The organism is Flavobacterium sp. Leaf82 (assembly GCF_001422725.1).
Classification (GTDB): Bacteria; Bacteroidota; Bacteroidia; order Flavobacteriales; family Flavobacteriaceae; genus Flavobacterium.
The window spans coordinates 115,344-576,716 of sequence record NZ_LMMA01000012.1 but is presented as its reverse complement, the minus strand read 5'-3'; the positions used below and the strand labels follow the sequence as shown (position 1 = coordinate 576,716).

393 protein-coding genes, 2 tRNA genes and 5 pseudogenes (2 of these 400 running past the window's edge) are annotated in these 461,373 nt (G+C 33.6%); 183 read left to right on the top strand and 217 right to left on the bottom strand.

The genetic code is table 11. From position 1 onward, the window contains the following. Positions 1–814: the 5' portion of an FAD-dependent oxidoreductase gene (locus tag ASF10_RS11065; protein WP_056248908.1), read on the bottom strand. 530 nt of this gene lie to the left of the window's left edge; 814 of the gene's 1,344 nt are visible here — the first part of the coding sequence; its start codon is at positions 812–814; the stop codon falls past the left edge of the window. A 358-nt stretch (positions 815–1,172) separates the two neighbouring features. Here ASF10_RS11065 and ASF10_RS11060 point away from each other — a divergent pair, with 358 nt between their 5' ends. The 5 genes from ASF10_RS11060 to ASF10_RS11040 all read left to right on the top strand — a co-directional run bounded on the left by ASF10_RS11060 (position 1,173) and on the right by ASF10_RS11040 (position 5,566). After that, on the top strand, positions 1,173–1,766 hold the full coding sequence (locus ASF10_RS11060) for a GNAT family N-acetyltransferase (RefSeq protein ID WP_056248906.1): 594 nt from the start codon (positions 1,173–1,175) through the stop codon (positions 1,764–1,766). Between the two features lie 95 nt (positions 1,767–1,861). Next, on the top strand, positions 1,862–2,668 hold the full coding sequence (locus tag ASF10_RS11055) for a helix-turn-helix transcriptional regulator (RefSeq protein ID WP_056248903.1): 807 nt from the start codon (positions 1,862–1,864) through the stop codon (positions 2,666–2,668). A gap of 79 nt (positions 2,669–2,747) precedes the next feature. Further along, positions 2,748–4,256 (top strand): serine hydrolase, encoded by a 1,509-nt coding sequence (locus ASF10_RS11050; protein WP_056248901.1) that lies wholly within the window; start codon positions 2,748–2,750, stop codon positions 4,254–4,256. A gap of 1 nt (position 4,257) precedes the next feature. Beyond that, a complete protein-coding gene (locus tag ASF10_RS11045; RefSeq protein WP_056248899.1) occupies positions 4,258–4,758 on the top strand; it encodes a nuclear transport factor 2 family protein in 501 nt (166 codons plus the stop codon). Positions 4,759–5,122: 364 nt separating this feature from the next. Next, on the top strand, positions 5,123–5,566 hold the full coding sequence (locus ASF10_RS11040; RefSeq protein ID WP_056248895.1) for a hypothetical protein: 444 nt from the start codon (positions 5,123–5,125) through the stop codon (positions 5,564–5,566). 176 nt (positions 5,567–5,742) lie between these two features. On the opposite strand, the gene ASF10_RS11035 is transcribed toward ASF10_RS11040, so the two are convergent. Then, positions 5,743–8,133 (bottom strand): penicillin acylase family protein, encoded by a 2,391-nt coding sequence (locus ASF10_RS11035; protein ID WP_056248892.1) that lies wholly within the window; start codon positions 8,131–8,133, stop codon positions 5,743–5,745. Positions 8,134–8,250: 117 nt separating this feature from the next. Between ASF10_RS11035 and ASF10_RS11030 the strand changes: the two genes are divergently transcribed. Both ASF10_RS11030 and ASF10_RS11025 read left to right on the top strand, forming a co-directional pair. Then, on the top strand, positions 8,251–9,807 hold the full coding sequence (locus ASF10_RS11030; RefSeq protein WP_056248889.1) for a hypothetical protein: 1,557 nt from the start codon (positions 8,251–8,253) through the stop codon (positions 9,805–9,807). Between the two features lie 213 nt (positions 9,808–10,020). Next, positions 10,021–11,832 (top strand): hypothetical protein, encoded by a 1,812-nt coding sequence (locus ASF10_RS11025; RefSeq protein ID WP_056248885.1) that lies wholly within the window; start codon positions 10,021–10,023, stop codon positions 11,830–11,832. A 57-nt stretch (positions 11,833–11,889) separates the two neighbouring features. Here the strand turns inward: ASF10_RS11025 and ASF10_RS11020 are convergent, their stop codons facing one another. From ASF10_RS11020 to ASF10_RS10935, 18 genes are all read right to left on the bottom strand, one after another. After that, a complete protein-coding gene (locus ASF10_RS11020; protein ID WP_056248882.1) occupies positions 11,890–12,333 on the bottom strand; it encodes a YMGG-like glycine zipper-containing protein in 444 nt (147 codons plus the stop codon). Positions 12,334–12,709: 376 nt separating this feature from the next. Further along, the gene (gene kynU / locus ASF10_RS11015; protein WP_056248880.1) at positions 12,710–13,987 is read right to left on the bottom strand and encodes a kynureninase; all 1,278 of its coding nucleotides are present in this window, start codon (positions 13,985–13,987) and stop codon (positions 12,710–12,712) included. 330 nt (positions 13,988–14,317) lie between these two features. Continuing rightward, positions 14,318–15,367, bottom strand: a complete 1,050-nt coding sequence (queA, locus tag ASF10_RS11010) for a tRNA preQ1(34) S-adenosylmethionine ribosyltransferase-isomerase QueA (RefSeq protein WP_056248877.1) — start codon at positions 15,365–15,367, stop codon at positions 14,318–14,320. 363 nt (positions 15,368–15,730) lie between these two features. Beyond that, positions 15,731–16,954 (bottom strand): 3-phosphoshikimate 1-carboxyvinyltransferase, encoded by a 1,224-nt coding sequence (locus tag ASF10_RS11005; RefSeq protein ID WP_056248873.1) that lies wholly within the window; start codon positions 16,952–16,954, stop codon positions 15,731–15,733. A gap of 133 nt (positions 16,955–17,087) precedes the next feature. Continuing rightward, on the bottom strand, positions 17,088–17,414 hold the full coding sequence (locus tag ASF10_RS11000) for a nucleotide pyrophosphohydrolase (RefSeq protein WP_056248871.1): 327 nt from the start codon (positions 17,412–17,414) through the stop codon (positions 17,088–17,090). A 2-nt stretch (positions 17,415–17,416) separates the two neighbouring features. Further along, on the bottom strand, positions 17,417–19,408 hold the full coding sequence (locus ASF10_RS10995; protein WP_056248868.1) for a DUF3857 domain-containing protein: 1,992 nt from the start codon (positions 19,406–19,408) through the stop codon (positions 17,417–17,419). Position 19,409: 1 nt separating this feature from the next. Further along, the gene (locus tag ASF10_RS10990; RefSeq protein WP_056248866.1) at positions 19,410–21,431 is read right to left on the bottom strand and encodes a DUF3857 domain-containing protein; all 2,022 of its coding nucleotides are present in this window, start codon (positions 21,429–21,431) and stop codon (positions 19,410–19,412) included. Between the two features lie 8 nt (positions 21,432–21,439). After that, the gene (locus ASF10_RS10985; protein WP_056248863.1) at positions 21,440–23,347 is read right to left on the bottom strand and encodes a DUF3857 domain-containing protein; all 1,908 of its coding nucleotides are present in this window, start codon (positions 23,345–23,347) and stop codon (positions 21,440–21,442) included. Positions 23,348–23,409: 62 nt separating this feature from the next. Next, complete coding sequence (gene dtd, locus ASF10_RS10980) at positions 23,410–23,862, bottom strand: D-aminoacyl-tRNA deacylase (RefSeq protein WP_056248860.1); 453 nt, start codon at positions 23,860–23,862, stop codon at positions 23,410–23,412. Positions 23,863–24,009: 147 nt separating this feature from the next. Then, positions 24,010–24,987 carry a ribosome small subunit-dependent GTPase A gene (gene rsgA, locus ASF10_RS10975; RefSeq protein WP_056248857.1) on the bottom strand — a complete coding sequence of 326 codons (978 nt, stop codon included), beginning with the start codon at positions 24,985–24,987 and terminating at the stop codon, positions 24,010–24,012. Positions 24,988–25,125: 138 nt separating this feature from the next. Next, a complete protein-coding gene (locus tag ASF10_RS10970; RefSeq protein ID WP_056248855.1) occupies positions 25,126–28,305 on the bottom strand; it encodes a VIT domain-containing protein in 3,180 nt (1,059 codons plus the stop codon). 683 nt (positions 28,306–28,988) lie between these two features. After that, the gene (locus ASF10_RS10965; protein ID WP_056248852.1) at positions 28,989–30,071 is read right to left on the bottom strand and encodes a bifunctional 3-deoxy-7-phosphoheptulonate synthase/chorismate mutase type II; all 1,083 of its coding nucleotides are present in this window, start codon (positions 30,069–30,071) and stop codon (positions 28,989–28,991) included. 19 nt (positions 30,072–30,090) lie between these two features. Beyond that, positions 30,091–30,948 carry a prephenate dehydrogenase gene (locus ASF10_RS10960; protein ID WP_056248848.1) on the bottom strand — a complete coding sequence of 286 codons (858 nt, stop codon included), beginning with the start codon at positions 30,946–30,948 and terminating at the stop codon, positions 30,091–30,093. Between the two features lie 196 nt (positions 30,949–31,144). Continuing rightward, positions 31,145–32,290 carry a pyridoxal phosphate-dependent aminotransferase gene (locus ASF10_RS10955; protein WP_056248845.1) on the bottom strand — a complete coding sequence of 382 codons (1,146 nt, stop codon included), beginning with the start codon at positions 32,288–32,290 and terminating at the stop codon, positions 31,145–31,147. Positions 32,291–32,379: 89 nt separating this feature from the next. Next, positions 32,380–33,207 carry a prephenate dehydratase gene (locus ASF10_RS10950; RefSeq protein WP_056248843.1) on the bottom strand — a complete coding sequence of 276 codons (828 nt, stop codon included), beginning with the start codon at positions 33,205–33,207 and terminating at the stop codon, positions 32,380–32,382. Between the two features lie 723 nt (positions 33,208–33,930). Beyond that, positions 33,931–36,327, bottom strand: a complete 2,397-nt coding sequence (locus tag ASF10_RS10945) for a ribonucleoside-diphosphate reductase subunit alpha (protein ID WP_056248840.1) — start codon at positions 36,325–36,327, stop codon at positions 33,931–33,933. 252 nt (positions 36,328–36,579) lie between these two features. Then, positions 36,580–37,557 (bottom strand): ribonucleotide-diphosphate reductase subunit beta, encoded by a 978-nt coding sequence (locus ASF10_RS10940; RefSeq protein ID WP_041518445.1) that lies wholly within the window; start codon positions 37,555–37,557, stop codon positions 36,580–36,582. Positions 37,558–37,894: 337 nt separating this feature from the next. Continuing rightward, complete coding sequence (locus tag ASF10_RS10935; RefSeq protein ID WP_056248837.1) at positions 37,895–38,464, bottom strand: DUF3109 family protein; 570 nt, start codon at positions 38,462–38,464, stop codon at positions 37,895–37,897. A gap of 504 nt (positions 38,465–38,968) precedes the next feature. Here ASF10_RS10935 and ASF10_RS10930 point away from each other — a divergent pair. The 3 genes from ASF10_RS10930 to ASF10_RS10920 all read left to right on the top strand — a co-directional run bounded on the left by ASF10_RS10930 (position 38,969) and on the right by ASF10_RS10920 (position 40,461). Then, positions 38,969–39,547 carry a MarC family protein gene (locus ASF10_RS10930; protein ID WP_056248834.1) on the top strand — a complete coding sequence of 193 codons (579 nt, stop codon included), beginning with the start codon at positions 38,969–38,971 and terminating at the stop codon, positions 39,545–39,547. Positions 39,548–39,653: 106 nt separating this feature from the next. Beyond that, positions 39,654–39,854 carry a hypothetical protein gene (locus ASF10_RS10925; RefSeq protein WP_017496183.1) on the top strand — a complete coding sequence of 67 codons (201 nt, stop codon included), beginning with the start codon at positions 39,654–39,656 and terminating at the stop codon, positions 39,852–39,854. Between the two features lies 1 nt (position 39,855). Beyond that, positions 39,856–40,461, top strand: a complete 606-nt coding sequence (locus ASF10_RS10920; protein WP_056248832.1) for an FAD-dependent oxidoreductase — start codon at positions 39,856–39,858, stop codon at positions 40,459–40,461. Between the two features lie 179 nt (positions 40,462–40,640). Here the strand turns inward: ASF10_RS10920 and ASF10_RS10915 are convergent, their stop codons facing one another. From ASF10_RS10915 to ASF10_RS10895, 5 genes are all read right to left on the bottom strand, one after another. Beyond that, positions 40,641–40,952 (bottom strand): hypothetical protein, encoded by a 312-nt coding sequence (locus ASF10_RS10915; protein WP_056248828.1) that lies wholly within the window; start codon positions 40,950–40,952, stop codon positions 40,641–40,643. 76 nt (positions 40,953–41,028) lie between these two features. Then, the gene (locus ASF10_RS10910) at positions 41,029–41,394 is read right to left on the bottom strand and encodes a nuclear transport factor 2 family protein (protein ID WP_056248825.1); all 366 of its coding nucleotides are present in this window, start codon (positions 41,392–41,394) and stop codon (positions 41,029–41,031) included. Between the two features lie 20 nt (positions 41,395–41,414). Continuing rightward, entirely contained in the window at positions 41,415–42,992 is a 1,578-nt protein-coding gene (locus ASF10_RS10905) for a S41 family peptidase (RefSeq protein ID WP_056248822.1), read from the bottom strand. Next, entirely contained in the window at positions 42,993–43,424 is a 432-nt protein-coding gene (locus ASF10_RS10900) for a deoxycytidylate deaminase (RefSeq protein ID WP_056248820.1), read from the bottom strand. Between the two features lie 5 nt (positions 43,425–43,429). Next, on the bottom strand, positions 43,430–44,023 hold the full coding sequence (locus ASF10_RS10895) for a HupE/UreJ family protein (protein WP_056248818.1): 594 nt from the start codon (positions 44,021–44,023) through the stop codon (positions 43,430–43,432). 169 nt (positions 44,024–44,192) lie between these two features. Between ASF10_RS10895 and ASF10_RS10890 the strand changes: the two genes are divergently transcribed. Then, entirely contained in the window at positions 44,193–44,624 is a 432-nt protein-coding gene (locus tag ASF10_RS10890) for a TerB family tellurite resistance protein (protein ID WP_056248816.1), read from the top strand. A 199-nt stretch (positions 44,625–44,823) separates the two neighbouring features. Here ASF10_RS10890 and fbp read toward each other — a convergent pair whose 3' ends face one another. Continuing rightward, positions 44,824–45,828, bottom strand: coding sequence for a class 1 fructose-bisphosphatase (fbp, locus tag ASF10_RS10885; RefSeq protein WP_056248814.1), 1,005 nt, complete (start codon positions 45,826–45,828; stop codon positions 44,824–44,826). Between the two features lie 262 nt (positions 45,829–46,090). Between fbp and ASF10_RS10880 the strand changes: the two genes are divergently transcribed. Then, a complete protein-coding gene (locus ASF10_RS10880; protein WP_056248812.1) occupies positions 46,091–46,564 on the top strand; it encodes a GNAT family N-acetyltransferase in 474 nt (157 codons plus the stop codon). Positions 46,565–46,702: 138 nt separating this feature from the next. Next, positions 46,703–47,962, top strand: a complete 1,260-nt coding sequence (locus ASF10_RS10875) for an aspartate kinase (protein WP_056248811.1) — start codon at positions 46,703–46,705, stop codon at positions 47,960–47,962. An 83-nt stretch (positions 47,963–48,045) separates the two neighbouring features. On the opposite strand, the gene ASF10_RS10870 is transcribed toward ASF10_RS10875, so the two are convergent. The 3 genes from ASF10_RS10870 to ASF10_RS10860 form a co-directional block, all read right to left on the bottom strand. Further along, the gene (locus ASF10_RS10870; RefSeq protein WP_056248809.1) at positions 48,046–50,223 is read right to left on the bottom strand and encodes a TonB-dependent receptor domain-containing protein; all 2,178 of its coding nucleotides are present in this window, start codon (positions 50,221–50,223) and stop codon (positions 48,046–48,048) included. Positions 50,224–50,338: 115 nt separating this feature from the next. Continuing rightward, on the bottom strand, positions 50,339–51,400 hold the full coding sequence (locus tag ASF10_RS10865) for a helix-turn-helix domain-containing protein (protein WP_056248806.1): 1,062 nt from the start codon (positions 51,398–51,400) through the stop codon (positions 50,339–50,341). A gap of 38 nt (positions 51,401–51,438) precedes the next feature. Beyond that, positions 51,439–51,780: a helix-turn-helix domain-containing protein gene (locus ASF10_RS10860; RefSeq protein ID WP_056248803.1), complete on the bottom strand. Its 342-nt coding sequence runs from the start codon at positions 51,778–51,780 to the stop codon at positions 51,439–51,441. 344 nt (positions 51,781–52,124) lie between these two features. Here ASF10_RS10860 and ASF10_RS10855 point away from each other — a divergent pair, with 344 nt between their 5' ends. From ASF10_RS10855 to ASF10_RS10835, 5 genes are all read left to right on the top strand, one after another. Then, positions 52,125–52,346, top strand: coding sequence for a DUF5808 domain-containing protein (locus ASF10_RS10855; protein WP_056248800.1), 222 nt, complete (start codon positions 52,125–52,127; stop codon positions 52,344–52,346). Between the two features lie 426 nt (positions 52,347–52,772). Continuing rightward, positions 52,773–52,997 carry a hypothetical protein gene (locus ASF10_RS10850; protein WP_056248798.1) on the top strand — a complete coding sequence of 75 codons (225 nt, stop codon included), beginning with the start codon at positions 52,773–52,775 and terminating at the stop codon, positions 52,995–52,997. A gap of 104 nt (positions 52,998–53,101) precedes the next feature. Continuing rightward, positions 53,102–56,533 (top strand): hypothetical protein, encoded by a 3,432-nt coding sequence (locus tag ASF10_RS10845; RefSeq protein ID WP_056248795.1) that lies wholly within the window; start codon positions 53,102–53,104, stop codon positions 56,531–56,533. Between the two features lie 63 nt (positions 56,534–56,596). Continuing rightward, positions 56,597–57,109: a hypothetical protein gene (locus tag ASF10_RS10840; RefSeq protein ID WP_056248793.1), complete on the top strand. Its 513-nt coding sequence runs from the start codon at positions 56,597–56,599 to the stop codon at positions 57,107–57,109. A gap of 226 nt (positions 57,110–57,335) precedes the next feature. Continuing rightward, complete coding sequence (locus ASF10_RS10835; RefSeq protein ID WP_056248791.1) at positions 57,336–58,406, top strand: glycosyltransferase; 1,071 nt, start codon at positions 57,336–57,338, stop codon at positions 58,404–58,406. Between the two features lie 2 nt (positions 58,407–58,408). Here the strand turns inward: ASF10_RS10835 and ASF10_RS10830 are convergent, their stop codons facing one another. The 3 genes from ASF10_RS10830 to ASF10_RS10820 form a co-directional block, all read right to left on the bottom strand. Beyond that, positions 58,409–59,704: a porin gene (locus tag ASF10_RS10830; protein ID WP_056248789.1), complete on the bottom strand. Its 1,296-nt coding sequence runs from the start codon at positions 59,702–59,704 to the stop codon at positions 58,409–58,411. 164 nt (positions 59,705–59,868) lie between these two features. After that, the gene (locus tag ASF10_RS10825; protein WP_056248786.1) at positions 59,869–60,954 is read right to left on the bottom strand and encodes a sensor histidine kinase; all 1,086 of its coding nucleotides are present in this window, start codon (positions 60,952–60,954) and stop codon (positions 59,869–59,871) included. A gap of 222 nt (positions 60,955–61,176) precedes the next feature. Continuing rightward, positions 61,177–61,860: a response regulator transcription factor gene (locus ASF10_RS10820; RefSeq protein ID WP_041518469.1), complete on the bottom strand. Its 684-nt coding sequence runs from the start codon at positions 61,858–61,860 to the stop codon at positions 61,177–61,179. Between the two features lie 233 nt (positions 61,861–62,093). Here ASF10_RS10820 and ASF10_RS10815 point away from each other — a divergent pair, with 233 nt between their 5' ends. The 4 genes from ASF10_RS10815 (at position 62,094) to ASF10_RS10800 (ending at position 67,861) form a co-directional block, all read left to right on the top strand. After that, positions 62,094–64,868: a TonB-dependent receptor gene (locus ASF10_RS10815; protein WP_056248783.1), complete on the top strand. Its 2,775-nt coding sequence runs from the start codon at positions 62,094–62,096 to the stop codon at positions 64,866–64,868. A 221-nt stretch (positions 64,869–65,089) separates the two neighbouring features. Then, positions 65,090–66,286 carry a hypothetical protein gene (locus tag ASF10_RS10810; protein ID WP_056248781.1) on the top strand — a complete coding sequence of 399 codons (1,197 nt, stop codon included), beginning with the start codon at positions 65,090–65,092 and terminating at the stop codon, positions 66,284–66,286. A gap of 107 nt (positions 66,287–66,393) precedes the next feature. Next, positions 66,394–66,738 carry a T9SS type A sorting domain-containing protein gene (locus tag ASF10_RS10805; protein ID WP_056248778.1) on the top strand — a complete coding sequence of 115 codons (345 nt, stop codon included), beginning with the start codon at positions 66,394–66,396 and terminating at the stop codon, positions 66,736–66,738. A gap of 142 nt (positions 66,739–66,880) precedes the next feature. Then, positions 66,881–67,861 (top strand): acyltransferase, encoded by a 981-nt coding sequence (locus tag ASF10_RS10800; protein WP_056248775.1) that lies wholly within the window; start codon positions 66,881–66,883, stop codon positions 67,859–67,861. 196 nt (positions 67,862–68,057) lie between these two features. On the opposite strand, the gene tyrS is transcribed toward ASF10_RS10800, so the two are convergent. Continuing rightward, complete coding sequence (gene tyrS / locus ASF10_RS10795) at positions 68,058–69,353, bottom strand: tyrosine--tRNA ligase (protein ID WP_056248772.1); 1,296 nt, start codon at positions 69,351–69,353, stop codon at positions 68,058–68,060. 193 nt (positions 69,354–69,546) lie between these two features. Between tyrS and ASF10_RS10790 the strand changes: the two genes are divergently transcribed. Then, complete coding sequence (locus ASF10_RS10790) at positions 69,547–70,548, top strand: NAD-dependent epimerase/dehydratase family protein (RefSeq protein WP_056248771.1); 1,002 nt, start codon at positions 69,547–69,549, stop codon at positions 70,546–70,548. Positions 70,549–70,550: 2 nt separating this feature from the next. Here the strand turns inward: ASF10_RS10790 and ASF10_RS10785 are convergent, their stop codons facing one another. Genes ASF10_RS10785 through ASF10_RS10775 form a run of 3 tightly spaced genes read right to left on the bottom strand, consistent with a single transcriptional unit; the run spans position 70,551 to position 73,116 of the window. After that, positions 70,551–71,030, bottom strand: a complete 480-nt coding sequence (locus ASF10_RS10785) for a DUF4296 domain-containing protein (RefSeq protein ID WP_056248768.1) — start codon at positions 71,028–71,030, stop codon at positions 70,551–70,553. 9 nt (positions 71,031–71,039) lie between these two features. Then, positions 71,040–72,380, bottom strand: coding sequence for a dihydroorotase (locus ASF10_RS10780; RefSeq protein WP_056248766.1), 1,341 nt, complete (start codon positions 72,378–72,380; stop codon positions 71,040–71,042). Between the two features lie 10 nt (positions 72,381–72,390). Further along, on the bottom strand, positions 72,391–73,116 hold the full coding sequence (locus tag ASF10_RS10775; RefSeq protein WP_056248764.1) for a polyprenol monophosphomannose synthase: 726 nt from the start codon (positions 73,114–73,116) through the stop codon (positions 72,391–72,393). Between the two features lie 106 nt (positions 73,117–73,222). On the opposite strand from ASF10_RS10775, the gene ASF10_RS10770 reads away from it, so the two are divergent. The 3 genes from ASF10_RS10770 (at position 73,223) to ASF10_RS10760 (ending at position 75,306) form a co-directional block, all read left to right on the top strand. Next, complete coding sequence (locus ASF10_RS10770; RefSeq protein WP_056248761.1) at positions 73,223–73,915, top strand: DUF4271 domain-containing protein; 693 nt, start codon at positions 73,223–73,225, stop codon at positions 73,913–73,915. 14 nt (positions 73,916–73,929) lie between these two features. Further along, positions 73,930–74,679, top strand: coding sequence for a uroporphyrinogen-III synthase (locus tag ASF10_RS10765; protein ID WP_041518659.1), 750 nt, complete (start codon positions 73,930–73,932; stop codon positions 74,677–74,679). A 156-nt stretch (positions 74,680–74,835) separates the two neighbouring features. Then, the gene (locus ASF10_RS10760) at positions 74,836–75,306 is read left to right on the top strand and encodes an Lrp/AsnC family transcriptional regulator (RefSeq protein ID WP_007811264.1); all 471 of its coding nucleotides are present in this window, start codon (positions 74,836–74,838) and stop codon (positions 75,304–75,306) included. A 163-nt stretch (positions 75,307–75,469) separates the two neighbouring features. Here ASF10_RS10760 and ASF10_RS10755 read toward each other — a convergent pair whose 3' ends face one another. From ASF10_RS10755 to ASF10_RS10745, 3 genes are all read right to left on the bottom strand, one after another. Beyond that, positions 75,470–76,156 carry a zinc metallopeptidase gene (locus ASF10_RS10755; RefSeq protein WP_056248758.1) on the bottom strand — a complete coding sequence of 229 codons (687 nt, stop codon included), beginning with the start codon at positions 76,154–76,156 and terminating at the stop codon, positions 75,470–75,472. Between the two features lie 95 nt (positions 76,157–76,251). Further along, a complete protein-coding gene (locus ASF10_RS10750) occupies positions 76,252–76,887 on the bottom strand; it encodes a response regulator (RefSeq protein ID WP_056248756.1) in 636 nt (211 codons plus the stop codon). Beyond that, positions 76,880–78,880, bottom strand: a complete 2,001-nt coding sequence (locus ASF10_RS10745; protein WP_056248753.1) for a sensor histidine kinase — start codon at positions 78,878–78,880, stop codon at positions 76,880–76,882. Before ASF10_RS10745 ends, ASF10_RS10750 begins: the two co-directional genes overlap by 8 nt. Before the next feature lie 165 nt (positions 78,881–79,045). Between ASF10_RS10745 and ASF10_RS10740 the strand changes: the two genes are divergently transcribed. After that, positions 79,046–79,447 (top strand): hypothetical protein, encoded by a 402-nt coding sequence (locus ASF10_RS10740; RefSeq protein ID WP_056248750.1) that lies wholly within the window; start codon positions 79,046–79,048, stop codon positions 79,445–79,447. Between the two features lie 337 nt (positions 79,448–79,784). On the opposite strand, the gene leuS is transcribed toward ASF10_RS10740, so the two are convergent. Continuing rightward, positions 79,785–82,703 carry a leucine--tRNA ligase gene (leuS, locus tag ASF10_RS10735; protein ID WP_056248747.1) on the bottom strand — a complete coding sequence of 973 codons (2,919 nt, stop codon included), beginning with the start codon at positions 82,701–82,703 and terminating at the stop codon, positions 79,785–79,787. Between the two features lie 288 nt (positions 82,704–82,991). Here leuS and ASF10_RS10730 point away from each other — a divergent pair, with 288 nt between their 5' ends. From ASF10_RS10730 to truB, 7 genes are all read left to right on the top strand, one after another. Continuing rightward, complete coding sequence (locus tag ASF10_RS10730; RefSeq protein WP_241774940.1) at positions 82,992–83,339, top strand: winged helix-turn-helix domain-containing protein; 348 nt, start codon at positions 82,992–82,994, stop codon at positions 83,337–83,339. Between the two features lie 96 nt (positions 83,340–83,435). Next, on the top strand, positions 83,436–85,997 hold the full coding sequence (locus ASF10_RS10725; RefSeq protein ID WP_056248743.1) for a TonB-dependent receptor plug domain-containing protein: 2,562 nt from the start codon (positions 83,436–83,438) through the stop codon (positions 85,995–85,997). Positions 85,998–86,015: 18 nt separating this feature from the next. After that, positions 86,016–86,609 (top strand): molybdopterin-dependent oxidoreductase, encoded by a 594-nt coding sequence (locus ASF10_RS10720; RefSeq protein ID WP_056248739.1) that lies wholly within the window; start codon positions 86,016–86,018, stop codon positions 86,607–86,609. Between the two features lie 220 nt (positions 86,610–86,829). Then, the gene (locus ASF10_RS10715; RefSeq protein ID WP_056248736.1) at positions 86,830–87,705 is read left to right on the top strand and encodes a cell division protein FtsX; all 876 of its coding nucleotides are present in this window, start codon (positions 86,830–86,832) and stop codon (positions 87,703–87,705) included. 78 nt (positions 87,706–87,783) lie between these two features. Further along, positions 87,784–88,026, top strand: coding sequence for a DUF3098 domain-containing protein (locus ASF10_RS10710; RefSeq protein ID WP_056248733.1), 243 nt, complete (start codon positions 87,784–87,786; stop codon positions 88,024–88,026). Positions 88,027–88,122: 96 nt separating this feature from the next. After that, a complete protein-coding gene (locus ASF10_RS10705; RefSeq protein ID WP_056248731.1) occupies positions 88,123–88,920 on the top strand; it encodes an undecaprenyl-diphosphate phosphatase in 798 nt (265 codons plus the stop codon). Next, positions 88,920–89,609: a tRNA pseudouridine(55) synthase TruB gene (gene truB, locus ASF10_RS10700; RefSeq protein WP_056248728.1), complete on the top strand. Its 690-nt coding sequence runs from the start codon at positions 88,920–88,922 to the stop codon at positions 89,607–89,609. The genes ASF10_RS10705 and truB overlap by 1 nt, the downstream gene beginning before the upstream one ends. A 370-nt stretch (positions 89,610–89,979) precedes the next feature. Here truB and ASF10_RS10695 read toward each other — a convergent pair whose 3' ends face one another. Further along, the gene (locus ASF10_RS10695) at positions 89,980–90,597 is read right to left on the bottom strand and encodes a thioredoxin family protein (protein ID WP_056248999.1); all 618 of its coding nucleotides are present in this window, start codon (positions 90,595–90,597) and stop codon (positions 89,980–89,982) included. 191 nt (positions 90,598–90,788) lie between these two features. On the opposite strand from ASF10_RS10695, the gene pyrH reads away from it, so the two are divergent. The 3 genes from pyrH to ASF10_RS10680 all read left to right on the top strand — a co-directional run bounded on the left by pyrH (position 90,789) and on the right by ASF10_RS10680 (position 94,749). Next, positions 90,789–91,496: a UMP kinase gene (gene pyrH, locus ASF10_RS10690; protein ID WP_055094499.1), complete on the top strand. Its 708-nt coding sequence runs from the start codon at positions 90,789–90,791 to the stop codon at positions 91,494–91,496. Between the two features lie 77 nt (positions 91,497–91,573). Then, positions 91,574–92,137, top strand: coding sequence for a ribosome recycling factor (gene frr / locus ASF10_RS10685; RefSeq protein WP_056248725.1), 564 nt, complete (start codon positions 91,574–91,576; stop codon positions 92,135–92,137). Positions 92,138–92,256: 119 nt separating this feature from the next. Continuing rightward, positions 92,257–94,749, top strand: a complete 2,493-nt coding sequence (locus ASF10_RS10680) for a DUF5686 family protein (protein WP_056248723.1) — start codon at positions 92,257–92,259, stop codon at positions 94,747–94,749. 487 nt (positions 94,750–95,236) lie between these two features. Here ASF10_RS10680 and ASF10_RS10675 read toward each other — a convergent pair whose 3' ends face one another. From ASF10_RS10675 to ASF10_RS10655, 5 genes are all read right to left on the bottom strand, one after another. After that, positions 95,237–97,507: a cation:proton antiporter gene (locus ASF10_RS10675; protein ID WP_056248720.1), complete on the bottom strand. Its 2,271-nt coding sequence runs from the start codon at positions 97,505–97,507 to the stop codon at positions 95,237–95,239. A 248-nt stretch (positions 97,508–97,755) separates the two neighbouring features. Beyond that, the gene (locus ASF10_RS10670) at positions 97,756–98,475 is read right to left on the bottom strand and encodes a LytR/AlgR family response regulator transcription factor (protein ID WP_056248718.1); all 720 of its coding nucleotides are present in this window, start codon (positions 98,473–98,475) and stop codon (positions 97,756–97,758) included. Next, positions 98,438–99,196 carry a sensor histidine kinase gene (locus ASF10_RS10665; protein WP_056248715.1) on the bottom strand — a complete coding sequence of 253 codons (759 nt, stop codon included), beginning with the start codon at positions 99,194–99,196 and terminating at the stop codon, positions 98,438–98,440. The genes ASF10_RS10670 and ASF10_RS10665 overlap by 38 nt, the downstream gene beginning before the upstream one ends. Before the next feature lie 5 nt (positions 99,197–99,201). Then, positions 99,202–99,888 (bottom strand): hypothetical protein, encoded by a 687-nt coding sequence (locus tag ASF10_RS10660; protein WP_056248711.1) that lies wholly within the window; start codon positions 99,886–99,888, stop codon positions 99,202–99,204. Positions 99,889–99,904: 16 nt separating this feature from the next. Continuing rightward, the gene (locus ASF10_RS10655; RefSeq protein ID WP_056248709.1) at positions 99,905–100,234 is read right to left on the bottom strand and encodes a DMT family transporter; all 330 of its coding nucleotides are present in this window, start codon (positions 100,232–100,234) and stop codon (positions 99,905–99,907) included. Positions 100,235–100,413: 179 nt separating this feature from the next. On the opposite strand from ASF10_RS10655, the gene ASF10_RS10650 reads away from it, so the two are divergent. The 3 genes from ASF10_RS10650 (at position 100,414) to rpoN (ending at position 106,146) form a co-directional block, all read left to right on the top strand. Then, positions 100,414–102,780, top strand: a complete 2,367-nt coding sequence (locus ASF10_RS10650; RefSeq protein ID WP_056248706.1) for an efflux RND transporter permease subunit — start codon at positions 100,414–100,416, stop codon at positions 102,778–102,780. A 320-nt stretch (positions 102,781–103,100) separates the two neighbouring features. Beyond that, the gene (asnS, locus tag ASF10_RS10645; protein WP_056248703.1) at positions 103,101–104,549 is read left to right on the top strand and encodes an asparagine--tRNA ligase; all 1,449 of its coding nucleotides are present in this window, start codon (positions 103,101–103,103) and stop codon (positions 104,547–104,549) included. A 136-nt stretch (positions 104,550–104,685) separates the two neighbouring features. Further along, positions 104,686–106,146: an RNA polymerase factor sigma-54 gene (rpoN, locus tag ASF10_RS10640; protein ID WP_055093789.1), complete on the top strand. Its 1,461-nt coding sequence runs from the start codon at positions 104,686–104,688 to the stop codon at positions 106,144–106,146. A gap of 280 nt (positions 106,147–106,426) precedes the next feature. On the opposite strand, the gene ASF10_RS10635 is transcribed toward rpoN, so the two are convergent. After that, positions 106,427–106,864: a hypothetical protein gene (locus ASF10_RS10635; protein WP_056248700.1), complete on the bottom strand. Its 438-nt coding sequence runs from the start codon at positions 106,862–106,864 to the stop codon at positions 106,427–106,429. Positions 106,865–106,895: 31 nt separating this feature from the next. Continuing rightward, positions 106,896–107,486 carry a thymidine kinase gene (locus tag ASF10_RS10630; protein ID WP_056248698.1) on the bottom strand — a complete coding sequence of 197 codons (591 nt, stop codon included), beginning with the start codon at positions 107,484–107,486 and terminating at the stop codon, positions 106,896–106,898. Positions 107,487–107,723: 237 nt separating this feature from the next. On the opposite strand from ASF10_RS10630, the gene ASF10_RS10625 reads away from it, so the two are divergent. The 8 genes from ASF10_RS10625 (at position 107,724) to ASF10_RS10590 (ending at position 115,926) form a co-directional block, all read left to right on the top strand. Beyond that, positions 107,724–108,776: a hypothetical protein gene (locus ASF10_RS10625; RefSeq protein WP_056248695.1), complete on the top strand. Its 1,053-nt coding sequence runs from the start codon at positions 107,724–107,726 to the stop codon at positions 108,774–108,776. 42 nt (positions 108,777–108,818) lie between these two features. Continuing rightward, positions 108,819–109,553 (top strand): 16S rRNA (cytidine(1402)-2'-O)-methyltransferase, encoded by a 735-nt coding sequence (gene rsmI / locus ASF10_RS10620; protein ID WP_056248692.1) that lies wholly within the window; start codon positions 108,819–108,821, stop codon positions 109,551–109,553. Between the two features lie 98 nt (positions 109,554–109,651). Further along, on the top strand, positions 109,652–109,996 hold the full coding sequence (locus tag ASF10_RS10615; protein ID WP_056248690.1) for a HopJ type III effector protein: 345 nt from the start codon (positions 109,652–109,654) through the stop codon (positions 109,994–109,996). A gap of 221 nt (positions 109,997–110,217) precedes the next feature. Next, a complete protein-coding gene (gene recJ, locus ASF10_RS10610; protein ID WP_056248687.1) occupies positions 110,218–111,927 on the top strand; it encodes a single-stranded-DNA-specific exonuclease RecJ in 1,710 nt (569 codons plus the stop codon). After that, the gene (locus ASF10_RS10605; protein ID WP_056248684.1) at positions 111,917–113,197 is read left to right on the top strand and encodes an MFS transporter; all 1,281 of its coding nucleotides are present in this window, start codon (positions 111,917–111,919) and stop codon (positions 113,195–113,197) included. Before recJ ends, ASF10_RS10605 begins: the two co-directional genes overlap by 11 nt. Next, a complete protein-coding gene (locus tag ASF10_RS10600) occupies positions 113,198–114,118 on the top strand; it encodes an alpha/beta fold hydrolase (RefSeq protein WP_056248682.1) in 921 nt (306 codons plus the stop codon). It begins immediately after the preceding gene. A gap of 156 nt (positions 114,119–114,274) precedes the next feature. Next, positions 114,275–114,631, top strand: coding sequence for a hypothetical protein (locus tag ASF10_RS10595; protein ID WP_056248679.1), 357 nt, complete (start codon positions 114,275–114,277; stop codon positions 114,629–114,631). 83 nt (positions 114,632–114,714) lie between these two features. Continuing rightward, positions 114,715–115,926 (top strand): cytochrome c3 family protein, encoded by a 1,212-nt coding sequence (locus tag ASF10_RS10590; protein ID WP_056248676.1) that lies wholly within the window; start codon positions 114,715–114,717, stop codon positions 115,924–115,926. On the opposite strand, the gene ASF10_RS10585 is transcribed toward ASF10_RS10590, so the two are convergent. From ASF10_RS10585 to ASF10_RS10575, 4 genes are all read right to left on the bottom strand, one after another. Next, positions 115,927–116,670, bottom strand: coding sequence for a UDP-2,3-diacylglucosamine diphosphatase (locus ASF10_RS10585; protein WP_056248673.1), 744 nt, complete (start codon positions 116,668–116,670; stop codon positions 115,927–115,929). Between the two features lie 76 nt (positions 116,671–116,746). Beyond that, positions 116,747–117,196, bottom strand: a complete 450-nt coding sequence (locus ASF10_RS10580; protein WP_056248671.1) for a 6-pyruvoyl trahydropterin synthase family protein — start codon at positions 117,194–117,196, stop codon at positions 116,747–116,749. 31 nt (positions 117,197–117,227) lie between these two features. Then, positions 117,228–117,404: a hypothetical protein gene (locus tag ASF10_RS24330; protein WP_198529580.1), complete on the bottom strand. Its 177-nt coding sequence runs from the start codon at positions 117,402–117,404 to the stop codon at positions 117,228–117,230. 132 nt (positions 117,405–117,536) lie between these two features. After that, on the bottom strand, positions 117,537–118,301 hold the full coding sequence (locus tag ASF10_RS10575) for an enoyl-CoA hydratase/isomerase family protein (protein WP_056248668.1): 765 nt from the start codon (positions 118,299–118,301) through the stop codon (positions 117,537–117,539). Between the two features lie 271 nt (positions 118,302–118,572). Between ASF10_RS10575 and ASF10_RS10570 the strand changes: the two genes are divergently transcribed. Beyond that, a tRNA-Ala gene (locus tag ASF10_RS10570) sits at positions 118,573–118,646 on the top strand. A gap of 35 nt (positions 118,647–118,681) precedes the next feature. Continuing rightward, on the top strand, positions 118,682–118,960 hold the full coding sequence (locus ASF10_RS10565) for a GIY-YIG nuclease family protein (RefSeq protein ID WP_317039043.1): 279 nt from the start codon (positions 118,682–118,684) through the stop codon (positions 118,958–118,960). Between the two features lie 125 nt (positions 118,961–119,085). Here ASF10_RS10565 and ASF10_RS10560 read toward each other — a convergent pair whose 3' ends face one another. Then, positions 119,086–119,265 (bottom strand): hypothetical protein, encoded by a 180-nt coding sequence (locus ASF10_RS10560; RefSeq protein WP_056248663.1) that lies wholly within the window; start codon positions 119,263–119,265, stop codon positions 119,086–119,088. Positions 119,266–119,446: 181 nt separating this feature from the next. On the opposite strand from ASF10_RS10560, the gene ASF10_RS23930 reads away from it, so the two are divergent. The 7 genes from ASF10_RS23930 to tnpA (ASF10_RS10525) all read left to right on the top strand — a co-directional run bounded on the left by ASF10_RS23930 (position 119,447) and on the right by tnpA (ASF10_RS10525) (position 125,047). Then, positions 119,447–121,087 (top strand): SMI1/KNR4 family protein, encoded by a 1,641-nt coding sequence (locus ASF10_RS23930; protein ID WP_082472416.1) that lies wholly within the window; start codon positions 119,447–119,449, stop codon positions 121,085–121,087. Between the two features lie 11 nt (positions 121,088–121,098). After that, positions 121,099–121,698, top strand: a complete 600-nt coding sequence (locus tag ASF10_RS10550) for a hypothetical protein (RefSeq protein WP_056248661.1) — start codon at positions 121,099–121,101, stop codon at positions 121,696–121,698. Positions 121,699–121,700: 2 nt separating this feature from the next. Continuing rightward, complete coding sequence (locus tag ASF10_RS10545; RefSeq protein WP_056248659.1) at positions 121,701–122,153, top strand: hypothetical protein; 453 nt, start codon at positions 121,701–121,703, stop codon at positions 122,151–122,153. After that, the gene (locus ASF10_RS10540; protein ID WP_056248655.1) at positions 122,140–122,736 is read left to right on the top strand and encodes a hypothetical protein; all 597 of its coding nucleotides are present in this window, start codon (positions 122,140–122,142) and stop codon (positions 122,734–122,736) included. The genes ASF10_RS10545 and ASF10_RS10540 overlap by 14 nt, the downstream gene beginning before the upstream one ends. Before the next feature lie 22 nt (positions 122,737–122,758). Next, positions 122,759–123,112: a hypothetical protein gene (locus ASF10_RS10535; RefSeq protein ID WP_056248651.1), complete on the top strand. Its 354-nt coding sequence runs from the start codon at positions 122,759–122,761 to the stop codon at positions 123,110–123,112. Between the two features lie 49 nt (positions 123,113–123,161). Continuing rightward, positions 123,162–124,190, top strand: a complete 1,029-nt coding sequence (locus ASF10_RS10530) for a hypothetical protein (RefSeq protein WP_056248649.1) — start codon at positions 123,162–123,164, stop codon at positions 124,188–124,190. Positions 124,191–124,594: 404 nt separating this feature from the next. Next, entirely contained in the window at positions 124,595–125,047 is a 453-nt protein-coding gene (tnpA, locus tag ASF10_RS10525; RefSeq protein WP_056248645.1) for an IS200/IS605 family transposase, read from the top strand. A gap of 845 nt (positions 125,048–125,892) precedes the next feature. Here tnpA (ASF10_RS10525) and ASF10_RS10520 read toward each other — a convergent pair. From ASF10_RS10520 to ASF10_RS10505, 4 genes are all read right to left on the bottom strand, one after another. Further along, complete coding sequence (locus ASF10_RS10520; RefSeq protein WP_056248643.1) at positions 125,893–127,095, bottom strand: hypothetical protein; 1,203 nt, start codon at positions 127,093–127,095, stop codon at positions 125,893–125,895. Between the two features lie 92 nt (positions 127,096–127,187). Next, positions 127,188–128,144, bottom strand: coding sequence for a lipid A deacylase LpxR family protein (locus ASF10_RS10515; RefSeq protein ID WP_056248640.1), 957 nt, complete (start codon positions 128,142–128,144; stop codon positions 127,188–127,190). Continuing rightward, positions 128,134–128,907, bottom strand: coding sequence for a monofunctional biosynthetic peptidoglycan transglycosylase (gene mtgA, locus ASF10_RS10510; RefSeq protein WP_056248638.1), 774 nt, complete (start codon positions 128,905–128,907; stop codon positions 128,134–128,136). The genes ASF10_RS10515 and mtgA overlap by 11 nt, the downstream gene beginning before the upstream one ends. Next, entirely contained in the window at positions 128,907–130,019 is a 1,113-nt protein-coding gene (locus tag ASF10_RS10505; RefSeq protein WP_056248636.1) for an NAD(P)/FAD-dependent oxidoreductase, read from the bottom strand. The genes mtgA and ASF10_RS10505 overlap by 1 nt, the downstream gene beginning before the upstream one ends. Before the next feature lie 281 nt (positions 130,020–130,300). On the opposite strand from ASF10_RS10505, the gene ASF10_RS10500 reads away from it, so the two are divergent. Then, positions 130,301–132,202, top strand: a complete 1,902-nt coding sequence (locus tag ASF10_RS10500; RefSeq protein WP_056248632.1) for a S9 family peptidase — start codon at positions 130,301–130,303, stop codon at positions 132,200–132,202. 175 nt (positions 132,203–132,377) lie between these two features. Next, complete coding sequence (locus tag ASF10_RS10495) at positions 132,378–134,819, top strand: ATP-binding protein (protein WP_056248628.1); 2,442 nt, start codon at positions 132,378–132,380, stop codon at positions 134,817–134,819. Here the strand turns inward: ASF10_RS10495 and ASF10_RS10490 are convergent. The 13 genes from ASF10_RS10490 to pdxA form a co-directional block, all read right to left on the bottom strand. Further along, positions 134,816–136,165: a sigma-54-dependent transcriptional regulator gene (locus ASF10_RS10490; protein ID WP_056248625.1), complete on the bottom strand. Its 1,350-nt coding sequence runs from the start codon at positions 136,163–136,165 to the stop codon at positions 134,816–134,818. The genes ASF10_RS10495 and ASF10_RS10490 overlap by 4 nt on opposite strands. Positions 136,166–136,294: 129 nt before the next feature. Continuing rightward, entirely contained in the window at positions 136,295–136,591 is a 297-nt protein-coding gene (locus ASF10_RS10485; RefSeq protein WP_056248622.1) for a hypothetical protein, read from the bottom strand. A gap of 12 nt (positions 136,592–136,603) precedes the next feature. Further along, complete coding sequence (locus ASF10_RS10480) at positions 136,604–136,909, bottom strand: hypothetical protein (protein ID WP_056248618.1); 306 nt, start codon at positions 136,907–136,909, stop codon at positions 136,604–136,606. A gap of 48 nt (positions 136,910–136,957) precedes the next feature. Then, positions 136,958–137,254, bottom strand: a complete 297-nt coding sequence (locus ASF10_RS10475; RefSeq protein WP_056248616.1) for a PepSY-like domain-containing protein — start codon at positions 137,252–137,254, stop codon at positions 136,958–136,960. A gap of 26 nt (positions 137,255–137,280) precedes the next feature. Continuing rightward, a complete protein-coding gene (locus ASF10_RS10470) occupies positions 137,281–137,571 on the bottom strand; it encodes a hypothetical protein (RefSeq protein ID WP_055093849.1) in 291 nt (96 codons plus the stop codon). 28 nt (positions 137,572–137,599) lie between these two features. Next, positions 137,600–137,896, bottom strand: coding sequence for a hypothetical protein (locus ASF10_RS10465; protein WP_056248613.1), 297 nt, complete (start codon positions 137,894–137,896; stop codon positions 137,600–137,602). A 72-nt stretch (positions 137,897–137,968) separates the two neighbouring features. Further along, the gene (locus tag ASF10_RS10460; RefSeq protein WP_056248609.1) at positions 137,969–138,265 is read right to left on the bottom strand and encodes a hypothetical protein; all 297 of its coding nucleotides are present in this window, start codon (positions 138,263–138,265) and stop codon (positions 137,969–137,971) included. 303 nt (positions 138,266–138,568) lie between these two features. Beyond that, on the bottom strand, positions 138,569–139,918 hold the full coding sequence (accC, locus tag ASF10_RS10455; protein ID WP_056248607.1) for an acetyl-CoA carboxylase biotin carboxylase subunit: 1,350 nt from the start codon (positions 139,916–139,918) through the stop codon (positions 138,569–138,571). Between the two features lie 105 nt (positions 139,919–140,023). After that, positions 140,024–140,509, bottom strand: a complete 486-nt coding sequence (gene accB / locus ASF10_RS10450; protein WP_056248603.1) for an acetyl-CoA carboxylase biotin carboxyl carrier protein — start codon at positions 140,507–140,509, stop codon at positions 140,024–140,026. A 23-nt stretch (positions 140,510–140,532) separates the two neighbouring features. Then, positions 140,533–141,531 carry a beta-ketoacyl-ACP synthase III gene (locus ASF10_RS10445; protein WP_055093859.1) on the bottom strand — a complete coding sequence of 333 codons (999 nt, stop codon included), beginning with the start codon at positions 141,529–141,531 and terminating at the stop codon, positions 140,533–140,535. Positions 141,532–141,704: 173 nt separating this feature from the next. Then, positions 141,705–141,899, bottom strand: a complete 195-nt coding sequence (gene rpmF, locus ASF10_RS10440) for a 50S ribosomal protein L32 (RefSeq protein WP_007137315.1) — start codon at positions 141,897–141,899, stop codon at positions 141,705–141,707. Positions 141,900–141,908: 9 nt separating this feature from the next. Continuing rightward, on the bottom strand, positions 141,909–142,460 hold the full coding sequence (locus ASF10_RS10435; protein WP_056248600.1) for a YceD family protein: 552 nt from the start codon (positions 142,458–142,460) through the stop codon (positions 141,909–141,911). A 106-nt stretch (positions 142,461–142,566) separates the two neighbouring features. After that, positions 142,567–143,616, bottom strand: a complete 1,050-nt coding sequence (gene pdxA / locus ASF10_RS10430) for a 4-hydroxythreonine-4-phosphate dehydrogenase PdxA (protein ID WP_056248598.1) — start codon at positions 143,614–143,616, stop codon at positions 142,567–142,569. Between the two features lie 57 nt (positions 143,617–143,673). On the opposite strand from pdxA, the gene ASF10_RS10425 reads away from it, so the two are divergent. Next, positions 143,674–144,264 carry a riboflavin synthase gene (locus ASF10_RS10425; RefSeq protein WP_056248596.1) on the top strand — a complete coding sequence of 197 codons (591 nt, stop codon included), beginning with the start codon at positions 143,674–143,676 and terminating at the stop codon, positions 144,262–144,264. 36 nt (positions 144,265–144,300) lie between these two features. Here ASF10_RS10425 and ASF10_RS24175 read toward each other — a convergent pair whose 3' ends face one another. The 5 genes from ASF10_RS24175 to ASF10_RS10405 form a co-directional block, all read right to left on the bottom strand. Beyond that, entirely contained in the window at positions 144,301–144,519 is a 219-nt protein-coding gene (locus tag ASF10_RS24175) for a hypothetical protein (protein WP_131726530.1), read from the bottom strand. A gap of 439 nt (positions 144,520–144,958) precedes the next feature. Beyond that, positions 144,959–145,032 (bottom strand) — tRNA-Ile (locus ASF10_RS10420). 144 nt (positions 145,033–145,176) lie between these two features. Beyond that, positions 145,177–145,581, bottom strand: a complete 405-nt coding sequence (gene mce, locus ASF10_RS10415; protein ID WP_056248593.1) for a methylmalonyl-CoA epimerase — start codon at positions 145,579–145,581, stop codon at positions 145,177–145,179. Positions 145,582–145,593: 12 nt separating this feature from the next. After that, a complete protein-coding gene (locus ASF10_RS10410; RefSeq protein WP_056248590.1) occupies positions 145,594–147,966 on the bottom strand; it encodes a hypothetical protein in 2,373 nt (790 codons plus the stop codon). Continuing rightward, positions 147,926–148,930, bottom strand: coding sequence for a hypothetical protein (locus tag ASF10_RS10405; RefSeq protein WP_056248587.1), 1,005 nt, complete (start codon positions 148,928–148,930; stop codon positions 147,926–147,928). Before ASF10_RS10405 ends, ASF10_RS10410 begins: the two co-directional genes overlap by 41 nt. A gap of 171 nt (positions 148,931–149,101) precedes the next feature. Between ASF10_RS10405 and ASF10_RS10400 the strand changes: the two genes are divergently transcribed. Continuing rightward, a complete protein-coding gene (locus tag ASF10_RS10400; RefSeq protein WP_056248582.1) occupies positions 149,102–150,790 on the top strand; it encodes an Ig-like domain-containing protein in 1,689 nt (562 codons plus the stop codon). Here ASF10_RS10400 and ASF10_RS10395 read toward each other — a convergent pair. Beyond that, positions 150,787–151,554: a nitrilase family protein gene (locus tag ASF10_RS10395; protein ID WP_056248577.1), complete on the bottom strand. Its 768-nt coding sequence runs from the start codon at positions 151,552–151,554 to the stop codon at positions 150,787–150,789. The two genes, ASF10_RS10400 and ASF10_RS10395, sit on opposite strands and share 4 nt — an antisense overlap. Before the next feature lie 232 nt (positions 151,555–151,786). Between ASF10_RS10395 and ASF10_RS10390 the strand changes: the two genes are divergently transcribed. The 8 genes from ASF10_RS10390 to ASF10_RS10355 all read left to right on the top strand — a co-directional run bounded on the left by ASF10_RS10390 (position 151,787) and on the right by ASF10_RS10355 (position 162,689). Beyond that, a complete protein-coding gene (locus ASF10_RS10390; RefSeq protein ID WP_056248993.1) occupies positions 151,787–154,942 on the top strand; it encodes a SusC/RagA family TonB-linked outer membrane protein in 3,156 nt (1,051 codons plus the stop codon). 34 nt (positions 154,943–154,976) lie between these two features. Further along, complete coding sequence (locus ASF10_RS10385) at positions 154,977–156,506, top strand: SusD/RagB family nutrient-binding outer membrane lipoprotein (protein WP_056248571.1); 1,530 nt, start codon at positions 154,977–154,979, stop codon at positions 156,504–156,506. Between the two features lie 198 nt (positions 156,507–156,704). After that, on the top strand, positions 156,705–158,024 hold the full coding sequence (locus tag ASF10_RS10380) for a GntP family permease (protein ID WP_056248565.1): 1,320 nt from the start codon (positions 156,705–156,707) through the stop codon (positions 158,022–158,024). A gap of 4 nt (positions 158,025–158,028) precedes the next feature. Further along, positions 158,029–158,496, top strand: a complete 468-nt coding sequence (locus ASF10_RS10375; protein ID WP_055093883.1) for a RidA family protein — start codon at positions 158,029–158,031, stop codon at positions 158,494–158,496. A 187-nt stretch (positions 158,497–158,683) separates the two neighbouring features. Further along, on the top strand, positions 158,684–159,712 hold the full coding sequence (locus tag ASF10_RS10370; protein WP_056248563.1) for a sugar kinase: 1,029 nt from the start codon (positions 158,684–158,686) through the stop codon (positions 159,710–159,712). Between the two features lie 9 nt (positions 159,713–159,721). Further along, entirely contained in the window at positions 159,722–160,369 is a 648-nt protein-coding gene (locus ASF10_RS10365) for a bifunctional 4-hydroxy-2-oxoglutarate aldolase/2-dehydro-3-deoxy-phosphogluconate aldolase (protein WP_056248560.1), read from the top strand. A gap of 4 nt (positions 160,370–160,373) precedes the next feature. Then, complete coding sequence (locus ASF10_RS10360; RefSeq protein ID WP_056248557.1) at positions 160,374–161,489, top strand: D-TA family PLP-dependent enzyme; 1,116 nt, start codon at positions 160,374–160,376, stop codon at positions 161,487–161,489. Positions 161,490–161,618: 129 nt separating this feature from the next. Then, positions 161,619–162,689 carry a dipeptidase gene (locus ASF10_RS10355; protein WP_056248554.1) on the top strand — a complete coding sequence of 357 codons (1,071 nt, stop codon included), beginning with the start codon at positions 161,619–161,621 and terminating at the stop codon, positions 162,687–162,689. A gap of 178 nt (positions 162,690–162,867) precedes the next feature. Here ASF10_RS10355 and ASF10_RS10350 read toward each other — a convergent pair whose 3' ends face one another. Further along, a complete protein-coding gene (locus ASF10_RS10350) occupies positions 162,868–163,647 on the bottom strand; it encodes a DeoR/GlpR family DNA-binding transcription regulator (protein WP_056248551.1) in 780 nt (259 codons plus the stop codon). A 174-nt stretch (positions 163,648–163,821) separates the two neighbouring features. Here ASF10_RS10350 and ASF10_RS10345 point away from each other — a divergent pair, with 174 nt between their 5' ends. After that, positions 163,822–166,125 (top strand): family 20 glycosylhydrolase, encoded by a 2,304-nt coding sequence (locus ASF10_RS10345; protein WP_056248549.1) that lies wholly within the window; start codon positions 163,822–163,824, stop codon positions 166,123–166,125. Between the two features lie 71 nt (positions 166,126–166,196). On the opposite strand, the gene ASF10_RS10340 is transcribed toward ASF10_RS10345, so the two are convergent. The 4 genes from ASF10_RS10340 to ASF10_RS10325 all read right to left on the bottom strand — a co-directional run bounded on the left by ASF10_RS10340 (position 166,197) and on the right by ASF10_RS10325 (position 170,847). After that, positions 166,197–167,216 carry a hypothetical protein gene (locus ASF10_RS10340; RefSeq protein ID WP_056248547.1) on the bottom strand — a complete coding sequence of 340 codons (1,020 nt, stop codon included), beginning with the start codon at positions 167,214–167,216 and terminating at the stop codon, positions 166,197–166,199. 114 nt (positions 167,217–167,330) lie between these two features. Continuing rightward, the gene (locus tag ASF10_RS10335) at positions 167,331–168,077 is read right to left on the bottom strand and encodes a succinate dehydrogenase/fumarate reductase iron-sulfur subunit (RefSeq protein WP_056248545.1); all 747 of its coding nucleotides are present in this window, start codon (positions 168,075–168,077) and stop codon (positions 167,331–167,333) included. Between the two features lie 92 nt (positions 168,078–168,169). Further along, complete coding sequence (locus ASF10_RS10330) at positions 168,170–170,170, bottom strand: fumarate reductase/succinate dehydrogenase flavoprotein subunit (protein ID WP_056248542.1); 2,001 nt, start codon at positions 170,168–170,170, stop codon at positions 168,170–168,172. An 11-nt stretch (positions 170,171–170,181) separates the two neighbouring features. Beyond that, positions 170,182–170,847 (bottom strand): succinate dehydrogenase cytochrome b subunit, encoded by a 666-nt coding sequence (locus ASF10_RS10325; RefSeq protein WP_056248540.1) that lies wholly within the window; start codon positions 170,845–170,847, stop codon positions 170,182–170,184. Between the two features lie 361 nt (positions 170,848–171,208). Between ASF10_RS10325 and ASF10_RS10320 the strand changes: the two genes are divergently transcribed. Then, on the top strand, positions 171,209–172,570 hold the full coding sequence (locus tag ASF10_RS10320) for a hydroxymethylglutaryl-CoA synthase family protein (protein ID WP_056248537.1): 1,362 nt from the start codon (positions 171,209–171,211) through the stop codon (positions 172,568–172,570). 66 nt (positions 172,571–172,636) lie between these two features. Here ASF10_RS10320 and ASF10_RS10315 read toward each other — a convergent pair whose 3' ends face one another. The 5 genes from ASF10_RS10315 to ASF10_RS10290 form a co-directional block, all read right to left on the bottom strand. Continuing rightward, entirely contained in the window at positions 172,637–173,968 is a 1,332-nt protein-coding gene (locus ASF10_RS10315; protein WP_056248534.1) for a hypothetical protein, read from the bottom strand. Then, the gene (locus ASF10_RS10310) at positions 173,965–175,248 is read right to left on the bottom strand and encodes a tetraspanin family protein (RefSeq protein WP_056248532.1); all 1,284 of its coding nucleotides are present in this window, start codon (positions 175,246–175,248) and stop codon (positions 173,965–173,967) included. The genes ASF10_RS10315 and ASF10_RS10310 overlap by 4 nt, the downstream gene beginning before the upstream one ends. 483 nt (positions 175,249–175,731) lie before the next feature. Next, a complete protein-coding gene (locus tag ASF10_RS10300; RefSeq protein ID WP_056248525.1) occupies positions 175,732–176,103 on the bottom strand; it encodes a hypothetical protein in 372 nt (123 codons plus the stop codon). A 67-nt stretch (positions 176,104–176,170) separates the two neighbouring features. Further along, positions 176,171–176,743, bottom strand: coding sequence for a hypothetical protein (locus tag ASF10_RS10295; protein ID WP_056248522.1), 573 nt, complete (start codon positions 176,741–176,743; stop codon positions 176,171–176,173). A gap of 100 nt (positions 176,744–176,843) precedes the next feature. Then, positions 176,844–177,584, bottom strand: a complete 741-nt coding sequence (locus tag ASF10_RS10290) for a LytTR family DNA-binding domain-containing protein (RefSeq protein ID WP_056248519.1) — start codon at positions 177,582–177,584, stop codon at positions 176,844–176,846. Positions 177,585–177,878: 294 nt separating this feature from the next. Here ASF10_RS10290 and ASF10_RS24090 point away from each other — a divergent pair, with 294 nt between their 5' ends. Further along, the gene (locus tag ASF10_RS24090; RefSeq protein ID WP_117611368.1) at positions 177,879–178,058 is read left to right on the top strand and encodes a bacteriocin-like protein; all 180 of its coding nucleotides are present in this window, start codon (positions 177,879–177,881) and stop codon (positions 178,056–178,058) included. 50 nt (positions 178,059–178,108) lie between these two features. Further along, positions 178,109–178,294: a bacteriocin-like protein gene (locus tag ASF10_RS24170; RefSeq protein WP_131726529.1), complete on the top strand. Its 186-nt coding sequence runs from the start codon at positions 178,109–178,111 to the stop codon at positions 178,292–178,294. 81 nt (positions 178,295–178,375) lie between these two features. Here ASF10_RS24170 and ASF10_RS10285 read toward each other — a convergent pair whose 3' ends face one another. Together ASF10_RS10285 and ASF10_RS10280 are read right to left on the bottom strand one after the other, a co-directional pair. Next, complete coding sequence (locus ASF10_RS10285) at positions 178,376–178,753, bottom strand: nuclear transport factor 2 family protein (protein ID WP_056248515.1); 378 nt, start codon at positions 178,751–178,753, stop codon at positions 178,376–178,378. 24 nt (positions 178,754–178,777) lie between these two features. Further along, positions 178,778–180,133, bottom strand: a complete 1,356-nt coding sequence (locus ASF10_RS10280) for a polymer-forming cytoskeletal protein (RefSeq protein ID WP_056248512.1) — start codon at positions 180,131–180,133, stop codon at positions 178,778–178,780. Between the two features lie 301 nt (positions 180,134–180,434). Here ASF10_RS10280 and ASF10_RS10275 point away from each other — a divergent pair, with 301 nt between their 5' ends. Beyond that, complete coding sequence (locus ASF10_RS10275; protein ID WP_056248509.1) at positions 180,435–180,839, top strand: helix-turn-helix domain-containing protein; 405 nt, start codon at positions 180,435–180,437, stop codon at positions 180,837–180,839. Positions 180,840–181,514: 675 nt separating this feature from the next. Further along, positions 181,515–182,807 carry an aminopeptidase P family protein gene (locus ASF10_RS10270; protein ID WP_056248507.1) on the top strand — a complete coding sequence of 431 codons (1,293 nt, stop codon included), beginning with the start codon at positions 181,515–181,517 and terminating at the stop codon, positions 182,805–182,807. 69 nt (positions 182,808–182,876) lie between these two features. On the opposite strand, the gene ASF10_RS10265 is transcribed toward ASF10_RS10270, so the two are convergent. Continuing rightward, on the bottom strand, positions 182,877–183,395 hold the full coding sequence (locus ASF10_RS10265; RefSeq protein ID WP_056248506.1) for a ferritin: 519 nt from the start codon (positions 183,393–183,395) through the stop codon (positions 182,877–182,879). 88 nt (positions 183,396–183,483) lie between these two features. Next, entirely contained in the window at positions 183,484–183,840 is a 357-nt protein-coding gene (locus ASF10_RS10260; RefSeq protein WP_056248503.1) for a hypothetical protein, read from the bottom strand. A gap of 392 nt (positions 183,841–184,232) precedes the next feature. Here ASF10_RS10260 and ASF10_RS10255 point away from each other — a divergent pair, with 392 nt between their 5' ends. Further along, on the top strand, positions 184,233–185,009 hold the full coding sequence (locus ASF10_RS10255; protein ID WP_056248501.1) for an alpha/beta fold hydrolase: 777 nt from the start codon (positions 184,233–184,235) through the stop codon (positions 185,007–185,009). Positions 185,010–185,081: 72 nt separating this feature from the next. Here ASF10_RS10255 and ASF10_RS10250 read toward each other — a convergent pair whose 3' ends face one another. Together ASF10_RS10250 and ASF10_RS10245 are read right to left on the bottom strand one after the other, a co-directional pair. Next, on the bottom strand, positions 185,082–185,456 hold the full coding sequence (locus tag ASF10_RS10250; protein ID WP_056248498.1) for a hypothetical protein: 375 nt from the start codon (positions 185,454–185,456) through the stop codon (positions 185,082–185,084). A 22-nt stretch (positions 185,457–185,478) separates the two neighbouring features. Further along, positions 185,479–185,796: a roadblock/LC7 domain-containing protein gene (locus tag ASF10_RS10245; protein ID WP_055093935.1), complete on the bottom strand. Its 318-nt coding sequence runs from the start codon at positions 185,794–185,796 to the stop codon at positions 185,479–185,481. Between the two features lie 288 nt (positions 185,797–186,084). Between ASF10_RS10245 and ASF10_RS24225 the strand changes: the two genes are divergently transcribed. Beyond that, a complete protein-coding gene (locus tag ASF10_RS24225) occupies positions 186,085–186,228 on the top strand; it encodes a hypothetical protein (RefSeq protein ID WP_157849058.1) in 144 nt (47 codons plus the stop codon). Between the two features lie 7 nt (positions 186,229–186,235). Here ASF10_RS24225 and ASF10_RS10240 read toward each other — a convergent pair whose 3' ends face one another. The 7 genes from ASF10_RS10240 to ASF10_RS10210 all read right to left on the bottom strand — a co-directional run bounded on the left by ASF10_RS10240 (position 186,236) and on the right by ASF10_RS10210 (position 197,112). After that, on the bottom strand, positions 186,236–186,910 hold the full coding sequence (locus ASF10_RS10240; protein WP_056248990.1) for an ATP-binding cassette domain-containing protein: 675 nt from the start codon (positions 186,908–186,910) through the stop codon (positions 186,236–186,238). Between the two features lie 292 nt (positions 186,911–187,202). Then, a complete protein-coding gene (locus ASF10_RS10235) occupies positions 187,203–189,968 on the bottom strand; it encodes a PD-(D/E)XK nuclease family protein (protein ID WP_056248496.1) in 2,766 nt (921 codons plus the stop codon). A 63-nt stretch (positions 189,969–190,031) separates the two neighbouring features. Further along, positions 190,032–191,495, bottom strand: a complete 1,464-nt coding sequence (locus tag ASF10_RS10230) for an OmpA family protein (protein ID WP_056248493.1) — start codon at positions 191,493–191,495, stop codon at positions 190,032–190,034. Between the two features lie 112 nt (positions 191,496–191,607). Then, positions 191,608–192,801: a glycine C-acetyltransferase gene (kbl, locus tag ASF10_RS10225; protein ID WP_056248491.1), complete on the bottom strand. Its 1,194-nt coding sequence runs from the start codon at positions 192,799–192,801 to the stop codon at positions 191,608–191,610. Between the two features lie 80 nt (positions 192,802–192,881). Further along, entirely contained in the window at positions 192,882–196,040 is a 3,159-nt protein-coding gene (locus tag ASF10_RS10220; RefSeq protein WP_056248986.1) for a UvrD-helicase domain-containing protein, read from the bottom strand. A gap of 135 nt (positions 196,041–196,175) precedes the next feature. Then, positions 196,176–196,778, bottom strand: a complete 603-nt coding sequence (locus ASF10_RS10215; RefSeq protein ID WP_056248488.1) for a lipoprotein signal peptidase — start codon at positions 196,776–196,778, stop codon at positions 196,176–196,178. 118 nt (positions 196,779–196,896) lie between these two features. After that, positions 196,897–197,112 (bottom strand): hypothetical protein, encoded by a 216-nt coding sequence (locus ASF10_RS10210; RefSeq protein ID WP_056248485.1) that lies wholly within the window; start codon positions 197,110–197,112, stop codon positions 196,897–196,899. Between the two features lie 177 nt (positions 197,113–197,289). Between ASF10_RS10210 and ASF10_RS10205 the strand changes: the two genes are divergently transcribed. Next, positions 197,290–197,646, top strand: a complete 357-nt coding sequence (locus ASF10_RS10205; RefSeq protein WP_056248482.1) for a roadblock/LC7 domain-containing protein — start codon at positions 197,290–197,292, stop codon at positions 197,644–197,646. 32 nt (positions 197,647–197,678) lie between these two features. Beyond that, positions 197,679–198,059, top strand: coding sequence for a hypothetical protein (locus tag ASF10_RS10200; protein WP_056248479.1), 381 nt, complete (start codon positions 197,679–197,681; stop codon positions 198,057–198,059). Between the two features lie 247 nt (positions 198,060–198,306). Here ASF10_RS10200 and ASF10_RS10195 read toward each other — a convergent pair whose 3' ends face one another. The 4 genes from ASF10_RS10195 to ASF10_RS10180 all read right to left on the bottom strand — a co-directional run bounded on the left by ASF10_RS10195 (position 198,307) and on the right by ASF10_RS10180 (position 206,166). Then, complete coding sequence (locus tag ASF10_RS10195; protein ID WP_007807070.1) at positions 198,307–198,687, bottom strand: TraR/DksA family transcriptional regulator; 381 nt, start codon at positions 198,685–198,687, stop codon at positions 198,307–198,309. Between the two features lie 6 nt (positions 198,688–198,693). After that, the gene (gene ileS / locus ASF10_RS10190) at positions 198,694–202,095 is read right to left on the bottom strand and encodes an isoleucine--tRNA ligase (protein WP_056248477.1); all 3,402 of its coding nucleotides are present in this window, start codon (positions 202,093–202,095) and stop codon (positions 198,694–198,696) included. A 203-nt stretch (positions 202,096–202,298) separates the two neighbouring features. Further along, complete coding sequence (locus ASF10_RS10185; protein WP_056248983.1) at positions 202,299–204,218, bottom strand: hypothetical protein; 1,920 nt, start codon at positions 204,216–204,218, stop codon at positions 202,299–202,301. A 55-nt stretch (positions 204,219–204,273) separates the two neighbouring features. Then, on the bottom strand, positions 204,274–206,166 hold the full coding sequence (locus tag ASF10_RS10180) for a PQQ-binding-like beta-propeller repeat protein (RefSeq protein ID WP_056248475.1): 1,893 nt from the start codon (positions 206,164–206,166) through the stop codon (positions 204,274–204,276). 510 nt (positions 206,167–206,676) lie between these two features. On the opposite strand from ASF10_RS10180, the gene ASF10_RS10175 reads away from it, so the two are divergent. Further along, positions 206,677–207,474, top strand: a complete 798-nt coding sequence (locus ASF10_RS10175) for a T9SS type A sorting domain-containing protein (RefSeq protein WP_056248472.1) — start codon at positions 206,677–206,679, stop codon at positions 207,472–207,474. An 86-nt stretch (positions 207,475–207,560) separates the two neighbouring features. On the opposite strand, the gene recO is transcribed toward ASF10_RS10175, so the two are convergent. From recO to gdhA, 4 genes are all read right to left on the bottom strand, one after another. Continuing rightward, entirely contained in the window at positions 207,561–208,274 is a 714-nt protein-coding gene (gene recO / locus ASF10_RS10170; protein ID WP_056248470.1) for a DNA repair protein RecO, read from the bottom strand. Continuing rightward, on the bottom strand, positions 208,268–209,302 hold the full coding sequence (locus ASF10_RS10165) for an acyltransferase family protein (protein ID WP_082472415.1): 1,035 nt from the start codon (positions 209,300–209,302) through the stop codon (positions 208,268–208,270). Before ASF10_RS10165 ends, recO begins: the two co-directional genes overlap by 7 nt. Positions 209,303–209,315: 13 nt before the next feature. Continuing rightward, positions 209,316–211,586, bottom strand: a complete 2,271-nt coding sequence (locus tag ASF10_RS10160; RefSeq protein ID WP_056248464.1) for a T9SS type A sorting domain-containing protein — start codon at positions 211,584–211,586, stop codon at positions 209,316–209,318. Between the two features lie 133 nt (positions 211,587–211,719). Continuing rightward, positions 211,720–213,063 carry an NADP-specific glutamate dehydrogenase gene (gdhA, locus tag ASF10_RS10155; RefSeq protein ID WP_056248461.1) on the bottom strand — a complete coding sequence of 448 codons (1,344 nt, stop codon included), beginning with the start codon at positions 213,061–213,063 and terminating at the stop codon, positions 211,720–211,722. 323 nt (positions 213,064–213,386) lie between these two features. Here gdhA and ASF10_RS10150 point away from each other — a divergent pair, with 323 nt between their 5' ends. Further along, on the top strand, positions 213,387–214,181 hold the full coding sequence (locus tag ASF10_RS10150) for a THC0290_0291 family protein (protein WP_056248459.1): 795 nt from the start codon (positions 213,387–213,389) through the stop codon (positions 214,179–214,181). Positions 214,182–214,238: 57 nt separating this feature from the next. Here ASF10_RS10150 and ASF10_RS10145 read toward each other — a convergent pair whose 3' ends face one another. Then, a complete protein-coding gene (locus tag ASF10_RS10145) occupies positions 214,239–215,381 on the bottom strand; it encodes a cystathionine gamma-synthase (protein ID WP_056248456.1) in 1,143 nt (380 codons plus the stop codon). A 105-nt stretch (positions 215,382–215,486) separates the two neighbouring features. Between ASF10_RS10145 and ASF10_RS10140 the strand changes: the two genes are divergently transcribed. Continuing rightward, entirely contained in the window at positions 215,487–216,230 is a 744-nt protein-coding gene (locus ASF10_RS10140) for a DUF3298 and DUF4163 domain-containing protein (RefSeq protein WP_056248453.1), read from the top strand. 78 nt (positions 216,231–216,308) lie between these two features. Here the strand turns inward: ASF10_RS10140 and ASF10_RS10135 are convergent, their stop codons facing one another. The 3 genes from ASF10_RS10135 to ASF10_RS10125 all read right to left on the bottom strand — a co-directional run bounded on the left by ASF10_RS10135 (position 216,309) and on the right by ASF10_RS10125 (position 219,368). Continuing rightward, a complete protein-coding gene (locus ASF10_RS10135; RefSeq protein ID WP_056248450.1) occupies positions 216,309–217,460 on the bottom strand; it encodes an ATP-binding protein in 1,152 nt (383 codons plus the stop codon). Positions 217,461–217,594: 134 nt separating this feature from the next. Continuing rightward, complete coding sequence (locus ASF10_RS10130) at positions 217,595–218,347, bottom strand: SDR family NAD(P)-dependent oxidoreductase (RefSeq protein ID WP_056248447.1); 753 nt, start codon at positions 218,345–218,347, stop codon at positions 217,595–217,597. A gap of 148 nt (positions 218,348–218,495) precedes the next feature. Then, complete coding sequence (locus tag ASF10_RS10125; RefSeq protein WP_056248444.1) at positions 218,496–219,368, bottom strand: aldo/keto reductase family oxidoreductase; 873 nt, start codon at positions 219,366–219,368, stop codon at positions 218,496–218,498. A gap of 223 nt (positions 219,369–219,591) precedes the next feature. On the opposite strand from ASF10_RS10125, the gene ASF10_RS10120 reads away from it, so the two are divergent. From ASF10_RS10120 to ASF10_RS10080, 9 genes are all read left to right on the top strand, one after another. Then, positions 219,592–220,596: an AAA family ATPase gene (locus tag ASF10_RS10120; protein WP_056248441.1), complete on the top strand. Its 1,005-nt coding sequence runs from the start codon at positions 219,592–219,594 to the stop codon at positions 220,594–220,596. Positions 220,597–220,707: 111 nt separating this feature from the next. Continuing rightward, positions 220,708–221,571 carry a DUF58 domain-containing protein gene (locus tag ASF10_RS10115; RefSeq protein WP_056248439.1) on the top strand — a complete coding sequence of 288 codons (864 nt, stop codon included), beginning with the start codon at positions 220,708–220,710 and terminating at the stop codon, positions 221,569–221,571. Positions 221,572–221,634: 63 nt separating this feature from the next. Continuing rightward, positions 221,635–221,991, top strand: coding sequence for a four helix bundle protein (locus ASF10_RS10110; protein ID WP_056248437.1), 357 nt, complete (start codon positions 221,635–221,637; stop codon positions 221,989–221,991). A gap of 75 nt (positions 221,992–222,066) precedes the next feature. Then, a complete protein-coding gene (locus tag ASF10_RS10105; RefSeq protein WP_056248434.1) occupies positions 222,067–223,701 on the top strand; it encodes a hypothetical protein in 1,635 nt (544 codons plus the stop codon). Next, positions 223,701–224,702: a vWA domain-containing protein gene (locus tag ASF10_RS10100; RefSeq protein WP_056248431.1), complete on the top strand. Its 1,002-nt coding sequence runs from the start codon at positions 223,701–223,703 to the stop codon at positions 224,700–224,702. Before ASF10_RS10105 ends, ASF10_RS10100 begins: the two co-directional genes overlap by 1 nt. Before the next feature lie 89 nt (positions 224,703–224,791). Continuing rightward, a complete protein-coding gene (locus ASF10_RS10095; RefSeq protein WP_056248428.1) occupies positions 224,792–225,826 on the top strand; it encodes a vWA domain-containing protein in 1,035 nt (344 codons plus the stop codon). A gap of 128 nt (positions 225,827–225,954) precedes the next feature. Next, positions 225,955–226,731 (top strand): tetratricopeptide repeat protein, encoded by a 777-nt coding sequence (locus tag ASF10_RS10090; protein ID WP_056248425.1) that lies wholly within the window; start codon positions 225,955–225,957, stop codon positions 226,729–226,731. 154 nt (positions 226,732–226,885) lie between these two features. Beyond that, positions 226,886–228,649 (top strand): BatD family protein, encoded by a 1,764-nt coding sequence (locus tag ASF10_RS10085; RefSeq protein WP_056248422.1) that lies wholly within the window; start codon positions 226,886–226,888, stop codon positions 228,647–228,649. Between the two features lie 90 nt (positions 228,650–228,739). Continuing rightward, on the top strand, positions 228,740–229,486 hold the full coding sequence (locus ASF10_RS10080) for a tetratricopeptide repeat protein (RefSeq protein WP_056248421.1): 747 nt from the start codon (positions 228,740–228,742) through the stop codon (positions 229,484–229,486). A 290-nt stretch (positions 229,487–229,776) separates the two neighbouring features. Here ASF10_RS10080 and ASF10_RS10075 read toward each other — a convergent pair whose 3' ends face one another. After that, complete coding sequence (locus ASF10_RS10075) at positions 229,777–230,349, bottom strand: 5-formyltetrahydrofolate cyclo-ligase (RefSeq protein ID WP_056248417.1); 573 nt, start codon at positions 230,347–230,349, stop codon at positions 229,777–229,779. Next, positions 230,336–231,316 (bottom strand): succinylglutamate desuccinylase/aspartoacylase family protein, encoded by a 981-nt coding sequence (locus tag ASF10_RS10070; protein ID WP_056248415.1) that lies wholly within the window; start codon positions 231,314–231,316, stop codon positions 230,336–230,338. The genes ASF10_RS10075 and ASF10_RS10070 overlap by 14 nt, the downstream gene beginning before the upstream one ends. A 137-nt stretch (positions 231,317–231,453) precedes the next feature. On the opposite strand from ASF10_RS10070, the gene uvrC reads away from it, so the two are divergent. The 14 genes and pseudogenes from uvrC to ASF10_RS10000 all read left to right on the top strand — a co-directional run bounded on the left by uvrC (position 231,454) and on the right by ASF10_RS10000 (position 249,158). Next, complete coding sequence (gene uvrC, locus ASF10_RS10065) at positions 231,454–233,247, top strand: excinuclease ABC subunit UvrC (RefSeq protein ID WP_056248412.1); 1,794 nt, start codon at positions 231,454–231,456, stop codon at positions 233,245–233,247. A 9-nt stretch (positions 233,248–233,256) separates the two neighbouring features. Beyond that, positions 233,257–235,626, top strand: a complete 2,370-nt coding sequence (locus ASF10_RS10060; RefSeq protein ID WP_117611367.1) for a patatin-like phospholipase family protein — start codon at positions 233,257–233,259, stop codon at positions 235,624–235,626. A gap of 309 nt (positions 235,627–235,935) precedes the next feature. Continuing rightward, entirely contained in the window at positions 235,936–237,093 is a 1,158-nt protein-coding gene (locus ASF10_RS10055) for a homogentisate 1,2-dioxygenase (protein WP_056248407.1), read from the top strand. 173 nt (positions 237,094–237,266) lie between these two features. Then, positions 237,267–237,626: pseudogene (locus ASF10_RS10050) on the top strand (four helix bundle protein). 92 nt (positions 237,627–237,718) lie between these two features. Next, positions 237,719–238,879 carry a 4-hydroxyphenylpyruvate dioxygenase gene (gene hppD, locus ASF10_RS10045; protein ID WP_056248405.1) on the top strand — a complete coding sequence of 387 codons (1,161 nt, stop codon included), beginning with the start codon at positions 237,719–237,721 and terminating at the stop codon, positions 238,877–238,879. A gap of 299 nt (positions 238,880–239,178) precedes the next feature. After that, positions 239,179–239,949: a DUF3108 domain-containing protein gene (locus ASF10_RS10040; protein ID WP_056248978.1), complete on the top strand. Its 771-nt coding sequence runs from the start codon at positions 239,179–239,181 to the stop codon at positions 239,947–239,949. Further along, complete coding sequence (locus tag ASF10_RS10035) at positions 239,949–240,890, top strand: tryptophan 2,3-dioxygenase family protein (RefSeq protein WP_056248403.1); 942 nt, start codon at positions 239,949–239,951, stop codon at positions 240,888–240,890. The genes ASF10_RS10040 and ASF10_RS10035 overlap by 1 nt, the downstream gene beginning before the upstream one ends. A gap of 22 nt (positions 240,891–240,912) precedes the next feature. Continuing rightward, positions 240,913–242,133, top strand: coding sequence for a M23 family metallopeptidase (locus tag ASF10_RS10030; protein WP_056248399.1), 1,221 nt, complete (start codon positions 240,913–240,915; stop codon positions 242,131–242,133). 36 nt (positions 242,134–242,169) lie between these two features. Further along, complete coding sequence (locus ASF10_RS10025; RefSeq protein WP_056248398.1) at positions 242,170–242,790, top strand: hypothetical protein; 621 nt, start codon at positions 242,170–242,172, stop codon at positions 242,788–242,790. After that, positions 242,790–243,125: a hypothetical protein gene (locus ASF10_RS10020; protein ID WP_056248977.1), complete on the top strand. Its 336-nt coding sequence runs from the start codon at positions 242,790–242,792 to the stop codon at positions 243,123–243,125. The genes ASF10_RS10025 and ASF10_RS10020 overlap by 1 nt, the downstream gene beginning before the upstream one ends. Positions 243,126–243,237: 112 nt before the next feature. Next, a complete protein-coding gene (gene pgi, locus ASF10_RS10015; RefSeq protein ID WP_056248395.1) occupies positions 243,238–244,881 on the top strand; it encodes a glucose-6-phosphate isomerase in 1,644 nt (547 codons plus the stop codon). Positions 244,882–245,200: 319 nt separating this feature from the next. Continuing rightward, positions 245,201–248,044: a TonB-dependent receptor gene (locus ASF10_RS10010; RefSeq protein ID WP_056248392.1), complete on the top strand. Its 2,844-nt coding sequence runs from the start codon at positions 245,201–245,203 to the stop codon at positions 248,042–248,044. A gap of 105 nt (positions 248,045–248,149) precedes the next feature. Beyond that, entirely contained in the window at positions 248,150–248,572 is a 423-nt protein-coding gene (locus ASF10_RS10005) for a hypothetical protein (RefSeq protein ID WP_056248390.1), read from the top strand. Positions 248,573–248,660: 88 nt separating this feature from the next. After that, positions 248,661–249,158, top strand: a complete 498-nt coding sequence (locus tag ASF10_RS10000; RefSeq protein WP_056248388.1) for a septal ring lytic transglycosylase RlpA family protein — start codon at positions 248,661–248,663, stop codon at positions 249,156–249,158. 39 nt (positions 249,159–249,197) lie between these two features. On the opposite strand, the gene ASF10_RS09995 is transcribed toward ASF10_RS10000, so the two are convergent. Then, positions 249,198–249,653, bottom strand: a complete 456-nt coding sequence (locus ASF10_RS09995; protein ID WP_056248386.1) for a DinB family protein — start codon at positions 249,651–249,653, stop codon at positions 249,198–249,200. Between the two features lie 78 nt (positions 249,654–249,731). Here ASF10_RS09995 and ASF10_RS09990 point away from each other — a divergent pair, with 78 nt between their 5' ends. The 6 genes from ASF10_RS09990 to ASF10_RS09965 all read left to right on the top strand — a co-directional run bounded on the left by ASF10_RS09990 (position 249,732) and on the right by ASF10_RS09965 (position 253,778). Then, positions 249,732–250,085: an arsenate reductase family protein gene (locus ASF10_RS09990; protein ID WP_056248383.1), complete on the top strand. Its 354-nt coding sequence runs from the start codon at positions 249,732–249,734 to the stop codon at positions 250,083–250,085. A 286-nt stretch (positions 250,086–250,371) separates the two neighbouring features. After that, the gene (locus ASF10_RS09985) at positions 250,372–251,232 is read left to right on the top strand and encodes a YicC/YloC family endoribonuclease (protein WP_056248380.1); all 861 of its coding nucleotides are present in this window, start codon (positions 250,372–250,374) and stop codon (positions 251,230–251,232) included. 94 nt (positions 251,233–251,326) lie between these two features. Further along, a complete protein-coding gene (gene gmk, locus ASF10_RS09980) occupies positions 251,327–251,902 on the top strand; it encodes a guanylate kinase (RefSeq protein ID WP_055094037.1) in 576 nt (191 codons plus the stop codon). A 74-nt stretch (positions 251,903–251,976) separates the two neighbouring features. Beyond that, entirely contained in the window at positions 251,977–252,399 is a 423-nt protein-coding gene (locus ASF10_RS09975) for a DoxX family protein (RefSeq protein ID WP_056248378.1), read from the top strand. Positions 252,400–252,467: 68 nt separating this feature from the next. Then, on the top strand, positions 252,468–253,073 hold the full coding sequence (gene nadD, locus ASF10_RS09970) for a nicotinate (nicotinamide) nucleotide adenylyltransferase (protein WP_056248375.1): 606 nt from the start codon (positions 252,468–252,470) through the stop codon (positions 253,071–253,073). Further along, positions 253,074–253,778: a hypothetical protein gene (locus ASF10_RS09965; protein WP_056248373.1), complete on the top strand. Its 705-nt coding sequence runs from the start codon at positions 253,074–253,076 to the stop codon at positions 253,776–253,778. Positions 253,779–253,915: 137 nt separating this feature from the next. Here ASF10_RS09965 and ASF10_RS09960 read toward each other — a convergent pair whose 3' ends face one another. The 15 genes from ASF10_RS09960 to ASF10_RS09890 all read right to left on the bottom strand — a co-directional run bounded on the left by ASF10_RS09960 (position 253,916) and on the right by ASF10_RS09890 (position 266,153). Beyond that, a complete protein-coding gene (locus ASF10_RS09960; RefSeq protein WP_056248370.1) occupies positions 253,916–255,385 on the bottom strand; it encodes a nicotinate phosphoribosyltransferase in 1,470 nt (489 codons plus the stop codon). Positions 255,386–255,391: 6 nt separating this feature from the next. Next, positions 255,392–256,330 (bottom strand): ADP-ribosylglycohydrolase family protein, encoded by a 939-nt coding sequence (locus ASF10_RS09955; protein ID WP_056248368.1) that lies wholly within the window; start codon positions 256,328–256,330, stop codon positions 255,392–255,394. Positions 256,331–256,332: 2 nt separating this feature from the next. Then, positions 256,333–257,064 carry a metallophosphoesterase family protein gene (locus tag ASF10_RS09950; RefSeq protein ID WP_056248365.1) on the bottom strand — a complete coding sequence of 244 codons (732 nt, stop codon included), beginning with the start codon at positions 257,062–257,064 and terminating at the stop codon, positions 256,333–256,335. Continuing rightward, positions 257,061–257,627, bottom strand: coding sequence for a 2OG-Fe(II) oxygenase (locus ASF10_RS09945; RefSeq protein ID WP_056248362.1), 567 nt, complete (start codon positions 257,625–257,627; stop codon positions 257,061–257,063). The genes ASF10_RS09950 and ASF10_RS09945 overlap by 4 nt, the downstream gene beginning before the upstream one ends. A 15-nt stretch (positions 257,628–257,642) precedes the next feature. After that, the gene (locus ASF10_RS09940; RefSeq protein WP_056248359.1) at positions 257,643–258,482 is read right to left on the bottom strand and encodes an ADP-ribosylglycohydrolase family protein; all 840 of its coding nucleotides are present in this window, start codon (positions 258,480–258,482) and stop codon (positions 257,643–257,645) included. Positions 258,483–258,525: 43 nt separating this feature from the next. After that, a complete protein-coding gene (locus ASF10_RS09935) occupies positions 258,526–259,071 on the bottom strand; it encodes an RNA 2'-phosphotransferase (RefSeq protein ID WP_056248356.1) in 546 nt (181 codons plus the stop codon). Beyond that, the gene (locus ASF10_RS09930; protein ID WP_056248353.1) at positions 259,068–259,712 is read right to left on the bottom strand and encodes a DUF4291 domain-containing protein; all 645 of its coding nucleotides are present in this window, start codon (positions 259,710–259,712) and stop codon (positions 259,068–259,070) included. Before ASF10_RS09930 ends, ASF10_RS09935 begins: the two co-directional genes overlap by 4 nt. Before the next feature lie 299 nt (positions 259,713–260,011). Next, entirely contained in the window at positions 260,012–260,539 is a 528-nt protein-coding gene (locus ASF10_RS09925; protein ID WP_056248351.1) for an NADAR family protein, read from the bottom strand. A gap of 8 nt (positions 260,540–260,547) precedes the next feature. Then, entirely contained in the window at positions 260,548–261,630 is a 1,083-nt protein-coding gene (locus tag ASF10_RS09920; RefSeq protein ID WP_056248349.1) for an adenylosuccinate synthetase, read from the bottom strand. 101 nt (positions 261,631–261,731) lie between these two features. Further along, positions 261,732–262,592, bottom strand: a complete 861-nt coding sequence (locus ASF10_RS09915; RefSeq protein WP_056248346.1) for a hypothetical protein — start codon at positions 262,590–262,592, stop codon at positions 261,732–261,734. A gap of 2 nt (positions 262,593–262,594) precedes the next feature. Continuing rightward, the gene (locus tag ASF10_RS09910) at positions 262,595–262,930 is read right to left on the bottom strand and encodes a hypothetical protein (RefSeq protein WP_031455095.1); all 336 of its coding nucleotides are present in this window, start codon (positions 262,928–262,930) and stop codon (positions 262,595–262,597) included. A 147-nt stretch (positions 262,931–263,077) separates the two neighbouring features. After that, a complete protein-coding gene (gene prs, locus ASF10_RS09905; RefSeq protein ID WP_056248343.1) occupies positions 263,078–263,911 on the bottom strand; it encodes a ribose-phosphate diphosphokinase in 834 nt (277 codons plus the stop codon). Positions 263,912–263,985: 74 nt separating this feature from the next. Continuing rightward, positions 263,986–264,678, bottom strand: a complete 693-nt coding sequence (locus tag ASF10_RS09900) for an NUDIX hydrolase (protein ID WP_056248340.1) — start codon at positions 264,676–264,678, stop codon at positions 263,986–263,988. Positions 264,679–264,788: 110 nt separating this feature from the next. Further along, positions 264,789–265,160 carry a PKD domain-containing protein gene (locus ASF10_RS09895; RefSeq protein ID WP_056248337.1) on the bottom strand — a complete coding sequence of 124 codons (372 nt, stop codon included), beginning with the start codon at positions 265,158–265,160 and terminating at the stop codon, positions 264,789–264,791. Positions 265,161–265,247: 87 nt separating this feature from the next. Continuing rightward, complete coding sequence (locus tag ASF10_RS09890) at positions 265,248–266,153, bottom strand: LysR family transcriptional regulator (RefSeq protein WP_056248334.1); 906 nt, start codon at positions 266,151–266,153, stop codon at positions 265,248–265,250. An 85-nt stretch (positions 266,154–266,238) separates the two neighbouring features. On the opposite strand from ASF10_RS09890, the gene ASF10_RS09885 reads away from it, so the two are divergent. The 3 genes from ASF10_RS09885 to ASF10_RS09875 all read left to right on the top strand — a co-directional run bounded on the left by ASF10_RS09885 (position 266,239) and on the right by ASF10_RS09875 (position 269,659). Beyond that, positions 266,239–267,003, top strand: coding sequence for a type 1 glutamine amidotransferase domain-containing protein (locus tag ASF10_RS09885; RefSeq protein WP_056248331.1), 765 nt, complete (start codon positions 266,239–266,241; stop codon positions 267,001–267,003). Between the two features lie 170 nt (positions 267,004–267,173). Beyond that, positions 267,174–268,331 (top strand): iron-containing alcohol dehydrogenase, encoded by a 1,158-nt coding sequence (locus ASF10_RS09880; protein WP_056248328.1) that lies wholly within the window; start codon positions 267,174–267,176, stop codon positions 268,329–268,331. 332 nt (positions 268,332–268,663) lie between these two features. Next, positions 268,664–269,659 (top strand): NAD(P)H-dependent glycerol-3-phosphate dehydrogenase, encoded by a 996-nt coding sequence (locus ASF10_RS09875; protein ID WP_056248326.1) that lies wholly within the window; start codon positions 268,664–268,666, stop codon positions 269,657–269,659. Positions 269,660–269,875: 216 nt separating this feature from the next. Here the strand turns inward: ASF10_RS09875 and ASF10_RS09870 are convergent, their stop codons facing one another. From ASF10_RS09870 to ASF10_RS09855, 4 genes are all read right to left on the bottom strand, one after another. Beyond that, positions 269,876–270,283 (bottom strand): hypothetical protein, encoded by a 408-nt coding sequence (locus ASF10_RS09870; protein WP_055094074.1) that lies wholly within the window; start codon positions 270,281–270,283, stop codon positions 269,876–269,878. 100 nt (positions 270,284–270,383) lie between these two features. Further along, positions 270,384–271,403 (bottom strand): phenylalanine--tRNA ligase subunit alpha, encoded by a 1,020-nt coding sequence (pheS, locus tag ASF10_RS09865; RefSeq protein WP_056248323.1) that lies wholly within the window; start codon positions 271,401–271,403, stop codon positions 270,384–270,386. 88 nt (positions 271,404–271,491) lie between these two features. After that, the gene (locus ASF10_RS09860) at positions 271,492–271,941 is read right to left on the bottom strand and encodes a hypothetical protein (RefSeq protein WP_198529579.1); all 450 of its coding nucleotides are present in this window, start codon (positions 271,939–271,941) and stop codon (positions 271,492–271,494) included. Positions 271,942–272,108: 167 nt separating this feature from the next. Further along, on the bottom strand, positions 272,109–272,465 hold the full coding sequence (locus ASF10_RS09855; protein WP_056248318.1) for a hypothetical protein: 357 nt from the start codon (positions 272,463–272,465) through the stop codon (positions 272,109–272,111). A gap of 388 nt (positions 272,466–272,853) precedes the next feature. Between ASF10_RS09855 and ASF10_RS09850 the strand changes: the two genes are divergently transcribed. Next, positions 272,854–273,405: a CvpA family protein gene (locus ASF10_RS09850; RefSeq protein WP_056248316.1), complete on the top strand. Its 552-nt coding sequence runs from the start codon at positions 272,854–272,856 to the stop codon at positions 273,403–273,405. A gap of 23 nt (positions 273,406–273,428) precedes the next feature. Here the strand turns inward: ASF10_RS09850 and ASF10_RS09845 are convergent, their stop codons facing one another. The 16 genes from ASF10_RS09845 to ASF10_RS09770 all read right to left on the bottom strand — a co-directional run bounded on the left by ASF10_RS09845 (position 273,429) and on the right by ASF10_RS09770 (position 302,164). After that, a complete protein-coding gene (locus ASF10_RS09845; RefSeq protein ID WP_056248313.1) occupies positions 273,429–273,791 on the bottom strand; it encodes a hypothetical protein in 363 nt (120 codons plus the stop codon). A gap of 7 nt (positions 273,792–273,798) precedes the next feature. Next, entirely contained in the window at positions 273,799–274,257 is a 459-nt protein-coding gene (locus ASF10_RS09840) for a Panacea domain-containing protein (protein WP_056248310.1), read from the bottom strand. Positions 274,258–274,518: 261 nt separating this feature from the next. Then, positions 274,519–276,927, bottom strand: a complete 2,409-nt coding sequence (locus ASF10_RS09835; protein WP_056248308.1) for a glycosyl hydrolase family 95 catalytic domain-containing protein — start codon at positions 276,925–276,927, stop codon at positions 274,519–274,521. 297 nt (positions 276,928–277,224) lie between these two features. Continuing rightward, the gene (locus ASF10_RS09830) at positions 277,225–278,727 is read right to left on the bottom strand and encodes a family 43 glycosylhydrolase (protein WP_056248305.1); all 1,503 of its coding nucleotides are present in this window, start codon (positions 278,725–278,727) and stop codon (positions 277,225–277,227) included. 8 nt (positions 278,728–278,735) lie between these two features. Beyond that, a complete protein-coding gene (locus ASF10_RS09825) occupies positions 278,736–280,685 on the bottom strand; it encodes a sialate O-acetylesterase (RefSeq protein ID WP_056248302.1) in 1,950 nt (649 codons plus the stop codon). A gap of 321 nt (positions 280,686–281,006) precedes the next feature. Next, positions 281,007–282,263 (bottom strand): glycoside hydrolase family 5 protein, encoded by a 1,257-nt coding sequence (locus ASF10_RS09820; RefSeq protein ID WP_198529578.1) that lies wholly within the window; start codon positions 282,261–282,263, stop codon positions 281,007–281,009. A gap of 146 nt (positions 282,264–282,409) precedes the next feature. Next, on the bottom strand, positions 282,410–284,647 hold the full coding sequence (locus ASF10_RS09815; RefSeq protein WP_056248299.1) for a glycoside hydrolase family 3 C-terminal domain-containing protein: 2,238 nt from the start codon (positions 284,645–284,647) through the stop codon (positions 282,410–282,412). 46 nt (positions 284,648–284,693) lie between these two features. After that, the gene (locus ASF10_RS09810) at positions 284,694–286,274 is read right to left on the bottom strand and encodes a GH39 family glycosyl hydrolase (protein WP_056248296.1); all 1,581 of its coding nucleotides are present in this window, start codon (positions 286,272–286,274) and stop codon (positions 284,694–284,696) included. A gap of 126 nt (positions 286,275–286,400) precedes the next feature. Further along, entirely contained in the window at positions 286,401–288,404 is a 2,004-nt protein-coding gene (locus ASF10_RS09805) for a glycoside hydrolase family 97 protein (protein ID WP_056248293.1), read from the bottom strand. A gap of 254 nt (positions 288,405–288,658) precedes the next feature. Beyond that, complete coding sequence (locus tag ASF10_RS09800) at positions 288,659–291,058, bottom strand: alpha-xylosidase (protein ID WP_056248289.1); 2,400 nt, start codon at positions 291,056–291,058, stop codon at positions 288,659–288,661. A 31-nt stretch (positions 291,059–291,089) separates the two neighbouring features. Next, positions 291,090–293,576 (bottom strand): glycoside hydrolase family 2 TIM barrel-domain containing protein, encoded by a 2,487-nt coding sequence (locus tag ASF10_RS09795; protein ID WP_056248286.1) that lies wholly within the window; start codon positions 293,574–293,576, stop codon positions 291,090–291,092. Between the two features lie 135 nt (positions 293,577–293,711). Further along, entirely contained in the window at positions 293,712–294,575 is an 864-nt protein-coding gene (locus tag ASF10_RS09790) for a hypothetical protein (RefSeq protein WP_241774939.1), read from the bottom strand. 20 nt (positions 294,576–294,595) lie between these two features. After that, on the bottom strand, positions 294,596–296,173 hold the full coding sequence (locus ASF10_RS09785) for a RagB/SusD family nutrient uptake outer membrane protein (RefSeq protein WP_056248970.1): 1,578 nt from the start codon (positions 296,171–296,173) through the stop codon (positions 294,596–294,598). 12 nt (positions 296,174–296,185) lie between these two features. Continuing rightward, entirely contained in the window at positions 296,186–299,299 is a 3,114-nt protein-coding gene (locus tag ASF10_RS09780) for a SusC/RagA family TonB-linked outer membrane protein (protein WP_056248967.1), read from the bottom strand. A 49-nt stretch (positions 299,300–299,348) separates the two neighbouring features. Next, the gene (xylA, locus tag ASF10_RS09775; protein WP_056248280.1) at positions 299,349–300,668 is read right to left on the bottom strand and encodes a xylose isomerase; all 1,320 of its coding nucleotides are present in this window, start codon (positions 300,666–300,668) and stop codon (positions 299,349–299,351) included. A 2-nt stretch (positions 300,669–300,670) separates the two neighbouring features. After that, positions 300,671–302,164, bottom strand: a complete 1,494-nt coding sequence (locus tag ASF10_RS09770; RefSeq protein WP_056248278.1) for a xylulokinase — start codon at positions 302,162–302,164, stop codon at positions 300,671–300,673. A 389-nt stretch (positions 302,165–302,553) separates the two neighbouring features. On the opposite strand from ASF10_RS09770, the gene ASF10_RS09765 reads away from it, so the two are divergent. Together ASF10_RS09765 and ASF10_RS09760 are read left to right on the top strand one after the other, a co-directional pair. Then, the gene (locus tag ASF10_RS09765; protein WP_056248275.1) at positions 302,554–303,270 is read left to right on the top strand and encodes an NUDIX hydrolase; all 717 of its coding nucleotides are present in this window, start codon (positions 302,554–302,556) and stop codon (positions 303,268–303,270) included. After that, the gene (locus tag ASF10_RS09760) at positions 303,270–304,004 is read left to right on the top strand and encodes an NUDIX hydrolase (RefSeq protein WP_056248272.1); all 735 of its coding nucleotides are present in this window, start codon (positions 303,270–303,272) and stop codon (positions 304,002–304,004) included. The genes ASF10_RS09765 and ASF10_RS09760 overlap by 1 nt, the downstream gene beginning before the upstream one ends. 55 nt (positions 304,005–304,059) lie before the next feature. On the opposite strand, the gene ASF10_RS09755 is transcribed toward ASF10_RS09760, so the two are convergent. Continuing rightward, positions 304,060–304,269, bottom strand: coding sequence for a hypothetical protein (locus ASF10_RS09755; protein WP_056248269.1), 210 nt, complete (start codon positions 304,267–304,269; stop codon positions 304,060–304,062). A gap of 499 nt (positions 304,270–304,768) precedes the next feature. Between ASF10_RS09755 and lepA the strand changes: the two genes are divergently transcribed. The 3 genes from lepA to ASF10_RS09740 all read left to right on the top strand — a co-directional run bounded on the left by lepA (position 304,769) and on the right by ASF10_RS09740 (position 308,559). After that, positions 304,769–306,565, top strand: a complete 1,797-nt coding sequence (lepA, locus tag ASF10_RS09750) for a translation elongation factor 4 (RefSeq protein ID WP_056248266.1) — start codon at positions 304,769–304,771, stop codon at positions 306,563–306,565. A gap of 281 nt (positions 306,566–306,846) precedes the next feature. Next, positions 306,847–307,461, top strand: coding sequence for an outer membrane beta-barrel protein (locus tag ASF10_RS09745; protein WP_056248264.1), 615 nt, complete (start codon positions 306,847–306,849; stop codon positions 307,459–307,461). Positions 307,462–307,599: 138 nt separating this feature from the next. Next, complete coding sequence (locus tag ASF10_RS09740) at positions 307,600–308,559, top strand: helix-turn-helix transcriptional regulator (RefSeq protein WP_056248261.1); 960 nt, start codon at positions 307,600–307,602, stop codon at positions 308,557–308,559. 67 nt (positions 308,560–308,626) lie between these two features. Here ASF10_RS09740 and ASF10_RS09735 read toward each other — a convergent pair whose 3' ends face one another. Both ASF10_RS09735 and ASF10_RS09730 read right to left on the bottom strand, forming a co-directional pair. Continuing rightward, a complete protein-coding gene (locus tag ASF10_RS09735) occupies positions 308,627–309,109 on the bottom strand; it encodes a DinB family protein (RefSeq protein WP_056248260.1) in 483 nt (160 codons plus the stop codon). Between the two features lie 313 nt (positions 309,110–309,422). Next, entirely contained in the window at positions 309,423–310,355 is a 933-nt protein-coding gene (locus ASF10_RS09730) for a 1-phosphofructokinase family hexose kinase (RefSeq protein WP_056248964.1), read from the bottom strand. A 501-nt stretch (positions 310,356–310,856) separates the two neighbouring features. Here ASF10_RS09730 and thiL point away from each other — a divergent pair. Next, positions 310,857–311,903 (top strand): thiamine-phosphate kinase, encoded by a 1,047-nt coding sequence (gene thiL, locus ASF10_RS09720; RefSeq protein WP_056248254.1) that lies wholly within the window; start codon positions 310,857–310,859, stop codon positions 311,901–311,903. A gap of 107 nt (positions 311,904–312,010) precedes the next feature. Here the strand turns inward: thiL and ASF10_RS09715 are convergent, their stop codons facing one another. From ASF10_RS09715 to ASF10_RS09695, 5 genes are all read right to left on the bottom strand, one after another. After that, the gene (locus ASF10_RS09715) at positions 312,011–312,709 is read right to left on the bottom strand and encodes a response regulator (protein WP_056248251.1); all 699 of its coding nucleotides are present in this window, start codon (positions 312,707–312,709) and stop codon (positions 312,011–312,013) included. Further along, the gene (locus ASF10_RS09710) at positions 312,706–314,760 is read right to left on the bottom strand and encodes a tetratricopeptide repeat-containing sensor histidine kinase (protein ID WP_056248249.1); all 2,055 of its coding nucleotides are present in this window, start codon (positions 314,758–314,760) and stop codon (positions 312,706–312,708) included. Before ASF10_RS09710 ends, ASF10_RS09715 begins: the two co-directional genes overlap by 4 nt. Positions 314,761–314,859: 99 nt before the next feature. Further along, complete coding sequence (locus tag ASF10_RS09705) at positions 314,860–315,111, bottom strand: hypothetical protein (RefSeq protein WP_056248245.1); 252 nt, start codon at positions 315,109–315,111, stop codon at positions 314,860–314,862. Between the two features lie 173 nt (positions 315,112–315,284). Beyond that, entirely contained in the window at positions 315,285–316,094 is an 810-nt protein-coding gene (locus tag ASF10_RS09700) for a LytR/AlgR family response regulator transcription factor (RefSeq protein ID WP_056248243.1), read from the bottom strand. A gap of 257 nt (positions 316,095–316,351) precedes the next feature. After that, the gene (locus tag ASF10_RS09695; protein WP_056248240.1) at positions 316,352–317,890 is read right to left on the bottom strand and encodes a glycine--tRNA ligase; all 1,539 of its coding nucleotides are present in this window, start codon (positions 317,888–317,890) and stop codon (positions 316,352–316,354) included. 98 nt (positions 317,891–317,988) lie between these two features. On the opposite strand from ASF10_RS09695, the gene ASF10_RS09690 reads away from it, so the two are divergent. Beyond that, a complete protein-coding gene (locus tag ASF10_RS09690; RefSeq protein ID WP_056248237.1) occupies positions 317,989–318,672 on the top strand; it encodes a ComF family protein in 684 nt (227 codons plus the stop codon). An 85-nt stretch (positions 318,673–318,757) separates the two neighbouring features. On the opposite strand, the gene ASF10_RS09685 is transcribed toward ASF10_RS09690, so the two are convergent. Continuing rightward, positions 318,758–321,442 (bottom strand): reprolysin-like metallopeptidase, encoded by a 2,685-nt coding sequence (locus tag ASF10_RS09685; protein WP_056248233.1) that lies wholly within the window; start codon positions 321,440–321,442, stop codon positions 318,758–318,760. Positions 321,443–321,637: 195 nt separating this feature from the next. Here ASF10_RS09685 and ASF10_RS09680 point away from each other — a divergent pair, with 195 nt between their 5' ends. The 4 genes from ASF10_RS09680 to ASF10_RS09665 all read left to right on the top strand — a co-directional run bounded on the left by ASF10_RS09680 (position 321,638) and on the right by ASF10_RS09665 (position 325,703). Continuing rightward, positions 321,638–322,567 carry a bifunctional riboflavin kinase/FAD synthetase gene (locus tag ASF10_RS09680; protein WP_056248228.1) on the top strand — a complete coding sequence of 310 codons (930 nt, stop codon included), beginning with the start codon at positions 321,638–321,640 and terminating at the stop codon, positions 322,565–322,567. Between the two features lie 479 nt (positions 322,568–323,046). Further along, on the top strand, positions 323,047–323,484 hold the full coding sequence (locus tag ASF10_RS09675) for a hypothetical protein (protein WP_056248226.1): 438 nt from the start codon (positions 323,047–323,049) through the stop codon (positions 323,482–323,484). A 167-nt stretch (positions 323,485–323,651) separates the two neighbouring features. Next, complete coding sequence (bioB, locus tag ASF10_RS09670; RefSeq protein WP_056248961.1) at positions 323,652–324,740, top strand: biotin synthase BioB; 1,089 nt, start codon at positions 323,652–323,654, stop codon at positions 324,738–324,740. Positions 324,741–324,821: 81 nt separating this feature from the next. Continuing rightward, positions 324,822–325,703, top strand: a complete 882-nt coding sequence (locus ASF10_RS09665; RefSeq protein WP_056248222.1) for a cupin-like domain-containing protein — start codon at positions 324,822–324,824, stop codon at positions 325,701–325,703. A gap of 55 nt (positions 325,704–325,758) precedes the next feature. Here ASF10_RS09665 and ASF10_RS09660 read toward each other — a convergent pair whose 3' ends face one another. From ASF10_RS09660 to ASF10_RS09650, 3 genes are all read right to left on the bottom strand, one after another. Beyond that, positions 325,759–329,610: a T9SS sorting signal type C domain-containing protein gene (locus tag ASF10_RS09660; RefSeq protein ID WP_241774938.1), complete on the bottom strand. Its 3,852-nt coding sequence runs from the start codon at positions 329,608–329,610 to the stop codon at positions 325,759–325,761. Positions 329,611–329,778: 168 nt separating this feature from the next. Next, positions 329,779–334,248 (bottom strand): T9SS sorting signal type C domain-containing protein, encoded by a 4,470-nt coding sequence (locus ASF10_RS09655; protein WP_056248220.1) that lies wholly within the window; start codon positions 334,246–334,248, stop codon positions 329,779–329,781. Positions 334,249–334,733: 485 nt separating this feature from the next. Further along, complete coding sequence (locus tag ASF10_RS09650) at positions 334,734–337,865, bottom strand: T9SS sorting signal type C domain-containing protein (RefSeq protein ID WP_056248217.1); 3,132 nt, start codon at positions 337,863–337,865, stop codon at positions 334,734–334,736. Between the two features lie 305 nt (positions 337,866–338,170). On the opposite strand from ASF10_RS09650, the gene ASF10_RS09645 reads away from it, so the two are divergent. Together ASF10_RS09645 and ASF10_RS09640 are read left to right on the top strand one after the other, a co-directional pair. After that, a complete protein-coding gene (locus ASF10_RS09645) occupies positions 338,171–338,638 on the top strand; it encodes a regulatory protein RecX (RefSeq protein ID WP_056248214.1) in 468 nt (155 codons plus the stop codon). A 355-nt stretch (positions 338,639–338,993) separates the two neighbouring features. Then, entirely contained in the window at positions 338,994–343,631 is a 4,638-nt protein-coding gene (locus ASF10_RS09640) for an Ig-like domain-containing protein (protein ID WP_056248211.1), read from the top strand. 54 nt (positions 343,632–343,685) lie between these two features. Here the strand turns inward: ASF10_RS09640 and ASF10_RS09635 are convergent, their stop codons facing one another. From ASF10_RS09635 to ASF10_RS09550, 19 genes and pseudogenes are all read right to left on the bottom strand, one after another. Then, the gene (locus ASF10_RS09635) at positions 343,686–344,852 is read right to left on the bottom strand and encodes a beta-ketoacyl synthase N-terminal-like domain-containing protein (protein ID WP_056248210.1); all 1,167 of its coding nucleotides are present in this window, start codon (positions 344,850–344,852) and stop codon (positions 343,686–343,688) included. Positions 344,853–344,980: 128 nt separating this feature from the next. Continuing rightward, positions 344,981–346,252 carry an adenosylmethionine--8-amino-7-oxononanoate transaminase gene (bioA, locus tag ASF10_RS09630; RefSeq protein ID WP_056248206.1) on the bottom strand — a complete coding sequence of 424 codons (1,272 nt, stop codon included), beginning with the start codon at positions 346,250–346,252 and terminating at the stop codon, positions 344,981–344,983. 99 nt (positions 346,253–346,351) lie between these two features. Continuing rightward, complete coding sequence (bioD, locus tag ASF10_RS09625; RefSeq protein WP_056248204.1) at positions 346,352–346,969, bottom strand: dethiobiotin synthase; 618 nt, start codon at positions 346,967–346,969, stop codon at positions 346,352–346,354. 179 nt (positions 346,970–347,148) lie between these two features. After that, a complete protein-coding gene (locus ASF10_RS09620) occupies positions 347,149–347,760 on the bottom strand; it encodes a hypothetical protein (RefSeq protein ID WP_056248201.1) in 612 nt (203 codons plus the stop codon). After that, the gene (locus tag ASF10_RS09615) at positions 347,750–348,253 is read right to left on the bottom strand and encodes an RNA polymerase sigma factor (RefSeq protein ID WP_056248198.1); all 504 of its coding nucleotides are present in this window, start codon (positions 348,251–348,253) and stop codon (positions 347,750–347,752) included. The genes ASF10_RS09620 and ASF10_RS09615 overlap by 11 nt, the downstream gene beginning before the upstream one ends. A gap of 7 nt (positions 348,254–348,260) precedes the next feature. Then, positions 348,261–349,124: a TraB/GumN family protein gene (locus tag ASF10_RS09610; RefSeq protein ID WP_056248194.1), complete on the bottom strand. Its 864-nt coding sequence runs from the start codon at positions 349,122–349,124 to the stop codon at positions 348,261–348,263. 49 nt (positions 349,125–349,173) lie between these two features. Next, the gene (locus ASF10_RS24165) at positions 349,174–349,368 is read right to left on the bottom strand and encodes a hypothetical protein (protein ID WP_131726527.1); all 195 of its coding nucleotides are present in this window, start codon (positions 349,366–349,368) and stop codon (positions 349,174–349,176) included. Positions 349,369–349,537: 169 nt separating this feature from the next. Next, positions 349,538–349,935, bottom strand: a pseudogene (locus ASF10_RS09605) (GxxExxY protein). A gap of 41 nt (positions 349,936–349,976) precedes the next feature. Further along, positions 349,977–351,113, bottom strand: coding sequence for an aminotransferase class I/II-fold pyridoxal phosphate-dependent enzyme (locus ASF10_RS09600; RefSeq protein WP_056248192.1), 1,137 nt, complete (start codon positions 351,111–351,113; stop codon positions 349,977–349,979). Positions 351,114–351,191: 78 nt separating this feature from the next. Beyond that, positions 351,192–351,830 (bottom strand): NAD(P)-dependent oxidoreductase, encoded by a 639-nt coding sequence (locus ASF10_RS09595; protein ID WP_056248189.1) that lies wholly within the window; start codon positions 351,828–351,830, stop codon positions 351,192–351,194. Between the two features lie 166 nt (positions 351,831–351,996). Continuing rightward, the gene (locus tag ASF10_RS09590; protein WP_056248186.1) at positions 351,997–352,512 is read right to left on the bottom strand and encodes a hypothetical protein; all 516 of its coding nucleotides are present in this window, start codon (positions 352,510–352,512) and stop codon (positions 351,997–351,999) included. Between the two features lie 90 nt (positions 352,513–352,602). Next, entirely contained in the window at positions 352,603–352,872 is a 270-nt protein-coding gene (locus ASF10_RS09585; protein ID WP_131726526.1) for a hypothetical protein, read from the bottom strand. A gap of 224 nt (positions 352,873–353,096) precedes the next feature. Continuing rightward, positions 353,097–353,378 (bottom strand): F0F1 ATP synthase subunit epsilon, encoded by a 282-nt coding sequence (locus ASF10_RS09580; RefSeq protein ID WP_055094163.1) that lies wholly within the window; start codon positions 353,376–353,378, stop codon positions 353,097–353,099. A gap of 70 nt (positions 353,379–353,448) precedes the next feature. After that, positions 353,449–354,960, bottom strand: a complete 1,512-nt coding sequence (gene atpD, locus ASF10_RS09575; RefSeq protein WP_042563499.1) for a F0F1 ATP synthase subunit beta — start codon at positions 354,958–354,960, stop codon at positions 353,449–353,451. A gap of 231 nt (positions 354,961–355,191) precedes the next feature. After that, positions 355,192–356,763, bottom strand: a complete 1,572-nt coding sequence (locus ASF10_RS09570; RefSeq protein ID WP_056248181.1) for a G-D-S-L family lipolytic protein — start codon at positions 356,761–356,763, stop codon at positions 355,192–355,194. Between the two features lie 87 nt (positions 356,764–356,850). Beyond that, positions 356,851–359,643 (bottom strand): TonB-dependent receptor, encoded by a 2,793-nt coding sequence (locus ASF10_RS09565; protein ID WP_056248178.1) that lies wholly within the window; start codon positions 359,641–359,643, stop codon positions 356,851–356,853. 304 nt (positions 359,644–359,947) lie between these two features. Beyond that, a complete protein-coding gene (gene glmS / locus ASF10_RS09560) occupies positions 359,948–361,798 on the bottom strand; it encodes a glutamine--fructose-6-phosphate transaminase (isomerizing) (RefSeq protein ID WP_056248175.1) in 1,851 nt (616 codons plus the stop codon). Between the two features lie 10 nt (positions 361,799–361,808). Beyond that, positions 361,809–363,431, bottom strand: coding sequence for a DUF4270 domain-containing protein (locus ASF10_RS09555; protein WP_056248172.1), 1,623 nt, complete (start codon positions 363,429–363,431; stop codon positions 361,809–361,811). A gap of 21 nt (positions 363,432–363,452) precedes the next feature. Further along, entirely contained in the window at positions 363,453–364,259 is an 807-nt protein-coding gene (locus tag ASF10_RS09550) for a glycogen/starch synthase (RefSeq protein ID WP_056248169.1), read from the bottom strand. 78 nt (positions 364,260–364,337) lie between these two features. Here ASF10_RS09550 and panC point away from each other — a divergent pair, with 78 nt between their 5' ends. The 5 genes from panC to ASF10_RS09525 all read left to right on the top strand — a co-directional run bounded on the left by panC (position 364,338) and on the right by ASF10_RS09525 (position 370,286). Further along, positions 364,338–365,216: a pantoate--beta-alanine ligase gene (gene panC, locus ASF10_RS09545; RefSeq protein ID WP_056248166.1), complete on the top strand. Its 879-nt coding sequence runs from the start codon at positions 364,338–364,340 to the stop codon at positions 365,214–365,216. 14 nt (positions 365,217–365,230) lie between these two features. After that, positions 365,231–365,581: an aspartate 1-decarboxylase gene (gene panD, locus ASF10_RS09540; protein WP_026727479.1), complete on the top strand. Its 351-nt coding sequence runs from the start codon at positions 365,231–365,233 to the stop codon at positions 365,579–365,581. 201 nt (positions 365,582–365,782) lie between these two features. Continuing rightward, complete coding sequence (locus tag ASF10_RS09535) at positions 365,783–366,937, top strand: alpha/beta hydrolase (RefSeq protein ID WP_056248164.1); 1,155 nt, start codon at positions 365,783–365,785, stop codon at positions 366,935–366,937. Then, positions 366,937–368,298 carry a DNA repair protein RadA gene (gene radA, locus ASF10_RS09530; protein WP_056248161.1) on the top strand — a complete coding sequence of 454 codons (1,362 nt, stop codon included), beginning with the start codon at positions 366,937–366,939 and terminating at the stop codon, positions 368,296–368,298. The genes ASF10_RS09535 and radA overlap by 1 nt, the downstream gene beginning before the upstream one ends. A 20-nt stretch (positions 368,299–368,318) precedes the next feature. Next, entirely contained in the window at positions 368,319–370,286 is a 1,968-nt protein-coding gene (locus tag ASF10_RS09525; RefSeq protein WP_056248159.1) for a transglycosylase domain-containing protein, read from the top strand. A 193-nt stretch (positions 370,287–370,479) separates the two neighbouring features. Here the strand turns inward: ASF10_RS09525 and ASF10_RS09520 are convergent, their stop codons facing one another. From ASF10_RS09520 to ASF10_RS09500, 5 genes are all read right to left on the bottom strand, one after another. Continuing rightward, positions 370,480–371,517 carry an aldo/keto reductase gene (locus ASF10_RS09520; protein WP_056248156.1) on the bottom strand — a complete coding sequence of 346 codons (1,038 nt, stop codon included), beginning with the start codon at positions 371,515–371,517 and terminating at the stop codon, positions 370,480–370,482. A 234-nt stretch (positions 371,518–371,751) separates the two neighbouring features. Continuing rightward, entirely contained in the window at positions 371,752–372,051 is a 300-nt protein-coding gene (locus tag ASF10_RS09515) for a type II toxin-antitoxin system RelE/ParE family toxin (protein WP_056248154.1), read from the bottom strand. After that, positions 372,044–372,295: a hypothetical protein gene (locus tag ASF10_RS09510; protein ID WP_056248151.1), complete on the bottom strand. Its 252-nt coding sequence runs from the start codon at positions 372,293–372,295 to the stop codon at positions 372,044–372,046. Before ASF10_RS09510 ends, ASF10_RS09515 begins: the two co-directional genes overlap by 8 nt. Before the next feature lie 102 nt (positions 372,296–372,397). Next, positions 372,398–373,342, bottom strand: a complete 945-nt coding sequence (locus ASF10_RS09505; RefSeq protein WP_055094204.1) for an OmpA family protein — start codon at positions 373,340–373,342, stop codon at positions 372,398–372,400. A gap of 210 nt (positions 373,343–373,552) precedes the next feature. Next, complete coding sequence (locus tag ASF10_RS09500; RefSeq protein WP_056248149.1) at positions 373,553–374,314, bottom strand: exodeoxyribonuclease III; 762 nt, start codon at positions 374,312–374,314, stop codon at positions 373,553–373,555. A 117-nt stretch (positions 374,315–374,431) separates the two neighbouring features. On the opposite strand from ASF10_RS09500, the gene ASF10_RS09495 reads away from it, so the two are divergent. Next, complete coding sequence (locus tag ASF10_RS09495) at positions 374,432–376,234, top strand: GNAT family N-acyltransferase (protein WP_056248146.1); 1,803 nt, start codon at positions 374,432–374,434, stop codon at positions 376,232–376,234. 61 nt (positions 376,235–376,295) lie between these two features. On the opposite strand, the gene ASF10_RS09490 is transcribed toward ASF10_RS09495, so the two are convergent. The 5 genes from ASF10_RS09490 to ASF10_RS09470 all read right to left on the bottom strand — a co-directional run bounded on the left by ASF10_RS09490 (position 376,296) and on the right by ASF10_RS09470 (position 379,453). After that, the gene (locus ASF10_RS09490; protein ID WP_056248144.1) at positions 376,296–376,760 is read right to left on the bottom strand and encodes a DUF2752 domain-containing protein; all 465 of its coding nucleotides are present in this window, start codon (positions 376,758–376,760) and stop codon (positions 376,296–376,298) included. After that, positions 376,735–377,118: a DUF4234 domain-containing protein gene (locus ASF10_RS09485; RefSeq protein ID WP_055094212.1), complete on the bottom strand. Its 384-nt coding sequence runs from the start codon at positions 377,116–377,118 to the stop codon at positions 376,735–376,737. Before ASF10_RS09485 ends, ASF10_RS09490 begins: the two co-directional genes overlap by 26 nt. A gap of 190 nt (positions 377,119–377,308) precedes the next feature. Next, positions 377,309–377,584, bottom strand: a complete 276-nt coding sequence (locus ASF10_RS09480) for a TM2 domain-containing protein (protein WP_056248141.1) — start codon at positions 377,582–377,584, stop codon at positions 377,309–377,311. Positions 377,585–377,660: 76 nt separating this feature from the next. After that, a complete protein-coding gene (locus ASF10_RS09475) occupies positions 377,661–378,308 on the bottom strand; it encodes an RDD family protein (protein ID WP_056248139.1) in 648 nt (215 codons plus the stop codon). Positions 378,309–378,505: 197 nt separating this feature from the next. Then, positions 378,506–379,453: a 2-hydroxyacid dehydrogenase gene (locus ASF10_RS09470; RefSeq protein ID WP_056248136.1), complete on the bottom strand. Its 948-nt coding sequence runs from the start codon at positions 379,451–379,453 to the stop codon at positions 378,506–378,508. 107 nt (positions 379,454–379,560) lie between these two features. Between ASF10_RS09470 and ASF10_RS09465 the strand changes: the two genes are divergently transcribed. From ASF10_RS09465 to ASF10_RS24515, 4 genes and pseudogenes are all read left to right on the top strand, one after another. Beyond that, positions 379,561–380,253, top strand: coding sequence for an aspartate/glutamate racemase family protein (locus ASF10_RS09465; protein ID WP_056248132.1), 693 nt, complete (start codon positions 379,561–379,563; stop codon positions 380,251–380,253). A 13-nt stretch (positions 380,254–380,266) separates the two neighbouring features. Continuing rightward, complete coding sequence (nhaA, locus tag ASF10_RS09460; RefSeq protein WP_056248129.1) at positions 380,267–381,412, top strand: Na+/H+ antiporter NhaA; 1,146 nt, start codon at positions 380,267–380,269, stop codon at positions 381,410–381,412. 3 nt (positions 381,413–381,415) lie between these two features. Continuing rightward, positions 381,416–381,958: a hypothetical protein gene (locus ASF10_RS09455; RefSeq protein ID WP_056248127.1), complete on the top strand. Its 543-nt coding sequence runs from the start codon at positions 381,416–381,418 to the stop codon at positions 381,956–381,958. Positions 381,959–382,167: 209 nt separating this feature from the next. Further along, positions 382,168–382,249, top strand: a pseudogene (locus tag ASF10_RS24515) (c-type cytochrome); the annotation flags it as partial. Positions 382,250–382,551: 302 nt separating this feature from the next. Here ASF10_RS24515 and proC read toward each other — a convergent pair. The 7 genes from proC to serS form a co-directional block, all read right to left on the bottom strand. Then, a complete protein-coding gene (proC, locus tag ASF10_RS09445; protein WP_056248121.1) occupies positions 382,552–383,328 on the bottom strand; it encodes a pyrroline-5-carboxylate reductase in 777 nt (258 codons plus the stop codon). Positions 383,329–383,429: 101 nt separating this feature from the next. Continuing rightward, positions 383,430–384,779 carry a magnesium transporter gene (mgtE, locus tag ASF10_RS09440; protein WP_056248117.1) on the bottom strand — a complete coding sequence of 450 codons (1,350 nt, stop codon included), beginning with the start codon at positions 384,777–384,779 and terminating at the stop codon, positions 383,430–383,432. Continuing rightward, entirely contained in the window at positions 384,763–385,548 is a 786-nt protein-coding gene (gene rsmA / locus ASF10_RS09435; protein WP_056248114.1) for a 16S rRNA (adenine(1518)-N(6)/adenine(1519)-N(6))-dimethyltransferase RsmA, read from the bottom strand. Before rsmA ends, mgtE begins: the two co-directional genes overlap by 17 nt. 96 nt (positions 385,549–385,644) lie before the next feature. Further along, complete coding sequence (locus ASF10_RS09430; protein WP_055094228.1) at positions 385,645–385,956, bottom strand: DUF4286 family protein; 312 nt, start codon at positions 385,954–385,956, stop codon at positions 385,645–385,647. 85 nt (positions 385,957–386,041) lie between these two features. After that, positions 386,042–387,823 (bottom strand): tetratricopeptide repeat protein, encoded by a 1,782-nt coding sequence (locus tag ASF10_RS09425; RefSeq protein WP_056248111.1) that lies wholly within the window; start codon positions 387,821–387,823, stop codon positions 386,042–386,044. Between the two features lie 187 nt (positions 387,824–388,010). Continuing rightward, complete coding sequence (gene lgt, locus ASF10_RS09420; protein ID WP_056248108.1) at positions 388,011–388,835, bottom strand: prolipoprotein diacylglyceryl transferase; 825 nt, start codon at positions 388,833–388,835, stop codon at positions 388,011–388,013. Positions 388,836–388,978: 143 nt separating this feature from the next. After that, positions 388,979–390,250, bottom strand: coding sequence for a serine--tRNA ligase (serS, locus tag ASF10_RS09415; RefSeq protein ID WP_056248105.1), 1,272 nt, complete (start codon positions 390,248–390,250; stop codon positions 388,979–388,981). A gap of 403 nt (positions 390,251–390,653) precedes the next feature. Between serS and ASF10_RS09410 the strand changes: the two genes are divergently transcribed. Next, on the top strand, positions 390,654–391,262 hold the full coding sequence (locus ASF10_RS09410) for a DapH/DapD/GlmU-related protein (RefSeq protein WP_241774937.1): 609 nt from the start codon (positions 390,654–390,656) through the stop codon (positions 391,260–391,262). A gap of 238 nt (positions 391,263–391,500) precedes the next feature. Here the strand turns inward: ASF10_RS09410 and ASF10_RS09405 are convergent, their stop codons facing one another. The 3 genes from ASF10_RS09405 to ASF10_RS09395 form a co-directional block, all read right to left on the bottom strand. Next, positions 391,501–392,907 (bottom strand): T9SS type A sorting domain-containing protein, encoded by a 1,407-nt coding sequence (locus ASF10_RS09405; protein WP_241774936.1) that lies wholly within the window; start codon positions 392,905–392,907, stop codon positions 391,501–391,503. Positions 392,908–392,969: 62 nt separating this feature from the next. Further along, positions 392,970–394,508, bottom strand: a complete 1,539-nt coding sequence (locus ASF10_RS09400; RefSeq protein WP_056248100.1) for a patatin-like phospholipase family protein — start codon at positions 394,506–394,508, stop codon at positions 392,970–392,972. Between the two features lie 338 nt (positions 394,509–394,846). Then, positions 394,847–395,389: a DUF4375 domain-containing protein gene (locus ASF10_RS09395; RefSeq protein ID WP_056248097.1), complete on the bottom strand. Its 543-nt coding sequence runs from the start codon at positions 395,387–395,389 to the stop codon at positions 394,847–394,849. Between the two features lie 393 nt (positions 395,390–395,782). Here ASF10_RS09395 and tssD (ASF10_RS24700) point away from each other — a divergent pair. The 4 genes and pseudogenes from tssD (ASF10_RS24700) to ASF10_RS09380 all read left to right on the top strand — a co-directional run. Beyond that, a pseudogene (gene tssD, locus ASF10_RS24700) lies at positions 395,783–396,037 on the top strand (type VI secretion system tube protein TssD); the annotation flags it as partial. A 48-nt stretch (positions 396,038–396,085) separates the two neighbouring features. Then, complete coding sequence (tssD, locus tag ASF10_RS09390) at positions 396,086–397,027, top strand: type VI secretion system tube protein TssD (protein ID WP_206743361.1); 942 nt, start codon at positions 396,086–396,088, stop codon at positions 397,025–397,027. A gap of 4 nt (positions 397,028–397,031) precedes the next feature. Next, positions 397,032–397,766 carry a hypothetical protein gene (locus tag ASF10_RS09385; protein ID WP_131726525.1) on the top strand — a complete coding sequence of 245 codons (735 nt, stop codon included), beginning with the start codon at positions 397,032–397,034 and terminating at the stop codon, positions 397,764–397,766. Positions 397,767–398,073: 307 nt separating this feature from the next. Continuing rightward, complete coding sequence (locus ASF10_RS09380) at positions 398,074–398,532, top strand: hypothetical protein (protein WP_056248091.1); 459 nt, start codon at positions 398,074–398,076, stop codon at positions 398,530–398,532. Positions 398,533–398,541: 9 nt separating this feature from the next. Here ASF10_RS09380 and ASF10_RS24325 read toward each other — a convergent pair whose 3' ends face one another. After that, on the bottom strand, positions 398,542–398,712 hold the full coding sequence (locus ASF10_RS24325; RefSeq protein WP_198529577.1) for a hypothetical protein: 171 nt from the start codon (positions 398,710–398,712) through the stop codon (positions 398,542–398,544). Positions 398,713–398,838: 126 nt separating this feature from the next. On the opposite strand from ASF10_RS24325, the gene ASF10_RS09375 reads away from it, so the two are divergent. The 3 genes from ASF10_RS09375 (at position 398,839) to ASF10_RS09365 (ending at position 400,885) form a co-directional block, all read left to right on the top strand. Beyond that, entirely contained in the window at positions 398,839–399,327 is a 489-nt protein-coding gene (locus tag ASF10_RS09375; RefSeq protein WP_056248088.1) for a hypothetical protein, read from the top strand. An 11-nt stretch (positions 399,328–399,338) separates the two neighbouring features. Continuing rightward, positions 399,339–399,896, top strand: a complete 558-nt coding sequence (locus tag ASF10_RS09370; protein ID WP_056248086.1) for a YdeI/OmpD-associated family protein — start codon at positions 399,339–399,341, stop codon at positions 399,894–399,896. A gap of 86 nt (positions 399,897–399,982) precedes the next feature. Beyond that, positions 399,983–400,885, top strand: a complete 903-nt coding sequence (locus ASF10_RS09365) for a PhzF family phenazine biosynthesis protein (protein ID WP_056248083.1) — start codon at positions 399,983–399,985, stop codon at positions 400,883–400,885. 246 nt (positions 400,886–401,131) lie between these two features. Here ASF10_RS09365 and ASF10_RS09360 read toward each other — a convergent pair whose 3' ends face one another. Together ASF10_RS09360 and ASF10_RS09355 are read right to left on the bottom strand one after the other, a co-directional pair. Continuing rightward, on the bottom strand, positions 401,132–402,262 hold the full coding sequence (locus tag ASF10_RS09360) for a DUF664 domain-containing protein (RefSeq protein WP_056248081.1): 1,131 nt from the start codon (positions 402,260–402,262) through the stop codon (positions 401,132–401,134). Positions 402,263–402,406: 144 nt separating this feature from the next. Then, positions 402,407–402,634 (bottom strand): CDGSH iron-sulfur domain-containing protein, encoded by a 228-nt coding sequence (locus ASF10_RS09355; protein WP_056248078.1) that lies wholly within the window; start codon positions 402,632–402,634, stop codon positions 402,407–402,409. A 548-nt stretch (positions 402,635–403,182) separates the two neighbouring features. Between ASF10_RS09355 and metG the strand changes: the two genes are divergently transcribed. The 13 genes from metG to ASF10_RS09290 all read left to right on the top strand — a co-directional run bounded on the left by metG (position 403,183) and on the right by ASF10_RS09290 (position 416,688). Then, entirely contained in the window at positions 403,183–405,240 is a 2,058-nt protein-coding gene (gene metG / locus ASF10_RS09350; protein WP_056248076.1) for a methionine--tRNA ligase, read from the top strand. Positions 405,241–405,339: 99 nt separating this feature from the next. After that, a complete protein-coding gene (locus ASF10_RS09345; protein WP_131726524.1) occupies positions 405,340–405,543 on the top strand; it encodes a hypothetical protein in 204 nt (67 codons plus the stop codon). 265 nt (positions 405,544–405,808) lie between these two features. Continuing rightward, positions 405,809–406,084, top strand: a complete 276-nt coding sequence (locus ASF10_RS09340; protein WP_056248068.1) for a hypothetical protein — start codon at positions 405,809–405,811, stop codon at positions 406,082–406,084. 383 nt (positions 406,085–406,467) lie between these two features. After that, a complete protein-coding gene (locus ASF10_RS09335) occupies positions 406,468–407,970 on the top strand; it encodes a hypothetical protein (protein WP_131726523.1) in 1,503 nt (500 codons plus the stop codon). Between the two features lie 103 nt (positions 407,971–408,073). Further along, complete coding sequence (locus ASF10_RS09330; RefSeq protein ID WP_131726522.1) at positions 408,074–409,525, top strand: hypothetical protein; 1,452 nt, start codon at positions 408,074–408,076, stop codon at positions 409,523–409,525. Between the two features lie 101 nt (positions 409,526–409,626). Continuing rightward, positions 409,627–410,514 carry a DMT family transporter gene (locus tag ASF10_RS09325; protein ID WP_056248060.1) on the top strand — a complete coding sequence of 296 codons (888 nt, stop codon included), beginning with the start codon at positions 409,627–409,629 and terminating at the stop codon, positions 410,512–410,514. Positions 410,515–410,757: 243 nt separating this feature from the next. Next, the gene (locus ASF10_RS09320; RefSeq protein ID WP_056248058.1) at positions 410,758–411,465 is read left to right on the top strand and encodes an HAD family hydrolase; all 708 of its coding nucleotides are present in this window, start codon (positions 410,758–410,760) and stop codon (positions 411,463–411,465) included. Beyond that, positions 411,465–412,094: a chloramphenicol acetyltransferase gene (locus tag ASF10_RS09315; RefSeq protein ID WP_056248057.1), complete on the top strand. Its 630-nt coding sequence runs from the start codon at positions 411,465–411,467 to the stop codon at positions 412,092–412,094. The genes ASF10_RS09320 and ASF10_RS09315 overlap by 1 nt, the downstream gene beginning before the upstream one ends. A gap of 100 nt (positions 412,095–412,194) precedes the next feature. Beyond that, positions 412,195–413,331 (top strand): OmpA family protein, encoded by a 1,137-nt coding sequence (locus ASF10_RS09310; protein WP_056248054.1) that lies wholly within the window; start codon positions 412,195–412,197, stop codon positions 413,329–413,331. Positions 413,332–413,547: 216 nt separating this feature from the next. Next, the gene (locus ASF10_RS09305; protein WP_056248051.1) at positions 413,548–415,023 is read left to right on the top strand and encodes a hypothetical protein; all 1,476 of its coding nucleotides are present in this window, start codon (positions 413,548–413,550) and stop codon (positions 415,021–415,023) included. 94 nt (positions 415,024–415,117) lie between these two features. After that, on the top strand, positions 415,118–415,636 hold the full coding sequence (locus ASF10_RS09300; RefSeq protein WP_056248048.1) for a ferritin: 519 nt from the start codon (positions 415,118–415,120) through the stop codon (positions 415,634–415,636). 81 nt (positions 415,637–415,717) lie between these two features. Beyond that, the gene (locus ASF10_RS09295) at positions 415,718–415,903 is read left to right on the top strand and encodes a hypothetical protein (protein ID WP_082472411.1); all 186 of its coding nucleotides are present in this window, start codon (positions 415,718–415,720) and stop codon (positions 415,901–415,903) included. A 92-nt stretch (positions 415,904–415,995) separates the two neighbouring features. Further along, positions 415,996–416,688, top strand: a complete 693-nt coding sequence (locus tag ASF10_RS09290; RefSeq protein ID WP_056248043.1) for a DUF2461 domain-containing protein — start codon at positions 415,996–415,998, stop codon at positions 416,686–416,688. An 87-nt stretch (positions 416,689–416,775) separates the two neighbouring features. On the opposite strand, the gene ASF10_RS09285 is transcribed toward ASF10_RS09290, so the two are convergent. After that, positions 416,776–417,108, bottom strand: coding sequence for a single-stranded DNA-binding protein (locus ASF10_RS09285; protein WP_056248040.1), 333 nt, complete (start codon positions 417,106–417,108; stop codon positions 416,776–416,778). Between the two features lie 177 nt (positions 417,109–417,285). Between ASF10_RS09285 and ASF10_RS09280 the strand changes: the two genes are divergently transcribed. From ASF10_RS09280 to ASF10_RS09265, 4 genes are read left to right on the top strand one after another with little or no spacing between them, the layout of a single operon-like run. Continuing rightward, positions 417,286–418,815: a carbon-nitrogen hydrolase family protein gene (locus ASF10_RS09280; RefSeq protein WP_056248039.1), complete on the top strand. Its 1,530-nt coding sequence runs from the start codon at positions 417,286–417,288 to the stop codon at positions 418,813–418,815. Next, positions 418,812–419,159: a hypothetical protein gene (locus tag ASF10_RS09275; RefSeq protein WP_056248037.1), complete on the top strand. Its 348-nt coding sequence runs from the start codon at positions 418,812–418,814 to the stop codon at positions 419,157–419,159. Before ASF10_RS09280 ends, ASF10_RS09275 begins: the two co-directional genes overlap by 4 nt. Positions 419,160–419,165: 6 nt before the next feature. Then, complete coding sequence (locus ASF10_RS09270; RefSeq protein ID WP_082472410.1) at positions 419,166–421,559, top strand: M28 family peptidase; 2,394 nt, start codon at positions 419,166–419,168, stop codon at positions 421,557–421,559. 10 nt (positions 421,560–421,569) lie between these two features. Further along, positions 421,570–421,989, top strand: a complete 420-nt coding sequence (locus ASF10_RS09265; RefSeq protein ID WP_056248031.1) for an SRPBCC family protein — start codon at positions 421,570–421,572, stop codon at positions 421,987–421,989. A 56-nt stretch (positions 421,990–422,045) separates the two neighbouring features. Here ASF10_RS09265 and ASF10_RS09260 read toward each other — a convergent pair whose 3' ends face one another. Continuing rightward, positions 422,046–422,441, bottom strand: a complete 396-nt coding sequence (locus ASF10_RS09260; RefSeq protein ID WP_056248028.1) for a rhodanese-like domain-containing protein — start codon at positions 422,439–422,441, stop codon at positions 422,046–422,048. A 141-nt stretch (positions 422,442–422,582) separates the two neighbouring features. Between ASF10_RS09260 and ASF10_RS09255 the strand changes: the two genes are divergently transcribed. The 11 genes from ASF10_RS09255 (at position 422,583) to ASF10_RS09200 (ending at position 433,079) form a co-directional block, all read left to right on the top strand. Continuing rightward, complete coding sequence (locus ASF10_RS09255) at positions 422,583–423,485, top strand: LysR family transcriptional regulator (protein ID WP_056248026.1); 903 nt, start codon at positions 422,583–422,585, stop codon at positions 423,483–423,485. After that, positions 423,470–423,925 carry a GNAT family N-acetyltransferase gene (locus ASF10_RS09250; RefSeq protein ID WP_056248024.1) on the top strand — a complete coding sequence of 152 codons (456 nt, stop codon included), beginning with the start codon at positions 423,470–423,472 and terminating at the stop codon, positions 423,923–423,925. The genes ASF10_RS09255 and ASF10_RS09250 overlap by 16 nt, the downstream gene beginning before the upstream one ends. A gap of 201 nt (positions 423,926–424,126) precedes the next feature. After that, positions 424,127–424,972 carry an SDR family oxidoreductase gene (locus ASF10_RS09240; RefSeq protein WP_056248018.1) on the top strand — a complete coding sequence of 282 codons (846 nt, stop codon included), beginning with the start codon at positions 424,127–424,129 and terminating at the stop codon, positions 424,970–424,972. Between the two features lie 174 nt (positions 424,973–425,146). Beyond that, complete coding sequence (locus ASF10_RS09235; protein ID WP_056248016.1) at positions 425,147–425,623, top strand: methylated-DNA--[protein]-cysteine S-methyltransferase; 477 nt, start codon at positions 425,147–425,149, stop codon at positions 425,621–425,623. 192 nt (positions 425,624–425,815) lie between these two features. Next, on the top strand, positions 425,816–426,529 hold the full coding sequence (locus ASF10_RS09230; protein ID WP_056248012.1) for a 3'-5' exonuclease: 714 nt from the start codon (positions 425,816–425,818) through the stop codon (positions 426,527–426,529). Between the two features lie 8 nt (positions 426,530–426,537). After that, the gene (locus ASF10_RS09225) at positions 426,538–426,975 is read left to right on the top strand and encodes a hypothetical protein (RefSeq protein WP_056248009.1); all 438 of its coding nucleotides are present in this window, start codon (positions 426,538–426,540) and stop codon (positions 426,973–426,975) included. A 19-nt stretch (positions 426,976–426,994) separates the two neighbouring features. Next, complete coding sequence (locus ASF10_RS09220) at positions 426,995–428,068, top strand: winged helix DNA-binding domain-containing protein (protein ID WP_056248005.1); 1,074 nt, start codon at positions 426,995–426,997, stop codon at positions 428,066–428,068. A 110-nt stretch (positions 428,069–428,178) separates the two neighbouring features. Beyond that, the gene (locus tag ASF10_RS09215) at positions 428,179–429,618 is read left to right on the top strand and encodes a nucleoside recognition domain-containing protein (RefSeq protein ID WP_056248003.1); all 1,440 of its coding nucleotides are present in this window, start codon (positions 428,179–428,181) and stop codon (positions 429,616–429,618) included. Positions 429,619–430,062: 444 nt separating this feature from the next. Further along, positions 430,063–430,524, top strand: coding sequence for an IS200/IS605 family transposase (gene tnpA, locus ASF10_RS09210; protein ID WP_056248000.1), 462 nt, complete (start codon positions 430,063–430,065; stop codon positions 430,522–430,524). 151 nt (positions 430,525–430,675) lie between these two features. Beyond that, positions 430,676–431,401 (top strand): hypothetical protein, encoded by a 726-nt coding sequence (locus ASF10_RS09205; protein WP_056247995.1) that lies wholly within the window; start codon positions 430,676–430,678, stop codon positions 431,399–431,401. A 73-nt stretch (positions 431,402–431,474) separates the two neighbouring features. After that, the gene (locus ASF10_RS09200; protein ID WP_056247993.1) at positions 431,475–433,079 is read left to right on the top strand and encodes a fumarate hydratase; all 1,605 of its coding nucleotides are present in this window, start codon (positions 431,475–431,477) and stop codon (positions 433,077–433,079) included. A gap of 134 nt (positions 433,080–433,213) precedes the next feature. Here ASF10_RS09200 and ASF10_RS09195 read toward each other — a convergent pair whose 3' ends face one another. Then, complete coding sequence (locus ASF10_RS09195; protein ID WP_056247991.1) at positions 433,214–433,708, bottom strand: PAS domain-containing protein; 495 nt, start codon at positions 433,706–433,708, stop codon at positions 433,214–433,216. 89 nt (positions 433,709–433,797) lie between these two features. Then, the gene (dinB, locus tag ASF10_RS09190; protein ID WP_056247989.1) at positions 433,798–434,880 is read right to left on the bottom strand and encodes a DNA polymerase IV; all 1,083 of its coding nucleotides are present in this window, start codon (positions 434,878–434,880) and stop codon (positions 433,798–433,800) included. Positions 434,881–435,021: 141 nt separating this feature from the next. Here dinB and ASF10_RS09185 point away from each other — a divergent pair, with 141 nt between their 5' ends. Both ASF10_RS09185 and ASF10_RS09180 read left to right on the top strand, forming a co-directional pair. Further along, positions 435,022–435,756: a metallophosphoesterase family protein gene (locus tag ASF10_RS09185; RefSeq protein ID WP_056247987.1), complete on the top strand. Its 735-nt coding sequence runs from the start codon at positions 435,022–435,024 to the stop codon at positions 435,754–435,756. 48 nt (positions 435,757–435,804) lie between these two features. Continuing rightward, the gene (locus ASF10_RS09180) at positions 435,805–436,332 is read left to right on the top strand and encodes a DUF6646 family protein (RefSeq protein ID WP_056247984.1); all 528 of its coding nucleotides are present in this window, start codon (positions 435,805–435,807) and stop codon (positions 436,330–436,332) included. Positions 436,333–436,409: 77 nt separating this feature from the next. Here the strand turns inward: ASF10_RS09180 and ASF10_RS09175 are convergent, their stop codons facing one another. The 6 genes from ASF10_RS09175 to ASF10_RS09150 all read right to left on the bottom strand — a co-directional run bounded on the left by ASF10_RS09175 (position 436,410) and on the right by ASF10_RS09150 (position 445,393). Further along, positions 436,410–439,193, bottom strand: a complete 2,784-nt coding sequence (locus tag ASF10_RS09175) for a M4 family metallopeptidase (RefSeq protein WP_056247981.1) — start codon at positions 439,191–439,193, stop codon at positions 436,410–436,412. Between the two features lie 365 nt (positions 439,194–439,558). Then, positions 439,559–440,212 (bottom strand): CoA transferase subunit B, encoded by a 654-nt coding sequence (locus ASF10_RS09170; RefSeq protein ID WP_056247978.1) that lies wholly within the window; start codon positions 440,210–440,212, stop codon positions 439,559–439,561. A gap of 101 nt (positions 440,213–440,313) precedes the next feature. Continuing rightward, positions 440,314–441,015, bottom strand: coding sequence for a CoA transferase subunit A (locus ASF10_RS09165; RefSeq protein ID WP_056247975.1), 702 nt, complete (start codon positions 441,013–441,015; stop codon positions 440,314–440,316). A 245-nt stretch (positions 441,016–441,260) separates the two neighbouring features. Further along, positions 441,261–443,567: a penicillin-binding protein 1A gene (locus ASF10_RS09160; protein ID WP_056247972.1), complete on the bottom strand. Its 2,307-nt coding sequence runs from the start codon at positions 443,565–443,567 to the stop codon at positions 441,261–441,263. Between the two features lie 10 nt (positions 443,568–443,577). Next, complete coding sequence (locus ASF10_RS09155; RefSeq protein ID WP_056247969.1) at positions 443,578–444,057, bottom strand: gliding motility lipoprotein GldH; 480 nt, start codon at positions 444,055–444,057, stop codon at positions 443,578–443,580. Continuing rightward, entirely contained in the window at positions 444,041–445,393 is a 1,353-nt protein-coding gene (locus tag ASF10_RS09150) for a stage 0 sporulation family protein (protein WP_056247968.1), read from the bottom strand. Before ASF10_RS09150 ends, ASF10_RS09155 begins: the two co-directional genes overlap by 17 nt. A gap of 348 nt (positions 445,394–445,741) precedes the next feature. Between ASF10_RS09150 and ASF10_RS24695 the strand changes: the two are divergent. The 7 genes and pseudogenes from ASF10_RS24695 to ASF10_RS09110 all read left to right on the top strand — a co-directional run. Then, positions 445,742–449,392: pseudogene (locus ASF10_RS24695) on the top strand (hypothetical protein); the annotation flags it as partial. A gap of 1 nt (position 449,393) precedes the next feature. Next, positions 449,394–449,948 (top strand): SprB repeat-containing protein (locus ASF10_RS09140; protein ID WP_206743360.1); only part of this gene is annotated, 555 nt, incomplete at its 5' end. A gap of 59 nt (positions 449,949–450,007) precedes the next feature. Then, positions 450,008–453,466: a T9SS type B sorting domain-containing protein gene (locus ASF10_RS09135; RefSeq protein ID WP_056247960.1), complete on the top strand. Its 3,459-nt coding sequence runs from the start codon at positions 450,008–450,010 to the stop codon at positions 453,464–453,466. 41 nt (positions 453,467–453,507) lie between these two features. Then, positions 453,508–454,479, top strand: a complete 972-nt coding sequence (locus tag ASF10_RS09130; RefSeq protein ID WP_056248951.1) for a type IX secretion system membrane protein PorP/SprF — start codon at positions 453,508–453,510, stop codon at positions 454,477–454,479. Positions 454,480–454,965: 486 nt separating this feature from the next. Then, the gene (locus ASF10_RS09120; RefSeq protein ID WP_056247956.1) at positions 454,966–456,144 is read left to right on the top strand and encodes an ankyrin repeat domain-containing protein; all 1,179 of its coding nucleotides are present in this window, start codon (positions 454,966–454,968) and stop codon (positions 456,142–456,144) included. A 26-nt stretch (positions 456,145–456,170) separates the two neighbouring features. Beyond that, positions 456,171–457,514, top strand: coding sequence for an ankyrin repeat domain-containing protein (locus tag ASF10_RS09115; protein WP_056247953.1), 1,344 nt, complete (start codon positions 456,171–456,173; stop codon positions 457,512–457,514). A gap of 16 nt (positions 457,515–457,530) precedes the next feature. After that, the gene (locus ASF10_RS09110; RefSeq protein ID WP_056247951.1) at positions 457,531–458,070 is read left to right on the top strand and encodes a hypothetical protein; all 540 of its coding nucleotides are present in this window, start codon (positions 457,531–457,533) and stop codon (positions 458,068–458,070) included. 67 nt (positions 458,071–458,137) lie between these two features. Here the strand turns inward: ASF10_RS09110 and ASF10_RS09105 are convergent, their stop codons facing one another. The 4 genes from ASF10_RS09105 to ASF10_RS09090 all read right to left on the bottom strand — a co-directional run. Further along, positions 458,138–458,368: a ferredoxin gene (locus tag ASF10_RS09105; RefSeq protein ID WP_056247949.1), complete on the bottom strand. Its 231-nt coding sequence runs from the start codon at positions 458,366–458,368 to the stop codon at positions 458,138–458,140. After that, entirely contained in the window at positions 458,368–459,609 is a 1,242-nt protein-coding gene (locus tag ASF10_RS09100; RefSeq protein ID WP_056247945.1) for a peptidase U32 family protein, read from the bottom strand. Before ASF10_RS09100 ends, ASF10_RS09105 begins: the two co-directional genes overlap by 1 nt. Before the next feature lie 89 nt (positions 459,610–459,698). Next, positions 459,699–461,057, bottom strand: coding sequence for a rhodanese-related sulfurtransferase (locus tag ASF10_RS09095; RefSeq protein ID WP_056247941.1), 1,359 nt, complete (start codon positions 461,055–461,057; stop codon positions 459,699–459,701). A gap of 299 nt (positions 461,058–461,356) precedes the next feature. Next, on the bottom strand, positions 461,357–461,373 hold the 3' end of the coding sequence (locus ASF10_RS09090; protein ID WP_056247939.1) for a BrxA/BrxB family bacilliredoxin. Its footprint extends 394 nt past the window's final position; 17 of the gene's 411 nt are visible here — the last part of the coding sequence; its start codon lies beyond the right edge, outside the window; it ends in the stop codon at positions 461,357–461,359.

Here is a 461,373-nt window from a genome sequence, read left to right as displayed (position 1 = left end):
CTTCTGCTAATTTTGGAATCACTTCAATCGAATCCGGAAAGTTTTTCTCAAAGAAATCTTCTACCATTTTACGATCTGTAAGCGATGCAAACGAATTTTCTCCTTCAAAAGGCATGAACAAAGTACAGGTAAAACTTCCGTCAAGATTAGGAAGTGCGATTAACATATATTCGCCACGAGGCCAAATATGAAATGAATTTTTATCCAGTTTATGTGTTGCATCAGGATTTGCCGGAATATTTAATTCTTTGTATCCCATATTCAAAAATTCCTGAGAATAATTAAACATGCTTTGGCGTTGCATTCTATGGCGGATTCTCGAAAAAGCACCATCGGCACCAAAAACCATATCGTATTTTATCTCCTCCCACTCGCCTCTTTCGGTTTCACCAATATGCAAAGTTGCATCGCTAAGTGTCACGTCCCAGATTTTTTGTTCAAAGTAAAATTCGGCTCCGGCTTGTTCAGCCAGATCAATCATTTTCCTGTTCAGCGTTCCTCTCGAAATCGAAAAAATCGACTCGCCTTCCTGCCCATAGTTCTGAAAATTGAGTTTATCGACCAAATGAATTGCACGTTTGTCCATAGGAATTGCGATTTCACGAACCGAATCGCCAACGCCAACTCCGTCAAGGGCTTTCCAGCCACGATTAGACATAGCTAAATTTATAGAACGACCCGAAAAATTAATTTTACGAATATCAGGACTACGATCATAAACATGAACGATGTGACCTTCTTTTTTGAGATAAATTGCCAATAGTGATCCTACCAATCCAGAACCTACAACAGCAATTTTTAGTGGAGTTTGCATCAAGAAAAATCTAAATATAAGATCGTAAAAATAAGTAATAATTCTACAAGAGCTTAAAAATAAAGGAAATATTTATGATTAATATGGGCATGTCCCGCCGAAAAAAGCGGGTCGGGCTTTCGGCTATATTCCCTATTAACAAAAACTACGGCAAAAAGCCTTGTTTTTCTAAATAGCGAGATACCGCCTCTATCCCTCATGCGAGTCTCATTTTCATAACAAATTCCAGTTTTTAATGATTTATTAGAAATACAGAAAAACCTATTTTCGCTTTATAAGAAAAAAAATCAGCCCACGGATGCGACGGATTAAACAGATCTGCGGGTAATAACCAAACTACTTTACTTAAATAAACACCATGAAAAGCGAACTATTACGATCCGATATCATTCTTGAAAACGATAAAGTATTATTACTCCCATTTGAAAACGAAAGAAATATCGAACTCAAAGAAATTATTTTCGATGATGAAATCTGGAAATACATGGGAATGTATGTTCAAAATGATGCTGACTTCGAAAATTATATCAAAACCTCTTTAAAACAAAAAGCAGACGGAATTTGTTATCCGTTTTTAATAATAGACAAAGCCACAAACAAAGTTACAGGAAGTACTCGTTACGGATATCTAAATCACGCGAGCCAAAAATGCGAAATTGGCTGGACATGGTACGGAAAACAATTTCAGGGAACGGGCTTAAATAAAGCTTGTAAGTACGAATTATTAAATTTTGGTTTCGAAAATATTCAATTTAAAAGAATACAATTTAGTGCTGACCTTGAAAACAAAAAATCACAACGGGCAATTGAAAAGTTGGGTGCCATAAAAGAAGGTATCTTTAGAAACAACTATGTAGACTCTGAAGGAAAAAGTAAAGATGATGTTTATTATAGTGTGATTTTGGAAGAATGGGAAAATACTAAACGAGAGTATTTTTCTGAGTTTATATGAGATATCTTATCTCACTTTTGTTAGATAAAAAGTGTTACTTTAGCTTGGACTTTCTAAACTAAAGTAGCACAAAAATCGCTAACATATTACCCAGAATGAACCTATATTCAGAATATTATGTAAATGAAAAATCTGAGCGATTTGTCAATAAAATTTGGTGTCTCGATAACAGCATCGGCGAAAGCCTGATCGAAAACAAACTTGTTTTACCTAATGGCTGTTTTAATCTTGCCATTGTTAGCGGAAACTCGATAGAAGTTCACACAAGTAAAAACAAATATACAATGAACGAAGGATTCTACTTTTGTTCGCAAATGACCAATAAAGTTTTGGTTAATATTCAGCCTAAGACTAAAGTCACGATTATTCAATTACATGCCTGGACACTTTCTATGTTTCCAAAATATGATTTGAATAATTTTTCAGATGCTATTATCAAAATTGATGCTGCCGAATTGCCTTTTCAAAACAAAATTGAAACTGATTTAAATAGTGATATTTCAGCATTATTAAATACAATTAATTCTTATTTCGAAGAATTAAACACTTCATATCCAATCAAAAACACCGTCGAAAAGATTTGCGAAATCATTAAATTTCATAACGAAGAAATTACGGTTTCTGAAATTGGAAAAAACCTGAATTCTTCGCAAAGATCGCTTCAGATTAAATTTAAAATTGCAACAGGACTTACGATTAAAAATTACATTCAAATTCTCAAGTTCAGAAAATCAGTCGATCAAATGGTAAATTCTAATCCTGAAAAACTGAGTTTGACCGAAGTTGCACTTTATAACAAATATTTTGACCAGTCGCATTTTATAAAAAAATTCAAAGATGTGACCAAAACGACTCCGAAAACTTTCAATTCTGATTCTTATTTTCTTTCTAAAAAAAGATAACATTTCGCATTTGTACAATTTTATTAGCAATGTTTGAGGTAATATTGCAAAATCATCAATCAATCAAATCAATCATAAAATGAAAATCAACAACTCATTTTTCCGGCTAAAAGCACTTTTAGTTGGAATACTGCTCATCCAATTCCACATTGGATTTTCTCAGGAAGAAAAAAACTCAAAATTGTATAAGACTATCATGTCAAAAGACAGTCTTCTTTTTAAAGTTGGCTTTAATACTTGTGATGTTTCGCAGTTCGAAAATCTACTAAGCGACAACTTCGAATTTTATCATGATAAAGACAGCATTCAGGATAGGGCTTTATTTCTAAAAAATATTCGAAAGGGTTTATGTTCTTCTACCAAAACCTACCAAGCCAGAAGAGATCTAGTCGAAGGCAGTACCGAAATTTATCCTTTATCTAAAAACGGAATTCTTTACGGTGCTTTACAAGTTGGGATTCATCAATTTTTTGAACCTGTACCAGGACAGAAAGATAAATTTGGCAGCACTGCAAGATTTACTCATGTCTGGACATTAGAAAACGGCACATGGAAACTGCGAAGGTCCTTTAGTTACGATCATCAGAACGTAAATACGGCAGGCACAAAATCAAGCATTTTTGATAATGAAACGGAAATTCAAAAATGGCTGAAACAAAATAATGTTCCTGCGCTTGGAATTGGAGTAATCAATAACGGAAAATTACAGCAAATAAAAGTATTTGGAGAGCTCAAAAAAGGAGTTACAGCTCCTTATAACACAATTTGGAATGTTGCTTCACTGACTAAACCTATAACCGCAATTGTAGCATTAAAACTGGTAAGTTCAGGAAAATTGAATTTAGATGAACAGTTGTATAAATACTGGACTGATCCTGATATTGCAAATGACCCAAATGTGAAATTACTGACCACAAGAATAATTCTAAGTCACCAGACAGGTTTTCCAAATTGGAGGTTTATGAACGAATCAGGAAAATTGGATTTTAAGTTTAAACCCGGAACAAAATATCAATATTCAGGTGAAGGATTTGAATATTTGAGAAAAGCACTTGAAAAAAAATTCAACAAAACTTTAGAACAGTTATCGAATGAATTAGTTATCAAACCATTGAAAATGAACGACACTAAGTTTGTATGGAACGATATAACCGATGTTTCAAGATATGCAATTGGATATGACAATAAAGGAAATGATTATGAGCCAACTAAAAATAAAACTGCAAATGCTGCAGATGATTTACTCACGACAATTGAAGATTACGGAACGTTTTTATGCAGCGTAATGAACAGTGACGGATTGAGCAAAAAGGTATTTGACGACATGATATCGCATCAGGTTGAAACAAAGAAAAATAAATATTTTGGACTAGGTTTCGAAATATATGATTTAGGAAACAATGATTATGCTTTATCACATGGCGGAGCAGATCAAGGAGTTCAGACTATCGTTTTGCTACTGCCAAAAACGAAACAAGGTTTGATTATTTTTACCAATGTTGATGACGGATATAAGGTATATGAAAAAATAGTAAATCATTATTTAGGCGAAAACGGAAAGAAAATAATTGACATTGAAACGAAATAAAATGGATATTAATAAGAACGCAATCATGACTCCTATGATAAATATAATAGTGCTTTTTATTCTATTTTTAAGTAGAGAAGCCACAGGACAAACTCATAATGAAGTTCTAAAAATGAATCTTCTAAAAACTGAAATCATTAAAATGGATAGTTTGCTTTTTGATGTTGCCTTTAATCAATGTGATGCAGCACAATTTAAAAAAATAATTGCTGACGATGTTGAGTTTTACGACGATCGTTTTGGTCTAAATGTTTCGAAAGAAAATGAAATAAAATCATTAAACGAAAAATGTATCCGAACAGAAAAACTAACCCGAAAATTAAACTCCTGCACAATTGATAAATTGGGAGATTTTGGAGCTGTACAAATAGGTGAACATACTTTTTATGTTGATGGTAAACCGGAAGGAACCGGGAAATTTATTCATATCTGGGAACGAAAAAACAAAGACTGGAAACTAAAACGAATCGTGAGCTATGAGCATAGACCTATCAAAAAATAGTTCATTCCTTATTTTTTATTCAGGATAATAAAAAAACAGCATCGATATTGAAACTTATTTAACTATGAGTCGTCTAACAATTAAACGACAACATAATCACAAAAGGTTATAAAGTTTCAATCATCAAATCAAAAAAATAATACTCCGCAAATTTAATATTTTAAGAGCGGTAATCTTTATCTTACCAACTCTTATAGTTCTGGTTTAAAACCAAAACTATAAGAGTTTTTTTTTGTAAAAATGTTTTTGCAATTCCATATTTGGCATAAAAAAACTATTTTAGCACTGCCTGAAAAAATAATTCAAAAATTCCAAATCAACCTCATTTACAGCGGTTAAAGTTGTAAGTAATATTAATTAACCTATGAAAAAATTAAAGAAGCAATCTCTTTTAGTTTTATTACTATGTCTTTTTATCCCAACTATCTGTATTTCTCAAACAGCTGCGAAAACGGTACCAATGCCAACTCAGCAAAACAAAATTATTATAGATAAAATTGTTGAAGCAGCGCATTACAAAAACTATGTTGTTGATTTTTGTCTGGAAACCATAAACGAAGCAGCTCAAAAAGAAAAATGGAACGACCAAAAGACCTTAGAAATAACTGAAAGCATCAATTATAAAAATTTTAGAGATGCTGTTTATAATATGTTTGCGTTTTACAACGAAATAGAATTAGAAACGTTACTAAAAACATACAAACAAGATACTGCATATCAAACTACAAATGTCATGATTACCAATGATGCCCTGGCTTATAACCTGGAGATATTTGCTAATGATATTGTTCGTGGAAAATATAAATAAAGTTTTTTTTAGGTTCTGAGGTGCTAAGTTGCTAAGGTTCTAAGTTTTCAGATCTTTGTCAAAGTTTTAAACTTTGACAAAGATTAAAAAAGACAAAAGCTTTGCGGTAAAACTACACAAACCGAGAACCTGAAACTTCAAACCTGAAACTTGAAACCTGAAACCTGAAACAAAAACTACTCTTTCGCTGGTTTGAAAACCAATTTAGTCGAAGTTTTTATAATCTCGTCTTTGTTCAATTTCATCTTCCTGAACTTTCCTGCATTATACATTTCTGCCTGATCATCATAATGTTTACTAAACGGATTTCCGGATTGTCCGGTTGGCAAAATACTCCAGCTATTTTCTATGTCTGAGAAATCAACAACTCTTCTGGTTGATGGTCCGCCTTTTACATAATATTTACCTTCTTTATTAAATCCGAAGAACTGATTGTTTATAACTTCGTTTGATCCCGGAGCCGGAAATGGCCCTACGTCAAAAAGTCCGCGTAAAGCTGCTATTTTTCCTAATGGATGCTCGTGTTCTACTGTATGTACTTTTCCCCAATTCCAATCGGCAACCTGATCTCCTAATTGTTCCTGAAGATCTTTTACCGCATCATGAAATGATTTCGAAACAATTTGACTTCTGGTTTCTTTTACATTTTTAGTTTTAATATTATCCCACCAAACTGAATTTTCATTTTCAATTTGTCGTGCAATAATTTGTTTTCCTAATGATAATCCAAGGAATAAATTAAAATTATCTTCTCCCATTTCATCTTCAAAAGTATTTTTGAGGTACAAATAAATCCATTTATTATAAATCGTTGGTCCAACATCTTCTAAGTTATTGGTTCCTTTCCATGATTTCAAAGCCGCAATTACTTCTTTTTCTTTTGCTGAAAGTGAATTGCTGTTTAGATTCAAAATTAAATTTCGCGCTACATCCGGAGCAATTGGAGAGGTATTATCAAAAATCATTTTACTGATTGCTTCTTTATCCCAATCAGATTTTGCATCCATCAAACCCGAAATTCTTTTGGCACGATCTTCCGGCAAATAATAACCCGGATACAAATATCCATCAATAGCTTCCGGTTGATTATTTGCTGAATAAACATATCCCCATTTTGGATTTTCTGCAGATGGATTTTTCGAAAAATCGAGATATTCTTTGATATCATCTTTACCGCTCGCACCATCTAAAATAAAGAAAGAATTCACTCCTTTATCATGTTTATAAAGCGTTCCGGTTGCCCACCACGCAACATTTCCTTTAGCATCGCCATACATAACATTTAATCCCGGCGCAGCGACCAATTGAACCGCTTTCCTGAAATCATCTTTATTTTTAGCATGTGATAGTCCGTAAACGGCATCTAAAATTTGTATTGGTTGTTGGGTATAAATCCACGACATTGCAATAGGATTTTTTCGATCTAATCGTTCTAACAAATCATTCATTATGGGTCCATGACGGCTTGATTTAACCGTAAGAACTACATCTGAAGTATCTTTTACCTTAATTGTTTTTTTTCTGGTTTCATAAGCTGCAAAACCTGCTGGAGTCTGATATTGGTTTGAATCTCCTGTTTTATTCTTTTCCTGATAAAAATCAATATCATCATTTTCAAACATTGTTAATCCGTAAGCATAATCACGATTGTGCGCCAATAATGGATACGGAGTTCCAGCCAAATAGCAACCGTATAATTCAAATTCAGGCGTAATTAAATGCGCTTCGTACCACGTTGCCGGTTGCGAAAACCCAATATGCGGATCATTAGCAAAAATTACTTTTCCGTTTTTGGTTTTATTAGGACCTGCAACCCAACTGTTACTTCCTACAAAAGGCGGAATTGGAGAATTATCTAATAACGCTGCAACAGATTTTGCGATTGTAGTATATTCTTCAATATTTTCTTTTGAACTTTTAATTTGCGTTGTATTAAATTCGCCTTCGATTCCTAAATCTTTCAAATATTCAGCTCCATATTTATTTCGAATATCAGTCAGTAAAGGATCTGTTTTTTGAGCCATCGCAAAGCTAAAAGACATATATCCAAAAATATTATAAACATCTTTTATTGTAAATTTTTCTTTTTTAACTCCTACCAAAGTAAACTCAACAGGTGTTGTTCCTTGTTCTAAATATTGATTAATTCCGTCTAAATAAGCCATTGTCATTTTATAACTCTGACTATTTTTATCCAGTTTAGCAATGGCTTTCGCCGAAGCTTCTTCAATACCAATTCCGGAGAAAAACTTATCATTTTTAAGCGCCACAGATCCAAAAATTTCAGACAATCTTCCCGGTGCAATTCTGCGTAGTAATTCCATTTGCCATAATCTTTCCTGAGCATGAACATACCCTAAAGCTGTCATGGCATCTTTTTCAGAATTGGCATAAATATGAGGAACTCCAAAATCATCAAAATACACAGTGGTTTCTTTTTGAATGTTTTTCAATTTTAATTCACCTTCGTATTTGGGTTTTAAATGAAAAATATAGGCGCATAAACCTATTCCCAGAACAACAATCAATACTAATAAAACCAACAGAATTTTTTTAATTTTTCTCATATTCCAAAAAAAGTATAATGATAAAGATTTCCGTAATGATGTAACTTTAAGATTGAATCGTGTAAAAAACATCATTTTTAAAAGTCTAAATTTATGTATTTAAAATCAATACGATAAATGTCAATCTATAAAAAAATAGCGATCGGTGTAATTTCAGTGTTCTTTTTTGTGATTTTAGTCAATATAGGTCTCAATTATTGGATAAAAAAGCAATTACCCATTATCATAAACGAAAAAAACAAAACGGAATACAATATTCAATATGAAAAAATTGAAGTTTCGCTGCTTTCTCGAAATATCAATGCTACGACATTATTAGTAAGCCCAAAAAATCAGCCAAAAGACAGTAAAAACGGGCTTTTCTCTAAAATAGAATCCATCACAATTAAGCACTTTAACATTTGGGATCTAGCCTTTAACGATGTTATTCAGGCAGAAAGCATTATCATCAATAAACCGCGTGTAATTTTATACAAAAAAGGCGAAAAACTTATCAATGACAGTAAAAGCATCAAAAAGGAAATTGTTGAACCTTTTAGAAAAATAGTTTCAGTTTCGAATATTTATTTAAATGACGGAACGGTCGATGTCGTTTCTTTAGACACTGAAAAACCTATTTTAAGTGTTAAAAAAATTATCCTGAAACTTGAAGGAATTTTAATTACTGACGCCACTTTAGACCAAAAAATTCCTATTCAATATAAAAGCTATGCATTAGTAATTGATAGCATCTTTTATCGTGAGAGTGCCTTTTATCATATGAATATTGGAAAAATAAGTACTGAAAAAAACTTTCTAAAAATCAACAATTTCTCTTATATCCCCCAACTTAGCCGCAAAGAATTTGTAAAATATCTCGCTAAGGAAAAAGATATTAATACCCTGAAATTTGATTCTGCACATGTCGAAAAAATGGACTGGGGTTTCAAAAACGACCGCTTTTATTTTAAAGCAAATTCTCTTATCGTAAATCATTTTGATGCCAATATTTATCGCGGCAAAATGCCAAAAGATGATTTGAGTAAAAAATATCTTTACAATCATTTACTGCGCAATATTAAATTTCCCCTTCAAATTGACACAATACAAATTCTAAAATCGAAATTAGTTTATGAAGAAGAAAAAGAATTTGAAAAAGGTCCCGGAATTTTAAACTTTGATCGTTTTAATATGCAGGTCACAAATCTAAAAAGTGGTTTTGGATTAAAAAAAATGAAAGATGTAAAGATCAAAGTCAACTGTATATTCATGAAAAATTCTCCTCTGGATGTTATTTGGAGTTTTAATGTGTTGGACAAAAAAGACAGTTTTCATATTCAGGGAACAATCTCGAACTTTGATGTTGCCGCAATGGGCAGATTTAGCAAACCTTACATGAATGCTTCTTTTACCGGAGTATTTAACAAGTACCGTTTTAATTTTTACGGAAATGATAATATCGCTAAAGGAAATGCTTCACTAGATTACGACGATTTAAAAGTAAAATTATATAAAAAGAAAAATCCCGAAAAAGAAGCCAAATTAAAATCAGCAATTGTGAATTTACTGATCAAAGACGATTCAAAAGACAAACCAAAAACCGCTGATGTAGAGCTGGAAAGAATTCAGGAAAAATCATTCTATAATTTTCTATGGAGAAGTATTGCTGAATCTCTTAAGAAAATTTTGATTTAATTTTTTAGACACGGTTGCTTTTTTTGCCCTAAATTTCACGAATTAGCACGAATTTTTAGTCGAATTAATTTTAAAAATATTTCGCGTAAATTCGTGCAATTCGTGGCTAACTTTTCTGATAATCTAATTTTCAACTATTTTCAAACCTGACAATTATCAGGTTTTTTGAAAAATTATTTCCCAACATTTGTTTTTATTTTAATCTAAAAACAAATGACAAAAAAGCCTTTGCACACTTTTCATATTCCTGTTATGGGACTTGCATATACGATTGACAGCCCAATTCGAGTGGCACAATACGGTATTTCGTCTGTGGTTTCTATAGCTGATGATGATCTGATTGAAAAGATGCGTAACTTTTACAGCACCAAATTCAATATTCCTTACGAGGAAATAAGTCAGAAATTTCAGGATTACAGAGCCGAAAGAATTACTTCATACCTTAATTTAGTAGATAAAATTGTAAAAGAAAAATTCGACAATTTTAAAACGGAACTAATAGAAAGCAAAGCTGCCGTAGAAAATTATATTGCGATGTTGCCTAATACATCAGATATAAAAAAAGGATTTCAGAATTTGTTAGATGACGGAATTTCTTTTAAAGACAACATTCAAAATTATATCGAATCACATCTTTCTCCCGGAGAAATCGACGTGAATATCATGACTAAACTTGATAAAGATAATTTTGATAAAAACGAACAGCTTCCTATCGAATTTAATGATGCGCATGCTGCCTTAAGAGGTTTTGCAAAAAGTAATCTTGAATCTTCTGTAGTTCTTTCTGCAGGAATGAATCCGAGATTGTTTAGCTATTTCGAGAATTTTTCAGACTTTTTTCCCAATCTGAATAATGAGCTGAAAAAGAAAATTACCTTAAAAGTTAGCGATTTTAGATCTGCCATGATTCAGGGGAATTTTTTAGCTAAAAAAGGGCTTTGGGTTTCTGAATACCGAATTGAATCCGGATTAAACTGTGGCGGACATGCTTTTGCGACTGACGGACTTTTATTAGGACCAATATTAGAAGAATTTAAACAAAAGAAAGATCAGCTCATTCAATCTGCACATGAGTTGATGACAAAAGTATTACAGCAAAAACAAATTTATGCTCCAGAGAATCCTTTACCTCTTAAGATTACGGTTCAGGGCGGCGTAGGAACTGCTGAAGAGCATGAGTTTTTACTAGAAAACTACAAAGTAGATTCTATAGGTTGGGGATCTCCGTTTTTATTAGTTCCAGAAGCAACGTCTGTGGACAAAGCGACTCGTGAATTATTAATGAATGCAAAAGAAGAAGATTTATATCTAAGTCATATTTCGCCTTTAGGAGTTCCGTTTAATACTTTAAGAGGAACTACAAACGAAATTTTAAAACAAAAAAGAATCGACCAAAACAAAGCCGGAAGTTCTTGTCCTAAAAAATTTCTTGCTTTGAGTAAAGAATATGATCCACACGGAATTTGCACGGCTTCGAAAAAATTTCAGGATCATAAACTGGAAGAATTAGATAACATAAAAGAAACGATGTCGCCTAAAGCTTTCGAAAAAGCAAAATTTGCAATTACCGAAAAATCTTGTCTATGTGTAGGTTTAGCCAATGCTTCGTATTTAGAGAATGATATTAAAATAAAAGGTCAGGCACAAGGAGTTGTTATCTGTCCCGGGCCAAATATGGCTTATTTTGACCAAGAAGTTTCTCTGGTTGATATGTTGGGTCATATTTATGGAAATAAGTCTGTTTTGAGGACTAATGATCGTCCGAACTTATTTGTGAAAGAATTAAAAATGTATGTGGATTATTTTAGAAATGAAATCGAAAACATTTCAGGAGATATAACAAATGCACAACTTAAAAAGTGGAATACTTTTAAAACCAACATTCTTGAAGGAATAGAATATTATAATACTTTACTATCACCTGCTTTACATTTTAAGCAGGATTTGAATAAGATTAAAAGTGATTTTGAATTTTATAAAATAGAATTATCTAACATAAAAATTCCAACTTTAGAACTGGCATAAAACTCAAAACCCCCGATTTAAATTAAATCGGGGGTTTTATTTATATAGAAAATTGATTTATTCTTTTTTCTTTTTGCTATCAATAACAGCACCTGTTCCAGTTCCTAATGCAGCACCTGCTAAACCACCAATAATAGCACCTTCACCTTTTTTCTTACTTACAATGGCTCCGGTTGCAGCACCAACTCCAGCACCAATTACGGCACCTTTAGCAGTAGCACTCCACCCTTTTTTCTTTTGGGTAGTTGTTGTAGTTGCAGTTCCGTCTGCTTGTTGTTGATGTACTACCACAACTTTTTGAGATTCTACTTTTTGTTGTTCTACCTGCTGTTCTTTAAGGCTTGCCATTTCTGTCTTCATTGAATCAATAACTCTTTGTTTATCAATCTCAACTCTCATTGAATCAATACTAGCTTGTTTTGCTTTATTAATATCTTCTTTTCCTTGGTTTTGACAAGAAACGATTGATAAAGCGGCGAATAAAATATATAAGGCTTTCATGATTGTAGTTTTTAAATTATTACACTACAAATTAAAGCATATTGCTTTTGTTGAAGTTACATGATTTGACGGAAAGGTTATAGAATTTGAAGATTGAAATTTAATTTGGACGCGGATGAAACGGATTGCTAAAGCAAAACGCGGATTTTCTAATAACTACGCGAAAAAAAAATCTCGCAAAGTCGCGAAGGCGCAAAGTTTTTCTCATTTTATGTCATTTCGACGAAAGGAGAAATCACACTAGAAGATCGACAAAGATTGGCGATTCTAGATATGGAATTTCGTGTGTGATTTCTCCTTTCGTCGAAATGACAAACATCACGCAGAGACTGACTTTAATTAAAAAAACTTTTCGACTTTACGAGATGAATATATTTTACTTTCCTAAAATTCCTTTTTTCAGGATTTGTCCAAAGTCGTACATATCTTCATAAGAACAATATAACGGAACTGGGGCAAGACGAATTACATTAGGTTCGCGCCAATCTGTAATGACACCGTTTTTCATTAAATACTCGAATAAACTTCTTCCTTCTCCGTGTAAAAAAACAGATAATTGAGACGCTCTTTCTGCAGGATTTGAAGGCGTTATAATTTCGAAATTACCTTTTACTTCTTTATCAATTTCATGTAAAATAAATTCTAAGTATGAAGTAATATGATCTCTCTTTTTGATTAAAGCATCCATGCCAACCTCAGCAAACATTTCTACAGAAGCTAAATAAGGCGCTAAAGAAAGCACCGGTAAATTACTAATTTGCCAACCATCTGCACCGTGAACCGGATCGAAATTTGGTTCCATTTTAAAACGGCGTTCTTTATTATGTCCCCACCAACCTGCAAAACGAGGCAGATCCGGGTTATTGTGATGCTTTTCATGAACGAAACAACCCGAAGCATTTCCTGGTCCTGAGTTCATATATTTGTAACTACACCAGGCAGCAAAATCTACATTCCAATCATGAAGTTCTAATTTGATGTTTCCGGCAGCATGTGCTAAATCCCAACCTACCTTTGCTCCTGCTTTTTGTCCGGCTTCGGTAATGGTCTTAATGTCGAAGACTTGTCCTGTATAATAATTTACCCCGCCAATTAAAACTAAAGCCAATTCATCACCAACTTCTTCAATTTTTGCCAAAACATCTTCAAGACGAATATTGTGTTCTCCTTCACGACGTTTGATTTCTACAATAGCATCTTCTGTTTTATATCCATGAAAATGTACTTGACTCTGAAACATATATTGATCTGATGGAAATGCTTTTTCCTCACAGATAATTTTATAACGCTTCCCTTTTGGCTGATAAAAAGAAACCATCAATAAATGAAGGTTTACCGTAAGAGTATTCATTACCGTAACTTCTGATGGTAATGCTCCCACAATTTTGCTCAATGGTTCTGCAAATCTTTCCTGATAATCCCACCACGGCTTCTCGGCATAAAAGTGACCTTCAACGGCAAGATCTGCCCAATCTTTCATTACTTCGTCGATATAAGCTTTGGTACGTTTGGGTTGTAATCCTAAAGAATTTCCTGTAAAATAGATTACGCGTTTGTCATTTACTTTAGGAAATATAAATTGATCCTGATACTGGTTTAATGTGTCTTGCGAATCAAGCTCTCGTGCGAATTCGCGTGTATTTTGAAAAGTCATTTTTTATTATTTTGAATCGTAAAAATAAGGAAAAAGTTTGTTTTGTTTCAAGTTTCAGGTTTCAAGTTGATATGCATTGTGCATTTTAACCGCAAAGTTCGCAAAGTCTCTTTTAAGTCTAGCATTTAAAAAACGTTAAGCTCGCAAAGCGTTGCGCTCTTTTACATTTCGCAAACACAACTGAGCAAAAAAACCTTGCGAACTTTGCGTTTAAATTTCGCAACTAATGTCAAACTTGAAACTTGAAACCTGAAACCTGAAAATCATAAAAACAGAAGACCCGACAGGTTTTAAAAACCTGTCGGGTCTAACTTATGAGATAAATTCTAATTAGATAATTAACATTGCATCTCCGTAAGAATAGAATTTGTATTCTTCTTTGATTGCTTCATCGTATGCACGTTTCATTAAATCATGTCCACAGAAAGCAGAAATCATCATTAATAATGTTGATTTTGGTGTGTGGAAATTTGTAATCATACAGTTTGCAATACTAAAATCGTGAGGAGGAAAAATAAATTTATTTGTCCATCCTTCATAAGGATTTAAAGTATTTTGAGATGAAACTGAACTTTCAATAGCACGCATCGAAGTTGTTCCAACAGCACAAATACGTTTTTTATTTGCTTTTGCAGTGTTTACAATATCACAAGCTTCTTGTTTGATGATCAATTCTTCAGAATCCATTTTGTGTTTAGACAAATCTTCAACCTCAACCGGATTAAAAGTTCCCAAACCTACGTGAAGTGTAACTTCAGCAAAGTTGATTCCTTTGATTTCTAATTTTTTCAAAAGGTGTTTCGAGAAGTGTAAACCTGCAGTTGGTGCAGCTACAGCTCCTTCTTCTTTTGCGTAGATAGTTTGGTATCTTTCAGCATCTTCAGCTGTTACTTCTCTACTGATGTATTTAGGAATTGGAGTTTCTCCAAGTTCTGTCAATTTGTTTCTGAACTCTTCGTAAGAACCGTCATATAAAAAACGTAAAGTTCTACCACGAGAAGTCGTATTGTCGATTACCTCAGCAACTAACGAATCGTCATCACCAAAATAAAGTTTGTTACCAATTCTAATTTTTCTAGCCGGATCAACTAAAACGTCCCAAAGACGTTGCTCAGAATTTAATTCTCTTAATAAGAAAACTTCAATTCTTGCTCCTGTTTTTTCTTTGTTTCCATACAAACGTGCAGGGAAAACTTTAGTATTGTTAAGAATCAAAACGTCTCCGTCATCAAAATAATTGATAACATCTTTAAACATTTTGTGCTCTATAGTTTGTTTTTGACGATCGATCACCATTAAACGAGATTCGTCTCTGTTTTCTGCCGGGAATTCTGCTAAAAGTTCTTTCGGTAAATTAAATTGAAAATGTGATAATTTCATTTGAGAAAGTTATGAGTTATAGATTTCGATCAGGATTATTTGAATACCTGATTTTTAATCGTGTGCAAATATACGACTGTGAGATAGGCGTTGTCAAGTGTTTTGACGTTTATTTTTAAAAGTCGTTGATTTAGTGGTGTTTTGGCAACATAAAAAAATGGAATTTCACCATATAAGTTATATAAGTTCATTTAATTGGGATTGTCTAAAAAATTGCTAATGCTTTTATTTGGCAAAAGCCGAAAAATCAGGACATAAAAAACCCCTAGTTAAAACTAGGGGCTATTTTTTTTCGCCACGAATTCACGAATTTTTAAGCTTTATTATTAAATAATTCTTGAATTTGTAGCGATTATTTTATTTCTACAATTCCGAAACTTGGAAGTTCAATTCTTTCAGATCATTCCAGAAATCAGGATATGATTTAGAAACTACTTCAGCATTTTCGATAATGATAGGGACTTTTAAGGCTAAAGGTGCAAATGCCATTGCCATACGATGATCGTTATAAGTGGCAATTTTTACATTATGATTGATGTTTTCTGAAGCTATCAGAGTTAAACTATCGTTTGTAACTGAGATATTTGCTCCTAATTTTGTCAGTTCAATTCTTAGTGCTTCAAGTCTGTCTGTTTCTTTAATTTTCAATGTATGAAGACCTGTCAAATGACAACCAATTCCCAGACCCAAACACGTTACTACAATAGTTTGTGCAATATCCGGAGTATTATTTAGTTCAAAATTTACGGTTTCAAATTTAAAATTCTCTTGTTTTATCAACGTCATTTTATTGTCCTGAAAAGTAGTCTGAACTCCTAATTTCTCGTAAAGTGAAACCAATTCAGAATCTCCCTGCAAACTATTTTCTTTATAACTGCTTAAAGTAATCGAAGCTGTATCTGCCAGAGCAACTAAACTAAAAAAGTAAGATGCTGAACTCCAATCAGATTCTACAACCATTTCTTTTGTTGCAACCTCAGCTTTTGGAAAAACCTTAATTACATTCCCTTCAAAACTGGTTTGAATATCTAAATCGTTCAACAAAGCCAAAGTCATTTTGATATACGGAATCGAAGTAATCTCCCCTTCTAAAGTCAGTTCTAAACCATTTTCTAATTTTGAAGCGACTAATAAAAGTGCCGAAATATACTGACTGCTTACATTTGCTGCCAAAGTAACTTTTGAAGCGGTTACTTTTTTTCCTTTAATTCGAATTGGCGGATAGCCTTCTTCTTTTTCATAAGAAATCTCAACTCCCAGTTGTCCTAAAGCTTCAACCAAAATTTTTATCGGACGTTCCTGCATTCTGCTTGAACCTGTCATTACGACTTCGCGACTTTCGTTTACAGCAAAATATGCCGTTAAAAACCGCATTGCAGTTCCTGCATGATGAATGTCTACAATTTGGTCATTTCCTATTAAAGCTTTTTGCATTACTTCGCTATCATCAGAATTTGATGTATTCGCTAATGTAATATTTGGAAACAATGCTTTTAACAACAATAAACGATTCGTTTCGCTTTTTGATCCTGTTACTGCAATTTGTCCTTGTAAATTATGTTGAGTTGTCTGGAGTAGTAAATTCATTTTTTTAATTGTAAATTGTAAATTATGAATTATGAATGATTAGAAACGTAATTCGCCACGCAATTTACCACTCCACATTCATAATTCAAAATTCAAAACTCATAATTCAAAACTTATGAGTGATATTTCACAATTATTTTAATTTATCGTTGTTTTTATGACGGTCTTTATCGCGAACTGATTTTAAATCCATTTTTTTATCAAAAGCATCTTGTAAATCTATTCCGGTTTGGTTGGCAAGACATAAAACTACAAAAACAACATCGGCTAATTCTTCGCCTAGATCTTTATTTTTATCACTTTCTTTCTCTGATTGTTCACCATATCGGCGCGCAATTATTCTGGCTACTTCTCCAACTTCTTCTGTAAGTTGTGCCATATTTGTAAGCTCATTAAAATAGCGAACACCGTGTTCTTTTATCCAGGTATCGACATCAAGTTGTGCATTTTTCAAGTCCATAGTTATATTTTTTTAAGAACAATTTTTTCATTTTGACTCACAATCATTTTCTGGAAAAGCTCTTTTAATCCATTATATTGATCTGCTGCAAAAATACTATTGTTAATTTCTTTTAAGCTACTTATTTGAATTTTGTTTCCTTCACTGGATATATTTAATGTGTAAATGATCTCTTTATTTTCTGATAAAATCTTAATTGGAGATGGCAAAGATTCTACTATATATCCTTCGGGAATTTCTATATTCAAATTGAATTTTTCCTGAGTTGGATAACCAAAATAAACCGGCATTTGTCTTTCTTCCTGAGTAAAAGGATTTTTAGTTCTTGTGAAAAACAACAAGGGATTTACAAAAAATTTACCTCCAATTATTTCCACACTATTGTCTGAGATTAATGAAAAGGTTTCTATAACAGGTTCTGAAAAATTAGTTTTTTTATTTTCAATTATGTAATTAGAAATTTTCAAATCACCCAATTGTTCTTCTAATTTTTCGAGATAATTTTCCTGGTTTTTATTGGCATTTTCAATCCTAAAGCGATATGCATCGTAGTCTGTTCTTTGAATTCTAATTTTACCTTCAATTTTACCAAACTCATCTATTTTGACCACTAAGTTTGAAAACTCTTTTGAGGGTTTATTAGGAACCAGATCTATTTCTTGCGAAGTTCCATCATCTTTTATAAGTCTTCCTTTCCAGTTTAAAACATTTAAGGGCAAAATTCCAGGGTAAGTAAATTTATGGCTTGCGTCTAACAAAATTTGTTTCTCCTCGATTTCAGCAGCTGCAATTACATAATTAAACCCAGTTCTTGTGGGATAAACCGGAACTCCGTTTTGTATTGTGCTTACTAAAACCGGACTTGCATCTATTCCTGCCAATCTTAACATACTAATCAAGATAAAATTGATCTCAGCTACATTTCCTGTTTGGTCGGTATAAGCTTTTTTTACTCCTTTCTCTGTGAAACAATCATTTATTTCATTCCAGTTCATTTTGTTTTGAATGAACTTAAAAATAATATTCAACCTCTCCTTTTTGGATTCAACATTGGTCAATAATCGTTTAACATCTTCTAACAAAAAATCATTTTGATTTAGTTCTTTTCCAAAATTTTCATTTTTAAAAATACTGGTTGCCACACCTTCCCAAGACATTGTATAATCTTTTACAGGCTGATCCGGATAACGAACTCTCTCTAATTCATGCTGAACAGATCCTCTGTAATTATCTATATTATCTACATAGGGTTCTGTTGTTAATGCAGGAATATCTTTTCCTCTATAAAAAGCACTTATTTGTTTGTACGAAATTGCCGTAGATCTATTATATTCTCCTTCAAAACTTTGACTTCCATTAGTCAATTTTGATTCTGTTTCGACTTTATGACCTCCAACCAGAATTGGTTTATAAATATAGTATTCCGGAATATCTGTTTTATATTCAAAGTAGTTTAACGGAATATCATATTGAAAATCAAAGTCGGGTAATTTTACTATGTTCTCAGATTTTAGAATGTATCGATATTCAATAATGGAACCTACTTTTACATTTGGCAATGTTATTGTCTTTTCATTCCAAAACTCATTTACTTTTTTCTTAAAAGTACCCTGATTATCCAGTTTTGTTTTTACAATAGATCCGTTCTCTAAATTATAGGTAACAGCGTTTGAAAACTCTAAACGGTCTTCGTTCATCGTTTGATAAGCAATGTAAAAACGTACTTTTTGATCAGCCCATTTTAATCCTTCTTTTTTATAGATTTTAATTTTAAATTCATAAAGATGATTGGCAGAAAAGCCTTTGTCTTTATCAAACGTATAAAAAGTCTTTCCTTTTTTAAACAATATTGCTGCTGGTGCGGTCGTATCTGTTGGATTTACTTTTTCATTTAATTCAGCAATAGTGACTTTTCCTAGTTCATAGTTTTGAGCTTTGACTTTTGAAAATCCTAAAAACAAAAAAATAATTATAATTAAGCTGTGAAACTTCATATTACATTCTTTTTAAAACAATTTTTTCAGATTGTTTTGCGATCATTCCTTTATAATATTCTTTAAGCATCTCATATTGCTCTGTAGAAACTATCGCTTCATTAATTTGGTGCTGCACACTTAATTGTAATGAATTACCATTTGCCCCTATATTAAATTTAAATACACCTAAATTATCCTGCATATTAATAACTGCCGGGGCTGGCAATGTTTCAACCGTAAATCCTTCAGGGATTTGAATTGTAATATTATATCTGCTTGTAAAAGGAAATCCGAAATCTACTGGATATTCCCTAGTCTCTTGCTTAAATGGATTTTTTTCGTTTGCAAAGAATAACATTGGACTAACATATATTTTTCCTCCTATTATTTCGCATAAGTTATTACCCGTAAATGAATACGTTTCTATAACTGGCAACAAAATTTCTTTTTCATTTGCTCTTGAATAATCGGTAATTTCAATCTTATTATTTTGATTTTCGAGCTTTTCTAAATATTCTTCTTCTTTTACACTATCTATATTATCTCTGGTTATCAAAGCCTGATAGTCCCCTAATTGTCTTCTCGTTTTTCCTGTTATTTTTCCTTCGGGGTTAATGCTATAATTCAGGGTTATATTATCAATCGATGCTTTTTTTGGCATCAAATCTACTTCTTCAGAACTTCCGTCTTTTCTAATCAATCTTCCTGACCAGTTTAAAGCTCTAAAAGGCAAAACATTTGGAGTTGAGAACTTATCTGATGCGTCTAATAAAACATTTCCATTTGGTGTTTCTACAGCAGCAATAACATAATTAAAGGCAGTTCTGTTCGGGAAAACTGAAATTCCGTTAGAACGTGTACTTACCAAAACCGGGTTTGCTGTCAAACCTGCATAACGTAAAATAGCGGTAAGCATTAAATTTATATCAGCAATATTTCCTGATTTTTCTTTGTATGCTCTTTTAACTCCTTTATCACAACTATATCCAAAATAATCATTCCATTTTACTCTTGATTTTACATAATTTAAAATAATGATCATTTTTTCATCAGCATTATTAACTCCTGATAGTAATGCATTTAAATCATCTTCAAAATAGCCTGTTTTATTTAACTCTGGACCAAAATCATCATAACTATAAATCGTTTTTACTACCGAATTCCAATCAGTAGAATACATTTTCTTCTCACCTTTAAAATTGGTTATCATTGATAATTCATGTTGAATAGCAGAAACATAATTATTGATATTATTGACATAGACTTCCTCTTTTATTGCAGGAAAATCGATTGCCAAATATCTCGTTTTAGTTTCTATATAGTCAAACTTATCTGATGCATACTGCGTTCTCGTATCTTGTGTACCTCCCGGAATAGTTCGTTCCTTATTAGTAAGTGTTACAGTTCTGGAATTTCTCTCACTTGTAATTTTAGGAAAAATATATCCTTTTTGCTTGGTATTAAAAACATAATATTCAGGAATATACGTTATAAACTCCGAATAATTTACGGGAATGCTCGTTTGAAAACCCCATTCTCTTATCAATCTATCTGTTGGACTTTTAATGGTATATCTAAATTCAATTACCGATCTTTCTTTAACATTAGGCATCGTTATCTTTTTAAGTCCTCTAAATTTATCTACAACTTCATCGAAAACACCTTCACTTTTCAGTTTTGTCTTTTCTATTTTTCCTCCTACCAGATTATAGGTTACTGCATCTGTAAAAGTTACTTTTTCAGGTAAATTAATTGTATTGTAATACCAAAGACCTTGATTTGCCCAATTGTAACCTTCTTTTTTATAAATTTTAATTCTGGTCTCAACATCGGTCAGGGTAACAAAACCATCTTTTACATCATATTCGATCCTGGTTTCACCTTTTTTGTACAAAATTGCTGCGACGGCCGATGAATCTTTAGGATGCACTTTTTGCTCTAATTCGGCAATTGATACTTTCCCTAATTTAAATTCCTGCGCTGTTACTTTTGAAATAAATAACAAGAGAATTGACAGACTAAAAAGTTTAATAAATTTCATTTGATTGATTAGTTCTTTGTTAATATAATTTTGGCATTATCGTTTCTTGACACTTGCTCCATAAAAAGGCGGTATTCATCATATTCTTTATTAGAATATTTCCCTTTGTTTAAAAACATAGAGCGTTTGTAAAGCAGTTTATTATTTTCTTTTTTGATGATTTCAGTTTTGTATTCTCCAAATTTTCCTTTTAATTCAAAATTGGAAGGCAAAAATTCTATTACAAAACCAGCAGGTAAATTAATCTCAATTTCATCTGTATCTAAATAACCTCGCTGGATTTGAAATGGATTTTTTCTATTTCGAATTCTTTTGACATTCGCAGCACTTTGATTGAAAGCATCTACAGTAAAAATCATTTTATTGGCAGAAATTGTTGCATAGTTTATGGCACTAATTTGAACATCTTCAACAAACTGAACCTTTTCTTTGTTATTGTTAAAGGATATTTTGCCCAATTTTAAGTTGCTGATATTATCCCAATATTCTTTATAATGTGATTCCTTTTCTGTAGGCTGCAACGTTTCGATTCTGGCTTTAGAACTATATTGAGATCCGGCAGAAACGATTGAAATTGACCCGACAAAATTCCCGTTTTCGTCTATCGTATAAGTTCCTTTGTCTTGCTGGGTATTTCCTATATCTTCATATATTTTAGTTCTCACAATCTCTCCGCCTTCAGGTTTAATGATCAAAACATCACGATCATCTGTAAAAGTTCCCTGATATCCAAAAGGATCATCCTGACTTGTACATTCTAACCAGATATAATGATTACCGTTTGGAATAGACAATATCATGTGGTTTCCCTGCATCGAAACAAAATCAGATTCTATGTTTGTTTTATAAGTGTCTCCATATAAAACCGTATTATAGGAAGGAACATCAACTGCATGTAAAAGCGCTTTTGTGTAATTTGTCAACGCTTTACAATCTCCATATCCTAAACGATCAACATCAGTTGCTAACATTGGTTTCCAGCCGCCAATACCTACCTGAATGCTAACATATCTTGATTTTTTTTGTACAAAATCATAGACTAGTTTTGCTTTTTTGACAGGATCTTTTTCATCTCCAACAATTGCCTTGATTTTTATCTTTGTTTCGTCCGGCAAATCAGTGGTTCCTGATAGAATTTTTTCAGAATACCATTTCCCAAAATCAGTCCAATTTGTAGCTGTTCCATCAACACCTTCAAGGTGAAAACGTTCTAAACCCATCATTACTTTAGGAAATAAATCTTTGTACGACGGACAGTAATCTTCTTTTTTTTGCGCTAAAATATTTGTGGCAATGTATGAAAGCTGTGTATTGGTATCTAGTACTTTTTTTATATTAAAACCGGAGAATTGAAACTCTTTCTTTTTAAAACCCAGATCCAGAGGACAAATAACATTTAGAGATGCTTTTTCTATACTGGTATAAAAACCTCTTAAAGGCATCCAACTTGGAATAAAAGCAGTCGATGAAGTTTGGACTTCACTATTAAATTCAACGGTAAAAGGATATGAAATTGGAGTATAATCTAAATAAATATATCGACTATCCGAAAACAATGTGCTTCCGCCAACGATACTTTGGTCTTTAAAATCTTTTCTTTTAATTCTTTTGATCTCTTTACCAAAAGCATCATAAATTATTGCTTCTATATTTTTAACAGAAGTTGATTTATCATAAAATTCATAAGCCTGAATTGCATCAATTCCTTTTTCGTTAAGAACAGTTACAACGCGATGATTTTTAGCATTCATACTTCGTTGCGACAGAATCGTTATATCAGTTTGATCAAAACGAACAACCGCATTAGCATTTTCTTTAAGGCTGTCTGAAATTGTAGTAAAAATATATTCGCTTTTTTGAGCAGAAGTAAGGCTAATAAATAAGAAAAAAAATAACCCGAAAAAAGTAAATTTCATTAGTAAGTAATTTCGCCAAATATATATTATTTTTAGAAATGCTTAACATTTGTTTATGAAAATTATTCTCGGTTTTTACTATCTATTAAAATCGTTACAGGTCCATCATTCAGTAGGCTAACTTTCATATCTGCACCAAAAATTCCGGTTTGTATTTTCTTGTTGAATTCTTTCTCTAAAGACTGAACAAAATTCTCATACATTGGGATTGCAAAGTCCGGTTTTGCTGCTTTTATGTATGATGGGCGGTTTCCTTTTTTCGTAGAAGCATGAAGTGTAAATTGGCTTACTACGATAATATCTCCGTCGATATCCTGAACAGAACAATTCATGACGTCGTTCTCGTCGCCAAAAATTCTCATTTTTATAATTTTCCCCACCAGCCAATCGATATCTTCCTGAGTATCCAGATCTTCAATCCCAACCAAAACCAATAAACCTTTCTGAATATCAGCTACTTTTTTTTCATCAACCGTAACTGATGCTTGGGAAACTCTTTGGATGACTACTTTCATTATAATGAAGATGTTTTGGTTACTATAGATTAAAAGATTGACGGATTTTAAATTCTCGTGTTAGATGCACAGCAGTGCATCTCTACATTCAAACATTATCGATAATTTGGAATTTGGAATTTACAATTAACAATTCATAATTAACAATTACTTTCTCAGTTCATCACTGGCTTTTCGATCTTCGTCGTAAGAATCTGTACGATAATTTTCGTCGTCACCTTCTAAGATTTTTAAGTAACTGTTATAACGGGACCAGGCGATCTCGTCTCTTTCTAAAGCAGCTTTAATGGCGCAATGTGGTTCTTCTTTATGTAAACAATTATTGAATTTACATTGATCTTTTAGTTTAAAGAATTCAGGAAAATAACCGCTGATTTCTTCTTTTTCCATATCAACGATTCCGAAACCTTTTATTCCCGGAGTATCGATAATTTTTGCATTAAAAGACAAATCATACATTTCAGCAAAAGTAGTCGTGTGCTGACCTTGTTTACTGGCTTCAGAAATAGTTTTAGTTTTAAGATGTAAAGACGGTTCCATTGCATTTACCAAAGTCGATTTTCCAACTCCTGAATGTCCGGAGAACATACTTACTTTACCAATCATCATTTCTTTTAATTCCTCAACACCTTTCATTTCTGTAGAAGAAACGCGAAGACATTTATAGCCAATTTGTTGATAAACGTATTGCATATACAATTGGTCTTCAAGCGTTGGTTCATCAAAAGTATCTATTTTATTAAAAACCAAAATCGTTTCAATATTATAGGCTTCAGCAGTTACCAGAAAACGGTCAATAAAGTTGAAAGTTGTTGGCGGATTATTAATCGTAATCAATAAAAATACACGATCAATATTCGACGCAATAATATGCATTTGATGCGATAAATTAACCGATTTACGAACGATGTAATTCTTTCTTTCGTGAATATTAAAAATCGTTCCTGTTAAAGCGTCAGAAGTTTCTTCGAGTTCATAATCGACAATATCCCCTACAGCAATAGGATTGGTACTTTTAATACCTTTCATCCTAAACTTCCCTTTCATACGGCATTCTATAAAATCGCCATTTTCTGATTTTACAGTGTACCAACTTCCTGTAGATTTATATACGAGTCCTGTCATTCAAATTTTAGATTGCTGATTTTAGATTTAGATTATTCTGAAAACTAAAATATATTAAAAGGCAAAATTACGTTTTTAGAATTGAACAACGCAACTTCACCTTTTAAAATTAAAAAACGGAGTCTAAAATTGCTTGGTTTACCAAATAATTTCGGCTAAAACCTGATTTTCCTTAATCTTTCCTAACTGAATTGTTTTTAAAATTTTTGAAGTTTTTCCGGCTCTTGTTGTATAAATTTCTACCATGATTGTAGCGGGACCATTTTCTGTAAGTTCAGTTTCTCCAAAATAATTGGTTTTGATCTGGTATTTCCCTTTCACTGCATTTCTAATTAAATATTGTTCCGGCCCATAACCTTGAGTAAAATCTTTTGAAAATCTTGCTCCGGCTTCTGTTGTGGTATGACTATAATAACATTCTTCGCCATTTGGCTCAATAACATGCAAATCAAGATCAACATCCATCTGGTTCCAGTTCATAATTATTCTGATATCAACCGGCATTTTCTCCAAATATTTTTTATCGAGTTTACCTGTTTTCAGCCCTTTGTGTTCCATCGTCAAACGATTAATATCCATCAGGATAATATCTTCAACACCTTCATATTGTCCGCTCATTTCTCCGTAATAATTAACTTCTAACGCTTTGATTAATTGATCCAGCGCTTCCTGATATTTTCCTGAATCCTCAAGCGCCAATGCATAATCTCTTAAACTTTGTGGTTCATGCGCTCTCCACTTCGCGACTTGTTTTGCAGTAAACAAAGCATCATCATATGCTTTCCACTGGCGTAAAGTATACGTAAGAGTTTTGTAAAGCTGATGATTCTCTAAACCTAAATCAGCAATATTACTAATAACCTGTAATGCTTTTTTGACATCGCCCTGATTGTAGAAAAAATGCGCTACATCAAAATAAAAACTAGGGTTTCTTTCCTGTGCTTTTCTAAGTTCAAAATACAACTCATATTGTTTTTCTTTTGGAGCTTTTGCTAAAGCTTTTAAATACAATCGATCCGGATTCCAGATTTTAGTCTGATTATCGATTACCTGAGAATCGTTGCTTTCTACAATCAAATCTTTTTTAGGATCATCATTCGGTAAAATTTCTTTATTTAAAGTTTTATCAGATTCAGTCGCTTGACTTATTTCTAATCCTGCTACTTTTCCGGAAAGTGCTTGAGATACATTCGTGTTTTTAGAAATACTTTCAGACGAAATTGTTTGTACAGAATAAGAAACCTCAGATTTTTTAACCGTTCCATAACCCACAACAACAACTTCTTTCAACTCAGATTCTGCTTTTTTATCTAAGGTTTCAGAAGCTCTAGAAGGTACAGGAGCAACAAATTTTGCCTCATTAGCAACCGGACTGGCTTGTGCTTCCTGAACAATATTCATTGCAGATCCGGAACCAACTGGCTCATCAACCGTCATCACTGCATCAGCATCGCCTTTTATGGTTTCAGATCCTCTGCGTAGGTTTTTCTTAGATTTTGGTAAAATTTTTGGGGCCACATATTTAATATCTTCTTTCCACCAACTGTTTAATCCTTGAAAATAGCTTTCGATACTTTCCCAATTATTTTTTTGCTGCGCCAGATTATTATTGTGTTCCTGTTTTTTTATTCTGTCGAATTCTGCACGCAATTCTACTGGAGGAATAATATCATAAGAGATATAATCCTGAATATTCTCCAGAACAATCAGCGAAGTATTCTTAGTTATAATTCCGTATTTCTTTCCTAAAAGTTCTATTTCTTCTGAGTTTTTAGCATATTGAAAATCAAGATTCGCTATTTTTTTCTGTGCCCAAAGTTTTTCAATATTAACATCATTTGTACTTTGAATACTTCCATCCAATGTAATTTTTCGCTCTAAAACAGCTTCATTATTATAACCAAATAACAATGTAATTTCATTTTTTGGATTCAGGGAAATTCCCGAGAAACTAAAACTTCCTGAAACCGAAGTTCCTTCAATTGGAAACAAATCCGTCACTGTAAAATTCTCTTTTATTCCTAAAAATTTCAAACTAGAATTCACCAATTCATCTAAAGCATTTTCCTGATTAACCTGATTTAAATTGATAAAATTACCGCCCGTTTGCATTGCGGAATAATTCAGAAAAGAAAAATCGGCAGAAACTGATGATGTAATAGTATAAATAGGCTTTTTAGTTTTTGGCAAGACATTTTCGCTCAAAGAAGATAATCCGTCAGAGAAAAATAAATACTCATCGTTATTTATCAGGTTTATTTGCGAAAATCGAGTTCCTCCATCATATTTTGTATTTTCTAAAACTGCTTTTAATGCTGTCCAGTTTCCATTCGTAATTATATATTCATTTTGTTTTTCAAAACCATAGTTTAAAAAGTACAAAGTAACTTTTGTGTTTTTTATTTTTTGGAAGTAAGCATCAAGCAAAGCCAATTCTTTTTTTAAATCCCTTGTTTTACAACTCAAAGAATTATCCCAAATCAAACCAATGGAAGCAGGTGTTTTTTTGACAATTTTATTTCCTTCGATAAAAGTATTTCCATAAAAATAATGTTGTCCGCCAACATTTTGCATAATAACACTTGGGCTATTTTGCTGAATTGGAATTTTAAAAAGTAGTTTTTCAGTAGGCTGATAGTTTTCTTTTTTAATAGAAGTCTGAAAAGATTGATTCCATTTTGAAAAGGCAATTTCATCACCGGAATTTTCTGCCACAATTGGAGCAGTTGCAGTTCCTAAAACCGAAACATTCATCTCAAACTGATCCAGTTGTTTAGGATAACGACTCACTAATTGATATGCCAGATTATCTTTATCAAATGCCGAAAGTTCTTCTTCATAACCTATAATTACAGTTCGTTCTCCGTTTGGCATCAAAGGATAAATTCTTGTTCTAAAGTTATTTCCATCAACTTTTTCCAATAATCCCGGATCGACACGACGATGTTCGATAGCTTCAAAAACCTGTTTTCCTTTATTTTTATTTACAGGAACTGCTTCGCGGATTTTACCATTAATATCAATCGCATATCTTGAAACCGAAACATTTTCCGGCAACGGAAAAATAAGTTCCGCTTCCATCTGGCGTGTTCCAGAATTAAAGAAATGCATTTCGGCAGTCGTGTAAGCAATATTACCTACCACTTTTACATTTACAATTAATTTATTCATTCTTACTTTTTCAGCATCTTCTCCTTTCACCGTAAGTTCAGGACTTTGTGCAAAAGATTTTGTTCCTAAAAACAACAAGAAATAAAACAATACTTTCCAATTTACTTGAAAAAATTCTGGCTTAGATAAACGTCTTTTTGATTTCATAACACGAGAGTTAAGTTTGTATATAACTATAGAGCATATAAAATCTAAAAAGGTTGGAATGGGTTATAAAAAAAATTAAAACCATATAAGTTATATAAGAAAATATTAGCCTAAGATTGAGATTAAAACCTTGTAAAATATATCCCACGGTTTCAATCGTTGGACTTAATGAATGTTCGCAATCTTTTGGGATCAATGCTGAATGTTGTGGAGAAACATAAAAAACATACTCACTAATTATTTTTTTACCGCAGAGAACGTAATCCCGATAGCTATCGGGATTCGCAAAGTTCACTAAGATTTAAGTTGTGTTGACACAATTAAAACACATAAAGCTTTGTGTCCCGAGGCTTCGGGATGTGTTTTTACTAAACTTAGCATATTTAAAAACTTTGCGCTCTCCATGGTAATTTTTTTTATCTCCACAGATTTTAGTATTGATACATATTTTGGAATCGCAAATCTTTGCACTCACGGTTGAAACCGCAGGCTATGTTTATATAGAAATTCTATTTAATCGTATTATGGTTTATAACCAAAAAAAAATCTCCAACACTTCTTTTACAAAGTGCCGGAGATTCTTAAAAAAAACAATCTATTTTCAATTAATGCTATAAGAAAATTTTAAAATAGTTTCAATAAAACTTAAATTAACTTATATCACTTATATAATTCAGAAAAAATTATGAATTAATAACTTTTTCCTGGTGACCAATACTTTCCTGGTGAATAGCTTTGAACATTTTTAAAACAAACTCTTCAGTAAGACCTTTTTTCTCACCTTCAAGAATCATTTTTCCTAAAATTTCATTCCAACGGTTGTTTTGAAGAATCGCAACGTTTGCATCTTTTTTTACCTGACCAATTTCGTCAGCTACTTTCATACGTTTTCCTAATAAATCTAATAAATTAGCATCAAGAACGTCGATGTTAGCTCTTAGTTTTGTCATTTTGTTGCTGTACTCATCTGTAGTATCATCTGTTTTTCTAATCGTCAAATCTTTTATGATTTGTTTCAAAGCGTCTGGAGTAACTTGTTGAGCAGCATCAGACCAAGCGTTGTCCGGATCGTAGTGCGTTTCGATAATCATACCATCGTAGTTCAAATCTAAAGCCTCTTGCGTTACTTCAAAAATCATTTTACGATCTCCTGTAATGTGAGATGGATCGATGATTAATGGTAAATCAGGGAATTTATTTTGCAACTCGATAGCAATTTGCCATTCTGGAATATTTCTGTATTTTGTTTTTTCGTAAGTAGAGAAACCTCTGTGAATAACTCCTAATTTCTCGATTCCAGCCATGTGTAAACGCTCAACACCACCTAACCATAAAGCTAAATCCGGGTTTACAGGGTTTTTAACCAAAACGATTTTATCAGTTCCTTTCAAAGTATCAGCAATTTCCTGAACAGCAAAAGGGTTTGCAGTCGTACGGGCTCCAACCCATAAAACGTCGATATCATGTTCTAAAGCCAGTTTACAGTGAGCCGCAGTTGCAACTTCAGTTCCCATTAATAAACCAGTTTCTTTCTTAGCTTTTTGCAACCATTTTAAACCAATTTCTCCAACACCTTCAAATCCTCCCGGACGCGTTCTTGGTTTCCAGATTCCTGCTCTGAATACACTAACTTTTGAATCTTTCAATTCATGAGCAATTTTCAATACCTGATCTTCTGTTTCTGCACTACATGGTCCTGCTATCACAAGTGGGTGATTTAAATTGAAATCTTCTAACCACTTTCTCATTTCTTTCTTATTTTCCATCTTTATTTTTAGTTTATTTTTATTTTTTAATTGTTAATCCGTTTAATATCTCTTTAATTTTATTCGTGCTTTCCATTTCTTCAAAAATGGCATTGTAATTTTCATCTTTCAACAAATCCCTAAACCGACTGAGATTTGATATATATTCTTCTAATGTTTCAATAACGTGTTCCTTATTTTGCTTAAAAATTGGTGTCCACATTGCGGGAGAACTTTTAGCTAGACGAACTGTACTTTCAAATCCACTTCCCGCCATGTCAAAAATATCTTGTTCGTCCTTTTCCTTGTTCATTACCGTTTTCCCGAGCATAAACGAACTAATGTGCGACAAATGCGAAACGTAAGCAATGTGTTTGTCGTGCGAAGTTGGATCCATATATCGAATTCTCATTCCTATGTCGCTAAAAAGCTTTAACGCTTTTTCCTGCAATTTAAAAGTGGTTTTTTCCACCTCACAAATAATGTTTGTCTTTCCTTTAAACAAACCTCTTATCGCCGCCGAAGGTCCTGAGAACTCTGTTCCAGCTATTGGATGCGTTGCGATAAAATTTCTTCTTTTTGGGTGACTGGCAACAGCATCACAAATTGGTTTTTTAGTCGAACCTACTTCAAAAACAATCGTTTTATCTCCAACTAAATCCAGCACTTTAGGCAAAACTACCAGCGCTACATCCACCGGAACCGAAACAATTACAAAATCAGCATCCGCCAATTCTTCAAAGCTTCCTGCCTGATCGATAACGCCTAAATCAATTGCTTCCTGCAAGTGTTTTTCGTTGCTATCAATCCCGAAAATAGTTGCATCAGGATGTTGATCTTTGATGTCCAGCACCATCGAACCGCCTATTAACCCTATTCCTATTACGTATACTTTCATATTTATTTTTATTAGAAGCTATTTCCTGCTATCCGTTTCAATCTTTTTTTCGGTAAAAACCTCAAAAAAGGATTTCCACTTCTATCAGGGCTAGGGCTTCTCGTTTTTTCAAGACCTTTCGTCATTGCGAGGAACGAAGCAACCACACTAACAATTGACTCAGCAACTGAGATTGCTTCGTTCCTCGCAATGACACTTAAAATCGGTCTATCGCTTCTTGTACTTTTTCCTCTTTTACACACAACGAAAACCTGATATATCCTTCACCATTACTTCCGAAGATTGTACCCGGTGTGATAAAAATATGTTTCTCATATAATATTTCGTCAATGAACTTTTCTGATGATTCAATTCCTTCCGGAAGTTTCGCCCAAACAAAAAGACCAACTCCTTCTTTATAAACTTTGCAGCCTAATTTTTCTGCTAGTTTTTCTGTTAATTCTCTACGGCGTCTGTAAATCTTGTTTTGATCTTCGAACCATGATTTATCGCAATTCAATGCTGCAACCGCGCCTTTCTGGATTCCGTAGAACATACCGCTGTCCATGTTGCTTTTTACTTTTAGAACTGCATCGATAATTTCAGGATTTCCTAAAACCATTCCAACTCTCCAACCTGCCATGTTGAATGTTTTACTAAGTGAATTCAATTCTAAAGCCACTTCTTTTGCACCCTCAACCTGCAATAAACTCATCGGGTTATCATTCAATACAAAACTATAAGGATTGTCGTTGATCAATAATATGTTATGTTTTTTAGCAAAAGCAACCAATTTTTCAAATAACGCTAAACTTCCTCGCGCTCCTGTTGGCATGTGCGGATATCCAAGCCACATAATTTTTACTTTCTCCAGCTCTAATTTTTCCAAAGCTTCAAAATCCGGTTCCCAGGCATTTGCTTCTTTTAGATCATAATAAACCGGAACCGCTCCAACCAAATTAGTTACCGAAGTATACGTTGGATAACCAGGATTCGGAATTAAAACGTGATCGCCTTCATTCAGGAAAGCTAACGAAATGTGCATAATTCCTTCTTTCGAACCCATCAAAGGCAAAATCTCATTATTAGGGTTCAATTCAACACCAAACTGATTCTGATAAAAATCTGCCATCCCTTTTCTCAATTCCGGTAATCCCTGATAGCTCTGATAGCCATGCCCATTCTCTTCTTGAATTGCTGCGGCAACCGCTTCAATTACTGCTTTCGACGGACTCAAATCAGGGCTTCCAATTCCCATATTGATGATAGATTTTCCTTCAGATTGTAGTTGACGAACTTCTCTCAATTTTGATGAGAAGTAGTATTCTTCAACTGTATCTAATCTTTTTGCTGTTGTAATCATTTTTTTTTCTGCTTTAGGCTTTAAGCTGTATGCTTTAGGCTCTTTTATTTGTGACTTTTAGACTTTCGACTTTCTAACTTTAAGACTAATTAAGGTTTGGTGTTTTTGTATTCTCCTAAAACCTTTAAATATTCTGCCATTATATTTAATAACGATTTGGCTTTTGCAAAATCTTCGTATTTCTCGAATGTTACATCTACGAAAAATGAATATTTCCAAGGTGTTTCAATTTTTGGAAGCGACTGGATTTTTGTCAAATTCAGTTTGCAGTCGCTCATTACATTTAAAACTGCTGCTAAGCTTCCTCTTTTATGATCCAGTTCAAATTTGATTGACGCTCTGTTGATTTCGTTTTCAGGCAAAAATGAATTTTGCTTTTTGATAATCACAAAACGAGTCATATTATTTTTGATCGTTTGAATTTCCGGTGCCAGAATTTCTAAATCATACATTTCCGAAGCTACTTTACTTCCTATTGCTGCAATTCCGGTTAATTGTTTTTCCTGAATTCTTCTGGCAGTTTCGGCTGTATCTTTATCTTCAACCAACTTAATGCCCGGATATTGTTTTAAGAAATCCATACATTGCAAAATTGCCATTGGATGCGAATGAACTTCTTTTATATCTTCAATTTTCTGACCTTTTAAAGCCATTAAATTTTGGTGAATGCTTAAATAATGTTCTCCAATTATGTGTAAATTATTCTTGTCAATCAAAGCATAATTTGGAATAATTGGTCCTGCAATCGAATTTTCTATCGCCATAACTGCCTGATCAGATTTTCCTGAAAGAAGGCTGTCAACCAATTCTTCAAAAGACAAACACTCATCAATACTCACATTTTCAGAGAAATACTCTTTCACTACCTGATGATGAAAAGAACCTTTAATACCTTGTATTGCAATTTTAGTTGTCATATATTCAAAAAAAAATCCTGATTTTCATCAGGATTGTATATTAGTTTTATTTGTCTTTTTTAATTTTCTCAAATAACCATAGCACAATCCTCACTTCTACTAAAGAAGAAATAAAAAGAGTTGCTAAAATAAAAACGGTTATTAGACATTTTGTTTGTGTTTTTCAATAAATTCTCTGCGAATTTATAAATTATTTTCACCTCACCAAAACAAATAATGCATTTTATGAAACAAAAAAGGATTTCTTAACAAATTTATGATGTTTTGTATGATAATATAAAAAAACAGGTTTAAAATGAGATATAGACAATTGGCTTTGAGAAAGATTCTAAGGTTCTGAGTTTTTAAGATACTGAGATTTCATCTTTTTTTTTAACTTATGAATCAATTTAAACCTGTTTTTTTTAGAATCTTGTCATTTCGACGAAGGAGAAATTACATTAGAAACTCGGCAAAGATGGCGATTATAGTATTCATCTTTGTTGTCTGTACTTATTTCATCTAAATCCATTTATTACTTTTAAACTATTGAACCCTAAATTCCCTAGCCCCGATTGAAGTGGAAATCCTTTTTATTTTTTCCTTTAAAAAATAAAAAGATTGCAACGGAAAGCGGGAAATAGCTCCTAAAAAAACAAAAGCAGCTATCATTACGATAACTGCTTTCTATAAATTCAGAACAAAATCTTTCTTCTTTATTCTATTTTCTTTCTTCTAAAAAAATTAAGATCCACACATTTCACAATCTTCAGGATCTCCGGCTTGTGCTTTTAGCAACATTGCTTTATAGTCCTCAACACTTATAGATTCTGTTTCCGGAACTAAAACTGCCGGTCCATCTTCTTCTTTCTTATCGTTGTTTAGGGTGAATTTAATCGCATCAACTGCAGATTTTGTTCTTAGGTAATACATTCCTGTTTTTAAACCTGATTGCCAAGCATAGAAGTGCATTGACGTAAGTTTAGAATAGTTTGCATCTTGCATGAACAAGTTCAATGATTGCGATTGGTCAATGAAATAACCTCTTTGACGTGACATATCGATAATGTCTTTCATAGACATTTCCCAAACTGTTTTGTATAATTCTTTCAGGTCTTGCGGAATAATGTCAATGTTTTGAACAGATCCGTTATGACGCATAATTTCTTGTTTCAAAGTTTCGTTCCACAAACCTCTGTCTACTAAATCATGAAGTAAATGTTTGTTTACTACGATGAATTCTCCAGACAATACACGACGTGTGTAAATGTTTGATGTATATGGCTCGAAAGCTTCGTTGTTTCCTAAAATTTGAGAAGTCGAAGCAGTTGGCATTGGCGCAACTAATAATGAGTTACGAACTCCATGTTCTACAACTTCTTTTCTTAATGAAGCCCAGTCCCAACGACCAGATAATTCTTCATCTTTCATTCCCCACATATTATATTGAAATTCTCCTTTTGACATTGGAGAACCTTCGAATGTAGAATATGCCCCTTCTTCTTTTGCCATTTCCATAGAAGCGGTTACAGCTGCGAAGTATAATGTTTCGAAAATTTCCTGATTTAATACTTTTGCTTCGTCGCTTGTAAACGGCATACGCAACATGATAAAAGCATCTGCTAAACCTTGTACGCCTAAACCAACCGGACGGTGGCGTAAGTTAGAATTTTCAGCTTCTTTTACCGGATAGTAATTTCTGTCGATTACTTTGTTCAGGTTACGAGTTACACGTTTTGTAACATTATAAAGCGCTTCGTGATCGAATTTACCGTTTTCGATAAACATTGGTAATGAGATAGAAGCTAAGTTACAAACTGCAATTTCATCTTTAGAAGTAAACTCCATAATCTCTGTACACAAGTTAGACGAACGAATTGTTCCTAAATTCTTGTGGTTCGATTTACGGTTTGCTGCATCTTTGTACAACATATAAGGAGTTCCTGTTTCGATTTGTGATTCAAGGATTTTCTCCCATAATTCACGTGCACGAATGGTTTTTCTTCCTTTTCCTCTAAATTCATAATCCAAATACATGGTTTCGAATTCTTCTCCGTAAACATCGTATAATCCAGGACATTCGTTAGGACACATTAAAGTCCATGATGCATCTTCCTGAACACGTTTCATGAATAAATCAGATGTCCACATTGCGAAGAATAAATCGCGCGCACGCATTTCTTCTTTTCCTGTGTTTTTCTTTAAATCCAAAAAGTCGAAGATATCCGCATGCCATGTTTCGATGTAAATCGCAAAACTACCTTTACGTTTTCCTCCACCCTGATCTACGTAACGAGCCGTATCGTTGAAAACTCTCAACATTGGCACGATTCCGTTTGAAGTTCCGTTTGTACCACGAATATAAGATCCGGTTGCACGAACGTTATGAATAGAAAGACCAATTCCTCCCGCTGATTGCGAGATTTTAGCCGTTTGCTTTAAGGTATCATAAATACCATCAATACTATCATCCTGCATTGCCAAAAGGAAACAAGAAGACATTTGTGGTTTTGGAGTTCCTGCATTAAACAACGTTGGCGTTGCATGCGTAAAGAACTTTTTAGACATTAAATCGTAAGTTTCAATTACTGATTTTAAATCGTCAAGGTGAATACCAACAGAAACACGCATCAACATATGTTGTGGTCTTTCGACGATTTTTCCGTTTATTTTTAACAAATACGAACGCTCTAAGGTTTTGAAACCAAAGTAATCGTAATTAAAATCTCTTGTATAAATAATATGAGAATCAAGGAAAGCTGAGTTTTCCTGAATTACTTTAAATACTTCATCCGAAAGTAACGGCGCTTCTTGTCCGTTTCTTGGATTTACGTAATTATACATATCTTTCATCGTTTCTGAAAACGACTTTTTAGTATTTGAATGTAGATTAGAAATCGCCACACGCGCTGCTAATTGTGCATAATCAGGATGCGCAATTGTCATAGAAGCCGCCGTCTCAGCTGCAAGATTATCTAGTTCAGAAGTTGAAACCCCATCATACAATCCCTCGATAACTCTCATCGCTACCTTAACAGGATCTACAAGCTCATTCAAGCCGTAACACAATTTTTTGATTCTTTCTGTAATCTTATCAAACATTACGGGCTCTTTGTGGCCATCTCTTTTTACTACATACATAAGCTTACTTTTTTAGTTATTGAAAAAATGAAAGACATTGGAATAACGAATTCCAAGACTTAAACATTGCGTGTTTTTAAATTATTTTTTGAGAATTGCAGGATTCTCAATAGTTACCCGATTCAAATTCGAAAAATGAATTTAAACACATTAAAAATTGTTATTGAATCTACGATTTGGGCTGAAGATTCAATCTTAAAAAATTGTAATTTATCTTAGCGCTTTTAGATTGCGCTAAAAGTATTTTGGTGCCTAAAAATCTGCATCGAATGAAATTTTCTGAGCATCACTATCTGTGTTCATAACACCTGATTTTTGATACTCGGCAACACGTTTTTCAAAGAAATTGGTTTTTCCCTGAAGTGAGATCATGTCCATGAAGTCAAACGGATTCGCTGATCCATACACACGTTCGCAACCTAACTCTACTAATAATCTATCTGCAACAAATTCCAGATATTGTGTCATTAATACAGCATTCATACCTATTAAACTTACCGGAAGAGATTCTGTAACAAATTCTCTTTCGATATCTAATGCGTCAACAATGATTTCTTTAATTCTTTCTTTTGGTACTTTATTAATCAGGTGATGATTGTGCAAATGCACTGCAAAGTCACAGTGTACACCTTCATCACGAGAAATTAACTCGTTTGAAAAAGTTAAACCTGGCATTAAACCACGTTTTTTCAACCAATAAATAGAACAGAAAGCACCTGAAAAGAAAATTCCTTCAACTGCTGCAAAAGCAATTAGTCTTTCAGCAAACGAATCAGATTCGATCCACTTTAAAGCCCAGTCTGCTTTTTTCTTAATTGCAGGAAAAACTTCCAATGCATTAAACAATTCTGCTTTCTCTGCTTCATCTTTCACGTAAGTGTCAATTAATAAAGAGTAAGTTTCACTGTGAATGTTTTCCATCATGATCTGGAAACCATAGAAAAACTTCGCTTCTGCATATTGAACTTCGTTTACAAAGTTCTCAGCAAGATTTTCATTTACGATTCCATCAGAAGCTGCAAAAAATGCTAATATGTGTTTAATGAAATATCTTTCGTCGTCACTAAGCTTATTATTCCAGTCTGTCAAGTCTTGGTGCAAATCTATTTCTTCAGCAGTCCAGAAACTAGCTTCCATTTTCTTATACCATTCCCAAATATCATGATGTTTGATAGGAAAAATAACGAAACGATTTTTATTTTCTTGTAATATTGGTTCGACTTGTGACATGGTAATTTTTGTTTAATTTTTATACTGAATTTTTGCTAATTCAATAGACTACAAAGATTGTCAATTATCGCTAAAAATGAAAGCCAAACTTATTCACAATTCGACGTAGTTTTTAACAAAGGCTAAAAAATGAGATATTTTTCAGACAATAATTAAATATTTGTAAATGAGACATTTAATATTGCCTTTCACACCTAAAGTCCCTGTAAAATATAGACTTTTTGTAATAAAAAGCAAGAAATTTTAAATTGTTTTTAAAAGTTTTTTTTTGAGTTAAAACTTTATTTTTTGAGTTAAAAAATGAGCTGAAAAAGCGGTAACTATAGCGCTTAAAATTTTAAGATTTTTTGAGTTCTTCGGCTACTTTTTCAAGTTCCAAATACCAATCCTGACCAAAGCGTCGAATTAATGCTTCTTTGACAAATTTATAAACCGGAACTTCTAATTCTTTTCCTAAAGAACAGGCATCATCACAAATATCCCATTTATCATAATTTACAGCAGCAAACTCCGTGAAGTCTTTTACACGAATTGGATATAAATGACATGAAACCGGTTTTTTCCAGTCTACGATTCCTTGATTATACGCTTGCTCGATTCCGCAAAGTGCTGTTTTGCCATCAAAAATAACATACGCACAATCTTTTTCATCGATTAATGGAGTTTCAAGATCACCATCAGTTCCTTTTACCCAGGTTCCTTGCGCTTCGATAGCAGCAATTCCTTCTTTACGTAAAAATGGTTTTACTTTAGGGTAAATTTCTTCCATTATTTTAGTTTCTGCTTCACTTAGCGGCGCACCGGCATCTCCGTCAACACAGCAAGCTCCTTTACAAGCTGACAAGTTGCACACAAATTCTTTTTCAAGAATATCCTCTGAAATAATGGTTTTACCTAATTGAAACATGATAATAAAGTACTGAAATTTATAAAGTGCAAAGATAGTCAAAGAAAGTAGATGATAGGAGATTAAATTTTACTGTAAAGAGTCTTGTGAGTTTTACCGCAAAGAGCGCAAAGTTTTTTCGCAAAGATTCGCAAAGATTATTTAGCAAGGCTAAATAATATAGAAGGCTTAAAAAAGTTCGCAAAGCAGATTAAATAGATTTAGAGGTTGTATATTTTATAAAGCTTTGTGAGCTTTGAAAATGCTTTTCAAATACTCGTAATCAAATTAAACTTTGCGAGTCTTTGCGAAAAAACTTTGCGCTCTTTGCGGTAAAAAACCACACACAACTAAGCTAATCCAATGCAAATATGCAATAGAAGTTATCAATTGTTACAAAAATCACTATTTTAACCAATAATACATGTTTTTATAACAAAAATAGTGTGTTAGTGAGATCTTATAAAAAAGCGCTATCTTTATTATCTACCTTTGCGCATCTTTTAATCCATAAATTAGAAAAATATGTTAGATATTGATTTTAAAGAAATTATCACTGTCGGAATGGTACTTTTTGCTGTAATCGATATTGTAGGTTCAATTCCTATTATTGTAAATCTAAGAGCAAAAGTTGGACACATTGAATCTGAGAAAGCTTCGATAGTTGCCGGTGCGATTATGATTGTTTTTCTTTTTGTTGGCGAGGGCTTACTTAATCTTATAGGTATAGACGTGCATTCGTTTGCCGTTGCCGGATCTTTTGTATTATTTTTTCTGGCTTTGGAGATGATTTTAGGGATCAGGATTTATCGTGACGAAGAACCCGGATCAGCTTCTATTGTTCCGTTAGCGTTTCCGTTAATTGCAGGAGCAGGAACGATGACAACTTTGCTTTCTTTGCGATCTCAATTTCATACCATTAATATTATTATTGCTATTTTACTCAATATTATATTGGTTTATATAGTTTTGAAATCGTCTAAAAAAATCGAGAATTTATTAGGAGAAAACGGACTTGGCGTAGTTCGTAAGACATTTGGAGTGATACTTTTAGCGATTGCTGTTAAATTATTTGCTGCTAATGTTAAAGGTTTGTTCGTCTAACAATTATTTTTATAAATTTACCCCATAAAATTTCTAAAATACAATTTAAAGACATTTTTAAGTCTGAGGGTTTTACTTTATTATTTTAGGCAAACAAACAACCATTATGAAAATTTTCACTTCAATCTTAGTGCTTCTTGCATTAGCTTTAATTGTTTTTAATATTACGTTGCTAGACTTCAAAAATCCTTTTCAGGGAGACAGTGTAGTTGCTTTTATTGGAATTGCAGCTTCATTTTGTGCCGTCTTGATTCTTTTAATTTTTAGAATTTCTAAAAGGATTGAAGAAAAAACAAACGGACGATAATATGTTTGACGTTTTAATTATTGGCGGAGGTGTTTCAGGCATGTCTTGCGCTTTAGTTTTAGGATCAGCAAAAAACAAATCCTTTGCAGCCGATAAAAAAATTGGAATTTTTACGCATCAGAAGAATTCTTCTTTACAAGAAGCAATTTTCTACAATGCTTACGGTATAACTCCAGGTAAATTAGGATCTGATTTACTAACAGAAAGTACGCAGGATTTAGCAACAGCTTATCCGCATATTACTCAAATACCAAATGAGAAAGTAATTAAAGTCGAAGGAAGTTATCCTGAATTTACTGTAATTACAAACAAAAACTCATACAAAACCAAAAGTATCGTTATTGGGATTGGTTCTGCAAATACTTTTGACATAGAAGGTTTAATGCAATATATTGAGCCTCATAAAAAAGCATTACCGGAAAAACAACGCATTCAGCTTAAAAACGACGATCATAAAGTTGCCGACGGCATTTATGTAATTGGAACTTTAGCAGGCTGGAGAAGTCAATTAGCGATTGCTGCAGGAAGTGGCGCTGCCGTTGCGACAGATATTCTTACTTTATGGAATAACGGCGTACAAACCCATTCGCACGATAGTATTCGATAAAACTCTATAAAATTATTAAACCATATAAGTTATATAAGTTCATTTAATGCATTGCGCATATTATCAACTTATATAATTTATATGGTTTCTTTTTTTTTCATTTAAGTTTATTTTCTTTTAATAGTTATTACTTCACGCATAGTATTAAATGAACTTATATAACTTATATGGTTTAACCTTTATTTCACCGAAACAATTTCTCTTACTGTGATGTGTTTTTCTGTATCTGTTTTCCAGATATCTCCTTTTAAGGATACTTCATCACCTTCTTTTAATTTCTTGTAGTTTTGTGGACCTCCAACATTTACAATGCTGATTACCGCGAAATAAACTTCATTTTTATCAGTGTTGATTTTGGCAGTATAGCCGTCTTTTCCAAATTCAATAGATGCTACTTTTCCTGAAACTGTATTTTTATCTTTCATACACGCGCAAGAAATTACAAAAGTCATTAGTACTATTAAAAAACTTACTCTTTTTAGATTTTTCATATTTTATATTTTACTGTAAATCTCGTTCATTTCAGACAAGATTTATTACACTATATTTTAAAAAATTATTATTATTTTATTGTAAAACTACACAACTTCCGGCAATCACTTTTACGTTTTCATCAAATTGTTTCCAGACTCTGTTATATTTATAAACACCATTTACAGCATTACCTTCATAATTCCCTTTTAATAAAACAGTTACCACAACCACGGCTAAATCTTCAATTATATTAATAATTTGATCTGAAGCTTCTAAGGTTTCGATTTTCATTTTACCTAAACGATACGATTCAAGATCAAACTGTTTGGTAATTGTTTGTCCATCCGGTAAATTAAAAAGTAAATCATCGTGCAGCATTTTATCCAAAGCTGTAACGTCAGCATTTTTAATTGCCATCAAAAGTTCAATTTCAGCATTTACAATAGTTTCTATTTTCATCTGATACAAAAAATTAAGGATTACTTTTTGGGATTCAAAACGGCTTTGATCATGGCATCATCTTTCAAAATGACATCATAATAATATAATTCACCATAAAGCTGACGGGCAAATTCTGCGGTAATATAACGATTTACCAATGCTTTGGTTTTATCTAATTTCAAGTCTAAACCTGTCATTAAAATATAAGTTCTAAACTTTTTAAAATACAGATCTGAGTTTTTCATCTTCGCTAAAAACTCATTAAAATGAAGTCCGGTAAAGGCATTTCTGTTCTTATCCAGTTCTTCAAAAACAAAATGTCCTACAATTCCGGTTTGAAGAAGATAAGCTACATTTTCGTTTCCGTGTTCTGCTTCAATTGGCACAAAAACATCCGGAACAATTCCGCCGCCGCCGTATACGATTTTACCTTTTGGAGTTTTAAATTTTAAAGAATCTGCTACTTTTATACTGTCTTTTGCATAAAGTTCCCCAGATTTTATACGTGATTCTGATTCTTTATAATATTCTTCGTTTCCTTTTTTATATGGTTTCTGAATCGATCTTCCGGTTGGTGTGTAATATCTCGCCACGGTTAATCTAACGGCAGATCCATCATTAAAATCCATTTCGCGCTGCACTAATCCTTTACCAAAAGAACGGCGACCTACAATAGTTCCGCGATCACTGTCCTGAATTGCTCCAGCCAGAATTTCACTTGCCGAAGCGCTATTTTCGTTAATTAAAACATAGACTTTTCCGGCTTCAAAACTTCCTGCTTTGGTTGCAAATGTTTTTTCGGTAGTTCCGTTTTTATTTTTGGTAAAAACAATTAATTGCTTGTCTTTCAAAAATTCATCGGCAATTGCAATCGCTTCTTCCATATAACCACCGCCATTATCACGAAGGTCAATTATAAGAGATTCAATTCCGTTTTGTTTTAATCTGCTTAAACCGGTTTTGAATTCATTAAAAGTAGTTTCGGCAAAACGATTGATTTTGATATAACCTGTTTTATTGTCGAGTAATAAAGAAGCATCTACACTTTTTATAGGGATAATATCTCTTTTTACTTTAAACTTTAGTTTCTTTTGCTCTGATTTTCTAAAAACAGTTAATTCTATTTCAGATCCTTTTATCCCTTTTAGCTTAGAAAATAAACTATCAGAAGGCAATCTTCTGCCAAATAATTTCGTTTTTCCTGCAAATAAAATTCGATCGCCGGATTTTATTCCTGCTTTCGCCGAAGGTCCGTTTTCAATTGGTTTTATGATTGCAACAGAATCTTTATACATATAGAAATTAATCCCGATTCCTACGAAATCACCTTTCATACTTTCAGCTACTTCTGCCTGTTCTGTTGGCGGAATATAAACAGAATGAGGATCTAGTTTTGACAAAATATTATCTACCGTGAGGTTTACAATAGAATCTGTATTGATACTGTCAACATATTCATTATTAATAAAATCAATAAGTTTGTTGAGTTTGGTTTTTGAGTAATTTTTAGCCAAAAGCGGATCATCAACCGGAGCATTCATAAGGCTTCCGATGACAATACCAAGAGCAAAGGTCGCTCCGATAATAATGGGCAAATATTTTGAATTAAATTTCATTTACTCTTCTAAAACAGGAATATGTTCGACTTCGACACCCGCTTTTATTAAAAACTGAATTCCGGAATCATCTCGATATCCGTTATGATAAACCACTCTTTTAATTCCTGACTGATGTATCAGTTTACTGCATTCTTTGCATGGCGAAAGTGTAATATATAAAGTAGCACCTTCGCATGATTGTGTCGATCGGGCAACTTTTAAGATTGCATTTGCTTCGGCATGAAGAACATCCCAACGGGTTAATCCATCTTCATCTTCGCAACAATTTTCAAAACCGGATGGTGTTCCGTTGTATCCATCAGAAATAATCATTCGGTCTTTTACGATAATAGCACCAACTTGTTTTCGTTTGCAATAGGAAAGTGCTCCCCATTCTTTGGCAATTCGCAAATAAGCTTTATCGTATTTATTTAATTTTTTTTCTTCCATTTATTTTATCTGTGCCAAATTGGGCTTTCAATAATCATAGGAACTACTACTCCTATAATAAAAGCCGACATTACAAGTGCCCAATCCCGTTTTGAAAAACGAAATACGGTTTGTACAATATATGATAGTATCAGAACTACAAAAACCACAACTAACTGAGCTGCTTCGATTCCTAACGCAAACTCGCCTAAAGGTAGTAATTTTGAACTAGCTGATCCTCCTAAAATAGTCTTGAAATAATTAGAGAATCCAAGTCCGTGGATAATTCCAAAAAACAAGGTCACAAAAAACACTAAATTCAGTCCGTCACTCTTAGAATTTTTACCTGCTGTAAAAAGATTAAAAATTGCGGTTATTAAAATTGTTATCGGAATTAAAAATTCAACCGTATTTACTTTTATAGCTATGATTCCGTAAACTGAAAGCAATAAAGCTAAGGTATGACCAATTGTAAAAACAGAAACTAATAGCAAAATACGTTTCCAGTCTTTGAACAAATAAGGTGTTGTTAATGCAATTAAAAAAAGAACGTGATCATAAGCGTGAATATCTAAAACATGCTTTAATCCTATTTGAAAATAAATCCAAAATTCTGACATACGGGTAATACTATTAAATGATTAGGGGTTGTAAACTTACGATTTATTTTGAAAAATTTATGGTGCGAAACATTAAATCAGCGAATAATAATAAGTTAAATTTTATGAGAAATTTAAATTTGTTAAATTAAAATAAGATTTATCTTTGCTCAATAAAAACTAATTAATTATGCCATTTTCAGAATTATTTGATAACGAATTCAAACAAAGAAACAGAGGTCATTTCTCTGCCATTGTTCGTGTAGCTTTTGCTGACGGCAAAGTAAGTCCAGAAGAAAAAGATTTTTTAGATAAAATAGCTTCAACATTACAAATTTCAGAAGACGAATACAACGAAATCCTTAAAGATCCGTGGAAACATCCAATAAACCCACCTTATTTATATACGCAACGTTTAGAGCGTTTATATGATTTGGCAAGAATGGTTCACGTAGATCACCATTTAGGAGATCAGCAAGAAGTAATGTTAACCCGTATGGGATTAGCTTTAGGATTTACTCCAGGAAACGTAAACTATATTGTTAGAAAAGCATTGTCTTTGGTTGACAAAAAAGTAGATTTAGACACTTTTGTTTTCGAAATGGAAAACATGAATAAATAGTATTCAGTTTATAGTCGCAGTCACAGTAAACAGTCTCAGTCACAATAAACGGTTAATAAAATAAATAAACCCGACAGTTTTTTAAAAACTGTCGGGTTTGCTATTTAAAGTCCAAACTGAAAACTGCGACTGAAACTGAGACTGTGACTGTGACTGTGACTGTGACTGTAAACTGAGACTGAGACTGCGACTAAAGACTTTATTCCGCTGCCATAAATTCTTCCGCTTTTTCTACCATATTATAGCTTCCACAGAAAAACGGTACTCTTTCATGCAGTTCAGTTGGCTGGATTTCCATAATTCTGCCAAAACCGTCTGTTGCCTTTCCTCCTGCTTGTTCAGCAATAAATGCCATTGGGTTGCATTCGTATAATAAACGCAGCTTTCCTTTTGGCGCTTTTGAGCTTGTTGGATACAAATAAATTCCGCCTTTGATCATATTACGATGAAAATCAGAAACTAAACTTCCAATATATCTTGAAGTATAGGGTCTGTCTTCTTCTTCTTTTTGACAATATTTAATGTAATTTTTTACTCCTTGCGGAAAATGAACATAGTTTCCTTCGTTTACCGAATAAATATTCCCGTTTCGGGGAAATTGCATATTTGGATGCGAAAGATAAAAAGTACCTATTGCAGGATTCAGCGTAAAACCATTTACGCCATGACCTGTGGTATAAACCAACATTGTAGAGGTTCCGTAAATCACATATCCCGCTGCTACCTGATTTACTCCCGGCTGTAAAAAATCCTCGCTCGTTACCGGAGTTCCTAGTGGTGTAATTCTTCTAAAAACGGAGAAAATGGTTCCTAAAGAAACATTTACATCAATGTTTGAAGATCCGTCAAGCGGATCCATCAAGATCACATACTTATTATTATTACTGTTGTCGCTCCCCTTGACAGTAATAAATTCGTCGTTTTCTTCTGAAGCAATTCCACAGACAATCTCACGGTTAATTAACGTCTGAATAAATACTTCGTTTGCATACACATCTAATTTTTGCTGGTCTTCTCCCTGGATATTTTGTTCGCCTGCAGCGCCAATAATATCCACTAATCCGGCTTTGTTGACTTTATAGTTTACAACTTTCGCCGCCAAACGTATAGAGTTAATAATTCGGGAAAGCTCTCCCGACGAATACTGAAATGCTTTTTGGTTCTCAATAATAAACTCTCCTAGTGTTTTATTGCGTTCTTCCATTACTATATCGTTGTAGTTTTAATTTTAAGTCACAAATATCGTTTTTTTTGTGAGAATGATTTAAAAATTATTTCGTTAGTTTGCCACTATTGTATATTTGCTAATTAAAGGCTAAAAGTACCGAACAAAAGATTATTTTTTTGGCTAATAAACGCTTATTAATAAGAATACACGAATTGGTCTTACAAAAATTTTGATCAAAATAAATTCTTAAAAAACAGATAACAATACGATATAGATTAAAATTAAAAATTGCTTAATTATGAATATTAGAAAAGGAAATCCTGAAGACATGGAATCGGTTTTGGGATTAATACAGGAGTTGGCAATATTCGAAAAAGAACCGGAAGCTGTTGTTATTACTGTTGATGATTTATTGCGTGACGGCTTTGGTGAAAAGCCGCTATTTCATGTTTTTGTTGCAGAGGTTGAAAAAGAAATTGTGGGCATTGCACTATATTATTACCGATATTCTACCTGGAAAGGAAAAACAATACATCTTGAAGATTTAATTGTAAAAGATAAAATGCGAGGTACCGGTTTAGGATCTGCACTTTATACCGAAATTATGAAGCAGGGAAAAAAAGATAATGTACGAAGAGTAGAATGGAATGTTCTGGACTGGAATACTCCGGCAGTGAAGTTCTATGAAAACTCTGGCGCAAAAATCCTGGAAGAATGGAGAGTGGTTCAAATGGATAAAGCTGGAATTGATTCGTTTCTGGAAAAACTATAAAAATATATTTGCTACGAATTCCACAAATTTACACTAATTAAATTCGTGCTAATTCGTGAAATTCGTGGCAGATAAAATCATAAAATATACTAGATTTCATGTAATCTGAAATCTGAAATTAAAAATCTAAAATTAAAAATGAGAGTATTTAAATTTGGTGGAGCATCAGTTAAAGATGCTGATGGAATTAAAAACGTATACGACGTTTTACAAAAAGTAGGTTACGAAGATGTGATTTTGGTAGTTTCTGCAATGGGAAAAACTACAAATGCTCTTGAAGTTGTTATCAAGAATTATTTTGATAAATCGACAGAGCTAAATTCATCTGTTCAGGAAATTAAAAAATATCACAATCAAATCATACTGGATTTATTTGAGGATGAAAAACATGAGGTTTTTGAAGCTGTAGAAGCTCAGTTTTCTGAATTAGAATATTTCCTCGCACATAATAAATCTCCTAATTACAATTTTGTTTATGACCAGATTGTGAGTTTTGGAGAGTTAATTTCGACTACTATTTTAAGTCATTACATGAATTTCAGAGGTATTCAGACGCAATGGCTTGATGTTCGTAATTTTATCAAAACCAATGCAAATTACAGAGATGCAGAAGTAGATTGGGATACAACTCAACAACTTATAAGTAAAAATGTAAAACCCAAAATATTAAACATCACGCAAGGATTTTTAGGTGCTGATGAAAATAATTTTACAACAACTTTAGGTCGTGAAGGTTCTGATTATACTGCCGGAATTTTTGCTTATTGCTTAAATGCCGAAAGTGTAACGATCTGGAAAGACGTTCCTGGAGTAATGAATGCGGATCCGCGTTATTTTGAGAATGCAAGTTTACTAAACCAAATTTCGTATCGTGAAGCGATCGAATTGGCTTTTTACGGTGCAACAGTTATTCACCCAAAAACATTACAGCCTTTACAGAAAAAAGAAATTCCTTTGTATGTAAAATCTTTTATCAACCCGTTATTAAAAGGAACTTGCGTTTCTAAAGGTGTTGATTTAGAGCCTCAATATCCATGTTTTATCGTAAAAAGAGACCAACTTTTAATCTCGCTTTCCTCTATTGATTTCTCTTTTATTATGGAGGAAAACATCAGTGAGATTTTTGCTTTGTTTCACCAATTCAAAATAAAAGTAAACCTGATTCAGAACTCAGCTATTAGTTTTTCTGTTTGTGTAGAAGATAAATTTGAAAACTTCAATGAATTGAATGCTATACTTTCGAAAAAATTTAAGGTAGATTACAACGAAAATGTAACTTTATATACTATTCGCCACTTTACAGAGCAAGCTGCAGAAACTGTCGAAGAAAACAAAGCGGTTTTACTAAAACAAGTAAGCCGCGAAACGATGCAAATTGTTACGAAAGAGATTAAATAAAATCTTTTTCTAAAGTTAATTATACAATTCAAAACATATTCATGAAAGGCTTCACTTATTGGTGAAGCCTTTCTTTTTACAATTTACCTTGCTCGATTATTTTCGCTTTGCTCGATTTCTGACTTCTTAAAAACCTGTTTTTTCGAATTTCCAAAACTATACGTTGCGATCAATTTAAAATAATTGGTGGTGTAGGTTCTGTGATAATATATTTCGGTTTGACCAACATCGTAATTACCGGAAACCATAAAGTCGTGAAAGATATCATTTGCGGTAAAATTGAGTTTTAGGGCATCTTTAAAAAAGTTTCTTTCGATTCCTACAGTAACTGTCGATCTGCTATTTTCGCTTCTTAATCCGTAACTTTTATCGCCAAGATACCAGGCAAGCAATTGAACTTTAAAAAGATTCGGAATCGTAAATGTATTATTAGAATAGAGATAGATTTGAGGTTTGACAGGACCCAAAGCATATTCATAAAAATTATCGATCGATTTGCTTAAATTCATACTAATGGTATTTGTCGAACTCCACCATTTGTTTGTAAATGATCTTGAAAGCGAAGTAAAAAAAGTATGTTCTTTTTCTATATTTAATGATCTCAAAATATAACTATTTGGCGTATCGCCACGCAAAGCAGCTCCGGAAATTGGATCGATTTTATAGGCATATCCTATTTTAAAATCGAACTTTTTGTACATCGCACCAATCTCAAAGGCGTGAGTTTTTTCAGGAAGTAAATTCGGGTTTCCTTCTATAGTAGTAAACGGGTCCTGATAAATAACAAATGGATTCAAAGCCTGATACCTTGGTCTTGTTATTCTGGAAACATACGATGCATGTAGTTTTAAATCGTCTGAAACATCCATATTTAGTAACACATTAGGGAAAAAATTGCCATAACTTTTTTTGAATTCCTGAATCCCATTTGCAGTAGTATACAAATTATAACTCGTCCATTCGCCTCGTGCGCCAATCGAAAAACTAAACTTCTCCCCTAATGAACTTCCGTAATTAAAATAAGCGGCACTGATTTTTTCAACATATTTAAAATCACTCGAAAGTTGATCGTCAGGTTCAAAATTGCCATTTTCTACATCAGAAATTAGGAAATCTGTTCCTGATTGTACTTTCGCATTGCTAAATTTTGCTCCGGTTTCTAGCTTTGTATTTTCATTTATCTTTTTAGAATAATCTGCCTGAATGCTTATAATATCAATTGTATTGTCAACATTATTCTTCAAATACTTTTCAGCATTTCGTTCGTCAACCCAACTATTTTCATCAATAAAATCTTTTACAATTCCGTTATAATTAGAGTATTGGGTTCCTATAAATAACGACGAACCCTTATTATCTGTTATCGCATTATAATTTAGATTAATGAACTGATTCAGGAGCACATCATTTTTAGCTATATCCGTGGCATAAAAACTATTTCCCACATTATTACTAATAGAGTTTCGGCTTTCTACGACTCCGCCCAAATCTTCAATATTTCCGCTATAAGCTAATGAAATATAATTCTTTTCAGAGAACGTGTATTGCAATCCAAAACCAAAATTCGAATAATTATTAAACTGACGTTTCCAATCTGTGGTTAATTCAGATCGCATATATTCATCCGGATTTGGTCTTGTTCTGGTCGTATATAACAATTCGCGGCCTTTACCCAATTGAAATCCGTAATTGGTCATGAACGAAAATTTGCCTTTAGTATAATTAAAATCCAAAAGTGTATTCGTACTCGTTCCGGCAAACTCAGAAACTGTAATTTGCTGGCTCGCTGTTCCCATAATTCCATTTTCGATATTTTTTTTGGTCATAATATTAATGACCGCTTTTCCTTCGGCATCATATTTTGAAGATGGATTTGAAATTACTTCAATTTTTAGAATTTGTGAAACCGGAATCGCGGCAAAACGTTCGTAATTAATCAAAATTCCGTTAAGGTAAATAATCGCTTCGCCTTTTCCCAGAACACTAATTTGCCCTTCTGCAACAATAACGTTTGGTACTCTGCCCAATAATTCATTGACTGAACTACTTGTCGAAAGCAATGTATTGGCGACGTTTACATCAAGCGTTCCGTTGGTAGCATATTTTACTAACGATGCCTGTTTTTTTATAACTACTTCGTTTAATTCGTTATTGGGATTTGCAATCTTTTCATGACTTGTTTTTGAAGATTGTGCGTTTGCGGTAATGGCATAAAGAATCATGCAATACCTATAAATAAATTTGGTAACTAAAAATCTCATGAATTTTGGCGATTAAAATTTGACTTATTGTTGAAACAAAAGTCAGCTGTTAATCGCAATGCGAGGTAATCAAAATAGAAATCAGGAGTACGAATTTATAAATTCACACTTGACTTTAAGCTCTTAAAGCTTGATTTTGGTAATTTGAAGGAGTTGTACCGGTTTGTTTTTTAAAGGCTGAGAAAAATGTCGATTTAGAATTAAACCCCACATCATAACCAATAGATTCTAAAGTAAGTTTATCATTTGAAGTTATAATTTCGCAAGCTTCTTTTATTCTAAATTCATTTACAAAACTGGTAAAGTTTTTACCCAAATTATTATTTAAAAGTTTGGATAATTGATGACTTGAAATATTTATTTCTTTGGATAAATCCTGCAATGTAAGATTGGGATTTTTATACAGAGCCTTTTCATTCATTACACTTTCGAGTTTTTGTGTAAAAATTTCCGCTTCGGCTAAATCTATTTTTTTAGCGGAATTCTTTGATCCGTTTAATAAAAACAAATCATCGGTTTTTTTACGATATAAAAGGATCGAAATAATTAAATAGAACATAATCGAAAAAACAATTGCTCCGCTAATATAAGTAGCGGCAGGAGCGTGCATTATGGCAAGAAAATAAAAAAAGAATAAAAGGAAATTGCCCAGAAAAAGCATTCCGAACCACATTTCTGCCGGAGTTGTTTTGTATTTTTTACTTATGATTTTTTGCAGAATGTCTTTAATGGTAAAGCCGGAAAAAATAATATACACAAACCATTGAAAATAAATCGCTTTTATGAAATACTCTCTCCACAGTTCCGGATAATATTCGTAAGGATATAAAAATCCAATTGTACCTATAAATAAAGCCCAAAATAAAAGGCTAAGTTTCCAGGATTTGGGCATTATATTAATTTCGGCAACGGCTGATTTCAGGAAATAATATAAAAAGGGACCAATAAAAAAGCAAGCGGTTAACCCAAATTGCAAATACATTTTTGGCAACGTGGGATTAAAATACACAAACACCGATTTTCCAATTCTGATGCTTAGTGCGAATAATAATGCACCCAAAAAATAATTGGTCAGGAACTTTTTCCTGGTAAAAAAGAAGAAATACACACTTAAAATAATTCCGTTAAAAACTCCTAATGCGCTAAAAAAGAATAAGAGTTCTTTGCTGGTATCCATAATTTAAGTTTGTTTTATTCTCACAAAGCTAAAAAAAATTATGACTTTAATGCTTTTTTATCCTTCTTCAGATCCTTAATTACTTTCTTCAGCTCTTTTATACGTTCTTCGTATTGTTCGATTACATTATCCGAGAATTGATTTACGATTTCTCCTGAGGATATTTCTTCATTATTGACTTCTAATTTTAATAACTCATCAGGAGTTATTTCAAAAATTTTACAGATTTTTAAAATATGATTTGCCCACGAATGACTTTCACCGCTTTCCATCCTGGCATATGCTGATTGTGAAATATGAAGATTTTCTGCCACTTCTTCTTGTGACATTTTTTTATTTTTCCGGAGTATTTTAAGTTTATTACCTACAACAATATTCATAAATGACATCTTTTTATTCTTACAAAATAACAAAGCACAATTTTATAAATATATACTCACAAAAACACTATTTTTTTCAAATAAAAAAACATAATCTATTACTTATTAAAAATACCCGATAATCACATAATACAAACACTTACAAAACAGTAATTTAGATTCGCCCAAAAACAAATAAATAATTTAATTCTAAACCAGCAAAACCAAAAGAAATGACCCATTCTGCAATACTTCTTTCTCTTTTTATAATAATTGTAACATTAGGATATCGATTTAGTAAAAAATATCCTTAATAATCGTTGTCACCATTATTAGAAAGAAGCATATTTTAAACCTACAAAATCATGAATTTTAATAACGACCCCAACGAAGAAACCAAAAATAAATGGAGTAATGATCCCAATAATTTGATTTTGGGATTTTTCTATTATAACCCAAAAGATACGAGATTGTTTCCTCGCAAGAGAATAAAAGCACTGGGATGGACAATTAATTTTGCGAATCCTAATTCAGTATTTTTAATACTCATTGTAATCGCAATTATTCTTATAGCTGTAGAACATTAGCAATCTAATTTCTCAAACAAGTGATTTCTTCCAACTACTTTATTCTTTGAAAACATGAAATTTTTTATTTTCAAATATTGCATCGCTATTATTAGCTGCATTTATTTAGCATACTTTTTTTACAACCCAAATCATAGTGGTAATATGATAAAAATGGGCACTTCGATGGCATTGGCACTTTTTATTTCTGTTTCTATGTTCACTCAAATAAAAAACGGAAGATAAGTCGTAACATTACTTTTTGCAAACTCAACATTTTAAAAAAAGAGGTTTGATGTAATCATTCCACTACTCCTATTTTGTTGTTGACAAAATCAGGAAAAAATCTATTGAAAAACATACAATCTTCCTTAATTAAAAATATTTAACTAAATTTACTTTACACCTAAAAAAAAATAAGCACATCAACATCAACACTTTATAACTATGAAAAATGATGATGAACCAAGCGAAGAAACTCTAAACGAATGGGAAAATGATCCAGACAATTGGATCTGGGGAATGTTTTATTATAATCCAAAAGATAAGAGATCGTACTTTCCAAAAAAAATAAAAGAATTTGGATGGCACGCTAATTATGCAGATCCTGGTTACAGTATTGTACTTTTATTATTGTTTGCAATACTTCTAATTTTAATAAAATATTCTTAATAACCTTCATTAACGGTACTTTATTAGCTAATAAAACTAAAATATCCTCCGTAACATTTACCAATTATAAATACTACTTTTGGTTTTTTAGAGTTAAAGTATTTATGTTGAAAAAATTACTGTTTTTCACGGTTTTCATCTGGTATTCCGGGCTTCAGGCGCAGGAAACGGAATCATCGTACAAAACCAAAAAAGTAATTGCGACGCGTGACACCATACATCTCGAAGAGTTTAGCATAAATTCCAGTTTTTTCGAAATTTTAAATACTAAAAATGAACCTCTCGATTCTACTTTTTATAAAGTTGATTTTGAAAAAGGAACTTTGATTTTAAACGAACAATTAAATTTATCAGCAGATACTCTAATTGTAAATTATTTAAAATATCCGGATTTTATAACTAAAGAATATAGTTTATACAAATCAAATCAAGTCGTTACAAATGATGTTGGTTCTGAGAAATTGTACAAAATAGAAAATACCAATATTAAAAAAGTCACTCCTTTTGACGGATTAAATACTTCCGGAAGCATCACTCGTGGCGTAACTGTTGGAAACAATCAAAATACGGTTTTAAATTCGAATTTAGATCTTCAGATTACCGGAAAAATATCAGATAAAATTAGTTTACGGGCTTCACTTCAGGATAATAATATTCCGTTGCAAGATGGCGGTTATTCACAAAAACTGGATCAGTTCGATAATATTTTCATGGAACTTTTTAGTGATGACTGGAATATCAGGGCGGGAGATGTTTTTTTAGAGAATAGAAAAACTCAATTTTTAAATTTCAATAAAAAGGTACAAGGTCTTTCTACGAGTTTTAATTTTGGTGATGAAGAAAGCAAAACCAATATCTTTGCTTCTGTTGCTTTTGTAAAAGGTCAATATGCCAAAAGTACTTTTACAGGACAGGAAGGCAATCAGGGACCTTATAAATTAAAGGGTCAGAATGGCGAATTATATGTGCTGGTCATTTCAGGATCTGAACGTGTTTATGTAAATGGTGTTTTGCTGAAACGTGGTGAAAACAACGATTATGTGATCGATTATAATGCCGGCGAAATTACTTTTACTTCTCTTTTTACCATTACTTCTGAAATGCGTATTAATGTTGAATACCAATATTCTGAACGAAACTATAATAGATTGGTTACGTATGCGGGCGCAACTCATGAAAATAAAAACTGGAGTTTTGGCGGTTATATCTATTCTGAAAATGACATGAAAAACCAGCCGTTGCAACAAAATCTTTCTACAGAGCAAGTACAGATTTTAAGTCAGGCCGGAGATGATCCTAATTTAATGAAAGCACCATCTGCTTATGAAGATGCTTATGCAGACAATAAAATTTTGTACAAAAAAACATTTGTTAATTCAGTTGAAGTTTATGAATATTCAAAAGATGCAAGTAGTGTTTTATACAATGTAAAGTTTAGTCTTGTGGGTAATAATGCCGGAAACTATATAATACAGAATAACAATTCCGTAGAACGTATTTATGAATATACAGCACCAATCAATGGCATTTTACAAGGAAATTACGAACCTATTGTCAATCTTGTTGCACCAATAAAATTGCAGGTTGCTACTTTTTTAGGAAAATATAATCCTGATGAAAAAACCCTGGTAGATTTTGAAATTGCAGTAAGTAATAATGATAAAAATTTATTTTCGAAAATTGATGACGGAGATAATGATGGAATTGCGCTTAAAACCAACATTAAAAAACGTCTTTTTACCAGAGACTGGACTTTAGATGCTTTTGCAAATTACCAGTTTGTACAGGAAGATTTTAGATCTGTTGAGCGTTTGTACAATATAGAATTCAACAGGGATTGGAATTTAAATGAAACTCTTTTAGGCAATCAGAGTTTATTAATGACGGGATTAAATTTTGATTTATTTGCTAAAAAAGAGACTTCGAATATTGGTTTATTTACGTATCAATTTGAGAAATTAGATTATTCTGAAAGTTATTCCGGAGCCAGACATACTGCAACTGCTTTTTTTAAATTAAAGCAATGGACAATCGAAAACCAAGGCAGTTATCTAAACAGTGATGCTACAAGTTCGACTTCAAAATTTATTAGAAATCAAACCAGGACCAAGTATCACTTTGGTAAAAACTGGATTGGTGCAAGCATGCAAATCGAGGATAATCAGCAAAGAGATAAAGTCACGAATGTTTTTTCGGCTTTAAGCCAAAGATTCTCAGAATACGGAACTTTTATTGGTCGCGGCGACAGTACAAAAGTATATGTTGAAATTGGGTATCTGCAACGTCGAAATGATAGTTTGCAAAACGGATTGTTACAACACGTAAACAATTCGCAAACTTATTATTTAAAGTCAAAACTGATTCAGAATAAAACAACAGATTTAGCGGTTTATGCCAGTTATCGTACTTTGGATTTTACAGATTCATCGAGGAAAAATGAACCTTCACTAAATTCAAGAATTCTATATAACGATCGTTTTTTTAATCAATTCATGCAAATAGGAACGGCTTACGAAACCAGTTCCGGAACTATTGCGCAACAAGAGTTTACTTATATTGAAGTTCCTACGGGGCAAGGTGTTTATACCTGGAATGATTATAATGGCAACGGAATCCAGGAATTAGAAGAATTTGAAATTGCAGCTTTTCCGGATCAGGCCAGATATGTCAGGATCTTTTTGCCCAATCAGGTTTATATTAAAACCAATCAAAACAAATTTTCGCAATCTGTTGCTTTAAATCCGCTGCAATGGCAAAATGAAACAGGTTTCAGGAAAATCGCATCCTATTTTTACAATCAGACTTCGTTTATTATGGATCGAAAAGTAAAAAGTCAGGGCGAACGTTTAGAACTGAATCCGTTTGATTCATCAGAAGAAAATATATTAGGACTAAATTCCAGTTTTAGAAATAGCCTGTATTATAATCGCGGAAAACAAAAACATTCTGTTACGTATACTTACCTTATTAATAAAGGAAAAAATCTACTTTCTATAGGATCACAAAATATTACAAACAGTTCGCATCAATTGCAATACACTCATTTATATCAAAAAAGCTGGTTGTTCAACCTTTTTACAAAGACGATTAAAACCAATTTAATTTCTGAGGATTTTGAAGAGAAAAATTACGCTTTAGATGGATATCAGGTTGCACCAAAAATCAGTTATTTGTTTTCGAAAAACACGAGTTTGGATTTCTTTTATGAATTTCAGAATAAAGAAAATCAGATTGGAAATCTGGAAACTTTAGTTCAGAACAGGCTTGGAACTTCCTTTTCTTTTGCGGGAGAGAAAAAAATAACCGTAAACGGGGAATTTTCTTTTTACCAAAATAAGTTTACAGGAAATGAATTTTCATCAGTAGGTTTCCAGATGCTTGAGGGACTTCAGCAAGGACAAAACTTAGTATGGAAATTACTTTTACAGAAAAATCTAACGCAGTTTCTGGATGTAAATCTAAATTATCAGGGGCGAAAAAGCGAGACAGGATCTGTGGTTCATACAGGCAATGTACAGCTTCGCGCTTATTTTTAACACTTTACGAAAAACGTATTAATAAATTGATTAATTTTAATTGAAATTTAAACTCGTAACCCTATGAAAAAATTATTATTACTTTGTTTTATGGTTGTTTTTTCTTCTAGTTTCTATGCTCAGGAAACAACTGCAAAAGATGCAAAAACAAAAACCGAAGCTACTGCGAAAAAGAAAAAAGCAACTGCTGACAAAGCAGCATCTGATGCTAAAAAGGAAGCTGCAAAATCAAAAAAAGCAGCTAAAGATGCAACTGATGCATCTGCAGCAGTAAAAAAAGAAAGTGCTTCAGCAACTAAAAAAGCAGCTGACAAAGACGCGGCAAAAGCTAAAAGCGATGCTACAAAGGCTTCTAAAAAAGCAACTTCGGCAGCAGACGCCGCTAAGTCTGATGCTAAAAAAGCTGATGCAGCTAAAAAAACGTCTACTAAAACATTAAAGGAAACTACTGAAAAAGCCCCAAAAGTAGCTGATAAAGTTACCGGAGAATATAACGGCAAAAAAGTATATACAGGTCCAAAAGGCGGTAAATACTACATTAACAAAAACGGTAATAAAACGTATATTCAGGATTAAGGAAAGGTACTTAGATCCTAAGTTACTAAGGTTCTAAGATGATTATATTATAAGGTAAAACTTTGAAGCCGAACATAAGTTCGGCTTTTTTATTTAACAAGCAAAAAACTTAGAACCTTAGCTCCTTAGAACCTTAAATAAAATATACAGTTAATAATTTAGTAATATGTGCGAAATAACATAAAAAACATATTTCTTTATCTTCGTTTTTAAAAAGCGTTAAACTATGAGCATTGACTATTCTGCGAACAAAACAATTTTAGTTGCTCCATTAAACTGGGGATTAGGCCATGCCACAAGATGTATCCCAATTATAAAAGCGCTTCAGGAAAAGAATTTTATACCAATAATTGCGTCTGATGGTGTTGCATTGGCGTTATTGCGAAAAGAATTTCCATACATTCAAACTCTTGAATTGCCTTCTTATCATATTGAATATGCTAAGAATGGTAAGAATTTTAAATGGAAACTGATTAAGAATTTACCTAAAATGATTGTCGCTATTCTGGATGAGAAAAAAATGGTAAGAAGCTGGATCAAAAAACACGGAATAGACGGAATCATTTCGGATAATCGATTGGGTGTTTTCAGCAAAAAAATTCCTTCTGTTTTTATGACGCATCAATTGAATGTAATGACAGGAAATACGACTTGGTTTACGAGTAAATGTCACCAACATGTTATAAAAAAATATACTGAATGTTGGGTTCCGGATACCAATGATACCATAAATTTAACGGGAGAACTGGGTCATCTTAAAACAAGTGATCTTAACCTTAAATATATTGGCCCTTTGAGCAGAATGCGTAAAAAGGAAACGCCAAAGTTATACGATTTGATGATTATTTTATCCGGACCGGAACCTCAACGCACTTTTTTAGACGAAAAATTACAAAAAGAAGTTGCTGATTATAAAGGTAAAGTTGTCTTTGTACAAGGTGTTGTAGAAAAAGCACAAACAAAATGGCAAGCCGGAAATGTAACGTATTATAATTTCATGAACTCAAAACAACTGGAACAAACTTTTAACGAAAGTGATTTTGTTTTATGTCGTTCGGGTTATACAACGGTAATGGATCTTGCAAAACTGGGCAAGAAAGCTTTTTTTATCCCAACTCCGGGACAATATGAGCAGGAATATCTGGCGATAAAACTACAAGATGAAAATTTGGTGCCTTATGCAATGCAAGACGACTTTACCATTGAAGATCTTTCAAAAGTAAAGTCGTATAAAGGTTTAACTCAATTTAATGAAGATATCGACTGGGATTCCTTATTTAGCGTTTTCGAGGATTAATTTTAGAAATTAAACTGGGCTTGCAATCGCAATAAATTTCCTTGCTGACGGTTGATAGGAAGAACGCTGTCTTCGAAAGTCCTGTCGGCAATGACATATTCTGCTGTAAACTCAAAAGCTTTAATTGGCTGCCATTCTATACCAATTTCATAATCTCTTACGACATAACTTCTGGCGTCTTTTTCATATTTTTTTCCTCCGTCGTAATATTGAAATTTTGCGAAAGGATATATAAGTTGCTTTTTAATATCTAGTTTATAGTTCAGTAAAACATAACCTCCGTTTAGATCCGTTTCATCAACTGTATTGGTTACTGTATTATATCGAGGTCCTCTACCAACATTATATTCGGTCTGAATCCCGAAAGGTCTTGGATACAAAACAAAAGTTGCGCCTACTCTTTGGTCTTTTACATATTGCGGATCATCTACTTTTACTCCTGATGAAATTTCGCCTGTAAAAGCCCATTTTCCTGTGTAAGCCTGAATTCCTGGTTCGATAATCTGACTGCCAATAACAAACGGATAAGTTAATCTCGCAACAACATTCAAATCCCGATTTCCATCAAGTTTGTTGGCAATTTGACCGTTATAAACTCCAAAGGCAAAAACTCCATAATCGCCAGAACCTTTATAACCATCTTTTACCAGCATGGCAAAACGTTCTCTGATTTCGGCTGGAGCCCAATAAAAGAAAATTCCTAAATCACGCTCGTTTAATATCGCACTGTTCATTGCATCGTTACGATCCAGTGCCAAACGCTGCGAACTGGATTGCATGTTTTCGAAACCATAAGGAATCTTACTTTGCCCAACACGAACACGGTATTCTTTTTTCTTATCAAAAGAAAGATCAAAATACAAGTCACGAATCTGAACAAAATTCTGAATTCCGGTACTTGGTGAACTGGCAAAATCAGGCTGAAAATAGAAAAAAACATTTGGATGAACCTGTCCGGAAAATACTAAACGTGCACGACGAATAAATAGTCCGTTGTTTGCTTTTGCATCTGGTGCTGTCGAAGTTGTTCCCCAGGATTTGTCGCATTGTTCGCAGGAAACTTTATCATTTGTAGAGAAAAGTCCGTTGTATCTTATTTGTGCATAACCTCTTAGGGAGATTCTGTCATACCAGTGTTCTTCAACTCCTCCTCCGGATTTAGTGTCTGGAAGTTTTGCTTTATTGATAGAATCTAAAATACGCATTACTTCGTTTTTTACATCCTGTTTGTTTAAATCCTGAGCATTTGCTGCAAAATTTAACAGCAATAAAACGGCAACTAATTTTCTTTTTATCATCCTTTCTCTAATATCCCTTAATTTCAGGGTACAAAGATGTAGCATCAATGTTAAGAAATCATTAACAGGATGTTACTATAATAAAAATTTAATGTTACGAAGTTTTCGCGTATATTGATTTATTGTTAAAAAGCCTTATTTCATAGTGCTTCTCTAAAATCTGCTTACAATTTTTTAACCTCAGGTTTTTGTGCTTTTAATGCTTTTTCAAGTGTAAAGGAGAATTCAGAACCAATTCCGAATTCACTTTCTACATATACTTTCTCTTTGTGTGCTTCGATAATATGTTTTACAATTGCTAATCCAAGACCTGAACCACCTTCTGATCTGGTTCCGCTTTTGTCAACTCTGTAAAAACGTTCAAAAAGTCTTGGGATATTCTGTTTTTCAACTCCTTCTCCATTATCACTAATTCTGATTAAAACTTTTTTCTTTGTTAGGTTTACAACTCCAACTTCGGTCAAACCGCCATCTTTACCATATTTAATAGAGTTGACAATCAGGTTCTCCAGAACTTGTTGAATTCTGTCCTGATCTCCACGAACTATAACAGATTGTACATTCTTGCTTTCAAAAGCTAATTTGATTTTCTTTTTATCGGCTTTCATCTCCAGCAAATCAAAAACATTCTGAATCAATTCGACGATATCAAAATCAGTAATCATTAAATCCAGATCACCAGATTCTAATTTGGTAATCATATCAAGATCCTCAACGATATAAATTAATCTTTCTACTCCTTTTTCAGCACGTTTCAAATATTTTTTTCGAATGTTCTTATCATCCATCGCGCCATCAAGCAAAGTCGAAACATAACCCTGAACGGTAAACAATGGGGTTTTAAGTTCATGAGAAACATTGCCTAAAAACTCTCTGCGATATTGCTCTCTAATCTCAAGCATTTCGATTTCCAGCTTTTTATCAGTAGCAAACTTTTTCACTTCTCGTGAAAGAGTTTCCATATCTGTAGTAATGGGCTGATTGATCAGTGTGGTAGATTCTAATAACGAAACCTCATCGTAGATTTTCTTTACTCTTCTGTAAATAAAGCGTTCTACACGATATTGTAAAACTAAAAAGGAGAAAATATAGATCGAAATAATAAAAATTATTCCAAACGCAACTTGATGTTTTAGTTCGTTTTTATAGAATAAATTCATCAATATCAACACAAATCCTGTCCCAAAAAGGCTTATATATAATGCCGACTTTACAGCAAATTTGTATGTTTTTTTAAAATTAATTTTCATTGAATTATGGAACCATTAAGAGGTTATTTTTTTTAACATATAAGTGATATAAGTTCATTTAAAAGTAAAATGTAATTATATCCTTTACATTAAGAACTTAAAAAAAGAAATCTTTGTCAAAGTTTTGAACTTTGACAAAGATAGACTTTGATTCTAAAAGTATGTATGCTATAATTTAAATGAACTTATATAACTTATATGGTTCAAATTTTTATTGAATGTTTAAACTTCAAATTTATATCCAACTCCTTTTATTGTTTTAAAAAGGTCTTCTCCTATTTTTTCGCGTAATTTTCTGATGTGAACATCGATTGTTCTTCCTCCAACTACAACTTCGTTGCCCCAAACTTTATCCAGGATTTCATCTCTTTTAAAAACTTTTCCGGGTTTTGAAGCTAATAGGTAAAACAATTCGAATTCTTTTCTTGGTAAAGCAATTTCGACATTCCCTTTAATGATCTTATATTCTTCACGATTGATCTCGATTCCTCCTACATTCAGGGTATCACTAACAACTTCTTGTTCTTTTAACCTTCTTAACAAAGCCTTTACTTTGCTCACCAATAATTTTGGTTTAATTGGCTTAGTGATATAATCATCTGCACCTGCATCAAAACCAGCAACTTGTGAGTAATCTTCGCTTCTCGCTGTAAGAAATGTTATGATAACATTATTTAATTCAGGAATTTTTCTGATGTGTTCACAAGCTTCCATTCCATCCATTTCAGCCATCATTACATCCATAATAATTAAGTCCGGCAATTCTTTCTGAGCCTTTGCTATTGCTTCTTTTCCGTTTGAAGCAGTAACAATCTGGTAGCCTTCCTGAGCAAGGTTATAGCCAACGATTTCTAAGATATCTGGTTCATCGTCAACTAATAAAATCTTGGTTTGTGTTTTTTTCATAAATAGCAAAAATTGAGATTTTTACATCAAATTTTCTTCATTAAATATTCGATGTTTTTTATTTCACAGCGTAAATATACTAACAAAATAACCGTTAAAAATTGTGGTTAACGGTAATTTAATCTGGTAACAATTTGATAATCTACAAGACACAAAAACATAACAAGTGCCTAACATGAACTTTACACAGCGTTTCTTTCTTTGCACAAAAATAAATTAAACACAACACTGAAATGAAATTCAATTTAAAATTTCTATTTATTGCATTATTTATCTGTACGATTTCTATCGCCCAGAACAAAGGTACAATTTCTGGCGTTTTAACCGACAAAGAAACGAACAATGAAGTTTTACCTTTTGCTAATGTACTACTTAAAGGTACAAACATTAGCGCAAACACTGACATCGACGGAAAATATTCGTTGAATGTAAATCCGGGAAATTATATTATTATTTTTAGTTTCGTTGGATATGAATCTGTAGAACAACCAGTAATTGTTAAAGCAAATGAAACTGTTACAGTTAATCAGGTGCTTTCATCAGGCGGATATACTCTTAAGGATGTTGTTGTAAAATCATCAGCCGTAAACAGACAAAAAGAATCTGCATTACTTTTAGAACAAAAAAATGCAGTAGATATAAAACAATCTATTGGAGCACAAGAACTTTCTAAAAAAGGAGTTAGTGATGTTGCCAATGCTGTTGTAAAAACTACAGGTATTACTAAACAAGAAGGAACTGGTAATATTTTTGTTAGAGGTTTAGGTGACCGTTACAACTCTACTACTATGAATGGTTTACCAATACCATCTAACGATCCTGAAAAGAAAAACATTAATTTAGATATTTTCTCAACCGACATTATTGAGTTCGTATCTATTGACAAGGTTTATAATGGTAAGTTTTTTGGAGATTTTGCCGGAGGAAATGTTGATATCGTTTCTAAAGATTACAAAGGAAATGGTTTTTTCAAAATCGATGCTGAATCAAAAATAAACACAAACGCTGTTGGAGAAAATAACTTTACATTACAAAAAGGTCCAAATTCTTTTGGATTTAGTAAAGCCGAAATTCCAAACAATCCTCTTAATCAATATGGTTTTAACACATTGCAATTTGAGAAAAAAACTCCACTTGCAGGTTCTTTAGGAATTTCTGGTGGTGATACCTTTAATGTTGGAGAAGAAGGAAAAATCAACATCTTCGGAACTGCTTCTTTTACCAATGATTATTCTTCAAGAACAAACGGAACTGCAAAAGGAAGTGTAAATGCTGCTGGTGTAGCCGGAAAAGACTTAGATTATAAATATCTGGCATACAGCACCAATACAACTGGTATGTTTAATGCAGGATACAAAATCAACAACAATAACAAAATCAACTTCAACTCTTTGTACATTAACACATCTGCACAAAAGAAAGAAGAATCTTCAGGATATATTGTTGACTTAGCAAATGAAGGAAACGGATACATTCGCAGAAATGAATATGAAAAAACTGATTTATGGGTAAACCAATTATTAGGTGAACATAAATTAACAGACAGAAGTACTCTTAACTGGGGAGGTTCTTACAACATAGTAAACCAAAGCATTCCGGACAGAACTTACAATACATTAAATAAAATTGATGGCGCATATGTAATCAACTCTCAGTCTGCACCAAATAACAACCGTTACTTTCAAGATCTGAAAGAAAATGAATTAGCGGCAAATTTATCTGTAAATTACAAGTTTAACAAAAACGACGAAGGAGATTATAAAGGAAAATTTACTGCAGGATATAACGGAAGATTTAAAAACAGAGATTTTGAGGCAACTCAATTTAATCTTAAAACAACAACATCTCCAGTGTCTCATACTGGTGACATTGTTGACCCAAACAACCTGGATTTGTTTTACAACCAACAAAATTTTGCAAACAACTTTTTCACGATTTCAACTTTCCGTGGAGGTCCAGAAGTTTCAAATGCACTTGACCCACAAACTTACGGTGGAGATTTAACTATTAATGGCGGATTCTTAAATACAGAATACAAATTTAATACTAAGCTTACTGCTGTTTTAGGATTAAGAGCAGAAGTTATTACTCAAAATGTTGAATGGAGCACACAATTAGATCCTGATGGAGGAAGCGATAAGTTAGAAAAAACAGCTTTCTTGCCAAGTTTAGTTTTAAAATATGAACTTAACGAAAAACAAAATTTACGTTTAGGATTCAGCAAGACTTATACATTACCACAGTTCAAAGAAAGATCTCCTTTTATCTATGAGGAATTTTTACAAGCTAAAGTTGGTAACCCATTTTTATATGCTTCAGATGATTATAACTTAGATTTAAAATGGGAGATGTTCCCACAAAGTGATGAAGTTGTTTCTCTAACTGCATTTGGAAAATATATCCTGAACCCAATCAATGAAGTTATCATTAACTCTTCTACAAATGATATTTCTTATGTAAACTCAGGAGATTATGGTTATGTTGCCGGAGCTGAATTAGAATACAAAAAAGTACTTTTTAATTTTGACAGCGAAAACACAAAAAGATTAACTGGTGGTCTTAATGCATCATATTTATACAGCAAACAAGAACTAAATGACGAAAAGGTTCTTGAAGAAACTAACGGAACCCGTCCAACTACTTTTACTAATAAAACAGGTAAATTTACTGGAGCTTCTCCTTTATTATTAAATGCTGATATATCTTTCTACAACGAATGGAATGACAAAAACAGCAACCTTACTACAACTTTAGCTTACAATTATTTCTCTGACCGAGTAAATGCAATTGGTACACTAGAAAAAGGTGACTTAGTTGATAAAGCAGTTGGTTCATTAGATTTCATTGCAAAATCTAAATTAAGCAAAAACTACGGTCTTGGTTTAGTCGTAAAAAACATTCTTGATCCAACTGTAAACAGAGTTCAGGAAAACCAATCCGGAGACGTAAATGTTTTGAGCTACAAAAAAGGTTTAAACTTAAGCTTGCAATTTAGCTATGAGTTTTAAATAAACAGATATTTTGAATTAGTAAAAAAGACAGCTTTATGGCTGTCTTTTTTTATGGACTGTTTTTACACTTTAAATCACATGTTAAGCCGTTAACGTTTACTTAATATAAAAACTACTTTTTATTAAACTAACAATCACAGTTACTTAACATCTAAAAAAGATTTCTAATCCATCTTTGCAACAAGAAATTAAACACAAAAAAAATTATTAAAACGATTATGAAAAAATCAATTTTAAATTTCGTTACAGTTATTGCTTTATCAGGAGGTTTGCTTACAAGCTGTTCTAGTGATGACGATAAAAAAGCACCAACTTCAACATTTGTTGCTGATGCTGCTAACTTTAAAGGAACTATCGCTGATGGTGAGGTAGTACTTGATGCATCTAAAACTTACAAATTAACAGGTGCAATAAAAGTAGAAAACGGAGCAACTCTAACAATTCCTGCTGGAACAACTATTGAAGGTACAGGCGGAACTGCATCTTATATAGCAATCGCACAAGGAGGAAAAATCAACGTAAATGGTACAGCTGCAAAACCAGTTATTATGACTGCTACTGTAAAAGAAGCTGGTAAATGGGGTGGTTTAGTAATTTGTGGTAAAGCGCCAATCAACCGTGTAAGTGGTGGTGCAAGTACAGCTACATCTGAAGTTGCTGAATTAACTTACGGAGGAACTAATGCTGCTGATAACTCAGGATCTATCAGATATTTAAGAATTGAGTACGCTGGAGCTGCTTTTAACTCTGAAAAAGAATTTAATGGTGTTTCGTTTTTTGGAGTTGGTTCTGGAACAACTGTTGAATACGTAGAAGCTTACCACGGTGCTGATGACGGATTTGAATTCTTCGGAGGATCTGTAAATACTTCAAACTTAATCTCTATCGGTAACGAAGATGATCAATTTGACTGGACTGAAGGATGGAATGGAACAAACACTAACTGGTATGGTAAATTAGATTTTGGAAAAGGAAACAGAGGAATCGAAGCTGATAACTTTGAATTTGGATACGCTTTCACTCCAATCGCTAACCCTACTATCACAAATTTATCTCTTGTTGGACCTGGAAGTACTGCAGCTGTTGCTAACTTTGCAGAAAACCAAGCTATCAAATTAAGAAGAGGAACTAAAGGAATCATCTCAAATGTAGTTTTAAGCTCTTGGGCAACTGGTATTGATGTTGAAAATGACGAAACTATTGCTTTCGTTGGAACAGCTTTAAAAGTATCAAACGTATTATTTGTTACTGATGTACCTGCAAAATCTAAAGGAAAGAAAACTGCTGTAGCTCCTGCTACATCTGGAGTAACTGCTGATGTATCTGCTATATTTACAGAATCAGCTACTGCAACTGGTGCTGGTAACGGAGTTTTAGCTCCAACATGGGCTGCTAGCTGGTCAGTTGGTTTCTAATCACTTCACACATAAAATGTTAAAAACATCCTAAATATTAGGATGTTTTTTTTTTGGCGTAGTTTTTGTATTTTTTTTTGTATATTTACATTAATCAAAACAATGCGATGGTAAAAAACTACTTTTATATTATAATCTTATTGGCTTTTTTCTTTACTCTGGGTGTTTCGGCACAAGAGAGTAAGCAATTACCAAAACCTCAGGATGCAACAGCAACTACTATTGAGGGTTTAAGCTTGTACCCTAATCCCGTTACAAGCGGAAAAGTATATATCTCCTCTAAAAATGATTTAGAAAAAGAAATTATAATCTTTGATATCCTGGGTAAAAAAGTGCTTCAGGCACATTTAACTTCACGAGAACTAAATGTATCAGATCTTGTACCCGGCGTTTATATTATAAAAATAAGCGAAGACAACACTTCTGCAACACGAAAACTTATCATTCGATAAAACATAAAAAAAAGCTCCTTTTCAGGAGCTTTTTTTTATGTTTTAGTCTCAGTCTCACTTTTTCAGTTTCATTACATGCCAAAAACTGCAACTGAAAACTGCGACTGAAAACTAAAAACAATATCTTTGCAAAAAAAAAGTTTTGATCACAGCCAGCGATATATTTACGATTTCGAGTCATAAACAATTTGAAAAAATAGCCTTAAAAGTATTTCGTTTTCAACATGAGAAAAATATCGTATATCGTGATTTCTGTTATTTCTTGAAAGTCAACCCACAACAGGTAAAATCATTGGAGCAAATTCCGTTTTTGCCTATTCAGTTTTTCAAAAGTCATGACGTAGTTTCTAATAACGATCCGGCTCAGGTAACTTTTACCAGCAGCGGAACAACCGGAATGATTACAAGCAGGCATATAGTGACCAATGTTTCCCTATATGAGGAAAGTTACCGCAACGGTTTCTCTCAATTCTATGGCAATATCGAAGATTACGTTGTTTTAGCCCTTTTACCGTCTTATCTTGAACGCGATGGATCTTCGCTAATTTACATGGTCGAAGATTTAATAAAACTATCCAATCAGCCTGAAAGTGGTTTTTATTTACACAATCACGACGATCTAATAAAAAAATTGACAGCTCTTGACGTATCCGGACAAAATGTGATTTTAATTGGTGTTACTTATGCCTTATTAGATTTGATTGAAAAACATCAATTTAACCTTCAGAATACCATTATTATGGAAACTGGAGGAATGAAAGGAAAACGCAAAGAAATGATTCGTGAAGAATTGCACGAACAACTTTGTAAAGGTTTTGGAGTTACAGCAATTCATTCAGAATATGGAATGACTGAACTTTTAGGACAAGCCTATTCTTTAGGCGAAGGCGTTTTTGAATGTCCGTCATGGATGCACATTTTAATTCGCGATCCAGAAGACGCTCTTACTTACGTAAAAGACGGAAAAACCGGCGGAATAAATGTGATCGATTTAGCCAACATCAACTCTTGTTCTTTTATCGCTACACAGGATTTAGGCAAAAAAAATCCCAACAACTCTTTCGAGGTATTAGGACGTTTTGATAATTCGGATATTCGTGGCTGTAATTTGATGGTTCTGTAAACATTTAATTGATTATTTGTTTAATCGCTTAATTGAACGCATAAAACTGCAAACCAAATTTTAATTCTACCAACGAAACATTCCTATGGAATGATTTTTTTTCAATAAAAAAATCCCAACATTCTTTTAGAACATTGGGATATATATTTAATTTAAAGATTCTGATAGATCGATTAAACAATTAACCGATTAACAGTTAAACAACTCTAATCACAAAATAATTTTTCTTTCCGCTTTGTAATAACACAAACTGATTGTTGATTAAATCATTTGATGTCAATACAAAATCTTCTTTTATTTTTTCTCTGTTTACAGAAATTGAATTTGCCGTTAATGCACGTCTTGCTTCTCCGTTTGATTTAAAGAAACCCGTTTTTTCGTTTAAAACAGTAACAATATCCAATCCGTTTTCTAAATCTGCTTTTACGATTTCAGCTTGCGGAACTCCATCAAAAACTTCCAAAAAAGTAGTTTCATCTAATTTCTTCAAATCATCTGCAGTAGAATTTCCAAATAAAATATTCGAAGCCTGAATTGCTTTCTCTAATTCTTCTTCAGAGTGAACAAAGATTGTAATTTCTTCAGCCAGTTTCTTTTGTAAAACTCTTAAATGCGGAGCTGTTTTATGCTCTTCGATTAAAGCGTCGATTGTTTCTTTATCTAAAAAAGTAAAGATTTTAATGTATTTCTCAGCGTCAACATCAGTTGAATTAACCCAAAACTGGTAAAATTTATAAACGGAAGTTTTATCAGCATCTAACCAAACGTTTCCACCTTCAGATTTTCCAAATTTAGATCCGTCAGCTTTTGTTATCAAAGGCGTTGTCAAAGCAAAAGCTTTAGCATTTTCCCCTCCCATTCTGCGCACTAATTCTGTACCTGTGGTGATATTTCCCCATTGGTCAGAACCTCCCATTTGCAGAACGCAATTGTTGTTTTTATATAAATGATAAAAATCGTAACCCTGAATTAATTGATATGTAAACTCTGTAAAAGACATTCCTTCGCCTTCTCCGGCAAATCTCTTTTTTACTGAATCCTTCGCCATCATATAATTTACCGTAATACGTTTTCCAACTTCACGGGCAAAATCAATAAACGAGAATTCTTTCATCCAGTCATAGTTATTCACCATAACCGGAGCATTTGCATCTTTTGAATTAAAGTCTAAGAAACGAGACAAAACACTTTTTATTCCCGCAACATTTTTAGCCAAAGTTTCTTCGTTCAACAAATTTCTTTCGTCAGATTTTCCAGATGGATCACCAATCATTCCGGTTGCGCCACCTACCAATGCGATAGCTTTATGCCCGGTTCTGTTTAAATGAACCAATAAAATGATCTGAACCATACTACCAATATGTAGTGAATCTGCCGTTGGATCAAAACCTATATATGCCGTAGTTACTTCTTTAAGCAATTGTTCTTCCGTTCCTGGCATGCTATCATGATATAACCCGCGCCACTTTAATTCTTCAACTAGATTCTTCATTTTTAAAATAATTTGTGCAAATATAAACAATGACAACGGCAATGTCAAAAAGCATTGACAATATCAATAACAAAAATCAAATTCAACGGCAATGGTAAAAACTTTGTCCCTTTGTTCCTTCGCTTGTTTGAAACTTTATTTTAAAAAACCTTTGCAACTTTGCCCCTTTCACACAAAAACTTATCTTTACAAAATGGTATTAGTAACTGGAGGAACAGGTTTAGTTGGCGCACATTTATTACTTCATTTAATTGAAAGTGGAGAAAATGTCCGTGCTATTTATCGAAATCTAAACAAGATTCAAAAAACAAAAGCGGTTTTTGAATTGTATAAAAAAGCAGATTTATTCGAAAAAATCAATTGGCTTGAAGCCGATATTTTAGATGTTCCTTCTTTAGAAAATGCTTTTATCGATATTGATTATGTGTATCATTGTGCAGCTTTAATATCCTTTGATCCCAAAGACGAAGAATCTCTTCGAAAAACCAATATTGAGGGAACTGCGAATATGGTCAATTTTTCTATTGCCAAAGGAATTAAGAAGTTTTGCTTTGTAAGTTCTATTGCTGCTTTAGGAGATATCGCACCACATGAAACCTATATTACCGAAGAAACAGACTGGAATCCGGAAAAACCACACAGCGATTATGCCATTTCTAAATATGGTGCTGAAATGGAAGTCTGGCGTGCGCTCCAGGAAGGTTTAGACATTATCATTATAAATCCGGGTGTGATCCTGGGACCAATTCCTAAAACAAAAAATCCTGAACAGGGAAGCAGCGAATTGTACCAAAAAGTAGCAAACGGACTTTCGTTTTATACGCTGGGAAGCACTGGTTTTATAACGATAACCGATGTTGTGAGAATTGCACGCGAATTAATGAAAAGCGATATCAAAAACGAGCGCTTTACTTTAATTGCCGAAAATATTGTTTTTCGTGATATTCTCAATACTATGGCTGATGCCTTAAAAGTAAAAAAACCAAGCATTCATGCTAGGCCGTTATTGATGAATTTTCTATGGATTGCTGATGGAATTTTTTCAACTTTATTTTTCCAGAAAAGAAGAATTACAAAAGCTACTGCAAAAGCTTCTTATTCTAAAAACCTGTACCCAAATGAAAAAATAAAAACCGCTCTGGGAACGGTTTTTTTAGATGTACATCAATACATAAAGGACGTTTCTAAGTTATAAAACTATCTCTTTTTTTTAGATTGTATTAATTGTTTTATTGAATCGATATTTACTTGTTGTTTCAAAGGTTTCTTAACAGCATCTTTAATCGAATCTTTTGGTTTGTTTTTCTTTTCTTTTGCTGCTTTTTTATCTTCAATTTTTACAATCGAGTCTGTCGCTCTTTGATTCACAGCTAATCTCTTGCTTATTTCATCAAACATTTCTTTGTAAGTTTCATAATCAGTCGCATAATACATATTGCTTTGCGCAAACTGAAGACTATCCACTTTATATTTTTTCAAAATAAACTTTGTAGGATCAGTTTCAACTGAATCTAATGATAACGGATTTTGATATTTCATCGCATCCAAAAGAGACAAATCATACATAATATCAATCATCTTTCCTTTCTCAATAAGTTTTGCAGGTTGTTTGATCACATCCTTTTTACAACTTACAGAAAGAAACAAAACCAATACTATTATTATAAAATTCTTCATTTCAGCTTTTTATCTATCAAACAATAATCTTTTTCCGTTACGAATGTCTTTTACTTTAAAATTATTATAAACCAATTCACCATTTACAAAAGTGTGAGTGATTCTTGATTTAAAAGTATAATTTTCAAAAGGGGACCATCCGCATTTTGCCAAAATATTTTCTGGTTTTACGCTCCATGGCAAGCTTGGATTTACAATTACTAAATCAGCAAAATAACCTTCTTTTATAAAACCTCTTTTTTCTATTTTGAAAATTTTAGCCGGATTGTGGCACATTTTCTCCACGATTTTTTCTACAGTAATTTTTCCCTGATGATGCGCTTCAAACATTGCTACAACGGCATGTTGAACTAATGGACCTCCAGAAGGTGCATTTAAATACGACTGCATTTTTTCTTCTTTAGTATGCGGTGCGTGATCTGTAGCAATTACATCAATTCTTCCGTCATTTAAAGCTTTCCAAAGTTCAGCTCTGTCTTCGGCAGTTTTTACAGCGGGATTCCATTTGATGAAATTTCCTTTTGTTTTATAATCTTCATCCGTAAACCAAAGATGATGCACGCAAACCTCAGCGGTAATTTTTTTATCTTCCAACGGAATTTTATTCGAAAACAATTCCATTTCTTTCGCAGTCGAAAGATGAAAAATATGCAAACGCGCCCCCGTTTTTTTTGCAAGCGCCACAGCTTTAGAAGACGAAATATAACAAGCCTCTGCACTACGGATTAAATGGTGCGCCGTTACCGGAACATCATCTCCATATTGCTCTTTAAAAGCTGCAAGATTATTTTGGATTGTAGTTTCATCCTCGCAATGAACAGCGATCAACATAGGCGTACTTGAGAATATTTTTTCTAATGTCGCCTCATTATCAACCAGCATATTTCCTGTCGAAGAACCTAAGAAAATCTTGATTCCTGCAACGTTTTTTGGATTTGTTTTTAGAACTTCTTCCAGATTATCATTGGTTGCTCCCATCATAAACGAATAATTCGCAAATGATTTTACTGCAGCAATTTGATATTTATCTTCTAATATTTCCTGAGTAACCGCATTAGGAACCGTATTTGGCTGCTCGATAAAAGAAGTAATTCCTCCTGCAACGGCAGCTCTTGATTCTGATTCGATATCACCTTTATGCGTTAATCCCGGTTCTCTAAAATGAACCTGATCATCAATTGCACCCGGAATTAAGTAACTTCCTTCGGCATCTATTACTTTGCAATCGGATGTTTTTAAGCTAATGCTATCCGCAACTTCAACAATTAAGTCGTTTTCTATCAAGACATCACCTTCAAAAATAGATCCCTCGTTTACTATTTTAGCATTCTTTATTAAAATCCTGTTCATCGTCGTGGTATTATAAGGTATTGACTAATTTTTTTAATCGAAGTGAAATTACACCAAGAATAGCTTCTTTGATAATGGCATTGCTCATTTTCGAAACGCCTTTAGTTCTGTCTGTAAAGATAATAGGAACCTCAGTAATTTCAAATTTAGCACAATAAGTTCTGTATTTCATTTCGATCTGAAAAGCGTAACCCACAAATTTAATTTTGTTAAGATTTATTTTCTCCAGAACTTCTCTTTTATAACAAACAAAACCTGCTGTAGCATCATGAATTTTCATTCCGGTAATAAACTTCACGTAAACAGATGCAAAATAAGACATTAAAACACGGCTTAACGGCCAGTTTACAACGTTTACACCCGTTACATAACGAGAACCAATAGCCAGATCTGCTCCGCCAAAATGGCAAGCATCAAATAATTTTTCAAGATCATTTGGATTGTGAGAAAAATCTGCATCCATCTCAAAAATGTAATCGTATTTGCGTTCCAAAGCCCATTTAAAACCGTGAACATAAGCGGTTCCTAAACCTGATTTTTTAGCTCTTTTTTCTAAAAACAACCTGTCCGGAAATTCTTCCTGCAATGCAATTACCTTATTTGCCGTAAAGTCAGGCGAATTATCATCTATAATTAAAAGATGAAAAGGTTTATGTTGCGAGAGTACAGCTCTAACTATACTTTCAATATTTTCGATTTCGTTGTAAGTGGGAATTATGACAATACAATCATTCATTTTTCTGCGTAAATTTCATCGCAAAAGTAAACTTTTTATAGCATTTGATTCATAATAAATATATAATAAAAGTATTGACACAAAAAATTACTAATTTTGTATCGTTATGATTGAACACCTTCATCCTCGAATTATCGAAAACAAAGACTGGGCGACACTTTTATTTGTGTTGACCTTTGCCGTTGTTGCTATGACTAAATCAGCTTATGAGACTAGATTTAGCGAATTCAGCAAGCTTATTTTTTCAGACAAATACGCAAAAATTTATCGGGACAACAACCATTTAAAAAGCAGTTTTACAGTGGGTTTGTTTTTCGTACAGGTAATTTCGTATGCATTCTTTATTCAGTTAACGATGCATATTTTTTCAGAGGATCCTAAAACGGGAACTTACAGCGTTCTAAAAACCGACTGGATCTTATTTATTCAGATTGCTACATTTTTGCTTTATTTTATTTTAGCTAAGTTTTTAATCGAGAAAATCATCGCAACTTCTTTCAACATTGATGAGTTTGCTGATCTTTTTAACTTACAAAAAGTCACTTACAGAACTTATATAGGCGTTTTGGTCCTTCCTATTAATGCTATTTTGTTTTATTATGACAATATTCCTAAAATTATACCACTGGTAATCATAGGTATTTCGCTATGTATCAGCTTATACTCATATTTTATTTCAATAAAAACGTATCAAAACGTAATAATCAGTAAGTTATTTTATTTTATTTTATATCTTTGCGCTCTTGAAATAGCCCCTTATTATTTTCTCTATTATTGGATTACAAAAGGGAGTGCTTAGAAAATGTTTATAATATGAAAGTGAAAACAATTTTGGTGTCACAGCCTGAACCTAAAGTGGAAAATTCTCCTTACTTTGAGCTCCAACAAAAACACAAAATAAAAATTGATTTCAGACCATTTATTCATGTGGAAGGGGTTAATGCAAAAGAGATTCGATTACAAAAAATCGATCTTAATCATTATACTGCAATAATTTTGACAAGCCGTAATGCGGTAGATCATTTTTTTAGAGTAGCAGATGAAATGCGTTATAAAGTTCCTGAAGGATTGAAATATTTCTGCCAATCTGAAGCTGTTGCATTTTACCTGCAAAAGTATGTTGTGTATAGAAAACGTAAGATTTACGTTGGAGCAAAAGATTTTGCGGATTTGTCACCTCTTATCAAAAAGTACAAAGACGAAAAATTCTTACTCCCAGCATCTGACCAATTAAATGCTGATGCTCCTATAACATTAAACAATCTGAAAGTAGATTGGGCACAAGCTGTTTTTTATAAAACGGTAATGAGTGACTTATCTGATCTTGCTGATGTTTATTATGATGTTTTAGCATTTTTTAGCCCAACCGGAATCAAATCATTGTTTAAAAACTTCCCTGATTTTAAACAAAACGATACCAGAATTGCTGTTTTTGGAAGCACTACTCAAAAAGAAGCTCTTGATCATGGTTTAAGAATCGATATTCTTGCTCCAACTCCTGAAACTCCTTCTATGACAATGGCTTTAGAAAAATATATCGCAGAAGCTAACAAAGGAAAATAATTCCTTTTATAAAATACTACCGAATTTCGGGATAAGAGATTCCAAATTTCAACTTTACACGTTGAGATTTGGAATTTTTCTTTTTAAATCCTTTTGAGTACATTTGATTTCTAACTAAAACCAAATAACTAAAATTAGTTTCAAATTATAACTGTTATGAAAATCAACTCTCTTTTAATTGAAATTGACGGCATCGACAAAGAAATCCTTCGTTACTTGATGGATGATGCCCGAAAACCTATTTTGCAAATTGCCAATAAAATAGGCATTTCAGGAGCGGCGATTCACCAACGTTTAAAAAAACTGGAACAATCCGGCGTTATTTCAGGTTCTAAATTTACCGTAAACCCAAAAGTCCTTGGCTATAATACAATGGCTTTTATTGGCGTATATCTGGATAAAGCTTCCAGAAACTCTGAAGCCGTAAAAGATTTAAAAAAGATTCCAGAGGTTCTGGAATGTCACTACACAACAGGAAACTGGTCTGTTTTGATAAAAATCATTTGCCGTGACAACGAACACCTTATGCAGCTTTTAAATACAAAAATACAAGCCATAGAAGGAGTTTCAAGAACAGAAACGTTCATTTCATTAGATCAGCAAATTGACAGGCAAATACAATTGTAATTAGATAATGTGTCAATTAGATAATTAGATAATTTTGAAAATCTATAAAATAAAAGCCGGTAAGTTTTAAAAAACTTACCGGCTTTACAAATTGTCTAATTGACTAATTATCTAATTATCTAATTGTCTAATTGTCTAATTGGCACATTACCACATTATCTAATTAGTTCCTTCTGCTTCCGGAATAAATCGAGATATAGTACAGCAATGTGGCGATAGAGCCTATAGCCGCTACAACATAAGTTCTTGCGGCCCATTTTAAAGCATCTTTTGCTCCGGCTTGTTCTTCCATTGTTAACATGTGTTTGTTCTCTAACCACGCAAGCGCTCTGTTACTCGCATCATATTCTACAGGTAAAGTTATGATGGTAAATAATGTTGTGGCGGCAAAAATCACAATCCCAATTAACAATAATTGCGGAAAAGTTCGAATCATTAAAATTCCAGCCAGTAAAATCCATTGTACATAATTTGATGCGATACTTACAACCGGCACCAACTTAGAACGCAAAGTAAGCCATTCGTATCCTATAGAATGCTGAACCGCGTGACCACATTCGTGCGCAGCAACGGCAGCCGCAGCCGCATTGCGATGATTGTAAACTGCTTCACTTAAATTCACTGTTTTATCTGCAGGATTATAATGATCTGTTAATCGACCCGGAGTCGAAATAACACGAACATCAGTAATTCCGTTATCGGCTAACATTTTCTCTGCAATTTCAGCCCCGCTCATGCCGTTTCTTAATTGCAATTTAGAGTATAATTCGAATTTGCTTTTTAGTTTTGAACTTACAATCCAGCTGAATAACATAATTGCTCCAGCGAGTATTAAATATCCACTTCCCATATTTTTATTTTTTTTGATTGATTATTAAAGTTACAAAACAAACTGCAATTTCTGAACCAATTTCAAAAAATGTCATTTTGGCATTTCGAAATCCATTAATTCAACAAATTGTTTTTCAATAAAAAAGCAATCAATTCGGCTACATTTTTAGTTTTATATTTTTGCAGAATATTACGTCTGTGAGTTTGTACGGTTAGAAAACTCAAAAACAATTCATCAGCAATTTCCTGAGTCGATTTGCCTTTTGACAGCAATAAAGTAATATCTTTTTCTCTCCTGCTCAAACTTGGAATATGCTCCAGATCATCTGACAAGGGCTGACTAATAATGGTTTTAACCTCATCGCTAAATACAATTTCTCCTTCGATAGCTTTATTGATACAGTTCTTAAACTCTTCAAACGAAGCGCTTTTAAGAACATAACCATTACCGCCATTTTGAATAAACTGCATCACCAAACTTCTTTCAGACTGACTGCTCATACCAATAATAATGATTTGAGGATATTTTTGCTTTATGGTTTTACAAAGATCAACCCCATTAATTACCGGCAAAAAAATATCCATTAAAATTAAATCGACCTGATTTTCTTCGATATAATCTACGAGCAACACTCCGGATTGCAATTTACCAACAATTTCTACCGTTTCTAAATCTGCTAAAAGACCAGAAATTCCCGAAATCACAATTGGATGATCGTCTACAATTACCGTTTTATACACTTTATCCATTTAATTCATTTTTTATCTTTAATTCTATATAAGTAGAAGTTCCTTTATTTAATTCGCTTTCAATTTCTAACTTGCCTTTCAAAATCTCAAGTCGGTTTTTAATATTTCGCAATCCCATTCCGGCACTTTTTAAAGACACATCAAAACCAACTCCGTTATCTTCGACGGTAATAAAAAAGGTATCTTTATTCTGGGAACAGGAAACCAATATTTCTGATGCTTCGGCATATTTTAAAGCGTTATTCAATAATTCCTGAATAATCCTGTAAATCACAATTTCATAATTCTTAGGCAAATTTGGTTTTTGTATCAAATACTGAAATTCAATTTTACTCTTAGTATTAGAATTTGCAATACACAAATCCCGCAATGCGTGTTCTAAACTTAATTTCAGCAAACTTTCCGGCATCAGGTTCTGAGAAATATTTCGCAATTCTTTGATCGAATAATCTAACAATGTCGATACCTCGGTTGCACTAACGGCATTATCTCTTTCTGCGAGTTTAAGATGAATTTTTAATCCGGAAAGCATACTGCCCAAACCATCGTGTAAATCTCTCGCGATACGTTTTCTCTCTATTTCTTCCCCTTCGATTAAGGCATTTGAAACCGATAATTTTTGCTGGTTTTCAAGCGCATTCAGTTCTTGCTCGTGATTGATTTCTTTTTGAACACTTAACTTTTTTTGATTTTTGTTCAATATCCACAAGAACAAAACTATAAGGAACAATAATACTGATAATACCGCGAAAAGAATTGAATTTAACCGATTGTTATTTACCAATAATGCTGCTTTTTCATTTTGCGACTGCAGCAATGTGATCTTTTTTTCACTTTCGGCTTTTTTATATTTTGCTTCGAGTTCTATAATTTCAGTCTGGAATTTAGTATGATTTAAACTATCATTAATTAGATTAGATTTATTAGCATAGAAATACGCCTTATCATAATCCTTAGTTGCATTATACACTTTAGACAACTCATTATAATAATTTTTCTTATCTACTATAAAAGGTGTTTTTTCAAGGAGATATTCCAGATTATTTTTGGCAGCAGCATAATTTTTTAATTTAAAAAGCATTTCATATTCAGCAAATTTCAATCTGTTTACTGCAATTTGATTGTTATGTTTTTCTGCCGATTGTATTCCTTTTCTATAACTTTCTAAAGCATTAGAATATTTATTTTGCTTGGCATAATAAATCCCTTCTGAATAAAAATAGGAATCGTTTAAGTTCGATTCCGGAAAATCTTTTAAAGTAGAAAACGCTTTATCCAGCACTTTTTTGGCGTCATAAAAATGCTTTAACTCTACTAGATTTTCAGCATTAATAATGTACGTTTCCATTTTTGACTCCGCAATAGTTGGCGACTTTTTAATGGCTCTTTCTACATAATTTTGGGCTTCATTAAGATATTCACTCGCTTTTTCACGTTCGTTGTTATTCATAAAAATAATAGCAACAGCTTTATACAAACCACTTATGAGTTCATAATCGCGGCTTCTTTTGGCAAGAGGAATAGCTTCATTGACCAATATTTGCATATATTCTTTTTCATTATTTTTTCGCTGCTGCATGATTCCATAGTTCTGCAGGATAACAGCACGAAGTCGAAAAGCCTCGATATTATGGTATTTTTTAAGTTTGTTATTCCCCTCCATTAATGCCTTTTCGAAACCGTCTGCGTCTCCTTTTTCTAAAAAACTATTAGAATTATAGAAAATCGATGCGTCGTTTAAGAAAGGAAATTTAGCTTTGAGTTTATTGGCCTGCGCCAGATATTCTTTCGACTTTCGAACATCCTGAGCCATCAAATATAATTTTGATAATCTAAAACTATAAAAACATTTTAAACTGTCTGATGGTGTATTTTTTACAACTTTGGCAATACTGTCAATATAAACCGAATCATCGTCCAGAGAAAGAATAACCTGTGAATGTGTAATGGCGGATAAGAATAAAAATAGTACCAAAAAGTAGAATTTCTTCATAGAGTATGATTTGTTCAAATTTATTAAAATTATAAATCTTTCAGAAAAAAATTAAACTTTTTACCTGATATCAGGTAATAGAAATTACATTTTATCAGGTATTGACCCTTCTTTAATAAGGACTTAGTTTTGCGGTAAAGAATATTAATTATTAAAGAATTTATTATGAAATCAATTTTGAAAACTTTAGCGATTGTATTAACTCTAACTTTTACAGCAGGATCTTGCAGCAGTGACAATGACAGTGATCCAGTATCAGGAGGTTCAAGAGATGTTAAATATGAAGTAACCGGAAATTATACAGGAAAACTTAGCGTAACTTATATTGAAGAAGGTGGAGCTGCTCTTATCGAAGATATTACAGCATTACCATGGAAAAAAGAATTCACTGCTAAAACAGATAGTAGAGCAGCATCAATAAGCACAAGCGGTTACGGTGGTCTTAAAGGACAAACGTTGACTGGTAAAATTTATGTTGGAGGAAAAGTAGTTAAAGAATTAACTGCAACTGCAACTGAAGACGGAATTATTGTACTAGTGCCAGGTACATATGTATTCCCGCTTTAAATAATAGTTTTAGAATTTAATATTTTGTTTTTGGATAAAAGAAAGCTTCGTAATTATTGCGAAGCTTCTTTTTTTTATAGGCCAATTGACTTTATATTTTTCAAACTTATCAATAAGGTTATTAATTTTAATTCGCATGCAATTCGTGGCAAAAAAAATCTAGATACTTTCATTTAGACAAAGTAGAAATCACACAAGAAATTCCGAAAAGAAAAATGACAATCTTTATTGAATTACAGGTGTGATTTCTCGTGCTTCGAAATAAAAAACAGGCACAAAAAAAATTCCAAACCTCAACAAAAGTTGAAATTTGGAATTTATAATTTAATTTTAATTATTATCCCACAAGGTTAATGATCTTGCCCGGAACGATAATCACTTTATTTGGCGTTCTGCCATCTAATTGTTTTTGCGTTCTTTCGTCTTTCATGATGATTTCCTCGATTTGTGCCGCTGTTAAATCCAAAGGCAATTCGATTGTGAAACGCATTTTTCCGTTAAAAGAAACCGGATATTCTTTATTAGTTTCTACTAAATGTTTCGCTTCAAAAACCGGGAAAGCAACATCAGAAATTGAAGTTGAATGTCCTAATTGTGCCCATAATTCTTCAGCAATATGCGGTGCATAAGGCGAAACCAAAATTGCTAATGGCTCTAAAATCGCTCTTGAATGACAATTTTGAGTCGACAATTCGTTTACACAAATCATAAACTGAGAAACCGAAGTATTAAAAGAGAAACTCTCAATATCTTCTGCTACTTTTTTAATCGTTTTATGCAATGATTTTAAGTTGTCTTTTGTTGGTTGGTCGTTGTTTACGATTAAACCATTATTTTCATCAAAATACAATCTCCATAATTTTTTCAGGAATCCAAAAACTCCCGAGATTCCAGCCGTATTCCAAGGTTTTGCCTGCTCTAACGGACCTAAAAACATTTCGTACAAACGTAATGTATCCGCTCCATATTCATTGCAAATATCATCCGGAGTAACTACATTATAATATGATTTTGACATTTTTTCGACTTCGCGGCCTACAATGTATTTTCCGTTTTCATCAAAAATAAATTCAGCCGTATTAAAATCTTCTCTCCACTTTTTGAATTTTTCAATATTCAATTCATCAGAAGAATTTACAAAATGAACATCAACACGAATTGGCTGTACATTTTGACCTTCAATTTTATTTTTAGATACAAAAGTATTTGTTCCTTCTAATCTGTAAACATAAGCCGTTGTTCCCAAAATCATTCCCTGATTGATCAGTTTTTTGAATGGTTCTTCGGTTGGAGCAAAACCTTTGTCTTTTAAGAATTTGTTCCAGAAACGAGAATACAATAAATGTCCGGTTGCGTGTTCGCTTCCTCCAATATATAAATCTACACTTTCCCAATATGCTAAAGCTTCTTTGCTTGCAAATTTGTCTTCATTGTGTGCATCCATATAACGCATCCAATACCATGAACTTCCTGCCCAACCTGGCATTGTATTTAACTCAAGAGGGAAAATTTCGAAATTGTCAACCAAATCAGTATTTACAACTTCATTGTTTTTTGTGTCCCAAGCCCAGATTGTTGCGTTTCCTAACGGTGGCAAACCATCTTCGGTTGGTAAATATTTTTCTACTTCTGGCAAAATAATTGGCAAATGTTCAGCACTAATCATCTTTGGTAAACCATTTACATAATAAACCGGGAAAGGTTCTCCCCAATAACGCTGACGAGAGAAAACAGCATCACGCAAACGGTAATTAGTTTTTCCGGTTCCTTGCCCTATTTCTTCTAATTTAGCAATCGCTTTTTGAGTTGCCTCTTTATAATTTAATCCGTTTAAGAAATCAGAATTTGCAATTTCGACATTATCTTTTGATCCGTAAGCTGCTTCAGAAATATCAACATTGGCGAAGATATTCTTGATTTCCTGCATTCCGTTTTGACCTTTAAAGAAGTTTGCAAAAGCATAATCTCTTTCGTCTCCACAAGGAACCGCCATTACAGCACCAGTTCCGTAACCTGCCAAAACATAATCTCCTATCCAAACCGGAATTGCTTCTTTCGTAAAAGGATGTTCTGCATAAGCTCCTGTAAATACACCGGAAATGGTTTTTACATCAGCCATACGCTCACGTTCAGAACGTTTTGCAGTTTTTTCGATATACCCTTCAACTGCTGCTTTTTGTTCCGGAGTTGTAATTTCAGCCACTAAAGGATGTTCTGGCGCTAAAGTCATAAAAGTAACTCCAAAAATAGTATCAGGTCTTGTAGTAAATACCTCGATAAAATTTGTTTCAGGTTTCACGTTTAAAGTTTCATCACTTTGCGCATCAACCTGAGACTTGAAACTTGAAACTTGAAACTTAACTAAAGCTCCAACCGATTTTCCGATCCAGTTTCTTTGAGATTCTTTGATAGATTCGCTCCAGTCGATATCATTTAAACCTTGCAACAAACGTTCTGCATAAGCAGAAATACGCATGCTCCATTGTGTCATTTTTTTACGAATAACAGGAAATCCTCCACGTTCAGAAACTCCGTTTACGATTTCGTCATTTGCCAAAACAGTTCCTAAACCAGGACACCAGTTTACTTCGGTTTCTGCCAAATATGTCATTCTGTATTGCAAAAGGATTTTTTCTTTCTGATCATCAGAATACGAATTCCATTCTGCAGCTGTAAAAATCGCAACGTTATCATCGCAAACCGCTTCTACCAAAACATTTCCTTCTTCACCAAAAACTTTTACAAGTTCAGTAATATCAAAGGCTTTTCCTTGTTTCTTGCAATACCACGAATTAAATAATTGGATAAAAATCCATTGTGTATGTTTGTAATAATCCGGATTTGAGGTACGTACTTCACGACTCCAGTCAAATGAAAACCCAATTTTATCTAATTGTTTTCTATATCCGGCAATTTGTTTTCCTTCTTTATCTACTCCGCCATCGATATTTACGCGTGTTGTATCTTCCGGACGCTGTCCTGTCTGGATCGCATATTGTTCTGCCGGTAATCCAAAACTATCATATCCCATTGGATGCAAAACATTGAATCCCTGATGTCTTTTGAAACGAGAATAAACATCTGAAGCAATATAACCCAGTGGATGCCCAACGTGTAATCCTGCTCCTGACGGATAAGGAAACATGTCCAGAACATAATGCTTTGGTTTTTCAGAATTGTTTTGTGCAGCAAAAGTTTGGTTCTCAGCCCAATATTTCTGCCATTTTTCTTCGATTTCGTTTGGATTGTATTTCATTTTTTTTTTGAGTTGCTAAGCTACTGAGTAACTAAGGTTCTAAGTTTTAAGTTCGCAAATTTACATTTATTACAGATTGTACCAAAGCTATTTCGCTGACAAACAAATAAAATAACAAAACACTTATTTAAACATACGTAAATATACTTATATTTACACCGAAATACTTAGAGTGAATAAAGTTCCGGAGGAACGAATTATATTGTAAAGCTGGATTTCAATCCAGCACAATTAAAGAATAATATTACAACATAATACCTATTTTTGTAAGATCATTAAAAGATGCAAATGAATAATAGCAAAAAGTATTCTATAGAAGTCAGACTCTGGATTGAAGAAGCTGAAGGTCCATTTTTAGGAATTGGGAAAATTTGGTTGTTGGAGAATATCAAAAAAACCGGATCTATTACTAATGCAGCAAAAGAAATGAAAATGGCATATCGTCAAGCCTGGCAATTGGTGGAAGAAATGAATCAGCGTGCTGAAAATCCTTTGGTAGAAAAACTTCTTGGAGGAAAAGGCGGCGGCGGTGCAAAACTTACCGAAGCTGGAGAAAAAGCCATTACTGTTTTTTATGAAATCGAAAAACGAATTAAAGATTTCGCCCTAAAAGAAACTCAGAATTTAAAATTTTAAAAAAATCCCAAATTTATCTTTTATTAAAATAACCTAAACCAAATTTCACAACTATCAGTATTCATTTTAAAACATACTGAAAATAGTACTTCAATTATGAGAATAAACCTTTATATCCTATTCCTTTTTATAAGCTTTAAAAGCTTTTCACAAATAGAAAGTTCGAAAAAAAATCAGGACAGTATCAAAAAAGAAGAATTAAATGAGATAGTAATTACAGCTTCGCGACGTTCCGAAAAAATAATGCGTTCTCCTATAAGCATCGAGCAATTAAAAGCAGCAGAAGCAAAAGTAATGGGATCGCCCACTATTTATGAAGCGCTAGAAAATGTAAAAGGTGTTCAAATTATAACACCAAGTTTAGGTTTCAAAGTTATAAATACCAGAGGTTTTGCCAACTCGACAAACGTTCGTTTTGCACAATTGGTAGACGGAATCGATAATCAGGCACCACATTTGGGCGCTCCAATTGCCAATGCACTGGGCGCGAATGATCTTGATATTGATAAAATAGAAATAATTCCGGGAACTGCCGCTGCTTTATACGGAATGAACGCTATAAATGGTCTGGCAAACATCCAGACAAAAAATCCTTTTGAGCATCAAGGCATCAGCATTCAGCAATTAACCGGAGTAAATCATGTTGGCAATATAGATCGTTTTTCGCCCAGAATATATTCGCAATTTAACTTGCGTGTGGCAAAAGCATTCAATGAAAAATTTGCTTTTAAATTAAATGCCTCCGCAACGGGAGGAACAGATTGGGTTGCAGACGACAGAACAGATTTGGCTCCAAACGCAAATGCATCAACCAATTTATATGGCGCAGATAATCCCGCTTATGATGAAGTGAATGGCTACGGAAACGAATCAGCCAATAGAAAAACACTAAACTTAAATGGTAAAAATTATGTCGTTGCCAGAACGGGATATCGCGAAACGGATATTTCTGATTATGACATTAAAAACTACAAAGCCGATATTGGTTTTTATTTCCGTCCGAAAAAAGGAAATGAATTAGCCGTAACCTACAAAACAGCACTTATTAATACTGTTTACCAACGTTCGAACCGTTTTAGATTAGACAATTATACTTTGAACCAAATTGCAGTAGATTATCACACGTCTATTTTTGAGGTAAAGGCATATGCTACGGGCGAAAATACCGGAAACTCCTATAACATGCGTTCGCTGGCAGAAAACATGGATCGCGCTTATAAATCAGATGATAAATGGTTTGCAGATTATTCGACTGCTTATAAAAATGCTGTAACAAACGGAGCAACTGTTGCAGATGCACATAAAATAGCCAGAACATCATCTGATCTTGGACGTTTTGAACCCGGAACAGAAGCGTATAAAGAAAAGGAAAACGAATTAATCAATATTAACAATTGGGATATTGGTGCAGCTTTACGCGTAAAATCGACTTTGGTTCATGCCGAAGGTTTGCTAAATTGGGACAAAGCTTTTCCGTCTTTCTTCGAAAAAATAGAAGCTAAATTATTAAGCGGTTTCGATTACAGAACTTATATTATTGTGCCTGACGGAAATTATTTTATTAATCCGGTCAATGCCACTGAAAATTTAACGTATCAAAAAACAGGTGCTTTTACACAATTAAACAAAGATTTTCTTGATCGAAAAATAAGTTTGGGCGCCACGATTAGAATGGATAAAGCAAATTATTTCAATACCAAATTTACCCCGCAATTTACTGCGGTTTACACTCCAAAAGAAGCGATTAGTTTCAGGGCATCTTATCAAAACGGATATCGCTTTCCGAGTATTTTCGAAGGTTTCTCGAATGTAAATAGCGGCGGCGTAAAACGCGTTGGCGGATTACGCATTATGTCTGACGGTATTTTTGAGAATTCATACACAAAAGCTTCCATTGATAAATTTCAGTCGCAGGTAAATAATGATGTCAACACGCTTGGAATCACTCAGGCACAAGCCATTGAAAAGAATAAAAACACGATTCAAAAGAATCCTTACACATATTTACAGCCTGAATTTGTTAATTCTTTCGAATTTGGTTTTAGAGGAATCGCCTTGAAGCAAAATCTTTTTATAGATGCCGATTTCTATTACAACTCTTATAAAAATTTCATTGCACAAGTAGAAGCCAGTATTCCTATTACAACAGATCAAAATCAAATCCCGACTGCATTATACGCAAAGAACACTCAAAACAGATATCGTTTATGGACCAATTCTAAAAGTAAAATCTACAATTACGGAGGAAGTTTAGGCTTAAAATATCGAATTGATGAAACTTTTACAGCTTTAACCAATTTTACTTATACCAAACTCGATCGTACAGATGATAAAGATGGACTGGAAGACGGATTTAACACTCCGGAATTCAATATCAACGGAACATTAATCGCGCAAAATATCTGGCAAAATTTAGGCGCAAGTGTAACAGCCCGTTATCAAAACAATTTTGACTATGTTTCGTTTTTAGTAAGCGGAAATGTTCCTGCTTATTGGTCTATGGATGCTCAGGTGAATTATAATTTCAAAAAATCAGGCATTACCACAAAACTAGGAGGAACTAATATTCTAAACAAACCTTATAATTCTATTCTGGGCGGTCCGTCAATTGGCGGATTATATTATCTCTCACTGGTTTGGGAAACCAACAAATTCTAAAACACAAATAACCTTAATATGAAAACACCACTTTACATTCTCGTTCTTTTTATTGCATTAACATGCAGCATGTGTAACACTTCTAAAAAAGAAGAAGTTGTTGTTACTGAAAAAACTACTGAATCTCAAAAAGAAGATCATCACGTTTCAATGTCTGCTGCTGATAGTTTAAAATTGGTAAACCATCAAATTGAAATAAAGGGCGAAGTCGAATTTCCGATACAATTGAGTGTAGATTCTTTACAAAAAATGAAAGTTGCGACAATTTCAAATCTTAAAATAACGGGGCAAAATGGCGATGTCAAAAAAAATGATAAAACCAGTAGAGGTGTCTTATTGAAAGACATTTTAGAAAAAGTAAAAATCAAACAAAACGGACATAAAGACCGCAATTTTTATATCGTTGCCAGAGCTTCGGACGGTTATAAAGCTACTTTTTCCTGGGCTGAAATTTTTAATAATCCAACAGGAGAAAACACTTATGTTCTTTTTGAAGAAAACGGAAAACCGGTTAAAAACGGCGAAATGATTTTGATTTGCAAAAACGACATTAAAACAGGTCCAAGACATGTATATTGGTTAAAAAGTATTGAAGTTTATAAAGTAAAATAAGGTTCGGAGATACTAAGCTGCTAAGATTCATTTTTATTATGCATAGAAAACACGCATTAAATAAAATTTAAGACTGAAAAGTTTCAGAGCTTCAGCGCTGCAAAGGTTTTTTAATGTTGACTCTTTTGATCTTTAATTGTACATTTATAGTATAAAAGTTCGTTATTAACTTCAAATAAAGAAATTCTTTATTATTTTTACCACATAATTTAAGCAAACTATGAGTTCTAACTTTGATAAATTTCAAAAGCGCAGGTTAATTTCCTCTTATTTTTCGGTTGTACTAAGTGTATTTCTGGTTTTATTCCTTTTAGGAGTACTGGGATTATTCATTATCAATTCTAAAAAACTGGCTAATGATTTTAAAGAAAAAATCGCGATGACGGTTTTCTTTAAAAATGAAGCTAATGATAGTGTAATAAAAGCATTTGACACGCAATTAAAAAAGGCTCCTTTCGCGAGATCTTATGTGTATGTTACCAAAGAAAAAGCAGCAAAAGAACATACTGATATTATTGGAGAAGATTTCTTAACCTTTTTGGGAGAAAATCCTTTATTGAATTCATACGACATTCACTTAAAAGCTGATTATGTTGAAAGAGACAGCATTTCGAAAATCGAAAGTACGCTGAGACAAAATACTATGATTGAAGACATTGTTTACGACAAACAATTGGTAAATCTGGTAAACGACAACATCAAAAAAGTAAGTATGTGGATCTTGATTATTAGCGGATTCCTTGCCGTAATCGCCGTTTTGTTAATCAATAGTTCATTGCGTTTATCGATACATTCAAATCGTTTTATCATTAAAACCATGCAAATGGTTGGTGCAACAAAATCATTTATCCGTAAACCATTTGTAATGCGAAGTGTAAAATTAGGAATGTTAGGCGCAGGATTAGCAATTATTGCATTGATCGCACTTTTACTTTATGTAGAAAACAATTTCCCGGGATTAGGCATTATGGAAGATCAGGTTTTAATAGGCTTGGTATTATTAGCTGTTTTTGGATTAGGAGTTCTGATTACGTGGGTAAGTACGCATTTTGCAACACAGCGTTTCCTGAATTTAAGAACTGACGACCTTTACTAATTTTAGATAGAAACGTAAATAATAAAAACCTGTCCTTCCCGAAGCTTCGGAATTGTTTCTGGTTACAAAATAAAAATAATGGAAAATAACACAAAAGAACACAAACAAGAATTCCTTTTTGATGGCATCAACTACAAAATTCTATTAATAGGCATTGCAGTTATTGCATTAGGTTTTATCTTAATGTCTGGTGGAGGAAGCAATGATCCGAAGATTTTTAATGAAGATGTTTTTAATTTCAGACGTATTCGTTTAGCGCCAACAACTGTTTTAATTGGATTTGGAATCACGATTTATTCTATTTTCAAAAAAACTAAATAGACTTTCTTTAGACAACTTAGATCTTTAGATTATTAGATAATCTCTTTAAAAAAGTCTGACATCTAAGAAGTCTAATAATCTAACAATCTAAATTAAATGAATACATTACAAGCTATTGTTCTTGCTATAATTGAAGGAATTACAGAGTTTTTACCTGTTTCTTCAACTGGCCACATGATTATTGCTTCTTCTTTTTTTGGTATTGCCCACGAAGATTTTACTAAACTTTTCACGATTGTTATTCAGCTTGGTGCTATACTTTCTGTAGTAGTTTTATATTTCAAACGTTTCTTTCAGACACTTGATTTTTATTTTAAACTTTTGGTTGCGTTTATTCCGGCCGTAGTTTTAGGATTATTATTAAGTGATTTTATTGACGGATTACTTGAAAACCCGGTTACCGTTGCTGTTTCTCTTTTAATAGGAGGATTAATTTTATTGAAAGTTGATGAATGGTTCAACAAACCAGACTCTGCCGAAACTTCACAGGAAATTACCTATCTGCAAGCTTTCAAAATTGGATTGTTTCAATGTCTGGCTATGATTCCCGGAGTTTCACGAAGTGGAGCCAGTATTGTAGGCGGAATGTCACAAAAACTTAGCAGAACAACAGCTGCAGAATTCTCATTCTTTTTAGCTGTACCAACAATGTTGGGCGCGACGGCAAAAAAATGCTATGATTATTATAAAGCTGGATTTGAATTATCTCACGACCAAATCAATTTATTAGTTATAGGTAATGTTGTGGCTTTTATTGTAGCACTTTTGGCTATAAAAACCTTCATTGGATTTTTGACTAAAAATGGCTTTAAAGTTTTTGGTTATTACCGAATTATCGCCGGAATCGTATTATTATTGATTCACTTTTTTATTCATCCTCTTACCATAATATAATGACGCCTGAAGATTATTTAAACGGACAAATTTTATTGATAGACAAACCTTTAAAATGGAGTTCGTTTCAAGCTGTCAATAAATTAAAATACTTATTGATCAACAAAGTCGGACTTCCTAAAAAGTTCAAAATTGGTCATGCCGGAACATTAGATCCTTTAGCAACCGGATTATTATTAATTTGTACCGGAAAATTCACAAAAAGAATTACTGAATTACAAGGTCAGGCAAAAGAATATACCGGAACTTTTTATATTGGAGCCACTACTCCATCGTATGATCTGGAAACAGAAATTGACGAAACTTACCCAACTTCTCATATTGATGAAGCTTTGATTCACGAAACCGTAAAACAGTTTTTAGGCGAAATCGATCAAAAGCCGCCAATTTTCTCAGCGATTAAAAAAGATGGTGTTCGATTATATGAACATGCACGCGCAGGAGAAACGATAGAAATTGCAAGCAGAAAAACTACAATTCACGAATTTGAGATTACAAGAATTGCTTTGCCTGAAGTAGACTTTAGAATTGTTTGCAGCAAAGGAACTTATATCAGATCTATAGCTTATGATTTTGGAAAAGCAATGAATTCAGGATCACATCTAACCGTTTTGCGTAGAACAAAAATTGGTGATTATGACGTAAAAAATGCTATTGATGTTACTTTATTTGAAGAAAGCCTAAAGTAGAAAAACACGAAAAGCACATTACAAAGAATAATAGTAATGTGCCAACTCCAAAATATTTCTATTTCATAACTTGCTTTTTTGCGGTTAATAATGAGGTATATTTTTACCTTCAAACAATAACTTCGAAACAAAATCGTAAAATCTTTCAAATAACTTTTTCATAATAGTGTATTTTTTAATTGTTAAATATTAAATAGACACCAATAAAAAGAGTAAATCAGAAAATAAATAATAGAAGTGGGTTTATATTACTAAGTTACAAAAAAAATAATTCAAAAAAACATTTTGGCGTTTTTTTTTGACTATAGAATATTTACCCTCAGCATATTAACACTTCAAGACTTATTTCAAGATCATTATTGCAAAGAAACTACAAGCGGTTATATGCAATATTTTCTACTATTTGCATGAGTTCTTCCTGTACAGAAATTCCTTTATCAGCCAGATACCACAATTGTAAGTCGGTTTTTATTTTTTCATCAAGTACACCAAATTCCTTTTTATAATTCGCCAATAATTCTGTAGCTCCTTTTGGTCTTGGTCCCCAATCAGCGCGAACAATTCCTGCTTCTTTGCAAATTACAATAACTTTGGGTATTGCCCTTCCGCCATTTGTAAGGTATTGATCCATTAATTCTGCATTTTCATCACGCAAAACAATTCTAAGATCTATTTTTTTATGCGATGCCAGCGCCATTTTATTTATTATGGGAAGTATTTGGGCTGCATCACCACACCATCCTTCAGAAATTACAAGCCAAATATATTTGTTTTCCAGATTTTCGAGTTTCGAAAGGGTTTTATCAGAGATCGTAATCGTTTTATCCAATCGGTTCATTCTGGCGTCATTCAATTTACTATAATTTGTCAGACTTTCAGATTGTTCGCTTCCGGTTGATTTTCCTTCTACTAATAAGTCTGCGACTAATTTTCGATATTCAGAATAGGTATGACTATTAAATAAAGCTTTAGCGATGGTGTTTTTCATATTGGTTTCGTTTTTTTGAATTGCATAAAAATACAAATTTCAGGAACACTCAAAGAATGACTTTTATCACATTCAAAAAATTTCTGAAAAATCCTTATAAATTTAAAAATAAAAGAACAATTAATTTTTTTAAAACATTATTTTTAAAAATCAGAATATGTCTATATTTGCACAAATTAACGCAACGACACATGAAATATAAAAGGATTCTTCTAAAACTAAGTGGTGAAGCCTTGATGGGTGATTTACAATACGGAATTGACCCTAAAAGATTAGCCGAATATGCCGAAGAAATTAAGCAAATTCACAGTAAAGGAGTAGAAATTGCTATTGTTATTGGAGGAGGAAATATTTTTAGAGGCGTTGCAGGTGCAAGTGCCGGAATGGATAGAGTACAAGGTGATTATATGGGAATGCTCGCCACAGTTATAAACGGAATGGCATTACAAGGTGCTCTTGAAGACAAAGGAATGAAAACCCGTTTGCAAACTGCCTTAAAAATGGAGTCTATTGCAGAACCTTATATTAAAAGAAGAGCAGACCGCCATCTTGAAAAAGGAAGAATTGTAATTTTTGGAGCCGGAACCGGAAATCCTTATTTTACAACTGATACCGCAGCCGTTTTAAGAGGTATTGAAATTAATGCAGATGTTATCTTAAAAGGAACCCGTGTTGATGGTGTTTATGATTCTGATCCCGAAAAAAATGCATCAGCAGTAAAATTTGATATGATTTCGTTTGATGATGTCCTTAAAAAAGGATTAAACGTAATGGATACAACAGCTTTTACATTAAGTCAGGAAAACAAATTGCCAATCGTTGTTTTTGATATGAACAAAATTGGAAATTTATTAAAAATCTGTGAAGGCGAAAACATAGGAACAGTAGTTAATATATAGTCATCAGTAAAAGTTTACAGTCGCAATTGCCGACCTAAGCTGAAAACTGAGAATGAAAACTGAAAACTTAAAAAAAAATGACTGAAGAAATAGAATTTATATTAGATAGTACTGAAGAATCAATGAATGGTTCGATTGCGCATTTAGAGAAAGAATTTCTTAACATTCGTGCAGGAAAAGCTTCTCCGGCAATGCTTGGAAGCGTTTTTGTAGATTATTACGGATCAGCAACACCACTTTCGCAAGTGTCTAAAATTAGTGTTCCTGATGCAAGAACAATTACATTGCAGCCTTTCGAAAAAAACATGTTACAAGTTATCGAAAAAGCAATTATGATTGCCAATATTGGTTTTAACCCAATGAATAATGGTGACGTTATCATTATCAGCGTTCCACCATTGACAGAAGAGCGCCGTAAAGATTTAGCCAAACAAGCAAAATCTGAAGCCGAAGATGCAAAAATTGGCGTGCGTAATGTGCGTAAAGATGCCAACACAGATATCAAAAAATTAGAAAAAGAAGGAACTTCTGAGGACATATGTAAATCTGCCGAAGAGCAAGTTCAGAATTTGACAAACACATTCATCAAGAAAATAGATGAATTATTGGTTGCCAAAGAAGCTGAAATTATGAAAGTGTAATCCTATTCTTCACAAAATAAAAATCCGTTTAGTTAAATTGTTACTAGACGGATTTTTTTATTCCTATTTTTGCATACCAAAATCACATTATTTTCGTTTTTGAAACTATAACATTCTGTATGAGGCTATTTTGTTTATTGACTTTGTTTTTCACGCTCACTATTCAAGCGCAATTTCAAATAAACGGAATTGTAACTGACTCCGGCAACAAACCCCTTCCTTTTGCAACAATAACTACTTCTGACAACATCAATACAATTACAGATGTTGACGGAAAATTCATTTTTACGATTTCTACTAAAGCAACGACTTTTGCAGTTTCATATATTGGTTTTCAAAATAAAATTGTTGCGATTACCGATAAAAAATATTACGCCGTTTCACTTACTGAAAAAGCTGATGATCTAAAAGAAGTTATAATTTCTAATGAAAATCCGGCTTTAACCATTATAAAGAAAGTAATTGCGAATAAGAACCAAAACAATCCGCAAAAAAAACTGAGTAGTTTTGAGTATAAAAGCTACAACAAACTTATCGTTACCGCAAATCCGGATTCTATAGACGGACGAATTGATTCTACAGCAGCCTACAAAGATCTAAAGAAAAACCGCATCAATGTAGACTCCTCAGATTATAAGTTTAAAGAGATTATTAGCAAACAGCATTTGTTTCAAACCGAAAAAGTTTCACAATATCAGTTTGGAAATAATAACCTCAAAGAAACTATTCTGGGTACAAAAATGGCTGGTTTTAAGCAGCCCATTTACGAAGTAATTGCGTTTAACTTACAATCTATTTCGATCTACGATCCTAAATATGAGCTTTTCGAAACTAAATATGAAAACCCAATTTCGAATAATGCTCCGGCAAGTTACAACTACAAAATACTGGATACCATAAATATAAAAGGACGCTCAACTTATGTGATTTACTTTAAAAACAAACAAAAAAGAAAATCATCAGGATTAGAAGGTGTCTTGTATATCGATCAGGAAAATTTTGCTGTAGCCAAAGCTGTGATGCGTATAAAAGGCGTTCTGGATATTAGCGGTATTCATGAATTTGAATATGTACCAAGCGAAAAAATATGGTTTCAGAGCAATACCACATTCAAGATTGTAAAAGGAAAAAGTGATGATGACATTAAGATTTTAGGCGGAACAATTCAGTTTGACGGAGATGTGGAAGACAATTTTGAAACGCGAAAAAAATCAGCTTCTGATTTTACTTATTTATTATCAGAAAGCAACAACTTCGATATCCATTACAATACAAATCCTCCAATAAAAAATCCGGCACTTTATATCGAAATTAAAGACGACGCAAGCAAAAAACCCGAAGAGTTCTGGAATACATACAGAAAAGAAAGTTTAGACTTAAAAAGCCAAAAAACATATCAATTGATAGACAGTCTTTCGATCAAAAAAAGAATCGAAAATCGTTTAGGATTTGGGCGAAAAATAATCAATGGTTATGTGCCAATTGGACCCGTTGATCTCGATCTGAAAAAGATCATCAGTTATAATAATTACGAAGGTTTTCGTCTTGGTCTTGGCGGAATCACAAACGATCGTTTTTCTAAAAATTTCAGAATCGAAGGATATTCTGCCTACGGAACAAAAGACGGCGAAGTAAAATACAGTTTAGGAACCGGAGTTTTACTGGATAAAAGTACAAACACATGGGTAAACGGATATTATACAGATGATGTTCGCGAAATTGCAAGTACTGTTTTTGCCGTAGATAAACGTGTTTTTAAAATTTATGATCCACGACCAATCAACATTAGTACTTTCTATAAATATACCGCATGGAAAGCCAATGTGCAGTCTAAAATTATTCCAAAAACCGAAGCTGTTTTCGAATTAGCCAGAACAAATGTTGAGCCTCAATTTGATTATCTTTTTAATTACGATGGAAAATTATATTCGAGCTACGTCATGACAACCGCAATGGTTTCGATTGTGTGGGCGCCATTTAGCAACTTTATGCAAACGCCAACCGGAAGAAACGAATCAGAGAAAAGATTTCCAAGATTCACTTTTCAATACACGCAATCCTTGCCTGATGTTTTAGGAAATGATTTTACTTTTGGTAAAATAGATTTTAAAACCGAGTATGAGAAGAATTACCTAAACGGTCAAAAAACAAGTTTGCTTTTACAGGGAGGTTATGCCATTGGCGATGTTCCGCTTACGCATTTGTACAACACAATGCCGAATAACCTGACCAAAGAAACCGTTATTCAGCGTATTACTTTTGCTGGTAGAAACAGTTTTGAAACCATGTATTTTAATGAGTTTTTCTCCAGTCAATATGTGTTTTTCCAAATTAAGCATGGTTTTGACCGAATCAGAATTCTCAAAAAAGTTCGTCCTTCGTTAGTATTAGTCACCAGAATGGCTTGGGGAAATATGGAAAATCCGGAGCAACACGTAGGTCCGGAATATAAAACTTTAGACAAAGGTTTCTTCGAATCCGGAATCGAATTAAATAAAATCTACAAAGGTTTTGGTCTTGGCGGCTTCTATCGCTACGGTCCAAATCAGTTATTGAAATTTGAAGACAATATTGCCGTTAAGATTTCGTATGTACTTGATTTGGGACTTTAGGTTTTAAATTTCAACATTTTTAAAATTCTAATTCCAATTAAATCAATGTTAGTCACTCTGAGCGAAGTCGAAGAGTCAGGAGCTATTTCCTGCTATCCGCTTGTATCTTTTCATCCGCAAAAGGCGGATAAAAAGGATACCGCTTCTATCAGGGCTAGGCACTCGTTTTCATAATAAAAAATATAAATTCCAATTATAAATATAGTTTGTCATCTCGACGCAAGGAGAGATCACACTCGAAACTCCGCAAAAGCATATCACCAATCTTTGTCGATATACTTGTGTGATCTCTCCTTGCGTCGAGATGACAAAAAAACACGAGTAAAGCAAAAGAAAAAATCCGCATAAATCCGCGTCTTCGCGTTAGCGAATCCGTGTCATCCGCGTGCCATCTCGCAATCCTCAAAAAGCAAAACAAAAAAAATCCCAAACCCAATTATAAAAATTGAAATTTGGAATTTTAAAAATATTGTAATTTAAAAACCTTTTATGGTTTCAAAATCAAAACCGAAGGCGTATTATTTAACCAGGTACTTTGAGATTCGATTAGTTTTTTCCAGCTGTCTAAACTAATAATCATTAAATTCTGACTTTCTAAAAACTCTTTTTTGATCGTTCTGTCGTGCATAATCATAATATGATTTGGTGCAATTTGTTCAATCGAACGAATCGTTTCCTGAATATCTCTGGTATTTTTTACTTCACCACTTGCATCCAGAACCGTAATCTGAGAACCATTATTATTGATTAATTTCTTCGCATATTCAATTAAAAAAGAATCTTCTTTAGTAAAAACAGGCATGAAAACCTGATTGACTTCCTCTAGTTCCTTGTCGATAAAAATACCAACCGGCATTTTGCTTTTGGCAATAATATGACGTGTTCTTTCATCAAAAGGAGAATTTTCGAATAATCCTTCTTTTCCGGTAAACTTATCGATTAAACGATCCGGATTTACGATTCGGGTTGTGAAACCAAGAATTTTACCTAGTAAAGTTCCATCAAAAATAGACTGACCAAGACCAACTAATAATAAATCATATTCACCTTGATTTGCCGTGTCTATAATATCAGTATCAATATCATTGGTTACTTTAAAAACGCTCACCATATTCTGATTCAAACGTTCAGATTCTTCAATCACCGGAACTAACATTTTACGTTCGTGATCTTTTACATCAAACGAGTGTATCTCTGTACTTAATGATAAATGCATCGCTGTAACAATCGAATTATCACCTTGTTTTTTAACTAAACTATTCGCTATTTTCAATAATTTTTTCCCTCTTTCAGGAGTTGCAAACGATAGTAGAATCTTGTATTTGCTTTTATTTCCAATTTCCTGCGGAACGGCTGTAATTTTATCTTTAAAAATAAAGCCTATAAAATCCAGCGCCGGACCAGTCATAAAAGTAGTTACCAAAGCCATAATTACCATCATCGTAAAAATTTCTGTAGAAAGAACTCCAAGATCGTAACCAATATTTAAAACCACCAACTCCATCAATCCGCGAGTATTCATTAAGGCTCCAATGGCTAAACTATCTTTCCAGTTTTGTCCTACAAACTTAGCGGCTAAAGCACTACCAAGAAATTTCCCTGCAACGGCAACGGCAATAATTATTCCTGTAACTTTCCATAAATACGGATCATTCAATAAACCTATTTGTGTACGTAATCCTGTAAACACAAAAAATAATGGAAGTAAAACAATAATGGAAACGTCTTCTACTTTTTCGATAAAGATATTTCTGAATTTGTTGTTTTCCGGCATAATTGCTCCGGCTAAAAATGCTCCAAACAAAGCATGGATTCCAATTAATTCAGCAGCATAAGCAGAGAATAAAAGTGTAAGAAAAAAAATAGCAACAACCGGTTTGTTCAGGCTTTCGCGGGTTGAATTTAAATCTCCAACACGTTTCAGGAACGGACGAACTATTTTTAGCATAATCATGACATACAAAATCGCCAAACCAATTACATATAATGCACTTGTAAATGAACCTGCTTTTACAATCGCAATTACGACAGCCAGAATACACCAAGCTGTAATATCATCTGCGGCAGCGCAAGTGATGGCAATAGTTCCCAGTTTTGTTTTTTGCATGCCTCGCTCCTGCACGATTCTTGCCAATACCGGAAACGCTGTGATACTCATGGCGATTCCCATAAACAAACCAAACGACGCAAACTCAACTCCAACAGGAGCAAAAGTATGGTAGATGAAATAAGCTAATGACAGACCCAGGGCAAAAGGGATAACAATACTTGCGTGACTTATAACTACAGCATCATGTGCTTTATTTTTTAATACTTTCAAATCCAATTCCATCCCAATGACGAACATGAAAAGGATCAAACCTATCTGACTTAAGAATTGTAAATTCCCCAGAGATTCTTTTGGAAACAATGCTGCTGAGAATTCAGGAAAATACATTCCCACTAAAGAGGGTCCTAAAACAATACCAGCAATCATTTCGCCAATTACAGATGGCTGCCCTATTTTTCTAAAAACCCATCCAAACAAACGGGCTACTAAAATAATAGTAACGATCTGAGCCAATAAAATAGCCAGAGGATGTTTTAAATTATCAATCATCGAACTCAGAAAATCATTCCAGTGATTGCTTTCTATTTGTTTGTGTACGATTCCGCGCCCTACTTCGAGTGCGGCACCTTTTGAAATTACCCAATATATCAGAGCTGTAAAACCACCAATAACAGTAACGTAAAATAAGGAGTTCTTTATGTTATTCATAACTCATTTTTTTGATTTTAATGGTGCAAATATCAGAACTGAGAATTAAGTGAAAAAGTAAATTTTAACCTAATTTTAAATGTATGTAACAAGTCCGAAAAACTTTGTAATAAGTTCTGTTTTTCTCAAAAATCACTGTCTTCCTGAGCGAAGTCTAAAGGCTTGACAACGCAAATGGGCTTCGACTTCGCTCAGCCTGACATAGATAAAACCTAAAAATAATATAATAAACAACTCTCATCCTGAGCTTAGATTTTTACCTTTTTTAAAAAGTCTGACCGATAGGTTTCGCTTAAAATCATCGTACTGTTTTTATCATTTTTTTCTAAGTGATGCAAGACAATTTCGTTATGATTAAAAAACTTAATGGCTTTTACCGCAACAATTTCTTTCTTGTTTACACGACAAAAATCAGCATCGGGTAATTCGTTTAATAACGTATCAAATTTTACATTTTTCAAGTTCAGAAAACTTCCGTCAGTTAGTAAAACAGTTTTATCGCGACTATCACTAACTGCGGTTTTGATGTAGACAATTTGATTAAAATATAATAACGTTTTTCCTTTATCAGTATTAAGCTGAATAAATTTTTTAGCCGCGTCCGGTTTGTGAAAACGTTCATAAGCTTTTGAGATCGCTTTTTGCAAACGCTCGAGTTTTACAGGTTTTGTGATATAATCTACCGCATCGATATTAAAAGCATCGGCAGCATAATCTTTATAAGCCGTGCAAAAAATAACTAATTTATTATCCAGCATTTCTGCCAGATGCAAGCCATCAATTCCGGGCATTTCGATATCTGATATTAACAAATCAAAATCCAGATTTGGAATATCAGCAAGAAGTTTCTCCGGATTATTATACGTTTTTACAATTTCGACTTGGTGAATTTGTTCGCAAAGCATTTTTAGATACGTTAATCCCGGTAACTCATCGTCCAGAAGCAAGCATTTCAGTTTTGTATTCAAGTAAATCTATTTTAAGATGGGCAATATAAATATCATTTTCTACAAACTTATCGAGTTTGAAGTTGTTTTTGTAAATAATACGAAGTCGGTGTTCTAGAGTCGCATGACCAAAACCGCTTCGTTCTTTTTTTAGTACTTTCTTATCTGATATTTTATTGGAAACCGTCATAAAAAAAGCATTATCCCTAAACTCAAAAACAACCGAAATAAAAGCATCCGCACTTTGCAAATCTGCATGTTTAAAGGCATTTTCGATTAAATCAATAGAAATTAAAGGCGCCAGTAAAGGCTGATCGTATAATTTATCTTCTTTATTGATATTGGTTTTTATCTTGAGCTCAAAAAGCGGACTGATCTTGATTTTATTGATTTCGATTAAATTCAATGCAAAATCAATTTCTTCTTTTGCCGTGACAAATTTCTTTTTGCTTTCGTATAAAATATAATCTAAAACATTTGCCAGTTTATCTAATGCAAAATAAGTTTGATACGCGTGCGACTGAATCGAGTTTAAAATATTCTTAAACAAATGCGGATTCAGTTTTGATTCTAAAGTTTCTAACTGCAAATCGTTGACTTTCATTTCGAGTGCATAAAAACTTTTCTCAGCATCATCTTTTGCTTTTTTGAATTGTAATAATTGATACATCAAAAAACAAATGATAACGATAAGCAATAAAAGAATCGCCAGAAATATAAAAGTTATTGAGTTGTCTTGCATATTTTTTATTTTAATTCTTTTCGTACTAAATTTATAAATACAACTAGATCATCAAAGAAAGTGCGCATCAAATCATCTTCAATAATATTTGGTGTATCCATTTCCCCATTAAGAAAATCTATAGTCTTTTCAAAGAATGTTTTGAGAGTGTCAGCCTTCTTAACTATTTTATTATAATCTTCTGAATTAAAATCATAATCAAATAAATGACCATACCTCACATTAAAAGAAAACAATAAAGAGTAAAAATTTTTAAATAGTACTATTTGCCTGTTCAATTCTAACTTTTTTTCAATTATCAAATCAACATTTAGAGGCTTTTCAGTTATTTTATCCAATATTGTATTTGCCGATTTTGAAAAATCAAATAAAAACTGATTAATCTGAGGAAGAAAAGATGTTAATTCATCATATGCATCCATTCGTCTCATTAAAATATTATTTTTCTTATTTTCACTATTGCTTTGTTTACTCAATAAGTAGGTTAAATAGCCTAAAAATATTAAACTAGAAAATGAAATAGCTGTATTTACAGTTCCTCCTAAATAATCTCCAAAAAACACCCAATCTTCAACATTGTCTGAAATTGAATAAGAGTTAAATTTTAATACAAATAGAAATAGAGGAATAATTATTAAGATCAATAAGACCAAAACTAATATATACATGAAAATTTTATTTCTTAAATTCATTTATTACATTTTAGAATTAATGACTAGAAACGAACTTTAACCCAATAATTGAAGCAATTAAAGTCGAAAGAAAAAATATCCGCCAGAAAGTTGCCGGTTCTTTAAAAACCAAAATTCCGACTAAAACGGTTCCTACTGCTCCAATTCCTGTCCAAACGGCATAAGCGGTTCCTATTGGTAAAACCTGAGTGGCTTTATATAATAATAACATACTAATCGAGAGACAGATAAAGAAACCAACCATCCAATAAGTCGAGATCATTCCTGTTGTTTCTTTGGCTTTGCCTAAACAAGACGCAAACCCTACTTCAAAAAGTCCTGCTATGATTAATAAAATCCAGTTCATTTTCGTCTCATTTTTAAATTACGTACAAATATGAGAAAAGCTGACCATTAAAACACAAAAAGAGAGAAATATATCACAATCCACAAGTGCGCAATTTGTGTTAACATTAAGTAAAATACAATCGATTATTTATGATTTAGAGCACTTTTCACTACATTTGCATCCATTTTAAAGAATTTATGAAAAACGCTGTACAAGTTGGATTCTGGGAAAAACTAGCCCGAATCATACTTAAAAACCGAATATTAATACTAGTAATCCTATCTGCTTTAACGATTTTCCTTGGCTACCAATGGAAAAACCTTGCTATGACTTACACCGAAGCAAATTTGCTTCCTAAAGATCATATCGTAAATAAGCAATATCAACAGTTCTTGGATAAATTTGGAGAAGAAGGAAATTTAGTAGTAATTGGGTTTCAGGATCCGAAATTTTTTACACCTAAAAATTATGCTGCCTGGAATGAATTAATGACGGGTTTAAAAAATTCTAAAGAAGTAGATTTAGTCGTTTCTTTGAATGATTTAAAAAAATTAGATAAAGATACGGTTAACGAAAAATTTGTTCTTACTCCGTTTATTGATCAAAAGAAAGCGCTTGATCCGGAATATTTAAAAAAGATTCAATATGATTTGTTTCACAATTTGCCTTTTTACGAAGGATTATTGTTCAACAAACAAAGCGGTAGTATTCGTTCAGCGATTTATATTAATAAAAAGCTTGTAAATACACCGGAAAGAAAGACGTTTATTCTTGAAAATCTGGTTCCGAAAATCGATAAATTCGAAAAAACTACGGGAGTTGATCTTAAAGTTTCCGGAATGCCATACATCAGAACGATTAATGCTGATAATATGAAAGGAGAAATCGGACTTTTTATTGGAGCAGCTTTATTTACGGTTTCCCTGATTTTCTTTTTCTTTTTCCGTTCGTTCAGAGCGACTTTTATATCAATTTGTATTTTGATTATTGGTGTAATCTGGTCTTTTGGAACACTTGGATTATTCCATTATAAAATCACAATTCTAACGGCAATTATTCCGCCATTAATTATCGTTATCGGAATCACGAATTGTATTTTCCTGATCAATAAATACCAGCAGGAAATTAAACTGCATAACAATCAGGCAAAGGCTTTGCAACGTATTATTTCGAAAATTGGAGTTTCGACTTTAATGACGAATTTAACTACGGCGATAGGTTTTGCAACGTTTATGATTACCGGAAATGATTTACTTTTTGAGTTTGGTCTGGTGACTTCTATCAACGTTATTTCGGTTTATTTACTGACGCTTTTAATTGTGCCAATTGTGTACAGTTTCATGTCGGTTCCGGGAGAAAGACATTTATATCATTTGACTAAAACTTACATTTCGACTTTATTGGATTTTGTAGAAAATGTGGTTAAAAACAAACGAAAAGTAATTTATACGATTTACGGTTTGCTTTTGGTTTTTAGTATAATTGGAGTTGCACAAATGAAGGTTTCCGGAAGTTTGATTGGTGAAATGCCAAAAAGTGCTTCATTTTATAAAGACATTTTATTTTACGAAAAAGAATTCAATGGCGTTATGCCTCTTGAAATAATGATTAACACCAAACATAAAAAAGGTGTTATGAAATTATCTACGATGAAAAAAATGGATGAATTGCAAAATACAATTGCTGAGCTTCCTGAATTATCGAAACCTGTTTCTATAGTAAATTTGGTTAAATATTCGAAACAGGCTTTCTATAACGGAAATCCTGAATATTACCAATTACCAACTTCGCAGGAACAGACTTTTATTTTGTCGTATGCAAAAAATGCAACAAAAAACAGCAAAGACAACTTAATGAAATCATACGTTGATTCGACTGGACAATATGCCCGAATCACGACTTTCATGAAAGATATTGGAACGCAGGAAATGGCAAGAGTAGAGAAAAAATTACGCTCGAAAATTGCTGAGATTTTCCCTGCAGATCGCTACGAAGTCACTTTGACCGGAAAAGCATTGGTTTTCCAGAAAGGAACATCTTATCTGGTTGAGAACTTAATAGAGTCATTGATTTTTGCAATTTTGGTAATTGCTGCATTAATGTTGTACTTATTCAGATCATTCAAAATGGTGATGGCGTCTGTAATTACGAATGTTTTACCACTTTGTATTACGTCCGGATTAATGGGTTATTTTGGGATTCCGTTAAAACCTTCAACGATTTTGGTATTTAGTATTGCGTTTGGTATTTCGGTAGATAATGCGATTCAGTTTATGGCGAAATACAAACATGATTTGATTCAAAGTAACGGAAAGGTAAAGAAATCTGTTTTCAGCGCTTTGAGAGAAACAGGAATCAGTACTTTTTATACATCAGTAGTTTTGATCTTAGGTTTTGCGACTTTCACGCTTTCAAGCTTTAGCGGAACAATCGCCCTTGGTGGATTAATTTCTTGTACTTTGGCTTTTGCAATGTTTGCTAATTTATTGGTTTTACCTGCTTTGGTTTTGACTTTTGAGAAGAAGAAAGCGAAGAAAGAGGATTTGGAGAATTTGGAGGGGTAAAAGTTTTTTGCCACGAATTTCACGAATTAGCGCGAATTCTTTTTTACTAAACGCTAAGTCATTGCGAGGAACGAAGCAATCTCATTTGCTAGATCAAAACTTGTATCTTATTGTCGTGAGATTGCTTCGTTCCTCGCAATGACAAAATGCCTTATAAAAACTAAAACCCTAGCCCCGATAGTAGCGGCATCCTTTTTATTGCTCCTTTAGCAATAAAAAGATATAGCGGATAGCGGGAAACAGCTTCTAATTTTAATTATTATCGTTTATATTTGCAGTTATTACACAACAAATAATTTAATTTCAATATTATATATAAAATGAAACACACAAAAGTTAAAGACTTATTAAACAGTACGACGACGCTTCAGGAGGTTAATGCAAAAGGATGGGTGAGAACTTTTAGAAATAATCAGTTCATCGCTCTTAATGACGGTTCTACCATTAATAATATACAATGTGTTGTTGATTTTGAAAATACGCCTGATGAAACTTTAAAAAGAATCACTACTGGTGCTGCGGTTTCTGTAATTGGTACTTTGATCGAAAGTAAAGGTGCTGGTCAGAAATATGAAATTCAGGTGAATAAACTGGAAATCTTAGGAGATTCTGATGCCGAAAAATTCCCGATACAGCCAAAAAACAAACCTAGTTTAGATTTTTTACGTGAAAATGCTCATTTACGTGTTCGTACGAATATGTTTGGTGCGATTATGCGTGTGCGTTCGGTATTATCATTTGCGGTTCACAATTATTTTCAACAAAAAGGTTTTGTGTATGTGAATACGCCAATTATAACTGGTTCTGATGCTGAAGGTGCTGGAGAAATGTTTAAAGTTACAGCTTTACCTTTTGACAACACGCCAAGAACTGAAGACGGAAAAGTAAATTATAAAGAAGATTTCTTCGAAAAAGAAACCAACTTAACAGTTTCGGGACAATTAGAAGGTGAAACGTATGCAATGGCTTTGGGTCAGATTTATACTTTTGGACCAACTTTTAGAGCTGAAAACTCAAATACTTCCCGTCACCTTGCAGAATTTTGGATGATCGAACCGGAAGTTGCTTTCAATGATCTTGATGACAATATGGATTTAGCTGAAGATTTTATTCAGTATGTTATTAAATATGCTTTAGACAATTGTCAGGATGATTTGAAGTTTTTAGAAGGAAGGCTTTTAGACGAAGAAAAATCAAAACCTCAGGCAGAAAGAAGCGAAATGGCTTTGCTAGAGAAATTGAACTTTGTATTAGAGAACAACTTTAAACGTGTTTCTTATACTGAAGCAATTGACATTTTGAGAGATTCTACTCCAAACAAAAAGAAAAAATTTCAATATATCATCAACGAATGGGGAGCTGATTTACAGTCAGAACACGAGCGTTATTTGGTTGAAAAACACTTTAAATGCCCGGTAATCTTGTTTGATTATCCAGCAAATATTAAAGCGTTTTACATGCGTTTGAACGACAACACGGAGCCTGGAAGAGAAACGGTTCGTGCAATGGATATCCTTTTCCCTGGAATTGGAGAAATCGTTGGTGGTTCTGAGAGAGAAGAGCGTTACGATGTTTTGATCGAAAAAATGAAAGCTTTAGAAATCGACGAAGAAGAATTATCATGGTATTTAGATACCAGAAGATTTGGATCAGCAACTCACGCAGGTTTCGGACTTGGATTTGAGCGTTTGGTATTGTTTGTTACTGGAATGACAAATATTAGAGACGTAATTCCTTTCCCGAGAACTCCTGGAAATGCAGAGTTTTAGTCTAAGACTCTAAGTTATTGAGGCACTAAGGTTCTAAGTTTTTAAAATATAAATAAAAAAATAATCAATACGAATTTAATTCGTCAACATAAGATACTCAGTGCCTTAGTGCCTTAGTACCTTAGCAACTTTTTATATGCTAAAGCAATTTTTAAATTTAAAATTATCCCAAAAATTATCTCCTCAGCAAATTCAGCTGATGAAGTTAATTCAATTGCCTACGCAAGCTTTTGAGCAACGTTTATTAGAAGAAATGAACGAAAATCCGGCTCTTGAAGCTGGAAAAGAAGATGAATACGAAGCAGATGAATTCGCTAATGAAGAATACGACGATTATGATGATGCAGAATCTGACAGAATCGAAGCGGACGATATTAATATCGACGAATACTTAAGCGACGACGATACTCCGGATTATAAAACTCAGGTGAATAATTATAGCGAAGATGAGGAAAGAGAAACTCCTTTTGCTTCACCAATAAGTTTTCATCAGGATTTAATCAATCAGTTGAATACTTTTATTTTGAATGATGAAGAACGCGAAATCGCGGAATTCCTTGTTGGAAGTATTGATGACATGGGTTACATCCGCAGGAGCGTTCCGGATATTGTAGATGATATGGCTTTTACTCAGGGTATTTATACGGATGAGAAAATGGTCGAAAAAATGCTTCACGTTATTCACGAACTTGAACCATCAGGCGTTGGTGCACGTGATTTGCAGGAATGTTTATTATTGCAATTAAAACACAAGACGCCAACAGAATATGTTGATTTAGCGATTGATATTATCGAAAATCAGTTTGATGCTTTTACCAAAAAACATTACGATAAGTTATTACAAAAATATGCGGTTTCGAACGAACAGCTTAAAAAAGCGATTCACGAAATCGAAAGATTAAACCCAAAACCGGGCGGATCTTTTACAGGAAATAACAAGGTTACTGAAAATGTAGTACCGGATTTTGCTATCAGAATTGTTGACGGCGAACTTGAATTGACTTTAAACGGAAGAAATGCTCCTTCCCTGCACGTTTCTAAAGATTATCAGGAAATGATGCAAACGTATAAAGATTCACGTGATAAATCATCGGCACAAAAAGACGCAGTTCAGTTTATCAAGCAAAAACTGGATTCGGCTAAATGGTTTATCGATGCAATCAGACAACGTCAGGAAACGCTTTTTGTAACCATGAATGCGATTATGCATTATCAGGAAGAATTCTTTTTAGACGGTGATGAAACCAAACTAAAACCAATGATCTTAAAAGACATTGCAGACATGGTCGGGTTGGATATTTCGACAATCTCGCGTGTTGCGAACAGTAAATACGTTGAAACGCCATACGGAACAAAACTAATTAAAGAGTTTTTCTCTGAAGCAATGAAAAACGATCAGGGAGAAGATGTTTCGACTTTAGAAATCAAAAAGATTCTTAAGAATACAATTGAAGAAGAAGACAAAAAGAAACCGCTTCCAGACGATCAATTAGCCGACATTCTAAAGGAAAAAGGATATCCTATCGCCAGAAGAACTATCGCAAAATACCGCGAACAACTTGATATTCCGGTAGCGAGAATGAGAAAGAAAATTTAATTTTTCTTTAACCATATAAGAAATATAAGTTCATTTAAATAGCAAACCCGACAGGTTTTAAAAACCTGTCGGGTTTATTTTTTTATATCATTTCGTATTAAACCGGACTAAAGTCCGGCCCTACAAAATGGTTCGAGCCGAAGGCTATTTGCAGTTCCAAAGGAACCAATTATATTGTAGAGCTGGACTTTAGTCCAGTTTAAATTAGGAATGTTATTGATTTAAAACAGAAAACCCAACAAATCAAAATCTGTTGGGTTTCTTTATATTAAACATCAGGTTATTTATATTGATATGGCAATAATTGCACTTTAAACAAGAATACTTTTTTCTTGTCATAATAATTATAAATCAGTGAATAATCGCTGTCTCTAAAAACCTGAAGTCCCGGATTTGCTTTTGCTGTACTTAGGAGGCTTTTTTCAATTTCTTGTTTTATTACATTAATTTCTGCAGTTTCTTTTGCTACATTCATCAATGTTAAATTATACTGAACAACTCTTTCTTCTGGTAAACTTACGCTGTCTAAACGAATACCTTCCTGAATTGTTAACGGACAATTTTTATTATATTTCCCAACTAATTCTGTTATTTCAGTATTTACTTCTGCTGCATTTTCAGAAAGATAAAACTGAAAAAAAACTGCTAAAGCTATCGCAATTCCAATTACAACTATTAATAAGATGTTCTGTTTTCTTTTACTTTCCTTTTCTTGCATGGTTTATTTAAACTTAATTGGAATTTAAAATCTATTTTTCCTGGCTTTTTTTCATTGCATTATAATACGCAGCACGACTAAGCGGCTCATATTCTTCGGTTTCACCAAGCATAACTAATTTGTCGTTATCTGTTTTACGAAAACTATAATTTGCCAAATTTCCTGTTCTGGTACAAACCGCGTGAACTTTTGTTACATATTCTGCAGTTGCCATAAGTGCAGGCATTGGACCAAAAGGATTTCCTTTAAAATCCATATCAAGTCCTGCAACTATCACACGAATTCCCTGATTAGCAAGATCATTACAAACTGTAACAATCTCATCATCAAAAAACTGCGCTTCATCAATACCAATAACATCGCAACCTTGTGCTAAAATAGCAATGTTTGCAGCAGCGGGAACCGGAGTTGAACGAATTTCGTTCGAATCATGAGAAACGACCATTTCGTCATGATAGCGCGTATCAATTGCGGGTTTAAAAATTTCGACTCTTTGTTTGGCAAATTGGGCGCGTTTTAATCTGCGGATTAATTCCTCGGTTTTACCCGAAAACATTGATCCACAAATAACTTCAATCCAACCAAATTGTTCTTTGTGATTTACTGTATTTTCGAGAAACATTTTGTATTTTTCTACCTTTAAAAATGAATAGTTTTTATTACTTTGTACTGGTAATAAATCGACGTGAAAAATTGCTCATTTAACACTTTTTCAAAAGTAGAAAATTTTTATCAAATCGAAGATTCGCGAACGCTTATTAACAGAAATAAAAAAATATCTCTCAGATTTCTACCCGTAATAAAGACATTCAAATACAAAATATACTAAAATACCCTATTCACTATAATTTCAACAGTTATGAAAAAAAAATTGGAAGCCGATTTAATCAGCATTGCACATCGAATTTTAAAGCTTAAAAATAAATCCGATATCAATCAATTGTATCTTGAGACGCAGAAATTATATGAGAAATTAGCGGTTTTAAAGTTTGTAGACGAAAATTTCGATACTTTGAAGCCCACTATTGGTCACAGCGAGATTAGTACTGAAATTGAATCTATTTTTGACAAAGAAGAAATAATCCCGACTGAAGTTAAAACCGAAGAACCAGTTGCAGTCGAAGAAACTCCAATTGAAACTATACCTGAAACTGTTGCCGAAACAGAAGTTACAGAAGAAATTAAAACAGAAGAAGCTGTTGAAGAAATCGTTGCTGAAATTCCTGAAGAAGTAATTCCGGAACCAATTATAGAACCAATTCCTGAACCTGTTGCTGAAATTATCAAAGAACCAATTGTTGAAAAAACAGAAGAATCTCTTTTTGAAACTAAAAAAGAAGAAACAGAAACTCCAGATGAAAATTCTTTTAGAACATTCAGCGATCTTAAGCCAATTCCTGATTTTAAACCTGCGTTTGAATTAGATCAGTCTGAAGAGAAAGAACCGGAAAAAGAAGAGCAAAAAAATGAAACTCCATCAAAATCGGAACCTATTACAATTTCATTTGAGGATTTTGGAATTAATTATGCAGATGCCCAGTTTGTAAAAGTAGACAGTTTTGAAAACGTTACTTCTACTCCGGCTCCAGTGGTTAATGAATTTAATGAGAAAAAAGAAATCGAAACTGTAGTTATAGAAAAGCCATCTGAAACAAAGGCAGCAACTCTAAACGAAAAACTGGCAAAAGGTTTCCACGTTGATTTAAATGACCGAATTGCTTTTACAAAAAACCTTTTCGGAAATAGTTCTGAAGATTACAGCCGCGTTTTAAATCAATTACTGACTTTTGACAGTTATAGCGAAGCTCAGGATTTCATAGAAAATATGGTAAAACCAGATTATAACAATTGGGAAGGAAAAGACGATTACGCAGAACGTTTTCTGGGAATTGTAGAGAAGAAATTTTCTTAATTCGGTCCAATTTTACATTTCACATACAGTACATTAAAAATTATGTCTAAATTATATATCGTTCCAACGCCTATTGGCAATCTTGAAGACATGACTTTTCGTGCCATCAGGATTCTGAAAGAAGTCGATTTGATCTTGGCGGAAGATACCAGAACCAGTGGAAAATTGTTGAAGCATTTTGAAATTGGCACGCACATGCACAGCCATCACATGCACAACGAACACAAAACAACCGAGAATTTAATTGCACGTTTGAAAGCCGGTGAAACTATTGCCCTGATTTCAGATGCAGGAACTCCGGCAATTTCTGATCCCGGTTTTTTATTGACACGCGCTTGTGTTGAAAATAAAATTGAAGTCGAATGTTTGCCTGGTGCAACTGCTTTTGTTCCCGCTTTAGTAAACAGCGGATTACCAAATGACAAATTTATTTTTGAAGGTTTCTTACCTGATAAAAAAGGGCGTCAGACTCGGTTTTTGGCTTTAGCCGAAGAAACCAGAACGATGATTTTATACGTTTCGCCACATAAACTCGTTAAAACTTTAGCTGAATTTATTACTTATTTTGGCGAAGACAGGCAAGTTTGCGTTTCAAGAGAATTATCAAAATTACACGAAGAAAACGTACGCGGAACTGCAAGAGAAGTTTTAACCCATTTTGAAAAAACAGCGCCACGAGGTGAAATTGTCGTTGTCGTTGCCGGAAAAACAATAACAAAAGAGCCTAAGAAAAGTAAGTTTTCTAAGGATGAATCAGAAGAAAACGAAGAAGAATAATTTTCGCCACGAATTTCACAAACTAGCACGAATTTTTTAAGTTGAATATAAACTATAATTAGTGAAATTCGTGGCAAAAAAAACCAATATACAATATCATGAGCATCCAAGCATTTTTAGAAAAAGTAAAACAAACTCCAAACGAAATAACATTCCCGGAAACTATTGCAGTAATTGAAGAAAATTACAATTTTACGCCAACAGCTTTCCAAAACGGAACACAACACAATGCAGCCGGAGAAAACTCTGGTTCTTGTAAATTATTTTCTTTTGCAAAATTGCAAAATCTAAGCAAAGACGAAACTTTAGCTTGTTTTGGCGCTTTCTATTTTGAAGAAGTTTTAGGAGATCCAAACGGAACAAATCATCAAAACATTAGAAATTTCATCAACTTAGGTTGGGACGGAATCAAATTTGAAGGAAGTGCTTTAGAGGCAAAATAATTTTAGATTGCAGAATGTAGATTTTAGATTCCTGAAATTTGCCTTCTAAAATCTGATTAAAACCGAATATTTTGCCACAGATTTCACAGATTAACACAGATTAAAAAAATCCTTTTTTAAATCCTTTAATCTGTGGCATTAGAAAAAAATCACCTTTCTGATTAAACGATTTTCGATTTTTACAATCTAAAATCAACACTCTAAAATCTACAATAAAAAAAATGCGTTGGACATTAAAAACAAAACCTTCTGAAGATAAAGTCAAACATTTGGCACAAGCGCTAAATGTAGAAGATTTTGTAGCAACACTTTTGATTCAGCGTGGCATCGAAACTTTTGACGATGCTAAAAATTTCTTTCGTCCTTCTTTAGAACATCTTCATGATCCGTTCTTGATGAAAGATATGGACAAAGCCGTTTCCAGAATAGAATTGGCAATCGAAAATCAAGAAAATATTTTAGTTTTTGGAGATTATGATGTCGACGGAACAACGGCGGTTTCTTTGGTTTCGTCTTATTTAAAATCGCATTATCCTAATATTGCGACCTATATTCCGGATCGTTATGCAGAAGGCTACGGAATTTCGTTTAAAGGAATTGACTTTGCAGATGATAACGGGTTTTCGTTAATCATTGCTTTAGACTGCGGCATAAAATCTATTGAACATATCGCTTACGCGAAAGAAAAAAACATCGACTTTATTATTTGTGATCACCACCGTCCAGGAGAATTTCTTCCGGATGCGGTTGCCATTTTAGACCCAAAAAGAGAAGATTGTTTTTATCCTTACGATGAATTGTGCGGTTGCGGAGTTGGTTTTAAATTAATTCAGGCTTTAGGAACAAACAGAAATGAAACGATTCAGGATTTAGTTCCGTATCTGGATTTAGTCGCCACAGCAATTGCGGCGGATATTGTACCCATAACTGGCGAAAACCGGGTTTTGGCTTACTACGGATTGCAAGTTATTAATTCGGATCCAAGACCAGGGATTAAAGCTTTGGTACATCAGGTAAAAAAGAAAACTCTTGATATTACTGATGTTGTTTTTATTATCTCTCCCCGAATAAATGCTGCCGGAAGAATCAAACACGGCAATCATGCTGTTGAGTTATTGACAGAATTTAATTTTGAGCAAGCGCAACAATTTGCCTCAGAAATCGAACAATACAATTCTGACCGAAAAGATCTGGACAAACAAATTACCAAAGAAGCTTTTCAGCAAATATTAACCAACAACGAACAAGACCGATTTTCGACGGTTGTTTTTCAGGAAGACTGGCACAAAGGCGTAATTGGGATTGTAGCTTCGAGATTAATTGAAACCTATTACAGACCCACTTTGGTTTTTACTAAAAGTGGAGATAAATATGCGGCTTCGGCAAGATCTGTAAAAGGATTTGACGTTTACAATGCACTTGACGCATGCTCGCAGCATTTAGAGCAATTTGGAGGTCATATGTACGCAGCCGGAATGACTTTGAAAGCCGAAAACTATAAAACATTTAAAGAAGCTTTCGAAAAACAAGTCGAGGAAACTATTTTACCCGAAATGCGAACGCCGGAAATAGAAGTTGATGCAGAAATTGACTTCGCCGATATTACGCCAAAACTAGTTCGGATTTTAAAACAATTTGAACCTTTTGGACCTTTGAACATGACGCCTGTTTTTATGACCAGAGATGCAAAAGACACTGGTTATGCTAAAACTTTAGGCGGAGAAGATGAACATTTGAGACTTTTTATAAAACAATCCCGAAGCCTCGGGACAGACGGAATCGCTGCGATAGGTTTTGGTCTTGGAAAAAAAATAGACATCGTAAAAAATCAACAACCTTTTCAGCTGGCATATTCACTTGCTGAAAATGAGTGGAACGGAACTGTTACTACTCAACTTATGCTTAAAGACATTAGAACAAATGACAACTAAAACAAACAAGCGAGATCCTTATCAGGCACTGCGTTACAGAGAATTTAATGTATTTCTAATATTGCGTTTCGCTATGGTTTTTGCCTGGGCTATGCAATTTATCGTGATCGAATGGGAAGTTTACAGTTTAACTAAAAACCCTCTTTCGCTAGGAATTATTGGTCTAATGGAAGTTATTCCCGCCGTTGGTATGGCATTATTTGCCGGACATATTGTGGACCAAAAGGAAAAGAAAGGATTATTGGTAAAATGTATTTTGGGATTTTCTGTAATTAGTTTTGGATTGTTTTTATTGACCTGGCCGAAAGTTGTTGGCGATTTATCTCCAACTGTTATTTTATATTCAATTTATACTTTAGTTTTTTTAGGCGGATTAGTAAGAGCTTTTCTGGGCCCAACTATTTTCTCTCTTCTGTCTTTGATTATTCCTAAAAAAGCATATCCAAATGCTGCTACATGGAGTAGTTCGGTTTGGCAAATTGGAGCCGTTATGGGACCGGCGCTGGCTGGTTTTTCAATTAACTGGATTGGAGTTCACTGGTCAATGTGTCTGGTTTTTGGATTCTCAATTCTTTCTTTAATTGCCTTATCACAGATCAGTAAAAAACCAATTACAAATCCAAAGATTGGAGAATCGATAAAAGACAGTCTTGCTGAAGGTTTAAATTTCGTGTTTAAAAACCAAATTGTTTTAGGTGCCTTATCGCTTGATATGATTGCAGTACTTTTTGGAGGAGCCGTAGCATTACTACCTGTTTTTGCACAGGATATTTTAAAAGTCGGTGCTGAAGGTTTTGGTATTTTAAGAGCCGCTCCAGCAGTAGGAGCTTTTATTACCATGCTCGTTTCTGCTTATGTGCCTTTATATAAAAATGCAGGAAAGAAACTTTTAATAGCCATATTTGTTTTCGGATTATCGATCATCTTATTTGGACTTTCTACATCATTCTGGCTTTCTGTTTTCGCGTTATTTTTAAGCGGACTTGCTGATGGAATTTCTGTAGTAATTCGCCAAACGATTTTACAGCTTAAAACTCCCGATCATATGCGCGGACGAGTTGGTGCCGTAAACTCAATTTTTGTTGGATCTTCTAATGAATTGGGAGCTTTTGAAAGCGGTGCAACAGCTAAATTAATGGGAACTGTAACTTCTGTTGTTTTTGGAGGAAGTGTTACACTTTTGACTGTTATTGTAACAGCATTAAAATCGCCAACATTTAGAAAATTAGATCTTAATAAGGATATGGAAGATCATCAGAATATGGAGTAAATGAAACAATTATTCATAACTTTCTTTTTTATAATCTCCATTTTCGCAAACGGACAAAATCTCTACATCAAAACGTACGGAAATAAAAAAGACAAAACTATCATTTTTATTCACGGAGGTCCAAGTGGCAATTCGACTTTATTTGAAGGTACAACGGCTCAAAAATTAGCTGATTTAGGTTTTTATGTCATTGCATATGATCGAAGAGGCGAAGGAAGATCTACAGATCTTGCTGCAAAATTCACTTATGCCGAAGCTTTTCAGGATCTAAACGCTATCTATAAAAAATATGGTATAAAAAAGGCTATACTTCTTTCCCATAGTTTTGGAGGTTTGATAGCGACTCTTTATACCGAAAAATATCCTCAGAATGTTAGCGCCCTTATATTGGCAGGAGCTTTGTTTTCTCAGCAAGAAACTTACAATCATATTTTAGATTCTGTCACGAAAATATATACTAAAAACAAGAATCAGGTTATGCTTGATAAAGTAGCTTTTGTAGAAAAACTAGATAAAAACTCGGCAAAATACAGAAAAGAATGTTTTGAGCTTGCAGGAGAAAATAATTTCTTTAAAATGCCAAATCCAACTAAAGAGTCTAAAAAACTATATGCAGCTTATGATTCAAGTGTGTTTTTTAAAACCAACATCCGAAACAAAAATGCGCCTTTGCTTTTCTATCAAAATGAAAAACAAAATAATATTGACAGCAGATCATTTTTAACTCAAATAAAAAATAAAGCCGTTCCTATTTATGCTATTTACGGAAAAGAAGATGGCGTATTTTCTACTTCACAAATTAAATCAATTAAGAATTTAGCCGGAGAAAATCATTTTGCTTTACTAAATAATTGCTCGCATTATCTTTATGTAGATCAACAAAAAGAGTTTTTATCTTATATCAAAAAATGGCTTAAATAAAGTTTCTAAATCATATAAGTTATATAAGTTCATTAAAAGGACTTTGCATAAATTCCTGACGCACTTCTATGACGAATAATTTTTCCAAATTTTATGATTTTTTATTTAGAACTAATATAAATAGTATTTATATTTGTTGTAATAAAAGTATCTGTAATGAGAGAAATAGAACAGCTATACCACAACAACTTCGGAATTGCTTTTTACTGGAAAAAGGAAAACGAAACGATAACGGATAAAATACAATTGGTTTTTAAGGAAACCGGATTTTATTTTACGGTTCAGGAATTGAATTATTTTTGTGATTTAATCGAAGACAGCATGATCGAAAATGCTTGTTGTGAAGCTTGTGAATTAAAAAACTCTTGTCATAAATTTTTACTTAAAACACCTTGTGCTTCCATAGATTTAGCGGTTTCTATCAAAGAACTAAAATCTATTAAAGATCTTGTAGAAGGCTCTTTATTTAGAATTGAGTTAGATGAATATGTTTACGGAGTTGGCTTAAATTAAGAAGCATTCTAAATGTTTTAACAATATCTTTTCATTATTTAAATATATTTTGATTTTATTCAAAAAAAAGTATATTTACTATAATGAAAATAGTACGTATTCTTTTTACTTTGGTTATTTCGATTGCATTTCTAACGAGCTGCAAAAACGAAGATGATAATTACATTGACCCACGCGGAACGGATTATGCCGGTTCTGAAAGTTGTATTCAATGTCATCAGGTACAATATGAAACTGCTTTTCACAGTTCGCATTTTAAAGCTACTTCTCCCGCTACCAAAGAAAACATTTTAGGTCATTTTAAAAACGGTCGCAATACTTTTGTTTACGATGCTGCTACCAAGCTTGTTATGGAAGAACGAAACGATAGTCTTTATCAGGTTCTTTATAAAAACGGAAAGAAAGTTGAATCGCATCCGTTTGAAGTTCTTTTTGGAACGAAACATGCTCAAACCAGCGCTTTTTGGCAAAACCATTATACTTACGAATTACCCATTTCTTACTACAAATCTTTAAATAGTTGGGCAACAAGTCCGGGATATTCAGCATCTAAAGTAAACTTTGAACGAAAAATTGATAAGGAATGTTATGGCTGTCACAGCTCTAATATTGCAAGCAGATATGTAACGACAAGTTCAGACAGCATTACTTTTATGAATCAGGAAGTAGAGGATTTTATGAATCCGAAAACTTTGATTTACGGAATTGATTGTGAGCGGTGCCACGGACCTGCTAAAGAACACGTTCAAAAACATTTGAAATTTCCTGATTTGAAAATCGCACAAAACATAACCTCTTTTAAAAAGTTATCCAGACAGCAAAAAATTGATGCTTGTGCCTTATGCCATTCCGGAAATGATAAACTAAAAGTAAAATCACGTTTTGAGTTTAAACCGGGAGATGATTTATTAGAATATTTCAGGGGAGTTCCGGGATCTAATGACAGCATGCATTTTGATGTTCACGGTAATCAACTTGGATTATTGTCTCAAAGCAAATGTTTTAAAAAGAGCGAAACCATGGATTGTATGACTTGCCATAATCCGCATGCAAATGCTTCTCAAAATCTGGTAAGTTATTCTAAAATATGTATGAGTTGTCATCAGGGAATTAAACACAACGCTGCGACTATAAAAACTACCTCAGCGAGTATATTGGCAAATAATTGTGTAGAATGTCATATGCCGAAAAAAATGTCGAACGCGATCACTTTTCAGCTTTCTCAAAATAAAAATAAGTCAAATTATGTTCTGAGAACACACAAAATTGCAGTTTATCCAAACAATAAAAAGTAATTATTGTTCGAATTTTTGAAGTTCGAAAGTTTCCCCATCAAAAACTCCGTAGGTAAAATAACCAATCCAGTCGCCTAGATTTACATATTTAGCATCTTGTCCTACCTCTATAATCATAGGTAAATGACGGTGACCAAAAATAAAATAATTATAATGTTTGGTTTCAAGTTTACGTTTGGCATATAAAACCAGCCATTCGTTTTCTTCACCCAAAAACTTTACATCTTCATCACCTGAAATCAATTTATTTTTAACAGATAAATATTGCGCGAGACTTACGCCAACATCAGGATGCAACCAACGGAAAAGCCATTTAGAAAACGGATTTGTAAATACCTTTTTCATTCGTTTATATCCTTTATCACCGGGACCTTTTCCGTCGCCGTGACCAATCAGGAACGTTTTTCCGTTAAAAGTAAATTCCTTATTATCATGATAAACCGGAATATTCAACTCAGTTTGAAAGTAATCATTCATCCATAAATCATGGTTTCCTACGAAAAAATAAATAGGAATTCCACTATCTCGAATTTCGGCCAATTTTCCCAGAACACGAACAAATCCCTTTGGAACAACGGTTTTATATTCAAACCAAAAATCAAACAAATCGCCTAATAAAAAAATAGCTTCTGCATCTTGTTTTACAACATCTAACCAGGCTACAAACTTTTGTTCGCGTGGCAAACTCAACTCTGGCGTTGGAGCTCCAAAATGCTGATCAGAAGCGAAATATACTTTTTTCATTTAGATTATTAGATTGTTTAAATTCTTAGAATTTTAGATTTCCGGACTTTTAACTTTTGGCTTTTTCTTTAACTAATTAATTATCACTTGCGTACCATTCTGCAAATGATGATTCTGTTTCCTGAAGTTTAAGAGAAAAAAGGGAAATGTCTTTAGGCAAACGCGCTCTGATTCTTTCTGCAAAATCAACCACCATATTTTCGCTTGTTGGCTGATAATCTACTAAAATCACATGATGACCACGATTTTTCAATTCATTTGCCAGTTCGATATGTGGCGTAGTTTCGTTAAAAACAGTTGCATGATCAAACTGATCGACGATTTCTTCTTTTACAATTTTCTTTAGATCCGAAAAATCTATTACCATTCCGAATTTCACATTCGATCGATCCGTAATTGGCGAACCAATAACCGTTACCGATAATTTATAACTGTGCCCGTGAACGTTTTTACATTTTCCGTCGTAACCGTACAAAGCATGTCCGGTTTCGAAACTAAATTGTTTTGTAATTCTGATATTACTCATCGATTTGAATTTTAGGTTGCAAATTTACAAATTAATAACCGTTTTTGTCTCTTTTTTTAGCGCTGTTGTACATCCAGTACGCAAGTCCTATTAAAACTACAAACGGAATAAACGATCCAATGACTACTCCAATCTGGTAACCACTATCAGGAGCGGTTTTAATTTTCTCTGCAACATCGACTTTTTGAAGTAATGAAATGATATACATATTCTAATATTTTTAAATTAACACAAAGAAAAACAAGCTATTACAATCCCCTCAATTTTGTAAAAGTTTAAAACTTTACAAATTTATCGCACTTAAAGCTGAGACTCGGACTGAAGACTGAATCTAAAAACCTTACTTTTTAAACTGGGTCAAAGCATTTCTTGAAAAATCTGACAAAACCAATTTTCCGGTAATTGCGGCGCGTTCTATAAGAAGCGATTCCCAATATTCAGTTCCTTCCCAGATAATTTTCTTCATTTCAGATAATGCTTCAGGGTTGTATGAACTCAGCTTTTGAGCAAAATTTGCAACGGCATGATCCAGATTTTCTGCACTGTGAATCTCAGTGAACAATTTATTTTGCAACGCCCATTCTGCCGATTTCCATTCGTGGGCTGCCAAAGTCATTTCGGCCATTGCAGCTTTTCCTATTTTACGGGAAACAGCAGGTTCGATTACAAAAGGACCAATTCCTATAGCTAATTCAGATAATTTTACTGCACTTTCAGGCGTAGCCAAAACATAATCGCAAGCCGAGATAATACCAACTCCTCCTCCAACAGCTTTTCCCTGAACTCTGCCAATAATAAGCTTAGAACAATTGCGCATTGCGTTTAATAAATGAGCAAAACCGGAGAAAAATTCTGTGCCCTGTTCTTCATTTTTTACCTGAAGAAGTTCATCAAATGAAGCGCCGGAACAAAAAACTTTAGATCCTTCGCTTTGCAAAATAATAACCGAAACGGTTTCATTAAGGCTTATAGAATTAATCTCAGCCGTTAACCGATCTAACAATTGTCTGGGAAAAGAATTACTCGCCGGATGACCAAATTGTACTGTTGCCACAGCATTATTAAAGATAGTTTGTAAAGAACCGTTTTGATTTTCTGCACTCATAAAAATAGATTTGATCGTAAAGTTACGGTTTTGCAAAATATTTTAAGCCGAAGACAATTTGAAATTTGTTTTTTGAAAATTAATTGACTTTATTTGCTAACGCTTTGGGGGATTAGCTCATTTGGCTAGAGTATCCCGATGCAATCGGGATGGTAACGGTTCGAATGCAGATCTTAAAGTTATAAAAAGGGGGATTAGCTCATTTGGCTAGAGTATCCCGATGCAATCGGGAGGGTAACGGTTCGAATGCAGATCTTAAAGTTATAAAAAAGGGGGATTAGCTCATTTGGCTAGAGTACTTGCCTGGCAGGCAAGGGGTGACCGGTTCGAATCCGGTATTCTCCACAAATATTTAAAAACAAATACCCAAACATACTTTTATGTTTGGGTATTTTCATTTTATGTCAATTATGTTTTACACTTACATTCTATATTCAATTACGATTAACAAGTATTACACCGGATCTTGTGAAAATATCGAACAACGCTTACAAGATCACTTAAACAGCAGAAGCAAGTTTACAAAGGTCGCTAAAGATTGGGAATTAAAATATTTCGAAACTTTTGTTACCCGAAGTGAAGCTTGCAAAAGGGAATTACAAATCAAAAAAATGAAAAGCAGGAAATACATCGAAACTTTAATACAGATAAAAAACTAGACTATCCCGACGTATCCGGCAAGATGACCGATTCTCCCGAAGTTTTGGGACAGTATTCTCCACAAAAAAAAACCGTATTACTTAATTGGAATACGGTTTTTTTTTATTTCAAACATCGAAGTAATCTATTGCTCATTTGCATTATTATTATCAAAATCCGGTTCATCTTCATCCGGTTTCTTAAAATCATTATTTAATAAATCTGTTAGTTTCTTTTTTTCTTTCTGATTCTTTTTGGTTGTAAGCACAACTAAAACAATTGCTACTGCAACTACAATACCTATTATTATCCAATTGATTTCCATAGTATTAATTTTCAAATAAAAATAAAGTTTTAAATCATTCAGTATATTATCAAAAGGTTAAGTATTGATTTCAAAAAATCGACATTTAATTGAATATAATAGTTCTATTTGCAGGATATTTCTTCATATAGATTTTATATTTTTGAATAGATCGGCAAACGAATAAAACAATAACAAAACGATGAACCTCAAAAAACTACAAACCATCTGGAGAGTACCAACATATCTGCCTTATCTTCAGCCAAAGCTCACCGATAAAATATTGGAAAATGCAGAAAAGCAAATTGGTTTTAAATTGCCAACTGAATTAGTAGAAATCCTGAAAACTCAAAATGGCGGGTATATTCGATATAAATTGCCGGAAACACCTCAAGAAATAATTAACGGAATTGGACCTAACTTTCCGTCATTAACTGACATTGACTGGGAAGAATCGAAAGAATATGTGAGTTTTGAACTTGACGGACTTGTGCCATTAGATGGAGACGGACATTGGTATATTTGTTTGGATTACAGGGAAAACAAACAGAACCCAAAAGTTTATTACATTGATATTGAATGTGATAATCAGGAAGAGATTGCGGAATCATTTAAAGAATATTTGGAACTTCTTAAACTTGATATAGCACATGAATTAGTTATTGAGACAGAAGATTCAATCGAAAATACGGCAAAACTGCTTGAAAACATTCTTGAAATTAAGTTCGAAGAACCCACTTATTTTAATAGCGGATATGCCAATTATCAAAGCAAATACAAAAATAGCATACTATGGTTGACCCCAAATAAAGTTCCGGCAGGTTTTGTACGAGAGAATGACGAAAGATACAACGAACTAAAAGATCAAATGAATAGTTTTTCTGCAATTCATCCTGAAATTGATGAAAAGTGTTTATTTCTTGAACTTTCTGAAGAAGATTTGAACGAAGAAATAATCGAGAAATTAAGAGATAACAATATCCGTATAAGTTTCTTAACGGAAGTTATTGAACAAAAATCAGGACTTACGGAGCAATTAATTAAATGGCACAACTCAGACAATCACACTAAAATAATTGATAAAATTGAAGCGATTCCAGAATCTGAATTAAACTATGAATTAAAAAACTTATTAGGACGTGCTTATAACAATAACTCAGAATATGAAAAAGCGATTAAAATTCTTTTAACGGAATCTGAAAACGGAAAAGAGGATATTTTATGGAATTTCAGGGTTGGTTATGCTTATTATCACAAAAATGAGAAAGACAAAGCGCTGCCTTATTTTAAAAAAAGTGCTTTGCTAGGAGATGAAACAGCAAAAAATTATGAAAAGTGGTGTATCGAAGAATTAACACCTGTTATGCCTGTGAATATTCCTAAATCAAAAATGACATTAAACAATATCGCCTGGGTTTTTTCGAAAACATTCTATGCCGATCCCGAAAAATTTAATCAGGAAGTTATCGAATATCAAAAAAGGATTTACACAACCGATGAAAATTGGAAACCCAACGAAATCGTATTTGATGTTCCGGAACTTCAGATTCAATATATGTGTTGGATCACAAAAACCGGTGACTTATTAGAAAATGAAATTTTAATTGATGAAGATCAGGACGTTTTCGAAAAATATCCTGATGAAACGGAACATCAGGTTGAGATTTTCGCCAGACTAAAAGCAGATAATAATAAAAACTTTACGGCTTTGGAGTTTTTGCTAAAAACACATAATCAGCAGGCAAATAAAGAACTTGGAGATCATGTGTTTTTTGAAGGAACAGATGAAAATCCTCAAATTATTAACGAACTACCAACTTGCTACATCGCTTGTGGAAGTTAGAAAACAGAAATATGAAACAAGAAATACTGCTTCAAATTCAGAAATTAGGAGGGAACATTGACAACGTAAAAGGAAACTCATTACAGGAAGACCTTGAATCAATTGAATTTAAACATCCTTTATATCCCAATGATTTTGGAGATGAATTATATGGCGTTGATGAGTTTTACAAAACTAACCTGCAATTGTATGTAACCAATAAAAAAGCATTTTACGATAGTTTACTTGCTCATTTTTTCTCTGATCACGAAATTCCGTATGGTCAGGCTTTTTTTAGAAATTTTCTATTTACACCATTCAGGAAAGATTCGGATGATTTTGGTGAACTGGACGGACTTGTAGAAGAAAGCGAAATAAGAGAAGTTGTTACTGGGGAAGATTTAGATTTTACGTGCATTTGTTATTCTTATGGATTTCCGGATCAATATTTCATTTGTCTGACAGATCCTAATCAAGAAAACCCAACAGTTTACGGAACAGATCATGAAGTTTTTTTTCAGGAAATTGAAAACGAAGGAACTTTAGAAGAATTTTTTAAAGGCTTTTTAGCAAAAGATGAATTTTTAGAAATAGTCGAAAATTACATTGAGAATATAAAAACCGATAAATAAATATGACGTCAATTTCTCAAAATAAAATTATCTTGTTTCTAAAAAGGCTTATCCTTATTGGTTTATTAATTTTTATATGTACGTATTTAGAAATCTATTTGGCAGTGGGAAAATTTTCTAAAAATATCTCAAGTGCTTGCTTAGATTGTAGCTTTTTTGAAGATGCTTTTTTAATGTCATTATTGACAACCATTTTCTTAACCTTCTTATTTCTTGCACTTTCATTAATTAAAAACATATATTTAAAAAGGACAATTGAACTTTTAAGCTTAATTTTAGTTTGGCTTTTCTGGAATTATACCGTTTTTGTTGATCGCGAATCATCGTGGAGTACTTATACTTTCACTGAAGAGATTCTTTACACGATTTCGTTTTCAATTTTGCCGATTTTAGTTTTATCTATTGCCACAGTATTTGCTTTAAATTACATCTCAAAAATTCATGAACCTAAATAAAAAACATATAATAATACTTAGAATTTATTCGATTCTTAGCTTGTTTCTGGCAATAAATTGTGTGCTTTATTATTTTAAAGACATTAGTCTTCGTGGTTATTACAGCGATGTAATTTTATTTTGGCTTTGGTTTGTCACAAGCTTTGTGGTTATTATTGTGTTTTGGAAAAAAATTATGGCAAAATTACTTTTGGCAGCAATAATAGTATCAATAATACTAAGCATTTTACCCATGATGATGCCTTTTTTTGCCTGGGTACTTTCTACTACATCATTGGGATTAATAAGAGATAGAAATCTAACTGAAAAATATCGGGCACAAATTGTAAGTTATAGCGCAATGGCTCCGCCGTGGCTTGAAGTAATAGAGAAAAACGGCTTGATCGAAAAAAGAATGTTTAAAAGCACAGATCATGAGCTTATGAATGATAATTTGGACGTAAAAATAAGATCAGCAAAAGATATTATTTTCAAGAGTGAAACTGATAGTACAATTACACTCACACTTTTTTACGGAGGTCCAAACAAAACAATTACTTTCAACAAAAACACCGGAAATATTTCTAAAATAGAAAAGAATTGAGTTTAACTAAATCCAAAATAATATGACACTATTACTCCGCTGGTTATTACTACCTATAATCGCATTGATTGTATTACTGCTTTGGAAAGGTAGTCCAATTATTATAAAATCGACATTATTAATAGTTCCTCTGGTAATTATTGTTGCTTGGTTTGCACACGAAGGAGCATTTAGCGGAAGCGGCGGATTAGAGCGATTATACGGAATATTAACGCTAATTGCATTTTTGGTTTGCTATGAAATTGGGCTTTTGTTCAACCGTTTCTATCTTGCCAAAAAAAGCATCGATACCATGCAAGATGATATATTGCTTACTGTGGGATTGGTTCTCTTGATAGCATCAATTATATATTTTTTAATTCTGGTTTCAAAATAAAAACACTAACAAAACTAGTTTACTAAACCTTAAATCCATATCTAATTTTATGAATCTTAAAATATCTGTACTTCTTGGCGCTTCGTTTTTTTTACTGTTATCCTGCAATAAAAAAGAACAAACGAAACACAATAAACACCATTTAGACAAAACGGCAACAACAGAAAATGACACTACAGAAACCGAAGAAGCACCAAGAAAAGAAAGCATAAATCTATTTACACTAACGTATAAAGACAGCAGTGATGTAGCTTTTGTTTCACTTTCTGACATTTATCCTTTAAACGATACTGCATCTGATACTCTTGCTTTACCTAACATTGAAAAAATGGAAAAGCAAGCATCAAAGTATTTTACTTTAGAAAAAAAATACAGAAACCGTTTTTTATCCAAAACAAATATATCCGAAACCGATTCTCTTTTTGTCTACGATTATGCAAAAAACAAATTGGCTTCATTTGCTATAAAGAACCTTAAAGCTGCTGCCTGGATAAACGGTTATTCATCTGAAGAAGATTGGCCTTATCCGCGTTATTATTATATGATTGGTTTTGAAATCAGCAAACAAAGTTTAAATGGTTTTGGTGATTATTATTCTGATGTGATTGTTTACGCAGGCAAAGAAAATCCGTTTACAAAAGAAGCTTTAAAACCAATTGTCTGGAAAAAAATTGCTGGTAAAGAATATCCGTCTAAACCCATGAAAGCCGGAGATCGCGCTATCTTAAAAAATACAGTTTCGGGAAATACCTATTCGTATAAAACAGAAAGCTATCAATATTTTTTACAAGACTATCTCGACAGCAATAAAATAATTTATGCCAGACGTCTTTTGGTGACCAATTCTAATAAAGATATAATAATCGAAAAGCTTTACAGCCAAAGCGAAGGCACCTCTCCCGCTCCATTAAATGGTGAAAACGGAGATAATTCATTTGATCAATATACAGGTAAACTGTTTAAGAATAAACCGCCGGTTGTTTTTGGTTTTCAATATGAATCTTTTGGATGTCCGGCAATTTCGATAATCGATAAATCAAACGAAGACATTTATATTCAGTGCGATAACCGTCATTAATTATTATCTAAATCAAAGCAGAAAATTCATTCCAGATATAAATCGTAAGCCAGCCTTAAAATATATCTTAATTTAAGATATTTATTAGAAAATAAATTAAAAATTAGTTTAAGTCAATGTATTTTGATTATATTTGTAGGAATAAATTTTCATTCAGTAAAAAAAACAGCTTGTAAAAAATATACAAAACCAAATTAGATTAAAAGGTTTTTAAACGTATCCTACATAAATATAATTCCCAAAAAGCTTGACACTAAAACCGTATTACTTGATTGTAATACGGTTTTTGATTTTATAAAAGCATTAATGGGCTGAAAGTCCAAAATCAATAGCGTAGTGCATCGCACTACGAACTAAATAAATTATAAATATTTGCCCTGAAAGGGCTAAAGCAAAAAAACAATATGTCACAATCACTATCAAAAGTATATGTTCATTTAACATTTAGTACCAAAGGACGTTATCCATTTATTGATCATAATATACAAGAGAGATTATGGCAATACCTTGGTGGAATTTGCAAAGGATTAGAATGCAATCCAATTCAGATTGGAGGATATAAAGATCACGTCCATATCTTATGCTTATTATCTAAAAAGATTACTCAAATGAAATTGGTAGAAGAAGTAAAAAAGCAATCTTCAAAATGGATAAAAACGATAGATAAAAATTACGTAAAATTTTATTGGCAAGATGGTTATGGTATATTTTCGGTCAATCCATCACAATTAGAAATTGTAACGCAATACATTAAAAATCAAGAGCAACATCATACAAAACACACATTCAAGGAAGAACTACTCGCTTTTTTAAACAAATACCAAGTAACATATGACGAACGTTTTCTTTGGGATTAGGCTTTCGCCCTTTCAGGGCTTAAATAATGATCTTCATTCATCTATTCATTCATAGTGCTACGCACCATGCTATTGCTAAGGCTCTTTCAGAGCAGTTTTCGAATACTTTAATTTTATAATTTATGTACGAAAAGAGATCGGTAACGCGAATTTGGGATCATAAGCGTTCTAGACTTTTAAAAATGGGCTGAAAGCTCTAAAAGCAATAGCGTAGTGCAACGCGCTACGAATTAAATCAAAAGTCGAAATTGCCCTGAAAGGGCAAAAGAAAATTGAGAATAAAGATTCAAAGAAAAAGGTGTTTTCTAAGAGTATCGTGTAAAATACCCTTTTTAAATTTTGGCTTTCGCCCTTTCAGGGCTTAAACAATAATGGTCATTCATTAATTCATTCATAGTGCTTCGCACCATGCTATTGCTAAGGCTCTTTCAGAGCAATTTTTCAATACTTTAATTTTGTAATTTATGTACGAAAAGAGATCGGTAACGTAAATTTGCGATCATAAGTATTCTAAAACTTTACGAATGGGCTGAAAGCCCTAAAAAGCAATAGCGTAGTGCAACGCACTACGAATTAAATCAAAAGTCGAAATTGCCCTGAAAGGGCAAAAGAAAATTGAGAATAAAGATTCAAAGAGAAAAGTGTTTTCTAGAATATCGAATAAAATATGGTAAACATCCTTTGGCATTAGGCTTTCGCCCTTTCAGGGCTTAAATAATAATCGTTATCAATTCATAGTGCTTCGCACCATGCTATTGCTAGGGCTCTTTCAGAGCGTTTTTTGAATACTTTAATTTTGTAATTTGTGCACGAAAAGAAAACCTTTTTTAACCAAACATAAATAATCAACGCCCCAAAACCGTAGGCTTTTTAGATTTTAAGTAAACAAGATCAGGCTCATTATCCCAGGAAATCACAAGAATATCTTTTGCTGTTTTTTTAATTATTCCTAAATAAATTTTATTAGGTGAATGCACCAAAACAGTGTCACCTTTGTAAATACAATCATAAACTTCGCCATTGCTATCATTTACAAAATAATCAGCGTTGATTTCTATTTTATTAAAATCTCCTTTTCCGCGAGATTCCCATTTACCATAACAATCAGCAATAATCAGTGGTTCTTTTTTCTTTCCAAAAGTAAAATTAAACATTTCTCTTCTTGAGAATTCGTTTAATCCCTGGTTTTCAATCTTATTAAAAAATGCTTTTTTGTCATAGCTTTTTAGTAATTTATTATTACCATCTAAAATTGAAATTTTAAAATCTTTTGGAAAGCCAATCGATATATCGTTACTGTGCAAAGGCAATACCACATATTGTTTAGCTCCTTTATCTAATATAATCGAGCGTATCATATTATATTTTTGTCGTAATAACCATTCGTCATTTACTTCCTTTACAATTTGTAGTGAATCTGATGGTTTAAAAAGTAATCGATGTTCTTTTTCATCCTGATTGATAAATCTTTTGTAATTATCTATAAGAATTTTAGTCTGCTGTTTTTTATACGTAGCAATTTCATTTTCAGAAAATTTAAAATTTATTAAAACCGTTATTTTTTTATCGGTTTCGTTATTCAGATACAAATATGAAAAACCATCTTCAAACGTTTCAGGTTCCTGTGGCTTTGAAGTTGCAACAAAAGAAAAACAAGAAAGAAGAAAAATCAATTTTAGAAAAATGGGCTGAACTTTATATATAACCGATTCTTGCTTTAATAACCAAAACGAAACCAAAATACTTATTAAGGCCATATTATCTGAAAAATCTACTACACGATAAAAACCAAGAAAATCCACAAAAGTTTCTGAAAAAGGGCTTTTCCAAAAAACAAAAAATAAAGCAACAGCAATATGAATTTCTTTGATTCTTTTTGGAAAAAGCACACTCCAAAAAAACGGAAAAACAAGAAGTCCTGCGAAATCAGATAATTTTCCGGTGAGATAATTATGAAAGACTGTTTTAAATATCAAGTCATTTAAAAGAAGAATCAATAACGAAACAAGAAAAACAGGATGTGCTAATCGATTTAACTTTTTTATCATATTGGATATTGTTGATTAATGGATATCTAAAACCAGTATTGTCAAAAAACTTAGTCCCTTAGTAACTCAGAATCTTAGTAACTTAAAAAAAACTAATTCAACAAATATCCAAATCGTATCGATCCATAAAAATAACCAGAATTTGTATTTGTCTCCGGATCTTTTAATTCTCGTCCTCGGTAGATAAAAGAATAAGACATATTGAAGTTGTTATGACGGTATTTTAAACCAAACTCGGCATTAAAACGAAGCGGTTCCAAGTCAAAAGTTATCGGACTTGTATTGCTAAACATACTGCCTTGAATCGTAGCGTCATAAAACTGATAGTTAACGCTTGGCATTGCATAAAAGTAAAATTCTCTGATATTGTGTTGCGGCTCAAAACTTATCGAAGCATCGTGCAAATTAGAATCATAAATTGGGAGTAATTTCTTGAAACCTATTCTGGTTAGAAATCCCGTAGAAACTCCGTCAAAAATAGTTCCCAGATTTGCTTCTGACTGAAAATGAAGATCTATAAAATCATTGTGTTTCGATGGAAACATTTTCTTGGAATACATCACATTTGCCTGAATAGCAAAAGCATTATGTAATTGATTTTCCCAACCAAAGACTTCTTTATAACCAATTATATGATGAAAGCTTTCCTGTGTTTCTCTGCCAAAAGCATTTGGTCCCATAAAACCCAACTGAAAATTGGTCTTTAAAACTGATTCGCTTTGGTAAAGAAAGCTTCTTCCCGCTTCAGCAAAAAGATATCCTGTAAATGGACGGTCATTTATATCAACTGCCGTTTCATTAATAAACCGTGGATTATAGATGTATTGCCCAATACGGAATTCGGTTATTTTTTTATTGATTTTCGAATTATCATTCTTAGATAAAAAACGGTAGAAAAGTTCTAAACCGTTCGTATAATACATATCATTTTTAGACGATGTGTATAAATCATTATCAGAAATAAAACCAATCTCTGATGTTTTTACTTGTCCAAAAGCAAAAACCGATGCCAATAGAAAAAGCGTAATAAAGGATTTTTTATTTCGCATTATAATTTATTTTTCCAACAGAACGCATTTCGCGAACAATTCGTTGTTTTCTTCTGTTAATATAACTTGAAGAACCTGTTGCTTTAAACTTTCTTGGGTTAGGTAATATTGCGGCAATTCCTGCGGCTTGCATGGCTGTTAGACTTGAGGCATCACGACGGTACCAATGTTCTGTTGCGGCATAAGCTCCGTAAACCCCATCTCCCATTTCGATACTGTTTAAATAAACTTCCATAATGCGTTCTTTGCCCCAAATCACTTCGATTAAAACCGTAAAATACGCTTCGAGACCTTTACGGAAATAACTTTTGCCTTGCCATAAAAAAACATTTTTGGCAGTTTGTTGCGAGATCGTACTTCCGCCACGAATTCGGCGGCCACGTTCGTTGCTTTTATAGGCTTTTTGAAGTGCTTTAAAATCGAAACCATTATGCTTTAAAAAAGTTCCGTCTTCGCTGGCGATTACAGCTTTTTGCAAATTCATCGAAATTTTTTCAATTGGTTCCCAATCATGATCAAAATAAACTTCTTTACCATCTAACTTATTTTCTATGGCCCGAATCAACATCAACGGTGTAAAAGGCACCGGAATATATTTAAAGAATACAACTGATGCAATCGAGATTCCGAAGAACCATAAGCATAATTTTATAAAAAACCATTTTACTTTTTCAACAAAAGAGCGATTGCCTTTTTTGGGTGCTGTTTTAGGTTTTGGTTTGTTTGCGGTTGTTTTTGGTGCCGGTTTTTTGGTTACTGCCATTATATTAAATCTGCTAATTCTGTTCCTATTAAACTCCCAATTGCTACACCCATTCCGCCTAAACGCACTCCACAAAACACGTTTTGAGACAGTTGGGAAACAACAGGATTTTTACTATTTCCTATTCCCATGATTCCACTCCAACGATGAGCGATTTTGAAATCCTGATTTGGTAAAATTACATTTTTAAGTAAATCTTCCAATTTATTTTGTACAATTTTCGTCTGTCCAAATTCTGTTGTCGTTTCCGCTTCAAAATCAAGATTTCGGCCTCCGCCCAAAAGAATCCTATCGTCTATATTTCTAAAATAATAATAGCCGCGATCCAGATGAAAAGTACCTTTTATATCTAAATTCTTAATAGGTTCTGTAATTAAAACCTGTGCTCTTGCAGGTTGAACTGCTCCTTTTGTTATGGAATTAGCAAAACCATTTGTGGCGAAAAGTATTTTATTTGATTTAAAACTAAAATCATTCAATACTATTTCGACCCGGTTTCCTAAATCCGCATATGAAGTTACGGTTTGTTGGTTCAGGATTAAAATATTTTCAGAAACAGCTTGTTGCAGCAATTCCTGCATCATGTTTCCGGTGTCGATCTGAGCTTCAAAAGGATTAAAAATTAAATATTCATGGATATTTTCAAACCCAAATCTGTCCACTTCTTTAGAAAAAACATCGGCTTTAAAAAGCGGTTTCAAAATTTCATTTATAAAAGGCAATCTCGAAATACAAGCATTAAATTCGGCTTCATCATCTTTCAGAAACAATTCATATCCGCCGTGAGGTTTAAAATCTATGGCAGAATCTCCCAGCCTTTTACGCAGTAATTGCAAACCCTCCCATCGTTTTTCGATCAGATTAATTACATCTTCTTCTGAATGTGTTTTTAGATCTTCCAGAATTTCAGACAGACTTCCAAAACACGCAAAACCTGCATTCTTGGTACTTGCGCCTTGTGGCAGCATTCCTTTTTCTAACACCAGGATTTTTGCTGCAGGAAATCTTTCGCGTAAGCGTAATGCTGCATGCAATCCCACAATGCCGCTGCCTACAATAGTATAATTAACATTTGTGAACCAATTTTTAAGTTCCCAATAACTTAATTCCATTTGTCAATTTTTTATAAAAATACTGATTTTTGTTTTACCATATAAGTGATATAAGTTCATTGAAGTATTTATTTTTAGTCACAGATTAAAATGATTTCAAAAGCATTTTAATTTTCTGTCATTTACAAAATAATCATTTTAAATCTGTGTAATCTGTGGCAAACTTTTATCATTTTGCTGATATTTAAAGGAACTTATATTACTTACAGGGTTTAATTCTTTTAACATTTAGTGCTAAAATATATTTGTACTTTTAGCTCCACGAATATTAGAATTTTATTATGAAAAAAGTATTATTTACAACCTTAATAATGATGAGTTTAAACGCTATCGGACAAAATGTAATGTCGCCAGAATTGTTATGGAAATTAGGAAGAGTGAGTGCACTTGGACTTTCAAAAGATGCGAAAAATGTTGTTTTTAAGGTTTCAACTCCTTCAATCGAGGAAAACAAATCGTCTTCTAAATTTTACATTATCCCTGTAAATGGCGGTAATGCAACTGAAATTAAAGACACTAAAGAAGTCTTGGCTGATAAAAACATTTCGCCTGACGGAAAATTTTTAGTCTACAATGAAGAGGTAAAATTAGAAAAAGTTTTAGGGAAAGATTTTTATCCAAAACTAGGCAAATCAGATGCTCAGATTTATGATGGTTTAGATTATCGTCATTGGGATACCTGGAATGAAGGTAAATTTAACCACGTTTTTTATAAAGAAAACAAAGACGGCGCAACCGGAATTGACATTTTGAAAGGTGAAAATTTCGATTCTCCGCAAAAACCATTTGGTGGTGACGAAGATTATATCTGGTCTCCTGACGGAAAAAGTATTGTATATGTTTCTAAGAAAAAAGCAGGAACACAATATGCAACTTCTACCAATACGGATATTTTTGAGTACAATCTTGAAACTCAAAAAACAATAAACAGAACCGAAGGAAATTTAGGTTACGATACGGCTCCGCAGTTTTCTCCAACAGGAAACTTAACGTGGCTGCAAATGAAACGTGATGGTTATGAGTCTGATAAAAATGACATTATTGTTGATTTTAAAGGAATCAAAACTAACCTAACAGCAAATTGGGACGGAACTGTAGATAATTTTATCTGGAGTAAAGATGGTAAAAATGTATTTTTTGTAGCTCCGGTTGATGGTACAAAACAAATTTTTACTGTAAACTTTCCGGGATTAACAAAAATTGCAATCACTGTTCGTCAGTTGACAAATGGAGATTTTGACGTAAATGATTTAGTTGGTTTTGCCGGTGATGATATTATCGTTACCAGAAATGACATGAACCATGCTCCGGAAGTTTATTCTTTTAACTTAAAGAAAAATAGCTGGAAACAATTGACAAATGTAAATACTGAAACGTATAAAACATTAGCAATTAGCAAAACAGAGAAACGTTATGTAACAACTACAGACGGTAAAAAAATGTTGGTTTGGGTAATTTTACCTCCAAATTTTGATGCTTCTAAAAAATATCCAACTTTATTATTCTGTCAGGGAGGACCTCAGTCTCCGTTGACACAATCGTATTCTTTCCGTTGGAATTTTCAGTTAATGGCTGCAAAAGGTTATGTGGTTGTAGCGCCAAACCGTCGCGGAATGCCTGGACATGGTGTAGAATGGAATGAGAAAATCAGTAAAGATTGGGGCGGACAGGTTATGGACGATTACTTATCTGCAATTGATGATGTATCTAAAGAAAACTATGTAGACAAATCTCGTTTAGGTTGCGTTGGTGCAAGTTACGGTGGATATTCTGTGTTTTATTTAGCTGGAATCCACAAAAACCGTTTCAAAACTTTTATCGCGCACGATGGAGTTTTCAATACGGTAAGTATGTTAGGAACTACTGAAGAGGTTTTCTTTAACAACTGGGATTTTGGTGGCGCTTATTGGGAAACAGATAATGCTGTAGCTCAAAAAGCATATACAACTTTTAATCCTGCAACTTTGGTTCAAAACTGGAACAAACCTATCCTGATTTTTCAGGGAGGAAAAGATTTCCGTGTGCCAATTGGGCAAGGACAAGAAGCTTTTCAGGCTGCTCAATTAAGAGGAATCAAAAGTAGATTCGTTTATTTCCCGGATGAAAATCACTGGGTTTTAAAACCTCAAAATGCTCAGGTTTGGCAAGGTGAATTTTTTAAATGGTTAGACGAGACACTTTAATCAATTATAAACTGATAAAAACAGCCGTAGATTTTACATAATCTACGGCTGTTTTGTTTTTGACACATTTTAATTATGTAAAAACATTAGCATTAATTTATATTCCTAAAACAGAAATTTTGAATAAATTGCAGCTGTTTCCACAATAAAACTTCAAATACCTACAATAAAATCTATGGAGAGCAAAAAAAGTTATATGCCTATTAAAGTGCTTTTCAGTTATGTTGCATTGCTGGCTTTAGTCGTTACTGTGGGATGGTTTTTATATTCTGAAAATGTAGTTTATAACAAATTAGAAGATAAAATTGCATTCGAAAAAACCAAAATACTTAGAGTTAGTAAATTATTTTCGAATGTTTATAAAACCGAAAGTTTAGCACGAAAAACAATCCAAACCAACTCTGAAGCAGATTTTAAAAGTTACATCATAGAAACCGATTCTCTAAAATCAAGAATCGATACTTTAAAACAAATCGTTACTACACAATATCAGAAAACATTACTGGATAGTGTTACGTATTTATTGTCTGAGAAAACTAAAAACATCCGACAATTAAAAACCATAAAAAATAAAGCCGACGATGAAGTTTCTGTCAATACTGCCATTGATGAGATTACTAAAATGGAGTTCAAACTTAGAAAATTAGAACTTCAGGATTTTAATAAAAACCCAAACCAATTGGGCAGTTATCAGCGAAATGTACTTCAAAAATATGTTGATTATCTTAATCAGAATATTCCGGACGACAGTACAAATACGTTGAGTAAAAAAGCTTCGGATTCTATTCTGGCAAATTCAAAAAAGCTTTTGAGTAATGTAAAACTAAAAGCCGAAAAGAAAAAAGAATCCCTGAACTTTGAAGAGAATAAATTACTGAAAAACGAAATCGCCATTTCTGACCAACTTCGTAAAGTACTTCGTATTATAGAAAGGGAAATCATAATCAATTCGATAAAAAACAATTCACTTAAAGAAAAATCACTTAAAAAAGTCAATGAGATTGTAACAGCTTCGGCTATTATTGGTCTGGTTTTAACATTGTTTTTCTCGATTCTAATTGTCAGTGATTACTCAAAATCCCAAGTATATAAAAAGCAGCTTGAAATTGCGAATTTCAAAACTAAGAACTTACTTAAAAGCCGCGAACAATTAATCTCTACGGTAAGTCACGATTTAAAAACTCCTTTGAGTACAATTGTGGGTTATTCTGAGCTTTTGGGCAATTCTGATGTCAATACAAAACAATCTTATTTTATCAAAAACATCAAAAATTCATCTGAATATATCACGCAATTAGTGCAGGATTTATTAGACTTTTCTAAAATTGAAGCCGGAAAAATCACGATTGAAAAGGTTCCGTTTTTATTGCCGGAAATTATTGATGGAGTGGCTAAAAGCATTCAGACCGTTTACAAACAAAAAGACATTGATTTGATTATTAATGTAGATGAAAAGCTGAATACAAAAATAGTTGGAGATCCTTTCCGACTAAAACAAATCCTGAGTAACATTATAGGAAATGCATATAAATTTACAGAAGAAGGTTTTATAAAAATCAGCGCCTATACAACTGATGAGGATGACAGTTATATTATTGCAATTCAGGATTCAGGAATTGGAATCGAAAAAGGAAATCAAAAATTAGTATTTGAAGAATTTGCTCAGGCGAATGAAAACATTGAAAAAAAATATGGAGGAACTGGTTTAGGTTTATCGATTTGCCAAAAGATAATTTCGATTTTAGGCGGAGATTTAAAACTGGAAAGTACGTTCGGGAAAGGAAGTACTTTTGAGATTCAGTTACCGTTGCAATTTGACAATAGTCTAAGTGTAGTTGCTGAAATAACTAAACCTGTAATTCGCAATACCAAAAAGCAAATTTTTATTGTTTTGGATGACGATATCAATCTTTTAAATCTTACCAGCGGTGTTTTAAGACAAGAACAACATCAGGTTTTGTCTTTTAATAGTGCCATAAAAGCATTGGAAGCGATCCAGAACACGAACTTTGATTTTGTAATAACTGATATACAAATGCCGGAAATGGACGGTTTTATGTTTCTTAAAAAATTAAAAGATTCCGGATATTCAACTTATAAAAACCAACCTGTAATTGCTTTAACAGGAAGAACTGATCTTGATGCCGCCGTTTACAGCGAAGCAGGTTTTACAACCGTGATACAAAAACCATATTCGCCTAAAATATTGCTGGAGACGATCCATCTTATTTTAGAAAATGATACGTTGCCCAATGTTGATATCAATGAAAATGAAGAACACACAAGTACTAAATTATATTCTGTAGAAACTTTAAAAGAGTTTTTAGGCAATGATAATGATGCGCTTCATGAAGTTTTAAAATCATTTATAGAAAGCAGTATCGAAAATCTGGCTTTGTTAGAAAACGCAATAATTGACAAAAATACTGTTGAGATAAATTCTATCGCGCATCGAATTGCACCAATGTTCAAACAAATTCAGGCACGCGAAATTGGAGAAATTCTAAAGGTTCTGGAAAATAAGAACCTTGAAACTTCTGATTTAAAAGATATTTTTAAAGTTTTGAAATCAAAAACAGATTTGCTTTTTACAGCCTTAAACAAAGAAATAGCTTAGTCTATATTGTATTGTTTCAATTTATTGTAAAGTGTTTTGCGGGTAATTTTAAGCAATTTCGCCGCTTCAGATTTATTATTCTGAGCTTTTGATAAAGCATGAATAATAGCTTCTTTTTCGTTTTCTGATAAAGAGAAATTCCCACTATTGGTTTGTTGTTTCTGAACCTGAAAAAACTCAACAGGAAGTACATCGCTTTTGATAAAATCTCCCTGAGTCAAAAGTGTGGCACGTTTGACACAATTTTGAAGTTCACGCAGATTTCCCGGCCAATTGTAATTTTGAAAGATTGTAACTACTTCCGGTGAAAATCCTATGATATCTTTATTCAATTGCTGATTGGCTTTTTCCAGAAAATAATCTGCAAAAACCATTAAATCTTCGTCTCTGTCTTTTAATGATGGAGACTGAATCGAAAATTCATTGATTCTATGGTATAAATCTTCTCTAAAATCACCGTTTTTAACTGCTTCTCGCAAATCTTCGTTTGTTGCAGTAATGATACGTATATCAACGTTGATTTCTTTATTGCTTCCAACAGGTTTGATTTTACGTTCCTGAAGTGCTCTTAATAATTGTATTTGATTTTCGTAAGATAGATTTCCTATTTCATCTAAAAAAAGAGTTCCGCCATTTGCGGCTTCAAAATACCCCATTTTATCACTTATCGCTCCTGTAAAAGATCCTTTTAAGTGTCCGAAGAATTCACTTGCGGCAAGTTCTTTTGGAATAGCTCCACAATCGACTGCGATAAAATTGTTGTTTTTTCTTAAACTTTGCTGATGAATGCTTTTTGCAATAATTTCTTTTCCGGTTCCGCTTTCTCCAATAATCAGAACAGACATATCTGTTGGACTTACCAAATGAATGTGATCTAATAATTTTTTTGATGCAACAGAAATCCCTTTTACAAACTCGTTTTCTGCACTAACGTTTGTTGTTTTCTTAACCGATTTTTTTTCCTTAACGGGAGCTTCTTCTGTTTCAGAAATTTTTAAGGCATTTGTAATTACCAATAAAACCTCATCTGGATTAAAAGGCTTCGAAATATAATCTGCAGCACCATTTTTTATTGCTTTAACGGCAGTATTTACATCTGAATATCCTGTCATAAGTATAACGGGAATTTCAGGATATGCGGTCTTAAATTCAGACATTAACCCAATACCATCAGAATCCGGCAAACGAAGATCTGTCAAAATTAAATCGAATGATTCTTTTTTGATTGCTAATCGTGCTTCCGCAGCAGAGAAAGCAATGGTTACTTCGTATGCTTTTTTTACCAGAAATTTTTCTAATAATTTGCAAAACGAAATATCATCTTCTATGAGTAATATCTTTGGCATTTGTTTTTAGGGACTTTTTTGCTAAAATAAGACTATTAAAATTGTCTTTTCACAAAATTATGCAAAAAAAAAGAGATTGCGTATCGCAATCTCTTTTTCACCAAAAACATAAATCTAAATTCACCTAATTTATATCTTCAACCAGTTGCCATTGACATCTGAAAAAACAGTAGCCTTTTGGTCACCAACCGATATTTCGAGTTTATACTCTTTTTTTTCGTTAACAAATGCTTTGTCCAGTTTTGCTCCCGGATAAGCAGTTTGCAGTGCGGTTTTTACAGCCGGCGGTACAGCATCTGCACTTACCTCTGTATATTCTGCCTGAGCAGTTACAACCGTCTTAGTTTGTTGTGGAGCTGTCTCATTACTTGCGTAAGTAGACAAACCTCCTAAAACTAGTACTGCTGAAAGAATTAACTTTTTCATATTGCTATCTTTTTAATATTTCTCGGCCATTACGCCTTTACTGTCGGTAAAGACAAAACGTTTGTCATCATCACCAGTAGAATTAATTTCTACTTTATACTGCTTTTTTGAATTCACATACGCCTTTACCAGTTTAGAACCAGGATAAGATTTTTCTATTGTAGCTTTTACTTCTACAGGAAGAGCATCAATTTTTATTTCTTTAAAACCATCTTGAAATATAACAACATTCAAGTCTGACTTTTTTGATATTGCTGCTTCTGCATTCATAAATAAACTTCCTAAAACAATTACAGCTGACAGAATTAATTTTTTCATAATGTTTGAATTTTTAATTAATATAATATTAGCTGATAAAATTAGGGATTATTTTTTTATAATATTTCCTGAAGCATCAGTATAAACTGTATACTTTTTGTCACCACTAGAAATCTCTAACTTGTACTCATTCTTTTCGTTTTTATATGCTTTTTCAAGCTTTGTTTTGGGAAAAGATTTTTCGACAGTTGATTTTACAGCTGCCGGAATAGCATCTGCACCAATTTCAGTAAATTCATCCTGAACCATCGCCGACTGAGTCGTTGAAGCTTTGATTACAGGATTAGCTGCCTGAACTGACAAACCTCCTAAAATGATTGCTGCTGATAAGATTAACTTTTTCATAATAATAGTTTTTATGGGTTAATTGATTATTTTTTAATAATGTTACCAGAAGCATCTGTATAAACAATAGATTTTTCGCCTCTTACAGTTACTTCTATTTTATACTCTTTTTTGTCGTTTACATATGCTTTATCCAATTTTACTCCTGGATATGCATTGTCTAACGATGTTTTGATAGCTGCCGGAACAGCATCAACTTCTTTATATTCGTCCTGAATGTTTACTGATTGAACCATTGAACTTGTCACGGCTACATTCCCTGCTTGCATTGACAACCCTCCTAACAGGATAGCTGCCGATAAGATTAACTTTTTCATAGTGATAGTTTTTTACGGTTAGTTTTAATTATTTTTTAATCCAAGTTCCATCTGCATTAGCAAAAAGCGATCCTACTTTGTCACCTACTGTAACGTCTAGTTTATATTCTGATTTTGCATTTTTGTATGCTTTTGAAAGTACTGCATCCGGATATGCTTTTTTAAGCGCATCTGTAATTGCAGCTGGTACTTCTTCTAATTTAATTTCTGTGTATTCGTCCTGAATTGAAATCGTTTTTACGATTGAATTTGTAATTGGAGAAGTTGAAGCAAATGATGTTAAACCTCCCAAAACGATTGCGGCTGATAAAAATAGATTTTTCATAATAGTTATATTTTAATATTGTTAATTTTATTTTAGTATTATTAATTTGGATCTTCACGAGACTCTACGTGATTATTTTTTGATCCAGGTTCCATCTGCGTTAGCAAAAAGATTTCCTACTTTGTCACCCACGGTAACGTCTAATTTGTATTCGGCTTTTTCGTTTTTATACGCTTTAGTAATTACTGCATCCGGATATGCTTTTTTCAAAGATTCAGCAATCGGAGCTGGTAATTCTTCTAATTTAATTTCTGTATATTCATCTTCAATAGAAATCGTTTTTACGATAGCATTTGTAATTGGAGATGTTGAAGCGAATGAAGTTAAACTTCCTAATACAATTGCGGCTGATAAGAATAAATTTTTCATAATGTGTATATTTTAATTATTACTAGTTGTTTACGCTTTAGATAATGAAATAATTATGCCGCAACTCAAACATTCCCTCCCTAACCCTGTAAACACCTATTTTTAAAGACTTTAACCATATTGTGCCAAAAAACATGATTGTGAAAAAGTGTGTAATTTTATGAAATACTGTGTAAAAAGTATACACAAATAGTGTTTACCTAACGTATTTAACAACAAAACCCGACAGGTTTTAAAAACCTGTCGGGTTTGATATATAATTTTGTAAATAAAAAAAGGCTGTCAAAATTGACAGCCTTTATATTATTCCTCTATAGGTTTCATTTTAAATGTATCCATAAATGCAGTTGTATAATCTCCTGCAATATATCTTGGATCATCCATTAATTGTCTATGAAAAGGTATTGTAGTTTTAACTCCTTCGATTACGAATTCATCTAAAGCTCTTCGCATTTTGCTAATTGCTTCTTCACGAGATTGAGCAGTCGTAATTAACTTAGCAATCATCGAATCGTAATTTGGCGGAATTGTATAACCAGAATAAACGTGAGTATCTAAACGAACTCCGTGACCTCCCGGCATATGAAGTGTAGTAATTTTTCCTGGTGAAGGACGAAAATCGTTATAAGGATCTTCAGCATTAATACGACATTCGATAGCGTGTAGTTCCGGTAAATAGTTTCTGCCTGAAATTGGAATTCCGGCTGCAACCATAATTTGCTCACGAATTAAATCGTAATCAATAACTTGTTCCGTAATTGGGTGCTCTACCTGAATACGTGTATTCATTTCCATGAAGTAGAAATTTCTGTGTTTATCCACTAAAAATTCTACAGTTCCGGCTCCTTCGTATTTAATGAATTCCGCAGCTTTTACAGCAGCTTCTCCCATTGCAGCACGCAATTCGTCTGTCATGAAAGGTGAAGGTGTTTCTTCAGTTAGTTTTTGGTGACGACGTTGTACAGAACAATCTCTTTCAGAAAGGTGACATGCTTTTCCGTATGAATCTCCAACAACCTGAATTTCGATATGACGTGGCTCTTCGATAAGTTTCTCCATGTACATTCCGTCATTTCCAAATGCTGCAGATGCTTCCTGACGTGCACTTTCCCATGCTTTCAATAATTCATCTTCTTTCCAAACGGCACGCATTCCTTTTCCACCACCACCGGCAGTTGCTTTAAGCATAACCGGGTAACCAAATTCTTTAGCTAATTTTTGTGTTTGTTCGAAAGACTCTAATAATCCGTCAGAACCTGGTACACATGGAACCCCTGCTGCTTTCATTGTAGCTTTTGCAGAAGCTTTATCTCCCATTTTATCAATCATTTCAGGAGCGGCACCAATAAATTTGATTCCGTGTTCCTGACAAATTTTTGAGAATTTAGCATTCTCAGAAAGAAATCCATAACCTGGATGAATTGCATCTGCATTTGTAATTTCTGCAGCGGCAATAATATTTGACATTTTCAAATACGATAAGTTACTTGGAGGAGGACCAATACAAACCGCTTCGTCAGCAAACTTAACATGTAGACTTTCTGCATCGGCTGTAGAGTAAACTGCTACAGTTTTGATCCCCATTTCTTTACATGTACGAATTACACGAAGTGCAATTTCTCCTCTATTCGCAATTAATATTTTTTTAAACATCTTATTTTAATTAGATAATTAGACAATTTGATAATTAGATAATTTTAGACGATTAACAATTATTGCGAATCCTTCTAAAATCTAAAATCTAAAATCTAAATTTATTTATGATGGATCAACTAAGAATAAAGGTTGGTCAAATTCTACAGGAGACATATCGTCAACAAGAATTTTTACAATTTTACCTGAAACTTCTGATTCGATTTCATTAAATAATTTCATTGCTTCAATTACACAAAGAACATCACCTTTAGAAATAGTACTTCCAACTTCAGTAAATACTGGTTTATCCGGAGATGGTTTTCTATAAAAAGTTCCAATGATTGGAGATTTAATAGTAATGAATTTAGAATCTTCTGCTTGAACAGATGCTTCGCTAGTTACGTTTACAACAGCTGGAGCTTGTTGTGGAGCAACTGCTTGTGGCAATTGCGCCTGAGCAGGCAATTGTTGTACATAAGTAGTCTCAGTTACATTTCCTTCTAAAGTTGTTCTGATAGTGATTTTTACATCATCCATTTCTAACTTTACCTCTGCAACTCCCGAATTTGCTACAAATTTGATTAGGTTTTGAATTTCTTTTAAATCCATAATGATTTGTTTTTAGTTTTAATTTATTTCTTATCGTAAGCCCATTTTAGGTAAATAGATCCCCAAGTGAATCCACCACCAAAAGCGGCAAAAATAATATTATCTCCTTTTTTGAACTGGTGCTCAAAATCGCTTAATACTAATGGCAATGTAGCTGAAGTTGTATTACCATATCTTTCGATATTCATTAATACTTTTGATTCTTCAAGATTCATTCTGCTTGCAGTAGCATCTATAATACGTTTGTTTGCCTGATGTGGCACCAACCAATTAACATCTTCGTTAGTTAAATTGTTTCTTTTCAAAATCAATTCACTAGCATCAGCCATATTAGTTACAGCATATTTAAAAACGGTTTTACCGTCCTGAATAATATTATGTTGATTGTTTTGAACGGTTTCTAAAGTAGTTGGTATTAGAGAACCTCCGGCAGGAATTTTAAGAAAATCGCGTCCTACACCATCGCTTCGTAAGTATTCATCTTGTAAGCCTAAGCCTTCATAATTTGGTTCGAATAAAACGGCACCCGCTCCATCTCCAAAAATAATACAAGTTGCTCTGTCTTTATAATCTACAATCGATGACATTTTATCTGCACCAATTAACAGTACTTTTTTGTATCGCCCTGACTGCACATAAGCTGCAGCAGTTGACATTCCGTATAAAAAACTTGAGCATGCGGCTTGCAAATCATAAGCAAATGCATTTGTAGCTCCAATTTCTGTAGCAACATAAACTCCTGTAGAGGCTACCGGCATATCTGCTGTAGCTGTTGCCATTATAATCATATCAATCTCTAAGGGATCAATATTTGCTTTCGCAATTAAATCTTGTGCTGCTTTTATAGCAAGAAACGACGTTCCTTTATCAGCATCTTTTAGAATCCTTCTCTCTTTAATTCCAGTACGAGTAGTAATCCATTCGTCATTGGTATCGACCATTGTTTCTAATACTTTGTTCGAAAGAACGAAGTCAGGAACATAAGCTCCAACAGCGGTAATTGCGGCTGTGATTGTATTCATTATATTCTATTATTTCGTTTCAGATACGGCATATCTGAAAAATTTTTAAAAGACTTGAAAATTACAAAAAAAAACGAAATGAATTTGTATGCATTTTCTTAAAAACAGAAAATTATAACCAACAAAAAAAACTCTCACTATGTGAGAGTTCTAGTATCATTTACAAAAACGTATTAAGCAACCGCTACAGATTTATCGATAACAACTTGCCCTCTGTAATACATTTTACCTTCATGCCAGTAAGCTCTGTGGTATAAATGTGCTTCTCCAGTAATAGGACATGTAGCGATTTGAGCTACAGTAGCTTTATAATGTGTTCTTCTCTTATCTCTTCTTGTTTTCGAGATTTTTCTCTTAGGATGTGCCATTTTACTATATTATTTATCCGTTAATAGTTTCTTTAATTTTTCCCAACGCGGGTCAATATCTTCTTCTTGTTTATTCTCTTCTTTCTCTTCTTTGACTTCTTTTACGGTAAGTTCATTTAATTTTTTCAAAGCTTCAGTTTGCAAACTTCCGTCTTTTACTCCTGGATGAACTCGTTTTAGCGGTACTGATAGTGCAATCATTTCATAAATGTATTGTGCTACATCTATTTCATGCTCTCCGTGCGGCAGGATCAACAACTCTTCGTTATCGTTATTGAATTCATCTCCAAAGCGAACAATCAATTTCATTTTCCCTTTTATAGGAAGATCAAACTCTTCGCCTGTCAGATCACAAGGTACATTTACGAAACCTTTGTGTTTGAATTCCAACTCTAACATGTTGCTTTTCTTATCTAAAACTAAACCTACTTTGATATCTGAATTTTGAAATTCATCGTAATCAAAGTTCTCAAAGAACGCGTTACTTATTTGATACTCAAAATGGTGTTTTCCTAGCTTTAACCCTATGAAAGGAATTAAAAATTCTTTTGTTTTGCTCATTTCAACATCAATTTCTCCAACCCAAATCTAAAAATCAGATACCTGAATTGGGGTGCAAAGATATAAAATTATTATAAAACTAATAATCTTATTCACCTTTTTTTGTTTATAACTGTTTTTCTTTTATTTTAAGAGGTTTTTTACTAATCTCCTCATACTGATTACGAGAGTGAAAAATGTCTATCGCAAGATAAACTGCCTCCTTAAATGAATTAAAATCTGCCATGTCTTTTCCAGCAATATCATATGCTGTACCGTGATCCGGCGATGTTCTGATCTTATTTAGACCTGCTGTATAATTAACTCCTTTACCAAAAGACAATGTCTTAAAAGGAATTAATCCCTGATCGTGATAAGTTGCTACAATGGCATCATATTTTTCATATTGACCGCTTCCAAAAAATCCATCTGCAGGAAAAGGACCAAAAACCATCGTTCCGGCATCGAATATTTTCTTTAAAGCAGGCTTTAAAACTAAATCATCTTCTTTTCCTATTACGCCGCCATCTCCAGCATGCGGATTTAATCCTAACACAGCAATTTTTGGTCTCACGATACTAAAATCCTGAATTAAAGATTTTCTAATAGTTTCGATTTTTCTTATAATCAATTCTTCCGTCAAATGTGAAGAAACTTCACTTAAAGGAACATGATCTGTCAATAAACCAACTCTCAAATTATCCTGCACCATCATCATTAGTGCATTTCCTTCTAATTCCTGATCTAAATAATCAGTATGTCCGGGAAATTTAAAATCTTCAGACTGAATATTATATTTGTTAATTGGAGCCGTAATCAAAATATCGATTAAATCTTCTTTTAAGGCTTTGGTTGCTGCAACAAATGATTTTATGGCATATTCTCCAATCTTCTCATCGTTTGTGCCTAAATTAATATCAACACCTTCTTTCCAGAGATTATAAACATTTACTTTTCCGGGTACAACCTGATCTAATTTATCAACTCCATGAAATTGAATTGTAGAAGTAAAGCTTTTTTTGACAAAAGATAGTATTTTGGCATTTGCAAAAATAACCGGTGTACACATTTCTAACATACGAGAATCTTCGAATGTTTTTAATATAACTTCGCTTCCAATACCGTTTAAATCTCCAATTGAAATTCCAACAATTATATTTTCTGCTTTTTTATTCATGAGCTCAGGTTATTTATTACTAATTTTGATGTGCAAATTTAGTAAAATAAAACAACAATGTTTACAGGAATTATAGAAACCCTTGGAAGGATTCACGAAATACAAAAAGATCAAAGCAATCTGCATATTACAGTAGATTCTTCTTTTACAAATGAATTAAAAATAGATCAAAGCGTTTCGCATAACGGAATATGCTTAACAGTTGTCGCAATAAAAGATTCTTTTTATACCGTAACCGCTATAGACGAAACGATTTTAAAAACAAATATAGGCGACTGGAAAGTTGGCGATATTGTAAACCTTGAAAGAGGAATGAAACTTGGCGATCGCCTCGACGGACATATCGTTCAGGGTCACGTAGACCAAACAGGAACTTGTATTAAGATTGAAGAAGCAAACGGAAGCTGGAATTATACTTTTGAATACGATCCAAACCTCAGCAATATTACTATCGAAAAAGGCTCGATAACAGTTAATGGAGTTAGTCTAACTGTTGTTAATTCTAAAACAAATGAATTTAGCGTTTCGATTATTCCGTATACTTTTGAGAATACGAATTTCAAAAATTTTGAAGTTGGAACAAAAATAAACTTAGAATTTGATGTTGTGGGTAAATACATTTCAAGACTTTATTCGATTAACAAATAAAACTCAAAAAGTGTTTTACAAAAGAAAAGCTTCAATTTATATTGAAGCTTTTCTTTTTAAATTATGATTATATACCGTGTACATTCCTAGCAATAAGGCAGACATCAATAATAATAGTATATCTTGATTTATATCACTAGTTGGCGGATTTACAGGAACACCCATAGGTTTCATTGGAACAGGTGGTTCAGCAGCAAAAACCGACATACTAATCAAAGTAAGAAACAACGCAAAAAAAATAGTCTTTATCTTCATAATTTTAACATGCTGCTAGACAGCAAGGTAGGTTGCTAAATTTATTTATTTTAATATAATTCGCACAAAAACAGGGTCTTACACTTAATTATCCGACAAATGTATAAGTTTTTTGCAAAAACACAAGATTTAAATCAAAAAAACTTAATAAAAGTACTCTTTCTTTTTTGTCGTAAGAAATAAACCCAAAAATCAATTTATTTTAAAATCATTTACGTATAAATTTAAGATTTGGATTTTGTAATAACGAATTTACTCAAAAAAAATTATTCCTCCTCTATCAAAATATAGCTGATCATTAATTTTTACATTTTCATAACCCAATAAAAACAAACGAGCCAATAAAGCTTTGCTGATTCTCACAAATAATTGAATAAAACCAAAAAATAGAATGAAATAAAAAAGCCTTTACATTGCTGTAAAGGCTTGATTTAAACTGTGGTCCCACCTGGGCTCGAACCAGGGACCACCTGATTATGAGTCAGGTGCTCTAACCAGCTGAGCTATAGGACCGGTTTGAGGATGCAATATTACTACTATTTTTCATTCACTCCAAATATTTTGGGATATGATTTCTATTTAATTTTAAATAATTGTCAGCCTTTTTTAAAGATAATTGATTTTCAACATCTTATTTCAAAAGTCGAAACACATTTTTTATTTAATTTCCTGACAAAGCTCGACCAAAACGCCATTTGTATTTTTTGGATGCAGGAAAACAACCCATTTATTATCTGCTCCTTTCTTTGGAACTTCATTAATCAACACAAAACCTTCATTTTTCAGGCGGGCAATTTCGGCATGAATATCTTCGACATCAAAAGCGATATGATGAATTCCCTCGCCTTTTTTCTCTAAAAACTTCGCAATTGGACTTTCTGGATTTGTTGCCATCAAAAGTTCAATTTTATTGGTTCCGGTTTGAAAAAATGAAGTCAAAACCCCTTCGCTCTCAACCGCTTCTTCTTTATAGGACGGAACTCCTAATAATTTTTCGAACAAGACATTGGCATCTTCCATGTTTTTAACCGCAATTCCGATATGTTCTATTTTATTTACCATTCTAATTCTGGTTTATTGATTAAGATATGTACTAAAGTAACCACACTCAGCAATCACGTCCTGATAATATTTAGTATCCGAATATTCCTTTTTTAAGGTTTTAAAACTATTCCAGGCAATAAAATTAATTTTATCGTCGTTTGCTTCCCACCAATTTTTCAGGTTATTATACTTATTATTATAATATTCGTTACGCTCACATTTTGCCAACATATAAATACATTTTGCTTTTTGCTCTTTTGTAGTCGCAGCTTCAAATGCTTTTTGATAATACATTTTAGGAACATCGCAATTGGTAATCATCTTTTTCATCGAATCCCTAAATGAATACGGGTTTGAACCGTAACCTACAATAGTGGTTTCATAGAAAGTTCTTCCGTTACCAAAATGAGTAATATTATAAAAAGCATTTCCTAACAATAAACTATTGGTATAAACATCTTCTTTCTGGGCGAGTTTATCCTGCATTGATTTTATCGTATTTAAGAAATCAATTTGCGTATATTTCTTTTTTTGATACGCTTCGTGATCGCAATCGTGACAATCTTTTATATTCCCGTTAAACGGATTTCCTAAAAAAGTATAGTATTGAACTGAGTCTGTTTGCTGAATAAAAGCAATTGCTTCGGGAATTTTATTTTTGAATGTTGCCTGAACCGCCTGGAAACTATTTATATCCTTTAATTTCAGGTAATAAATTCCAACTCCAATTTTCTCAATTTCGGTTTTATTTGGCTTAGCCAAAAATGATTTCATGTCTAACAAATTCTTTTCGTTATCATAAAAAGCATTTCCTCCACCCCAATAATACAAATTAGAATGAGAGTCTCCGCCAAATAATTCTACCATTACCGGATTTTGCTTTGCTCTATATAAGGTAGCCAAATAATTCTTGCTCCATTGCGCCGCATTTTGATAACGGAATTCCTCCCCTTTATATGTTTTGGGAAGTTCGTTATACAACCAATTCAAATCTGCCAGGATTGTTTTTTCGTTTTTATCTGTAAGCTTATCAATTTTACTCATATTATTTATAAAACGCAGCAATCGCAATTGGTAATTTGCCAATTCGGTTTTAGGCATTGTTTTTTCTGCTTTATTCAAATTAGTATCTGCAGCAGCATAATCTCCTTTTAGAGTTTGCAAATATCCCAATGAAATATCCCATAAATAAGGTTTCTCTGTGTTTCCTGAAGCAGCAATTTTAGCGACTAAATCAAATGCTTTCGCATTCATTTTGATCTTGTTTGCTTCTCTGTTTTCAACAATAGTCTGCTTAACAGACGGCGAACTATAATCATCTGTATTTGTTTTTACCTCAAATGAATTATTTATACTCTGCTCCTGATTATTCACCAATCTGGTCAATAAATAATTGAGGTGTTCGCTTTTAGGATCTAATTCATAAATTTTACCTATTGCCTGGGTTTCATCTTTATAATAACCGTGAACTGCCCAAAGTGCCGCTTTTTCTTTGTTGTTTTTGGCCATTGCCAAAGACTTATTCCAATCGGATTCATTTTGCGGATGAAAACTATAAGCCGTTACAATTCTTAGTTCAGGACATTTATCGAATACCTGAGCGTATAAATAATTTGAAGTCGAATATTTTTTCTGTTGGTAATTGATTCCCGCTACATAAGAAAGTGCGCGATAATACAAGGTATTTTTCGCCACAGAAGATTCTGTTTTATTAAAAAATTCAATTGTTTTTTTCTTGTTATTACTATAGAAATAAGCTTTTGCGGTAAGAAACCAATATCTGTTTTTCAGGAACGAATCTGAAGTTGTATTGTAGACATTCTCTATGGACTGAATCATTTTTAGATCATTAAAAGTTTTGGCCACAACAGGATCATAACTCCAATAATCAGTATTAGTAGATACCGTTTCTATTTTTTGTGCCAAATATAAAAACTCAATAAAGCTTTTTACTTTGGCATCTTTCAGATTAATCTTTTTACCCCATTTTAAAGAAGTCTGATTCTCTTTTTTATTTTTAAAGAATACATGAAGCTGAGTAATGTCGGTTTTGTTTTGAGCCGTTTTTTTCTCAGAAGAATACATTGGCGTTTCTTCCCCAATTAAAAAATAAGAAACTGTTGCAGCATCAACTTTCCCTTTTAGGTAATTTGCCCAATCTGATTTTATGTCATCATTAAATCTGGAATTGTGTTGGGTATCAAAACCAATTCCGTAAAAAATACCACCTGATAAAAAAAGCGGCGAATATGATTTATCCGTAAATGTTTCGGGTGTGAAATTAGAATTATAACCAAAAAAATCCCAGTCGTCTCCTCCTCCACAAGCGTAAATTACACCATAAGCAAAAAGTAAAACAGCACTAGAAACAAGAAATAACTTGTTTAAAAATATTCTTTTCATAGTTTTTAATATTGAATTCGTCTAAATCGTAAAATATAATTTCTTTTGGGTTATTGGCTAAATTATCCTGCAAATCATTTGCCATTTCTTTTAAATCAGCAGCAGAAATTGACTCTATTTTCAGCAAGTCATTTTCTTCATAAAAAACTCCGTTCTTGTAATTAGATTGTTTTACCTTAAAAAAAACAGTGCCAATTTTCTCAAAATTCGCATCTTTTTTTAATTCGCCCACATTTAGTTTTGAGCGCAAACCTATCACTTTTTGATCCCTGATATGAACCGCCCAGGAATATACTGGCAATGCAAAATCAAGATGCAGCGGGTATTTTTTTAAACCTTCCAGATATCTTTCAGCGATTTTTTTGCTGTAAATAGAATTAAGGGAATCCGGCGCAATTGTACCCATATTATAATACATCAAAACTCCGGAATCTACATTTGGTATTTTCGTCTTCTTAAAATATTTTACCTGATGCAATCGAATTGTAGCCGACAGTTTTTTATGAGAAAGCTTTTTAAACCGTTCTATAAATTTAAGGTAATTGTCTTTGCTTTTTAAGGACCAGTCACAATCGATTTGAATTTTCTGACAATTGATTTTATTAGCAGCATTGATTTCCTGAACTAAACGAACTGTTTTTTGAGCCAGATCATCAATATCAAGATTGGGCTGTAACATGACTTTGTTTTGAATAAAAACTACAGGAACAATGGTAAAAGCATTTACATTTTCCTGAAAACGAACAGGACTTATTGGGATTGGTTCTTTGGTTTGAGGCTGTAAACCTATATCAAAATATCTGATATAAAGTTTGCTGACTTCATTATCCAGCAATACTTCCTTTTCTGTTGGGGATAGTTTAAAGATGGTTTTCCAATAATAAAAAGCGACAATTGGCTTTTCGTTTTTACCACAGGAAATCAGTAAAAAAATCAGTAAACCAACTAAAAATCTTCTTATCAAAACGGGGAAAAATTATATTTGAAATCAAAAGTAAGAAATTATATCCTGCAGATGATTTCAAATTCAAAAAAATAGCGAGCAAACAAAAGCTATAAATCCTAATAAATGGATAAAAAATTTCAATTAAAGCAAATATAATCGTTATTTTGTGCAATCAAATTCAAAATTGTTATGTTGAAAAACAACTTCAGATATATTTCTTTTTTACTGGTATTTTTAATGTTAAGCTGTGCCAAACGAGGCAGTATTACCGGCGGATTAAAAGATACTCTTGCTCCGGTTTTAAAATATAGTTCACCTAAAAACTTCAGTACTAATTTTGAAGGAAACGAAATCATTCTGGGATTTGATGAATATGTTAAGCTTAAAAACTTAAACAAGCAGCTTATTATTTCGCCTCCTATGAAACATGAGCCGCTGATTCTGCCTACAAATGCAAGCAAAGTTATCACTATAAAAATAAAAGATACTTTGCAGCCTAATACAACTTACAGCTTTAACTTTGGGCAAAGCATCGCAGATAATAATGAAGGAAATGCGATCAATCAGTTCAAATATATTTTCTCGACAGGATCTTATATCGACTCGCTTTCTATTAGCGGGCAAATTAAAGATGCTTATGAAAAAAATGTTGACAATTTTGTATCTGTAATGCTTTATGAAGTAAATGATACTTTTAAGGATTCTGTAATTTACAAACAAAGCCCAAGATATATTACCAATACGCTGGACAGTTTGAGAACTTTTAAATTAGAAAATTTAAAAGCCGGAAAATATTTATTAGTGGCGCTAAAAGACAAAGGAAACAACAACAGATATAATCCAAAAGATGATAAAATTGGTTTTCTTAAACATTATATCACGGTACCAAATGATACTGTATTCGAATTAGAATTATTTAAAGAAACACTTCCGCTAAAAGCATTCAAACCAATTCAGGCATCCGGAAACAGACTATTTCTTCCTTATGAAGGGAAACAGAATTTTAAAACCTCGAAACCTAAAATTGTTCTTAAACACAACAATGAAGTTCTGGAAACGGTTGTAACTGCTTTTCCTAAAAAAGATTCGCTGCAAGTTTGGTACAAACCAATAAAAGCAGATTCCTTATCTATTGAAGTCAGCAGAGATAATTATGACAAAAAATTTACATTTAAAGTAAAAGATCAAAAGAAAGATACGCTGAATATAACGGCCGCTCAAAGCGGAGCTTTAAATTTCAGGGAAAGATTTACATTAGAATCTGCAACTCCGCTCGTTAAATTTGATAAAACAAAAATCAAGCTGGTTAATAAAGATTCTGTCGCTGTAGATTTTACTACAGAATACAATGAATTTGAACAAAAACTGTATGTAGATTTCAAAAAAGAACCGGAACAGAAGTACAACTTTACTTTTTTCCCGGGCGCTTTGACTGATTTCTTTGAAAAAGCAAACGATACACTTGTTTATAAGTTAACCACAAAAGAATATTCTGATTACGGAAATCTGATATTGAATTTACAAAATGTAAAACGTTTTCCTATAATAGTCGAAATCACCAATAAAAAAGGAGACATTGTATATGCTACAGACTATTCTGAAGGCAAGACAAAACTTGAATTCAATTTACTTGTGCCTGAAATTTTTACAGTTCGGGTTATTTATGATGATAATAAAAACAAGATATATGATTCCGGAAATTTCTTAAATAAAACATATTCTGAAGAAGTTTTTTACTTTCAGGGAGACGTAGATGTGCGAACGAATTGGGATGTAGAGCAGTCCATAGATTTAAGTGTACCTTTTAATCCTGAAGTCGAGAAAAAACTATTGGATAAAAAGCAAAAAGAAGATACAAAGAAGAGAAAAGCGTTTTAGATTTTAATTTCGAAAACATCTTTATCACTTAGGAAATCGAGTTTTTTTCGGGTTTCGAGCATCGTATTTTTATCTAGTTCGACTACAAAAACAGCTTCGGTTTCCTGAGGTTCCAAAATAAAATTCCCAAGAAAATCAATTACTTGCGAATGTCCAATGTGTTCGTAATTGTTTGCATCGAGTCCTACCCGATTTACACCAACAACATAACTTAAATTCTCGATTGCTCTTGCTTTTAGCAGAGCATCCCAGGCATTGGTGCGTACTTTTGGCCAATTGGCAACATATAAAAGCAAGTCATAATTTTCGACATTTCTGGCAAAAACCGGAAATCTTAAGTCATAGCAAACTTGCAAACAAATCTTCCAGTCCAGATATTCTACAATTACTTTTTCATTTCCGTTTGTATAGAACTTATCTTCTCCGGCAAGCGTAAATAAGTGACGCTTGTTATAATACTGAATTTCTCCTGACGGAAAAACAAACAACATTCTGTTATAATACTTATTATTCTCGACAATAATCAAACTTCCCGTAATGGCGAAGTTTTTTTGTTTTGCCAAAGTTTGTAACCACAGCACGGTTTCACCCTGCATAGTTTCAGCAACTTGCTCAGCATTCATGGTAAATCCTGTCGAAAACATTTCAGGAAGAACCACTAAATCAACCTCAGAATCGATGTGATTTATTTTCGATTCAAAGCTTTTTCTGTTTTTGGAAGCATTCTCCCAATAAAGATCTGATTGTATAAGTGCAATTTTCATAGCTCAAAAATACGAATTTTAAGATTAAAATTAATTGCTGCAGAAAAAACAGTATTTGCAAAATTTTCTCAAGACACCTCACAAAACCTTAGATCTTTTGGAAATTAAAAATGCTTCAATAAAAAATATTGCAAAAAATATGCATTTTATGCAAAAAATATGCAAACGTGAAAAATATTTATATATATTTGATCGCCAACAAAAACCAAAAAAACATGAAAACCACAGAATTATGAAAAGAAAACTAATTTCATTAGTATTTATTGGGGGAATGATTTTCTCAGCAAATGCAAAAGAGGCTGCAATAAAAAAGCATCTTTTTGAACAAAAAAGCAGTCAGACAGAAATTTCAGGCCAGGTAATTGGTCAGGATGACGGAATGCCAATTGCAGGAGCAACTGTTTATGCAAAAGGCAATAACAAAATAGCTACCATAACTGATGAGACCGGAAAATTCAAACTAAATGTTCCGGAGAATGAAACTCACATCATCATAAGTTACATGGGTTATGGAACTTTAGAATTTAAATTAGACAATACGCAAGACTTAACAATAAGCTTAAAACCAGCAGAAAATGTTTTAGATCAGGTTTTAGTAACCGCATTAGGAGTTAAAAAAAGCAGCAAATCTGTTGCTTATGCCGTTACGGAACTAAAAGGAACTGAATTTACAAAAGCGAAAGAAACCAATATCGCTAATGCATTAGTAGGTAAAATTGCCGGTGTAAATGTAAGCAGCACTGCAACCGGACCAAACGGGTCGAGCAGAGTTGTTATAAGAGGTAACGGATCGCTAAACGGAAATAACCAACCGATGTATGTGGTCAACGATTTGCCAATTGATAATACGCAACTTAATTTACCGGGAATTGGCAACGGTCCGGGATCTACCAGAATAAATGTCGATCGAGGTGACGGAACATCTGTTATCAATGCTGATGATATTAAGACAATAACGGTTTTAAAAGGCGGAACGGCAGCTGCATTATACGGTGCAAATGCTGCAAACGGTGTTATTTTGATTCAGACCAAAAGAGGTGCGGTACAAAAAGGGATTGGAGTTGATTATAATACTTCGTTTACATTTGAAACACCGTCAATCACACCAGACTGGCAGTATGAATACGGTTCAGGAGCAAACGGAAAAAAACCAACAAACCAGGCTGAAGCAATTGCTGACGGACGCTGGTCTTGGGGAGCAAAAATTGACGGGACCGATGTTGTACAGTTTGATGGAGTTGCGAGACCTTATGTTGCGCAAAAAAATAACATCAAAAACTTTTATAATACGGGAACAACTTTCATCAACTCATTGGCCTTATCAGGAGGAAGTGAAAAAGCTACGGGACGTCTTTCGTTTTCGAACATGGAAAATAAAGGTGTTGTACCCAATTCTGATTTTAATCGAAAGAGCATTAACATTGCGAGTAATGTGAACGTAACAAACTGGTTAAAATTTGATGTTGTAGCACAATACAATTTAGAAAAATCAAATAACAGAGTTACGGTTTCAGATGCTGAAGCAAACCCTAACTGGGGAACGTATATGATTGCCAATACCGTTGACATTAGAAATCTTGCTCCGGGATATGATGAAAATGGCGTAGAAGAAGCATGGAATCCTGTTGCGGTGGCTACAAACCCGTATTTTGTTGTGAACAAAATTAAAAACAACGATACTAAAAATCGTTTTATCGGAATGTTGAATGTGAAGTTAAACTTTACTCCGGAATTATTCCTTCAGGGTCGAATTGGTCAGGATTTTACTGATTATGAATTCTTTGGATACATCCCAAAAACAACTTTAAACAATCCTGTAGGTTATGCACAAGGTTCAAGAGTTAAAATATCGAACCTGAATTCTGAAGCAATTCTTAATTACAACAAGAAAAACATCATTGATAATTTCTCTCTAAATGCTTTAATTGGAGTGAACTCCAGAACTAATTTAAGAGACGAAACCAGAGTTGAAGGTTCGAACTTTGTTTTGGACAATTTTTATGCTTTAAGCAATTTATCAACTCTTGCTTACAGTTATCCTTACGGAAAAACAAAAACAAATTCGGTTTACGGAGCTGCAGATTTCGACTATAAAAACATCGTGTTCCTGAACGTAACAGGTCGTCAGGATTGGTTTTCTACACTATCAAAAGAAAACAATACCATCTTTTATCCTTCGGTAGGAACAAGTATTATCGTTTCTGATATTATTACAATGCCAGAATTTATTTCGTTTGCAAAACTAAGAAGTTCATGGGCACAAGTTGGTGGCGCAACGCCAGATCCTTATGCATTGAACCAATCGTATTCTATGATTCAGGGCGGACACAATGGTCAGCAATTACAAGGACCAACAAGTACAAGAGTTCCAAACCCAAATTTAAGTCCGTTGACTTCGACAACATTTGAAATTGGAACTGATTTAGGATTTTTCCGCAATCGCCTTAATCTTGATTTAGCATTTTATAACCGTGCGACAACAAATGATATTGTCGAAACTACAATTTCTAACGCTTCCGGATCTAGCACGGCTTTATTAAATCTTGGAAAAATGAGAAACAAAGGAGTTGAAGTTTTATTGAGTGGAAAAATCATTAATTCAGAAAATTTCTCCTGGGATGCAAGTTTCAACGGATCGTATAACCAAAACACAGTTGAAGCTCTTACAGATCAGTTAAACTCCATCACAATGGCAACTTCTGTAAACGGATATGTAACGATAACAAGTGATGTTGGTCGCCCGTACAGTATTATAAAAGGATACAAACCTCGCGTAGATGCAAACGGAAATACGGTGTATAATGTAAGCGGCGGATCTGCTACTATCGCACAAGGTCCTCTTGAAGAATTAGGTCAGGGAGTTCACCCTTGGGCAGCCGGAATTAGCAACGAATTCAAATACAAAAACATCTCTTTCAGCTTTTTGATCGATGGTAAATTTGGCGGAAGTTTATATTCCGGAACTGATTTATACGGAACTCGTATGGGATTAACAAAATTAACGCTTGAAGGTCGTGAAAACGGTTTGCCAATAAAGGGTGTTGATACAAACGGAAATCCTGTTGACATGGTTATTGCTCCTGAAAACCTAAGAACTTATTATGATGGTTTAAGAAACATTTCATCAACATTTGTTTACGATGCAAGTTTTATAAAACTAAGACAAGTAATTCTGGGTTATGATTTACCAATTCAAAAAATAAAAGGATTATCAAAACTTCAGGGAGCTTCGGTTTCATTTGTAGCAAGAAACTTATTCATTCTTTACAAGAAAACACCAAACGTAGATCCGGAATCTGTATTTAGTGCAGGAAATGCTCAGGGTGTAGAACAATTTGGAGTGCCAAAAACCAGAAGTTTCGGTTTAAGTTTAAATGTCAAATTTTAAACTCACTTAATTGCTAATTTTTAAATTAAAAGACATGAAAAAGAGAACCATATTATATATCGCAGGTATACTTTTAGGAAGTATGACAGCCTGTACAAAGGATTTTGAAGAAATCAATACCAACCCAAATGTAGTTGATACACCAAATCCGAATTTTATTTTTAGTAAAGCGCAACTTGATGGTTTAAATAATAATTACTTTTTTACGAACATTCTTGAATGTGGCGGAATGATTCAGCATTATGCGACATATAAAGAAGCTTCTGGTGTGGGAGATAAATATTTAAGCAACGAAGTTTACTTTTCGGCGTACTTTAATCAGCTATATCCAACCGCTGTAAACGAAACTGAAATTGTAATTAATGCCTTGAAAGCAAACCCTAATGACAGCAACAAACTGAGTATTGCCAGAATCTGGAAAGCTTATTTGTATCACAGAGCTACAGATTTATACGGAGACATTCCATATTCTGATGCCGCAAAAGCAATTACGACACAAGTTTTTCTTCCAAAATATGATACTCAGGAATTCATCTATAAAGATTTATTAAAAGAATTAGATGAAGCTGCAACAGCATTAGATCCTGCGAAACCAAGTTTTGGCAAAGCCGATTTTATTTATGATGGAGATGTTGCCAAATGGAAAAAATTCTCTTACTCTTTAATGCTTCGTTTAGGATTAAGATTAAGCAAAGTTGATCCTGCTTTATCAAAAACATGGGTAACCAAAGCAATTGCAGGCGGAGTAATCCTTAACGGAACAGATAACGCGATCATGAAATATACAGACGGGCCAAATGATTTCAACAAAAACCCAGTTGGTTTTGATGCCAGAAGACAAGATTTTACAGCGGGATCAAATGGTCAGAAAAATGTAGAAGGCGGAAAATTAGCCAAAACATTTATTGATTTATTAAAATCTACTGCCGATCCAAGAATTAGTATTTACTCAGGTGTTTGGCAAGGATCATCCCAAAATACGACTCTTGCGATACAAAAAGGTTTTCCTAACGGAACAAAAATAGCCCCAACAGCAGTAGAACAAGGTACATATTCTGAGCCAAACCAAAGCACCGTTTTTAAATTTGATGCTCCACTTGTGCTTTTAAGCAATGCCGAAACGAATTTATATTTAGCCGAAGCCGCCGCAAGAGGTTGGTACACTAATGAAACCGATAAAGATTTATACGAAAAAGCCGTTAAAGCTTCTTTTTTAAATATGGGAATCTACGGAGCAGCGTATGCCATTACAGATGCAACTGCTTATTTAACACTTAATCCGTACAATGCAGCAGCATCATTTGATGCAAAAATGAACCAAATTCATACGCAGTTATATGTTGCCCTATTTGTAGACGAACAAGAAGTTTATGCCAACTGGAGAAGAACGGGTTATCCGGTTTTAGTTCCTGTAAATTTTCCAGGAAACGTTACAAACGGCACAATTCCAAGACGTTTGAAATACTCAACCAGCGAATATTCAGTGAATTCAGCTAACTTAGCAGAAGCGGTTAAACGTCAGGGAGAAGATGGTTTTACAACCAGAATGTGGTGGGATAAATAATACGAATCAAGAGTTAAAAATGTGCCTCTAGGCACTTAATATTGGTAGTTATAAAGTTTCAAATTCGTTTGCGTACCGTAGGCACGCAACAAAAACGATAACTATTGCGTACCTACGGCACGCCAGAATTGTGACTTATGTTTTTACAAATATTAAGTGTCTACCGACACAAATTGAAACTCTTAATACAAAAGATAAATGAGCATTTTAATTCTTACGGCATGCATTGCGTTTTTAATCATTCAGATAGCTTGGTTTAAAATCAATCCGTTTATTGCCTTTATCATAACAGCTCTATTAGCGGGTTTATTTTTAGGCTTGCCAATAGAAACTTTGTCTCAAACGGTTCAAAAAGGTTTGGGCGAAATGTTAGGATCTATCACTTTGATTATTGTTTTCGGAACCTGTATTGGTAAACTCACCGTTTCATCAGGCGCCGCCAATGTCATTGCCAAAACAGTTATGGGATGGACGGGCAAAAAATATGTTCGTCTTGGCTTAATGATGACCGGATTTATTGTTGGGATACCACTTTTTTATAGTGTTGGATTTGTTTTGTTAGTTCCATTAATCTTCTCAGTAGCCCATCAATTTAAACTTTCAAAAGTATATCTGGGAATCCCGATGCTGGCGTCGCTTTCAGTAGCACATGGTTTCTTGCCTCCACATCCGTCTCCTATGGCTTTAAGCAGTATTTTAAATGCTGATATCGGACTCGTTTTAGTCTACGGAATCATAATTGCGATTCCAACAATTTTTATTGCAGGTTTATTGTTTTCGAATTTATTAAAAAACATCAAAACCGAATCGGATCATGAAATTCTAAACGTCGAAGAAATAGTTAATGAAGGGAAACAACCTAGCTTTTCTCTTAGTTTATTCTCTGCCTTATTTCCAGTTTTCGGTTTAACAATTACTTCGATATTACCAATGATTTCAAAAAATGAAACTCTGGTTAATATCTGCAAAACGGTTGGGGAACCAAGTATGATTATGCTGATTTCTCTATTAATCTGTACGTATACTTTAGGAATCAGAATGAACAGAAGCATCACATCAGTAATGGATGATTATGCCGTTGCTATAAAAGATGTTGCTTTGATAGTCTTAATTGTTGGTGGAGCCGGAGGTTTAAAAGAAGTAATGATCGTAAGCGGCGTAAACGAAACCATTGTCGCATCATTAACACAAACAAATATTCATCCATATTTATTGGCCTGGATGATGGCGGCAATCATACGCGTTTGTGTAGGTTCTGCTACAGCAGCCGGATTAATGACTGCCAGCGTTTTATTACCTTTATTACAAACCACCGGTCTAGATCCCAACTTGTTAGTTCTATCTGTTGGAGCCGGAAGCTTAATGTGCTCACACGTAAACGATCCAAGTTTTTGGATGTTCAAAGAATATTTTAATATCAGCCTGAAAGATACATTCAAATCATGGACCGTCATGGAATCTCTAGTATCTGTTTTAGGAATCATTTTCGTTTTTATTTTAAACTCTATAATACATTAATATCATGAATTTATTACCACAAGAAAAATTTGAAACTCTTGGTTTGTCACTTCCGCCGGCGCCTCAGCCATTAGGAATATATAAACCCTATTTAGTTGATGGTAAATATTTATACCTTTCAGGTCACGGGCCTGTTAACGACGACAAATCCTTAATCATTGGCCGAATTGGCGATGACATGGATATCGAAGAAGGAAAGTTAGCAGCAAGACAAGTCGGATTAACCATGCTATCTACAATTGTAACCAATTTTGGAAGCCTTAATAAAGTAAAACGTGTTATAAAAGTTTTAGGAATGGTCAATTGTAATGGCGAATTCTTGAGACATCCTTACGTAATAAACGGTTGTAGCGAACTATTTGCTGAAGTTTGGGGACAAGAAAACGGAATTGGAGTAAGAAGCGCCGTAGGAATGGGTTCTTTACCGGACAATATTCCTGTTGAAGTTGAAGCCGTTTTCGAATTATTTTAGATTAAAGAATTTAGCCCACGGATTTTACGGATTAAACAGATTCGCACAGATTTATTTTATTTTTTGCCACGAATTTCACGAATCAGCACGAATTATTTTTACGCAGCGAATTAGTGAAAATTCGTGAAATTCGTGGCGAGAAAAAATCTTTTTAATCATAATAATCCGTGGCAAAAAAACAAAAAATATGAATACAACACCACAAACTAGAATTGCAACTTTTGGAGAATTATTACTTCGAATGAGCGTTGCAGATGGAAACCGATTTACGCAAGCAAATGAAATAAAAATTCATATTGGCGGTGCCGAAGCAAATGTTTGTGTTTTACTTTCTCAACTCGGGATTCAAACCGATTATATTACCCGATTACCCGAAAATGATTTGGCACAACTCGCCTTAAATGAACTTCAGAAATACAAAGTAAATACTTCAAAATGTGTTTATGGCGGAGAACGTTTGGGATTGTATTTTGTTGAAGCCGGAAATCAAATCAGGCAATCACAAGTTATTTATGACCGAAGCAATTCGTCTTTTGCAACTATCGGAAAAGATCAGATCAATTGGGATTTGGCTTTCGCCGATGTTACGCACTTTCACTGGTCAGGAATAAGTCCGGGAGTTTCTCATGAAGCAGGTTTGGTTTGTAAAGAAGCGATTTTGACAGCACATAAAAAAGGTTTACCTATTTCGTCTGACTTTAATTATAGATCCAAATTATGGCAATACGGGAAACATCCGTCTGAAATTATGCCTGATTTGCTTCAATACAGCACAATTACTGTTGCAGATTTAGACGCAATTGAAATTTATTTCGGAATCAAAACCGATAAAAATGAATCGGATGAAAACCGCTTTCAGAAAACATTCGAATTATTAAAAGTAAAAATGCCTTTTCTAAAAACATTAGCGATGAGTTTTAGAAAATCTGATGGACCGGCACATTTATACAAAGGTTTACTGATTCACGAAGGTAATTTTTATCAAACCGAAGAACACAAAATACACGTTGTCACAGATCAAATTGGTTCCGGAGACGCTTTCAACGCTGGATTATTATACGGATTATCGAATAAATTTTCAGGACAAGAATCAATCGAATGGGCAACAGCTTGTGGCGTAATCAAACAAAGCATTCACGGAGATTTTGCCATCACAAATGAAAACGAAATAAGTCATTTCATTAAAAATGGCTCAAGTAATAGAATTAATAGATAAAATAAGAAAATGTACAGCATATTAAAAACGCAAGGTGTACTTCCGTTAGTAACCCAAATCAACATTGAAACAGCCCAAATAGTATTGCAATCAGCGGCTGATGCTGGCATTAAAATTATCGAGTTTGCTGCTCGTGCAGATGATGCTAAAGAAGTTTTTAGTCAAATGATAGCCTTTAAAAAAGCAAATAATTTAGATGTAAAAATCGCCGTTGGATCTATTTTAAGCGTAGATGATGCCGAAACTTTTCATCTTCTTGGAGCAGATTGCATTGTTTGCCCGCATACAGATCTGGAAATTGGAAATTATTGTTTCAAAAATAATATTTATTGGATTCCCGGAGCTGCGACATTAAACGAAATACTTCAGGCAAATAAATTAGGAGCCGAGATTGTAAAACTTTTTCCAGCCGATAAAATTGGAGGTCCGGGATATGTAAAAGCCATTAGAGCACCGTTCCCAAATTTAAAAATAATGCCAACCGGAGGCGTAACGCTCGAAGAAAGCAATTTAAAATCATGGTTCAAATCCGGAGTGGTTTGCGTAGGAATTGGTTCTAATTTATTTTCGAAAGAAATGCTTTTGAACTTAAATTATGAGCAATCTTTAAAGGCATTTCAAAATTTAATTGAAGTTGTAGAAAAAACCAGAAACTAAAGTTATGCAAAACAATTGGTGGAAAATTAATTCCGAACTCCGCATTGATACGCCATTTTTGGCTGTTTACGAAGATCGTATTCAGGCAAATATTGAGCGCTTGATTGAAGCAGTAAATGGCGAAACTCAAAAATTAAGACCACACATCAAGACGCATAAAATAGGTGAAATCCTGGATTTGTTTAAAACCTACAATATCAATAAAATAAAATGCGCCACAATTGCCGAAGCTGAATTAGCCGCGATACATGAAATTCAAGATGTACTTCTCGCCTACCAACCTGTTGGCGCTAAAAAAGACAGATGGATTTCATTGATTCAAAAATATCCAAATGCTACTTTTTCGACTATTGTTGACAATTTAGATTCGGCGAAAGCCTTAAATGCAAGCGCAGAAAAAAACAATCTAAAACTTACCGTCTATCTGGATTTAAATACCGGAATGAACAGAACAGGAATTTCGGTTTCTAAAAACTGGAAAGCTTTAATTGATGAAATTGTTCTATTGAAAAACATTCATTTTGCAGGAATTCACATTTACGACGGTCATTTAAAAGGAGATTTAGAACATCGATTTGATACCGCTTCCAATTTATTTTTTAGTATAAACGAAGAAATTCAGGCGATTAATAAAAAACTGGGTTACGAATTAAAAATTGTCGCGGGCGGATCGAATACATTTCCATTTTATGCCACTCAAAAAAACGTAGAATGCAGTCCCGGAACTTTTGTTTTTTGGGATTCTAATTACCAGATTCATTTACCGGAACAACATTTTGAACCGGCTTTGGTAATCGTTGGAACCATTATTTCAAAACCAACAAGTTCTACTTTTTGTATTGACATAGGATACAAAGCCGTAGCTTCTGAAAACCCAATTGATAAAAGATTAGTGATTTTAAATGATGAAAACCTAATCCCAACGGCACATTCAGAAGAACATTTAATTATAGAAAACAGAGGAAAAAACGAATATGCAATTGGCGATACCATTTATGCCCAGCCGTATCATGTTTGCCCAACTTGCGCACTTTACGATTCGGTTCAGGTTGTGAATTCAGAACATGAAATTTGTGATCAATGGCAAGTGGTTGCCCGCAGCAGAAAAATTAATATCTAGCAGCAGAAAAAGTAGAATAAAGAAAAAAGAATAGAAAATAGAGCGAAGAAGAAAGAGAATAGACCTCATAATAACACTTGTCTAGAGAACCTCTAAACCTTTGAACCTTTGTGCCTTAAAAAAAATAATATGTTTATAATAGACGCCCATTTAGACCTGAGCATGAATGCGATGGAGTGGAATCGAGATTTAAGAAATGACGTACCAACTTTGCGCCATCTCGAAAAAGGAATGACGGACAAACCAGATCGCGAACGCGCAACGGTTTCGTTCCCTGATTTACGACGCGGCAATATTGGTATTGTTGTCGCCACTCAAATTGCACGATTTGTAAAACCCGACAGTATTATTCCGGGTTGGAATTCTCCTGAACAAGCCTGGGCACAAACTCAGGGACAGCTTGCGTGGTACAAAGCCATGGAAGAAGCCGGAGAAATCACAGCAATTACGGATAAAAAATCATTACTAAAACAAATTGATTTATGGAATGACGGAACGCCAAACGATAAAAAACCTATTGGTTATATTTTGAGTTTAGAAGGCGCTGATTCTATTATTGATATTTCGTATTTAGAAAAAGCATACAATTATGGATTGCGCGCTATTGGTCCTGCACATTATGGACCCGGACGTTACGCAAACGGAACGGACGCAACCGGAAAAATGAACCAAAATGGTCTTGATTTATTGAAAGAAATGGAGCGTTTGAATATCATTCTCGATGCAACACATTTATGCGATGATGCTTTTTGGCAAGCTTTAGATCATTATCACGGACCAGTTTGGGCAAGTCATAACAATTGCAGAAGTCTGGTTGATCACAATCGTCAATATAGCGATGAAATGATTCAAGCTTTAATTTCTCGTGGAGCCGTAATTGGCGGCGCTTTAGATGCCTGGATGTTGGTTCCGGATTGGGAAAGAGGCGTTTCAACACCAAAAGGTACCAATTGCAATCTCGAAACGGTTTTCAAACACATGGATCACATTTGTCAATTGGTCGGAAATGCCAATCATATTGGTATAGGTTCAGATTTGGATGGCGCTTTTGGTACAGAACAAGGTCCGTATGATTTAGATACGATTGCCGATTTACAAAAATTGGTTCTGATTTTTAAAAATAACGGTTATTCTGATGAAGATTTAAATAAAATCTTTCACCAAAACTGGATCAATTTCTTAATGAAAAATTGGGATTAAATAATATGAAAGTCGGCACAGAATACAAACTTGCTTTTTGCCACGAATTTCTCGAATTTACTCGAATTTTTATTTTGAAACTGTTTAAAAACTAGCCACAAATTGACTTATACAGTTTTTTTTTGATCCGTACAATCAAAACAATTCGGGATAATTCGAGAAATTCGCGGCAAACTTTTCAAAGAAAAACTAAACTTGGAACTGCCTTCTTATACGACTGTAATTTTTCGTCGGTTGGATCAACTTCTGTAACCACATAATCAACCTCGGATAAGTTGGCAATTTTCATTTTTAGAACCGTGTCGAGTTTTTCAGAAATAGTCAGAATCGCTGTTTTTTCAGAAGCCTGAATCATAGCTTTTTTTACCTGAACAGTTTCCCAATCAGAATCTGAGAAACCACCTTCGATATCTAAGGCATTGGTTCCTAATATTAACAAATCGACTTTAATATTCGCCAATTGATTGTAGACATCGCCGCTCACACACATTTGGCTGTACGAAGAAATGCTTCCGCCAATCATGATAATTTTAACATTGGGTTTATCCAGAAGTTCAACCGCAGATAAAACAGTAACGGTAAAAATAGTCAGATTTAGATCATCAGGAATTAAACGGATGAATTCACGAATTGTAGTTCCTCCGCCAATTAACAAAACCATTCCATCATGAAGTAAACCTAAAGTTTTTTGCGCAATGATTTGTTTTGACTCGCCTGCATAAGTTTGATTATTGGTTGAAGAATGGTGATAGGCTTTTGTCATCGCACCACCTTTTACCTTAATCAATAAAGATTCTGATTCAAGTTCGTTAATATCACGTCTCACCGTATCTTCTGAAACAAATAATTTGGCAGAAAGTGTTTCAAAACTTACACGAGTATGCAAATTAATCTCTTTTAAGATAAGATTTTTACGTTCTTCCTTAGTGTAATTAACCACTTCATTATCATTACTCATGCAAATTTGTTTTTGTTATGGCAAATGTAATCAATAAATGCAATAATATTGCGAAACAAATTATAACACAATGTAATAAAAAAGTTAATTTGTCTATTTTAAAGAGGTTTAAACACAAATACCCATTGCATTTTTTTTGCAAACCAACATTTACAAATCATAAATTTGTTAACCATGAAAAAAATATTCTTTCTCTTCTTGATATTTTGTTGTTCCGGCATAACAGCCCAGACTGGTTCTGAAAACAGCTCGATCATTCCTGCACCAAATTCATACAAAGCAACCGGAGATAGTATTCGTATAAACGGGCGACTAAAAATTTCTTTTGAAAATAATAAATTCAGTTCCAGAGAATTTAAAACAGCACAAATTTTCGAGTCAGCTATAAACACGAATACAACAAATAAAAAGAGCAATATTGAAGTTTTGTTCATTGCTAAAAATCCATCTTTCTCTTCAAAAAAAGAAGCGTATAAAATCGATATTACGTCAAAAAAAATTACGGTTACAGGTAGTGAAGAAGGATTATTTTATGCAGTTCAGAGTTTATTGCAGCTTTTACCCAACAAACCGAAAAATCAGGAAGTAAAATTACCTTGCGTTACCATCGAAGACGAACCCAGATACAGCTACCGCGGGCTTCACCTCGACGTTTGCCGTCATTTTTTCTCTGTTGATGTCATAAAAGATTTTATTGCACAAATGTCCAGTTATAAATTAAACAACTTTCATTGGCACTTAACAGACGATCAAGGATGGAGAATTGAGATAAAAAAATATCCAAAACTAACTGAAGTTGGTTCAAAAAGAGCACAGACTTTAGTGGGAAATAAATTCGAAAGATTCCCGTATTTTTTTGACGGAAATCCGTACGGAGGATTTTATACGCAGGAAGAAATTAAAGATGTAGTAAAATTTGCCGAAGACCATTATGTGAATATTATTCCGGAAATCGAAATGCCCGGTCATGCAACTGCAGCAGTTACGGCTTATCCTAATTTATCTTGTTTTCCCGATCGTCAATACAAGGTTATAGAATATTGGGGTGTTTTTGATGATATTTTCTGCGCCGGAAAAGAAGAAACTTTTACTTTTTTAGAAGATGTTTTGACGGAAGTGATGGCTTTATTCCCAAGTAAATACATTCATATTGGTGGAGACGAATGCCCAAAAACAAAATGGAAAGAATGTCCGAATTGTCAAAAAAGAATCAAAGATTTAGGATTGAAAGACGAACACGAACTACAAAGTTATCTCACAACCCGAATCGAGAAATTCCTAAACGCAAACGGACGACAAATTTTAGGCTGGGACGAAATGCTTGAAGGCGGATTGGCACCAAATGCGGCTGTAATGTCATGGCGAGGCGAAGCCGGCGGAATTAGCGCTGCAAGACAAAAACATAATGTAATCATGAATCCGGAACAAGTACTTTATCTGGATTATAACCAAGGATATTCTCCGCAAGAACCTTTAACGATTGGAAGATTAACTACAGTTGAAAAAATGTACAACTATAATCCAACGCCTGTTGATAGCTTAACCGTCGAGGAACAAAAGTATATTATAGGCGTACAATCTAATCTTTGGTCAGAATATTTAACAAGTCCGGCAAAGTTAAATTACATGATTTATCCGCGTGTATTTGCTTTGGCCGAAATTGCATGGACGCAACCTCAAAATAAAAATTACAATCATTTTATTTTAAATCAAATTCCGCATCATTTAGAAAAACTGGAAGCTCAAAAAAGATTGTATAAAATTCCGAGTCCTTTTGGTTCTAATGAAACCGCTTTAATTGCTTCAAAATATGTTTTGGATTTAAAACCAACAATCAAAAACGGACAAATCTTCTACACAATTGATGGATATAATCCTGATGAAACAGCTGAACTTTATACAAAACCTGTAACGATAAATATTCCAAAAGGAGAATTCAGAATCATTAAAACCGTTCAGATTACTCCAAGCGGAAGAAGAAGTTCTATCAGTAAAATATTGGTTAGAAACCCGGAATTAAAATCGGCTTTAGCTGTAAAACCAAATAAGAAAGGTTTAAAATTCGGTTATTATACGGGAACCTTATTCCAGCAAGTTCAGGATTTAGATTTAGCAAAACCTGCTAATTCAGGCATTTTTGAAGGCGCCATAAGCAGTGAAAAATGGAAAACGAAAACAGAGCGTTATATCGGCTTAAAATTCGATGGATACATCTACATCCCGGAAACGGCAAATTATACAATTTCGACGCTTTCAGATGACGGATCGAAGCTTTTTATCGATAATGAATTAGTTGTAAATAACGATGGAATTCATTGGCTCAACGAAGCGTATGGAGCTGTAAAACTCGAAAAAGGTTTCCATAAAATAAACATTGGCTATTTTGATCAGATTGGAGGAACTACTTTAACATGTTTCATTCAACAGGAAGGAAGAGAAAAACAAGAAATTAGTGCTACGCAATTGTATTACGAATAAAATATAAAAAGACGCATTTGCTGTGGCAAATGCGTCTTTATTATTAAAACATCAATTTAGATTATCGAAATCTATTTAGATGCTGCTTTACTAATATTTTTAAAATCGTCATCTTTTAAATTATATGCAAAACCAGCACCATAAAAATAATAGGGAGCATCAGCAGTCTTAGCATTAACCACTTGCAAATATTTATTTCCATTCATACTTACATATCTTAAATAATAGATATCTTCATTATTTAAAATCTTCTTTTCCAGATCCTCCTCTTTAATAAACTGATATTTGTATTTATAATCTTCAACGAGTTTTTTAAGATCTTTTTCATCTCTAAGTTTTTCAGTTCCTTTCCATGGACTATATTCCATCATATAAGCTTCCGGGATATAAAGTGTAGCTTCTTTTAAGTTCTTGATTTCTGGTTTTGCAAAATCATCATAAAGTCCGCAATGTTCTCCTTTACTTATAATTTGATTAATCTGTTGAAAGTAATTCTTCAACATTCCGAGATTGGTATTGGTAAAACTTTGTTCCGTATACATTTGTTCATACAATTCGCTCAATGTCTTTTTTACCTTACCAGTTCCCATTGCATCATTTAAAAATTTATTATTAGCAGAAAGAGGAGCTCTCGCTATATAAATCAAATTTTCATTTAAAACCCCGTTCAGTTTCCTGTCGTATTTTTTGTCATCTGACTTCAGTTTTGCAACTCCTTTATCGAATTTCTCTTTATCTAAAATTCGTATTGCAAAATTGGTATGAATATAAACGGTACCTTTTGAACTTGTAGTTATATCTCCTATGAATTTTGCAATTGAATATTTACCATCTACATAATCCATTATATTAAAATCCTTATATTCAACGACTTTATATGGAGTAACTGTCCAGACTTCTTTCAGGATTTTTTCATAATCTTCTTTTTTATTCAACTGAGGCAAAACAAAAACTGTCGTTGTGCTTTTAAATTTTTCCAGTTCTCCTTTTTCAAATGGATCATTTGAACCACGGTCAGATGGAGTTACCGCTACCTGAGCATAATTTTGAATGCTTAGGGCAAGCATTACAATAAGTAAAATTCTTTTCATTTAATACGATTTGTTTTTGGTGTATATTATTTTTAGGTGCGGTAAAAATAGTACAAAAAAAAACGCATCCAACTTAATGAATGCGTTTTTATATAAACTAAATGTATGTTTAAATTATCCTTTTAAACTTGCTGATAAATACTCACGGTTCATACGTGCAATATTTTCAAGAGAGATACCTTTAGGGCATTCTACTTCGCAAGCTCCAGTGTTGGTACAGTTACCAAAACCTTCTAAATCCATTTGGTGAACCATGTTTAAAACACGATCAACTGCTTCGATTTTACCTTGAGGCAATAATGCATATTGAGATACTTTTGCTCCTACGAACAACATTGCTGATCCGTTTTTACAAGTTGCAACACAAGCTCCACAACCAATACAAGCAGCAGCATCAAATGATTTATCTGCGTCATGTTTATTTATCGGAATTGTATTTGCATCAATAGTATTTCCTGAAGTATTTACCGAGATAAATCCTCCTGCATGTTGAATTCTGTCAAAAGAACTTCTGTCAACAACTAAATCTTTAATTACCGGGAAAGCTTTTGCTCTAAATGGTTCGATAAAAATCGTATCACCATCTTTAAACATACGCATGTGCAATTGGCAAGTAGTAACTCCTCTGTCTGGTCCGTGTGCTTCTCCGTTGATGAATAATGAACACATTCCGCAAATTCCTTCACGACAATCGTGGTCAAATGCTACTGGCTCTTCTCCTTTGTTGATCAATTGTTCGTTAAGAACATCAAGCATTTCAAGGAAAGACATATCTGGTTCGATTCCGTCGATTGGGTAATCAACAATTCCCCCTTTATCCTGGGCGTTTTTCTGACGCCATATTTTTAATGTAAGTTTCATACTGTTTTAGTTTGAAGGTCATAAAGTCAAAAGTCGAAAGTCAATTAACATTTAGTCATTTTACTTTAAGACTTTTGTCTTTTGACTAATTGCTATTTGTAGCTTCTTTGTACTAATTTAATGTTTTCGTAAACCAGAGGTTCTTTGTGTAATACTGCATCACTTGGTTTTCCTTTGTATTCCCAGGCTGCAACATATGCAAAGTTTTCATCATCACGAAGTGCTTCTCCTTCTTCTGTTTGGTATTCTTCACGGAAGTGACCTCCACAAGACTCATTACGGTGTAATGCATCTTTCGCGAACAATTCTCCTAACTCTAAGAAATCGGCAACACGTGTCGCTTTCTCTAATTCCTGATTAAATTCGTTAGCGCTTCCAGGAACTTTTACATCTTTATAAAACTCCTCACGTAAAGCAGCAATTTCTTCGATAGCTTCAGTTAAACCTTTAGCATTACGAGCCATACCTACTTTATCCCACATGATTTTTCCTAATTTCTTGTGGAAATAATCTACAGAATGAGTTCCTTTATTATTGATAAATCTATCGATTTGATCTTTTACTTCTTTTTCTGCTGCTACGAATTCTGGTAAATCTGTAGAAATTTCTCCCATTTTAATATCCGGAGCTAAGTAATCTCCAATAGTATAAGGTAATACGAAATATCCATCAGCTAAACCTTGCATTAAAGCAGAAGCTCCAAGTCTGTTTGCTCCGTGATCAGAGAAGTTAGATTCTCCAATAGAGAAACATCCCGGAATTGTAGTCATTAAGTTATAATCAACCCAGGTTCCTCCCATTGTGTAGTGAACCGCCGGGTAAATCATCATTGGTGTTGTATACGGATCTTCGTCAACGATTTTGTAATACATCTGGAATAAGTTTCCGTATTTACTTTTCACGATTTCAGCTCCTAATTTAGTTACCAAAGCCGCATCGTTAGCATCTAAACCTTTAACGAAAGCTTCTTCAGTTCCGTAACGTTTGATTGCTGCTGCGAAATCTAAGTAAACAGCTTCTCCGGTTTTGTTAACACCAAAACCAGCATCACATCTTTCTTTTGCAGCACGAGACGCAACGTCACGAGGTACTAAGTTACCAAAAGCAGGATATCTTCTTTCTAAGAAATAATCTCTTTCAGCTTCAGTCAAATCTGTTGCTTTTTTCTTTCCTTCACGAATCGCTTTTGCATCTTCTTGTTTTGCAGGAACCCAAATACGACCGTCATTACGTAACGATTCAGACATCAAAGTCAGTTTTGACTGGTGATCTCCAGAAACCGGAATACAAGTTGGGTGAATTTGTGTGTAACAAGGATTTGCGAAAAACGCTCCTTTTTTATGTATTTTCCAAGCTGCTGTTGCGTTACTTCCCATAGCATTTGTTGACAGGAAAAATACGTTTCCGTATCCTCCAGAACCAACTACTACCGCGTGAGCAGAATGTCTTTCTATTTCTCCGGTGATTAAGTTACGAGCGATAATACCTCTCGCTTTTCCGTTCACGATAACAATGTCAAGCATTTCGTGACGGTTGTACATTTTTACTTTACCACGACCAATCTGACGGTTCATTGCAGAATAAGCTCCTAGCAATAATTGTTGTCCAGTTTGTCCTTGTGCATAAAAAGTACGAGAAACCAAAGTTCCTCCAAAAGAACGGTTATCTAATAATCCACCATATTCACGAGCCAATGGAACTCCTTGAGCCACACACTGGTCGATAATATTAGCAGAAACTTCAGCCAAACGGTGAACGTTTGCCTCACGTGCACGGTAATCTCCTCCTTTTACAGTATCATAAAATAATCTGTAAACTGAGTCACCGTCACCTTTATAATTTTTTGCTGCATTGATACCACCTTGTGCTGCAATAGAGTGCGCACGACGAGGTGAATCCTGAAAGCAGAAAGCTTTTACGTTATATCCCTGCTCAGCCAAAGTAGCCGCAGCTGAACCTCCAGCCAAACCTGTACCAACAATGATAATATCTAAATTACGTTTGTTAGCCGGATTTACTAAATTAATATGATCTTTATAATCTGTCCATTTGTCCGATATTGGGCCGTGTGGAATTTTTGAATCTAATGCCATTATAATTTATATTAATTATTGAAATGATGAAATAATGCGATAATTACGAAAAGTGCCGGTACTACAACTGCAAAACCGTAACCCACTTTACTTAAAAATCTTGAATACTTATTGTGCATCCCCATTGATTGAAGAGATGAACCGAATCCGTGCCAAAGGTGAAAACCTAATAACACAAATGAGATACAATACAATCCTGTACGAATTGGGTCATGAAACTTATGAACCAGTTCTCCATAATATCTTGTAGCATCTGGCGTAGCCCCTGCAATATATTTGTAGTTAACCTCCGGAAACCAGAAATCATAAAAATGCAATCCTAAGAAAGCCAAAATAACCAATCCAGAAATAATCATATTTCTAGAACTCCAGGAAGCATTTGCAGCTCCGTTGTATTTTGCATACGCAATTGGTCTTGCAGCAGTATTTTGAGCTGTCAAAACAAATCCCATAACGAAATGGAAAATTACTCCGATTGCCAAAACTGGTTGCATTACATATTGAATCAGCGGATTGTATCCCATAAAGTGAGACGCTTCGTTAAAAACATTTTCACTAATAATAGAAATAAAATTTAAGGAAACATGCAGCGCTAAAAACGTGATTAAGAATATTCCCGAAAGGGCCATAGCCACTTTCTTTAAGATGGAAGCATTCAATAGTGCAGATTGTGCCATAAGTGTTTAAGTAGTTTGTTTTAAAAAATTACACAAAAATAACTCAATTAACAAAGAACTACAACCATTTCGCTGTTATTTATAATCATTTTAAAATAGCCTACGTATTACGTACTTTTACGTATAAAAAATACCGTATCCCAAATTATTTTATTATAAAATTTTGAAAAACTGTTTTTTAGCAAATTTATTCACCACAAACAAATAGTGTTACGCTGCTCTAAAAGTTTATCATATTATTATTTTAAGTAAACTTTTAATTTGTTTTCTTTAAAAGTTTCTGTGCATTGGAATTTTATAGGATTAAAAAATTGTCATTCCACAACATAATTTTACCTTTATCGGCTTCAAAAAAAATATAATGAAAACAGGAATTGACGCTATCTCTTTTGATGTAGCCAACATACATTTACCCATAAAAACTTTGGCAATCGCCAGAAATATTGAACCAGAAAAATTAGAAAAAGGTCTCGGATTAATTAAAATGACCTTGCCGGACGTTCATCAGGATGCTGTAGTTTTTGGAGCAAACGCTTTGACAAAACTAATTCTTGATAACGACATAAACCTAAACGAAATTAGCCGAATTTATGTGGGAACTGAAAGCGGAATCGACAGTTCTAAACCAATAAGCTCGTTCTTAATAAGTTTAATGGAACAAAAATTTGGAGAAGATTCTTTATCTGAATGTGATGTTGTCGATTTTACTTTCGCCTGTATTGGCGGTGTTGATGCGTTGCAAAACTGTATTGATTTTGTAAAACTTAATCCATCTAAAAAAGCAATTGTTGTTACGACAGATTTTGCAAAATACGATTTAAATTCTACAGGAGAATATACTCAAGGCGCCGGAGCCCTTGCAATGCTTGTAACTTCGAATCCTGGAATTATTGCCTTTGATGAAAATTGGGCAACCAGTACAAAAGGCGTTTTTGATTTCTTTAAACCTTACAGAAGTCTTTCTAAACAAGCAATTATCCAAAACGAAAACAACGATCCATGGTTTGATAATCTGGAAGCCGAAATCGAGATTCATAAAGATCAACCGGTTTTTGACGGTCAATATTCGAATCAATGTTATATGGATCGTACGCGAAATGCTTACTTCTCATTTAAAAAATTAAAAAACACAACCGAAACTTTATACAATACCTGGAACAGCATTATCATGCATTTACCTTATTCTTTTCAGGGACGCAGAATGTTATCTGAAATTTATGCTTTAGATCATGCTGATAAAATTATTGCAGAAAATATTGAACCTGCAGACTATCAAACTAAAATAAAAGAAGTTGGGAAATCTGATGAATATAAAAAGTTTGTAACAGAGAAATTACAACCGGCAGAATTGGCCTCGTCTTTAATAGGAAACCTTTATACAGGATCTATTTTCATGGGATTATTATCGACTTTGGCTCATTATTATGATACAAAGCAAGAAGTTGCAGGAGCAAAATTTGGATTCCTTGCTTACGGAAGCGGATCGAAATCTAAAGTTTTTGAAGGAACAATTCAACCAGACTGGCAATTGGCTTTAGCCAAAACGAAGCTTTTTGAAAATCTGGAAGAAAGCACAGAAATTGGTTTTGAAACTTATGAAAGTCTTCACAAAAAAGAACAAAAACAAAGCGTGAGAGCTCCAAAAAACGAATGGGTTTTAGACCGAATTGAAAAAGAAATTCCAAATTTAATTGGAGCAAGATATTATAGATGGGTAGATTAGTTAATTTCTAATTTTAAATCATAAAAAAACCGAAGCTAAGTACTTCGGTTTTTTTTTATCAGATAATTAATCTTCATTATAATGTTGCTTGATTTCTTTTAGGATTTCAAAAACAACATCGTCATTTTTTTCTTTATGTCGTCTTGCCCAGAAACTATAAATCCAGACCGTATTAAGTTGCGAGGAATATTCTGCATTACTATTGTCTTTCTCTGAACTTGTTTCTGCATTTTTGCTTACTAAACTCAAAACATTTTCTGATGCATAAGGTTTTATCTCATTATAATAATAGTTAGGAAACTCTTTTTGCGCACCAAAAATCATTGTTTTATAGATTTTAGTCAATCTTTCATCAGGATTTTCAGTTTCATAAATATCTTCATGAGTTTTTATTAAAGCATCTACAATTAGATTTAAATTGGAATCAAAATAAATCTTATTCGATAAAAAAGCATACAACAAAGTATTATAACTATCAAAAGCTTCCCGAATCGCTTCAGGATTTCGCCTTATTTTTTCATCTACTTTTTTTATCTCTTCATCATAAGCAAATCCTCTTTCTATTGCAATTCGGATTCCTGTAAAGGACTGATCTTTTTCTAATACTAAAAAATCCGACAAAAAGTTCTTAGTAAGATCCTGTGTTTTGGTAGTGTCATAACTCGAATCCTCAAAAAGTTCTTTGAAGTATCCGTTTATATTTACTTCCGGAAAACTCATTTCGTTAAAACCATAATAGTCAGATTCTGACTCCTCACCTTCTCCTTCGCCTTCACTTTCATGTTCGACATCTGTAGCAACTTCTTCTGTTTCTGACACAGAATTTAAGGTTCCAATTATGCCATCACCACTATAAGATCGTATCGTTACCACATTTAAAACCGCTAAATACAAGGAAAAAGAAAAAATGAGTATCGAAATAAACAGCATTAAAAAACCAAGAAACTTAGTTATTTCAACAACAGAATCTTTTATTCTTAAAACCAGACTTATTATTAAACTGGAAATCATTAAAATATCTAAAGAGAAAAAAAATCGATAAATATAATCAGAACTAACAACTCCAACTTCTAATTTTAAAACAGAAGAAATAATAGAACATAGAAACGTTAAAGCTCCAAAAATTACATTTATAAAAAAGGCATTCTTCCAAAATTTATCGATTGGCGCTTCTTTATTCACTTCATCATTTGTAGAATCAGAATGGATTACAGCCACTATCAATCTTTGAATTATAATTGAAATTGCCAATACAATTAAAGGTGAAAAACCAATTACCAATAACTGAATCAAAGGTATTAACTGGATGTCATCGTTATATACTTCATTAAAAACAAAACTAAAAATCAGCAATATTATACACTGAATTATTATAACTATTTTATAAGATTTTATCATTCTTCTTCTGAATTTGAATTTGAGTCGTATTGCTCTTTTATTTCGTTTAAGATTATTGCAATCTCTTTTATATTTCCTTCATTATTTCTTCTTGCCCAAAAGCTATAAAACCACATTATATCAGTGTCTTTAAAATCTGCATTATTAGAAAACTTATAAGTCTGAAGTTTTTCGATTGTTTCTGCAGTGAAATATTTTTCAAAATCCGAATAATATTTTTCCATATTAGGTCTGGAACTGCCATAAGGCTGATGCATGGCGTTGTAGATTTCTTTTAATTTTTCATTTTCGGCACCAATGTCATCGTATGTCAAAAGTAATCCGTCTACAATTTTGTCAAAATTTGCCTTGCGATAGATTTCAGGCGAAATAACGCTATAGATTACTGATCTGTAATTCTCGAATCCTAAATAAAGTGCATCAGGGTTTTCTCTAATATTATCAATGTATTGAACAAGATAATAATAGTCGCTTTCGGTAATATGATCGTCTAAACTTCTGCCCATTAAAATTCTGACATCATAAAAATCATATTTTCCATCAAGCGCTCCCCAATCCGGAATTAAAGAATTCCAGGACGAAAGCAATTTAGACTTTTCGACCTCAGGATCAACTTGTTCGTTGTCTGCTTCTACATAATCTACTGATGTTTCTTCGGCATCAGACGAAAGTCCTTTTTCATCTCTTCGATTGATATAATTTTCTGAGGCATTCATAAATTCACCCATAAAAACAACTTCATAAGTAAAGGATGCAGTAATTATAAAAAAGCTAAAGACCAATATAAAAAGTGCCAATGTTTTATTTGATTTCCAATAAATTCCTGCTGCTAAAAAAAAGGAAGCTGTTACTAAGCTTAATATTATAATGAGAAAAGATCTTAAAACCACTAAACTATAAAATAGAATTGACTGATCTATTATAAATGGATTTTTTCGATATAACCCAAATGCAAAAACAGCAATGATTATTAAGAAGAAAACATTGCAGTAAAATGCAAATTTCCAAAAGTTTTGCTGGCGAACTTTCTTTTGCATATCAACTTCATCTTCTGTAGCATTCTCCTTTTTTAGAAACACAATTAAAATAGAAATAAGAATACAAACGCCAAAGAAAATTAAAGGAACTGCGTGTCCATAATTAAATTCGTATGGATGAAATCCTCTAACATTAAGAAGTTTCTGCTTTCTATAATTCATTAAAATCAACAGACCAAGTAAGAAAGCGGGAATAAATTGAAGTAATATAACGGTTTTAAAAAATTTGGTTTTTTTGTCCATAATAAGGATTAGTGGTTGTGTAGGAATTTGCCCAAAACTATTAAAAAAATTTTAACATTTAGGCTTGAAATTCATTTTTTGAAAGAAAAATAAATTAAATTTTAACTTTAAATATATTACAACTATAACACTCTGACTTGCAACAATTTCACATATTCGCCTTTTTAATCAAATAAAAAAAACCGAAACTGTAATGGCTTCGGTTTTCTTTTTAAATTTCAAATTATTAATCCTTTTTATGTTGTTCCGTATAATTTTGATTTCCTTTAATGGCTTGATCGTGAACATTCATTCCGTTTGACATTCCTAACATAAAGGCCGTTATTATTACCACCATTTTTCTTTTTATCCAATGAAGTGGTCGTTTAGATTGTACTAAACGTATTTTATTATTGTGTTTATACATTTTGAAAATGATAAATGATTAGACATTATTGTATCACCTTATGCCTTGAAAAGCATAAATACTTAGAAAAGAATTCTCTAAGCGCTGTATAAACTTTTGTAGAAATTGTTTGAAGTTATAATTTCATTCATGAACACAGATTGTCTCATAAATGAATGTAAGTTTTGATAAAGAAGTTTTTGCAATTTCTGAACAGTTCGAACCTGAAGATTACAAACATCTTTTAGCTGAAGATAAATTACAGGAATTAAAAACGAACCTGAAACTCCATCTTTTAGTTGCTTGTAAATGTAAAAGCGAGAAGTCCTGAAATTTAATTCTCTCCTTAAAATCACAAATGAAGATTGATAATAATCTGCTGATTTTGTTTGAAAATCTACTGTACCATCATTTGCAATCACGACAAAAGCCAGAAAGAGCGAAAGAAGATATTTAATACAGTTTTTCAATTGGTTTAATTTAGACTATTATGTTTTTGATCAAACGAAAATACGAATTAAAACAAAACCTACAATTTTACAACTTGTTTTGTTTATGCAATACTTTTTCAGCTTCATTTCTATACAATAATAAACCCAATCCCAGAGAAAAAACTACACAACTTAACAACATATAAACTCCGTTTTTTAATATAAAAAATGAAAAACCAATTGCTGGTGCACTTACAACAACCATGATTGAACTTATAAAATTAGTTTTTATAAAATTGACCGCGTGCATTGCCAATCCAATAAAGAGCAACGAAGGACCAACAACAATAAATGGACAAAAGATTGATGGTGTATTACGAATCTGATTACTTAGTTCTTGTTTGGCAAATTCATTATTACCAAAACTCCACATTATAAAATCGATCGTACAAAGACCAATATGTGCAATAACGCCTAAAGTTGTTAGAATTGAAGCTACAGAATTTAATCTGTTTTTAGGAAACACGTCATTAAACGACAATAATAAACAAGCGCCAATAAGGTTAAACCAATGTGCAAAATCGATTGGTTGTTGAAAGTCCGGCAAAAGATTGGAAAAGAATAAATAACTGGTAACAAAAAATAATAATCCGGCAAGGCAAATGTGTTTTGATTTCATAATTTATTTTTAAAATTGATGAACAAAACTACTCTCAGAATCTTTCTTAAACGCCTAATTTATTGACTTTGGTACGAAAGTATCGATTTTAGGTACGAAATTATAATACCAATAAAGCTTCTTTGTAATTTTTAGAAACCGGAAGTTCTATTTGAGTCAGAATAATAGTATTTTGATTGCGCCAGGACTTAAAATGTATAGGATTTATTAAATGAGAACGATGTATTTGAACTAAAATTCCAAAATCGTCCTGAAGTTTTTTGAGCGAAGTCCGAATAAGTTTTGATGTGAGTTTGCCGTTTTCGACATAAAAAATCTCAACATAATTTTGAGCGTTAGAAATACAAACCAAATCTTGTTTGTTGATTTTTAGAATGTCTAATTTATTATCTCCTTTAAATGTCAAAATATCATCTTGCAGCGGAATCAGTTTAATCAAATATCTTCTTGCCAGAATAATTACAGGAGTTAAGATCAAAGCAACTTTTATAAATATGATGATAAAGAACGCTGTAAAACTATATCCTCCGTTTAAAATTGGACTTTTATAATAGGTATAAACGGCAATTAAATAAATTAGATAAAAGAATATTAAACTAATTGCTTCAAACTTTAAATTCCATTTTGAGATTTTTTCATAAACTCTTTTTTGAACAACGGCAACAATGCCATAACACAAAAATGCCATAGAACTAAAGCCAATACTCATAAAAAGCCAGGACCTGAAATCTAAAGTTCCGTCATCAAAAGGTTTTATTACAAAAGCAAAAACAAAAATCCATAACGCAATACCTAAACCTATTATTAGATTGTGTTTTATGGATATGTTTAGTTGTTTCATTTTTTCTTAAAGCAATTATTATTATACAATATTAGACTTTAATCTAACTTATTTCAAGTAAGATCCACTAGTTTTTTACTTATTTTCAAGATCAATCATCATAATAAAACACAAAAAGAAAGAAATTACATCGAATTCATCTTAAAAGAAACAAGAAGATTACAGATTCTTAAAGAATCAATAAAATAGCATGACCTGTTTTTTGTAAGTATTTATTTAAAAATAATTTGTATTTTTATCAAAGTCGTATCCGAAAAACTTATAGAGTAGGAAAACCCAAAAAACAAATTACTTATGAAAAATTTCCAAAAATTATCAAAAGAAGAATTGAAATCGATTAATGGTGGCACTGGAAACTGTGCAACCTATCCGTTATGTGGTAGCGAAGAAGTTACTTATTACGGAAGAAACTCATGTGGTTGGTATTTATACAAAACATCAACAAATAGTATCTGTATGGAATATGCAGCATAATACTATAATCATTGATTAATTAAAATTACTACCAACAAAACAAATTACCTATGAAAAATTTCCAAAAATTATCAAAAGAAGAATTGAAATCGATTCACGGCGGTACTGGTGCACCTTGCTATACATGGCCGCTATGTAATGGACAAGAAGTCACTTTTTACACCATAAACTCATGTGGTTGGTATTTATACAAAACATCAACAAATAGTACTTGTATGGAATACGGAGCAACATAGTCATCAATTTATTAAAACTGCTATCTTATCAATAGCAGTTTTTTATATTCATTTTTTCATCGCTGAAAGGCTTACTTATAACTAGCTTACATCACTTAATTTTGAAATTTTATTATCTAAAAATTCAAAAACAGATTTTCCTTTCAAGTTTAATTCTTCTCCGGTTTTCATTCCGTTAGGAAAATCCATTCCTAAAATAGCATGATAGTCAATTTCTATCTCAGTTTTTGATTCAAAATGACTGAATGCTGTAATTACCTGCGTTCTTTTCGAAAAATAGGCTTTTGCATTTTCTGCTTGTTCTTTAAATTCATTTAATCCGTTTAAAGTCATATTTACTTCACCGTTCTGAATGTTTTCAAAAATAATATCCTTACTAAAATCAGTTGTCATTTTATCAATATCAAATTGATTGTAACCTTCAACATAATTCTTAATTATTCTTTCTCTATCAATCATAATATAATATTGTTTTAAGTTTGATTAAAGAAAATGGTTCAAACCAAGACGTTCAAATTTCACTTTGCATTTCTGGACATAATTATTCCATTCCGGTTTATTTTCTTCATTATTATAAATAGAAGCAGCATAATCAACAACTTCGGCACTAAAATGATTTCCAAACACAGTATCCAAATATTGAATCCCGGAATCAATTACTCGTTTTAAAATCTCTACTTTATCAATTCCGTTTTCTTTGCAGGCTTTATCAAGCCATAATCCTTTACCTAATTTTACATATTCTACGAGTAAACTTTTGGTAATAAATTCAGAAGGAACATCATTGATATCCGGTTGATGTTTTCCGTTCTTGAAAACCGACAAAATCAGTTCTTCAGAATAATATTCCTCTGGAATTAATCGTAGCGCTGTTCCATTTTCAGCGGCTTTAAAACAAAGTTCTTTCGTTATAAACTCATCAGGAATAACCTGAATTGCAAAACCATCTTTGCTAACTAATTTATCGCAGAATTCGGGAGTTATTAAGTTCTGATTAATAAATGGTAAAGCATGATAAGTAGTATTTAAGGCCAGATTACAAAGTTCTTCGGTTTTAAATTCTTTAGGAACCAGTTTAAGATCCCTATAATTTGATAAAACGCGGTCCCGCCAATATTCATAACTTTTTGCAGAAGGATTATTTTGCTTTAAAATTAATTCTCCAAATTCTAATTCCCGTTTCAATTCTTCGAAAGTCTCTATTAACTGGTTATCAAGATGTTTGCGCAATTCGATAGAGATAATATCTTCGCCAGAATCGGCATCATATGTGCACTCGTTTTTTGGATTTACTTCATCTGTTTTATCATTATAATAAAACAAATCATTTTTTCGCTCTGCAAACGTCGTGTAATGATCTTCGACTATAAAAACGGGAGAATCTATAATGCCGGAACATTTAAAATTTCCGTGATTATACGATGTCATTACCACTTCTTTGGCTTTTATATTTCCTTGTATTTCTATATACGAACCGCCTAATAATAAACTTTGGCAAGTCACATTTCCGTTAATGTAAACATACGGTCCATAATCTCCTTCGGCATTTATAATGGTTCCGTTTGTTGTGAAATTTCCGTTTATGAGAATTCCTTCAATTCGTATTAAATCAATTTCTTTTAATGGTAGATTTAAGATATTCGAAAGCCATTTCTTTTCTTTTTCTTCATAAAGATCTAAGTAGAAATTACCTTCAAAGATTACATCTTCGTTTGCAACAATAAAGAAATCTTCATCGTTCCATTCGTCAAAATAATCAAATCCTTCATGATCTGTTAAAAAAGGATATTGGGCTTTGACTTCTTTTATTGTAATTAATTTGAAAGCTGAATTATGCATTTTTATTTTTTTATTGAAACGAATTGCTTTGCTTTTTTATGCCACAGATTATATGATTTTAAAGGATTAATCTGTTGTAACCAAAATTCGAAACTTCATTATTAATAAATCTTTATTTTTAAGATTATGCAATATTACACAATCTTGTCTTTTCGACGAAAGGAAATCATACGCGCAACAATCGTCAGAAAAATTGTATTTTTGCAATCCTGAAAACAATTTACAAAATGTATCTCACAAACTCAGGCTTGTTTTCTACCAAATCAAAAAATATAAAAAGAATTTTAAATATCTTTGAATCATGAGCACAGCGAAACCAAAACACATAGGCAGAAACATTAGCCGAATCAGAGAACTTAGAGACATGAAGCAAGAAGCTCTTGCGATTGCTATTGGCGTAAGTCAACAAACTATTTCGAGTATTGAAGGAAGCGAAAGCGTTGATGAAGAGAAACTAAAAGCAATTGCCGAAGTTTTGGGTGTTCCTGCCGAAGTAATAAGGAATTTTTCTGAAGAAGCTGTTTTTAATATTATGGGGAATACTTATCATAACGATGCTTCTTCTATAAAAAATAATCATTGCACATTTAATCCGTTAGACAAACTTCTTGAAGCTTTTGATAAAAATGAAAAACTTTATGAAAGATTGGTTGAAGCTGAAAAAGAAAAAGTTGCTCTTTTAGAGAAGTTATTGAGCGAGAAATAATTTCTACGAAAGATATATTTATAGAAAAAACCGAAGTTTTAGTGGCTTCGGTTTTTTTTATGGTTTGTTTTTGCAAGCACGAATTGCAAATCTATAGTATCCAAAACTTTTAAAATGGGCTGAAAGCCCTAAAATGCAATAGCGTAGTGCAGCGCACTACGAATTAAATCACAAGCAAAAATTGCCCTGAAAGGGCAAAAGAAAATGTTGTTTTTCAGATGAACATCATGTAAAATATGATGAACGTGTTTTTTGAAATTAGACTTCCGCCCTTACAGGGCTTAAAATTACAATCGTTTTTCGCTCATAGCGCTTCGCACCATGCTATTGCTAAGGCTCTTTCAGAGCAACAGGTTTTAAACACTCATGATTGCCAGACCCGGAGGGACATGCCATTATTGAGGTTTTAAGGTTCTGAGATTTTCTCAATGTTTTCATTTCGATCCCGAAGCTTCGGGATCGAAATGAAAATATTGTGTAAAAAACGATTTGCGCCAAACCTGACAGGTTTTTAAAACCTGTCAGGTTTACTTTGCGGAGATTCTTCGTCTTTTAATCCCTAAAATCTGTGAGAGAAGAAATCTCAAACAAATAAGAAAACTTTAATAAAGCAATCTTATGCCATTCTCTAAAAATTAGTAATTTTGAAATTCGAAGTTCAAAACTCACATTATTATGAAATATCATCAAATAAACAGCGCTCTTTTTGTAAAAAATCGCAGAAAATTCACGGCAGAAATGAAACCTAATTCGGTTGCCGTTTTTAATTCAAATGACATTTACCCGGTTAGTGCAGATAGTACTTTGCCATTTGCTCAACACAGAGATATTTTTTATCTAAGCGGTGTTGATCAGGAAGAAAGTATTTTGCTTTTGTTTCCGGATGCGCCTTATGAGAACCAAAAAGAAATTCTTTTCCTGAAAGAAACTAACGATCATATCGCGGTTTGGGAAGGCGAAAAACTAAGCAAAGAACGTGCTTTTCAGGTTTCGGGAATTAGAACGGTTTATTGGTTGCAGGATTTTCATAAAGTTTTGAACGAAATGATGACGTATGCAGATACAATGTACATTAACACAAACGAACATTATCGCGCAACAGTAGAAACTGAAACTCGCGAAGCTCGTTTTGTAAAATGGTGGAAAGAACGTTATCCAGCACATAATGTCGCAAAAAGCAACCCAATCCTGCAACGCATTCGTTCTGTAAAAGAAAGCGAAGAGATTGATTTGATTCAGCAAGCTTGTGATATTACTGAGAAAGGTTTCCGTAGATTATTGTCGTTTGTGAAACCAAATGTTACTGAATATGAAATCGAAGCCGAATTGGTTCACGAATTCATCCGTAATCGTTCTAAAGGTTTTGCTTACACGCCAATTATTGCTTCGGGAAATAATGCGAATGTTTTGCATTATATCGAAAATAATCAGCAATGTAAAGCCGGAGATTTAATTTTATTGGATGTTGCGGCAGAATATGCAAATTATTCCAGCGATATGACGAGAACAATTCCGGTTTCGGGAAAATTCTCAGATCGTCAAAAAGCGGTTTACAATGCTGTTTTGAACGTAAAAAATGAAGCTACAAAAATGTTGGCTCCAGGAACGCTTTGGAAACAATATCATATTGAAGTGGGTAAAATCATTACATCTGAACTTCTTGGTTTAGGTTTATTAGACAAAGCCGACGTTCAGAACGAAAACCCGGAATGGCCAGCTTACAAAAAATATTTCATGCACGGAACTTCTCACCACATGGGTCTTGATACGCACGATTACGGTTTGCTTCACGAACCTATGAAAGCCAATATGGTTTTTACGGTTGAACCTGGAATTTATATTCCGAATGAGAAATTTGGGATTCGTTTAGAAGATAACGTTGTGGTTCAGGAAAAAGGAGAACCTTTTAACCTAATGCGCAATATCCCGATTGAGGTTGATGAAATCGAAAGCTTAATGAATCAATAATAAATCATGATAAAAAACAAAGCCCTTAATAAATATTAAGGGCTTTGTTTTTATATAATAAATCGATATTTATCCGATTTTTGAAATCTGAACATCCAATTGAAATTTTCCGTCAGCTTCGTTTGCGTTGATTAGTTCAAAAAGCTCTAAAGCTCTTCTTGCATTTTTCTCTTCTTCTCTTTGCTCAGCTACATACCACATCATAAAATCTTCTGTAGCATAATCATTCTCAGCTCTACATTTTGCAATTACTCTATTAATCGCTTGTGTAACTGCAATTTCGTTTTGCAAAGCAATTTCAAATACTTCTTTAAAAGAAGCAAATTCCTGCTGCACTTCCGGAACAGATGGCGTAACTGCAATCCCTCCCATATCTGTAATATATTTGAAAACTTTTAGAAAATGCTCTCTTTCTTCTTCGGCTTGCTTGTACAAATAAGATGCTGTATTGTCAAAACCATTTCTATCTAACCATGCAGCCATAGCTAAATATTTATTAGAAGCGTCGCTTTCTATTTTTGCCTGTAAGTTCAATATATTTTCTATTCCTTCAACTAATGAAGTACTCGTTCTTAGTAAATCTTTCATAACCTTTGTTTTTATCTATGTAAAATTACAAAAATTATACAAGGCAGCTCTAAATGCCTTAAAATTTGGATTTAATCTAAGTAAGAATCTAAATAAGCTCTACATTGAGAGTATTGCAAAGCAAAGAATGTAAAGTGAGGGTAAATTTTGTTCCGTTTAATAAATCTCGTAACTGAACTATTTCGCAGATAGTAAGATTTCTGGAAAAATTTCTTTTAGTAGTTTCAATCAACTGTGCGTCTGATTGATCAGATAAGTCATAAAGCATATTGAGAATGTCAACGCTATTAACCTTTCTTTGAAAAATCAAAAAATCATGGATTTTATAACTTGACACCGTATCAACAAAATTGATAATTATACTATTAGTCAAATCACATTGATAACTGTATCCTTTTTCGGTTTCAAATAATACTTTGGTGGTCAAATCACTAATTAATGCCATTCTGATAAAATATAATAACGATGCAAAAATATAGAATTTAAAGCAATAACAAGCATAATTAAGACTAATTTAAAATAACAAAATCATTTAATGTTCTTAAAAACAGTTCGAATGACCTTATTTTTTGAACCATGTAAGTAATATAAGTTCATTTAAATCATAATCTTTATGTTTTTTTTTTAAACTCACATAAGCTTATATGCTTTGAATATTTAATATATGAGTGAATTGAATAACTTTTTTTAAACTAAAATGAACTTATATATCTTATATGGTTTAAACATTGAACATAAGTTGAACGCGATAACTACTATTTTTAACTCAAATGAACTTATATCACTTATATGGTTTTGTCATTTCTTATCTTTGTACTTTAAATTTAAAACATCATTTTGAAAACTCTATTATATAAAAATACCAAGATCTCGTATACTGATTCAGGTCAGGGAAATACAATTGTATTGCTTCACGGCTTTCTGGAAAACAAAAAAATGTGGAAAGACTACATTACCCTTTTCGCTGAAAAAAATCGCGTTATCACGATTGATTTATTAGGTCACGGCGAATCTGAATCTTTGGGATATGTGCATTCTATGGAGGATAATGCAAATGTGGTTCAGGAAGTTTTACAACATTTAAAGATCGAAAAAGCCACAATTCTTGGTCATTCTATGGGAGGTTATGTTGGTTTGGCTTTCGCCGAATTATTCCCAAAAAACATTCAGAAATTGGTTTTACTAAATTCGACGTCAAAAGCAGATAGTCACGAGAAAAAGATAAACCGTAATCGTGCCATAAAAGCAGTAAAACAAAATTATGTAAACTTTGTAAGTCTTGCGATTGGTAATTTGTTCAGCGAAAATAACCGAACAAGATTAACTGATGAAATTGAGAAGGCAAAAGAACAAGCGCTAAAAACGCCATTGCAAGGAATTGTAGCTTCGCTTGAAGGAATGAAAATACGAAAAGACAGAGAATCGCTTTTGCACAAAAACTTATTTCCGGTTTTATTGATTCTAGGCAAAAAAGATCCGGTTTTAAACTATGAAGAAAACATTGCCCAAATAGAAAATACAAACGTAAAACTGGTTTCTTTTGAAGACGGGCATATGAGCCAGATCGAAAACAAAGAAGAACTGGAAACTATATTGTTAGATTTTTTTGAATAATCTAATACTCTTAAAACCAAAAAAGGCTGTTCATAATCATGAACAGCCTTTTTTCATTATTGGGAGCAAAAATTATAGTTTTGTAATAATGTCTTTTTTAAACTTAGCCAAAGTCGCTCTTGTTAATCCAAGATTCGCTTTTGTTGAGTCAACAGCTAAATAAATAAAATACTTACCATCTTCAGAAACATCAATAATATGTATCTGGTCTGTTAATGTAATTAAGATATCATTGATTTTTTGATCTAATCCTAAAGCTTTAATAGCGTTTAATTTAGCTTTTACAACTTCTAAATTATAAGCAGATGCTAATTCCGGGTCAAAATTTGGATTTAAAGAAAGTGAACAGTATGACATTCCTGTTTCAACTTCAGTTACTGATACAGCAATAAATCCGTTAACGTTCTCTTTTAAATCGTTTTGAAAATCTTGTAAAAAATCTGACATGTTTTGATTGTATTTAAATTAATTATTGAAAAACAGAATCCATTTTGCGTAACAAAAGTCCCATTTTACTTATATCTTTAGAAAGCAGTGCAACACAGTTATCATATTCGTCTTTGTTGGCAACCACGATACCATCTTTATTCTTAATCATAACTTGTTTTAGATCTCCGTTATTTACATCTTCAGACATCTCTAAACACATTTTTAATATCATCCCAATCATTGCCGCTACATTCCCATCATACTCTAAATTAACCGATTCCAGCAAGATGCCATCTATATTAAAAGTTAATCCAGATTCAGCGCCGGTTTCTTCTACAAGTGTATTTAAATCAATCATAATCTTATCGTTTCATTTTTAAGAAGAGCCAAAGATATTTTTAATAAACAAAACTGTTCGATAAACACTTGTTAAAAAAAAGACACTCGTAACCATTTGAATTACTTTTATTTATACTATAATGTTTCTTAATTTTTAAAATAAACTTTTTAAAAAAGTTAAACAAAAAAAGAGGATTTATCTATAAAAATAACAATCTGATTCATATCTCTTAATTATTACTCTAAGCCGTTTAACAAATTCTGTTTACCGCAAGTTTTTAATAACTTTGCAAAAAAAATGTAACAAATGAAAACAGTTGATGAATTACGCTTTGATCTAAATGTAAAACTTATGAAGTTTAGAAGATTTCGTTTTGAGAACGGAAGTTTAAACAATTTAAATACGCAAGAGCGCGAAAAGAAAGGCTTTTTTAAAAAAATATTCAGTTAAAAAGTACTTACAAAAATCCCAAATCTACCAAATAACCTTTTTCTACCAATTCTGCATTATGTTTGACATAATGTGTTTTACCATCTTTAATCAAAATGATTTTAGATGAAATATTGATTACATTTTTATAGTTGTGATCTGTAATAATAATTCCTTTTTCAGCAGAATTTTTAAGTATCATTTCGTTTACCTGGTCAACCATTAGCGGAGATAATCCGTTATAAGGTTCATCGAGTAAAACGAATTTTGAAGGGTTCGAGAGAACGATTTTTATCTCCAGATAACGCAATTCGCCACTAGACAAATGACTTATTCGTTTGTCTAAAATTGACTGAATGAACTCATCTTTGTTAAAAAAAGTTATTTTTTGTTTATCGACCGATAATGTGACTGCCTTTTTTACGGTTAAATGATTCGGGATGAATTGCTCTTGTGATAAATAGCTCACTTCACTTAACAGACTACTTTCATTATTTTTAGAAACAGAATTTATACGAATACACTTATTTGGAGCGGATATTATTCCGAAAATTATTTTTAGCAAAGTCGATTTTCCGGATCCATTTCTTCCTAATAAACCAATAATCTGAGATGTTTCACATTTCAGGTATACATCTGAAAGAATTACTCTTTCACCATACTTCTTTTGAATTCCGTCAACTTCTAAAATATGTTTCTTCAAAATAGATTCTTTATTAAAAAAGTCAACAAACCAATTAAAATTGTAGTGCAAAAAGTAAAAATATAAGCACAAATTAAAAGCTGTAGTTTTGAAATCCCATTATTCGAATAAAACAAATACTCATTCTTGCGGTATAATTCCTTAAAAGCAATACTCATCAAAAATCCAAAACTTAGAAATATAATAAAAAAGTAATCAAAGCCACCAAATAAAACTGCTATAGCGCAAACACTTAAATTAATAATTAGAGTGGTTTTAAAAAATTCGAATATGTTCTGCAGCTTTCTGATATCTAATTTATTTTTTCTTCGAAAGGAATACTTACATCAAAAATTTCGGTCAACAATACCACAACTTCCTCTAAATAGCTTTTTAAAATTTCATTTGTAACCGTAGAATTCAACTCCTTATCTTCTTTAAATCCAAAAGGCAAAAACCCTGATTTTAGATTTTTAAACGAAATAATCCCAACTTCAATAGGCAAACCCGTAGCTTCGTTTTCGAACATGAACGCATAAGCCAGAACCTGAATAATTTTATCGTTTTTGAGGTCTTGTGTTAATCCATTCCAGGATTTAAGTACAACGTTCGTTTTTTCTACTTTACCGGTCTTATAATCGATGATTCTGATTTTTCCGTTACGCAATTCAATTCTGTCGACATTTCCTTTAATTAAAACCGGAAATGGCAAGTTAGGATGATTCAGTTCACGTTCGTATGTTTTTTCTAAAGCTATGATTTTTACCGCGTCACCATTTTTGATGGCTTCTAATTCCATTTTCAGGAAATTAAAAACATTTCTCTTTGCAACTTCAAATGCCAAAAGATTACGCCCCTTTTTAATTTCGCCTTCTTTATAAACTACTTTAAACTGTTTTAGTACTTCATTATCTAATAGTTTAAAGCAATTTTCGATATCAGCTTCAGAGATAAATTTACCAACAAAAGGATCATACAAAGCTTTCAAACTTTCGTGAATAATTGTTCCCAGCGTATTCAATGCAATATTTTCTTCTACTTCTTCAACCTCACGAATACGCAGGATTTTTTGAAAATAAAACTGAATAGGATTTCGAATATAACTCGTTAACGCCGAAGGGGAAAAACCATTTGCAGCAATTTCTTTTAAGCGCTCCATTACAGTATCAGATTTTGGAACCACCATGGGCTGATATGCTGATGTTGGTAAAACCGGATTATAAATATCAAAAGTAAGATTGTGCTTGTGCTGTTTCTCGACTTCTAATTGTGTTATAAAACGACTTCGTTCGCCGGCATCTAATCCGTCATTCTCTGTATTATAAATAAGATAAATGTTTTTGGCCCTTTGCAATAAGTGATAAAAATGATAGGTATAAATCGCATCTTTTTCTTTGAATGTTGGCAAACCTAATTCTCTTTTTACATCATAAGGAATAAATGAATTTTGAGATTTTCCAGCCGGAAACTTTCCTTCATTCATTGAGGTTACAATTACGGTATCAAAATCCAGAACACGACTTTCAAGAACTCCCATAATTTGCAATCCTCGCAAAGGTTCACCTTCAAACGAAACTTCGGCAACATCAATAATTTGCTTGTAAATAGCGTGCAAAGTATCAATATTATCAATATGATGATGTTGCGAATAATAATTAATCAACTTATTAATGACTTTAAAAACAGCAAAAACAAATGCTTTTGCAATCTTCTCTTCTTCGCTATCGTTACTAAAGTTTTCTTTTATTAAAATCAAAAGCGCCGATACATTTTCAAGTACAGCAATGGATCCGTTTTCCCATTTCTGGAACAATAAATTAAACAGATTCGATTGATTCGAATTAAGTTCAATAATCCTGTTATGAGTAATAAAAGTATAATTATTCTCCTTGATAATTCTAACCAGATTTCCCGCATTTGCATAAGGCTCAATAAGAGGATGCGTTAAAATATCAAGTACATCTTTATAATAAAAAACATAGCTATCTCCTTTTCTTGATAGAGCATTGGTATGCATTTTAAATAATTTTGCTATTAATATTTGAGACGGATTATTTTTTCCTGAGTATCCCATCGTAATATTCAAACTCCCAACAGAAGAAGGCAATGAATATAATACAGGTATTAATAAATTTTCCTCACCCAGAACAATAGCCACTTTATCCAGTGATGTTGTGGGATTTTCAGTAATTATATTTTCAATAATACTTCCGGCTAATTTTGCCTGACCAATAGTTTTAGGAGTTCCTATAACCTGAATATTTTTTGATTGCGAAAAATCATCGACAATCCAATCAAAAATATGTGATTTATAATGTTTCCAATTTTCTTTAAAACGACGCACAAAGAGTCCGGCATCGTGATAAGGATCATTTAAAAAAACCTGATCGACATCCCAATAAATCTTAGCCTGATCGAGAGCTAAAAGATGTTGCACAATTTTTTCTTCAGCAGCATTTAAAGCATTAAATCCGGCAAAAATAAAAGATCGGTTTGAAATAGTATTCGAAAAGTGATTTAGATTATTTACTGCTTCTCTATATATTAAACCTTGATATCCTATTCCTTTATTAAGCAAATGATTGTATAATGAATCATAGTACAATGGCAGAAGTTTCCAGAAGTCAATATAATTTTCTAAAAGTTTTGTACTGTTTTCAACCTCAATTCCCCATTTTTTAATGTCTTCGATATCTTTCAAATAGGACAATACATGAGTTGGATCTAATAAGTAGCGATCGATTTCATTAAAATCCTGCAAGAGTGTTTTTGCCCAATTAGCAAATAATTCAAAAGATTGTTGGTTTTGCTTATCGGTTATAGAAAGATACACTTCATAAAACTCAAATAAAAGCTCAATTGCATCTATAGATCTTATTGATGCTACATCTTGTACAAAGTCTTCAATACTAATAATTTCAGGCGAAAGAATAGTATTTGTTGTTTCATTTTTTAAAGCTTCGATCAAAAAAACCTTGGCTCTTTTGTTTGGTAAAATAATAGTTGTTTCAGCAAGTTTAGCTGAATAATCCTGAATTACAACTGATGCTATTTTTCCGAGAAAAGAATTATTTATCATTTTATAAAAATAAAAAAAGCCATTCAATTAAGAATGGCTTTTAGTTTTTATTTAGAAAGTAAATTAAAGTTTACCTTGGTATTTAGAACCAATGTGTCTAATTTCTGTTCTTCTGTTTTGTGCTTTACCTGCAGCAGTTTTGTTGCTTGCAACTGGTTGAGACTCACCAAAACCTTTAGATACTAAGTTATCAACGTTAACTCCTCTTTCGATCAAAGCGTTCATTACAGCAGCAGCTCTGTCTTCAGAAAGTTTTTGGTTCAATTTGTCAGAACCATCACTATCTGTGTGACCTTCAATGCTGAATTTCGCGTTTGGATAGTTTTTAAGGATTTCTTTGATAGCATCTAATCTAGCTGGAGTTTCTTTGTCTCCTGTTTTGAAAGTAGCTTTTCCTGAGTTAAAGTAGATTGCTCTAGCTTGAACTTTAAGATCTTCTAATGCTTCATTAGTAACTTCTGGACATCCTCTGTTTGAAGCAGGACCGTAAACTGTAGGACAATCATCATCTTTATCAGCAACACCGTCTTTGTCAGCGTCTAAGAAAGGACAACCACCATTTTCTTTAGGACCAGCAACTGTAGGACATTTGTCATCTTTGTCAGCGATACCATCACCGTCAGTATCAGGACAACCTTTTAAAGCAGCTAAACCAGCAACATCTGGACAAGCATCATCTTTATCAGCAATTCCGTCTCCGTCAGTATCAGGACATCCGTTTAATGCAGCTAAACCAAATACATCTGGACAAGCATCACTAGCGTCAACGATTCCGTCTCCGTCAGTATCAGGACATCCGTTGAATTGTTTCAAACCAGCAACATCTGGACAAGCGTCATCTTTATCGTAGATTCCGTCTCCGTCAGTATCTTTACCTCCGAATTTGAAAACTAGACCTGCAGTGTGTTGAAAGTGAGATGGAGCATCTGGAGCACCAGTTCTATCTTGTCTATCACCACTAACTGACCATTTGTATCTTGTAGCAAGCTCAAGACCAATTGCATCAGTAAACCAGAAAGTTACTCCAGCACCTGGATTAACTGTTCCGTAGCTACTATCACCAAAGAAAGTATAACCTCCACCAACAGATAACGAAGGATCAACTACTTTAGATTTGATTAATTCTTGGAAGCTATATTTAATAGTAGCATCAATTCCATAATACATCAAATCACCAGGATTAACTACAACATTTCCTCTTGAATCATGTCCAGGAGCAGTTGGAGCAAAAACTACGAATTTATCAATTTTGTTTACAGATCCTTGTAAACCAACAGAGAAACCACTACCAACGTATCTAGATACACCAATGTAAGATAAAGAAGGAAGAATATTCCAGTTGTCTTTCACTTGGAATGGTTGCGAAAAGTGTTGATCAAAGAACCCACTTCCTGCACCAGAACTAGTTCTAGTGTCAACGGCATTAACTCCAAAAGAGATAGCCCATGGATTGTTACTGTCTTGTGCGTGAGAACTTAAACCCATCACCATCATCACAGCAACTAAAAGTTTGTTAAGATGTTTCATACTTAATTTTTTTAATTACAATTTAGTTAATTACAGACAAAAGTAACACCAAAATTTTTAAATACAAAATGAAATGTTAAAAAAAACCTACAAAAATTTCAGTAAATGGAAATTATATAACTTTTAACATTTTACCGACAACTATAAAGGCTGCTATCGCTCTGTCTAAGTGTTCTTTGGTATGTGCCGCTGAGAGTTGTACTCTAATCCTTGCCTTTTCTTTTGGCACCACAGGAAAGAAGAATCCGATTACATAAATCCCTTGTTTTAAAAGCTCGTTGGCCATTGTTTGAGACAATTTTGCATCATACAACATTACGGGCACAATTGCCGAATCTCCGTCGATAATATCGAATCCGGCTTTTTTCATTCCTTCCTTAAAATAATTTGTATTCCACTCTAATTTATCTCTTAAAGAAGTGTCTTTTTCCAGTAATTCAAAAACTTTTATAGAAGCTCCAACAATTGCCGGCGCTAATGAATTCGAAAATAAATAAGGTCTTGAACGTTGACGCAGTAATTCAATTATTTCTTTTTTAGCTGTCGTATAACCACCCATTGCTCCACCAAGAGCTTTACCAAGTGTACCTGTTATAATATCAACTCTGCCCATTACTCCTTTTGCTTCAAGTGTACCTTTACCAGTTGCACCAATAAATCCGGCAGCGTGACATTCGTCTACCATTACCATCGCATCATACTTATCTGCAAGATCACAAATTTTATCAAGAGGCGCTACAAGTCCATCCATTGAGAAGACTCCATCAGTTACAATTAATTTAAAACGAGCTCCGGCTTCATTGGCTTTTATTAATTGCTGTTCTAAATCGTCCATATTGCTGTTTTCATAACGGTAACGAGCAGCTTTACACAAACGAACCCCATCAATAATTGACGCATGGTTTAAACTATCAGAGATAATTGCATCGTTTTCTCCTAATAAAGGTTCGAAAACTCCACCATTTGCATCAAAAGCAGCTGCATAAAGAATAGTATCTTCTGTACCATAAAAATCTGCAATTTTTTGCTCTAATGTTTTATGAATATCCTGAGTTCCACAAATAAATCGAACTGACGACATTCCGAAACCATGAGTATCCATTGCATCTTTTGCAGCTTGGACTACTTCTGGATGTGATGAAAGACCTAAATAATTGTTAGCACAAAAGTTCAAAACTTTTTCTCCGGTCGAAATAGTAATTTCAGCATCTTGTGCTGAAGTTATAATTCTTTCCTTTTTAAAAATTCCGTTCTCTTCAATAGCTTGCAATTCACTTTGCAAATGTTCTTTTATTTTACCGTACATCTTTATTTATTTAAAACGTTAAAAATTAACAAATTAGCCATTTTAAGACTTCATTTACTCTTAACATCTGATTAATTTTTTCACAAATTTACTACATCGATTTCTGTTCCTATATACACCAAAGCCTTTTTTAACACTTTGTATCCTAAATCTTCAATAGCATCCTGATATTCTTGAATTTGCTGTGCGTATTTTGGATTTATCGCACCAGTCTTGTAATCTAAAAGATAGGCTTCATTATTTGAAACAAGGACAATTCTATCCGGCTTTAAAATCCTTCCTTCTTTTTGAACAATTGTCTGCTCGTTTAAAATTTTATAACTCCCATCAAAACAATTCGTTAATTCCGGATGATTTACAATTTCATGAAGTGATTTTAAAACCAAATCTATCTGATCAATTTTAATCAAACCATTTTCGATTGCTTTTGTAATCGCCAAATCAATATCTGATTTATCTTTAATAAAAGCCAGAATCTCATGAACTATATTCCCATAAGCAATTGCCTCTTGTTGATGCGTTCCCCACATCAGGGATTCTCGTTGTGCAATTTTGATGTTTTTTGGATTTAAAACTTCTGAGACAATAGGAATTGTCTTTATCAAATCAACTGATTTTGCATCTTTAGAAAGTCTTGTTTTATTTCCAAATTCATATTCTAATTTATCAGGATCAAAAACACCTTTATGCAATAAGTATTTAATAAAAAATGAAGCCATATTATTTGGGAATTCACCATCTTTTCTTTCTTTTAAAGATTGGGAAATAACATATAATTGCTCTTCTGCGCGTGTTAATGCTACATACAAAACATTAATATTATCAAGTAATTCTTCTTGCTTTTTTAAATTAAAAACTGCCGATGCACTTTCACCAAAACCTTCAACGGCGCTACTATTATCAATTAATGCTTTTGGAACATCTAAATCAACATCTTCAGTATCCAGCCATAATTTATCTTTTGGTTTTCGATTATAATCTTCTTCAGCAAAAGGCATGATCACAACAGGAAACTCCAATCCTTTTGACTTGTGAATTGTCATAATTCGCACCGCATTATTCCCTTCCGGAGACGGAATACTAAATTTCTCAGCATTCTTATCCCAATAACTCAAAAAATCTGCGATTCCCGCCTGATTTCTAATATCCCGTTCCAGTACAATATCCAGAAAAAACTGCACATAGGCATTTCCTTCTGAAAGAGGTACAAATTTGGATATGATTATTTCTACCGCTTCATAAAGTGATTTTTTTCTGATATTTTCAAAAGAAAGCGAAACATCAAAAGTTAAAAGCCATTTTTCAAAATCAACTTCAAATCTTTGTGCCATTCCATTTGCAATAAAATCATGAATTGGCAATTGAATTTCTTTGTTGGAAGCTAAAAAATACAAGAAATTAGCTTTTGATTCCAGATCAGCACTATTATTTAAATATTTCAATAAATGAACGATCAACCGAACTTCGGTAGCATTCTGGATCATTAATGTTTCAGAGGATAAAAGCGGAATATTTTGTTCTGTTAAATAATTTGCAATTGCAATTCCCTGATCTCTTTTTCGAGTCAGAATTACAATATCCCGATATAAAAAGCCTTCCCGAACTACATTCTGAATTGTATTTAAAGTCGCCAAGACATACAAGTCTGACTTTTCTACAACTTCTTCTTCATCTGCAAAATCATTTTTTTCGATTATCGGAAGAAAAGAAATATTTACATAACCTCCTTTTTTTGAATTTGAATTCTGAAAGCTGTGATTCTCGTATAAGTTTTTATAATCATCATTTGAAAATTCTGTCGAAATCAGTTTAAAAAAGGCATTATTAAAATCAATTACTTCGCTATAACTTCTATAATTCGTATCTAAATGCCTGATTACTTTCTCAGGATTATTAAACGGATTCAACCCTTTACTCAATTCTATAAATTGCTCAGCTTTACCACCTCTCCATCGATAAATAGATTGTTTAGGATCACCCACAATCATCAAAGTACCTTTATTGCCTAAATCATCTAAACCGGAAAGCGAATTATCGATTAGCGGAATCAGGTTTTGCCATTGCATCTCTGAAGTATCCTGAAATTCATCAATAAAAAAATGGCGATATCGCTCGCCTATACGTTCATAAATAAACGGCGCCGGCTGATTCTGAATCTCTCGATGAATAATAGCATTAAATTCAGAAATAGATAAAATATTTTGTTCTGACTGAATTTTAGCCAATTCATTACTAACGGTATTTAATAATGAAAGCGGTGTTATGTTTTTTAGAAATGCTTTATAAAAATCTCTTTTTTCAAAATTTTTATAAATCTCCTCCAAAATCTGAAGCAGCTCCGGAATAATATTTTCTATTAAAGCTTTGTCTTTTGCGGTTTTATTAATTGCAATATCATCAAATTCATGAAACGTTTTATTTCTGGGATTAAATTTTCCGTCACGAATGCTTTCGAGATGATTTGGAAAAGTCCCGCGCGAAAATGATTTCAAATCTATACCGTTCTTATCAATTAAAGCAAGTGCTTGAGTAGCCAAATTTTCGTTTTCAGATTCTAAATCTTTACAAAGGGCCAGCATTTTCTTTTTTATAACTACAAATTCCTCTATAGACTTATCCTGAAAATGCGAAATCTCGTTCCGGTTATTTTCGTTCAGCACTAATCTTCCTGTATCCAAAATTTCACGTGAAATATCCCAACTTTTATCATCGTCGGTTTTTTCCATCGTAAAATCAATCAGTAATTTAGTCAGCGTTTCATCCTGTCCGGCTTGCGCAATAATTGCATCAACCGCTTCTGTCAATAAATTCTCAGTATCTAAAGTTACCTCAAAAGTCATTGGCAAATTCAGGTCATGCGCAAAAGCGCGTATTACCTTATGCGTAAATTTATCGATTGTAGAAATATCAAAGGCAGCATAATTATGAATAAGATGCTTGATGATGTTCTGTGATTTTGTTTTGATTTTAATAATCGAAAGCCCTGTATCCCGCGACAAATCCTCCATTAAATCCAATGCTTTTGGAGAAGGCTCTTCTTTTGTAAATTCAGATAAACTTCCCACAATACGGCTTTTCATTTCATGAACCGCTTTATTGGTAAAGGTTATGGCAAGGATATTTCTATATGCATCATTTTTAGGAGAAGAAAGAATAATTTTAAGATATTCTTTCACCAAAGTATAGGTCTTTCCTGAACCTGCAGAGGCATCATAAAGGGAAAAGGACGGACTTTGCATAACTTTAGTTTTATAATGTAAAAATAGCACAATAAATATTAAACCCCAATAATACAAAATTCCAAATTCCAATATCTACCTGCATTGAATGCGTCAAATATTGGAATTTGGAATTTATTTATTTGAAATCTTAAATTATTCTGCTGTTTTAGGAAATGCTCTTTTATTAAAAACAAGCAAAATTCCAACTCCTGTAGAGATTGCCATATCAGCAACATTGAAAATAGCATTAAAAAAGGAAACTTCTTCACCTCCCCAAACCGGAAACCAACTTGGTAAAGTACCTCTCCAGATTGGAAAATAAAACATATCAACCACAAGACCATGAAACCAGGTTCCGTAAGGTTCAGGAGAAAAAATCGTAGCAAGATTGCCATGGCTTGCATCAAAAATAACACCGTAAAAAACAGAGTCGATTATATTTCCGGCAGCGCCTGCAAAAATAAGGGCTATTGCAACTATCAAATAAGTAGAATGACGTTTCTTAATTGTATCAGACAACCAATATGCAATCCCGAATACAGCAAAGATCCTAAAAACAGTCAAAATTAATTTACCATACTGTCCCGGTATTTTTGTTCCCCACGCCATTCCTTCATTTTCAATAAAATGAATTCTAAACCAATCAAAAATAACGACCTCTTCTCCTAAAACAAAATTTGTTTTTACATAGATTTTCGAAAGCTGATCAACAATTAAAACTAAAAATATTAGGAAATACGCTTTTGGTAATGACATTTTATTAAAATTTGATGGGGCAAAAGTAACAATTTAATCAAAAAAAACGCTCCTAAAGGAGCGTTAATGTTTTCTAATGCAAACTAAGTTGCATTATATGGTTCGATTTATGTAAAGTTTATTTTCTAACATTATGCTGAACAGTAGCCTTTGGCGGGTCACTAAAAAACTCAGAAATAGATTTAAGCAAACCTTTTCCTTCTTTTCCAGCAGCAGCCTTTTTAGCCTCAGCTTTTTTTATATCCGCTTTAAATTTAACGCGAATTTTTTCAAAATCTTTCATTTTACTCTCTACATCAGAATTTACATCTTTGAATTTCAATACTTTAGCCATAGTGTAAGTTTTTTATGTTAAATAAATAAATTATTAATGATTTGGTATTACAATGATACATAATTTAATTTATATTTGTTAAAGAAAATTAACACTTGTTTAGATTGAACAACAACTTTTCCCGCCAATACACATGAAAATGAATTAATTTTAACATTCTCCCCAAATCCTACAAATATGAATGAAATAACATCTACTCTAAATGATTTCTTAGTTACTACAAAATCCTCAGCCGCATTAATCATAAACGGAAAAGGAAAACTAATCACATCTCTACACATAGATTACGCAGACAGCGTTGCAGCAATGAGCGCCGCGATTTTATCAATGAGCGAAAAATTCCTGATAGATTTAGACAAAGGAGCCTTAAAACAACTTTTTTTAAAAACTTCTGAAGGGGTTGTTATTGGAAATAAAATAAGCGGCACAAACTTTATAATTGCATTCTCTAAGGACGGAAGCAACCTGGGTTTATTAATGCGATCAACTGAAGAAGTAGCCACAGAACTAAGCAAAAATTCCCTATTGAAATAAAACAAATCTATTAACACCAAATACCACAAACTATGAGTAATGACTTTTTAAACGTTTTTTTAAATGAAATGAAAACTAACGTAAACGGCTTTATAGCTGTAGCAGTGACTGAAATTGAATCCGGATTAAGCTTTGGAAATTTAACCATCGATCCTTCTTTTGATCCTGAACTTGCTGCTGCTTATAATCTTGAAGTTGTAAAAGCTAAATTGAGCGCCGTAAAAGCTTTAAATTTAAACCAGGACATCGAAGATATTTTGATTACACTTTCGAATCAAATTCACATTATCGACATTTCTCCAAACAAAAAATTCATGATTTACCTTGCTGCAGATTCAGCTAAAGCAAACTTAGGAATGACAAGAGCTATTTTAAGAAAACACAAATTAGAGTTAGAGAAAAACTTAGCTTAGTTTTTAGTTTTATTTTTTTAATTAGAACTATTTTTCCACCAAGATAGTTCTAATTAAAAAACATTAAGCTGCCCCAAATCGACTTCATTTTTCTTCTTACAAAAAACAAGCACTAAATTTAATGCCGTTTTTTAAAATTATAATCAAATTCTTTCAAAAGAATATTAGCTAGTCTAAACACGTTTCCACAAAACATTAAACAAAAAAAACGCCCCTAAAAGGAGCGCTTATTTTAATCAAATATAACTTATCGTTGCAAGTTCTTCGCTTCGATACTCATTGTAGCATGAGGAACGATTTTTAGCCTTTCTTTGCCAATTAATTTACCTGTTACTTTACAAATACCGTATGTTTTGTTTTCAACACGGAATAATGCATTTTTCAGATCGCGTATAAACTTTTCCTGTCTGATAGCTAACTGTGAGTTTGCTTCTTTAGACATTGTTTCGCTTCCTTCTTCAAATGCCTTAAAAGTTGGAGAAGTATCATCTGTTCCGTTATTTAAATCATTCATGTAAGCACTTTTTATTAAATCCAGATCGGCTTGTGCTTTTTGTATTTTATTTTGGATTATTTCTTTGAACTCCGCTAAATCAGCATCAGAGTATCTTGTAATTTCATCTATCATTTTATATTATTTTGAAATTAATATCATTGTTTTAATATCATCAAATTCAATTTCTATGCCGCTTTCTAATGCATCCACAAAAACCAAATTATCTGTTAACGTCTCAGACTTAATATAGTCTTCATTTTTTGAAATTGCTTCTTCCAGAAGACCATTTCTTTGTAATTGCACTTTAATTTTATCGGTAACTTCAAATCCGGAATCTTTACGGATATTTTGAATCCTGTTTACCAGTTCTCTGGCGATCCCTTCGCTTTTCAATTCTTCCGAGATTGTAATATCAAGCGCAACTGTTATTCCGTTTGAGTTCGCAACCAACCAGCCTTCGATATCCTGAGATGTTATTTCGACATCTTCTAATGATAAAGTTACACTATTTCCAGCAATAACAATATCTAGCGTCCCTTGCTTGTCCAACTCATTAATCTGATCTGCCGAAAAAGCTTGTATTTCTTTGGAAATCAATCCCATATCCTTACCAAAACGCGGTCCTAATGCTTTAAAATTAGGTTTAATTTGTTTTACCAGAATACCAGAATCATCGTCTAAAAGTAAGATTTCTTTAACGTTTACTTCGGCTTTTACAAGATCAGAAATAGCTAAAATTTCAGCTCTCTGATTCTCGTCAAGCACCGGAATCATTACCTTTTGCAAAGGTTGACGTACCTTAATCATTTCCTTTTTACGAAGCGATAAAACCAAAGATGAGATGGTTTGCGCTTTCTGCATTTTGCTTTCTAACGTTTTATTAACAAAGTTTTCGACAAATTTTGGAAACTCAGCCAAGTGAACACTGGCATATTGCTCAGTTCCTGTTGAAATCGTTAAATCGCGATACAATTTATCCATGAAAAAAGGAGCGATTGGAGCGCTTAATTTACTGATCGTTAACAGACAAGTATAAAGCGTTTGATATGCTGCAATTTTATCATGTGCGTATTCACCTTTCCAGAAACGACGACGACATAAACGAACGTACCAGTTGCTTAAGTTTTCCTGAACAAAATCAGAAATAGCTCTCGCCGCTTTTGTTGGCTCGTAATCTTCGTAACATTCGTCAACAAATTTTATTAAAGAATGTAATTCAGACATGATCCACTGGTCAATTTCCGGTCTTTCGTTTAACGGAATTTCTGCCTCTTCATATTTAAAGCCATCAATATTCGCATATAACGAAAAGAATGAATAGGTATTATATAAAGTTCCAAAGAATTTACGGCGAACCTCAGCAATTCCTTCAAGATCAAACTTTAAGTTATCCCAAGGATTTGCATTCATAATCATATACCAACGTGTGGCATCAGGACCATATTGTTCAATGGTTTTAAAAGGATCAATAGTGTTCCCTTTACTTTTAGACATTTTTATTCCGTCTTTATCTAAAACTAAACCGTTTGAAACTACGTTTTTATACGCTACTTTATCAAAAACCAAAGTTCCGATTGCGTGTAAGGTATAAAACCATCCACGAGTCTGATCGACACCTTCAGCAATAAAGTTTGCTGGAAAATCTTTATTCTCGTCAATTTTATCTTTGTTTTCAAAAGGATAATGCCATTGTGCATAAGGCATTGCTCCAGAATCGAACCAAACATCAATTAAATCACTTTCGCGTTTCATTGGTTGTCCGGAAGCCGAAACTAAAGTAATTTGATCCACTACATTTTTATGTAAGTCGATTAAATCATAATTTGATTCAGCCATATTTCCGATCTCAAAACCTTTAAACGGATTTTCTTTTTGAAAACCTGCTTCGATAGATTTTTCGATCGCATTGTACAATTCTTCTACAGAACCAATAAGAACTTCTTCTTTTTTGTCTTCAGTTCTCCAAATTGGCAACGGAATACCCCAATATCTAGAACGAGATAAGTTCCAGTCGTTGGCATTTTTCAGCCAATTTCCAAAACGTCCTTCACCAGTAGACTTAGGCTTCCAATTGATAGTTTCGTTCAGGTCGAACATTCTATCTTTTACATCGGTTACTTTAATGAACCAAGAGTCTAGTGGATAATATAATAACGGTTCATCAGTTCTCCAACTGTGTGGATAACTATGTACGTATTTTTCAACCTTAAAGGCTTTATTTTCTTCTTTTAATCGAATAGCGATCTCAACATCTACAGAACGTTCTGGAGCTTGTCCTGCATCGTAATATTCGTTTTTTACGTATTTACCGGCAAGTTCACCTAAATGTGAAGTGAATTTTCCTTGTAAATCTACTAAAGGAACCGCTGTTCCAGTTTCGTCAAGAACCAACATTGGCGGCACTTCCGGCTTAGCTTCTTTTGCTACTTTAGCATCATCAGCACCAAAAGTTGGAGCGGTATGTACAACTCCGGTTCCGTCTTCTGTAGTAACGAAATCTCCAGCAATTACTCTAAATGCGTTTTCAGCATTTTGATAAGGTAATACGTATGGTAATAATTGCTCGTAACGAATTTCTACTAAATCAATACCTTTTGCTTCTGCTAAGATTTTGTAAGGAAGTTTTTTATCTCCTTCTTTTACATTATCAAAATCTGCATCGTCTTCGCTTAGGAAAAATCCTTTCCCAAATTGTTTTCCAACTAAATTTTTAGCCAAAACAACATTTACAGGCTCAAAAGTATATTGATTGAATGTTTTTACTAAAACGTAATCGATTTTTGGTCCAACTGTCAAAGCTGTATTCGATGGTAACGTCCAAGGCGTTGTCGTCCATGCCAAAATGTGAATATCACCAAAACCTTGTAAAAAGCCTGGCAAAGTTTCCGGCAAAGTTTTGAATTGTGCTACAATCGTAGTATCTGTAACATCTCTATAAGCTCCAGGCTGGTTTACTTCGTGAGAAGATAATCCTGTTCCTGCTTTTGGAGAATATGGCTGAATTGTATATCCTTTATACAACAAACCTTTATCATAGATTTGTTTCAAAAGCCACCAAACAGACTCCATATATTTTGGTTTATAAGTAACATACGGATCTTCCATATCTACCCAATATCCCATTTTTTCGGTCAAATCATTCCATACGTCAGTATAACGCATTACGGTTTTTTTACACGCTTCGTTATATTCTTCGATAGAAATTGTTTTACCAATATCTTCTTTTGTAATTCCAAGTTCTTTTTCGGTACCTAATTCTACAGGTAATCCGTGCGTATCCCAACCGGCTTTTCTTTTTACCTGAAAACCTTTTTGAGTTTTATAACGACAAAAAATATCTTTAATCGCACGTGCCATCACGTGATGAATTCCCGGTAAACCATTTGCTGAAGGCGGACCTTCAAAAAATACGAAAGGCTCTGCACCTTCGCGAGTTGTTACACTCTTTTCAAATATATTTTCTTTCTTCCAAAAATCAAGTACTTCTGACGCCACTACAGGCAAGTCAAGTCCTTTGTATTCAGTAAATTTTGTGCTCATTTTATCCTTTTCTTAATCGAGGTGCGAAAGTAAGGAATTTTGGATTATTGACCATCAATTTCTTTAAATTTCACAAACTTTTGTTGAGATAATAGATACAAAAACAAAAGAATTGATTAGTTTCCGGTACTAAACTCAAAAAATTGAGTCAATAAACCAAAAACCAATCAATTCTGATTGTTCTTTTTTATTAAAGTAAAAGACTATTTAAATCCTCCGAAGTAGACTTCTTTCATGAAAATTCTATTTCCAAAAACCGGGTTTATTTCTATCTTCTCACGTTGCTCCTGATAAATAGTTTCACCGTTAAAATCTTCTATTTCATAATTTATTTTATATGGAATTTTTCCGGAATTTAATATTGTAACCGGACGATAATCTCCAAAAAGCTTTTTTTCGAAGAAACTTTTGTTTCCGTTATCATATTCTGTTTTTTCGGTAGAAACGATAGTGTAATTTTCTTTATCAATAAAAACGTGATAATCTGTTTTAGGAATTGTTCTGTTTCCGGAACTTAATGTTTTTTCAAAATAATTAAGATGATAACACAGTTTTCCCTCGTACATTTCATCTTGTAAAACTTCATAATTATTCCACAAATCAAGTCTTAAATCTGTGAGGAAATTTATTAAATCAACGTTCTTCGATAAATTAGCATAATCATACGCCGTTAATTTTGCCCATTTTGCATTTAAGCCGCTTTCGCGATCATCATGACTCCAGGCTTCTGCTCCATTAACGATTTCATAATAGCTTTCGGGCATTTTTTTTCTAAGAAGATAATTCGAGTTTGTTGCCCATTTTTCTTCCGTTTGAGTTATATTATTCCCTTCAATTTTAAGTTTTGAAAACAAATGTGCTTTCTCTACTTTTTTTAGTGCTTCTCTTCCGCCTAAATTATCAACCACTTTAGCCAGTAAATTAGCATTTAGCTGATAAGGTATAGAATCCAGCATATTAAATCTTTGCATTCTGGCTTTCTCTACACTTGCTTCTCTGGTCGCTTTTTCAACTTCCCACTCTGCATCCTGTTGCGCTATTTTTTCAAAAAAAGCTAATCTTCTTTCTTCTTTTTCTTCGGCAATTTGAACACCTAATTTTTTAAGATCAGCAAAACGGGGCGTATGGCTTCTTATTTTTTTATCAGCAAAATAACCATTATTCACTTTTTTAATGATTGAAGATCCTCTCGAATCCTGTTTATCATTCTCGACCAGCAAATTGGCATACAGTAATGCTTTTTCTTTATTTTCAAGTAAAAAATAAGTCTCTGCTAAATTGTTGGTTACAATAAATCGGATATTTTCGTTTGCAGGCGAAGGAGGATATTTAACTAACAAACCTTCCAGATATTGTAAATGTGGCGTTAGCAGCTTTTCATCTAAACCTTTTTCAAGGGTTACTTTTTCCATCTGAGCCGTAATTTCGTTCTCAAATGCCAACATCTGATTGTATTCAGAATGTCCTTTTGAAGTTACAAATTCAAATTTTATTTTAGATTCGTCTACGTAATAAGCTAATTTATAATTTAGAAAATTTTGAATTCTGTCGACAGAACTAAAAATGATATGATCTATACCTAATTCTTCTGCCGTATAATCACCGTCTTTTTCAGCTTGTGCACTTCTTTTATTACTTAGCTCAACAGCAAGTTTCACCTTACCTTTTTCGTATGTACCTCCAACTATGTGTGATTCAACACTATTAAAATCCTGAGTAAATAAAATTTTATCTCCACACTTAGCATCAACTTTTATTCTTACATCATAATTAGAATAAACCTGAAATTCCCAACTATTTCTTTTTTTATCAAATGTACTATCTACTTTCGTCGCATTGAACCTGGGCAACGCAACGGTTAAGTAAATTTTCAGTTTTCCATTTGCAGGATCTTTTATAAAACCATCTATATGAAAATATTTTTTCTTTAAAATAATTTCTTCTTGCATTAACTCTTTATCCATTTGATAAAAAGTAGTTTGCGTTAAAGCATTATCAAGAACAGGAAATTCTGAATATTTAATTACGGGTATATAAAATTTCTTCTTTTTTGAGCTTATTTTTTCTTGTGCCTGAATTGAACCAATTACAAGCAAAGCAATTAAGAGTAAAGTTTTTTTCATAGGCAAAAAAAAAGCCATCAGAAGTAAATCCTGATGGCTTTCTGTATTTTTATTATTATTTCTTATTGAAGATTTGAATAGATTTATCAGACACATAAAAAATGTTTTGTGTCGCAGGATCTATTTCATAAAGCGGTTTGTTGTTATTGAAAATGATTTTATCAACCTCAACACCGTCAGCTTTGCTTACTTTAACCAGGATTTTTTCTCCGGTATCAGCTTTAGCAAAAATATAAGAGTAATCTCTGTTTTGTTTCATTGCATTGAAACGTTTGTCAAATTTAGCTGCTACTAATCCTAAAGCTGCTGAACCGGCTGCCATATTATTAGCTTGTTTCATTTTTGATTTATCTTCTTCTTTAAGAACAGTAGATCTCATGTTTCCGTTAGAATCACGGTATGTCATTGTCAACTCAGAAGCTTGTACAGCACTTACTGCAGAACCAACTCCTAAACCAATACTTCCTGCAATTGCAGCACTTTTAAGTAAACGTCTTGTACCTTCACCCGGTTGTGTGTATATATGGTGGTATTTTACAGTTCCATCCATATTAACTCCCATTACCTCAACTGGTCCTGAAAGAACAACTCCCCAAGGAAATAATTCGATACTGTTTAATTCTTTTTCTTTTTTGATGTTTACTTTAGCAAACGGCTCTGGTTTATCGCTGATGCTTGGGTCAAATTTGTATAATTTTTCGTCATTGTAAACTAAATAAGAATTTGTTGCTTCGTCGTATGTTGGTAAAACCGGACGATTTTTATCAAAATTGATGTTACGTTTCCAAAGTTTAACTCCGGTTTTATAATCAACCATGTTTCCGTAAGTACCAGTAAGATACATTACTTTTTCACCTACTTTTCCTAAATAATAAATTGGGTCTTCTTTGTCATCAGAAATTTCGATGAATTTTTTCCAAAGTTTTTCTCCGTCTTTATTAATCAGCATCATTTCATTTTCTGCAACGTATAAGAAATCCTGATCGATAGGAATTACTCTTTTCAAACCGTCTCCGCGTGCATCTTTTTTCCAGATTTTTTCTCCTGTTTTTAAATCAAAAAAGTTGAATCCACTATTGTGAGCCACTAATAATTTAGTTCCCCAATCTTCTAAATAAACAACTTGTTTTGTTTTGATAGATTCTTTCCAGATACTTTTTCCGTCATCTGTACTTAAAACATTTAAATATTGTTTGTTAGAAAACAAACCTGCAGCATTAACTACAACAATATTTTTATCGTTTTGTGTTTCATAGAATTTTGTATATTCTTCTGCTGCTTTCCAGTTTAATTTTCCAGACTCTTTATCAAATGAATATAAATTACCGTATAGTAAATAATAAACTGTGTTTCCGTTAATCTTTGCTTTATTGGTATTAGCAGATAATTTTAAAGAAAAACTAATCATTGCTTTTGCTTTGTCAACAGTTGTAGTCCATTTAAGTTCTCCTGTTGCCATATCTAATAAAGCGATTGCCATATCTCCGTCTTTTTTCAAAGTAAGAAGATATTCATTTGTTTCCGGAATAAAATCTGATTGAAATACAAAGAAAGATTCTTTAGATGAATTGTAAACTACTTTTCCTGTATCAGTATTGATAATTAAATACTTTGAATTGATGTAAGCTTCAACATAAGGACTTCCTGAAACTGTAGTTAAATCTCTTTTGTCTTTAAACATATTTCCAAAATCAGGATCTGTTAATATGTCTTTTGAAGTAATTGTACCAAAATCTTCTTTAGTCAGTGTCCATACAACTTTTTTTGTTTCCGGATCTAAACCTTTTACAGTTCCACCTTCTTTAAAAACAACAATTCCTGTTATTTCGTTTTGAACAATATCCTGAACACTGTTCTCTGTTGTGATTATTTCGTCATATTTTCTTTGAGCAGTTACCGAAAAGGCAACTAAGAAAAGTAAAATAATCGAAAAAGTAATTTTCTTCATAGTCGTTTTTTTCTTTAAAAAAATTAATAATTAAGCTGGGGATCATGTTGTTGAATTAACTTATTAAAATAAGAATTACCAAAATTTTAATAAAAATTCACTGCGCAAATATATAAAAATAGCATTCAGTTTAATAAAAAAATTCCTTAGGAAATTTCAACTACTTGATCTTCTTAAACACCTCTAAATGAAAACTATAATAAGCAATTAAAACCTAAATAAAATCTTACTTTTTAATCATGAAGATGACTTTTAGTGTAGTATTAGATTTAAAAATTATCTATGATTTTTTAACAAATTGACAATTAATCTATTTTACAAAAAGTCATTCAAATTTATTTCTAATTTCATTTAATTCATTAATCGTTAAAAGACAACATCGTTTTTAAGAATAAACATAATCAACACAAACATTTTCTAAAATCTTGCTAAAAATTAATACAAAATCAATTTTCACATTATTTGTACTGTTAAATATTGTAGTTTTATCCAAATTTTTAAAAAAATCATATGAAAACAAAATTACTTATTTTAGCCTTATTCAGTTTAGGCGTTGCTCAAAGTCAAAATCTTCTTCAAAACGCTAGTTTTGAACAATTCACTTCAGATGTTCCAAATTCTTGGGCTGTTACAATGGGAACCTCATTGCAACAAACCACAACTTTTAATCACGGAACTTCAAGTCTGGACATTACACCAGTAGGTATCATACCTTTTCAATTACCTGCCGCCATGTTTTCGCAAGATTTTACAATAAGTGACTTAGATACCTACACTTTAAAATTTGATTATTTCATTCCTGGAACAAGTGCAACTAATTACATCAGTAATCTTACATACGAGTTAAGTTTAAACAATTCTGCCGAAGCTTATTTCTTTCCAACTAATTATACTGCAACTCCAATTGTGTATGGAACATGGAAAACTATAACTTACGATTTTAAGTTATTAGCATTCAGAGCACCAAATACTTCTGCTAGTATTAAACTAAATTATACAGTAAGTCTTGATCAACAATTAGCTGATCACCACGTATACTTTGACAATGTTATAGTAGCTAAAAAAAGCTCATTATCTACAGTTGATTTTACTAAAAAAAGCAACCCAATTGTTTCTATATCTAAAGATGCAATTACACTAAACAGCGACTACAAAAACTCGTCTTATGTAATTTATTCTATAGATGGTAAATCAGTAAAAAGAGGTAAAAATTCTTCTGAAAGTATTGAACTTTCAGGTTTAGCTACAGGAGTTTATTTTTTAAAATTAGAAGATGTTAGCACATCGGTTAAATTTGTAAAACAATAATCGACTATTTCTTATATTATAAAACGGGGCTTAATTTAGAATCTAAATTAAGCCCCGTTTCTTTATTTATATTTTCTGACTGAGAGTTAAGAAAATATTTCTTTTAAAACATCTAAAGATTTTGGCTTCTTAAATCCATCTAAATGAAAACTATAATAATCAATTAGAACTTTCAATAGAATCTGTCTTTCGGTTACACTAAAAACTTTATGAGCATTATCAAATTTCAAATCTATTAGCTTTTTAAATAGATTTGTTTCGTGTTCTGTAAGTGCGCTTAAACCATGAAAAAGCGTAAAAACGCCATCATTCATTTCAAAATAAGGCAAATCAATATCGGATACATCGGGATAAAAACCCAAATACTTTGTAATTTCTAAAAGTAAAATCAAATGAAAATTAGAAATTTCGTCATGATGATCCAGCCAGGTCAATGCTGTTTCTAAAAAAACAAAAAGTGACTCGTTTTTTTCTTCTTCCTGAATTGAATAATGAAGCATTTCAGACAAAAACATTACCATTGTGCTCTTTATAATATCAGTATGAATACTTTGAAAAGGAACTGCGGTTTTAATTTCTTTAAAGTTTTCTAAAGTACCTTTATTTTTATGTATGGCTTCGATTTCGAGAATTGACAATGGCTGAAAATAAGCAATTTTCTGACTCGCTTTTCGACTTGAAAAAGCATCACGTACAAAATAAGTTTTCAGTCCGTTTGAAAGCGTAAAACATTTTACGATCAAGCTTTTTTCCTGAAATTTTAACGACGAGATTACGATTGCTTTGGTTTTTACTAACATAAAGTCGGAATTTGCTTTTGATTGTTATTTTTAAACCTGTCCAAAAATCTTTTCTCCACAAAAAACCAAGAAAGTACTGCAAAGAAAAAAGTAATCAAAATTACAGCAAATGCCATTAGAAAAGGATTATACTTTTCGAATAAATCATATTGCCTGAAAAGCTGAATTATTGGAAAATGATAAATGTAAAGACCATATGTGAAGTCGCCATATTTTCCGAAATTATTTAAAAAAGAAATATTATAAGCCGCAATTATAATGACCAGACCAAATGCTGCAGGATAAAGAAAATCTAATGGAAGGTTTGAAAAATAATATCCAATAAATATCATAACTGAAAGCAGAAAAAGTCTTGTCTTGTTTTTCATAATGAAATCAAAATTTAAAAAGATGCAGATTCCCACCACAAAATAAGACAAATAGCCCGGTAATTGTTTCGCTAACACAGGCATATTGAGATAATCATTCATCACAAACCAATATATTAATGACAAAACATAAAGGGTTCCAAGTACAAATAATGTTTTACTAAATTTTTTAATCGCATAAAAAATCAAAGGCAAAATAATATAAAAACCTTCTTCGACTTTTAATGTCCATAAAGCTCCATTTACAGAGCAAATGAGATTATTATCAAAAAGTCCGGGAAGACAAGGATGCATGAAATTCAAAAAGATCAAATTCCATCCCAGGTATTTGTAAGCACTACTATCTGTAAAATATTCTGAAAAATTATAACTGCTAAAAAAAGCAAATATTACAGTAGAAAACAAAATCACAACGATATAAGCAGGCAAAATTCTCTTGGCTCTTTTTATAAAATATTCTTTTAAAGAAGGCGTATTCACATAACTCTTTGCTACTAAAAACCCACTTATAACAAAGAACCCTTTTACACCAATAATTGCATTAGAAAAATAAGATAAAAATGCCAGATTACTATTTTGAGAAAGTTCACACAGATGCGACAATAGAATATTTGCAGCAAAGAAAAACCGTAAAAAGTCGAAACAATTTTTATTATTCATACCTGAGTTAATCTTACCGAATAATCATTACTTTTTTAACTTTGGTTTCGCCGCCGTCCTGAGCCGAAATAAAAATCATATAAACTCCTGAAGCTACTTTATACCTGCCAAAAGCTGTTGTATCCCATTCTATTGTACCACCTTCTGAGGTTGTTTCAAAAACAAGATTACCTTCGATATCAGTAATTTTAATATTCGCTTTATCTAATAAACCCGCAACTTTTACTGTTCCTGAAAATTGAGGTCTAACGGGGTTTGGATAGACATAAACATCATTCAAATTTTCATTAGCAGCGGTCGATGTTCCTTTAAAAGATATCATTCCTTTATCTGTAGCAATAAAAACTTCGCCGGTTGTGCCATCGATATCAATATCATTTATAGTATTACTAGGCAAAGGCGAATTGTTTATGGTAAAATGATATTTGGTTTGCTGCCCGTTAGGAGAAACCATAAAGACTCCGGAATCAGCAGTTCCAATCCATTTATTATTTGAGCCATCGACCACAATATCTGTAATAAATTGTTCGTATAATAATTCTTGTGCCAATCCGTCTTCAACAATAATAATAGGCTTTGTTGTTAGTTGATTGTCTGTTTGAAAACTATTTACATTCGACAAAACCCTCAATCCTTTTGTAGTCCCTATCCAAAGCTGACCATTATTATCCGGAGTTGCTACACGAGCATCTATAAAAGGAAGATTGCCGGCGTCTGCTCCAGATGTAATTTTTTTGATAATATTTCCTTTTTCATTAAATCCTATAATACCACTATTATAGGTTGCCATCCATTTTGTTCCATTCTTGTCAATAGACATTCTTCCAAAAGGACAACTTGAAACTTTTGTTATTACAGATGTTGTTGAAAAAACCTGCCAATCTCCATTTGGTTTAAGCATTTTTATTCCGTTATCAACCAAACTATTATTCATCCACAAATTTCCGGACTTGTCAAATACCACACCGTTAATCCAAATATCCTGAGTATTAGGAATAGCCTGTAATGAACTATTTTTAGTACCGTATAAATAAGTTGGCACATCATTTTCGACTTTTAATAAACCGGCATCATAAGATCCTATATAAACTTTCTTTTCATTTGCAGGATCAACAGCAATTCGCACCAAAGATTTTGCTCCCAAAACTTTTTCATACGGAATATTCGACCATCCTGTCTGCGTAAATTTACTTATTCCGTAACTATCTTTTGGGTACGGGTTATAAACTCCGGAGTAATCTCCGTAAACGGCCCATAATGAATTTGACGTTGTCTGAATAGCAAAAAGACTATTTCTTGAAGGTCCGCTTGGTGTATTATTTTCGAAAGTTGAAGAATTTAATAATGACGATGAAAACAATCCTTTATCTTTTGTACCAATATAAAGCAAATCACCTATTACGGTCGCACAAGTAAAACTTAAAGTATTATCTAAAACCTGTGTATTTGTAATTTGACGATTTAAAGTCATCTGATTATTATAAACAAAAACAGTATTTGGCGTTGTAATAAACAAGGTATGATTTACGGCACGCATGTCTGTCGACACTTGAGGAAGTTGCAAAAATCCAGCAAATGTATCCGAATTATAACGATGAATATATCCTCCTGAATTTATTGCGATAAGTTCTGAATCTAAAGTTTCAACACTCGACCAATTTCCTGAATTTACTAAAAGCCACTGATTAAAATCAATTAGATTTGCATTTGTACTATTTGCTTTTCTAATTCCGTTTGAAGTGGCTGCATAAATAAATCCGTCAAAATAAGCGGTTTGTTTTACACTAATTTCGGCACCATTATCACCAATAAAATAGGTGTCTCCAAATTTTAAAGTCGTTAAATTAAATTGTACAATTCCAAAATCACAGGAAACATAAACTAAACCATTATGCTCCATAAAATGATTGATTCTTTTAATATTCGTTGGCAATTGCTTACTAATAATGTCGACTACTTTTAAAATACTGCCGTCACTTTCATTAAACACAATCATTAAACCATTTTCATAACCTATTATAGTTTTCCTGAAACCTTCACTATGATATAATGCTGAAATAGTCTGACCTGAAAGCCCTTCGACCGTAGTGGTGGTTTTGACTGCATTTGTCGCCGCATTTTTAGAAAACAAGGCATTTTCTGAAGCAGCAAAAACTGTTGTTGAAGATTGTGAAATATCTTTTATTTCGTTAAACGAAAAATAACCCTGCCATAACAATTTATCCTGTCCGAAACTAAATTGATACAACAATAAAAACAAAATATACAGAAAGCTTTTCTTCATTATTTAATATATTCAGATAGACAAATATACTACAAACGAAAGTATTTGAATTTCGTTCTGTATAAATAAAAAAATGCCTTCAATCATCTTTTCAAAAAGACAAATGAAGGCATCTTAAAATTGTAACTAAAACTTATACTACACCTTGCGCAAGCATAGCATCGGCAACTTTTACAAATCCGGCAATGTTAGCTCCTTTTACATAGTTTACATAACCATCTTCTCCGGCACCGTATTTTTTACATTGATTGTGAATTCCAACCATGATATCTTTTAATCTCAAATCAACTTCTTCACTTGTCCAGTTTAAACGAATTGAATTTTGCGTCATTTCTAAACCTGATGCAGCAACTCCTCCAGCATTTGCAGCTTTTCCAGGAGCAAATAATACTTTATTATCAAGGAATAATTTAATAGCATCTAAAGTAGATGGCATATTTGCAGCTTCTGTCACACATAAAACACCATTTTCAATAAGTTTCTTTGCATCATCACCATTTAACTCATTTTGAGTTGCACATGGAATCGCGATATCAACTTTTACTTCCCATGGACTTTTTCCTTTATGGAAAACAGCATTTGGATATTTATGAGTATAAACCTCAGCTCTGTTGTCTCCGGTTGCTCTCATTTCGACCATATGTTCGATTTTCTCTCCAGAAATTCCTTCTTCATCAAGAATATAACCATCAGGACCAGAAATTGTAACTACTTTTCCTCCAAGTTCATTTATTTTTAAAGCAACTCCCCAAGCCACATTTCCAAAACCTGAAATTGCTACTCTTTTACCTTTAATTTCATGTCCGATAGTACGTAACATTTGATCTGTAAAATAAACAACTCCATATCCTGTAGCCTCAGGACGTATTAAAGAACCACCGTAAGCAAGACCTTTACCCGTTAAAACACCAGTAAATTCATTTCGGATTCTTTTATATTGACCAAATAAATAACCAATTTCTCTTGCTCCAACACCAATATCTCCTGCAGGAACGTCTAAGTCAGGTCCAATATGACGACATAACTCCGTCATAAATGATTGACAGAAACGCATGATTTCTCCGTCAGATTTTCCTTCCGGATCAAAATCAGAACCACCTTTACCACCACCCATTGGAAGTGTTGTAAGACTATTCTTAAAAACTTGTTCGAAAGCTAAAAATTTTAAAACTGATAAATTTACAGAATGATGAAATCTGATTCCACCTTTGTATGGTCCAATTGCTGAATTCATCTGAATTCTAAAACCTCTGTTTACAATTATCTCTCCTTTATCATCAACCCACGGGACTCTAAAAATTATAGATCTCTCAGGTTCAGCAATTCTTAGAAGTAAATTTTTTCCATCATATTTTTTTCGATCAGCGATAAATGGAATTACCGTTTCTGCAAATTCTCTAACGGCTTGAAGAAATTCTGGCTCGTTTGGATTTTTAGACTCAACAAGAGCCATAAATTCATTTATTTTTTGTTCCATTTTTAAATAAATTATTCAATAATAGTTTATAAACTTTAATCATTTAAACAAGAAAATACGTTTTAAGAAAACGTTTTCGTAATAACACGCAAAGTTAAAACAAAACTATCATGGTTTGTTATTTTTTTTTGTTTTTCAAACAGAATTGTGTAATTTTTAAACAATCCTAAAAATACGATTTTACAGTTCTGCCTTTACATCAAATCACCTTACTTAAAGTCAAGAAATTAAGTCTTTTGTTACTAATTTTTTAATACACGTATTTTATATTTTGATTCGACAAGGTTTTTTATATATTTGCCAAGATTTGTAAGCCCAAAAACATGCTCAAACCTATAATCCTTACGTTATTTGCCTATTTTGGCATTACCACAATAGCGACTGCACAATCTGATCTTGCTCAAGAAGTAGGAATAATATTCGGTCCTTCCACTTTTCAATCTGATTACGGTGAAAGAAATAATTTTGACACAAATGTCGGAAACAACGGATTTGGAGTCGGAATTGTTCACTTCATAAACTTCTCCGCTAATAACAACAGAGAAAGTTTTTTTACAGAACATTTCAAAGTTAGATCTGAATTATCTTTTAACCAGACCAAATTAGAACATTTTGGAGAATGGGTTGAATCAGAGAAAAGAAAAAATCTTGTACAACACCTTAGAGGTATGCACGGAACTTCGACTTTGGTAAATCTTGGAGGTCAGTTAGAATTTTCTCCTTTTATGAAAATTCATGATTTCGAAAATACAATAGGTAGCTTTAGTCCTTATATAAGCATAGGATTCCAGGTTAGTTATTACAAAACTAAAGTTGAGTCACGATTAGGTCAATTAGGACTTCCTTTAACAACATACCCAAAATATTTAGTTCCTTCTGATGGTCGCCAATTTGGTTTTTCGAGCGAAAGCGGTATCGTTTTATCAGGAACAGTTGGTGTTGGAGTACATTATAAAATGACTACTATGAGTGATTTAATGTTCGAAGCCCGTTATCAGGGATATAATTCTGATTGGGTTGATGGTTTAAATCCAAATAAAGATGTTTATAAAGAAAACAAGTCAAACGATTCACAAGTTTGGTTTAATGTAGGATATATTTATTACTTAGAATTTTAAGTAAATAAAACGTTAAATAAAAAACCCTAATTCTCTCGAGTTAGGGTTTTTCTATTTTTAAGCTAAAGCTTGTTCTATATCTGCAATTAAATCTTCGGCGTCTTCAATACCAACACTCAATCGAACCAGATCATCAGTAATACCAACTTCTGCTCTTTTATCTGCCGGAATAGAAGCGTGTGTCATTAAAGCCGGATGATTCGCCAATGATTCAACTCCTCCTAAAGATTCTGCAAGAGTAAAAACTTTTAGTTTCTCTAAAAATGCAATAGAATCTTCTTTTTTACCTGATTTAAAAGTAAACGAAACCATTCCGCCAAAAGCTTTCATTTGTTTTTTGGCAATTTCATGAAACGGATGACTTTTTAAGCCCGGATAATAAACTGTATTTATTTTTGGGTGATTGCTTAAAAATTCAACCACTTTTTCTCCATTTTCACAATGTCTTTGTACTCTTAATGAAAGTGTTTTAATTCCTCTTAAAACCAAAAAACTATCCATTGGTCCAAGTGTTGCACCAGTTGCAAATTGCTGAAAATGCAATTGTTCTCCTAAAGCCTCATCTTTTACAATCAAAGCTCCGGCAATAACATCAGAATGTCCTCCTAAATATTTTGTCGCAGAATGCATTACAATATCAGCTCCTAAATCAAGAGGTTTTTGTAAATATGGTGTTGCAAAAGTATTATCTACAGCAAATAAAATTTTATGTACTTTGGTAATTTTTGCTATTTCTTCGATATCAGCCAATTTCATTAACGGATTTGTTGGTGTTTCAACCCAAATCAGTTTTGTGTTTTCATTGATTAATGATTTCAATTTTTCAATATCTGTCATATCAACAAAATGAAATTTAATTCCTGAATCTTTATAAATTCGAGAGAACATTCTATATGTTCCACCGTATAAATCATCCATTGCAATAATTTCATCACCAGCCTTAAACGATCTTAAAATACAATCAGTAGCAGCTAAACCAGATGAAAATGCCAAACCGCGAGTACCATTTTCAATACTTGCCAAAGCATTCTCTAAAGCGGTACGTGTTGGGTTAGACGCTCTGCTATACTCATAATCACCCAATGGTTTCCCAGGGCTTGTTTGTATAAAAGTTGAAGTTTGATACACCGGAGGCATAACTGCTCCTGTACTTGGATCATGATGCTGACCGCCATGTATTACTTTTGTATTGAATTTCATATAGTTACAAATTTTAATTGCTTAAACGTGCTACAAATTTACCGTTTAATTTATTTTAATCCTGATACAACTTCTTACCTTTGTATATAATTAACACTTTTTGACATGAAACATTACACTTTTTTAGTCTTTTTGGTTTTTGCACTCACTAGTTGCAACAAAGAGCTTTCATTTGAAAATGAGACATTTGAAAAAGAATCTACTATTCCTTGCAAAAAAGATTGTCCTAAAATTACGATTGACATTCCTATAGCAAAAAATATTCCTATTGTAGCAGACAGCATTAATAAAAAAGTTTTTGCGGTTATAAAAGACATTGTTTATTTTGAAGAAGATCCATCAAAAGCGAATGATTATAAAACTTTAGCAGCATCTTTTATTACCTCGTATGAAGAAATGCATAAAAAATTTCCAACTGAAACTTTTGGCTGGGAAGGAAAAATAAAAGGAAACGTTGAGTTTGAATCAGATCAGATTATTAATATCAAAATCGATCATTATACTTTTACTGGCGGAGCTCATGGTTATCAGGGTTTTCGATCTCTATTATTTCATACCAAAACCGGAAAAACCATTTTTACCGATGAAATATTCATAAACGAAAAAGAGTTTAAGGCTTTCGCCGAAAAAGAATTCAGGAAGAAATATAAGGTTCCAACAAAATCAAATATTAATGCAACAGGTTTAATGTTCGAAAACGACAAATTCCAGTTACCACAGAATATCTTTTATACCAATGAGGGTTTGCTTTTATATTACAACTCTTATGAAGCAGCTTCGTATGCTGATGGTCCAAAAGAGATTTTGTTTCCGTATGCAAAAGTCAGTCAGTATTTGAAATATAAATAGTTATGTCATGAGTTAGATGCACTGCTGTGCGCCTCTACAGAAAACCTTTGTCGCTTTGAACCTCTGCTCCTTTGTTCCTTACTTCAAACCTTCCTGAAAATCGTACTTCATTTTACGTAAGATTCGCAACGATTCTTTAAACGATAAATAGATATTGCCAAAAGGTTTTAAAAGCAATTTTGCATCGATAAGTTTTTGTTTGGCGTCATCAAAACCATTCAGATAGCAAATCATGAAAGTCGAAGGAAGGCTTTCAAGATCTTTTAATTCGCGATCTGATAAAGCAATTCCTTTTTGCAATTTTTGAAGTAATGCCATATTTGCATTATAAATATGATATAGCATTTTGCGATTGAATTCAGGAGGTTGAAAAAGCATTTCACGATCAATTTTGTAATAACCATTATCAAAAAAATTAATCGTTTGTTTTTCCAGAGGATAATAACTCGTTTTATCATTTAATCCTAGCGGAACATATTCGGTTATGGTAAAACTATCGTCATCAAAAACAATCGTAACCACATCCTGAGCCGAATAAAAAAGTTTAATTTGTTCGTTTATAAGTTCTATATCAACGCGGGATAAAAAAGTTTTATCGCGGGATTTATGTGGAACTCCAGCCCAGCAAATCACAAACAATTCTTTAAAAACATGATATTTAGGCGACATGTCTTTGTGCCTGAAATTCATAAAATCAATTACTCCGTCAAGTGTGTATTGAATACTATTTCGGGAACTATTTTCGATTCCAATAACGGTTTCAGTGTTCTGGTAATTTTTTTCGATTTCACCTTCAACCGGAACCGAATTACTGCCTCGCCTAATAAAAACACTATTTGCAACTATAGTATGAATTCCTTTTTTAAAATACGAGATTTTGCTTTTGGGTTTTATCGTAACTAAACCAATCACTTTATCCTTTGGAAGATTGGGAAAAGGTACATTCTCATACTGAATCTTAGGAGGATTTTCCAGAAAAGCATTCACAAGATTCTGAATTCGGCTATCGTCAAAAAAATCATCTCCAACAATTTCGTTATCCTGATCTTCAACTCCAACCACGATATAAGAATTATTGGTTGGGTTTGAATTTGATAAGGCGCAAATATGTTTTAGAAACTTTCCTTTTCCTTCTCTGGAATGCAAATTCAATTGCCTTTTTTTATCATAAAAACTGCTCTCATCGTTATGAGCTAGTAGATTTTTTATCAAAAGACGTTTGTTAATCATTTTTTTTAGACTTCTTAGATTGTTAGAATTTTAGACTTCTTCGACTATCGAACTTTTGAATCTTTAACTTCTTAGATTAATTGGATTACATAAACTTCAAATCTAAGAAGTCTAAGTTAGTCTAAAAATCTAAGCTAGTCTCTTTTGACTATCGTAGATGATGCCTGAGCCGTACTCATCACCACTAAATCGGCAATGTTTACATGATACGGTCTTGAAACCACAAAATGAATAATATCAGCAATATCTTCTGCCTGCAACGGATCAAAACCTTTGTAAACATTAGAAGCTCTTTCGGTATCGCCTTTAAAACGAACTTCGCTAAACTCAGTTGCTACCATTCCGGGATGAATTGCTCCAACTCGAATGCTAAACGGATTCAGGTCAATTCGCATTCCTGCTGTAATAGCATCAACTGCGTGCTTTGTTCCGCAATATACATTTCCGTTTGGGTAAACTTCTTTGGCAGCTGTTGATCCAATATTAATAATATGTCCGGAATTTTTAGCTGTCATTTTCGGAATTACTGCTTTCGAAACATACAAAAGTCCTTTTACATTAATATCAATCATAGCATCCCAGTCGTCTAAATCTCCGGTTTGAATTGGATCTAAACCATGTGCATTTCCTGCGTTATTGATCAAAACATCAATATCTGAAAATGCATCCGGAAGAGAATTTATTTTTTCAAGAACTTCATTCTTATTGCGAACATCAAATGATAAAGAATGTACTTCAGTATAAGCCGAAAGTTCTTTTTCAAGCTCCGCTAAACGATCAGTACGTCTTCCGCAAAGGATAATTTTATAGTTATTTTTAGCCATGATCTGGGCGGTAGCTTTTCCTATTCCGCTTGTGGCACCAGTAATTAGAACTGTTTTTTTCATTCTTTTTTTAATTTTTTAGCCACAGATTAAAAGATTTTAATGATTTTTTATCTATCTCAATCATTTTAATCTGCGGCAAATATTTTTAGTTAAACCAAATTATAAAAATTTTGTTTGTAACTGAATACTTTAAACTGAACACTAAAAATTAAGCAACATCGTCTCCCATACTTTCTGTCCAGATGGCAAACCAGTCTTCTTTATCCATTTCTAATTCAACAGCCTTCATCAACGATTGAATTCTGGCAATATTTACGGTTCCCGCAATTGGAATAACTGCTGAAGGATGTTTTAAAATCCAGGACAATAATAATGTATCAGAGCCAAAACCATATTTCTGAACCAGATCAGAAAGTAATTTTTTCAAACGGCGTGTTTTTTTAGTGTCTTCTCTAAAAACAGTTCCAAGCGGATTCCATGATAACGGACGAATTCCGTGTGTTTGCATATAATCAAAACTTCCGTCAACCATTGGTTCATAGTTCGTTGCCGAAAATTGTACCTGATTATAGCTTACTTCTGTTTTCTGACGAATTAATTCGGTTTGAGAACTGGTAAAATTTGAAAGTCCAAAATCAATAATTTTCCCTTCAGTTTTTAATTTCTCCACCGCTTCTGCAATTTCATCCGCTTGCATTAACGGACTTGGTCTGTGCAATAAAAAAACATCAACATAATCTGTTTTCAATTTTTTTAATGATTCTTCCAGGGACCAAATAATATATTCTTTAGAATAATCGTAATGTTTAATTTTGTTTTGTCGGCTTTCAGCAATCATCTGAATTCCGCATTTGGTGATTAATTGTAATTTCTCGCGTGAGATTTTACTGTTTTGAAATGCTTTTCCAAAATCAGCTTCTGTGGTATAGGATCCGTAAATGTCTGCGTGATCAAAAGTGGTAATTTTGTTTTCGATACAAAGTTGTATCAGGTTTTCCATTTCTTTAGTTGTAAGGTTTTTATCCCAGACTCCCCAATTCATAGTGCCCGAAATTATAGGCGATAATGCTGTTTTACTCATGGTTTTATTGCGTTATTTTTGGTAATAAATATGCTTTTCTAAAACATAATCATCAAAGTTCTTAAAAATATAAAAATAGATTCACAATTAGTCCTTAAAATTAGGTCATTGGTCGAAGTTTTAACCATTCTTTAACATCTTACTTATCAAAAAATATTCAATTTGCACTCTCAAAAGTTAGGGATAAGAATCATTGTTTTAAAAAGGTTTTAAAAATATTTATATGGAAGAAAATACAACGACTTTAGACATTAGAGCGATAAATGAAAAAATTGAAAGAGAAAGTGCTTTTATAGACCTTCTTACAATGGAAATGAACAAAGTTATTGTGGGTCAGAAACATATGGTCGAGCGTTTATTAATTGGCCTTCTTGGACAAGGACATATTTTGCTTGAAGGTGTTCCGGGACTAGCCAAAACTTTAGCGATAAATACTTTGTCGCAAGCAGTACAAGGTTCGTTCAGCCGTATTCAGTTTACTCCCGACTTATTACCTGCCGATGTCGTTGGAACGATGATTTATAACATCAAAGCAAACGAGTTTTCTATCAAAAAAGGACCAATCTTCGCTAATTTCGTCCTTGCCGATGAGATTAACCGTGCTCCGGCAAAGGTTCAGTCTGCACTTTTAGAAGCAATGCAGGAAAAACAAGTAACAATTGGCGACACTACTTTTAAACTAGATCGTCCGTTTTTAGTATTAGCAACACAAAACCCGGTGGAGCAAGAAGGAACATACCAACTTCCGGAAGCGCAAGTCGATCGTTTTATGTTAAAAACTGTAATTGACTACCCAAAAATTGATGAAGAACGTTTTGTAATTCGTCAAAACTTAAAAGGAACTTACGAAAAAGTAAATGCCGTAGTTTCTGTCGAGCAAATTTTACGTGCGCAAGAAGCGGTTCGTGAAGTTTACATGGACGAAAAAATCGAAAAATATATTTTAGATATCATATTTGCTACTCGTTATCCAGAGAAGTACAAACTTGCAGACTTAAAACCTCTTATTAGTTTTGGAGCATCACCACGTGGAAGTATCAATTTAGCTAATGCAGCAAAATGTTACGCTTTTATCAAACGTCGTGGATATGTAATTCCAGAAGATGTTCGTGCAGTTGTACATGATGTTCTACGTCACAGAGTTGGAATAACGTATGAGGCTGAAGCCGAAAATATTACTTCTGTAGACATTATCAACAAAATCGTAAACGAGATTGAAGTACCTTAAAAAATTTTAGATTTTAGATTGCAGATTTTAGATTTAAAAGCTGCAATCTAAAAAAGTGTTTATTAACTCGGAATCTAAAATCTAAAAATCTACAATCTACAATCCGAAAAAATGGATACAAAAGAGCTTTTAAAAAAAGTACGGAAAATAGAGATCAAAACCAAAAGACTGAGCAATCACATCTTTTCGGGAGAATATCACTCTTCATTTAAAGGACGAGGGATGACTTTTAGTGAAGTACGTCAATACCAATATGGCGATGACATTCGTAACATCGATTGGAATGTAACTGCACGCTATAACGAAGCCCACGTAAAAGTTTTTGAAGAAGAACGCGAATTGACCATGGTTTTAATGGTAGATATTTCGGGTTCAGAGGGTTTTGGTTCAAAAAGTCAATTCAAGAAAGACATCGTGACTGAAATTGCAGCAACGATGGCTTTTTCGGCTACACAAAACAATGACAAAATTGGTTTAATATTATTTTCTGATAATGTAGAATTGTATATTCCGCCAAAAAAAGGTCGTTCGCATGTATTGCGAATCATTCGCGAATTGATCGAATTTGAACCAAAAAGTCAAAAAACAGATGTTGGAGCTGCTCTGAAATTTTTGTCAGGAACTCAGAAAAAGAAAGCGATTGTTTTCGTGATTTCTGATTTTATGTCTGAGAATTATGAGCAAACTTTAAAGATTGCTTCTAAAAAACACGATATTACAGGCGTTCGCGTTTATGATATCCGCGAAGAAAAAATCCCGAATTTAGGAATGGTATCGATGCTTGATGCCGAAACGGGAAAAATTCAATTGGTCGATACGGGTTCAAAAACAGTTCGAATGAATTACGAAAAACACTATCAGGAAAGAGTTAGCTATTTCAAAGATATTTTCAGTAAATCAGGTGCAGGTGTTGTAAATACCAGAGTTGATGAAAATTACGTAACGAAATTACTGGGATATTTTAAATCAAGATAATGATTTAAGAATTTAGATTAACGATTTATGATTTATGATGGAGGCGATAAGTAAAACTAGAAAATGAATAAACAAGAATTGGAAAATAGATTAATTGATTTTGCTGCAAGCATAATTTTATTAACTTTTAAATTTGAAAAAAATTACGCTGGAAATCATTTATTAGGTCAAATAACGCGATCAAGTACATCTCCCGCCTTGAATTATGGTGAAGCACAAAGCGCAGAAAGCAAAAAAGATTTTATTCATAAAATGGGAATTTGCTTAAAGGAGTTAAGAGAAACTTTTGTTTGCTTAAAAATAATTGAGAAAGCAAATTTATCTTCAGATTTGCAAAATTTGTCAAAAGCCAAAACAGAAGTCAATGAATTAATATCAATATTTGTTTCAAGCATTAAAACATCAAAAAATAATTCATAAAAACAAAAGATTATAATTTTAGTTTCAGCATAAAATCTGAAATCAAAAATCGTTAATCTTCAATCGTTAATCATAATGAAATTAAAGTTTTACATATTTTTATTTTTACTTTCCTCTGCTATTTTTGCCCAGCAAAAACAAGTGGAGACGAGCATTGATACCACAAAAAATAAAATTGGAGCCGAATTTAAGTTAACGCTTAAAACGGTTGTCAGCTCAAAATCTAAAGTTGTTTTTCCTAAACTAAAAACTATTGGTCAGCTTGAAGTAATTCAATCCTATCCAATTGATACCGTAAAGAAAAATGACACATATGAGTTAATCAAAAAATATGGCTTAACACAATTTGATTCCGGAAAATATGTTATTCCGAGTGTTCAGATTTTAATTGACAAAAAACCATATTTTACTGATTCTATTCGTGTTGAAGTTGCCAATGTAAAAGTCGATACTTTACAACAAAAAATGTATGACATCAAAGATATTACTGCTGCTGATAGCGGTATTAGCGATTGGTGGCTTTACCTTTTAATTGTGGTTGTAATTCTTGCAATTGGTGCTTTTGTATATTGGTACGTTAAAAAACACCAAAAGAAAAAAATTGAAGAAGAAGTTTATAAAACTCCTATCGAAAAAGCGACAAGTTTACTGAACAATTTGGAGCAAAAAGAATTGGTTCAGAAAGGCGAAATCAAAGAATATTATAGTGAACTGACAGATATTGCACGAAACTATATCGAAGAAGCGATTCATATTCCTGCAATGGAAAGCACAACATCTGAATTAATTCAGGCGATAAGATTTGCTTCTACCAAGAAAAAAATGACTTTGACTCCAGAAACTGTCGAAAATTTAGAGCGTGTTTTACGTCAGGCCGATTTAGTAAAATTTGCAAAATCTAAACCGCTTGATTTCGAAATTACTGATGATCGAAATAAAATTCAGAAAGTAATATTAACGCTTGATAACGCAATTCCAACTGAAGTTCCGGCTGAAGAAGAAGATCAATTACTGAACGAAGCACAAAGACAAAAACAAATAAAGCTTCAGCTGCTTAAAAAGCGTAATAAACGTATTGCTATCGCAGTTGGTACAGTTTTATTTTTATTTATAGCAACAACAGCATTCTTTATCGCTACTAAAGGTTTTACTTATGTAAAAGACAATCTTATTGGTCATCCGTCTAAAGAATTATTAGAAGGCGAATGGGTAAAAAGTGAATACGGAAATCCTGGTGTAGTCATTGAAACTCCAAAGGTTTTAAAACGAATGGATACTCAAAAAGTACTTCCAAAAGAAACAATGGCGTTAATCAAGGAGATGCAGCTTTTTACTTATGGAAGCATGGTAGGTAATTTTTACGTAACCGTTTCTACGAGTAAGTTTAAAAATCCTACAGATATAGATTTAGCAAAAGCATTAGAAGGATCCCTTAAAGTTATCGAAGCTCAGGGCGGACAAAATATTATTGTAAAACAAGAAGATTTTCAGACAAGTGCAGGTATTCAGGGTGTAAAAGGATATGGTACGATGACTGTTTTTAACCCAGTTGATAAAACTAGTACAAAGGCTTATTATGAACTTTTACTTTTTAAACAAGATCAGGGATTACAACAAATTATGATTTTACACGAAGAAGGTGACACATACGCCAATGATATTACAACTAGAATTTTAAATTCTGTTGAACTTAGAAAAGCGAGCAACTAATGGGAAAGATAACTTTTTTAAATCCAGAATTTTTTTGGTTGTTTCTATTAATTCCAATTGCAATCGCTTGGTTTTTCTGGAAACGCAACCAGCAATCGGCTACTTTAAAAATGAGTTCTACTCAGGGTTTTAAAAACAGCGAATCGCTTTTAACAAAACTTAAACCTGCTTTATACGTTTTTAGAATTTTAGGATTAAGCTCTTTAATTATAGCCTTGGCAAGACCAAGAACTGTAGACATTAGCAGTCAGACTAAAACAACGAAAGGAATTGATATTGTTCTTGCAATAGACGTTTCTGGAAGTATGCTGGCAAAAGATTTAAAGCCAAACCGTATGGAAGCTTTAAAAAGAGTCGCTGCAGATTTTGTTGGAGAAAGACCTAACGACAGAGTTGGATTGGTTTTATACGCCTCTGAAGCTTATACAAAAACACCGGTTACAAGTGATAAAGCTATTATTCTTGAAGCCATAAAAAGCATTAAATACGATACGGTTTTACAAGACGGAACAGGAATTGGGATGGGATTAGCAACTGCTGTAAACCGTTTAAAAGATAGTAAAGCAAAAAGCCGTGTGATTATTTTAATGACAGATGGTGTTAATAATGCCGGTTTTATCGAACCTGAAACAGCATCAGATATTGCAAAACAATACGGAATAAAAGTATACACCATTGGTATTGGTACAAACGGAATGGCTGCCTCTCCATATGCTTACGCACCAAACGGAGGTTTTTTATATAAAATGCAAAAAGTTGAAATCGACGAACAATTAATGAAAAATATTGCGCGTAAAACCGATGGAACTTATTTTAGAGCAACAAGTAATGATCGATTAGCCGAAATATATAATGCGATTAATAAACTGGAAACTACAGAAATTCAAGAATTAAAGTTCTACGATTACGACGAAAAATACAGAGTTTTTGTTTTATTCGCAGCATTTTTATTATTGTTAGAAGTTGGTTTAAGAAATACGGTTTACAGAAGCTTTATTTAAAATATTTTAGTCGCAGTCGCAGTCACAGTTTTACAGTTTACAGCTGAAAACCGAGACTGAAAACTGCGACTGAGAACTAGAATTAAAAAATGGAATTAGACGAAAAAAAATATTTATACTTTTTATTATTACTCCCAATTGTGGTGTGTGTTTTCCTTTTTAATATGTATTGGAAAAGAAAAAAGCAACGCGAATTTGGTGACCTCGAAATGGTAAAAAGACTGAGTCCGGAAAGATCTGTTTTTAAACCGGTTTTAAAAATATCAGTAATTCTTTTGGCGCTTGCTTGTTTAATCATTGGTTTAGTAAATCCGAAGATTGGAACTAAAATGGAAACTGTAAAACGCGAAGGAATTGATATCGTTTTTGCTGTCGACGTTTCTAAAAGTATGCTTGCCGAAGATGTTGCACCAAGCCGTTTAGAAAAAAGTAAACAATTGGTTTCGCAAATCATCAACAATCTAGGAAGTGACAGAATTGGAATCGTAGCCTACGCAGGAAGTGCTTTCCCGGTTTTGCCTATCACATCAGATTATAGTGTTGCAAAAATGTTCCTGCAAAGTATGACTCCGGATATGGTTTCGTCGCAAGGAACTTCACTTGATGAAGCCATTAGATTATCATCGACTTATTTTGATGAAAAAAGCAAAACCAGCAAATTATTGATTTTAATTTCTGATGGTGAAGACCATTCTGAAGGAGCTTCATCAGCAGCTGAAGAAGCCAATAAAATGGGAATGAAAATTATTACCATTGGAGTTGGAACCGAAAAAGGAGGAACAATTCCGTTAAAGGAAAATGGCGTAGTTAAAAGCTATCAAAAAGATCAAAACGGACAAACTGTTATTACAAAACTAAATCAGGAAGGATTAAAAACCATTGCAAAAGCTACAAAAGGCGGTTATGTTTATGGCGGAAGTACTAAGGAAGTTTTAGAATACATAAAAAACGCGCTAAACAATATTCAGAAAACCGAATTTGAAGCGACACAAATGGCCGATTTTCAATCGCAATATCAATGGTTCATTGGCTTTGCCTTCTTATTATTGTTTGTTGACATTTTCCTTTTAGAAAGAAAAACAAACTGGATAAAAGAGTTGAATTTATTTAACGAAAAGAAATAATAAAGTTAGCCACTAATTGCACGAATAACACGAAAGAAAAATGTCTTTGTGAAATTCAAAAATAAAAAACATTTAGTTAGTGATAATTGGCGGAATTAGTGGCAAACTAAAAAACATAAAAAATTAGAATGAAAAATTTACTTCTTTATATTTTACTAACGTTTTCTTTGGCTGTTTCGGCTCAGGAGAAAGACAAGACATTGCCTGATGCCAATGAAGAATATAAGCAGAATAAATTTGTTGATGCTGAAGCCAATTACAGGATTTCAGAATCAAAATTTTCAAAACGTGCCACTGCTCCTTATAACTTAGGAAATACTATTTACAGACAAAATCAGGTTTCTGAAGCTAAATTCGCTTATGCGAAAGCTATAAAGAATGCCAAAACAAGACCTGAAAAACATAAAGCTTTACATAATTTAGGAAATGTTTTAATGAAAGAGAAGGATTATACGCAAGCAGTTGAAGCCTATAAAGAAGCTTTACGCAATGATCCTACTGATGATGAAACGCGTTATAATTATGCTTACGCAAAACAGAAGCTAAAAGAAAATCCGCCTAAAAACGATAAAAACAAAGACAAGAATAAGGATAAGGACAAAGACAAGGATAAAAACAAAGATAAAGACAAGGACAAGGATAAAAATAAAGACAAGGATAAGGACAAAGATAAAAAGGACGACAAAGGCGATAAAGACAAAGACAAAAAAGATGGTAAAAATGATCCTAAGAAAGATGACAAGTCTGACAATAAAGGAGAACCAAAACCACAGCCTGGCGGAATTTCTAAAGACCGCGTTCAAAATTTATTAGATGCTGTAAACAACGAAGAAAAGAAAATTCAGGATAAAGTTAACGCTCAAAAAGTAAAAGGAAATCCTAGAAAAGCAGAAAAAGACTGGTAAAATAAGGTTGAATCGTTTATTCGTTAATCCTTAATTTGATTTAGACCGAACGCATAAACAATAAAACTGTAAAAAAAACGATTAAAACAATAAACAATAAACAATAAACAATTTAACAGTTAAACAGCTTAACAAACAACGATTAAACAATTTAATGAAAAGATATTTAATTTTATTACTATTCACTTTTCAAGGGCTTATGGCTCAAGTTCAATTTGAAGCCAGAGTAAGCAAAAATACGCTTGGAGTAAACGAAAGATTACGTATTGACTTTATCATGAATGTTGATGGGGATAACTTTGACCAACCTTCATTTGATGGCTTTAGAGTTGTAGGCGGTCCAAGTCAGCAAGTAAGTCAGTCTTGGGTAAACGGAAGAAGTTCTTTTCAAAAAATATATTCTTATATCTTACAGCCTAATCAAAAAGGGACGTTTTCTATCAAACAAGCTTCTATTGAATATAATGGGCAGATTTATAAAACCCAACCTATAAAAGTTGTAGTAACAAATGCCGTTGCACAAGAAAGAGATCCTTATGACAACAGCAGACCACAAGGTCAACAAGGGGTTCCAAATGAAACTTTGAATCTTGTTGCCGAAATTTCAAAAACAACTCCATACTTAAACGAACCTATAACGGTTGTTTACAAATTATACTTTAACAACATTAATGTTACCGGTTTTAAAGAATTGGCGAAACCAAAGTATAATGATTTCTGGAATCAGAATATCGACATTAAACAACTTTCTATAGAAGAAGGAACTTTTCAGGGACAAAGATGTTATTATGTCATTCTGAAAAAGACTATTTTATATCCTCAAAAATCAGGAAGATTAACCATTGAACCCCTTTCATTAGATATTAGCGTACAATTGCCTTCAAATCGTCGTGACATGTATGGCCAGATGATTCTAACAGATGACAACAAAATTGTTTCTGCCGGTGCTAAAACTATTAATGTAAGACCACTTCCGGAAGCAACCAAACCAGAAGGTTTTGGTGGCGCTGTAGGTAAATTTAATTTTACGGTTACGCCATCTAAAACAACGCTTAAAAGCGGAGAAAGTCTGGATTTAATTGTAAGTGCTTCAGGAAACGGAAACATGAAATTGTTTACTTTACCAAAACCTGTTGTTCCTAATGCATTAGAAATGTACGATCCTGTTCATAATGAGCAAGTAACAACTTCTCTTTCAGGAATGTCAGGAAAAATCACTGATAAGTATTCTATAGTTCCACAATACAAAGGAAAATATGCGATAAAACCAATGCAGTTTTCTTACTTTGATTTGAGTACCGGTTCTTATAAAACCATTACTTCACAAGAAATCATGGTTGATGTGTTAGATGGACCAATGCAGGCAGAAGCAACTGCAACAGCAAACGCGTCTAAAAATGTAATTACAAAAACAGATCAGTTCAAATACATAAAACCTAAAACAACTTTAGTAGCAATTGCTAAAAATGATTTCTACGGTTCTAATTTGTATTATATTTTATTATTCGCACCTTTTGTGATCTTACCAATTATTGTTTTGGCTAAGAAAAGAAAAGAAGCAATTGACGGTGACGTAACAGGAAACCGAATTAGAATGAACAATAAACTGGCGAAGAAATATTTATCTGAAGCTAAAAAACAACTCAATAATAAAGAGCCATTTTATATTGCTTTAGAAAAAGCGATGCACAATTTCCTAAAAGCAAAATTGCATATCGAAACTTCAGAAATGAGCAAGGATAATATTAGTGAATTATTATTGTCGAGAAATGCAAATCCGGAATCAGTTCAAAGTTTCATTAACCTGACAGAAAACTGTGAGTTTGCCCGTTATGCCCCGGCATCAAGTGCTTCGATTCAGCAGGATTATGACAAAGCAGTTTTAATCATTTCGGCATTAGAAAAGCAAATTGTTTAGTTTGGTTTTAATTTAAGTTCACAAAGAAAAAAACAAACCTGACAGGTTTTGCCCCGAAACTTCGGAAATGTTAGGTTTAAAAGAAATAAAATGAAAAATATAGTCTATCTTTTTTTATTAATCACTCAGGTTTTCTTTGCTCAAAACAGCTTTGAAAAAGGAAATGCTTTGTACCAAAAGGGACAATACCAAGAAGCCGTTGATGTTTATGAAAGCATAATCAAAGAAAACAAACAACATTCTGCAGAGTTATATTTCAATTTAGGAAATGCTTATTATAAGCTTAATAAAGTAGCGCCTTCTATTTATAACTACGAAAAAGCTTTGGTTTTAAAACCTCACGATCCGGAGACTTTAAACAACTTGAAATTCGCCAAAAAACTTACTATAGACGAGATTAAGGAAATTCCTAAAGTAGGTTTTGCTAAATTAATTCAGAGCTTTACCGGGATTTTTGATTATAATACCTGGGCAAAGATTTCTGTTGCTATTGCGTTTATCTTTTTATTGAGTTTTATTGGATATTATTTTTCTCAACTTACACTTTCAAAAAGACTGTATTTCATAGGAATGTTTGTTCTTTTAATCGCTTTATTATTGAGTGTTTCTGCGGGAATAACAGAAAAAGACCACTTTAACAATGATCGTCCCGCGATTGTTTTTGCCGAGTTAAGCGAAGTTCGCAGCGAACCGCAAAAAGCTGGTGCCGCTATTATATTATTACACGAAGGAGCAAAAGTCTACGTTACTGAAACTGTAGGACAATGGAAAAAAATTGAACTAACAGACGGAACTGAAGGATGGATTGATGGTTCTACAATTAAAGAAGTAAAATAAAGTTATTTAAAATTTAAAATAAAAAAATCCCAAACTCTTAATTAACAACAATTGGAGTTTGGTTTTTTTTTATGCCTATTGAATTTTATAAACCATATAAGTGATATAAGTAAATCTAAGCTTGAACGCTATTAAACAAGTGTTTTGTTTATAACATAAAACATTCAACCCCTTATATAGTAGAGACGCACAGCAGTGCGTCTAAATGTAGCATTTTGACAAACTTTGTGTAGACGCACTGCTGTGCGTCTCTACGATTTTGATTATGAAGATATGTTGTTCTACAAAATTTATTGAAAATTATAAACTTTCTCAGGCGTCACGCAATAATCCAGTTTTACATCAGATTCAAAAACATCTTTGATTTCGTTTTCGGCTTCAAAGAACGAAAGTCCAATCTTTATGGTTTCCGGTTTGCATTCGGATAAAAATTTATCATAGAAACCTTTTCCGTAACCAACACGATTTCCAGAAACGTCAAAAGCTAAAAGCGGTACAAAAACAACCTCGATAGTTTCTGATGGAACTGATAAACCATTTACAGGTTCGGGAATATTATATTCGTTTTTTTTGATTTTAGTATTATCCGTCAATAAAAAATGTGTCATTCCCCGAGTTTCAAAATCACTTTTAGAAACCACAGTCTCTTTATCTTTTCCGGAAAGCAAATGCAAAACATATTCTGTATTTACCTCTTTTTGTTCTTCGATAGGCAAAAAAACATGATAATAGGTTTTATCCCAAACAGGCAATTGAATTAGATTATTGGCTATGGCCAAACTCTTTTCTTCAAGATCATCAAGAGTAATTTCTTTGCGAAGATTTTTATAGTGTGAGCGTAATTCTTTTTTATTCGTCGGCATTTTCAGGATTATTTTTAGACATATGATAAATCGCATCGCCTTCGTAAACAATTGGCGAATGATTTGCGTTGATGACAAATCCGTCATGTGGCGCTTTTACTTTCTGTTCAAATTTACCAAACGGATCTGTAATGATGGCTAAAATAGTTCCTTTGGTAACAAATTTCCCAACTAAATTATAATCGTGTAATAAGCCGGAACATTTGGCACGTAACCAAACCGAATATTTAATGTAAATCGACGGCTCTTTTGCATGTTCGATTACTTGTTTTGGATCCAGCATATTTAGATAATGCAGCAAACGCTTTACTCCCATTACACCTTCATTTGCAATCACATTATTGATGTCTAATGATTTTCCGCCTTCAAAAAGCAACATTTTTATATTCGCTTTTTCGCAGGTATTCCTGAAAGAACCGTTTATATTTTTAGAATATAAAGTAAATGGCGCATTAAATACATCTGCAAGGGTTTTTAATTCGGGATTATTTTCGGTGATTCTAATTTGCGGTGCATTAAATCTACTGGCGCCACCGGCATGAAAATCGACTGCATAATCTATAATCGGCAAAACTTCGGCAACGATATGATAAGCAAAACGACTGGCAAGAGAACCTTTTTTACTTCCGGGAAAAACGCGGTTTAAATCACGTCCGTCGGGAAACTCGCGGGATTTATTCACAAAACCATACATATTGATGATCGGGATACAAATAATAGTTCCTTTTGCAGGACGATTTATTTTTTTACTAATGATCTGGCGCACGACTTCAACACCGTTAATTTCGTCGCCATGAATCCCGGCAGAAAATAAAACTACCGGACCTTCTATCTTTGAGCGACGCACAATAACCGGAATATTTAGTTTTGTAGTGGTGTGCAGCCTTGCAATTTCGACGTTTATTGTTTTGTTTTCTCCCGGCAAAATCGATTCGCCAAAAATAACCAAGGGTTTACTATTTTTCATGTAGAATTATAAAATCTAAATATAGAAATTATTCTTTTGATTTCGTAAATTTGAAACTAAATCCGTGTTAAGCTTTTTTTCTCAAATCAGAATGGTTTTTGAAAACACTTATCGATTATCTTCAGAAACAAAACAGAATGCAAAAACCGTCCTTAGATCTTCAAATCCTTACCTTGCCGGACAATCCCGGCGTGTATCAATATTATGATAAAGATGGAAAGATCTTGTATGTTGGGAAAGCCAAAAATTTAAAAAAAAGAGTTTCCTCCTATTTCAATAAAATTCACGATACGGCCAAAACAAATGTATTGGTTCGAAAAATTGTAACCATAAAACACATTGTTGTTCCTACGGAAACTGATGCGCTTTTATTAGAAAACAATTTAATCAAAACGTTGCAGCCTCGTTATAATGTGTTGCTTCGTGATGATAAAAGTTACCCTTGGATTTGTATTAAAAGAGAACCTTTTTCGAGAATATTTTTGACCAGACGAATGGTCAAGGACGGATCAGAATATTTTGGTCCTTATACGAGTTTCAAAACGGTACATACCATTCTTGATTTAATCAAAGAATTGTATCCGCTGCGAACTTGTAACTATGATTTAAGCAAATCAAACATTGATTCCGGCAAATTCAAAGTTTGTCTGGAATACCATATTGGAAATTGCAAAGGTCCCTGCGAAGGTCTGGAACCTCTTGAAGAATACCAAAGGCAAGTTGATGCGATCCGCGAAATCCTAAAAGGGAATTTTAAGGAAAGTATGAAAGATTTTAAGCGTTTGATGAACCAATACGCGCAGGATCTCCGTTTTGAAGAAGCGCAGAAAATTAAAGAAAAAATACAAATTCTCGAGAATTACCAGTCGCGATCAACGATTGTAAATCCTAAAATAACGAACATCGATGTCTTTTCTATTGTGTCTGACGAAAGTGCGGCATATGTAAACTTTCTTCAAATTTCGCACGGATCGATTATTCGTTCGCACACTTTAGAAATTAAGAAAAAGCTGGACGAAACCGATGAAGAATTATTGGAACTTGCAATTATTGAACTTCGTGAACGTTTCCAGTTATTATCGAAAGAAATCATAGTTCCGTTCGAAATTAATTTGGGCGAAAACATCAAAACAACGGTTCCGCAACTTGGAGATAAAAAACAGATTCTGGATCTATCGATTCGGAATGCTAAGTTTTATAGAATCGAACAATTGAAACAACTACAAATCGTAGATCCCGACCGACATACCAACCGAATCATGGCGCAAATGCAAAAAGATTTGAGATTGCCGGTTGAACCCCGACATATAGAATGTTTTGATAACTCGAATATTCAGGGTACAAATCCCGTTGCGGCTTGTGTCGTTTTTAAAGACGGAAAAGCGAGTAAAAAAGATTATCGCCATTTTAATGTAAAAACCGTCGAAGGTCCTGACGATTTTGCTTCGATGACAGAAATTGTCTATCGTCGTTACAAAAGATTATTAGACGAAAATGAGCCTTTGCCACAACTTATTATTATCGACGGTGGAAAAGGACAACTTTCTGCTGCCTTAAAAAGTATAGACGCATTAGAATTAAGAGGGAAAATTGCCATTATCGGGATCGCAAAACGTCTCGAAGAACTATTTTATCCCGGAGATTCGATCCCATTATATCTGGATAAAAAATCAGAAACGTTAAAAGTAATTCAACAACTTCGAAATGAAGCACATAGATTTGGTATTACTTTTCATCGTGACAAACGCAGCAAAGCAGCACTTAATTCATCAGTAGAAAGCATTCCCGGAATAGGCGAAAAAACCATGCTTACATTAATACAACATTTTAAAAGTGTTAAAAGATTGAAACTGGCAACCGAAAAAGAAATATCTGATGTCATTGGAGTATCAAAAGCCAAAAAAATTGTCGACTTTTACAAAACCAACTAGTTATTTTTTATGCGCCCAATCCAGCTGTCCATTTCAAATACTCAGTCAAAACGATTTTTTTCTACTGCAAAAAAAGGAGCTTCTAAAGTCGCTCTTTTTTTACAAGAAAAAATATCGCTTTTTCTTTCGCAGTTTTCCATTTCCATCTGGGGCGTACAGTTGGTTTTTTTCACGCTTTTATTTTTTAATCCACAACATTCTTTTTCACAGGAAAACAACGAAAAAGCAAAACAAGACGAAGCTAAAAGACCTAAAATTGGATTGGTTTTAAGTGGTGGCGGTGCAAAAGGATTTGCCCACATTGGTGTTTTAAAAGTTTTGGAAGAAGCCGGAATCAAAATCGATTATATTGGCGGAACCAGCATGGGATCTATAATTGGTGGTCTTTATGCTTCTGGTTACAATGCATCACAAATTGACTCTATTTTCAAAAAGACCAATTTTGATGAACTTATTAATGATTACATTCCGCGTTCGTCTAAAAACTTTTACGGCAAAAAAAATGATGAATTATATGCCATCGTTTTACCTTTTAGCAAATTTAGAGTAGGAATTCCGGAAGCACTTTCAAAAGGAATGTACAATTATAATTTATTAAGCAGCTTAACCCGTAATGTACGTCATGTAAGAGATTTTAATAAACTCCCAACTCCGTTTTTGTGTATTGGTACCAATATCGAAACCGGCGAAGAAGTTTTACTAAACAAAGGAAATCTCGTTCAGGCTATGATGGCGAGTGCAGCATTCCCTTCGTTATTTACTCCTGTAGAAATCGACGGAAATTTATTAGTAGACGGTGGGGTTGTAAATAATTACCCTATACAGGAAGTTCGTAATCTTGGTGCCGATATAATTATTGGTGTAGATGTTCAGGATGATTTAATGAAGAGAAAAAATCTAAAAAACGCAACCCGCATATTAGTTCAGATTACCAATTTGCAGTCGATTGACAAAATGAAAAGCAAAATAAAAGATACTGATGTTTATATTAAACCAGACATTCGTGACTATGGCGTTATCTCATTTGACAAAGGCGAAGAAATAATAAGAAAAGGCGAAGAAGCAGCTTTTGCAGTTTATGAAAAAATAAAAACATTAGTGAATGAAGATAATTTTTATAAAAAACCAAAACTAAAAATTGTAACTGATACTATTGAAATAAACAAAATAAACAGCGACAAATTAGACAATTATACAAGAGAATATATTCGCGGTAAACTTCGTTTTAAGCCAGGAAGCACTATTACTTATGACGATCTTAAAACAGGAATTAACAACCTGAATGCTACTCAAAACTTTAGCACAATCTCTTATTGCCTTCAACCTGATGGCAAACAAGATGATCTGGATTTGGTATTAAAAGAAAACCCTACACAGACTTACTTAAAACTAGGTTTGCATTATGACGGATTATACAAAAGCGGTATTTTATTAAATCTTACCCACAAAAAAACTTTCCTAAAAAATGATGTAACATCACTGGACATAATTCTTGGCGATAATTTTAGATATGATTTAAACTATTATGTAGAGAATGGCTTTAATATAAGCTTTGGGTTTCGCTCCAGATTAAATCAATTCAATAGAAATGTAACCACAAGCATCAGTAATATTTTTGCAGAAAACTCAAATGTTAATTTGATTAATGTTGACTTTTTAGATCTTACAAATCAGGCTTATTTTCAAACGATCTTTGTTCAGAAGTTTTTAATGGGCGGAGGATTTGAGTATAAATATTTAAAAATAAATTCACCAACTCTTTCTAATACAGAAAACATCATAGAAAAGAGTAACTATTATAGTGTGTTTGGGTATTTAAAATACGACTCGTTCGACAATAAAAGTTTCCCTCATTCCGGAGTTTATTTTTCCGGAGATTTACAAACTTATTTAGCATCATCAGATTACACCAATCAGTTTAAACCTTTCTCGATTGCAAAGGCCGAAATTGCATTTGCCAGAACCTTGTTCAGAAAAGCTACAATAAAAATTGGAGCTGATGCCGGATTTAATATTGGCAGTGACAGCGTTCCGTTTTTTGATTTTATATTAGGAGGTTACGGTTACAATAAAATCAACAATTTTAATTATTTCTACGGATATGACTTTTTAAGTATTGCAGGAAATAGTTTTATAAAAGCCGATATTACTTTAGATTATGAAATTTTCAAAAAAAATCACGTTAATTTCTCTGCTAATTTTGCCAACTTAGGCGATGATATTTTCACTACTGTAGATTGGGTTTCAATGCCTAAATATTCTGGTTATGCAGTTGGTTACGGACTCGAAACTATTATTGGACCAATCGAAGTTAAACAATCATGGTCTCCTGAAATGTCAAAAAGTTATACGTGGTTTAGTATTGGATTTATGTTCTAAGACAAATCAAAATAAAATATTGCATAAGGAAAGATCCGTATTTTGTGCCAAAAAATATCTTTCGTATTTTTTTAACGTTAATAATTGATATAATATATAATTTAAATCAATAAAAATTACGACATTTGTTATAATGAAAACAAAATGGACAGGTTTATTAGAGTATCTTCAATTCCTCATCAAGAGAAATCCTGAATGAAACTACCGAATTGAGATGATTGGTCGATTATAAAAATTGAGCTGATTATCTGTTCACACAATTCAAATTTTTCGAATTATCTAATTTACAAATTATCTAATAGAAAAGCCATGCCATTATATCATAAACTTGGAGATTTCCCTCAAAAAAGACACACACAATTCGAAAAACCAAACGGTGGTTTTTACTACGAACAATTATTTGGTACCGAAGGTTTTCACGGACATTCGTCACTTTCTTATCATGTTCACAGACCAACGCAGGTTAAGGAAATTTTAAACTCTTATTCGGTTGAACCAAAAATTGCAATCGGAAAAAATATAAAATCATTACTTTTTAAAGGTTTTGAATTAAAACCTGAAAATGATTTTCTGGACAGCCGCAAAGCAATGTTAGTCAACAAAGATTGCATTATAGGTCTTGCTGCACCAAAAGAATCTCTTAGAAATTATTTCTACAAAAATGCCGATGCGGATGAAATGCTTTTCATCCATAAAGGAAAAGGAAAATTAAGAACCATGCTTGGTAATATTCCTTTTGAATATGGTGATTATCTAATTATTCCTAGAGGCATTATTTACCAAATAGAATTCGAAACCACAGAAAACCGACTTTTTTATGTCGAATCTTATTCTCCTTTTTACACTCCAAAACGTTATAAAAATCAATCTGGTCAGCATTTAGAACATTCGCCATTTTGCGAACGTGATTTTATTTTGCCAAACGAATTGGAAACACACGATGAAAAAGGTGATTTTTTAATTAAAATCAAAAAAGAAGGAATGATTCACGAAGTGGTTTATGCGACACATCCTTTTGACGTTGTGGGTTGGGACGGATATAATTTTCCGTACGGATTTTCGATTCATAATTTCGAACCTATAACGGGACGTGTTCACCAACCGCCTCCGGTACATCAAACATTTGAAACGGCAACTTTTGTCGTTTGTTCCTTCTGCCCAAGACTTTACGATTATCATCCAAAAGCAATTCCGGCGCCATACAATCACAGCAATATAGATTCTGACGAAGTACTGTATTATGTCGATGGCGATTTTATGAGCCGTAATAATATAGAGCAAGGTCATATTACTTTACATCCAAAAGGAATTCCGCATGGTCCGGCACCAGGCGCGATGGAACGCAGTATTGGTCATAAAGAAACCCAAGAATTAGCCGTTATGGTTGATACTTTCAGACCATTAATGGTAACGGAAGAAGCAATGGGTCTTGATGATGGTCAGTATTACAAATCCTGGACGGAATAATTAGTTAATGTGCCAATTAGATAATTAGATAATTTTCTTGAAACTGTATAAATTAGTTAATGTGGCAATTAGATAATTAGAGAATGCTTTTGAAACCGCATAATTAGAAAATGAGTAAATTCAAATAATTAATTTGTAATTTTAAACCTACAAATAAATTATCTCATTAAAAAATGACTTTCAACGAAAAATATAAAGACAACGCTCTTTTAATAAAAACATTCAATTTTGCATTAAACATAATTGATTACACTAGCGAACTTCAGGAACAAAAGAAATTTGTAATTGCAAATCAGTTATTAAAAAGCGGAACATCAATTGGAGCAAATTCAAAAGAATCATAAAACGCAGAAAGCAAAGCAGATTTTATTCATAAATTAAAAATTGCAATTAAAGAAGCAGACGAAACAGAATATTGGTTGTTTTTATGTGATGCTCATAGAGAATATCCAAAGTGTACTCGTTTATTAAATGATCTCTCAGAAATTTTAAAAATTTTAAACAAAATAATATCAACATCAAAAATGAAATAATTAGATAATTAGTCAATGTGTCAATTAGATAATTTTTATCGAAACGCACATTATCTCATTTTCTAATTGACACATTTTCTAATTAAAAAATCATGTCAAAAGAAGTAAAATCAGTAGAATACGGATTAGAGAAAATCTTCGAAGGAGCACAAGATTTCCTTCCGTTATTAGGAACAGATTATGTAGAATTCTACGTAGGAAATGCAAAACAATCGGCACATTATTACAAAACAGCCTTTGGATATCAATCATTGGCTTACGCCGGATTAGAAACCGGAGTAAGAGACAGAGCCTCTTATGTTTTGAAACAAGATAAAATCAGAATTGTATTGACGACTCCGTTAACACAAGATTCGCCAATTCATGAACATCTTAAAAAACATGGAGACGGTGTAAAAGTTGCTGCTCTTTGGGTTGAAGATGCCAGAAGTGCTTATGAAGAAACCATCAAACGCGGTGCTCGCTCTTTTATGGAACCAACTGTAGAATCTGATGAATTTGGAGAAGTAGTTCGTTCGGGAATTTATACTTATGGAGAAACAGTACATATTTTTGTAGAAAGAAAAAACTATAATGGTGTTTTCTTACCGGGTTACAAAGAATGGAAATCAGACTATAATCCTGAACCAACTGGTCTAAAATATATTGATCACATGGTTGGAAATGTAGGCTGGAACGAAATGAATACCTGGGTAAAATTCTACGAAGAAGTAATGGGATTCGTAAATTTCTTATCATTCGATGACAAACAAATCACAACAGAATACTCCGCGTTGATGAGTAAAGTAATGTCTAACGGAAACGGAAGAATTAAATTTCCAATCAACGAACCGGCAGAAGGAAAGAAAAAATCTCAAATCGAAGAATATTTAGATTTCTATGGCGGACCCGGGATTCAGCATATCGCTATTGCAACAGATGATATTATAAAAACGGTTTCACAGTTAAAAGCACGCGGAGTTGAATTTTTATCTGCTCCTCCTCACACCTATTACCAGGCAATTCCGGAGAGATTGGGAGTTCATATGGATATGATGAAAGAAGATATAAACGAAATTGAAAAATTAGCCATTATGGTCGATGCCGATGAAGATGGTTATTTATTACAAATATTTACTAAGCCAGTTCAGGACAGACCAACGCTTTTTTTCGAAATTATTCAAAGAATGGGCGCAAAAGGATTTGGTGCAGGGAACTTTAAAGCCCTTTTTGAGTCGATTGAAAGAGAGCAGGAATTAAGAGGAACTTTGTAAAAACGCAATATTTTTACATTAAATAGAATAATTCTCTGTAAAAGGGTGCTTTTTATGCAAATGTTATGTTAAACTTGCCTTTTGCTATTTCTTTTTTGAACTTTCTATCTATCTTTGCACTCGCAAATCAAGAAGGGGTGGTTTCCTTCTGAATTGATATAAATTTCATAATTTATAGTTTTTTGGTTAGTTAATAGCATAAAAACTCAGTCATTCCTTGACTGAGTTTTTTTGTATCGGTACATTTGGAATAGAATTTGCATTTATTTATCTTTATAATGAAATGTAAAAATTGTACTATGAAAAAATTCATCCTCACTATATTTATTCTCACGACACTTTCTTTTGATTCTCAAAAAGAAGATGCTTTCGACACTGGAGAATACTTTAAATTCAGAATTCATTACGGAATCGTAAATGCCGGTTATGCCACGCTTGAAATAAAAGAAGCAACCATAAGCAACAAAAAAGTGTTTCACGCTGTGGGTAAAGGTTACACAACCGGAATGTCTAAATTTTTCTTCAAGGTCGAAGATTTATACGAAAGTTATTTTGACAAACAAACCGGAAGCCCTTATCGTTATGTTCGAAAAATAGACGAAGGCGGCTACACAAAAAATCAGGAAGGTTTTTTTAACCAAACCGAAAACAGGATTTTAGTAAAAGATTACAAGCGCAAAACTGAAAAAACAATTGTTATAACAGATAATGTTCAGGATATTATCTCGTCTTTTTATTACTTAAGAAACCATCCTAATATTGACAAACTTAAATCTGGTGAAGCAATTACAATCGACATGTTTTTTGATGAAGAAATCACAAAATTTAAGTTAAAATATATAGGTCGTCAAGATATTACGACTAAATTTGGAACCGTTTCTACGATGGTATTTAAGCCACTAGTACAAACAGGGCGCGTTTTTAAAGAAAAAGAAAGTGTAACGCTCTGGATAACAGATGACGACAACAAGGTTCCGATTAGAATAAAAGCGGATCTTGCCGTTGGATCACTTAAAGCAGATCTTGACGAATATAAAGGATTAAAAAATCCATTTAAAGCAAAAAAATAATGAATACCACAGATCATTCAGAATCAATTCTAAAAGAAATTGACCTTAAATACCAAGCTATAAATCAAAAGACTGATGTTCAGTTAGAAGGCTTACTCTGGTCAAAACCTATCACTTATTGGGATTACATTCAGACTGATGCTCTGTTAAACTTACAAATACAACGCACCACTCTTCCTGACGAAATGGTTTTTATCATGTATCATCAGGTTAATGAATTGATTTTTAAAATGATTTTGTGGGAAATTGACCAAATTGCGGACACACAAAATATTCAGGTTGATTTTTTTAGTGAAAGACTTTCAAGAATTACCCGCTATTTCGACATGCTAACCAATTCGTTTAGTATTATGGAAAACGGAATGGAAGTCGATCAATACATGAAATTTAGAAACACGCTGACTCCGGCAAGTGGTTTTCAGAGCGCACAATACAGATTGATAGAATTTGCATCGACAGATGTTATCAATTTAACAGACCGCAGATACAAAGACAATTTTGATGAAAACACAGATTTAGAAACCAGCTTTGAGCATTTATATTGGCAAGCGGCAGGAAAAGATTATCACACAGGAGAAAAATCATATTTACTTAAGGAATTCGAAAATAAATATAAAAACCAATTCCTAAGACAAATTTCTGAGTTCAGGACAAAAAATATTTGGCAAAAATTCACCCAACTTCCTATAGAAGATCAACAAAACCAAGAACTAATTCAAGCCATGCGTCACTATGACAAAACGGTGAATATCACTTGGGTTATGCAGCATTTAAACACCGCAAGAAAATATATTTTAGAAAGCGGAAAAGGCAATGGTGAAGCAACAGGAGGAAGTGATTGGCAAAAATATATGCATCCAAAATACCAAAGACGCATCTTTTTTCCTAAATTGTGGACCGAAGAAGAATTGTCTAATTGGGGAAATGAAGCCACAGTTTAATTTCCAAAAAAAATAAATAAGTTTGAAAAAAGTACTCGTAATTATAATCCTGTTATTTTCGATAATTTCATGTAACAAAACCGCTGAAAAAGTCGAAATTAAAATTACAAAACCAAAAACTAAAAAAATAGAATTTGGTTTTAATTACGCTGATTTTAATGTTCTTCAGGACACCATAAAAAAAGGAGATTCTTTTGGTTCTATTATCCAAAAACAAAATATTGGCGACAAAAAAGTATTTGATATTGTTGAGCAGGTTAAAGACTCTTTTAATGTAAGAACGATTCGATACAACAAACCCTACACTCTTCTTCGTTCTAAAAACAAAACAAATAAACTACAGCTTTTTATTTATCAGCCAGATGCTTTGACCTATTATGTAATTGATTTTAGAGATAGCATTACGAAGGCTTATAAAAAAATAAAACCGGTTACGCTGAAACGTAAAATCATTGGCGGCGTTTTAAAAAGTTCATTATCTGAAACTTTAGGAAACGAAAGTGTTGAAGCAGCACTTGCAAGCAGAATCACAAAAGTATTTTCATGGTCTATTGACTTTTTTAAACTTAAAAAAGGAGATCGCTACGGATTAATTTTTACAGAACGTTTTATAAACGGTAAAACGTATGACGGAGTTGAAGATCTTGAAGCTGCATTTTTTGAATATAAAGGCAAGATAGTTTATGCATTTCCGTTTGAGAAAGATACTATTTCAGGAAAAGTAGAATATTATGACGATGAAGGAAAAACTTTGAAAAACTTTTTCCTTAAAACACCAATTAAGTTTAGCCGAATCACTTCGAGATTTACTGCAAACAGATTTCATCCTGTACAACATACCTGGAAAGCACACAAAGGAACAGATTATGCTGCTCCAACCGGAACTCCAATTTCGACAACAGCATCAGGAGTTGTAGAAGCAACAGGATATACGGCAGGAAACGGAAACTTTGTAAAAGTAAAACATAACGGTACCTACTCGACTCAATATTTACACATGTCCAGAATTTTAGTTCGTCGCGGGCAACGTGTTACTCAAGGACAAACCATAGGATTAGTAGGAAGCACAGGATTGGCAACAGGACCTCACGTTTGTTATCGTTTCTGGAAAAACGGAATTCAGGTTGATGCACTCAGGCTAAATTTACCTACCGGAGAATCTCTAACCGGATCTGACAAAACCCGTTTTATGAAACAAATGGAGCCTTTGAAAAGAGAATTGGACAGTATTGGGAATTTATAACTTTTATTGAAATTTCAATTTTAAAAATAGTCAAACATGAAGAATGCTCGTCTTAAAGCAATTTATAATGAAACTTTTTCTGGTTTAAAACTTTTTTACAGAGATACAAATCTTACTGAAGATATAATTTCAAATTATAAAATTGGACAAATCATTCAGGAAAAAGGTTTTACTGATATGAGTTCAATCAGTGGCGGACTTGATGGTAATTTAAGATATTTAATTGCCAGCGCTCATCCTAAGGATTTATCGAAATTCAATCCTGATTCGGCAAAAAATGGTCACTTTCTTTTAGATTCGATTGCTTATTTTAAAGTATTGGACATTTATAAAATTGAAAACAAAACACAGATTTTTCTTTTAAACATTCCTGACAATTCATTGACACTTCTTAAAAATTCTACTTCAAACTTAGAAGAAGAAATTATAGAAAAAGCGAGAAAGAAATTTAATGACAAAATCAATTTGCCTTTGGTTCCGGAATTACAAACAGAAAACTGGAAACAAAGAACTAAATCCCCTATTGGAATAGATGAAAATGGCAAACTATTTTTTGATGATTCTAAAATTAAAATTGAACCACTAAAAAAAATAGAGATTGATGTTGCCAGAAAAACAATTGAGGTTAATAAAAAACCATGGTGGAAGATTTGGTAATGAAAAGAACTTTACTCCTACTTTCTTCAATAATACTTTTAGGATATTCTAATCCGAAGGTTTTTGTTTTAAATGACACAGAAGAAAACAAATATTTTGTCTTAGAATTAGTCAACAAAGCCTTTGAAGAAAATCAAATTGACAAATTACCTTTAATTGTAATTGACGGAATTCCTTTTAAATACAATAAAAAACAAGACACAATACTATTGCCTCTTAAAAAATCCGACATCATAAGTTTAGACTTTTTAAACAAAAATAGTAGTCGTATCATTTATAATGAAAAAGAAAATGACGGTGCAATTATCATAACAACAAAAATTAAACACGAATAAGTTATAAATCGTTTTCGTAACTATTTGTTATATAATTGTGAACCGATATCCTATTAAAACTAATTTCAGTATTTTTGTTTTTTTTATAACCACATTTTCAATTAAACAAAAAATGGCTTTAAACACAACAAACCCAACCGGGACTGAAGCGTGGAAAAATCTGCAAAACCACTATAACGCAATTCACGAAACTACGATACAAGAATTGTTTCAACAGGATAATGCTCGTGTTGAAAAATTCAATTTACAATGGAATGACTTTTTAGTTGATTATTCTAAAAACAATATTAGTCAGGAAACGATCTCTCTTTTATTAGAATTAGCAAATTCAATTGGATTGAAAGATGCGATCGCTCAATATTTTGGTGGAGAAATCATCAATCAGACTGAAAACAGAGCTGTTTTACATACTGCATTGCGTGCTCCGGAATCAGCGGTTATCAAAGTTGACGGAGAAAATGTAATCCCTGAAGTTTATGAAGTAAAAAATAAAATCAAAAAATTTAGCCACGAAGTAATTTCGGGAGAAAGAAAAGGATATACAGGAAAAGCCTTTACTGATGTTGTAAATATTGGTATTGGAGGTTCTGATCTTGGTCCTGTTATGGCAGTTGAGGCTTTACAATTTTATAAAAATCATTTAAATCTTCATTTTGTATCGAATGTAGATGGTGATCATGTTAATGAAGTAATCAAAAAATTAGATCCTGAAACTACATTATTTTTAATTGTTTCTAAAACTTTTACTACTCAGGAAACGTTATCAAATTCTGAAACGATTAAAGAATGGTTTTTGAAATCGGCAACTCAGGAAGATATCGCAAAACATTTTGTGGCAGTTTCTACAAATATTCAAAAAGTAACTGAATTTGGAATTAATCCTGACAATGTTTTCCCAATGTGGGATTGGGTTGGAGGAAGATTCTCTTTATGGAGTGCAGTAGGTTTAAGCATTGCTTTAGCAATTGGTTTTGATAATTATAATGATTTATTGAAGGGTGCCAATGAAATGGACGAGCATTTTAAGACGGCAGAGTTCGACGAAAACATTCCTGTAACTTTAGCTTTATTGAGCGTTTGGTACAACAATTTCTTTGGTGCCGAAAGTGAAGCTTTGATTCCGTACACACAATATTTATCAAAACTAGCACCTTATTTGCAACAGGCAACTATGGAAAGTAACGGAAAAAGTGTTGGTCGTGACGGAAAACCTGTAAACTATCAAACCGGAACTATCATTTGGGGAGAGCCGGGAACAAATTCGCAACATGCATTTTTTCAATTGATTCATCAGGGAACAAAACTAATTCCAACTGATTTTATTGGATTTGTAAAACCATTATACGGAAATGAAGATCATCACGATAAACTGATGTCTAACTTTTTTGCACAAACTGAAGCTTTACTAAACGGAAAAACGAGTGAACAAGTTCAGGCAGAATTTGACAAACAAGGACTTTCAGCAGATAAAGCATCTTACTTGTTACCATTTAAAGTTTTTACAGGAAACAAACCAACTAATACGATCCTAATTCAAAAATTGACTCCAAAAAGCTTGGGTTCTTTGATTGCTTTATACGAACACAAAATTTTTGTTCAGGGTGTTATCTGGAATATTTTTAGCTTTGATCAATGGGGAGTAGAATTAGGAAAACAATTAGCTAACTCTATTTTAGATGAAATCAATACTAAAACAGTAGAAAATCATGATAGCTCTACTTCATTTTTACTAAATCACTTTTTAAAAAATAAGTAGAATTAATATAAATCAATTCACAACGAACTGAAACGCCTCAATTTAAAACAAATTAAGGCGTTTTTTCGTACAAAAAAGCCTCAAAACAAGTGTAAAACATTGATTATTGCAAGTTTACCACTACAAGACCATGCATATCATTATCATTTTAACAAAATACAATAGCTAAAATTCAAAAAAATGTTATTTTGTTTAATAAAAAAAAGAAAAATCATTTTAATGCGCAACGAATTAGATAAAACTTATTTTTCTTAACATTTTGATAACACTATCTGATTTAATTGTTATAATTTTGCCAAAAACAATAAACTAATAACAAATGAAGACAATGAAAAATTGGTTACTTACTGGACTATTGTTCATGATAGTTACAACCGCATTTTCTCAAGGAAAAATTACAGGTATGATTACCGACGGTAGTGGTTCATTACCGGGAGCAAACGTAGTGATCAAAGGATCTACGGCTGCTACTTCTACAGATTTTGACGGTAAATTTACTTTGAATGCAACAACAAGTTCAGGAGAAATCGTTATTTCTTTTTTAGGTTACGACAATTTAACTTTAAAATTTTCAGTTTCAAACGGTGGAACAACTAATTTAGGAACAATCGTTATGGCTTCTAATTCTAACGAATTGAGCGAGATTGTTGTAAAAAGTAGTGTAGTTGATATTGCAAAGGACAGAAAAACTCCGGTTGCTGTTTCTACAATTAAAGCTGCTGAAATTCAGGAAAAACTAGGAACTCAGGAATTTCCGGAGATCTTAAGAAATACCCCTTCAGTATATGTTACTAAATCAGGTGGTGGTTTTGGAGATTCAAGAATCAACATTCGTGGATTTGATCAAAAAAACATTGCGGTTATGATTAACGGTATGCCAGTTAATGACATGGAAAATGGGTCTGTTTATTGGAGTAACTGGGCTGGTTTATCAGATGTAACATCTGCTATGCAGGTTCAAAGAGGTTTAGGAGCTTCTAAACTTGCAACTCCTTCTGTTGGTGGAACAATTAACATTGTTACTAAAGCTTCTGACAAAAAAGAAGGTGGATCTTTCTCTTCTGGTTTTGGAAATGGAAGAAACTTTAAAATTCAAGGTTCATACAATACAGGAAAATTAGACAACGGTCTTTCTGCATCTGTATTGTTATCTCAAACAATGGGAGATGGTTATGTTGACGGAACTCAATTCGAAGGTTCTAACTACTACGTTGCTTTAGGATACGGTACTAAAAGTGGTAAACATGACTTTCAACTTACTGTAACAGGTGCTCCACAATGGCACAACCAAAGATCTACAGCATCTACTATTGCTACTTACCAACAATATGGACATAATAATGAGCCAAGTCTTAGATATAATGCTGATACAGGATATTTGAATGGTGAAGAATATAACATCAGAAAAAATTACTATCACAAACCAGTTGCGTCTTTCAACTGGGATTACAAAATCAACGAAACAACAAAACTTTCTTCTGTATTTTATGCTTCTATGGGGCGTGGTGCAGGTGCTAGTGCAACTGGAGGAATTAAAGGAAAAGCATACAGCGATCTTGTAGCTTTTAGAAGACCGGATGGTTTGGTAGATTATGATAAAATCGTAGCTTATAACTCTGGTCAACCAGTTGCTATTGCAGGTTTCACAGGACTTCAACAAAGAGCAAAAATCAACGGTGTTTACCAAAACAGTGCTTACTTCAGTGGATCAAATGCTGATTACAATACTGCTACTTCAACAAATACATCAGGTATATCACAAACTTCATCTATCAACTCTCATGACTGGTTTGGTGCTGTAATCAACTTAAACAAAAAATTATCTAATACATTGACTTTAGATTTTGGATTTGACGGAAGAACTTACAAAGGTTACCATTATACAGTCGTAAATAATTTATTAGGTGGAGGTGAATATTTTGACAATAATATCGCTGCGTTAAAACCAACCGGTAGAAATTTAACTACAACTTACCCTACTGATGTTCAATGGAATGTTTTCCAAAACAAAAACTACGATAAAATTTCTTTCAACAGTACAGGTAATGTTAAGTGGTACGGTTTATTTACTCAATTAGAGTATGCTAAAGATAACTTAACAGCTTTTGTTCAAGGAGCGGTTTCACAACAAGGATACAAAAGAGAAGACAATTTTGTATACTTACCAACTGACCCATTATCTTCTACACCTTACAAAAATGTTACAGGTGGTAACGTAAAAGGTGGGGCTAACTACAACATCAACGAGAAAAACAATGTTTACGTTAATGCTGGATACTACTCAAGACAACCATTCTTTAATTCAGTTTATCCAAACAACAGATCTACAGTAAACCCTAACCTTACTAACGAGAAAATTACTGGATTTGAAGCTGGTTATGGATTCCGTTCTAGATTCTTTAATGCTACAGTAAACGTTTACAACACAACTTGGAATGACAGATACCTAAAAGGTAATGCTCTTCCAGCTAGTTCAACAATTGTTGCAAACACAACTTATACAGAATACTTAGGTCTTAATGAGGTTCACTCAGGAATAGAGTTCGAAGGATCATCTAACATTACTGACAGACTTAAAGTTAATGGTATGTTCTCATATGGAATTTGGGAATACAAAGGTAATGCTACTGTAAATGCTTATTACCAAGCAGACAATACACCAGTTGCAGGATACACTGCTGCTACTGTATATATGGACAAAGTAAAAGTAGGTGATGCTGCACAAATGACAGCTTCTTTAGGAGCTTCTTACGAAGTTGTAACAAGAGTAACAGTTGATGCTAACTACAACTTTAATGATCATTTGTATGCTGGTATTAGCCCAACTAACTTTACAGCTCAAAACAATAAAGGTTCATTAGAATTACCTTCTTATGGATTAATGGATGCTGGTTTCTCATACAAAATGTTAACTGGTAAAAACAAAGACAAATCTGTAAACTTCAGGCTAAACGTAAACAACGTTCTTGATAAAATTTACATTGCTGAGTCTAGAACCAATACTTTTGCTGATGACAACCTTCCTGTAGCTACTGGCCAACCAGCTGGTTCAAAAGGAACTTATGCTTCTAATGGAATGCTTTATAATGGAGTTGCTAATGTAAATCAGGTATTCTTCGGATTTGGAAGAACTTGGAACTTTACACTACGTTATGATTTCTAATATTTAGAATCTAAATAAATACCAAAAACGGCATTGACTTTTAGTCCAATGCCGTTTTTTTTATACCCTTTTTTGCTATATTTGTTTTAACAAAAAATAAAATTTATGTACTATTTTCTACAAAAATTCCATTCTGGCTGGGCTTATTTAGCACTTTTGCTTTTATTAATTGCAGTTGTAAATGCTATAATTGGTCTGACTTCAAAAAAAGATTTTACTGGTAAAGATCGCAAAATCGCATTATTTGCCTTAATTGGAACTCATACTCAGTTATTGATTGGAATAATTCTTTATTTTGTTTCTCCTCTTGGAAAAGCAGCATTTGGACAAATGTCTAATTCAGAACTAAGACTAACTTCTTTAGAACACCCATTAATCAATATTATAGCTATTATATTGATTACTATTGGATGGTCAAAACATAAAAAATTAATTAATAGCGAAGCTAAATTTAAAACTTTTGCTATTTATTACGGATTAGGTTTATTGCTTATATTGAGCAGAATTCCATGGAATCTATGGTTCTAAAAACCAATTAAAGCCCTAAAACAATAGGGCTTTTTTTATCTCGGCATATTATTTGTACAAACTCCCCAAGTCTGAAAAAAAATAACCCATGAGAAGTAAAAAACATATTATACTTACAACCCTTACATTAACTTTTTTAAGCTGTTTTACTTACGTTATAAGTCAAACTAAACCAACATCAGAACCTAAGCCTAAAATCACTCAGGATACAGTAAAAATCATAAAACCTGATATACTTGCCATCCCAACAGATTCTGTCTTTACGGATAAAGGTCTAAAGCTAAAAGCCTATAAAAAGAATGCACATGCTTCTTACTATGCTGACCGATTTAACGGAAAAAAAACAGCTAGCGGAGCCAGATTCAATAATAGTAAATATACCGCAGCACATAAAAAACTACCGTTTGGCACAAGAATAAAAGTAACAAATGAAGCTAACGGAAAATTTGTTATCGTAAAAGTCACAGATCGTGGGCCTTTTGTAAAAACAAGAGAACTTGATTTATCCAAAAGAGCTTTTATGGAAATCACCAAAAATAAAGGTGCCGGTGCCATGAAGGTTACAATTGAAACTATAATAGAATAAAAAAAAGTCCCGTTTTTAAATTTCAAAACGGGACTCTTTTTATACAAACTTTCTAATGCTCATAATTACACCTGTATGAAGTCCTTCGTGATAATTATTAAACTCCAGTGCTCCGTTTATATCTCTAATCGTATTGCCTAAACTGGTCGTATATTCCTGAAAATTCACAAATACGGAATCATTATAATCTTGTTTTGTTTGTTGCAAAGTTGTAGAAAGTAATGTTTTAATTTCATCTAGCTCTTCTTGAGAAACATCGCCTTCCGGTTTTGCTCCTTTTGCAAATTTCATTAAAAATTCTTTGGATACCATTGTTGGCAAACCTGATAACTTATAAACCAAAGCCTGTTGAACAGCAACGCAATGTGCCGCATTCCAAATAATATTATTATTAAAACCTTGTGGGATTTTATTTAATTGCTCTAGCGAATAGTTCTCTAAAATATTCAAAAGAACTTGTCTAATGGTTTTCTGCACTTCAAAAACTGAATTCATAATTTTATTTTTTTTCTAAAATTAAGCATTTTTCAGTTTTAAATGAATTTTCTTTGTAGTCACTTAAATTTAAACATCATGAACAAAATATACTACTTGGCATCTTGCGATACATGCCGAAAAATCATTAAAAGTTTACCAAAAGACAATAATCTGGTTTTTCATGATATTAAACAAAATCCAATTACCGAAGCTGAACTTGAAGAAATGTACAAACTTGCCGGAAGCTATGAGGCTTTGTTTAGCAAGAAAGCACAATTATACAAATCAATGGATTTAAAAAATAAGTCATTGACTGAGGAGGATTATAAAAAATACATTTTAGAACATTATACATTCATCAGTCGTCCGGTTTTCATTATTGATGAAAAGATTTATATTGGTAATACACAACCTGTAACATTACAGGTTCAGAAAGCTTTAGAAAAATAAAAAGTTAGCCACAAATTTCACGAATTTTCGCGAATTACTTATTGAGCTTAAAAAGTAGCCACAGATTAAAAAGATTCTCACAGATTGGTAAAATCTATAAAATCATTTTATCCCGATAGCTATCGGGAGTGGCAAGAAAAACAGTAAATTCACAATAATTAAATTCGTGTTTATTCGTGAAATTCGTGGCAAAAAAACTTTAAGTTGTTAAGCACAAAACAGATTAGCGAATTACGGCGCAACACAGCAAAGTTTTATTTATCTTTGCGCCTTTATACTCAATTATATGATACAATCTATGACAGGGTTTGGCAAAGCTTCTTTGCAATTGCCTACAAAAAAAATTACCGTTGAAGTAAAATCCTTAAATAGTAAAGGTTTAGATTTAAACGTAAGAATGCCGTCACTTTATCGCGAAATGGAATTAGGTTTAAGGACTCAAATCTCTACAAAACTGGAAAGAGGGAAAGTTGATTTTGGAATTTACATTGAAAGTACTTCTGAACAAACTTCGACAAAAGTAAATGTACCTGTTGTAAAAAACTACATTGCTCAGCTTAGAGAAGTTTATCCTGATGCTGATGAAACTGAATTAATGAAAATGGCGGTTCGTATGCCGGATACACTAAAAACGGAACGCGAGGAAATCGATGAAAACGATTGGGAACAAATTCAGGTTATAATTGAAGAAGCGCTTCAAAACATCTTAACTTTTAGAAAAGACGAAGGTGAATCTCTTGAAAAAGAATTCAACTTAAGAATTGGAAATATCCGTCAATATATGAACGATGCTTTGGCTCTTGATCCGGAACGTGTTCAGGCTATAAAAGATCGTTTGCAAACGGCAATATCTGAATTGAAAGTCAACGTTGATGAAAATCGTTTTGAGCAGGAATTGATTTATTATTTAGAGAAACTGGATATTACAGAGGAGAAAGTTCGCTTGACGAATCATCTGGATTATTTCTTAGAAACTATAAAAGGTACTGAAGCAAATGGTCGTAAATTAGGCTTTATTACTCAGGAAATGGGTCGTGAGATCAATACAATGGGTTCAAAATCGAATCACGCTCAAATGCAGAAATTGGTGGTGATGATGAAAGATGAATTGGAAAAGATTAAAGAACAGGTTTTGAATGTTTTGTAAAAACGCTATAAGCTTTAAGCTATAGGCAATAAGCTAAAAACGAAATCAAATTAAAGCCTAAGGCCTAAAGCCTAAAGCTTAAAGCATAACAATAATGAATAAAGGAAAATTAATTGTTTTCTCAGCACCTTCGGGATCAGGAAAAACAACTATAGTAAGACATTTACTTGGGAAGGAAGATTTAAATTTAGAATTTTCGATCTCGGCGGCTTCACGCGACCCACGCGGAGAAGAAGAACACGGAAAAGATTATTATTTTATTTCGTTGGAAGAATTTAAAAAACACATTAAAGCCGAAAATTTCCTGGAATGGGAAGAAGTGTATCGCGATAATTTTTATGGTACTTTAAAAGCCGAAATCGAACGAATTTGGGCTTTAGGAAAAAATGTGATTTTTGATATTGATGTTGCAGGCGGATTGCGTATTAAACATAAATTTCCAGACCAAACTTTGGCTGTCTTTGTAAAACCTCCAAGCGTTGACGAGTTGAAACGCAGACTAAAAGAGCGTTCTACTGAGAGCGATGATAAAATCAATATGCGTATCGCTAAAGCGTCTGTTGAATTGGCAACTGCGCCTCAGTTTGATACAATTATAAAAAATTACGATTTGGATACTGCTAAAGAAGAAGCCTATCAATTGGTAAAAGCTTTTGTAAACAAAGACTAGAAACTTCATAAACCAATACTATTTTACCATAAGAGCCGTTAGCATTGATGTAAACTGCTATTAATATTTGTATTATGATTAATTTATTTGAAACAAAAAGAAACGAAAACTATCTAAGCATAATTATTCTTGTCATTAGAATATCTATTGCAACATTGATGATTTCGCATGGATTATCTAAATTGAATATGCTTTTGTCAGGAGGCGAGATTCAATTTCCAGATCCGCTTGGAGTAGGAAAAACAGCTTCATTAACTCTTGCTGTTTTTGCAGAAGTATTATGTTCCTTTTTTATCTTTATAGGTTTAGCTACAAGATTGGCTACGTTGCCGTTAATAATTACAATGCTGGTTGCAGTATTTGTTATTCATGGTGCTGACCCGATCGATGTTAAAGAAATGGGGATTTTATATCTGTTGTTTTATCTACTTATTTTAGTTACCGGAAGCGGCAAATTCTCTGTTGATTATTTAATTTCAAAAAAGAATCGTTACTAAGTTATTTTAATACCACAGATTAATTTGAATGTATCAATTACTATTTAAATTATGAAAAAACCTCTTTTATGAAGATAGGCCTTTATTTCGGAACTTATAATCCCATTCATGTTGGCCACTTAATCATTGCCAATCATATGGCGGAGTTTGCCGATTTAGATCAGATTTGGATGGTTGTAACACCACATAATCCGTTAAAGAAGAAATCTACTTTATTAGACGATCATCAACGATTGGAAATGGTGCATTTAGCAACAGAAGATTATCCAAAAATTAAGCCGTCTGATATTGAATTCAAATTACCTCAGCCTAATTATACAGTAAATACGTTGGTTCATTTGCATGAAAAGTATCCAACTCATGATTTTTCTTTAATTATGGGCGAAGACAACCTGAAAACGCTTCATAAATGGAAAAACTACGAAGTGCTTTTAGATCAGTATGAAATTTATGTTTATCCAAGACTCGAAGATAAAACAACTGTCAATCTTTTAGAAGAAGAACAACCCAATACCTTAAAATCGCATCCTAACATTCATATTATTGATGCTCCAATTGTAGAGATTTCTGCTACTTTTATTCGAAAAAGCATTAAAGAAGGAAAAAACATTCAACCGTTATTGCCTCCAAAAGTTTGGGAATATATCGATCATAATAATTTTTATAAAAAGTAAATGCGTTTTTCTGCTTCGATTTTTTACCCAAAGAAATCCAGACAATTTGACTTTACTTTGTCTGAAAAGCTAACTTACTATTCTTTAATTGCAATTATTTCGTATATTTTATTGCTTCTGTTTATAGAAACTTCATTTGGATGTGATATTTCAAAATATGCCTATTGCGTACTTATAATCCCTGTAATAACTTATTTCATTGGTGGTGGCATTAGGTTAAATGAATATGAGAACCTAAATGGATATTTTATAGGAACAATTTCTTTTGAAGAGGATTTTTTAATTATTGATAACAAACCGTATTCCTATAGTAAAATAGAAAATCTAATTCTATACGGGAACTCATATTCCGGCCAAAGAAACGAAAATACCAATTCTGGTCCGATATACAGTAACGGAATTAACAACTTAATTTCTTTTAATTATGAAGGTGAAAAAATATCCCGAAATTTCAAATTAGATTCTGAAAGACATATTGATGAATTGCAATTAGTATTATTAGATATTATTACAAATGAAAAAATTCCTTATCAAAGAAATTATTTGAATTTAATAAACACTGAACACCGCTCATACATAAAATTTGAATTATTTATTGCGAAATTAATCAAAGAAAAAAGAATGGAATGTACAGAAGGATTGCTATTAATTGGATATGACTCTGATACTGACGCAAAAGAATTGAGAGCAAAATATTGCTGCTAGAAATTATAAAAAAAGCCTGAATTTAAAAATTCAGGCTTTCGTTTTTCAATATAATTCATTCTATAAAGAACTCCAGCGGAGCGACATATATCGCCCCGATGGGACTTACATTAATTCAGCTAATAATTGAATTGTAATTATGCTTCAACATTAATATCACTTTTAACTCGGGATCTGATATCGCTTAAAGACAGATCAACCAAAAGTTTTCCGTCTCTGAAAACTTCTTTCAATTCACCTTGTTTTTCTTCTTCCCACGTTACATTATCACTTAAGTGATATACGCCATCAACTAATTCGATTTTCATTAATCCTTTAGCAGATTTTTTAGTTCCATCATCCGTAATTGGATCTTTAAAAATTGCTCTTCCTTCGCCATCAACTTCACCGTAAGTGGCTTTCATCGCAAAACCAAAAGTATCTCTAGTATTATATTGATACGTAAAAGAACCAATTCCTAAAACAACATTTGTAGAAGCAAATCCTTTTTCTTTTAATCTTTCGCAAATTTGAGTCGCTCTTGCCACGGTAATACTATCGCCATAAATAGCGCCAATTTGAGGTATAAGCTCTTTATATCCTTTTGCATTAGTTGTACCTCCAAAAACATCCCAAAGCAGTTCAATTACACCTTTCTTTTCTTCTTGTGTTTTTCCGTTTGGATTTCCGCAGATAATATCAACAGGATCACCACTATCAGGACGAATCACCACTTTACCTTCTCTGGCAACAATGTCTTCTTTTAAACGAGGTAAATAATCGGTTAGTACTTTCCATAAATCCCAGGTATCAGAAACGATAGATACAATTCCTTTTGGATAAACTTCTGTAACTAATCTTTTAAAAGTTTCACATTCACCTTCTGTAGTTCCCATACACATTACAGAATGCTCTGTTGCAGCAACAGAACCAGCGATTAATTCGGTATCAGAATTTGCATTGTAATAATCTTCGAAAAAATCGATTACCGGAATCGTATCAGAACCTGTAAAACTCAATAAATGTCCCGCTGCCGAAGTTATTGCAGCTTCGATTCCGCCCATTCCTCTCATCGAGAAATCATGTGCCTGCCAATCTACAAACTCCGGTACAGAAGATGTTTCATCAGCATATTTGTCTAATACTTTTCTATATTCTCTGGCAAGTGTAGCTGAGTTACAAGGCAACCAAACTACTGCAGAAAGTAAAGTTTCGAAATAATTAGTCAACCAGAAAAATTCAGGAATCGTATTATACATCGTAAACATTGGCACTCTCAAAGGAACACTTGCTCCTTCTGGCAAAGCTTTAAAAACCATCGGGATATATCCTAAATCGTGTAAATCTTCGATATGTTTTGTTCCAACTTGGTTTTCACCTAAATAATTATTGATTCGGCGTGCATATTTTTTTACTACTTCGTCTTTTGGCTGCTTAAAGAAATCAGCATCAAAATCATGAATAATATATTTTTTGATAAAATATTGTAATCCAAAAAACACAACTTCATCAAGACCTTCGATTCTTGATTTTCTTGGTGTCCAGTTCGAATATACTAATGTGGTTTTATCCGGGTATTGTCTTCTGTGGTCAACTTTGTAACCGTCTGTTAATAATAGTGGGTTCATGTTTTTTTAATTTATATTTTTTGACAATCTTTCTGCTAAATCTTTTATATCGTTGGCTCTGACCAAATTCCCAATCCATTTTTCAGGAATATTTTCGATCCCATAATAAATACCTGCCAAACCTCCCGCAATTGCAGCAGTTGTATCTGTATCTCCTCCCAAATTAACCGCTTTTAAAACAGTTTCTTCATAAGAATCTGAATTTAAAAAACACCAAAAACTGGCTTCTAAACTATGCAATACATATCCTGATGACGGAATTTCGCTTTCAGGATATTTAGAAATATCATTTTTTAAAATTCTGTCAAATAACTGAATTTCCTTTGGATTATATTCCTTGTCTTTCAAAAATTCTGTTAGAATATTTTGTGTTTCTGTGTATGCTTCCTTTTTATTTTTTCCTTTCAAAATTTCAAAACAAAAAATAACATAGATAAAACAGGCAAATACCGAACGAAAATGAGCATGTGTTATGGACGAAACTGCTTTTACTTTTTTGTAAACAATCTCGATATCACTTTCATTACGAAGATAAAAAACTAAAGGCAAAATTCTCATCAAAGAACCATTCCCGTTATCTTCGTCGAAAAAATTACCAGAATCTCTGGCAGAATCTCCTTTAACAATTCGTGCCAAAGAATATTTTGTGGTTCCTCCAATATCAAATACTTTATGATGAGCTCCCCAATATCCTTCCTGCATCCATTTTACAAAAGTTATTGCCATATCTTCGATGTCAAAACCTTTGCATAAACTTTCTGCACAGCAAAAAGCCAATGAACTATCGTCGCTAAAAGTTCCCGGAGGCTGGTTCCAACTCATATAACCCATCATATCAGTAACAGGGTTTTCTTTTAAAGAAATTCTTGATTTAAACTCAACTGGAACACCCAAAGCATCTCCAATTGCCAAACCAAATAAACCTGATTCTATTTTGTTTTTCATCTCTATTTATTTCTTCCTTTTTCTGTTGGATAAAAGGATTGTACAACATCACTTTGCCAGAATGCTTTTGTTTGAATATCAAGACAGGTTAATTTTCCATAAAAACCTGCTCCGGTATCAATATTCCAGACATTACAGCCTTGCATCGGAATTTCAACATTATAATGAAGTGTTGGCGTGTGACCAATGTAGATTTCATTAAAAAGCAATAATCTTTTTGGGTACGAAAGCGAATCTTTTTGGATTCTTTTATCCATCGTTAAAGCCATTTCCCACAAAGTTCTGTCCCAGGAATAATTTGTTTTGTAATGTTCTTTCTCCGGACCGTGCATGGATGAAAAACCAGCGTGAATAAACAAATTATTGTGTTCATCTACAAAGTAATCTTTCATGTTCGAAAAAAATTCAAGATGCTTTTCTTTTTCTAAAAGTTCAATATCAGCATAACTTTCTATTGTTGATTTTCCTCCGTGCAAGAACCAAATATCATTTATTACATCATTCATCAACCATTCATGACACCAAACATCATGATTTCCTCTTATAAAAACACATTCTTGTCTTTGAGACAAAGCAATCAGATAATCAATAACTTGTGCAGATTCTCCCCAACCATCAACGTAATCCCCTAGAAAAATGAGTCGGTCATTTTCGGTGGTTTCAACTTTCTCCAATAATTGAACTAAAGCTTTTAAACCTCCGTGAATATCTCCAATAACTAAAGTTCGTTTCATGAATTTATGTCGTCTTTAAGTTTATACATAATATCACTTCTTAAAACATATTTTATTCCTGAAATCAAAGCTGCTCCTTCATGACGTTGGCTATGTTCAAAAATAAGCGCTGTTCCGGTTTTAGGCATAATAATTTCACCCGAAGCAAATTTTGTTTCTCCACCTTCATATTTATCATTCAAATAAATAAGAAATGTATAATAACTATATTCAGATTCACTGCGTTTATAACTTCCGTCACGGTGCATTTTAAAACGTTGACCTGGGTTATACTTGTAAAACCTGAACATTTCATTTAATCCTATAGCTACACTGTTTCCTACTTCAGACTTAACATGAGGTTGCAATTTTTGCCATAAGAAAGATGCATAGTCATCATCCTGATACATGATACGTTCGTTATTGCGTACCATTTTCATCATTTTTTGGGCTCCATCAATATTTATTTCTGCTTCCTCAAAACCAACTTGTTCGCTTTTTTCTATCAATTTATTACACTCATCAATCGTAAGAAAATTATTGATTGTATAAATTTCTAGTGTATCATTAATAATGTTTAGCATAATTATACATTTGAATTAATTAAACTTATTATCCAGAGCCGTATCTAATTTTATCAGAAAATCTTTCCCGAATTTATCATTCTCTAAACCTTCATACAAAAACGCCGGTAATACTTTATCACAGTTTTGCTTGTGACTTAAAATTGCCATACATAAAGCAGCAACGGTATCCGTATCTCCGCCATAACCTATGCTTGTTTTCAGGCAATCATTCATAGAAGTGGCTTCAGAAACAATTTTAATCACAGATTGTGTAGTTGGATATCCGTGCATATCAATTGGAGAAGTGATTTTGTAGGTTTCATTTTCCTTTAGCGTTTCATTTAAAAACGAGATCAAAGTCGATCCATTTCCTAAATTGTATTTAAAATAATGAACTGCCAAAGCGATACGTTTCGCACAACTAATTCCTTCGATTGTATGATGAGAAGTCTTTGCCTGAATTTCGCAAAACTCCATTAATTGATCTATGTTTTTTAGATAACCAATAGCATACGCTCGCATTGCAGAACCGTTTCCGTTACTTCCATTATCGATTATTTTAATAAAATCAGATCCGTTTTTACTGGCATCTAAAGCATTATAAACCCTATCTGAATATCCACGTCTTTTATCTCTGTGAAATACTTCGACAAATTTATCAGCAACTTTAATCTCGTTCCAATTCTCATCTTGTAATAACAATTCTGAAATTGCAATTGCCATTTGAGTATCATCTGTATATCTTTTATAAATTTCAGTATAAAGTCCGTGTTTATGATACTCCGTTAAATTATTGTTTTGAGTAATAAAATCTAAATCACGAAATTCAAAACCTGCACCATATGCATCGCCTATTGCTGCTTCTAGTATCATAATTACTTATTTTTAATTAATTTTAAATGGCTTATATTATTACTTATTTAAACTCGATATACTTCGCCGGAACCTCATCTGTAAGCCAAACATTGTTTTCAGACAAATAAAACTTAAATCCGTCTCTGTGCATTTCGCCGCTTCTTACGGTTAGAATTTGAGGAACTCCTCTTCTTCCTCCTACTTTAATCGCAGTTTCACGATCTGTCGAAAGATGTACATGCTGACGGCTCATTTTTTGCAAACCTTCTTTTTTAATGTTATCCAAAAACTTTGCAACGGTTCCGTGAAACAAAAACTCCGAAGGTTCTGTCTCATTAAGATTCAATTCTACCGAAATAGAATGTCCCTGACTTGCTCTGATTTTCGTTTTATCATCGTTAAAAGCGAAGCGTTTTTTATCATTGTTTTCTACTACATAATCCAGAAGTTCTGCATTTAACGGATTTCCCTTTTTAGTGCATTTCAAAATTAGTTCTTCTACATCTGCCCAGCCGTTTTCGTCTAGTTTTAATCCTATTTTTTCTGGAGAATGTCTAAGTACTAAGCTTAGAAATTTACTCACTGTTTTTGCTGTTTTTTCATTCATGATTTCTCTGAAATTTTTAATTTTTTATTCAGTTCTTCATCCTTAAAAACGAATGGCTTTTCAGCAGGAACTACTAATTTTTCTAATTGCTGATTCTGAACAAATAAATATTGTTCTTTTACAAACTCCGAAATATCTTCGATTAATACAATATCATCTTTGGCAAAAGATTTTATAAAGTCATCTCTTAAACCAATCTGAATGGCTCTTCTCTCTAATTTATTTCCGTAAGGATCATGATCGGGATCCCATTGCAATCTTACAGATGATGTTTTCACTTGTTCCTGCCATTCTTCGTGGCTAATCTCCAATGACGTATCATAAGACGAATAAACTGCATTTTGCAAATATTTGTTGAATGCTGAAATTTTAAGATGAATTGCCAACACTACTTCTTGTCCGTCTTTTGTGCCCCAGCCGTTTCTGTACATCATCCAAAGAAAATTTGGTTTGATCCACGTCATTCTCGTAAGACTAAATTCTCCTCCAAAAAACTGGTTTTTTACAGCAAATTCGCCTATTTCTTTTCTATATGATTGATATACTATTATTTCTTCATCGTCATATTGAGCCATAATATGATAACCTGATTTTGGCCATGCTGTTATTTGCTCATCGTATTTTTTTAATTCTATTTTCATTTTATTTTGTACACAATATCTTCATTGTGTTATTTATTATTTTAATCTGAGTTATATTTATGTTGAAAATCCCAGAGGGATGACATATTTATAGAAAATTTAATTTATCCCAAACGAGCCCCAGCGGGGTGACATTTTTTAAATCAAAATATAAGGTGATATATCGCTCCGCTGGAGCTTTTTCCTAAACCATATACATTTAGCTATAAATATTACACTCCTATGGAGCTTATTCTAAAATCATTTTCTGAATTCTATCATTGCAACATTAAAAGTCTTGTTGTTTCCATAATTAAAAGTTATTCTAATTCATCCCTAACTTCCATCAAAGCAAAACCTAACAAATTCAAGCCTTTCCATTTGGCTGGATTCAAAACATCTTTGTGATCACCAGCCATTCCTATTCCCCAAATAGCATCAACCGGACTTGCTTCTACGATTACTCTGTCTTTTGTGTTTAGTAAAAAGGTTTTTAACTCAGGGTTCTGACTGAATTTATGATAATTCCCTTCTTTCACAATTTCAAATCTGGCAGCTAACCAGAGAGTTTCATTATAATTCTTTACTTCTCTTCCATACTTTTTAGCTTCAGCAGGAGATTTAGCATTAAGAATTTTCTCCAGAACTTTATCATCTTTAAACAACTCGGCTTTTTTAGCCATCATCCAGTGTTCTGCAGTTTGATAAGTTACGTTATCAACCTCAAAAGAACTCAGCCACCATTGACTAAAACAGGTTTTAGAAATGCTTCCGTCTTTATTGGGCTGATGTCCCCAGAAAAATAAAAACTTACTTTCCGGAGCTATATTTTGTATATTGTATTTCATTTTTTCTCTTATTGAAACAAAGAAGTTAACGGTTTAAAATCTTTAGAATCGGGTGAAAATGATCCGTAGATATTGGTAAACTCCGTTGTTAGTTTTTCAAATTCATAATCCACTTCAATCTGATCCATACAGGTTACAACAAGATTTCTTTTTTCGTTTAAACTATAAGCTGCATCTAACTTTAAACTATAATTTAAAAGATCATAATCTAAATCGCCTGTTCGCAATTCTTTCTGAAAGTCGTTGTAAACACAGGTTTCTTCTTCGTTATTTTTTAATTTTAATTCTCTTTCGTTACTCATCCAGCCACTTCCGTGTCGGGTAGAATAACTTCTCGTTACATAATACATTTCGATATCTTCGATTTGTAATTTCTGGCAAATTTCATATGCATTTTTTGAAGTTGTATTGGCATATGTTACATTCGGAAAAACACCATGATCCATGTCGAGTAAAATTCCCTGGCTTCCTTCGAAAATAAAATTCGAATACTTTTCTAAAAAGCTGTAATCACTGATATTCCACTTTATTTCGTCAACCACTTCAAGGAAATGATTTACTTCTTCGTTGATTTCACTTTCATTAAGAAAACCATAGTAATAGGCAATCTTTTCCAGTTTTTCTAAAAGCATTTGGCGAGGTGCAATCAAATCTATGGCGAATAATTTGTACTGCCCTTCATTACGTTTCATTGTGGCTCCAACTCCTTTGCCACAAGTTCCGTGATCCAGATTCCTTACATTATTTCGGTTTTGCCAAACATCAAATGGTGTTGTAATTTTTGCTAGAGGATGAATATGAAGTTCCGTATTTCCTCCTTGCTCTTCAAGTTCTTTTTTTTCATTGTATAAAAAAACCGGATGAATTGTGCAATGTTCACTATAATAAGAAGGCAAACCGCGAAGTGCGCCGCTGGCAAAACTGGAATGAACGTGCTTTTTATCGCCAATCATTACGGTATGCGCCGCTTGTTGTCCTCCTGAAAACCGAATAACTATAGATTCAGGATTTTGTTTCGCCAGAAAATCTGTTGTAATTCCTTTTCCTTCATCTCCAAATCCTAAACCTATAACTATTTGAGCTGTTTTCATTTTATAAAATATTAATTTAAACACATAGATTCATAGATTTTAGAAGCTTTAAAAAGGCGCTTCACTAATCAAAACAATCATAGTTTCTATGTGTTAAACATTTAAAGCATTTCCATATTATCTAATCCGTCAAGCGGAACCGTTCCTAAACCTGATCCTGAACTTTTATGTTTGTCACAAATGATTTTCTTGATTACGTTCGGGATTTCTTTGTGATCTTCGATAGACAAACAATTTTGTCCCAGTAATTCTTTCCATGCTACATTTGCTCTCACTGCCTGATCAGAATGCAATACACTAATGTGATATACTTCGTAACGTTTTTGCGCTTCTTTTAGTAATTCAAGATGTGTATATGTTTGCTGTCCTGAACCCATAATTTCTTTAATGGCAGATGCCGGAAGTGTATCCAAATTAGGCTCGTCACCCACGGTAAACAACAATCCTTTTTGGTTTCTTTTTTCAAATGCATCTGTTTTCGTATGAAAAGCGGCAAAATACCAGGCTAATAAATAACTTTCTCCTGCGTTTCCTCCTCCTCCGCCTTCTATATAAGTTCTCGTTAACCACATATCCAGTTCCTGATCTCCAGATTCAAATTGACCAACCTGAAGCGGATATCTGTCGCATTCGTGATCTCCGATTCCTAAAAATAAAAGTGCCGGATCCGGAACTCCGCCCTGAATAATTCCTCCCATTAATTTAGGAAGTCCATCTTTTATTAATTCATGCGGAATGTGTCCCATACTTCCTGTAACATCCAGTCCTAAAATAATTGGAACTGTATTAGGATGAACTGCAGAATCTCTGGCTTCTCTAAATGTTACACCATTAGGATTCATAGATTCATGCGCCATTCGTAAAGAATTTTGCGTAAATATCTCACTAGCAGATTTAACTCCGTATCCTGCTTTTTTTGCTCTGCTATCGCGAGCGCCTAAGTCATATCTTGTACCTCCCATAACTAAAATGTTTTACCAAATAAATATTCGAATCTCTTTTTTGTCACTTCAAACTGAATGTTTAAGTTTCTAATGGTCAGTGACAATTCCATATCTTTTTGCACAAATGCTTCGGGTTGAAAATCAGCAAAAGTCAAACTGTTTTTATCCAGCGGACTAATATCTATAAGTCCTTCTTGTTCTCTTTCTAATCTTTTTATTTTCAGTTCGATATCTTCAACTCGGCGTCTGTAAATTAACTCAGAATCTTCACCAATTGTTTTGGCTCTGTCTTCTCTAATCTGATCATTGTTTCTTTTTAAAGACTCAATGAACCTTGGTTTTAAATCATCACTCATTGTTTTTTGTGGTTTTTGTTTCAGGTTTTCTTTATTTCAGGTTTCAAGTTGCTCAATAAACTGGAAACTTAGAATTTTAAACTTGAAATGGTTAATAGCTTTTCTTTTTTGTTTCAGGTTTCACGTTCTGTACAGAAACTTGAATCTTTAAACTAATTGATCTAATTTGATTACTTCTACGCTTTCTACTTCAAAATCTTTTACTGAATTGGTGGTAAATATTTTGTCGAAGCAGTTTAGAACTTCAAAACCTTTATTGAAGATTCCGTGGCTTACGGCTAAGTATAATTTTCCGGCGTTTTTCTTTTTTAATTCTTCGGCTAAGCCAACGAAAGTTCCGCCGCCGTCACAAATATCATCGACAATTAAACAATCGATTCCGTTTAGATCGTCTTCGTACACTTTGAAACCAGATAATTTTCCGGTTTTTACATCGCGGCTTTTACTGCATTCTACAACATCAATTCCGCCTAAAAATTCAGAAACTTTGTAGATTTTCTTCAAAGCGCCACCGTCTGGAGAAATTAATTTTACGTTTTCGCCAATTACTTTTAAAACTGCTGCAATAAAAGTATGATTTGGAATTACTTCGCAATTGTTTACCAATGCCGGAGTAACTTCAGAATGTGCATCAAAAACAAAAACTTTATTTAACTGAAGCGTATTAATAATATCCGCATATACTTTTACTGACAAACATTCTCCTTTTATCATCACACGATCTTGTCTTGCTGCCGGGAAATACGGAATAAACAAATCGATTACCTTAACATCCATTCTGCGTAAAGCATCTACTGTGATACACAATAATCCCAAATCATTGAATGAATTTAAGCGGTGTGTGATGGTTACTTTTTCATTATGATCAAAATCAGGATTGATTTTAATATGAGGTTCTCCTCCTGAAAATGTAAAACTTTGAAATTTGATTTCTTCCTGATTATTAAAAGGAATGAATTTTGGGTCAAGATTTAGTATCATAGTTTTTTAGTTTGCGTTAATTATACGCAAATATAGATTAATATTTTTATTAAACAATTTATTTTGTGTAAAAATTACGCAAACTTTATTTCGAAGTGAAACCCTTTTTCTATTAACTCATTATATTTCAATTTATTAAACCTAAAAAGTTTTGCCGGACGACCGCTTTTTATTGGAGAAAAATGTTCTGTTTGATCTAAAAAGCCATAACTGAGTATTTTTTTTCTAAAGTTTCGGCGGTCAATTTCCTTTTCCAAAATAGTACAATAAAGGTTTTCCAGATCAGAAAAAAGAAATTCATCCGGAAGTAAATCGAAACCAATGGGCTCGTAAGTCAGTTTAGATTTTAATCTTTTAATGCCCGCTTCAAGAATTAGATTATGATCGAAAGCCAATGAAGGAATTTCATCTATTTTAAACCATTGCACTTTTTCTGCATCGGTATCGGCTTTAATTTCAAGATTCGAAGCATCGACCAAAGCATAATAAGCTACAGAAATTACCCGGTTTCTGGAATCTCTGTAAATATCATCGCCAAAAGTGTACAACTGTTCCATGAAAGTAAGCTGAACATTTGTTTCTTCGTGCAATTCTCTAATTACAGCATCGCTCAAAGACTCATCATTTTTCACTAATCCGCCTGGTAAAGCCCAGTATTTTTCTGAAGTACCAAATTGCTGCTCAATCAATAATGCATATAAATCATTGTTTTTATATCCAAAAACAATGGCATCAACAGCGATTCTTATATTTTGTAAATTTTCCATAATCCTAAATCATATCAAACAAATATAACGAATGAGAGCCAATTTTATAATTTATTACCAAAGCAATAAATTATAAAATTGGCTCTTATCAATCAGTTTTCATTCTGTTTTTAATTCACTGTTACACTTTTCTTTGGACTGATAGTACAACTGCCTCCAGATTTAGAAATTGTTACATCAGCTTTTACCTCAAATGTTCCGGCAGCGGTATAAGTATGCGATACTACGCCTGTCGCACTATTTATAGTTTGTGCCGGAGTTCCGTCACCAAAAGTCCATTTTACAGACGTTACGGTGTTACTTCCGCTATATTGTATGGAATAATTGATTGTTTTAGAATTAGTTCCCTCTGTCGAATGTTTTAATTCGGTCAAAATCGAATCTCCAAAACAATCTACTATTACTTCATCATCATGCTTGCTGCAGGAATTTGAGATAAAAACCAATATAGTAAGTATTAAAATTGTAGTTATCTTTTTCATGATTTATCTGTTTTAGGAATTACTTTATCAAATTTATTGTTTTTCTCAAAACAACAAAAAGTAACGTATTGATTTTCAATAAAAAAATCACAATCTATTACCAAAAAACAATTTCAATTCTTTAGCAACAATATCAAAAAATGAATTTAAATTATTGTTTTTTGGTGCTAATAAATACACAAATTCCTCCGGAACGTGAAAACTATTCCATAATAACTGCAGTTTATTTTCTTTAATGTAATTTCTCGCATTACAATTCCAGGTTACTGCTACTCCTTCATTTTTGGACAGAAGCCTTAACATATCAGATTCTGAAGGAATAATATAATTAGGAACCATAGAAGGTCTTTTTTTATTAAAAGCATGAAGCCAGAACAATTTTATGTGCGGAATTCGGGCGTCATGACTGTACCATTTTTGACTATTGAGCCATTGTTCTAATTCGGTATAATTATCTGCTTTTAATTTCTGACGAAATTCTGTTATGTCCAAACTTGTTGGCGCCACCATTATTAGTTTAATTTTTCCAACAATTTCATAAGTAGTATCAAAAGTATCGAACCTTTTTGTGGTAATGGCAAAATCAAGTTTTTTGGCATCGACTAAAGTAAAAAGTTCATCATTTTCTGCAAAAGTAAAATCGATTAAATCGAACTTAGAAATTAAAAGATCACCCACACAATTAAAAAGATGTTTTGAAATTCCCACAGAAATTAATCTGTTGGCATCTTCTGCTTTAGCCCGAAAACCAGCTTCGACACTTTCGAGTCTGTCGAGCGCATCTATTATCAAATTATTCAGTAACTTAGCGTATTCCGTTGGTTCTACGCCTTTTGACTTCCGGTTGAATAATTTGTTCCCAACATGAGCTTCCAGCATTGATATTTGCTGGCTAACTGCAGGCTGACTCATAAACAACTCTTTTGCAGCGATAGAAAAATTTCCGTTTTTATAAACCGCTTTAAATGTTCTGTACCATTCGAGATTTACCATGACATAAATTTATTTATAACAAACATAGTTTATTTTATTTTTACAAATATCACTTAAGCCGTAAATTTGATCAAAATTTAAACTTATGAAAAAGATAGCTTTACTCGCGATTATAACATTAACGGCTTTTAGCACAGCAGCTATAGCTCAAAAAACAAATAAAAAAAGTATGAAAAAAGTATTATTTGTTGTAACCAGTAATGATAAACTGGGCAATACAGGAGAAAAAACAGGATTTTGGTCAGAGGAACTTGCTGCGCCATATTATGAATTATTAGATCAGGGAGTAGAGATTACCATTGCAACTCCGCTTGGAGGTCAACCCCCAATTGATCCAAAAAGTGCTGATCCGGCATCTGCGACCGAAGACACAAAACGTTTTGACGCTGATAAAACATTACAGGAAAAATTAAAACACACGCATAAACTTTCAACTATTAATCAAAAAGATTACGATGCCGTTTTCTATCCAGGAGGTCACGGACCACTTTGGGATTTAGTTGAAGATAAAAACTCAATTGCTTTAATCGAATCTTTTTACACACATAAAAAACCTGTAGCTTTTGTTTGTCACGCTCCGGCAGTTTTGAAAAACGTAAAAGTAAATGGTGAATTTTTAGTAAAAGGTAAAAAAGTAACCGGTTTTACAAATGAAGAGGAAGAAGCGGTAGGTTTAACTAAAGTTGTTCCGTTTTTATTAGAAGATGCGTTGACTCAAAATGGAGCTAAATTCTCAAAAGGTCCAAACTGGGCACCGTATTCTGTTGAAGATGGACTTTTGATTACAGGACAAAATCCTGCTTCATCTAAATTAGTAGCAGGAAAATTATTGGAAAAATTGAATAAATAAGGGACTAAGGTTCTAAGGTTCTAAGTTTTCCCTTAGCAACTTAAAAGCTCAATCTTTTATTCTTTAATTAATAAAAAAATTAAATAAACAAATGATACTAAGCTTGCTGTATAATTTTCAAGAAAAAACCTTAGAACCTTAGCAACTTAGTATCTCAGAAACTTAAAAAAATGCTAAACTTTGAATTATATAATCCTACGAATTTAATATTCGGAAAAGGACAAATTGAAAAGCTTTCGACTTTAGTACCCAAAGATGCTAAAATTCTTTTGGCGTATGGTGGCGGAAGTATCTTTAATAACGGAATTCACGAACAGGTAATCAAAAATTTAAAAGGTTTTGATATCGTTGAATTTGGCGGAATTGAGCCAAATCCGCATTTTGAAACGTTGATGAAAGCGGTTGAAGTGATTAAAAAAGAAAAAATCGATTTTATTCTGGCTGTTGGTGGCGGATCTGTTATTGATGGTGTAAAATTTATTTCGGCTGCAGTAAACTTTGACGGAAATCCGATTGATATTTTGCAGAAACGTTTGTTGATTAAAGAAAATGCAATGCCTTTTGGTACTGTTTTGACTTTGCCTGCAACAGGAAGTGAGATGAATTCCGGAGCTGTTGTTACGATTACAGAAACTCAGGAAAAACTTGCTTTTGGCGGAAGTGCTATGTTTCCAAAATTCTCTATTTGCGATCCCACGGTAATTGCTTCTTTACCAAAAAGACAATTACAAAATGGTGTTGTAGATGCCTACACTCACGTAATGGAACAATATTTAACGTATCCTCATGAAGGTTATTTGCAAGACCGAATCGCTGAGGGAATTTTACAAACTTTAATTGAGGTTGGACCAAAAGTGGTCGAAAATCCAACCGACTATGCTTTGGCTTCTAATTTTATGTGGAGTTGTACGATGGCGCTAAACGGATTGATTCAAAAAGGTGTTCCGTCTGATTGGGCAACGCATATGATTGGTCACGAATTAACAGCTTTGTACGGAATCGATCATGCCAGAACTTTGGCAATAATTGGTCCAAGTTTATACGAAGTAATGTTTGATACCAAAAAAGAAAAATTAGCACAATACGGCAGAAGAATCTTCGATTTAAAAGGTTCTGATGACGAAGTAGCTAAAGAAGCGATCAACAAAACGGTAGAATTTTTCCATACTATGGGAATGGACACTAAACTTTCGCAATACATTGAAGATTACAGCAAAACTGCCGACTTTATTGTGAATCGTTTTGACAAAAGAGGCTGGAAAGGTTTAGGAGAAAAACAATTGATAACTTTAGACAAAGTAAAATCTATTGTTGAGATGAGTTATTAGTTTTCGGTCTCAGTTTTCAGTCTCAGTATAAAACTGTAAACTGTTACTGTATACTGAAAACTAAAAAAGGCGTTCTTGAATTTTTCAGGAACGCCTTTTTACAATACTAAAACAAAACTAACTAACTCAATTTTTGCTAAACTCATTAAATTCTAATTTACAAGTAGTTACAACGTTGTAGTTTTGTTTTTATTGTATATGAAGTAAAAAAAATAATTATATTTTAAAAATAGCCAAAACCATTATTTTTAAAGGTGTCTTTTAAATTTCTTAAATCAGATTTTGTATTATTAGTACATTATTAAGTACTTTTGTTTTAAATTATTAAAATAATGAGCGAAAAGTTAAAATTTGCAGTAATTGGAGGAGGAAGTTGGGCAACGGCAATTGCAAAGATGTTATGCGTGAATCTTTCAGAAATTGCCTGGTACATGCGTAATGATGCTGCGATCGAGCACATCCAAAAATACAAACACAATCCTAATTACTTAAGTTCGGTTGAATTTGATACCGCTAAACTTAAACTGACAAACAATATAAACGAAGCGGTTGAATATGCAGATTATATCATTTTTGCGATTCCGTCTGCTTTCTTAGATGCTGAATTAAAGAACTTAACGGTTTCTTTGTCTGATAAGATTATCTTTTCGGCTATTAAAGGAATTGTTCCTGAGACGAGTTTAATCGTTGGTGAACATTTTCACATTCAATACGACATTCCATATTACAATATTGGTGTTATTACAGGTCCTTGTCATGCCGAAGAAGTGGCATTAGAAAGACTTTCGTACTTAACCATTGCTTGTGGTGATCCTGATAAAGCCAGCATTGTTGCTAAAACCTTATCCGGAAACTATATTAAAGCAAAAATTTCTGATGACATTATTGGTACTGAATATGCGGCAATGTTAAAAAACATTTATGCTATTGCAGCCGGAATTGCACACGGATTGGGTTATGGTGATAACTTTCAATCGGTTATGATGAGTAACGGAATTCGTGAAATGAAAAAATTCATCAGAAAGGTACACAAAATGAAACGTAACATCAATGATTCAGCTTATTTAGGCGATTTATTGGTTACAGGATATTCTGTATTCTCAAGAAACAGAATGTTCGGGAATATGATTGGAAAAGGATACACGGTAAAAAGTGCCATGATGGAAATGAGTATGGTTGCCGAAGGCTACTATGCTACCAAAAGTGCTTATAAATTGAATCAGGCTTACGGAGCAAAAACGCCAATTATTGATGCTGTTTATGCTATTTTATACGAAGGAAAAGATGCTAAATCTGTCTTTAAGAAATTGACTGATTCTTTGGATTAGTTTTTTAAGAGTAAAGAGAATAAATTTTAGAGAATAGAATAAAGAAGAAAGAGTCAAGACGAAATTAAATTAGTCTTGACTCTTTTTTTATTCTCAAAGTATAGAAATCTATTCTCTTTACTCTATTTTCTTGCTTCTTTTCTCTTGCTTCTTGCTTCTTTTCTCTTGCTTCTTGCTTCTTTTCTCTTGCTTCTTGCTTCTTGCTTCTAAAAAAACTTACTTTACCATCACCCCTTCAACAAATAAAATAGGCACTTCTTCTGTTTTATTTTCGTTGATTAGGTTTGATTTAAAAATGAATTTCTTGTCGTATAAAGTGTTTCCTATGAAGAATGTTACCATGAATTCGTTGTTTAAAACCAGCAAACTCTTTTCGATCATTTCGATTTTTACTACCGAAACTGCCGGAACTTCAACAAAGGCGTGACGAAGAACTGATGTTTTTTTCATTTCGCCATCGATAGTTCCAAATGCTTTAGAAACTACCATTACGCTATCCAGATTAAAGTCGCTATCGTTTACAAGATAAGCGTACCACACTTTTTCCATAAAATCGTCGCTCCATTCCTGAACGGCGGCCAGAAATACGTTTTCTACTTCTGGTATTGTTATATCTGCTTTCATATGTGTCAAAAGTTTAAAAGTCAAAAGTCATAAAGTCGAAAGTCATAAAGTCACTGCTGTGAGACCTTCGACTTTCGACTTTATGACTTTTGGATTTAAATTAAATATTTGCTTTGAATTGCTCTAAGAAACGAACGTCGTTTTCGTAAAACATACGAATATCACCAATTTGGTATAATAACATTGCAATACGCTCTACTCCCATTCCAAAGGCAAAACCGTTGTATTCGTCAGGATTGATATCGCAATTTTTAAGAACGTTTGGATCTACCATTCCGCAACCTCCAATTTCTAACCAACCAGTTCCTTTAGTGATACGGTAATCCGTTTCGGTTTTTAAACCCCAATAAATATCAATTTCGGCACTAGGTTCTGTAAAAGGAAAATAGGACGGACGTAAACGAATCTTCGATTTCCCGAACATTTCTTTAGTAAAATAAAGTAATGTCTGTTTTAAATCAGCAAACGATACATCTTTGTCAATATACAATCCTTCTACCTGATGAAAAATACAGTGCGAACGTGACGAAACTGCTTCGTTACGAAACACACGTCCCGGAGAAATTGTACGAATTGGCGGTTTGTGATTTTCCATATAACGCACCTGAACAGATGATGTATGCGTACGCAACAACACATCAGGATTTGTCTGAATGAAAAATGTGTCCTGCATATCACGAGCCGGATGATATTCTGGCAGGTTTAATGCAGTAAAATTGTGCCAGTCGTCTTCGATTTCCGGACCTTCGGAAACATTGAAACCAATGTTGGCAAAAATATCTATGATTTGATTTTTAACGATCGAAATTGGGTGACGGGAACCAATAATTACAGGCTCTGCGGCACGTGTTAAATCACCAAAAAGTCCTTTTACTTCTTCTTTACTTTCCAGTTCTTCCTGAATAACTCTTACTTTCTCTTCGGCAACAGCTTTTAAAGTATTTATTACTTGTCCAAAGTCTTTTTTCTGGTCGTTTGGAATATTTTTGAACTCTGTAAAAAGCTCTTTCAACAACCCTTTACTACCTAAATATTTAACACGGAATTGCTCTAAAGATTCTTTATTTTTATCATTAAAGGCTTTGGCTTCCTCTATATGTTGTTTTATCTTGTCTATCATTTTCCTTCAATAATTGAGGGAACAAATTTAAGGAATTTGTTCCAAGTATGGTGTTTAAAGTTTAAAGTTTCCTTTCAAATCAAATAATCTATCTTATCAGGCTAATTTTGGTTTCTATTTGTTTCACTTTTTCCAGCCAAAAGCTTATTCCTTCCTGATTTGTAATAATTTCTTTTCTGTGTTTTGATGCTATTTTACCCAACTCAATCCAGTTTTTATTCCATTCCTTATCTCTCTCGACAGCATTAGTTGGTTCTGTTCTCGAGCGCCAAAATTCCATGTTTTTAAAGTATTTTTCTTTTAAATCTTCAAAATATTCAATTAGTTTTTCTTTAGAATTAGGAATATAACCCGGACCGCTGCAACCACAGGAATGAAATGCGATTCCAACAGAATATAAACTTTTAATATGTTCCCATTTTTTGATATCGTCTTTTTTTGGCGATTCAAAATCAAGTCCCATATTAGCCGTCAAGTCTCCACAATCCGGACACTTTGCTTCCAGAATTGATTTTTCGCCTCGTTTTATGTCATTCATAAGTCTTCTTTTAAATGTCTTCCGACACTTAAAACAAGCATAATGTGGTTTATACGAAACCATGGCATATCTACACATTTCTTTCTAGTTTTCAGTCGCGGTTTTCAGTTTTCAGTCTCAGTTTTCAGTTTAATTGGCACTGAAAACTGAGACTGAAAACTAAAAACCTATTCAATAAGTTTTCGTTCTAAAAAATAACTCACAATGGCTTCTTTCATTAAAACAGATTGTTCTCCTGCTTTTAATGCCGGTAATTCTTCTTTTACTTTGTAATGCGGCCATCCATCAGCATCATAAAAATCAAATTCATAAAACCCGTATGGTTCTAGTAATCGGCAAATGGCGATGTGCATCAGGTTTAATTTTTCATCTTTTTTGAATTCGCGGTGTACTTTACCAAGTTCCTGAACTCCTATTAAGTAAATTATGGCATCTAAATCTAAATCTTCACCTTGCGAAAATTGATTAGATAATATATCGACGAGCTTTTCCCATCGCTCTTTTAATTGTGTATCTCTGGACATATATATTTGTGATTTTAGATTTTAGATTTTAGATTGCTGACTTAAAAAATCTAAAATCTGCAATCTGAATTCTAAAATTAGATTTGCAAAGATAGGAACTTCAAATCCAAAGACCTCAAAAATTAAATACATCCGTTTTAAGAGATTGAAATGGTACACAGATGACGCGGATTTTAACTGATTTATACAGATTTTATTTTTCTTACTCTGTAATCTTTAACGGCAAATCACGAAAATTCTAAGCCATAAATCAGCCAAATAACTTTAATCCGTGTAAATCTGTTACATCCGTATAATCTGTGGGCCAAAAAACCTTAGAACATTAGAACCATTGTAACTCTGAATCTAAAAAAAATCTATATTTGCGCCTCAATAAAACACAGAAAATATGAGTCTTTTTGACATGATTTTTGGAGCTCTTTTGGCTTTTAGTTTATACAAAGGAATTAAAAATGGTCTTTTTGTAGAAATTGCTTCTTTTATTTCTTTATTACTTGGAATTTATATTGCTATAAAATTCTCTTCTTTCATGAAGGAACTAATCATGAAACATGTTTCCTGGAATCCAAACACCATACAGGTTACAGCTTTTATCCTGACTTTTATTCTGGTGGTTATTGGTGTTTATTTCTTAGCTAAAATCCTTACCGGAATTGCTGATTTTGCTTTTTTGGGATGGGCAAATAAACTGGGTGGAGGTTTTTTCAGAATCCTAAAAACTATCCTGATTATGAGTATTTTTATTGCGTTGTTTGAGAAAATAAACTTCAATGAAACTTTTGCAAAAAAAGAAACGCTGGATAAATCTATTTTTTATAATCCTGTAAAAAAAGTAGCTGCTTTTGTTTATCCTTCGATCGAGAAATGGTACGAGAATTTTAAGGAAGAACATGATAAAAAATCTGCCGAAGAAAACAAAACTGAAACTGAAAAAGAATAGTTTAAAACAACTATTAATTTAATCTATTCGTCGTCATGCAGTGGTTTTGGAAATAAATTTTTCAAAATAATCAACATCATTCCTATTACATTTACAGACGAAGTTGTCAGCAATGTAATCAATACATTTTCTGAAAGATTGAGATGAAGTAAATTATCATTAAAATACAAAACCGATACAACAGAAGCCAGCCAAAGAAAAATAATACCGGCAAAAATATAGGTTAAATGCCTTCTAAGTCTTGTATCTTCTAAAAAACGGCCCACTTTTGCATTTCCTAATCTGTCCTCAAGGATTTGATTTTGTAAACGCGCTTTACTTAGGTCTTCAGGAGTTAATGAAGAACTATTTGTAATTGAAATTTGATTTAGATTTAGGGAGGACATAATAAGTTTAAATTGGTTTTAACTTAGTTTTATAATGTTCAAAAATATCATCATCAGAAATAAGAGCATTCGAATCTTTGCGGTATACTTTTCTCCACGGCGTACCGTCATTATGCGTTAAGGCACTTAAATAAATACCGTCAAATCTCCCGTAGACTTCCCATATTTTATCTAAAAATTTCTCGTCTTCGCTGGTTATTTTTTCATCTTTTATCGCATTCGGAATTTTCTCTGTAATCTTCTCTTTTTTGTATTGTTTTATACTATAATAAAGAGATGGAAAAACAGGTCCAAAATCCCAGGCAATAGGACTTTCATCAAGCAATCTTTCTTTTTTGTCTGTCAAAGCCAAATACCAGCCATAAGCAATATATGTTAGCTTAATTATTTTCATTGGCGTAAGATTTCCCGTTTTGGAATATTTATCTATGAAATAATTAGCGACTGTTGTTGGATTGTAAGTCATGATTATAATATTTTAATCAAAGTTAATTAAAATAAGTTTGCAACAAAATTTTAAAAACTTATTGCAATGTAAATCAAGGCTTAATGAGTAAATCGAAAAGATTTTAAAACGTTTATCAGGCTGAGCGAAGTCGAAGCCCATTTCCTATAATCCAAGCCTTCGACTTCGCTCAGGATGACATTAGTTTTCAAATAATAATAAACCCGACAATCCCGAAGAATTGGGATTGTCGGGTTTGACAAGATTGTGTTTAGAACTATTTTACCAGTTTATTTCTAATTTTTCTCCTTTTTTTAATATGATATTTTGTTTTTTATTTCCATTTATTAAAACTGTTTTTCCTCCTGTTTTTGAAGAAATTGAAACTTTTTTCAGAATCTTATTTTCCCAGTTCATTTCGATTTCAAATCCGCCACGGGCACAAATTCCTTTTACTGATCCAGTTTCCCAAGCGTCTGGTAAAGCGGGTAATAATCTAATTTCATTTTCATCAGATTGCAACAGCATTTCAGCAACAGCTGCGGCTCCGCCAAAATTTCCATCGATTTGAAATGGCGGATGTGCATCGAACAAATTCGGGTATGTTCCTCCTCCTCTTCTGGGTTTATCAGTTTTCTTTCCGTCCGGATCGACATACTTTAATAGTTCTCTAAACATTTTATAAGCACGATTTCCGTCCCAAAGTCTTGCCCAAAGATTAATTCTCCATCCTTTTGACCAGCCGGTTGTTTCGTCTCCTTTTATTTCTAGAGTCTTTTTAGATGCTTCGGCCAAATCAGGTGTTTTTTCGGGCGTGATATGATCTCCGGGAAAAAGTCCGAATAATTGTGATTGATGGCGGTGTTTTGGATCTTCGTCATTCCAATCAAAATACCATTCCTGAAGGTTTCCTTTTTTGCCAATTTGATACGGATGAAATTTAGAAAGTGCCGTTTCTAGTTTTGCTCTAAAATCAGCATCGGTATTTAGAACTTTAGAGGCTTTTATCGTTTTTTCAAAACATTCTCTTATCATCGCTAAATCTGCTGTTCCTCCATACATTGTCGCTCCAATGAAACCGTCTGGCGCAATGTATTTATTTTCAGGTGAAGTGGATGGCGATGTAATTAGATTTCCGTTTTTGTCTGTAATCATCCAGCCTAAAAAAAACTCAGAAGCACCTTTCATAATTGGATATCCTTCGTTTTTTAGATAATTTTTATCTTGTGTAAAAATATAATGTTCCCAAATATGGGTACTTAACCAAGCTCCTGATAATGGCCAGCAAGCCCAACTTGGATCTTCTTTACCAAATTGTCCCACCGGATTTGTCATTGCCCAAATATCTGAATTATGTGCCGCAGCCCAACCTTGGTTTACGCCATAAAAAGTTTTTGCCGTAACTTTTCCGGTTACAGAAAGATTTTTTATAAAGCTCAAAAGCGACAAATGCATCTCGGATAGATTGGTGTTTTCTGCCAGCCAGTAATTCTCTTCGAGATTGATATTCATCGTATAATTACTGCTCCATGGCGGATTTAGATGCGGATTCCAAATGCCTTGTAAATTTGCCGGAACACCCATTGTTCTGGAACTGCTTATGAGTAAATAACGTCCGTAATTGAAATATAGAATTTCAAGATTTTTGTCTTCTTTACCGTCAGCGTAGCGCAATAAACGTTCGTCTGTTGCTACATCCGGTGCGGTTGTTTTTCCTAAATCTAAAGTTACTCTGTTGTAATATTTCTGATAATCAGCAATGTGGGCTTCTTTTAATTTATCGAATGATTTTGCAAATGCTTTGTTCAGGTTTTGCAATGCAATTGATACATCATCTAAGCCCTCGGTTGCAGGATTTTTGTTAAAACCATTAAAACTTGTGGCAACAGATATATAAACATAAGCTTCTGTCGCATCTTTTAAGCTTAAAGATTCTCTGGAACTTGTAATTTTTCCGTCTGTTTTTTTGATTTGGATTAAAGCGGTGAATCTTGTTCCTCTTTCTTTTACTTCCTTGTATTTTGGCAAAACGGGATATCCTGCATTTTCATGAATTGGAGCAAGTCCGGTCATTACCAGAATATTATTTCTTACTTCAACATTTGATTTTAGTAAACTCCTTAAATTAATATCAAAATTCAAACCTCCTTTTGCGCTGCTCGTTAATTTGATTACCATGATTTGGTCTGGTGCCGAAACAAAATATTCACGGGTAAATTTTATTCCGTTCATTTCATAGCTCACTTTTGAGATTGCATTCGAAATATCCAGTTCACGATAATAATTTGCAGCTTTTCCTTTCTCAGAATTGTTGATTTCTAATGTTCCAAGAGGTGCGTAGGATTCAGAGTTTTTGCCTTCGAGCTTCTTGTTGAGTTCGTCGGCTAGTTTGTAGTTTTCATTTTTGAGCGCTTCCCTAATTGCCGGAATATTTTTGTAAGCTTCCGGATTCATGTTCGCGTTTACGGGTTCGCCTGACCAAAGTGTGGCATCATTCAAATAAATTTTATCTGAATTTGCGCCGCCAAAAACCGTGGCTCCCATTTTTCCGTTTCCTAAAACCAAGCTTTCCTCAAAAAATTCTGCGGGTTGATTGTACCACAAAACATGATTCGATTGCGCCGTCATATTGATGCAGAACGAGGTGAATAGCAAAATGAAAAATATTTTTTTTATGATGTTTGATTTCATTCAATATTTCTTTTTTATTGATGATATCCTAACCCGTTTTTCAACCTGTTAGGTATTCTAATTTTTTAATTGCTTTGACAAATATACCTAACAGGTTTTGGAAACGGGTTAGGATATCGAAACCCACTTTGCCCGCGTGAGGGATAGAAGCAAATTACCGAAGTAATGCGTATAGCCCGACCGCATTTGCGAAAGGCGCACATAAGCGGTTTGTTAAATAGCGCCTTTTGTAAATGTGGTCACGCCCAAATTATCAACGTAAATCCTGTTTAGATTCTAAATTTAATTATTTAGCAGTTAATTTGTCGCTTTATAAATGAAATTTTTGAATGTAACCTTACCTTCACCAACTGAAGAAAGCCCTAAACGAAGACTCATGAAACCGCTTAATACATTATGATTAAATGATGATACTTCTGCAGAGTTTTCAATCTTAATCCAAACTTTTCCGTCGATACTGTAAAACATGTTTACAAGTTGTTCTTTCTTTTCTAAACGAAGAAATAAATGCGCTTTGTTTACACCTTTCTGAGTTGGAAACTGCCATGATCGTAATATGGCTAAAACATTGTCTTTATCGGCAGCAATTCCGGTATAAAGTTTATTGTCGTAAAACAGAATAAGTCCCGCTGTGGCATTGCCTTCTATTTCGGCTTCAACTTCTGCTGTGTAAGAATGATCAGATGGTGTACATAATAAAGGAGAGCTTTCGCCAATGTTTTTCCCTTTTGCTTTTATCTGAATTCCGTCTTTGGTGACTTTAAATCTTTCAGCGTCATAATGATCGAAAAATTGCCATTGTGGCTCAAGTTCAGTACCTGAAAAAGTATCAGAAAGTGTAAAATTAGTTTTTAAAGTTTTTCCTGCCGGTTTTTTTATTGGTTGTTCGGTTTTGATGTTTTCCGGACTTTTAAACCAGCCATCATTTGTCCATTCTACAGGTTGTAGCAACGTTTGGCGACCCATATTATAGTATCCGTTTTCATAACCATGAAAAACCATCCACCATTTTCCGTTTACATCATCAATTAATGTGGCATGACCTTTTGACCACCATTTTTCTGAACTATCGTTGGTTCTTAAGATTGGATTGTATGGAGAATTTTCCCAAGGTCCTAAAGGCGATTTTGATCTTGCCGAAATCACCATGTGGCTTGTAGCAGGTCCCGCAGTTCCGCCTTCGGCAACCGTTAGATAATAATAATTTCCTTGCTTTAATACTTTTGGTCCTTCCATACAAAAACATTCTATCGACCATTCTACAGGAATTTTCCATCCGTCGTAAACATGTTTGCCTGTTCCGGAAACTGAAAGTCCATCTTTAGACAAAGGCACATAATCGCCATTACTAAAATATAAATATCGATTTCCTTTTTCGTCTGTAAAATGTCCGGGGTCGATATTCCCAATTTTTAAATCAACTGGATCACTCCATGGTCCGTTGATGTTATCTGCCCAAACTACATAATTGGTTTCGTTTGCAGGGAAATAGATGTAAAATTTGTTATTGTATTTTACTAAATCAGGCGCCCAAACTGATCCTACACTTTTTTGAAGTGCGTGTGTAACCGGTTTCCAATTTACCAAATCTTTTGAAGTCCATATTAATAGTCCGGGATAATAATTAAATGAAGAATGCACAATATAATAATCCTCACCATCTCTAATTATAGACGGATCCGGATAGTCTCCTCTGAATATTGGGTTTTGATAAAATTCATCACCTGTTTTTATATTTTGTTGCTGTGCATTAATTGCAAGTGAGAATACGCCTATCAATAAAAAAATTATCTTTTTCATAATTAAGATTATTTACTCACTTTATATATTTCGTTTGCCGTAATCATTTCCCAATTATCAGTTCTAAAGGGCGATGCAGGAAATTTTTCTTTGTTAAAAAGATTGATTTCTGTATCATCATCTGCCCAGCCATAATGAACGGCTACGGGATTTTTTACGTTTTCGCTTGAAACAATGACTTTATTGTTTTTGATTATTGCTTTCGCGGAATGAAAAATTTTGTCAGCTCCGGCGATTTCGAATCCTTTTAGGTTTTCAGAATTATCAGAAGCAGATAATCCGCTTCCGATATTGTCGAAAGTAAGGATAATTTCGTTTCCTTTTATTTCCTGAGACTTAAAAGTTGGTCCGCTGTAAATTTGTTTTTTATCATAGACATTATTCAACGCAATTGCTGCCAAACGTAAACCTACGTCTTGTTTATTTTTTGGATGAATGTCTTTTGCATTACCAATATCTGTGGTTACGACCATTCCGGTATTGGGTAATTTTAGGGTTTCAAGTTGGGCTTCGCGAAGTTCTGCCCAACGGCTTCCGACTTTACTATTGCCTTTGAATTCATCAAAAGTTGATAATTGTACGAAGTAGAAAGGAAAATTGCCTTGATTCCATTTTGTTCGCCAATCTGTGATCATTAACGGAAATGCTTTTTTGTATTGTTTTGCTCTCCAAACATTGGCTTCGCCCTGATACCATAAAACGCCCTGAAAAACATACGGAACGAGCGGATTCACCATTGCATTGTATAATAACGATGGATAACTATTTGGTGAAACGGCAATTTTTACCTGAACGACATTGAATTTCCAAAGTCCTTTGAGTGGAATATTGTTGTCTTTAAACTGAATTTTTAAGTCAGAAGGATCGCCGTAGATTCCGCCACCGCCTGAATAATCTGCAATACGAACTGCAATTACATTTTTGCCTTCTTTTAACGTTCCTGCAGGAATTTTATAAACGCGTAATGTTTCCCAGATTTTATTGGTTCCTACCTCAACTCCATTAATATAGGTGATATCTTCGTCGTCGACTTTGGATAAATGTAAAACAGCTTCGCTTTTAGCTTGTTCTGCAGTTAAAGTAATTGTTTTTCGCATCCAGACAATTCCATCAATATTGCCTATTTGTTGGTTTTCCCATAAAGACGGCACTTTTATTTCCGGCCAGTTTTTATCGTTAAAATTGAAATCTTTGTATTGATTTTCATTTTCCATCGAAACATCAAATCCCTGAATTTTCTTTATGTTGTCAAGAACTGACTTTTTATAAACTTCAAAAACAGCATCCATATCTACCTGAGGAACATCTGCAATCACGGCTTTAAAGTCATTGCTTTTTTCGAAAGCCTGACGGCTTGTCCAGGTTTCTACATTTGTTCCGCCCCAGGAAATATTGATAATTCCGATTGGGATTTTTAATTCAGCATATAATTTTTTGGCAAAAAAGAAACCTGCGGCTGTAAAGTCCCGAATATTTTCTTTGTTAGCAACTGCCCATTTTCCTTCTTTTAGATCTTCTTTTGGTGTTCCGCTTAAATCTTGTGCAACTCCAAAATGGCGAATCATAGGATAATCAGAATCGGCCATTTCTTTTTCGGCATTCAGCGTTTTATACATCTGAAATTCCATGTTTGATTGTCCGCTGCAAATCCATACTTCGCCAACCAAAACATCTTTTATAATGATTTTGTTTTTTCCTTTAATGGATAATTCAAAAGGTCCACCTGCTTTTTCTGCAGACAGTTTTATCATCCATTTTCCGTTTTTATCAGCTTGAACGGTTTTAGTTTGTTTGTTAAAATGAACTTCGACTTTTTCGTTTGCATCTGCCCAACCCCAAACCGGAATTTCTTTGTTGCGCTGCAAAACCATGCCGTCAGAAAATAACAAAGGCATTCTAACATTGGCATTTGCCATGATACTGCACATCAAAAAAAGAAACATTATGTTTTTCTTCATTTCATTTGTTTTTTAAACCATATAAGTGATATAAGAAAATTTAAGCTTTTGATATAGTTTGTGCTTAAATTTTCTTATATCACTTATATGGTGAATTTGTATTTTTATTTAATTAAATGCAAAGACGCCATAATTTGTCATTTCGACGTAAGGAGAAATCACACTAGAAATTCCGTAATCAATGTCTCCAATTTTTGTCGATTAACGAGTTTGATTTCTCCGTATGTCGAAATGATAAGATTGTAGATAATTGAAAACGAAGTTCGGGTTTTTAAGCCAGACTTATAATTTCTTATATTACTTATATGCTGAATTTATATTTTACTGTAATCCTTCTTTCATTGCATTCAATGCCTGAGTATCAAAAACAGTATTATTGGTTCTGTTGATAATTCCGAAACCGTTGTTACCCAGATTTCCCTCATCCCAATAAAACGGCAATAATCCATTTGCTTTGGCTGTTTTTACTACGGTCTTTAAATAATAGGCTCTGGAGTTTAAATGCAAAGTCAATGCACTGCCTGTTAAAGTAGTACGGCGAATTGCGCCAAACTCGCCTAATAAAACCGGAATTCCTTTATCGACAAACTGGGTTTTCATTAGTTTGAAGTTTTTAGTAAGATCCGCTTCTTCTCCATAACTTGCATTTCTATCCAGTTCTGTTGTCGAATGAAATCCCGCTCCCCAATAATAGAACATTTTTCCCCAGGATTCGTCTTTGGTTAATCCTCCAAAATTCCATGGAGCATAATAATGCACTTCGACCATCATGCGGCTTGCCGTTTTATCTGTAGGCAAAGTGGTCATTAATTTATTTGTTTTTTCGATATCTGTTGTTGGTCCCTGAACTATTAATGTTCTGTAGGTGTTTTTTCCTCCGGTTGAACGAACAGCATCGATAAAGGTTTGGTGATACGAAGTTAAAACTGCCATTTGTGCTGCGTCTTCAACTGCTGGTTCATTGGCGCTTGCAAAAAGTAAATGCTCGTCAAAACCTCTTAAGTGTGTTGCAATTTGTTCCCAAAAAGCTTTTTGTTTGGCGTTGTTTTCTACTTTTTTAGCTTCGGTAATATTGTTTTCTAACCAGCCACCGTCCCAGTGAATGTTAACGACTACATACATATTATTGTCAACACAATATTGCACGACTTCTTTTACCCTGTTCAGCCAATCGGTTTTTAGTTTGGCTGTTGCCGAATTTTCTAAATACTGATTCCACGAACATGGAATTCTGATGGCATTGAATCCGTTTGCTTTTACAGCATCGATTAATGCTTTTGTTACTTTTGGATTTCCCCAGGCAGTTTCTCCGCCAGTTGCTTCTAAGGTGTTGCCAATATTCCAGCCCAGTTTTATTTTTGCTGCTAATTGTACCGCATTACTTCCCATTCCGTTTGCATCAGCTGCAATAGGATTTGTATTGTAACCTGGATATAATCCGGCAGCAACAACTTTTTCTATTCCTGCTTCGGTTTTTACTTGTGCTTCTGCTTCTTTATCAGAACTGCATGCCAAAATGCTTAAAAAAGACAAAGATAAAATAGCACTAAACAAATAACTTTTTACGTTTTTTTTCATTTTTTGATTTTTTACTATTAATTGTGTGGTTCTCTTTTTACTAACTTAAATAACACTAAACGCATTTGAAAAAAATAGTTTCATCAAACTTTCCTGTTTTACTTAAAACTATTAAAGACCCACACAATTAATGTAAAAACTCCTGATTACTTTATCGTTACGACAACTTCTTTCTTGATATCTCTTGAAGAGTTTCCTAATTTTAAAGTATATTTTCCTGGCTCAACGGTCCATTTTTTAGCGGTTACATCGTAGTAAGCCAATTCTTTTACCGGAACTTTAATTGTTACTGTATTAGAACTTCCTGATTTTACTAATGTTTTCTGGAAACCTTTTAATTCTTGTGCTGCACGACTTATTTTAGAATCTGATTTAGAAGTATACAACTGAACGACTTCTTTACCATCAACTTTTCCGGTATTTTTTACGTCTACAGAAACTGAAATTGTTTCGTTTTGCGCGTAAGTAGTTTTATCCGTTTTTGCGTTATCGAAAGCAAAAGTGGTATACGATAATCCAAATCCAAAAGGATATAACGGAGTAATATTTTTAGTGTCGAACCAACGGTATCCTACCAAAATTCCTTCGGCATAGTTTACAGCTTTTCCTCCAGGGAAACTATTTGTAGCGTGTGCCGGAGAATCCATGATTTGTTTAGGCATTGTCCAAGGTAATTTTCCTGACGGGTTTACTTTTCCTAAAAGTACATCTGCCAAAGCATTTCCTCCTTCAGAACCATTAAACCATGTCCATACTAATGCCGATGTTTTTTTGCTTACGGCATCAATATCAAACGGAGCTCCTGCAACCATAACTACAATAGTTTTTGGGTTTACGGCTAATACTTTCTGAATTAATTCTTCTTGTCCAAATGGTAATTTTAAGTTTCTACGGTCAGAAGCTTCTGTTTCGTAATCACGGTTTGAACCTGCAAAAATAATCGCAACATCAGATTTTTTAGCGGTTTCAATAGCTTCCTGCAATTTAGCAGGATCTAACTGATCGATCGTTACTGGACCATTTGAAGTTATATTTCCTAAATTTCCCTTGTTTTTCTCGTCGTATCGCTCTAAATAACCTTCAGCATAATTGATTGTAATTGATGATGGCAATCTGTTTTTTAAACCTTCAAGTGGTGTAATTTCTCTTTTGGTTTTTACTCCTGCCCCAAATCCGCCAAGCGCGTTTTTCTTTGTAGCATTGTTTCCAATTACGGCAATAGATTTTACTCCGTCTAGTTTTAATGGTAATGCATTGTTATCGTTTTTCAATAATACGATTGCTTCTGCAGCAATTTTATAAGCGTCCTGATAATGTGCTTCGGTTGCGATGCTTCCTTTTGCACGCTCTTTTCCGCCCATTGCTTTTACCTGAAATAAAGTGCGCAGGATTCTTTTTACGTGGATATCAATTTCTGCTTCTGAAATTTCTTTGTTTTTAGCAGCAGCAATTAATTTATCGGCAAGGAAAAATTCATTGAATGGTTTTGGAGTTCCCATTTCAATATCTAATCCGCTTTTTAATGATTTTACTGTAGAGTGTACCGCAGCCCAATCTGACACTACAACGCCTTTAAATCCCCATTCGTCACGAAGGATTTTGTTTAGCATATAGTCATTCTCACATAAATATTCTCCTCTAAATTTATTGTAAGCTCCCATAACGCTATAAGCGTGCGCTTCTTTTATCGAAGCTTCGAATGCCGGAAGATAAATTTCACGAAGTGTACGTTCGTCAATTTGTACATCGACAAAATCACGATTTGTTTCCTGATTGTTTGCTGCATAATGCTTTACACAAGCCATAACATCGTTATCCTGTAAACCAACAATTAACGGCACTGCAATTTTTTTGTTCAAAAACGGGTCTTCAGACATATATTCATATGTTCTTCCTCCAAGTGGCGTTCTAACAATATTTATGGCTGGTGAAAGCAACATATCTTTATCTCTGGCACGCATTTCCTGTCCAAGGCTATTCCCGAAGGTATATGCCATTTCAGCATTCCATGTTGCAGCAAGTCCTCCACCGGCTGGGTAATAGGTTGCGAAATCATCTTTTAATCCTGCCGGAGCCCAGTTGTCGCGAGAAATTTCTTCACGAACTCCTAACGGTCCATCTGCCATTTTAAGTTCCGGAATGCCTAAACGTTTTACACCGCCAGAAGTAAACATACTGTTACCGTGCAGCATGCCAATTTTTTCTTCAAGCGTCATTTGAGAAACCAGCTTGTCGATCTCTGCATCGAATTCTGTTCCTATTTCTCTTCCTTTGTATTCTTCTGTCTGCGCCGAATCAGAGTCTGGGCTTTTTGCATCATTTTTACAAGAAGCAAATGCCAGAAATGCAAATGCAGCTGATAGGCATATAATTTTATTTTTCATGCTTAATAAATTTATTTTAGTTTTTTGGAATTCGTTTTTTTAGAAATCATTGCTTTACAAAATTGAACAATACAACATCATTTTCACTGATTTTATAGTCTTTGCTAAAAGTTCCTTTTGCATTAATTGCTACTTTTTCTGTTGCGATCAAAGCACCATTATTTTTTTCTTTTATACTCTTTACTTGTTCTCGTGATAATTGACTTGGTTTTCCCATTGCCAAATAATCGGCGTAAGCATCATTGACTTTATAACCTACTTTATAAATTTCTAAAGTGTAGTTACCTTTTTGTAAACCATCGACTTCAATTTTTATACTGCCTTTTGGTTTTGATGGTAAATCCTTAATATAATAGGTTTGATTATTCATGGAATCTCCGGGATGTGTATTGGTAAAATCCCAAAATAATAACTGAACATCTCCTTTTGAATTTTTGGTTACCCAGGAAGAGGTGTCTTTATTTTGAAGTTCCGTTTCTCCTAATTTATTCAAAAAAGAATAAGAAAAATAAGCCGGTTTTTTGATTCCCTGTGTATTCAATAATCCAAATCCTCCGTGAAAAGGGGTAAATCTTGGACCTGCTTCTTCAAATATATCAGTGAAAACCCAATATGACATGGAGTTTGCGGCATTGCCTACTTGTTTTAATTTTTGAAGAATATAAGCCGCAGAATGATAACTGTCATGAACAGGATCTGCTGGAGTATAAGAAGAGCTCCATTCTGTATAATGCAATTCAAGTTTTGGCTTAGCCGAATTTGAAATTTGTTTGCGGGAATTAATCACGTCGCCGCTTATACTCGATTCGTCTTTATTCAGAATTGTTCCCGAAGTTCCAAATTCATCCAGAAATCCTTGTTTTACGCCGTAAGTATGTGTAGATATAAAATCTAACGGAACATTGTTTTTAGCACAAAATTCAATTGTTTCCGGAACCCACGCCGCTCCTGCAGTTGCGGGACCGCCTATTTTGTAAGCCGAATTTACGCTTTTGATTCCGTGAGCTGCGTACTCATATAGTTTAAAATATTCTGCCTGAGTTCCTGTCCAGAAACCCGGAGATAAATTGGGTTCGTTCCAAACTTCAAAATACCATGTTTTTACTTCTTCGGCTCCGTAACGTTCTGTAAAATGATGGGTTAAGTTTCGAATTAAATCTTCCCATTTTTTATAATCTTTTGGAGGGGTTACATTTCCTTTCCACCAGAAAATAGTCTGACTTCCGCTCGCTAAAGCCGATGGCATGAAACCCAATTCTACAAAAGGCTTCATTTTAATACTCAATATAAAATCATACAGAGCATCGATATATTGGTAATTATATTCGGGATTTCCTTTTGAGTCTTCGCGATAAACCGCCATATCATCAGACAATAAACCGTGCATTCTGATGTATTTAAAATCGCATTCTTTTTTGGTCATCGCCAATTGTTGTTGCCAATCTGCGCGTAAACCTTCGTTTGCTCTTCCTGCGCCAATACATTCTTTAAACATGGTGTTCAGTTTTCCTGCTGTTTTATTGTAATCGACTTTGATGGTTCTGTTTTCAGCAGTAGTATTTTGTCCAATCAATTTTGCATTGATTAGAAGTAATGAAAGAAATAGTATTGCTGAATATTTTTTCATTTGTTTTTTTTATATTATTGATATCTAACAGGTTTTGGAAACTTGTTAGGATACTTTACTAAATCTAATCGTTACGTTAGTAAACCCGACAGGTTTTTAAAACCTGTCGGGTTTGACAATCTATATCTATAGTTTTTTGAAACGGATTGCTGTTCCTCCGGCTCCGCCTAAATGTAATTTTAGCGAATCTGAAGCTTTTACGGTTTTCTTCGAAATCGCTACTGCTGATGGATTGTGTGTTTCGTCAGTTCCTTCGGCGTCAGCATAAATCTGTGCTTCATAAGTTGCGCTTGGATCTAAGAATGATAAAGAAACATTTACGTCTCTTGCGTTTTCGTTTGTGATTGTTCCTAAATACCAATCGGCGCTGTTTCTGTCTTTACGAGCTGTTGTGATGTATTCACCAATTTTTCCGTCTAATACTTTTGTGTCTTCCCAATCTGTCGGAACATCTTTTAAGAATTGTAATGCCGGTTTTCCTTCGTAATTTTCAGGAAGATCTGCCATCATCTGGATTGGTGCATAAATCGTAACGTACAATGCTAATTGCTGCGCTGTTGTTCCGTGTACTCTTTTTCCAGGATATCCTTGTTTTACCTCAACATCAAAAATTCCCGGTGTAAAGTCCATTGGTCCTGAAAGTAATCTGGTAAACGGAATAATCGTTAAGTGATTTGGCGGATTTCCTTCGCTCCATGCATTATATTCTTGTCCACGTGCGGCTTCTCTTGAAACCATGTTTGGGAAAGTTCTGCGTTCTCCGGTATCTTTTATAGATTCATGATATAATACGGCTAAATCATATTGTGCTGCTTTTTCTAAAATATATCTGAAATAGTTCACTCCAAATTGTCCAAAGTGATTTTCTTTCATGTTCAGTTTAGAACCTACGTGTCCAATTTTAACGGAGTGCATTCCTAGTTTTTTGTACAAGGCAAAACCTTCGTCAACTTCTTTTAAATAATTTATTAAGTTCGAACCCGTTTCGTGATATCCAATAAGTGCAACGCCCTTCTTGTTTCCGTATTCAACAACTTTCTCTAAGTCAAAATTGTCTGCACTTTTCGTAAAGCTAAACATGTGCATATGGTTTTCATACCATTGTGGCGTCCAGCCTTTGTTCCAGCCTTCGATCAATAAATGGTGAAATCCTTCTTTTGCTGTAAAATCAATATATTCTTCGGCATGTTTGGTAGTTGCGCCTTGTTTATCGCTTTCCCAAAAAGTATATTTTCCAATGTGCATTCCCCACCAAATTCCAAAGTATTTGTATGGTTTAAAATAACTTGCATTCTTTAATTTGTTTGGCTCGTTCAGGTTTAAAATCAAATATGATGTAATTAAATCTGCTGGAGTTTCACCTATTTGAAGCGTTCTCCAAGAAGAAGTAAAGGTGTCCTTTACACGAACTTTTACACCATCAGACCACGGCACCAAATCAGATTTTAATTGTGTTCCGGTTGTATTGACCAAAGTCATACTGGCAAAATCAACTAAATTTGCTTCGTGAAAACTCAAGGCTAATCCGCTTTTGCTTTCGATTGTTAACGGAGTCAAAACGGTATCAAGTGTACTTACAGGCGCATCTTTAAAAAGATATTCATCACGATTTTCTCTGTTTGCAGGAATCCACCATGCTTTTCCATCTTCTTTTAAGTTAAAAGTCGTTTTTTCATCCATAATGAAAATACTGTCTTTTACACTTTGTTTTGGATATACATATCTAAAAGCGATTCCGTCATCAAACGCACGAAACTGAATTTCTAATTTACGTTTGTTTCCGCTTTTTTGCTGTAATTCTACAGAAAGCTGATTGTAATTGTTTCTAATGTTTTTCTTTTCTCCCCAAACTTGTTCCCAGGTTTCATCAAAAGTCGAGTTTTTCACGCTTTTAATTTCGAAATCTGTGCTTAAATTTTCATTTCCTTTTAATAAAAAACCCATATCCGATGGTGTTATCACTTCGGTTTTTCCGTGTGACACCGCATATTTTGGAGCGTTTTTTACTAACTCGAATTTAATTTTGTTTTGCCCGTTTGGCGATGCCAATTCATAAGCATTTTTATTTTTCTGACTGTATCCAATCGAAACCGAAAGGATTAAAGCGGGAAGAATGAGGTAATTTTTCATGATTTTTTTTCTTAATTCATTTTTAATAAATCGGGTGTTGCGTATGAGACTTCACCCGATTTAAAAACTCAACAAAAACTTATTTTTATCCGACTAAGGATTTATTTTTTTTGCCACAGATTACACAGATTAAAATGATTTTTAAATTCTGTGTGTTTTTTTTTCACGCAGATCTCACAGATTTAAGCAGATTTATTTTTTTAATTCTCAATTTTTAATCCTTTTAATCTGTGCAATCTGTGGCATACATTTCTTTATTTTATCCACTCTGTTTTTAGAGTTGTTTTTCCTTGTAACGGGTTTGAAGTTACGTCAAAATTGTTTCCGGATTTTGTAACTTTTATTTCTTGTACTGCATCACCTTCCGGTAAAAATACTTTGGCTGTAGCCGAAGTTGTTTTGTCACTTGCGTAAACTTTCAAAGTTAATTTGCTCCAATCCATGTCTTTTGTAGATTGTGCTAAAGCGATGTGGGGCAAAGCTGTTCCGTCTTTTACTAAAACTACAATTGGTACTTCGCCTGCTTTGATTTTATGCCAACCGGATTGGTATACTTTTTTGGTTTGATAGTCAATCCATGTTCCTTCCGGAAGGTAAACATCTCTTTCTGTTACTTCTTCAAAAAGTGGCGCAACCAACATACTTGAACCAAATAAATATTCGTTGTCTACCAACCAGGCTCCCGGATCATTTGGATATTCTACAAATAAAGCACGCATCATTGGTAATCCTTTTTGAGAGCTTTCTTTTGCCTGAGCGTAGATATATGGCATTAATTCGTAACGCATATTATCTGCTTTTCTAAATCCTTCAAGGAAATCTTTGCTGTACAACCAAGGTTCGCGCGGAGGTTCTCCGTGGCTTCTTACGTGTGAAGTAAACATCCCGAAAGGCGCCCATCTTCTGTATAAATTCTCTGGGGATTTTGTTGCAAATCCTCCTACGTCATGACTCCAGAAACTGAATCCGCTTAATCCTAATGAAAGTCCGCCGCGTAATTCTGCCGACATTGCTCCGTTTGTGGTTTCAGCATCTCCACCCCAATGTAACGGGTAACGTTGAGATCCTGCCCAGGTACTTCTTGCCCAGATTAAAGTATATCCTTTTTCTTTTTGAGTAATTTCGGCAACAGCCTTATTGTATCGTAACGGATATAAATTATGTTCGTAAAATCCTGTTCTTCCTGAATGGTAAATTCCGTCTGGCGGAGCTGCTTCTCCAAAATCTACTTTGAAAACTGCTACTCCCTGATCGAATAAATGTTTCAGTTTTGCCTGATACCAGCTTACGGTTTCAGGATTTGAGAAATCCAGAACTGCATCTTCATACGGAAGATTTCCTTTGCGGTCTCTTACGGCTAAATTCTTATCCATGATTTCATCAAACAATGAGTTTTTTGGTGAGAAATAAGGCAATTGCCATAAACAAACCTGAAATCCGTCTTTCTTTAAATCGGTCATCATTTTTTGTGCATCCGGAAAACGTGCTTTTGCAAACTCGTAATTGTTTCTCCAATCTACATCAAACCAACCGGTGTCAAAGTGAATAACATCTGTTGGGATTTTATATTTACGTAAATCTCTTGCTACATCTCTTCCTTCTTTTTCTGAGAAATAAGTGATTCTGCTCATCCAGAAACCAAATGACCAAAGTGGTGGCATTGCTGCTTTTCCGGTTAAATCTGTGTATTGATCCAGAACGTCTTTTGGTTCTCCGATAAAGAAAAACAAATCGGCTTCGTCATCACCAATATACATTTCGTTGGCACTAGAATAATATCTACCAAAGTCAACTGTAATTGGGGTCGAATGGTGCATGAAAACTCCGTAACCACGACTGCTCATATAAAACGGAACAGGTTTGTACATCGTTTCGTTCTGAATTCCGTTGGCGTCATCTGCCCACAAAACTACTTTTTGTCCGCGTTTGTTGAATTGTGTAAATGATTCTCCGCAACCAAATATTTTTTCGTCCGGTTCTAAGCTAAAAGCTGCGCCCATACTTCTGGAATAATCGCTGTTTCTGCGCACATACGAAAACGGAAGTGTTGGTGTATACGTATTTTTAAAATCTGAATCGTGAAGTGTACTTGTCAGCAGTTTTCCGGTTTCATCGTAAATTTTTACATGCCACGGTTTGGTCAAAATTTCTACTTTTCCGTGTTTGCTTGTATAACTGTGACCACCTTCGATTTTAGCATATTTCCATAATTCCGGATGATTTGGCGCAACACCATTTATCAACATTAAAGATTCTTTTTCAGGGTGAAATTGTGGTCCTGAAGTGGTTTTGATTCTAATGGTTCTGTCTGAGACAAACTGAATCTGAAATGGTAATTCTGGTGAAGCCTGATATTCTGTTGTTGGAAATTCGTTTGCTGCAACGGTATCCGGTTTCATCATCATGTTGTTGAAAGCCTGACGCGTTTTATAATTGTATCTCAAATATTTTAAAGTTCCTTTTCCTGTTGCAGGATCAAAAGCGGTAAGTTCATCAGCAAAATAAAAGGTGTTCAGATAATTCTGAAAATCCTTGCTGATATCTACCGGAGCATTTAGCACATCTGCGTTCTGAATTTGTGCTGATGCTTTTGGCGAAAGCAACAATCCAAAACCCATGAATAGAGATAAAGAAGCTATCTGTATTTTTTTCATTGTGTGGTTATTTAGTTTTATTAATAGTCTTTTATTCTGCTGTAATTACAATTGTAGATTGTTTTAACCCATTTGCTTTTGCCGTTAATTCTAATCTTCCGGATTTATCACCTGATTGTACAATTACCAGACATTTTCCTGCCAGCGCCGTGTGTTTTGAGCCTTTGTATGATTCGTGACTAACGGGATTTCCGCTGGAAACGCCTACAATTTTTCCGTTTCCTTTTAAGGAGAAGTTGATTTCGTTAGTAGCATTTGGAGCTAAAATTCCTTTTGCATCGAGAATGTCTACGGTTACAAAAGACAAATCATTTCCATCTGCTTTAATCGTGCTTCTGTCTGCGGTAAGTTTTAAAGCTGATGGATTTCCGGCTGTTTTAATTTCGGTTTCCAGAACTGTTTTTCCGTTTTTACGGGAGATTGCTTTTAGTGTTCCGGATTGAAAAGGAATTCTCCACATTACATGTAAATCGTCTCCTTTTTTACTGCGAACTCCAACTGATTTTCCGTTAAGGAATAATTCAACCTCATCCGCATTATTGTAATATGCCCAAACGTCAACGGTTTGTCCTGCTTTCCAGTTCCAGTGCGGGAAAATGTGCAGAACCGTTTTGTCTGTCCATTCGCTTTGGTACATATAATAAACATCTTTTGGGAAACCGGCTAAATCGACAATTCCGAAATAAGAACTAATCGACGGCCATTCATACGGAGTTGGTTCGCCAATATAATCGAAACCTGTCCAGATGTACATTCCGGCAAGGAAATCATGTTTTTTAATTACTTTCCAGGTTGCTTCGTGCGTTGAACCCCAAGGTGTTTGTACCTGATCGTAAGCAGAAACTGTGTTACCCGGATTTCCTCCAGTAAATTTTTTATCCCAGCTAACTGGCCATTTTTTTATAGTGTCTGAAACGGCATCATAATAACCTCGTGTTTGTAAACCTGACGTAGTTTCTGTGGCGATGAAAGGAATTCCCGGAAAATTTTGTTTGTGATATTCATATGTTTGATGCGCATAATTGTATCCAATAAGATCCAAAGCACCAGATTTTGCAATTTTATTGTATTGAACCGCTGCTTTTTCGAATTGTAAATTTACTCCGTCAAGATTCATATTCACAGGCGGATTCATCGCTGCGGTAATTGGACGGGTTTTATCGTACTGACGTGTAATTGCGGCTAATTCTTTAGCAATTGTTACTCCGTCCTCGTTCCATTGTTCCGGAATTTCATTACCAATACTCCACATAAAAATACTGGCATGATTACGGTCTCGAAGCAATTGATCGATTAGATCTTTTTTGTGCCATTTGTCCCAGTCATTTCCGTAATCGTATTTGGTTTTGGTTTGTTTCCACATGTCAAAAGCTTCATCCATTACAATAAAACCCATTTTATCACATAAGTCTAAAAGTTCCGGAGCAGGTGGATTGTGTGAAGTCCTGATTCCGTTCACGCCCATTTCTTTCATAATCTCTAATTGACGTTCGATGGCTCTTGTATTAATTGCAGAACCTAACGGACCTAAATCATGGTGTAAACAAACTCCTTTTATTTTTACTTGTTTTCCGTTCAGGATAAAGCCTTTATCAGCATCAAATTTAAAATCCCTGATTCCAAAATTGGTTTTGTATTGATCTACAATTTTATCTTCTATAGCAATTTCAGTAACTGCTGTATACAATTCCGGTTTTTCAACCGACCATAAAATTGGTGTTTCGACCTGAGTTTCTTGTTTGATGGTTTGATTGGCATTTGCACCAATCGTTATATTTTGGGTAACGGATGTTACTTTGGTATCTTCTTTAAAAATAGTTGTGGTTACTGTTGCTTTTTTTGAAGTGGTGTTTTGATTTTGAATAGTAGTTTCAAAATGTACCGAAGCTTTTTGTGCAGTAACTTTGGGTGTTGTCACATAAGTTCCCCATTGTGCAACGTGTACTTTATCTGTGGTTTCGATCCAGACGTTTCTAAAAATCCCTGATCCTGAATACCAGCGTGAATTGGGTTGTTTTGAATTGTCAACCTTTACAATAATTTCATTGTTTTTATCTCCGTAATTTAAGTATTTAGAGATTTCATATTGAAAACCAATATATCCGTTTGGACGTTTTCCTAAATAATGTCCGTTTACCCAGACTTCGCTGTTTTTATAAACACCGTCAAAAGTAATTGAAGTTATTTTTGTGCTGTCCTGAGCATTAACTTTAAATGTTTTTTTATACCAGCCTAAACCTCCGTTAAGAGCTCCGCCTCCATATCCGGCAGGGCTTTTTTCGTCAAACTTTCCTTCAACGCTCCAATCGTGAGGAACGTTTAATGTTCTCCATTGGGTTGAAGCTCCAATAGTATCTTTGTCTTTTATGCTGTCATTTAAATGAAAGCTCCAATCTGAATTAAAAGAAACTTTTCTATCGCTAAAATTATCTTCTTTTTTGCTGCAGGAATCTAGTAAGATAATTGCGAGCAGCATTAATAATGATATTCCACTGTTTAAGTTTTTCCTATTATTCATTGGTATAATTTTTATTTTGGAAATTGAATTTAGAAATAAAAAAAGCTATTCTTATTTTCTATTCAGTATAATTTAAGTCTCAGTTTTAAAGAACAGTATAAAATGTCTTTAAAACTGAGACTATGAATTAAATAATTATGGCTTAACAATTAAGTGGTAAACCAGGTAACCACCATCTGCTCTAATAGCTAAAAAGCTTAATGTTGTTGGTGTTAACTCAACAATTTTTACATTGGCAAAGCTGGATGCAGAACTAAAATAACTCGCTTCATTTGGGTGCAGCATTTCTGTTCCTCCATTAAAAACTATTCTGTCATTTCTTGACTCTGTTGTAAGTGTAAAGTTGAAAGTTGCCTTTTTAGTAGTTTGTACCGTACTGCCAAGTTTTGGATTTGTTTGTGTTACTGAAACATTATATCCTCCGTTAAGGTCAAAGGTAATTTCTCCCCAGTTTTTATTTTCTAATCCGGCCCATGAAATATCTGTAAGTACCGGCCACCATCCTGCAGGACTAAGTGTGCTGTTGATATAGTTTGAGTCAACAAATTCAAGCGGTTTTATCATGTCTAATACCCATGTTTTTCCTGCTATTCCGTTTGTCAGGTTGCTCCATCTTGGATCACTAAAGTAGGCATCATCATTTTTTGCTACTGTAACTGATACAGGATCTGCTTGTACTGCGCCACCTCTGGTATATGCGGTATAATAAATCTTATAACTTCCTCCAAACGGAAGTATGATTTTATCATCTCCTTTGTTCGAATGTCCTAACTCATTTCCTTTGCTGTCAATATAATGCCAGTACGGAATTACACTTGGATCTTCGTTTTTCACGATAACTTCATGATCGTTGGCAGGGTTTTGAGTGATTGAAAATTTAGTTGTAGCCGGCGTTAATGTAACGGCATCTAAACTTTCTCGATCTTCAACAGGCTCACAAGAATATAATCCTGAACCTATGGTTATTGCAGCTATTATTATATATAATGTACGTTTCATAATCAATTGTTTTTAGTTAATTACCAACCTGGATTTTGTGAGATAGTACCGTTAGAAATTACTATTTGAGATTGTGGCAATGGCAACCAACCTAAAGTTTCTTTTCTAAAAGTCACATTAAATTGAGCATCAGATCCTGTATTGTCTATTGCAGCTTTTGCTACATCTACACCTTGTCTGATTAAGTCAAAATAACGTTGTCCTTCAAGTGCTAATTCTAAGCGGCGTTCTTCCATAATAACTGTTTTAGAAACGGTTACTCTGTGTGTTGTACTTTTAAAAGCACGGTCACGAACTTTATCTAAATCGGCTTGAGCCAATGCATTATTTGTACCTAAATTCAATTCGGCAGCCATTAATAAAACATCTGCATAACGAATAATAGCATAATCCTGGTAGTTATCAATCTGGAAATTTCCTCCGTTAATTTCTACAATTGCTGTTCCTGCTGCGTTGGTAATTGGGCAATATTTTTTCCAGGAGTAACCTGTGTACTGACGTTGTTCTCTGGCTTCGGCATTAAAATTCAAACCTTCTCCTGCAAAATTTATAATAGTTGCATCTCTACGTGTATCTCCGGTTTCGTATGCATTATATAGTTTTGGGTTTACAGTTGCTCCTCCCCATCCTGTTGCATATTTTCCTATTGATCCTCCACGAGGTGCAATATTTACCTGAAAACGGTTTCCTTCGTTTAGTGCCCAGTTTCCTTTTCCTGAACCATTAAAACGTACAGCCCAAACCATTTCGGTATTGTCTTCTCCCGCAAAATTTTCAAAAGAAGCAGCAAGCCAAAGATTCGCAAAATCAGCTACTAAACCGTGTCCGCTATTGCTAACTACATCATTAATATAAGTTACAGCTTGTGCTTTTGTAATTACACCTGCCATATCAGCTTTTTTGTAATAATCTGTATAAAACAAAAAGGTTCTTGCTAAATACGCTTCGGCAGCCCATTTTGTGATACGTCCGTAATTAGCGTTTCCGTTTTGAGAATAGTTATCGTTATTTAAATTATCAGCAGCAAATTTCAAATCATTTGCAATCAAAGCATAAGTAACCTCAGCACTTTGTCTTGGCAATTGAAATTCACTAGAGGTAATAATGTGATCTAAAGGCACTATATCCCCAAACATTTTTGCTGCCTGAAAATGAAAGTGTGCTCTTAAAAAACGTGCTTCTGCTTCGTATCTTGTTTTTAATGCTGTATCTGTTCCCCAGTTTATTTTATCAAGATTTGCCAATAAAATATTCGCTCTGTAAATTCCTAAATACGAGTTTTTCCAAACATCTGTATTCATGTCTTTATTGGTTACGTATAAAAAACGGTCCCATTCAACATCTGCCTGCGCATCTGCAACTCCATATCCTCCAAAACAATCATCAGAAGCCTGCTCGCTAATCAACAATTGTCCTCCGTAAGCTTCACGCTGCAATACATCATAAATAGAAACTAATCCCTGGTATGCATCGTTTGGAGTTTTATAAAAATTTTCTTCAACCTTAATTGTAGAAGGTTCTGTGTCTAAAAAATCAGTCGAACAAGCTCCTAAAACGAACAAGCTTGAAACAGCAAATAATTTTATATATGTTTTCATCGTTTTCATAATTTAAAAGTTAACATTAAGACCCATCATGTATGTTCTTGGCTGCGGATAATAACCTACGTCTATACCTTTTGCCCATGGTTGCGTCAAGTTACCATTAGCGTCTCTGTTTGTGTTTCCAAAACCAATTTCAGGATCCATTCCCTGGTATTTTGTAAACGTAAACAGGTTGTTTGCCGCAACATACAATCTGAATTTGCTGAAGAAACTCAACTTGTTTGTTAATTTTGTGAAATCACATCCAACAGTAAGACTTTTAATTCTGTAGAAATCTGCATTTTGAACATATAAGTCAGAGAATTTAGTGTAGTTACCATTAGTATCTGCTCCGTAAGTTACTCTTGGAACTTTGTTAGAACTTCCTTCTGTTGTCCATCTGTTTAAAACATCTGTTGTGTTATTGGTGTAAGCACGAGTTGGATCGTGAATTCCAAAAACGTTTTGACTTCCTGCAACTCCATACGTATAAACTGACAAGTCAAATGCTTTGTATGAAAGATCGAAATTTAAACCATATGTAAAATCAGGATTTGGATTTCCGATTTTCGTTTTATCATCTGCATCAATTTTTCCGTCTCCGTTTAAGTCTACAAAACGAACATCTCCCGGTACTGCGTTTGGTTGTACACCGGCAGCAACTTCAGCAGCGTTCTGGAAAATCCCGGCAGTTTTTAATCCGTAGAAATAACCTATTGGCTGACCAACTTCAACACGGTTCATCTCATCTGTTCCCTGAAACAATAAGTTTGTTTCTCCGTGAATAATTCCTTCGCTGTTTGCAACTCTAAGAACTTCGTTTTGGTTATGCGAAATATTTCCGTTTATAGAGAAATTCCAGTCTTTTCCAAAATTAGTACGGTAAGCAAGCGAAAGCTCGACACCTTTATTCTGGATATCTCCACCATTAATATAAGGAGCAGTTGCACCTGCATAAGTTGGGATAGAAGCAAGAACTAACCAGTCTTTTGTTTTCTTGTCGTAATAATCAAATGATAAAGTGAAATTCGTAAACAATGTAGCATCAAAACCTAAATCTAACTGCTCTGATGTTTCCCATTTCAGGTCACGGTTCGAAAGCTGATCCGGGCTTGCACCTGTTTGCAATGTTTCGTCGCCTGTACCAAAATGGTAGTTTTTATTATAAGAACTAATCGTTGACATATAAGAAAAAGCAGGAATTTGGTCGTTACCATTTTCTCCCCAGCTTGCTCTTAATTTTAGATTATTTACTACTTTATTTTCCGGGAAGAAGCTTTCTTTATCTACGTTCCAACCTGCAGAAACGGATGGAAAATTTCCGTATCTGTTTGAATTTGCAAAGTTTGATGAACCGTCTCTTCTAATTGTTGCCGTAAATAAGTATTTGTTATTATAGTCATAAAGCAAACGTCCAAAATAAGATTGAATAGCATAATCAGCACGGTTTCCTTTTACTGTATTTGATGTTTGATCTGTAGCATTGCTTAAATAAGCATGTGCAAAATCATCAAAAGTTAAGTTTCGGCCTGTAGCTTCCATAAAGTCAGACGTATTCTTTTTAGCAGATGTACCAACTAATACATCAAAATTATGTGATCCGGCAACTGTTGCTTTGTATTGAATTGTGTTTTCAAAAATCCACCCTAATGATTTAGTAGCGTTTTGTGTAACACTAGAAACAGTATTATTATCATTTGAAGAAAGAGAATAAACCGGTCTGAATGAACGATAATTACTGTCTGTCATATCAACACCAAAACTTGTTCTGTATGTAAAGTTTTTTAAGAATTTTAATTCTGCAAAAATATTCCCTACATAACGGTTTGATTTCGTTTCGTTGAAGTTGTTGTAGTACAAAGATCCTAACGGATTGCTGATATCTGCAGAAATAACAGAATGTGCAAAATCTCCATTTTCGTCGTAAGCAGCATCAATTGGCGCAGCATTTAAGAAGCTTCTGATACCGTTGCTGTAAATTCCCTGATCTGCAACTCCTGAACTTTTGATGTTTGCAAATGAGAAATTTTCTCCAATTTTTAAATGATTTTCAATTACTTCCGAAGTTGAGTTTACATTGAAAGTAACACGATTATAATCTGATTGATTGGTTACTCCGCCAATTAAACCTTCTTGTCCATAATAAGACAATCCTGTAGAAATTGTAGATTTTTTATCACCTCCGCTAATGGTAAGAGAGTGATTTTGTTTCATTGCACCATTATTGAATAAATCTTTTTGCCAGTCGTGATTAGGAAAAGCTGCAATTTGTGCTTGCGAATATAAAGGTGTTAAACCAGAATTTACACGAGCTTCGTTCATAATAGTAGTGTATTCTTGTGTGTTTAATAAATCCAGTTTTTTAGCAACTTGCTGAAAACCTGTGTAAGTATTGAACGCTACATTTATTTTACCTTCTTTTCCTTTTTTGGTTGTAACCAAAATAACTCCGTTTGCTGCTCTTGCACCATAAATAGATCCAGCCGAAGCATCTTTAAGAACGTCGATTCTTTCTATCGCTGACGGATCAAGATATCCAATCCCGTTATCAACCACTACACCATCAACAACATAAAGCGGTGTACTGTTTCCTGCCGTACCAACTCCACGAATGTTTACTGCCATTCCTGCTCCGGGTTGTCCTGAAGTCGAAGTAACATTTACTCCTGAAGCCTGTCCTTGCAATGCATTTACTACATCAAGACTGGCAACGTTCTGAATGTCTTTTCCTGATACTAATGAAGTTGCTGCTGTGTTTACTTTTTTCTTTTGAGTACCATAACCAATAACTACGATTTCCTTTAGTTCTGCAGTTTCTGCACTTAGTGTTACATTTATTTTGGTTTGTGTACCTACTGTAACTTTTTGTGTTTTATATCCCATAAAACTAAATACCAGTACATCGCCGGCTTTAGCTTCTATTTTATATAATCCATCAAAGTCAGTTGCTGTGCTTGTTTTTGTTCCCTGGACTAAAACCGTTGCGCCCGGAACTCCCATATTGTCATCTGCAGATGTTACATTTCCGCTTACAAATTTGGACTGCTCTTGTGCAAAACCAGACTGTATTGTAAAAACGCTTAGCAGCAGCGCTATACAAAACGGAAGCATTGTTGTTTTTATACAATATTTGCTTTTCATAATAATTAAGAATTGGTTAAATTTATAGTTAGTTACCTTATAATTTAATTTAGTATGCATTCGAAATAATTTGCTCGAATAATTCCTGTCTTCCACTAAGTGGTTGAGGTTCTCCACTTGCACGGGCAATTTTACTAAGATCTTCCAGAGACAATTCTCCGTTTTCGAACTTCGCTCCGTTTCCGCCGTCAAATGAACTGTAACGCTGCGTGCGTAATTTTCTGTAATCTGTATTTTGAAGTATGTGATCTGCGCAGATTAATCCTCTTGCAAAAACATCCATTCCTGAAATGTGTGCTATGAATTTATCTTCTAAATCGATTGAATTTCTTCTCACTTTTGCATCAAAGTTTACTCCTCCACCCTGAATTCCGCCACCTTCAAGGATAACTAACATTGCCTGAGTAACTTCCTGAAGATTTATTGGGAATTGATCTGTATCCCAACCGTTTTGGTAATCTCCACGGTTTGCATCAATACTTCCTAACATTCCAGCATCAACTGCAACCTGCAATTCATGCTCAAAAGAGTGTCCGGCAAGCGTTGCGTGATTTACTTCAAGATTTAGTTTAAAATCATTTTGAAGTCCGTATTTATTAATGAAACCTAATGAAGTCGCAGCATCAAAATCATATTGATGTTTTGTTGGTTCCATTGGTTTTGGTTCGATCAGGAAGTTTCCTTTAAAACCTTCTTTACGAGCATAATCTTTACACGTATTCAGGAATCTTCCTAAATGGTCCAATTCTCTTTTCATGTCTGTGTTCAACAAACTCATATATCCTTCGCGTCCTCCCCAGAAAACATAATTTTCGCCGCCAAGTGCAATAGTTGCATCGATTGCGATTTTTGCCTGAGCTCCTGCATATGCCAAAACATCAAAGTTTGGGTTTGTAGCAGCACCATTCATATAGCGCGGATTGCTGAATAAGTTTGAAGTTCCCCACAACAATTTAATGCCTGATTCTTGTTGTTTTTGTTTTGCATATTCAACCATAGTTTGAATACGGGTTTCGAATTCTGCTAATGTTGGTGCATCATCGACCACATCAACATCATGAAAACAATAATATGGCAAACCTAACTTAGTCATGAATTCAAAAGCCGCATCCATTTTGTCTTTGGCTCTTAAAATTGCATTTTCATTTTTATCCCATGAAAAAGTTTCAGTCGAAGCTCCAAACGGATCTCCTCCGGTATTACATAGCGTGTGCCAGTATGCCATCGAAAAACGCAAATGCTCTTTTAAAGTTTTTCCCGCTACGATACGATTTTCATCATACCATTTAAACGCTAATGGGTTATCACTTTCTCTACCTTCGAACTTAATTGTATCGATGTTTTTAAAATATTCGTTAGTTGTGCTCATTATTATTGTTCTATTTTAATTTGATTTTTCCATTCCTGATATAAATCCTGATATTGAGATGTCAGGATTTTGTTTGGTTCAATTCTGTCTAAACATTGCAATCCCTGAAAAGCTTCGTCCAGCGAATTGTAAAAACCGTATCCGTAAGCTGCTCCTCTTGCAGCACCTTCGGCACCGGATGTATTGTATAATTCTAAAGTTGTTTGGGTTGTATTGGTAAAGATTTCCCTGAAAACCGGACTTAGAAACAAGTTCGAATTTCCGGCGCGAACCACAGTTCCTGAAACTCCTGTTTCCTTCATTACATCAAAACCATAATTCATGGCAAACACAATTCCTTCGCAGGCAGCGCGCACCAAATGTGACGGCTGATGTATATTGAAGTTTAAATTCTGGATTCCTGAAGTCGCATTTTTATTGTTGAAGATTCTTTCTACACCATTTCCGAAAGGGTAAAAACGAAGTCCGTTACTTCCTGCGTCTACTTTTGCAGCTTCGGCATTTAGTTTCTCGTACGCAATTAACTCAGCTCTGTCAACCGATATGATTTTTCGCAACCATTGGTATAAAATTCCTGAACCATTAATGCACAGCATTACGCCGTTTCGTTTTTCGACTTTCGTATTATTGACGTGTAAAAAAGTATTGATTCTGTTTTGTTTGTCATAAGCATCCTGATCGCTTACGGCATAAACTACTGCCGAAGTTCCGGCTGTTGTAGCGATTTCTCCGGGTTTCAAAACATTCAATGACAAAGCATTGTTAGGTTGATCTCCGGCTCTGTATGTTATTTTTGCATCAGGATTAAGTCCTAATTCGTTTGCAATATCGGCGTGAATTGTAGCCTGGATTCCAAAATTTGAAACAATTTCGGGAACAATATCTGCAGATAATCCCATTTGAGAAAGAATTTCGGTTGCCAGTTTTCCTTCTGAGAAATTCCATAAAGCTGCTTCTGATAATCCCGAAGTACTTATTTGAGCCACTTTTGATAATTTCGCAGCAATAAAATCACCGGGAAGCATCATATATTTTGCTTTTGCAAAAACTTCAGGCTGATTTTCTTTTACCCATTTTAGTTTTGAAGCGGTAAAGTTTCCGGGACTTCCTAAAATTTGCTGCTGACAATTTTCAGCTCCGATTTTAGTATAAATTTCGTCTCCAATAATGGCTGCACGACTGTCGCACCAAATAATCGAAGAACGAACGGGGTTTAAATTTTCATCGGTTAAAACCAAACCATGCATTTGATAGGCAATCCCAATTCCGGCAATCTTTTTTAAATCAATATCAGATTTTGCACCCAATTGTTTGATTCCGTCTTTTACAAATTGCCACCACGATTCAGGATCTTGTTCTGCCCAGCCAAATTTTGGGGCAATAATTGGCATTTCAAAATCAGGAACGCTAACAGCTCCAATAGTGACTCCTTTTTCAGGATCGAACACTGATAATTTTATCGAAGAGCTTCCTAAATCAATTCCTAAAAAAAACATTTGGTGGTATTTTAAGTTAGTTATAGATTTGTCCTTTTAAACTTATAGTCAAAACGAACTTATCTTATGGTTAATTTGACTACAAGTGTAAAACATTTTTTCTATATTAACAAAATATTAGGGTTATTTTTTTTCAATTCTGATAATAGGAACTTCATTTTTATGAATACAATAAAATATGGTTCTAAATGGAATAAAAAAATATCAAAAAAATAATGAATTAGCAATTTGACAATCAGCCAATTAAGAATTAATATTTTAGAATGGCATTTTTAGCAGAATTCCAAATGATTGATTGTCAGAAAATTGTTGCGTTAAAAAAAATATAAAGCTTTTATCAAGGCTAGTATTCATTTAATTTATTTAATTTGTCAAAATTTAAATAGCATATGGTTAAAAATGTATCCGACGATTCAGCTTTAAAAAGCGAGCAAACCGCAATGAACGCGATCACGATTGACTGTGTCATATTTGGTTTTGATAAAGGAAGTCTTGAAGTGCTTTTAGTACAACACGGAGAAGGAATCAGTAAAGGAAAATGGGGACTTCCGGGAGGTTGGATTTACAAAAAGGAAAGTACAGATAATGCTGCTCACCGATTATTGAACGAACTTACAGGTCTTGATAATATTTACTTAGAGCAATTGAAAGCATTTGGAGATCCGGATCGTTTCCCGCTTCGTCGTGTTATTACGATTGGTTATTATGCTTTGGTAAAAAGAGAAGATTATAATATTAAGGCAGGTTTTACGGCATCTGATGCAAAATGGTATAAAATAAATAGTATTCCGGATTTGATTTATGACCATAACGAAATTTTAGCATATAGCCTGAAACACCTTCAAAACAGGGTTCGTCAGGCACCTATTGGATTTAATTTATTGCCGGAAAAATTTACTTTATTGCAATTGATGCATTTATACGAAGAGATTCTGGGAATAGAAATGGACAAATCTAATTTTAGAAGAAAAATTCTGCACATGAAATTATTAGTTGCCTTAGACGAAAAACAACAGGATGTCTCTCACAGGGCTGCAAAATTGTATAAGTTTGATCCTGACATTTACAATAAATTGACCGAAAAGGGATTTAACTTCGAATTTTAATGACTTTTTCATCACCGCAAAATATTCCGCAAACTACTACTATAATAACCAGAGGTTCAAAATCAGTTATAGACGGCATTTCGATTGACTGTGCTATATTTTCTTTTGATAAAAAAAACCTTGAAGTGCTGTTAGTACAACATGCCGAAGGAGCAAGTATTGGAAAATGGGGACTTCTGGGAGGAAATTTATATCTGGAAGAAAGCCTGGATAATGCAGCACTTCGAATATTATATGAACTTACCAGTCTCGACAATATTTTTCTGGAGCAATTAAAAGCATTTACAGATCCGGATCGTGTAAAAACCGAAAGAGTTATTACCGTTGGTTACTATACTTTGGTAAACAGGGAAGATTATAATATTCAGGCAAGCGTTTCTGTAATTGAAGCAAAATGGCACAAGATTGAAGATGTTCCTGATTTGATTTTTGATCATAACGAAATTCTGGAATTTAGTTTACAGCAATTGCGCAATCGCGTTCGACAAGCTCCGATTGGTTTTAATCTCTTGCCGGAAAAATTTACTTTGTTACAATTGATGCATCTTTATGAAGAAATATTAGGAATTGAATTGGACAAATCTAATTTTAGAAGAAAAATTCTGCATATGAAACTACTTGTTGCTCTCGATGAAAAACAACAAGATGTATCGCACAGAGCTGCTAAACTATATAAGTTTGATCCTGAAATCTACAAGAAGTTAACCGAAAGAGGATTTAATTTCGAGTTTTAAAAACAAAAAGGCAATCTATTGAGACTGCCTCTTTTTTTATGCTCTTTAGATCTGATTACAAACAGGTAAGAACACAAGTGTAACCGTCGAGCATAGGATACGAAGATCCCTGACAGCCAGTTGCCACTAATCCGTAACCAGAAGCGCAAATGCTTTTAGGAACAGTAAATCGGCCAACGGGAGTTACGCCGCCCATAATATTTTTCATTTCATCGTTTGACAGCCTGCCAAATTTTTCGGCCAGCTGCATGGTTTGTTTTTTCATAATTTGTTTGATTTAATTATTAATAAAAAATAAACACTCTTCTTAGATTCCTTTCTTAAATAAATCCTGCGCATAGATTCTTCAGGAAAAGTCACTAAAAAGCAACACTATAAATCGATTACACTTATAGTTATAATGACTACAAGTATAGTTATATTCTGCCAAATCGACAATTATTCGCACAAAAAATACAGATCTTTCAATCAAAAGTAATTTCAGTCTTTTTTTTAATAATCAACTGCCTTAATTGACGCTGTAAAGAAAACATTCTTTAAGTTTTTGATATTAAGTGGCCTCTTGATTATAAATGAATTACGAGTTTATTAGCCTATTTGAAACGGCTTTATGTCCTCAAAATTCAAAATCGAACAACTACATTCCAGAATCCAAAACTTTGCGCTATCTTTGCGCCTTAATAACCTGCTCTAAAGCAATTGCTGCAGCGCAAATTTATACCCTGAAATTACTTAAAACTCGCTTAGAGAATTGATATATTAAAATGAAGAAGATACGTAACTTTTGCATTATTGCACACATTGACCACGGTAAAAGTACATTGGCAGACCGATTATTGGGCGCTACACAAACCGTTACAGCTCGTGAAGAAAAAGCACAATTGCTTGACAACATGGATCTGGAGCGTGAGCGTGGAATCACCATTAAGAGTCATGCCATTCAAATGGAATATACTTATAAAGGAGAAGAATATATTTTAAATTTAATTGACACTCCTGGTCACGTTGACTTTTCATACGAAGTTTCCCGATCTATTGCTGCCTGCGAAGGTGCGCTTTTGATCGTTGATGCTGCACAAAGTATTCAGGCACAAACAATTTCTAACTTATATCTTGCTTTAGAGAATGACCTGGAAATTATTCCGGTTTTGAATAAAGTTGATTTACCAAGTGCTAATCCGGAAGAGGTTAGTGACGATATTATCGATTTATTGGGATGTAAATTAGAAGATATTATTCATGCATCTGGAAAAACAGGTTTTGGTGTCGAAAATATTTTGGCTGCCATTATCGAAAAAATTCCACCTCCGTCAGGAAATGTGGATGAACCATTACAAGCTTTGATTTTCGACTCGCATTACAATCCGTTTCGTGGAATCGAAGTAATTTTTAGAGTTGTAAATGGAGAAATTAGAAAAGGGCAAAAAATTAAATTCATGGCTACTGGCAATGAATATTTTGCTGACGAAATTGGAACGTTGAAATTAAATCAGGTTCCTAAAAATGTAATTTCTGCAGGTGATGTTGGATATTTAATTTCTGGAATTAAAGAAGCCAAAGAAGTAAAAGTTGGTGATACGCTAACGGATGCTAAAACGCCTACAACTAATATGATTACTGGTTTTGAGGATGTAAAACCAATGGTATTTGCCGGAATTTATCCTGTAGATACTGAAGATTATGAAGATTTGCGTTCTTCTATGGAGAAATTGCAATTGAATGATGCTTCGCTAGTTTTTACTCCTGAAAGTTCTGCGGCTTTAGGATTTGGTTTCCGTTGTGGATTCTTAGGAATGCTTCACATGGAAATTATCCAGGAACGTTTAGAGCGTGAGTTCGATATGACTGTAATTACTACGGTTCCTAACGTTTCGTATTTAGCTTATACCAAAAAAGAACCAGAAGTTCCTTTTATTGTAAACAATCCTTCTGACTTGCCTGAACCATCTCGTTTAGACAGAGTTGAAGAACCATATATTAAAGCAACAATCATTACAAAATCTGACTTTGTTGGAAACGTAATGAGTTTATGTATCGAAAAACGTGGTCAAATTACCAACCAAACGTATTTGACTACAGAACGTGTTGAATTGAATTTTGATATGCCGCTGGCAGAAATTGTATTCGATTTTTATGATCGCCTAAAAACAGTTTCTAAAGGTTATGCTTCTTTTGATTACTCTCCTATAGGAATGAGAACTTCAAAATTAGTAAAACTGGATGTTCTTTTGAATGCTCAAACGGTTGATGCACTTTCTGCATTAATTCACGAAGACAATGCGTATAATATTGGTAAAAAAATGACCGAGAAATTACGTGAGTTAATCCCAAGACAACAATTTGATATTCCGATTCAAGCTGCAATCGGGGCAAAAATTATTGCTCGTGAAACGATTAAAGCACTTCGTAAAGACGTTACCGCAAAATGTTACGGTGGAGATATTTCGCGTAAGCGTAAACTTCTTGAAAAACAGAAAAAAGGTAAAAAACGTATGAGACAAGTAGGAAACGTTGAAATTCCTCAAGAAGCTTTTATGGCTGTTTTGAAATTGAATGACTAACTTTTTTTTTAGAAAAAAGAATAAAGAGAATAGAATATAGATTGAACCCGATGACGAAAGTTGTCGGGTTTTTTGTTTGTAAAAAACTAATTTCCCTCCCATTTATATGGCGTTAACCCAACTTATATAACATTATTCCTTCAAAATAAACAGGTAAAAACTTATTAAAAAGTAAGAATATTAACTCAATAACTTCATTTTTGATTCGATTGATTGCTATTGCAGATTTTTAAATTGTAAAAACATAATTTTAATCTTACAAACATTTAAAAGCAATTATTATGAAAACGAAATTTTTTATTATTTTATCGATGCTAACTTTTTCATTTGCGAATGCGCAACAAGAAGAAGTAGACTCTGAAATGAACTCTGCAAAAGGTGTCACTTTTGAAAAAGGAGATATGTTCCTGGAAGGTTCCATTAAAATTAGCACGGGCGGAGAAAGCGATTATTATGGATTTAGTCCAAAATTTGGTTATTTACTAAATGATAAATTTGCTGTTGGGGCAAAACTAAATTACTCTAGTGAAAAAGAAGAAGCTCCGGAAACAAAAACCGATGTATTTGGCGTTGGTGCTTTTGCGAGATACTACTTTTTAGAATTAGACAAAAAACGTTTTAAAGCTTTTGCTGAAGCCGGTTTAGGATTTGGAAGAAATAAAACTGAAATTGAAGGAATAGAAGATACGGATAACAGTATTACTGCGGACATTACTGTAGGTTTAAACTATTTTGTAACCAAAAACATTGCGGTAACTTTTACATTAGCTAATGTGTTAGCCTATAATAGTGTTTCTCCAGAAAATGGTGCGTCATCAGATACTTTTAATTTAAATATTAATTTATTTGAAAACATTTTCGATCAGCCACAATTTGGTCTTTTGTACAGATTCTAGGTTTATATTAAATCAAATATCAAAAAGCTGTCTCAATTTGGGACAGCTTTTTTGTTTTCTTTGAATCTTTACCTTTGTATCTTTGGTTCCTGTAACCTCAACTCAAACCCGAACTTGGGGATGGTAATTTAGAAAAAAATGCTTGACGAAACTCCAAAACGATTCGACCGAATTGTCGCTATTCTTATTCAGTTACAATCTAAAAAAATTGTAAAAGCACAAGAATTGGCAAACCGTTTTGAAGTTAGCCTAAGAACTATTTACAGAGATATTCGAACTCTTGAAGCTTCCGGAGTTCCTATTTACAGCGAAGCCGGAGTTGGCTATGCTTTAATGGATGGTTATCGTTTGCCTCCGGTCATGTTTACGCGCGAAGAAGTAAGCAGTTTTATTGCTGCCGAAAAGTTAATGCAAAAATTTACAGATCCTTCTCTTGGATCACATTATGCAGCTGCGATGTATAAGTTGAAATCGGTTTTGAGAAGTACGGATAAAGATTGGCTTTCGAATATTGAATCCAGGGTTGTCATGCAAACTGCAGAACCGCTTTTTCATGATAAATCGCCCAATACTCTGGCATTGCTTTTTGAAAGTATTGCAGAAAAAAAACAAATTATCTTATCGTATAAAACGCTGGAAGCCGAAGAACCTACCACAAGAAATATAGAACCTGTAGGCGTTTTTCACGATCATAACAATTGGTATTTTCTGGGATATTGCCATTTAAGGAAAGATTATCGCCAGTTTAGAACGGACAGAATTCAGGGTATTCAAAAAACCGATTGTGATTTTACAATAGAACATGATGCTCTGGAAACTTACTTGAATAAAAATGAAACAATCCCAACGACTAAAGTCCGAATTTTAATTGATAAAAAAATTGCCCGATATTTAGAATTCGAAAGAAAATATCACGGTTATGTATCTGAAAAAGAAGTAGACGGAAAAATAGAAATGACTTTTATGTGCCGCGATATAGAAAGCGGTTTTCCGCGTTGGTTTCTAATGTTTGGTGATTATGCCACAATTCTGGAACCGGAAAGATTAAAAATCAGAACGCTGGAATTACTGGATGTTAACCGAAAAAGGTTATTATAAAAAAACTCCTAACCTGAATTTCATTTCATAGTTAGGAGTTTTTTTTATTTAGCACTCTTCAAAAATTCTATCTTTCCCAGAAAAAAGGCGGTTCGATTCCTAAAGCTCTCAAATAAACATATCCTTGTCCGCGGTGGTGCACTTCATTATCAATAAAATACAGGATATTCTGAATTACCGGAAATTCATATTGACCAAAAAGATTAAAGCTTTCATTGAAATCTTCTATCGATAATTTCTCCCAATACTGATTAAGTTCTGCAGTTGCTTCATCCCATTTTTCAAGATATTGCGCTTTAAAAATCAATTTTTCTGATTCTTCTTCACTAAATGCTTTGACTTCTTTAGTAACAATTCCTTTAAGTCCCGGAACTGCAATTGCAAGAAGTTCATCGGCCAATTTAGCGAAAGGTCTCATTCCTCCTATCGAAAATTCAAAGAAGTCTTTTTCAGGAAATAATTCGATCACACGACGTGTAAGGGCGCGATGACCTTGCCAGTGTTTCAATAAATCTTCGGGCGTAATTACTTGGGCAGCTAATGTTTTCATGGTTTTAAAGTTTTAATTATTTTAATACTTCAAAATTATTGAGGGTCGGTGACAACAGTTTGTCAACAGGAAATAAAAAAAGTATTTTTTTTTCCTGTTGACAAACGTAGAGACGCACAGCAGTGCGTCTAACGCCCAGTAACCCCATTTTATGCACAAAAAAAATTTACAAAAGAGATACAAGAAAAGAGTTAAGGAAATATACGCTACGAGATATTGCGTCGAATATAATAATTGTGGTTACGTTGTGGAGACGCACTGCTGTGCGTCTCTACGATATGGATTGTGGATGTGTCTTGTTTTATTTTGATTTTTATTTATTCTTCAACCATTCAAACAGACGATTTGCATCTTCGTATTTAAACAATTGTGTTCCTTCGTTCATTGTTGCAGCTGATCCGCAGGCAACTCCCCAACGAATTACTTCTTTCAGGCTTTTGTTTTGAGATAATGCCCAGACTATTCCGCCTACCATACTGTCTCCGGCTCCAACGGTACTTTTTTTGGCAACATTGGGTGCAGGAACATATTCATAATCGTCTTTTGTAACTAAGACTGCTCCTTGAGGACCAAGAGAAACTACGACAATCTCAGCTCCGCCTTTTGCAATGATTTTTTTAGCGGCTTCGTTTACTTCTTCCATTTCCAGGCGTTCTACCCCAACTAATTTTGCGAGTTCGCCTACATTGGGTTTTATTAAATAGGCTCCGGTTTCCAGAACTTTCTTTAGGGCTTCTCCTGAAGTATCTACAATTAGTTTTGAATTTGATTCTTTGGCAATTTTCGCTACTTTTTGATAAAAATCAGTTGATAAACCTTCGTTTAAACTTCCGCTGGCAACAAGGAATTTTGGTTTTAACTTTGAGATGTTTTCTAAAACTTCTTTTACTTCTGAATCAGATAATACATCTCCGGTAAATCCAAAACGATATTGAGAATTTGTATTGTCATCAACTGCAATAAAATTTTCTCTGGTTGCGGTTTTGGTTTCAATTGCCTGAAAATCTACTGATTCCTTTTTTACTAGATCTTTCAGCATTTCGCCCACTGGTCCGCCTGATGTAAAAACCGCCAGTGAATTTCCGCGTAAGCGAGAAATAGCTTTAGAAACATTTATTCCGCCGCCTCCGGCATCAAATTGTGGTGTTGCGCATCTAATTTTCTGCTCTGCAATTAGACCTGAAAAATGGGTGCTTTTATCTACCGAAGGATTTACGGTTAGTGTAACTATATCGAATGTTTTCATTTTTATCTTTTTTAATTCTTTTAAAGATCTGAAAAAAATGTTGTTTGTAAAAGAAGAAAATCCATAAAAGATTGAGACGACGTTCGCCTTTTCTATAATTCTAACACATAGAAACATAGTCTTTCTTTGGAGTAAAGGCGTTTCAGTCCCGAAACCTAATGTCATTAAGTTAAGCATTTAGAAAATAAATCCGTTTTTATCTGCGTTTTTACGAAGTAAATCTGTTTTATCCGCGTCAAAATTAGACACTGATTTTACTGATTCGCTAAAGCGAAAACGCTGATAAAAACGGATTTTTCTAATTACTTTATTGATTAAACTGTTAAGTAACTTTGTAGATTTCCCCCTTAACTTAATCACATTGCCCGAAGCCCAGGGATAAAAACCTGTCGGGTTTAGCGTATATCTATACATAAATAAGGCGTTCGCGGTTAACATCTCATTGAATTCGATAAAACCTTTGTACCTTTGCGGCTTAGAAACTTTGGAACTTAAAAAGAAATGATCGAAGATAAAAATCCGCAACGTACGAGTATAGCGCAATTAGGTGAATTTGGCTTAATTGAACATTTAACCAAAAATTTTGATGTTACTCAGGAATCAACTTTAAAAAGTATTGGTGATGATGCAGCAGTTCTTGATTTTAAGGATAAAAAAGTAGTTGTTTCTACTGATTTATTGATTGAAGGCGTGCATTTTGACCTGGCTTATATGCCCTTAAAACATTTAGGATACAAGTCAGTTGTTGTAAATCTGTCTGATATTTGTGCTATGAACGCCAGACCAACACAAATAACGGTTTCTGTGGCTGTTTCTAATCGTTTTCCGTTAGAAGCTTTAGAAGAATTATTTGAAGGAATTACACACGCTGCAAAAGAATATAAAGTTGATGTTATTGGCGGGGACACTACCTCATCGCAAAAAGGTCTGATTATTAGTATTACCGCAATTGGTGAAGCTGATGAGGAGGAAATTGTGTATAGAAATGGTGCCAAACAAACAGATTTACTTGTTGTAACGGGTGATATTGGTGCGGCTTATATGGGCTTACAGGTTCTTGAACGCGAGAAACAAGTTTTTCAGGTTAACCCAAACAGTCAGCCTGATCTTGATATGTACAGTTACCTGATCGAACGCCAGTTAAAACCTGAAGCGCGAAAAGATGTTCGTACTTTATTGCACGCTCTGGAAATTAAACCAACTTCGATGATTGATATCTCTGACGGATTATCATCTGAGATTATTCATTTATGCAAACAATCTAAAGTGGGTTGCAATTTATACGAAGATAAACTTCCGCTAGATCCGCAGTTTATTTCGACTTGCGAAGAATTTAATATCGACAGTACAACGGTTGCTATTAATGGTGGTGAAGATTATGAATTATTATTTACAATCGACATTAATGATTTCGACAAAATAAAAGGAAATCCAAATTTCTCTGTTATTGGTCATATGGCAGACGAAAGCGAAGGGATAAATTTAGTTACACGTGCAAATACCCAAATTCCTTTAAAGGCTCGTGGTTGGGATGCTTTGAGTGAGTAAATTTAGTCGCAGTATTCAGTCTCAGTATTCAATTAGTATATAAAAAATCCTAACAGCTTTTAAAGTTGTTAGGATTTTTTTTTGATTGCATCTTAAATCTAAAATTCTTAGAAAAGTCCTTTGCTTTTGGCTTCTTTTACTAATTCTTCGTCTAAACCTGATTTAATTTTTAGTAGTTCTTTTAAGCTTACTCTTCGTTTTTCGATTGCATTGAGAGAAATCGGAATATATTGTGGCATATCTTCGACTGGAGTTCCTTTTGATAAATGAAATAAAATTTGCTTGTCGAACTCGTCAATTTCTATTGAATTATGTGGGGATTGATTCAGTATTTTTTGAACTGACTGACTGTAATATTTATCATTTTTCATGACTTTATCAAACGCGAAAAGCAATTCGTCAAACGTGAGATCGTTTTTAATCACTAAACCATTGGGTTTTATGGTTCTTATTATGGTTTTGATTTTAAGCAATTCTGTATACATCGTTAATAAAATAACTTTGCAGTTTGGCATTTTATCGAGAATGAGTTTTGCCAGATCTTCGCCAGAAAAAATATCTTTTTCCTCATAAGCCGGCATGCTGATATCTAAAAAAGCAACATCAAAATTAGGGGTTTCCGGATCTTTGATTAAATCGTATCCTGATTTACAATCATGGGCCTGCGAAATCAGGAATTCATATTGCTTGGGATTGTAGCGTGTTATTGCATTTTTATATCCTTCGATAATAAAAGGATGATCGTCAACAATCAATATATTCTTTTTAATTAATTGAGGATCTGTGGCGTTTGGGTGAACTGTCATGTATTCTGTAGGTTAATTTTCTGATCTATAGGGACTTTAATCACAAGAAGCGTTCCTTCTCCTTTGGCAGATTTTATGTTCACTGTTCCGTTACATTCTGCAGCTCTATAATAAATGTTTTGCAAACCTATACCGTTTTTTGTTCTGTTGGCATTAAAACCAACTCCATCATCAGAAATTGAGAGCACTAAATGGTCAATTTCACTTTTAAATTCAATTGTAATCGTATTTGCATCAGCATATTTATTACAATTCTGAAGGGCTTCCTGAATGATTCTGTATAAATTAATTTTAACGGCATTACTAACCAGATCCCATTTTATATTAGAATCAAATGATGTAATTAATTCTGAATCATACGTATTTTGCTGATCGTCGAACAATTTGTTCAAAATCGCAATAAAATTATTAATTAATTCTGACTTCTCCCGATTTAAATCATGCGAAATTTCGCGGATATCTTCTTCGATATGCTTTAGTTCTGTGAGGTATTTTTTTCGTTTTGGAGCCGCTTCTGCTTCTTCAACTTTATCTAAGCTGTCTAAACTAATCCTTACTCCAAACATTCTGCCCAGAACACCATCGTGCAAATCCTGCGCTACTTTTTTCTTTTCTTTAATACGGGTTAACTCGATATCGTTTTGCTGGGAAAGCATTAAATTATAAATATCCTCATTTGCAATTTGCTGTTGCTGCTTAAAAATTAATTCTCTGTTCTTAGCTTGCTGGGTTTTATAAACATAGAAAAACAAACCTATCAGGGTGCAAATACTAAAAACGTAAATAAGGGTTTTGTTTTTCTCCTGCAGGTTTGAGTTTTGATCTTTTATTTCGTTGGTTTCATATTCAATACGGGAAAATTTTTCCCCCATCTTACGCTCTGCTTTCTGCAGTTTTTCATTTAAGCTGATATATTCTTTAGAGTATATGGATTCTTTTTTAGGATCAACAACTGCAATTTGTTTAAGGGCCGCTAATGTGCTGTTTAACTTACTTGAAGTACGAGATAAAATCAAAGCTTGCTTTGAAAACTGAATGGCTTTGAAAGTATCCTTTTTTGCCGCATAGTATTCTGATAAATGAATTTTATTTGATACTATTGCTGATTTCAACATCAAACTATCCCTAATTTTTAGAGACCTGAAAAACAACTTTGGCAGATCCTCAGACTCTTTTAGTTTAAACTTAGAATATGCAAGGTTATCTAACAGCATAGCATATAAAATTGTATTTTCTTCGAATAATCTTTTTTCATTTAAACCTCTCTGAAAATATAATTTTGCTTCTTTATAATTGTGCATTTTCATGTAAATGAAACCCAAATTATTTAATGAAGTTGCTGTAAAATGAAGTTCTCTGGGAATTGATTTATCTTCTAAAGCTTTCAGGGCTTTATTTTGAAATTCTAAGGCTTTAGTATATTCTTCTCTTTCGTTGTATAGAATTCCCAAAAGATTATAACACTCATAATATTGATCGTTTACATTTTTTAGTCCTTTTAAATTACGCAAGGCTTTAAAAACTGCTATTTCGCTTTCAAAAAAATCACCTTCATTATATTGAAGACTTGCTTTGCTGAGATAGGTTTTTGCTAAATTATATTCATCACCAATTCGTATATAAATTTTCTCAGCTTTGAAATAATTCAAAAACGCACTATCAGAAATAGACACAGACACATAATAATCACCAAGATAAGTGTATGACTTAGCCATATTTACAGAATCTTTAGTAATACGCGAACGCTCTAAAATTAATTTGGTTGTTTTAAGATATGCTTTCCAATCGCTCATATTGTAATATCGATTGGCAACTTTAAATAAATTTATTTTATTAACGGAATCGTTCTTCTGATTTAAAATAATATCAAGAGATTTCTGATTGTATTTTTGCTTGAAACTTAAAGGCAAATTAATATCATTTGCTAATTTAAGATATACGGGAAGGCTATCTTCTGAAGACGCAATACTTTTATTTACCTGATTTTTTCTATTACAAGCAAATGATAAAACAATAAGTAAAAAAAATAATATTTGACAATTTTTTTTCAATTGTGTTTTTGAATTTCACCAAAAATAGTAAAACTATTAATACAAAAAAAGGCTGCCAAAAAATTGACAGCCTAAGTGCTAAATACTAAATGAATTATTTTAGTCTATTTTTTTATTTCCTCCTAATGACTGATTAACATTAGTGAAATTTAATTGATTGTTATTATCCAATTTATTACCTGTTTCATGAAAATCAAGTTTTCTTTTTTGATTTGTTGTAGCACCACTACCACCTTCTTCAAAAAAGTTTGAAGTATTTGTATTTGATGATAAATTTGTTTCTGGAGTTGTAAATGAAGTTGCTACAATTACTGTAGAAAATAATGCGAATGTTAAAGCTGCTTTTTTCATGATCTGAAGGTATTAAATGTTTGATTTTTTGTTTGGGGCATCATCGCTTTGTGCGAATCATGGTGTAAAACTAACACCTAAATCAAAAAAAATATATACGAAAAAACAGGTTTATGGTAGAACATACCCAATTGATAGTCAATGAGTGGCAAATGAATGTAATCTCTTAATTATTAGACTTCTAGGTAATTTCCTTTAGAAAAATCAGCGATAATTAGATCCACATTTGATTTGTAAGTTTTAGAAAAAGGAATCTTTTTCGAGGAGTTTTTTATGTAACAAACTGAGCTTCCGTTATGAATTCTCGAAATGTAATTTTTATTTATAATATAACTGTTGTGAATTCTGATAAAAGGATGCGATAAAATACTCTCAAAATGTTTAAGTGTTTTAAAAGCGGTGATCATTTCGCCGGAATTCAAATAGATATCCGTTGAATTATTATCGGCCTGAAAATAACAAATATCCGTTGCTGTAATATACCGATAATCACCATATGATTTAATACAGATAATAAGCGGCTCTATTATATTTTTTGTGTTTTGAACAAACGGAAGTACCGAAGAAGGTATTTCTTTGTTTATTTCGACTGCATTTATATTTAAAACGCTTTTTTCAAGTTTTAAAAGTGTTTTAATTAAATCAATTGGCAAAACAGGTTTCAATAAATAATCAAAAACGTTGTACTGAATGGCTTCATAAGCGAGTTCTTTTTTTGCTGTGGTAATAATTATTTTAGGAATATGGGATAAAAACCTGTGAAGCTCATTTATAAAAGCAAGTGATAAATTACTTAATATATTTTCAGGATCAATTTCGAGAAAAATAATCGATGGGTTATGTTCTAAAACTAAATTCAATCCTTCTTCATAATTCGTGGCAGACGCCACAAAAGTCAATCCTGAAAAACCGTCTGCAATTTTTTTGGTTTTCAAAATACTTTCAGCATCATCATCTATAATTATATATGAATAATTTTTCAATATTTAGTTTCTATTAATTTTCCCGAAATCCCAGATAATTACTCTTTTAATTTTATCAAAAAATCATTTTGGTCTTTTATTCGCAATTAAATTACGAATTTCAATTATTTTACTATTTCATTGTTAATACATTATTGTGAAATGTTAACACATAAATGTAAAATGCTAATATATCCGACAAAATACATCTTTACAATTAAAAAAATCCCAAACTCCTATACGGAATTTGGGATTTTATATGTGGGTAATTTAAAATATTACATTTTCATCAACCAGTTTTTCATAGAAACTTCGTTTTCGATAATATCTTTCAATTCAGAAATTTTTACACGATCTTGTTTCATTGTATCTCTATGACGAATTGTTACTGTTTCGTCTTCGATTGTTTGATGGTCTACTGTGATACAAAACGGAGTTCCAAGAGCATCTTGTCTTCTGTAACGACGTCCTACAGCATCTTTTTCATCATAAGCTACATTGAAATCCCATTTTAAATCTTCGATGATTTTTTTAGAAATTTCAGGCAATCCGTCTTTTTTAACTAATGGTAAAACGGCTGCTTTTGTTGGTGCTAAAACTGATGGTAATTTTAAAACTGTTCTTGTAGATCCGTCTTCTAATGTTTCTTCCTGCAATGATGTTGCAAAAACAGCCAGGAACATACGATCTAAACCTACAGATGTTTCTACTACATACGGAACGTAGTTTTCGTTTAGTTCAGCATCAAAATATTGTAATTTTCTACCTGAAAACTTTTCGTGTGCTTTTAAGTCAAAATCTGTACGAGAGTGAATCCCTTCCAGTTCTTTGAATCCAAAAGGAAAATTAAACTCAATATCAGCTGCTGCATTTGCATAGTGCGCTAATTTTTCGTGATCGTGAAAACGGTAATTTTCTTTTCCTAATCCTAAAGATAAATGCCAGTTTAAACGCGTTTCTTTCCAGTGGTGGTACCATTTCATTTCTTCTCCCGGACGTACAAAAAATTGCATTTCCATTTGCTCGAATTCACGCATACGGAAAATGAATTGTCTCGCAACAATCTCATTTCTGAAAGCTTTACCGGTTTGAGCAATTCCAAAAGGAACTTTCATACGACCAGATTTTTGAACATTCAGGAAGTTTACAAAAATACCTTGTGCCGTTTCCGGACGTAAATATAAATCCATTGCAGAATCTGCAGAAGCTCCAAGTTTAGTCCCAAACATTAAGTTAAATTGCTTTACATCTGTCCAGTTTCTTGAACCGGTTTCAGGATCAGCAATTTCTAATTCTTCAATTAAAGCTTTTACATCCTGAAGATCCTCGCTCATACCTTTTGCAAGTCTTTCCAGAATTTCTCTTTCTTTGGCTAAATATTCAACTACACGAGCATTTGTTGTAATAAACTCTTGTTCGTTGAAAGCATCTCCAAAACGAGCTTTTGCTTTTTCGATTTCTTTTTTAGCCTTTACATTTAACTTTTCAGCATAATCTTCAACTAAAACGTCAGCTCTATATCTCTTTTTCGAATCTTTATTATCAATTAACGGATCATTGAAAGCATCAACGTGGCCTGAAGCTTTCCAAGTCGTTGGATGCATTAATATTGCAGCATCAAGGCCTACAATATTCTCGTTCATCTGAACCATTGATTTCCACCAATATTCACGGATATTCTTTTTTAACTCGACACCATTTTGCGCATAATCATACACTGCACTTAATCCGTCGTATACTTCGCTTGACGGAAAAATAAATCCGTACTCTTTTGCGTGCGAAACCACATTCTTAAATAAATCTTCTTGTTTTGCCATAGTGATGCAAAAATATAAAAAGTCCGTTTAAAAAAAAGAAAAATAGTAAAGATTGAAGGATTCATTTCGTTATTTTTGTAACTAAATTCTTTCTATTTGTGTTTAATTATCTTATTAATCTATTTTTCCCTAAGGTTTGTGCCGGTTGCCACACTATTTTACTTACCAGTGAATCTGTTTTATGCACGAATTGCCGACATGAAATGCCTTTGACTCAATATCATTTGGATCCAAAAAACGAAGCTGTCAAGAAATTTTACGGCAAAATTGCGATCGAACATGCATCTGCTCTTTTATATTTTAATAAAAAAGGAATTGTTCAGGAACTCATTCACAATTTAAAATACAAAGGTCATGAAGAAATTGGTACTGTTTTAGGAAATTGGTATGTGGAGGATTTAAAAGAATTAGTTTTAGAAACTGATTTTGATATTGTAATTCCGGTTCCTTTGCATCCTAAAAAATTTAAGGAACGAGGTTATAATCAAGTTACTACTTTTGGAAAAGCTTTGGCCAAAGGTTTAGACATTCCGTATAATGACTCTGTATTATATCGAAAGAAATATTCTAAAACACAATCAAAAAAAAATCTCGAAGGAAGATCTAATAGTATCGAAGATACATTTGATGCGTTTGATACGGAAGAAAATCACAACAAGCACTTTTTAATTGTTGATGATGTTTTAACAACCGGTGCAACTCTCGAAGCTTGTTCGCGGGCTTTATTAAAAATTCCGGGTGCCAAAATAAGTATTGCCTGTATGGCAATGGCAAACTCCTAATCATTATAGAAACTACTAAAAAAAATTCCAAATTCCGACTTATAGAGTTATTGGAATTTGGAATTTTTTTTTGAGGTTTTAATATTTAATTGACGATTATTTTCCTGACGATTCTACGATCTCCATCTATAATGGTAACGAAGTAAAACCCGGAAGACACATTTGATAATTGTATGTTTTGATTAAAGTTTAATGTTCTGTCAAATGAATTTGAATAAACGTTTTTTCCTAAAATATCGTACACAAAAATCTGTATTCGATTGATGGAATCACTTTCAAACTGAATGGTGAAATTTCCTTTATTTGGATTTGGATAAAGCGTAAAATCGATCTTTTCGAGATTAGGTTCGCCTAAAGTAAATGTCTGACTGCAAACATTTAAAGAAGCTGAATTTATTTTTCCAAAATTTCCCGCTACGGCATCACGAACTCTAAAAGTCCAGGTTCCTTTAGGATCTTCTCCATTAAAAATACTCAATGCTTCGACCGGAACAACAATTTGACTTATTGTTTTAGAGCAATCCAGAGGCACTCCGTCATCATCATATTGCAATGCCAAAGTCGATGATATAGATCCACAGCTTCTATTGTATAAATTAACGACAGTTCCTTTAGGACTTACGATCTGAAGTTCTACATCAGAAAGTCTTGCATGGGTAAAATTAACCATAACATTTACATCAGAAACTGATCCTGTAGACGCAGGTACATTTACAGTTCTTGTGGTATAAGTGTTTCCAAAAGGAATATCATAGGCGTTCCCAAAACTATACGAATCACAAGTTGTTGCTGACGTATATCCTACTGCAAATGATTTGCTGTTTACGGCATAATATATATTTGCTGTTGGCTCAACTAATACTCTGCAATTTGTTGATACTTGTACACTTGTAGGTATCTGAACTATTTCTGAACCATCATTTGCTGTGTTTGAAGCTAAAATTACCGGAAATGTCAAACCTCCGTCTACAGATAACTTGATATTTACATTTGAAGATCCTTGCAAAGTATTGGTATTATTCACATTCCAGGTTACTGTTTGAAATGATCCCAATTGCCAGCTTACATCATTCGTATTTTGAGAAGTAACAGTAAATGGTCCAGCATTAGAAACAACATTTACAGTCATGGCATCTGTATTTGTTTGAGCTACTCCGGCTGCTCCATTATCTCTTGCTGTTAAAGTAAAATGTAATGTTCTGGCAATAGATGAAACAGATTCCCAAGTTGTTGTAAGTGTATTTTGAATTACTGTACTTAAAGCAGGCATATATCGAACAGGAGAATTAGTCGGTTTTATAGATCTAAACAAAGGTCCATCTGGTTTTGTTGCATTAGCAATACTATTAGAACCGGATGTAGTTGTTGCACTATCATTTTGTTCCCACGTATACGTAACGGCAGGATTTACAGGATTTGAACCTGTACCGGTTAAAACAAATGGTGTGCTTATTGGAATCGTATAATCCGCACCAGCACCAATTGTTGGCGGATTATTTGATATACTTGTATTTACAGGACAAGTCTTGAAGACCAGATTATTTTGAATTTGCAAAATACTGGCATAAGCAAAATAATCATCAGAATTAGCCTGAACATCATAATCTGTAATTCCGGCATAACCCATTATTGTAGAACCACTTCCTGGTTCTACACTTGTTCCGGTTCCTTCGATAGAATATGAAAAAGTATGCGTTGCCCCTAATTGATGTCCCATTTCATGGGCTACAAAATCAATATCAAAGGTATCACCTTGTGGTTTTCCATCTGATGGTGATGTATAGCCACTTCCTTTTGCCGTAATATTTGATGACGTTGGACTGTTGCAAACACATCCTATACAACCGGCATTTCCGCCGCCGCCCGAAGCTCCAAACAAATGCCCAATATCATAATTAGCTTCGCCTATTACACTAGTTATATTGTTTTGTGTTTCTACGTTCCAAACCTGAATATCTGATCTGTCCTGATAATCTGATGTTCCTGTATTTGCGTTAGAATAAGGATCTGTTGCAGGATTTGTGTATATTATATCTTCTGTATTGGCGATCAAAATTAATTTTACGGCAAGATCTCTGTTAAAAATTCCGTTTACTCTTGTCATAGAAGCATTCATTCCGGCTAAAGCACCTTCTTTTGTACCACCAAAAAAAGCGGTATATTCTCCTGTACAAGACAAGGCTAATCGCATAGTTTTGAAAACCTTGTTATTTGCGGTTGTTTTTGATGTTGATGGCGTATTTTTATTCGAAATTAATTCTGCCGTTTTACAACTTAGTCTTTTCGAGGCATCATCGTTTTTAGCCGATAATACATATTGCGATTGATTATCTGAATCTTGTTCTATATATTCTGATGGTTTATCTGCACGAAGTACCATAGTCTGCAAACCAATTGGCGCCAGACTAAAATTAATTTTAGCCGTTTTATCATCTAGTCCAATTCCTTCATAAGACCTGATATTAGGATACTTTGCCTGTAATTCAGGTTCAAAATTAGAGGATTCCCAGACTTTAAATCTTTCTAAAACACCGTTTGAATTTGGAATGGTAATTTCTGAAGTGTTATTTTTTGACGATTGACCTGTTAATCCTGAAAGTTTGGTCTTTAAGGAATTCGTATTTAACTTATAGTAAAGTCTTCCTGAAACGGACGAATTTATTGTTTTACCTGCAGAAACTGTACTCACTTTTTGCCACAAGTCATCACTCTGAGCGTGAATCGCTGTGCAACAAAGGATAAAAAACAAAAAAAGTAGCTTTTTTTTCATACTCGATTGGGATTGAATAATCAAAATTAAGTGAATTAAATTAAATTCTTACATATATACGACAATTAATGCTTTTTTGTCGACGAGTGGATTCATTTTTACAAAAAGAAACATAATCTTCTTAAAAAATCAATTGTGCTTAGCATTAAATTTAAAATAGATAGTATAAATTTGCACCATCTTAAATTATTTGTTTTGAAGCTCTTTCATTCTATAAACGATTTTCAGTCAACCAAGAAAACGATTTTAACTCTTGGCACCTTTGACGGCGTACATATTGGTCATAAAAAAATTCTGGAGCGAATTACTCAAAACACAGAAAACGGAAAATATGAAAGTTTAGTGCTTACTTTTTTTCCGCATCCAAGAATGGTTTTACAGGAAAAATCAGAAATAAAACTTTTGAATACTATTTCTGAAAAAACAAAACTTCTTGAAGCAACCGGAATTGAAAACCTTGTTATTCATCCGTTTAACGAAAGTTTTTCCAGATTAACCGCTGAAGAATTTGTGCATTCAATATTAGTCGATCAATTTCATATTCAAAAAATAATTATTGGTCACGATCACCGTTTTGGAAGAAACAGAACTGCCAATATTGATGATTTAATTGCTTTTGGAGCTGAATATGGTTTTGAAGTCGAACAAATTTCGGCTCAGGAAATTCAGGATGTTTCTGTAAGTTCGACCAAAATCAGGAAAGCTTTAAACGAAGGAAATATGGCTTTAGCCAATGAATATCTGGGTTATGCATATTTTTTATCGGGCGAAGTTGTAAAAGGAAAACAATTAGGAAGAACAATTGGATTTCCTACAGCAAATATCAAGATTGACGAAGAATATAAATTAATTCCAAAAGTTGGTGTTTATGTCGTGAAAGCCCTTATTGATCAAAAGGAAGTTTACGGAATGATGAATATTGGTTTTAATCCTACTGTAAATGGGCAAAACCAAACTATCGAAGTGAATTTATTTGATTTTGATGCTGATATTTATGGTCAAAAAATTGAAGTTTCATTATTGCAATATCTTCGTGAGGAACAAAAATTTGGATCAATAGATTTGCTTAAATCCCAATTAAATCAGGACAAAGAAGATGCTTTGGCATTTGTGAGCCAGTTATAAAATATTTATTTTTTAGCGAAACATAATTCAATTATCGTTTATGAAAATGTGTAGTCCCTACGGGACAAAATATCGCGTTTGTCATTTTTTTTCTACCAAGATATAATCTCTACGAAATATTTTACTTAAGAACTTTTATTAATAGAAGATAATTTGCATCAGGTTATAATTTTACATCTTTACTAGCAGATCTTCGTCAAAATTACTCCGCTAGGAGTTAAATGTTGGTAGCAAACCATATCGCGCCTAAACAAATGTCCCGTAGGGACTAAACTTCTGAGGTAATATTTTTTCAATTTCTATTCTTTCCCCTTTAATCTTTAATCTTTCTTCTTTACTCTTTCTTCTTTACTCTTTAATTAAAATTACTCTGTACACTTTTTAACATTTTTAAATCATCGTAGTTATTTTTTTAGTAAATTTGATATAGAACTCTGTTTATCAAATATTTACTATTAACTTCTTTAAAAATAACCACTATGAAATTACCTAAAGAAATAACCAACGGTTTTTTGATATTCCTGGGAATAGGAATTTATTTTTTATTGATGAATCTTTTAGGCTTAGCTGATTTATTCTATCTGCGTACCCTGAATGTGTTTTTTATATTTTACGGAGTAAACAGGACCATGAAAATGAATCTTCATGAAGGAGAAACCAATTTTGTATCGAATGCAGTTTCTGCAATGGCAACCTCTGTAGTTGGTGTGGCTATGAGCGTTTTTGGATTACTGGTTTACAGCTATGCAAGAGGAGGAGATGCTTACGTAAAAACATTATCAGAAACCTTTATGTTTGGAGGAAATCCGTCTGTACCTACTTATTGTATTTGCTTACTTTTTGAGGGACTCGCCTCTTCTGTAATTGTTACTTTGATGATGATGCTGTATTGGAACAACAAATATATAGCCGATTAATATTCAAAATCATAAACTCTTAAGCTCTAAAATCATACGAAATAAATTCTATGTTTTTAGAGTTTTTTGTTTTTAGGAAAATCGCCTCAAAATTTCATTTACAGGATTCAGCATTTGGTGATTACAACTATTTAACTACTTTTGAAGCATCAAAAAACAATTTTTCCATGAGCATTACAAAACACAACTGGACTAAAGACGAGATAATCGCTATATATAATAAACCTATGATGGATTTGCTGTATGAAGCAGCAACAATACACAGACAAAAACACGATCCTAATGTGGTTCAGGTTTCTACTTTACTTTCTATTAAAACCGGAGGCTGTCCGGAGGATTGTGGTTATTGCCCGCAAGCTGCGCGTTATAACACCGGAGTTGAAGGCAATGATTTAATGAGTGTAAGTCAGGTAAAAGCTCAGGCTTTGCGTGCAAAATCAAGCGGATCATCTCGTGTTTGTATGGGAGCTGCCTGGAGAAATGTAAAAGATGGCGAAGAGTTTGATCAGGTTTTAGAAATGGTTCGTACTATTAATAAACTGGATATGGAGGTTTGCTGTACTTTGGGTATGATTACCGAAAATCAGGCGCAACGTTTGGCAGAAGCTGGTTTATATGCTTACAATCACAACTTAGATACTTCTGAAGAATATTATAAAGATGTTATTTCGACTCGCGGTTTTGAAGATCGTCTGCAAACTATCGAAAACGTTCGTAAAACGAATGTTACGGTTTGTAGTGGAGGAATTATTGGAATGGGAGAAAGTATCGAGGACAGAGCGGGAATGCTTGTAGCGCTTTCGACTTTAAATCCACAACCTGAATCTGTACCCATAAATGCCTTGGTTGCTGTTGAAGGAACGCCAATGGAGGAAGAAAAACCGGTAGAGATTTGGGAAATGATCCGTATGGTGGCAACTACAAGAATTGTAATGCCAGATACACAAGTACGTTTATCTGCGGGACGAACAAATATGAGCCGTGAAGGACAAGCGATGTGCTTTTTTGCCGGAGCAAATTCTATTTTCGCCGGAGATAAATTGCTTACAACACCAAATCCTGATGTACAGGAAGACATGAAAATGTTTGACTTATTAGGATTGATTCCGCAAAAACCATTTGTAAAAGTTTCGCAGCCACAAACTGTTGAAGCAGCAGATTCTCAATTTACTTCGCTGGGAGAAAAACCAAAATGGTCAAGACCGGGACATACGATAGAAAAAAACCTTGAAGCTTCGATCAAATCAAAAATTTAATTAATAGAGTTAATAAATATCAATAAATATTTTTAAATTGCTTATGACCAGAGTTATAAGCAATTTTTTTTTATTATAAATATGAAATTAACGCAAATTGAAAGGGTAAAAAAAATCTCAAAATCCGATTTTATTTCCCGATATGTAAAAAAACAAATTCCAGTTGTTGTGGAAGAGTTGACCGAAGACTGGCCTGCTTACCATAAATGGAAATTATCATATATTAATGATATTGCAGGTGATATCACAGTACCATTATATGATGACAGACCTGTGAATCATGAAGAAGGTTTTAATGAAGCGCACAAGAGAATGAAAATGAGTGACTATATCTCTCTTTTAGAATCTAAACCTACAAATTACCGCATTTTTCTTTATAATCTAATGAAACAAGTGCCTGTGCTTAGAAATGACTTTTTATGGCCTGATATTGGACTTAAATTAGTCAAGCAAATGCCTATGTTGTTTTTTGGTGGTCAAAATGCCAGAGTATTTATGCATTATGATATTGATTACTCGAACATACTTCATTTTCATTTTCATGGAGAAAAACAATGTATGATTTTTGCTCCTGACCAATCTAAATATATGTATAAGGTTCCGCATGCTTTAATTTCAAGGGAAGACATTGATTTTGATAATCCGGATTATGAAAAATTCCCTGCCCTTAAAAATGCCGAAGGATATATTACGAATCTCAAACATGGTGAAATGTTATATATGCCGGAAGGTTATTGGCATTATATGAAGTATTTAACGCCTGGTTTCTCGATGAGTTTGCGCGCTTTCCCTAAAAGTATTGCCAATTTATCTAAAGCTGCTTATAATGTTTTTATAATGCGTCATTTTGATATTTTAATGCGAAAGTTTAAAGGTCAGAAATGGATTGATTATAAGAACGAAAAAGCAATCAGGAATACACATGAAAATTTAGAAAAGACTTTTTTAAGAAAGGTCTCTTAATCAAAAAAGCAGTCTCTGGTGTAAAACCGTAACTGCTTTTTATGTTTTATTATTTCTAAAATATAATTTTTCTGGTTGTCATAAATTCATTTTCTAAAATTACCTTTACTACTAATACCTGACTTTCTGATGATACGTTTTGAATAGAAAGTTCTGTATTTTCAACTTTCTTTTTATTGTAAAGCAATTTTCCTGTAATATCAAAAATAGCGACTTCTCTGATATTTTGCTTTAATGACACTATTTTGATTGTTTTGTTTTTTACAGCAACTAAAATATCATTTTCAAGGTTTTCAAAGTCTTTATTTCCTAACGTTATATCTGTATATCTTAGCACAAATCGATCTGTAAAATTCCCAATCTGGGTTGTAAAACTGTAATTGCTATTTGTTAAATCATGAACAATTCCGGTAGTTTTATCTTCGATATAAATAGGCTGATTGCTCATATCACCATCTGTTTTGTCTATCGAAATAGTAAATTCTCCGGCAATTGCTGTTTTATATCCCAATAGAATCTGATCTGTGTCTATAAATGGCAAAGCACGTGCCTGAATAACCAAATTTTCATTTTCGATTATACTATAAAAATCTGCATATTTATTACCGTTAAAAGATTGCGCATCATAATCTTCATCATATAAATTTGTTGCTCCCTGAATATAACCCAATAAAATTTGCTTAAAGATTCCTTGCTTGTTTTCAAAATTCAACCAGATACGATGCCTTTTAATTTCGTTTGCAGAAGTATTATTTTCTTTTCCGGGTTTAAAAAAAGTTGCATTTTTTCCCTGAATTCTCATACTATTATTAAACTCTAAAGTGCCGGAATTTTTACTTGCTATAAAAAAAGCCTGACCGGAAGCAATCGTTCCGTTAGGTTCTGTTTCATTAACGCCTTTTGATAAAGATCCTCTGGTACCAACACCTCCAAGCAAATTGTAAACGGCATAATCATCTGAGGAATATTGATTATTTAAATATGGTGTATTATGCGTCCAGAAGTAAAGCGCTCCTTTTAAGTTTGATTTATTTTCTAACAAGAAGAGATCAGCATCTAAAGATGATGGATACGGATTTCCTATTAAGTTGAAAATGTCAATACCTCCCAAATTCAAAATGACTTTTCCGTTGTTTGGAATTCCTTTAAATGTGGCTTCAAATTTTGATGAAACTGTTGTCGAAAAGTCCTGAGGTCCACGAATAATATATCCTTTTGCGGGTATCATAATGTGCGACGGATTTTCCTCTTTCCAATTTCCTAAATCATAATCAAAAGAAAAAAATTTGTCAGGTAATGTATTGGGAGAAACATCAGCCAATTTCTGATTCTCAACTGGAGATGACCAATAAGTATAATCGAACCTTAAAATAGGAGATGATTTTCTTTTTGCATGAACAATTCCTGTGTTTAATATATCATCATCTGACTGATATAAACTTGCTGAATCTTCTAAAACTAAGGTTCCTAATCCTGAATAATCAAATTCCAGACTTAAGGTATTACCACTTAAAAGCGTTACTGCCTTTCCTTCATCAATTGTACAACTACAAACATCTGCGGTCATTAAATTGGGATAATCTGCTTTAAAGATTAATTCTTTTCCGCCTGACGGGAAACCATTTGACCAGGAAACACTATTCCACATTGTAGCTTCCAGGCAAAGTTTCAGGCGTGCAATTCTATGTTTCGAAATTCCTGATATCGAATTAAAATCTCCGCCAATCATAAGTTTCTGATCTGATGTAAAACTCATGGAATTAAGTTTACCATTAAGATCTGCCAGAAAAGATGCATCATAATTCCCGGATTGAAATAAACGTATTAATCGCAAAGAGGGATTGGTATTATATGTTCCGGAAAAACTTCCTCCAACCAAAATTCGATCGTCAGGCTGAACTAAGAGACTCAAAACATCACCATTGCTAAAACCAATACCAGAATCAAAAGCGGGATCTAAACTACCGTTTGTATTAAGTCTTATAATTCGTTTTTGAGATAATCCGTTATAACTTAAAAAAGATCCGCCAACAATTATTTTATGATCAGATTGTAAAGCTATTGCATATACAATTTTATCAAAACCAGTCCCTACATTAAAACTCCAATCAATGCTTCCGTTATAATTCAATCGAACCAAACGCGAAAATGGCTGACCATTGAAAGTATTAAATCTTCCTGCAACGAGAATTTTTCCGTCAGGCTGAATTAAAACAGCTTCGATTATAGCATCAGCACCAAGTCCAGTGTTAAAATCAGGATCACGCGAACCATCATTTAGTAATCTCACGATTCTTCCGGAAGGCGTATCATTATAAGTGGTAAAATTTCCGGCTACAATTACCTTTTCATCTTGCATTACAATTGCATAGACCTGACTTTTAAACCCGTAACCTATATTAAATGTGTTATCGATTGCTCCGTTTGGTAAAATTCGAACTATACGATTAGAAATTGTTTCGTTATATTTTGTAAAGTTTCCTCCTATAATTATCTTTTTATCTGATTGTAAAACTGCGGTTTTTATAAGATTATTTGCTCCTGATTGTCCTGAAGTAAAAGTATCATCAGACAAACCGTTTTCTAAAAGCCTAATTATTCGGGATGCTGGACTACCGTTGAATTTAGTAAAATTACCAAACACCATCGTTTTTTTATCTTCTAATGACAGTACTTTTTGCACTGCATTATCAAAACCAATTCCGGCTGATAAATATGCTGTATCATGCTCTCCATCTGCATTTACTTTTGCAAGTCTTCCCTGATTCTGACCATCAAAAACCGAAAATGAACCTGCTAAATACCACGAACCTTCTTTGCCATTTGCCAGCGCCAAAACTGATGCCGAACCAGGCCCGGAACCAATATCAAAGTTTGGTTTTATACTTCCGTCCGGATTCAGGAAAAATATCCGGTTTACCTCAGTTCCATTATAAAAACCTTTAAAAGATCCGCCCACCATAATATTACCATCACGATCTGTTTTAATAACCTGAACAACATCTGCAGATAAACCTGATCCTGCCAAAAAATTATTATCTATTGTGCCGTTTTCATTAAGCCGAATAATTCTATTTGATGTGGTTCCGTTATAATCAGTGAATTTCCCTCCCAATATAATTTTACCATCTTGCTGCGAAGCCATGGCATTAACATCATCGTTAAATCCCGATCCAATATTAAAGCTTGTATCTACATTCCCGTCTGGAAAAAGTCGTGCAATTCTATTTACTGCAATACCATTAAATGATATAAAATTACCCGAAATTAAAATTTTTGCATTAGGTAAAATTTCAGCGTTTGTTATGTTTAAAGCAGCACCAGAACCTGTAATAAATGAGGTATCTAATTCGCCGTTTGAGAGAAGTCTTGCAATTCTGTTTACGGTAACATTATTATATTTTGTAAAACTTCCTACGATTATAATTTTTCCGTCAGGTTGAAGGCAAACTTTATAAATGATTCCGTTTGTTGCTCCTGTCGAAGTATTAAATGTTGTATCCTGTGAACCATTTTCGTTTAAACGGATAAGTCTTCCTGCGCTATTTCCGTTATAAGTAGTAAAACTTCCCGCTACAATTATTTTTCCTTCATTCCGGATATACGAATCGTAAACTTTACCATTTAAACCGGTTCCTGTATCAAAGCTATTGTCAATGGTTCCATCAGGTTTTAATCGGCTTAGATAAGAAGTTGGAATTCCGTTAAGATTTAAATAATCACCGCCAACAATGAGTTTGTCATCTGATTGCAATGATAAAGTTCGTATTGTTTTATCGAAACCATCTCCGTTTAATCCGTTATCGAGTGTATTAAATGTACGATCTACTTTGCCTTGTTGTGCGCAGATATTAATCTGAGTAAAAAAACCAAACAGGATAAATGGGAGAATAAATTTTTTAAACAAATTACAGGTATTGAATTACAATTAATAAATTGTAAGAATTAACTGCAATTATAAGCTTTTTTATTCACGAGTGCAATACATATTTTAAGTGTTGTTTTTAAGATAATTTCATAAAAAAATCCATTCCGCAAAACGGAATGGATTTCTATAAAAAAGGGTTTAATACTTTTATTTGAATATTATCTTTTTGGTTACGGTATGACCATTTTCCAAAATAACCTTAACTAGTAAAACCTGATTGCTTATTGGTAAATTTTGCAATTGAACTTCAGTAGTTGCGATCTTGTTTTTGTCATAAAGCAGTTTTCCTGATACATCAAAAATAGTAACTTGTTTGATATCTTCTTTGGTTGAAGTTACCTTAATCACTTTTTCTTTAACCGAAACCAGAACATTACTATCCAGATTTTCTACGTCTCCAACTCCTAATGTTTTATTTGTATAACGTAAAACAAAACGATCTGTAAAATTACCAACTGCAGTTGTAAAAGTATAATTAGACGCTGTCAGATCATGAACTTTGCCCGTTGTTTTATCTTCGATATAAATATTTTGACTTGTCAGACTTCCATCTGTCTGATCTATCGAAATCGTAAAATCTCCTTCGATTGTTGTACGATATCCTAAAGGAACAATATCAGAATCTGTAAATGGTAATGCACGTCCTTGAATTACATATTTATTTCCGTTGTTGAAACTGTAGAAATCAACAAATTCATTAGCATCAAAACTTACACCATCATATCTGTTTTCAAATTCATTTGTAGCTCCGTCTATATAACCAACAAGCAGTTGTTTGAACGCTCCACCCTCATTTGTTAGATTTAACCACACACGATTTGCTTCGGTATCGTCAGATGTTTTTCCTGGTTTATAAAACTGAGTATTATCTACAGCTCCAAAACGCATTGAATTGTTAAAAGCAACTGTTCCTCCGCTGCTTCCTGTGCTTGCAAAAAATGATTGCCCTGCAGCTATTTTACCTGACGGAATACGAGCATCATTTCCTGGTGTGCTTCCACTAGGTGCTGCATAGGTTGCTGTACCTCCAGTAATATTATAGGCCGCATAATCATTTGAATTATATTGGTATCCAGGAGCAAAAACTACTGCTGTATTTTGAGTCCAGAAATAAAGAGTACCGTTTAAGAAAAGATTTGCATCTAAAAATTTCTTCGCATCTAAAGCTGACGGGTAAGGATTCCCTATTAAATAAGCTTTATCTGCAGCCAATGTTTCTCCAAAAAGGTTTCCGTTATTTGGCACACCTATAAAAGTCGCTAAATAATCTGCTCTTACTGTTCTTGAAAAACTTTGAGGACCACGAATAATATATCCTTTACCTACAGTCATTACTGTACTTGAGTTTGTCCCTACCCAGTTGTCTCCATCATATCCAAAAAATTTATCGAATAGTGTTTCCTGAGAAACATCAAATAAGGTTTGAGGACTTACCGGAGTTGACCAATATGTAAAATCTCCCACTCGAATTTGCGGGCTAATACGTTTATAACTTATGTTTCCTGTGTTAATAGCAGGACTATCATTTACCTGAATTAAACTTGCATTGTTTTCGAATACTAATGCCCCTAGAGGTCCTACTACCGTTATACCATCTGTAACTGTTAAAGTATTTGCACTATTTACAGTCAAAGACGAATTATTATTTACGGTAAGTACTTGAGCAAAACCGTTTACTCCTGTTCCGGTAATAATTGGTTTATTCGTAACATTTGGTATAACAACGCAATCTGCAGCTGATGGTACACCACTTGGGCTCCAGTTTCCTGCAACATTCCAATTCGTACTGGTTGAACCTGTCCATGTTTTAACAGTAGCAGAACTAATATTTACTGGTGTCGCCGAAGAGGTACATCCTGAACTATTTTTAGTAGTAACGTTATATGGTCCTACAGCTACTCCTGTAAATACTCCTGTCGTATTTGTATAAGTTGATCCGTTTATACTATAAGTAATTCCTGGACCTGGTGCTGGTGAGCTAACTGTAATAGTTCCTGTATTTACTGAACATGTTGGCTGAGTCGTTGATACCGTTGGAGCCGTTGTGCTATTAATAACAAAATCAACTTTTGTTCTACAACCTGAATCGCCCGAGCAAGCTGCATAGTAAGATGTTGTACCAGCAGTATTTGTATTTGCAAGACCTGAACCTGCAACTCCAACCGGATTAAATGGAGATCCTGATCCTATTTTTGTTCCTCCTGAAGCTACAGTATACCAATCTATTGTTCCTGGCAAAGTATAATTAACTGTAATTGTAATATTTGTAATATTCGCATCCGGATTAGTACCATTATCATCAAAACTTTCTTTGAATTCAAATAACCAGTTACCTGCCGGATTTCCTGTTCCCCATGTTCCTAATGGTAGATTAGAAACACTACCTGGGGTATTATTAGCCGTAGAAGAAGGAGCTGGATTTAAATCAGACTGTGCTGCACCAAATGCAGCAGGAGGTGTTGCTCTAACCAGTAACTCACTTTTCCAGGAATTACCTAGCGAATTAAAGCTTATTATAATATTAGTACCTGTTACCACTGCACCAGCTGGTAATGCCGGGAAATTTACAGTAATATTTGTATTACCTGCACCTCCATAATTTGTAGCATTAGATATACCACCTGATCCTGAAGCAGTTGATGGTGTTTGTGCAACTGCTCCACAACTAGCCGAAGATGTTAGAGAACCTGAACTTCCCTGACAAATTGAAACTCCTGTTGCATCTGGATTTGTAATCATTACTGACCCTACCGAAGAAGTTTGAACAGGACAAGTTCCGTTTTGTACTACTACACGATAATAAGTTGTAACTAAAACATTTGTTGCTGTTAATGTTGCAGTTGCATTTGTTATTGGCGTAATTACCGATGCAAAATTATCTGTAGAGGATTCCCATCTAACAACACTTCCTGTATTTCCTGCTAAAGTTAATACCGTACTATTAGTTCCTGCACAAACTGAACTACTTCCAGAAACTGTACCTCCAACACTTACCGGAGTAACTGTGACAGTATCATAACTGGAATTTGCTGGACAACCTGCATTTTGAACTACTGCTCTGAAATACGTCGTAGCAGTCAAGTTTCCAATTGTAGCACCTGTTAGTGTATTTGATGTAACTGCAATATCTGTAAGACCTACGGTAAAACCAGCATTATTTGCTTTTTGCCATTTTGTAACAGAACCTGTATTTCCAGCCAAAGTAAGATTTCCGGGCTGTGTTCCTGAGCATATTGTTGCTCCTCCAGTAACTGTTCCTCCTACAGTTGCAGCACGAGTAGTTATAGCAAATTCATTACTATTATAAGTACAAGAAGAGGCATTTGATGCCGCTGCAGAAACAGTACGTCTGTACCATGTAACGTTAGGAGTTGTCGTTGTAGTTATTGCTCCCGGAGTATAATCTTCTGCTGTTGCTGATGCAATATTTGACCATGTACCAGGAACTCCTGAAACATCCGGAGCTGATTGCCATTGAAATTTTATTGTTTTATTTGCAGTAGAACCGTTATAAGGGTAAGAAGAACCATCTAAAAGACCAGGAGAAGTTGCGCTACAAACTGTTGTTGCAGCAGGTACAGTAACCGTATTTGATGATGCAGAAAAAGGAGTTATACTAAAACTAAGTTCGTTAGCCCCATCATTTTCGTAATAATCTAATATAAGATCCGAATTTCCATTTAAATAAACCAGTAAACTTGAGTACGTTGCAGCACTTTGTTGTATCCACTCATCAAAGACAAGTACATTATCAACATACAAACGCACACCATCATCTCCTTTTATGGTTACTAAATAACAACCTGCTGCTCTTGTAGATTTCATGCGGGATCTTACTGCAAATTGTTCTGTATAAATATTTGCGAGTTGTGTACCATTTGAATAAACAGGAAAACAAGCCGTATTACCACCAAAATTAAGTGATGTGGGTATTGTTTCTGAACCAAAATCATTATATCCAACGTATTGCGCACTTGCAAATGGGTTTGTATTTGCCGGATTTGCCGGAGAACTTCCTCCCGGAGGTACGCCACTTGTAAAATTGTATATATGCCCTCTCCATACATTGTTTCCTGCAATCGTTTGGTCATCGAGAGTATTAGTAGAAGAATTCAACGTTAATGTTAATGCACCTCCCGAACCAGCTGTTCCGCAATCTTTAGAAAGCAAAACTTTTATTTGTCCCGAAATTGGAGACGGCCAATTAGAAATACTAGTACCAGTCGTTCCAATATTATAACCACCAGCTAAAGCCGAATTATTTGAAGCGTCAAATATTGTTAAAGTTTCACGATTTGCATTTCCACCAGCTGTCCAGGCATCTCCAACACTAAATGTATATCGATATCCCTGAATTACATTTACTAAGACATATCTGCCAGCATTAATAGTTGGAGTATTAAAAGTATTGGTACCGTCAATACAGAAAGTATAAGCTGAACCAACAACAGTAGCTCCACCTGGATAGGCACATTGTGCATAATTGTTTGAAAGAACAAAAAACATTCCCAAACAAAGCAATTTTACATTTGGAGCAAAAGATCTTTCCGAAGAAGAAAAAGAATTAAATTTCAGTAAAAAGATCGAACGAACGAACAAAAGTAGTTTTTGAATCATACAGGTATTGGTGTTTATTTTGTTTTTGGAATATGTATTTTTCTTAAAAAACCAAAGTGCTGTTATTTAATACTTTACTATTTTCCATCACCATTGTCTTGCATGTTTAATTTCTAAAACATTTTCTGCTTATCTGAAAGTATTTATTTACAAAATAATTTTCAAATAAAACCGGCAAAACATACCTCAATTACATCAAAAAGATAACTATTTAAATTTCAACACTTGAAAGAAAGTAAATTCTTCTTTTAAGAAATTTCACTTCAAATAAAGTATAAAAAAGAGTGTTTCACAAGTCTTTTTTTTGAAAAAGATTCTTTTCCGACAAACAACACAAATATCCGATGAAATGCATCTTTTTGATAAATTTAAAATTATTTCAGATATAAAAACTTACTTTTCAAACCCTGTTTTTTTAATCTTTTACATAAAAAAATCCATTTATAGATCTATAAATGGATTTTTTTAACTCAAAAGTGAATTATTTAATAAATTATCTTTTTTGTTTTGACTTCGTTAGTGTCTGAAATTACTTTTATAAATAAGACCTGATTACTAGCTTTTAAATTGTTAATTCTTAAAATGTTATCTGAAATATTGGTTTCTTTATAAATCAATTTTCCGGACAAATCATAGATAAAAACGGTGCTTAAATTTTCATTTTCGGCAGCATTTATTGTAATTATTTTATTACTTACTGAGACTGTCAAATCCTGATTAATCAATTCATTATCTATAACTCCTAATGTCGAATTGTTATAGCGTAAAACAAATCTGTCTGCAAAAGTTCCAGTTCCTGTAAAAAAAGTATAATTGCTGGCTTGAAGATCATGAACAACATTAGCTACTTTATCTTCAAGATAAATAGCTCTGTTATTTAAACCTCCTTCGGCATGATCTATTGCAATGGTAAAATCACCTGCAATAGTACTTCTGTATCCAAGTTGTACTAAATCTGTATCTGTAAAAGGCAATGAGCGCCCTTGAATTACATAATTGTTTTCGTTGTTTACGCTATAAAAATCTAAATATGGATTCCCGTCAAAACTTTTACCGTCGTATCTGTTTTCAAAATCATTTGTAGCACCATCGATATATGCTACTAACAGTTGTTTGAAAGCTCCTTCTTCATTTGTCATATTCAGCCAAATACGATGCGCTTCGGCATCTGTTGCTTTTGCAGAATTATCTTGTTTAAAAAACTGATTATTATTATTCCCTCCTATTCGCATTGCATTTGTAAATGCAATAGTTCCCGGACCATTTGCTGTTGCAAAAAATGATTGACCGGCAGCAATTCTTCCTGAAGGTGTATTGTTATTGTTTCCGGGAATACTTCCGCTAGGTGCAGGAGCAGTTCCTACTCCACCACTCAAATTATAACTTGCATAATCACCTGAATTGTATTGATATCCGGGACCAAAAACAACTGCAGTATTATGTGTCCAAAAATACAGAGTTCCGTCTAAAAATGTATTTGCTCCCAGAAAGGTTTCTGCTTTCAAGGCTGAAGGATATGGGTTTCCTACTAAATAAAGATTACCTGTTTGTACGGTTTCAGCAGATACATTTCCGTTGTTTGGCACACCAATAAACGATGCTGTATAATCTGCTCCTACTGTAGTTGAGTAGGTTTGCGGGCCGCGAATGATATACCCTTTACCAATTACCATACTTAAATTTGCATTTGTTCCTACCCAATTTGTTCCGTCAAATCCAAAATATTTATCAAACAAGGTTAAAGGTGAAACATCTACTAATTTTTGCGGATTAACTGGTGTAGACCAATAAACAAAATCAGCGAGACGAACGTTTGAAGCCGTACGTTTATAAACAATATTACCTACGTTAACAGCATTTGTAGTTTGCAGTAAACTGGAACTATTTTGAAAAGTTATAGTTCCTCCGTTATTTGTCAAGGCATTAGTCAGGGTTAAAGTATCAAAGGACTGAATAGAAACATTTACTCCTGAATTTATAGTACAGCTGCAAGCAGTTATATCTCCTGTTCCTGCTCCGGCTGATGTAAAATTTCCTGCAAAAATAATATTTTGATCAGCAGTTGGTGTTCCGTTCGACCAAGAAGTTGTGTAAGTATTTGTAACGATTCCGGGTACTACAGCATTGGCTGAACTCACAGAAGTACAACTTCCGTTACTAACAATAAAAGTATAAGTATTAGCAGAAAGTCCGGTAACACTTGCTGTTGTACCGCTGTAAGGTTTTACAATAGCACCAGGATTCATGGTCAAAACTCCGCCAGATGGTAATCCGCTTAAAGCCACAGTTCCTGTAGGAACAGCACAAGTAGGTAATGTAATTGTCCCTATAATTGGCGCTGCCGGTAAAGGATTTACAGTAACAGTTGTAAAGGTAGAATTTGCCACACTACAAGGTCCGTTTTGTACTACAGCTCTAAACTGAGTTGTTTGTGTCAGAACTCCAGAAGTATAAGATGTAAGTCCTGCTGTACTTGCAATATCTGTCCAAACAGCAAAAGGAGTTACTGAAAATTGCCATTTTGTAACGGTTCCAGTTTGTCCGCTCAATGACAATGAAGCACTAGTAAGACCACTACAGATTGTTGTACCTCCAGCAACTGTACCTCCAGCACTTGCTCCTGAGATTGTAACGGTCGCAACATTTGTTGCTGAAATAGTAGAAGAACAAGTTCCTGAAGCTATTGTTGTAATAGTGATATTGCTAGATCCTACAGTGGTTAAACCAACAGCTGTAAATGTTCCAGTTCCTGCTGTACTAACAGTCATTGTTGCTGTTAATCCGGTAATTGCAGGAATACTGCGATTATAAGTTACTGTATAAGTACCAACAGGTAAATTTGCTGCATTTCCAGTTACTGTGATTATAGAATTTCCATCTGTAGCACAAGCATTTGCCGCAGTTGCACCAGTAATGCTATAAGTTGGGCATGTGTATGTTATTTTTATCTGGCCGTTTCCGCCATTTCCGCCTTTGTTATTACCAATTCCCAGCAAAACCAGACCTCCGCCACCACCACCGCCTGGTGTAGCGCCATTACCTCCGGCTCCTGCTAAAGTTGCACCATTACCTCCGGCTCCTGCTCCTGTAACAGCAACTCCACCAGCCACACCGGCTGCATCGTTACCATTTGAGGCGGTTCCTGCACCACCTCCTGCGCCACCAGAAAATAATAATCCGAGGACAAGACTTCCGTTAGATCCTTTCCCTCCGGAAAAAGTTGTACCTGTACCTGCTGCGCCACCAATACCCGCAGCACCGCCAGTACCACTTGTACCTGCGCCACCGCCATTAGCCGAAACTGTTGAAAAAGTTGATGCTCCTCCGGCAATACCACTTGCAGTAGTACCTGTTGCTCCGGCACCAACCAAATAATTTATTGTTGTATTTGGTGTTATAGTTATTGTAGCTTTACTGTAACCACCGCCACCGCCACCACCTGCTGAAGTGCTTGTATCATTTCCTCCTCCGGATCCTCCGGCTCCCCAACATTCTGCTGTTAAAGAGGTAAGCCCTGCCGCAACGACAAATGAACCATTATTTGTAAATGTGTTAGTGGTCTGAGACCAGGAATAAAAAATAGAAAAAAAGGCGAGTAATAGTAATTTTCGTCTCATAATAGTAGGAATTTAAGATTAATGCATATTTTGTATGCTGCCAGTAGGAAATCCTGAAAAAAAAGATTTTTTTTGCGGTCTTAAGATTGAATTGAAAATCTTAATTTTCTTAAAGAAAGCATTAAGTCTAAGTTACTGAAATAAAGATACTTATGAAATAAAAAGTGAAATTTACTTACAAAAATTATGTATTCTCAAATTATTTAACATAGTTTTCCCAAAAAAATATCGTTATAGTTGTAAATTCTTACTTTTTATAGATAAAAGACAAAATTTTATAATTTCAAAAATAAATAGCTAAAGTCATGATAAACAAAGAGGTTTTGTTAAAATTAGAGCACTTTTGCGCCTATCAGGAAAGATGTCATTCAGAGGTTGTAAGTAAGTTATACAGCTTAAAAATGGCTCCTGATGAAATTGATTCTATTGTGGTTCAATTAATTGAAAATAATTTTCTGAACGAGACTCGTTTTGCCTGCAGTTATGCGAGAGGAAAACACCGCATTAAACATTGGGGCAGAATCAGGATTACAAATGAGCTTAAAATGAGACAGATTTCTACCTTCAATATTAATCTTGCTTTAAAAGAAATCACTCCGGAAGAGTATGAAACCACTTTTGACCAACTTTCTGAAAAATGCTGGAATAGTATCTCTGAAAAAAACACTTTGAAAAAGAGAAAGAAATTTTGTGATTATATGTTGCGAAGAGGTTATGAAAGTTTTTTAGTGTATGATAAAGTTACTTTTTTAGAAAAGGATTTAGACGAATAAATTTTATTAGCTTTAAATGCCTAAGCAGCATGATTTTTCCTATAATCCAATTAGTTGTATTTTATAACTTTTCTGCGAATTATTCACTTAATAGACGTTTTTTACAACTATATACTTAAAAAGCATCCTGTTTTAAGCGATATTTTACGATTTTTCCTATATTAAAAATTGGGATTTTATAAGAAATTCCATAAATCTTCTATTTTTAAGATGTATTTCATCGACTTTTTTAACATTTCATCGATTAAATAGCCTTTCCAAAAACCCTATTGAATTACAACCCGTAGATGTATCTATATTTGCGCGGGCTTATTTTTATTATGCCAGCATAACAAGTTGATAGAAAACATTTAACATGAAAAAAACTTTACTTTTATTTTTATTTTTACCGTTTTTAGGATTCAGCCAGGTTGACTTGGTAAAATGGAATGCAGCATTAAGCAATAAAAATACTCCAGCTTACGATAATATCAATTTATATCCTACAGCAAGCACGGCAAATTTTACAACTTCGGGGGTTAGTACACCAACTTACGACACTTCAGATGCTGCGAATCCATTTTTCAATATTGGAAACTGGCCAAATGCGCAACAGATGGAAGGCAGTTATGATCCTGCGAAATACATTGAATTTAAAATAACACCTACTTCAAATCGTAAAATTGATTTAAGTACTTTTAATTTTACTTATAGAAGTCAAGGTGGTACTACTGAGAAATTTCAAATACGCTATTCAAAAGACAATACTTTTTCAAGTAATGTAAAAGTTTTGGTTCCTGAAACAATCAGTTCTACAAACTGGACGACCATAAATCCTGCGTTTTCTCCAGAAATAAATCCGGTCTTACCTGGCGAGATTGTTTATGTTCGTGTTTACGTTTACAATTCATATAATAATTTCCATTTTAGAACCGGAGCAAGCGGTACAAATACTCCTCCTGTAATTAGAGGAACTATTTCTACATTTGATTCTACTAAAATTTTAGCGATTAATGATTATGTAAGTACTAAAAAAGAACTTGGAATAAATATTTCTCCGTTAAGTAATGATGTGAAAAAAGAAAATGTAACTTCAATTACAATTTCTACTCCTCCAAGTGCAGCTCAGGGAAGTGCAATTTTAAATCCTGACAGAACGATAACTTTTAATCCTGCTAAAAACTTTACAGGAAAAGCTACTTTCAAATATACAATCAGCGATGGTACAAATCCATCATCTGAAGGAACAGTAGAAATAAACGTCTCAGATATAACTCCTGAAAGTTTAGTAATCTGGGATGCAAAAACAAGCACAGATTTAAATAAACCTACAGTTAATTCTCCATATGTTACGGCTGCGAATGTGGCAAGTGTTGGCATCTCGGCTATAGGTTACAATAATGGTGAAGATGTAAACAATCCGTTTTATACTACTTCAAACTGGCCTAATACGCAAGATAATGGCGGTAACTCTAATGATGCAAAATATGTAGAGTTTAGAATGACTGCAGATGCAACTCATAAAGTAGACTTAAGCACTTTTTCATTTACATACAGAGCTCAGGGAGGTACTACGCAAAAACTTAGAATTGACTATTCAAAAAGCAGTACTTTCAGCGGTACAGTTAGGTCTTTACTTGCAGCAACAACAACTTCTACAAACTGGACAACAATTACACCTGCTTTTGCATCTGATCTTAATACGCTACAGCCTGGTGAAAGTGTTTACATTCGTGTTTATGTTTATAATACTTATGATGCTTTTCATTTTAGAACGAAAACTGCTATCAATGGATCTATAAAAGATGTTAATACTTTGATTGCTAATAATGATGATATTAGTACACCGGTAAATCAGCCTGTTGTTGTTCCAATTTTATCAAATGATGTTGTTGGTAACTCAGCGATACAACAAATAACAGTAACACAACCTACAAACGGAACGGTAACTGTAAATGGTACTTCAAGTGTTACTTTTACTCCTTCCAGTACTTTTACGGGAACAACTTCATTTACTTATACATTAAGAAATGCTGCTTCAAATTATTCATCAGCAACAGTTGGGGTTTTAGGAACTGCAGCAGTTTGTGCACCATCTTCTATAGCGGGGAACAATTACTGGAAAGGTTATGTTTACACTTACACAGGAAACACTCCGGCTGCTACAACTTATGCAGGATCTGTAGCCGAAAAAGCAATATTTGATCGTAATATAGGCGAAGGAACAATTACAGGTGATACAAGTGTTGAGCCAAATGTATTTTGTGGTACTGCACCAAACGACAAGTTTTTTGTACGTTATTTAATGAAAGCGACAACAACAGCAGAAACCTATAATATTACTTTAGGTGCTGATGATGGTGTTCGATTATATATTGACGGTGTTTTAGTTCCGGTAACTCCTGCAAATTCATGGAGTGATCATAGCTACGTTAACTATTCAGCTCAATATACTTTTACTGCTGGTACACATGACTTTGTATTAGAATATTATGAAAATGGCGGTTCTTCAAGAGTTTCATTTTCTTATGGTGCTGTAAAAGGTAATCCAACTGTTTACGGAGATTTTAAATGGAATGTTTATGGTTATACATTGGCAGATATATCATTACCGGCTTCCAGCTATGCAGGAACTTATGTAGATAATACTTTAAACATAAATACACAAACATCTTGGGACAGAACGAAGTCACCATCATACGCTTCTGGTTGGCAAGGTGCTCCTATGAATATTGATCAATTTGCAATTGCTTACAAACGTCAGGGATTTCCTTGTGGTCGTTACCAGATACAATTAGTAAATTGTGATGATGTTGGAGAAATTTATATCGATGGTGTAAAAGTATTTACTCAATCAGGTTACACAAATGCATCTGTATTAATAAATAACGGACAACAATACTCCTTAAACAAAAACTCTAAAGTTGATGTTAGACTTAGAGAAGATGCCGGAGATGCAAATATTGCGATCAATTTTATCGATGTACCATTTAGTTATGACGGTTCTACTGCTCCGCCAACAAACTCTTCTATCATCATAAACAATGATTATACGCTAACAAATGATTTAGAAGTTTGTTCTTGTACAGTAGCTGCAGGTAAAACATTAACAATTGCAACAGATAAAGTGCTTACGGTACTTGAAAATGTTACAGTAAACTCTACTGGTAAAATAGTAGTCCAAAACAGTGGTTCTCTTGTACAAACAAACAACAGTTCTACTTATACTGGTAGCGCTACTTCATTTGAACTTTATAGAAATACAACTCCTATTAATCGTTTTGATTATACTTATTGGTCTACTCCGGTAATCAATCAAACTTTATACAACTTATCTCCAAACACGTTATTCGACAAATATTTAGAATTTGATGCATCGATTAATAACTGGAAATATTTAAACGGAGGAAATTATGTAATGCAGCCAGGAAAAGGATACATCATCAGAGGACCTCAATCTTATGCTGCTGTTGGAAATCCACAAATTTATACAGGTAAATTTGTTGGAGTACCAAACAATGGTATTATCTCAACTCCGGTTACAAACATGGCTGGTAATACAACGACAACAAACTTATTAGGTAATCCTTACCCATCTGCTTTGAATGCAGATCAGTTTTATGCAGACAATAGTTCTGTTATAAAAGGAACTTTTTACTTATGGACGCATTCGATTACTCCGGTACCTAATGCAAATGGTCAATTTGTTTACAGCGATTCTAGTTATATCTCTTATAATGCAACGGGTTCAACCGGTGCCGGAGATACTACGAACTGTACGACTTGTGGCGGAAACAAACTTACCGGAAACATTGCATCCGGACAAGGTTTTTTCGTAGAAGCTAAAACTACAGGAAATGTAATTTTTAATAATGCTTTGAGAGTTAAGACAACTGCAAGTAACAATCAGTTTTCAAGAACAGCTAAAACTACTGTAGAAAAAAATAGAGTTTGGTTAAATCTTAAAAACAATGATGGTGCTTATAACGAAATGCTTTTAGGGTATGTAACAGGAGCAACAAATGAGTTAGATGATGCTTATGATGGAGATACTTATGCATCTGGAACTGCTTTATATTCAATTTTAGGAGAAAACAATTTAGTTATTCAAGGTCGTGCTTTACCTTTTGAAGAGCAAAAAGAAATAATTCCGTTAGGATATATTGCAAGTGCAGCAACAGAATATACAATTGGTATTGAAAGCGTTGATGGTTTCTTTAAAGACAAAAATGTTTACTTATTAGATAAATCAAATAATGTAGTAACAAATTTATCTGGCGAGAGATATACTTTTAAAACCGAACCGGGAACTTTTAATGATCGTTTTGTACTTTCATTCTATCAAAAAACAATAGAAACGGTAACGCCACCAGTGGTAACTGACCCTAAAGACCCTACAACTGATACACCAGTGGTAACAGATCCTAAAGATCCTTCGACTGATACACCTGTTGTAACTGATCCTAAAGATCCTGCGACAGATACACCTGTAGTAACCGATCCTAAAGATCCTGCGACTGATACACCTGTAGTAACGGAACCTAAAGATCCTTCGACTGATACGCCTGTGGTAACTGAGCCTAAAGATCCTGCGACAGATACACCTGTAGTAACTGAGCCTAAAGATCCTGCGACAAATACGCCTGTGGTAACTGATCCTAAAGATCCTGCGACAGATACGCCTGTGGTAACTGAACCTGAAGCGCCGGGAACAATAGCTCCGGGAGAAAATCCAACTCCGGAAAACCCAACTTTAGAAGTTCCTGATACACCGGAAATCAGTAAAAAAGAGATTATTATATATCAATCAAATAATCAAATAATGATTGAGTCTGATCTTGTTAATATTGAATCTGTTTATGTTTATGATATTTTAGGAAGAAACATTTTCAGCAAAGAAAACATTCACAATACAACTTACAGTACGAATCAACTATCGATTCAAAAACAAGTAATCATTGTGAAAGTCAGGACAGAAGACAACAAAATAATTACGAAGAAAATAATTCTTTAAAAACAAAAAACCATTCGCCGCGGCGAATGGTTTTTTGTTTACATCTGTTTTTAGTTATGCTTTATCAATCAAAATACTAACCGCGTTCCCGCCAAAACCAACTGCGTTTATTAAAACTCTTTTTATGGTCTTTGTCTGATTTTGTTTCGTTCCAAAAGGCACTTTGATAAAAGTATTATGCTGAAGCATTAAAAGTGCCAATTCTAAACTCAATATTCCGGATGCTCCAAACGTGTGTCCAACCTTCCACTTATTAGTTGTTAATAAAGGAACCTTTCCTTCAAAGACTTTTTCGATCGCCCGCAATTCAGTTATGTCCCCTTTTATAGTTCCCGGAGCATGCATTACAATTGCATCAACACTTTCTAAAGGAATATTGTTCAAAGCCATTTTCATAGATTTCTGAAAGCAGGTTGCTTCCGCAGAAATCGAGATATTATGTTCTAAAATCTCTGTCGCATAACCCATTCCCGTAATATATGCAATTGCATTTTCTTTCTCACCCGCTTCTAAACAACAAACTGCAGCACCTTCTCCTAAAATCATGGTGTTCTGAGTTTTCTCAAAATCAAAAGCCAGATTTGGCCACGGCTCTTCCGCCTGATTAATTCTCGAATATATTTTTAGGGCACGCATTTGAGCAATAGTAAAATCAGTCAACGGAGCTTCACTTCCTCCAACCAAAAATTTATCAGCCATTCCTGATTTTAGCCATGCAATACCATTTAGCACCGCATGAAGTGCTGTTGAGCAGGTTATAGAATGTGAAATTTCTGGTCCTGCACTTTGTAAATCATGCGCAATCCAGGAAGAAATATTACCCAAAGTTGTTGTTGGAGAAGCTAAAGTCTGTGCTTTTCCGGTATCAATATATGCTGCATAATGCTTTTCGAATAAATCTGTTGCACCGCGAGAAGAGCCAATATTGATTCCGAAGATATCATCTGAACCCCATCCTGCCTGTTCAACCGCTTTTCGCGAAGCCGCTATAGCAAACAAAACCGAGTCATCTAGAAATTTATATTTATCATCTGATGCTCTTAATTCTGCTATTATTTGTTTCGATTCAGGATCAAGAGAAGCCACCGAAGTTTCTTGCTGATCTAAAAACTGCTTCGAAAAACAATGCTTATTATCAAGATACTTTTCCCAAACTCCTTGAGAAGTATTTCCTAAAGGCGAAATAGATGAAAAAGCTGTTATAGATATTTTATTATTCAATGTTGTGGATTTTTAATCGCAAAGTTCGTAAAAAACTAGAATATGAATTAAACCATATAAGCTATATAAGTTAACATAAGCGTACGTTTATTAAATGAACTTATATAGCTTATATGGTTTACAAAAACTTATACCATTTCTATAGCTTCTTCGATTGTTTGATATACTTTACTAAGTTGTTCGTCTGTCATAATGTATGGAGGCAAGATGTACACGATATTTCCAACCGGACGCAAAACAACTCCTTTATCAATAAAGAAATTATAAAGCTTCGTTCGCATCGATCCGTAATAACTTTCCTCAGAATCTGATTTGATCTCGACCGCAAAAATAACACCCAACGTTCTGGCAGTAATTACTTTTGAATGCTTTTCAATCTTCTTTTGAAAGTTTAAATGACTCGCATTGATTCTTTTTATATTGACTTGCATTTCTTCTGTCTGTAACAAATCCATACTTGCCAATGCTGCTGCACAACCTGTAGGGTTTGCCGTAAAAGTATGCCCGTGAAACAAAGCTTTGTTGATATCATCATCATAAAAAGCATCAAAAACCTCTTGTGTAAAAGTTGTAATTGCCATTGGGATTGTTCCTCCGGTTAAAGCTTTTGATAAACAAATCATATCCGGATTTTCTGAAACATAATCCATTGCGAAGGTTTTTCCTGTTTTACCAAAACCCGTCATTACTTCATCTGCAATAGTCAGAACTTTATTCGCTGCACAAATCTGGATTAGTTTTGCCAATGCTTCCGGTTCATACATTACCATTCCTGCAGCTCCTTGTACCAAAGGTTCAAAAATAAAACCCGCACAATTATGATTCTGAATTACGTTTTGCAATGCATCAAAACTTTCCTGCTCCTTTCCTTTTACCGGAACCGGAATTCGGACAACATCTATAAACATTCCCTGAAAAGCTTGCGTATAAAAGGAGATTCCGCTTGCTGCCATTGCGGCAAAAGTATCTCCGTGAAAAGCGTTTTCGAAAGCAATTATCGTGGTCCGTTTTTCATTTTTATTAAAAAAATACTGCAACGCTACCTTTATTGCCACTTCAACAGCAGTTGAACCATTATCAGAAAAGAAGATTTTTTGCTGATTTTCAGGTAAGATCTCCATCAGTTTTTCCGCTACATTTATGGCGGGTTCATGTGTAAAACCTCCAAACAATACATGCTCTAAAGTGGTTAATTGTTTGTAAATAGCATCAGCAATAAATTTATTACTATGCCCAAACGGATTCACCCACCATGAAGCAATCGCATCAATATATTCCTTTCCGTTTTCATCCCATAACAAAGCGCCTTCACCTCTTGAAATTGCAATTGGAGTTTGTGCTGTTTTATGCTGCGTATAAGGATGCCAAAGATATTGGCTGTCTTTTTCTGATAATGTCATATTTTTAGAATATAAATATTAGAGTATAGAAAAAAGACTAAACTCGATAATCTTGTCAAAGATAGGAAAGTCTGTTTTCTTTATTCAAGGTTGTTTATCCTATAAATCAAGTAAATTTTCCCTAAATAACTCAGCGTATTCGCGAATTACATTTTGATCGAAATAAGGTTCTTCGTCAATTCTTCCAATACATTTAATTCCGGTTTTATTTAAGATTAAACTTTCGGTCGATTTATTCTCGCTTCCGCTAAAGATAATACCAGCAACTTCAAAACCATGATTCCTGATTGCTTCAATCGTTAATAAAGTATGATTGATGCTTCCTAAATAATGTCTTGAAACTACAATTATTTTATAATCAGGCTGAATTAAATCTATAATTGTATCGGTTTCATTTAACGGAACAAAAATTCCTCCGGCACCTTCAATCACTAAATGATTATTAGTTTCCGGCTCAACAATTTGTTTTATATCAATTTTGATTCCGTCAATTTCTGCTGCTAAATGCGGACTTGCAGGAGTATTTAATTTGTAACTGTTTTCGAAAATCTGCGATTTCTCATTTGAGATTTTCGATTGTATTTTGTGACTGTCAGAATTGTCTAAATCTCCAGCCTGAATAGGTTTCCAATAATCTGCTTCTAAAGATTCTACAATAATAGAAGAAGCAATTGTTTTTCCAACATCAGTTGAAATTCCTGTTACGAATATTTTCATATTTGATAGACCGCAGATAACGCTGATTAAACAGATTAATGCGGATTTTTTTAAATTAAATATTATCGCCTTAATACGATAATCTGTGCAAATCTGCTCTATCCGTTTTATCCGTGAGCCATCCCACAAAAATACCAATAAAAACAAAACCCATCATTACGATGGGTTTATTGTTTCTGTTATTCTTTTAGTTGGTCAATTATCTTCTTGATCTCTTTTGCATATCTTCCATAATAAAAACTCACCCACCATTCTGTCAAGATACCAATCAGTAATATTGTTATGACCAGAACTAATACATTTGCCACTATTTTTGAACTCTCAAAATTTCCGTTTAAAATTTTTATTGCCTCAGGATTTTTAAAAAATAAATATCCCGCTAAATAAATTATCATAAAAGGAGACAGTACAAAGGTAAACGTTTTATAAAGCTGCATATTAAGCCTGATATCATAATAGGTTTCATATAAACTGTCTTTGGTAGTCAATGCTGCTTTATCCAGTCTCTTGTAAAACAAAAAGAGTTGTGCTAAATAGTAAATACTAATCGCCATTATTATTCCATATATAAAATAATATGGGCCTACGAATCTTGACGGAAACTCATTATACAATGGCAAAAGTCCTATAAGAAACAAAACAAAAACCTGCCCTAAAAGTTCCCTGCGTAAATTTGTCCTGATTTTATCCAGTGGCATATTTGCTGATTGTATTTTTTTTAAATGATCTGGAACAACAACATTCTCCGTTTTTTCGTTGTTCCATGCGTTTTGTATATCGTTAAAATCCATATCCTTGATTTTTAATTATTTCTTTTAATTTCTCTTTTGCCCTGTTTAATTTTACCCTTGCATTTCCTTCTGATATTCCTAAGTTATCTCCTATTTCTTTATGAGAGAAACCTTCTAACTGATAGAAAATAATTGCTTTGTCTATCTTTTCGAGTTTTTGAACTGCTTTGTAAAAATGATCGATCTGACTTTCTTTTATATGCGAATCGCCTTCATCATCTTTTATATTTTCTGAAGCGATTTCGTATTTATCAACCTTTCGCTTTTCCTTTTTCAAGAAAACAATCGCCGTATTTACCGCAACCCGATACATCCAGGTCGAAAACTGACTTTCGTTTCTAAAAGAATCATACGATTTCCAGAGCTGGCAAATAATCTCCTGAAACAAATCCTGCTGATCATCAGGATTATCCATGTACATTTTAGAAACCTTATAAAGTATTCCTTTATGACTTTCGATCCTTTTTAAAAATTCTTGTTCTTTCTCTTTCAAAACGATTCTATTTCGTTACTGGTTTTACTTTATATCCTGCTTTTCTCAATAAATTAATTAATCCTAAATCACCCGCTAAGTGTGCTGATCCAACTGCCACAAATAAGCTTTCTTTTTTCATCATTTCAGGCAAACTTTTTACCCAATTTTCATTTCTCTCATAAAGCATATATTTTTTTGCTTTATCGTTCATTACTTTTTCAGCAGTAATAATTTCATATAAATCTTCTAAGTTTTCTTGTTTATAAGCCACAACCATATCTTTAGATAATTCTGTATCAGATTCCTCCAGCATTGCAATCATTTCATCAACAGAATAAGCATTTTCAAAAGATTTAAATTGAGATTTTACAGTTTCTAGTCCGCCAATTTGTTCTTTACGTTTTTTTGCGCTTGCTATAAAATCCATTTCATAAAACTTCATATCAGCACAGTCAAAGCTTTTCGATAAGATCAAACTCATGACGCTCATTAAACTAAAAGAATCAACTTGCTTAAGTGTTATTCCGCCCGACTTTTTCAATATCGCATCTAATTTAGTCAATTGTTCCAGAGTTAAACTTTTACTTAAAGGTTCTTTTCCCATAACCATTTGCTGCATATCGGTCATTTCCTTTGGATCATCGAGATTAACTTCTAAAACTAATTTTTCAGATGCATCAAATGCTTTTTTTGTTTTTTCCGAAAGAAAATAATCTCCTGAACATATCATGTGTATTGTTCCATACAAATAAGTAGGTTTTAACAATCCGTTTCCTGATACTTCCCATAAAAGTGAATTTTCAAGTTTTGGTGAATTCTTTTGTGCTTGAGCAGTTGTGCTAAAAATTAAAACAATTGCGATTACTGCTGATGTAAATAAATTTTTCATTTTGTTGATTGATTAATGTTATTGATTGATTTGATGATTAAAACTCCTTTTATTTTTTACTGTATTGTTCTTTTTTTATCGAAGCAAAAGTTGCCACAAGCAAACAAACAATTATAATAAAAAGATGCGGATATGGTTTGCCATATAAATGATGGTTTACCAATGAATAAGTTACTTGTAATGATGTTAAAAATAGTAATACATTACAAATGATTCTTTTAATAAAAGTGATTATAGTTTTCATAATTATTTTGGTTTATTTGATTACGACTCGTAAGTAATCAAACAATCAAAACGTTACAAAAAAAAAATAAAGTTTTTTAGAAAACTGAATAAAAACAGGGCTTAACATTCGGTTTTTTAAGAATAAAAACTGTGAAACAGGCCACTGATTGAACGGATCAAACTGATTCTCACAGATTTTTTATATTAGATTTTCTGTTATTGGTATAAACCAGTCTTTTAAATTCCGGACTTTCACCAAAATTAAGAACCAAACCAACTTCTATTTTAGTTGCTTTTAAATAATTCATCAATTGTGCAACGTGAGGATTAATAAGACGCATGCTTTTAACTCAACAATTATAGTTTCTTCAACTAGCAAATCAGCATAAAACTCTCCCACTAATTGATTCTTAAAATAGACTTTTATTTGTTTCTGTGCTTCGACTTTATATCCCTGTGCTCTTAATTCAAAGTACATCGCATTTTGATATACTTTTTCCAGAAATCCATAACCAAGTTGGTTGTATACATCATAAAAGACTTGTAATATTGGTTTTGATATTTCTTTATGTAATAGATCAGTCATAATCATCCGCGTAAACCAGTTAAATCGGTTTTATCCGTGGGCTAAAATACGAAATTTCCTAACAATTCTAATATTTGGTTAATTTCATCTTCACTGTTATAACTATGAATACAAAAGCGCAAACGTTCCTGTCCTTCCGGAACTGTTGGAGACAGAATTGGTTTTACATCAAAACCTTTATCCTGTAATTGTTGTGCCAATCGTTTGACATTTTCATTACCCGGGACAATTGCTGATTGAATTGCTGATTTGCTTCGAACAAACATCGGTTTTAAACCCAGCAGGTTTTTTTGCTGATTGAACAATATGATATTCTGACGTAATTGAACAATTGCTGCTGTATCGGTTTCTAATTGCTGATAGGCGACTAAAATTGTAGCAACAGAATGTGGAGATAATCCTGTTGTGTAAATAAAACTTCTAGCAAAGTTTACTAGATATTCTTTAAGTTCTGTGCTTCCTAAAATAACAGAACCGTGACATCCTAAACCTTTTCCGAAAGTCATAATCCGTGCAAAAATCTTATTATGTATTTGAAGATATTGTGCTAAACCTTCGCCCTTTTCTCCAAAAACACCCAAAGAATGTGCTTCATCGACCACCAGATAACATTTGTACTTTTCAGATAATGCTGTCAATTCTTCCAGATTAGGACAATCACCGTCCATAGAAAAAACAGTTTCAGTAACAATATAGATGTTTGTATCAGGAAATTTCAGGATAAGATGTTCCAAATCTTCAAAATCATTGTGACTGAATTTATATGATTTGGCATTCGACATTACAATTCCGTCCCGAATAGATGCGTGACTCAATTCATCATACAGTATAACATCATTACGTTGCGGTACAGCGCTAAAAAAACCAACATTGGCATCGTAACCCGAATTAAAAATTAAAGCAGATTCAGCGTCATGAAATTGCGCAATAAATGTTTCTGCGATTTGATATAAGGAATGGTTACCGGAAATTAAACGGGAACCCGTCGCACCATTTTGAATAATCTCATTTTCGATTAAATAATGATGTGCCAATTTAAAAACAGCTTCAGATTTAGAAAATCCAATATAATCATTAGAAGAAAAATCGACAAGATTGTTAAAACTTGGCAATTGTCTTAATGAATTATTTTGCTTTCTATTTTCAAGCTTCTGAATAAGGTTTTCCGGTAATTTCATAAAAACAAAGTTATGAAATTGAAGTTGATATTAAATAAACAGCGGGTTTGATAATGCCCGCTGTTTTTAATTTGCTTTTTAAATCGCACTTATAAAAGGCGATTGTCTGCTGAATTTTGAATCGGTCATTTCCTGAACCATGAATCTGGCGATATCAATTGCGCTAATTTTATCTCCCAAACAATCGTCTAAACTTATTGAAATCTCAGAACTCACGTCGCTAAATTCAATAAACGGAACCCGAACCTGTGTCCAATTGACATCACTTTTTACCAAAATATCATACGTTTTTTGGCGATCTTCCTGAATTACAGGAAAATTTGTTTTCATCCATTCTTTTGCCAAAGTCGTTTTGGTACTTTTTTTATCAAAAGGAGTGTCTATATTTAATCCCGCCAATAAAACATATCTTTTTATACCAAAATCATTCATTGAGTTCAGAATATTTTTTGTTGCTGAACTTGCTACAAGAGGTTCGCCCTGACGCTGACCAATCGTACTTATAACGGCATCACAACCTTCAAGTAACAATTGAATACTTTTGGCATCAATAGCATCTCCTTTAATAATTTCGATATTTGATTTTTGAATTGTAAATTCCTGAGGATTTCTTAGCAAAAGTTTCAAGCTAAATCCTTCTTTTAGTAACTGGTTTACAAGATATTTTCCAGTTCTTCCGCCACCGCCTAAAACAGCAACTGTTTTTATATTTTTCATTTGTATTCTTTATAAAATTTGACATAAATAATTTTCACTTTATCAAGTCGATAAAGCGAAATAATAAAAGCTTACTTAGCTTTTATAAAATGATCTATATTTTATAAAGAGATTCTAATAGTCCAAAAGTAAAAAATAAAACCTAAACTTATTTGTAAGATTTGTATTATTTGAGTTTTTTATTTTCTATCCAGATAAAGTTTCCTTTTTCAGTTGCATCGAGCAAACTAACCTCTAATCCGTTTGCTATACTTGTTGCCAGTTTAAAAGCCTGTTTTGAATCTAAATATACTGAAATTGATTTCTTTTTTGTTTCTGTGAGATAAATGTTGACTTCAAAATCACGATCTGTATGGTTTTTATAAACTGACACATATTGAATATTCTTAAATACTGTGTCTTTACATAACGGAATTCCAAATAATGAAAAATTAAAGCATACTTTTTTCTCTTGTGAGTTAGTATAAACTTTTTTGGTAAATGTTAGTCCTGCAGCACAAACAAATAAAAAAAACACGGCAGCCAAAAACTGAATAGCATACCATATTCTTCCATCATAAAACAATTCAGCGGTTTTATAGATTGTATGAAACATAAAAATATACAAAGGAATCGCAATTAATAAATGCCAGAAAGGCCTGTTTGAACTGTAACCTAATTTGTCTTGTGGTAAATCTATCATTATCCAAAAATAAAAAAAGCCAAACAATAATGTTTGGCTTTTTCATTTATTTTGAATTGTCATTCATTAACTAAAGCAATAGAGTTGTATTTAATAAATTGTATAGGTTACAGTATTAGTCCCAACACTATTAATTATGTAATTAGTAGTTGCCGGATTATATCCACGGTTAATAATATCTCGATTAATAGCTACAAGAGGCGATTCACAACAATCTCCAAGCCATGGAGCTGTGAATGTTGGTCCTACTATAACATTTGTAACTTTAACTTCTTTCTGATTGTTCCCAGAAGTTTTAATAACATTATTAGAATTCGTGGTTAGCGACATTGTCCCAAAACCTAATGCTATTACCAGCATTCCAAAAAAAACTTTTTTCATAATAGATTATTTAAATGTTAATACACTTACAAATATATCAGATAAACATCAGAAAAAATGTATGATTTATTCGCTAATTATATCTATTTTGTTAATTTTCTGACATTATTTTATTTCAAGCATACTGTTTTCTATTAAAATATGGAGCATAAAAAAAGCCATTCACCGCAGCGAATGGCTTTAAAAATTATTTTAAAATTGTCTTAGTCAACTAAAACAATTACTTTATTGTCTTTCATCTCGATAGTTCCCGACTGAATCTCTAATGTATAAGTCTGGTCATTTACTCTCGTGAATTTACTCGCTACGTCTTTAGAAAAATTAAAACTTGGCGCTGCAATTTTTACAGTTCCTTTTTCCAGAATAGAAACAATAGGAGCGTGATTATTCAATATTTGAAAGCTTCCATCAACTCCAGGCAATGTAACAGATGTTACTTCTCCTGAAAATAATTTTGCCTCTGGTGATACTATTTCTAAAATCATCTTTTTTTAGTTTACAGTCTCAGTTAACAGTCTCAGTACTGAATACTGTGACAGAATACTGAAAACTAGATTATGCTTCAGCTAACATTTTTTCTCCAGCTTCGATAGCATCCTGAATAGAACCTTTCAAGTTGAAAGCTGCTTCAGGAAGATGATCTAACTCACCGTCGATAATCATGTTGAATCCTTTGATAGTATCTTTAATGTCAACCAAAACTCCAGGAATACCTGTAAATTGCTCCGCTACGTGGAAAGGTTGAGATAAGAAACGTTGAACACGACGTGCTCTTGATACTGATAATTTATCTTCTTCAGATAATTCTTCCATACCAAGGATCGCAATAATATCTTGCAATTGTTTGTATTTTTGAAGAATTTCTTTTACTCTTTGTGCACAATCGTAGTGCTCATTTCCTAAGATTTGAGGAGTTAAAATTCTTGAAGTAGAATCTAACGGGTCAACCGCTGGATAAATACCTAACTCAGCAATTTTACGAGACAATACAGTTGTTGCATCTAAGTGAGCAAATGTTGTTGCCGGCGCCGGGTCAGTTAAATCATCCGCAGGAACGTAAACCGCCTGTACAGATGTAATAGATCCTTTGTTTGTAGATGTAATACGCTCTTGCATAGCTCCCATCTCTGTTGCCAAAGTTGGTTGGTATCCTACTGCAGAAGGCATACGACCTAAAAGTGCTGATACCTCAGAACCTGCTTGTGTAAAACGGAAGATGTTATCAACGAAAAACAATACGTCTTTACCTTGATCAGTTCCAGCTCCATCACGGAAATACTCAGCGATAGATAATCCTGAAAGTGCTACACGAGCACGAGCTCCAGGAGGCTCATTCATTTGTCCGAAAACGAAAGTAGCTTTAGACTCTCTCATTCCTGGCATATCTACTTTAGATAAATCCCATCCTCCATTTTCCATAGAGTGCATGAAATCATCACCGTATTTAATAATTCCTGACTCTAACATCTCACGAAGCAAGTCATTTCCTTCACGCGTTCTTTCTCCTACTCCTGCGAATACAGAAAGTCCACCGTGACCTTTTGCAATATTGTTGATCAACTCCTGGATCAATACAGTTTTACCAACACCTGCACCACCAAACAATCCAATTTTACCACCTTTTGCATAAGGCTCAATCAAATCGATTACTTTAATACCTGTGAATAAAACTTCTGATGAAGTTGATAGATCTTCAAATTTAGGTGCTGATCTGTGAATAGACAAACCGTTTTCTCCTGTTTTTGGCAAGTTTCCTAAACCATCAATTGCATCTCCAATTACATTGAATAATCTTCCATATACGTCTGGACCGATTGGCATTTGGATTGGATTACCAGTTCCAACTACTTCATATCCTCTTGACAAACCATCTGTTGAATCCATAGAAATGGTACGAACAGTGTTTTCTCCAATATGAGATTGCACTTCTAGAACTAACAATGTTCCGTCTTTTTTAGTGATTTCTAGTGAATCATAAATTTTTGGAAGTTCAACATCCTTACCGTTGAAAACTACGTCAACTACTGGTCCAATGATTTGAGCAACTTTTCCTATTACTTTTGACATTACTTATGTATTTATTAAATAGCTATTTAGGTTTATCGAAAATACCTCTTTTTTCAGAGCGCAAAGATAATTTTTTAAAATATAAAATCAATTTTTTTTTATAAAAAATACTATTATTTTGTTTGATTCCTAAAACTCAGGCTTCAAATACCGAAAAAAGCATTTTTTAACAAAAATAAAAAAGCCAGCACATTTTGCAAATGAGTGGCTTTCTTACTAAATAATTGATGTTTATTGTATCGTTGCGGGATATTGAATTGGATATGAACCCAAATCTACATGACGCAACGTTGAACCATATTTTACATTGATGGCATCTATAAAAATATTCGCAATTAAGCCATATCCTCTTGCACTTGGATGAATACCGTCAAGCGAAAATGCTCCTCCGGTTACATAAGTCGCCGACATGGTAAAATTCCCAAAGCGAATTCCTCCACTGGACAATTGTGTTAAAACTGCTCTTGTATCAACAAAAGCCAAACCTTTTTCTTTTGCAACTGCTTCTATCGTTACATTATAAGCATCAGTCGCTTTTTTGATTTCTGCAATTTCCGCCGGAATCAAAACATGTTTATCCTGCAACGGATATGTTACTCCAAATTTATTTAACGGAGCAGGCGGTGCAATTCCAAGTCCGGAATCACTGGCAACAGGCGCCGCACCAATAGCTGTTCTTGTAGGTAAAACTACAAGATCTGTCGCTTTTGCTTGTCTTGCTTGTCCAAATACTGTCCCATAAAATGCTGCAGTTTGCGCTCCTAATGTTGGAGTGAATGCAGCCGTTAACTGTGCTGATAAATTAGGTAAACTTTCATCTTTTATTAATACAGGGTTTGCAACCGTTTCAGACAACAAGTTAATTCTGTCGCCTGCACTAAAAGCTGTCAAAGCTTGTTTTAAAGGACCATATAGCTGTGCATTTAAAGCCTGGATTGTTGCTTTTCCAACAGCTTCGTTATCAGCTCCAAGTGATTTTGCAGTAAGCGGGTTATAAGGAACTGTTATAAAATAAGGCAAAGCAGTAATATAAGGCAAATTCGCCACAACGCCTTTTGCTCCCTTGGCAGTCAAAGTTGTTGTTAAAGTCGAAAAAACGTTCGCAAAAACAGTTGGATCTGTAATATCATTACTTCCATAAGTTGCCGGATTCACATTTCCTGTCTGATCTTTTCCAACTCCTCCTGAAGTAGCATAAGCCAAAACATCATTCCCTCCAATAAATAAAGAAAAGAAAGTTGGATTTTGCACGACAGCATCTGCCAAAACAGAAGTCGAAGGTGAACTTGCAAATCGAACAAAATAAGGATTTGCTGCATTTATAGCAAGTCCTGCCGGACTACCATAACCTGCCGCCACCAAGTGGAAACTTTTTGCACCGGGAATTCCTAAATTGCTAAACGATCCCGTAAGATGTGTCATTACCTCTGTCGTTGGCGTACCAGTTACCGGAACAGGAGCCACACCGTTAAAGTACAATCTGGGACCAAACGCCGGATTTAACTGACCTCCAAAAACCAGACCTCCAATGTTATCATTCATAAATGGTGTTGTAAAAGCACCACCGCCAGCCGCAGCAAATTGTTGCGCTAAAATATTAGTATATGCTCCTTCCTGACCTTTTTTGAAAAGAGCATTATCACTATAACCTGCAGCAAAAGAATCTCCAAGTGCTATGTATTTTGTAAAAACCGCAGATCCGGGAACAACCGGAACTTCGGCAGGAGTATCGTTATTATCATCATTATTACACGCCATAAAGGTTAAAGAAACCAATAATAGCCATTTCATATTTTTTATCATGTCATTAAGTTTAAAATTATTACGTCTTTCTACTTCATTTATTCAAAAAACAAAAAGAAAGAAACCCTGCTTCATCTACTTTTATAATTATGGATTAATCGTCCAGGAAACAAACCATTGCTGACCAATTGCTCCTGCACCAATTACCTGAATATAATCTGATCCAAAAAGGTTTGTTGCTCCAACTTTAAAAACTGATTTCCATTTTGTCACAGCATAATTTATCTGAGCATCAAGCACCGTGTTTTCAGGAACAATTCCATCTCCAAAAGAAGATTGCCATAAATATTCTGTATTCCATCTTACATTAACATTAAAACCTAAATTTTTAATCACTTTGGCATTTCCAAGAGAAGCTTTAATTCTATGTTTTGGCGTATTAAAACCTGCTATGAAACTTGGATCATCTGCCTGATTAAAATCAAATTGTGCGTAGTTATAATTAGCACCTACTTCAAAATCTTTATATACTTTTTTAGACAAACCAACTCCAAACCCTAATGAAGAAACCTGAGCGGTAGTATTAGTATATACCTGATACACTCGTCTGTCTCCAAAAGCTAATGCTTGATATGTTTGTTGTACAGATGGATTTGTCGCATCAGTTCCTACTGTTCCGTAATAAGGAGATATTACTCTGGCAGTGTTCATGAAATCATTGTAAATATTATAGTAGGCATTCAAATCGATTGATAAATCATTTTGAACTACAGAACGATATCCTACTTCGAAAGCCTGAACTTGCTCAGGTTTTACCAATCCGATATTAGCCACTTTAAGATCTGCAGGATTAGCCGAAGCAGCAAATGCCTGAACAGAGGCTACTGTATATGCATTACGATATGCATTTTGACCAGACATTGCAATTGTAGCAGGCTGTCCCGCGATTGTTTGTCCTGCCGCACTTACATTTACAGTTTCCTGAAAGCGATCTAAATTTTCAGGAGCCGAACCAATTAACGCGAATGGCCCTAAATCTAAACCAATGTATTGATCTTGTGTTGTTGGATTACGGAAACCTGTTTGATAAGACAATCTGAAGTTATGTCTTTTTGATTCTCCTGCAGAATACACAAATGAAACTCTTGGCGAAAGATTACCATCAAAGTTTTGACTCTTATCGTAACGCAAAGATCCAGTGAATTTTAATCTGTCATCCATGAATTTTTTAGTCAACTGACCATAAGCACCATATTCTCTGTAGCTAATTGGTCCGTCGTAATCTGTAAAGATAGTTCCTTCAGAATTCATTACATATTCTCTCCAGGAACCCCCAACCTGAATTTCTGCCCATTTAATCATGTCTCTAAAATTATAATTCACATCAGAGTGATATAATTTTGAGTGATCAATAAATTTTGCTCCCTGAGTTAAATCAGGATTAGAAATAACCGTTGTAAGTGCGTTATTAAACTGAGCAGAACCCGGCTCAAATCTGGCAGAACCTTTAGGTTTAGGAATAAATGAAATTTGTGCAGGAAGCACATTATAATCTGCAAAATTCCTTGCGATTGCAGCAGACTCATTTGCATTAGTTCCCATAACAGCACCAGATAATTGATAAGCTGTTGCATAATTTGTAAACCATTCCTGATCTGATTTTGCAGCTCTATTTACATTCCATGCAGCAAATCTCATATCATATGAATTCCCTGCATCTTCGTCAGTAGCATATACTCTAGCAAAAAAGTTTTTTCCTTTTACTTCAACTTTTCCTTGTTGCATCATGAAGTCCTTCAAAGCATATCTATTCGCACCTTGGTAAATGGTACTACCTAAACCAATTTTATATTGCATGATAATTTCTGTATCATCAGCAAAAGGTCGAATGTGAGCAGAAAAATCTGCTTTTATATTTTTTACCTTATTATCAGTCAGATCTTGTTCACGGTATCCGGTTCTGCTTACTTGTCCAACATTCGGGATAAAAGTAGTTACCTCGTCACCGTAAATATTTAATCCATCATAATTTTGATTATTAGCATGACCAATAGAACCTCCGGTCATACTTCTTGTATCGGCAGCAATCCACTCTGTTGCTTCCATATAAGTGAAGTTCGCTTTTAAAGCAAAATGTTTTGTAAAAGCTTTTGCAGCTCTAATTCCAAAATCATTATAATCATTTGTTCCGGCAGCTTTTTGAGTTGTCTGACCATATTTGTAGTAAACGCTAATTCCTTCATTTGTAAAAGGACTTTTACTATTCATAAACATAATACCATTAAAAGCATTTGCCCCGTAAAGTGCAGAAGATGCACCTGGCAAAAGTTCTACATTAGCTACATCTATATCAGAGATTCCAATTAAATTCCCTAATACAAAGTTTAAAGCCGGAGAAGAGTTATCCATTCCGTCAACTAATTGCATGAAACGTGTATTAGCTACAGAAGCAAAACCACGGGTATTAATAGATTTAAACGAAATACTACTCGTATTAAAATTAACCTCTTTTAAATTTTCCAAACCATCATAAAAAGTTGGTGCAGTCGTATTTCTAATTTCCTGAATTCCCATCCTTTCAATAGTAACAGGTGACTCAATTACTCTTTCAGGAGTCCTCGAAGCAGAAACAACAATTTCATCCAGTTTTGTTTCTTCATCTTTTAAAACCACATCTACTTTTTGATTTGTCGACGTTACATTAATCGTTTTGGATTCAAATCCCACTGCCGATACTTTGATCGTCACCGGTAATTTTGCAGAAGTACTTAGTTTAAATGTACCATCAAAGTCGGTTGAAGTACCGCTTCGTTCTCCTACAACACTAACATTAGCGCCAGGAATAGATTGTTTGTTACTATCAGTAACAGAACCGGTAATTGTATTCTGAGCGAAGGATATTCCGCTGAAAAACAACATAATTAGTAAATATACTCTCATTTAGGTTTGTTTTTGGTTAGTTTATATAGCCAAAATACAAATAATTTTGATATTAATAAAAAAATGTTAAATAAAATCAATATTCTATATTAATTTCGTTACAATTTTAACTATTCATCAATTAGATTTATTAAATTAAAATCAAATATCAAAGTTCCAAAACCCTCAATACTATGCATACATATTATTTTTAATTAAAAAAATGAGGATTTAATAAAAATACACCTTGAAGAAAAAAAATATGACAATAAAAAAAAGCGAGACCTAAATCTCGCTTTTTTAACATATAAATATTTTAATCTGTTTATTCTACAGTAACTGATTTTGCTAAGTTACGGGGTTGATCAACATTACAACCTCTCATTACAGCAATGTAGTACGAAAGTAACTGCAAAGGTATAGTTGTAATTAATGGAGACAATGCATCTGAAGTTTCAGGAATCTCAATTACATAATCTGCTAACTCACGAACCTGAGTATCACCTTTAGTAACTACAGCGATAATTTTACCGCTTCTAGATTTAATTTCCTGAATGTTACTTACAATTTTATCGTAGTGACCTTGTTTAGGTGCAATAACGATAACCGGCATATGTTCATCAATTAAAGCAATTGGACCGTGTTTCATTTCAGCTGCAGGATATCCTTCAGCATGAATATAAGAAATCTCTTTAAGCTTTAAAGCTCCTTCTAATGCAACCGGAAAATTATATCCACGACCTAAATATAAACAGTTTGGCGCATCTTTAAAGACTGCAGCAATCTCTTTTGCTCTGTCGTTTGTTTGCAATGCTTCTGCAACTTTTTCAGGGATTATTTCTAACTCCTGTAAATAGGTATGAAAATCAGTATTTGACAAAGTGCCCTTAGCTTTACCTAAACGCAATGCGATCATAGTCAAAACTGTGATTTGAGTTGTAAATGCTTTTGTAGAAGCTACTCCAATTTCCGGTCCTGCGTGTGTATAAGCACCTGCATGACTTTCTCTTGAAATAGAAGATCCAACTACATTACAAACTCCAAAAACAAAAGCACCGTTTTCTTTTGCCAGTTTAATAGCAGCCATAGTATCTGCTGTTTCTCCTGATTGAGAAATTGCGATAACTACGTCATTTTTATTAATAATTGGGTTTCTGTATCTAAATTCAGAAGCATATTCTACTTCAACAGGAATACGTGTAAACTCTTCGAAAATATACTCTGCTACTAAACCTGCATGCCATGAAGTACCACAAGCCACAATAATTATTCTGTCAGCATTAAGAAATTTTTCCAAATTATCCTCAACACCAGCCATTTGAACAATTCCTTCATTTGCATGAAGTCTTCCTCTGTAAGTATCTTTAATTACGCTTGGCTGCTCATAGATTTCTTTAAGCATGAAATGATCATAACCTCCTTTTTCGATTTGCTCCAAATTCATTTGAAGTTCCTGAATATATGGATCTACTAAAGAGTCGTCTTTAATCTTTCTAACTTTAAGAGGTTTATGCAATCTAATATTTGCCATTTCACCATCTTCAAGATAAATCGCATTCGAAGTATATTCGATAAAAGGCGAAGCATCAGAAGCAATAAAATATTCACCTTCTCCAACACCAATCGCTAACGGACTTCCTAATCTTGCAGCAACAATTTCGTTAGGGTTTTTTTTATCAAAAACAGCAATTGCATAAGCTCCTACTACTTGATTTAAAGCAATCTGAACTGCTTTCCCTAATTTTATTCCTTCTTTCTTTTGAACTTCTTCAATTAAGTTTACTAAAACTTCAGTATCAGTATCTGACTTAAAAGTATAACCTCTTTTTATTAATTCTTCTTTAAGCGGAGCATAATTCTCAATTATTCCATTATGAATAATCACCAACTCTCCTGAATTAGAAAGATGCGGATGCGAGTTTACATCATTTGGAACACCATGTGTTGCCCAACGTGTATGCCCTATTCCAATATTTCCGTTTGTAGTAAGATCTTCTTTTGCTTTTTCTTCAAGATCAGAAACCTTACCTTTTGTTTTACAAACTTTTACTCCATTTTCATTATCATATAACATGACACCTGCACTGTCATATCCTCTGTACTCAAGCCGCTTTAATCCTTTTATAACTATAGGATAAGCCTCTCTATGGCCAATGTATCCAACAATTCCACACATATATTATTTATTAATTTGGTTTCGTGTAGTACACTTGCAACTGAAGTCTTTTAGCATAGTTCACATCAGTTGAAGGAATATTTCCTCCAAACAATATTGTACCTAACGGACTCATTACTGAAGCTCGTGGCGCATCTGATATAACATCATTTTTAAGTTTCAATTTACCTGAAGTTATAGTATTTATATCTCCTGTTACTACCAAACCTAATCTGACATTTTTTACAGTTGCATTTTTAATTATATTACGAATATGACTCGTTAATCTAATTTTGTACGTTGTACCTCTTTTCGTAGTAGCATCCACATTGATTATACCACTATAAACAACTTTTGTCATTTTAGAGTCAGCTGTTATACTTGAAGTTCCATCTGTACTGTAATCTAAAATTGGTATACTATTATCTAAATCGTACAAGTAAACTCTTTTTGGCTCGTAGGTATTTTTCATTTTATCCGAATCTATAGAAAAAATTAAATTTGCCTCATTTACCAGCCAGTCATTAGTTCTTAGCTCTGCTAATTTAGCAGCAAATCCGGTAAGCTCAATTACAGCAAGAGAACCCTGGCCTCCCTTTAGATAAAGTCTTTCGTCACCTGCCTTATCATTTCTATTTGCTATTGCGCTTGTATAATCAGGATTTTTATTGTCCTGATACAAACTAGCCTGAGCTCCTGATAAATTAATCACAATAGTTTTATCTTCAGTTGTGGTCTCAGCATCAGTTGTTATTGCTGTTTTTGCTTTATATTTAATTGTAATTTTTGCATTACCAGCTTTGGCAAAATCTAACAATGCCATATTCGAAGCACTGCTTCCAGATTTCTCTACCTTAAAATACAATCCTCTAAAATACTCTTGAAAAAGAGTCGCAGAAGAAAGCTTTGAAGCATCTGCTTTAAGAATTTTATTTAAGAAATAATTTTTATTTAAATTCAAACGCATTTCCGGAGCAACTCTAGTCGTAACATCTTTACCTGCATCATCTTTAGTGACATCTACAATTTCTGAAGAATCAAAAAAGAATTGCTCGTTTTGCAACGGGTTTGCATCATCATTTAATGGTTTACCATTATCAGGATTTACGATTTTATAGCTATCAAAATCAGCATCCTGGTTTGTATAGTACAATTGAGCAAATTGCGAACCTCCTTCTAAATAAGAACTACGCATTTGAACTCCTGACTCATAAACACTTAATTTAATCTTACCGTTCGGGTCTCCATAAATAGAATCTAGAGCATAAACACGGCTTCCGTCAGTATTTGTACTTTTAACATGACTAAAATAAGGAACACTAAGAACTACACTTTGAATTACATTTTCTATTCCGGTAATATCTCCAATAGTTGGTGCATCTGAAGATAGAGCAACCTGAGACACGAAACCAGCAGTAGTTGTACCAAAAGCCTGACTTTCATAAATACCCAAACCATTAAGCGTAAGGCCATTTGACTGAACTGGAGTTACTTCTTGATTATACGCTAAAACATCATATTTTTCAGATTGAAGATTAAAATGATCGTCTCCGATCAAACCATCACCAATCGCATTAAAATCTTTATCGCAAGAATATAAAAGAACAACCGTTGCAACTAATAGAATTTTCTTAATAAAAGAAGTATTATACATGTTTAATAATAAAGTTAAAATTTAAAGACCCATCGTTTTATAGAAATTTGTATACGCTTCAGCGAATGCATCTTTCGTGGCGAAAGGTAAAAAAGGTTTTCCTGAAGATTCTATAAATTTTGTTAAACTTGGGGATACATTTTCTGACGCAATAATTACAGCATCAGAGTGTAATATACTGGCTTTTAATACATTTTCGTAATTTGGCGTTTCTAAATCAGAGATCGCTTCATGCGGAACTCCATCAAATTTCACCTTATTAATCATTTCTAAATCAAGATTTTCATCAAAAGATTGCCCATAAACAGAGGTTACAATTTTTGTCTCAGAAAATAAAGCTTCATTTTTATAATAATGTTTCATGTAAATTGGCAACATTGCTGCCAGCCAGCCATGAACGTGAATGATATCCGGAACCCAATTTAGTTTTTTAACCGTTTCAACAACTCCTTTAGCAAAAAATATTGCTCTTTCGTCGTTATCAGGATATAAAACTCCTTCTTCGTCAGCAAAGGTTGCCTTACGTTTAAAATATTCATCGTTATCAATAAAATAAACCTGAATTCTCTCTTTCGGAATTGAAGCTACCTTGATAATCAACGGCATATCTAAGTCATTCACTACCAAATTCATTCCTGAAAGCCTAATAACTTCATGTAACTGGTGTCTTCTTTCGTTGATATTTCCATATCTTGGCATGAAAATTCTTATCTGGCCTCCTTGATCGTTGATCATTTTTGGAACGTCATAAGACATTAAAGAAACCTCATTTTCAGCCAAATAAGGCACGACTTCAGATGATACATATAATATCCTCTTATCTTTCATAATAGTATTTTACTTAATTTTTGGTAATAAAAACGTTGCAAAATTACAAAAATTTATGCAGTTTATAACTAATATATTATGTTTGCACTAAATTTTAATAATACTGCCATGCATATTTTCTACGGTAAAGTAGCTTTGATAGCCTATTTGAAAACTATCAAAACCACAAATTCAACCATCGGATTTGTACCAACAATGGGCGCTTTACACCAAGGTCATCTGGCGTTAATGCAAAGATCAATCAAAGAAAACGACGATACTGTTGTGAGTATTTTTGTCAATCCAACCCAATTTAACAACCCTGAAGACCTCGAGAAATATCCAAGAACACTTGAAGAAGACGTAAAAAAAATGCGCAATCTAAGTGACAAAATAATTCTTTATGCCCCAACAGTAGACGATATTTACGAAGGTCATACCGTTTCTCAATCTTTTGACTTTGACGGATTAGAAAATCAAATGGAAGGAAAATTCAGACCCGGACATTTTAACGGCGTTGGCACAATCGTAAAAAGGCTATTTGAAATCGTAACTCCAACCAATGCTTACTTTGGCGAAAAAGATTTCCAGCAATTGCAGATCGTAAAAAAGATGGTCGAAAAAACGCATTTACCTGTAAATGTTGTTGGTTGTCCTATATTTAGAGAAGACAATCAATTAGCGATGAGTTCGAGAAATGAGCGATTAACTCCGGAGGAACGAAAAGAAGCAGCTATTATTTATAAAACTTTAACAGAAGCAAAAGAAATTTTTCAAAACAATAGTCCAGAAGAAACTATAAAATTTGTAGAAAATTCTTTCAAAGACAACGAGCGTTTTGACTTAGAATATTTCGTAATTGCTGATGAATCTACATTATTACCTATCGATCATAAAAGTAAAGACAAAAACTACCGTGCATTTATAGCAGTATTTGTTAATTCTATAAGGTTGATTGACACCATTTCATTAAATTAATTTACCTTTGCAACATGCAAATTCAAGTTATAAAATCAAAAATTCATCGTGTAAAAGTAACTGGAGCTGATTTAAATTATATTGGCAGTATTACTATTGATGAAACTTTACTGGAAGCCTCAAACATTATTGAAGGTGAAAAAGTATCTATTGTAAATATCAATAATGGCGAACGTTTTGAAACATACGCTATAAAAGGAGAGAAAAACTCAGGAGAAATCACTCTGAACGGACCTGCCGCAAGAAAAGTTCAAAAAGACGATATCATTATCATTATATCCTATGCAACCCTGGAATTTGAAGAAGCTAAAACCTTCAAACCATGGATCATTTTCCCTAATGAAAACGATAATTCGTTAACATAAGTTTTCCTTTTACACTTTACTATTTGTATTGTTTGTCAAAATCATTTTTTGCACAAACCAGATTTCTTATGCCTTAATCAAATAGGTTTAATCTAATAGTACCATTGCTTTTTTTAAATTCCTACATAAACAAAAAAGCAAATAAAGTATTATATTGCTACACTATTTCAATACTTTTTAATTCACTGAAATGCCCAAATCATGAAAAAAGTTTACTTCCTATTTATTTTAATCTCAATTTCTGCCTTTTCGCAGAAGAAATTCGACAACATTCAATCTGAAAAACTTGGTACAGAAAGAAGAATAACCATAGGACTTCCTGAATCTTACGAAGCTAATCCTGAAAAAAAATATCCTGTTTTATACTTACTCGACGGAGATTATTTATTTGATCCGTTTTCCGGAGCTTTGAGTTACGGTGCATATTGGGGAGATTTACCCGAAGTAATTATAATTGGTGTTCATCAAAATAAAAATGACGAACGCGAAGACGACACAACAATTGATCAAAACACTGGACTTCCGTTCGAAAAAGGAGCAGAATTTTTCGAATTTATTGGTGCCGAATTAGTTCCCTATATCGAAAAAAAATACCGCACAACACCTTTTAGAATTATTGCAGGACATGATGTAACCGCAAGTTTTATCAATTTTTATTTATACAAAGAAAAGCCTCTTTTTAATGCTTACATTTCTTTTAGTCCGGAACTTGCCAATAAAATGGAAGTTAGAATACCGGAGAAATTTGCAAAAGTAACAGAACCATTATTTTACTACTTATCTGCAGCAGACGGAGACAATAAGAAAATCAAAGAACCTATCGAAAAATTAGATAGCAATATTAAAATTGCCAATAATCCGTTAGTAAACTATAAATACGATTTATTTAAAGGTACAACGCATTACACACAGGTTTTACATGCAATTCCAAGCGCTTTGTATCAAATATTTGAGGTTTACAGACCTATAAATTCTGCGGAATACAATAATAAAATTGCCATTCTTGAAACTGGTTATGCGGATTATCTGGAGAACAAATACAATGTAATGTCTAAAGTTATGGGCGTTCAGATTCCGGTTAGAATTAGTGATTTTAAAATCATTGAAACTCTTATTTTGAAAAAGAATGCGTACGACGAATTAGGTAAAATGGCCGAAATTGGAAATGTGAATTATCCAAAAGCCATGTTAGGAGAATATGAATTAGGATTAATGTATGAAAAAATGGGAGATCCTAAAAGAGCTTCTAAAAAATACCAGAATGCCTCACAAATGGAACCAATTGGCGATTTAAACAAAGATTTAATGTACGAGAAAATCGACCAGATGAAAACACTTGAAAAAACTACTAAATAATGTCTAAAGTTAAAACTTCCTTTTTTTGCCAAAACTGCGGAACCCAATATGCCAAATGGCAAGGGCAATGCAATGCCTGCAAGGAATGGAATACTATTGCTGAAGAAATTATTCAGAAGCAGGAAAAAGTGGCATGGAAAAGTGAACCAACTTCCAGCAGCAAAGCACCTCGCCCATTAAAAATTAACGAAATAGATTCTGCTCTGGAGATCAGAATGGATACAACCGATGGCGAATTGAACCGTGTTTTAGGTGGCGGAATTGTTCCCGGATCATTAACGCTTTTGGGCGGTGAACCCGGAATTGGAAAAAGTACACTTTTACTTCAAATCTCATTAAAATTACCTTACAAAACTTTATATGTTTCCGGTGAAGAAAGCCAGAAACAAATAAAAATGCGTGCCGAAAGGATCACGCCAAATAGTGACAATTGTTATATTCTGACGGAAACGAAAACTCAGAATATATTCAAGCAAATTGAAGCAATTCAGCCAGAAATTGTCATTATAGATTCTATCCAGACTTTGCATACGGATTATATTGAATCAACGGCGGGAAGTATTTCTCAAATTAGGGAAACTACTGCTGAATTGATCAAGTTTGCCAAAGAAACCAATATTCCGGTTATTTTAATTGGACATATTACAAAAGACGGAAACATTGCCGGACCAAAGATTCTGGAACATATGGTAGATACCGTTTTGCAGTTTGAAGGTGATAGAAATCACGTGTATAGAATTCTGCGTTCTCTAAAAAACCGTTTTGGTTCTACTGCCGAATTAGGAATTTATGAAATGTTAGGAAGCGGTTTGCGAGAAGTAAGCAATCCATCAGAAATACTAATTTCACACAAAGACGAAGAAATGTCTGGAACTGCAATTGCCACAACCATGGAAGGCATGCGCCCGTTAATGATCGAAATACAATCGCTTGTAAGTACCGCAGTTTACGGAACTCCACAACGAAGTACAACAGGATATAATGCAAAAAGATTAAACATGATTCTGGCTGTTTTAGAAAAAAGAGCCGGATTTCGTTTAGGTGCAAAAGATGTCTTTTTGAATGTCACCGGAGGAATTTCTGTTGATGACCCTGCAATTGACCTTGCCGTTGTTGCCGCCATTTTATCCTCAAACGAAGATATTCCGGTAACAAAAGGTTTCTGTTTTGCAGGCGAAGTAGGACTTTCAGGAGAAATTCGCCCTGTAAATCGTGTTGATCAGCGTATTCAGGAAGCCGAAAAATTAGGCTTCACCACTATCTTTGTATCTAAGTACAACAAAATTGCTTTAAAAAACACCGGAATTAAGATTGAGCTTGTCGCGAAGATTGAAGATGTAGCCGGTATTCTTTTTGGATAATTATGTTATAATTTTACTTTATGAAATTTCCAAAACAAAAAATATTCAAAGCACTAATAATACTTGCAGTAGTATTAATAGTGCTTTTTTTAGGCTTTTACTTTTTCCGTGATTCACTTTTAAAACAAGCAATTGCTAAAGTGACCCATAAAATGAATACGGAATACAACAGCACTTTTTCTGTAAAATCGGCTACGTTCGATGGATTGAACGGAATTAAATTAACCAATGTAATTTTAGTTCCTAAAAATGCTGATACACTTTGTAATATTGAAAAAATTGAAACCAGCGTCAACTTATCCAGTTTATTACTTGGCGATGTCCAGATTGGAACTTTAAAAGTAAACAACGGATACATACAGTTGGTTAAAAAAGGAAATGTCCGCAATTTTGATGCTTTCTTAAAAAAGGATAAAGCCGATACTGATAAAAATGAAAAACGCAAATACGCCACTTTTGCCTATCGCATTATTTCAAAATTATTGAATCTGGTTCCAACAGATATGAGATTGGAAAACCTGAACTTCAAGATTGATGATAATGGCAAAAAAACGTCTGTCGCTGTAAACAAACTGGTTTTAGACAACAAACAACTCGAAACCAGTCTTCATGTTCAAAGCAAAGATTTTGACCAGCGCTGGAACATAAAAGGATTTGCTGACCCAAGAAATAAAAAAGCAGATATTCGTTTCTTTAATTTAGATACCGGAGCGATCCGCGTTCCTTATTTAGACGAACGTTATAACCTAAAAGCAAGTTTTGATTCTATCCGATTAAATGTTCAGAATATAGAAAAAGACGGAAGCGAGTTGCATATTGATGGCTACACATCGATTACTAATTTAAAAATCAATCATCCTAAAATCGCCAGTAAAGATGTAGTTATCAAAAATGCGCGTTTTGATTATCGCTTTTTATTGGGAGATGATTTTATTTCGATCGACAGCACTTCGACGATGCAATTGAACAAAATAAAAGTAAAACCTTATATCTCGTACAGTACAGAAAAAGACACCATTTATACTTTGAAAGTTGACATCCCAAAAATGCAGGCACAAGACTTTATCGTTTCATTGCCTGACGGATTATTTACTCACTTTCAGGGTATGGAAGCAACGGGAAAATTTGAATATAAATTAGATTTTAAATTCAACAAAAACAAACCAAACACTTTAGTTTTTGACAGCAAACTCAACAAAGAAGATTTAAAAATCACTAAATACGGTGAAGCCGACCTTAATAAATTAAATGGTGAATTTGTATATCGCGCCATTATTCAAAACGTGTTGCAACGTCCAGTTTTGGTTGGAAATGGCAATCCTAATTATACGCCTTTAGATCAAATTTCACCTTATTTAAGAAAATGTGTCCTTACAACAGAAGACCCTTCTTTTTTCTCGCATCGCGGATTTATAAATGAAGCTTTCAAACAATCGATCTTAAAGAATATCAGAACTAAAAAATTCTCTCGCGGTGCCAGCACAATTAGCATGCAGTTAATTAAAAATGTTTTCCTAACGCGCGAAAAAACACTTTCACGCAAACTAGAAGAAATTTTATTGGTTTATATCCTCGAAAATAATCGTGTGGTAAGCAAAGAAAGAATGCTTGAAGTTTATTTTAATATCATCGAATGGGGACCAAATGTATACGGAATTGGCGAAGCGAGTCATTTCTACTTTCAAAAAAGTCCATCTAATCTAAGTTTAAATGAATGTTTGTTTCTGGCAACGATTATCCCAAAACCAAGAAAATTCATGTATCAGTTTAACGATCAGGGAAATCTAAAAGACTTTGCAGTACAAAACCAAAAGTTTTTAAGCAACTTAATGTTACGCCGTGGCGTTTTGGTTTCTGAAGATACTATTGGCGGACTTTCTCCGGTTTACATCTCCGGAAATGCGCGTTCGTTAATACGTATTAAAGCTCCGGACTCAACAGCAATTCCAGCAGATTCTTTGGCTATTGGAGAAGAATTTGATTTGTAAATTTTGAACAAAGCATAAAGACAAAAGTTTTACTTTTGATTTTGTTATTTTAACAAACGAGAAATCTCCACAAGTAACTCCGCAACGAGAATCTAATCTTTGTCGAGCTTCTTGTGGAGATTTCTCCTTTGTCGAAATGACATACTTTATGGCTGTATTCTTTTAAAGACTAAAAAAAAATCTGCCAATTTTCTTAAGGAGCCGGATCAGGAATTATTGCCTGAACTGCTGCAATTTCGGTTAAAATTTCCTTTGATAAGAACACATCAATTGTATCGATATTTTCTTTTAATTGTTCCATTGTGGTTGCACCAATAATGGCACTTGTCAAAAACGGTTGTTGCAACACAAATCCCATTGCAAGTTCTGTCAATGTTAAACCGTGTTTTTTAGCAATTTCCTGATACAATCTTGTTGCTTGTGTACATTGATCGCTATTATATCGTGTGTATTGCGGAAAAAGATTAATTCTCGCGTTTGGATGTGCTTCTCCGGTTAAAAACTTACCTGTTAAAACCCCAAAGGCTAAAGGAGAATAAGCTAATAAACCCACATTTTCATACTTAGAAACTTCGGCAGAACCCACTTCAAAAAGACGATTTAATAAATTATACGGATTTTGAACCGTTTTGATTCTTGGCAGGTTTTGATATTTGCTTTCTTCAAGAAAACGCATCATTCCCCACGCATTTTCATTCGAAACACCAATATGTTTGATTTTTCCTTCTTTGATTAATCCATCAAAAGTTTCGAGGACTTCCCTGAAATTATCTTCCCATTGAGATTCATAATCTTTAAAACCGCGTTGCCCGAAGTAATTGGTTTCTCTTTCCGGCCAATGCATTTGATACAAATCGATGTAATCTGTCTGAAGGCGTTTTAAGCTGTTTTCTAAAGCATATTTAATACTTTCAGGAGAGAAATCCACTTTCTCACGCATGTAAGTGAAATTTGGGTTTGGACCTGCAATTTTAGATGCCAAAACTACTTTTTCGCGATTTCCGGTTTTCTTAAACCACGTTCCTATAATTTTCTCCGTGCTTCCATAAGTCGCTTCGTTTGCAGGAACAGAATACATCTCGGCAGTATCAAAAAAATTAATACCTCTTTCGAGTGCATAATCCATTTGCTGATGTCCTTCGGCTTCTGTGTTTTGTTGCCCGAAAGTCATTGTTCCGAGGTTTATTTTACTAACTTTTATATCGGTGTTGGGTAGTGTTGTGTATTTCATTTTTTTTGAGGTTCTAAGTTTCTAACAATCTGAGTCGCTAAGTCTTTTCGAAGCTTTCAGCTTATTATTTATAAAACTCAAATATACGACGGGATTTTTCAAATGAAAATTGTACAAAAGTTAAAAAAAGGATAAGGTTTATTTTTTAAGTTGCTGAGGAACTAAGATTTTAAGTGGCTAAGATTTTGCTCCCTGAAAAATAAAAAAAGCTCAAAGTTTTACTTTGAGCTTTTTTTATTTTAAGCTTATTATAGGGTTTTGAAACGAATTAAAAACCCTAATTACAAAAATTGAATTTTCTTTAATCTGATATAATACTTTATAATTTCTAATTATAATTCTTCGGCAATCAAATCTATATTCATCTAACTGAAATTGTTCAGCAAAAACAATATTATCTGTACAATTAAACAATTCATGTATAATTTTTTCCGCCTTTTCTTTTGACGTGGCTTTCTTTAATGAAATATAAATATCTTTTAAATCTTCTTTTGCATTGTTTGTCCAAAAAATCACAAGTTTATCATCACTCATTATCCCAATTTTCAATTTCTTTTGACAAATCTTCTTTTGAAATTATTCGATTGTACCTAACATCATTTAAGCCCTCTTCAACTTTATTATTATATTCTGATAAAGTTAGAGGATTTCCTTGCACATCATATGAAACTACTTCATTTAAATAGTTATCAAATACGGAAGACACAATTCGCAACACTCTTTCATCGGCAAGATCTAATTGATGACGTATTTTATCTTTTAATTCTGGAAGTCCCATAATTATAGCTTTTTTAAGAGTTTCAAAGTTACAAAAATATAAAATTAAAAAAGGCCCAAAGTTTAAAAACTCTGAGCCTTTGAACCTTAGAAACTCAGTCCCTTAGTTTATACTATTAAGCATTTCGGCGATTTCATCTAATCTTGGTGTTAAGATGATTTCGATTCTGCGGTTTTTTGCTTTTCCTTCGGGAGTTGCATTGCTTGCAAGCGGAGAAAATTCGCTACGTCCTGCTGCTGTTAGTTTTTGTTTATTGATTTTAGCATTTTCGCTTAAAATATTTACAATTGCTGTAGCTCTTTTTGTCGATAAATCCCAGTTGTTTGCAATTGGTCCTGAACCTGCATATGGATCATCATCTGTATGACCTTCGATAAGAACCGAAAGATCCGGATTGTCCCCTAATACTTTCCCTAATTCTACAACGGCTTTTCTACCTTCTACTCCAACGGCCCAGCTTCCTGAGTTAAAAAGCAGTTTGTTTTCCATAGAAACATATACTTTTCCGTTTTTTTGCTCTACTGTCAAACCTTTACCTTCAAAACCGTTTAAGGCTTTAGACAAAGTTTCTTTTAGTTTGCGCATCGCTTCTTCTTTAGCAGCAATCATAGCCTCAAGTTCGTTTAAGCGACTTGCTGTTTTATCAAGACGTGCTTGCTCATCGGCTAATTTTTTAGATTTTGCTTCTAATTGCGCCAGCAATTCACGGTTTTTAGCCATATTGCTTTCTAATGCATCGTTGCTGTTTTTCTCTAATGCATTATAAGAATCCTGCAAGACTTTATATTTTTTTTGCTGCGCTGCAAGATCTGCTTTTTGTTTTTCAAGGTCAGATTTTGTTGCATTTAAATCTTTTGTTAATGCATCGCGATCTAATTCAAGCTGATTTTTTGATTTTTGCAAATCGGCGTTTTGATCTGCGATCGAACGGTTTTCTTTTTTAAGATCTGAATATTTTGTTTCCAGATCGTTGTAAATTTTCTTGGATACGCATGAAGTCATAGACAAGGCTAAAACTAGTAATCCGATGGAGGCCTTTTTAATCATTTTACTTTTTTTATTTATTTGGGGCGGATTAATAACTCAAGAACTTTTTTGTTGAACGGGATTTCTAGCCCAGATAGCAGCGATATCCTTTGCTTGCCTTCTTTAGGCAAGTAAAGATATAGCGGATAGCTGGAAATAGCTCCTAACGCTCTAAGTAAAGTAGCTCTTTATTTTAAACAGCTATTCTCTCAACAAGAACAATACCAAACTTTACTCGATTTCGACTAAAACCGGACAATGATCTGAGTGTACAGCATCCGGAAGAATTACCGCACGTTTTAATCTGTGTTGCAAAGAGTCACTTACCAGATTATAATCGATACGCCATCCTTTGTTGTTTCCTCTGGCACCGGCGCGGTAACTCCACCAGGAATAATGATGTGGGTCTTTGTTGAAATGACGGAAACTATCAACGAAACCAGATTTCATAAAGCCATCAAGCCAGGCACGTTCTGCCGGTAAAAATCCTGAAACGGTTTTGTTGCGAACCGGATCATGAATATCTATCGCTTCGTGGCAAATGTTGTAATCGCCACAGATAATAAGATTTGGAATCGTTAGTTTTAGCTCGTTTACATAGGTTTGAAAGTCATCCATAAACATAAATTTATGATCTAATCTTTCTATATTAGTTCCTGACGGAAGGTATAAACTCATTACAGAACAATCATCAAAATCAACACGAAGGTTACGACCTTCAAAATCCATGTGCTGAATTCCGGTTCCGTAAAACACATTATTGGGTTTTATTTTTGATAAGATAGCCACGCCGCTATATCCTTTTTTGGTTGCCGGATAATAATATTGATACGGATAACCTGCGGCTGTAATATCATTTACCGGAATTTGTTCTTCTGTGGCTTTTATTTCCTGAAGACAAATAACATCAGGATTAGCTTGTTGCAGCCATTCGATAAAGCCTTTAGCTATTGCGGCACGTATTCCGTTTACATTATAAGAAATAATTTTCATCAGCGTTTTTTTTGGATTCCAAATGTAATAAAAATGTGGAAAGTTTGTGTTTGAATCAACGAAAAGTAGACTTTTTTGTTATCTTTGTTCGCTGCTCTAATAAATTAAAAATAGTACATGGGTTTAGTTACCGCGAAAGAAGTTGCAAAGGCAATAAATGTTGACAAGTACGGAGTTTTAGGTACTTTTTCAGGCTGGATTCTTATGAAGGTTCTTAAGATCTCTACCCTTAATAAAATTTACGATCATAATAAACATTTAGAAGACGTTGCGTTTTTAAACGGAGTATTAGATGAATTACAGATTAAGTTCGAAATTCCTGAAGAAGATTTAAAACGTTTGCCTAAAGATGGCGCTTACATTACCATTTCAAATCATCCGCTTGGAGGAATTGATGGTATTTTGCTTTTGAAATTAATGCTCGAAAGAGAACCTAATTTCAAGATTATTGCCAACTTTTTATTACACCGAATTGTTCCGCTTAAAAAATACATCATGCCGGTTAATCCTTTTGAGAATCATAAGGATGCTAAATCGAGCGTTGTTGGAATTAAAGAAACCCTGCGTCATTTAAGTGACGGAAAACCGTTGGGTATTTTTCCTGCCGGAGAAGTGTCTACTTATAAAGACGGGAAATTAGTTGTGGATAAACCTTGGGAAGAAGGAGCATTAAAATTAATCAGAAAGGCCAAAGTTCCGGTTGTGCCTATTTATTTTCATGCCAAAAACAGCCGATTATTCTACTGGCTTTCTAAAATCGATGATACTTTAAGAACTGCAAAATTACCATCAGAATTGTTAACGCAAAAAGATCGTGTAATTAAGGTTCGTATTGGGAAACCAATTTCTGTAAATGAGCAAAATGAGTTTGAATCGTTTGAAGATTACTCAGAGTTTTTAAGAAAGAAAACCTATATGCTGGCGAACCCTTTTGAAAAGGACAGCAAATTATTAGATACTGCAAGCTTAAAAATACCCAAAGCACCTAAAAAAATCGTAACGCCGGCAAGTGAATCAAAAATGCTTGACGAAGTTAATGCCCTAAGAAATAGTGATTGCCGTTTGCTGCAAAGTAAAAACTACGAAGTGTTTTTTGCAAGAGCAAAATCGATCCCTAATATCCTGCACGAAATTGGTCGTTTACGAGAAATTACTTTCCGTGAAGTTGGCGAAGGAACTAATGAATCTATCGACCTGGATAAGTTTGATCAATATTATCACCATATGTTTTTATGGGATGATGATACTAAAAAAATTGCTGGTGCATATCGTATGGGATTAGGTTCTGAGATTTACCCTAAATACGGAATCGAAGGTTTCTACTTGAATGATTTGTTTAGATTCGAGCCTGAATTACACGATATGATGCATAAATCAATCGAAATGGGTCGTGCCTTTATTATCAAAGAATACCAGCAAAAACCTATGCCTTTATTCCTTTTATGGAAAGGTATTATTCATACTACTTTACGTTATCCTGAACATAAGTATTTATTGGGCGGAGTAAGTATTAGCAATCAGTTCTCTGACTTTTCGAAATCATTGATGATCGAGTTCATGAAGTCTAATTATTATGATCCGTATATTGCGCAATACATTCACCCTAAGAAAGCGTACAAAGTAAAACTGAAAGACGCTGATAAAGATTTTATCTTTGATGAAGCAGAATCAGACTTAAATAAATTCGACAAAATTATTGACGAGTTAGAACCAGGAAATTTACGTTTACCGGTTTTAATTAAAAAGTACATCAAGCAAAATGCCCGTGTTGTCGCTTTTAACGTCGATCCTTTGTTTAACAATGCCGTAGATGGTTTAATGTACATTAGAATCGCAGATATTCCTGAAAGCACCATGAAACCTGTTATCGAAGAATTTCAAATAGAATTAGAGCGTAAATTATCTGAGAAAGAAGATTAATTACAAATCGATATAAATTAAAAAAATCCCATTGTCTTAGACAAATGGGATTTTTTATGTTTTAAAACCAAATAGACTGATGTAATATATCATCAAAAGAATTATTCCTGATAAACAGAACTAATCGTATAAAATGATAAAAGGCTAAAAGATAAGCCATGTTATAAGCCAGTTTTCTATTGTATAAAAGTCCTGTAAAGTATTCTTTTTTGGTAATAATTTCTGTCGTTAATATAATGATGGTCAACCAGCAAAATATAATAACAAAAGGCCCCAGAATATGATAACTCAGACTTTTATAGATATCTCCCTGATAAAAATAAACTAAGGACTTTGTTATGCCACAACCCGGGCAAGGAAAGCCTGTAATCATTTTAAAGGGACAAAATGACTGATCAGTTTCTAAATGATCATTATGATTGTTAAGCATTAGTAAAAACGGAATTATAAGTGTAATTACTGCACCTATAATTCCGTAAACTTTACGCTTTACTCTGCTATTATTTGTATAATCTGTTGATATCACCTTGTACAATCATTGCTGCTGCTACTGGAAAGAAAAGTCCCAAAACAATTAATAAAGTAGATTGATCTTTTTGAAGTTCACCAGTTTTCTCATAAACTTTTGGCAATGCCTCTTTACCTGCCAGGTAATAAAAATAAATATTTACCGGCATACAACATCCTGCAAAAATTGCAATTGGCTGCGAGATAACTTCTTTTCCGGCAACGGCATTAAAAACTTCAGATACTTTAATATTCCAATAAATTAAGTACAAACCACAAGATAAAATTCCAAAAACCAATACCATTATTGGATCTACTTTGAATACCGGAATTTGCTCATTAAAATTATTAGACGTTTCTTGAAAATTGTTTTCCATTTTTTATTATTTAATTAAGGGTTATGTTATTTCTAATTCTAAGCATTAGACGGGCTTTTTATTTTAAAAGGAATGCGAAAATAAATCTCTAAAAATCAACTTTCGTTCCTTATACGTTATTATTGTATTAAAAAAAGTTCACATATTGGCGTTTCCCAGTATTGTGTAAAACTTCATTATTCCGTTTACATTAAAACCAACCTTTATAACCTATCTGATAGGTTTGATAAAATTCTTCATCGGTTTTTAGTAAATATAAAATACCTTCTATGATCCCTATTAATCCGCCAATTCCGAACATAAATCCAAGAATAAGCTGGATAATTCCTTCTTTGGTATAACCAAGATAAAATTTATGAATTCCCAAAGCGCCCAACACTATAGCCAGAATTCCCGCAAGTACTCTTTTGTTTTCTCCTCTGTAGCCTTGCGGATTATTCCATTCTTCTCTTTTTGTATTTTCCATTTTTTATTCCCTTTTATAGTTAATAATAATATGTTACAAATTTGCTAAAAACCAAATCCTGATAAACAGCCAAAAACTATTTATCGACAACCATTGTTTTAGCTACTAAATCATGAATGGCCCTTTTATCCTGATTCAGTGATGAAGCCATAAATAAAGGAGGAAAATAAACACAAACTCCTTTAATAAGGTTTCGTAAAATTATATTATAAGCAAGAATCTCCTTGTTTTCTTCAAAATCAACTGTTTTTATAGACAATGCCAGTTTCCCTAAAGAAGATCCTTTCAGGGCAAAATCACAAACTATAAAATAAATGAATCCAATAAACATAAAAAACATGGAGATCGATGGCACAAGTAAAACTATAGCTAAACTTATAGCATACATAATAGCAAGATCAATTGCATAAGCTCCAATTCTTTTTCCAAAATCGCACGGTTCCAGACCTAAGCGATTATTTTCTTCAGAAGAAAGGGTTCCTAATTTATTTCTTGTATCATATTGTTCCTGAGACAAAATAGATCCGGGAATGTAGACCGTATTACAGAAGAAACAGTTTAACTCATCACCAAGGTCCTGAATTTTAAACAACGGAATAAAAAAGATATGAAAGTACTTTTTGTAGTTTTTCAACTTGTAGCTTTCTTCCCTTCTGCAATTTGGACAATCAAATTTTCCGGATTTCACAGTACTCCCAACAGTTTTACTTCCGAAGATAATCATAGACTACAGCAAATTAGTTAGTTAAATAATGTTTTTGGGAATTTAAACTTCATATTTTTTAGATATTTAGCCAAATCGGAAACAATATTATTAAAAATTAACATTAAAAACTAATTCTGATTGTAGAAATCTTCAGAAATAACTCGTTATAAAATTCTAAAAATTTAGGATTGAAAGATTTTTTTATTCCGTTAAATTTATTTTGAATAAACTGCTTTTATTTTATCTACAATAACTTGCGCCAAACGTTCGTGGCTTTCAAAAGTCCAGCCTGCAATATGAGGCGTTAACAATACATTTTTAGCTTCTAAAAGATATTGAAAAGCCTCCGGAGTGTTTTTATCCTGAAAAAGTGTTTCGAAAGATAATTTTTCATACTCCAATACATCCAGACCAGCTCCTAAAATCTTTTCAGACCTCATTGCTGCAACTAAATCAGCTGTAACTATATTTTTACCGCGCGAAGTATTTATGATCCAGAAAGGCTTTGCAAATGCATTTATAAAATCTGCATTTACCATTTTGTCTGTTTCAGGAGTCCACGGAAGATGCAAACTCAAAACATCTGCTTTTTGCTGTAGTTCCTGCAATGAAACTTGTTTAGCATTTTCATCACCAATATTTTCTAAAATATCATAAAAAAGTACTTCTGTTTCAAAACCGCGAAGTTTTTTGGCAAAAGCTTTTCCCATGTTTCCATAACCAATAATTCCAACTGTTTTTCCGTCGAGTTCATGACCACGATTGCTTTCGCGATTCCATTGTCCGGTTTTTATTTCGGCGTTGGCCTGGTTCAGATTATTAAACAAGGATAAAATTACACCAAGCGAATGTTCTGCAACAGCGTTGCGATTACCTTCAGGAGCAGCAATAAGATGTATTGCTTTCGCTTCTGCATAATCACAATCAATACTTTCTAAACCTGCGCCAACTCTGGCAATAAACTGTAAATTGGTGGCTTTGTCCAGAAAGGTTTTATCGATTTTAAAACGGCTTCGAATTACGATTCCGTTATAATCCTGAATTTTAGCCTCAATTTCTTCTTTGGAAGATTTAAAATCGGCGTGGTTTTCAAAACCGGCATCTTCTAATTGTTGCCATAAAATTGGATGATTGCTATCGATATGTAAAACTTTAATTGACATGAAATTATAACTTAAATTAGAAAAACAAAGTAACAAAAAAAATACGGCTTTCTGTTTTAACCCAAAAAATCACTAATAAATGTGTAAATTCGCATAAAACGGTTTTTATGAAAACAATTGGTTTGATTGGAGGTATGTCATGGGAAAGTTCTACATTATATTATCAAATAATCAATAGAACCGTTCAGAAAAAACTAGGTGGCGTTCATTCGTGCGAGTCTATAATGTACTCTGTTGATTTTAATAAAATTGCAGAATTGCAAAAAAATGGAGAATGGGACAAACTAGCAATTTTAATGACACGAGCAGCTCGAAAACTTGAAAAAAGTGGAGCTGATTTCATTGTATTATGCACCAACACCATGCATAAATTATCAGATGAAATAGAAAAAAACATATCGATTCCTTTAATCCATATCGTTGATGCAGCTGCCGAAAAAATTAACGAAAAAAAAATTAAAAAGATAGGACTGCTGGGAACCTCTTTTACAATGGAACAAGATTTTTTTAAAGGCAGGTTATTGGATAAATACAATATAGAAACCATAGTTCCCAACCAGGAACAAAGACATCAGATTCATAGAATTATATATGACGAGCTTGTAAAAGGAATTATAAACAACAATTCACGAAATATCTTTTTAGACATAATTACTGATTTAATTCATCAGGGAGCTGAAGGAATTATATTGGGATGTACAGAAATAGAATTATTAATTACTAATGAATATACGGATGCTGAACTCTTTAAAACAGCAGAAATTCATGCAAAAAAAGCTGTTGAATTTGCATTAGAATAAATATCAAATTAAAATGAAATTAACCAAGACTTTTAAATCCTTTTTTGACAATGAAAAATCAGGAGGATTACTCTTGCTCTTTGTCACGATTATATCTCTTTACCTTGCCAACTCTTCTTTTCAAACAGAATATATTGCTTTTTGGGAGAAAGATTTCAACGGGCATTCAATCACACATTGGATCAATGACGGTTTAATGGCAATTTTCTTTTTATTGATTGGTTTAGAATTAGAACGGGAAATTTATCACGGTGAATTGTCTAATATCAAAAATGCTTCTTTACCAATTATGGCCGCTTTTGGCGGAATGCTGGTTCCGGCAGCAATTTTCCTGGCTTTAAATTTTGGAACGGCAACACAAAACGGTGCAGGAATACCAATGGCAACAGACATTGCTTTTGCAATTGGAATTTTATCTCTTTTAGGAAAAAAAGTTCCGGCATCTTTAAAAGTATTTTTAACCGCATTGGCGGTTATTGATGATTTGGGCGCTATCATTGTAATTGCTATTTTCTACACAACTTCTATTGCTTTTATAAATCTTTCCATTGCTTTAGGGATTTGGGGTTTGTTGTTTATTTTGAACCGAATGAAAATTCACAATCTTATTCCGTATTTAATAGGAGGAGTTGCAATGTGGTATTTCATGCTTAATTCTGGTGTTCACGCTACAATTACCGGTGTCATATTAGCATTTGTGATTCCGTTTGGAGATGGTGGCGAAAAATCTTCTTCGTATAAATTACAGCATTTTTTGCATAAACCGGTTGCTTTTGTAATCCTGCCACTATTTGCAATTGCAAATACCTGCATTGCCATTGAACCAGACTGGCATCAGGGATTAAATCATCCCAATACATTTGGTATTATTTTAGGCTTAGTCATAGGAAAGCCGTTAGGAATCTTGCTTTTTTCTTCGATTGGAGTAAGTGCCGGATTGTGCGCTTTGCCCAAAAGTTTAAAATGGGCTCATATCCTTGGCGCCGGAATGCTTGGCGGAATCGGTTTTACGATGTCAATTTTTATTACGATTTTAGCTTTTAAAGATCCACAGACTATCATTTTTTCTAAAATTGCTATTTTGATTGCTTCCGTAATTTCAGGAATTCTGGGATTTATCTATTTAAAATACATTTTGACAAGAACTAAAACCTCTTAATTTATGAATTGGATATGTAAAATTACATCGGCATTTATACTGGTATTATTTCTTTCTGCCTGCGAGAATAAGCCAAAACCTGTAGTTGAAAAAGATACACCAAACGCAAATATTTCGCTGGAAACAAAAACAAATGAAGAATCTATTGAAGGTTTATACGAAACTCAACCTGAGCCGGACAACTCAGATGAATGTAAAATTTCTGTAGAAATCATCAAAACCAAAAGCGGTTATACATATTTGCTAAAAACAAAACTTCGCCAATTAAAAGGCATCGCAAGTTTTAGCACAAGCCAATCAGGAGAAAAATCTATTGTTTTAGAAGGTATAGAATGGGATGAATATGAAGGAGACATCAGCCGCGAAGAAGACAATGATTCTATAACTGAGCCTGAAACAGATTCTAAACAATTAGAAATTCCAGTAGGAATTGGTGCTAATTATGCTACAGATACACTTACCATTCAGAATTATGGCAATGCTATGAATTCTTATACTAAGATTTCGGAATGTGGGAGAAAGTATATACAATTGATTAAGAAGTAAATTCTAATAATTAAATTCTAAATTCCAATTAACAACTATTGCAAATGAATAGAATCCGTCATATTATTTTATTTTCAGTTTTACTTATCACTGTAATTATCGGATTTATATTCTATCAAATAAAAACATACGTCCCACCAGCTTTTAATTGTAGAATTCCTGTCTCTTTTTGTGGAACTTCAAATCCTCAATTAACAGAAAATCAATATGAAGGAAAAGAAATTTTTAATTCGAATTGCGCAGCTTGCCACAAACTAGACGCCAAAAGTACCGGCCCTGCACTTCGTAACATAGATTCTCTGGTCTTTGTAAAATGGATGATCGATAAAAACCACATAATTGACAGCATGAAAATTGATAAATTAGGAATAGATTATCACAGAACGATGTTTAAAGATTTTGTAAATGAAGAAAGCCTTACTTTACTAATAGATTATTGCTCAACAACACGTTATTAAATTCCAAACGCCATTATACGCAATATTTGTCATTTCGATTCTATAATAAAACTTGATTGTAAAAACAAAAATCCCAAACTCCAGATTTATCAAATTGGAATTTGGGATTTTTTTATATAGGATTTTTTCTTTAAACTATCCTTTAATTTGTTTCAAAGAAGTTTTGATACCTTTTATCAATGATGAACTGAAACCATTGTGTTCCATTTCATTCAAACCAACAATTGTACAGCCTTGAGGCGTTGTTACACGATCAATTAATTGTTCCGGATGCACTTTCTCCTCTAATAGCATTTTAGCGGCTCCTTTTACGGTTTGTGCTGCAATTGCCAAAGCGGTTTGAGAATCAAAACCTATTTCGATTCCGGCTTGCATCGAGGCACGAATATATCGCAAAGCATAAGCAGTTCCGCATGCACCAAGAACAGTTGCGGCATCCATTAATTTTTCGTCGATTACAGGAGCAGTTCCCAGATCCTGAAACAAGTCCACAATTGGCAATGCTTTTTCCCTGTCTTTTTCAGGAAAAGAAATACAAGTTGCTGATTCGCCAAATTGTGCCGCAATATTGGGCATAATACGAATTACCGGAAAAGCATTGTTTGTTTTTTCCTGAAGCATATCAAGTGACAAACCACTCACTGCCGAAGCAATCGTTTTTCCCGGAATTGCTGATAAAATTTCAGCAAAAACAGTATCAACCTGATAGGGCTTTATGGTTAAAATTACCACATCGGCTTCTTGAATATTATGTTTATTATCAGATGAAACCGTGATTCCGTACTCTGATAAATATTGGATACTGGCGATATTTCTTCTGGTAACGGTAACCTGGTTGTTTTTTGAGAATTTAGCAATTCCCAAGGCTATAGAAACCCCAAGATTTCCTCCTCCTATAATATGTACTTTCATTGCTTATTTATTGGCTGGTTAATAGCGGATTTTTCAGCCACAAATTACACAGATTTTACAGATCTTAAATCACTGTATTCTATTAATTTGTTGCAAAAAACTTAGAAACCAAGAATCAATTTGGCTACTCCAAAGTAGAGCATAATTCCAAATACGTCATTGGTTGTTGTAATAAACGGACCTGTTGCAATTGCGGGGTCAATTTTGTTTTTATGCAAAAACAACGGAACTAAAGTTCCTAATGTTGCAGCAAATAAAATTACTACAATCATCGAAATAGAAATCGCGACTCCCACTAAATATTGTTGGTACATTACAGAGTGATACGCCAGCAAAAGCAACGATATAATAGTTCCTGAAATCATCGAAACGCTAATCTCTTTACTAAAATAGCCACGGCTGAATTCTTTTAATGTTCCGTTTGCCAAACCCTGCACCACAATTGCCGATGCCTGAACACCAATATTTCCGGCAGTCGCAGAAAGCAATGGCACGAAAATAATCAAAGTCGAATATTTTTGAAATGTCGCTTCGTTTCCTTTTAGAACAAATGATGCTACAATTTCGATTACCATCCCTATTAAAAGCCACGGCAAACGTGCTTTGGTCAGTTCAAGAACACTATCGTTTGATTCTACGTCTTGCGTAATACCCGCTGCTAATTGGTAATCCTTATCTGCTTCGTCCTTGATTACGTCTACGATATCATCGATGGTAATTCTACCTACCAATCTTCCTAATTCATCAACAACCGGAATCGCCTCTAAATCGTATTTTTGCATGATACGCGCTACCTCAACATCTTCGGTATCTACGTTTACAAAGTTTAATTTTCGAATATAAATATCTGAGATCTGGGTTTTGGTCGAAGTCGTCAATAAGTCTTTTAATGACAATCTTCCTTTAAGGCGATTTTCATCATCAACCACATAAATAGAATGCACTCTGGAAACGTTTTCTGCCTGAATACGCATTTCTTTTACACAAGTTAATACATTCCAGTTTTCGTTGACTTTTACCAACTCTTTACCCATCAAACCACCGGCAGAATTTTCGTCGTAACGCAACAAATCGACAATGTCTTTTGCGTGTTCAACGTCATTAAGCTCAGAGATTACCTCCGCTTTTATTTCCTGCGAAAGTTCACCAATAATATCCGCCGCGTCATTGGTTTCAAGCTCATCAAGCTCTTCTGCAATTTCTTTTGGCGAAAGTCGGCTTAAGATGTTTTCACGCAAATCATCTTCTAATTCAAGAAGAATTTCTGCCGTTTTATCACTATCTAAAACCTTAAAAATATAAGTTGCCTCGTCGAAATCCAGTTCATCCAGGATTTCGGCAATATCAGCGTGGTGCAAATCATTCAATAAAACTTCAAGTTCTTTGTCGTTTTTGTTAACGATATGCTCTTCTAACTGGTGGATTAATTCTTTGCTAACTTTGAACTCCATCGGCTTCTATTTTTTGAGTCAGAACAATAAACTCGTCTACGCTAAGCTGCTCGGGACGTTTATCAAAGATAGTGTCTAATCGCAATTCATCGGATAAATTTAATGTTTTCAAACTGTTACGTAATGTTTTTCGTCTTTGCTGAAAAGCCGTTTTTACTACTGTAAAAAACAACCTTTCTCCGCACGGAAGGCTATAATCTTCCTTTCGGGTCATTTTCATCACACCCGATTTGACCTTGGGCGGAGGAATAAAGACGTTTTCATCTACCGTAAACAGATACTCTGTATCATAGAAAGCCTGAGCCAGTACGGATAAGATTCCGTAAGCCTTTGAGCCTTTTTTCTCGCAGATTCTTTCAGCAACTTCTTTCTGGAACATCCCCGAAAATTCCGGAATCTGATGTTTGAATTCTAAAGTCCTGAAAACAATTTGCGTTGAAATATTATAAGGGAAATTTCCAATAATAGCGAATTGTTTATTTTCATAAACCTCGTTTATATTGTATTTCAGGAAATCCTGAGAGATAATTTTGTCTTTTAATTTTGGATAATTTTCACCCAAATACACCACAGATTCACCATCGATTTCGATCACGTGTGTATTAACTGGTTTGTCAAGCAAATATTTAGTCAACACACCCATCCCCGGTCCTATTTCTAAAACCTCATCATATCCTTTTAAGCTTAAAGTATCTGCAATTGCTTTTGCGATGCTTTCGTCTTTCAGGAAATGTTGTCCTAAATGTTTTTTAGCTTTTACTTTTTCCATTTTCTTTTTTTAGATTCTTAGATTTCCAGACTTCTTAGATTTTTAGATTTCCAGTAAGTCTAAAAATCTAAGAAGTCTAATGATCTAAAAGTCTCTTTAATGTTCTGAAATAACTTCCAACTCTGTTCTGAAAGAAAGCATTTTATCTGCAAACAATCCTAACGCTTCCTGATGAAATTTGGGTTCATCCTCGATATAATATTGGTCTAAAGTTTCTTTACTATCCGTAACATATTGAACCGAATAGGTGATTCCGCCCATTTCTTCTTCAATTAAAACCCTTACGATTCTTGCCGAAGAAAATTTATTGGTAGCCAGAATTTCCGGTATATGTTTTTCCTGCATCCATTTTAACCATTGGTCGTGAACGCTCTCGTGTATATTTGTGGTAACGTTGTAAATAATCATTTCTTTCTAGATTGTTAAATTATCAGACTAATTAGATTATTAGATTTTCGAATAATCTAACGCTCTAAAAATCCAATAATCTGAATTATAAATTTTTATCTCCTCGTAACTCGCGGTATTTTTTTCTGGCATCAACAAAGTAAATACTGTCCTGATGATTAAAAATTACCTTCTCATATAAAGGTTTTGCCTTTTCTATATCTTTGAATTCGTCGTTGTAAATTTCTGCCGAAAAAAACAGCGCTTCATCTACATAAATTCCGTCGCTATGATTGTCAATAATCTGTTGATATTGGCTTAAAGCCGAATTAAAATCTTTTTGACTTTCATATATTTTACCCAAACGCAACAATGTTACAGCTTCTATTTCCTGCCCTTTAAAGCTTTTAAGAATACTCTGAAACTGAACAATCGCTTCGGGTTTCTTATTTTGATAGATTAAAAAATCACCTTTTGCAAATTGCTTTAATGCCGTTTGTGTCGAATCAGCAGCAGTATTATCGTTTATCAATAAAAAATATTCCAGGGCATCATTGGCAATCAATTGCGTGTTTGCTGCTTTTAACTCTTTAAACTGTTTTAAAGCCCATTCAAAATCACCTTTGTAATAACTTGTTTTCGCCGCTTTTAAACTTGCTTCGTGCGCCATGACATCATTCTTAAGATCCAATTGAATCTGCGAATAATAAATCAACGCCTGATTGAACTTTTCTTCTAAAAGCAAGATGTCTGCTAACTCCATCTTCGCATCTGCTTTTTGATAATCATTCAAATTTAATTCGAGCGCTTTTTTAACAATCGCCTTCCCTTCTTCAGTTTTTTTAAGATTAAAAGCCAGGAAATGCGCCTGAATTATTTGCAAAGATAAGGTAAAAGGAGTTATTTCATAGGTTGTAAGCAATTGTTGTAACTCAGTATTGATTACGGGATAATCTTTTTCCTGAGCTTTGTCAATTTTAATTTGCATTAAATACGAATTCGTCTGCACCAGCAAATCTAAATCCTTAGTGTTTTGAAGTATAAAATTCAGAATTTCTGCCGCAGTATCTGTATCATCTTCATTCAGGGCAAACTGACTTAAATTGACAATACTCGAAAGTGATTCCGGATCACGCTTATAAATGGCTTTTTCCTGAATAAAGGCTTTTCCAAATTCTTTTTGCTGTACATAAAACCAACTTAAATAATGGTTCCAGAAAACGTCCTGATCTTTTTGAGTTCTTAGTATTAATGCTTTACGCATTGCATCTTTAAAAGCCGTATTATCTGTTTCACCATTCATAAAACGCGATAATTGCGTCTGAATTAAATTGGCGTTCTGCTGATTGTTGTATGATTCAGTCAATAAAAGATCGATCATTTGATCTGTTTTACCCAATTGTCCGTACAACATTCCAATCTGGAAATTGAAATTATAATTAGGCTGAATCTGCATTGCTGTCTGATACGCTTTTAAAGCATATTCAAGCAACACTTTTTTCTCAAAAGAATTCCCAATTCCGTAAACATCATTTGGGCTTGTTTTGATTTTTTCTATCGCCTGTTCGTAATAATTTTTGGCTTTAGCCTCGTTTTTCTGTAATTGAAAGTTATATCCTAATTCTACCAAAAAAACGCCTTGTTTATATCTGTTATATCGATCCTGAATAACTTTTTGAGCTATATCAAATTGTTGCAATTGCTGATAACAATCGATCGTCCTTAAAAAATATTGGGTATTAGACGGCGAAAATTTCAAAAGCTCTTCATAACTGATTTTAGCTTTCTCGAAATCACCTTTATCAAAGTAATATTGAGCAAGTTGCTCATTTTGTGCTAACGCAAAAGTAGACCATAATAAAACGATGTAAATAAAGATGTTTTTCATATTTCAGTCTTTTTTCAGTATTTTTCAGTATTCAGTCGCAGTCGCAGTTTTCAGTCGCGGTATTCAGTATTCAGTCTCGGTATTCAGTGTAATTCACTGTAAACTGTGACTGCAAACTAGATTTAGTCTCAATATTCAGCGCAATTCACTGTAAACTGCGACTGCGACTGTAAACTGCAACTGTAAACTATATCACCACCTGTTTCCTAGATTTCCAGATTATCAAAGCTACGCCAATTAATATAAACGGAATACTAAGTATTTGCCCCATATTAATGATCATATTATTCTCGAAGCTTTCTTGATTTTCCTTGAAAAATTCGATTATAAATCTTGCCACAAACATTAAGGTCAGGAACCATCCAAAAATAAATCCGTCGGCTTTTTTGATTGTTTCTGATTTATAAAGATAGAGAACAATTACGAAAATCAACAAATAAGCAAATGCTTCGTACAATTGTGTTGGATGTCTCGGGATCATATCGTCTCTTTGAAAAACAACTCCCCAGTTTCCGTTTGTTGGTTTACCATAGATTTCAGAATTCATAAAATTCCCAAACCTGATAAAAGCGCCTGTAACCGGAACTCCAATTGCCATTTTATCCAACAGCCACAAGAACTTAACTTTGTATTTCCTGCAATATAAAATCATTGCTATCAAAACCCCAATTGATCCTCCGTGACTTGCCAGACCCTGATAACCCACAAATTTATAAACTCCCGCCACTTTTTGAATTGGCAGTAAAATTTCTATAGGATGTTGTAAAAAATAAGAAGGTTCATAAAAAAAGCAATGTCCTAATCTCGCTCCTAAAATTGTTCCTACGATAACATATACGAGTAAACTGTCCAGATTATCTACAGAAAGATGCTCTTTTTTGTAAATACCTCTTACGATATAATATCCCAGTAAAAGTCCGGTGGCAAAAAGAGCTCCATAATATTTTAAAGGAAAACTATCTGTTATCATGACAATAACCGGATCTACATTCCAATTTAAAATTCCGTTCATATAGGGTACTTTTTAAAAGTATTCAGTCGCAATGTTTAGTATCGGTTTTCAGTCGCAGTTTTAAGTTTCACAAAAATGTGTAACCTTAAACCGAAAACTGGGACCGCTAACTGAATATTGCGACTGTAAACTTTATTTTATTCTTAATTTATAATATCAAATCCACAATAAGGGCGTAAAACTTCTGGAATTACGATTCCTTCCGGAGTTTGGTAATTTTCTAAAATCCCTGCCAAAACCCTTGGCAAAGCCAATGAACTTCCGTTAAGCGTGTGTGCCAATTGGTTTTTACCGTCTTTGTCTTTAAAACGCAATTTCAAACGATTTGCCTGAAAAGTTTCGAAGTTAGAAACTGAACTAATCTCTAACCAACGATCCTGCGCTGTAGAAAACACTTCAAAATCATAGGTCAAAGCCGATGTGAAACCCATATCGCCACCACATAAACGTAAAACGCGGTACGGTAATTTCAATTCTTTCAAAATATCTTTTACGTGTTCTACCATTCCGTCAAGCGCTTCATAAGACTTATCAGGATGTTCAACACGCACGATTTCTACTTTATCAAATTGGTGCAAACGGTTTAATCCGCGTACGTGTGCTCCGTAAGAACCCGCTTCACGACGGAAACATGGCGTATAAGCCGTATATAAAACCGGTAATTCGGTTTCGCTTAATAAAACATCGCGGAATAAATTTGTAACCGGAACCTCAGCTGTTGGAATCAAATATAAATCATCAATTGTTGAGTGATACATTTGTCCTTCTTTGTCCGGTAATTGTCCAGTTCCGTAACCTGAAGCTTCGTTTACCAAATGCGGCACCTGAACTTCGTTATATCCCGCAGCAGTATTTTTATCTAAAAAGTAATTGATCAAAGCACGTTGCAAACGCGCCCCTTTTCCTTTATAAACCGGAAATCCTGCTCCTGTAATTTTTACACCCAATTCAAAATCAATGATGTCGTATTTTTTTACCAATTCCCAGTGAGGTTGTGCACCTTCATGAAGAACCGGAATATCACCTTCTTCAAAAACATTCAAATTGTCATCCGGAGTTTTTCCTTCAGGAACGATATCAGCCGGAAGATTTGGTAATGTGTATAATTTATGAGTTAATTCGGTTGCCAAAGCTTCTGCTTTTTCACCTAATTCTTTACTTTTTTCTTTTAATGAAACCGTTTTTTCTTTTAAGATTGCCGCTTTAGACTTGTCTCCCGCTTTCATTAATTCTCCAATATCTTTGGATAATTTATTAGATTCAGATAAAGTGTTGTCTAATTCAACTTGTGTTGCACGACGGTTTTCGTCTAATTGCACGACTTCTTCAACAACGCTTTTAGCATCGATATTTCGTTTTGCTAAAGCCTTGATTACTTTCTCCTGATTCTCTCTAATAAATGCGATTTGTAACATAGCTTGATTTTTATAACTATTGTATTTTTTTATAATGGAAGCAAATTTAAGGAAATGTTTCCTAAGATTACGACAAAGTTGATTGTAAAGTTATTTGACAAGTATTCAGCAAAAAGGCATCATATCAAACAGAGATATAAAAAGATTTTGAATAAAATTTAAACACAAGCGGAATAATCTATTTATAGCATAAAAAAATCAATCAAATCTAGAGCCAAGCGAGGGTGAAATCCTTGGCGCATTAATATGTCGCTCCAATGGAGCTTTGAACACAAACCCAATTCGATTTCTATATATATAACGCTCCGATGGAGCTTTATTTTTAATATTTCTTCGTGAAGCTTGCGAAACTTAACATCTTCGAAAATAAAAAATTAGTAAATTGCCATTAAAAACTATCATCATGCTTATCGACCATTTTATCGAGGATTTCTCTAAGACTTTCAGCAATCTTTCGACTTCAGAACCCTGGAATATTACGAATGATCTCAAAAGGATAATCGAAAAAATGATTTTAGATCTTGGTGAAGATTACACGATCGAAGATAATATTGCAATTCATAAAACCGCCACTATCGAAAACAATGTAACGATCAAAAAACCTGCAATTATCGGCGAGAATTGCTACATTGGTGCAAATGCATATTTTAGAGAAGGGGTTTATTTAGATCAATCGGTAAAAATTGGTCCGGGATGTGAAATAAAAAGCAGCATTATTTGCTCAGGAACCGCAATTGCCCATTTTAATTATATTGGCAACAGCATTATTGGCAGAAACATAAATTTTGAAGCAGGTTCGATTGCAGCAAATCATTATAACGAAAGAACCAATAAGAAAATATCCGTGCTTTATGATAATCAGATTATCGAAACTAACTCGGATAAATTTGGTTCTTTGGTTGGCGATAATTCAAGAATTGGAGCAAATGCCGTTTTGTCGCCAGGAACTATATTGGTTAAAAATTCGATTGTGAAAAGACTGGAATTGATTGAACAGGTGATTCCGGAATAGTTATCGTCATTTCGCGATGAAAGGCGATTAAACCAATGTTTTTTTATTTTCGATCCAACAAAACCCCAGCGAGGTGAAATATTTATAGCAATAAAAATCCAATCGAATGTGGAGCCTCAGCGGGGTGAAATCCTTTACGCATTAATATGTCGCTCCTATGGAGCTTGAACACAAAACCAATACAATTTTCTATAAATATATCGCTCTTCTGGAGCTATATCTTATTTATGTGTCGCTTTTATTCTTTTATCACCTTGAATGTTTCAACAACATTATCAATAGTAACTTTGAGGATATAAAACCCAGAAGTTAATCCTGTAACATTTATAGTTCCGTCGCTGGTTTTACCTTTTAGTGCACTTTTTGATTCGAAATCAAAAAACTCGAAATCAAAATTTTTGCTTTTTAAATTCATAATCGAAATTGTTGTTTGAGCAGGATTTGGATAAACAAAAGGCTTTTTATGATCAACAACTTCGGGCTGAATATTATTGCAGGCACTTTCTAATAATGATGGCAAATCTACCTCATCATAAACCAGTGTATAATTAAGTTCGTTGGCACTCCTGAATAATTCGCAAGCTTCCTTATACTTTTGTTGATCGAGATAAATAATACCCAGATTTTTCATCGCATACGAATTGTTTTTATCCATTTTTAAGGCATATTTCAAATCGGCAATTCCTTTATCAGATTCTCCAAGTTTATGATAGATCAAAGCTCTTGTGGTTCTTAAATCCCTGCCGCCATATGCTGTGGTTCTTTCTATGATCGCCTTTTCACTTTTAAAAGCTACAGTAATATTTTCCATTGCTTTTTGGTATTCACCCGTATCACTGTACAATCTTGCAAGTGCCCATTGCGCGTGTGCATGATCCGGTTTTTGGGTTACAATTTTCTCCAGGTAATAACGCGCCAGATCATACGATTTTCGTTGTTGCAGCAAGGCAGCAAAATTGTATAAAATCCGTAAATCATCAGGGGCATTTTTTATTGCTTTGTGATAATAATTAAAAGCAAAACTTTCCATTTCGAGCGAAGCATAAATACTCGCCAGTCTATCATAAAGTTTACTTCTAAGTTCTGCTTTCTTTTTCTCTAAAGAGTCAGACAAGACGATATCTTTGTTTTTAGGATCCCTATCGATAGAATATTCTACCTTTTTTAAATCCTCAAGTGCGAGAGTCGTATTGCCAAGAGTAATACCTAACACTCCGCGATTGTAGAGATCGTTAATTTTGGTAGGATTATAATTGGTTTTGATATTGATTTCCGTCAATAGTTTAAGGGCATTTTTTACCGTTTCTTCCCTGTCTTTGTTAAATGGCAATTTATGATCGGTTCTGCCGACTAATTTTCCGTGAGAAAAATTCCAGGTAACCAGTTTTTCGCCTTGTTTATTGTACTGAAAAGCATTAGAATCCTTAAGTCCTTTATCGTCATAATAAAAAATCTCATTCAGTTTTCCGTTCGAATAATAGGTTTTGGTACTGTCTGGTTTTTTATCTTTTCCAAACCAAATTTCTACTGAAATAACATGATCGTCATAAAAATAACGGGAAACATTTTCTCCTGAATCATCACTTTTTACCTGACCTGAAACCAAAACGGGCAGAAATAATAAACCAAACAGTATTTTTTTCAATAAGATAATTTGTTCTTTCAAAGTGGAATAAGGTTAAATAGAAAAATCAAATTTCGACAAAATTATTTATGTTCCACCAATAATTCTTTCAACTCATTGGTTTTTAAATACGCTGCAAAGCGACCGGAAAGCAATAAAATTTCTCTTTCCTCAGGAGTGATTCTCAATTTGGTTTCAACGTGCGAGGCATATTCATATAACATTAAAACTTGTCTGGCAGATAGATTCCTGAATTTATCTTTACTTAATGTTGCAACAATTATTTCTCCGTCTTTATCTTTTTTAAACGAATCTTCTCCAAATTTCATGATCAGTTCTTGCTTAAAATTTGCATACAATTTTACCCAACTGCTCGCCTCGTCATTTGTGTTTTTTAATTCAAACACTAAATCTTCATACGGATAATCTTTTTGCATCTTTATCAAATAATCCCTAATTGTAGTAAAACCAATAATCTGATAATTAGAAACCGGTATTTTGTAACGCTCAAAAGTATTCTCGACATCTTTATCAAAAGTCATGTATCTGGTTTGAACCGTGTATAAAGAAGCGGTTTCAAACAACGAAATCAATCTTATTTTTGCATCGTTTATATAAGGAGTTTTTTTTCCTTGCCCCAGACAATCAATAAAAAGTGCTTTTTTGTTTTTATCACTCACTTTTGTATCGTTGTACAGTAATTCGACCAAAGTTCTGTAGCCCATATTGTCTGATGCGCCGCCATCGACAATACACAATATTTTGTCCTGATTTTTTACGCCAAATTTCACTTTTGGCAAAACACCCGGAAAAGCAGAACTCGCCGTAATTGCATATGTTAAAGGAAAATTATATCCGTCGTTGACATTGTTTTCATTCAAAGCAATTGGAGCTTTATTAGGCGCCAAAGACGAATTCAAATTCAAACCTCTAATAATATGAGGCATAAACGGAATGCGTTCACCGTTATTAAAAGCCGTTCCGTTTGCCACAAACATGGGCAAAGAAGGAACCGACTTGCTGTTTTTGGGAATAAAAAAATCCGACATCATCATTTGGGTTCCAAACTTGTTTGTATTGTCAGGATTCAAAGCGTCGTATTGCAAAATATCTGCATCTATTCGTTGCGTCATCGATATTTTATCGCCTTTTTCGTTTCGGCTATTGTTTAAAAGAGACAATATATTTGCCGATTTATCGACGTAATCTTTATAAGCATCGGCTTTAGAAAAGTAAAATTCGTTGAAGGAACAATTATCATAAAACAATTTATTTTTAAGAATCGTTAAATAATAACCTGCCGAAAAACAACCTCCGGAAACAGTAGAGAAATAATCAATCTCGTTCAGGAAATTACGCTGCGAATTGTCTTCCTGAATTTCCTCTAATCCCAAAAGTACGCCCATACTAAAAAATTGCGCTCTCGAACCTCCGCCCGAAATACCAATTCCTAAAGCGATATTAGGATTTTGAAACTTTTTATCGCGTTCCTGAACCGACTTATAATCGCTTAACGAAACCGAAGGAATCGAACTATAATTGATCTCTGAAAAAAGGTTGATTTTGTTTTGAGAAAACCCTATTTGAAGAAAAAGCAATATCAGGCAGTATTTACATCTCATTTTTTGACTTTTTATAATCGCTAATGCATTAAAGGCTAAATTAATAAAGTTATTTTAGAAAGTAATACGAACACTTCACAAAGATTCCCTAAGTTTTTTAGCTGTCAGGCTGAGCGTCGGGAGAAGTTCGCAAAGTTTTTTTAAGCCACAGATTAGAATGATTAAAATGATTTTTTAAAATCGGCTTAAATCTGGGTGAACAAAATAATTCACTAGAGTTTATTAATCGCGCAAAGACGCAAAGAAAATAAAACTTTGCGTCTTTGCGTCTTTGCGCGAAATTCTCTAGACATTAATCAAAAAACTTTGTGCACTCTGTAGTAGATTCCAGCAAAAATTTAAGCCCTCTTTATCTCATGCTCAACATATTCCTCTAAAGTAGCAAACATATCATCTACAGAAAGCACTTCGAAATCAGGATGATTTTTCAGGAAATTAGCATTTAGCGTAACCAGGTTTTCTTCAAGTTCAAAGAAAGTATCATTGTTTAGCAAATCTCTTGTTGGGTTTACCCCTTCCAGTTTTCCACTTACGAATTTATTCAGTTTTACGCTGCTCATTAGTTTTACTTTTTTACTTTGCTGCTGAAACAATTCAAGATGTTTTTCGGCGCCAATTAACGCCAGACCTTCTTCGATAAGTTCGTTCAGTTCTTTATTCCAACCTGATTTATAGACAAATTGAGCAAAATTTCCTTCGGCATATTGCGAATAGTAATAATCAAGATAGTAACTCATCAACGCATCTTCGTGAATAAATTCATCATCGACACCTTCCTCACGCATTAAATTGATTACCGAAATATTAGAGTGAATCACATCCTGAAGATTTTCACTATTCATTGCCGTTTCAGAAACTATTATTCTACCAAATTCCTCCATTTTGTTTTGTTTTGAGATTGATTTGCAAATTTCGGCGAAATAATAATAGGAATGATAATATTTTTTTGGGCGTTCCCTCCGGTCGGGCTATTCGCTGCAAGTCCTCGCACTTCCTTCGTCAGGCTGTGGGCTTTTCGCTGCTATCCCTAACGGGAAGTGTTCTTTTATATAGTACTACAATACAGCAATCAACCAGTCCTATCCTGTTAGTATAAAAGCTTATTGAGGCTATTGGCTTATAATTCTAATAATAAATTTATAGCAATGCAATAATGTAAAAAATATTATTATGACATCAGCCAAACTTTTTATTCTGGGAGAAGAACGAGAACTACTCTGGACAAGCACAAATTATTCGAGANATGCTAATGCAATAATGTAAAAAATATTATTATGACATCAGCCAAACTTTTTATTCTGGGAGAAGAACGAGAACTACTCTGGACAAGCACAAATTATTCGAGACAYATATCCTGGAATGGCTCACCAACCAGCGAAATTAATGGAGGTTTGCTTACTTTATGTTTTGCGTCGCARGAAAATGATGATGTCTTCTGGCGCAACCTGCTAAAAAATGTCGATAAGGAAACGGAAAGAATGGAAAAAGGAGAAATACATTTTTACAGCAAAGGAGAAAGAGATATGCCANTCTTCTGGCGCAACCTGCTAAAAAATGTCGATAAGGAAACGGAAAGAATGGAAAAAGGAGAAATACATTTTTACAGCAAAGGAGAAAGAGATATGCCAACAAAAAAGTATAAATTTAATGATGCTTATATCGTGTATTTTTCAGAAATATTCAATGCTGAGAGTTCTGAAAACATGCAAACGATTTTAACCATTTCGCCAGCAATCCAGAATTATGGTACGCTCAAAGATTTTGTAACGTATTGGCAAGTATCTCAAATAAAGGACAGCGATCCTTTTTATTACAGACCTCAGGAAGAAGAAGATGCTACTGTGAATATAAATGGGCATTTTTATACAAAAAATGGTTTTTATTTAGGTAAAATAGGGTCTGTTGACGATGTTTACATAACAAATGAATTAACCTTTTTAGAATTGCAAAAAGGCAAAGATGTATCTAAAGGTCAGATAATTTATTTTACTGAAATATATAAATTTAATAATGAGCAATTATTATATAGAGCACATTGGGTTTATGGTGAAGGTGGCGGTTTTTTTACTGATTATTATGCTCATGCTATAAAAAATTTAAGAAAGCATGGTGTTTGGGGTCCTGCTAATAAGCCATATCCTTCAGATGAAAGTATGTACAAACAAAAGATGACTCATAAGGATAAAAAAACAAAAAAGATAATTAACATGTATCCTGGCTATTTTAATGGAACAGATGGAAACGTTAATAGTAAGGCTTTTAGTAAGGCAAGAAAAAATTTACTTGAAATCAATTCTCTCATTAGAGCTAATGATGCTATAAAATCAATTATTGGTTCAATTGATGAAACAATAAAAGACCCAACGGATGGTTGTTATCAATGGGTTGGCGGCTCAGGAACAGAAGGTTTACTTAGTAAAAATCCTGATATAAACAATGCTACAGGGGTCATAAATAAAACAAATAGAATTGACAATGTAAATTTTTATCATACATTTTATAAAATTAAAAAAGAGTAAGAATATGTATAACAAAATAATTTTCATAGGGTTATTTATTACTAGTATTTCTATGTACTCACAGAGTAATAATATCTCAATACAAAAAATTTACAAAAAATTATCTAAAAAAGAAATACAATACGTTCAATTTGAAGATTCATTTAATTTAACCGAGGGAAAGCAAATAAAGAACAAACAAGAAGTTGATTTTTTACTATTGGATATCTGCACTTCTCAACAATTAAAATTTAAAAATTTCACATACAATAATCCAAATCCTCCCTTTTTTAGAGATAGTCTTTTTCTTTTTAAGGAAAAATATTGCGTGGATAATTTATTTTATGAAAAAAGATTATTAAAAAACGAAAAACCATTGCGACTAAATTATGCTTCAGGTTATAGTTTTTCACTTAATTCAAAAAATTATATTTCACTCTTTTTTTGGGATTCAACAATACCGACATCTAATTTGAGATATTTTATTATTCTTTTTGATATTAGTGATGTAAAGAATATAAAACCATATTTTTTTTATGAACAAATGTCATTTACGCCTGATTGTTTTGGAGATTTCAATAATGATGGCGTCTTAGATTTTGCGAACTGGTCCTACAGCAATAAATTGGAGTGCTTTACCTTGGTAGGAAATAAATTTAAACGAATAAAAAATAAAATTATAATTACTGAAGAAAAATCTGCAAATAATTATTCAATCAACTTAGTTAAGAGTAAATGGTTTAAAAGATTATTAAAATAAACTCGATAACTTAAAAAATATAATAATTTATTAAAGAAGAATAGGAAGCTCTAAGCAAAATAGACAAGCTTAAATACACACCTTTTTTTGAGATTTTAGGAACGCATTTAGCAAGTATTTTTTTCATAAAGAGCTAATTACACCGTTTTTGATATTCTTAATTGTGAATAATTTGTTCTATCAAAATTTAAAATATGATATAATATTGTTTAAAAATATTTAAATGTAGAAGTATCTTTGACAAAATTAAAGATTATGCTTTTGTATCTTACTTTAATTTCGAAGTTTAAAAAAATTTAAAACCATAATGAACTCAGATTTTGACAAAACATTTTCGGCTTTAAAAACAATGGGAAACATAATCCCGAGCGCAAAAACTGCTTTCGAATTACTGAAAAAATTAAATCAGGAAACTACAAATTCAGAATCTGATATTCTGGTTTCTCAAGTCGATAAAATACAATATCAGTCGAATACCAATAGTTATTTTTACTTCTATTTCCCAATTATTAGTCATATTCTATATTATAAACCACAATACGAAAAAGAGCTTTTAAAATATTTAATAAGTCCAAATTTTGCAAACGGAACTTCTGAAATCAACGAAATGATCTCTGTTATAAAAGGAGCAATGAGATTTAAACTTAATGAAAACGAATTATATTCAACAGTTCAAAGTCAGTTTTGGGTAGAGAATGAACTCTCTAAACTAGAAAAAGAGATTCAGCGAGAAATAGACATTTGCCAGAAAGAACTTGATGAATAGAATACAATGTTATTTAATATCAGATTCGTCACTATTCTTTTTCTCGTTCATTTTTGCTACTAAAGCTTTTAAACGTAATGCACGTTCTCTCTTTTCTTCCTGAAGTTTAGCCTTTTTCTTATTTAGCAATTTGGTATGCAAAGCCTTGTTTTTGGTATTTTTTTCAGGTCCTTTTGCCATAATATAATTTTCTTTAATTACGTTTACAAAGATAAAACTAATAGTGAGAACAATTCTTATTATAACTAAAAAGCAAAATGGATTCTGAAAAGCTTAGAGATATTATTATACCAACACTAAGAACAAATGAGGTTATCATATAATAATTGCAAAATTGAAATCACAGAAGAAAAGATAGAATGTGAATATTTATACTTAGCCAACAAAAAAATAGATTGGAAAATAGCTTTAACTGAAAAAATAATCTATCAAATAAATTCTAATGAAACAATTCTTATCCCACAAGAAATCAAAGAATTTCAATTCGAAATTGAAGATATCTCTCATAGATCATCAAACTTAAGTCAGGAAGCGGTAATTTATTATTTAAAAAAGGGAGAGTTTGAAGCAACAGAATTTTTCAGATTTTGCGTGATCGAAGAAACAAAATTAAGTAGCCAAACAAAATCATATGAATTCGCAAATGAAATATTAAAAATTATTTCGAATAAATATAATATTCCGTTTTCATTTAAATATTATGTAGAAACTAAGAGAAAAAGAGACGCTCTATCCTATCTAATTGTATTGATAATCTTTGCTTTTTTATTTGGTCTATTAGCAAATAAATTATAAAAATTAACTAAATGAACCCAACCTTCTTCCCTACCCAAGAACAATTCAGAGAATGGTTAGAAAAGCATCACAAAACAGAAACCGAACTTTTGGTAGGTTTCTATAAAGTGAACAGCAAAAAACCATCAATGTCGTGGTCACAATCTGTAGATCAGGCGCTTTGTTTTGGCTGGATAGATGGCGTTCGAAGATCTATAGACGACGAAAGTTATTCGATCAGGTTTACACCCAGAAAGAAATCCAGTATTTGGAGCGCGATCAACATCAAGAAAATCGAAGATCTCACAAAAGCCGGACTTATGAAACCCGAAGGTCAGAAAGCATTTGAATTAAGATCTGAGGAAAGATCCGGAATTTATTCACACGAAAAAGAACCATCTGTTCTTGATCCGGCTTTCGAACAACAATTTAAAGCTAATAAAGTAGCTTGGGAATACTTTAATTCGCAAGCGCCATCGTACAAAAAAGTTATGATTCACTGGATTATGACGGCAAAACAAGAAAAAACAAGAATATCGAGACTCGAAAAAACAATAAACATCAGCGCAGAACAAAAACGAATGTTGTAAAAGAAAAACGATTGATTATAACTTAGATAACAGAACAAACAGTAACTTTATTCTATTAAAAAAATTTCATCTAATTAAGAATAATAATGGAAGATAGAATCGCATTAGAATACTACGTTTTAGATGTATTCTCTAATAAAAGTTACAAAGGAAATCCGTTGTCTGTCGTTTTTACTAATGGCAATCTGGATTTGGGAGTCTATCATAATATCGCCAAGGAATTTGGTTATTCTGAGACTTCATTTGTTTATTATTCGGCAGAACAAAAAGCGCTTCATGTTCGTTCTTTTACACCAACAGGTTTTGAGGTCGATGGCGCCGGACACAACTTATTAGGTGCCGTTTGTGCGGCATTATTCAAAAAAATCTCCATATTTCACGACCAAAACGAAACCGATCGTTTTGTAATCATGAAAGATAATCCAATACCATTAACAACAAGTTTTGATCCGGTTACAGAATATCCTGTGGTTCAAATGCATCAAAAACCGGCTTTGGCATTGCAGGAAATTCCGGCTTCGTTAATAGCAAAAGCACTTGGTTTAGCAATTGATGATTTAACAGTTGGTGAACTTTTGCCTACGATTGTTCAAACGGAAGTTGCGCATCTTATGGTTCCTGTAAAAAACAGACGCTTTTTGCATGATTGTATTCCTGACTACAAACGCCTGATCGAAATCTCTAAGGAATATGGATTCGAAGGCTATTATTGCTACACTATTTTTGATGCTAAACATGAAAATATAGTCGAAGCCAGATTCTTTAATCCGTTAATTGGTATTAATGAAGATGCCGCAACCGGAACAGCCGCCGGACCTTTAATTGGCTTTTTAACACAAAGTAAATACACAAAACCCAATACCGAATATAAAATTCTGCAAGGCGTAAAACTAAATCAGCCTTCGTTGATCGAAGTTATGTCCAGAGAAAATGATATTTTGGTTGGCGGTTCTGCCGTTATAACCATGAAAGGAGAACTTTATATATAATGTCTATGAAGAGTTGAAATGTGCCTCTAGGTACTAAATATTGGTAGAAAAACAGGAATAGGAATAAATTTAGCGTGCCGTAGGTACGCAATAGTTATCATTTTGTTGCGTACCTACGGCACGCCAACATATCGCGAATTAATTTCTACCAATATTTAGTACCTAAAGGCACAAACTACAGATATTCAATTTTTGATTACTATATCAAATAAAAAAAGCTGCATGATGCAGCTTTTTTTATATTCTTTATTTCTTTATTTCCTGTGGTAATGTTTTCATTTGTTCTGGCGGAATACGTTTCTTTAAAAACAAAATTTGTCCTAAATGACTAGATTGATGTTCCATAACATGAAACCAGCAATATTGATTGCTCATATCATATTTCGTTTGAATTTGAACAAACCATGCATCATCTCTTTTCTTTAATTCTGATATCGTTTTAGCTCTTACTTCATTATAAATATCAAGATAATATTGAATATCGTGTCCTTTAAATTCATTGCGCGCGCCTTGATCGAGATTCAAAGCCGTCTGCCATTTTTTCTTTTCTTCTTCGTTAAATTCTCTATTTTCAAAAGTAAGAACCTGATAGTATTTTTCGGCTGCAGCCAAATGCATTACAAGTGAACCAATTCTATTTGCTTCCTGATCATGCAAATAATCAATTTCATACTGATCCATATTTTTAACCGTTTCCTCAACACGATCTTTAAGGTCTTCGAGCATCGAAATCATGTCGGCAATTTTTGGTGAAGCGCCTTCAACGTTTCCTATTTTTCCGGTTTCTTTTACTAGTATTCCACTTCCTTCCAATAATAATGAATATTTGCCATCGACGCTTGATTTATCCGAAGAAATCTTAAACTCCTTAACCTTAACATTTTTTTGTTTCGCATTGCCCAAATTCCATTTTGGAATATCTGTGTTGGTTGCAAGCGTTTCAAAACTTGAATTTAAAATGGTTACAGGCTCAAAAACACCTTTTGAATTTTCGATAAATAATTGAAATTTATCAAAATAAAACTTTCCGTTTAGCTCACAAACTCCTCCAAAAACTAACGTTTTACTATTTTCATCAATCGTTCCTTCGACAGTATAAGATTGCCATTCTTTAGACTTTATTGGTCTGTCGTACATATTATCAGCAAAACCTGCTTCCTCATCTTTATTAAATACGCGTGCAAAAACTCCTGCCCAGGCTTTTGGGTCATTAGATTCTACTTTTGCTGAAGCAATTACTTTAAATTTTTTCTTTACCGGAGTCTGAATGTCTATTGTTTGACGAAAAGCCATCCACTGGCCGGAAATAACTTTTTGTGTTTGTGCTTTTGCCGACAATAAGCTTAAAAATAATAGTAGTAACGTTATTTTTTTCATTCTCTGGTTTTTTAAAATTTTCGTAAATATAATATACTTTTTTAAGGAAATAACTTATCATAATCTGAAATTATTCTAAAAAATCAAACCAAAAAAAAGCTGCATAATGCAGCTTTTATATTGTAACCAGAAAATTAAGATTTCTTAGTTTGTTTTCATTGGTGGCAAATCGAATGCGATAGAATCATGTTCGAAGTTATTACGGTGTCCTCCATCGCAAAAAGGTTTGTTTGCAGATAATCCGCAACGACAAAGTCCTAATGCTGCTCTTCCTTGTAATCCGTAAACTGTTCCTTCTGAATCCATGATTTCAAAATCGCCTTCGATTTTGATAGATCCGTTTTTATTGATGATTAATTTTGTCTTGCTCATAACTTGTTTTTGTTTTTTTTCAGGGCAAAGATTGCGAAATATTTTTTGAAGATTTTAGGTGAAGGGCTAGTTTAAACTGGTTCTATTTTATGGATTGAAATAATCTCGCAAAGTCGCAGAGACGCAAAGTTTTTGTACTGTGATTATTATACACAAACTTGTCAGACTGAGCGAAGTCGAAGTCCCGCAAAGTGATTTAGCATATGTGGCTTCGACTTCGCTCAGCCTGACAAACCGCGTATTTTTTAGCCCCGATAGAAGTGGAAATCCTTTTACTTTTTTCTTTAAAAAGTAAAAGATTGGAACGGATAGCGGGATTAGCTCCTAAAAAAACCACTACGAAAAATCAAAGCTTTGTCGAGTTTCTAGTGTTGTTGCTTCGTTCCTCGCAATGACAAACAATGAGAAAAAACTTTGCGACTCTGCGCCTTTGCGAGATTAATTCACATTCTTTAAAATAAAAACTCGGTGCTTTTTCTTTGCGAATCTCCGTGCAATAACAAAATCTCAATTCTATTGCTTATTTTTGCACTCAATAAAATTGAGTTATGATACAAAATCCAAAGAGATATACTATTACGGCGGCTTTGCCTTACACCAACGGACCTATTCATATTGGGCATTTGGCGGGGGTTTACGTGCCTGCAGATATTTATTCGAGATATTTACGTTTGCAAGGAAAAGATGTTGCGTTTATTTGCGGAAGCGATGAACATGGCGTTGCGATTTCGATGAAAGCCAAAAAAGAAGGAATTACACCACAAGAAGTTATTGATAAATATGACGGAATTATTAGAAAATCATTTGCTGATTTTGGGATTTCGTTTGATAATTATTCTCGAACTTCGGCTAAAATTCATCATGATACGGCTCAGGAATTCTTTAGAACGTTGTATGATAAAGGTGATTTTATTGAAGAAGTTACCGAGCAATTGTATGATGCAAAAGCAAATCAGTTTTTAGCAGACCGTTTTGTGGTGGGAACTTGCCCAAGATGCGGTAATGACGGAGCTTATGGCGATCAATGCGAAAATTGCGGATCGACTTTGAATGCTACCGATTTGATCAACCCGAAATCGACAATTACAGGAGAAACTCCTGTTTTGAAAGCTACAAAACACTGGTTTTTACCTCTTGATCGTTATACTGAATTTTTGACAGAATGGATTCTTGTTGGACATAAAAACGACTGGAAACCTAATGTTTACGGACAAGTTAAATCCTGGGTTGATGGCGGACTTGAACCTCGTGCAGTAACGCGTGACCTTGATTGGGGAATTGATGTTCCGGTTGAAGGTGCTGAAGGAAAAAAATTATATGTTTGGTTTGATGCGCCTATCGGGTATATTTCATCTACGAAAGAATGGGCTTTGCGCGAAGGAAAAGATTGGGAACCATATTGGAAAGATGAAGACACGAAACTGGTTCACTTTATTGGTAAAGACAATATTGTTTTTCACTGTATTATTTTCCCAGCGATGCTTAAAGCCGAAGGAAGCTATATTTTGCCGGACAATGTTCCTGCAAATGAGTTTTTGAATTTGGAAGGAAACAAACTTTCGACTTCTAAAAACTGGGCGGTTTGGTTGCACGAATATTTAGAAGAATTTCCGGAGAAACAAGATGTTTTGCGTTATGCATTGACTTCAAACGCTCCAGAAACTAAGGATAATGATTTTACATGGAAAGATTTCCAAGCGAGAAACAACAACGAATTGGTTGCGATTTTCGGGAATTTTATTAATCGTGTTGTGGTTTTAACCAATAAATATTACGAGGGATTTATCCCAACTCCGAATGAATTATCTGAGGTTGATGAGAATACTTTAGCAGAATTAAAAGCGTATCCAGCCGTGATTTCAAGTTCGGTTGAGCGTTACAGATTCCGTGAAGCACTTGGCGAATTGATGAATGTGGCGCGTTTAGGAAATAAATATCTTGCCGACGAAGAGCCTTGGAAAGTGATGAAAGACAATCCGGAGCGTGTAAAAACTCAAATGTATGTGGCATTGCAAATTGCTGCTGCGTTGAGCATTTTGGCTGAACCATTCTTGCCGTTTACTGCGGCTAAATTGTCAAGAATCCTGAAAAATGAAGGTAAATTGAATTGGAATGATGTTGCCGAAAATTCAGAATTGATTCCGGAAGGGCACCAAATTGGTGAAGCTGAATTATTATTCGCAAAAATCGAAGACGAAGAAATACAAAAACAAATAGATAAATTGGAAGCTACAAAAACCGCTAATCTTGCCGAAAGCAAACAACCGGAACCTCAAAAAGAATTGATTCAATATGAGGATTTTGCTAAAATGGATTTACGCGTAGGAACTATTATTGAAGCCGAAAAAATGCCAAAAGCAAACAAACTTCTGGTTCTTAAAATCGATACCGGAATTGACGTTCGTACGATTGTTTCCGGAATTGCCGAAAGCTTTTCGCCAGAAGAAATCATTGGTAAACGTGTTACAGTTCTGGCAAATTTAGCGCCAAGAGCTTTACGCGGAGTTGAAAGCCAAGGTATGATCTTAATGACAACAAACGCCGAAGGAAAATTAGTATTCGTAAATCCTGATACTGACGCTCCAAATGGTGAAACGATAAACTAATTATTTCAATAAAATAATAAATAAGAGAAAGTTATCCGCCTAAAATATCTGGCAGATAACTTTCTTTATTTAGATGACATTCGATAAATAATTATAATTTTGATTACATCAAGTAACATTATGGATTTGAATTTTATAAATGCTTCTCAAAATCTCTCTGATTCTTCCGGAAAAGAACTTTATGAAATTTCTAATAACCAAGAAACAGCAATTGCAAATAGTCGAATAGAGATTGAAAATGGATATTTTCATAAAACTGAAGATGTGATTTCTGAAATGCGTGAATGGCTAAAAAAGAAATAATAGTCTTCTTTAGCTAAACTTCCAATATTTTAGATTTTCTAAAAATCTTAAAAAAACAAGAAATTTCTCATGTTTTTTCTTTTTAGCTGAGTTTATAATTGTAAGTTTGTCTTGCAAACATTTCGAAGGAGAAATCCTATACTTATTAAAGTAACATAAACGTGTACCACGTCATGGTGAAAGAACGGGAAACCGTCTATAAATTATTCCTTGGAATGTTTTGCACACCTAAAGCGTGGTATTCGTGTATCTAATATTTTCTAATATGCAAACAGAAAATGAAAAAAGCACAGAAAAAGCTGTAATGACAGCAATGGCAGAATTCCTCTCGGATCTTTGGTTTGTAGAAGATTTTAGAGATCAACCGGAGTATTTGTCTGAAATTTTCGAGACAATTCTCTTAACCGAAATGGGCGATGACCAAGATCTCCGCATTAGAATGGTGAGTTCGATTAGAACAAGCAAATTGTTGGCAAATGCCCTTGGTTCTTTTACGGACAGAGAGATTAGCAATGCCTGCAAGAAAATCATGAATGCATAATACCACACAAAAACAAATTTAATCCTAATTTATTGAAGAATAAAAATCAAAGATTCAATTTTTAATCTTTGTATTTATTGTGCCTTTAGGCACTAAATATTGGTAGAAAATTAGGTTCCAAATTCGTTAGCGTGCCGTAGGTACGCAACAAAACGATGTCTATTATGTACCTACGGCGCGTAAATCTATTTAAATGCTATTTTTTCTACCAACATTTAGTGTCTAACGACACATTTTATTTCTTGGATTTACGGCTTGTATTTATTAATAAAACACAACATATTTCTATTTGACTAAAGCGAAGGTTATTTGCGTTTTATATTTTGTTTTTTACTAAAGAAAAAAATAAGATATTCGCCAAAAAAAGTAAAAGCCTTTTACCAATGATAAAAAAAATACTCCTTGCCTCTTTATTTCTAAATAGTTTATTGTCTTTTTCGCAGGATATTGTAAAGGATTTTGATTTAAAATTAGAAAAGAAAAGAGATTATTTTCAAGTAGTTAACGAAGCAGAAAAAGAAGTAATTCTATTTTTGAATGATAAGGAAAAGGTTTCAGCAATTAGATTTGATCAGACTTTTACGATCAAAGATTCTTTGTCAGCGTTAAGACCTGAAAAAAAGTATGAAGAAATTATTGGTTCTACTCAAAATAAGAATGATTACTTTGTTTTTTGGGGATCAAAAGACAGAAAAGAGATTAACTCGCAATCTTTTAATTTTACATCTAAAAAAACCGAAACAAAACCAATTCATTTAGAATTAAAAAAGGAAAAAATAGTCAAAGAAATTACGATTAACAATCGGTTTTACCTGATTACTATTGTAAAAAACACAAGTATTTTAAAATTTTATATCTCTGATAATGATGGAAATCTAAACGAAAAAACAGTAGATTTATCTCATCTGGATTTCAAAAATATATTCAACCATACAGAAAATTTATATACTGTTTTAACTGATGAATCTTCCGAGCCTAATTTTCAAACTATAGCCAATGACAGTCCGCCATCATTAGCGCTGAGTTCCAAAAGGTATAAAATTTATACCTATAATCCTGATGAAATTATTTTCACTATGGATAATAATACAAACGCAACACAGGTTTTAAGAATTAATATTCAGGATTTTACATCAAATCTTAAATCGATTGAACAGCAAAAAATAGTTAAGGGAGAATATGGTGCAATATCCTTTAGATCGAATTCTTTTTTAATTGACAATAAAATTCTCCAGATAAAAACTAATTCGTTCGTTTTGTTTTTTACCATCAGCGATCTAAATGGCAATAAGATTAATGAATATAAAGTTTTGCATGATGAGGAAATAGGTTTTAAAAATTCTGATTTTTTTCAGCAAAAGAATGGCTTACTTCTACAAAACAATGGTTTTATTATCAACACAAAACCTATTAAAAATTCAGAGATGTTTCTTAGAAAAATAAGTGATTCACCAAGTATATCATGTTATAATTTAAATGGTGCTTATTATACTGTTATAGGAAGTTCTGAAGATATATCCCGCGGAGGCGGCGGAATGCCAGGAATGGGAATGTCTGCCGGAGGAATGGGCGCTGGAATGAGTTTTGTTCCTTATCAAAGATGTTATACCGTAGAAAATCTAATTTCGTATAAAGATAAATTTGTAGTTTATACGAATTGTCTGTTCGATTCTAATTTTAATCATCTTAATGGTGAAATGAAAACTTCGGCTTTTGATAAGCTTAGAATTTTCTTAGAAGAAAACGAAGAAATCAAAGAAAGTGTTTCAATATTTACTGCAAGTCTCTATAAAGATTTAATACTTTTTAAGCTGAATAGCACTTTGTACTTAGGAAACTACAACAAGAAAAATAAGAAGTATCAAATTTTTAGTTTTACTGAATAATAACAATGTTTAACGAAAGTTTTAAATTCTTCGATTACTAAAATCTAAACTTTAAAAATATTTTTGAAAATCTTAAATAAAAATTACCAAATTAATCTTACCAATGATAAAAAAAATACTCCTTGCCTCTTTATTTCTAAATAGTTTATTGTCTTTTTCGCAGGATATTGTAAGCTCTACGCCTGTTGAATTAAAAAAGAACCGTGACATTTTTCAGGTTGTAAATAATGATAGAAAAGATGTTACTTTATTTGTTAGCGACAAAATAAAGGTAAAAGCGATTCAGCTTAACCAGAACATGCAAATTGTTGATAGTATTTCTACAGAAAGACCAAGTACAAAGACTTATGACACCATGATAGGCTATAATATCAATAATGACAATACAAGATTATTTTGGTCGTCTAATGATAGACAAGATATTATTACTCAATTATTTGATTTTAATTCTAAAAAAGTAGTTACAAAACAATATACTTTGGTTTTAAAAAACGAAAAAGTTTTACAGGAGTTTAGCGAAAATGATAATTTTTATATTTTAAGTGTTGTCAAAAAAAGCAATAATTTTAAACTTCATGTTTTTGATAAAAATGGTGATTATAAAGAGAAAATAATTTCTCTGGAAGGATTTCATTTCTTTAAATCAAATTATGTCAAATCAGATTTATATGGTGTTTTAGAACAAAATTTACTTCCGTATGAAGCTCCCTTTTCTATAGAAAATATCAATGTAAATAATCCAACTTCGTTAACTGATGCTGCAAGCCTGCGTAAATGTTATTTTGACAAAAAACAGCTTGTAATAACTATTGACTTAAATGTAGATTTTACGCAATTGATTATTATTGATCTGGAGAAATTTACAGTTTCTGAAAAAATTATAAAATCAACTTCTATTTCAAAATTAAGCAGTGCAGGATTTCAAAAAAAGATCAGCTCAAATTCTTTTTTGATTGACAACAAATTGTATCAGATAAAAACTTCATCTGACGAGTTTTATTTCACTATAAATGATTTAGAAGGCAATGTAATAAAGGAATACACCACAACGTCTGACACTCCAATTGAATTTAAAAATTCAGAGATTTATCAGGAAGGCGGAGATTTTGGAGGTAAAAGAACGTTAGAAACCAGTTCACAATTTCTTCGAAAAATAAACAATCTACACATCGGTATTTCCTGCTATCATATTGGCGAAAATACGCTAATCACTTTTGGAGGCGCTTCTGCTGTTCAACAATCTGGTGTTCAAGCAGGAATAACAAGTCAGTTTGGGCTAATTGGAGCTTTAGTCGCTGCTACGGTTTTTAATCCAACAATGGAAAGCTTTAATTCTTACTCTAATAGAAAAGTGGTTAAAATCGAGGGTATTTTTGACAAACAAGGAAATCATATCAAAGGCGATTTGCAACCTTTGGCATTTGATAAAATCAGAACTTTCTTTGATAAAAACAATGATGTCTCCTCTCAGATATTATTTAAAATAAACGACTATTATCTAGGATATTACGACAATAAAACGAAAGAATATATCATTAGAAAATTCAACGATTAAAAAACATTAACAATTCCCGGGCTTAAATCCGGGATTTTTTATCTAAAATTACCACTTCTTAGAAATAAGAAAAACATTCTATTAGTTTCAAAACTCAGTAAATGAAAATCACCAAACCACGATTAGCCTTAATCTGCGGAATACTTTGTATTTCGATCTTTCCTATATTGGTAAAACTTAAGTTAGCTCCCGGATTAATTTCGGCTTTTTATCGCATGGCTTTTGCTGTGATTTTGCTTTTGCCTTATGTTCTTTTAACCAAAAACTTTAAACTCCCAAAGACAAAATTTGTGTTATTGGCAGTACTTTGCGGTATTTTATTCTCATCTGATGTTGCGGTTTGGAATATTGCCATTCAGGATTCAAGCGCGACTCAGGCTTCGTTGCTTACAAATTTGTCTCCGCTTTGGGTTGGACTTGGTTCTTTTTTCTTTTTGAAAGTAAGACCGGCAACCAATTTCTGGATTGGAACCGTAGTTTCATTATTGGGAATGATTACTTTGGTTGGTTTTAGCTTTTTTCTGGAGCTGAATTTTGATCAGGCTTTTCTATTTGCGGTTTTATCCGGAATTCTATATTCGATTTATCTTTTGGTGAGCAAAAATGTCCTTTCAGATGTTGATGTTCTTTCTTTTATGACCATTAGTTTATTTGCTTCGACAATATATCTGGGAATACTTTGTTATTGTTTAAATCAGCCTTTTACAGGATTTTCAGACACTGGTTGGTTTGTATTGATTCTTCAGGCTGTAATTTGTCAATTGTGTGCGTGGCTTTCTATCAGTTATGCCACTCAACACATGCGCGCAACGAGGGTTTCACTAAGTTTATTAAGTCAGGCGGTAATTACTTCTATATTAGCTTGGTTGTTTTTAGAAGAACAAATAACTTTACAAATGGTTTTTGGCGGAATCATTTTGCTATTCGGAATCAGGATTACGTTTTATGATAAGACTATTTCTTTGAAGGGATTGTTTGCTAAGAATTAGGATTGAGAATTTGGCCCGCGGATGATACGGGTTTAGATGGATTTACGCAGATTGGTTTTCAATTTGTTGCGGAAAAAGTTTCACGCAGATTCTGTAGATTTATGCATATTCTTTTTTAAATAATTCGTGAATTAGTGGCTAAAAAATTAGTGCAAATTGGTGTAATTCGTGGCAAAAAAATAATTTAATTCGTGGCAAAAAATACCTGAAACCTGAAACAAAAAAACTTGAAACAATTTTTCTATGTTACATAAAAACAAAATACCAAATTTAAAAGTAATCGCATTTGATGCTGATGATACTTTATTTGTAAACGAACCTTACTTTGAAGAAACCGAGCATAAATTTTGTGCTTTAATGGAAGATTATCTTTCGCATCAGGGTATTTCGCAGGAATTATTTAAAATCGAAATTGCAAATTTACCTTTATACGGTTACGGAATCAAAGGTTACATTCTTTCGATGATCGAAGCTGCGATGAATATTTCGAACAATACAATCCCAATTGAGGCGATTGCAAAAATCATTCAATACGGAAAAGAATTACTCGAGAAACCAATCGAGCTTCTGGACGGAGTCGAAGAAACTTTGCAAGCTTTACACGGAAAATACAAATTGGTTGTTGCTACAAAAGGTGACCTAAAAGACCAACACAGCAAACTGCACCGTTCTGGTTTGGGGCATTATTTTCATCATATCGAAGTAATGTCAGACAAACAGGAAATTGATTATGAAAAACTATTAGGGCGTTTAGAAATTCAGGCTAATGAATTCCTGATGATCGGAAACTCTTTAAAATCTGATGTATTGCCGGTTTTAGGAATTGGAGGTTACGCCGTTCATATTCCGTTTCATACCACTTGGGAACACGAAAAAATTAGTCATAAAGTAGAGCATGAACATTTTAGTTCATTCGAAAAAATCATCGAAGTACTTGAGAATTTATCATAATGAAAACACTTTTAGATTTAGAAAACTGGAACAGAAAAGAACATTTTCAGCATTTTAGACAAATGGAAGAGCCTTTTTTTGGTGCAACCGTTCAAATTGATTGTACAAAAGCGTATCAAACGGCAAAAAGTCTCAAAGCTTCTTTCTTTATTTATTATTTACACAAAACATTGGTTGCCGTAAATTCAATCGAGAATTTTAGATATCGAATTGCAAATGACAACATCTATATTAATGATCGTGTCGATGCATCAGCAACAATTGGTCGTGAAGATGGTACTTTTGGGTTTTCATTAATAGAATACAATCCTGATTTTAAAATCTTCGAACAAAATGCTTTGGCCGAAATTGAACGTATTCAAAACACAACAGGACTTTTTACACGATCGTTTGATGATGACAATGTCATTCATTTCTCGGCAATTCCGTGGTTGAATTTTACTGCGCTTTCTCACGCTCGCAGTTACACGTTTCCAGACAGTTGCCCTAAAATTTCTTTTGGCAAAATGATCACTTCAGACAACGGTATACGAACCATCGCGATGTCTGTTCATGTGCATCATGGCTTGATGGATGGTTTGCATATGGGTCAATTTGTAGATACGTTTCAGGAATTAATGAATAGCTAAAAATTCTTTAACCTTATTGTGTTGTTCTTATGGCTTTTATTGGAGAATAATTCTTACGAATAATTGTTGATTTGGGGAAAATTTAAAATCTCAAATAACAATGAAAAAAATTGTAATTGTTCTAGCGTTTTCGCTGGGTTTAACGAACCTTCAGGCACAAACAGAAACACAAAAAAACACGGGAAGTGACTACAATAAATGGTCGATCGAAGTAGCAGGCGGTGTTAATAAACCTCAACGTCCTATGACAGCAGGTTATTATACTTCAACCCCAAGTTTTTATGTTGGAGACCTTGGAGTTAGGTACATGCTAAACAACAAATTTGGTTTGAAGGCTGATTTTGGATACAACAGTTTTACAGGAAAAAACAATTCTATAGACTTTGATTCAAAATACTACAGAGTAGATTTGCAAGGAGTGGCTAACTTAGGAAGAATCATGAATTTTGAAACCTGGACTAAAACGATTGGTTTATTAGGTCATGCAGGTTTTGGATTGGCTCAGTTCGAGAACAAAGATTTACATGTAAAAGACAGAATGGGCAATTTTATTGCTGGTGTAACAGGTCAGGTTAGATTAACTGACAGACTTGCTCTAACAGGTGATTTTACTACTATTCTTAATGCTTCTCAAAACGCGACATTCGATGGCGCAACTACAGGAGACTCAAGAGGTTTTACAGGTATTCTTTTCAACGGTACAGTTGGTTTGAATGTTTATCTAGGAAAAAACACAAAACATGCTGACTGGGTTGTGGTTTCACAAGATTTCGACTCTTCTGTTTTAGAAAACAAAATTGCAGAGCTTGAAGCGTTAGTTAAAAATGCTCCGGAAAAACAAGTAATTATCGAAAAACAAATCAGCGCTCCAGCTGTTAGCGATAAAGACATTGTTAAGGAAATGATTAACGACAAGTATTACAGCGTTTATTTTGACTTTAACAAATCGACTCCAATCGAAAATTCTACTGCAGCAATTGATGTGATGTTAACTTATTTAAGAAAAAACCCATCTGCTTCTATTGACATTATTGGTTATGCTGATCAGGTTGGTAAATCAGAGTACAATGAGAAATTATCAAACACAAGAGCGAATAACGTTAAAACAATTTTCGAAAAAGCAGGTATTGCTTCTTCAAGATTAAACGTTGTTGCTGGCGGAGCTGATACATCTATTCAAAAAGACTCAGAAGAAGCTAGAAGATTGGCAAGAAGAGTTACTTTTAGAGTAAAATAATCTAAGCCTTATTAAAAAATCTAGTCCTGAAGAAAATATTCTTCAGGACTTTTTTTATACCTTTAAGGTAAATCAAATATAGAAAGCTCTTTTTTTAGTAAAACAAAACAACAATTTGATTATCAACGCTTAATTGAAATTGTTTTATAAACTGCCTATTAAGATATAGCAATAAAGAGCATAAAATTTGGAATGATTATTGTCGATAAAATAAACATGAAAAAATTATTACTCTTATTTCTTCTACTATACAAATCAGTACTGTTAAGTCAAACGGTATTGAATTCATATCCTTTAAACCTGAACAATCCTTTAGAAAATGGTCAGGCTCTAAATGTTGAGGATGTTAAAACTCATGATGTTTACGTTTTTGCAGCTGATGATAAAAACATCAACATTTTAAAGTATAATAAATCCCTTTTTCTTACCAATCAGTTTACTGATACTGTAAAATATGTAGATAAAAGAACCTTGATTGGGCACAGCATCAGCGAAGATGGAAACCCTACGCTTTACTGGGGGTCAAAAAACTTAAGAAACTTTCGTATCATAAAATATTATCTGGGAACAAAAACTTCTAAGCCTTTAAATTTTGATTTTCCGGACAATATCGAATATCTTATGACTACGTTTCAAAAAGATAATTCATTCTACGTTATTGCAAAAGAAAAAAACCAACAGCATCTTCTTCTCTATGAATTTAATAATGGAAAATGCGAAATAAAGATGTTCGATTTCTCAGCTTTTTCTTTTCAAAATGTCATAGGTCAAAATCTTAGCTTTAGTGCACTTATTCGCTATTTTCCAATCCAGAAAATAGAGACAAATGATTTTAATACTTTAGACAAAAGCGCGAAACTGATTAAATTGTATGTGCTCGACAAACATCTGCTTTTGACTTTTGACTATAATCAAAAAAAAACACAGGTATTTGATCTTAACCTTGAAACAACAACAGTAACAGAGAAAAACTTTGATCAGCCTGCTTTAAAGAATGACTCTAAAACCTCAAATTCTTTTTATAGCAAGAACAAACTATATCAAATCAATGCTAATAAAGAAGAATTGCTATTTGATATAAAAGATTTCGATTCCGGAAAAACAATCAAAAGTGCTTCAATCTCAAAAAATGACACTGTACCTTTTACAAACTCTTTAATGTTTCTTCAGATCAACAACGAGAAACCTCAGAAATTAAAAACAGTTTCCAAATTTCTACAACGTTTATCACCTTTAAGCGCCGGAGTTTCTGTTTTAGAAAATAACAATGCTATTTATGTAACATTTGGCGGTTTTGTAGAACATATTTATACGGATACATTTTATCCGCCTCGTGATTATATGACTTTTCAGGATTTTGATAATCCTGCATTCCAGAATTACACACAAACTAAAATGGTTTTCTTTGATTCGACGCTAAATTCTAAATATGAATTCATAAACAACAATCAACAAGAACCACTTGCAATTGATAATATCTCGTATTTTTTGAGCATTACTAAAAATGTGTCGCTGCAAAACATTCTAAAATTAAAAGAGTACTATATCCTGAGCTATTATGACACGGCTTCGAGAGAATATATAATACGCAAATTTACAGATGGTTTAATAAGAGAAGATAACGGAAATCCGATTATGAATAAATCCCAATTTTCAAAACCAGCCTCTTTTGGTACCATTAAATCTCGTTAATATTATTGAAAATTAATCCCAATGTCTTGTGTTTCTGGATTTCAAAAAAAAGGGAATGGATTATTTTTTCTAACTTTACAAAAAAGTCATTATTATGTTATCGAAAAATATAGAAGCAGCTTTAAACAAGCAAATTCGCATAGAAGCAGAATCTTCGCAAACTTACCTTGCTATGGCTTGTTGGGCTGAAGTACACGGATTAGAAGGAATTGCGCAATTTATGTACACACAATCAGACGAAGAGCGAGCACATATGCTTAAACTTATTAAGTATATCAACGAACGCGGAGGTCACGCTCAGATTACAGATCTTAAAGCGCCAAAAACATCTTATTCTACATTCAAGGAAATGTTTGAAACTCTTTATAACCATGAAATTTTTGTTTCAGAATCTATCAATGAATTGGTACACATTACTTTTTCAGAAAAAGATTATGCAACTCATAATTTCTTACAATGGTATGTAGCTGAACAAATCGAGGAAGAAGCAACAGCTAAATCTATCTTAGACAAAATCAACTTAATTGGAGATGATAAAGGTGGACTTTATTTGTTCGACCGTGATATTCAGCAATTAACGGTTACAAGCTCAATTGCTATTAACCCAAAATAAAAAAAGTTAAAGTTTATTTAGAATTTATAAAAATAACATTTTTCTTTTATATTTGCTTCTGTTTTTAAATACGGAGGAAAATTGGGCAAGAAAGAAAAAGATAAGGACAAAAAAAAGGATAAAAAGAAAAAGAAGAATTCAGCTATCCTTGACAAGATTAAAAAGTTGGAAAACTGTAAATCTTCTTGTTGTGAGAAATACAAAAAAAGCGAAAAGAAACGCTGCTCGCGTTGTCCTATGTTTGATTTATTCAAAAAAACTGCTTAACAAAATATATACAAAACCCACCAAGAAATTTGGTGGGTTTTTAGTTTAAAGTATCATTTTCTTTTTATTTTAATAACACGCCAAATTCAATTATGAAAAACAAAATTATAATACCCAAATCCAGTCTTGATTTTTTGACCCAACTCAAAGAGAACAATAATAAACCCTGGTTTGAGGCAAATAAACCCATTTATTTAAAAGAATTAAATCATATTGAAACGTTTGCAGGTGCTTTGCTTGAGGAACTCTCTAAAACCGATGTTTTAGAAACAGCTTCCGGCAAAAAAAGTGTTTATAGAATTTATCGTGATATTCGGTTTGCCAAAGACAAAACCCCTTTTAAAAACTATTGGGGCGGCAGCTTTACAAGAGCAACAAAGGAAAGACGCGGCGGATATTATTTTCATCTGGAAGAAGGAAACAGTTTTGTCGCAGCTGCTTTCTGGGGACCAAATGCTGCGGATTTAAAGCGCCTTAGAAGCGAATTTGCCCACGATCCTGAACCAATGCAAAAGATACTGAAATCAAAATCCTTTGTTGATACTTTCGGCACTTTACAAGGCGAACAGCTTAAAACAGCACCAAAAGGTTATGACGTAAATCATAAAGCTATCGATTTGCTTCGTTACAAGCAGTTTTTGATTATGAAACGTTTCACAGATCAAGAAGTATTAAGTCCGCTTTTTTTAGAACAGGCGTTGGAAACTTGTAAAAACATGCGCCCTTTTTTAGATTATATGAGTGAAGTACTTACAACGGATATTAATGGAGCTTCTATTTTATAATTACATTTCAAAACAATATTAAACCCGACAGTCCCGAAGTCTCGGGATTAAAACCTGTCGGGTTTGAATATCAAATTTGGTTAAACGTTATTTACTAAGCAACAAAATCTCATTCACAATAACTTCGGTCACGTATTTTTTTTCACCGTTTTTATCATCGTAACTTCTGTGGGTTAATTTTCCTTCGATTGCAACTTCTTTGCCTTTTACTACATATTTCTCTATAATTTCGGCAGTTTTTCCCCATGCAGTAACACGATGCCACTCGGTTTGTTCTACTTTTTCACCTTTATCATTGGTATATCTTTCATTTGTGGCAATGGTTAAATGTGCCAGTTTTCTTCCGTTCTCCAATGTTTTAATTTCCGGATCATTTCCTGCATTACCAATTAATTGTACTCTGTTTTTCATTGCATTCATGGCGTATAATATTTAAATGTTCGTGTAATAGAATTCGTTTATCAAATTCAACAAGGCAAAGATGCGACGGGTTCAAAAAATTAATCGGTTGTAAACTAATTACTTTCGGTTGTAACTATTTGTAAGCGTTTGTAAATGGAATCATTTTTTTGTATATTTAACAGAAATCATACTACAATGCAAACACAAATCAATAAAGTCGAATTAAGAAATTTAGAATTCGACGACTATCAGCAGTTAAAAAATTCAATGGTTGAATCTTATCCAGAAATGGCAAATTCGTACTGGAGATCTAATGACATAAAAAAATTACTATCAATATTTCCTGAAGGCCAACTTGTTATATTAGTTGACGGTATAGTTGTAGGATCAGCATTATCGCTAATTGTCGATGAAAAATTAGTCGATAAGAGACACAACTACAAACAAATTATTGGCGATTATAGTTTTTCAACCCATAATCCGGATGGGGAAATATTGTACGGTATAGACGTTTTTATCCACCCTAATTATCGCGGCTTGCGTTTAGGCCGCCGTTTATATGATACTCGTAAAGAACTTTGTGAGCAATTGAACCTAAAAGCGATTGTTTTTGCAGGGAGAATTCCAAATTATTCTCAGCATGCAAAAAAAATGACCCCAAAAGTTTATATCGACAAAGTAAAACACAAAGAATTACACGACCCAGTACTTTCATTTCAGTTAAGTAATGATTTTCACGTATTGAGAATTATCAAAAACTATCTGGAAGGTGACGAAGAATCTAAAGAATTTGCTGTTCTTTTAGAATGGAATAATGTTTATTATGATGAAAGTCCAAAACTAATCAATCTTGAAAAAAGCGTCATTCGTTTAGGATTGGTGCAATGGCAAATGCGTCAGTTAAATAATCTGGAAGAATTTTTTGAACAATCAGAGTTTTTTATCGATGTTGTTTCTGGTTATGGTTCTGATTTTGCACTATTTCCGGAATTATTTATTGCGCCTTTAATGGCAGATTACAATCATTTATCTGAAGCTGAAGCCATTCGTGAACTTGCCAGATATTCTGACCCAATCAGGAAACGTTTTCAGGAATTTGCTATTTCTTATAATATCAATATTATTACCGGAAGTATGCCGCTTTTAGAAAATGGAAACTTGTATAATGTTGGCTTTTTGTGTAAAAGAGACGGAACATCAGAAATGTATACCAAAATTCACGTTACACCAAACGAAGTACAACATTGGGGAATGAAAGGCGGATCACAATTTAAAACCTTTGATACGGATTGCGGTAAAATTGGAATCCTGATCTGTTATGATGTTGAGTTTCCGGAACTTTCGCGAATTCTGGCTAACGAAGGAATGAATATTTTGTTTGTTCCGTTTTTAACCGATACTCAAAACGCTTATACCAGAGTAAAACACTGTTCTCAGGCACGTGCGATAGAAAACGAATGTTATGTTGCTATTGCCGGTTGTGTTGGTAATTTGCCAAAAGTAAATAATATGGACATTCAATATGCGCAGGCATCTGTATTTACACCTTCGGATTTTGCTTTTCCAAGTAATGGTATAAAAGCCGAGGCAACTCCTAATACTGAAATGACTTTGATTGTTGATGTCGATTTAAACTTACTTAAACAACTTCACGAACACGGAAGTGTCAGGATTTTAAAAGATCGACGTACTGATTTATACGAAATAAAAAAGATCGAGGCATGAAAACATGTCTCGAGTGTTCCGAAAAAATTGTTGGCCGTGAAGACAAAAAATTCTGTTCAGACAGTTGTAGAAATGCTTACAACAATAAAATAAATAAGGATAGTAATAATTTCATGCGGAATGTAAACAACAAATTACGAAAAAATTACCGTATTTTGTCTGAATTAAATACTGACGGAAAATCTAAAGCAACACGAGATAAAATGATCAATAAAGGTTTTGATTTCGAATTCTTTACTAATATCTTGCAGACCAAAACAGGAAATACCTACTATTTTCTGTATGATCAGGGATATCGATCTTTGGACAATGATTATTTTATGCTTGTTAAAAAAGAAATATAGTACGTAATGAAGAAAAACCCCACCTCAATTCTGGCCATAGTCTGCGTTTTAGCAATTCTAGGCATCATATACGCCTCGATGATGCCACAATGGATTTCGAAAGACGAAGAAGCTCTTGCAGAATTTTCTACCGAAAGAGCGCTGAACCAAGTAGAAATTATCGCTCAAAAACCACACTATGTTGGTTCAACCAATCATGAACTGGTTGCGAATTATCTAAAACTTGAACTTAACAGGATTGGCTTAGAAACTTCTGTTCAGGAAGGTTTTACTCTTAACGGTAAAGGCCTTTTAGTAAAATCTAAAAACATACTGGCACGAATAAAAGGGACAAACAATTCAAAAGCACTATTATTATTATCACATTATGACAGTGCGCCGCATTCATTTTCTAAAGGTGCAAGCGACGATGCCTCAGGAGTAGCAACAATATTAGAAGGGATTCGTGCTTTTTTATACGCCAAGCAACCCCATAAAAATGACATCATTATTCTTTTTTCTGATGCCGAAGAATTAGGACTTAATGGAGCCGCACTTTTCGTAAACAAACATCCTTGGGCAAAAGAAGTTGGTCTGGTCATTAATTTTGAAGCGAGAGGTTCTTCAGGACCAAGTTATATGCTAATGGAAACCAACAAAGGCAATGAAGCTCTGGTAAAAGAATTTTCTAATGCAAAAACTAAATATCCGGTTTCAAATTCCTTGATGTACAGTATCTACAAAATGCTGCCAAATGATACTGATCTAACGGTTTTCAGAGAACAAGGAAAGATACAAGGATTCAATTTTGCCTTTATCGACGGACATTACAATTACCACACGCAACAAGACGATGTTCAGCATTTAAGCAAAACAACTCTTGCTCATCAGGGAACTTACCTGATGCCTTTATTAAAATATTTTTCGAATGCTGACTTAAATAAAACAGACTCTACGGGAGACAATGTTTATTTTAGTGCTCCTTTTGCCTTTATAAATTATCCGTTTAGCTGGGTTTTTCCAATGACCGTTATAGCTTTAGGGTTATTGATTCTTTTTATCTTTATTGGCAAAGCAAAACGTGTTATTACTTTCAGGGAAATTTTTAGAGGATTTGTTCCGCTTTTGGGATCAATCGTTATTTCTGGATTAGTTACCTTTTTGGGCTGGAAAATTATTTTAGAAATATACCCTCAATATTCAGATCTCCTTAATGGGTTTACTTATAATGGTCACGCTTATATTGGCGCTTTTGTAACGTTAAGTATTGCTGTTTCTTTTGCTTTTTATCATCATTTTTCAGAAGCAAAAATTACAATGAATCACTTTGTAGCACCTTTATTGCTTTGGATTATTATAAATGCATTTTTAGCAAATAGCTTAACTGGCGCGGGTTTCCTGATTATTCCGGTTTATTTTGGAATTCTGTTATTCGGTATTTTCGTTCTTACTCAGCATTACAGTCTGGGCATGAACTTGCTGTTTAGCATACCAGCATTAGCCATTGTAGCGCCTTTTATAGTAATGTTTCCTGTAGGTTTGGGACTTAAAATTCTTTACGGCAGTGCAGTTCTTACTGTTCTTCTTTTTGGATTATTACTGCCAATCTTTGGAGCGTTCTTTAAAAAAGGAGCCTGGACAATGTTCTTCTTCGCTGTATCCATAGGATTTTTTATCTATGCAGGTTATCATTCCGGTTATGAACACGGAAAAGCAAAATCAAACAGTTTGCTATATATTTATAATACCAATACAAACTCTGCACTTTGGGCAACTTATGATGTGAATTTAGACGAATGGACTAAGTCCTATCTGGGAGAAAAAAATCAAAAAGCTGTGGGTTTAAATGCTCTTCCGCTTACAAGTAAATACAATTCAGGCTTTACATACAGCGCAATTGCTCCGGTTGTCGAAATTCCTAAACCTACAATTGCATTCTTAAAAGACAGTGTTGTAGGGAATAATAGATATCTGAAGATTAAAATTACTCCAAACAGAAAAGTGAATCGTTATGATATTTATGCGAATCCAAAAATGACTTTGTTTAATTTTAAAGCTAACGGAGTTTCAACTTCTGGTCAAAAAGGAAATCGTTTAGAACGCGACGGCAGTAAAATTATCTGTTATTATGTTGTGGGCAACGAACCTCTTGTAATGGAATTCTACATTAATAAATCGTCTATTTTTGACATGGATTTAATCGAAAGTTCTTTCGATCTAATGACAAATCCGTTATTGCAGATAAAACCAAGAAGCGACTGGATGATGCCAACTCCTTTTGTCTTGAACGATGCGGTATTAATTCAGCAGAAAATAAAAAAATATACAGCGCCAGTAGCCACTATTCCAGCCGCAAGAGTAGTAAAAGATAGTACTGTTACTGCAAAAGACAGCTTAAAACCTATTGTAAAACCACAATAAAGCACTTGTTATGGCAACAAATATTTCAACAATCTATCTTGACGCTCCAATCGATAAAGTCTGGAACACATTGACAAAGCCAGAATTAGTCAAACAATGGCAATACGGAAGTGATTTAATTACAGATTGGAAAATTGGTAACGAAATAAGATTTAAAAACGAATGGGAAGGTCAGGTTTTTGAACAATGGGGAACCATTTTAGAAGTTGTTACAAATAAGAAAATCAAATATTCTCTATTTTTCCCAAGACCGGAACTAGAAGACAAACCGGAGAATTACTTTATAATGAGTTATATTCTATCTGAAGAAAATCAGAAAATAAAACTTGAAATCATTCAGGAAGACAATCGCTCCGGCGCCGTTCAGGAAAGACCACAAGGCGAAGAAAATCCAATTCTTCAAGGTCTAAAAGCCTTAATCGAATTATAGCGATTGAATAAAAACACAAAAGGGCAAGTTTCAAATAGAAACCTGCCCTTTTTCATTTAACAAGCACATTCAATCCTTAACCCGGATTGTTTTCCTTTTGTACCTTCGGTGGCGTAACCGTCAAACTTCCACCACTCGATTCCACCTATTAATTCTTTTACCCTGAATCCAAGTTTTGCCATATTCAAAGCTCCTTTTGTCGAAGCATTGCAGCCAATTCCGTCGCAATACGTTACATATAAAACTTCTTTGTCTAAATGTTTAGTAGTTTCGATTGTCATTTCACGATGCGGGATATTAATCGCTGTCGGGATATGTTCTGCTTCATAACCAAAAGCTTTTCTGGCGTCTAAAGCAATTATTTTCTCGCCGTTATTTAAGGCATCAAATAAATCCGAAGGATCCATTTCGAATGCCAGTTTATTTTCATAGTGTTTAATTTGATCTTCCATTTTTATAGTTTTATAGTTTTTTTTCAAAAGTAGTCGAAGGAATCTTTCGATAAAAACGAAAAGAATTCATCAACTTGATTACTTTATTTCATAGAAAACCCATTCTAAATTTTTGTTTCTTTGTGTACTAACTTTCAAAAGATGGAAATTCGTCATTTACGATTAATAAAAGCAATTGTTGAAGAAGGAAGCATTACCAAAGCGATAGATAAATTGCATTTGACACAATCAGCCTTAAGCCATCAACTTAAAGAAGCCGAATATCAATTGGGAACTCCTGTTTTTTTAAGAACCAATAAAAAGTTGGTTTTAACCAAAGCAGGCGAAAAAATCTATGAACTTGCCAATGAAATTCTGGAAAAGCTCACGAAAACCGAATCTCAAATCAAGCAAATGGTTTATGGGGAACATGGCGAAATCAGAATTAGTACAGAATGTTTTTCGAGTTACCACTGGCTGCCACCGGTTTTAAAACAATTTCACCTTTTATATCCCAATGTCGACTTGAAAATCGTAACAGAAGCAACACATATTCCGTTACAAAAATTACTCGAAAATGTAATTGATATTGCCATTATCAGCGATCAGATCAAAGACAATAACATCAAGTATATCGAACTTTTTCAGGATGAAGTTGTCATGGCTGTTTCTGAAAATCATGCCTGGGCAAATAAAAAATATGTAGTTGCCGAAGATTTTGTAAACGAACATCTACTGATTCATTCTCTTCCTATGGAAACGGTTACGATTCATCAGTTTGTTTTGGCTCCAGCCAAAGTAACTCCCAAAAAGGTTACTCCGCTCCCATTGACCGAAGCTTCTCTCGAAATGGTTAAAGCCGATATGGGCGTTATGTCTATGGCAAAATGGGCATTGTTACCACATTTAAAAAACAATCCAATTAAAGCCATTAAAATTGGCAAGAATGGTTTGAAAAGAAAACACTTTATCGCGATTCGGGAAAATCAGCAATATCCGGACTATTTCTATCACTTTATTACTTTTTTACAAAACGAAATCAACCTGCAATGGAATATTCAATAAGGAATTGCGAACTCTCTGATTTGCCAAAACTGGTCATTTTATGTCACAAACATGCTGAATACGAGAAAGCCGATTTTTCTCTGGAAGGAAAAGAACAAAAGTTAAAAGAAGCTTTGTTTGGTGAACATCCAAAATTGTTTTGTTTAGTTGTAGCAACAAACGAAACCATTGTGGGTTATGTATCGTATACTTTTGATTTTTCGACTTGGGATGCAGCAACTTTCATTTATATGGATTGTTTGTTTTTAGAACCAAAAGCCAGAAATTTTGGCATTGGTGAAATCTTAATCGAAAAATTAAAACAGAAAGGAATCGAAAAAAACTGCATCAACATTCAATGGCAAACGCCTGAATTTAACGAAGGAGCGATAAAATTCTATAACCGAATTGGCGCAAAAGGAAAAGATAAAGTTCGATTTACGTTGGATCTAAAAAAATAATCCCGCAAAGTCGCGCAAAGTTTTCTTTAAACTTGTCATCCAGAGCGAAGTCGAAGGATACGTAAAAAGCTCCGTTTAGTAAGTCGCCAATCTTTATAGAATTACTTGTGTGTCCTTCGACTTCGCTCAGGATGACAAAACCTTTGTAACTTTGCATCTCTAAACCTTTGAATCTTTAAAAACCTCTGAACCTTAAAAAAAATGACACAAATAAGCATATTAGGCTGCGGATGGTTAGGTTTGCCTTTAGCCAAAAAATTAATCGAAAAAGGATATACGGTAAACGGATCAACAACTTCTGAAAACAAACTTTCGGTTTTAGAAAATGTTGGAATAAATCCTTTTATTGTCATCCTGAGCGAAGTCGAAGCAGCACTTGAAAGCGAAAGTTTTTCAGAAAGTATAAATGCTTTTTTAGCTAATAGTGAAATCTTAATTATTGATATTCCGCCTAAATTACGAGGAACTAATGCTGATTCTTCAGATCCCTACAGAAAGATTTTTGTAGAAAAAATAGAAAGCCTAATTCCGTTTATAGAAAAATCAGCGGTAAAAAAAGTGCTTTTTGTAAGTTCAACTTCTGTTTACGGCGATGAAAATGGGCTTATAACAGAAGAAACAAATCCTAATCCGGAAACCGAAAGCGGCAAACAATTGCTTTTGGCGGAAGCTATTCTTCAAAAAAATCAAAACTTCGAAACTACAATTTTGCGTTTTGGAGGTTTGATTGGCGAAGATCGTCATCCGGTAAAATTTCTGGCAGGAAAAGAAAACCTCGAAAATCGAGACGCTCCTGTAAACTTAATTCATCAGGATGATTGCATCAGAATCATTGAAGAAATCATCAATCAATCAAAATGGAATGAGGTTTTTAATGCTGTTGCTCCTTTTCATCCCACAAGAGAAGAATATTATACGCAACAAGCAAAAAATCAAAATTTGGTTTTACCGAAGTTTAGTGCTGAAAAATCAAATATCAAAAAGGTTATTTCGAGCGAAAAAACCACAAATAGTTTGAGTTACCAGTTTAGTTTAGAAAATTACTAAAAGTCCACAATGTCAGGCTGAGCGAAGTCGAAGCCCACGTTTCATAAGCCTTCGACTTCGCTCAGAATGAAAATCAGATAAAAGAAAAATCTCTGTGATAAAAAACTATAAGCTTAAATTACTTTTATAACTTATATGGTTTAAAAAACTTTACGAACTTTACAGTAAAAAAACATGGAAACTGTATACATCAACTCGCCTTTAGGAATCACCAAAATTGTTGGGGACGAAGATGGTGTTTCTGTAATTTCCGTTTCTGATGTTGGTACAAACGAAGTTTCTCAGGAAATTCCGAAAGTTTTAAAAGAAGCTGTTTCTCAGCTTGAGGAATACTTCAATAAAAAAAGAACCGACTTCGATTTCAAACTTAATCCACAAGGAACTGAATTTCAGCAGAAAGTCTGGAAATCACTATTAGAAATTCCGTACGGAAAAACCATTAGTTATATGGATCAAACCAAAAAGCTTGGCGATGTAAAAGCGATTCGAGCCGTTGCATCAGCAAATGGTAAAAATCCGCTTTGGATTGTGGTTCCATGTCATCGGGTTATTGGCACAAATGGTTCTTTAACTGGTTATGCCGGAGGATTATCCCGCAAGAAATGGCTTCTCGAACATGAAAACCCAACAACTCAGCAGAGTTTATTCTAGTTTTTTTCAGCATGAATTCACGAATTATACTAATTTTTTCTCTATTAAGCTTTTTCAATAATTACATTTTATTTAAGAAAATTCATTCAAAAAAAATGATTGATAGTAGATAAAAATCAAATTTGTGTATATTTATAACGGCAAAGAATTAGTGTAATTTATGAAACTCGTGGCAAAACCACTGGAAAAAATATGATTGAAAAAATAAACCTTAACAACATTCTATTTCTCGATATAGAAACGGTTCCTGAAGAGGAGAACTTTAATTCGCTTGATGCAGAAATGCAATCGCTTTGGGATCATAAAACACAATATCAAAGAAAAGAGGATTATACACCAGAAGAATTTTACGATCGTGCTGGAATTTGGGCAGAGTTCGGGAAGATTGTTTGCATATCGGTTGGCTATTTTACTATCAAAGGCGATATCAGGAATTTTAGAGTAACATCGTTTTTTGGCGATGAAAAGAAGATTTTAAAGGATTTTAATAATTTACTGAACAATCATTACAATCAGCCACAACATATTTTATGCGGACATAATGCTAAAGAATTTGATATTCCGTTTATTGCCCGAAGAATGATTATCAACCAAATTGCGATTCCGGACAAACTGAATTTATTTGGAAAAAAACCTTGGGAAATTGCACATTTAGATACTTTAGAATTATGGAAGTTTGGCGATTACAAACATTTTACTTCTTTAAAATTACTAACTAAAATCCTTGGCATTCCTTCTCCAAAAGGAGATATCGACGGAAGTCAGGTTGGACATGTTTATTATGTAGAAAAAGATATTGATCGAATTGTAACGTATTGCGAAAAAGATACGATTGCAGTAGCGCAAATTTTCCTGCGTTTGCGTCGTGAAGATTTATTGATAGATGATGAAATTATTCATGTATAGGATTATTTATGAAAAACAAAATTCTATTTTATTGTCTATTTCTAATTGGATTTATTTCAATTTTCCTTCCTTTTAATAAAGAAAGCGCTATTGGCTGTGGGTATGAAGCCTCAATTGTCCATTCTTACAACCAAAACTTATTTGAAGCTTATATAAAAAATCTAGCCATTTTAAAATTAGACTTTGTAAATATCCTTGACATTATATTTTCAAGTTTATTTATCCTCTCTATTATAATCCCAGTAATTTTATTTTCTCATAAGAAACATATAGCTCTGATTATCATAAACTTATTTTCCCTTCTTACACTTCTTTTAATAGGTTTCAGCCGTAATTTTGACGATGATTTATTATTTGGTTATTACATTTTAGTGTCACAACAAATTGTTCTATTATCGTTACAACTTAAAATAATACCTGATAATCGTATAAAGACAATTAATTAACTCTAATTAATTTAAAAAAATGACACATCAGGAAATATCTCATTATCGTATTGTTTCTCAAAAACTCAATAAAACAAGCCAAAATTCTCCACAAGAAATTGTTCGGCATTTGGGTGCCATGCAGGCTCAGGATTATACAATGGCGAAATGGGCAATTGGTTCACGTTGCGATTCGACCGAAAAAGAAATTGAAGAGGCTGTAAATTCAGCAAAAATTATCAGAACTCATATTCTTAGACCAACCTGGCATTTTGTAGCTGCTGAAGATATTTATTGGATGTTGGAACTCTCTGCACCACAAGTCAAAAGATTCACCACTTCGTCGGCTAGTAAATATGGATTTGATGCTAAGAAATTAGATCAGGCAAATTCTGTAATCGAAAAGATATTAAGCGGAAATAATCATTTGACCCGCGATGAAATTATGCAGGAACTTAATATCAAGAAAACTTCAAGCGAAGATTTTTTGAGTGCCGCAATTATGATGAATGCAGAACTTGACGGCTTTGTTTGTAATGGCAAAATGAAAGGCAAACAAATTACTTATGCTTTATTGGAAGAACGGGTTTCTAAACCAAAATCTAAACTAACAAAAGAAGAAGCTCTGGCAAAATTAGCCTTACGTTATTTTGAAAGTCATGGTCCGGCAACATTACTTGATTTTTCGTGGTGGTCGGGTTTTTCGCCAACAATCTGTAAATCTATCATTAATGCAATTGAGTTGCAAATGACTTCGGTTGAAATAAACAGCCAAACATATTGGCTTGTTAATCAATCAACTAACAGTAATTCAAATCATAAAAGTGTACACTTTCTTCCCGCTTTTGATGAAATTTTAATCTCTTATAAATCTCGTGAAGCTTCAATTCTTTTAGAACATCAATCTAAAGCTTTTACCAATAATGGCATTTTTAAACCGATTATTCTTGAAGATTCAAAAGTAATTGGAACCTGGAAAAGAACAATTAAAAAGGATGTTGCAAAAATAGAAACACAATTTTTTAATGAAACAGAAACTTCAAAAAAAGAGATTTTGTTTGAAGGAATAAAAGCTTTCGAAAACTATCTGGAAACCAAAATCATTATCGAATAAATTGATTTTTCATTAAATCATTAGGTTTTATAATAAATACTTGATGTTTCAACTATAAAATCTTTATGCATATTATTGCTAAATAATTACATTTACAAAAAATTAGCATTATGGTATTAAGTAGATTTTGGTTAACGATTTTTATTTCTTCAATTATTTTTATTGTAGTCAGTTTATTTACTGCCAACACTTATACCATTGATTCAGTCATAAATGGAAAGAAGGATGATCCTATCTTAGTTTCTGAAAAATACATCGACGAACTTCCTGCTTTTATCAAAGACAGTATTAAAAAAGCACCGGATCAAAGCATGATTATCAATCGTGACACTCTAAATGCCGATACTACTTATGTTTATAAAAACAAAACTGTAAAAATTTTCAGTGGTCTTCAAAAATCCGATGGTTTATTGCCAACTTGCAAGAGTACTCTGGTCGATTTAATATTACCACTTATTGCTTATTTAGCTTTTTTCTGCGGATTAATGGAACTTTTAATAGTTTCAGGAGCATCTGGAAAATTAGCTAAAGTATTGAGTCCGGTATTTGTAAAGGTATTTCCAAGTATTCCTGAAAATCATCCTTCGATATCATACATGACTTTAAACTTTGCTGCTAATTTCCTTGGGTTAGATTCGGCTGCAACTCCATTTGGATTAAAAGCCATGGAAAGTTTACAGGAAATAAATCCTGACAAAGACAAAGCGAGTGATGCTCAAATCATGTTTATGTGCCTTCATGCTTCTGGTCTGACTTTAATTGCGACTTCGATTATTGGTTATCGCGCTGCTGCAAACGCAAGTAATCCTGCTGATGTAATGCTGCCATGTATCATTACGTCTTTCATAGGAACAATTGCAGCTTTTTTAATTGTGGGTATCAAACAAAAAATCAATTTTAAAAGCGCTTCTCTTCTCATCGTCTTAATGGGATTAATCGCTGCAATTGTTGGGTTATTGATGTATGTGAATCACTTGGATCTAATTGGTAAAAATTACTTTACCTCTAACCTTTCCGGATTAATATTAATTGGAATCATTGCTTTTACTTTGATTTTTGCCTTTAAAAACGAAAAGAAATTTATAGATGCAAATACGACTCCTTTCGACACGTTTGTAGTTGGAGCTAATAACGGACTTAAAACGGGTGTTACTATTTTTCCTTATGTATTGGGAATGTTAGTCGCTATTTCGTTATTTAGAAATAGTGGTTTATTTGAAATTATCAGTAACGGAATCGCTTTTGTTTTCTCGAATATGGGAGTAAGCAAAGAAATAACAAACGCATTGCCTGTAGCGATGCTTCGTCCATTTAGTTCTGCAGGTTCCCGAGGATTTTTAATTGATTCGATGAACACGTTTGGTGCAGATTCTTTAACGGCAAGATTAAGCAGTATTTTTCAATGTAGTGCCGAAAGTACTTTTTATGTAATTGCGGTTTATTTTGGTTCTGTTAATATCAAAAATACCCGTTACGCATTAGGCACAATGCTTTTGGTGGATCTAATTTGTGTGATTACGGCGATCTTTGTGGCGACTTGGTTTTTTTAATAATTTAAACCATTCGATCAGACTGGACTGAAGTCCAGCCCTACAATATAGAGCGAGCCGATGGCTCTTTATTTAGAGTTCTGCAGGAATGGATTATTTTGTAGGGCCGGATTTTAATCCGGTTTAATAGAAAATCGATTGCATGGTTTTTTTATAGTTTCGAAGGAACGAACTATATTGTAGGGCCGGATTTTAATCTGCTTTAAAATAGAAAATTGAGTACATAGTTTTTATAGTTTCGAAGGAACGAACTATATTGTAGGGCCGGATTTTAATCCGGTTTAAAATAGAAAATCGAGTATATGGCTTTTTTATAGTTCCGAAGGAACGAATTATATTGTAGGGCCGGATTTTAATCCGGTTTAAACGTTAGAATAAATGATTTTTTGTAAGAATATTTTGTATTATTGAAATGAAATTTAAATCGTTGTAAATAAATATAAAATGTCAAATACCTTTCATCAAGTATATATTCAGGCAGTTTTTGCCGTAAAATATAGAGAAGCGCTTATCACTAATGAATGTAAATCTAAAATATTAAGTGTAATTGGAAATTTAATAAATGAAACAGGTTGCAAAACCATTATAGTAAATGGCGTCGAAGATCATGTTCATTGTCTTTTAAGTCTTAAACCAACTATTTCTGTTTCGGAATTAATGAAAATTGTAAAAGGGAAATCGTCAAAATTTATAAATGATCATCACCTAACAACACATAAATTTGCATGGCAGGAAGGTTACGGAGTTTTCTCTTATAGTAAACCCCACATTGATGCTGTTTATAAATATATTGCTAATCAAGAAGAGCATCACAAAAAACAAAATTTCAAAGATGAATATTCATCTTTTTTAGATAAATACAATGTCAAATTTGATAAAAAATGTTTATTTGAAAATTTAATATAATTATATTTAAACCCGGTTTATTTGAACTGAAGTCCAGCCCTACAATATGGGTCGAGCCGATGGCTCTTTATTTAAAGTTCCGAAGGAATGATTTATATTGTAAGGCTGGACTTCAGTCCAGTTGAACACAAAAACAATAATACCACAATTCATGAAACCACAATACCTTTTTATTCTATGCCTTTTAATTGGTTGCCAAAAACCAAAACCAGTAAATCAACTAGTTGACAAACTTCCGGAAAGTAAAAAAGAAGTGATTGCGGAAAAAGACAATTTCTTAAAAACAGATACGATTTCTATTTCTGATTATGGAGAAACATCGAAGGATAATTATATTCTGGCTCATCTTTTAGATCAAAAAGCAGACAAAGACAGTATTGTAACGGCAAAATACCAACTTGATTTTTATCAGAATAAAACTAAAACTACTTCTTCAAAAATCACTATTGAAGGTGTTGATAAGGGATCAGAATGGTCTGCTATCTACGGATTAGGAACTGAAAGCGCCAAAAGTTCTCCTTTTATTCAAATAAGTTTTGGATATCCGGCTTGCGGTTACAATCAAAGCCATTATTTGTATTATTTTAAAAATAACGAAACACAATTGGTTTACGATTGGTATACGATGTCTGACAGCGGCTGGGGAAGTTGGGTCGAATTTGAAAACCCTGTAAAAGCAAATGCTGAATCGTTCTATTGCAAAACAGTTTCTTTTGAACCTGATGATAACGACGAAAACATGGGCACGGTAAAACACTCCGATTCAATGGTGTTTCGCTTAAGCGGAAATCGCTGGAAAAGTCAATTACTTTCTGCAAAAGACAAGACGTACTTCGAGAAAAAAATGAGTTTTGATGACTTTCACAAACAAGAATAAAACACCATAAAAACAAGGCTTATTCAAATTCTTTCTTAGGTAAATAATTTCTAACTTTGTCAAAAACAAAACAATGATTGATTTTATATACCAAGACCCTTATCCTATTTTAAAGGATGAAACGCAGTACCGCAAAATTACTTCTGATTTTGTGAAAGTTGAAAAATTTGGAGACCGTGAAGTTTTAACCGTTGATCCAAAGGGATTAGAATTATTGGCAGAAGAAGCTTTGACAGATGTTTCATTCATGCTAAGAACTACACATTTGCAAAAACTTCGTAAAATTCTTGACGATCCTGAAGCAACAGACAACGATCGTTTTGTGGCTTATAATCTATTACAAAATGCTTCGGTCGCTGCCGAAGGTCAATTACCAAGTTGCCAGGATACAGGAACGGCAATTGTAATGGCAAAAAAAGGGGAAAGCATCTTTACAGGTGTTGATGATGCTGAATGGTTGAGCAGAGGAATCTTTAATACGTACCAAAAACGTAATTTACGCTACTCACAAATTGTTCCAATTTCGATGTTTGAAGAAAAAAATTCAGGATCAAATCTTCCGGCGCAAATTGATATTTATGCTAAAAAAGGAACTTCATACGAGTTTCTATTCATGGCAAAAGGCGGAGGATCAGCAAATAAGACTTATTTATATCAACAAACAAAATCATTATTGAATGAAAAATCTATGGATGCTTTCATTCGAACAAAAATAAAGGATTTAGGAACTTCGGCTTGCCCGCCCTATCACTTGGCTCTAGTAATTGGAGGAACTTCTGCGGAAGCGAATTTAAGCGCTGTAAAAAAAGCATCAGCAGGATATTATGACCATTTGCCTACTTCAGGAAACATTTCTGGTCAGGCTTTTCGTGATATCGAATGGGAAGCGAAAGTGCAGCAAATTTGTCAGGAAAGTGCTATTGGCGCTCAGTTTGGTGGAAAATACTTTACACATGATGTTCGTGTAATTCGTTTGCCTCGTCACGCGGCTTCTTGTCCGGTTGGATTGGGAGTTTCTTGTTCTGCCGATAGAAACATTAAAGGAAAAATTAATAAAGACGGAATTTTTGTTGAGCAATTAGAAGTTAATCCAAAGCAATTTTTACCAGAAACAGCTCCACATTTAGAAGCTCCTGTAGAAATTGATCTTGATATGCCAATGGCTGATATCTTGGCTAAACTGACTCAATATCCAATAAAAACTCGTTTAAAACTAAACGGAACTGTAATTGTAGCCCGTGATATTGCGCACGCAAAAATCATGGAATTACTAGAAGCTGGTAAACCAATGCCGGAATATTTTAAAAATCACCCGGTTTATTATGCAGGACCTGCGAAAACTCCGGAAGGAATGGCTTCAGGAAGTTTTGGACCTACAACTGCAGGACGTATGGATGTTTATGTGGATGAATTCCAGAAACATGGCGGAAGTATGATTATGCTGGCAAAAGGAAATCGTACCAAGCAAGTAACTGATGCTTGTAATAAATATGGCGGATTCTACTTAGGCTCTATTGGAGGTCCGGCAGCAATTTTAGCTCAGGATAACATCCTAAAAGTTGAAGTTGTTGATTTTGAAGAATTAGGAATGGAAGCGGTTCGTAAAATTACCGTTAAGGATTTCCCTGCTTTTATTATTACTGATGATAAAGGAAATGATTTTTTTGAAAATTTATAATTTTTTTTTAGCTATTAAGGTGCTGAGTTACTAAGTTTTTTTTCATACAAAAACCGCCTATTTTGGGCGGTTTTATTATTTATTTACTTTGCAAACCTTCCGTAGATCCTTTGCGAACTTTGCGGTTAAGCTTTTTACGCGACTTCTTTTTCAAAAGCTATAAAATGTGTCAATTGTCCTTTTAGGTTAAAAACAGGAGCTCCATTAATTTTGCATTTATAGGTTCGACCGTCTTTTCTGTAATTTTGGATTGTTTTTTCAAAAGGAACTTGCAATTTGATTGCTTCTCTTATCTCTTTTAAAACAGTTTTTGAAGTTTTAGGACCTTGAAATATTTTTGGTGTTTTTCCCAATACTTCAACTTCAGAATAACCGGTCATTCTTTTTATTCCGTTTGAGGCAAAAACAATTTTTAACTCAAGATCTGTAACCAAAATAACTTCGTCTTTAATTCGCTCTTCTATTTCGAGATTTTTCTCGTTCCAGGTATATTGATTCGAAATCTTATTTACTCGCTTTAAATCGGCAAAAACGGCTTTCAGTTCATTTAAATATTCATAATGAAAATCCCATGCAAGGATTGGAACTGAATTACGATGTGAAACATCATCAGAATTAGCTTTTTTCATTTGAAATAATTTAATGTTTTACTCAAAGGTAGAACGAAAATTCATCATAAAATCGATTTTTCGTCTATTTAACGATTGTTTAATCACAATTAAAAAGAGAATTTTAATTGTACAACTACTGCTTTTTTTTCTTCTGTATTTAAATTATTAAGGGAAATTCCGAGTAATCGAACAGAGTCTTTCATACGTTCCTGATACAACAATTCTTCTACTGTTTCGAGAATCAGACTTTTATCTGAAATAAAATAGGGCAAAGTTTTACTGCGGGTTTGTTGCGTAAAATCACTGTATTTAATTTTAAGTGTAACTGTTTTACCGGAGATATTGTGTTTTTTTAATCGTCTTTCTAATGAAGTCGCAATCGTATCCAGTTGCTCAAGCATAAAAATTTCGGATGTTAGATTGACATCAAAAGTATTTTCTGCCGCAACTGATTTGGTGATTCGATGTGATTTTACTTCGCTATTATGAATTCCGCGAACTACATTATAATAGAAAGCACCTGATTTGCCAAAATGTTTTTCGAGAAATTCTACCGATTTACTTTTAAGGTCAATTCCGGTAAAAATTCCTAATTGGTACATTTTTTCTGTGGTTACTTTTCCTACTCCATAAAACTTTCTAATGGGTAATTCTTCTAAAAAAGCTTCGACTTCATCCGGATTTACCGTTTTTTGACCGTTTGGTTTATTGACATCGCTGGCAATCTTGGCAACAAATTTATTGACTGAAATTCCCGCCGAAGCTGAAATTCCCACTTCATTAAAAATTCTTAATCGAATTTCCTCTGCTAACAAACTGGCACTTGGATTTCCTTTTTTATTCTGGGTTACATCCAGATAAGCTTCGTCAAGCGAAAGTGGCTCAACCAAATCAGTATAATCATGAAAAATTTGATGAATTTTATTCGAAATTTCTTTATAGCGATCAAAACGCGGACGTACAAAGATAATCTCAGGGCAATATTTTTTCGCCAAAACGCCACTTATAGCGCTTCGAACACCAAATTTACGAGCTTCGTAACTCGCTGCCGAAACTACTCCTCTATTCTCTGAACCGCCAACAGCAATGGGTTTTCCGCGTAAAGCAGGATTATCCATTTGCTCTACCGAAGCATAAAAAGCATCCATATCAACATGGATTATTTTTCGATATGTAGGCGTATCAGACATTATGCAAATTTAAACAGTAAAAGCAATAAAAAGAGCGTAGTTATAGTTATAAATAGTATCAATTTTTAAAGATTAACAACTAAATGATTCCAAACAAATCATTTTATTTATTTTTGTAGTTACTACCCGAAATATTTAAAAATGCGAACATTTGTTATAGGCGACATACACGGAGGATTACTCGCACTTGAGCAAGTGTTGAAAAGAGCCGAAATTACTACACAAGATACTCTTATATTTTTAGGCGATTATGTTGATGGCTGGAGCCAGTCGGCAGAAGTTATTGATTTTTTAATCGATCTTAAAACCAAACAAAATTGCATTTGCATTAGAGGAAATCATGATCAGCTTGCTTTAGACTGGCTGGAAAACAGACATGAAGATCTTGATGAAGAAATGTGGTACAAACATGGCGGAAAAGCCACTGTTGAAGGATATTCTAAAATCTCTCCTGAAAGAAAAAAGGAACATATTGCGTTTTTTGAATCGCTGAAGGATTATTATCTGGATGACGAAAACCGACTTTTTGTTCATGCCGGATTCACAAACTTAAGCGGTGTAATTTGGGAGTATTTTCCAAAACTGTTTTATTGGGACAGAACGCTCTGGGAAACCGCACTTTCATTAGATCCTCATTTAAAACCTGATGATTTATATTATCCTAAGCGTTTTACTATCTATAAAGAAATTTACATTGGCCACACTCCGGTTACCCGAATAGGAAAAACTGTTCCGGTTCAAAAAGCATGTGTTTGGAACGTAGATACTGGCGCTGCCTTTAGAGGTCCTCTAACGATTATGAATGTCGATACCAAGGAATTCTGGCAAAGTGATCCGTTAAATGAGTTGTATTCTAACGAAAAAGGTAGGAATTAATCTATAAAAAACTATTTTTGCATTTTAAAATAATTAATATTTAAGTTTATGAAAAAGGTAATTACACTTTTGTTTTTAGTATCATTTGGGTTCACGCAGGCTCAACAAGCTTTTAAAGGCAAAGGAGATGTTAAAGTTAACGTTGGTGCTAATCTTCAAGATGGTGGTTCAGGAGTTCAGGGTTCTGTTGATTTTGGTTTAGGAGAAAATTTTTCTTTTGGTTTTGTTGCTAATTACTTATTAGGCGTAGATAACTTTAATGGTTTCTATCACAACAATCCAACTCCTTACACGGACTACAAACCTGATTTTGGCGATCGTTTTGATGCTAAAGCAAGAATTAATGCTAATTTAAGCAGTGTTATTGGCGTAGAGCAACTTGATGTTTACCCTGGTTTAAGTTTGGGATTACATAATTTTGGAGGTCATGTAGGTGGTCGTTACTTCTTTACTGAAGGATTTGGTGTTTTCACAGAAATTGGTTTTCCAATTGCAAAATATGGTAATAATGATGGTGTCTTTGATCATTTAAACAATCAGGCTACTTTTAGCTTAGGAGCTTCATTTAATTTGTAAGCAATTGCTATTTAATCATAAAAAAGCCTCGCAATTAAAATTGCGAGGCTTTTCGTTTTTACTAATTCAAATTGAATTTATTTCTTAGCGAATTTCTTAACGATTCTTTTACTGCCGTTATTTAATTCGATGATATAAACTCCGCTATTTAATCTGCTCACATCGATAGGATTTCCTGAAAGTTCTCCAGTACTAATTTGTTGTCCCAGCGTATTTACTATTCTGAAAGTATATCCGGTATTGTTCAAAAACGAAACATTTAGTTCATCTGCCACAGGATTTGGATATAATGCAAAACTTGACGTTTCTGTAGTTTCAACTAGTCCAGTTACAATTTCTTCAGCAACGATTGCTCCTGAAGCTGTTATGTTTATAGAATAATCTTCGACTTGTCCATAAGAGAAAGCTTCACAAGAGGTTGGAATTGCATTGTATTTCATAGAAACCCTAAGTCTTGTTGTTCCAAGAGTTGCCGTAGCAGGAATTGTTATTGTTCCTGTTGCCGGAGTTGTTGTTGATGTTGCTTTTGTCCAGACTGTTTCGCCTGAATCTGCAAAATCTCCATCTTGGTTATAATCTATAAAAACAGCATATCCTTCACTATAAACAGTAGATGTCCAGCTTGGCGTAATTGTAATTGTATAAGCAGTTCCTATGGCTGCATTGGTAGAAATAGAAGTATAATTTTCATAACCAGTTGTTCCGGTTGATGTATTATTAATAGTTCCAAATACTACTTTACCAATTCTTTCATCTGCAGTACTATTACCCTGAGAAGTACAATATGCTAAACTTGCTGCTGTAGTAGTTACGTTTACGGTGTTGCTTGAAGCAGAAAGGTTTCCGGCAGCATCTTTTGCTTTTACACTAAAAGTATAAGCTGTTAAGGCAGTTAATCCAGTTACGGTATAACTTGTTGTTGTAGACGAACCTTTTAGAGTTGTTCCCTGATATATGTTATATCCTGTAACCGCCACATTATCTGTAGAAGCTATCCAGGTTAAATTAGTTGTTGATCCAGTTGTACCAGAAGCAGCAAGTGAAGCTGGAGCTGTTGGGGCAACTGTATCTGTAGATCCTACGTATGCTGCACCAACACCCACGGCATAAAATGCATTTGTAGTTGCGATAACTTCTGCAGAACCTGCACCGTATAAATCTATTGCAGATTGTATACCTGAAGTTCGCGCATTTGCATAAGTTGAATTTGCAGTTAAATACACACTTTCTAAACGGTAAGCAATTTTTGCTGCTTTATCAATCGTAATACCAGTTACGTTATAAACGCTGCCAATATCATTTGTTCCTGATTTACCAACAGATAAAATATAAAACCAGTGATTTAGAACTCCTGAATTGGTATGCACGCCACATTGATCATTATTGTTTGTAGGCGTACAATTTACATTTACCCAATAAGTTCCTCCGTAAGTGTCCGGTTGTCCTTCAGAATTAGGATCGCTCATAGAACGCAAAGCAAGGTGACCACTTCGTCTTTCGATATCTTCACCAACCAACCAGGTCGATTTTGTTGGCGCAGCACGATATTCTATACAAGCTCCCCATATATCAGAGAAAGCTTCATTCATAGCTCCTGATTCTTTTTGATAAGCTAAGTTGGCTGTATACGTACAAACGGCATGACCTATTTCGTGCCCTGCAACATCCATTGCTGTTAAGATATCAAACCCACCTGTTCCTGTACCGTCACCGTAGGTCATAACACTTCCGTTCCAGAATGCATTATTGTTATTTGGATATCCGGCTGCAACCAGATTATAATGAACATAGCTTCTAATTTTTGCTCCCGCATTGTCAAAACTATTTCTTCCGTGTACTGCTGACCAATAATCATACGTCATTTCAGCGCCCCAATGTGCATCTAATGCTCCATTGTCTTTGTTTGTGTTATTATATTCAGCTGCTGTCCAGTTGTTATCAGCATCTGTGAAATTTGTTGTTGGATAAGTTGCCGTTCTGGCTGAGTTATAAGTCTGAACTCCGTTACCACGAGTTACATCAGACAAAATATACGAAGATCCGCTTAAACTTGTCTGGATAGTTTGAGTTCCGCTGTAACGTGTTGCTGCATTTGCTGCAACAAATACCGAATTAGGACTTTCACTGTTTTTTTGGTTTTTGGCTGTAGCCGAAATTAACCTGCCATGACTATTTTCTCCAAGATGTTTTATAGTAGCGTTATAATACAAAGCTGCCCCTGTTTGAGCATCGATATAAAGATCACCACGACTTAAGGGATTGGTTGCATAAATATCAAATTTATAAGCCAATCGTACTTTATCGCTTTTTCTTGCTTCGCCTTGTTCTTCCATCGCTGGCAGTAAAACCAATTCTCCTTTTGGTTTTTCATAATTCATTGCAGCGGCATCTTCCGGTTTCTCCCATAAATATTCTTTGGCTCCTGTATAAGCAATCGCTTTAGCAAAAGCAGCCTGGCTAGATAATTTAGGCGTTGTTTTTACATTTTCAAGAGCATAAAACTCTCCATTCATTGATGCTAATTTTCCATTTTTTGAATGCAGTGTATAATTAGCAAATTCAACTTTAATACCTTGTTCATACAACTGAAATTTTTCGTGTGTAAAACCCTCTTTATCAGATTCTATTTTAACTTTCGAAAAAGATTGATTGTCTTTTAAACCTAGTTGTTCTTTAAAGACAGTATTATAATCTGTTCCTTTATAAGTAGATTTTTCACTAAAAGTGATTAAACTGGGTTGTCCGTTTTCTGAAACATTTTTCTGACTCACCCTTTTGTCTGTGGTTTGGGCAAATCCTGCTACAGAAAATGTAAGAATAACAACGGTTGATGTCATAATTTTTGGTAATTTTCTTTCCATAATAAATTATTTTGGGTTTGGTTAAAGGATTACAAATAAAATATTTAATGTAAGTAAATACTTTATTTCGAGATAAAAGTATTTTAATTATGTCAGATTATCGATGAAATATGCCGTTAATCGATAAAATACAACATTTTTTATGTTAAATTCACTTTTATTTAACATACCTTGAATAATTCACAAAAAAAGAACCAAAAATTAATTATACTATTGATTTACAACACGATAATTACTTAAAAACAGCTGAGATCCCAATTTTACTGGAAAAAGTGGTTAAAAGATAAATTTAAATTATTCCTACAAAAAAAGCTGACCTAATTAAAAGTCAGCTTAAATTTATTTCTAATTAAAAATTAGAATTATCAAATATCCATTTCCGGAATATCTCCTTCAATTATTAATTCTGCTTCTGTTGATGCAATGATATGCTCGACAGAAACACCTGGCGCACGTTCTAAGAGCTTAAAACCGCCTTTAGTCACTTCGAGAACTGCAAGTTCTGTTACAATCTTTTTAACGCAGCCTACGCCTGTTAAAGGCAAAGTACATTTTTTTAATATTTTAGATTCTCCGGCTTTGTTCACGTGCATCATGGCAACGATGATATTTTCGGCGGAAGCCACCAAATCCATTGCACCTCCCATTCCTTTCACCATTTTGCCCGGAATTTTCCAATTGGCAATATCTCCGTTTTCAGAAACTTCCATTGCTCCTAAAATCGTCAGATCTACTTTTTGACTTCTAATCATTCCAAAGCTAAAAGCCGAATCGAAGAAACTCGCTCCCGGAAGTGTCGTAATGGTTTGCTTTCCTGCATTTATAATATCAGCATCTTCTTCTCCTGCAAAGGGGAAAGGTCCCATTCCCAGAACTCCATTTTCGCTTTGAAATTCAACTGCAATATCTTCTCTGACATAATTCGCAACCAAAGTGGGAATCCCAATGCCAAGATTAACAAAATATCGGTCTTTTACTTCTTTCGCAATTCGTTTTGCGATATCTTCTTTTGTTAACATAAATACAATGTGTCAATTTATTAATGTGTCAATTAGGCAATTAGATAATGCATAACTTTGCACAATCAATTATCTAATTATCACATTTTCTAATTATCTTATTACGCTCTTTGTCTTACTGTTCGCTGTTCAATTCTCTTCTCAAACTTTTCTCCCTGAAAAATGCGTTGTACCATAATTCCCGGAATATGAATTTGATTCGGATCTAATGTTCCAACAGGGACTAATTCTTCGACTTCGGCAATGGTTATTTTTGCAGCACCTGCCATACAGGCATTGAAGTTTCTGGCTGTTCCTTTAAAGATCAAGTTCCCGGCCTCATCACCTTTCCATGCTTTTACAATTGCAAAATCAGCTTTGAACGCTTCTTCCATAATATGCATTTTTCCGTTGAATTCGCGAACTTCTTTTCCTTCTGCAACTTCGGTTCCGTAACCTGCTGGTGTAAAAAAAGCAGGAATTCCGGCTTGTGCTGATCTACATCGTTCTGCTAAGGTTCCTTGTGGCGTTAATTCAACTTCCAGCTCTCCTGAAAGCATCTGACGCTCGAATTCGGCATTTTCGCCAACATAAGAGGAAATCATTTTTTTGATTTGTTTCTTCTGCAAAAGCAATCCCAAACCAAAATCATCAACTCCAGCATTATTAGAAATACAAGTTAAATCATAAATTGGTGTGTTAACTAATGCTGCGATAGTATTTTCAGGGATTCCGCATAATCCAAAACCACCAAACATAATAGTCATTCCGCCTTCAATACCTTTTATGGCTTCCTGAACGTTATTTACTTTTTTTGTAATCATAAGAAATGGTCTTTATTTCTGTATATTTTTGATAAAAATAAGATTTTTAGATTGAATTATAACGATTTCGTAAAAAATAAAAATTACAGTCATCATACATTTTCTTGTGAAGTCTTTTTATAAATTTATTCGATAAATATGCATTAACAATTTACGCATATAATCTTAGAAACAAAAAATCCCTTTGTCTCTTCTTAAGTTAGAAGTATACAAAAGGATTTATATTAAAAAACGAACTTAAAAAATTACAATTCGAATTCGTCTGTATTTTGTTCTGTTGCTGTTGTGTCTTTTACAACTGCCGGTCGACTGTAACAATCTACTTTAATAGACAGATTTGCTGGTCGCTCGAACTCTGATTTAGAAACCTGAAGTCCGGGATCTGCATAACAAAGTTTCATAAAGTAACCCCAGATTGGTAATGCAGCCGTAGCTCCTTGTCCGTAAGTTAAACTTTTAAAACGTGCTGAACGATCTTCACAACCTACCCAAACTCCTGTTACTAAGTTAGGAACCATACCCATAAACCATCCATCAGACTGATTTTGAGTTGTTCCGGTTTTACCAGCAATAGGATTCTTGAACATGTATGGGTAACCTGTCCAGCGATTGTCTCCACTTCCTCCACCTTGAGTACGTAAACGTGCACCTGAACCTGTTTCAGTAACTCCTTCCAACAGTTTAATTACTGCAAATGCAATATCTTTATTTAAAACATCATGAGATTCTGGAATTGGTTCATAAATGACTTCTCCACTTTTATTCTCGATACGACTTAAAAACTGCGGTTTAACATAAACGCCCTGATTGGCAAATGTACTATAAGCCGCCACCATATCTTCAACTGTAATATCTACTGCTCCTAACGCAATAGACGGTTGTGCAGGAATCTCAGTTTTAACTCCTAACTTATGCGTTAATTCCACTACAGCTTCAGGCCCCGTTCTATCAATTAATTTAGCCGAAACTGTATTAATAGAATTAGCCAAACCTTGTTTTAATGTTACCATTCCTCGGTATCTATTATCCGAGTTTTTTGGTTGCCAATCTGCAGTGACGTTGTGACGCCCTTTATGAATCATAAATGGACCGTCTAAAATTGAATCACAAGGAGACATATTTAATTGTTCAATTGCTGTAGCATATAAAAACGGCTTGAAAGTAGAACCTACTTGTCTTGCTCCCTGACCAACGTGATCGTATTGGAAATATTTATAATTGATTCCTCCAACCCACGCTTTAATATTTCCGGTTTGTGGTTCCATTGCCATTAAACCTGATTGTAAGAAGTGTTTGAAATAACGAATAGAATCCATAGGAGTCATTGTTGTATCACGCTCTCCTTTCCAGGTAAATATGCGCATTTTTGTTTTTACTTTGAAAGAAGCGATAATCTCATCTTCACTTTTATCCTGATCTTTCATGATGGCCCAACGTGTAGAATTTTTCATCGCCTGCATCATAAGTTTCTCTGTTTCTGCCTGAGTAATATTTACAAAAGGTGCATTTTTATTGTTTTTCTGCTCAATAAAAAACTGCTGTTGCAGGTTTTTCATATGTTCAGAAACTGCTTCTTCTGCATGCAACTGCATTCTTGAATCGATAGTAGTATAAATTTTCAGACCATCTTTGTAGATATCATAATCAGATCCGTCCGGTTTTTTATTTTCGGCAACCCATTTTTTCATGTAATCACGAAGATATTCTCTAAAATAAGTAGCGGTTCCTTCACGGTGGCTTTCTAATTTAAATTTTAAAGCAATCGGTAAAGCTTGTAATCTCAATTTTTCAGCATCGCTAATCATTTTTGCTTTTTCCATTTGAGAAAGCACCACATTACGACGGTTTTTAACTCCTTCAGGATTACGAACCGGATTGTATAATCCTGAGTTTTTGAACATTCCCACTAAAATAGCAGATTCATCCATGGTTAAGTCCTTTGGATCTTTAGAAAAATAAGTTTGTGCAGCAGAACTTACCCCTACAGAATAGTTTCCAAAATCATAAACGTTGCAATACATCGCCAAAATTTCATTTTTGGTATATTGACGCTCTAGACGAATGGCGATAATCCATTCTTTTATTTTTTGCACAATCCTGAACGGAAGAAACTTAGAACCTTCTCCGTGAAATAATTGCTTCGCTAATTGCTGCGTTAGTGTACTAGCTCCTCCATTCGTACCTAAACTAAAAACTGCTCTTAAAGTTCCGCGTCCGTCGATTCCTGAATGTTCGTAAAAACGAGCATCTTCGGTAGCAACCAAAGCTTCGACTAAACTTTTTGGCAAATCTGAGTACTTAAGTTGTGATCTGTTGGTTTTAAAATATTTACCAATTACTACTCCGTCAGACGAAATAATTTCTGTAGCCAGATTAGAATCCGGGTTTTCTAAATCTTCAAAAGAAGGCATTGATCCGAATAATCCCCATGAGGCAAATAAAAAGAAAGCTAAAACACCTAACAAGGTATAAGCAAAAAATCTCCAAAATTTCTTTTTATAGTAGTTAATATCCTTATTACTATTAGGTTGATTGTTTTTTTTGGTGGCCATAACTATTTTTCTAATCTTTTTGTTCTATTCTAAAACCTACGTCTGTAATACCATCTAAAGCCTGAACACCAGGAATTTTTCCTGATTCTCTAACCGCTTGTTTAATGTGTACTTTATATTTTCCTTTAAACTTTACATCTTCTTTATAATAAAGTTTACTTTCTTTTATGTCTGTAAAACCGTTACCCAGTAAGGTTCCGTCCGGTTTTGCCATCTCATATTCTAAAGTATCTACTTTGGTGAAACCGCTTGGTGTTTCAATAGCCACAATTAAAAATAAATTCTTGAAAGGATAATTGTTGTTGTCCCTCAAATTTATAAATAAATTGTATTTTTTGGTCGAATCTAAAACCGGCAGATCAAAAGTTACAATACTGTCTTTGTTCCAGGCACTTCCAACAGATTTATACTCATCAAATACTCTTTTTTTATCACAAGAAAAAAGAAGTATTGCTGCCAAAAAAAGAATCCCGCTATTTTTTATTCTCATTTTTAGTAATAATTATAGGTTTTCTAGGTTCAGCCGGTTTATTATCATTCGAGTTATTAGGTTTGTTCGACTGATTTGGCTTATTATTATTCGGTTTATTTCCTTTATTTGGATTATTTCCCTTATTTGAATTTCCTGTCGCAGGTTTGTTTTGATTTGGAGTTGCCTGAGGTTTGTTTGGAGTAGCCACAATCGCTGCTTCTGCATTTGGTTTGCGTTTGCGATTTGGTTTTTTCTTTCTTTTAGGCTGATCAAAACGGGTTAAGCTTTCCTGACCCATTGCATTGTTAAAGTCTTTTTCAGGTTCTGAAACTACTTCGATAGCAAAATCTTCAAGAGATGAAACTTTGTTTTTCTGTTTATTTTCAGCAATAATCTCTTTTACCTGATCAATTTTTAAAACATGCCAGTTTGCAAAGTTATTTGTATATGCAAACCACATCAATCCTTTAAAAATGTCTTGTTTCTGGCAAATTGCATCTCCCTTTTCTGTTACTAATTTAGTATCATAATCCGGAAAATCTTTTAGAGCATCCATGTAAGTATCAAGCTCATAATTCAAACAACACTTTAGTTTTCCGCATTGTCCGGCTAGTTTTTGAGGATTCAGCGAAAGTTGTTGGTAACGCGCTGCTGATGTGTTGACACTTCTAAAATCTGTTAGCCATGTCGAACAACACAATTCTCTTCCGCAAGAACCAATTCCGCCTAAACGAGCTGCTTCCTGGCGGAAACCTACTTGTTTCATTTCGACTCTGGTACTAAATTCTTTCGCAAAATCTTTAATCAAAAGTCTAAAATCGACTCTGTCATTTGCCGTGTAGTAAAAAGTAGCTTTCGAGCCGTCTCCTTGAAATTCAATATCAGAAATTTTCATTTCTAATTTATGCTGAATCGCCAATTCACGTGCACGAACTTTCATTGGTTCTTCACGATCACGCGCTACAGACCAAATATCTATATCTTTTTGGGAAGCTTTTCTATAAATTTTAGGCACTTCATTACTTTCGTGATTAACGCCTTTTTTCTTCATTTGAATTTTTACCAATTCTCCTGTCAAAGTAACAATTCCAATATCATGTCCAGGTGATGCAACAGTTGCTACAATATCACCAATGCTTAATGTTAATTTTTCTGAATTTCTAAAAAATTCCTTGCGGCCATTTTTAAAACGTACTTCGACACAATCAAAAATAGCTTCTCCATTAGACGGACTCATGTTTGCGAGCCAGTCAAAAACCGTCAATTTATTGCAGCTATCGGTGCCGCAAGTCCCATTATTTTTACAACCCTTTGGTGCGCCACCATCTGAGGTTGAACAACTTGTACATGCCATAATTATATATGTAGTGTTGCAAAAAAAGCAACTTAAGTTCATAAACGTTTGATCGGTAAAGATAGTATTTTTTTTAGTTTGTAATTTAAGCAATACTCTTAAGGTATGTTAAATGGGTAAACGACTCATTTTTAGATCTGAACACTATACTACTCTATTCACACATTACCCTATTCTGTTACTTTTTTGTCGTTTACCATTAATAAATTCTCTTAAAATGAAGGAATTTTGCAACTTAAAAATTTTCCGGAATATTTCTTTAATCCACCATATACAGATTAAGTAAAAACGGATTTTTTGTCTAATGAATGTATCTCCTAAAGTCATTCACTCCTAATTACTTTGTCTATGCAAAACATTACTTTTAAGAAATTTCGTTTTTGTTTTTTTATTTCTTTATTCTTTATTACTCTTCAAACCAGGGCTCAATTTCCATTTTTTGAAAGTTTTAAAAACAATACAGCTTCTAATATACAATTTGGAGGATCTCCTACTGCTTTTCTTACCTCAGGGGCTGGATTAAAAGATGGATATAATGATCCGGAAGGAGATGGCTATCTAAGATTGACCAGGGCTTCATCATTTCAAAGAGCCTCTGTTTGGTCAGATCTTTATGCTTTTCCATCCGCTTACGGAATGACTATTTCATTTGAATATTATATTCATTCTGGAAGTGGCGCTGATGGTTTAGCTTTTATTTTATTCGATGCAACTGCATCACCAATAAGTACGGGAGCTTATGGTGCCTCATTAGGATATGCTCAAAATGACACAGATAATGGTTTTTCGAAAGGTTATCTGGGGGTTGGGATTGATGAGTATGGTGGTTTTGCAACAAACAACGGCGGAAAAAATGGTGGTGTAACAAACCGTGCTCAAAACAGCATTACGCTTAGAGGAGCTGGTTCTGGAAAAACTGGATATCCATTTCTAAAAACTGCCACAACAACTTCATTTACAGATTCTTTTACTGTTCCAGGTAATGATCGAACAGCAACAAATCAAACTAATACTAGTTTTCGAAAAATAGAAATAGTTTTAAAACCTCGTATTCCCCAAGATGGTTTTTTCATAGATGTTTATATTACACATGGCAATACTAAAACTTTAGTCATTGATAATTATCTATATGTAACACCTGCACCTCCAAAATTAAAATTCGCAATTACATCCTCAACAGGTTCAGATCATAATTTTCACGAAATACGAAATTTAAATCTGTCAGTAGATTTAGCTACACTTTTAGTTCCGATAGCAAGACCAAATTTTATCTCTGAATGTTCAGGTTTAACAGCGAGTACTCTTACTGATATAAATGACAATAATGACGGAACACTTAATACATTAGCGACTATAAATAGGGAGACAATAGACTTAGATTTGGATACACCAGGTATACAATCATCTAAAACAGTTTCAGGAAAAGGAACATTTACCTATGACTCTATTACAGGAAAAGTAACTTTTACTCCGCTAAATAATTCTGTAGAAGAATCCGTTGAAATAAATTATACTTTTAATGATTATTATGGTAAACCATCTAATGTTTCTACGATCACATATACCCCAATAGTAAACAGACCTAATGAAAATCGAGAAAACAAAACAATTACTTCAGGAGAAACCTATACATGGCCTGTAGATGGACAGCCATACAGCGTTTCAGGAATCTATAGTAAAATAAATGATGGTTGTACAGCAAATCAAGTATTAGAATTGAACGTAAATCCCGAGCCTTTAGCATGTAATGGTGAGATGCAAACAATTTTAAAGGACGATTTTGGTTCAGGAATTCCTGAAAGAGGTCCCAGACCTTCTATAACGGATTTTATTACTACATATAATTTTTCACCAACTGGTACTATAGGCCCAAATTCATATGGAGTAGCTAAAAATGCTAACGGAGGAAACAGTTCATGGTCTAGTGGTGGTGATCACACAACAGGAAAAAACGGAGATGGATATATGTTGGTTTTTGATGCAAACACAACTGTAGGAAGTGTTTTTTACGAAAAAAAATATACTAACCTCTGTACTGGCAGTTTATGTACTTTTTCTATTTATGCTGCAAATTTAGTACCTGCTTCATATGCAGGCTTTACTGTTAAGCCAATGGTTAAAATTGATTTAATAAATCCACTAAATGTGGCTATTTTAAAATCTATGACTTCTGGTGAATTAGGCTTAAGCCAAAGAGATGAACTTTTATGGAATGAACTTTCTTTATCATTTACCATACCTTTAGGATTAGATGCAGTAACTGTTAGAGTAAGTAATGGTCAGGGAAATGCAAATGTTTCCGGTAACGATGTAGCATTTGATGATGTTTCATTTAGCATTTGCGTGCCTTCATTGACAATCCAGTCTGAACGGGTATGTCTTGGCGAAAGCACCAATTTATTAGCAAATATCGATAATTCTACAACAGCAGAATATAGTTATCAATGGCAACAATTTAACGGAACAAACTGGCTCGATATTACAGGAGAAACTTCAATTGGATATATAACTCCTAAATTATTTGAAAATACCAAATACAGAATTCGTTATGCTCAAACAGGAATTGATATAACTAACAATAATAATTTAATCTGTTCTGGTAATAAGGAAGTATTGGTGCAAGTTACTCAACTAGCAAAAGCCAATGATATAACTGTAACAACAATCCCTACTATCTGTGAAGGTTCACAAACAACAATAACTCCATCATCAAGTATAAGTACAAATTTTTATTGGTATGATAGTTCTTTAAGTGATGCTATACTTTTAGCAACATCTTCATCTTATAACACAGGAATACTTACAAACACCAAAACTTATTATCTGGGCGTAAGTGGCGATGATTATTGTGAAAATAAACCTGAGGATAGAAAAGCTGTAACGGTAAAGGTAAATCAGAAACCAACAACTGTAACAACAACAAAAAACATTTGTTTTGAAGATTCTTTTTTATGGGATGCAAACGGACAATCCTACATCAACTCAGGAACGTACACTGTAATTAATGATGGATGTACCGCAGATCAGGTATTGAAACTGACCGTAAGCAATGAACTTACAGCTTCATTTACTCAAACAAATATAAAATGCAAAGGCGAGAATAACGGATCTGTTGTAATTACTCCAAACGGAGGAACTGCACCATATATAATTACTCCAGTACAAACTGGGTTGAATGCCGGGAACCATACTTTTACCATAACCGATAGTAACAATTGCGAAACAACTATTGACACAACAATTACGGAACCTGAAGAACTAAGTGCCATAATCGAAAGTCAAATTGAAGTAACTTGTAAAGGACAAAATAACGGATCTGTTGTAATTACTGCAAACGGAGGAACTGCGCCTTATAACATTACTCCGGCACAAACGGGATTGAATGTTGGTAACCATACTTTTACTATAACCGATAGTAACAATTGCCAAACATCAGTAGACGCTACAATTATAGAACCTGAAGAACTAAGTGCTGTAATCGAAAGTCAAACTGAAGCAACTTGTAAAGGACAAAATAACGGATCTGTTGTAATAACTCCAAACGGAGGAACCACACCATATATCATTACTCCGGCACAAACTGGATTGAATGCTGGTAACCATACTTTTACTATTACAGATAGCAACAATTGCCAAACAACAATAGATGCTACAATTACCGAACCTGAAGAACTAACTGCAACTGCAGGAAATATAACAAACGTATTGCGCAAAGGGGATTTTACCGGATCAGTTGAAATTACTGGTCATGGAGGAACTGCACCTTATAACATTACTCCGGCACAAACAGACTTAGCAGCAGGCAATTATACTTTTAAAGTAACCGATGCAAATGCCTGTATTGCAACTATAGATGTCACAATTAGTGAACCAAACATGGCATTGACTGCCGTGGTTGAAAGTCAGATAAATCTAAAATGTAAAAATGATTCAAGCGGATCTGTAATAATCAAACCAAGTGGAGGTTCTGGTAGATACATCATTTCACCAACACAAACCNAGTCAGATAAATCTAAAATGTAAAAATGATTCAAGCGGATCTGTAATAATCAAACCAAGTGGAGGTTCTGGTRGATACATCATTTCACCAACACAAACCGGACTATCTGCAGGGAATCATACTTTTACAGTAACAGACAGCAATAATACATCAATAACCGTTGACGCAACAATTACCGAACCTGAATTATTAAGCGCTGTAACCGAAAGTCAAATTGAAGTAACTTGTAAAGGACAAAATAACGGATCTGTTGTAATTACTCCAAACGGAGGAACTGCGCCATATATAATTACTCCGCCACAAACTGGGCTAACTGCTGGGAATTATACTTTTACTATTAAAGATAGTAACAATTGTGAAACAACTATTGACGCAACAATTACGGAACCGGAAGAACTGACTGCAACTTCAGGAAATATAATACACGTATTGCGCAAAGGAGACTTTACAGGATCAGTTGAAATTACCGCTCAAGGAGGAACTGCACCTTATACTATTACACCTGCTCAAACAGATTTAGCAGCAGGCGATTATACTTTTACAGTTTTACAGTAACCGATGCAAATGCCTGTATTGCAACAATAAGCGTTACAATTAGTGAACCAGACATTGCATTGACTGCTATCGTTGAGAGTCAGATAARTCTAAAATGTAAAAATGATTCAAGCGGATCTGTAATAATCAAACCAAGTGGAGGTTCTGGTGGATACATCATTTCACCAACACAAACCGGACTATCTGCAGGGAATCATACTTTTACAGTAACAGACAGCAATAATATATCAATAACAGTTGACGCAACAATTACCGAACCTGAATTATTAAGCGCTGTAATCGAAAGTCAAATTGAAGTAACTTGTAAAGGACAAAATAACGGATCTGTTGTAATTACTCCGAACGGAGGAACTGCGCCATATATAATTACTCCGCCACAAACGGAATTAATTGCTGGCAATTACACTTTCACTATCACAGATAGCAACAATTGTGAAACAACTATTGACACAACAATTACGGAACCTGAAGAACTAAGTGCCGTAATCGAAAGTCAAATTGAAGTAACTTGTAAAGGACAAAATAACGGTTCTGCTGTAATTACTCCAAACGGAGGAACTGCGCCATATATAATTACTCCGCAACAAACTGGGCTGACTGTTGGGAATTATACTTTTACTATCATCGATAGCAACAATTGCCAAACATCAGTAGACGCTACAATTACGGAACCAGAAGAACTAAGTGCTGTAATCAAAAGTCAAATTGAAGTAACCTGTAAAGGACAAAATAACGGATCTGTTGTAATTACTCCAAACGGAGGAACTGCGCCATATATAATTACTCCGCCACAAACTGGGCTGACTGTTGGGAATTATACTTTTACTATCATCGATAGTAACAATTGTGAAACATCAGTAAACGCTACAATTACGGAACCCGAAGAACTAAGTGCTGTAATCGAAAGCCAAATTGAAGTAACTTGTAAAGGTAAAAATAACGGATCTATTGTAATTACTCCGAATGGAGGAACTGCACCATATATCATTACGCCGGCACAAACTGGATTGAATGCTGGCAACCATACTTTTACTATTACCGATAGTAACAATTGTCAAACAACAATAAATGCTACAATTACAGAACCTGAATTATTAAGTGCTGTAATTGAAAGTCAAATTGAAGTAACTTGTAAAGGTGAAAATAACGGTTCTGTTGTAATTATTCCAAACGGAGGAACTGCACCATATATCATTACACCGGCACAAACCGGATTGAATGCAGGTAACCATACTTTTACTATCACCGATAGCAACAATTGCCAAACATCAGTATACGCTACAATTACGGAACCTGAAGAACTAAGTGCCGTAATCGAAAGTCAAATTGAAGTAACTTGTAAAGGTAAAAATAACGGATCTGTTGTAATTACTCCAAACGGAGGAACTGCACCATATATCATTACGCCGGCACAAACTGGATTGAATGCAGGCAACTATACTTTTACTATCACCGATAATAACAATTGCCAAACATCAGTAGACGCTACAATTACGGAACCTGAAGAACTTAGTGCTGTAATCAAAAGTCAAATTGAAGTAACTTGTAAAGGTGAAAGTAACGGTTCTGTTAAAATTACTCCAAATGGAGGAACTGCACCATATATCATTACACCGGCACAAACGGAATTAATTGCTGGCAATTACACTTTCACTATCACAGATAGCAACAATTGTGAAACAACTATTGACTCTACAATTACAGAACCGGAAGAACTAAGTGCTGTAATCGAAAGCCAAATTGAAGTAACTTGTAAAGGTGAAAGTAACGGATCTGTTGTAATTAATCCGAATGGAGGAACTGCACCATATATCATTACGCCGGCACAAACTGGATTGAATGCTGGCAACTATACTTTTACTATTACCGATAGCAACAATTGCCAAACATCAGTAGACGCTACAATTACAGAACCGGAAGAACTTAGTGCTGTAATCAAAAGTCAAATTGAAGTAACTTGTAAAGGACAAAATAACGGATCTGTAGTAATTACTCCAAACGGAGGAACTGCACCGTATAATATTACACCTGCACAAACTGGATTGAATGCTGGCAATCATACTTTTACTATCACCGATAGCAACAATTGCCAAACGAAAATCAATGCAATAATAACTGAACCTCAAATATTAAGTGCTGTAATTCAAAGTCAAAATAACGTAAAATGTAAAGGTGAAAGCAATGGTTCCGTTGTAATCAAACCAAGTGGAGGAACTGCACCATATATAATTACTCCAGCACAAAACGGATTGAATGCCGGCAACCATACTTTTACTATCACCGATAGCAACAATTGCGAAACGAAAATCAGTGTAATAATAACTGAACCTCAAATATTAAGTGCTGTAATTCAAAGCCAAAATAACGTAAAATGTAAAGGTGAAAGCAATGGTTCCGTTGTAATCAAACCAAGTGGAGGTTCTGGTAATTATAATATCACTCCGTCTCAAACTGGGCTTAGTGCAGGCACTCATACTTTTACTGTAACAGACAACAACAAGTGTAACACAATAATTGTTGTAACTATTACAGAACCAAATATTTTAGATGCTAAAATCCTTGGTCCTATTACGCCCGAATATTGTTCAGGTGATCAGGATGGCATGTTTAGTATAGAAATTTCTGGAGGCAGCAAACCATATAGATATAGTTTAGACAAAGCATCTGGGGCCTTTTTACAAGGACAACAAGAACAAAATGTATTTGATTTTGAAAACATCTCCGCAGGTAAACATATTGTTTACATTCAGGATATATCAGGCTGTACGACAAAAATTGATGTCATTCTTCCTGAGGCAGTTGTATTAAATCCAACTGTAGAAATTGATTCAAACTGCAAAAATAATGTAACGTCAAATTTTGTAACTGTTACCATCGATTCAAGTAATACCAATCTTACTGATATAGATTATGCTCTTGATGGCGGATCTTACCAAGTTGAAAATATCTTTACTAATATTGCCTCTGGAGACCACATAATCTCTGCAAGACATACAAATGGCTGTATTCAGTCTACAAAGATATTTACTATTGATTACATCGAACCATTGGCACTAACTCTGGTAGATGGTGAATTGAATGAAATTGTAGCAACTGCAACTGGTGGTAATGGGCAATACAGATATTCATTTAATGATGAATCCTTCAGCACCACAAATAAACTCATCATATACAAATCAGGAATATATACAGTTACTGTAACAGATAAAAATGGATGTACAACTACTTCTTCAAAATATTTTGAATATATAGATGTCTGTATTCCAAATCACTTCACTCCAAACGGAGACGGTATAAATGATGAATGGGGACCTGGATGCACCATACAATACAAAAACTTAACCTTTACAATTTTTGATCGATATGGTCGTATAATCGGTAATTATAAGTATGGTCAAAAATGGGATGGAAAATACAATGGAACAGAATTGTCTTCTGGTGATTACTGGTATGTATTTAAACTAAACGATAATAAAGACAATAGAGAGTTTGTTGGACATTTCACCCTTTACAGATAACAAATAACAAAACAATTACGTTGTCTAAAACTTACATTACAATGAAAAAATTTATCCTAACAATACTACTTATGGCTGTAACCTCAGGTTATAGCCAAGAGTTAAATTTACCGGTTTTTACACAATATCTGGCAGACAATCCATTTGTTATATCTCCAACATATGCAGGTATTGGTGATAATTTAAGAATACGTGCCAATGGCTTAACACAGTGGGTTGGTATTAAAGATGCACCTGATAATCAATCTTTATATGCTGATTTCAGGATTTTGGACCGCTCCGGAGTAGGAATCTCACTTTATAACGACAGCAATGGTTACACAAAACAAATGGGAGGTAAAATATCTTTTGCACATCACTTGATTTTAGATTATTATTCTAAACAATATTTATCATTAGGAATCTCCTATAACTTTAATAATTTTAAAATTGACATCAACGAATTCAAACCTACTTATGAAAATCCTGCACCAGATCCTGGCATTACAAATGACAGATATTTAGCCAATAGCAACTTTGATATAGGAGCACTATATAGAAATAAAGGATACTTTTTGAGTTTAAATATTAGCAATATTCTAGAGAAAAAAATAGATCAATTTACTGGTATAGAGCCAAGTTTACTTCGTAATTATCAATTGTATACTGGATATACTTTTAAAGGAGCAACTGACAGAATTGAATTTGAACCTTCTGTTTATTTCCAAATGTTTGCCAGTGACCAACGTTCCAGTACAGATTTGAATTTTAAGTACAGACAATACAATCGTTACGAAGATTACTTTTGGATTGGAGTTTCTTATCGTTTCTTAAACGATCAGTTTTTAGAACCGTTAATGATGGGACCAATGGCAGGATTTAAAAAGAATAATTTTTATTTTGGATATTCTTATCAGGCATCATTAAACCAGCTTGGAGCTTACAATTCGGGAACTCATGTTGTTACTATTGGACTTGATTTTCTTCGAGGAATTAGTAATTGTTCCTGTACGCAAAGTCCTGTACATTATTAAAATTCTTTTTATTAATCCTAAAACATATTTAAATACAAGAAAACCCATTCTATAAATTAGAATGGGCTTTCTTGTATTTTAAGAAGACTTTTTTCTAAGTATCTTTAATCGTAATAATCTTGACTGGAGAAGCCTTCGCTTCCAATTCAAAAATTTCTACAATAATATGATTAGGAGATTTTAAAGTAAAAAAAACTTTTGCCTCTTTTAATGAAGTAAAATTGACTTCCCTTTTTTGACATTTGAAACTTCGAGATACGTTTTGACAACCGTTGTTGGGCACAACCGTGGCCTTCAATCTTTAAAACCTGAACTCCGGAATCTATTACCTGATCTAAAAAATCTAATGTATATAAATCTTTTTTAATTTTCATCTTGAAATATATTTCTCAATTTTATGTTTTATCTTACAACATAGTTTGTGAAGTCAATTATTATTAATCTGGCTTCATTAAAGCATAATTTTCATTTAAAATACAACTTCAAATGCAAACACAAAACCAAATTGAAAATTTCCTTTTCCAGGGAAAATTTGACGAGGCCAGAGAATGCCTAAATAATGGCGAAACTTTTAACGATCAATATCTTAAAAACAATTTTTCTCAAATCACAGCCAAAATTATTACAGCCAAAGAAATTGATTTCATTGAAAAATTAATAAAAGCAGGTTTTATTGAAACCGATATCTATGAATTGGATAGTTTTGACAAATCGATTTTTAATTCTTTAACCGGATTAAAAGATGACGATGAATCGATTGCATTTTTCAAAGAATTGATGTCAAAAACGGAAAATATTAATGATGAAATAAGCGATAAAACGTTACTTGGTTATTTTCTTGAAAAAAATGCATCTCCAAAAATCATTAAAACTCTGATTGATGATTTTGGGGCGAATGTTCAATATAAAAATAATGCAGGAGAAAATTTCATCTATACCATTTTGAACACTTATGGTCTTGAAACAGATAAAGTAAAAGAATACATAGCTATTCTTCTGGATAATGGTATCGACATTAACGAAAAAAACATCGTTGGTACAACTCCGTTAATCTGTGCTATTAAAAGAAGCAAGAAAGATTTTGTTCCCTTCCTGCTCGAAAATGGAGCGGATGCCAACGAAACAGACAACCTCAACAATACTGCTTTTTATTATGCTGTTGCTGAACAGTTTTCTTTTGATATGTACGATGCGTTAGCAACAGTTTCTTCACCTGATTTTAATATTGTAAACAAAGACGGACGCACTTTATTGACTCATTTCATCAGTTCTGTTTCGGGCTCGCCAAGCGATATTACCTTTTTAGAAAGATTGTTATCAGATGGTGGCGATGTAAACTTCTGCGCTCAATATTATGGTCAGCCAAAATCGGGGATTGATTTTATTGTGGAAAAGAAATCAGACATTTTAAAATCGGTTTTAGAAAATGTTTCTTTAGATGTAAATGAACAAGACAATCAGGGAAACACAATTTTGCATAAAGTTTGCGCGTATAATGTCAATTATGATGCAGAAATGGCAAAAGAAACCTATCGAAAAGTAAAACTGCTCTTAGATCAGGGAGTAGATATTTCGATTACCAATGATAAAGATGAAACCGCTTTAATGCTTGCATCCGGAGATAATCTAAAAATTAAAACGGTCGAACTTTTAATGAAATCATAAACTGAATTATACAAAATACCACTTATATGTCAATGTCATTTATAATTGCCTGTGAAAACGGCAACAGAAAAATAGCCGAATTACTGCTTCAAAACAAGGAAGTGGATGTAAAATATACAGATGAAAAAGGAAGAACTGCCCTTCACTATGCAGCTCACAGAGGTTATCTTGATATTGTAAAAATTTTATGCGAAGATGGTGCTGATATTAATTATGAAGATCATCAGGGAGAAACGCCTTTGTTTTTTGCTTGTCTTCAAAAGCAAAAGCAAACCTCTTTATATCTTTTAGAAAATGGCGCTGAAATTACCAAAAATGATAAATCGGGAAACAGTCTTTTACATTTAGTAGTTCAAACTGCTCAGACAGAAATTGCAACAAAGTTGCTTGAAGCAGGAATTGATGTTAATTTACTCAATAACAACGGAGAAACTCCGCTTTTACTAGCTTCAACAAAATTAAATCGTGAAATTATTCAGTTGCTTTTAGACAAAGGAGCCGATATTAATGTCACAGATAAACAAGGAAACACACCACTTCTTCATGCTTGTTACACCAAATCGATCCCGGTTGTAACTTTACTATTAGACAATGGCGCTGCTATAAATCATGTCAATCATTCCGGAGAAAATGCGCTATTGATTGCGTGCTATGAAACCAACAGAATGCTTGCTAAGCTTCTAGTAGAAAGAGGAGCTGATGTATTCACATCAAACAATAACGGCTTCTCTCCTATTTGGTACGCTTGCGCGAATAATCAAAAGGAAATCGTCTCTTTATTTCTAGAAAATGGAGTTGACGTTAACTATAGCAAACCTTTAGCCAGCGATACTTCTTCTATGAATGATTATCTGGATTGGATTATAAGTGCTACTAACATTTCTAACGAATCTAGTTTTACGCTCAACAGTTCTTATACGTATGGTGGCGAAAGTCTTTTGCATATTGCTACCAAAAAAGGCAATTTGAGTATGGTAAAATTACTAATCGAAGCTGGGGCAGATATCAACATTCAGGACGAATCCGGGAATACACCTTTGCATTACAGCGCTGCAAACGGAAAAAAAGATGTTGTCAAGTATTTACTCGATAACAAAGCAGACGCATCCATTGTAAATGTAAAAGAGCAAAAAGCAATTGATTATTCGAATGTAAAAGGCTTTAATGAAATTACAGAATTGATTTTGAAGTATGCGCCATCTGGAACTGTAATAACACCAATTCAGAAGGAAGAGCCACAAAAAGCAGATTCAGGAAATTCTATGGAAGGAAAGAAAAAGGCATTATTGGATTTAAAAGAACTTTTGGATGCCGGAATTTTAACTTCTGAAGAATTTGACACTGAGAAAAATAAAATTTTAAAAGGATAAATAACAAACTTAAAAAATGAAAAAGACATTAAATAATTCCATCATATTAGTATTAATCGCTGCAAGTTTAGTTCTCACCTCTTGTACAAACCTTTCCCCAGAAAAAACTTTTGAAATAGCCGCGCTAAATTCGAATTTATTATCCCGTTTTGGCAGTAAGGATATTAATTTTAAACTGGCATCTGAACCTCAGATTTATGATGAAGCCCAAAAAAAGATGATTTCATCTTCCTATTATGATTATTTTAAATTTGATATTGCTAATTTAGAAACTCAGTTGAAAAACATCAAAGATATAAAGGAAGATGATGACAATCGAGAACTTCTTCAGGCATCAAAAGATTTATTCTCTTATGCAATTGCTAAAGAAAAAGAAGGCTATTTGACAATTGCCAAAATGAAGGATGAAAAAGCTTTACCAGAACAAATAGAAAAAGTAATAGCAGATTTTGATGCCTCAACTCAAAACGATATAGAAGCTAAGTTTACAAAATTAATGAATGCTGCAAAGGCATATGTCGAAAAGCATAATATCGATGCCAAAATAGGCATTTAATAAAAGATAGTTTCTAAGACAAAACAAACCCTATTTTGCATATTACAAAATAGGGTTTGTTTTAATCCTAAGTCTCCTTAACCGTTATAATTTTTACCGGACAGGCTTTCGCAGCCAGTTCAAAACCTTCAGCAAGAGTGTGATTATTCGATTTTAAAGTAAAAAACCCTTTGGCTTCTTTCGAATGAATCAATACCGACTTCCCATCTTTCTTAGACATTTGAAAGTGCAACGCATCCATTTCTACGCAATAATTGCATCCAATACATTTGTCTCTTTGTAATGTTACAATAACCATTATGCCTCAACGATTTTATATAATTTGTCCGACACTCTGATTCGGAAAGGAAGTTTTAAAGTACAATCATCTCCTTTTGTTGCTTTTTCAGATTTCAGATCATTGACTAACATATCTTCAATTACCATTTCCTGAGCTCCTGTACTTGGTCCGGTTACTAAGATTTTATCTCCAATTTTTATATCGTAAGCTTCGATTTTAAATTGTCCTACTTCTGCTTTCGGAAAGTAATGCGTTCCTTTCCCCACATAAACCTTTTTTTGTGTTGCTGCAGATCCCGGAATGTCGCTCCATTCACCTAATTCTTGTCCTAAATAATATCCAGACCAAAAACCACGATTGTAAACCGTATTTAAAGCTTCCATCCAAACAGAAACTTTTTCTTTCGAGAATGTTTTGTCATAATAGGAATCAATTGCTTCGCGATAGGTTTTGATAACCGTTGCTACATACTCCGGCGCACGACCGCGACCTTCAATTTTGAGTACCTGAATTCCGGAATCTATAACCTGATCTAAGAAATCCAGTGTGCATAAATCTTTTGGCGACATCATATATTCGTTATCCAGTTCGATCTCGAAACCGGTTTCCTGATCGATAACAGTATATTTTTTACGGCAGTTTTGCTTGCACGCACCACGATTTGCAGAGGAATTATGCGAATGTAAACTCAAATAACACTTTCCTGAAACTGCCATACACAAAGCACCATGTCCGAAGATTTCTATTTCTACTAAATTTCCGTTCGGTCCTTTTATCTGCTCTTTCTCAATTTGATCTGTAATACTTTTTACCTGACGTAAACTTAATTCTCTACTTAAAACCATTGTGTCAGCAAACAGGCTGTAGAACTTTATGGTTTCAATATTCGTTACATTCAATTGCGTAGAAATATGTATTTCTATACCAATTGTTCTTGCCATTGCAATTACGGCCTGATCTGAGGCAATTACGGCAGTAATGTTAGTTTCTTTTGCTTTGTTCAGCAATGTCTTTACAACAGACAAATCGTGATCGTAAATGATCGTATTTAAAGTCAGGTAGCTTCGTACGTTTTTAGCTTCGCAACGATTGGCAATTTCCTGCAAGTCATCCATAGTAAAATTCACCGTTGAACGCGCACGCATATTAAGTTGTTCTACGCCAAAATAGATAGAATCTGCGCCATTATCGAGCGCAGCCTGAAGTGACTCAAAACTCCCGGCGGGAGCCATAAGTTCAATTTTATTATTTAATGTCATTGTATTAATTTTAAAGCTTATTTTTTTCTCTAAAAAATTAACTTTATGTGGTATTTGAACGTGCTAAAGTTTTGCACTAAATACTAATTTTATTCTAAAATTTTATATATTTTATCTGACAAACGAATACGGAATGGTACTTCAAAAGTAACTCTATCTCCAATTTTAGCAGTAATGGCTTCTGCTTCGTTGACGATCATTTTTTCTAAAACCAATTCCTGATTACCTGTAGTTGGTCCGGAAATTAAGATTTTATCACCAGCATTCAATTCCTGATTTTCAACAGTAAAAAGTCCAACTTGTGCTTTTACATAATAATGCTCCGCTTTACCAATAAGTACTTTTTTTACTTTTATTTTCTGGCGAATATCAACTGGTTTTTCAGCTGTGCCTAAAGCAGCATTTGATAGTTCTCCGGAATGTTTGAATTTTAAACTATCAGACTTTCCTTTTCTAAAAACCTTGTTTCCAACTTGTTTTCCAGTTCTCAATCTTACCTGATCAACCAAAGGCATATGGATAACTTCAAGACATTCTGTAGAACAGCAATTTTCCATTGCAGCTTTGCATTCATCACATTGAATGAATAATAAATGGCATCCGTCATTTTCGCAATTGGTGTGATTGTCGCAAGGTTTTCCGCATTGGTGACATTGTGAGATTATATCTTCGGTAATTCTTTCGCCAAGACGATTATCAAATACAAAGTTTTTACCAATGAATTTGCTTTCCAGACCTTCTGCTTCAATTTGTTTGGCGTAATTAATGATCCCTCCTTCTAATTGAAAAACATTTTTAAAACCCTGATGTTTAAAATAAGCACTTGCTTTTTCGCAACGAATTCCACCTGTACAATACATTACAAGGTTTTTATCTTCTTTATGATTTTGTAACTGATCGTTGATTATTGGCAAACTCTCTCTAAAAGTTTCAACATCTGGAGTAATTGCGCCTTTAAAATGTCCTACTTCACTTTCGTAGTGATTTCTAAAATCTACTACAATCGTGTTTGGATCGTCTAAAATTTCATTGAATTCTTTGGCTTTCAAGTGAACGCCAATATTAGTTACATCAAAAGTTTCGTCGTTTAAACCGTCAGCAACGATTTTATCACGAACTTTAATGGTTAATTTTAAAAATGAATGATCATCATGTTCAACCGCTTCATTCAAACGAATGCCTTTCATGAAATCATATACTTCCAGAGTTGCTCTAAAAGTTTCCAAATTTTCTTCAGGAATACTCATTTGAGCATTTATTCCTTCAGTAGCAACGTAAATTCGGCCTAAAGCATCGAGGGTATTCCAGGCTACAAATAAATCATCGCGAAATTTTTTGGGATCTTGAATTTTGGCATACGCATAGAAAGACAACGTTAGTCGTTGTTTACCGGCATCATCGATCATGATGGCTCTTTCTTCTGCGCTTAAAGTGTTGTACAGTTGCATGCTATAAACAGTTTTTAAGTTTAGAAATTATTTTTTGAGGTGCAAAGGTACTAAATAAGGTTCTAAGATGCAAAGACTCTAAGTTTCTAAGTGTTTCGCTAAAACTCTAAGATAAGATATAAACATTTTAGATCATTTGATTTTTAGCCCAGATGGTAGCGGCATCCTTTTGTGCCGGGGTTCGGCACAAAAGATATAGTGGACAGCTGGATTAGCTTCAAATAAAAAAGACTGCCTAAATAGACAGTCTTTATATAAACTTAGAACCTTAGTTACTTAGAACCTCAGCAGCATAAAAATTAGCAAAACTCATTAA

Coding starts and splice junctions, on each gene's coding strand:
- ASF10_RS11060 (WP_056248906.1), top strand. CDS start 1,173: ATGAAAAGCGAACTATTACGATCCGATATCATTCTTGAAAACGATAAA.
- ASF10_RS11055 (WP_056248903.1), top strand. CDS start 1,862: ATGAACCTATATTCAGAATATTATGTAAATGAAAAATCTGAGCGATTT.
- ASF10_RS11050 (WP_056248901.1), top strand. CDS start 2,748: ATGAAAATCAACAACTCATTTTTCCGGCTAAAAGCACTTTTAGTTGGA.
- ASF10_RS11045 (WP_056248899.1), top strand. CDS start 4,258: ATGGATATTAATAAGAACGCAATCATGACTCCTATGATAAATATAATA.
- ASF10_RS11040 (WP_056248895.1), top strand. CDS start 5,123: ATGAAAAAATTAAAGAAGCAATCTCTTTTAGTTTTATTACTATGTCTT.
- ASF10_RS11035 (WP_056248892.1), bottom strand. CDS start 8,133: ATGAGAAAAATTAAAAAAATTCTGTTGGTTTTATTAGTATTGATTGTT.
- ASF10_RS11030 (WP_056248889.1), top strand. CDS start 8,251: ATGTCAATCTATAAAAAAATAGCGATCGGTGTAATTTCAGTGTTCTTT.
- ASF10_RS11025 (WP_056248885.1), top strand. CDS start 10,021: ATGACAAAAAAGCCTTTGCACACTTTTCATATTCCTGTTATGGGACTT.
- ASF10_RS11020 (WP_056248882.1), bottom strand. CDS start 12,333: ATGAAAGCCTTATATATTTTATTCGCCGCTTTATCAATCGTTTCTTGT.
- kynU (WP_056248880.1), bottom strand. CDS start 13,987: ATGACTTTTCAAAATACACGCGAATTCGCACGAGAGCTTGATTCGCAA.
- queA (WP_056248877.1), bottom strand. CDS start 15,367: ATGAAATTATCACATTTTCAATTTAATTTACCGAAAGAACTTTTAGCA.
- ASF10_RS11005 (WP_056248873.1), bottom strand. CDS start 16,954: ATGAATTTACTACTCCAGACAACTCAACATAATTTACAAGGACAAATT.
- ASF10_RS11000 (WP_056248871.1), bottom strand. CDS start 17,414: ATGGACTTGAAAAATGCACAACTTGATGTCGATACCTGGATAAAAGAA.
- ASF10_RS10995 (WP_056248868.1), bottom strand. CDS start 19,408: ATGAAGTTTCACAGCTTAATTATAATTATTTTTTTGTTTTTAGGATTT.
- ASF10_RS10990 (WP_056248866.1), bottom strand. CDS start 21,431: ATGAAATTTATTAAACTTTTTAGTCTGTCAATTCTCTTGTTATTTATT.
- ASF10_RS10985 (WP_056248863.1), bottom strand. CDS start 23,347: ATGAAATTTACTTTTTTCGGGTTATTTTTTTTCTTATTTATTAGCCTT.
- dtd (WP_056248860.1), bottom strand. CDS start 23,862: ATGAAAGTAGTCATCCAAAGAGTTTCCCAAGCATCAGTTACGGTTGAT.
- rsgA (WP_056248857.1), bottom strand. CDS start 24,987: ATGACAGGACTCGTATATAAATCTACAGGAAGTTGGTACACTGTAAAA.
- ASF10_RS10970 (WP_056248855.1), bottom strand. CDS start 28,305: ATGAAATCAAAAAGACGTTTATCTAAGCCAGAATTTTTTCAAGTAAAT.
- ASF10_RS10965 (WP_056248852.1), bottom strand. CDS start 30,071: ATGGAAAATAAGAAAGAAATGAGAAAGTGGTTAGAAGATTTCAATTTA.
- ASF10_RS10960 (WP_056248848.1), bottom strand. CDS start 30,948: ATGAAAGTATACGTAATAGGAATAGGGTTAATAGGCGGTTCGATGGTG.
- ASF10_RS10955 (WP_056248845.1), bottom strand. CDS start 32,290: ATGATTACAACAGCAAAAAGATTAGATACAGTTGAAGAATACTACTTC.
- ASF10_RS10950 (WP_056248843.1), bottom strand. CDS start 33,207: ATGACAACTAAAATTGCAATACAAGGTATTAAAGGTTCTTTTCATCAT.
- ASF10_RS10945 (WP_056248840.1), bottom strand. CDS start 36,327: ATGTATGTAGTAAAAAGAGATGGCCACAAAGAGCCCGTAATGTTTGAT.
- ASF10_RS10940 (WP_041518445.1), bottom strand. CDS start 37,557: ATGTCACAAGTCGAACCAATATTACAAGAAAATAAAAATCGTTTCGTT.
- ASF10_RS10935 (WP_056248837.1), bottom strand. CDS start 38,464: ATGTTTCAATTAGGTAAAACCATTATTTCAGAGGATATTCTTGAAAAA.
- ASF10_RS10930 (WP_056248834.1), top strand. CDS start 38,969: ATGTTAGATATTGATTTTAAAGAAATTATCACTGTCGGAATGGTACTT.
- ASF10_RS10925 (WP_017496183.1), top strand. CDS start 39,654: ATGAAAATTTTCACTTCAATCTTAGTGCTTCTTGCATTAGCTTTAATT.
- ASF10_RS10920 (WP_056248832.1), top strand. CDS start 39,856: ATGTTTGACGTTTTAATTATTGGCGGAGGTGTTTCAGGCATGTCTTGC.
- ASF10_RS10915 (WP_056248828.1), bottom strand. CDS start 40,952: ATGAAAAATCTAAAAAGAGTAAGTTTTTTAATAGTACTAATGACTTTT.
- ASF10_RS10910 (WP_056248825.1), bottom strand. CDS start 41,394: ATGAAAATAGAAACTATTGTAAATGCTGAAATTGAACTTTTGATGGCA.
- ASF10_RS10905 (WP_056248822.1), bottom strand. CDS start 42,992: ATGAAATTTAATTCAAAATATTTGCCCATTATTATCGGAGCGACCTTT.
- ASF10_RS10900 (WP_056248820.1), bottom strand. CDS start 43,424: ATGGAAGAAAAAAAATTAAATAAATACGATAAAGCTTATTTGCGAATT.
- ASF10_RS10895 (WP_056248818.1), bottom strand. CDS start 44,023: ATGTCAGAATTTTGGATTTATTTTCAAATAGGATTAAAGCATGTTTTA.
- ASF10_RS10890 (WP_056248816.1), top strand. CDS start 44,193: ATGCCATTTTCAGAATTATTTGATAACGAATTCAAACAAAGAAACAGA.
- fbp (WP_056248814.1), bottom strand. CDS start 45,828: ATGGAAGAACGCAATAAAACACTAGGAGAGTTTATTATTGAGAACCAA.
- ASF10_RS10880 (WP_056248812.1), top strand. CDS start 46,091: ATGAATATTAGAAAAGGAAATCCTGAAGACATGGAATCGGTTTTGGGA.
- ASF10_RS10875 (WP_056248811.1), top strand. CDS start 46,703: ATGAGAGTATTTAAATTTGGTGGAGCATCAGTTAAAGATGCTGATGGA.
- ASF10_RS10870 (WP_056248809.1), bottom strand. CDS start 50,223: ATGAGATTTTTAGTTACCAAATTTATTTATAGGTATTGCATGATTCTT.
- ASF10_RS10865 (WP_056248806.1), bottom strand. CDS start 51,400: ATGGATACCAGCAAAGAACTCTTATTCTTTTTTAGCGCATTAGGAGTT.
- ASF10_RS10860 (WP_056248803.1), bottom strand. CDS start 51,780: ATGAATATTGTTGTAGGTAATAAACTTAAAATACTCCGGAAAAATAAA.
- ASF10_RS10855 (WP_056248800.1), top strand. CDS start 52,125: ATGAATTTTAATAACGACCCCAACGAAGAAACCAAAAATAAATGGAGT.
- ASF10_RS10850 (WP_056248798.1), top strand. CDS start 52,773: ATGAAAAATGATGATGAACCAAGCGAAGAAACTCTAAACGAATGGGAA.
- ASF10_RS10845 (WP_056248795.1), top strand. CDS start 53,102: ATGTTGAAAAAATTACTGTTTTTCACGGTTTTCATCTGGTATTCCGGG.
- ASF10_RS10840 (WP_056248793.1), top strand. CDS start 56,597: ATGAAAAAATTATTATTACTTTGTTTTATGGTTGTTTTTTCTTCTAGT.
- ASF10_RS10835 (WP_056248791.1), top strand. CDS start 57,336: ATGAGCATTGACTATTCTGCGAACAAAACAATTTTAGTTGCTCCATTA.
- ASF10_RS10830 (WP_056248789.1), bottom strand. CDS start 59,704: ATGATAAAAAGAAAATTAGTTGCCGTTTTATTGCTGTTAAATTTTGCA.
- ASF10_RS10825 (WP_056248786.1), bottom strand. CDS start 60,954: ATGAAAATTAATTTTAAAAAAACATACAAATTTGCTGTAAAGTCGGCA.
- ASF10_RS10820 (WP_041518469.1), bottom strand. CDS start 61,860: ATGAAAAAAACACAAACCAAGATTTTATTAGTTGACGATGAACCAGAT.
- ASF10_RS10815 (WP_056248783.1), top strand. CDS start 62,094: ATGAAATTCAATTTAAAATTTCTATTTATTGCATTATTTATCTGTACG.
- ASF10_RS10810 (WP_056248781.1), top strand. CDS start 65,090: ATGAAAAAATCAATTTTAAATTTCGTTACAGTTATTGCTTTATCAGGA.
- ASF10_RS10805 (WP_056248778.1), top strand. CDS start 66,394: ATGGTAAAAAACTACTTTTATATTATAATCTTATTGGCTTTTTTCTTT.
- tyrS (WP_056248772.1), bottom strand. CDS start 69,353: ATGAAGAATCTAGTTGAAGAATTAAAGTGGCGCGGGTTATATCATGAT.
- ASF10_RS10790 (WP_056248771.1), top strand. CDS start 69,547: ATGGTATTAGTAACTGGAGGAACAGGTTTAGTTGGCGCACATTTATTA.
- ASF10_RS10785 (WP_056248768.1), bottom strand. CDS start 71,030: ATGAAGAATTTTATAATAATAGTATTGGTTTTGTTTCTTTCTGTAAGT.
- ASF10_RS10780 (WP_056248766.1), bottom strand. CDS start 72,380: ATGAACAGGATTTTAATAAAGAATGCTAAAATAGTAAACGAGGGATCT.
- ASF10_RS10775 (WP_056248764.1), bottom strand. CDS start 73,116: ATGAATGATTGTATTGTCATAATTCCCACTTACAACGAAATCGAAAAT.
- ASF10_RS10770 (WP_056248761.1), top strand. CDS start 73,223: ATGATTGAACACCTTCATCCTCGAATTATCGAAAACAAAGACTGGGCG.
- ASF10_RS10765 (WP_041518659.1), top strand. CDS start 73,930: ATGAAAGTGAAAACAATTTTGGTGTCACAGCCTGAACCTAAAGTGGAA.
- ASF10_RS10760 (WP_007811264.1), top strand. CDS start 74,836: ATGAAAATCAACTCTCTTTTAATTGAAATTGACGGCATCGACAAAGAA.
- ASF10_RS10755 (WP_056248758.1), bottom strand. CDS start 76,156: ATGGGAAGTGGATATTTAATACTCGCTGGAGCAATTATGTTATTCAGC.
- ASF10_RS10750 (WP_056248756.1), bottom strand. CDS start 76,887: ATGGATAAAGTGTATAAAACGGTAATTGTAGACGATCATCCAATTGTG.
- ASF10_RS10745 (WP_056248753.1), bottom strand. CDS start 78,880: ATGAAGAAATTCTACTTTTTGGTACTATTTTTATTCTTATCCGCCATT.
- ASF10_RS10740 (WP_056248750.1), top strand. CDS start 79,046: ATGAAATCAATTTTGAAAACTTTAGCGATTGTATTAACTCTAACTTTT.
- leuS (WP_056248747.1), bottom strand. CDS start 82,703: ATGAAATACAATCCAAACGAAATCGAAGAAAAATGGCAGAAATATTGG.
- ASF10_RS10730 (WP_241774940.1), top strand. CDS start 82,992: ATGAATAATAGCAAAAAGTATTCTATAGAAGTCAGACTCTGGATTGAA.
- ASF10_RS10725 (WP_056248743.1), top strand. CDS start 83,436: ATGAGAATAAACCTTTATATCCTATTCCTTTTTATAAGCTTTAAAAGC.
- ASF10_RS10720 (WP_056248739.1), top strand. CDS start 86,016: ATGAAAACACCACTTTACATTCTCGTTCTTTTTATTGCATTAACATGC.
- ASF10_RS10715 (WP_056248736.1), top strand. CDS start 86,830: ATGAGTTCTAACTTTGATAAATTTCAAAAGCGCAGGTTAATTTCCTCT.
- ASF10_RS10710 (WP_056248733.1), top strand. CDS start 87,784: ATGGAAAATAACACAAAAGAACACAAACAAGAATTCCTTTTTGATGGC.
- ASF10_RS10705 (WP_056248731.1), top strand. CDS start 88,123: ATGAATACATTACAAGCTATTGTTCTTGCTATAATTGAAGGAATTACA.
- truB (WP_056248728.1), top strand. CDS start 88,920: ATGACGCCTGAAGATTATTTAAACGGACAAATTTTATTGATAGACAAA.
- ASF10_RS10695 (WP_056248999.1), bottom strand. CDS start 90,597: ATGAAAAACACCATCGCTAAAGCTTTATTTAATAGTCATACCTATTCT.
- pyrH (WP_055094499.1), top strand. CDS start 90,789: ATGAAATATAAAAGGATTCTTCTAAAACTAAGTGGTGAAGCCTTGATG.
- frr (WP_056248725.1), top strand. CDS start 91,574: ATGACTGAAGAAATAGAATTTATATTAGATAGTACTGAAGAATCAATG.
- ASF10_RS10680 (WP_056248723.1), top strand. CDS start 92,257: ATGAGGCTATTTTGTTTATTGACTTTGTTTTTCACGCTCACTATTCAA.
- ASF10_RS10675 (WP_056248720.1), bottom strand. CDS start 97,507: ATGAATAACATAAAGAACTCCTTATTTTACGTTACTGTTATTGGTGGT.
- ASF10_RS10665 (WP_056248715.1), bottom strand. CDS start 99,196: ATGCAAGACAACTCAATAACTTTTATATTTCTGGCGATTCTTTTATTG.
- ASF10_RS10660 (WP_056248711.1), bottom strand. CDS start 99,888: ATGAATTTAAGAAATAAAATTTTCATGTATATATTAGTTTTGGTCTTA.
- ASF10_RS10655 (WP_056248709.1), bottom strand. CDS start 100,234: ATGAACTGGATTTTATTAATCATAGCAGGACTTTTTGAAGTAGGGTTT.
- ASF10_RS10650 (WP_056248706.1), top strand. CDS start 100,414: ATGAAAAACGCTGTACAAGTTGGATTCTGGGAAAAACTAGCCCGAATC.
- asnS (WP_056248703.1), top strand. CDS start 103,101: ATGAAACACACAAAAGTTAAAGACTTATTAAACAGTACGACGACGCTT.
- rpoN (WP_055093789.1), top strand. CDS start 104,686: ATGCTAAAGCAATTTTTAAATTTAAAATTATCCCAAAAATTATCTCCT.
- ASF10_RS10635 (WP_056248700.1), bottom strand. CDS start 106,864: ATGCAAGAAAAGGAAAGTAAAAGAAAACAGAACATCTTATTAATAGTT.
- ASF10_RS10630 (WP_056248698.1), bottom strand. CDS start 107,486: ATGTTTCTCGAAAATACAGTAAATCACAAAGAACAATTTGGTTGGATT.
- ASF10_RS10625 (WP_056248695.1), top strand. CDS start 107,724: ATGAAAAAAAAATTGGAAGCCGATTTAATCAGCATTGCACATCGAATT.
- rsmI (WP_056248692.1), top strand. CDS start 108,819: ATGTCTAAATTATATATCGTTCCAACGCCTATTGGCAATCTTGAAGAC.
- ASF10_RS10615 (WP_056248690.1), top strand. CDS start 109,652: ATGAGCATCCAAGCATTTTTAGAAAAAGTAAAACAAACTCCAAACGAA.
- recJ (WP_056248687.1), top strand. CDS start 110,218: ATGCGTTGGACATTAAAAACAAAACCTTCTGAAGATAAAGTCAAACAT.
- ASF10_RS10605 (WP_056248684.1), top strand. CDS start 111,917: ATGACAACTAAAACAAACAAGCGAGATCCTTATCAGGCACTGCGTTAC.
- ASF10_RS10600 (WP_056248682.1), top strand. CDS start 113,198: ATGAAACAATTATTCATAACTTTCTTTTTTATAATCTCCATTTTCGCA.
- ASF10_RS10595 (WP_056248679.1), top strand. CDS start 114,275: ATGAGAGAAATAGAACAGCTATACCACAACAACTTCGGAATTGCTTTT.
- ASF10_RS10590 (WP_056248676.1), top strand. CDS start 114,715: ATGAAAATAGTACGTATTCTTTTTACTTTGGTTATTTCGATTGCATTT.
- ASF10_RS10585 (WP_056248673.1), bottom strand. CDS start 116,670: ATGAAAAAAGTATATTTCGCTTCTGATCAGCATTTTGGAGCTCCAACG.
- ASF10_RS10580 (WP_056248671.1), bottom strand. CDS start 117,196: ATGAGTAATATCAGAATTACAAAACAATTTAGTTTCGAAACCGGACAT.
- ASF10_RS24330 (WP_198529580.1), bottom strand. CDS start 117,404: ATGTATATCATTTCATTACTTCAAAAAGTCGATGTTGCAGAGAAAATT.
- ASF10_RS10575 (WP_056248668.1), bottom strand. CDS start 118,301: ATGAGTGCAGAAAATCAAAACGGTTCTTTACAAACTATCTTTAATAAT.
- ASF10_RS10565 (WP_317039043.1), top strand. CDS start 118,682: ATGTTTGGGTATTTTCATTTTATGTCAATTATGTTTTACACTTACATT.
- ASF10_RS10560 (WP_056248663.1), bottom strand. CDS start 119,265: ATGGAAATCAATTGGATAATAATAGGTATTGTAGTTGCAGTAGCAATT.
- ASF10_RS23930 (WP_082472416.1), top strand. CDS start 119,447: ATGAACCTCAAAAAACTACAAACCATCTGGAGAGTACCAACATATCTG.
- ASF10_RS10550 (WP_056248661.1), top strand. CDS start 121,099: ATGAAACAAGAAATACTGCTTCAAATTCAGAAATTAGGAGGGAACATT.
- ASF10_RS10545 (WP_056248659.1), top strand. CDS start 121,701: ATGACGTCAATTTCTCAAAATAAAATTATCTTGTTTCTAAAAAGGCTT.
- ASF10_RS10540 (WP_056248655.1), top strand. CDS start 122,140: ATGAACCTAAATAAAAAACATATAATAATACTTAGAATTTATTCGATT.
- ASF10_RS10535 (WP_056248651.1), top strand. CDS start 122,759: ATGACACTATTACTCCGCTGGTTATTACTACCTATAATCGCATTGATT.
- ASF10_RS10530 (WP_056248649.1), top strand. CDS start 123,162: ATGAATCTTAAAATATCTGTACTTCTTGGCGCTTCGTTTTTTTTACTG.
- tnpA (WP_056248645.1), top strand. CDS start 124,595: ATGTCACAATCACTATCAAAAGTATATGTTCATTTAACATTTAGTACC.
- ASF10_RS10520 (WP_056248643.1), bottom strand. CDS start 127,095: ATGATAAAAAAGTTAAATCGATTAGCACATCCTGTTTTTCTTGTTTCG.
- ASF10_RS10515 (WP_056248640.1), bottom strand. CDS start 128,144: ATGCGAAATAAAAAATCCTTTATTACGCTTTTTCTATTGGCATCGGTT.
- mtgA (WP_056248638.1), bottom strand. CDS start 128,907: ATGGCAGTAACCAAAAAACCGGCACCAAAAACAACCGCAAACAAACCA.
- ASF10_RS10505 (WP_056248636.1), bottom strand. CDS start 130,019: ATGGAATTAAGTTATTGGGAACTTAAAAATTGGTTCACAAATGTTAAT.
- ASF10_RS10500 (WP_056248632.1), top strand. CDS start 130,301: ATGAAAAAAGTATTATTTACAACCTTAATAATGATGAGTTTAAACGCT.
- ASF10_RS10495 (WP_056248628.1), top strand. CDS start 132,378: ATGGAGAGCAAAAAAAGTTATATGCCTATTAAAGTGCTTTTCAGTTAT.
- ASF10_RS10490 (WP_056248625.1), bottom strand. CDS start 136,165: ATGCCAAAGATATTACTCATAGAAGATGATATTTCGTTTTGCAAATTA.
- ASF10_RS10485 (WP_056248622.1), bottom strand. CDS start 136,591: ATGAAAAAGTTAATTCTTTCAGCAGTACTAGTTTTAGGAGGTTTGTCT.
- ASF10_RS10480 (WP_056248618.1), bottom strand. CDS start 136,909: ATGAAAAAATTAATTCTGTCAGCTGTAATTGTTTTAGGAAGTTTATTT.
- ASF10_RS10475 (WP_056248616.1), bottom strand. CDS start 137,254: ATGAAAAAGTTAATCTTATCAGCAGCAATCATTTTAGGAGGTTTGTCA.
- ASF10_RS10470 (WP_055093849.1), bottom strand. CDS start 137,571: ATGAAAAAGTTAATCTTATCGGCAGCTATCCTGTTAGGAGGGTTGTCA.
- ASF10_RS10465 (WP_056248613.1), bottom strand. CDS start 137,896: ATGAAAAATCTATTTTTATCAGCCGCAATCGTTTTGGGAGGTTTAACA.
- ASF10_RS10460 (WP_056248609.1), bottom strand. CDS start 138,265: ATGAAAAATTTATTCTTATCAGCCGCAATTGTATTAGGAAGTTTAACT.
- accC (WP_056248607.1), bottom strand. CDS start 139,918: ATGTTTAAAAAAATATTAATTGCGAATAGAGGAGAAATTGCACTTCGT.
- accB (WP_056248603.1), bottom strand. CDS start 140,509: ATGGATTTAAAAGAAATTCAAAACCTAATCAAATTTGTAGCAAATTCG.
- ASF10_RS10445 (WP_055093859.1), bottom strand. CDS start 141,531: ATGAATACAATCACAGCCGCAATTACCGCTGTTGGAGCTTATGTTCCT.
- rpmF (WP_007137315.1), bottom strand. CDS start 141,899: ATGGCACATCCTAAGAGAAAAATCTCGAAAACAAGAAGAGATAAGAGA.
- ASF10_RS10435 (WP_056248600.1), bottom strand. CDS start 142,460: ATGAGCAAAACAAAAGAATTTTTAATTCCTTTCATAGGGTTAAAGCTA.
- pdxA (WP_056248598.1), bottom strand. CDS start 143,616: ATGAATAAAAAAGCAGAAAATATAATTGTTGGAATTTCAATTGGAGAT.
- ASF10_RS10425 (WP_056248596.1), top strand. CDS start 143,674: ATGTTTACAGGAATTATAGAAACCCTTGGAAGGATTCACGAAATACAA.
- ASF10_RS24175 (WP_131726530.1), bottom strand. CDS start 144,519: ATGAAGATAAAGACTATTTTTTTTGCGTTGTTTCTTACTTTGATTAGT.
- mce (WP_056248593.1), bottom strand. CDS start 145,581: ATGGTAAATAAAATAGAACATATCGGAATTGCGGTTAAAAACATGGAA.
- ASF10_RS10410 (WP_056248590.1), bottom strand. CDS start 147,966: ATGAAAAGAATATTTTTAAACAAGTTATTTCTTGTTTCTAGTGCTGTT.
- ASF10_RS10400 (WP_056248582.1), top strand. CDS start 149,102: ATGTTGAAAAACAACTTCAGATATATTTCTTTTTTACTGGTATTTTTA.
- ASF10_RS10395 (WP_056248577.1), bottom strand. CDS start 151,554: ATGAAAATTGCACTTATACAATCAGATCTTTATTGGGAGAATGCTTCC.
- ASF10_RS10390 (WP_056248993.1), top strand. CDS start 151,787: ATGAAAAGAAAACTAATTTCATTAGTATTTATTGGGGGAATGATTTTC.
- ASF10_RS10385 (WP_056248571.1), top strand. CDS start 154,977: ATGAAAAAGAGAACCATATTATATATCGCAGGTATACTTTTAGGAAGT.
- ASF10_RS10380 (WP_056248565.1), top strand. CDS start 156,705: ATGAGCATTTTAATTCTTACGGCATGCATTGCGTTTTTAATCATTCAG.
- ASF10_RS10375 (WP_055093883.1), top strand. CDS start 158,029: ATGAATTTATTACCACAAGAAAAATTTGAAACTCTTGGTTTGTCACTT.
- ASF10_RS10370 (WP_056248563.1), top strand. CDS start 158,684: ATGAATACAACACCACAAACTAGAATTGCAACTTTTGGAGAATTATTA.
- ASF10_RS10365 (WP_056248560.1), top strand. CDS start 159,722: ATGTACAGCATATTAAAAACGCAAGGTGTACTTCCGTTAGTAACCCAA.
- ASF10_RS10360 (WP_056248557.1), top strand. CDS start 160,374: ATGCAAAACAATTGGTGGAAAATTAATTCCGAACTCCGCATTGATACG.
- ASF10_RS10355 (WP_056248554.1), top strand. CDS start 161,619: ATGTTTATAATAGACGCCCATTTAGACCTGAGCATGAATGCGATGGAG.
- ASF10_RS10350 (WP_056248551.1), bottom strand. CDS start 163,647: ATGAGTAATGATAATGAAGTGGTTAATTACACTAAGGAAGAACGTAAA.
- ASF10_RS10345 (WP_056248549.1), top strand. CDS start 163,822: ATGAAAAAAATATTCTTTCTCTTCTTGATATTTTGTTGTTCCGGCATA.
- ASF10_RS10340 (WP_056248547.1), bottom strand. CDS start 167,216: ATGAAAAGAATTTTACTTATTGTAATGCTTGCCCTAAGCATTCAAAAT.
- ASF10_RS10335 (WP_056248545.1), bottom strand. CDS start 168,077: ATGAAACTTACATTAAAAATATGGCGTCAGAAAAACGCCCAGGATAAA.
- ASF10_RS10330 (WP_056248542.1), bottom strand. CDS start 170,170: ATGGCATTAGATTCAAAAATTCCACACGGCCCAATATCGGACAAATGG.
- ASF10_RS10325 (WP_056248540.1), bottom strand. CDS start 170,847: ATGGCACAATCTGCACTATTGAATGCTTCCATCTTAAAGAAAGTGGCT.
- ASF10_RS10320 (WP_056248537.1), top strand. CDS start 171,209: ATGAAAACAGGAATTGACGCTATCTCTTTTGATGTAGCCAACATACAT.
- ASF10_RS10315 (WP_056248534.1), bottom strand. CDS start 173,968: ATGATAAAATCTTATAAAATAGTTATAATAATTCAGTGTATAATATTG.
- ASF10_RS10310 (WP_056248532.1), bottom strand. CDS start 175,248: ATGGACAAAAAAACCAAATTTTTTAAAACCGTTATATTACTTCAATTT.
- ASF10_RS10295 (WP_056248522.1), bottom strand. CDS start 176,743: ATGAAATCAAAACACATTTGCCTTGCCGGATTATTATTTTTTGTTACC.
- ASF10_RS10290 (WP_056248519.1), bottom strand. CDS start 177,584: ATGAAACAACTAAACATATCCATAAAACACAATCTAATAATAGGTTTA.
- ASF10_RS24090 (WP_117611368.1), top strand. CDS start 177,879: ATGAAAAATTTCCAAAAATTATCAAAAGAAGAATTGAAATCGATTAAT.
- ASF10_RS24170 (WP_131726529.1), top strand. CDS start 178,109: ATGAAAAATTTCCAAAAATTATCAAAAGAAGAATTGAAATCGATTCAC.
- ASF10_RS10285 (WP_056248515.1), bottom strand. CDS start 178,753: ATGATTGATAGAGAAAGAATAATTAAGAATTATGTTGAAGGTTACAAT.
- ASF10_RS10280 (WP_056248512.1), bottom strand. CDS start 180,133: ATGCATAATTCAGCTTTCAAATTAATTACAATAAAAGAAGTCAAAGCC.
- ASF10_RS10275 (WP_056248509.1), top strand. CDS start 180,435: ATGAGCACAGCGAAACCAAAACACATAGGCAGAAACATTAGCCGAATC.
- ASF10_RS10270 (WP_056248507.1), top strand. CDS start 181,515: ATGAAATATCATCAAATAAACAGCGCTCTTTTTGTAAAAAATCGCAGA.
- ASF10_RS10265 (WP_056248506.1), bottom strand. CDS start 183,395: ATGAAAGATTTACTAAGAACGAGTACTTCATTAGTTGAAGGAATAGAA.
- ASF10_RS10260 (WP_056248503.1), bottom strand. CDS start 183,840: ATGGCATTAATTAGTGATTTGACCACCAAAGTATTATTTGAAACCGAA.
- ASF10_RS10250 (WP_056248498.1), bottom strand. CDS start 185,456: ATGTCAGATTTTTTACAAGATTTTCAAAACGATTTAAAAGAGAACGTT.
- ASF10_RS10245 (WP_055093935.1), bottom strand. CDS start 185,796: ATGATTGATTTAAATACACTTGTAGAAGAAACCGGCGCTGAATCTGGA.
- ASF10_RS24225 (WP_157849058.1), top strand. CDS start 186,085: ATGAAAACAGTTGATGAATTACGCTTTGATCTAAATGTAAAACTTATG.
- ASF10_RS10235 (WP_056248496.1), bottom strand. CDS start 189,968: ATGATAAATAATTCTTTTCTCGGAAAAATAGCATCAGTTGTAATTCAG.
- ASF10_RS10230 (WP_056248493.1), bottom strand. CDS start 191,495: ATGAAACATCTTAACAAACTTTTAGTTGCTGTGATGATGGTGATGGGT.
- kbl (WP_056248491.1), bottom strand. CDS start 192,801: ATGTACGGTAAAATAAAAGAACATTTGCAAAGTGAATTGCAAGCTATT.
- ASF10_RS10220 (WP_056248986.1), bottom strand. CDS start 196,040: ATGCAAAGTCCGTCCTTTTCCCTTTATGATGCCTCTGCAGGTTCAGGA.
- ASF10_RS10215 (WP_056248488.1), bottom strand. CDS start 196,778: ATGTCATTACCAAAAGCGTATTTCCTAATATTTTTAGTTTTAATTGTT.
- ASF10_RS10210 (WP_056248485.1), bottom strand. CDS start 197,112: ATGGCTAAAGTATTGAAATTCAAAGATGTAAATTCTGATGTAGAGAGT.
- ASF10_RS10205 (WP_056248482.1), top strand. CDS start 197,290: ATGAATGAAATAACATCTACTCTAAATGATTTCTTAGTTACTACAAAA.
- ASF10_RS10200 (WP_056248479.1), top strand. CDS start 197,679: ATGAGTAATGACTTTTTAAACGTTTTTTTAAATGAAATGAAAACTAAC.
- ASF10_RS10195 (WP_007807070.1), bottom strand. CDS start 198,687: ATGATAGATGAAATTACAAGATACTCTGATGCTGATTTAGCGGAGTTC.
- ileS (WP_056248477.1), bottom strand. CDS start 202,095: ATGAGCACAAAATTTACTGAATACAAAGGACTTGACTTGCCTGTAGTG.
- ASF10_RS10185 (WP_056248983.1), bottom strand. CDS start 204,218: ATGAAAAAAACTTTACTCTTAATTGCTTTGCTTGTAATTGGTTCAATT.
- ASF10_RS10180 (WP_056248475.1), bottom strand. CDS start 206,166: ATGAAGAAAATTACTTTTTCGATTATTTTACTTTTCTTAGTTGCCTTT.
- ASF10_RS10175 (WP_056248472.1), top strand. CDS start 206,677: ATGAAAACAAAATTACTTATTTTAGCCTTATTCAGTTTAGGCGTTGCT.
- recO (WP_056248470.1), bottom strand. CDS start 208,274: ATGTTAGTAAAAACCAAAGCAATCGTAATCTCGTCGTTAAAATTTCAG.
- ASF10_RS10165 (WP_082472415.1), bottom strand. CDS start 209,302: ATGAATAATAAAAATTGTTTCGACTTTTTACGGTTTTTCTTTGCTGCA.
- ASF10_RS10160 (WP_056248464.1), bottom strand. CDS start 211,586: ATGAAGAAAAGCTTTCTGTATATTTTGTTTTTATTGTTGTATCAATTT.
- gdhA (WP_056248461.1), bottom strand. CDS start 213,063: ATGGAACAAAAAATAAATGAATTTATGGCTCTTGTTGAGTCTAAAAAT.
- ASF10_RS10150 (WP_056248459.1), top strand. CDS start 213,387: ATGCTCAAACCTATAATCCTTACGTTATTTGCCTATTTTGGCATTACC.
- ASF10_RS10145 (WP_056248456.1), bottom strand. CDS start 215,381: ATGAAATTCAATACAAAAGTAATACATGGCGGTCAGCATCATGATCCA.
- ASF10_RS10140 (WP_056248453.1), top strand. CDS start 215,487: ATGAAACATTACACTTTTTTAGTCTTTTTGGTTTTTGCACTCACTAGT.
- ASF10_RS10135 (WP_056248450.1), bottom strand. CDS start 217,460: ATGATTAACAAACGTCTTTTGATAAAAAATCTACTAGCTCATAACGAT.
- ASF10_RS10130 (WP_056248447.1), bottom strand. CDS start 218,347: ATGAAAAAAACAGTTCTAATTACTGGTGCCACAAGCGGAATAGGAAAA.
- ASF10_RS10125 (WP_056248444.1), bottom strand. CDS start 219,368: ATGAGTAAAACAGCATTATCGCCTATAATTTCGGGCACTATGAATTGG.
- ASF10_RS10120 (WP_056248441.1), top strand. CDS start 219,592: ATGGAAGAAAATACAACGACTTTAGACATTAGAGCGATAAATGAAAAA.
- ASF10_RS10115 (WP_056248439.1), top strand. CDS start 220,708: ATGGATACAAAAGAGCTTTTAAAAAAAGTACGGAAAATAGAGATCAAA.
- ASF10_RS10110 (WP_056248437.1), top strand. CDS start 221,635: ATGAATAAACAAGAATTGGAAAATAGATTAATTGATTTTGCTGCAAGC.
- ASF10_RS10105 (WP_056248434.1), top strand. CDS start 222,067: ATGAAATTAAAGTTTTACATATTTTTATTTTTACTTTCCTCTGCTATT.
- ASF10_RS10100 (WP_056248431.1), top strand. CDS start 223,701: ATGGGAAAGATAACTTTTTTAAATCCAGAATTTTTTTGGTTGTTTCTA.
- ASF10_RS10095 (WP_056248428.1), top strand. CDS start 224,792: ATGGAATTAGACGAAAAAAAATATTTATACTTTTTATTATTACTCCCA.
- ASF10_RS10090 (WP_056248425.1), top strand. CDS start 225,955: ATGAAAAATTTACTTCTTTATATTTTACTAACGTTTTCTTTGGCTGTT.
- ASF10_RS10085 (WP_056248422.1), top strand. CDS start 226,886: ATGAAAAGATATTTAATTTTATTACTATTCACTTTTCAAGGGCTTATG.
- ASF10_RS10080 (WP_056248421.1), top strand. CDS start 228,740: ATGAAAAATATAGTCTATCTTTTTTTATTAATCACTCAGGTTTTCTTT.
- ASF10_RS10075 (WP_056248417.1), bottom strand. CDS start 230,349: ATGCCGACGAATAAAAAAGAATTACGCTCACACTATAAAAATCTTCGC.
- ASF10_RS10070 (WP_056248415.1), bottom strand. CDS start 231,316: ATGAAAAATAGTAAACCCTTGGTTATTTTTGGCGAATCGATTTTGCCG.
- uvrC (WP_056248412.1), top strand. CDS start 231,454: ATGCAAAAACCGTCCTTAGATCTTCAAATCCTTACCTTGCCGGACAAT.
- ASF10_RS10060 (WP_117611367.1), top strand. CDS start 233,257: ATGCGCCCAATCCAGCTGTCCATTTCAAATACTCAGTCAAAACGATTT.
- ASF10_RS10055 (WP_056248407.1), top strand. CDS start 235,936: ATGCCATTATATCATAAACTTGGAGATTTCCCTCAAAAAAGACACACA.
- hppD (WP_056248405.1), top strand. CDS start 237,719: ATGTCAAAAGAAGTAAAATCAGTAGAATACGGATTAGAGAAAATCTTC.
- ASF10_RS10040 (WP_056248978.1), top strand. CDS start 239,179: ATGAAAAAATTCATCCTCACTATATTTATTCTCACGACACTTTCTTTT.
- ASF10_RS10035 (WP_056248403.1), top strand. CDS start 239,949: ATGAATACCACAGATCATTCAGAATCAATTCTAAAAGAAATTGACCTT.
- ASF10_RS10025 (WP_056248398.1), top strand. CDS start 242,170: ATGAAGAATGCTCGTCTTAAAGCAATTTATAATGAAACTTTTTCTGGT.
- ASF10_RS10020 (WP_056248977.1), top strand. CDS start 242,790: ATGAAAAGAACTTTACTCCTACTTTCTTCAATAATACTTTTAGGATAT.
- pgi (WP_056248395.1), top strand. CDS start 243,238: ATGGCTTTAAACACAACAAACCCAACCGGGACTGAAGCGTGGAAAAAT.
- ASF10_RS10010 (WP_056248392.1), top strand. CDS start 245,201: ATGAAGACAATGAAAAATTGGTTACTTACTGGACTATTGTTCATGATA.
- ASF10_RS10005 (WP_056248390.1), top strand. CDS start 248,150: ATGTACTATTTTCTACAAAAATTCCATTCTGGCTGGGCTTATTTAGCA.
- ASF10_RS10000 (WP_056248388.1), top strand. CDS start 248,661: ATGAGAAGTAAAAAACATATTATACTTACAACCCTTACATTAACTTTT.
- ASF10_RS09995 (WP_056248386.1), bottom strand. CDS start 249,653: ATGAATTCAGTTTTTGAAGTGCAGAAAACCATTAGACAAGTTCTTTTG.
- ASF10_RS09990 (WP_056248383.1), top strand. CDS start 249,732: ATGAACAAAATATACTACTTGGCATCTTGCGATACATGCCGAAAAATC.
- ASF10_RS09985 (WP_056248380.1), top strand. CDS start 250,372: ATGATACAATCTATGACAGGGTTTGGCAAAGCTTCTTTGCAATTGCCT.
- gmk (WP_055094037.1), top strand. CDS start 251,327: ATGAATAAAGGAAAATTAATTGTTTTCTCAGCACCTTCGGGATCAGGA.
- ASF10_RS09975 (WP_056248378.1), top strand. CDS start 251,977: ATGATTAATTTATTTGAAACAAAAAGAAACGAAAACTATCTAAGCATA.
- nadD (WP_056248375.1), top strand. CDS start 252,468: ATGAAGATAGGCCTTTATTTCGGAACTTATAATCCCATTCATGTTGGC.
- ASF10_RS09965 (WP_056248373.1), top strand. CDS start 253,074: ATGCGTTTTTCTGCTTCGATTTTTTACCCAAAGAAATCCAGACAATTT.
- ASF10_RS09960 (WP_056248370.1), bottom strand. CDS start 255,385: ATGAACCCACTATTATTAACAGACGGTTACAAAGTTGACCACAGAAGA.
- ASF10_RS09955 (WP_056248368.1), bottom strand. CDS start 256,330: ATGAAAAACAAAATAGAATCAGGTTTATTTGGTTTGGCAATTGGAGAT.
- ASF10_RS09950 (WP_056248365.1), bottom strand. CDS start 257,064: ATGAAACGAACTTTAGTTATTGGAGATATTCACGGAGGTTTAAAAGCT.
- ASF10_RS09945 (WP_056248362.1), bottom strand. CDS start 257,627: ATGCTAAACATTATTAATGATACACTAGAAATTTATACAATCAATAAT.
- ASF10_RS09940 (WP_056248359.1), bottom strand. CDS start 258,482: ATGATACTAGAAGCAGCAATAGGCGATGCATATGGTGCAGGTTTTGAA.
- ASF10_RS09935 (WP_056248356.1), bottom strand. CDS start 259,071: ATGAATGAAAAAACAGCAAAAACAGTGAGTAAATTTCTAAGCTTAGTA.
- ASF10_RS09930 (WP_056248353.1), bottom strand. CDS start 259,712: ATGAAAATAGAATTAAAAAAATACGATGAGCAAATAACAGCATGGCCA.
- ASF10_RS09925 (WP_056248351.1), bottom strand. CDS start 260,539: ATGAAATACAATATACAAAATATAGCTCCGGAAAGTAAGTTTTTATTT.
- ASF10_RS09920 (WP_056248349.1), bottom strand. CDS start 261,630: ATGAAAACAGCTCAAATAGTTATAGGTTTAGGATTTGGAGATGAAGGA.
- ASF10_RS09915 (WP_056248346.1), bottom strand. CDS start 262,592: ATGGGAGGTACAAGATATGACTTAGGCGCTCGCGATAGCAGAGCAAAA.
- ASF10_RS09910 (WP_031455095.1), bottom strand. CDS start 262,930: ATGAGTGATGATTTAAAACCAAGGTTCATTGAGTCTTTAAAAAGAAAC.
- prs (WP_056248343.1), bottom strand. CDS start 263,911: ATGATACTAAATCTTGACCCAAAATTCATTCCTTTTAATAATCAGGAA.
- ASF10_RS09900 (WP_056248340.1), bottom strand. CDS start 264,678: ATGGAAAATTTACAAAATATAAGAATCGCTGTTGATGCCATTGTTTTT.
- ASF10_RS09895 (WP_056248337.1), bottom strand. CDS start 265,160: ATGAAAAAGATAACTACAATTTTAATACTTACTATATTGGTTTTTATC.
- ASF10_RS09890 (WP_056248334.1), bottom strand. CDS start 266,153: ATGGTAAATCTCGAATGGTACAGAACATTTAAAGCGGTTTATAAAAAC.
- ASF10_RS09885 (WP_056248331.1), top strand. CDS start 266,239: ATGAAAAAGATAGCTTTACTCGCGATTATAACATTAACGGCTTTTAGC.
- ASF10_RS09880 (WP_056248328.1), top strand. CDS start 267,174: ATGCTAAACTTTGAATTATATAATCCTACGAATTTAATATTCGGAAAA.
- ASF10_RS09875 (WP_056248326.1), top strand. CDS start 268,664: ATGAGCGAAAAGTTAAAATTTGCAGTAATTGGAGGAGGAAGTTGGGCA.
- ASF10_RS09870 (WP_055094074.1), bottom strand. CDS start 270,283: ATGAAAGCAGATATAACAATACCAGAAGTAGAAAACGTATTTCTGGCC.
- pheS (WP_056248323.1), bottom strand. CDS start 271,403: ATGATAGACAAGATAAAACAACATATAGAGGAAGCCAAAGCCTTTAAT.
- ASF10_RS09860 (WP_198529579.1), bottom strand. CDS start 271,941: ATGAATGACATAAAACGAGGCGAAAAATCAATTCTGGAAGCAAAGTGT.
- ASF10_RS09855 (WP_056248318.1), bottom strand. CDS start 272,465: ATGTCCAGAGATACACAATTAAAAGAGCGATGGGAAAAGCTCGTCGAT.
- ASF10_RS09850 (WP_056248316.1), top strand. CDS start 272,854: ATGAGTCTTTTTGACATGATTTTTGGAGCTCTTTTGGCTTTTAGTTTA.
- ASF10_RS09845 (WP_056248313.1), bottom strand. CDS start 273,791: ATGTCCTCCCTAAATCTAAATCAAATTTCAATTACAAATAGTTCTTCA.
- ASF10_RS09840 (WP_056248310.1), bottom strand. CDS start 274,257: ATGACTTACAATCCAACAACAGTCGCTAATTATTTCATAGATAAATAT.
- ASF10_RS09835 (WP_056248308.1), bottom strand. CDS start 276,927: ATGAAATCAAACATCATAAAAAAAATATTTTTCATTTTGCTATTCACC.
- ASF10_RS09830 (WP_056248305.1), bottom strand. CDS start 278,727: ATGAAAAAGATAATTTTTTTATTGATAGGCGTATTCTCACTTGCAATT.
- ASF10_RS09825 (WP_056248302.1), bottom strand. CDS start 280,685: ATGAAGAAAAACATAATGTTTCTTTTTTTGATGTGCAGTATCATGGCA.
- ASF10_RS09820 (WP_198529578.1), bottom strand. CDS start 282,263: ATGAAAAAAAACGTAAAAAGTTATTTGTTTAGTGCTATTTTATCTTTG.
- ASF10_RS09815 (WP_056248299.1), bottom strand. CDS start 284,647: ATGAAAAATAAAATTATATGCCTATCAGCTGCATTTGCATTTCTGGCA.
- ASF10_RS09810 (WP_056248296.1), bottom strand. CDS start 286,274: ATGAAAAAATATTCAGCAATACTATTTCTTTCATTACTTCTAATCAAT.
- ASF10_RS09805 (WP_056248293.1), bottom strand. CDS start 288,404: ATGAAAAATTACCTCATTCTTCCCGCTTTAATCCTTTCGGTTTCGATT.
- ASF10_RS09800 (WP_056248289.1), bottom strand. CDS start 291,058: ATGAAAAAAATACAGATAGCTTCTTTATCTCTATTCATGGGTTTTGGA.
- ASF10_RS09795 (WP_056248286.1), bottom strand. CDS start 293,576: ATGAATAATAGGAAAAACTTAAACAGTGGAATATCATTATTAATGCTG.
- ASF10_RS09790 (WP_241774939.1), bottom strand. CDS start 294,575: ATGAAACGTACATTATATATAATAATAGCTGCAATAACCATAGGTTCA.
- ASF10_RS09785 (WP_056248970.1), bottom strand. CDS start 296,173: ATGAAAACATATATAAAATTATTTGCTGTTTCAAGCTTGTTCGTTTTA.
- ASF10_RS09780 (WP_056248967.1), bottom strand. CDS start 299,299: ATGAAAAGCAAATATTGTATAAAAACAACAATGCTTCCGTTTTGTATA.
- xylA (WP_056248280.1), bottom strand. CDS start 300,668: ATGAGCACAACTAACGAATATTTTAAAAACATCGATACAATTAAGTTC.
- ASF10_RS09770 (WP_056248278.1), bottom strand. CDS start 302,164: ATGTTTTTTTTAGGAATTGATTTAGGAAGCTCTTCGATAAAATTATCA.
- ASF10_RS09765 (WP_056248275.1), top strand. CDS start 302,554: ATGGTTAAAAATGTATCCGACGATTCAGCTTTAAAAAGCGAGCAAACC.
- ASF10_RS09760 (WP_056248272.1), top strand. CDS start 303,270: ATGACTTTTTCATCACCGCAAAATATTCCGCAAACTACTACTATAATA.
- ASF10_RS09755 (WP_056248269.1), bottom strand. CDS start 304,269: ATGAAAAAACAAACCATGCAGCTGGCCGAAAAATTTGGCAGGCTGTCA.
- lepA (WP_056248266.1), top strand. CDS start 304,769: ATGAAGAAGATACGTAACTTTTGCATTATTGCACACATTGACCACGGT.
- ASF10_RS09745 (WP_056248264.1), top strand. CDS start 306,847: ATGAAAACGAAATTTTTTATTATTTTATCGATGCTAACTTTTTCATTT.
- ASF10_RS09740 (WP_056248261.1), top strand. CDS start 307,600: ATGCTTGACGAAACTCCAAAACGATTCGACCGAATTGTCGCTATTCTT.
- ASF10_RS09735 (WP_056248260.1), bottom strand. CDS start 309,109: ATGAAAACATTAGCTGCCCAAGTAATTACGCCCGAAGATTTATTGAAA.
- ASF10_RS09730 (WP_056248964.1), bottom strand. CDS start 310,355: ATGAAAACATTCGATATAGTTACACTAACCGTAAATCCTTCGGTAGAT.
- thiL (WP_056248254.1), top strand. CDS start 310,857: ATGATCGAAGATAAAAATCCGCAACGTACGAGTATAGCGCAATTAGGT.
- ASF10_RS09715 (WP_056248251.1), bottom strand. CDS start 312,709: ATGACAGTTCACCCAAACGCCACAGATCCTCAATTAATTAAAAAGAAT.
- ASF10_RS09705 (WP_056248245.1), bottom strand. CDS start 315,111: ATGAAAAAAGCAGCTTTAACATTCGCATTATTTTCTACAGTAATTGTA.
- ASF10_RS09695 (WP_056248240.1), bottom strand. CDS start 317,890: ATGGCAAAACAAGAAGATTTATTTAAGAATGTGGTTTCGCACGCAAAA.
- ASF10_RS09685 (WP_056248233.1), bottom strand. CDS start 321,442: ATGAAAAAAAAGCTACTTTTTTTGTTTTTTATCCTTTGTTGCACAGCG.
- ASF10_RS09675 (WP_056248226.1), top strand. CDS start 323,047: ATGAAATTACCTAAAGAAATAACCAACGGTTTTTTGATATTCCTGGGA.
- bioB (WP_056248961.1), top strand. CDS start 323,652: ATGAGCATTACAAAACACAACTGGACTAAAGACGAGATAATCGCTATA.
- ASF10_RS09665 (WP_056248222.1), top strand. CDS start 324,822: ATGAAATTAACGCAAATTGAAAGGGTAAAAAAAATCTCAAAATCCGAT.
- ASF10_RS09655 (WP_056248220.1), bottom strand. CDS start 334,248: ATGATTCAAAAACTACTTTTGTTCGTTCGTTCGATCTTTTTACTGAAA.
- ASF10_RS09650 (WP_056248217.1), bottom strand. CDS start 337,865: ATGAGACGAAAATTACTATTACTCGCCTTTTTTTCTATTTTTTATTCC.
- ASF10_RS09645 (WP_056248214.1), top strand. CDS start 338,171: ATGATAAACAAAGAGGTTTTGTTAAAATTAGAGCACTTTTGCGCCTAT.
- ASF10_RS09640 (WP_056248211.1), top strand. CDS start 338,994: ATGAAAAAAACTTTACTTTTATTTTTATTTTTACCGTTTTTAGGATTC.
- bioA (WP_056248206.1), bottom strand. CDS start 346,252: ATGACATTATCAGAAAAAGACAGCCAATATCTTTGGCATCCTTATACG.
- bioD (WP_056248204.1), bottom strand. CDS start 346,969: ATGAAAATATTCGTAACAGGAATTTCAACTGATGTTGGAAAAACAATT.
- ASF10_RS09620 (WP_056248201.1), bottom strand. CDS start 347,760: ATGGATTTTAACGATATACAAAACGCATGGAACAACGAAAAAACGGAG.
- ASF10_RS09610 (WP_056248194.1), bottom strand. CDS start 349,124: ATGAAAAATTTATTTACATCAGCAGTAATCGCAATTGTTTTAATTTTT.
- ASF10_RS24165 (WP_131726527.1), bottom strand. CDS start 349,368: ATGAAAACTATAATCACTTTTATTAAAAGAATCATTTGTAATGTATTA.
- ASF10_RS09600 (WP_056248192.1), bottom strand. CDS start 351,113: ATGAAATTACCGGAAAACCTTATTCAGAAGCTTGAAAATAGAAAGCAA.
- ASF10_RS09595 (WP_056248189.1), bottom strand. CDS start 351,830: ATGAAAAATATAAAAACAGTTGCTGTTTTAGGCGGTGGCGGAAGAACT.
- ASF10_RS09590 (WP_056248186.1), bottom strand. CDS start 352,512: ATGATAGATTTACCACAAGACAAATTAGGTTACAGTTCAAACAGGCCT.
- ASF10_RS09585 (WP_131726526.1), bottom strand. CDS start 352,872: ATGCTGGTAATAGCATTAGGTTTTGGGACAATGTCGCTAACCACGAAT.
- ASF10_RS09580 (WP_055094163.1), bottom strand. CDS start 353,378: ATGATTTTAGAAATAGTATCACCAGAGGCAAAATTATTTTCAGGAGAA.
- atpD (WP_042563499.1), bottom strand. CDS start 354,960: ATGTCAAAAGTAATAGGAAAAGTTGCTCAAATCATTGGACCAGTAGTT.
- ASF10_RS09570 (WP_056248181.1), bottom strand. CDS start 356,763: ATGATAAAAAATATGAAATGGCTATTATTGGTTTCTTTAACCTTTATG.
- ASF10_RS09565 (WP_056248178.1), bottom strand. CDS start 359,643: ATGAGAGTATATTTACTAATTATGTTGTTTTTCAGCGGAATATCCTTC.
- glmS (WP_056248175.1), bottom strand. CDS start 361,798: ATGTGTGGAATTGTTGGATACATTGGCCATAGAGAGGCTTATCCTATA.
- ASF10_RS09555 (WP_056248172.1), bottom strand. CDS start 363,431: ATGTATAATACTTCTTTTATTAAGAAAATTCTATTAGTTGCAACGGTT.
- ASF10_RS09550 (WP_056248169.1), bottom strand. CDS start 364,259: ATGAAAGATAAGAGGATATTATATGTATCATCTGAAGTCGTGCCTTAT.
- panC (WP_056248166.1), top strand. CDS start 364,338: ATGTTTGCACTAAATTTTAATAATACTGCCATGCATATTTTCTACGGT.
- panD (WP_026727479.1), top strand. CDS start 365,231: ATGCAAATTCAAGTTATAAAATCAAAAATTCATCGTGTAAAAGTAACT.
- ASF10_RS09535 (WP_056248164.1), top strand. CDS start 365,783: ATGAAAAAAGTTTACTTCCTATTTATTTTAATCTCAATTTCTGCCTTT.
- radA (WP_056248161.1), top strand. CDS start 366,937: ATGTCTAAAGTTAAAACTTCCTTTTTTTGCCAAAACTGCGGAACCCAA.
- ASF10_RS09525 (WP_056248159.1), top strand. CDS start 368,319: ATGAAATTTCCAAAACAAAAAATATTCAAAGCACTAATAATACTTGCA.
- ASF10_RS09520 (WP_056248156.1), bottom strand. CDS start 371,517: ATGAAATACACAACACTACCCAACACCGATATAAAAGTTAGTAAAATA.
- ASF10_RS09515 (WP_056248154.1), bottom strand. CDS start 372,051: ATGAGTGATGATAAACTTGTGATTTTTTGGACAAACAATGCAAAAGAA.
- ASF10_RS09510 (WP_056248151.1), bottom strand. CDS start 372,295: ATGGGACTTCCAGAATTAAAAGATAAAATACGTCATCAATTAGATCTT.
- ASF10_RS09505 (WP_055094204.1), bottom strand. CDS start 373,342: ATGATTAAAAAGGCCTCCATCGGATTACTAGTTTTAGCCTTGTCTATG.
- ASF10_RS09500 (WP_056248149.1), bottom strand. CDS start 374,314: ATGAAAATTATTTCTTATAATGTAAACGGAATACGTGCCGCAATAGCT.
- ASF10_RS09495 (WP_056248146.1), top strand. CDS start 374,432: ATGGGTTTAGTTACCGCGAAAGAAGTTGCAAAGGCAATAAATGTTGAC.
- ASF10_RS09485 (WP_055094212.1), bottom strand. CDS start 377,118: ATGGAAAACAATTTTCAAGAAACGTCTAATAATTTTAATGAGCAAATT.
- ASF10_RS09480 (WP_056248141.1), bottom strand. CDS start 377,584: ATGGAAAATACAAAAAGAGAAGAATGGAATAATCCGCAAGGCTACAGA.
- ASF10_RS09475 (WP_056248139.1), bottom strand. CDS start 378,308: ATGATTATCTTCGGAAGTAAAACTGTTGGGAGTACTGTGAAATCCGGA.
- ASF10_RS09470 (WP_056248136.1), bottom strand. CDS start 379,453: ATGTCAATTAAAGTTTTACATATCGATAGCAATCATCCAATTTTATGG.
- ASF10_RS09465 (WP_056248132.1), top strand. CDS start 379,561: ATGAAAACAATTGGTTTGATTGGAGGTATGTCATGGGAAAGTTCTACA.
- nhaA (WP_056248129.1), top strand. CDS start 380,267: ATGAAATTAACCAAGACTTTTAAATCCTTTTTTGACAATGAAAAATCA.
- ASF10_RS09455 (WP_056248127.1), top strand. CDS start 381,416: ATGAATTGGATATGTAAAATTACATCGGCATTTATACTGGTATTATTT.
- proC (WP_056248121.1), bottom strand. CDS start 383,328: ATGAAAGTACATATTATAGGAGGAGGAAATCTTGGGGTTTCTATAGCC.
- mgtE (WP_056248117.1), bottom strand. CDS start 384,779: ATGGAGTTCAAAGTTAGCAAAGAATTAATCCACCAGTTAGAAGAGCAT.
- rsmA (WP_056248114.1), bottom strand. CDS start 385,548: ATGGAAAAAGTAAAAGCTAAAAAACATTTAGGACAACATTTCCTGAAA.
- ASF10_RS09430 (WP_055094228.1), bottom strand. CDS start 385,956: ATGATTATTTACAACGTTACCACAAATATACACGAGAGCGTTCACGAC.
- ASF10_RS09425 (WP_056248111.1), bottom strand. CDS start 387,823: ATGAAAAACATCTTTATTTACATCGTTTTATTATGGTCTACTTTTGCG.
- lgt (WP_056248108.1), bottom strand. CDS start 388,835: ATGAACGGAATTTTAAATTGGAATGTAGATCCGGTTATTGTCATGATA.
- serS (WP_056248105.1), bottom strand. CDS start 390,250: ATGTTACAAATCGCATTTATTAGAGAGAATCAGGAGAAAGTAATCAAG.
- ASF10_RS09410 (WP_241774937.1), top strand. CDS start 390,654: ATGCTTATCGACCATTTTATCGAGGATTTCTCTAAGACTTTCAGCAAT.
- ASF10_RS09400 (WP_056248100.1), bottom strand. CDS start 394,508: ATGAGATGTAAATACTGCCTGATATTGCTTTTTCTTCAAATAGGGTTT.
- ASF10_RS09395 (WP_056248097.1), bottom strand. CDS start 395,389: ATGGAGGAATTTGGTAGAATAATAGTTTCTGAAACGGCAATGAATAGT.
- tssD (WP_206743361.1), top strand. CDS start 396,086: ATGGAAAAAGGAGAAATACATTTTTACAGCAAAGGAGAAAGAGATATG.
- ASF10_RS09385 (WP_131726525.1), top strand. CDS start 397,032: ATGTATAACAAAATAATTTTCATAGGGTTATTTATTACTAGTATTTCT.
- ASF10_RS09380 (WP_056248091.1), top strand. CDS start 398,074: ATGAACTCAGATTTTGACAAAACATTTTCGGCTTTAAAAACAATGGGA.
- ASF10_RS24325 (WP_198529577.1), bottom strand. CDS start 398,712: ATGGCAAAAGGACCTGAAAAAAATACCAAAAACAAGGCTTTGCATACC.
- ASF10_RS09375 (WP_056248088.1), top strand. CDS start 398,839: ATGAGGTTATCATATAATAATTGCAAAATTGAAATCACAGAAGAAAAG.
- ASF10_RS09370 (WP_056248086.1), top strand. CDS start 399,339: ATGAACCCAACCTTCTTCCCTACCCAAGAACAATTCAGAGAATGGTTA.
- ASF10_RS09365 (WP_056248083.1), top strand. CDS start 399,983: ATGGAAGATAGAATCGCATTAGAATACTACGTTTTAGATGTATTCTCT.
- ASF10_RS09360 (WP_056248081.1), bottom strand. CDS start 402,262: ATGAAAAAAATAACGTTACTACTATTATTTTTAAGCTTATTGTCGGCA.
- ASF10_RS09355 (WP_056248078.1), bottom strand. CDS start 402,634: ATGAGCAAGACAAAATTAATCATCAATAAAAACGGATCTATCAAAATC.
- metG (WP_056248076.1), top strand. CDS start 403,183: ATGATACAAAATCCAAAGAGATATACTATTACGGCGGCTTTGCCTTAC.
- ASF10_RS09340 (WP_056248068.1), top strand. CDS start 405,809: ATGCAAACAGAAAATGAAAAAAGCACAGAAAAAGCTGTAATGACAGCA.
- ASF10_RS09335 (WP_131726523.1), top strand. CDS start 406,468: ATGATAAAAAAAATACTCCTTGCCTCTTTATTTCTAAATAGTTTATTG.
- ASF10_RS09330 (WP_131726522.1), top strand. CDS start 408,074: ATGATAAAAAAAATACTCCTTGCCTCTTTATTTCTAAATAGTTTATTG.
- ASF10_RS09325 (WP_056248060.1), top strand. CDS start 409,627: ATGAAAATCACCAAACCACGATTAGCCTTAATCTGCGGAATACTTTGT.
- ASF10_RS09320 (WP_056248058.1), top strand. CDS start 410,758: ATGTTACATAAAAACAAAATACCAAATTTAAAAGTAATCGCATTTGAT.
- ASF10_RS09315 (WP_056248057.1), top strand. CDS start 411,465: ATGAAAACACTTTTAGATTTAGAAAACTGGAACAGAAAAGAACATTTT.
- ASF10_RS09310 (WP_056248054.1), top strand. CDS start 412,195: ATGAAAAAAATTGTAATTGTTCTAGCGTTTTCGCTGGGTTTAACGAAC.
- ASF10_RS09305 (WP_056248051.1), top strand. CDS start 413,548: ATGAAAAAATTATTACTCTTATTTCTTCTACTATACAAATCAGTACTG.
- ASF10_RS09300 (WP_056248048.1), top strand. CDS start 415,118: ATGTTATCGAAAAATATAGAAGCAGCTTTAAACAAGCAAATTCGCATA.
- ASF10_RS09290 (WP_056248043.1), top strand. CDS start 415,996: ATGAAAAACAAAATTATAATACCCAAATCCAGTCTTGATTTTTTGACC.
- ASF10_RS09285 (WP_056248040.1), bottom strand. CDS start 417,108: ATGAATGCAATGAAAAACAGAGTACAATTAATTGGTAATGCAGGAAAT.
- ASF10_RS09280 (WP_056248039.1), top strand. CDS start 417,286: ATGCAAACACAAATCAATAAAGTCGAATTAAGAAATTTAGAATTCGAC.
- ASF10_RS09275 (WP_056248037.1), top strand. CDS start 418,812: ATGAAAACATGTCTCGAGTGTTCCGAAAAAATTGTTGGCCGTGAAGAC.
- ASF10_RS09270 (WP_082472410.1), top strand. CDS start 419,166: ATGAAGAAAAACCCCACCTCAATTCTGGCCATAGTCTGCGTTTTAGCA.
- ASF10_RS09265 (WP_056248031.1), top strand. CDS start 421,570: ATGGCAACAAATATTTCAACAATCTATCTTGACGCTCCAATCGATAAA.
- ASF10_RS09260 (WP_056248028.1), bottom strand. CDS start 422,441: ATGGAAGATCAAATTAAACACTATGAAAATAAACTGGCATTCGAAATG.
- ASF10_RS09255 (WP_056248026.1), top strand. CDS start 422,583: ATGGAAATTCGTCATTTACGATTAATAAAAGCAATTGTTGAAGAAGGA.
- ASF10_RS09250 (WP_056248024.1), top strand. CDS start 423,470: ATGGAATATTCAATAAGGAATTGCGAACTCTCTGATTTGCCAAAACTG.
- ASF10_RS09240 (WP_056248018.1), top strand. CDS start 424,127: ATGACACAAATAAGCATATTAGGCTGCGGATGGTTAGGTTTGCCTTTA.
- ASF10_RS09235 (WP_056248016.1), top strand. CDS start 425,147: ATGGAAACTGTATACATCAACTCGCCTTTAGGAATCACCAAAATTGTT.
- ASF10_RS09230 (WP_056248012.1), top strand. CDS start 425,816: ATGATTGAAAAAATAAACCTTAACAACATTCTATTTCTCGATATAGAA.
- ASF10_RS09225 (WP_056248009.1), top strand. CDS start 426,538: ATGAAAAACAAAATTCTATTTTATTGTCTATTTCTAATTGGATTTATT.
- ASF10_RS09220 (WP_056248005.1), top strand. CDS start 426,995: ATGACACATCAGGAAATATCTCATTATCGTATTGTTTCTCAAAAACTC.
- ASF10_RS09215 (WP_056248003.1), top strand. CDS start 428,179: ATGGTATTAAGTAGATTTTGGTTAACGATTTTTATTTCTTCAATTATT.
- tnpA (WP_056248000.1), top strand. CDS start 430,063: ATGTCAAATACCTTTCATCAAGTATATATTCAGGCAGTTTTTGCCGTA.
- ASF10_RS09205 (WP_056247995.1), top strand. CDS start 430,676: ATGAAACCACAATACCTTTTTATTCTATGCCTTTTAATTGGTTGCCAA.
- ASF10_RS09200 (WP_056247993.1), top strand. CDS start 431,475: ATGATTGATTTTATATACCAAGACCCTTATCCTATTTTAAAGGATGAA.
- ASF10_RS09195 (WP_056247991.1), bottom strand. CDS start 433,708: ATGAAAAAAGCTAATTCTGATGATGTTTCACATCGTAATTCAGTTCCA.
- dinB (WP_056247989.1), bottom strand. CDS start 434,880: ATGTCTGATACGCCTACATATCGAAAAATAATCCATGTTGATATGGAT.
- ASF10_RS09185 (WP_056247987.1), top strand. CDS start 435,022: ATGCGAACATTTGTTATAGGCGACATACACGGAGGATTACTCGCACTT.
- ASF10_RS09180 (WP_056247984.1), top strand. CDS start 435,805: ATGAAAAAGGTAATTACACTTTTGTTTTTAGTATCATTTGGGTTCACG.
- ASF10_RS09175 (WP_056247981.1), bottom strand. CDS start 439,193: ATGGAAAGAAAATTACCAAAAATTATGACATCAACCGTTGTTATTCTT.
- ASF10_RS09170 (WP_056247978.1), bottom strand. CDS start 440,212: ATGTTAACAAAAGAAGATATCGCAAAACGAATTGCGAAAGAAGTAAAA.
- ASF10_RS09165 (WP_056247975.1), bottom strand. CDS start 441,015: ATGATTACAAAAAAAGTAAATAACGTTCAGGAAGCCATAAAAGGTATT.
- ASF10_RS09160 (WP_056247972.1), bottom strand. CDS start 443,567: ATGGCCACCAAAAAAAACAATCAACCTAATAGTAATAAGGATATTAAC.
- ASF10_RS09155 (WP_056247969.1), bottom strand. CDS start 444,057: ATGAGAATAAAAAATAGCGGGATTCTTTTTTTGGCAGCAATACTTCTT.
- ASF10_RS09150 (WP_056247968.1), bottom strand. CDS start 445,393: ATGGCATGTACAAGTTGTTCAACCTCAGATGGTGGCGCACCAAAGGGT.
- ASF10_RS09130 (WP_056248951.1), top strand. CDS start 453,508: ATGAAAAAATTTATCCTAACAATACTACTTATGGCTGTAACCTCAGGT.
- ASF10_RS09120 (WP_056247956.1), top strand. CDS start 454,966: ATGCAAACACAAAACCAAATTGAAAATTTCCTTTTCCAGGGAAAATTT.
- ASF10_RS09115 (WP_056247953.1), top strand. CDS start 456,171: ATGTCAATGTCATTTATAATTGCCTGTGAAAACGGCAACAGAAAAATA.
- ASF10_RS09110 (WP_056247951.1), top strand. CDS start 457,531: ATGAAAAAGACATTAAATAATTCCATCATATTAGTATTAATCGCTGCA.
- ASF10_RS09105 (WP_056247949.1), bottom strand. CDS start 458,368: ATGGTTATTGTAACATTACAAAGAGACAAATGTATTGGATGCAATTAT.
- ASF10_RS09100 (WP_056247945.1), bottom strand. CDS start 459,609: ATGACATTAAATAATAAAATTGAACTTATGGCTCCCGCCGGGAGTTTT.
- ASF10_RS09095 (WP_056247941.1), bottom strand. CDS start 461,057: ATGCAACTGTACAACACTTTAAGCGCAGAAGAAAGAGCCATCATGATC.